Annotated in this window: 401 protein-coding genes, 1 tRNA gene, 18 pseudogenes and 1 riboswitch (2 of these 421 cut by a window edge); of the genes and pseudogenes, 210 read left to right on the top strand and 210 right to left on the bottom strand. The window is 67.5% G+C overall.

The annotated features are described in order from the left end of the window. Positions 1 to 476, bottom strand: partial view of a diacylglycerol/lipid kinase family protein gene (locus C5O27_RS04735; protein ID WP_127962047.1) — the 5' portion only. The gene continues 451 nt to the left of window position 1, outside the view; 476 of the gene's 927 nt are visible here — the first part of the coding sequence; it begins with the start codon at positions 474 to 476; the stop codon falls past the left edge of the window. 48 nt (positions 477 to 524) lie between these two features. On the opposite strand from C5O27_RS04735, the gene C5O27_RS04740 reads away from it, so the two are divergent. Together C5O27_RS04740 and C5O27_RS04745 are read left to right on the top strand one after the other, a co-directional pair. Further along, complete coding sequence (locus tag C5O27_RS04740) at positions 525 to 1,106, top strand: TetR/AcrR family transcriptional regulator (RefSeq protein WP_006361145.1); 582 nt, start codon at positions 525 to 527, stop codon at positions 1,104 to 1,106. Between the two features lie 13 nt (positions 1,107 to 1,119). Beyond that, positions 1,120 to 2,649: a glycerol-3-phosphate dehydrogenase/oxidase gene (locus C5O27_RS04745; RefSeq protein ID WP_127962048.1), complete on the top strand. Its 1,530-nt coding sequence runs from the start codon at positions 1,120 to 1,122 to the stop codon at positions 2,647 to 2,649. A gap of 11 nt (positions 2,650 to 2,660) precedes the next feature. Here the strand turns inward: C5O27_RS04745 and C5O27_RS04750 are convergent, their stop codons facing one another. Beyond that, on the bottom strand, positions 2,661 to 3,752 hold the full coding sequence (locus tag C5O27_RS04750) for an aminotransferase class V-fold PLP-dependent enzyme (protein ID WP_006361143.1): 1,092 nt from the start codon (positions 3,750 to 3,752) through the stop codon (positions 2,661 to 2,663). A 104-nt stretch (positions 3,753 to 3,856) separates the two neighbouring features. On the opposite strand from C5O27_RS04750, the gene C5O27_RS04755 reads away from it, so the two are divergent. Further along, on the top strand, positions 3,857 to 4,414 hold the full coding sequence (locus tag C5O27_RS04755; RefSeq protein ID WP_075862908.1) for a hypothetical protein: 558 nt from the start codon (positions 3,857 to 3,859) through the stop codon (positions 4,412 to 4,414). On the opposite strand, the gene C5O27_RS04760 is transcribed toward C5O27_RS04755, so the two are convergent. After that, complete coding sequence (locus C5O27_RS04760; RefSeq protein ID WP_006361141.1) at positions 4,395 to 5,726, bottom strand: MFS transporter; 1,332 nt, start codon at positions 5,724 to 5,726, stop codon at positions 4,395 to 4,397. The genes C5O27_RS04755 and C5O27_RS04760 overlap by 20 nt on opposite strands. A 167-nt stretch (positions 5,727 to 5,893) precedes the next feature. Here C5O27_RS04760 and C5O27_RS04765 point away from each other — a divergent pair, with 167 nt between their 5' ends. Both C5O27_RS04765 and C5O27_RS04770 read left to right on the top strand, forming a co-directional pair. Beyond that, a complete protein-coding gene (locus C5O27_RS04765) occupies positions 5,894 to 6,487 on the top strand; it encodes a YqgE/AlgH family protein (RefSeq protein ID WP_127962049.1) in 594 nt (197 codons plus the stop codon). Between the two features lie 105 nt (positions 6,488 to 6,592). Next, entirely contained in the window at positions 6,593 to 8,635 is a 2,043-nt protein-coding gene (locus tag C5O27_RS04770; protein ID WP_127962050.1) for a CocE/NonD family hydrolase, read from the top strand. A gap of 67 nt (positions 8,636 to 8,702) precedes the next feature. On the opposite strand, the gene C5O27_RS04775 is transcribed toward C5O27_RS04770, so the two are convergent. From C5O27_RS04775 to C5O27_RS04790, 4 genes and pseudogenes are all read right to left on the bottom strand, one after another. Further along, entirely contained in the window at positions 8,703 to 9,710 is a 1,008-nt protein-coding gene (locus tag C5O27_RS04775) for an ATP-binding protein (RefSeq protein ID WP_244216591.1), read from the bottom strand. A 511-nt stretch (positions 9,711 to 10,221) separates the two neighbouring features. Then, entirely contained in the window at positions 10,222 to 11,460 is a 1,239-nt protein-coding gene (locus tag C5O27_RS04780) for an IS256 family transposase (protein WP_127962051.1), read from the bottom strand. A 105-nt stretch (positions 11,461 to 11,565) separates the two neighbouring features. Beyond that, positions 11,566 to 11,928, bottom strand: a complete 363-nt coding sequence (locus tag C5O27_RS04785) for an AlbA family DNA-binding domain-containing protein (protein WP_244216592.1) — start codon at positions 11,926 to 11,928, stop codon at positions 11,566 to 11,568. 78 nt (positions 11,929 to 12,006) lie between these two features. Beyond that, positions 12,007 to 12,285, bottom strand: a pseudogene (locus C5O27_RS04790) (bile acid:sodium symporter); the annotation flags it as partial. 163 nt (positions 12,286 to 12,448) lie between these two features. Between C5O27_RS04790 and istA (C5O27_RS04795) the strand changes: the two are divergent. Together istA (C5O27_RS04795) and istB (C5O27_RS04800) are read left to right on the top strand one after the other, a co-directional pair. Continuing rightward, entirely contained in the window at positions 12,449 to 13,960 is a 1,512-nt protein-coding gene (istA, locus tag C5O27_RS04795) for an IS21 family transposase (protein WP_127962052.1), read from the top strand. Continuing rightward, the gene (gene istB / locus C5O27_RS04800; RefSeq protein ID WP_062394395.1) at positions 13,957 to 14,745 is read left to right on the top strand and encodes an IS21-like element helper ATPase IstB; all 789 of its coding nucleotides are present in this window, start codon (positions 13,957 to 13,959) and stop codon (positions 14,743 to 14,745) included. The genes istA (C5O27_RS04795) and istB (C5O27_RS04800) overlap by 4 nt, the downstream gene beginning before the upstream one ends. Before the next feature lie 66 nt (positions 14,746 to 14,811). Here istB (C5O27_RS04800) and C5O27_RS04805 read toward each other — a convergent pair. Together C5O27_RS04805 and C5O27_RS04810 are read right to left on the bottom strand one after the other, a co-directional pair. Beyond that, positions 14,812 to 15,534 (bottom strand): annotated as a pseudogene (locus tag C5O27_RS04805) (bile acid:sodium symporter family protein); the annotation flags it as partial. Between the two features lie 28 nt (positions 15,535 to 15,562). Continuing rightward, the gene (locus tag C5O27_RS04810; RefSeq protein WP_127962053.1) at positions 15,563 to 16,084 is read right to left on the bottom strand and encodes an SdpI family protein; all 522 of its coding nucleotides are present in this window, start codon (positions 16,082 to 16,084) and stop codon (positions 15,563 to 15,565) included. 131 nt (positions 16,085 to 16,215) lie between these two features. On the opposite strand from C5O27_RS04810, the gene leuS reads away from it, so the two are divergent. Continuing rightward, positions 16,216 to 19,113 carry a leucine--tRNA ligase gene (gene leuS, locus C5O27_RS04815; protein ID WP_035753922.1) on the top strand — a complete coding sequence of 966 codons (2,898 nt, stop codon included), beginning with the start codon at positions 16,216 to 16,218 and terminating at the stop codon, positions 19,111 to 19,113. Between the two features lie 24 nt (positions 19,114 to 19,137). Here leuS and C5O27_RS04820 read toward each other — a convergent pair whose 3' ends face one another. Together C5O27_RS04820 and C5O27_RS04825 are read right to left on the bottom strand one after the other, a co-directional pair. Next, the gene (locus C5O27_RS04820; protein ID WP_127962054.1) at positions 19,138 to 20,937 is read right to left on the bottom strand and encodes an alkyl/aryl-sulfatase; all 1,800 of its coding nucleotides are present in this window, start codon (positions 20,935 to 20,937) and stop codon (positions 19,138 to 19,140) included. A 165-nt stretch (positions 20,938 to 21,102) separates the two neighbouring features. Continuing rightward, positions 21,103 to 21,435: a TfoX/Sxy family protein gene (locus tag C5O27_RS04825; RefSeq protein ID WP_006361133.1), complete on the bottom strand. Its 333-nt coding sequence runs from the start codon at positions 21,433 to 21,435 to the stop codon at positions 21,103 to 21,105. A gap of 72 nt (positions 21,436 to 21,507) precedes the next feature. Between C5O27_RS04825 and C5O27_RS04830 the strand changes: the two genes are divergently transcribed. Next, positions 21,508 to 22,698, top strand: a complete 1,191-nt coding sequence (locus C5O27_RS04830; protein WP_127962055.1) for an acyl-CoA dehydrogenase family protein — start codon at positions 21,508 to 21,510, stop codon at positions 22,696 to 22,698. Between the two features lie 120 nt (positions 22,699 to 22,818). Beyond that, positions 22,819 to 24,061, top strand: a pseudogene (locus C5O27_RS04835) (amidohydrolase). Between the two features lie 42 nt (positions 24,062 to 24,103). Here the strand turns inward: C5O27_RS04835 and C5O27_RS04840 are convergent. Continuing rightward, positions 24,104 to 24,955, bottom strand: a complete 852-nt coding sequence (locus C5O27_RS04840; RefSeq protein ID WP_006361130.1) for an RDD family protein — start codon at positions 24,953 to 24,955, stop codon at positions 24,104 to 24,106. A 144-nt stretch (positions 24,956 to 25,099) separates the two neighbouring features. On the opposite strand from C5O27_RS04840, the gene C5O27_RS04845 reads away from it, so the two are divergent. Continuing rightward, positions 25,100 to 26,092, top strand: a complete 993-nt coding sequence (locus C5O27_RS04845; RefSeq protein WP_006361129.1) for a stage II sporulation protein M — start codon at positions 25,100 to 25,102, stop codon at positions 26,090 to 26,092. Positions 26,093 to 26,130: 38 nt separating this feature from the next. Continuing rightward, complete coding sequence (locus tag C5O27_RS04850; RefSeq protein WP_006361128.1) at positions 26,131 to 26,406, top strand: hypothetical protein; 276 nt, start codon at positions 26,131 to 26,133, stop codon at positions 26,404 to 26,406. Positions 26,407 to 26,410: 4 nt separating this feature from the next. Here C5O27_RS04850 and C5O27_RS04855 read toward each other — a convergent pair whose 3' ends face one another. Genes C5O27_RS04855 through C5O27_RS04870 form a run of 4 tightly spaced genes read right to left on the bottom strand, consistent with a single transcriptional unit; the run spans position 26,411 to position 30,682 of the window. Next, positions 26,411 to 27,703, bottom strand: coding sequence for a DUF58 domain-containing protein (locus C5O27_RS04855; RefSeq protein WP_127962056.1), 1,293 nt, complete (start codon positions 27,701 to 27,703; stop codon positions 26,411 to 26,413). Further along, positions 27,703 to 28,743, bottom strand: coding sequence for an AAA family ATPase (locus C5O27_RS04860; protein WP_006361126.1), 1,041 nt, complete (start codon positions 28,741 to 28,743; stop codon positions 27,703 to 27,705). The genes C5O27_RS04855 and C5O27_RS04860 overlap by 1 nt, the downstream gene beginning before the upstream one ends. Beyond that, complete coding sequence (locus C5O27_RS04865) at positions 28,740 to 30,008, bottom strand: DUF4350 domain-containing protein (RefSeq protein WP_006361125.1); 1,269 nt, start codon at positions 30,006 to 30,008, stop codon at positions 28,740 to 28,742. The genes C5O27_RS04860 and C5O27_RS04865 overlap by 4 nt, the downstream gene beginning before the upstream one ends. Further along, a complete protein-coding gene (locus C5O27_RS04870) occupies positions 30,005 to 30,682 on the bottom strand; it encodes a DUF4129 domain-containing protein (protein ID WP_006361124.1) in 678 nt (225 codons plus the stop codon). Before C5O27_RS04870 ends, C5O27_RS04865 begins: the two co-directional genes overlap by 4 nt. 175 nt (positions 30,683 to 30,857) lie before the next feature. On the opposite strand from C5O27_RS04870, the gene C5O27_RS04875 reads away from it, so the two are divergent. Then, complete coding sequence (locus C5O27_RS04875; protein ID WP_006361123.1) at positions 30,858 to 31,247, top strand: nuclear transport factor 2 family protein; 390 nt, start codon at positions 30,858 to 30,860, stop codon at positions 31,245 to 31,247. 15 nt (positions 31,248 to 31,262) lie between these two features. Here C5O27_RS04875 and C5O27_RS04880 read toward each other — a convergent pair whose 3' ends face one another. Beyond that, on the bottom strand, positions 31,263 to 31,943 hold the full coding sequence (locus C5O27_RS04880) for an SDR family oxidoreductase (protein ID WP_006361122.1): 681 nt from the start codon (positions 31,941 to 31,943) through the stop codon (positions 31,263 to 31,265). A 150-nt stretch (positions 31,944 to 32,093) separates the two neighbouring features. Here C5O27_RS04880 and ggh point away from each other — a divergent pair, with 150 nt between their 5' ends. From ggh to C5O27_RS04955, 15 genes are all read left to right on the top strand, one after another. Beyond that, complete coding sequence (ggh, locus tag C5O27_RS04885) at positions 32,094 to 33,434, top strand: glucosylglycerate hydrolase (RefSeq protein WP_006361121.1); 1,341 nt, start codon at positions 32,094 to 32,096, stop codon at positions 33,432 to 33,434. Between the two features lie 92 nt (positions 33,435 to 33,526). Continuing rightward, the gene (locus tag C5O27_RS04890) at positions 33,527 to 33,862 is read left to right on the top strand and encodes a hypothetical protein (RefSeq protein ID WP_006361120.1); all 336 of its coding nucleotides are present in this window, start codon (positions 33,527 to 33,529) and stop codon (positions 33,860 to 33,862) included. Between the two features lie 292 nt (positions 33,863 to 34,154). Beyond that, positions 34,155 to 34,538: a cupin domain-containing protein gene (locus C5O27_RS04895; protein WP_006361119.1), complete on the top strand. Its 384-nt coding sequence runs from the start codon at positions 34,155 to 34,157 to the stop codon at positions 34,536 to 34,538. Between the two features lie 9 nt (positions 34,539 to 34,547). Continuing rightward, positions 34,548 to 35,105, top strand: a complete 558-nt coding sequence (locus C5O27_RS04900) for a dimethylamine monooxygenase subunit DmmA family protein (protein WP_006361118.1) — start codon at positions 34,548 to 34,550, stop codon at positions 35,103 to 35,105. Then, entirely contained in the window at positions 35,102 to 36,115 is a 1,014-nt protein-coding gene (locus C5O27_RS04905; RefSeq protein ID WP_006361117.1) for a PDR/VanB family oxidoreductase, read from the top strand. Before C5O27_RS04900 ends, C5O27_RS04905 begins: the two co-directional genes overlap by 4 nt. After that, a complete protein-coding gene (locus C5O27_RS04910) occupies positions 36,112 to 37,656 on the top strand; it encodes a heme-dependent oxidative N-demethylase family protein (RefSeq protein ID WP_006361116.1) in 1,545 nt (514 codons plus the stop codon). The genes C5O27_RS04905 and C5O27_RS04910 overlap by 4 nt, the downstream gene beginning before the upstream one ends. After that, on the top strand, positions 37,653 to 38,642 hold the full coding sequence (locus C5O27_RS04915; protein WP_006361115.1) for a PDR/VanB family oxidoreductase: 990 nt from the start codon (positions 37,653 to 37,655) through the stop codon (positions 38,640 to 38,642). Before C5O27_RS04910 ends, C5O27_RS04915 begins: the two co-directional genes overlap by 4 nt. Then, positions 38,639 to 39,664: a heme-dependent oxidative N-demethylase family protein gene (locus tag C5O27_RS04920; RefSeq protein WP_006361114.1), complete on the top strand. Its 1,026-nt coding sequence runs from the start codon at positions 38,639 to 38,641 to the stop codon at positions 39,662 to 39,664. Before C5O27_RS04915 ends, C5O27_RS04920 begins: the two co-directional genes overlap by 4 nt. Positions 39,665 to 39,725: 61 nt before the next feature. Further along, on the top strand, positions 39,726 to 41,087 hold the full coding sequence (locus C5O27_RS04925; protein ID WP_127962057.1) for an ammonium transporter: 1,362 nt from the start codon (positions 39,726 to 39,728) through the stop codon (positions 41,085 to 41,087). 216 nt (positions 41,088 to 41,303) lie between these two features. Continuing rightward, the gene (glnT, locus tag C5O27_RS04930) at positions 41,304 to 42,665 is read left to right on the top strand and encodes a type III glutamate--ammonia ligase (protein WP_127962058.1); all 1,362 of its coding nucleotides are present in this window, start codon (positions 41,304 to 41,306) and stop codon (positions 42,663 to 42,665) included. A 65-nt stretch (positions 42,666 to 42,730) separates the two neighbouring features. Beyond that, complete coding sequence (locus C5O27_RS04935; RefSeq protein ID WP_127962059.1) at positions 42,731 to 43,627, top strand: class II glutamine amidotransferase domain-containing protein; 897 nt, start codon at positions 42,731 to 42,733, stop codon at positions 43,625 to 43,627. Beyond that, a complete protein-coding gene (locus tag C5O27_RS04940) occupies positions 43,615 to 44,397 on the top strand; it encodes a GltB/FmdC/FwdC-like GXGXG domain-containing protein (RefSeq protein WP_127962060.1) in 783 nt (260 codons plus the stop codon). The genes C5O27_RS04935 and C5O27_RS04940 overlap by 13 nt, the downstream gene beginning before the upstream one ends. Positions 44,398 to 44,550: 153 nt before the next feature. Then, positions 44,551 to 45,909 carry an FMN-binding glutamate synthase family protein gene (locus C5O27_RS04945; protein WP_127962061.1) on the top strand — a complete coding sequence of 453 codons (1,359 nt, stop codon included), beginning with the start codon at positions 44,551 to 44,553 and terminating at the stop codon, positions 45,907 to 45,909. Continuing rightward, positions 45,906 to 47,102 carry an NAD(P)/FAD-dependent oxidoreductase gene (locus tag C5O27_RS04950; protein ID WP_127962062.1) on the top strand — a complete coding sequence of 399 codons (1,197 nt, stop codon included), beginning with the start codon at positions 45,906 to 45,908 and terminating at the stop codon, positions 47,100 to 47,102. Before C5O27_RS04945 ends, C5O27_RS04950 begins: the two co-directional genes overlap by 4 nt. A 49-nt stretch (positions 47,103 to 47,151) precedes the next feature. Next, a complete protein-coding gene (locus C5O27_RS04955; RefSeq protein ID WP_006361107.1) occupies positions 47,152 to 47,844 on the top strand; it encodes a helix-turn-helix domain-containing protein in 693 nt (230 codons plus the stop codon). On the opposite strand, the gene C5O27_RS04960 is transcribed toward C5O27_RS04955, so the two are convergent. The 6 genes from C5O27_RS04960 to C5O27_RS04985 all read right to left on the bottom strand — a co-directional run bounded on the left by C5O27_RS04960 (position 47,833) and on the right by C5O27_RS04985 (position 55,541). Beyond that, the gene (locus C5O27_RS04960; protein ID WP_035753941.1) at positions 47,833 to 48,543 is read right to left on the bottom strand and encodes an EthD domain-containing protein; all 711 of its coding nucleotides are present in this window, start codon (positions 48,541 to 48,543) and stop codon (positions 47,833 to 47,835) included. The genes C5O27_RS04955 and C5O27_RS04960 overlap by 12 nt on opposite strands. Before the next feature lie 35 nt (positions 48,544 to 48,578). After that, the gene (locus C5O27_RS04965; RefSeq protein ID WP_127962063.1) at positions 48,579 to 49,847 is read right to left on the bottom strand and encodes an MFS transporter; all 1,269 of its coding nucleotides are present in this window, start codon (positions 49,845 to 49,847) and stop codon (positions 48,579 to 48,581) included. Positions 49,848 to 49,894: 47 nt separating this feature from the next. Then, the gene (locus tag C5O27_RS04970; RefSeq protein ID WP_127962064.1) at positions 49,895 to 50,359 is read right to left on the bottom strand and encodes a MarR family winged helix-turn-helix transcriptional regulator; all 465 of its coding nucleotides are present in this window, start codon (positions 50,357 to 50,359) and stop codon (positions 49,895 to 49,897) included. Between the two features lie 70 nt (positions 50,360 to 50,429). Next, complete coding sequence (locus tag C5O27_RS04975; RefSeq protein ID WP_127962065.1) at positions 50,430 to 52,511, bottom strand: PhoX family protein; 2,082 nt, start codon at positions 52,509 to 52,511, stop codon at positions 50,430 to 50,432. 101 nt (positions 52,512 to 52,612) lie between these two features. Further along, positions 52,613 to 54,673: a TPM domain-containing protein gene (locus tag C5O27_RS04980; RefSeq protein WP_127962066.1), complete on the bottom strand. Its 2,061-nt coding sequence runs from the start codon at positions 54,671 to 54,673 to the stop codon at positions 52,613 to 52,615. 76 nt (positions 54,674 to 54,749) lie between these two features. Then, positions 54,750 to 55,541 carry an LLM class F420-dependent oxidoreductase gene (locus tag C5O27_RS04985; protein ID WP_127962067.1) on the bottom strand — a complete coding sequence of 264 codons (792 nt, stop codon included), beginning with the start codon at positions 55,539 to 55,541 and terminating at the stop codon, positions 54,750 to 54,752. 114 nt (positions 55,542 to 55,655) lie between these two features. Here C5O27_RS04985 and C5O27_RS04990 point away from each other — a divergent pair, with 114 nt between their 5' ends. Together C5O27_RS04990 and C5O27_RS04995 are read left to right on the top strand one after the other, a co-directional pair. Then, entirely contained in the window at positions 55,656 to 56,816 is a 1,161-nt protein-coding gene (locus C5O27_RS04990; RefSeq protein WP_164905304.1) for a MalY/PatB family protein, read from the top strand. Positions 56,817 to 56,866: 50 nt separating this feature from the next. Then, entirely contained in the window at positions 56,867 to 57,460 is a 594-nt protein-coding gene (locus C5O27_RS04995) for a class I SAM-dependent methyltransferase (protein WP_127962069.1), read from the top strand. A 12-nt stretch (positions 57,461 to 57,472) separates the two neighbouring features. On the opposite strand, the gene C5O27_RS05000 is transcribed toward C5O27_RS04995, so the two are convergent. Continuing rightward, a complete protein-coding gene (locus tag C5O27_RS05000) occupies positions 57,473 to 58,267 on the bottom strand; it encodes an SGNH/GDSL hydrolase family protein (RefSeq protein WP_244216593.1) in 795 nt (264 codons plus the stop codon). 289 nt (positions 58,268 to 58,556) lie between these two features. On the opposite strand from C5O27_RS05000, the gene C5O27_RS05005 reads away from it, so the two are divergent. Beyond that, positions 58,557 to 59,156: a hypothetical protein gene (locus C5O27_RS05005; protein ID WP_127963762.1), complete on the top strand. Its 600-nt coding sequence runs from the start codon at positions 58,557 to 58,559 to the stop codon at positions 59,154 to 59,156. A 97-nt stretch (positions 59,157 to 59,253) separates the two neighbouring features. Here the strand turns inward: C5O27_RS05005 and C5O27_RS05010 are convergent. The 3 genes and pseudogenes from C5O27_RS05010 to C5O27_RS05020 all read right to left on the bottom strand — a co-directional run bounded on the left by C5O27_RS05010 (position 59,254) and on the right by C5O27_RS05020 (position 62,635). Then, positions 59,254 to 60,603: pseudogene (locus tag C5O27_RS05010) on the bottom strand (hypothetical protein). Further along, a complete protein-coding gene (locus tag C5O27_RS05015; RefSeq protein WP_127962071.1) occupies positions 60,578 to 60,805 on the bottom strand; it encodes a hypothetical protein in 228 nt (75 codons plus the stop codon). Before C5O27_RS05015 ends, C5O27_RS05010 begins: the two are co-directional and overlap by 26 nt. After that, positions 60,802 to 62,635 (bottom strand): annotated as a pseudogene (locus tag C5O27_RS05020) (hypothetical protein). Before C5O27_RS05020 ends, C5O27_RS05015 begins: the two are co-directional and overlap by 4 nt. 134 nt (positions 62,636 to 62,769) lie before the next feature. Between C5O27_RS05020 and C5O27_RS05025 the strand changes: the two are divergent. Beyond that, positions 62,770 to 63,216, top strand: a complete 447-nt coding sequence (locus tag C5O27_RS05025; protein ID WP_035753955.1) for a MarR family winged helix-turn-helix transcriptional regulator — start codon at positions 62,770 to 62,772, stop codon at positions 63,214 to 63,216. Positions 63,217 to 63,255: 39 nt separating this feature from the next. After that, positions 63,256 to 63,678: an organic hydroperoxide resistance protein gene (locus C5O27_RS05030; RefSeq protein ID WP_035753956.1), complete on the top strand. Its 423-nt coding sequence runs from the start codon at positions 63,256 to 63,258 to the stop codon at positions 63,676 to 63,678. Positions 63,679 to 63,715: 37 nt separating this feature from the next. Here the strand turns inward: C5O27_RS05030 and ilvD are convergent, their stop codons facing one another. Both ilvD and C5O27_RS05040 read right to left on the bottom strand, forming a co-directional pair. Then, the gene (ilvD, locus tag C5O27_RS05035; RefSeq protein WP_127962072.1) at positions 63,716 to 65,431 is read right to left on the bottom strand and encodes a dihydroxy-acid dehydratase; all 1,716 of its coding nucleotides are present in this window, start codon (positions 65,429 to 65,431) and stop codon (positions 63,716 to 63,718) included. A 97-nt stretch (positions 65,432 to 65,528) separates the two neighbouring features. After that, on the bottom strand, positions 65,529 to 67,037 hold the full coding sequence (locus C5O27_RS05040; protein ID WP_075863115.1) for an acyl-CoA synthetase: 1,509 nt from the start codon (positions 67,035 to 67,037) through the stop codon (positions 65,529 to 65,531). A gap of 131 nt (positions 67,038 to 67,168) precedes the next feature. Here C5O27_RS05040 and C5O27_RS05045 point away from each other — a divergent pair, with 131 nt between their 5' ends. The 7 genes from C5O27_RS05045 (at position 67,169) to C5O27_RS05075 (ending at position 75,043) form a co-directional block, all read left to right on the top strand. Continuing rightward, positions 67,169 to 67,606 (top strand): DUF309 domain-containing protein, encoded by a 438-nt coding sequence (locus C5O27_RS05045; protein ID WP_075863116.1) that lies wholly within the window; start codon positions 67,169 to 67,171, stop codon positions 67,604 to 67,606. A 66-nt stretch (positions 67,607 to 67,672) separates the two neighbouring features. Then, positions 67,673 to 68,881 (top strand): DNA polymerase IV, encoded by a 1,209-nt coding sequence (gene dinB, locus C5O27_RS05050; protein ID WP_127962073.1) that lies wholly within the window; start codon positions 67,673 to 67,675, stop codon positions 68,879 to 68,881. A 182-nt stretch (positions 68,882 to 69,063) separates the two neighbouring features. Beyond that, positions 69,064 to 70,500, top strand: coding sequence for a CitMHS family transporter (locus tag C5O27_RS05055; protein ID WP_127962074.1), 1,437 nt, complete (start codon positions 69,064 to 69,066; stop codon positions 70,498 to 70,500). A gap of 54 nt (positions 70,501 to 70,554) precedes the next feature. Continuing rightward, a complete protein-coding gene (locus C5O27_RS05060; RefSeq protein ID WP_127962075.1) occupies positions 70,555 to 72,207 on the top strand; it encodes an ATP-binding protein in 1,653 nt (550 codons plus the stop codon). Then, complete coding sequence (locus C5O27_RS05065; protein ID WP_006361085.1) at positions 72,207 to 72,875, top strand: response regulator; 669 nt, start codon at positions 72,207 to 72,209, stop codon at positions 72,873 to 72,875. The genes C5O27_RS05060 and C5O27_RS05065 overlap by 1 nt, the downstream gene beginning before the upstream one ends. A gap of 57 nt (positions 72,876 to 72,932) precedes the next feature. After that, positions 72,933 to 74,234 (top strand): TrpB-like pyridoxal phosphate-dependent enzyme, encoded by a 1,302-nt coding sequence (locus C5O27_RS05070; protein WP_006361084.1) that lies wholly within the window; start codon positions 72,933 to 72,935, stop codon positions 74,232 to 74,234. 2 nt (positions 74,235 to 74,236) lie between these two features. Further along, positions 74,237 to 75,043 (top strand): DUF429 domain-containing protein, encoded by an 807-nt coding sequence (locus C5O27_RS05075; protein ID WP_006361083.1) that lies wholly within the window; start codon positions 74,237 to 74,239, stop codon positions 75,041 to 75,043. On the opposite strand, the gene C5O27_RS05080 is transcribed toward C5O27_RS05075, so the two are convergent. Then, on the bottom strand, positions 74,970 to 75,554 hold the full coding sequence (locus C5O27_RS05080) for a GNAT family N-acetyltransferase (protein WP_040004452.1): 585 nt from the start codon (positions 75,552 to 75,554) through the stop codon (positions 74,970 to 74,972). The two genes, C5O27_RS05075 and C5O27_RS05080, sit on opposite strands and share 74 nt — an antisense overlap. Before the next feature lie 57 nt (positions 75,555 to 75,611). Continuing rightward, positions 75,612 to 76,226, bottom strand: coding sequence for a TetR/AcrR family transcriptional regulator (locus tag C5O27_RS05085; protein ID WP_006361081.1), 615 nt, complete (start codon positions 76,224 to 76,226; stop codon positions 75,612 to 75,614). A 206-nt stretch (positions 76,227 to 76,432) separates the two neighbouring features. Here C5O27_RS05085 and C5O27_RS05090 point away from each other — a divergent pair, with 206 nt between their 5' ends. The 3 genes from C5O27_RS05090 (at position 76,433) to C5O27_RS05100 (ending at position 79,780) form a co-directional block, all read left to right on the top strand. Continuing rightward, a complete protein-coding gene (locus C5O27_RS05090; RefSeq protein WP_075863120.1) occupies positions 76,433 to 77,542 on the top strand; it encodes a homogentisate 1,2-dioxygenase in 1,110 nt (369 codons plus the stop codon). Then, a complete protein-coding gene (locus C5O27_RS05095; protein WP_127962076.1) occupies positions 77,539 to 78,726 on the top strand; it encodes an alpha/beta fold hydrolase in 1,188 nt (395 codons plus the stop codon). The genes C5O27_RS05090 and C5O27_RS05095 overlap by 4 nt, the downstream gene beginning before the upstream one ends. Positions 78,727 to 78,928: 202 nt before the next feature. Then, positions 78,929 to 79,780: a type IV toxin-antitoxin system AbiEi family antitoxin domain-containing protein gene (locus C5O27_RS05100; protein WP_127962077.1), complete on the top strand. Its 852-nt coding sequence runs from the start codon at positions 78,929 to 78,931 to the stop codon at positions 79,778 to 79,780. Positions 79,781 to 79,906: 126 nt separating this feature from the next. On the opposite strand, the gene C5O27_RS05105 is transcribed toward C5O27_RS05100, so the two are convergent. The 4 genes from C5O27_RS05105 to C5O27_RS05120 all read right to left on the bottom strand — a co-directional run bounded on the left by C5O27_RS05105 (position 79,907) and on the right by C5O27_RS05120 (position 83,238). Further along, a complete protein-coding gene (locus C5O27_RS05105) occupies positions 79,907 to 81,298 on the bottom strand; it encodes an acyl-CoA synthetase (protein ID WP_127962078.1) in 1,392 nt (463 codons plus the stop codon). A gap of 57 nt (positions 81,299 to 81,355) precedes the next feature. Continuing rightward, a complete protein-coding gene (locus C5O27_RS05110) occupies positions 81,356 to 81,973 on the bottom strand; it encodes an SRPBCC family protein (protein ID WP_006361076.1) in 618 nt (205 codons plus the stop codon). Continuing rightward, positions 81,970 to 82,488, bottom strand: coding sequence for a hypothetical protein (locus tag C5O27_RS05115; RefSeq protein ID WP_127962079.1), 519 nt, complete (start codon positions 82,486 to 82,488; stop codon positions 81,970 to 81,972). The genes C5O27_RS05110 and C5O27_RS05115 overlap by 4 nt, the downstream gene beginning before the upstream one ends. Positions 82,489 to 82,551: 63 nt before the next feature. Then, positions 82,552 to 83,238, bottom strand: coding sequence for a helix-turn-helix transcriptional regulator (locus C5O27_RS05120; RefSeq protein WP_006361074.1), 687 nt, complete (start codon positions 83,236 to 83,238; stop codon positions 82,552 to 82,554). A 280-nt stretch (positions 83,239 to 83,518) separates the two neighbouring features. On the opposite strand from C5O27_RS05120, the gene C5O27_RS05125 reads away from it, so the two are divergent. Beyond that, positions 83,519 to 84,262, top strand: coding sequence for an MSMEG_1198 family transcriptional regulator (locus C5O27_RS05125; RefSeq protein ID WP_006361073.1), 744 nt, complete (start codon positions 83,519 to 83,521; stop codon positions 84,260 to 84,262). Here C5O27_RS05125 and C5O27_RS05130 read toward each other — a convergent pair. Genes C5O27_RS05130 through C5O27_RS05150 form a run of 5 tightly spaced genes read right to left on the bottom strand, consistent with a single transcriptional unit; the run spans position 84,207 to position 89,860 of the window. Continuing rightward, the gene (locus C5O27_RS05130) at positions 84,207 to 85,079 is read right to left on the bottom strand and encodes an HAD family hydrolase (protein WP_127962080.1); all 873 of its coding nucleotides are present in this window, start codon (positions 85,077 to 85,079) and stop codon (positions 84,207 to 84,209) included. The genes C5O27_RS05125 and C5O27_RS05130 overlap by 56 nt on opposite strands. Continuing rightward, positions 85,076 to 86,194 (bottom strand): cysteine protease StiP family protein, encoded by a 1,119-nt coding sequence (locus tag C5O27_RS05135; protein ID WP_006361071.1) that lies wholly within the window; start codon positions 86,192 to 86,194, stop codon positions 85,076 to 85,078. Before C5O27_RS05135 ends, C5O27_RS05130 begins: the two co-directional genes overlap by 4 nt. Next, entirely contained in the window at positions 86,191 to 87,504 is a 1,314-nt protein-coding gene (locus tag C5O27_RS05140) for a phosphoribosyltransferase family protein (protein ID WP_127962081.1), read from the bottom strand. Before C5O27_RS05140 ends, C5O27_RS05135 begins: the two co-directional genes overlap by 4 nt. Further along, entirely contained in the window at positions 87,501 to 88,751 is a 1,251-nt protein-coding gene (locus C5O27_RS05145) for an HpcH/HpaI aldolase/citrate lyase family protein (RefSeq protein ID WP_127962082.1), read from the bottom strand. The genes C5O27_RS05140 and C5O27_RS05145 overlap by 4 nt, the downstream gene beginning before the upstream one ends. Continuing rightward, entirely contained in the window at positions 88,748 to 89,860 is a 1,113-nt protein-coding gene (locus C5O27_RS05150; protein ID WP_127962083.1) for a hypothetical protein, read from the bottom strand. The genes C5O27_RS05145 and C5O27_RS05150 overlap by 4 nt, the downstream gene beginning before the upstream one ends. A gap of 269 nt (positions 89,861 to 90,129) precedes the next feature. Between C5O27_RS05150 and C5O27_RS05155 the strand changes: the two genes are divergently transcribed. From C5O27_RS05155 to C5O27_RS05165, 3 genes are read left to right on the top strand one after another with little or no spacing between them, the layout of a single operon-like run. Continuing rightward, complete coding sequence (locus tag C5O27_RS05155; RefSeq protein ID WP_006361067.1) at positions 90,130 to 90,750, top strand: AIM24 family protein; 621 nt, start codon at positions 90,130 to 90,132, stop codon at positions 90,748 to 90,750. Positions 90,751 to 90,764: 14 nt separating this feature from the next. Then, positions 90,765 to 91,484 carry an AIM24 family protein gene (locus C5O27_RS05160; protein ID WP_006361066.1) on the top strand — a complete coding sequence of 240 codons (720 nt, stop codon included), beginning with the start codon at positions 90,765 to 90,767 and terminating at the stop codon, positions 91,482 to 91,484. Then, positions 91,481 to 92,245: an AIM24 family protein gene (locus tag C5O27_RS05165; protein ID WP_006361065.1), complete on the top strand. Its 765-nt coding sequence runs from the start codon at positions 91,481 to 91,483 to the stop codon at positions 92,243 to 92,245. The genes C5O27_RS05160 and C5O27_RS05165 overlap by 4 nt, the downstream gene beginning before the upstream one ends. Positions 92,246 to 92,321: 76 nt before the next feature. Here C5O27_RS05165 and C5O27_RS05170 read toward each other — a convergent pair whose 3' ends face one another. Further along, on the bottom strand, positions 92,322 to 93,476 hold the full coding sequence (locus C5O27_RS05170; protein ID WP_035753981.1) for a DUF475 domain-containing protein: 1,155 nt from the start codon (positions 93,474 to 93,476) through the stop codon (positions 92,322 to 92,324). A 146-nt stretch (positions 93,477 to 93,622) separates the two neighbouring features. Next, positions 93,623 to 94,198 carry a TerD family protein gene (locus tag C5O27_RS05175; protein ID WP_035753983.1) on the bottom strand — a complete coding sequence of 192 codons (576 nt, stop codon included), beginning with the start codon at positions 94,196 to 94,198 and terminating at the stop codon, positions 93,623 to 93,625. Positions 94,199 to 94,537: 339 nt separating this feature from the next. Between C5O27_RS05175 and C5O27_RS05180 the strand changes: the two genes are divergently transcribed. After that, positions 94,538 to 96,547 carry an aconitate hydratase gene (locus tag C5O27_RS05180; protein WP_127962084.1) on the top strand — a complete coding sequence of 670 codons (2,010 nt, stop codon included), beginning with the start codon at positions 94,538 to 94,540 and terminating at the stop codon, positions 96,545 to 96,547. A 3-nt stretch (positions 96,548 to 96,550) separates the two neighbouring features. Here the strand turns inward: C5O27_RS05180 and C5O27_RS05185 are convergent, their stop codons facing one another. From C5O27_RS05185 to C5O27_RS05195, 3 genes are all read right to left on the bottom strand, one after another. Beyond that, positions 96,551 to 96,976, bottom strand: a complete 426-nt coding sequence (locus C5O27_RS05185) for a hypothetical protein (protein WP_127962085.1) — start codon at positions 96,974 to 96,976, stop codon at positions 96,551 to 96,553. Positions 96,977 to 97,151: 175 nt separating this feature from the next. Further along, positions 97,152 to 98,243, bottom strand: coding sequence for an inositol-3-phosphate synthase (locus C5O27_RS05190; RefSeq protein WP_127962086.1), 1,092 nt, complete (start codon positions 98,241 to 98,243; stop codon positions 97,152 to 97,154). Positions 98,244 to 98,300: 57 nt separating this feature from the next. Continuing rightward, positions 98,301 to 99,014, bottom strand: a complete 714-nt coding sequence (locus C5O27_RS05195) for a PadR family transcriptional regulator (protein ID WP_035753986.1) — start codon at positions 99,012 to 99,014, stop codon at positions 98,301 to 98,303. Positions 99,015 to 99,240: 226 nt separating this feature from the next. Here C5O27_RS05195 and C5O27_RS05200 point away from each other — a divergent pair, with 226 nt between their 5' ends. From C5O27_RS05200 to C5O27_RS05220, 5 genes are all read left to right on the top strand, one after another. Further along, complete coding sequence (locus C5O27_RS05200) at positions 99,241 to 99,633, top strand: DUF5318 family protein (protein WP_127962087.1); 393 nt, start codon at positions 99,241 to 99,243, stop codon at positions 99,631 to 99,633. Between the two features lie 130 nt (positions 99,634 to 99,763). Beyond that, positions 99,764 to 102,136, top strand: coding sequence for a transglycosylase domain-containing protein (locus C5O27_RS05205; protein WP_127962088.1), 2,373 nt, complete (start codon positions 99,764 to 99,766; stop codon positions 102,134 to 102,136). Further along, positions 102,096 to 103,757, top strand: a complete 1,662-nt coding sequence (locus C5O27_RS05210) for a glycosyltransferase family 87 protein (RefSeq protein WP_244216594.1) — start codon at positions 102,096 to 102,098, stop codon at positions 103,755 to 103,757. The genes C5O27_RS05205 and C5O27_RS05210 overlap by 41 nt, the downstream gene beginning before the upstream one ends. Before the next feature lie 72 nt (positions 103,758 to 103,829). Continuing rightward, positions 103,830 to 104,771, top strand: a complete 942-nt coding sequence (locus C5O27_RS05215; RefSeq protein ID WP_127962089.1) for an 8-oxoguanine DNA glycosylase OGG fold protein — start codon at positions 103,830 to 103,832, stop codon at positions 104,769 to 104,771. A 36-nt stretch (positions 104,772 to 104,807) separates the two neighbouring features. Further along, on the top strand, positions 104,808 to 105,215 hold the full coding sequence (locus tag C5O27_RS05220; RefSeq protein ID WP_127962090.1) for a hypothetical protein: 408 nt from the start codon (positions 104,808 to 104,810) through the stop codon (positions 105,213 to 105,215). A gap of 11 nt (positions 105,216 to 105,226) precedes the next feature. Here C5O27_RS05220 and C5O27_RS05225 read toward each other — a convergent pair whose 3' ends face one another. Continuing rightward, positions 105,227 to 105,796, bottom strand: coding sequence for a GNAT family N-acetyltransferase (locus C5O27_RS05225; RefSeq protein ID WP_127962091.1), 570 nt, complete (start codon positions 105,794 to 105,796; stop codon positions 105,227 to 105,229). A 1-nt stretch (position 105,797) separates the two neighbouring features. Further along, complete coding sequence (locus C5O27_RS05230) at positions 105,798 to 107,252, bottom strand: hypothetical protein (protein ID WP_127962092.1); 1,455 nt, start codon at positions 107,250 to 107,252, stop codon at positions 105,798 to 105,800. Positions 107,253 to 107,374: 122 nt separating this feature from the next. Between C5O27_RS05230 and C5O27_RS05235 the strand changes: the two genes are divergently transcribed. From C5O27_RS05235 to rplI, 5 genes are all read left to right on the top strand, one after another. Then, positions 107,375 to 107,827 (top strand): hypothetical protein, encoded by a 453-nt coding sequence (locus C5O27_RS05235; RefSeq protein ID WP_127962093.1) that lies wholly within the window; start codon positions 107,375 to 107,377, stop codon positions 107,825 to 107,827. 132 nt (positions 107,828 to 107,959) lie between these two features. Further along, a complete protein-coding gene (rpsF, locus tag C5O27_RS05240; protein ID WP_004020660.1) occupies positions 107,960 to 108,241 on the top strand; it encodes a 30S ribosomal protein S6 in 282 nt (93 codons plus the stop codon). A gap of 116 nt (positions 108,242 to 108,357) precedes the next feature. Next, positions 108,358 to 108,882 (top strand): single-stranded DNA-binding protein, encoded by a 525-nt coding sequence (locus tag C5O27_RS05245; protein WP_035753991.1) that lies wholly within the window; start codon positions 108,358 to 108,360, stop codon positions 108,880 to 108,882. 65 nt (positions 108,883 to 108,947) lie between these two features. Next, a complete protein-coding gene (gene rpsR, locus C5O27_RS05250; RefSeq protein WP_006361034.1) occupies positions 108,948 to 109,205 on the top strand; it encodes a 30S ribosomal protein S18 in 258 nt (85 codons plus the stop codon). Positions 109,206 to 109,224: 19 nt separating this feature from the next. After that, a complete protein-coding gene (rplI, locus tag C5O27_RS05255; RefSeq protein WP_006361033.1) occupies positions 109,225 to 109,680 on the top strand; it encodes a 50S ribosomal protein L9 in 456 nt (151 codons plus the stop codon). A 70-nt stretch (positions 109,681 to 109,750) separates the two neighbouring features. On the opposite strand, the gene C5O27_RS05260 is transcribed toward rplI, so the two are convergent. Continuing rightward, a complete protein-coding gene (locus C5O27_RS05260; protein WP_035754051.1) occupies positions 109,751 to 110,416 on the bottom strand; it encodes a hypothetical protein in 666 nt (221 codons plus the stop codon). Positions 110,417 to 110,990: 574 nt separating this feature from the next. On the opposite strand from C5O27_RS05260, the gene dnaB reads away from it, so the two are divergent. Further along, positions 110,991 to 113,243, top strand: coding sequence for a replicative DNA helicase (gene dnaB / locus C5O27_RS05265; RefSeq protein ID WP_127962094.1), 2,253 nt, complete (start codon positions 110,991 to 110,993; stop codon positions 113,241 to 113,243). On the opposite strand, the pseudogene C5O27_RS05270 reads toward dnaB, so the two are convergent. Together C5O27_RS05270 and C5O27_RS05275 are read right to left on the bottom strand one after the other, a co-directional pair. Continuing rightward, positions 113,240 to 114,180, bottom strand: a pseudogene (locus C5O27_RS05270) (IS481 family transposase). The gene dnaB and the pseudogene C5O27_RS05270 sit on opposite strands and share 4 nt — an antisense overlap. After that, positions 114,177 to 115,315 (bottom strand): IS3 family transposase gene (locus tag C5O27_RS05275; RefSeq protein ID WP_127962095.1). Its coding sequence is split into 2 segments (ribosomal slippage): positions 114,177 to 115,045 and positions 115,045 to 115,315, totalling 1,140 coding nucleotides; the frame shifts between segments, so codons are not numbered across the junction. The pseudogene C5O27_RS05270 and the gene C5O27_RS05275 overlap by 4 nt, the downstream one beginning before the upstream one ends. 285 nt (positions 115,316 to 115,600) lie before the next feature. Here C5O27_RS05275 and istA (C5O27_RS05280) point away from each other — a divergent pair. Beyond that, on the top strand, positions 115,601 to 117,112 hold the full coding sequence (gene istA, locus C5O27_RS05280) for an IS21 family transposase (RefSeq protein WP_127962052.1): 1,512 nt from the start codon (positions 115,601 to 115,603) through the stop codon (positions 117,110 to 117,112). After that, on the top strand, positions 117,109 to 117,897 hold the full coding sequence (istB, locus tag C5O27_RS05285) for an IS21-like element helper ATPase IstB (protein WP_062394395.1): 789 nt from the start codon (positions 117,109 to 117,111) through the stop codon (positions 117,895 to 117,897). The genes istA (C5O27_RS05280) and istB (C5O27_RS05285) overlap by 4 nt, the downstream gene beginning before the upstream one ends. Positions 117,898 to 118,154: 257 nt before the next feature. Here istB (C5O27_RS05285) and C5O27_RS05290 read toward each other — a convergent pair whose 3' ends face one another. From C5O27_RS05290 to C5O27_RS05315, 6 genes are all read right to left on the bottom strand, one after another. Then, on the bottom strand, positions 118,155 to 118,415 hold the full coding sequence (locus C5O27_RS05290) for a hypothetical protein (RefSeq protein ID WP_127962096.1): 261 nt from the start codon (positions 118,413 to 118,415) through the stop codon (positions 118,155 to 118,157). A gap of 19 nt (positions 118,416 to 118,434) precedes the next feature. Further along, on the bottom strand, positions 118,435 to 118,662 hold the full coding sequence (locus tag C5O27_RS05295; protein WP_119033471.1) for a hypothetical protein: 228 nt from the start codon (positions 118,660 to 118,662) through the stop codon (positions 118,435 to 118,437). Beyond that, positions 118,659 to 119,654, bottom strand: coding sequence for a hypothetical protein (locus C5O27_RS05300; RefSeq protein WP_127962097.1), 996 nt, complete (start codon positions 119,652 to 119,654; stop codon positions 118,659 to 118,661). The genes C5O27_RS05295 and C5O27_RS05300 overlap by 4 nt, the downstream gene beginning before the upstream one ends. Further along, positions 119,651 to 122,794, bottom strand: coding sequence for an FtsK/SpoIIIE domain-containing protein (locus C5O27_RS05305; protein WP_127962098.1), 3,144 nt, complete (start codon positions 122,792 to 122,794; stop codon positions 119,651 to 119,653). Before C5O27_RS05305 ends, C5O27_RS05300 begins: the two co-directional genes overlap by 4 nt. Before the next feature lie 540 nt (positions 122,795 to 123,334). Continuing rightward, the gene (locus C5O27_RS05310) at positions 123,335 to 123,709 is read right to left on the bottom strand and encodes a hypothetical protein (protein ID WP_127962099.1); all 375 of its coding nucleotides are present in this window, start codon (positions 123,707 to 123,709) and stop codon (positions 123,335 to 123,337) included. Between the two features lie 39 nt (positions 123,710 to 123,748). Further along, on the bottom strand, positions 123,749 to 125,053 hold the full coding sequence (locus C5O27_RS05315; protein ID WP_244216595.1) for a TerD family protein: 1,305 nt from the start codon (positions 125,051 to 125,053) through the stop codon (positions 123,749 to 123,751). A 395-nt stretch (positions 125,054 to 125,448) separates the two neighbouring features. Between C5O27_RS05315 and C5O27_RS05320 the strand changes: the two are divergent. Then, positions 125,449 to 125,721, top strand: a pseudogene (locus tag C5O27_RS05320) (DnaB-like helicase C-terminal domain-containing protein); the annotation flags it as partial. A gap of 20 nt (positions 125,722 to 125,741) precedes the next feature. Here the strand turns inward: C5O27_RS05320 and C5O27_RS05325 are convergent. Next, the gene (locus C5O27_RS05325) at positions 125,742 to 126,266 is read right to left on the bottom strand and encodes an XRE family transcriptional regulator (protein ID WP_127962100.1); all 525 of its coding nucleotides are present in this window, start codon (positions 126,264 to 126,266) and stop codon (positions 125,742 to 125,744) included. Positions 126,267 to 126,519: 253 nt separating this feature from the next. Here C5O27_RS05325 and C5O27_RS05330 point away from each other — a divergent pair, with 253 nt between their 5' ends. After that, entirely contained in the window at positions 126,520 to 127,830 is a 1,311-nt protein-coding gene (locus C5O27_RS05330; protein WP_127962101.1) for an MFS transporter, read from the top strand. A gap of 132 nt (positions 127,831 to 127,962) precedes the next feature. Beyond that, positions 127,963 to 129,294 carry a hypothetical protein gene (locus C5O27_RS05335; RefSeq protein WP_035753995.1) on the top strand — a complete coding sequence of 444 codons (1,332 nt, stop codon included), beginning with the start codon at positions 127,963 to 127,965 and terminating at the stop codon, positions 129,292 to 129,294. Positions 129,295 to 129,316: 22 nt separating this feature from the next. On the opposite strand, the gene C5O27_RS05340 is transcribed toward C5O27_RS05335, so the two are convergent. Genes C5O27_RS05340 through C5O27_RS05385 form a run of 10 tightly spaced genes read right to left on the bottom strand, consistent with a single transcriptional unit; the run spans position 129,317 to position 142,132 of the window. Then, positions 129,317 to 130,513 (bottom strand): Wadjet anti-phage system protein JetD domain-containing protein, encoded by a 1,197-nt coding sequence (locus tag C5O27_RS05340; protein WP_035753996.1) that lies wholly within the window; start codon positions 130,511 to 130,513, stop codon positions 129,317 to 129,319. Further along, positions 130,510 to 133,908: an ATP-binding protein gene (locus C5O27_RS05345; protein ID WP_127962102.1), complete on the bottom strand. Its 3,399-nt coding sequence runs from the start codon at positions 133,906 to 133,908 to the stop codon at positions 130,510 to 130,512. Before C5O27_RS05345 ends, C5O27_RS05340 begins: the two co-directional genes overlap by 4 nt. Next, on the bottom strand, positions 133,905 to 134,492 hold the full coding sequence (locus C5O27_RS05350) for a DUF4194 domain-containing protein (protein ID WP_006357792.1): 588 nt from the start codon (positions 134,490 to 134,492) through the stop codon (positions 133,905 to 133,907). The genes C5O27_RS05345 and C5O27_RS05350 overlap by 4 nt, the downstream gene beginning before the upstream one ends. Beyond that, positions 134,489 to 135,931: a DUF3375 domain-containing protein gene (locus C5O27_RS05355; RefSeq protein ID WP_127962103.1), complete on the bottom strand. Its 1,443-nt coding sequence runs from the start codon at positions 135,929 to 135,931 to the stop codon at positions 134,489 to 134,491. The genes C5O27_RS05350 and C5O27_RS05355 overlap by 4 nt, the downstream gene beginning before the upstream one ends. A gap of 40 nt (positions 135,932 to 135,971) precedes the next feature. Next, positions 135,972 to 136,370 carry a type II toxin-antitoxin system VapC family toxin gene (locus tag C5O27_RS05360; RefSeq protein ID WP_006357790.1) on the bottom strand — a complete coding sequence of 133 codons (399 nt, stop codon included), beginning with the start codon at positions 136,368 to 136,370 and terminating at the stop codon, positions 135,972 to 135,974. Continuing rightward, positions 136,367 to 136,600, bottom strand: a complete 234-nt coding sequence (locus C5O27_RS05365; RefSeq protein ID WP_040004014.1) for a type II toxin-antitoxin system Phd/YefM family antitoxin — start codon at positions 136,598 to 136,600, stop codon at positions 136,367 to 136,369. Before C5O27_RS05365 ends, C5O27_RS05360 begins: the two co-directional genes overlap by 4 nt. 55 nt (positions 136,601 to 136,655) lie before the next feature. After that, positions 136,656 to 136,856: a hypothetical protein gene (locus tag C5O27_RS05370; protein ID WP_006357788.1), complete on the bottom strand. Its 201-nt coding sequence runs from the start codon at positions 136,854 to 136,856 to the stop codon at positions 136,656 to 136,658. A 31-nt stretch (positions 136,857 to 136,887) separates the two neighbouring features. After that, on the bottom strand, positions 136,888 to 138,342 hold the full coding sequence (locus tag C5O27_RS05375) for a wax ester/triacylglycerol synthase domain-containing protein (RefSeq protein WP_127962104.1): 1,455 nt from the start codon (positions 138,340 to 138,342) through the stop codon (positions 136,888 to 136,890). 2 nt (positions 138,343 to 138,344) lie between these two features. Further along, positions 138,345 to 139,832 (bottom strand): HAD-IB family hydrolase, encoded by a 1,488-nt coding sequence (locus C5O27_RS05380; protein ID WP_127962105.1) that lies wholly within the window; start codon positions 139,830 to 139,832, stop codon positions 138,345 to 138,347. Further along, positions 139,829 to 142,132, bottom strand: coding sequence for a glycerol-3-phosphate 1-O-acyltransferase (locus tag C5O27_RS05385; protein WP_127963765.1), 2,304 nt, complete (start codon positions 142,130 to 142,132; stop codon positions 139,829 to 139,831). The genes C5O27_RS05380 and C5O27_RS05385 overlap by 4 nt, the downstream gene beginning before the upstream one ends. A gap of 202 nt (positions 142,133 to 142,334) precedes the next feature. Here C5O27_RS05385 and C5O27_RS05390 point away from each other — a divergent pair, with 202 nt between their 5' ends. Next, a complete protein-coding gene (locus C5O27_RS05390) occupies positions 142,335 to 142,976 on the top strand; it encodes a trypsin-like serine protease (RefSeq protein ID WP_127962106.1) in 642 nt (213 codons plus the stop codon). Positions 142,977 to 143,076: 100 nt separating this feature from the next. Here C5O27_RS05390 and C5O27_RS05395 read toward each other — a convergent pair whose 3' ends face one another. The 9 genes from C5O27_RS05395 to C5O27_RS05430 all read right to left on the bottom strand — a co-directional run bounded on the left by C5O27_RS05395 (position 143,077) and on the right by C5O27_RS05430 (position 149,555). After that, positions 143,077 to 143,280, bottom strand: a complete 204-nt coding sequence (locus C5O27_RS05395; RefSeq protein WP_005193773.1) for a cold-shock protein — start codon at positions 143,278 to 143,280, stop codon at positions 143,077 to 143,079. A 180-nt stretch (positions 143,281 to 143,460) separates the two neighbouring features. After that, positions 143,461 to 144,705: an NAD(P)/FAD-dependent oxidoreductase gene (locus tag C5O27_RS05400; RefSeq protein WP_127962107.1), complete on the bottom strand. Its 1,245-nt coding sequence runs from the start codon at positions 144,703 to 144,705 to the stop codon at positions 143,461 to 143,463. Next, positions 144,702 to 145,022, bottom strand: coding sequence for a 2Fe-2S iron-sulfur cluster-binding protein (locus C5O27_RS05405; protein WP_127962108.1), 321 nt, complete (start codon positions 145,020 to 145,022; stop codon positions 144,702 to 144,704). Before C5O27_RS05405 ends, C5O27_RS05400 begins: the two co-directional genes overlap by 4 nt. A gap of 45 nt (positions 145,023 to 145,067) precedes the next feature. Further along, the gene (locus C5O27_RS23105; RefSeq protein ID WP_279636564.1) at positions 145,068 to 145,421 is read right to left on the bottom strand and encodes a type I glutamate--ammonia ligase; all 354 of its coding nucleotides are present in this window, start codon (positions 145,419 to 145,421) and stop codon (positions 145,068 to 145,070) included. Then, complete coding sequence (locus C5O27_RS23110; protein ID WP_279636565.1) at positions 145,306 to 146,559, bottom strand: type I glutamate--ammonia ligase; 1,254 nt, start codon at positions 146,557 to 146,559, stop codon at positions 145,306 to 145,308. The genes C5O27_RS23105 and C5O27_RS23110 overlap by 116 nt, the downstream gene beginning before the upstream one ends. 56 nt (positions 146,560 to 146,615) lie before the next feature. Next, entirely contained in the window at positions 146,616 to 147,305 is a 690-nt protein-coding gene (locus C5O27_RS05415; RefSeq protein WP_127962109.1) for a type 1 glutamine amidotransferase, read from the bottom strand. After that, positions 147,302 to 147,610, bottom strand: coding sequence for a hypothetical protein (locus C5O27_RS05420; protein WP_127962110.1), 309 nt, complete (start codon positions 147,608 to 147,610; stop codon positions 147,302 to 147,304). Before C5O27_RS05420 ends, C5O27_RS05415 begins: the two co-directional genes overlap by 4 nt. Positions 147,611 to 147,612: 2 nt before the next feature. Then, positions 147,613 to 148,212, bottom strand: a complete 600-nt coding sequence (locus C5O27_RS05425; protein ID WP_127962111.1) for an aromatic-ring-hydroxylating dioxygenase subunit beta — start codon at positions 148,210 to 148,212, stop codon at positions 147,613 to 147,615. Beyond that, on the bottom strand, positions 148,209 to 149,555 hold the full coding sequence (locus tag C5O27_RS05430; protein WP_127962112.1) for an aromatic ring-hydroxylating oxygenase subunit alpha: 1,347 nt from the start codon (positions 149,553 to 149,555) through the stop codon (positions 148,209 to 148,211). Before C5O27_RS05430 ends, C5O27_RS05425 begins: the two co-directional genes overlap by 4 nt. Positions 149,556 to 149,748: 193 nt before the next feature. Here C5O27_RS05430 and C5O27_RS05435 point away from each other — a divergent pair, with 193 nt between their 5' ends. Continuing rightward, entirely contained in the window at positions 149,749 to 150,654 is a 906-nt protein-coding gene (locus C5O27_RS05435; RefSeq protein ID WP_075863712.1) for a MurR/RpiR family transcriptional regulator, read from the top strand. A 158-nt stretch (positions 150,655 to 150,812) separates the two neighbouring features. Then, the gene (locus C5O27_RS05440; RefSeq protein WP_006357775.1) at positions 150,813 to 151,643 is read left to right on the top strand and encodes an aldo/keto reductase; all 831 of its coding nucleotides are present in this window, start codon (positions 150,813 to 150,815) and stop codon (positions 151,641 to 151,643) included. A 68-nt stretch (positions 151,644 to 151,711) separates the two neighbouring features. On the opposite strand, the gene C5O27_RS05445 is transcribed toward C5O27_RS05440, so the two are convergent. From C5O27_RS05445 to C5O27_RS05455, 3 genes are all read right to left on the bottom strand, one after another. Beyond that, the gene (locus tag C5O27_RS05445; protein WP_127962113.1) at positions 151,712 to 152,494 is read right to left on the bottom strand and encodes a class I SAM-dependent methyltransferase; all 783 of its coding nucleotides are present in this window, start codon (positions 152,492 to 152,494) and stop codon (positions 151,712 to 151,714) included. 115 nt (positions 152,495 to 152,609) lie between these two features. Further along, positions 152,610 to 153,392 carry a sulfite exporter TauE/SafE family protein gene (locus tag C5O27_RS05450; protein WP_127962114.1) on the bottom strand — a complete coding sequence of 261 codons (783 nt, stop codon included), beginning with the start codon at positions 153,390 to 153,392 and terminating at the stop codon, positions 152,610 to 152,612. A gap of 175 nt (positions 153,393 to 153,567) precedes the next feature. Next, positions 153,568 to 154,527, bottom strand: coding sequence for a DUF808 domain-containing protein (locus C5O27_RS05455; RefSeq protein ID WP_208651436.1), 960 nt, complete (start codon positions 154,525 to 154,527; stop codon positions 153,568 to 153,570). Positions 154,528 to 154,827: 300 nt separating this feature from the next. Between C5O27_RS05455 and ribB the strand changes: the two genes are divergently transcribed. After that, a complete protein-coding gene (ribB, locus tag C5O27_RS05460; RefSeq protein WP_127962116.1) occupies positions 154,828 to 156,117 on the top strand; it encodes a 3,4-dihydroxy-2-butanone-4-phosphate synthase in 1,290 nt (429 codons plus the stop codon). Here the strand turns inward: ribB and C5O27_RS05465 are convergent. Genes C5O27_RS05465 through C5O27_RS05475 form a run of 3 tightly spaced genes read right to left on the bottom strand, consistent with a single transcriptional unit; the run spans position 156,114 to position 158,721 of the window. Beyond that, positions 156,114 to 156,860 (bottom strand): GntR family transcriptional regulator, encoded by a 747-nt coding sequence (locus C5O27_RS05465; RefSeq protein ID WP_127962117.1) that lies wholly within the window; start codon positions 156,858 to 156,860, stop codon positions 156,114 to 156,116. The two genes, ribB and C5O27_RS05465, sit on opposite strands and share 4 nt — an antisense overlap. Before the next feature lie 16 nt (positions 156,861 to 156,876). Beyond that, positions 156,877 to 157,653: a 3-oxoacyl-ACP reductase FabG gene (gene fabG / locus C5O27_RS05470; RefSeq protein ID WP_075863768.1), complete on the bottom strand. Its 777-nt coding sequence runs from the start codon at positions 157,651 to 157,653 to the stop codon at positions 156,877 to 156,879. A 48-nt stretch (positions 157,654 to 157,701) separates the two neighbouring features. Next, a complete protein-coding gene (locus C5O27_RS05475; RefSeq protein WP_127962118.1) occupies positions 157,702 to 158,721 on the bottom strand; it encodes a phosphotransferase enzyme family protein in 1,020 nt (339 codons plus the stop codon). A gap of 279 nt (positions 158,722 to 159,000) precedes the next feature. On the opposite strand from C5O27_RS05475, the gene C5O27_RS05480 reads away from it, so the two are divergent. Beyond that, positions 159,001 to 160,323 carry an aspartate aminotransferase family protein gene (locus C5O27_RS05480; protein ID WP_127962119.1) on the top strand — a complete coding sequence of 441 codons (1,323 nt, stop codon included), beginning with the start codon at positions 159,001 to 159,003 and terminating at the stop codon, positions 160,321 to 160,323. A gap of 27 nt (positions 160,324 to 160,350) precedes the next feature. Here the strand turns inward: C5O27_RS05480 and C5O27_RS05485 are convergent, their stop codons facing one another. From C5O27_RS05485 to C5O27_RS05495, 3 genes are all read right to left on the bottom strand, one after another. Next, a complete protein-coding gene (locus tag C5O27_RS05485; protein WP_127962120.1) occupies positions 160,351 to 161,136 on the bottom strand; it encodes an SHOCT domain-containing protein in 786 nt (261 codons plus the stop codon). Between the two features lie 85 nt (positions 161,137 to 161,221). Beyond that, entirely contained in the window at positions 161,222 to 161,728 is a 507-nt protein-coding gene (locus C5O27_RS05490; RefSeq protein WP_127962121.1) for a flavin reductase family protein, read from the bottom strand. Next, positions 161,725 to 161,880, bottom strand: a complete 156-nt coding sequence (locus tag C5O27_RS05495; protein WP_244216596.1) for a hypothetical protein — start codon at positions 161,878 to 161,880, stop codon at positions 161,725 to 161,727. The genes C5O27_RS05490 and C5O27_RS05495 overlap by 4 nt, the downstream gene beginning before the upstream one ends. A gap of 301 nt (positions 161,881 to 162,181) precedes the next feature. On the opposite strand from C5O27_RS05495, the gene C5O27_RS05500 reads away from it, so the two are divergent. From C5O27_RS05500 to C5O27_RS05520, 5 genes are all read left to right on the top strand, one after another. Next, the gene (locus tag C5O27_RS05500; RefSeq protein ID WP_425269598.1) at positions 162,182 to 162,721 is read left to right on the top strand and encodes an ABC transporter permease; all 540 of its coding nucleotides are present in this window, start codon (positions 162,182 to 162,184) and stop codon (positions 162,719 to 162,721) included. A 59-nt stretch (positions 162,722 to 162,780) separates the two neighbouring features. Then, positions 162,781 to 164,400, top strand: coding sequence for an ABC transporter substrate-binding protein (locus C5O27_RS05505; RefSeq protein WP_127962122.1), 1,620 nt, complete (start codon positions 162,781 to 162,783; stop codon positions 164,398 to 164,400). Further along, the gene (locus C5O27_RS05510; RefSeq protein WP_127962123.1) at positions 164,397 to 165,284 is read left to right on the top strand and encodes an ATP-binding cassette domain-containing protein; all 888 of its coding nucleotides are present in this window, start codon (positions 164,397 to 164,399) and stop codon (positions 165,282 to 165,284) included. The genes C5O27_RS05505 and C5O27_RS05510 overlap by 4 nt, the downstream gene beginning before the upstream one ends. After that, positions 165,281 to 166,054, top strand: coding sequence for an ABC transporter ATP-binding protein (locus C5O27_RS05515; protein WP_006359610.1), 774 nt, complete (start codon positions 165,281 to 165,283; stop codon positions 166,052 to 166,054). The genes C5O27_RS05510 and C5O27_RS05515 overlap by 4 nt, the downstream gene beginning before the upstream one ends. Positions 166,055 to 166,126: 72 nt before the next feature. Continuing rightward, positions 166,127 to 167,461 (top strand): NtaA/DmoA family FMN-dependent monooxygenase, encoded by a 1,335-nt coding sequence (locus tag C5O27_RS05520; RefSeq protein ID WP_127962124.1) that lies wholly within the window; start codon positions 166,127 to 166,129, stop codon positions 167,459 to 167,461. A gap of 56 nt (positions 167,462 to 167,517) precedes the next feature. On the opposite strand, the gene C5O27_RS05525 is transcribed toward C5O27_RS05520, so the two are convergent. Together C5O27_RS05525 and C5O27_RS05530 are read right to left on the bottom strand one after the other, a co-directional pair. Beyond that, positions 167,518 to 168,369, bottom strand: coding sequence for an oxygenase MpaB family protein (locus C5O27_RS05525; protein ID WP_127962125.1), 852 nt, complete (start codon positions 168,367 to 168,369; stop codon positions 167,518 to 167,520). Continuing rightward, positions 168,366 to 169,352, bottom strand: a complete 987-nt coding sequence (locus tag C5O27_RS05530) for an esterase/lipase family protein (protein WP_127962126.1) — start codon at positions 169,350 to 169,352, stop codon at positions 168,366 to 168,368. Before C5O27_RS05530 ends, C5O27_RS05525 begins: the two co-directional genes overlap by 4 nt. 291 nt (positions 169,353 to 169,643) lie before the next feature. On the opposite strand from C5O27_RS05530, the gene C5O27_RS05535 reads away from it, so the two are divergent. Then, a complete protein-coding gene (locus tag C5O27_RS05535; RefSeq protein ID WP_127962127.1) occupies positions 169,644 to 171,290 on the top strand; it encodes an acyl-CoA synthetase in 1,647 nt (548 codons plus the stop codon). A 17-nt stretch (positions 171,291 to 171,307) separates the two neighbouring features. Here the strand turns inward: C5O27_RS05535 and C5O27_RS05540 are convergent, their stop codons facing one another. The 5 genes from C5O27_RS05540 to C5O27_RS05560 form a co-directional block, all read right to left on the bottom strand. Continuing rightward, positions 171,308 to 172,603: a competence/damage-inducible protein A gene (locus tag C5O27_RS05540; RefSeq protein ID WP_127962128.1), complete on the bottom strand. Its 1,296-nt coding sequence runs from the start codon at positions 172,601 to 172,603 to the stop codon at positions 171,308 to 171,310. 127 nt (positions 172,604 to 172,730) lie between these two features. Continuing rightward, positions 172,731 to 174,263: a catalase gene (locus C5O27_RS05545; protein WP_127962129.1), complete on the bottom strand. Its 1,533-nt coding sequence runs from the start codon at positions 174,261 to 174,263 to the stop codon at positions 172,731 to 172,733. A gap of 94 nt (positions 174,264 to 174,357) precedes the next feature. Next, positions 174,358 to 175,548 (bottom strand): CaiB/BaiF CoA transferase family protein, encoded by a 1,191-nt coding sequence (locus tag C5O27_RS05550; protein ID WP_006359617.1) that lies wholly within the window; start codon positions 175,546 to 175,548, stop codon positions 174,358 to 174,360. 109 nt (positions 175,549 to 175,657) lie between these two features. Continuing rightward, complete coding sequence (locus C5O27_RS05555) at positions 175,658 to 177,349, bottom strand: MDR family MFS transporter (RefSeq protein ID WP_035753659.1); 1,692 nt, start codon at positions 177,347 to 177,349, stop codon at positions 175,658 to 175,660. A gap of 265 nt (positions 177,350 to 177,614) precedes the next feature. Beyond that, a complete protein-coding gene (locus C5O27_RS05560; RefSeq protein WP_208651438.1) occupies positions 177,615 to 178,109 on the bottom strand; it encodes a MarR family winged helix-turn-helix transcriptional regulator in 495 nt (164 codons plus the stop codon). A 168-nt stretch (positions 178,110 to 178,277) separates the two neighbouring features. On the opposite strand from C5O27_RS05560, the gene C5O27_RS05565 reads away from it, so the two are divergent. Continuing rightward, positions 178,278 to 178,694, top strand: a complete 417-nt coding sequence (locus tag C5O27_RS05565) for a DUF5313 domain-containing protein (RefSeq protein ID WP_127962130.1) — start codon at positions 178,278 to 178,280, stop codon at positions 178,692 to 178,694. An 8-nt stretch (positions 178,695 to 178,702) separates the two neighbouring features. Here C5O27_RS05565 and C5O27_RS05570 read toward each other — a convergent pair whose 3' ends face one another. After that, the gene (locus C5O27_RS05570; protein ID WP_127962131.1) at positions 178,703 to 179,539 is read right to left on the bottom strand and encodes an SDR family oxidoreductase; all 837 of its coding nucleotides are present in this window, start codon (positions 179,537 to 179,539) and stop codon (positions 178,703 to 178,705) included. A gap of 435 nt (positions 179,540 to 179,974) precedes the next feature. Here C5O27_RS05570 and C5O27_RS05575 point away from each other — a divergent pair, with 435 nt between their 5' ends. After that, positions 179,975 to 181,582 carry a GMC oxidoreductase gene (locus C5O27_RS05575; RefSeq protein WP_127962132.1) on the top strand — a complete coding sequence of 536 codons (1,608 nt, stop codon included), beginning with the start codon at positions 179,975 to 179,977 and terminating at the stop codon, positions 181,580 to 181,582. Between the two features lie 132 nt (positions 181,583 to 181,714). On the opposite strand, the gene C5O27_RS05580 is transcribed toward C5O27_RS05575, so the two are convergent. Then, on the bottom strand, positions 181,715 to 182,374 hold the full coding sequence (locus C5O27_RS05580) for a TetR/AcrR family transcriptional regulator (RefSeq protein WP_127962133.1): 660 nt from the start codon (positions 182,372 to 182,374) through the stop codon (positions 181,715 to 181,717). 205 nt (positions 182,375 to 182,579) lie between these two features. Between C5O27_RS05580 and C5O27_RS05585 the strand changes: the two genes are divergently transcribed. Further along, on the top strand, positions 182,580 to 184,607 hold the full coding sequence (locus C5O27_RS05585; protein WP_127962134.1) for an OPT family oligopeptide transporter: 2,028 nt from the start codon (positions 182,580 to 182,582) through the stop codon (positions 184,605 to 184,607). A gap of 24 nt (positions 184,608 to 184,631) precedes the next feature. Here the strand turns inward: C5O27_RS05585 and C5O27_RS05590 are convergent, their stop codons facing one another. After that, entirely contained in the window at positions 184,632 to 185,954 is a 1,323-nt protein-coding gene (locus C5O27_RS05590; protein ID WP_127962135.1) for an aspartate aminotransferase family protein, read from the bottom strand. A gap of 136 nt (positions 185,955 to 186,090) precedes the next feature. On the opposite strand from C5O27_RS05590, the gene C5O27_RS05595 reads away from it, so the two are divergent. After that, on the top strand, positions 186,091 to 186,708 hold the full coding sequence (locus C5O27_RS05595) for a maleylpyruvate isomerase family mycothiol-dependent enzyme (RefSeq protein WP_127962136.1): 618 nt from the start codon (positions 186,091 to 186,093) through the stop codon (positions 186,706 to 186,708). A 2-nt stretch (positions 186,709 to 186,710) separates the two neighbouring features. On the opposite strand, the gene C5O27_RS05600 is transcribed toward C5O27_RS05595, so the two are convergent. Beyond that, the gene (locus C5O27_RS05600; RefSeq protein WP_127962137.1) at positions 186,711 to 187,280 is read right to left on the bottom strand and encodes a type 1 glutamine amidotransferase domain-containing protein; all 570 of its coding nucleotides are present in this window, start codon (positions 187,278 to 187,280) and stop codon (positions 186,711 to 186,713) included. Between the two features lie 227 nt (positions 187,281 to 187,507). On the opposite strand from C5O27_RS05600, the gene C5O27_RS05605 reads away from it, so the two are divergent. Continuing rightward, the gene (locus tag C5O27_RS05605) at positions 187,508 to 188,575 is read left to right on the top strand and encodes an alpha/beta hydrolase (RefSeq protein WP_127962138.1); all 1,068 of its coding nucleotides are present in this window, start codon (positions 187,508 to 187,510) and stop codon (positions 188,573 to 188,575) included. Here the strand turns inward: C5O27_RS05605 and C5O27_RS05610 are convergent. Beyond that, positions 188,572 to 189,708 carry an Rv3169 family protein gene (locus C5O27_RS05610; protein ID WP_006358051.1) on the bottom strand — a complete coding sequence of 379 codons (1,137 nt, stop codon included), beginning with the start codon at positions 189,706 to 189,708 and terminating at the stop codon, positions 188,572 to 188,574. The two genes, C5O27_RS05605 and C5O27_RS05610, sit on opposite strands and share 4 nt — an antisense overlap. A gap of 4 nt (positions 189,709 to 189,712) precedes the next feature. Further along, positions 189,713 to 190,846, bottom strand: a complete 1,134-nt coding sequence (locus C5O27_RS05615; RefSeq protein WP_127962139.1) for a phosphotransferase family protein — start codon at positions 190,844 to 190,846, stop codon at positions 189,713 to 189,715. Between the two features lie 104 nt (positions 190,847 to 190,950). Here C5O27_RS05615 and C5O27_RS05620 point away from each other — a divergent pair, with 104 nt between their 5' ends. Genes C5O27_RS05620 through C5O27_RS05630 form a run of 3 tightly spaced genes read left to right on the top strand, consistent with a single transcriptional unit; the run spans position 190,951 to position 192,877 of the window. After that, positions 190,951 to 191,583, top strand: a complete 633-nt coding sequence (locus C5O27_RS05620) for a TetR/AcrR family transcriptional regulator (protein WP_035753667.1) — start codon at positions 190,951 to 190,953, stop codon at positions 191,581 to 191,583. Between the two features lie 58 nt (positions 191,584 to 191,641). Next, a complete protein-coding gene (locus tag C5O27_RS05625; protein ID WP_127962140.1) occupies positions 191,642 to 192,082 on the top strand; it encodes a CoA-binding protein in 441 nt (146 codons plus the stop codon). 18 nt (positions 192,083 to 192,100) lie between these two features. Next, positions 192,101 to 192,877: a hypothetical protein gene (locus C5O27_RS05630; protein WP_127962141.1), complete on the top strand. Its 777-nt coding sequence runs from the start codon at positions 192,101 to 192,103 to the stop codon at positions 192,875 to 192,877. A gap of 10 nt (positions 192,878 to 192,887) precedes the next feature. Here C5O27_RS05630 and C5O27_RS05635 read toward each other — a convergent pair whose 3' ends face one another. Beyond that, positions 192,888 to 193,766: a LysR family transcriptional regulator gene (locus tag C5O27_RS05635; protein ID WP_127962142.1), complete on the bottom strand. Its 879-nt coding sequence runs from the start codon at positions 193,764 to 193,766 to the stop codon at positions 192,888 to 192,890. Positions 193,767 to 193,864: 98 nt separating this feature from the next. On the opposite strand from C5O27_RS05635, the gene C5O27_RS05640 reads away from it, so the two are divergent. The 4 genes from C5O27_RS05640 (at position 193,865) to C5O27_RS05655 (ending at position 197,580) form a co-directional block, all read left to right on the top strand. Beyond that, positions 193,865 to 194,233 (top strand): YybH family protein, encoded by a 369-nt coding sequence (locus tag C5O27_RS05640; protein ID WP_127962143.1) that lies wholly within the window; start codon positions 193,865 to 193,867, stop codon positions 194,231 to 194,233. A gap of 114 nt (positions 194,234 to 194,347) precedes the next feature. Continuing rightward, positions 194,348 to 195,742: a phosphotransferase family protein gene (locus C5O27_RS05645; protein WP_127962144.1), complete on the top strand. Its 1,395-nt coding sequence runs from the start codon at positions 194,348 to 194,350 to the stop codon at positions 195,740 to 195,742. Between the two features lie 31 nt (positions 195,743 to 195,773). Continuing rightward, positions 195,774 to 197,045, top strand: coding sequence for an acyl-CoA dehydrogenase family protein (locus C5O27_RS05650; protein ID WP_127962145.1), 1,272 nt, complete (start codon positions 195,774 to 195,776; stop codon positions 197,043 to 197,045). Between the two features lie 58 nt (positions 197,046 to 197,103). Beyond that, on the top strand, positions 197,104 to 197,580 hold the full coding sequence (locus tag C5O27_RS05655; protein ID WP_006358042.1) for a hypothetical protein: 477 nt from the start codon (positions 197,104 to 197,106) through the stop codon (positions 197,578 to 197,580). A 13-nt stretch (positions 197,581 to 197,593) separates the two neighbouring features. On the opposite strand, the gene C5O27_RS05660 is transcribed toward C5O27_RS05655, so the two are convergent. The 3 genes from C5O27_RS05660 to C5O27_RS05670 all read right to left on the bottom strand — a co-directional run bounded on the left by C5O27_RS05660 (position 197,594) and on the right by C5O27_RS05670 (position 200,310). Beyond that, a complete protein-coding gene (locus tag C5O27_RS05660; protein ID WP_127962146.1) occupies positions 197,594 to 198,133 on the bottom strand; it encodes a DUF1697 domain-containing protein in 540 nt (179 codons plus the stop codon). 21 nt (positions 198,134 to 198,154) lie between these two features. Continuing rightward, on the bottom strand, positions 198,155 to 199,441 hold the full coding sequence (locus C5O27_RS05665) for a DUF4185 domain-containing protein (protein ID WP_006358040.1): 1,287 nt from the start codon (positions 199,439 to 199,441) through the stop codon (positions 198,155 to 198,157). Between the two features lie 101 nt (positions 199,442 to 199,542). Then, positions 199,543 to 200,310, bottom strand: a complete 768-nt coding sequence (locus C5O27_RS05670; RefSeq protein ID WP_006358039.1) for a methyltransferase domain-containing protein — start codon at positions 200,308 to 200,310, stop codon at positions 199,543 to 199,545. Positions 200,311 to 200,427: 117 nt separating this feature from the next. Between C5O27_RS05670 and rnhA the strand changes: the two genes are divergently transcribed. The 3 genes from rnhA to C5O27_RS05685 are packed head-to-tail and all read left to right on the top strand — an operon-like array spanning position 200,428 to position 202,675. Then, positions 200,428 to 200,916, top strand: coding sequence for a ribonuclease HI (rnhA, locus tag C5O27_RS05675; RefSeq protein WP_006358038.1), 489 nt, complete (start codon positions 200,428 to 200,430; stop codon positions 200,914 to 200,916). After that, positions 200,913 to 201,824, top strand: a complete 912-nt coding sequence (locus C5O27_RS05680; protein ID WP_127962147.1) for a D-isomer specific 2-hydroxyacid dehydrogenase family protein — start codon at positions 200,913 to 200,915, stop codon at positions 201,822 to 201,824. Before rnhA ends, C5O27_RS05680 begins: the two co-directional genes overlap by 4 nt. Positions 201,825 to 201,883: 59 nt before the next feature. Continuing rightward, positions 201,884 to 202,675 carry an SDR family oxidoreductase gene (locus C5O27_RS05685; RefSeq protein ID WP_006358036.1) on the top strand — a complete coding sequence of 264 codons (792 nt, stop codon included), beginning with the start codon at positions 201,884 to 201,886 and terminating at the stop codon, positions 202,673 to 202,675. Between the two features lie 44 nt (positions 202,676 to 202,719). Here C5O27_RS05685 and C5O27_RS05690 read toward each other — a convergent pair whose 3' ends face one another. Beyond that, positions 202,720 to 203,289 carry a YdeI/OmpD-associated family protein gene (locus C5O27_RS05690; RefSeq protein WP_127962148.1) on the bottom strand — a complete coding sequence of 190 codons (570 nt, stop codon included), beginning with the start codon at positions 203,287 to 203,289 and terminating at the stop codon, positions 202,720 to 202,722. A gap of 46 nt (positions 203,290 to 203,335) precedes the next feature. Here C5O27_RS05690 and C5O27_RS05695 point away from each other — a divergent pair, with 46 nt between their 5' ends. Further along, positions 203,336 to 204,031 (top strand): hypothetical protein, encoded by a 696-nt coding sequence (locus C5O27_RS05695; protein WP_127962149.1) that lies wholly within the window; start codon positions 203,336 to 203,338, stop codon positions 204,029 to 204,031. 101 nt (positions 204,032 to 204,132) lie between these two features. Here C5O27_RS05695 and C5O27_RS05700 read toward each other — a convergent pair whose 3' ends face one another. The 6 genes from C5O27_RS05700 to C5O27_RS05725 all read right to left on the bottom strand — a co-directional run bounded on the left by C5O27_RS05700 (position 204,133) and on the right by C5O27_RS05725 (position 213,032). Further along, positions 204,133 to 206,052 carry an ABC transporter ATP-binding protein gene (locus C5O27_RS05700; protein ID WP_127962150.1) on the bottom strand — a complete coding sequence of 640 codons (1,920 nt, stop codon included), beginning with the start codon at positions 206,050 to 206,052 and terminating at the stop codon, positions 204,133 to 204,135. Further along, positions 206,049 to 207,782: an ABC transporter ATP-binding protein gene (locus tag C5O27_RS05705; protein WP_127962151.1), complete on the bottom strand. Its 1,734-nt coding sequence runs from the start codon at positions 207,780 to 207,782 to the stop codon at positions 206,049 to 206,051. Before C5O27_RS05705 ends, C5O27_RS05700 begins: the two co-directional genes overlap by 4 nt. A gap of 63 nt (positions 207,783 to 207,845) precedes the next feature. Continuing rightward, positions 207,846 to 208,646 (bottom strand): family 1 encapsulin nanocompartment shell protein, encoded by an 801-nt coding sequence (locus tag C5O27_RS05710; RefSeq protein WP_006358031.1) that lies wholly within the window; start codon positions 208,644 to 208,646, stop codon positions 207,846 to 207,848. Positions 208,647 to 208,696: 50 nt separating this feature from the next. Then, positions 208,697 to 209,701 carry a Dyp-type peroxidase gene (locus C5O27_RS05715; protein ID WP_127962152.1) on the bottom strand — a complete coding sequence of 335 codons (1,005 nt, stop codon included), beginning with the start codon at positions 209,699 to 209,701 and terminating at the stop codon, positions 208,697 to 208,699. A gap of 115 nt (positions 209,702 to 209,816) precedes the next feature. Continuing rightward, entirely contained in the window at positions 209,817 to 211,478 is a 1,662-nt protein-coding gene (locus tag C5O27_RS05720) for an FAD-binding dehydrogenase (protein WP_035753677.1), read from the bottom strand. A gap of 75 nt (positions 211,479 to 211,553) precedes the next feature. Continuing rightward, entirely contained in the window at positions 211,554 to 213,032 is a 1,479-nt protein-coding gene (locus C5O27_RS05725; protein ID WP_127963767.1) for an amidase, read from the bottom strand. 410 nt (positions 213,033 to 213,442) lie between these two features. Between C5O27_RS05725 and C5O27_RS05730 the strand changes: the two genes are divergently transcribed. After that, on the top strand, positions 213,443 to 214,405 hold the full coding sequence (locus C5O27_RS05730) for an alpha/beta hydrolase (protein WP_127962153.1): 963 nt from the start codon (positions 213,443 to 213,445) through the stop codon (positions 214,403 to 214,405). A gap of 321 nt (positions 214,406 to 214,726) precedes the next feature. Here C5O27_RS05730 and pgfA (C5O27_RS05735) read toward each other — a convergent pair whose 3' ends face one another. Further along, complete coding sequence (pgfA, locus tag C5O27_RS05735) at positions 214,727 to 216,085, bottom strand: cell envelope lipid trafficking protein PgfA (protein WP_035753681.1); 1,359 nt, start codon at positions 216,083 to 216,085, stop codon at positions 214,727 to 214,729. A 104-nt stretch (positions 216,086 to 216,189) separates the two neighbouring features. Next, entirely contained in the window at positions 216,190 to 217,566 is a 1,377-nt protein-coding gene (locus C5O27_RS05740) for an ABC1 kinase family protein (protein ID WP_127962154.1), read from the bottom strand. A gap of 199 nt (positions 217,567 to 217,765) precedes the next feature. Between C5O27_RS05740 and C5O27_RS05745 the strand changes: the two genes are divergently transcribed. After that, positions 217,766 to 218,809: an NAD(P)-dependent alcohol dehydrogenase gene (locus C5O27_RS05745; RefSeq protein ID WP_006358024.1), complete on the top strand. Its 1,044-nt coding sequence runs from the start codon at positions 217,766 to 217,768 to the stop codon at positions 218,807 to 218,809. Positions 218,810 to 219,106: 297 nt separating this feature from the next. Here C5O27_RS05745 and C5O27_RS05750 read toward each other — a convergent pair whose 3' ends face one another. Further along, positions 219,107 to 219,352: a DUF6480 family protein gene (locus tag C5O27_RS05750; protein ID WP_006358023.1), complete on the bottom strand. Its 246-nt coding sequence runs from the start codon at positions 219,350 to 219,352 to the stop codon at positions 219,107 to 219,109. Positions 219,353 to 219,492: 140 nt separating this feature from the next. Between C5O27_RS05750 and C5O27_RS05755 the strand changes: the two genes are divergently transcribed. From C5O27_RS05755 to C5O27_RS05765, 3 genes are all read left to right on the top strand, one after another. Next, entirely contained in the window at positions 219,493 to 219,699 is a 207-nt protein-coding gene (locus C5O27_RS05755) for a hypothetical protein (protein WP_127962155.1), read from the top strand. A 75-nt stretch (positions 219,700 to 219,774) separates the two neighbouring features. Continuing rightward, positions 219,775 to 220,824: a hypothetical protein gene (locus C5O27_RS05760; protein WP_127963769.1), complete on the top strand. Its 1,050-nt coding sequence runs from the start codon at positions 219,775 to 219,777 to the stop codon at positions 220,822 to 220,824. A gap of 49 nt (positions 220,825 to 220,873) precedes the next feature. Further along, on the top strand, positions 220,874 to 222,343 hold the full coding sequence (locus tag C5O27_RS05765) for an aminotransferase class I/II-fold pyridoxal phosphate-dependent enzyme (protein ID WP_035753828.1): 1,470 nt from the start codon (positions 220,874 to 220,876) through the stop codon (positions 222,341 to 222,343). 53 nt (positions 222,344 to 222,396) lie between these two features. Here the strand turns inward: C5O27_RS05765 and C5O27_RS05770 are convergent, their stop codons facing one another. Then, on the bottom strand, positions 222,397 to 222,831 hold the full coding sequence (locus C5O27_RS05770; protein WP_006358018.1) for an SRPBCC family protein: 435 nt from the start codon (positions 222,829 to 222,831) through the stop codon (positions 222,397 to 222,399). Positions 222,832 to 222,845: 14 nt separating this feature from the next. Next, positions 222,846 to 224,441, bottom strand: a complete 1,596-nt coding sequence (locus C5O27_RS05775; RefSeq protein WP_127962156.1) for a phytoene desaturase family protein — start codon at positions 224,439 to 224,441, stop codon at positions 222,846 to 222,848. Positions 224,442 to 224,565: 124 nt separating this feature from the next. On the opposite strand from C5O27_RS05775, the gene C5O27_RS05780 reads away from it, so the two are divergent. Further along, entirely contained in the window at positions 224,566 to 225,462 is an 897-nt protein-coding gene (locus C5O27_RS05780) for an SDR family NAD(P)-dependent oxidoreductase (RefSeq protein ID WP_006358016.1), read from the top strand. Between the two features lie 11 nt (positions 225,463 to 225,473). Here C5O27_RS05780 and C5O27_RS05785 read toward each other — a convergent pair whose 3' ends face one another. Further along, a complete protein-coding gene (locus tag C5O27_RS05785) occupies positions 225,474 to 227,009 on the bottom strand; it encodes an FAD-dependent oxidoreductase (RefSeq protein ID WP_127962157.1) in 1,536 nt (511 codons plus the stop codon). A 132-nt stretch (positions 227,010 to 227,141) separates the two neighbouring features. Between C5O27_RS05785 and nadB the strand changes: the two genes are divergently transcribed. The 7 genes from nadB (at position 227,142) to C5O27_RS05820 (ending at position 234,152) form a co-directional block, all read left to right on the top strand. After that, complete coding sequence (gene nadB / locus C5O27_RS05790) at positions 227,142 to 228,794, top strand: L-aspartate oxidase (RefSeq protein ID WP_127962158.1); 1,653 nt, start codon at positions 227,142 to 227,144, stop codon at positions 228,792 to 228,794. Between the two features lie 74 nt (positions 228,795 to 228,868). Continuing rightward, positions 228,869 to 229,873, top strand: a complete 1,005-nt coding sequence (locus tag C5O27_RS05795) for an alpha/beta fold hydrolase (protein ID WP_035753695.1) — start codon at positions 228,869 to 228,871, stop codon at positions 229,871 to 229,873. 165 nt (positions 229,874 to 230,038) lie between these two features. Beyond that, complete coding sequence (locus C5O27_RS05800) at positions 230,039 to 230,884, top strand: hypothetical protein (protein ID WP_006358012.1); 846 nt, start codon at positions 230,039 to 230,041, stop codon at positions 230,882 to 230,884. Positions 230,885 to 231,054: 170 nt separating this feature from the next. After that, positions 231,055 to 231,348 carry a metal-sensitive transcriptional regulator gene (locus C5O27_RS05805; protein WP_006358011.1) on the top strand — a complete coding sequence of 98 codons (294 nt, stop codon included), beginning with the start codon at positions 231,055 to 231,057 and terminating at the stop codon, positions 231,346 to 231,348. A gap of 47 nt (positions 231,349 to 231,395) precedes the next feature. Then, entirely contained in the window at positions 231,396 to 231,602 is a 207-nt protein-coding gene (locus C5O27_RS05810) for a heavy-metal-associated domain-containing protein (RefSeq protein WP_006358010.1), read from the top strand. Position 231,603: 1 nt separating this feature from the next. Next, positions 231,604 to 231,828 carry a hypothetical protein gene (locus C5O27_RS05815; protein ID WP_006358009.1) on the top strand — a complete coding sequence of 75 codons (225 nt, stop codon included), beginning with the start codon at positions 231,604 to 231,606 and terminating at the stop codon, positions 231,826 to 231,828. Then, on the top strand, positions 231,828 to 234,152 hold the full coding sequence (locus tag C5O27_RS05820) for a heavy metal translocating P-type ATPase (protein ID WP_035753699.1): 2,325 nt from the start codon (positions 231,828 to 231,830) through the stop codon (positions 234,150 to 234,152). The genes C5O27_RS05815 and C5O27_RS05820 overlap by 1 nt, the downstream gene beginning before the upstream one ends. Positions 234,153 to 234,285: 133 nt before the next feature. Here the strand turns inward: C5O27_RS05820 and C5O27_RS05825 are convergent, their stop codons facing one another. Next, complete coding sequence (locus C5O27_RS05825) at positions 234,286 to 235,761, bottom strand: FAD-binding protein (RefSeq protein ID WP_127962159.1); 1,476 nt, start codon at positions 235,759 to 235,761, stop codon at positions 234,286 to 234,288. A gap of 169 nt (positions 235,762 to 235,930) precedes the next feature. On the opposite strand from C5O27_RS05825, the gene C5O27_RS05830 reads away from it, so the two are divergent. The 4 genes from C5O27_RS05830 (at position 235,931) to C5O27_RS05845 (ending at position 240,751) form a co-directional block, all read left to right on the top strand. Further along, entirely contained in the window at positions 235,931 to 237,493 is a 1,563-nt protein-coding gene (locus C5O27_RS05830) for a molybdopterin-dependent oxidoreductase (protein ID WP_006358006.1), read from the top strand. A 332-nt stretch (positions 237,494 to 237,825) separates the two neighbouring features. After that, entirely contained in the window at positions 237,826 to 238,917 is a 1,092-nt protein-coding gene (locus tag C5O27_RS05835; protein ID WP_006358005.1) for a Re/Si-specific NAD(P)(+) transhydrogenase subunit alpha, read from the top strand. Continuing rightward, on the top strand, positions 238,917 to 239,222 hold the full coding sequence (locus C5O27_RS05840; RefSeq protein WP_006358004.1) for an NAD(P) transhydrogenase subunit alpha part 2: 306 nt from the start codon (positions 238,917 to 238,919) through the stop codon (positions 239,220 to 239,222). Before C5O27_RS05835 ends, C5O27_RS05840 begins: the two co-directional genes overlap by 1 nt. After that, on the top strand, positions 239,219 to 240,751 hold the full coding sequence (locus C5O27_RS05845) for an NAD(P)(+) transhydrogenase (Re/Si-specific) subunit beta (RefSeq protein WP_127962160.1): 1,533 nt from the start codon (positions 239,219 to 239,221) through the stop codon (positions 240,749 to 240,751). The genes C5O27_RS05840 and C5O27_RS05845 overlap by 4 nt, the downstream gene beginning before the upstream one ends. A gap of 69 nt (positions 240,752 to 240,820) precedes the next feature. On the opposite strand, the pseudogene C5O27_RS05850 reads toward C5O27_RS05845, so the two are convergent. Further along, positions 240,821 to 243,114, bottom strand: a pseudogene (locus tag C5O27_RS05850) (transketolase-like TK C-terminal-containing protein). Between the two features lie 329 nt (positions 243,115 to 243,443). On the opposite strand from C5O27_RS05850, the pseudogene C5O27_RS05855 reads away from it, so the two are divergent. From C5O27_RS05855 to C5O27_RS05870, 4 genes and pseudogenes are all read left to right on the top strand, one after another. Further along, positions 243,444 to 243,919 (top strand): annotated as a pseudogene (locus C5O27_RS05855) (Lrp/AsnC family transcriptional regulator). Between the two features lie 126 nt (positions 243,920 to 244,045). Continuing rightward, positions 244,046 to 244,462, top strand: a complete 417-nt coding sequence (locus C5O27_RS05860; protein WP_127962161.1) for a nitroreductase family deazaflavin-dependent oxidoreductase — start codon at positions 244,046 to 244,048, stop codon at positions 244,460 to 244,462. Between the two features lie 93 nt (positions 244,463 to 244,555). After that, complete coding sequence (locus tag C5O27_RS05865; RefSeq protein WP_006357999.1) at positions 244,556 to 244,981, top strand: DoxX family protein; 426 nt, start codon at positions 244,556 to 244,558, stop codon at positions 244,979 to 244,981. A 105-nt stretch (positions 244,982 to 245,086) separates the two neighbouring features. After that, positions 245,087 to 246,115, top strand: a complete 1,029-nt coding sequence (locus C5O27_RS05870) for a YdcF family protein (RefSeq protein ID WP_127963770.1) — start codon at positions 245,087 to 245,089, stop codon at positions 246,113 to 246,115. Positions 246,116 to 246,131: 16 nt separating this feature from the next. Here the strand turns inward: C5O27_RS05870 and C5O27_RS05875 are convergent, their stop codons facing one another. The 4 genes from C5O27_RS05875 to C5O27_RS05890 all read right to left on the bottom strand — a co-directional run bounded on the left by C5O27_RS05875 (position 246,132) and on the right by C5O27_RS05890 (position 251,775). Beyond that, positions 246,132 to 246,869, bottom strand: a complete 738-nt coding sequence (locus C5O27_RS05875) for a metallophosphoesterase family protein (RefSeq protein ID WP_006357997.1) — start codon at positions 246,867 to 246,869, stop codon at positions 246,132 to 246,134. Positions 246,870 to 247,035: 166 nt separating this feature from the next. Beyond that, complete coding sequence (locus tag C5O27_RS05880; RefSeq protein WP_127962162.1) at positions 247,036 to 247,809, bottom strand: dienelactone hydrolase family protein; 774 nt, start codon at positions 247,807 to 247,809, stop codon at positions 247,036 to 247,038. A 49-nt stretch (positions 247,810 to 247,858) separates the two neighbouring features. After that, on the bottom strand, positions 247,859 to 249,379 hold the full coding sequence (locus tag C5O27_RS05885) for an MDR family MFS transporter (protein WP_035753706.1): 1,521 nt from the start codon (positions 249,377 to 249,379) through the stop codon (positions 247,859 to 247,861). After that, positions 249,379 to 251,775 carry an ATP-dependent DNA ligase gene (locus C5O27_RS05890; RefSeq protein WP_035753832.1) on the bottom strand — a complete coding sequence of 799 codons (2,397 nt, stop codon included), beginning with the start codon at positions 251,773 to 251,775 and terminating at the stop codon, positions 249,379 to 249,381. The genes C5O27_RS05885 and C5O27_RS05890 overlap by 1 nt, the downstream gene beginning before the upstream one ends. Positions 251,776 to 251,892: 117 nt before the next feature. On the opposite strand from C5O27_RS05890, the gene ku reads away from it, so the two are divergent. Together ku and C5O27_RS05900 are read left to right on the top strand one after the other, a co-directional pair. After that, positions 251,893 to 252,870, top strand: coding sequence for a non-homologous end joining protein Ku (gene ku, locus C5O27_RS05895; RefSeq protein ID WP_442903323.1), 978 nt, complete (start codon positions 251,893 to 251,895; stop codon positions 252,868 to 252,870). 60 nt (positions 252,871 to 252,930) lie between these two features. Next, positions 252,931 to 254,259, top strand: a complete 1,329-nt coding sequence (locus tag C5O27_RS05900; protein WP_127962163.1) for an MFS transporter — start codon at positions 252,931 to 252,933, stop codon at positions 254,257 to 254,259. 13 nt (positions 254,260 to 254,272) lie between these two features. Here C5O27_RS05900 and C5O27_RS05905 read toward each other — a convergent pair whose 3' ends face one another. Continuing rightward, positions 254,273 to 255,181: a LysR family transcriptional regulator ArgP gene (locus tag C5O27_RS05905; protein ID WP_127962164.1), complete on the bottom strand. Its 909-nt coding sequence runs from the start codon at positions 255,179 to 255,181 to the stop codon at positions 254,273 to 254,275. Positions 255,182 to 255,266: 85 nt separating this feature from the next. Between C5O27_RS05905 and C5O27_RS05910 the strand changes: the two genes are divergently transcribed. From C5O27_RS05910 to C5O27_RS05920, 3 genes are all read left to right on the top strand, one after another. Further along, positions 255,267 to 255,887, top strand: a complete 621-nt coding sequence (locus tag C5O27_RS05910) for a LysE/ArgO family amino acid transporter (RefSeq protein ID WP_035753710.1) — start codon at positions 255,267 to 255,269, stop codon at positions 255,885 to 255,887. Positions 255,888 to 255,955: 68 nt separating this feature from the next. Then, positions 255,956 to 256,837 (top strand): YhjD/YihY/BrkB family envelope integrity protein, encoded by an 882-nt coding sequence (locus tag C5O27_RS05915; protein WP_127962165.1) that lies wholly within the window; start codon positions 255,956 to 255,958, stop codon positions 256,835 to 256,837. A 52-nt stretch (positions 256,838 to 256,889) separates the two neighbouring features. Next, positions 256,890 to 257,555 (top strand): CDP-alcohol phosphatidyltransferase family protein, encoded by a 666-nt coding sequence (locus tag C5O27_RS05920; protein WP_006357988.1) that lies wholly within the window; start codon positions 256,890 to 256,892, stop codon positions 257,553 to 257,555. Between the two features lie 22 nt (positions 257,556 to 257,577). Here C5O27_RS05920 and C5O27_RS05925 read toward each other — a convergent pair whose 3' ends face one another. After that, a complete protein-coding gene (locus C5O27_RS05925) occupies positions 257,578 to 258,600 on the bottom strand; it encodes an ABC transporter permease (RefSeq protein ID WP_127962166.1) in 1,023 nt (340 codons plus the stop codon). A 93-nt stretch (positions 258,601 to 258,693) separates the two neighbouring features. Here C5O27_RS05925 and C5O27_RS05930 point away from each other — a divergent pair, with 93 nt between their 5' ends. The 4 genes from C5O27_RS05930 to crtI all read left to right on the top strand — a co-directional run bounded on the left by C5O27_RS05930 (position 258,694) and on the right by crtI (position 262,580). Next, the gene (locus C5O27_RS05930) at positions 258,694 to 259,308 is read left to right on the top strand and encodes a TetR/AcrR family transcriptional regulator (protein WP_006357986.1); all 615 of its coding nucleotides are present in this window, start codon (positions 258,694 to 258,696) and stop codon (positions 259,306 to 259,308) included. Between the two features lie 152 nt (positions 259,309 to 259,460). Next, positions 259,461 to 260,045 carry an isopentenyl-diphosphate Delta-isomerase gene (idi, locus tag C5O27_RS05935; RefSeq protein WP_006357985.1) on the top strand — a complete coding sequence of 195 codons (585 nt, stop codon included), beginning with the start codon at positions 259,461 to 259,463 and terminating at the stop codon, positions 260,043 to 260,045. A 37-nt stretch (positions 260,046 to 260,082) separates the two neighbouring features. Next, positions 260,083 to 260,994, top strand: coding sequence for a phytoene/squalene synthase family protein (locus tag C5O27_RS05940; RefSeq protein ID WP_127962167.1), 912 nt, complete (start codon positions 260,083 to 260,085; stop codon positions 260,992 to 260,994). Next, a complete protein-coding gene (gene crtI, locus C5O27_RS05945) occupies positions 260,991 to 262,580 on the top strand; it encodes a phytoene desaturase family protein (RefSeq protein WP_127962168.1) in 1,590 nt (529 codons plus the stop codon). The genes C5O27_RS05940 and crtI overlap by 4 nt, the downstream gene beginning before the upstream one ends. A gap of 263 nt (positions 262,581 to 262,843) precedes the next feature. On the opposite strand, the gene C5O27_RS05950 is transcribed toward crtI, so the two are convergent. The 5 genes from C5O27_RS05950 to C5O27_RS05970 all read right to left on the bottom strand — a co-directional run bounded on the left by C5O27_RS05950 (position 262,844) and on the right by C5O27_RS05970 (position 268,274). Then, positions 262,844 to 264,343, bottom strand: a complete 1,500-nt coding sequence (locus C5O27_RS05950; protein ID WP_127962169.1) for a phytoene desaturase family protein — start codon at positions 264,341 to 264,343, stop codon at positions 262,844 to 262,846. Continuing rightward, the gene (locus C5O27_RS05955; RefSeq protein WP_127962170.1) at positions 264,340 to 265,473 is read right to left on the bottom strand and encodes a glycosyltransferase family 2 protein; all 1,134 of its coding nucleotides are present in this window, start codon (positions 265,471 to 265,473) and stop codon (positions 264,340 to 264,342) included. The genes C5O27_RS05950 and C5O27_RS05955 overlap by 4 nt, the downstream gene beginning before the upstream one ends. Further along, a complete protein-coding gene (locus C5O27_RS05960) occupies positions 265,460 to 266,317 on the bottom strand; it encodes a carotenoid biosynthesis protein (RefSeq protein WP_127962171.1) in 858 nt (285 codons plus the stop codon). The genes C5O27_RS05955 and C5O27_RS05960 overlap by 14 nt, the downstream gene beginning before the upstream one ends. Positions 266,318 to 266,421: 104 nt before the next feature. Next, the gene (locus C5O27_RS05965) at positions 266,422 to 267,135 is read right to left on the bottom strand and encodes a monooxygenase (protein ID WP_127962172.1); all 714 of its coding nucleotides are present in this window, start codon (positions 267,133 to 267,135) and stop codon (positions 266,422 to 266,424) included. Further along, the gene (locus tag C5O27_RS05970) at positions 267,132 to 268,274 is read right to left on the bottom strand and encodes a polyprenyl synthetase family protein (RefSeq protein WP_127962173.1); all 1,143 of its coding nucleotides are present in this window, start codon (positions 268,272 to 268,274) and stop codon (positions 267,132 to 267,134) included. Before C5O27_RS05970 ends, C5O27_RS05965 begins: the two co-directional genes overlap by 4 nt. A gap of 112 nt (positions 268,275 to 268,386) precedes the next feature. On the opposite strand from C5O27_RS05970, the gene C5O27_RS05975 reads away from it, so the two are divergent. Together C5O27_RS05975 and C5O27_RS05980 are read left to right on the top strand one after the other, a co-directional pair. After that, positions 268,387 to 268,680, top strand: a complete 294-nt coding sequence (locus tag C5O27_RS05975; RefSeq protein WP_208651440.1) for a hypothetical protein — start codon at positions 268,387 to 268,389, stop codon at positions 268,678 to 268,680. A 57-nt stretch (positions 268,681 to 268,737) separates the two neighbouring features. Then, positions 268,738 to 270,018 carry an alpha-hydroxy-acid oxidizing protein gene (locus tag C5O27_RS05980; protein ID WP_127962174.1) on the top strand — a complete coding sequence of 427 codons (1,281 nt, stop codon included), beginning with the start codon at positions 268,738 to 268,740 and terminating at the stop codon, positions 270,016 to 270,018. 62 nt (positions 270,019 to 270,080) lie between these two features. Here C5O27_RS05980 and C5O27_RS05985 read toward each other — a convergent pair whose 3' ends face one another. After that, positions 270,081 to 271,037 carry an oxygenase MpaB family protein gene (locus C5O27_RS05985; RefSeq protein ID WP_127962175.1) on the bottom strand — a complete coding sequence of 319 codons (957 nt, stop codon included), beginning with the start codon at positions 271,035 to 271,037 and terminating at the stop codon, positions 270,081 to 270,083. Between the two features lie 83 nt (positions 271,038 to 271,120). Between C5O27_RS05985 and C5O27_RS05990 the strand changes: the two genes are divergently transcribed. The 5 genes and pseudogenes from C5O27_RS05990 (at position 271,121) to C5O27_RS06010 (ending at position 275,633) form a co-directional block, all read left to right on the top strand. Next, a complete protein-coding gene (locus tag C5O27_RS05990; RefSeq protein ID WP_127962176.1) occupies positions 271,121 to 271,825 on the top strand; it encodes a TetR/AcrR family transcriptional regulator in 705 nt (234 codons plus the stop codon). A gap of 28 nt (positions 271,826 to 271,853) precedes the next feature. Next, positions 271,854 to 272,501 (top strand): TetR/AcrR family transcriptional regulator, encoded by a 648-nt coding sequence (locus C5O27_RS05995; protein WP_006357973.1) that lies wholly within the window; start codon positions 271,854 to 271,856, stop codon positions 272,499 to 272,501. A gap of 123 nt (positions 272,502 to 272,624) precedes the next feature. Continuing rightward, a complete protein-coding gene (locus tag C5O27_RS06000) occupies positions 272,625 to 273,839 on the top strand; it encodes an acyl-CoA dehydrogenase family protein (protein WP_006357972.1) in 1,215 nt (404 codons plus the stop codon). Then, entirely contained in the window at positions 273,836 to 274,891 is a 1,056-nt protein-coding gene (locus C5O27_RS06005) for a phosphotransferase family protein (RefSeq protein WP_127962177.1), read from the top strand. The genes C5O27_RS06000 and C5O27_RS06005 overlap by 4 nt, the downstream gene beginning before the upstream one ends. Further along, positions 274,888 to 275,633, top strand: a pseudogene (locus C5O27_RS06010) (SDR family NAD(P)-dependent oxidoreductase). The gene C5O27_RS06005 and the pseudogene C5O27_RS06010 overlap by 4 nt, the downstream one beginning before the upstream one ends. A 104-nt stretch (positions 275,634 to 275,737) precedes the next feature. On the opposite strand, the gene C5O27_RS06015 reads toward C5O27_RS06010, so the two are convergent. Continuing rightward, a complete protein-coding gene (locus C5O27_RS06015) occupies positions 275,738 to 276,445 on the bottom strand; it encodes a histidine phosphatase family protein (RefSeq protein WP_006357969.1) in 708 nt (235 codons plus the stop codon). A 135-nt stretch (positions 276,446 to 276,580) separates the two neighbouring features. Here C5O27_RS06015 and C5O27_RS06020 point away from each other — a divergent pair, with 135 nt between their 5' ends. Continuing rightward, positions 276,581 to 276,997 carry a VOC family protein gene (locus C5O27_RS06020; protein WP_127962178.1) on the top strand — a complete coding sequence of 139 codons (417 nt, stop codon included), beginning with the start codon at positions 276,581 to 276,583 and terminating at the stop codon, positions 276,995 to 276,997. Between the two features lie 12 nt (positions 276,998 to 277,009). Here the strand turns inward: C5O27_RS06020 and C5O27_RS06025 are convergent, their stop codons facing one another. Then, positions 277,010 to 278,071, bottom strand: coding sequence for a sigma-70 family RNA polymerase sigma factor (locus tag C5O27_RS06025; protein ID WP_127962179.1), 1,062 nt, complete (start codon positions 278,069 to 278,071; stop codon positions 277,010 to 277,012). A gap of 669 nt (positions 278,072 to 278,740) precedes the next feature. On the opposite strand from C5O27_RS06025, the gene C5O27_RS06030 reads away from it, so the two are divergent. Further along, the gene (locus tag C5O27_RS06030; RefSeq protein WP_127963772.1) at positions 278,741 to 279,904 is read left to right on the top strand and encodes an ROK family transcriptional regulator; all 1,164 of its coding nucleotides are present in this window, start codon (positions 278,741 to 278,743) and stop codon (positions 279,902 to 279,904) included. 35 nt (positions 279,905 to 279,939) lie between these two features. Here C5O27_RS06030 and C5O27_RS06035 read toward each other — a convergent pair whose 3' ends face one another. Then, on the bottom strand, positions 279,940 to 280,785 hold the full coding sequence (locus C5O27_RS06035) for an ABC transporter permease (protein ID WP_006357965.1): 846 nt from the start codon (positions 280,783 to 280,785) through the stop codon (positions 279,940 to 279,942). Further along, positions 280,785 to 281,801: an ATP-binding cassette domain-containing protein gene (locus tag C5O27_RS06040; RefSeq protein ID WP_006357964.1), complete on the bottom strand. Its 1,017-nt coding sequence runs from the start codon at positions 281,799 to 281,801 to the stop codon at positions 280,785 to 280,787. The genes C5O27_RS06035 and C5O27_RS06040 overlap by 1 nt, the downstream gene beginning before the upstream one ends. Before the next feature lie 283 nt (positions 281,802 to 282,084). Between C5O27_RS06040 and C5O27_RS06045 the strand changes: the two genes are divergently transcribed. From C5O27_RS06045 to C5O27_RS06060, 4 genes are read left to right on the top strand one after another with little or no spacing between them, the layout of a single operon-like run. After that, on the top strand, positions 282,085 to 282,486 hold the full coding sequence (locus C5O27_RS06045; RefSeq protein ID WP_006357963.1) for a TOBE domain-containing protein: 402 nt from the start codon (positions 282,085 to 282,087) through the stop codon (positions 282,484 to 282,486). Continuing rightward, positions 282,483 to 283,223, top strand: a complete 741-nt coding sequence (modA, locus tag C5O27_RS06050; protein ID WP_127962180.1) for a molybdate ABC transporter substrate-binding protein — start codon at positions 282,483 to 282,485, stop codon at positions 283,221 to 283,223. The genes C5O27_RS06045 and modA overlap by 4 nt, the downstream gene beginning before the upstream one ends. A 2-nt stretch (positions 283,224 to 283,225) precedes the next feature. After that, positions 283,226 to 284,047: an ABC transporter permease gene (locus tag C5O27_RS06055; RefSeq protein ID WP_419773322.1), complete on the top strand. Its 822-nt coding sequence runs from the start codon at positions 283,226 to 283,228 to the stop codon at positions 284,045 to 284,047. Further along, a complete protein-coding gene (locus C5O27_RS06060; RefSeq protein WP_127962182.1) occupies positions 284,044 to 285,138 on the top strand; it encodes a sulfate/molybdate ABC transporter ATP-binding protein in 1,095 nt (364 codons plus the stop codon). Before C5O27_RS06055 ends, C5O27_RS06060 begins: the two co-directional genes overlap by 4 nt. A gap of 215 nt (positions 285,139 to 285,353) precedes the next feature. On the opposite strand, the gene C5O27_RS06065 is transcribed toward C5O27_RS06060, so the two are convergent. From C5O27_RS06065 to C5O27_RS06085, 5 genes are all read right to left on the bottom strand, one after another. Further along, on the bottom strand, positions 285,354 to 285,875 hold the full coding sequence (locus C5O27_RS06065) for an acetyltransferase (RefSeq protein ID WP_127962183.1): 522 nt from the start codon (positions 285,873 to 285,875) through the stop codon (positions 285,354 to 285,356). 189 nt (positions 285,876 to 286,064) lie between these two features. After that, positions 286,065 to 287,195 carry a hypothetical protein gene (locus tag C5O27_RS06070; RefSeq protein ID WP_244216598.1) on the bottom strand — a complete coding sequence of 377 codons (1,131 nt, stop codon included), beginning with the start codon at positions 287,193 to 287,195 and terminating at the stop codon, positions 286,065 to 286,067. Between the two features lie 49 nt (positions 287,196 to 287,244). Further along, on the bottom strand, positions 287,245 to 287,640 hold the full coding sequence (locus C5O27_RS06075) for a hypothetical protein (RefSeq protein ID WP_127963773.1): 396 nt from the start codon (positions 287,638 to 287,640) through the stop codon (positions 287,245 to 287,247). Positions 287,641 to 287,798: 158 nt separating this feature from the next. Then, complete coding sequence (locus C5O27_RS06080; protein WP_127962184.1) at positions 287,799 to 288,737, bottom strand: adenylate/guanylate cyclase domain-containing protein; 939 nt, start codon at positions 288,735 to 288,737, stop codon at positions 287,799 to 287,801. Between the two features lie 55 nt (positions 288,738 to 288,792). Next, complete coding sequence (locus C5O27_RS06085) at positions 288,793 to 290,013, bottom strand: TetR/AcrR family transcriptional regulator (protein WP_127962185.1); 1,221 nt, start codon at positions 290,011 to 290,013, stop codon at positions 288,793 to 288,795. Between the two features lie 78 nt (positions 290,014 to 290,091). Here C5O27_RS06085 and C5O27_RS06090 point away from each other — a divergent pair, with 78 nt between their 5' ends. Beyond that, positions 290,092 to 291,303 carry an acetyl-CoA C-acetyltransferase gene (locus C5O27_RS06090; RefSeq protein ID WP_127962186.1) on the top strand — a complete coding sequence of 404 codons (1,212 nt, stop codon included), beginning with the start codon at positions 290,092 to 290,094 and terminating at the stop codon, positions 291,301 to 291,303. 28 nt (positions 291,304 to 291,331) lie between these two features. Then, the gene (locus C5O27_RS06095; RefSeq protein ID WP_127962187.1) at positions 291,332 to 293,533 is read left to right on the top strand and encodes a 3-hydroxyacyl-CoA dehydrogenase NAD-binding domain-containing protein; all 2,202 of its coding nucleotides are present in this window, start codon (positions 291,332 to 291,334) and stop codon (positions 293,531 to 293,533) included. Between the two features lie 134 nt (positions 293,534 to 293,667). On the opposite strand, the gene C5O27_RS06100 is transcribed toward C5O27_RS06095, so the two are convergent. Together C5O27_RS06100 and C5O27_RS06105 are read right to left on the bottom strand one after the other, a co-directional pair. Continuing rightward, positions 293,668 to 294,300, bottom strand: a complete 633-nt coding sequence (locus C5O27_RS06100; protein ID WP_341867529.1) for a hypothetical protein — start codon at positions 294,298 to 294,300, stop codon at positions 293,668 to 293,670. 413 nt (positions 294,301 to 294,713) lie between these two features. After that, complete coding sequence (locus tag C5O27_RS06105; RefSeq protein ID WP_006357064.1) at positions 294,714 to 295,388, bottom strand: slipin family protein; 675 nt, start codon at positions 295,386 to 295,388, stop codon at positions 294,714 to 294,716. On the opposite strand from C5O27_RS06105, the gene C5O27_RS22705 reads away from it, so the two are divergent. Beyond that, a complete protein-coding gene (locus tag C5O27_RS22705; protein WP_155225629.1) occupies positions 295,387 to 295,551 on the top strand; it encodes a hypothetical protein in 165 nt (54 codons plus the stop codon). The genes C5O27_RS06105 and C5O27_RS22705 overlap by 2 nt on opposite strands. A gap of 314 nt (positions 295,552 to 295,865) precedes the next feature. Here C5O27_RS22705 and C5O27_RS06110 read toward each other — a convergent pair whose 3' ends face one another. Together C5O27_RS06110 and C5O27_RS06115 are read right to left on the bottom strand one after the other, a co-directional pair. Next, positions 295,866 to 296,723 (bottom strand): alpha/beta fold hydrolase, encoded by an 858-nt coding sequence (locus C5O27_RS06110; protein ID WP_127962188.1) that lies wholly within the window; start codon positions 296,721 to 296,723, stop codon positions 295,866 to 295,868. Positions 296,724 to 296,755: 32 nt separating this feature from the next. After that, entirely contained in the window at positions 296,756 to 297,076 is a 321-nt protein-coding gene (locus tag C5O27_RS06115) for an ArsR/SmtB family transcription factor (RefSeq protein ID WP_127962189.1), read from the bottom strand. A 92-nt stretch (positions 297,077 to 297,168) separates the two neighbouring features. Here C5O27_RS06115 and C5O27_RS06120 point away from each other — a divergent pair, with 92 nt between their 5' ends. Genes C5O27_RS06120 through C5O27_RS06140 form a run of 5 tightly spaced genes read left to right on the top strand, consistent with a single transcriptional unit; the run spans position 297,169 to position 302,102 of the window. After that, positions 297,169 to 298,800 carry an ABC transporter substrate-binding protein gene (locus C5O27_RS06120; protein ID WP_244216599.1) on the top strand — a complete coding sequence of 544 codons (1,632 nt, stop codon included), beginning with the start codon at positions 297,169 to 297,171 and terminating at the stop codon, positions 298,798 to 298,800. Beyond that, entirely contained in the window at positions 298,755 to 299,873 is a 1,119-nt protein-coding gene (locus tag C5O27_RS06125) for an ABC transporter permease (RefSeq protein ID WP_244216600.1), read from the top strand. The genes C5O27_RS06120 and C5O27_RS06125 overlap by 46 nt, the downstream gene beginning before the upstream one ends. Beyond that, complete coding sequence (locus C5O27_RS06130; RefSeq protein ID WP_127962190.1) at positions 299,870 to 300,736, top strand: ABC transporter permease; 867 nt, start codon at positions 299,870 to 299,872, stop codon at positions 300,734 to 300,736. The genes C5O27_RS06125 and C5O27_RS06130 overlap by 4 nt, the downstream gene beginning before the upstream one ends. After that, entirely contained in the window at positions 300,733 to 301,494 is a 762-nt protein-coding gene (locus tag C5O27_RS06135) for an ATP-binding cassette domain-containing protein (RefSeq protein WP_127962191.1), read from the top strand. The genes C5O27_RS06130 and C5O27_RS06135 overlap by 4 nt, the downstream gene beginning before the upstream one ends. After that, entirely contained in the window at positions 301,491 to 302,102 is a 612-nt protein-coding gene (locus tag C5O27_RS06140) for an ABC transporter ATP-binding protein (RefSeq protein WP_035753745.1), read from the top strand. The genes C5O27_RS06135 and C5O27_RS06140 overlap by 4 nt, the downstream gene beginning before the upstream one ends. A 16-nt stretch (positions 302,103 to 302,118) precedes the next feature. Here C5O27_RS06140 and C5O27_RS06145 read toward each other — a convergent pair whose 3' ends face one another. Continuing rightward, a complete protein-coding gene (locus C5O27_RS06145) occupies positions 302,119 to 303,075 on the bottom strand; it encodes a R2-like ligand-binding oxidase (RefSeq protein ID WP_035753747.1) in 957 nt (318 codons plus the stop codon). 102 nt (positions 303,076 to 303,177) lie between these two features. Next, positions 303,178 to 305,307 carry an MMPL family transporter gene (locus C5O27_RS06150; RefSeq protein WP_127962192.1) on the bottom strand — a complete coding sequence of 710 codons (2,130 nt, stop codon included), beginning with the start codon at positions 305,305 to 305,307 and terminating at the stop codon, positions 303,178 to 303,180. Between the two features lie 233 nt (positions 305,308 to 305,540). On the opposite strand from C5O27_RS06150, the gene C5O27_RS06155 reads away from it, so the two are divergent. Beyond that, positions 305,541 to 306,668, top strand: coding sequence for an NDMA-dependent alcohol dehydrogenase (locus C5O27_RS06155; RefSeq protein ID WP_006357074.1), 1,128 nt, complete (start codon positions 305,541 to 305,543; stop codon positions 306,666 to 306,668). A gap of 34 nt (positions 306,669 to 306,702) precedes the next feature. Here the strand turns inward: C5O27_RS06155 and C5O27_RS06160 are convergent, their stop codons facing one another. Together C5O27_RS06160 and C5O27_RS06165 are read right to left on the bottom strand one after the other, a co-directional pair. Beyond that, positions 306,703 to 307,281 (bottom strand): potassium channel family protein, encoded by a 579-nt coding sequence (locus C5O27_RS06160; protein ID WP_127962193.1) that lies wholly within the window; start codon positions 307,279 to 307,281, stop codon positions 306,703 to 306,705. Beyond that, positions 307,278 to 309,269, bottom strand: a complete 1,992-nt coding sequence (locus C5O27_RS06165) for a M13 family metallopeptidase (protein ID WP_127962194.1) — start codon at positions 309,267 to 309,269, stop codon at positions 307,278 to 307,280. Before C5O27_RS06165 ends, C5O27_RS06160 begins: the two co-directional genes overlap by 4 nt. Positions 309,270 to 309,354: 85 nt before the next feature. On the opposite strand from C5O27_RS06165, the gene C5O27_RS06170 reads away from it, so the two are divergent. The 3 genes from C5O27_RS06170 to C5O27_RS06180 all read left to right on the top strand — a co-directional run bounded on the left by C5O27_RS06170 (position 309,355) and on the right by C5O27_RS06180 (position 312,440). Next, positions 309,355 to 310,830, top strand: coding sequence for a dihydrolipoyl dehydrogenase family protein (locus C5O27_RS06170; protein ID WP_006357077.1), 1,476 nt, complete (start codon positions 309,355 to 309,357; stop codon positions 310,828 to 310,830). Between the two features lie 132 nt (positions 310,831 to 310,962). Continuing rightward, on the top strand, positions 310,963 to 311,724 hold the full coding sequence (locus C5O27_RS06175) for a FadR/GntR family transcriptional regulator (protein WP_127962195.1): 762 nt from the start codon (positions 310,963 to 310,965) through the stop codon (positions 311,722 to 311,724). Then, the gene (locus tag C5O27_RS06180; protein WP_127962196.1) at positions 311,724 to 312,440 is read left to right on the top strand and encodes a sterol desaturase family protein; all 717 of its coding nucleotides are present in this window, start codon (positions 311,724 to 311,726) and stop codon (positions 312,438 to 312,440) included. Before C5O27_RS06175 ends, C5O27_RS06180 begins: the two co-directional genes overlap by 1 nt. 41 nt (positions 312,441 to 312,481) lie before the next feature. On the opposite strand, the gene C5O27_RS06185 is transcribed toward C5O27_RS06180, so the two are convergent. Next, a complete protein-coding gene (locus C5O27_RS06185; RefSeq protein WP_127962197.1) occupies positions 312,482 to 313,243 on the bottom strand; it encodes a pirin family protein in 762 nt (253 codons plus the stop codon). 188 nt (positions 313,244 to 313,431) lie between these two features. On the opposite strand from C5O27_RS06185, the gene C5O27_RS06190 reads away from it, so the two are divergent. Further along, complete coding sequence (locus C5O27_RS06190) at positions 313,432 to 315,069, top strand: NTF2-like N-terminal transpeptidase domain-containing protein (RefSeq protein WP_035753751.1); 1,638 nt, start codon at positions 313,432 to 313,434, stop codon at positions 315,067 to 315,069. Positions 315,070 to 315,105: 36 nt separating this feature from the next. Here C5O27_RS06190 and C5O27_RS06195 read toward each other — a convergent pair whose 3' ends face one another. Together C5O27_RS06195 and C5O27_RS06200 are read right to left on the bottom strand one after the other, a co-directional pair. Continuing rightward, the gene (locus C5O27_RS06195; protein ID WP_006357082.1) at positions 315,106 to 315,555 is read right to left on the bottom strand and encodes a DUF3054 domain-containing protein; all 450 of its coding nucleotides are present in this window, start codon (positions 315,553 to 315,555) and stop codon (positions 315,106 to 315,108) included. Positions 315,556 to 315,561: 6 nt separating this feature from the next. Then, positions 315,562 to 316,719: a lysylphosphatidylglycerol synthase transmembrane domain-containing protein gene (locus C5O27_RS06200; protein WP_127962198.1), complete on the bottom strand. Its 1,158-nt coding sequence runs from the start codon at positions 316,717 to 316,719 to the stop codon at positions 315,562 to 315,564. A gap of 76 nt (positions 316,720 to 316,795) precedes the next feature. On the opposite strand from C5O27_RS06200, the gene C5O27_RS06205 reads away from it, so the two are divergent. The 3 genes from C5O27_RS06205 to C5O27_RS06215 are packed head-to-tail and all read left to right on the top strand — an operon-like array spanning position 316,796 to position 320,023. After that, entirely contained in the window at positions 316,796 to 318,076 is a 1,281-nt protein-coding gene (locus tag C5O27_RS06205; protein ID WP_127962199.1) for an AI-2E family transporter, read from the top strand. Then, on the top strand, positions 318,073 to 319,293 hold the full coding sequence (gene macS, locus C5O27_RS06210; RefSeq protein ID WP_127962200.1) for a MacS family sensor histidine kinase: 1,221 nt from the start codon (positions 318,073 to 318,075) through the stop codon (positions 319,291 to 319,293). The genes C5O27_RS06205 and macS overlap by 4 nt, the downstream gene beginning before the upstream one ends. Before the next feature lie 34 nt (positions 319,294 to 319,327). Then, positions 319,328 to 320,023, top strand: a complete 696-nt coding sequence (locus C5O27_RS06215; protein WP_006357086.1) for a response regulator — start codon at positions 319,328 to 319,330, stop codon at positions 320,021 to 320,023. 42 nt (positions 320,024 to 320,065) lie between these two features. Here C5O27_RS06215 and C5O27_RS06220 read toward each other — a convergent pair whose 3' ends face one another. The 4 genes from C5O27_RS06220 to trmB all read right to left on the bottom strand — a co-directional run bounded on the left by C5O27_RS06220 (position 320,066) and on the right by trmB (position 326,554). Further along, positions 320,066 to 321,412, bottom strand: a complete 1,347-nt coding sequence (locus C5O27_RS06220) for an MFS transporter (RefSeq protein ID WP_127962201.1) — start codon at positions 321,410 to 321,412, stop codon at positions 320,066 to 320,068. Between the two features lie 183 nt (positions 321,413 to 321,595). Beyond that, the gene (locus tag C5O27_RS06225) at positions 321,596 to 324,853 is read right to left on the bottom strand and encodes an MMPL family transporter (RefSeq protein ID WP_127962202.1); all 3,258 of its coding nucleotides are present in this window, start codon (positions 324,851 to 324,853) and stop codon (positions 321,596 to 321,598) included. A 229-nt stretch (positions 324,854 to 325,082) separates the two neighbouring features. After that, positions 325,083 to 325,769, bottom strand: coding sequence for an NYN domain-containing protein (locus C5O27_RS06230; RefSeq protein ID WP_127962203.1), 687 nt, complete (start codon positions 325,767 to 325,769; stop codon positions 325,083 to 325,085). Continuing rightward, on the bottom strand, positions 325,766 to 326,554 hold the full coding sequence (trmB, locus tag C5O27_RS06235; protein WP_006357090.1) for a tRNA (guanosine(46)-N7)-methyltransferase TrmB: 789 nt from the start codon (positions 326,552 to 326,554) through the stop codon (positions 325,766 to 325,768). Before trmB ends, C5O27_RS06230 begins: the two co-directional genes overlap by 4 nt. Positions 326,555 to 326,745: 191 nt before the next feature. Here trmB and C5O27_RS06240 point away from each other — a divergent pair, with 191 nt between their 5' ends. From C5O27_RS06240 to C5O27_RS06275, 8 genes are all read left to right on the top strand, one after another. Beyond that, on the top strand, positions 326,746 to 327,612 hold the full coding sequence (locus C5O27_RS06240) for a hypothetical protein (RefSeq protein ID WP_244216601.1): 867 nt from the start codon (positions 326,746 to 326,748) through the stop codon (positions 327,610 to 327,612). Then, on the top strand, positions 327,609 to 329,093 hold the full coding sequence (locus tag C5O27_RS06245) for an ERA-like protein 1 (protein WP_127962205.1): 1,485 nt from the start codon (positions 327,609 to 327,611) through the stop codon (positions 329,091 to 329,093). The genes C5O27_RS06240 and C5O27_RS06245 overlap by 4 nt, the downstream gene beginning before the upstream one ends. Next, the gene (locus C5O27_RS06250; RefSeq protein ID WP_006357093.1) at positions 329,090 to 329,536 is read left to right on the top strand and encodes a DUF6802 family protein; all 447 of its coding nucleotides are present in this window, start codon (positions 329,090 to 329,092) and stop codon (positions 329,534 to 329,536) included. Before C5O27_RS06245 ends, C5O27_RS06250 begins: the two co-directional genes overlap by 4 nt. A gap of 173 nt (positions 329,537 to 329,709) precedes the next feature. Continuing rightward, the gene (locus C5O27_RS06255; protein WP_127962206.1) at positions 329,710 to 331,536 is read left to right on the top strand and encodes a phosphoenolpyruvate carboxykinase (GTP); all 1,827 of its coding nucleotides are present in this window, start codon (positions 329,710 to 329,712) and stop codon (positions 331,534 to 331,536) included. 62 nt (positions 331,537 to 331,598) lie between these two features. Beyond that, positions 331,599 to 332,606: an esterase-like activity of phytase family protein gene (locus C5O27_RS06260; RefSeq protein ID WP_040537150.1), complete on the top strand. Its 1,008-nt coding sequence runs from the start codon at positions 331,599 to 331,601 to the stop codon at positions 332,604 to 332,606. 122 nt (positions 332,607 to 332,728) lie between these two features. Then, complete coding sequence (locus C5O27_RS06265; protein ID WP_127962207.1) at positions 332,729 to 333,556, top strand: ABC transporter ATP-binding protein; 828 nt, start codon at positions 332,729 to 332,731, stop codon at positions 333,554 to 333,556. 21 nt (positions 333,557 to 333,577) lie between these two features. Beyond that, positions 333,578 to 336,124 carry an ABC transporter permease gene (locus C5O27_RS06270; RefSeq protein ID WP_127963776.1) on the top strand — a complete coding sequence of 849 codons (2,547 nt, stop codon included), beginning with the start codon at positions 333,578 to 333,580 and terminating at the stop codon, positions 336,122 to 336,124. Positions 336,125 to 336,219: 95 nt separating this feature from the next. Continuing rightward, positions 336,220 to 337,005 (top strand): hypothetical protein, encoded by a 786-nt coding sequence (locus C5O27_RS06275; protein WP_127962208.1) that lies wholly within the window; start codon positions 336,220 to 336,222, stop codon positions 337,003 to 337,005. Positions 337,006 to 337,022: 17 nt separating this feature from the next. Here the strand turns inward: C5O27_RS06275 and C5O27_RS06280 are convergent, their stop codons facing one another. Further along, positions 337,023 to 337,784, bottom strand: a complete 762-nt coding sequence (locus tag C5O27_RS06280; protein ID WP_127962209.1) for a class I SAM-dependent methyltransferase — start codon at positions 337,782 to 337,784, stop codon at positions 337,023 to 337,025. Positions 337,785 to 337,851: 67 nt separating this feature from the next. On the opposite strand from C5O27_RS06280, the gene C5O27_RS06285 reads away from it, so the two are divergent. Then, complete coding sequence (locus C5O27_RS06285; RefSeq protein WP_127962210.1) at positions 337,852 to 339,000, top strand: glycosyltransferase family 4 protein; 1,149 nt, start codon at positions 337,852 to 337,854, stop codon at positions 338,998 to 339,000. Here the strand turns inward: C5O27_RS06285 and C5O27_RS06290 are convergent. After that, a complete protein-coding gene (locus C5O27_RS06290; protein WP_127962211.1) occupies positions 338,966 to 340,681 on the bottom strand; it encodes an MmpA family trehalose lipid delivery protein in 1,716 nt (571 codons plus the stop codon). The two genes, C5O27_RS06285 and C5O27_RS06290, sit on opposite strands and share 35 nt — an antisense overlap. Positions 340,682 to 340,696: 15 nt before the next feature. Beyond that, on the bottom strand, positions 340,697 to 341,632 hold the full coding sequence (locus C5O27_RS06295) for an HpcH/HpaI aldolase/citrate lyase family protein (RefSeq protein WP_005196473.1): 936 nt from the start codon (positions 341,630 to 341,632) through the stop codon (positions 340,697 to 340,699). A gap of 111 nt (positions 341,633 to 341,743) precedes the next feature. Here C5O27_RS06295 and C5O27_RS06300 point away from each other — a divergent pair, with 111 nt between their 5' ends. Next, complete coding sequence (locus C5O27_RS06300) at positions 341,744 to 342,934, top strand: lipopolysaccharide biosynthesis protein (RefSeq protein ID WP_208651442.1); 1,191 nt, start codon at positions 341,744 to 341,746, stop codon at positions 342,932 to 342,934. A 57-nt stretch (positions 342,935 to 342,991) separates the two neighbouring features. Next, the gene (locus C5O27_RS06305) at positions 342,992 to 343,462 is read left to right on the top strand and encodes an SRPBCC family protein (protein ID WP_006357104.1); all 471 of its coding nucleotides are present in this window, start codon (positions 342,992 to 342,994) and stop codon (positions 343,460 to 343,462) included. 3 nt (positions 343,463 to 343,465) lie between these two features. On the opposite strand, the gene pgfA (C5O27_RS06310) is transcribed toward C5O27_RS06305, so the two are convergent. Continuing rightward, positions 343,466 to 344,668 carry a cell envelope lipid trafficking protein PgfA gene (gene pgfA / locus C5O27_RS06310; RefSeq protein WP_208651444.1) on the bottom strand — a complete coding sequence of 401 codons (1,203 nt, stop codon included), beginning with the start codon at positions 344,666 to 344,668 and terminating at the stop codon, positions 343,466 to 343,468. A 44-nt stretch (positions 344,669 to 344,712) separates the two neighbouring features. On the opposite strand from pgfA (C5O27_RS06310), the gene C5O27_RS06315 reads away from it, so the two are divergent. After that, complete coding sequence (locus tag C5O27_RS06315; protein WP_164905306.1) at positions 344,713 to 346,047, top strand: acyltransferase family protein; 1,335 nt, start codon at positions 344,713 to 344,715, stop codon at positions 346,045 to 346,047. An 827-nt stretch (positions 346,048 to 346,874) separates the two neighbouring features. Here the strand turns inward: C5O27_RS06315 and C5O27_RS23195 are convergent. From C5O27_RS23195 to C5O27_RS06340, 5 genes and pseudogenes are all read right to left on the bottom strand, one after another. Further along, positions 346,875 to 350,153, bottom strand: a pseudogene (locus C5O27_RS23195) (DUF3367 domain-containing protein); the annotation flags it as partial. A gap of 106 nt (positions 350,154 to 350,259) precedes the next feature. After that, positions 350,260 to 350,460: a DUF2613 domain-containing protein gene (locus C5O27_RS06325; RefSeq protein WP_005196483.1), complete on the bottom strand. Its 201-nt coding sequence runs from the start codon at positions 350,458 to 350,460 to the stop codon at positions 350,260 to 350,262. Between the two features lie 80 nt (positions 350,461 to 350,540). Continuing rightward, positions 350,541 to 351,263, bottom strand: coding sequence for a DJ-1/PfpI family protein (locus tag C5O27_RS06330; RefSeq protein WP_127962214.1), 723 nt, complete (start codon positions 351,261 to 351,263; stop codon positions 350,541 to 350,543). Between the two features lie 37 nt (positions 351,264 to 351,300). After that, positions 351,301 to 352,266: a GlxA family transcriptional regulator gene (locus tag C5O27_RS06335; protein WP_127962215.1), complete on the bottom strand. Its 966-nt coding sequence runs from the start codon at positions 352,264 to 352,266 to the stop codon at positions 351,301 to 351,303. A 67-nt stretch (positions 352,267 to 352,333) separates the two neighbouring features. Then, positions 352,334 to 352,891, bottom strand: a complete 558-nt coding sequence (locus tag C5O27_RS06340; protein WP_006357110.1) for a universal stress protein — start codon at positions 352,889 to 352,891, stop codon at positions 352,334 to 352,336. 29 nt (positions 352,892 to 352,920) lie between these two features. Between C5O27_RS06340 and C5O27_RS06345 the strand changes: the two genes are divergently transcribed. Next, on the top strand, positions 352,921 to 354,120 hold the full coding sequence (locus C5O27_RS06345) for a glycoside hydrolase family 3 N-terminal domain-containing protein (RefSeq protein ID WP_127962216.1): 1,200 nt from the start codon (positions 352,921 to 352,923) through the stop codon (positions 354,118 to 354,120). Between the two features lie 99 nt (positions 354,121 to 354,219). After that, the gene (locus C5O27_RS06350; protein WP_035753849.1) at positions 354,220 to 354,822 is read left to right on the top strand and encodes a TetR/AcrR family transcriptional regulator; all 603 of its coding nucleotides are present in this window, start codon (positions 354,220 to 354,222) and stop codon (positions 354,820 to 354,822) included. Between the two features lie 114 nt (positions 354,823 to 354,936). On the opposite strand, the gene C5O27_RS06355 is transcribed toward C5O27_RS06350, so the two are convergent. After that, a complete protein-coding gene (locus tag C5O27_RS06355; RefSeq protein WP_127962217.1) occupies positions 354,937 to 355,824 on the bottom strand; it encodes a MaoC/PaaZ C-terminal domain-containing protein in 888 nt (295 codons plus the stop codon). Beyond that, on the bottom strand, positions 355,824 to 357,188 hold the full coding sequence (locus tag C5O27_RS06360) for a 3-oxoacyl-ACP reductase (protein ID WP_006357114.1): 1,365 nt from the start codon (positions 357,186 to 357,188) through the stop codon (positions 355,824 to 355,826). The genes C5O27_RS06355 and C5O27_RS06360 overlap by 1 nt, the downstream gene beginning before the upstream one ends. An 89-nt stretch (positions 357,189 to 357,277) precedes the next feature. Between C5O27_RS06360 and C5O27_RS06365 the strand changes: the two genes are divergently transcribed. The 3 genes from C5O27_RS06365 (at position 357,278) to C5O27_RS06375 (ending at position 361,406) form a co-directional block, all read left to right on the top strand. Further along, complete coding sequence (locus tag C5O27_RS06365) at positions 357,278 to 358,591, top strand: acetyl-CoA C-acetyltransferase (RefSeq protein ID WP_005196499.1); 1,314 nt, start codon at positions 357,278 to 357,280, stop codon at positions 358,589 to 358,591. Positions 358,592 to 358,859: 268 nt separating this feature from the next. Next, positions 358,860 to 360,545 carry a VanW family protein gene (locus C5O27_RS06370; protein WP_051405971.1) on the top strand — a complete coding sequence of 562 codons (1,686 nt, stop codon included), beginning with the start codon at positions 358,860 to 358,862 and terminating at the stop codon, positions 360,543 to 360,545. Between the two features lie 81 nt (positions 360,546 to 360,626). Next, entirely contained in the window at positions 360,627 to 361,406 is a 780-nt protein-coding gene (locus C5O27_RS06375) for an SDR family NAD(P)-dependent oxidoreductase (protein ID WP_006868824.1), read from the top strand. 70 nt (positions 361,407 to 361,476) lie between these two features. On the opposite strand, the gene C5O27_RS06380 is transcribed toward C5O27_RS06375, so the two are convergent. Both C5O27_RS06380 and C5O27_RS06385 read right to left on the bottom strand, forming a co-directional pair. Next, positions 361,477 to 362,532, bottom strand: a complete 1,056-nt coding sequence (locus tag C5O27_RS06380; protein ID WP_006357118.1) for a zinc-dependent alcohol dehydrogenase family protein — start codon at positions 362,530 to 362,532, stop codon at positions 361,477 to 361,479. Between the two features lie 180 nt (positions 362,533 to 362,712). Beyond that, complete coding sequence (locus tag C5O27_RS06385; protein ID WP_035753780.1) at positions 362,713 to 364,548, bottom strand: acyl-CoA dehydrogenase; 1,836 nt, start codon at positions 364,546 to 364,548, stop codon at positions 362,713 to 362,715. 307 nt (positions 364,549 to 364,855) lie between these two features. Between C5O27_RS06385 and C5O27_RS06390 the strand changes: the two genes are divergently transcribed. Further along, positions 364,856 to 365,371, top strand: coding sequence for an Rv2253 family sensor-like surface protein (locus tag C5O27_RS06390; RefSeq protein ID WP_208651446.1), 516 nt, complete (start codon positions 364,856 to 364,858; stop codon positions 365,369 to 365,371). Positions 365,372 to 365,379: 8 nt separating this feature from the next. Here C5O27_RS06390 and C5O27_RS06395 read toward each other — a convergent pair whose 3' ends face one another. Together C5O27_RS06395 and C5O27_RS06400 are read right to left on the bottom strand one after the other, a co-directional pair. Further along, the gene (locus C5O27_RS06395; RefSeq protein ID WP_127962218.1) at positions 365,380 to 366,150 is read right to left on the bottom strand and encodes a deoxyribonuclease IV; all 771 of its coding nucleotides are present in this window, start codon (positions 366,148 to 366,150) and stop codon (positions 365,380 to 365,382) included. A gap of 70 nt (positions 366,151 to 366,220) precedes the next feature. After that, a complete protein-coding gene (locus C5O27_RS06400) occupies positions 366,221 to 366,436 on the bottom strand; it encodes a hypothetical protein (protein ID WP_005194730.1) in 216 nt (71 codons plus the stop codon). A gap of 248 nt (positions 366,437 to 366,684) precedes the next feature. Between C5O27_RS06400 and C5O27_RS06405 the strand changes: the two genes are divergently transcribed. The 3 genes from C5O27_RS06405 to C5O27_RS06415 all read left to right on the top strand — a co-directional run bounded on the left by C5O27_RS06405 (position 366,685) and on the right by C5O27_RS06415 (position 369,183). Continuing rightward, positions 366,685 to 367,962 carry a phosphatase PAP2 family protein gene (locus tag C5O27_RS06405; protein WP_006357123.1) on the top strand — a complete coding sequence of 426 codons (1,278 nt, stop codon included), beginning with the start codon at positions 366,685 to 366,687 and terminating at the stop codon, positions 367,960 to 367,962. Positions 367,963 to 368,050: 88 nt separating this feature from the next. Next, positions 368,051 to 368,410: a hypothetical protein gene (locus tag C5O27_RS06410; RefSeq protein WP_052362759.1), complete on the top strand. Its 360-nt coding sequence runs from the start codon at positions 368,051 to 368,053 to the stop codon at positions 368,408 to 368,410. A gap of 71 nt (positions 368,411 to 368,481) precedes the next feature. Then, a complete protein-coding gene (locus C5O27_RS06415) occupies positions 368,482 to 369,183 on the top strand; it encodes a DUF305 domain-containing protein (protein ID WP_127962219.1) in 702 nt (233 codons plus the stop codon). A 64-nt stretch (positions 369,184 to 369,247) separates the two neighbouring features. Here the strand turns inward: C5O27_RS06415 and C5O27_RS06420 are convergent, their stop codons facing one another. Together C5O27_RS06420 and C5O27_RS06425 are read right to left on the bottom strand one after the other, a co-directional pair. Then, a complete protein-coding gene (locus C5O27_RS06420) occupies positions 369,248 to 370,309 on the bottom strand; it encodes a DUF4185 domain-containing protein (RefSeq protein WP_127962220.1) in 1,062 nt (353 codons plus the stop codon). A 69-nt stretch (positions 370,310 to 370,378) separates the two neighbouring features. After that, a complete protein-coding gene (locus C5O27_RS06425) occupies positions 370,379 to 371,245 on the bottom strand; it encodes an acyl-CoA thioesterase domain-containing protein (protein ID WP_127962221.1) in 867 nt (288 codons plus the stop codon). An 89-nt stretch (positions 371,246 to 371,334) separates the two neighbouring features. On the opposite strand from C5O27_RS06425, the gene C5O27_RS06430 reads away from it, so the two are divergent. Then, positions 371,335 to 371,916, top strand: coding sequence for an HdeD family acid-resistance protein (locus C5O27_RS06430; protein WP_035753790.1), 582 nt, complete (start codon positions 371,335 to 371,337; stop codon positions 371,914 to 371,916). A gap of 15 nt (positions 371,917 to 371,931) precedes the next feature. On the opposite strand, the gene C5O27_RS06435 is transcribed toward C5O27_RS06430, so the two are convergent. Beyond that, positions 371,932 to 375,813, bottom strand: a complete 3,882-nt coding sequence (locus C5O27_RS06435) for a Pls/PosA family non-ribosomal peptide synthetase (protein WP_127962222.1) — start codon at positions 375,811 to 375,813, stop codon at positions 371,932 to 371,934. A gap of 143 nt (positions 375,814 to 375,956) precedes the next feature. On the opposite strand from C5O27_RS06435, the gene C5O27_RS06440 reads away from it, so the two are divergent. Genes C5O27_RS06440 through C5O27_RS06450 form a run of 3 tightly spaced genes read left to right on the top strand, consistent with a single transcriptional unit; the run spans position 375,957 to position 377,639 of the window. Then, positions 375,957 to 376,931, top strand: a complete 975-nt coding sequence (locus C5O27_RS06440) for an alpha/beta hydrolase (protein ID WP_127962223.1) — start codon at positions 375,957 to 375,959, stop codon at positions 376,929 to 376,931. A gap of 4 nt (positions 376,932 to 376,935) precedes the next feature. Then, positions 376,936 to 377,310 carry a YidH family protein gene (locus tag C5O27_RS06445; protein WP_006357132.1) on the top strand — a complete coding sequence of 125 codons (375 nt, stop codon included), beginning with the start codon at positions 376,936 to 376,938 and terminating at the stop codon, positions 377,308 to 377,310. Between the two features lie 47 nt (positions 377,311 to 377,357). Further along, complete coding sequence (locus C5O27_RS06450; protein WP_035753791.1) at positions 377,358 to 377,639, top strand: hypothetical protein; 282 nt, start codon at positions 377,358 to 377,360, stop codon at positions 377,637 to 377,639. Between the two features lie 56 nt (positions 377,640 to 377,695). Here C5O27_RS06450 and C5O27_RS06455 read toward each other — a convergent pair whose 3' ends face one another. After that, a complete protein-coding gene (locus tag C5O27_RS06455) occupies positions 377,696 to 379,615 on the bottom strand; it encodes an ABC transporter ATP-binding protein (protein WP_127962224.1) in 1,920 nt (639 codons plus the stop codon). Between the two features lie 183 nt (positions 379,616 to 379,798). On the opposite strand from C5O27_RS06455, the gene fgd reads away from it, so the two are divergent. Continuing rightward, positions 379,799 to 380,809 (top strand): glucose-6-phosphate dehydrogenase (coenzyme-F420), encoded by a 1,011-nt coding sequence (gene fgd, locus C5O27_RS06460; protein WP_006357135.1) that lies wholly within the window; start codon positions 379,799 to 379,801, stop codon positions 380,807 to 380,809. Between the two features lie 42 nt (positions 380,810 to 380,851). On the opposite strand, the gene C5O27_RS06465 is transcribed toward fgd, so the two are convergent. Beyond that, entirely contained in the window at positions 380,852 to 381,751 is a 900-nt protein-coding gene (locus C5O27_RS06465) for a LysR family transcriptional regulator (protein ID WP_127962225.1), read from the bottom strand. Positions 381,752 to 381,834: 83 nt separating this feature from the next. Here C5O27_RS06465 and C5O27_RS06470 point away from each other — a divergent pair, with 83 nt between their 5' ends. The 5 genes from C5O27_RS06470 to C5O27_RS06490 all read left to right on the top strand — a co-directional run bounded on the left by C5O27_RS06470 (position 381,835) and on the right by C5O27_RS06490 (position 388,606). Next, positions 381,835 to 382,893, top strand: a complete 1,059-nt coding sequence (locus tag C5O27_RS06470; protein WP_127962226.1) for a DMT family transporter — start codon at positions 381,835 to 381,837, stop codon at positions 382,891 to 382,893. An 84-nt stretch (positions 382,894 to 382,977) separates the two neighbouring features. Continuing rightward, a complete protein-coding gene (locus C5O27_RS06475) occupies positions 382,978 to 383,535 on the top strand; it encodes a TetR/AcrR family transcriptional regulator (RefSeq protein WP_006357138.1) in 558 nt (185 codons plus the stop codon). A gap of 7 nt (positions 383,536 to 383,542) precedes the next feature. Further along, positions 383,543 to 385,189: an FAD-binding oxidoreductase gene (locus C5O27_RS06480; protein ID WP_127962227.1), complete on the top strand. Its 1,647-nt coding sequence runs from the start codon at positions 383,543 to 383,545 to the stop codon at positions 385,187 to 385,189. 16 nt (positions 385,190 to 385,205) lie between these two features. Next, entirely contained in the window at positions 385,206 to 387,386 is a 2,181-nt protein-coding gene (gene pta, locus C5O27_RS06485) for a phosphate acetyltransferase (RefSeq protein ID WP_127962228.1), read from the top strand. Then, positions 387,383 to 388,606 carry an acetate kinase gene (locus C5O27_RS06490; RefSeq protein ID WP_127962229.1) on the top strand — a complete coding sequence of 408 codons (1,224 nt, stop codon included), beginning with the start codon at positions 387,383 to 387,385 and terminating at the stop codon, positions 388,604 to 388,606. The genes pta and C5O27_RS06490 overlap by 4 nt, the downstream gene beginning before the upstream one ends. Here the strand turns inward: C5O27_RS06490 and C5O27_RS06495 are convergent. Genes C5O27_RS06495 through C5O27_RS06505 form a run of 3 tightly spaced genes read right to left on the bottom strand, consistent with a single transcriptional unit; the run spans position 388,603 to position 393,694 of the window. Next, positions 388,603 to 391,236 (bottom strand): serine/threonine-protein kinase, encoded by a 2,634-nt coding sequence (locus C5O27_RS06495; protein ID WP_006357142.1) that lies wholly within the window; start codon positions 391,234 to 391,236, stop codon positions 388,603 to 388,605. The genes C5O27_RS06490 and C5O27_RS06495 overlap by 4 nt on opposite strands. Next, positions 391,236 to 392,252, bottom strand: a complete 1,017-nt coding sequence (locus tag C5O27_RS06500) for a glutamate ABC transporter substrate-binding protein (RefSeq protein WP_006357143.1) — start codon at positions 392,250 to 392,252, stop codon at positions 391,236 to 391,238. Before C5O27_RS06500 ends, C5O27_RS06495 begins: the two co-directional genes overlap by 1 nt. Further along, positions 392,249 to 393,694 (bottom strand): hypothetical protein, encoded by a 1,446-nt coding sequence (locus tag C5O27_RS06505; protein WP_127962230.1) that lies wholly within the window; start codon positions 393,692 to 393,694, stop codon positions 392,249 to 392,251. Before C5O27_RS06505 ends, C5O27_RS06500 begins: the two co-directional genes overlap by 4 nt. 275 nt (positions 393,695 to 393,969) lie before the next feature. Between C5O27_RS06505 and C5O27_RS06510 the strand changes: the two genes are divergently transcribed. Then, positions 393,970 to 394,452, top strand: coding sequence for an NUDIX hydrolase (locus tag C5O27_RS06510; protein ID WP_006357145.1), 483 nt, complete (start codon positions 393,970 to 393,972; stop codon positions 394,450 to 394,452). Here the strand turns inward: C5O27_RS06510 and C5O27_RS06515 are convergent. Continuing rightward, positions 394,449 to 394,817 (bottom strand): hypothetical protein, encoded by a 369-nt coding sequence (locus C5O27_RS06515; protein WP_006357146.1) that lies wholly within the window; start codon positions 394,815 to 394,817, stop codon positions 394,449 to 394,451. The two genes, C5O27_RS06510 and C5O27_RS06515, sit on opposite strands and share 4 nt — an antisense overlap. A gap of 350 nt (positions 394,818 to 395,167) precedes the next feature. Next, entirely contained in the window at positions 395,168 to 395,839 is a 672-nt protein-coding gene (thiE, locus tag C5O27_RS06520; protein WP_042375129.1) for a thiamine phosphate synthase, read from the bottom strand. Positions 395,840 to 395,886: 47 nt separating this feature from the next. Then, a riboswitch (TPP riboswitch) is annotated at positions 395,887 to 395,996 on the top strand. Here thiE and thiO point away from each other — a divergent pair. The 6 genes and pseudogenes from thiO to C5O27_RS06550 all read left to right on the top strand — a co-directional run bounded on the left by thiO (position 395,990) and on the right by C5O27_RS06550 (position 402,688). Beyond that, the gene (gene thiO / locus C5O27_RS06525; protein ID WP_127962231.1) at positions 395,990 to 397,054 is read left to right on the top strand and encodes a glycine oxidase ThiO; all 1,065 of its coding nucleotides are present in this window, start codon (positions 395,990 to 395,992) and stop codon (positions 397,052 to 397,054) included. It overlaps the preceding riboswitch by 7 nt. Further along, positions 397,051 to 397,251: a sulfur carrier protein ThiS gene (gene thiS / locus C5O27_RS06530; RefSeq protein WP_035753810.1), complete on the top strand. Its 201-nt coding sequence runs from the start codon at positions 397,051 to 397,053 to the stop codon at positions 397,249 to 397,251. Before thiO ends, thiS begins: the two co-directional genes overlap by 4 nt. After that, complete coding sequence (gene thiG / locus C5O27_RS06535) at positions 397,244 to 398,065, top strand: thiazole synthase (protein WP_006357150.1); 822 nt, start codon at positions 397,244 to 397,246, stop codon at positions 398,063 to 398,065. Before thiS ends, thiG begins: the two co-directional genes overlap by 8 nt. A 130-nt stretch (positions 398,066 to 398,195) precedes the next feature. Then, entirely contained in the window at positions 398,196 to 399,164 is a 969-nt protein-coding gene (locus tag C5O27_RS06540; protein WP_127962232.1) for an ABC transporter ATP-binding protein, read from the top strand. After that, positions 399,161 to 399,919: an ABC transporter permease gene (locus C5O27_RS06545; RefSeq protein WP_035753818.1), complete on the top strand. Its 759-nt coding sequence runs from the start codon at positions 399,161 to 399,163 to the stop codon at positions 399,917 to 399,919. Before C5O27_RS06540 ends, C5O27_RS06545 begins: the two co-directional genes overlap by 4 nt. A gap of 130 nt (positions 399,920 to 400,049) precedes the next feature. Continuing rightward, positions 400,050 to 402,688, top strand: a pseudogene (locus tag C5O27_RS06550) (LuxR C-terminal-related transcriptional regulator). Here C5O27_RS06550 and C5O27_RS06555 read toward each other — a convergent pair. The 4 genes and pseudogenes from C5O27_RS06555 to C5O27_RS06570 all read right to left on the bottom strand — a co-directional run bounded on the left by C5O27_RS06555 (position 402,630) and on the right by C5O27_RS06570 (position 405,812). Further along, a complete protein-coding gene (locus C5O27_RS06555) occupies positions 402,630 to 403,298 on the bottom strand; it encodes a phosphoribosyltransferase (RefSeq protein ID WP_035752980.1) in 669 nt (222 codons plus the stop codon). The pseudogene C5O27_RS06550 and the gene C5O27_RS06555 sit on opposite strands and share 59 nt — an antisense overlap. A gap of 11 nt (positions 403,299 to 403,309) precedes the next feature. Further along, entirely contained in the window at positions 403,310 to 403,771 is a 462-nt protein-coding gene (locus C5O27_RS06560; protein WP_006357155.1) for a nuclear transport factor 2 family protein, read from the bottom strand. Further along, on the bottom strand, positions 403,768 to 404,634 hold the full coding sequence (locus C5O27_RS06565) for an SCO6745 family protein (RefSeq protein WP_035752978.1): 867 nt from the start codon (positions 404,632 to 404,634) through the stop codon (positions 403,768 to 403,770). Before C5O27_RS06565 ends, C5O27_RS06560 begins: the two co-directional genes overlap by 4 nt. Before the next feature lie 63 nt (positions 404,635 to 404,697). Then, positions 404,698 to 405,812, bottom strand: a pseudogene (locus C5O27_RS06570) (EamA/RhaT family transporter). Between the two features lie 231 nt (positions 405,813 to 406,043). Here C5O27_RS06570 and C5O27_RS06575 point away from each other — a divergent pair. The 4 genes from C5O27_RS06575 to C5O27_RS06590 all read left to right on the top strand — a co-directional run bounded on the left by C5O27_RS06575 (position 406,044) and on the right by C5O27_RS06590 (position 410,588). Next, a complete protein-coding gene (locus C5O27_RS06575; RefSeq protein ID WP_075863754.1) occupies positions 406,044 to 407,228 on the top strand; it encodes an ATP-grasp domain-containing protein in 1,185 nt (394 codons plus the stop codon). Between the two features lie 152 nt (positions 407,229 to 407,380). Next, positions 407,381 to 407,569, top strand: coding sequence for a hypothetical protein (locus tag C5O27_RS06580; RefSeq protein WP_006357159.1), 189 nt, complete (start codon positions 407,381 to 407,383; stop codon positions 407,567 to 407,569). Positions 407,570 to 407,679: 110 nt separating this feature from the next. Then, a complete protein-coding gene (locus C5O27_RS06585; RefSeq protein WP_035752973.1) occupies positions 407,680 to 409,260 on the top strand; it encodes an MFS transporter in 1,581 nt (526 codons plus the stop codon). Positions 409,261 to 409,325: 65 nt separating this feature from the next. Continuing rightward, on the top strand, positions 409,326 to 410,588 hold the full coding sequence (locus tag C5O27_RS06590) for an oxygenase MpaB family protein (RefSeq protein WP_127962233.1): 1,263 nt from the start codon (positions 409,326 to 409,328) through the stop codon (positions 410,586 to 410,588). Here the strand turns inward: C5O27_RS06590 and C5O27_RS06595 are convergent. The 13 genes and pseudogenes from C5O27_RS06595 to C5O27_RS06655 form a co-directional block, all read right to left on the bottom strand. Further along, positions 410,540 to 411,196 (bottom strand): hypothetical protein, encoded by a 657-nt coding sequence (locus C5O27_RS06595; RefSeq protein WP_035753024.1) that lies wholly within the window; start codon positions 411,194 to 411,196, stop codon positions 410,540 to 410,542. The genes C5O27_RS06590 and C5O27_RS06595 overlap by 49 nt on opposite strands. Positions 411,197 to 411,359: 163 nt before the next feature. Then, positions 411,360 to 412,103 carry a TetR/AcrR family transcriptional regulator gene (locus tag C5O27_RS06600; protein WP_006357163.1) on the bottom strand — a complete coding sequence of 248 codons (744 nt, stop codon included), beginning with the start codon at positions 412,101 to 412,103 and terminating at the stop codon, positions 411,360 to 411,362. Positions 412,104 to 412,145: 42 nt separating this feature from the next. Further along, the gene (locus tag C5O27_RS06605) at positions 412,146 to 412,892 is read right to left on the bottom strand and encodes an ABC transporter ATP-binding protein (protein ID WP_035752968.1); all 747 of its coding nucleotides are present in this window, start codon (positions 412,890 to 412,892) and stop codon (positions 412,146 to 412,148) included. Continuing rightward, positions 412,889 to 413,767, bottom strand: coding sequence for an ABC transporter ATP-binding protein (locus tag C5O27_RS06610; protein WP_035753022.1), 879 nt, complete (start codon positions 413,765 to 413,767; stop codon positions 412,889 to 412,891). The genes C5O27_RS06605 and C5O27_RS06610 overlap by 4 nt, the downstream gene beginning before the upstream one ends. After that, a pseudogene (locus C5O27_RS06615) lies at positions 413,760 to 414,989 on the bottom strand (branched-chain amino acid ABC transporter permease); the annotation flags it as partial. The pseudogene C5O27_RS06615 and the gene C5O27_RS06610, both read right to left, overlap by 8 nt. Beyond that, positions 414,986 to 416,005, bottom strand: coding sequence for an IS481 family transposase (locus C5O27_RS06620; RefSeq protein ID WP_127962234.1), 1,020 nt, complete (start codon positions 416,003 to 416,005; stop codon positions 414,986 to 414,988). The gene C5O27_RS06620 and the pseudogene C5O27_RS06615, both read right to left, overlap by 4 nt. A 109-nt stretch (positions 416,006 to 416,114) precedes the next feature. Then, positions 416,115 to 416,903: pseudogene (locus tag C5O27_RS06625) on the bottom strand (branched-chain amino acid ABC transporter permease); the annotation flags it as partial. Positions 416,904 to 417,049: 146 nt separating this feature from the next. Beyond that, positions 417,050 to 418,318 (bottom strand): annotated as a pseudogene (locus C5O27_RS06630) (ABC transporter substrate-binding protein). 343 nt (positions 418,319 to 418,661) lie between these two features. Next, on the bottom strand, positions 418,662 to 419,837 hold the full coding sequence (locus C5O27_RS06635) for a phosphatase PAP2 family protein (protein WP_035752963.1): 1,176 nt from the start codon (positions 419,835 to 419,837) through the stop codon (positions 418,662 to 418,664). 130 nt (positions 419,838 to 419,967) lie between these two features. Beyond that, on the bottom strand, positions 419,968 to 421,254 hold the full coding sequence (locus C5O27_RS06640) for a hypothetical protein (RefSeq protein ID WP_006357169.1): 1,287 nt from the start codon (positions 421,252 to 421,254) through the stop codon (positions 419,968 to 419,970). A gap of 149 nt (positions 421,255 to 421,403) precedes the next feature. Next, complete coding sequence (locus C5O27_RS06645; RefSeq protein WP_127962235.1) at positions 421,404 to 422,039, bottom strand: TetR family transcriptional regulator; 636 nt, start codon at positions 422,037 to 422,039, stop codon at positions 421,404 to 421,406. 2 nt (positions 422,040 to 422,041) lie between these two features. After that, the gene (locus C5O27_RS06650) at positions 422,042 to 424,258 is read right to left on the bottom strand and encodes an MMPL family transporter (protein WP_127962236.1); all 2,217 of its coding nucleotides are present in this window, start codon (positions 424,256 to 424,258) and stop codon (positions 422,042 to 422,044) included. Between the two features lie 294 nt (positions 424,259 to 424,552). After that, entirely contained in the window at positions 424,553 to 426,457 is a 1,905-nt protein-coding gene (locus C5O27_RS06655; protein ID WP_230461852.1) for a Vgb family protein, read from the bottom strand. Positions 426,458 to 426,752: 295 nt separating this feature from the next. Here C5O27_RS06655 and C5O27_RS06660 point away from each other — a divergent pair, with 295 nt between their 5' ends. Both C5O27_RS06660 and C5O27_RS06665 read left to right on the top strand, forming a co-directional pair. Continuing rightward, positions 426,753 to 428,042: a sensor histidine kinase gene (locus C5O27_RS06660; RefSeq protein WP_006357173.1), complete on the top strand. Its 1,290-nt coding sequence runs from the start codon at positions 426,753 to 426,755 to the stop codon at positions 428,040 to 428,042. After that, positions 427,975 to 428,655: a response regulator gene (locus C5O27_RS06665; protein WP_006357174.1), complete on the top strand. Its 681-nt coding sequence runs from the start codon at positions 427,975 to 427,977 to the stop codon at positions 428,653 to 428,655. Before C5O27_RS06660 ends, C5O27_RS06665 begins: the two co-directional genes overlap by 68 nt. A 20-nt stretch (positions 428,656 to 428,675) precedes the next feature. On the opposite strand, the gene C5O27_RS06670 is transcribed toward C5O27_RS06665, so the two are convergent. Continuing rightward, positions 428,676 to 429,062 (bottom strand): DUF5997 family protein, encoded by a 387-nt coding sequence (locus C5O27_RS06670; RefSeq protein WP_006357175.1) that lies wholly within the window; start codon positions 429,060 to 429,062, stop codon positions 428,676 to 428,678. A 41-nt stretch (positions 429,063 to 429,103) separates the two neighbouring features. Here C5O27_RS06670 and C5O27_RS06675 point away from each other — a divergent pair, with 41 nt between their 5' ends. Further along, positions 429,104 to 429,886, top strand: a complete 783-nt coding sequence (locus tag C5O27_RS06675) for a LysR family substrate-binding domain-containing protein (protein ID WP_127962238.1) — start codon at positions 429,104 to 429,106, stop codon at positions 429,884 to 429,886. A gap of 15 nt (positions 429,887 to 429,901) precedes the next feature. On the opposite strand, the pseudogene C5O27_RS06680 reads toward C5O27_RS06675, so the two are convergent. The 3 genes and pseudogenes from C5O27_RS06680 to C5O27_RS23115 all read right to left on the bottom strand — a co-directional run. Beyond that, positions 429,902 to 430,585: pseudogene (locus C5O27_RS06680) on the bottom strand (NADPH-dependent F420 reductase); the annotation flags it as partial. Between the two features lie 148 nt (positions 430,586 to 430,733). Next, a pseudogene (locus tag C5O27_RS06685) lies at positions 430,734 to 432,197 on the bottom strand (sodium:solute symporter family protein). Next, entirely contained in the window at positions 432,194 to 432,325 is a 132-nt protein-coding gene (locus tag C5O27_RS23115; protein WP_006357179.1) for a hypothetical protein, read from the bottom strand. The pseudogene C5O27_RS06685 and the gene C5O27_RS23115 overlap by 4 nt, the downstream one beginning before the upstream one ends. A 262-nt stretch (positions 432,326 to 432,587) precedes the next feature. Here C5O27_RS23115 and C5O27_RS06690 point away from each other — a divergent pair, with 262 nt between their 5' ends. The 5 genes from C5O27_RS06690 to C5O27_RS06710 are packed head-to-tail and all read left to right on the top strand — an operon-like array spanning position 432,588 to position 434,085. Next, entirely contained in the window at positions 432,588 to 432,932 is a 345-nt protein-coding gene (locus C5O27_RS06690) for a phage portal protein (protein WP_127962239.1), read from the top strand. Then, entirely contained in the window at positions 432,889 to 433,353 is a 465-nt protein-coding gene (locus C5O27_RS23120; protein ID WP_164905308.1) for a phage portal protein, read from the top strand. The genes C5O27_RS06690 and C5O27_RS23120 overlap by 44 nt, the downstream gene beginning before the upstream one ends. Next, on the top strand, positions 433,323 to 433,634 hold the full coding sequence (locus C5O27_RS23125) for a phage portal protein (protein WP_127962241.1): 312 nt from the start codon (positions 433,323 to 433,325) through the stop codon (positions 433,632 to 433,634). The genes C5O27_RS23120 and C5O27_RS23125 overlap by 31 nt, the downstream gene beginning before the upstream one ends. Then, entirely contained in the window at positions 433,631 to 433,828 is a 198-nt protein-coding gene (locus C5O27_RS06705; protein ID WP_127962242.1) for a hypothetical protein, read from the top strand. The genes C5O27_RS23125 and C5O27_RS06705 overlap by 4 nt, the downstream gene beginning before the upstream one ends. Continuing rightward, the gene (locus tag C5O27_RS06710; RefSeq protein ID WP_127962243.1) at positions 433,810 to 434,085 is read left to right on the top strand and encodes a hypothetical protein; all 276 of its coding nucleotides are present in this window, start codon (positions 433,810 to 433,812) and stop codon (positions 434,083 to 434,085) included. The genes C5O27_RS06705 and C5O27_RS06710 overlap by 19 nt, the downstream gene beginning before the upstream one ends. 43 nt (positions 434,086 to 434,128) lie before the next feature. Here the strand turns inward: C5O27_RS06710 and C5O27_RS06715 are convergent, their stop codons facing one another. The 3 genes from C5O27_RS06715 to C5O27_RS06725 form a co-directional block, all read right to left on the bottom strand. Further along, a complete protein-coding gene (locus C5O27_RS06715) occupies positions 434,129 to 434,626 on the bottom strand; it encodes a hypothetical protein (protein WP_127962244.1) in 498 nt (165 codons plus the stop codon). 219 nt (positions 434,627 to 434,845) lie between these two features. Further along, on the bottom strand, positions 434,846 to 435,232 hold the full coding sequence (locus tag C5O27_RS06720) for a hypothetical protein (RefSeq protein WP_127962245.1): 387 nt from the start codon (positions 435,230 to 435,232) through the stop codon (positions 434,846 to 434,848). A gap of 149 nt (positions 435,233 to 435,381) precedes the next feature. Then, positions 435,382 to 435,452: transfer RNA gene (locus C5O27_RS06725), tRNA-Gly, on the bottom strand. A 158-nt stretch (positions 435,453 to 435,610) separates the two neighbouring features. Here C5O27_RS06725 and C5O27_RS06730 point away from each other — a divergent pair. The 4 genes from C5O27_RS06730 (at position 435,611) to C5O27_RS06745 (ending at position 441,091) form a co-directional block, all read left to right on the top strand. Then, the gene (locus tag C5O27_RS06730) at positions 435,611 to 437,110 is read left to right on the top strand and encodes an HNH endonuclease (RefSeq protein WP_127962246.1); all 1,500 of its coding nucleotides are present in this window, start codon (positions 435,611 to 435,613) and stop codon (positions 437,108 to 437,110) included. A gap of 20 nt (positions 437,111 to 437,130) precedes the next feature. Further along, entirely contained in the window at positions 437,131 to 437,703 is a 573-nt protein-coding gene (gene dcd / locus C5O27_RS06735) for a dCTP deaminase (RefSeq protein ID WP_006359909.1), read from the top strand. A gap of 76 nt (positions 437,704 to 437,779) precedes the next feature. Continuing rightward, complete coding sequence (locus C5O27_RS06740) at positions 437,780 to 439,216, top strand: UDP-glucose dehydrogenase family protein (RefSeq protein WP_127962247.1); 1,437 nt, start codon at positions 437,780 to 437,782, stop codon at positions 439,214 to 439,216. 81 nt (positions 439,217 to 439,297) lie between these two features. Next, positions 439,298 to 441,091 carry a hypothetical protein gene (locus C5O27_RS06745; RefSeq protein WP_127962248.1) on the top strand — a complete coding sequence of 598 codons (1,794 nt, stop codon included), beginning with the start codon at positions 439,298 to 439,300 and terminating at the stop codon, positions 441,089 to 441,091. A gap of 12 nt (positions 441,092 to 441,103) precedes the next feature. Here the strand turns inward: C5O27_RS06745 and C5O27_RS06750 are convergent, their stop codons facing one another. Continuing rightward, positions 441,104 to 441,694, bottom strand: coding sequence for a TetR/AcrR family transcriptional regulator (locus C5O27_RS06750; protein ID WP_127962249.1), 591 nt, complete (start codon positions 441,692 to 441,694; stop codon positions 441,104 to 441,106). A gap of 106 nt (positions 441,695 to 441,800) precedes the next feature. On the opposite strand from C5O27_RS06750, the gene C5O27_RS06755 reads away from it, so the two are divergent. Then, complete coding sequence (locus C5O27_RS06755) at positions 441,801 to 443,426, top strand: DHA2 family efflux MFS transporter permease subunit (protein WP_006359905.1); 1,626 nt, start codon at positions 441,801 to 441,803, stop codon at positions 443,424 to 443,426. Here C5O27_RS06755 and C5O27_RS06760 read toward each other — a convergent pair. The 6 genes from C5O27_RS06760 to C5O27_RS06785 form a co-directional block, all read right to left on the bottom strand. Beyond that, the gene (locus tag C5O27_RS06760) at positions 443,388 to 444,515 is read right to left on the bottom strand and encodes a PDR/VanB family oxidoreductase (protein WP_127962250.1); all 1,128 of its coding nucleotides are present in this window, start codon (positions 444,513 to 444,515) and stop codon (positions 443,388 to 443,390) included. The genes C5O27_RS06755 and C5O27_RS06760 overlap by 39 nt on opposite strands. A 9-nt stretch (positions 444,516 to 444,524) precedes the next feature. Next, on the bottom strand, positions 444,525 to 445,436 hold the full coding sequence (locus C5O27_RS06765) for a metal-dependent hydrolase (RefSeq protein WP_006359903.1): 912 nt from the start codon (positions 445,434 to 445,436) through the stop codon (positions 444,525 to 444,527). Next, positions 445,433 to 447,211 (bottom strand): SDR family oxidoreductase, encoded by a 1,779-nt coding sequence (locus C5O27_RS06770; RefSeq protein ID WP_127962251.1) that lies wholly within the window; start codon positions 447,209 to 447,211, stop codon positions 445,433 to 445,435. The genes C5O27_RS06765 and C5O27_RS06770 overlap by 4 nt, the downstream gene beginning before the upstream one ends. 185 nt (positions 447,212 to 447,396) lie before the next feature. Next, complete coding sequence (locus C5O27_RS06775) at positions 447,397 to 448,650, bottom strand: pyridoxal phosphate-dependent aminotransferase (protein WP_127962252.1); 1,254 nt, start codon at positions 448,648 to 448,650, stop codon at positions 447,397 to 447,399. 120 nt (positions 448,651 to 448,770) lie between these two features. Next, positions 448,771 to 452,277 (bottom strand): (Fe-S)-binding protein, encoded by a 3,507-nt coding sequence (locus C5O27_RS06780; protein WP_127962253.1) that lies wholly within the window; start codon positions 452,275 to 452,277, stop codon positions 448,771 to 448,773. 240 nt (positions 452,278 to 452,517) lie between these two features. Next, complete coding sequence (locus C5O27_RS06785) at positions 452,518 to 453,891, bottom strand: WS/DGAT/MGAT family O-acyltransferase (protein WP_042375164.1); 1,374 nt, start codon at positions 453,889 to 453,891, stop codon at positions 452,518 to 452,520. A gap of 167 nt (positions 453,892 to 454,058) precedes the next feature. Here C5O27_RS06785 and C5O27_RS06790 point away from each other — a divergent pair, with 167 nt between their 5' ends. The 4 genes from C5O27_RS06790 (at position 454,059) to C5O27_RS06805 (ending at position 458,425) form a co-directional block, all read left to right on the top strand. Beyond that, positions 454,059 to 454,628 carry a SanA/YdcF family protein gene (locus tag C5O27_RS06790; protein ID WP_127963779.1) on the top strand — a complete coding sequence of 190 codons (570 nt, stop codon included), beginning with the start codon at positions 454,059 to 454,061 and terminating at the stop codon, positions 454,626 to 454,628. A gap of 131 nt (positions 454,629 to 454,759) precedes the next feature. Beyond that, positions 454,760 to 455,785, top strand: a complete 1,026-nt coding sequence (locus C5O27_RS06795) for an extracellular solute-binding protein (RefSeq protein WP_006359897.1) — start codon at positions 454,760 to 454,762, stop codon at positions 455,783 to 455,785. 61 nt (positions 455,786 to 455,846) lie between these two features. Continuing rightward, positions 455,847 to 457,340 carry an ABC transporter permease gene (locus C5O27_RS06800; protein WP_244216603.1) on the top strand — a complete coding sequence of 498 codons (1,494 nt, stop codon included), beginning with the start codon at positions 455,847 to 455,849 and terminating at the stop codon, positions 457,338 to 457,340. Continuing rightward, positions 457,337 to 458,425 (top strand): ABC transporter ATP-binding protein, encoded by a 1,089-nt coding sequence (locus C5O27_RS06805; RefSeq protein ID WP_127962255.1) that lies wholly within the window; start codon positions 457,337 to 457,339, stop codon positions 458,423 to 458,425. The genes C5O27_RS06800 and C5O27_RS06805 overlap by 4 nt, the downstream gene beginning before the upstream one ends. A gap of 21 nt (positions 458,426 to 458,446) precedes the next feature. On the opposite strand, the gene C5O27_RS06810 is transcribed toward C5O27_RS06805, so the two are convergent. Then, complete coding sequence (locus C5O27_RS06810) at positions 458,447 to 460,675, bottom strand: acyltransferase family protein (RefSeq protein ID WP_127962256.1); 2,229 nt, start codon at positions 460,673 to 460,675, stop codon at positions 458,447 to 458,449. 156 nt (positions 460,676 to 460,831) lie between these two features. Between C5O27_RS06810 and C5O27_RS06815 the strand changes: the two genes are divergently transcribed. Continuing rightward, a protein-coding gene (locus C5O27_RS06815) for a dihydrofolate reductase family protein (protein WP_035752932.1) crosses the window boundary here: on the top strand, positions 460,832 to 461,373 show its 5' portion. The gene runs 10 nt beyond the window's last position; 542 of the gene's 552 nt are visible here — the first part of the coding sequence; the start codon lies at positions 460,832 to 460,834; its stop codon lies beyond the right edge, outside the window.

Raw genomic sequence — 461,373 nt, forward strand, 5'->3', positions numbered from 1 at the left:
GGCCGGCGCATGTCGATGGCGCGCGCGGTCACCGCGGCGTCGAAGCCGGTGGCCGCGACCGTGGCGAACAGGGCGGTGCGGCCGTCGGGGAAGCTGACGCGGCCCAGGTCGACGGGTCGTCGGTGGCCGTCGAGGATCACCTGGACGGCTTCGGCGGTGTCGAGCGGGATGTGCAGGTTGCGGGCGAAGTCGTTGCCGCTGCCGGCGGGGATGACGGCGAGTGGCTTGCCCGAACCGATGCTGGCCTCGACCGCGAGGCGGATGGTGCCGTCACCGCCGGCGATGGCCAACACGTCCGTGTCTCCCCGAGCGGCCTTTCCGGCGAGGTCGGCGGCATCGGCCATGTCCTCCCCGACGATGATGTCGACCGCGACGTTCTGTGCTTTCAGGAGGCCGGCGGCGTCCTGCGCCACGTGTAGCCCGGCTCCGTGCCGCGCATACGGACTGGCCACGATGGTGACGTGTCGGATGGTCATGTGGTCGGCCCCCCGCCGATTGTGTGATCCGTTACAGTGTTACACATCATGTCAATCCGTAACGAGGAGATCGGGGATCTCGTTCTGGACGCGGCCAGGGTCTGCCTGCTGCGTAGTGGCGGCCGCAAGGTGACCGTCTCCGAGGTCGCCCGCCAAGCAGGGGTGAGCCGACCCACCGTCTATCGGCGCTGGCCCGACATCACCGAGATCATCCGCGATCTGCTCACCCGTGAGGTTCTCACCATCGTCGACCACGTGATCGGTGAGCGCGGCGAGCCGCAGGACCTCGACGCACTCGCCGACCAGGTGGTGACGGTGGTCGGGGCGCTGCGCGACAGCGACCTCATCTCGTCCCTGTGGCGTGAACAGCGGGACTTCATGGCGCCGTACGTCTTCGAACGCCTCGGCACCAGTCAGCAGGGTGTGCTCGCATTGCTGGCGGACATGCTGGCCCAAGGGCAGGGACGCAAGCAGGTGCGTGCCGGTGACGCCAAGCGGATGGCGTCGATGGTGCTGCTGATCGCGCAGAGCTTCCTGCAATCCGGGGCGCTGGTGTCGGACATCCTCGCCGAGGGCTGGAGCACCGAACTCCACGGCGTCATCGCCGGCTATCTGAGGCCCGCGCCATGAGGACGTCCTTCTGATGGCCACGTTGTCCGCGCGGACCCGCGGTCGCGCTCTGGAGTCGATGGCATCGAGTTCTGGGCCCCTCGATCTGCTGGTGATCGGTGGCGGGATCACCGGCGCGGGTGTCGCTCTCGACGCGGCCACCCGCGGCCTGCGGGTCGCCCTCGTCGAGCAGGGCGACCTGGCCACCGGTACGTCACGCTGGAGCAGCAAACTCGTACACGGTGGTCTGCGGTATCTCGCGAAAGGTGATCTCCGGATCGCCCGGGAGAGTGCCGTCGAACGCCATCACCTGATGACATCCATTGCGCCACATCTGATCTCTCCGCTCAGACAGATCCTCCCCGACCGCGGTGAACGGCAGAGCTCGGTGCTGCGATTTGGGATGCGTGCGGCAGATCTGTTGCGCCGCAACGCCGGAACGCCGAGTGCGCTGTTGCCGCCGCCGTCGCGACTGTCGGTCATGGAGACCCTCGGCCGTTGTCCGACCCTGTCGCCGGCCGGACTCCGCGGCGGGATCTCGACCACCGACGGGCAGCTGATCGACGACGCCCGGCTCGTCGTCGCCGTGGCGCGCACCGCGGCCGCCTACGGTGCGCTGATCTGCACGTACACGCGCGCCGACCGGGTCGACGGGCGCGGTGCCACGCTCAGCGATGTGTTCACGGGTGAGAGCTTCGACGTCGGCGCGCGGATGGTCGTGAACGCCACCGGCGTCTGGTCCGGCGCGGTCGACGACTCGATCGCCGTCCAACCCAGCCGCGGAACCCATCTCGTCGTCGACGCGACGGCCCTGGGGAACCCGACCGCCGCACTGACCGTCCCGGTCGGAAAGTCGTTGTCCCGGTATGTATTCGCACTACCCGCACAGTTGGGTCGGGTCTACATCGGCCTCACCGACGTCGCGGCGCCGGGCGCGATTCCCGATGTGCCGACACCGGACGACTCCGAAATCGACTTCCTGCTCGATGCGATCAACCCCGCCCTGACCCGGACCCTCGACCGCTCCGACATCATCGGCGTCTACGCCGGTCTGCGGCCGCTCATCGACGAACGCGGGACCCCCGGCGCCGAATCAGACGGCCTCGCCGATGTCTCGCGCCGGCACCACGTCCGGGTTCGCGGAGACGGACTGGTGACCGTGCTCGGCGGCAAGCTCACGACCTACCGCCGGATGGCGGAGGACGCGGTCGACGCCGCCCTGACCACCACCGATCTGACCGCGGGTGAGTGTGTCACCACCACGACCGCGCTGGTCGGAGCCCTGCGCGACCCGCGCGAGAAGGGACTCCCGGCGTCGCTGGTGGCGCGCTTCGGCGGGGAGGCCCCGACGGTCGTCGAGACGGCCACGGTGGACCGACCGCTGGATCCGATCGCCCCCGGCATCGACGTCACCCGCGCCGAGATCGAGTTCGCGGTCACGCACGAAGGCGCGGTCGGCGTCGACGATGTCCTGCACCGGCGGACACGGATCGGCCTGGTCCGGCGCGACGCCGATCTGGCACGACCGGAGATCGAGAAGATCGTGGGTCGGGTCTTGGGCTGAGCGCTCCGCGCTCAATACCCCATGGTGCGCAACGCATCTGCGAGACGGTCGAGGTCTTCGCGCTGCGCGTCGAGATGCGGGCTGAGGCGTAGGACCGGCGTCTCGGCCGCCAGGGGTGCGCGCCAGGTGCCCGCCGCGGTGACCAGGATGCCGAGCGAGAGCAGCTTCTCCCGTGCGGTGGCGACGTCCTCGAACTGCCACCCGGGCGGCGGCGCGAGGGTCACGATCGCCGACGGCTCGTCGAGCGGTTCGACGACCTCCCAGCTCGCGATGCCGTGCAGTCGCTCGCGGGTGACCCTGCCGATCATCGCCAGCTCGCGGAAGACCCGCTGCTGTCCGACGTCGAGCAGTTCGCGAACCGCGATGCCGAGTCCGAGGCGGCCGGCGATGAATGCGTCGGATCCGTCGATCTCGACCGGTCGCAGGGAGTCTCGGCGCACCGCGACGAAACCGACACCGCGCGGGCCGGCCAGCCACTTGCGGCTGGTGCCGTAGACGACATCGGCGCCGGTGACGGTGGGGACGTGCCCGACGGATTGGGCCATGTCGACCACCACCGGCACGCCGACGCGGTGGGCCAGCTCGACGATCCGCGCGACCGGCTGCACCGCGCCGGACATCGACCCGATGTGGCAGATGTGGATGAAGTCGGGTTGCTCGAACTGCAGCATGTTCTCGAGCGCATCGGTGTCGACGTGGCCGTAGACGTCGGCGTCGGGCATCGTGCGGACGGCATAGCCGCGACGCTCGAACTCCTCGAGGTTGGGACCGAACTCGTTCTTCGCCACCCACACCGTCGAGGTGACGGGGAGACTCCAGTTGGTGAGCAGGGCGCGCAGGGCTGCACGGGCGCTCTCGCGGAAGATGATCTCGTCGGGCGTGTGCCCGATCAGGGCGGCCAGATTGCGTGTGTCGCGGGCGATTTCCTCGGCGCGGTCGTCGGCGGCGACGTAGGAGCCACGTTCGGTCTCACGCCACAGGTGAGCGGTCATCGCGCCGATCACGCCGTACGACGATCGCCCGGCGGATGCGGAGTCGAGATGCGCGAGGGCGGGTTTCAGCCGCGCTGCATGCCATTGCTCGCCGAGGTCGCTGACGTACATAGGGCCTCAACCTACCGGGTACGAACGGGCTCGGTCACACGCCGGGGGTGATGTGGCGTGGGATCGATGGAACCGGCCGGGGTGGTGCATGCGTCCAAGAACGCATGGACCCGGTGATCGAGTATTTCTTCGGGCCCGGCGATGGTTCGACGACCCGCTGGTCCACTCCTGCCGACACCGCTCTCGGCGATTCCGGGCCCGACGCGGTCCGCCTCGACTTCGACGGTGACGGCCGTCGGGACGACGCGATGTGGGACACCGACGGCGACGGCAAAGCCGATGTGGCAGCTCTCGACACCGACGAGGACGGGGAGCCGGACGCCTTCTACCGCGACTCCGGCGCGGGGTTGTGGGACCGTGCCGTCGACCGCGTCGGGGTGGTTGGCGAATCCGGCTCGCCGGAGGCGCGCTCCCCCGAGGCCGACGGGTCAGGGGAACCCGACGGGCCGAGAGACTTGCGCCTCGACCTGGACGCGGACGGATCCACCGACCTCGAACTGGTGGGGGCCGAGAAGGGAGGTCGGCTGACGGCCGAGCGCCTGTATGTCGACGCCGACGGGGACGGTGTGACGGACACGGTGCTGGTGGACCTGAACGGAGACGGGGTCGCCGACGCGGCCTACGACAAGCGGGACCCGCGGTTCACGCGGCGGGGTCGCTGACCGCCCGTGGACCGGCCGCGGGTTCACCGGCTTCTTCCGCACGGTTGTAGAGGGCGCGCACCGCCACCATGCCGAGCAGGTAGAGCACCACACCCAGGACGACGAGCACGGTGGCGTGGCCGTCGACGGGGATCGCCAGTGCCGCGATGGTGACCGCGCCGACGTAGGCGATGTTGAACACGGCATCCTGCACGGAGAACACCTGACCGCGTACCGCGTCACCGACGTCGACCTGCATCGCGACGTCACCGCACAGTTTGGCGACCTGGCCGATCAGACCCAGCACGAACGCCGATCCGCAGATGACCGCGAAGTGGAATCCCAGGACGGTCACCTCGGCGACGGCTCCGACGCCCAGTGCACACATCAGCGCGGCGTACCGCCCGACGCGTGCCACCGCGATCGGGGTGATCACCGCGGCGAGGAGGGCACCTGCTCCGGTGAAACCGATGACGAGGCTGACGCGGTCGAGCCCGTCGCCCGGTCCCATCTGCCGGGTCAGCACGAGGATCATCAACGTGTTCATGCCGAACACGAGTCGGTGGGCGCCGATGGCCGACAGTGCGGCCGCCACCGTCTTGTGGGTCGCGACCGCCCGGGCGCCGTGCCACAGGCCGACCGAGACCGCATGGAACGCCGACCTGCCCGGATCGTCGGGTTCGTCGGGACCCAGTTGCAGCGGTCGGAATCCATGCGCCAGACCGCCGGATACGACAGCCAACACGATGCCGGCGAGCATGGTGAGCGCACTGCCCGAGTTGTCGTCGCCGAAGATGGCGCGCAGACCCAGCGTGATCCCGAGTCCGACGCTGAGCATCGCGCCGCCGAGCGTCGTGAACAACGCGTTGGTCGCCACGATCACCTCGCGTCTGGCCACGTGCGGGAGTCCGGCGGACAGACCCGCGGCGACGAACCGGCTCGCACCCGTTGCGGCGAGTGCGGAGATCAGCACCACCAGGTCCGGTGCGCCGGATGCGACCGCGATTGCGACGAGTCCGATGATCGCGCCGCGCAACAGGTTCGCGTACAGCAGCACATTGCGTCGATCCCAGTGATCGAGCAGCGCTCCGGCGAACGGACCGATGAGCGAATAGGGCAACAACAGCACTGCGAGACCGCCCGCGACGGCCAGCGGATCCGCGTGACGTTCGGGGTTGAAGAGGATGCTCCCGACGAGCGCTGCCTGGAAGATCCCGTCCGTGACCTGACTCGAGAGACGGACGAACAGCAACCGTCCCAGACCCGGTGAGTGACGGAGCGAATGGATGAACACCGACCACCCGCGGCTTTGGCTCACCTCGGTGCTGTTCACCCGTTCAAGCGTACTCACCGACGCCGGTGGGGTCCGTCGGCTGCGCCGACCCCGGGACTCGACGGACGTGCGATGATGGCTGAGTGGCCGGCGGTGACGACGCAGACGATCCCACACCGGAATTCCGCTCCGGGGATCCTTCGGCGGGCAGCGGTGACAGTGGTCGCATGCCCGGTGTCCCCTGGGACGCCGATCCCACCCATCGCGTCCGTCCCGGCACCGCGCTGATCGCTTCGACCGATCTCATCGAACCGACATTCGCGCGCACGGTCATCTATGTCATCGAGCACAACGAGGCAGGCAGTCTCGGCGTCGTCCTCAACCGCATGAGCCAGACAGCGGTGCACAACCTGCTGCCGAAGTGGACGGACATCGCGGCGTCGCCTCGCGCGCTCTACGTCGGCGGCCCGGTTAAGCAGGACGCGGCACTGTGCCTCGGCGTGATGAAGCACGGCTACGACGTCGACGACCATCCCGCTCTTCGTCCCGTCGACGGCCGCGTAGTCCTCGTCGACCTCGACGCCGACCCGGAACCGCTGTCCGAGGTGCTCGAAGGTGTGCGCATCTTCGCCGGCTACAGCGGATGGGGAATCGGTCAGCTCGACGACGAGCTCGACCAGTTCAGCTGGATGCTCGCCTCGGCACTCCCCCGCGACCTGCTCGCCCCGCCCGGCGCCGACGTCTGGTTCGACATCCTGCGCCGGCAACCGTGGCCGATGCCGCTTCTCGCGACGCACCCGATCGACCTCAGCCTCAACTGACCACCGGTGACCCGCATCACTCCTAATGCTAAGTTGTGATCTTGATCAGGTATCGCCGCGACGACGCTCAGCCGTCGGCGCGGCGCATCACACGCGGGGGTGTGTATGGGCAGGTCGTCGAAGAGTGTTCGTCTGCTGGCGGGGGTGATCGCACTCGTCGCGGTGTTGGTCGCGCCGACCGCGGTCTCGGGTGCCGCACCGAGTGGTCCGACGGGAGGGTCGGCGGCAGCACGTTGGGCCGCGAGCCACGACGGTCCGCAACCTCATGCCGGCGTGAACGTCAGCTGGGACGTGCCGATCCGGATGAGCGACGGCACCGTCCTGCGTGCGAACGTGTACCGGCCCGCCGACGCCCGTGAACGTCCGACGTCGACGAAGACGCCGGTCATCGTCAACATGACCCCGTACACCAAGCTGGTCAGCTCGATCGGTTCCGCGGTCACCCAGCATCCGGTGCTCGAACCGTTCCTCCTGCAGCTCGCCCGGTCGATCAATCTGTCGGGCACCCCGATCGACGGCATCAACGACATCGCGCACACCATCCGTGACGGCGGCGCCAAGACCTTCCTCGTCGACTTCGACCTCGTCCGCAGCGGTTACACGCAGGTCGTCGTCGACGTACGCGGAACCGGCTTCTCCCAGGGCAAGTGGGATGTCTTCCAGGACCGCGAGCAGCGCGACACCGTCGAGGTCATCGACTGGGCGTCGAAGCAGCGGTGGTCCAACGGCAAGGTCGGTATGTCGGGGGTCTCCTACTCGGCGATCAACCAGATCCAGGCCGCCAACAAGAACCCGAAGGCGCTCAAGGCGATCTTCCCGGTCGAACCGGGCGGCGACCTCATCCGCGACATCGTCGCGCCCGGCGGCGCACTCGGCGTCGGCTTCCTGCCGCTCTGGCTGACGCTGGTCAACACCACCAAGATGATCCCGAACGTGGCGTCGATGCTGAACGGCACCTTCGACTGGAAGTGGCTGGCCGACCGGATCGCCGATCCCCTCACCTTCTACCCGCAGCTCCTCGCCGGCCTCTTCACCCCCGACATCGCGTCGGTGCCGCCGGAGCTGAAGGAGTTGCTGGAGACCGACTCCGAGCCGCGCACGGCCTGGCTCGATCGCGCCGAGAACATCACCACGCCGACGTTCATCTACGGCGGTTGGTTCGACCTGTTCACCAACTCCGAAGTCCGTATGTACAACAAGATCCCGCTGCCCCCCGGCAAGAAGCAGCTGATCATGGGCGACGGTTACCACCTCACCATCGGTGGCGGCCAGCAGGGACGCGCCGGCACGCCGCCGCGCCTGGACGTGCTGCAGAAGGCCTGGTTCGACAAGTGGCTCAAGGGAATCGACAACGGCATCGACTCCTACGGTCCGGTCAACCTCAAGCAGGTCGGCGACTCCTGGATCACCGCGCGGCAATTCCCGCGCGCCGGGATGGAACGCCAGCGCCTCTATCTGAGCGACCGTCGTAGCGGTACCGCCCCGTACGCGGTCCGCGACGGCAGCCTGACCCCGACGGCGCCGCAGTCGCGGGCGCGCATGACAATCGCCCCCGGCCTCGCACCCGTGTGTTCGCGCGACGCCGCGCAGCAGATGGCCGGTGCGCTGGCGATCTTCCCGGGCTGCGCCGACGACGCCCGGATCTCCGAACGCGCCGCGCTGACGTTCACCACTCCCCCGCTGACGACGACCCGCAGCGTGTCCGGTTACTCGAACGTCCGGCTGAACACCGTGCTCGACGCCACGGACGGCTACTGGACGGCCACCCTCAACGACGTCGCACCCGACGGCACGTCGAAGGTCATCAGCTCCGGTCAGGTGGTCGCGTCGCTCCGCGGGTACGACCGTGCGGCATCACAATTCGCACCCAACGGCGACGTGATCGACCCGTTCTACGACCTCACCCTGTCGACACGGCAGCGGGTGGCGCCGGGACGGCCGGTCAGCATCGACATCGGATTGCTGCCCACCGAGGCGATCGTGAAGCCGGGTCACCGCCTACGCGTCGACGTCTTCGCGATGAACTTCCCGCGCGGACTGCCGCTGCGGCCGCTGCTCAACGAGTCCGGACTGAGGCCGCAGCACATCCAGCTCGACCCGAACCGGCCGAGCTTCGTGAACCTGCCGGTCTCGACGCCTATCGGCTGACGCTTTGGCGTACTCGCAGAACGGGCCCGACGATGTTGATTCACTCCCACCGTCGTGATCGAAGCAGCTACTCCGAGCCGTCCGAGAACAGTGTGAGCGATTCACCCTTGGAGGTTTGCTTCCGTCTTGTCTTCTTCGCGGGGAATCTCGGTCCCGGTCCGTACTTCACGGCCTTGCCACGGGTCTGAGTGGATACCCGGGTTAGGACTTCACGCCCGACAAGATTCTTGAGAATGTCGCGTGCACCGTAAACGTCGATGTCGAATAGACGCTGAACTGTCGCGTTGTTTATTGAGTTGTATTCCCGGACATGGTCGATGATCTTCCGGTCGACTTCGCTGCTTGTACGAGAGTGATAGGCGACCGCAGGGCCAAGGCGAGCGAGTACATCGCCACGGAATCTGTAATTGGGATACTTGCGATTTCGCGTCCCTGCTGTGGGCTCGACAAGCTCGACCTCGGGTTGGCTTGCGTGGCGAAGAGCAGACTCCGCATCTTCGACCGAACGTTGGATGATCGGTGCTATTTGCTGCGCGGTCACACTCTTCTTGGCGCACAATCGCATCAGTATCAACAGAGTGTCGGTGTCGTTCTTCAAGTCCTCGGGCAGCTCTACAACCAGTCGAGCGACATGGATATTTGGTGGGGCACCCCTGAACAGCACCTCTACGCGGTCGGGGTAACTCTGGATTTCGGGCAGAGGCCGTCCGCTTCGCGCCATTTCGCGAAACATCCGATTTACTCCTTGGCCGAGGTATTCCCCCCAACCGAGGGTGTTGAAGGCCTTGGCGAGCGATGGGTATCTCGGTTTCGTTCCACGCGTGAGGATGTTGTCTGGAGTGACGCCAGCTACTAGCGGGCCAGGGGAATTGATGTTCAGCGTTGCGGGCGAGTGGCGTACTTGGACTGGCTGGTTTTCGCGTAGGTCGCGGTGGATCAGGGCGTTGGCGAGCGCTTCGCGGATGGCGATCGACGAGAAGTCCTCGATTGCGAGTTGCTGGCCCGAGCGAACGGTTATGGGTGTGACAGAGAGACGGGCTGAGATCACCTCAAGGACCTCGGCGAAGGTTGTCACCAGCGGCGTGCCCCATCGGCGACTGAAGTCGGCTTCGCCGCTGGGGGTGCGGCGGTGTTGATAAACGAGTAGCTCTTGTGGGCCACTTGACGACCTCTCGACAAGGAGGATCTCGCCTGCCCTTGTGAGGCATCCGTCGTCCGCTGCTAACCCGAGTCGACGCACGATTTCCGCTGGGCTAGAGCGTGACAAGTGAACCCTGGCGTCGTCGTCGGTCAGACGCAGGAGCTCACGGACTTTCTCTATTGCGGTTGTGTCGACTGCGTCGATCGGAGTGCCCGATGACTCTGCAGACCAGTCGTTTCCGCGCCGTTCGTCACTCAATCGCGCGACCGCGCCCGGATCCATAGGACGGCACTCAGACATCCAGCGCTGGCGGTACTCGCCTTGGGACGTTGAGTAGACTTCGAGGCCCTCTGGCACTGTGATCTGCAGTAGGACAGCGCCCCGTGGGGTGGTGGACTTCGGATCGCGTGAGCAGCGCGTTGTGATCAACGAGTCGTGCCGAATGTTAGGCGATTTGGCGTGTTTCGTCGACTGTTTCGGCAGCGTGGTGTTTGGCGGCGATGACCTTGCGAAGTTCGGCCATGCTGATGTCGGAGAGGTAGCGGCGGGTGACCTGCCACTCGTCGTGGGCCTCGATCACGACCGCGGTCGCCAACCGCAGGAACGCGGCGGGGTTGGGGAAGATCTCGACGACATCGGCGCGGCGTTTGATCTCCTTGTTGAGTCGTTCGATCGGGTTGTTGGACCAGATCTTCTGCCAGTGGGCCTTGGGGAAGGCGGTGAAAGCGAGCACGTCGGACTTGGCCTCGGCCATCATTGCTGCGACCTTCGGAAATGACGATTCCAGGGTGTCGGCGACCTGGTCCCACTGCGTGGCGACCTCGGCGGGCTCGGTGTGAGCGAAGATGGTCTTGACCGCCGCGGTCACCACCGGCGCCTGTTTCGCCGAAACCACGCCGTGCAGGTTCCGCATGAAATGTACTCGGCACCGCTGCCACGATGATCCAGTGAATTGCTGGGCTACAGCGGCTTTCAGTCCCGCATGGGCATCGGAGATCACCAGATGTACCCCCGACAGGCCCCGCGCTTTGAGAGAGGCGAGGAACTCACGCCAGAACTCGAAGGACTCGCTGTCACCGACCGCGGTACCCAACACCTCGCGGGTGCCGTCGATCGACACCCCGGTCGCCACGACCAGGGCTTGAGATACCACGTGGGCGCCGACCCGAACCTTGCAGAAAGTGGCATCAGCGAACACGTAAGGAAACTCAGTGTGGGTCAGGGAGCGTTCGCGGAACGCGGCAATGTCTTTGTCCAGGCCGGCGCAGATGCGGGAGACCTCGGACTTGGAGATGCCCGAGGAGACGCCAAGGGCGTTGACGAGATCGTCGACCGAGCGTGTGGACACGCCGTGAACGTAGGCCTCCATCACGACCGCGTGCAGGGCTCTGTCGATGCGTCTGCGTCGTTCGAGCAGGCTCGGGAAGAACGACCCAGCTCGCAGCTTGGGGATCTTGACTTCGACATCGCCGGAGGTCGTCGACACGGTCTTGGTGCGGTGGCCGTTGCGGATGTTTGAGCGTTCCGCGGAACGCTCATAGCGGTGCGCGCCGATCTTCTCAGTGGCCTCGGCCTCGATCAGCGCTTGCAGCCCCGCCCGGATCAACTCGGCGAACACCGCGCCGGAACCGGCGGAGCTGAGTGCATCAAGATGGGCGAGCAAGGCAGAATGGTCGTGGGTCATCGCGTTGTGTGTCCTTCTGTTGAGTCACTTGGTAGGTAACTCACTGACCACTACGCGATGGCCCGCCTCGACAGGGGCACCGACACGCTCTGTGACGGCCTCACCTCAGCACGGAAACCCCACCACCCCAGGGGACTTACCCTGCAGTAGCCGCGAACCCTCGTAGTGAACTTCTTCGATACTCACTGTCAGGTGGGGTTCGGTGCGGTCATAGATCGTGGATCGCAGTTTGTCGGCGTTGATTGACGTTCCGACGAATGCATCGGCCCCTCCCGGCTTGTCCTTGATCCCGAGTACAACTATTCCGCCGGTCGAGTTCGCGAAGCACACGCATGCTTCCGCAAGATCCACCGCGGTCTCTTTGAACCCACCCTGCTTCTCGGTCTTGAAGTCCAGGGTCGAAGACTCAACCGAGTCAGCAGAGGTACCTGAGCGAACTCTAGACAGAGCAGTATCGATACCGGACATGACTTTGATCCTACTTTGGGGCTAGTGACAAAGTGTCATTTGCCCCAAAGTTTCGTCAAAGTAGCGTGCCTGCGTCAGCTAGCCGGCCTCGACCGCCTCCGCCTCACGTCCGTACCGCGTCGCCAGCCACGAGCAGATGATGAGCTGGATCTGATGGAAGATCATCAGCGGTAGGACGATGAGGCCGACGGTCGAGCCGGCGAAGAGGACGGTGGCCATCGGCAGTCCGGTGGCGAGGCTCTTCTTGGTGCCGCAGAACTGGATGGCGATGGTGTCGGCGCGGTCGAAGCCGAGCTTCTTCGGCACCCAGCCGGTGATGACGAGCATGATCAGCACCAGAAGTAGCGAGATCACCGTGTCCATGGCCATGAGAAAGTCCCCATTGGTGGCCAGGTCGAGGTCCCCGCTGGTGGCCAGATAAAAGTCCCCACCCTGTGTTCGTCGTGTCGACCCGGAACTGAGGGCCCAGGCGATGACGGTGAAGGTGCCAACCGATCACCATCACCGCCTGGGAGTTCCATTGAAGTCTGCGAAGGACCGTATGGACATCATTTCTGCTTACCGAGAACTCGGAAGCTATCGCGCCGCAGCCGAGGTGTGCGGCACCACCCACAAGACCGTCAAGCGTGTGGTCGACCGGTTCGAGGCCGACGATCAACCACCCGACCGCAAGGAACGGGCCCGCAACTACGATGCGGTCGCCGAGTTGGTCGCTGAGCGAGTCGAGCGGTCACACGGCCGGATCACCGCCAAGCGACTGCTGCCGGTAGCACGTGCCGCGGGCTATGAGGGCTCGGCCCGCAACTTCCGTCGTCTCGTCGCCCAGGAGAAAACACAGTGGCGCCGTGATCATCATCGTGGCCGCCGCCCGGCGGTGTGGGCTCCGGGTGACTACCTGGTCATCGATTGGGCCGCTATCGGCGGGCTGCACATGTTCTGCGCGGTGTTGGCGTTCTCGCGGTGGCGGTTCGTTCGGTTCGCCACCAACGAAACATCCATCACCACACTCGGATTCATCGCCGAAGCGTTAGAAGAGATCGGTGGAGTGCCCAACAAGGTACTCGCTGATCGGATGGGTTGCCTCAAAGGTGGAGTCGTCGCCAACGTCGTCGTACCCACCCCCACGTATGTGCGGTTTGCCACCCACTACGGGTTTTCCCCGGACTTCTGTCACGGCGCCGATCCGGAATCGAAAGGGATCGTGGAGAACCTCTGCGGGTACGCGCAGTCGGATCTGGCGCAGCCGTTGTGGACCGAAGCCAAGATCGCTGCTGGTCGTGACGACGTGCAGCTGGATGTGCACGCAGCGAACCGGGCCGCGCGGGACTGGTGTGTCGAGGTCAACACCCGCCGTCACAGCGACACACTGTGCGTGCCTGCTGACCAACTCACGATCGAACGAGACACATTGAGCCCGTTGCCGTCTCTGCGGGCCCAGGTCGGTCCACCGCCGGTCACCCGTAAGGTCGATCGCCTCTCGTGTATCCGGTACGCCTCGGCCCGCTACTCGGTACCCAACCGGCTCATCGGCACCACCGTGACCCTCATCCAGGACGGTGAGCGGCTCCTGATCGCCGAACCTGCCTCCGGTGAGGTGGTCGCCGATCATCTGTTGGCCGCACCTGGTGAGGTCGTCCTCAACGATGATCACTACGGGGGGCCACGCACCCCGCCCAGTCGTGCACCACGGCCCAAAACTGCGGTAGAGAAACAGTTCTGCGATCTCGGTGAGGTTGCTGAGCAGTTCCTGGTCGGTGCCGCGGCCATCGGGAACACCCGCCTGGGCGGTGAACTCGATGACATCCTCGGGCTCGTCACCTCCCACGGCCGCGAACAGGTGCTCACCGCTCTGACCAGGGCGGTGGCGTTCCGGAGGTTCAAGGCCGCCGATGTGCGCTCGATCCTCGATGCCGGAGCCGGCACCCCCAACCCGCGACCGGCCGGCACAGCACTGTTGGGTCACCTGCCTACCGCGCCCACCCGCTCGCTGGATGCCTACAAGCTGGGCGCCGGCGACAAGGAGGTGTCATGACCACCACAACATCGACACCCGTTGCACCTCAGACAGTGCCGCCGCTACCGGCCGACCTCGATCACGCGCTACGCCGATTGAAACTGGCCTCGATCCGCCGCAGCGCACCCGAGGTCCTGCTCACCGCGAAAACCCAGCGGTGGACACCCGAAGAAGTACTGCGAACCCTGGTGGAAACCGAGATCGCCGCTCGTGATGCCTCCAACATCCGCAACCGACTAAAAGCTGCCGGGTTCCCGGTCACCAAAACCTTGGAATCGTTCGACGTGGCCGCATCCTCTATTCCGGCCAATACCTTCGAATACCTGTCTTCACTGGAATGGGTTCGGGCGCAACATAATGTCGCCCTGATCGGCCCTGCCGGGACGGGTAAGAGTCACACCCTGATCGGGCTGGGGATCGCCGCAGTGCACGCCGGACACAAAGTGCGGTACTTCACCGCCGCCGACCTCGTGGAGACCCTGTATCGCGGGCTGGCCGACAACACCGTCGGCAGAACCATCGACACCCTGCTGCGCCAAGATCTGCTCATCCTCGACGAGATCGGATTCGCCCCGCTCGACGACACCGGCACCCAACTGCTGTTCCGGCTCGTCGCCGGCGCCTACGAACGCCGATCTCTCGCGATCGCCAGCCACTGGCCCTTCGAACAATGGGGACGATTCCTGCCCGAACACACCACCGCCGCCAGCATCCTCGACCGGCTCCTGCACCACGCCACCATCGTCATCACCGACGGCGACTCCTACCGCATGACACACCGAACGGAGGTGCCACCGACCTAGAACATCCCGCACAGGGTGGGGACTTTTACCTGGCCACCAGCGGGGACATCAAACTGGCCGTTGACACACCGCGACGGCGATCACCTGTGCGGCGTCGACCGACGACCAGATGCCGTTGACGACGCCTTCGCTGAAGGCGACGTAGACCACGAGGACGATGGTGCTGCGGTCGGCGAGTTTGGTGATCTTGGCGTGCCGGGCGAAGAACGGCCCGACCCACGGCCGAGCCAGCTGACCGACCACGAACGGCACCAGGATCTGCGCGACGATCTTCAGGATCGACGTCGCGTCGATGCTCGCGTCGCCGGTGTTGTGCATCAGTGCGACCACCAGCAGCGGGGTGAGGAACACGCCCAGGATGTTCGACGCGGAGGCGCTGACGATCGCGCCGGCGATGTTGCCCTTCGCGATGGAGGTGAACGCGATCGACGACTGCACGGTCGAGGGCACCAGGCACAGGAACAGCAGTCCGGCGTAGAGGTCGGAACCGATCAGCGGCTCGACGACCGGCTTCAGGGCCAGACCGATGATCGGGAACGCCACGAACGTGAACGCGAGGATCGTCACGTGCAGGCGCCAGTGCTTCAGACCCTCGAGGGCCTCTCGGGGGTGCAGCCGCGTGCCGTAGAGGAAGAACAGGGCGCCGATCGCGAAGATCACGACCCAGTCGAGGACTTCTCCGGCGGCCCCGCGGACGGGTAGGAAAGCGGCGACGACCACCGCGGCGACGATCGCGAGGATGAATCCGTCGATCGGCGAGCGGTCGAGAAGGTTCTTGAGCGTGCGCATACGTCCGAGCTGCCGGCGGCAGGCCTGGTCAGGCCTGCGCGGTGTCGCTCGAGCAGACGCCGCGCAGCGAGCATGCACCGCAGCTGCTGGTGCCGCAGTCGGCGGCGGGCTCGGAGGTGCCCTGCTCCCCGGCCGGCTCGGCCTGGCTGTGGCCGTCGTCGTGTCCCGAGCAGCAGGAGCAACCCGCGTCCTCGGCCGGCACGGTGGCGGCGGCGCGGACCCCGATGGCGCTGACCAAGCCGATGATGACCAGCGCGGCGACCAGGGCGACCACACCGAACAGGATCGACCAGCCGCCGTCGACGGCGAGGGTGGCGACGGCGCCGAGGACGAGGATCACGCCGGCGCCGAGGGTGCCCGGTGCGGCCACGCGATTGGCGACGCGGAAGGCTTCGTCGGAGCGCATGGTCTCGTCGGTACGAACGCCGAAGCGGCGATTGCGCGGGAGTGAGCCGCGGAGCCCGCGGACCCCGACCGTGGCCCAGAGCCCGGCCAACGCGAAGAGCAGCACGGCAACGGCGACGGACAGGGCATTCACGACCCACAGCATACGACCGCGTCCACCGCGCAACCGAATCGAGGATGGTCGGTGAGCTGCACTTCATAGAGGCACGCGCCCGGTCGCGGGTGACGGGCTGACCGGATTTCAGGCTGGTCGGGCCCAGGATTTACCCTGGTCGGGTGACTTCAGTCGACACCACCAGCACCAACGGCTCCGCCGGCGCCACCGCTCACCGCTACACCGCGGAGGTTGCGGGCGAGCTCGAGCAGCGCTGGCAGCAGACCTGGTCCGACGAGCATGCCTACGAGGCACCCAACCCCGTCGGACCGCTGGCCGGTGACCTGAGCGCGTTCGGCGGCGGCGGCGCCGACGCCCCCGACAAGCTGTTCGTCCAGGACATGTTCCCCTACCCCTCCGGCGCGGGTCTGCACGTCGGCCACCCGCTGGGCTTCATCGCCAGCGACGTCTTCGCGCGCTACCAGCGGATGACCGGCAAGAACGTTCTGCACACGATGGGCTTCGACTCCTTCGGTCTGCCCGCCGAGCAGTACGCCGTCCAGACGGGCACACACCCGCGGACCACGACCGAGCAGAACATCGAGCGCTACCTGGGTCAGATCCGACGCCTCGGCCTCGGCCACGACGAGCGTCGTCGTGTCGCGACCACAGACGTCGACTTCTACCGCTGGACGCAGTGGATCTTCCTGCAGATCTACAACGCCTGGTTCGACGCCGATCAGGGCAAGGCCCGACGCATCTCCGAGCTGGTCGACGAGTTCGTCGCCGGCACCCGCGAACTCACCGGCGAGCACGCAGGCAAGTCCTGGGCGGACCTCTCCCCGGCGGAGCGCACCGCGGTGATCGACGACCACCGTCTCGTGTACCTGAGTGACTCGCTGGTCAACTGGTGCCCCGGTCTGGGCACCGTGCTGGCCAACGAGGAGGTCACCGCCGACGGCCGCAGCGACCGCGGCAACTTCCCGGTCTTCCGGAAGCATCTGCGGCAGTGGATGATGCGGATCACCGCCTACTCCGACCGTCTCCTCGACGACCTGGACCTGCTGGACTGGCCGGAGAAGGTCAAGACCATGCAGCGCAACTGGATCGGCCGTTCGCGCGGCGCCCAGGTCCGGTTCAGTGCGCCCGGTGTCGGCGACATCGAGGTCTTCACCACCCGCCCCGACACCCTGTTCGGCGCCACCTACATGGTGCTGTCACCCGAGCACCCGCTGGTCGATGCGCTGACCGCCGACGCGTGGCCGGAGGGCACCGACGACCGCTGGACCGGCGGCGCCGGGAGCGGCGCGGATGATCCGGCGTCGGCGATCGCCGCCTACCGTGCGTCGATCGCGGCGAAGTCCGATCTCGAGCGTCAGGAGAACAAGGAGAAGACCGGTGTCTTCACCGGCTCCTTCGCGATCAATCCGGTGAACGGACACCAGGTTCCGGTCTTCATCGCCGACTACGTCCTCATGGGCTACGGCACCGGCGCCATCATGGCGGTCCCGGCGCACGACTCCCGCGACCACGAGTTCGCGACCGTCTTCGGCCTGCCGATCATCGAGGTCATCGGCTCCGACACCGATGTGCAGGCCGAGGCCTACGTCGGCGACGGTCCGCTGGTGAACTCCGACTTCCTGAACGGTCTGAACGTCGAGGACGCCAAGGCCGCCATCGTCGAGCGTCTCGAGGCCGACGGCGTCGGTACCGGCAAGATCCAGTACAAGCTGCGGGACTGGCTGTTCGCCCGTCAGCGGTACTGGGGCGAGCCGTTCCCCATCGTCTACGACGCCGACGGTCAGCCGCACGCCCTGCCGGAATCGATGCTGCCGGTGGAACTCCCGGAGGTCGAGGACTACGCGCCGGTCTCCTTCGACCCCGACGACGCCGACAGCGAGCCGTCGCCGCCGCTGGCCAAGGCCGCCGACTGGATGACCGTCGAACTCGATCTCGGTGACGGTCCGAAGACGTACACCCGCGACGCCAACGTCATGCCGCAGTGGGCGGGCAGCTCGTGGTACCAGCTGCGCTACATCGACCCCACCAATCAGGACACCCTGTGCGACAAGGACAACGAGGCCTACTGGATGGGGCCGCGTCCGGAGCTGCACGGTCCGAACGACCCGGGTGGCCTCGATCTCTACATCGGTGGTGTCGAGCACGCGGTGCTCCACCTGCTGTACTCGCGGTTCTGGCACAAGGTCCTGTTCGACCTCGGTTACGTCACCAGCCGCGAGCCGTACCGAAAGTTGTTCAACCAGGGCATGATCCAGGCGTACGCCTACACCGACTCGCGCGGCATCTACGTGCCGGCCGAGGAGGTCACCGAGGAGAACGGCACGTTCTTCTACAACGGTGAAGAGGTCAACCAGGAGTACGGCAAGATGGGCAAGTCACTGAAGAACTCGGTGACCCCCGACGACATCTGCCGCGACTACGGTGCCGACACCCTGCGCGTCTACGAGATGTTCATGGGCCCGCTCGACCAGTCCCGCCCCTGGGCGACCAAGGACGTCGTCGGCTCGCAGCGCTTCCTGCAGCGCATCTGGCGTCTCGTCGTCGACGAGGAGTCCGGCGCGTCGCGGGTCGCCGACGCCGAGTCCGACGACGACACCAAGCGGTTGCTGCACAAGACGATCGCCGGAGTCCGCGAGGACTACGACGCGCTGCGCAACAACACCGCCGTCGCCAAGCTGACCGTGCTGACCAACCACCTCACCAAGAACTTCGAGAAGACCGGTGCCCCACGGGATGCCGTCGAAGCTCTGGTGATCATGCTCGCGCCGCTGGCACCGCACATCGCCGAGGAACTGTGGCACCGCCTGGGCCACGACACCCTCGTCGTCCGTGCGCCGTTCCCGGTGGCCGACGAGGCCTGGCTGGTCGAGGACACCATCGAGATCCCGGTTCAGGTCAAGGGCAAGGTTCGCAGTCGCATCACGGTCGCCGCCGACGCCGGTGAGGAAACCCTGCGTACCACCGCCCTCGCCGACGAGAAGATCGCCGCTCTCCTCGACGGTGCCGAGCCGCGCAAGGTGATCGTGGTCCCGGGCCGCATGGTCAACATCGTCCCCTGACGCCTCTCGATCCAACGGTTACGCTCACGGCGTCACGATCGCGAACCCTGGGTCGGGGTTGTCGATCAGTCCGATGATGGTCCCGATCACCGACGTGTCGCCCTCGAGACCGACACCGTCGGCCGACGCGCCGGTGAGAAGTCCGAGCAGATCGCGTTTGGTGAGTGTCACGACGAGGTCGGCGGGATCCTGCCGCCGCGTCGGATGGTGGATCAGGACTCCGTTCGACAGTTCCATCCGGTAGGTCTCGTCGAGATCGGTGAAATGCCAACGGATTGAGGACGACAGGTCCCAGGCCCGTGGACCGTCGAGGCGGATGGCGAGACTGTCGAAGAGTTGTGTGACGGTGAGCGCTGAGGAAACCCCGGATGCGTTGATCGGGGCGGCATGGACCTGCCCACCGAGTTCGTCGGCTCCGACGAGGAAGTTGTTGCGCCAGGTGGCGCACTCGGCGCCGTAACCCAGCGTCGTGAAGACCTGCGCGAGCAACTCTTTCGCGCCGGCATGGCCCGGCTCGGCGAAGACCGCATGACCGGCGAGTTCTGCGGCGAATCGCAGATCCCCGTCGTCGGCGAACTGTTTCGCCTTGGCGACCGTCTCCTCGACGCCGCCGAGCGCCTGCACGTAACGTGCGGCGGCGGCTTCCGGTGGATGCTGCCACAGGTGCGCCGGATTGCCGTCGTACCAGCCGAGGTAGCGCTGATAGATGGCCTTGACGTTGTGGCTGACCGAGCCGTAGTACCCACGGGCGTGCCAGGCGGCATCGAGAGCCGGCGGCATCGGGAAGTCGTCGGCGATCTCGCTGCCGAGGTGGCCCTGATTGAGTCGCCGGAGCGTCTGATCGTGAAGGTATGCATACAGATCGCGCTGCTGGGTCAGATAGACGAGCAGCTCGTCGGTCCCCCAGGTCGGCCAATGGTGCGAAGCGAACGCGACATCGGAGTCGTAGGCGAACATCTCGATCGCCTCGCTGAGATACCGGGACCAGACACGGGCGTCGCGGACCTGTGCCCCACGGAGTGTCAGGAGGTTGTGGAGATTGTGAGTTGCGTTCTCTGCCAGACACAGTGCCCGGTGATCGGGGAACCAGAAGTTCATCTCCGACGGGGCTTCCGTTCCCGGCGTGACCTGGAAGACCATCCGGACATTGTCGAAGGTCTCCTCTTGTCCGGTGTGAGTGATGTCGAGCGTCGGCGCGATCAAACCCACTGTGCCGGTAGATGTACTGGGCCCGAGGCCAGCACCGAGGGTTCCGGTTGCACCGACGGGCAGGACGATCCCCGTGTGGTACATGCTGCGCCGTAGCATCGCGGTGCCGGCGTAGACGTTCTCGGAGACGGCATGCTGGAGGAAGTGTTCGGGCGCGACGATCGGCACCGTCGTGTCGGCGTCGACGACACCGAGAACGCCGCCGAAGTGATCGACGTGAGAGTGGGTGTAGATGACCGCGCTCACCGGACGGTCACCACGATGCTCGCGGTAGAGGGCGAGGCCGGCCGCTGCACATTCCGACGAGACCAGGGGGTCGATCACCACCACACCGGTGTCCCCTTCGACCATCGTCATGTTCGACAGGTCGTACCCACGGATCTGATAGATACCGGCGGTCACCTCGAACAACCCGTGCACTGACGTCAGCTGGGCCTGCCGCCACAGACTGGGGTTGACGGTGTCGGGGCAGTCGCCGACGGTCGCCTCCGCGAAACCCGCGGCGTCGTAGACCACTCGGCCGTCGCCGCCGTGAACGACGGCCGGGTCGAGTACCCCGATCAGACCGCGGGTGGCATTGTCGAAGTCGGTCCGGTCGGAGAAATCGGCAGACATCGGGACTCCTCCACCGGCAAGCCCTGCGGTCTGCGCGGCTCAGATCGATGTTCGGTTCCCGACGCCATCACGTTCGAATCGCAATCACGAGTATCTCGCACCGGGTGCCCTGAACGTGGGGGTTCGTCAATGCCCGGCTGACGCCCGTGCCGCCGAGCTCCCGTCTCACTTCGGCGGGAGCCTCCTGGCGTAGTCGGCGCCGATGGTGACCCAGCGCGTCAGCTGCCGATCGGACGCGATCCCATCCTCGAAGACGCGCAGCCAGCCGAGTGTCTCGCGCGCCGACATGTGCATCGGCGCGGTGTGCGGGTATTCGAGCAGGGTGCTGGTCTCCTCGGGCGGCACGCGGACCATGATCCCGCCCTTGCCGCTCACGGTGACGGCCATGTTGCCGTTGATCAGGAAGGCCAGGCCGCCGAACATCGGGACCTCGTCCACGCCGACCTCCGCCGCGAGCAGCGCGCGGATGCGGAAGGCGAGTTCCTCGTCGTAAGCCACGTCTCCAGGCTATTCGGCGGGTGTGACGGGGAAAGACTTGGCAACTAACTTACCGAGCAGTAAGGTCATGCCATGGCGATCAACCTGGAGCTCCCGAAGAAGTTCGATTCGACGGTCGAGCGCACCCATCTGGCTGCCGAGCACATTTTCCGGCCGATCTCTCGCAAGTACGACAAGGCCGAGCACGAATACCCCACGGAACTCGACGACCTGGCGAAGCTCGCCAAGCAGGGACGCGGGTCGGAGAAGGCGGCCGACTCGTCGAGCAGCGACGACGGACCGTCGGTCAACGGCGCCAACATGCGCGGCCTGATCTCCGCACTCGAGATGAGCTGGGGCGACGTGGGCCTGCTGCTCTCGATCCCGGGTCAGGGACTCGGCAACGCCGCCATCGCGGCCGTCGCCAACCCCGAACAGCTCGAGAAGTTCTCCGACGTCTGGGCGGCGATGGCCATCACCGAGCCCAGTTTCGGGTCGGACTCCGCGGCGGTGTCGACGACGGCAACCCGCGATGGCGACGACTACGTCATCAACGGCGAGAAGATCTTCGTGACCGCCGGTTCGCGCGCTGATCACGTCGTCGTGTGGGCGACCATCGACAAGAGTGTGGGCCGCGCGGCCATCAAGAGTTTCGTCGTCCCGATGACCACCGAGGGCGTGACGGTCGCCCGCCTCGAGCACAAGCTCGGCATCAAGGCCTCCGACACCGCCGTGATCCGTTTCGAGAACGCCCGCGTCCCCGCCGAGAATCTGCTCGGTTCGCCGGAGATCGACACCAAGAAGGCCTTCGGCGGGGTCATGCAGACCTTCGACAACACCCGTCCCGTCGTCGCGGCCATGGCGATCGGCCTGGGCCGCGCCGCCCTCGAGGAGCTCCGCCGGATGCTCGACGAGGCCGGCCACGAGATCGACTACGACCGGCCGGCAGCCGCCCAGCATGCGACCGTCGCCGAATTCATCCGCCTCGAATCGGAGTGGGAGGCCTCGTGGCTGCACACGCTGCGGGCCGCCTGGATGGCCGACAACGCCCAGCCGAACTCCACCGAGGCCTCGATGTCGAAGGCCAAGGCGGGGCGCACGGTCACCGAGATCACCAACAAGGCCGTGGAAATCGGTGCGACAGCAGGCTTCTCGGAGACCTCTCTCCTCGAGAAGTGGGCACGTGACTCGAAGATCCTCGACATCTTCGAGGGCACTCAGCAGATCCAGCAGCTGATCATCGCCCGCCGCGTTCTGGGAAAGTCCAGCACCGACCTGAAGTGAGGTGTTGGGCAGTCCTACGACGCTCGGGTTCCCAAAGCGGCATGGACGAGAACAACTGCGTGTGACGATGGAGGCTGGGCCGGAATTCGGTCCGGACGACTCCCGTCGGAAGGTCCTGACATGACCGCACCTGCAGGCATTCGCATCGATCCCTCGTTGGAGGACCTCTACAAAGACCTTCACCGACACCCGGAGCTCGGCTTTCAGGAGCACCGCACCGCCGGTCTGGTGGGCGATCGGCTCCGAGCGTCGGGGTTCGACGTGACCACCGGTGTCGGCAGGACCGGTGTGGTCGGTGTCCTGCGTAATGGTGACGGTCCGACGATCGCGATGCGCGCGGACATGGATGCCCTACCCGTCCGCGAGGACACCGGGCTCGACTACGCCAGCACCGTCACGGCCACCGACGACACGGGTAAGACGGTTCCCGTCGCACACGCCTGCGGCCACGATCTGCACACGACATGCCTGCTGGGCCGCGGCGGACATCCTCGCCTCCACTACGTCGGAATGGTCGGGCACTGTTGTCCTGGTGTTCCAGCCCGCCGAGGAACTGGGTGCCGGCGCGCAGGCGATGGTCGACGACGGCTTGTGGGACCGTTTTCCCAAGCCCGACGTCGTGCTCGGTCAGCATGTCTCCCCGCTGCCGGCCGGCAAGATCGCCGGACACCCGGGAGCTTCGTACGCCGGGTCGGATTCGCTGCGGGTGAAGCTGGTGGGCCGGGGTGCACACGGCTCGATGCCCGAGGCCTCGGTGGATCCCATCGTGCTGGCCGCGGCCACGGTGCTGAGGCTGCAGACCGTCATCTCGCGGGAGATCCCGAGTACCGCAACTGCGGTGCTCACCGTCGGATCGATCCACGCGGGTGACGCCGCGAATGTGATTCCGGGTGAGGCCGAGATCCAGCTGAACATCCGCAGCTACAACGAGACCGTTCGCGGCAAGATCCTCGACAGCGTCGAGCGCATCGTGCGTGGCGAGGCGGCGGCGTCGGGCGCGCCGGACGAGCCGACGATCACCGAGATCGAACGCTTTCCCGTGGTCACCAACGACCCGGACGCGCTGCGCACGACCCTGGATGCCTTCACGGACTGGTTGGGTGCGTCCAACATCCTCGACCCGGGGGCAGGTGCGGGAAGTGAGGACGTAGGCATCCTGGCCACGAGTTGTGGTGCACCTCTTTCGTACTGGCTGCTGGGCGGAGCCGATCCTTCTCTGTTCACCACCGGCGACCTGACGGACCCGGCGCTGCTGAAAGTGCCGTCGAACCACTCTCCGCATTACGCTCCGGTGATCGATCCGACGCTGGGTACTGGAGTACGGGCGCTGGTCGTCGCGGCTCGTACCTGGTTGGGCCGCTAGCCGTCTCGGTGACGAGAGGCTGAGGCAACCGGCCCGCTCGGCTCAGCGCAACAACCGTTCCCGTAGCCGTGCCTCGCGTTCCAGGCGTTCGGTATCCCGACGTCGACGTTCGGCCATGATCGCGCACAGCACGTCTTCGAACGGTGCATCCCGCGGCGGAGCAGGTGCCACGAACGGAGCGACGGCGAAGACCAGTCGGCGCGCGGCGACCGCGCGGGGCTCGGGTTTCATGCCATGTCGACCGTTGAGGAACTGGCGGATGACGACGGCGAGCTCGTCGGGAATGGCCGCGATATCCGCAGACACCGCCCACGTGGCGAGTCCGGCGGGCATCTCGATGGGATGCTGCTCCTCGATGCGGTGGCGGTCGCGGATCACATAGGTCCCGGCGAGGAGATCACCGAGACGCTTGTTCTTTCGAGAGATGGCCGCGCTGATGACCGCGGGTAGACCCAGGCAGGCGTACATCTCGACGAACCCGACGAGCGCTCGGGTCAGCGACTGCCGAAAACCGGTGGGCCCGGCGTCGTCTCGCACGGTGCGTAGCCCGACCACCAGATGGCCGACGGTCTTGCCGCGGGTGAGTGTCTCGGTGACGGTCGGTAGGGCGATCACGCTGACGATGGGCAGCAACGTGCTGACGGTGCCCCGCCACGCGTCGTTCAGGTCACCGGTCACCGTGTAGGACAGCCACCAGAGGAACAGCCACAGAGCGATCCCCAGCGCGACGTCGAGCATCCCCGAGAGAATCCGGTAGCCAAGACCGCCCGGCGGTAGTGCGAGCGCGACCGCCTCACCGGAGACGAGGTCGTTGCGGCCGACGCCGACGGTGGCCGAGACACCGCCACCCCAGACGGTCGGCGGCGGCCCGACCGGGACCGGCGCACCCGCCATCACCGGAGGTCGTGGTGGCAACGATCCGGGCGGCACCGCCTCACCATACGACGCCTACTGCGGTCCGCGCGGTGTGAGCACACGCCACGACGCCCGTCGAATGACACGCTCTGCACCGGGTCGGATGCCGGTTACGCTGGCGGAGTGGATCTCGACGCCTATGTGTCCGCGCATCGCGCGACGTGGGAACGACTCGACACGCTGTCGCGCCGACGTCGGCTGACCGGAGCCGAGGCCGACGAGATCATCGACACCTATCAGCGCGTGGCCACCCACCTTTCGGTGATCCGCTCCTCGGCCCCCGACGCCTCGCTCGTCGCGTATCTGTCGGCGTTGTTGGCGCGGGCCCGCGGTCGGGCGTCGGGCACTCGGGTGAGTACCTGGTCGACGTTCATCGACTTCTTCGCCATCTCCTTCCCCGCCGCGCTGTACCGGATGCGGTGGTGGTGGCTGACCGTGATGGGTGTCTGCCTGCTCGCAGCCGCCGTCATGACCTGGTGGGTTCTGGAGCACCCGCGCATCGAGAGTTCCTTCGCCTCTCCGCAGGAGATCGAGCGTCTCGTCACCAACGACTTCGAGAGCTACTACAGCGAATACGAGGCGACCTCGTTCGCGGCGCGTGTGTGGACCAACAACTTCTGGCTCGCCGCGATGTGCATCGTCGTCGGCATCTTCGGCCTGCCGGTGATCTGGATGCTCTACACCAACATCCTGAACCTGGTGGTCATCGCCTCGATCATGATCCGGCACGGCCGCGGCGACCTGTTCTTCGGGCTACTCCTCCCACACGGCATGCTCGAGCTCACCTGCCTGTTCGTCGCCGCGGGGGTCGGCCTGCGGATCTTCTGGTCGTGGGTGTCACCCGGGAACCGAACGCGCGCAGCCGCTCTCGGTGAGGAGGGGCGGGCCGCGATCGGCGTGGCCCTGGGACTCGTCGTCGTGTTGCTGATCTGCGGCGTCATCGAGGCCTTCGTGACCCCCTCTCCCCTTCCGACCTGGGCGCGTGTCGGGATCGGTGTGACCGCCTGGCTGCTGTTCATGGCCTATGTCTTCGTCGCGGGACGTCGTGCGCACGAGTCCGGTGAAACCGGCGACCTCGCCGAGCTGGATCGAGGCCTCACCGCGCCCACCGTGTAGGAATGGACGGAGTGCATCCACCCGAGAGGAACACCCGAATGGCCAAGAACGACAAGTCCCTGGACGCGGTTTCGCTGATCGGCGGAGGTCTCGCCGCGGTCGGTCTGACGCACTTCGTCAAGCCGGAGCTGTTCGCCCCGATCACCGCGCCGGTGTTCCCCGAGGACACCACCACCTGGACCTACCGGAACGGGGCGTGCGAGACCGCGATCGGCGTCGCGCTGGTGTCTCCCCGTACCCGCCGGCTCGGCCTGGCCGGACTCGCCGGCTACCTGGGCTTCCTCGGCTACCGCGCGGTGCAGGCCAAGAGCTGACCGCCTAGAGCAACCCGCGCGACTTGAGCAGCAGATAGTGATCGGCGAGCCGCGCGGGGAGCTTGTCCGGCGGTGCGTCCACCACGTCGACGCCGAGTCGGCCGACGGCGGTGGCCGTCCGATTCCGCAGGGTGACGGTCCGGGCCGCGGCCGCCGCGTCGTAGACGGTCGCCGGATCCTCCCGGGCCGAGATCATCTCTTCCAGTGCGGGATCCGCAACGGATCCGATGACCACCTTGTAGTGCTGCGCGAGAACCGACAGCGGCGGCAGCAGTGACTCCTCGACGGCGGCCGGCTCCAGCGGGCTCAGCAACACCAGCAGGGCGCGCTGACGGCCGATCTTCGCGACCTCCGCCCCGAGCATCGGCCAATCGGCCTCCAGCAGAGCCGGTTCGAGGTTCGCCATCGCAGAGACCAGGCTGTTGAGCAGCGTCGTCCGGCCCACCCCGACCACTCGTCGGTGAACGCGTCGGTCACCTGCGATGAGGTCGACGCGGTCGCCCGCATGCGACGCCAGCGCGGCGAGCAGTAGAGCAGCGTCCATCGCCGCGTCGAGGCGTGGGACGTCGCCGACGCGACCGGCCGAGGTGCGCGACGTGTCGAGCACGATGACGATGTGACGATCCTTCTCCGGCTGCCAGGTACGCACGACGGTCGAACGGCGTCGTGCTGTCGCCCGCCAGTCGATGCTGCGGACGTCGTCTCCTTCGACGTAGTCCCTCAGCGAGTCGAATTCGGTTCCCTGTCCGCGTATCCGGACCGCGGACCGGCCGTCGAGCTGACGCAGGTGGGCGAGCCGGGAGGGCAGCAGTCGCCGTGAACCGAACGGCGGGAGCGCCCGGACCCGACCGGGTAGCGGCACACCGCGTTGCCGTCCGGCGAGTCCGAGGGGGCCGAGCCGACGAACCGTCACCCGCACCGCGAGCCGGTCGCCACGGCGCGTCGGGGTGAGAGTGGTGGTCACAGTGCGTGGTTCGCCGGGGGGCACGGTGAGCCGATGCTCGTCGTCGGTGGCACCGGCCGACGGCTGCCAGCAGTCGCGCAGGACGCCGCGGAACGTGCTGCTTCCGTTGTTGGTGACCGCGACCGAACACGAGGTGGTCTCGCCGAGCCGGACCGGACCGGGCGCCGACCGTGCCAGGGTCACGGTCTTCGTCGACCCGGCGAGCGCGAGGTCGAGGCACATCAGGAGCACGCAGAACAGGACCCACAGCACCGGGACGGCATAGTTCGGCCATACCAGGATCGGCACTGCGCCGAGCAGCACCAGGATCAGGAACCGGCCGGTGAGGAACATCAGCGCGGGACGGGAACCGAGTTGACGGCGGCGTCGAGGACCGAGCTCACGGACACGCCTTCGAGTTCGGCCTCCGGACGCAGCGACAACCGGTGCGCCAGCGTCGACTGTGCCAGCGCCTGCACGTCATCCGGGGTCACGAAGTCACGTCCGTTGAGCCATGCCCAGGCCCGGCTGGTCCCGAGCAATGCCGTCGCGCCGCGCGGGCTGACGCCGAGGGCCAGGGACGGTGAGAACCGTGTCGCGCGGGCGATGTCGACGATGTAGGCGGCCACCTGCGGGGCGACGCCGACGCAACGGACCTGCTCGATGCCGGCCTCGACGTCGGCGGCTGAGGCGACCGGTCGGAGCCCCGCCGCGGCGAGATTGCGCGGATCGAACCCGGCGGCATGCCGGGTGAGAACGGTGATCTCGTCCTCGCGGGGCGGCAGCGGCAGCGTCACCTTGAGCAGGAAGCGATCGAGCTGGGCCTCCGGCAGCGGGTAGGTCCCCTCGTATTCGACGGGGTTCTGCGTCGCCGCCACCAGGAAGGGGCTGGGCAGCGGACGGCCGACGCCGTCGACGGTCACCTGCCGTTCTTCCATCGCCTCGAGCAACGACGCCTGCGTCTTCGGCGGGGTGCGGTTGATCTCGTCGGCCAGCAGGAGATTGGTGAAGACCGGGCCTTCGCGGAAGGTGAACTGGGAACTGGCGGCGTCGAACACGAGTGAACCGGTCACGTCGCCGGGCATCAGGTCGGGGGTGAACTGGACGCGTTTGGTCTCGACGTCGAGCGCGGCCGCGACCGATCTGACGAGGAGTGTCTTCGCGACACCGGGTACGCCTTCGAGCAGGACGTGCCCGCGGCACAGCAGTGCGATGAGGATGCCTGCGACCGCCTGATCCTGTCCGACAACCGCTTTGGCGACCTCGGCACGTACCGCACCGAGTGCGTCGCGCGCAGTGTTCGACGACGGGGCGGGGCCGCCGTGCGGATTCTGCGGCGGTGCTGCGATCTCGAACGGACCGGGGCCGAAGGTGCGGGATGGATCGACGGTCATGGCGTTTGTCGGACTTCCTTGTCGAGGGCGGTCAGTTCGCTGGTGAAGAGGACGAGGCCGGTGTCGGTGGTGGGGAGCGGTCCGGCGAGCAGGGCCCGCACCCGGGCTAGGTCCCGGCCGGTGACGGACACGACTGTGATGATGATGGCGTGCACCGCGGGGTCGGCGGTTTCCTCATGCGCCACCATCGATTCCCATCCGGGTATGGCCAGTTGGTCGGTGGCCTTCCCGGCGTCGTACGGCAGGCCGAGATACGACGCGAGTGAGGCCAGCGTGTGGATGCGCAGAGCGGCGGCGGACCGGGCATCCGCGCGGGCCTTGTGGTACATCCGACCCCGTGCCTGGGTGGTCTCGATCGCCTTGACGACCGCCGGCAGCGGCTCGGTGACCAGCGCGCCGAACCGGCGACCCCGCCACAGCATGAGGGCCAGAACCGCGAACGCGGCCAGCACGATCAGCGGCCCGATCGCCGCCGGGACGTCGGATTCCTCGTTCTCGGACGGCACCTCGTCGGTGACGAACGGTACGTACCAGAGGATGTCGTCGGCATTGGCGAAGAGCCGGGTCGTCACGCCGGCGTTGTCGCGGAGCGCGAGGTTCTCGTTGAGCAGCATGTCGCCGCTCACGACCACGATCTCCGGACGGCCGGCGGCGGCCGGAAGGTACAGCACATTCGACGCGGCGCCGGTGGTGAAGCACGACGTCGTACCCGGTGCGGAGGTGCTGTAACCGAGCGTGCCGCCCGTGATGGTGTCGTCGGGGGCGATCTCGCCGGTCGTGCAGCGGGCGGGCACCCCGGTCGGGGCGCCGTCGAACTCGAGCCGAACGGGCAGTCCGAGAAGCGACAGCGCGTAGTCCTGCGGCGCGATCAGGATCACCCGGTGCGCCTCGGAGACCCGGTCGAGGAACTGTTGCGCCGTACCCGGGTTGAACGCACCCACCGACGACACGACGACCGTCGTGTTGCTGCCGGGGCGCGGTGCGTCGGTGAACTCGTCCAGGCCGCGAGCCTGTCGGAGGTCGCCGCTATGCTCGTCGACGATCTGAGCCAAGGCGCGGGCGCCCTGGGGTCGGGGGTTGTCGGGGTCGTAACTCACACCCGGCCCGGGCTCCGCCCCGAACACGGTCAGCGCGGATACCCCGAGCAGGCCGATCCCGCCGACCACGACGACGACCAGAACCACCACGAGCACCCAGATCCACCGCGGTGTGCCGCGCTTCGGCGGGGACAGCGCGATCGACGGGGCACGGGTTGTCGTGGTCATCGGGGCACCGCCATTCGACGCGGACCTGAGGTGTCCGCCGCGGCCGGTTGGGCGGACGACACCGCACGCTCCAGATCGAGCACCGCACGCGCCGACCCGGCGGCCGCATGTCGGTCGCCATAGGCGATCGCGTCGAACAGATCAGCGGCGCGGCGCAGTTCGACGCCGTGGTCGGCGAACCGGAGTGCCAGTTCGGCGGCCACCTCGTGCGCGGTGAGAGACGGCTCGTCGGCGAGCAGACCCCGTTCGATGGCGCGGCGGGCGAGGGCACGGACGGCGTGGATCACGCTGCCGTCGTAGTCGCCTGCGGTGTATCGGTCCTCGGCCACGGCCCGGAGTTCCTTCGCCGAGCGCGTACCGGGCAGCACCACTTTGGCCGCGGTGGTGTCGGCCGTTGTCGGGGCCCGCGGGATGCGTCGAACCCGGCGGGTCACGAGCACGGCGAGGCCCACGACCAGAAGGATCGCGAGCACGATGACGATCGCCCGGATCGTGTCCGAACCACCGAACAGGTCGAGGACGTTGTCGGCGATCCATTCCCACACGCCGTCGCTGAACTCGTCCCACCACGACGGTTCCGGCGGCTGGTAGACGTCCTTCGACAGCTCGTCCTCGGCCCAGCGTCGGGCCTGCTCGTTGCCGGGGTCCAGAGGAGCAGCCAGGATCGGGGTCACGGATACCGGCCTTTCCGTGCTGCTGGGACTCGTCGTTTCACGGACTAGACGCCCGAGGAGACTCTTGCGGCGAACGTATCAAAGAACCCTGTGCAGGCACCGGAAACATCCACCGGTCGACGGACGCGCGTGCTACGGTGCGGAACTAGAACACGTTCTAATTTCTGGAGGATTCATGACCGTGGAGCAAGCCGACCTCGCCGACAAGATCGACGCGGCGGTCGACGCCTACGTCGAGCTGCTGAACACCGGGACCGCCGAACAGATCGCCGACCTCTACGCGCCCGACGCGACGGTCGAGGACCCGATCGGCGCCGACATCCGCAACACCCGCGAACAGCTCGTCGAGTTCTACTCGGTGATCACCGGCATGGACGAGCGCACCGCGGCCCTCAAGTGGAAGAAGGTCGCCGGCGACACCGCTGTCTTCGAGTTCACCCTCGTCACCAAGACCTCCGGACTCGCCTTCGAGATCACCCCGGTCGACATCATGGTCTTCAACGCCGACGGCAAGGTGTCGTCGATGCGCGCGGTCTGGCGGCCGGAAGACCTCACGCAGCTCTGACTCCGCTCTGAGCTGCTACCCACGCCCCGTCGGCCGCAGCACGATGTCCTGTGGATGGGCGTCGGCCGGGGTCTCGACGGCGTGCACGACGGCGGCCGCGACCGATTCCGGGCGCAGGAACTGCGAGGCGTCGTAGTCGCGACCCTCGATGGCGACCAGCTCGCGCTGCATGTCGGTGTCGATGCGTCCGGGGTAGACGGATGTGACCCGGAGCGTCGGCTCTTCGGCGCGTAGGGAGTCGGCGAGTGCGCGCAGGCCGAACTTGCTTGCCGCATAGGGCGCCCAGCGCGGCTTGGCCGACCGGCCGGCTCCGGAGTTCACGAAGACGACGTGCCCTTCTGCCTGCCGCAGCGCCGGCAGGAGGAGCCGCGTCAGTTCGGCGACCGCCACGAGGTTCACCTCGAGTACGTGATGCCATTCCTCGACGGGGGTGTCCGAGACGTGTTCGAGACTGCTGCCGACGCCGGCATTGTGGACCAGCACGTCGAGTTCGCTGATGGTCTCCACCGCGGCGGCGACCTCGTCGTAGTCGGTCAGTTCTACGGCGAAGGTGCTCGCGCCGTCGAGCTCCGTGGCGAGGTGGTCGAGTTCGGGTGAGGGACGGCCGCCCAGCAACAGGTCATGCGTGGGGGCCAGCTGTCGGGCGATCTGTGCGCCGAGGCCGCGACTGGCCCCGGTGATCAATGCGGTGGGCACTCTGCCAACCCTACTGCGGCGACCCGGATGCCGAAATCGTCATGCCCACCCTCCGTCGGCCCGGTGACGACGACCGAGGCGAGTGAGGACGCCGCGTATCGAGGCCGCCTCGATGAGCAGACGTGCGCGCCGGGGGGCACAATCGTCGGCGTGGCCAGGTACGGATTCACCCCAACGCAGCTGTCGGCACGTGCCGCTTATCTGCTGCGCGGCAACGACCTGGGCACCATGACCAGTGCGGCGCCCAAGCTGTACCCGCACATGTGGAGCTGGGACGCCGCGTTCGTCACCGTCGGTCTCGCGCCGCTGTCCGTCGAGCGTGCGGTGATCGAGATGGACACCCTGCTGTCGGCCCAGTGGCGCAACGGCATGATCCCGCACATCGTGTTCGCCAACGGCCGTGACGGATACTTTCCCGGCCCGTCCCGCTGGGAGTGCGCACGACTGGCCGAGTGCGCCCCCGACTTCCCGGACACCTCGGGCATCACTCAGCCGCCGGTCCACGCGATCGCGGTGCAGCGCATTCTCGACCACTCCCGACGTCACGGTCGTACGACGCGGGCGGTGGCCAATGAGTTCATCGACCGCCGCTGGAGTTCGCTGGTGCGGTGGCATCGCTGGCTGGCCCACGCCCGGGATCCGATGGGACGCGGCCGGATCACCATCTTCCACGGCTGGGAATCCGGCATGGACAACTCGCCGCGCTGGGACTCCGCGTATGCGAATGTCGTTCCCGGACTAGACCTTCCGCCGTACCAGCGTGCCGATCTCGATCACGTCACCGACCTGTCGATGCGGCCCACCGACCTCGAGTACGACCGGTACATCTGGCTCGTCGAGCAGATGAAGCGTGCGAACTACGACGACGAGTTGTTGCCGAAGGTCATGAGTTTCGCCGTCGAGGACGTCTTCGTCAGCGCGATCTTCGCCGTCGCCTGCGACGTGCTCGCGACGATCGGCGAGGACTATTCCAAGCCGCTGGCCGACGTTCGCGACCTGCGCGCCTGGGCCGACCGGTTCCGTTCCGGCGTGGTCGCCGCGGCCAACGACCGTAACGGTGCCGCAAGGGATTTCGATCTGCGGGCGAACTCCTGGATCACCACCGAGACCATCGCCGCGTTCGCTCCGCTCATCTGCGGCGGGCTCCCCCGTGAGCGGGAACGCGCGCTGCTCCGGCTGTTCGAGGGCCCGCGCTTCTGCGGACATCCCGACCTTCGGTACGCCGTCCCACCGTCGACGTCGCCGATCTCGGCTGACTTCCGACCCCGCGAGTACTGGCGTGGTCCGGTGTGGCCGGTCATGACCTGGCTGTTCAGTTGGGCGTTCGCGCGTCGGGGCTGGACCGAGCGTTCGGCGCGGCTCCGCGAGGAGGGTCTGCGTCAGGCCACCGACGGCTCGTTCGCGGAGTACTACGAGCCCTTCACCGGCGAGCCTCTCGGCAGCATGCAGCAGAGCTGGACCGCGGCGTCGGTGCTGGACTGGCTCGACTGAGAGTGTCGTTCCGACTACCTGGGAGGTAGTGGCTTCCGCGCGTTCGGGGGCGGAGTCTGGGAGTCATCGCAATCCGTCTCAGGAGGTGTCCGATGACCACGGAGAAGACCACTCACCGGAACCGACGACCCCCACTGGGTGCGATGCCTACCGCCTCGACGCCGCGGTGGCTGGTGGCCGTGGCGCGATGCGACCGTGCGCTTTCGTCGTGGTTCATCGGGGCGGGCTTCTTCTTCGCGCCGATCCTGCTGATCCTCGACCCCTGGCCGATCGCGGTCGCCGTCGCCTGGACCGCGATCTCGCTGGCGGGACTGTGGCTCGGACTCCTCGGTGCGTTCATGGCCGCCGGACTCGCGCGCGTGTTGCGCGCCGGCGACGTGATCCCCGACGAGTTCTGGGTCGGGCTGCTCGACTATCGCCGTCAGTAGGCGCTGCGACTCTCGCTCACCCCCTCCGTTCCCGCTCACCCGATAAGTGTGAGCGGGAACGGATTACGTGAGCCGATCTCACGCCGAACCTCCGACGAGGCTCCGCACCGCATGACGTACGCCGCGTAGCACACCATTACAGAGCCGTCACACTCCGGAAACACACCACTTGTTTCATAACAGGGGACGGCGTCCACTACGAAGAGTCATCACGAACCCCCGGGTGGCACGAGGACGCCGACCACGTACCCGACGAGCGCATTCGCGCCCGAGTGAGACATGGAGGAGCATCGTGACGATCGAAAGTGCCAAGGCGTTGGAGTTCCGCGTGACCAGCGATGGTTTCAAGAATCTTCCGAAGATGCCGGAGGCGGAGTACCCGGGCACCGAGGGATTCATCGGTGACGTCTACGAGAACCCGGACGGCAGCCCGATGTGCAGCGGGTACTTCGAACTCCGCCACACCGACGAGCCGCTCTACTACGAATACGAGTACGACGAGATGAAGGTCGTTCTCGAGGGCGAGTTCCTCTTGGAGAACAAGGAAACCGGGCAGAAGACGGTCGCCAAGGCCAAGGACGCGATCTTCTTCCCGAAGGGATCGAAGATCTACTTCAGCACACCGGACTATGCGCTCGCCTTCTACACCGGTCTGCGCGACGCCACTCTCCTCTGATCGCTGACGATGTCGCAGATCACGTACTCCAGCGTGCCGGCGTGGGCACGACCTGGTGACCTGGTCGAGACGACGACCCCCACGCCGACCGGTAGTTCCTACCTGCTGGTCGGTGTCGGGGACGTCGCCGACGCACTGGGCCGCTGGGAAGCCGACCTCCCTCCGCTGGTCACCACTCGAATCCACGGCGACGCCGACACCGCCGCCGACCTGCTCGCCGGAGCGCTCGCCGAGGCCACCGTCGGGGTCCGGGTCTGGATCGTCGCCGACGCCGGTGCGGCACTGCGGTTGCGCGCCGTCGCCGTGAACGCCGGACTCGAGGACGACGAGATCGAAGTCATGACAGCCGATTCCGACGGCCAGGCCGAGGCCGACGTGTTCTGTTCGCACTGCCGGTCGGTCACCCGCGTCCGAGCGGTGATCGATGACGTCATCCCGTGCGCCGGATGTCGTCGCGACCTGCTGGTGTACCACCACGTGTCCCGTCGAACGGGGCAGTACCTGGGCTTCATGGTCGACGCCGAGACCGCCCAACCCCTGTCCACCGGTGAGGAGGTCCAACTGTGAGCATCACCGTCGCAGCAGAACCCGATTCGGCCGGCGCCGCCGCCGAGTCGACGAGCCGCGTCGACCGGATGCCCACGATGCAGCTCGTCGTGACCGCGATCGACTCCACCGTCACCGGCATCCGCAGCATCACGCTCGCCGACCCCGACGGTCGGGCCCTCCCCGGCTTCGTCCCCGGCAGTCACCTGGTGGTCCACGCCGGCTCGAACACCAACGCCTACAGCTTGACCGGCGACGGCACCTATCCCACGAACTACTCGATCTCGGTCCTCGAGGTCGACGACGGCAACGGCGGGTCCCGCTGGCTGCACAACGAACTCGCTGTCGGCGACACGCTGACCGTCGGACTCCCCCGAAGCGCCTTCGCGCCGATCGCCCGCGCCCGCAAACACCTGCTGGTCGCCGGCGGGATCGGGATCACTCCCATGGTGTCCCACCTGCGCGCAGCCGTGCGCTGGGGCCGGGACGTGCAGTTGCTCTATGTCTTCCGTGAGGAAGCCGCGGCCCACCTGGCCGACGTCACGGCGCTCGCCCGGGCTCGCGCCGAACTGTTCACCGACCGTGTCTCGTTCACCGGGCGCCTCGACGAAGCGCTTCGTACCCAGCCGGTCGGCACCCACCTGTACGTCTGCGGACCGTCGTCCATGATCGATTCCGTCGTGGCGGCCGCCGCAGCAGCCGGATGGCCCGACTCCCGAATCCACTTCGAACGCTTCGGCATCGATGCACTCGACGCCGGTGACCCGTTCCGCGTCGAGCTCACCGAATCCGGCCGGAGCATCGATGTCCCGTCGGGGACGAGCATGCTCGCGGCCCTGGAAGAGGCGGGCGTCGAGGTCCCGAATCTGTGCCGTCAGGGCGTGTGCGGCGAATGTCGCATCCCCCTGTCCGGCGGATCACCCATCCACCGCGATCTCTACCTCAGCGCCGAGGAGAAGTCCGCCGGTGACGCCATCATGCCGTGCGTCTCGCGCGCCGCCGGCGGCTGCACCCTGGAGGTTCCCCTGTGACAAGCACACTCGACAACACAACCGCCGAGACCGCGGCCGACCTGGTCGCCGGCTTCCCGTTCCCGTTCCTCGAGGACCGGTACCGCTACAGCACCAACGTCGAACCGGCCGAGCAACCCGTCACGACGCCCGCGGGTCAGTGGGGCACCGCGGTCGTCGACATCGACTCCGAGTACCGCGCCGAACTCGACCAGCGTGCGGTGACGCTCGCCGCCGATCCGACCCGCCACGCCGTACTCCCCCACATGGTGCCCGCCGCGTGGGATGCGATGTTCACCCTCATGCGCGAACTCGACGCCGCGTACCCGGAGCAGATGCAGCTCCGCTCGACCGGACCCGACGAATGGTTGTGGCGCAACGACATCCTCGGCATCGAACAGCACTTCCGCTACGGCGACGCCACCACCCTGCCCGACGAACCACTGCGCTACATCACCTCTCAGGTCCAGGAGGACATCGCGCTCCTCGACCAGCGCAACGACCAGCTCTTCGTCGACGCCGGGGTGGTCACCTTCGCCGCCGACTGGAGCTTCGGCTTCGACGTCGGGATGAGCTTCCTCGAGATCCACGGGCCCGTCCCGCGGGTGCGCAAGGAAGGCGTCATCACCCGGGCGCACGAGTTCCTCAAGCGTCTTCAGCCGCACCAGCCCTACCGGCGGACCAACTGGACACTCACCATCGACCGCCGCCTCGATGTCTCGACCGAGATCTACCCCGAGTGGGGCCCCGACCGCGAGAGCATCCAGCTCGTCGACGACGCCGAGTTCGGACGCCGCGTCCACCTACGCGTGGAGGTGCAACATCTCATCCGGCTCCCGGATTCGGGAGCGGTCATGTTCCTGATCCGCACCTACATGCTGCCTCTGGAGCAGCTGGCCACCGTCGATCCGTGGCGGCGTCGTGCCGCCGAGGTCCTGGCCGAATTGCCCGAGGACATGGCCGATTACAAGGGCATCATCAAGTACCGGGACCGCGCCGCCCAGTGGTTGCGCGACGCCGCGCCCACTCCGCCGGCGCCCACTCCGCCGGCGCCGACCGGCCCGGGCCTGCCGGTCTGGCCGGCCACTCCCCCGGCGGTCGACACCACCGGGGCGGCCTTCCTCGTGGTCGCCGTCGGCGATGACGCCGAGACCGCACACGTGTCACGCAACTGGGTCGCGGCGGCCGAGGCCGTCGGAGCCACCCGGCTGCTCGTGCTCGACACGCTCACCGACGAGCAGGATCGTGCGTCCCTGCACGACGCCCTCGACGAAGCGCTCACCGGCACGCGCATTCTCGTCACCGGCGGCCAGTACGACGTGTTGACCGCGCTGGCCATCGCGCGCGAGGCCGGGGCCGTACCCGCCGAACTGTCCTCCCATGTCGTCCACCTCCGCGACCTGCCGCTCTACTGTGCGCACTGCCGCAACACCTTCCGCGTCGAGGGTCGTGCCGGCGGGACAGCCACCTGTCCCGGTTGCTCCCGCGATCTGGAGATCCACGAACACCATTCACCGACGATGGGCAGCTTCCTGGCATCGGCTGCGGGAGGTGATGCATGACGGCGGCAGCCATCCCCGCACACCTGCACCAGGGCTATGCGACGTCGACACGGCCCATGCGCGTCGTCGCCGTCCGGCAGCTGACCGCGGACATCACGCACTTCCGGTTCGCGCCGCTCGCCGACACCCCGCAGGTCCTGACGCCCTACCAACCGGGCAGCCATCTCATCATCACCGCCGGTGAGCACCGCAACGCCTACTCGCTCGTCGACGACGGCATGTACCCCAACACCTACGGCATCTCGGTTCTACGACGCGGTGCCGGCGGGGGGTCGGACTGGTTGCACGACAACCTCTCCGAGGACGCCGTCGTCGAGGTGGAGGGGCCCCGGTCGATGTTCGCACCCGTCCTCGACCAGCGGGGAGCACTGCTGGTGGCCGGCGGTATCGGCGTCACACCGGTCCTGTCGCACGCACGGGCACTGGCACGCGAGGGGCTTCGCGCAGACATCGTCTACTCCTTCCGACCCGGCAGCGGAGCGCACCTCGACGATCTCCGTGCGCTCGCCGAGCAGCCGAACATCACCCTGCACGAGGTGTCCGGAGTCGAGGCCACGGCGGAACTGATCGCCGACAGGTTCCGGTCGCAGCCGCTGGGGACCCACGCCTACGCGTGCGGACCGGCAGCCCTGCTCGACACCTATCAAGAACTCGCTGCTCAGACCGGATGGCCCACGGCGCGAGTCCATCTCGAGAGATTCGCCGCGCCGGAGCAGGAGCCCGGTGACCCGTTCACCGTGACGCTGTCCTCGACCGGGGACCGGATCGACGTCCCGGCCGGGGTGTCCCTACTCCAACGACTACTCGACAGTGGTGTCGAGGTGCCCAACCTGTGCCGCCAGGGCGTGTGTGGCGAATGCCGAATCCCTGTGCGCGGAGGCATCATCGAGCATCGCGACCTCGTGCTGTCCGACGAGGAGAAGGCTCTCGGTGATGCGATGCTGTGCTGTGTATCCCGGGGGCAGAACATCGAGGTGGACCTGTGACCACAGAAGCGATTCCGACCGAATCCGCAGAACTGTTCCTCAACCAGCCGGTGGATCATCTCGGTAATCTGCCGTGGCCGTTCCCGGACGACCTCGAGGAGTTCTCCTACAGCGTCAACGTCGAACCCGCCCGCATCCCCCGACGCACCCGTGGTGGTGAATGGGGTAGGCATCTGGTCGATCTCGGTGGCGCGGAGTACCCGGAGATGATGGCCGAACGCCGTCGGATTCTCGACAACGACCCCTCACGGGTGCGGGTCCGTGCCGGCATGGAGATCGCGTGCTGGGATCTGCTGCTCTACTACCTGCGCGATCTCAGCATCTCCTACCCCGGCCTCATGCACCTCGACGAACACGGCGACGGTCGGTTTCACTGGCGCAACGAGATCCTCGGCACCGACCAGGGATTCGTGCTCGGCGACCCCGAGTCCCTGCCCTACGGGCCGATGGAGTTCCTGGCGCGGGAGGTGCCCGACGACCTCCTTCTCGTCACCGAACGCGACGGGCACCTGTACTTCGACGCCGGTGTCGTGACCTTTGCGGCGGCGTGGTCGGTGTCCTTCGATGTGGGCATGGACATGTACGAGATCCATGCCCCGGTCCCGCGCATGCTCCGCGAGGGCATCGTCGCCCGCGCCGAGCAGTTCCTGCGCAGGCTACCGGCAGATCAGGTGTACCGCAGGGTGAACTGGACTCTGTCGGCGTCGGATTCGCACAAGCTCGACGTCAGTCTCGAGGAGCTGCCGGCCTGGGCCGCTGACGTCCCGGGCATGGTCGCCGACGGCGATTTCGCCAGGGCACGCCTGCGAATCGAGCTGGAACACTTCGTCCGGTTGCCGATGTCGGGTGCCGTGACGTTCAATATCCGGACATTCATGGCCTCGCTGGAGGACGTGAAACGAATACCCGAGTGGGCCAGTCAGTTGGCGACCGTCATCGAGACACTCGGTGAGGACATCGCCGCCTACAAGGGATTCCTCGACTATCGCGACAGTGTCGTCGCATATCTACGCGGTCAATGACGCCCGTGAGCTGCTGGTGTAAGTAACCCGGACCTCAAGTCTCCGAACCGAAAGATCGCCCATGGAACCGATACTCGCGGCTAACGCCGACCTGGCCTGGATGCTGGCGGCCTTCGTCTTCGTCCTGTTGATGTTCCCCGGCCTCGCCTTCTTCTACGGCGGCATGGTCGGCTCGAAGAACGTCCTGAACATCATGTCGATGGTCATCTCGACCCTCGGCATCACCGCCGTGCTCTACGTCGTCATCGGCTACGGACTCGTGTCCGGGCCGTCGGTGGGCGGGTGGGGCCTCATCGGCAACCCGACCGACTTCATCGGCCTGACAAACTGGCTGACCGACGACGCCTCGGGGGCGACCCAGACGCTGTACTTCGCGGCGTGGTTCATCCTGTTCGCCGCCATCACCATCGCCATCGTGGCCAGCGGTGCCGCCGGCCGTATGAAGTTCTCGTCGTGGCTCGTCTTCGCGCCGATCTGGCTGCTGGTCGTGTACTTCCCCCTCGCCCACTGGGTCTTCGCGGCTGACGTCGACGACGACTACAAAGGCGGCTTCTTGCTGAACAAGCTCCAGATCGTCGACTACGCAGGCGGAACCGCGGTCCACATGAACTCCGGTGTCGCCGCGCTCGCCCTGGCCGTCGTGCTCGGGGCGCGCAAGCGTCGCGTCGAGCGTCCGCACAACGTGCCGATGACCATGCTCGGTGGCGGCATCCTGTTCTTCGGCTGGTTCGGATTCAACGGCAGCTGTGCACTCGGTGCCAACTTCCTCGCCCAGGCGGTCATCCTGAACACCCTGCTCGCCGGTTCCGCCGGCATGATCGGTTTCGCGATCATCGAGAAGTGGCGCGAAGGCCACGTCACCTCGCTGGGCATCATCACCGGTGTGGTCGCCGGTCTGGTCGGTATCACCCCGGCCGCCAGCAGCATGGCCCCGCTCGGCGCCCTGCTCGTCGGCATCTTCGCCGCCGCGGTCGTTGCCTTCCTGTTGAGTTTCAAGTCGAAGCTGAAGGTCGACGAGACGCTCGACGCCTTCGCCGTGCACGGCATCGGCGGCATCGTCGGCACCCTCTGCATCATCCTGTTCGCCAGTGAGGTCGCTCCGGCCGGTGTCCAAGGCGTCCTGTTCGGCGGTGATCCCGACATCATCTGGCGTGAGCTCGCCGGTATCGCGATCACCTGCACCTACTCGTTCGTGATGACCTGGCTCATCGCGAAGGGCCTCGACAAGCTGATCGGGCTGCGCGTCGACGAGGAGACCGAGATGGTCGGCCTCGACACCGTCCTGCACGCCGAGACCGCTTACGAGATCCCCAGCGCGAGTGTGGGTCACCCGGGTGGCGGCCTCGCCTCCCTCTCGCCGGCGGCAGCTGCCGAATCGGTGGAGAGGTCGATGCCCGCCTCGACTCCACCCGCACAGGTCTGACCGCGCGGGGACAGTGAACAACGGCCCGGGGCCCACCGTGAGAACGGTGTGCCCCGGGCCTTTTTCGTCCCGTCACACGAGGAGCCGAAACGACACCGACCGCTCATCGGGCGGAAACAGCGGCGAAACAATCGATCGGTCTACTAACGGTAGACATTGATTCACGCGAGTGGACATCCCGACAAGCAACACCTACAGTCGACCCCGGAGCGCATCATGACCACCACCAACGCAGCCCCCGACACCAGTACCCTCGCCGAGCTGTGTGCGGCGACCGACACCAAGTTCATCCTCGCCATGTTCGTCGACCTTCGCGGAAAGCCGTGCGCCAAGCTGGTTCCGGTCGAGGCGGTCGACGAACTCGCCACGGAGGGAGTAGGTTTCGCCGGCTACGCGGTCGGTGCCATCGGCCAGGAGCCAAAGGACCCCGACCTCATCGCGATCCCCGACGTCAGCTCCTTCCTCCCGATCCCGTTCATCAAGGAAGGCCTCGCCGTCGTCCAGTGCGATCCGCACGTCGAGGGCAAGCCGTGGCCGTTCGCCCCGCGCAACATCCTCAAGACCCTCATCGCACAGACCGCCGACGCCGGCTTCGAGCCCTGGGTGGGGGCCGAGGTCGAATACTTCCTGCTCAAGCGTGCCGACGACGGTTCGCTCGTCACCGCCGACGCCGCGGACGACTCCGACCAGCCCTGCTACGACGTCCGTGGCCTCACCCGGATGTACGAACACCTCACCGCGGTGTCCACTGCCATGAACCAGTTGGGCTGGAGCAACTACGCCAACGACCACGAGGACGGCAACGGACAGTTCGAGCAGAACTTCAAGTACGCCGACGCGCTCACCACCGCGGACCGGGTCGTCACTCTCCGCTACCTCCTCTCGGCCATGGCCGCGGAGAAGGGCATGATCGCCACCTTCATGCCGAAGCCGTTCGCCGACCGCACCGGCTCCGGTCTTCACTTCCACCTCTCGCTCACCAAGGGCGGTGAGCCGGTGTTCCCGCAGGTCAGCGAAGACGATCGCGGACTCGGCCTCTCCGACACCGCCTATGGGTTCATCGGCGGCATCCTCGAGCACGCGCCGGCGCTGCAGGCCGTCATCGCACCGACTGTCAACTCCTACAAGCGAACCGGCGCGACCGCCACCCGTTCGGGAGCGTCCTGGGCGCCGCGCAAGGCCACCTACGGCGGCAACGACCGGACCCACTACATCCGCGTTCCCGACGACCAGCGCGTGGAACTCCGCGGCGGTGACGGATCGGCCAACCCGTATCTGGCCGCGGCCGCGCTGCTCGGTGCCGGCCTCGACGGCATCAAGCGAAGCCTCGACCCCGGCGCCGTCGGCGGTGCACCCAGCCACATCGCCGAACTGCCCCTCACCCTGCTGCACGCGGTCGAGGCCTTCGAGGCCGACGCCGTCGTCGCGGGCGCGCTCGACGCCGCACTCCCCCAGGACTGGCCCGAAGACCAGGGCAAGGTGTCGACCTACTTCTCCGGCCTCAAGCGCGAGGAGTTCTTCAACTGGCACGCCGCGGTCTCCCCGTGGGAAGTCGACCAGTACCTCACCGCCTTCTGACGCGGCCGACCCGGCCGCGCGGACCGAACCACATCCAACTCCCCTTCGACGTAAAGGATTCGACAATGTGCGGAATCGTCGGATTGCATCTGCGTAATCCCGATCTTCATCCCCGACTCGGCGCCATGCTCGCCGAGATGCTCGGCGAGATGCAGGATCGAGGTGCGGATTCGGCCGGTATCGCGGTCTACGGCAACCCCGAGTGGGCGCCGCCCGGCCACGGCTGCGTCTCGCTGCTCGAACTCGACGTCCTGCCCGACGAGGTCTCGTCGACCCTCGGTGCAGCACTCGGCGTATCCGTCGCCGCCCAGCTCGTCGACGCCACTCTGGTCGCGTCGGCCCCGGTCGGTGCCGAAGAACTCCTCGGTGCGGCCCGTGCCGCCTACCCGGACGCGCTCGTCGCCGGCTTCGGCTCGGATCTGACCGTCCTCAAGGGTGTCGGCGCGCCGCGTGACCTCACCGAATCCTGGGGGCTGGCAAACGCTTCCGGCTGGCAGGGCGTCGGCCACACCCGCATGGCCACCGAATCGGCCGTGACCCCGTCCGGTGCTCACCCCTACGCCGTGGGGCCGGAGCAGTGTCTGGTGCACAACGGCTCGTTCGCGAACCACGCCACCATTCGACGCGAATTACGCGCCCAGGGAGTCGAATTCGACAGTGAGAACGACACCGAGGTCGGCGCGCGCTTCGTCGCCCACCAGCTCGCCGCCGGTAAGGACGTGGAGACCGCGCTCAAAGAGGTCTGTGCCACCTTCGACGGCTTCTACACCCTGGTGGTCTCGAACCGCGACTCCTTCGCCGTCGTCCGTGATGCCATCGCCTGCAAGCCCGCGGTGATCGCCGAGACCGACGACTGGGTGGCGATCGCCAGTGAGTACCGCGCCCTCGCCAAGCTGCCCGGCGTCGAGAACGCCCGCATCTGGGAGCCCGAGCCGGAGGTGGTCTACGCATGGACGCGGTGACTCTCGAACAACCGGGGACACTCGGACAACCCGAGGCCCTCGGCCACTCCACCTACTCCCCCACCGGCACAGCGAAAGCGGAGACGATGAGCCCCAATCACCACTTCGACCTCGCGAACACCCCACTGCGAGAGATCAACTCGGCCCTTCACGGGGACATCTCCGGGGAGATCGTCATCGACAACCCGGCCGGCGCCCACAGCGTCGCGGCGGGCGTGAACGCCCCCGTCAAGATCACCGTCAACGGTCACGTCGGCTACTACGCCGCCGGCATGAACCAGCAGGCCGAGGTCACCATCAACGGCAACGCCGGCACCGGTGTCGCCGAGAACATGATGAGCGGCAGCGTCATCGTGAAGGGCAACGCCTCGCAGTCGGCCGGGGCCACTGCCCACGGCGGGCTCCTCGTCGTCGAGGGTGACGCCGCGGCGCGCTGCGGGATCTCGATGAAGGGCGTCGACATCGTGGTCGGCGGCAACGTCGGACACAACAGCGCGTTCATGGCGCAGGCCGGCCGCCTGGTCATCCGCGGCAACGCCGGCGACGGACTCGGCGACTCCATCTACGAGACCCGCATCTACGTCCGCGGCGAGGTCGCCTCCCTCGGTGCCGACTGCATCGCCAAGCCGATGCGCGAGGAGCACCTCGAGGAACTCGCCGGACTGCTGAAGGCCGCCGGCTACGGCGACGACGACCTGACCGCCTACACCCGTTACGGGTCGGCCCGCGAGCTCTACCACTTCAAGGTGGACAACGCTTCCGCCTACTGAGCCACCCGTCGCTCTCCGGGTGCGAGCCCCTGCTCCCTGAGGTGCGAGGAGCGATAGCGAAGCCTCCCCTCGCTCCCTGAGGTGCGAGGAGCGAAAGCGACGAGCCACGAAGGGCCGCCACCCCTCGCGCCCCTGACCGAAAGAGACATCACCATGACCGAGAACCTCAGCGTCGAGCAGCGCGGACTCCGTGAATCCGCCACCTACGACCGCACCACCATCGCCGCCATCCAGCGCGCCGCCGAGACCGGCATCTACGACATCCGCGGCTGGGGTGCCAAGCGCAAACTCCCCCACTTCGACGATCTGCTGTTCCTGGGGGCCTCGATGTCGCGCTACCCGCTCGAGGGTTACCGCGAGCGCTGCGACACCGACGTCGTCCTGGGTGGCCGCAATGCGAAGTACCCGTTGCATCTGTCGACCCCGGTCACGATCGCTGGCATGAGTTTCGGCGCGCTGTCGGCCGGCGCCAAGGAGGCACTGGGTCGAGGGGCGTCGGAGGTCGGCACGTCGACCACCACCGGCGACGGCGGTATGACCCCGGAGGAACGCGGTCAGTCCAAGCACCTCGTCTACCAGTACCTGCCCTCGCGCTACGGCATGAACCCCGACGATCTGCGCAAGGCCGACGCGATCGAGGTGGTCCTCGGTCAGGGCGCCAAGCCGGGCGGCGGCGGAATGCTGCTGGGGCAGAAGATCTCCGAGCGCGTAGCGGGTATGCGCACGCTGCCCCAGGGCATCGACCAGCGCAGTGCGTGCCGGCATCCGGACTGGACCGGTCCCGATGACCTCGCCATCAAGATCAACGAACTGCGCGAGATCACCGACTGGGAGAAGCCGATCTACGTCAAGGTCGGCGCCAGCCGCACCTACTACGACGTGAAGCTGGCCGTTCACTCCGGCGCCGACGTCGTGGTGGTCGACGGCATGCAGGGCGGCACCGCGGCCACCCAGGAGGTGTTCATCGAGCACGTCGGCATCCCGACGCTGGCCGCCATCCCGCAGGCCGTGCAGGCGCTGCAGGAACTCGGAGTTCACCGCCGGGCGGGAGTAGGGGCGGACCGTGACGCAGTCCAGCTGATCGTCTCGGGCGGCATCCGCAACGGTGCCGATGTCGCCAAGGCGATGGCGCTCGGTGCAGACGCGGTGGCCATCGGCACCGCCGCTCTGATCGCGCTGGGCGACAACGATCCCCGCTACGCCAAGGAGTACGAGGCGTTGGGTTCGGCGGCCGGTTACTACGACGACTTCCAGGACGGACGCGACCCGGCCGGCATCAGCACGCAGGATCCGGAGCTCGCAGCGCGCTTCGACCCGGTGCTCGGGGGCAAGCGTCTCGCCAACTTCCTGCGGGTCATGACGATGGAGGCCCAGACCATCGCCCGTGCCTGCGGCAAGGCGCATCTCCAGCATCTCGAGCCCGAGGACCTCGTCGCCATCACGATCGAGGCCGCGGCGATGGCGCGGGTCCCGATGGCCGGCACCAACTGGATTCCGGGGAGTGGGCTGTGAGCGAGCAGGATTCGACCGCATCGGTCGTCATCATCGGCGGCGGACTCGAAGGCGCCGCAACCGCGTGGGCACTCGGTCAGCGCGGCATCACCGATGTGGTGGTGTGCGAACGGGACACCGTGGGCGGCGGGATGACCGGCAAGTCGTCGGGCATCGTCCGCTGCCACTACGGCGTCAGTTCGCTCGCCGCGATGGCGGCGGTGGGCCTCGAGGTCTTCGAGAAGGCCGAGGAGATCTTCGGTACCGACATCGGCTTCCGACAAACCGGCTATGTCGTCGGCGTCGGCGAGGCGAACGTCGAGAGCCTGCGCAAAAGCCTTGCAGCACAGCGTGAGGTCGGCGTCCAGACCGAGGAGATCGACGCCGCCGAGGTCGCGAAGATGTGGTCGGCAGCCGATCTCGAGCCGTTCGCGGCCTTCGGCTGGGAGGAGCGCGGCGGTTACGGCGACGCCTACCAGACCGCTCAGGCCTTCGCCGCCGCCGCACGTGCCACCGGCATCAGGATCCGGCAGGGCACGACGGTCACCGAGCTCATCGTGGACGGGGACCGGGTCACCGGCGTCCGCCTGGGCGACGGGTCGACGATCTCCGCCGACACCGTCGTCGTCGCGACCGGTGTGTGGTCCAAGCCGTTCCTCGCGCCGCACGGCATCGATGTCCCGATCTCGGTCCATCGTGAACAGATCGTGATGATCCATCCCGGCGAGGATCTCGGCGCGGTGCCGGTGTTCTCCGACCTCGTGTCCCTGCAGTACGTCCGACCGGACGTGCGTGGCGAAATCCTGTTCGGCAACAGCGATCTCAAAGAGCTGCAGATCGCCGATCCGGACAGCTACAGCAACCGGGTCGACAGCGACTTCGTCGACCTGACCGTCGACAAGGTCGGCACCCGGTTCCCCGGCTTCACCGAACCGGCGATCACCAGCAGCTATGCCGGTTGCTACGACGTGACACCGGACTGGAATCCGATCATCTCGCGAGGACCGCTCGACGGCCTGGTGCTGGCGGTCGGTTTCAGTGGTCACGGGTTCAAGATCTCGCCGGCGGTGGGGCGGCTCGTCGCCGATCTGGTGGTCGACGGACGCAGTTCGGACCCCCGGATCCCCGAGTCGGACTTCCGTTTCTCCCGGTTCGCGGAGGGAGACCCGCTGAAGACGAGGTTCCCCTACGTGGGAGCAGGGGAGATGCGCTGAGCGTTCCGGAGCGGTGGGCGGGGGCAACCCGACGAGAGGACGCGAGAACATGTGTCAACTGACAGTGAACGAGCTGGCTCACTATGCTGGCGAGGTGACCGACGACCCTTTGATCCGGAACCAGTCTGGCATCGCACGGGAACGCCCCGTCGACCAGTCGGTCGAGGAACTCGAGCTCGAGACCGCGATCGCGCACAACGTGCGTCGGCTGCGTCGTCAGCAGGGACTGTCGGTGGGCGACATGGCGACCCGCGTCGGGATCTCCAAGGCGATGCTGTCGAAGATCGAGAACGCGCAGACCTCCTGCAGTCTCAGCACTCTGGCCCGCCTGGCCAACGGCTTCGACGTCTCGGTCACGTCGTTGTTCCGCGGTGCGGAGATGGAGCGGTCGGCCGTCTTCGTGAAGGCGGGGGAGGGCAACGAGATCGTCCGTGAGGGTTCGCGTGAGGGCCACGAGTACGAGTTGCTCGGATCGCTTCGCGGAGAACACAAACGGCTCGAATGTCTGCTCGTGACGCTGACCGAGAAGTCGGTGACCCAGCCGCTGTTCCAGCACGCTGGTACCGAATTCCTGTATGTCCTCGAGGGCGTGATGGACTACGCGCACAGCCGTTCGGTGTACCGGATGCATCCCGGCGACGCGTTGCAGCTCGACGGAGAAGGCGCGCACGGGCCGGTCGAACTCGTCGAACTGCCCGTGCGCTTCCTGTCCGTCATCGCGTTCCCGGATTCAGCCGTCTGAGGCCACCCCGGCGGAGAGATCGAAACGTAGGAGATCGAAGTCGTAGCGGGAGGTCGGGACCACGTCGAGGTGTCGGTCCGCACCGAAACGTGCGACGCTGGTGAGCATCCGGGTCATTCGACGTTCCAGTTCGGCCTGGTCGCCGTTGCTGCCGTAGAAGGCGTGGATGTCGGAGACAGCCGCCATGGGGAACAGCTCCTCGACGATCGCGTCGACGGGCGGCGGGTCGTCGGTGAGTGGACGCTCGACGATGTTCTGGACATAGCCGAACGTGGCCTGGGTGTCGATCGCAACCCGGGTGTGGTCCTCGAGCCAGCGACGCAACCATTCGTCGCGGTCCAGCTCGACGGGGCGTCGTAGGAAAGCGATGTTCGACAGCGCGTCGATGCGCGTTCCGTCGGCAGGGAGCTCCGGGTCGAGGGGAGCGCGGGCGGTGACCTCCCACGCCGCCGGGCGCCCCTCGACGCTCTGGATCACCGCGGGAAGGACGGCGTCGACATCCTCGGCCCAGTACGTCACCACCGCGTCGATCGGCGGATCGAGCTCGTCGATCCGCATCGCGCCGGAGACCCGGTCGTCGGCGATGTTGAGCTGGACGCGCACGGCACCGGCTGCTGCACATCGTGTGACCAGACCGTCGGCACCGTCGCGCGTCAGCCCGCCGTCGCGCACCGCCACGATCACCTTCGAATACGTCATCAGGCGGACGGTACCGGGACGAACCGGTGTTCGGGTCAGAACTCCTCGACGCCGACAAGCGCGGCGGTGTCGTCGATCTCGTCGTCGTCGGTTGCCTTGATGAGTGCGACGGCGCCCAGCGCGGCGACGCAGTAGGCGGTCGCGAACCACCAGGGCGCGGCGTCGGAACCGAACCACTTGGCGAGGTACGCCACGAGCACCGCGGCGATCGCGGCCCCCATCCAGCGGAGGAAGCTGAAGCCCGCGCTGGACACCGAGCGCGGGGTGCCCGTCCCGCCGGAGGACATGGCAAGGTCGGTGAAGAGGGTGTTCAGTACACCCGACGGCAGGCCGGAGAGGACGACGGCGAGCCCGATGAGCCACACCTGATCGCTGACCGTGCCGATGCCGGCCAGCACCATGATCGAACCGTAGGCGAAGATCGCCACCAGCACACCGGCCTTCTCACCCAGGGCCTTCGCCAGCGCGGGTGCCACGAAGACACCCGCCAGCGCGGTGAGCAGACCCCACCCGAAGAAGATGAGACCGGCGTGGATCGGGCGGAGCCCCATCGCGATCGGCGCCCACGCGATGACGGTGAACAGTGCACCGGTGTAGAAGGCGGAACCGATGCCCGAGATCGTCAGGGCGCGATTGCGGAGGGCCTTCAGCGGATCGACGATCCGCACCCGGTCACGGGTGATGCGAGGTGAGTCGGCGGGGAGCATGACCGCGCACAGGATGGCACCGAAGAGCATGAGCAGTGCGGTTCCGCCGAACGGCGCGCGCCAGGTCCATTCGCCGAGTGTCGCCCCGAGCAACGGTCCGACCGCCAGACCGAGGCCGAGTGCGGCCTCGTACATCATGATCGCGCCCTGTCGGCCGCCCACGGCGGACGAGACGATGAATGCCAGTGCGGTCGCGAGGAACAGTGCGTTGCCGAGACCCCAGAGCACACGGAGGGCGATCAACTGATCGATGTCGTCGACGAAGGCGGACAGTCCGGCGGCGACGACGATCAATGCCAGTCCGACGGTGAGCGTGCGCTTGGGACCGAAACGGTATGCGGCCCAGCCGGTCAGGAGCATCGCCAGGCACTGCACACCCACATACACGCCGAACAGCAGGGTGACCTTTTCGGCCGGCGCCTCGAGCGCTTCGGCGATGCTGTGCAGGATCGGGTCCACGAGGCCGATGCCCATGAAGGCGATCGTGGCGGCGAAGGCGGTGATCCACACGGTACGGGGTTGCTCGCGGAACGTGGTGAGCAGTGACTTCTCCGATGTGGCGGTCCCGGTGGTCGGGGTGTTCTCGGTGACTGTCATGGGGTCCTTCTCGATCGCTGGCTGATGACGTGTCCGGCCCGCGGACGTCAGGTCGCGTTCGTCGGTTGCGTCGGGGTCTCGTCGAGTCGGTCGCGCAGTGCCTGGAGAGCCGGGCCGGCGGCGGCGAGAGCGGCCCGGTCTTCGTCGTTCAGTGCGGCGAGCGCACTGGTGAGGACGACGTCGCGCTCCTCGCGGATCTGCGACACGAGGGCGCGGCCGTGGTCGGTCAACCCGACCAGGACCGCGCGTCGATCCGCCGGGTCGGGTCTGCGTTCGACGAGCTCGTGTCTGGTGAGGCCGTCGATCACCGACGTCGCTGTCGGCATACGGATGGACTCGCGATCGGCGAGTTCACCCATCCGCATCCACCCGTCGTCGGCGAGGACGTTGAGGGCCGAGGTCTGCGCCGCGGTGAGCTCGACCCTTGGTGCGCGTCGGCGAAGCGCCAGGTAGAGCCTGGTGATCGTCGGACGCAGCGTCAGGGCGAGCTGCGCGGGATCGGAAGCGGGCACGTTTAGAAACTCTAATACTTAGAGTTTCGAAGTAACATCTCGTCAGGGTGTGACGCTGCTGACACGCGCGTCAGACGCCGATCGGGCTCCCACCGTCGCGCCAGACCGCGACCACCGACGGCCGCGGTTGGGAGTTCCCGCCGTCGGGCCAGTGCGATGCCGGATTGTCCGCGGAATGGTCGTCGAGTTCTCCGGGATGCTGCACCGCGATCAGGATGCGGCTGCTGTCGATGACCGGACCGCACGTCTCGGCGCCCTTGGGGACGGTCAGGAACTGCTTGGTCTCGCCCCGACGGTCCCCGTCGAGCGCGACCGCGAACAGGCCGTCGTTGGAGTCGAGGGCGTTGCCGTCGGTGGAGATCCACAGGTTGCCGTGCGGGTCGAAGGCGACGTTGTCGGGGCAGGAGATCGGGCTGACCCGGGTCTTGTCGAAACCGCCGTAGTAGGTGTCGGCGGCGGCGGGGTCGCCGCAGACGAGCAGCAGTTCCCAGGTGAACTCCGTGCCGGTGTGGTCGTCGGTGATCTCGAGGATCTGACCGTTCTTGTTCTCGTTGCGGGGGTTGACGAGATCGGCGGCGGCCTTGCCGTCGGTGCCGCGGTCGCTGTTGTTGGTGAGGGCGCAGTACACCTTGCCGGTCTTCGGGTTCGGTTCGATGTCCTCGGGACGGTCCATCTTGGTGGCACCGGCGGCGTCGGCCGCCTCGCGGGTGAACACCGCGACCTCGGCCGGTGACATGCCGGTGATGTACGAACGGGCCGTGCCGTCGGCATTGACGGTGAGCAGGGGCTTCCACGACCCCTTGCCCGCGAACTTGCCTGCCGCAGGCAGTGCGCCGGAACCGTCGACGGGTTCGCCGGTGAACGTCGCGACGTACAGGGTCCCCTCGTCGAGAATGCGCATGTTGTGTTCGCGCGCGGTCCTCGACAGTCCGCTCTTGATCTTTCGACTCGACACGAACTTGTAGATGTACTCGAACTTCTCGTCGTCACCGCTGTAGGCGACCACCGTGCCCTCGCCGGGACCACTGCCGACGACGTAGATGTTGGCCGACTCGTGCTTGAACCGCCCCATTGAACTGTGTTTGACGGGAACGGCTTTCGGATCGTGTGGATCTACTTCGACGATGTAGCCGAAGCGGTTGGCCTCGTTGGGTTCGACGGCCAGGTCGAAGCGTTTGTCGAACCGTCCCCACTGGTGTTCGTCATCGTCGTCGGCGAACGAGTAGCGCTCCAGGCGTGAAGCAGCTTTCGGCTCGGTGACCGCGCTCGCGTTGCCGAAGTAGCTGTTGAAGTTCTCCTCGCCGGAGAGCATGGTGCCCCACGGGGTGAGTCCGCCCGAGCAATTGGCGATGGTCCCCAGGACGGTGGTGCCCGCGGGATCGGCCGTGGTCCTCACGAACTCGGTACCTGCGGCGGGACCGGTCAGTCGAAACGGGCTCGACGCGGTGAGTCGTCGGTTACGCGGTCCGACAACGGTTGTGAGCGCGCCGGATTCAGGCCGGGCGGTCACCTCGACCACGGCGACACCGATCGAGGCCATCGCGACGCGGGCCTGCTGTTCGGTGGGTTGGCCGTCCTTGTACCCGGTGAACATGAACGGTTCGGTGGGGTACTCCAGATTGGCGACGAGGTAGAAGTGGTCGGGCACGCCGTCGACCGGGATGAGCCCGGCGAAGTCATTGTTGAAGCCGAACTGCCCGGCCTGGGCCTCGGGGGTCTGATTGGCGAAGTCGAACTCCGGGGCGCCGGGCAGGACGGGGTCGCCCCAGCGGATGACCACCTCCTGCCGATATCCGTCGGGGATCACCACCGCGTCTTCGGTGTTGGCCGGGACGGCCGCGAACTTCATGCCCGGCAGCGCATCTCCGGTGGCAGATCCGGTCGTCGAGGTGCCGTTTCCCGAGCCGCTCTCGCCGCAGGCCGCGAGCACCGATGCCGCTCCGACCGCGACGGCCGTACCCGCCGACGTCTTGAGGACGCTCCGCCGCGAGACCGCGGTACGCACGACGTCGCGGAAGTACGCGTTGTCGCTGCGGTTTCCGGGATCGTGACGGCAGGCATCGCCGCATTTGTAGCGACACGTCACCTGGGCGCGAGAGGAACGGCCGGCGTCGTGACCGGTGGAGGTGAACAGCGGCAACTGGATTCGCACTCGCAGGACGCTAGGCGGCGCGAGCGAACCGGTGGAGACCCGGATGTGAACGGGAACCCAACGTGCGGTGGCCGTCCGCCGGCTGAGCTCTGTCGAAGCCGCTAGAACCGCCCGCCGGTACCGATCCGTCCCGACGATCCGGAGCCGCCGAACGAGCCGGGGCTGCGTCCGCCGCTGCTGAACCCGCCACCGAACCCGCCGGGGTATCCGCCTCGGTATCCACCGCGCCCGCCGCTGATGGTGCCGCGCAGGAAGCTGTCGACGAGGATGCCGCCGAGGACGGCTCCGGCGGTCGAGGAGCCGCCCGAACGCGGCTGCTGCGACTGCTGCCAGTTCACGACGTCACCCTGGGCGGCCATCAGAGCCTGGTCGGCGAGAGCACCGGACCGGCGTGCCGTCGAGGTGGCGGCGCCCGGGTCGGTTCCGGCGGCCTCCTGAGCGGACCGGAGAAGTCGCTGGGCCTCGGCAAGACGGGTCCGGGCGGTGGACTGGACGGCGCCGCGTCGGGTGCCGATGAAGTCCGACGCCGAGGTCACCTTCGCAGTCGCCGACTCGAGGGCCGCGGTCAACACCTGTGCGCGACGGGTGCGTTCGGCCGCGGAATCCCTTGCGGCGTCGAGCGCGTCGTCGAGATCGGCGTCCGCGTCGACCAGTGCGGTGAACGTTCCCAAGGGATCGGCGTCGAAGCCGGTGCGGGCCGCGTCGAGCGCGGTTCGCGCGGCCGCCGCGGCAGTCGCCAGCGCGGGTCCGCCATCGGCGGTCAGTGAGGCGGCCTCGGCGAGCTCGCCCTCCACCTCCTCGATCAGCGCGGGCATACGGGACTGTGCGGCCGCGATGTTCGCGTCGGCGTGATCGATCGCGTCGAGGAGCACGGTGGCCTGCTCGATGGACCCCTCGGCCGAACGGATCGCCGCGACCGCGGGACCCTGCTGCCCGACCGGTGCGGCACTCGCCGCACGACCCTGATCGGCGGTCGCCTCGGCGAAATCGATCTGCTGCCGGGCGAGTTCGACGTTCGGCAGGATCGATGCGAGCGTCTGCTCGCCGTGCTTCTCGGTCAACTCGGTGAGCTGCTGCGTGGCCGGGTCGAGGCGTGCGCGCAAGCCGATCAGCTGCTGGGTGATCGCGTCGAAGCGGGTGTCCGCGTTGATCAGCAGGTTGCGCATCGCATCGAAGGCCTCGACCTGGTCGTCGAGCGCGGCGTCGGCCTCGGTGCACGAGGTGATGATCTCGACGAGCATCCCGCGGCGTTCGTCGTCGGTCTCCGGGACGTTGTCGTCGAGCCGCTGCCGGAGGGCGAAGGCCTGTGCGAGCTCGCGTTTCGCGTGGTCGACGGCCTGGGTGAACGGCGCGGTCTCGGCCTCGCCGAACTCTCCGACAGCCAGGCGCAATTCCTCTTCGCTGGTGCGGACGGCGTTGTCCAGATCGGTGAGGACCTCACGCGACCACGGGTCGAGCACGTCGAGCGGCTGTTCCGCGAGTTGGTCGACGGTCAGTTCCTGCTCGCGAAGCGCTTCCACGCTGCCGTCGATCCGACGCTGCTTGCGCCGTCGCGAGTACAGGTACGCGCCGCCACCGCCGATCACGACCGCCCCGCCGACGACACCGGCGGTGATGACCCCGGTGTAGCTGGGGTCGAGGGCATTCGAGAGCCCGTTGATGGCGCCCAGCCCGGCCTGCGCCCAGTTGCCCTCGCGAAGCTGCGGGACGACGTCGTTGGTGGCGACGTCATCGAGGGTCGACTGGTCGAGTCCGCCGATGCTGTCCGGAGCGAACATGCGGTAGGCGCGGTCCTCGGTCGCGACGGCCAGCAGCGCGTCGCGGTCGCCGAGTTCGCTGGCGATGGCGGTCTGGTCGGCCCACTGTTCGCTGGTGAGGCCGTCGAAGCTGCGAACGTACACGATCCACATCTGTATGTCGTTCTCGTTGTACAGCTCGTCGAGGGCGTTCTCGAGCTCGGTCCGCCGCTCCGGGGTGATCACCTCGGCCGAGTCGACGACATAGGTGGGCAGGCGCGTGGGCGGCTCGGCGGCGGCCGTGCCGGCTCCGACGCTCAGCAGCAGGGTCATGCCGAGCGCGAGACCGACGGCTCCGAGAGCTGCCGAGACGCGACGTGTCACGACGTGCCCCCACCCACCACGAAACGCAGGTTCCCGATGCATGATCACAAATCTAACCAGCCGCCGCATTCGGGTGAGTGTATGTCCGTCCTTGACCTCGATCGGTGCCGGCACGTGCTCAGAGTCGAGCGTCGCGCCACCGGCACAGGGCCTCGACGGCGGTGAGGTCGTAGTCGGGGCCCGTCACGCCGACGGTGAGCAGACTGATGCCCTCATCGGCCAGCGCGTCGGCACCGCGGAGCATGGCGTCGACGTCGCCGTCGAACTGCACCGCCGACGACCGTTCGATGGTCTCCGGATCGCGTCCTACCGCGGCGCAGTGCTCGGCGAGGACCTTCGACTTGTGGCGGTACTGCTCGACGTCGTTGAAGCCGTGCCAGGCGTCGGCATGCTCGGCGATGTAGCGCAGCGTCTTCTTCTCGCCGCTGCCGCCGACGAGGATCGGGATGTCGCGGGTGGGTGCGGGATTCAGCTTGCCCAGACGCGACTTGATGCGCGGCAGTGCCGCCCCGAAGTCGTTGAGGCGCGAGCCGACGGTGCCGAACTCATAGCCGTACTCGTCGTAGTCCTTCTGGAACCAGCCGGCGCCGACACCGAGGATCAGACGGCCGCCGCTGATGTGGTCGACGGTGCGGGCCATGTCGGCGAGCAACTCCGGATTGCGGTAGGAGTTGCAGGTCACCAGCGCGCCGATCTCCACCCGCGACGTCTGTTCCGCCCACGCACCGAGCATCGTCCAGCATTCGAAATGCTCGCCCTCCGGAGCACCGTAGAGGGGGTAGAAGTGGTCCCAGTTGAAGGCGACGTCGACGCCCGCATCCTCGGCGCGACGGACCGCGTCGCGGATCAGGCCGTACTCGGGGGCGTGCTGGGGCTGAATCTGGACACCGATACGAAGAGGAAAGGCCATGGCGACCAGTCTGCCCGCTTCCGGCGGCGGCGTCGATGCCTTGAACCGCGCTTGCTCCCTGAGGAGGTCCGGAGCTTGCGGAGGGCCGTCTCGAAGGGTGGTACCAAAGAGCCTGTGACACCCAGGCCCGTCGCTCCGTCCCTCGATGAACTCCGACGCCGCACCAGCTCGAAGTGGTCGACCCACCCCGACGACGTCCTGCCACTGTTCATCGCGGAGATGGACTACCAGCTCGCACCGGTGGTCGCGGAGGCGATGATCGACCGCATCCGGGCGTCCGATGTCGGTTACGCCGGCGACTCGGGCGGTGTGGGAACGGCTTTCGCAGGTTTCGCCGAGCGGCGGTGGGACTGGCAGCTGAGCGCCGACGACGTCACGCTGACCACCGACGTGAGCGTCGTGATCGTCGAGTCGTTGCGGACGGCGATACGTCCGGGCGACGGTGTCATCCTGATGCCGCCGGTGTATCCACCGTTCTTCGAGCTCATCCCGGAGGCCGGCGGAACCGTCGTGGAGGTGCCGCTGCTCGACGACCCGGGGTGGCGGATGGATCTCCACGGCATCGAGACAGCGCTGAAGGCGGGTGCGCGGGCAGTCTTGTTGTGTCACCCGCACAATCCGGTGGGTCTGGTCCACGACGCATCCGATCTCGCGCGGCTGGCCGAGCTCGCGGCGTCGTACGGTGCGACGGTCGTGAGCGACGAGATCCACGCGCCGCTGGTCCATCCCGGGGTGGGATTCGTCCCGTTCCCCGCGGTGAGCGACGCCGCGCGCGAGGTGGGCATCGCTGCGCATTCGGCCAGCAAGGCGTTCAACCTCGCCGGCGCCAAGTGTGCGCTGATGGTCGCCACCTCCGATGCGACCCGGGCGATCGTCGCACGTCAGCCCGACGAGGTGCAGTACCGCACCTCCATCCTCGGCCGCGCCGCGACCGAGGCCGCCTTCGCTCACGGCGACGAGTGGCTCGACGCCATCCTCGAGGTAATCGGCGAGAGTCTCGATCTGCTGGATCACCTTCTGGCAAAGCATCTTCCGGGTGTCGGCTATACCCGACCGAGTGCGTCGTACCTGTCGTGGCTCGACTTCCGCGACGCCGGGCTCGGCGATAACCCGGGCCTCCCGATCCTCGAACACGGCCGCGTCGCGCTGCACTACGGGCCCGCGTTCGGTTCGCAGGGCAACGGCTTCGCGCGGTTGAACGTCGCGTGTTCGCCGGAGGTGCTGACCGAGGCGATCCGACGGATCGCGCGCGTCGTCGACAACCCGCCCGACTGATAGCGGCGAAACCGCGCCTGCTGCCGCGGCCAACTGCTATGAATCTCCGAATGGACAACGAGCGGGCCGCAGAATGGGATGAGCGATACGGCAATGCCGAGCGGCTGTGGACCGCGGACGTCAACCCCGCGCTGATCATCGAGGCGAACGACCTGACGCCGACCACCGCGCTCGACGTCGGGTCGGGGGAGGGCGCCGACGCCCGCTGGCTGGCGAAACGCGGCTGGGAGGTGACCGCTGTCGACATCTCACAGGTGGCGCTCGACCGGGCACGCGAGATCAGTGGCGAACTGCCGATCACGTGGACACGCGCCGATCTCGTCGTCGATCCAGTCCCCGGTGCCGATTACGGTCTCGTCGCGCTGCACTACTTCCCGATCCTCGTCGAGGAGCTCGAGGTCGCGCGGAAGCTCGTCGACGCTGTCGGCCCGGGAGGTTCGCTGCTCGTCGTCGCGCATGCACCGGAGGGCGTGCGAGCGCACGGGTTCGAGCCGGACGATTACGTGCAGCCGGGCGGTTTCGCCGAACTCCTCGGCGACAGTTGGGAGATCGTCACCGACGAGACGCGTGAGCGGGGCAAAGCCGCAGGCCGCGGTCATCACACGCACGACATGGTGTTCCGGGCTCGACGAGCCGGCCGGTAGCGGGCGCGTGGGTCAGTCGAGGGCGGCGAGTACCGCTTTCGCAACCTGCTGATGCCCCTTGGCGTTCGGATGTAGCCGCAGTGCGCCAACGGGATTCGTGTACGGTTCGACCCACCTCGTGGACTGGGACTTGCAGGAATCGTGCCCGACGCTGGGGCCGTACGTGTCGACGAACGCGACGCCGGCCAGCTGGGCCTGAGTCTTCAGCATGGTGTTCAGCTCGACTTCGAGACGGTCGAGGAAGGCGGTGTCCTCGGCGGAGAACGGGTTTCGTCCGGGGCAGTTGCCTTGTTGCGGGTAGACCGTCGGATAGCCGACGACCAGGATCCGCGCGGCTGGGGCTCGGTCTTTGATCCCTGCGATGGCGGTGGCGATCTTCGCGGCCGACAGTTGGATCTCGGCCGAGTACCGACCGAGAGTGCGGGCTTCACACGGTGCGAGTTGTGAGCTGCCCGAGGCGGTTTGTGAACAGTCGGCGATGCTGCCCGAGTAGACGTTGCCGTCGTTGTAACCGAGTTGCATGGTGACGACATCGGTCGTCGGGCTCAGGCCGTCGAACTGTGGCGGTTGGCCGGCGGTTTGGCTCGTCGTGAGGTGTCGGGTCTGGGCGCCACCACAACTCATGTCCTTGAGTCGGTAGCCCTCCTCCTCGGCGACCAGACGCGGGAAGTTGTTGGTGGACCGTCCACAGCCGGTCGGCGATCCCGGAACCGACGAGGGAATCCCGACGCCTGCCGAGAACGACGCCCCGAGCGCCACGTACTCGGTCGGATCGTCGGCGACCGCAACCGCGGTTGCCCCGGCCATCAGTCCGGCCACCGCTCCCAACGCGACGGCGAGGGTTCTACTTCGACGACATGAACGCATGGGTCGAGAGTGACCGTCTGTGCACAGAAGTGAACTCGGGGTGACTGCTTCGTGAGGGAACCGAGATGTGCTCGATATCAGCGAAATCGGACATCTGTTGTCGGTCAGACATAAAAGCCGAATCTGTCGCATGACGCTTCTTCTCCGGTTTACGGTGACGTCGGCGCAGGCGGATCAAAACCGACAAACGTGCCTGCGCCTTTCGGGAGGGCTCATGAGGAAATCATCGATGCGCGCCCTGTGCGCGGCTGTGCTGGCGACGGGCGTGGCGGCCGGTGGAATCACCGGTGCCGGAACAGCATCCGCGGCTCCGGGCGGACTGACACTGCAAGGGGTCTCCAACGGAGACTGTACGGCTACCATCAAGATCACCAACTACACGAATTCCACTTATTTCCAGCCGGACTGGTGGTTCGAGCAGGAGAATGACCCGGCCATGGTGAACGCGACGAGCATTCCGGCCGAGATGTCCGCTCCGTGGCGTGAGGTGTCGGGTATCCCATGGCCGATTGCGCGGTGGGTCGGCGATTCACCGGCGTTGACCTCGGGTCTCGCTCCGGGAGTTCCGAGTTGGGGGAATGGCAATCCGTACAATCGGAACGCCCAACCCGACGGTTTCGTCACCGAGCGGACGATCGACCTCAAGACGGTGACCGGCGCGCCCGAACCCTCGTCGGACGGAACGAAGACGATCTGGTTCCGGATCAAGACCGGACCTCAGACCGCTGATCGTCTACCGACACCGCAGCAACTGGTCGTCGACGGCTGCCGCAGCTCGAACGGTTCGCTGGACTTCGGTTCGCTCGACTTCGGTTCTCTCGGCATCTAGCTGGTAGACCACCGGATCGTCCGCCGAACGGGATCAGATTGCGTTCTGTCACGCATACCGCGACACAACGCAATCCGATATTGAGCGATCGGTGGCTCTACCCGCCGAACAGCAGGTACAGACCGAGGAACGTGTAGAAGACCATCGTGACCATCATGGTGAGCTGACCGGTCAGCTGATGTCGCTTGGGAAGGTCGCCGAAGCGAGGCGTCGTGGGCCGCGGCCACTCCCAGCATGTGGCCGCCGAGCACGAACACGACCTTGAGCGTCACTGTGACGGTCGGGTGATCGGACATGATGTACACCAGGTGGGCATCGCTCAGCCACAACAGGTTCCATCCCCGTCCCAGCGGATCGCCCAGGGTCAGAAGGGCTTCCTGTCCCTGCTCGACGAGCGATTGCAAATAGTGGGCAAGGATGTAGCCGATCACGATCGGGATGAGTGAGTGCGCCATCAGACCGGGTAGGCGGCGTCGCAGGTCGGGTTTCACCCCACCGACGGCGCGGGCCGCCGACCAGAACGTCACCGCCACAACGCCGACGAATACCAGCAGCCCGACGGTCGAGAGCAGGGTGGCGATCGTCTGGTTGCCGTCGGCGCGCTCGTCGACGAACTCCTGCCACAGCGGGAGCGCCGAGAAACTGTCGAAGGCGGTGGACCCGAGCAGGATTGCGAGGACGGTGACGGTGCCAGGTAGCACCGGCAGGGTGGTCAGCGAGTTCATCGGACTGCGCACGATCACTCTGCCGTCGGCGTTCTTCGCGAACGGGGAGAGCCGGGAGGCGATCGTGCTGTACACCGCGAACGGGTCGGCGTTGTCGGTCCACCGCAGTCCGCAGACGATGCCGCCGACGAGGGTGATCACGAGGTAGCACAGCAACCAGATCCGTACCGTCGAGACCGAACCGGGATCCGGTGAGGCCAGTTCCAGCCAGACGAAGGCGAACAGACCGAACGCGGCCGGCAACCACCCGAGGCGGCGGGGGTACGCCGTCAGGCCGACGACCCGTGGGCCGAGGACTCGGCGGGCGACCCGCAGCACGGTGCGGATCGGCGACAGCAACCGCCAGACCGGCCCGATCAGCGCGGACAGCACCGTCATGCCGACCCACAGCAGCACGTAGAACGCGCCCGGTAGGGGGTTCTCGTCGGTGTCGGGGCCGAACGCGGCGAGCACCAACCAGACGGCCAGCACCAGGGCGGCACCGGCGATCACCCCGCGGACCCAGGAGTTGTCCACCGTGGCGGTCACCCACATGGCAGCTCGCTTCCGGCGTCGGCCCGACCGTATCTCGGTGTGCGCCAGGCGAAGGCGATCACCGCGAAGGAGATCGTCAACGCCCAGGCGCCGCCGATCAACACTGCGGTCAGCGGGACGGGCAGGTACTCCGATCCACCGAGTCCGTGGGCGAGCAGGGTGTCAGTCGGCCTCACGGCGGGGGTCATCGGCCTCGTTCCGGGTCGGTGGGTCGGTGGGAGTTTCCATCAGATCGTCGGCGTCCTCGTCATCCCCTCGACGACGATCGTGAATCGCGATGGCGACGATGACGCCCACCAGGATGAACGCGGGGATCACCGCCGGCAGCGCGAGGATCAGAGGATGCGTGGCGAGGTGCAGGACCACCGGCCCCGAAGCGGCGGTGATCATGGCTGCGGTTGCAACTCGGGTTCCCGTGCACCCGAGGTCGTCTCGTGGGAGTTGACCCGGCCGGCTCCCCACGACAACGCCGCGATGAGCAGCAGGGAACACACCAGAACCACCAGGGATGCGACGCCGAACAGCCACGACGGATAGTCGAAGGTGCGCTCCCGCTGCAGGATCGAGATCTCCGCGACGAACGGTTTGGTCGACGTCTGCTGCGCCGGTTCACCCTCAGCGCCGATCGCGGGATCCGCCGGTAGGTACACCGGCACACCGGCCATTGTGGTCCCGTCCTGAACACGCAGGATCGTCTTCCACGACCCGGACACCGGCATCGGTTCGGTGGACCGGAAGTGGTTGGGGCCGACCCGCTCGAGTCGGTCGATGACGATGCCGCGGTCGTTGTCGGTGCCGCCCTGCCAGGACATCAGCGTCACCCACTCCGGGTCGCCGCTGATCGCGTCCGACGGGTCGAGAAAGACCTCGGCCGTGACGTTCTGCTCGGCCGCGTCGTTCGCTCCGGCCGGGGTCAGGACGACTCGTGCGGTCATGTCCGCCGGCACGGAGACGCGCAGACCGTTCGCGACGGCACCGCCGATCACCACCACCGAGAGCACGACGGCGGTGATGCTGATCCAGCGTCGGGGCAGGCGCTCACCGACCGAGACGATGCCGAGCAGGGCACCGCACAGACCCGCGGCCACGCCCACCGGGATGGCCATGGCCAGGGCCTCTCCCCACATGCCGGTCACCCACGGGAACGGGTAAGCGGCCGCGATCCACCAGGATTCGATCCAGAGTCCGACGGTCGCGACGCCCAGGCCCGCCACCGCGCCGAAGAGCACGCGCCGCTTGAACAGCGGCGTCAGCGCGAGCAGTTCGATGACCACGGCCGCGCCGAGGTACAGCGGGAACACGTTGATCGGCGCACCGAGCGCGGGCCCGACGACGACCGCGACCACACCGCGCCGCAGGATCGCGAACACCGCGGCGACGAGCGCACTGCCCGGTCCGAGGCTGATCCGCGCGGCGACGAGCGCGAATGCGCCGGCACCGGCGATCATCATCGGCTGCAGCACGAGCCGGAACTGCTCGACGCCGAAGTCGTACTCGATTTGGAAGACCGACATGCCGATCACAAGGCCGCCGAAGGCGAGGCAGCGGACAATCCACTGTCCTCGTCCGTCCGGCGGGAGGTCGGCGCCCATCGCGGCCCTGCCCTCGCGGTCGAGGATGACGACCGCGATGAGGGACAGTCCTGCACCGCCGATCAGCATCAGGTGGGTCGGACCCCAGAGCGTGACGTCCTGACCGAAGATGCGATGCCAGACGTCGTCCAGCGGGAAGCCCAGCAGGGCGTAGAAGCCGCAGCCTGCCAACAGGATTCCGCCGACCGGTGCGTACCAGTTGCGGGTGATCCTGATCGCGGAGCGTCCGGGCTTCTCGAAGGGCAGGAAGACCGACAGCATGCCGGAGATGAACAGCAGGAACAGGCCGACCAGGATGAAGTAGTGCGCCGGGTTGGCGAGCGGTCCCTCGTCGCGGCCGTCACCGATGTGCAGGCTGACGTCCCAGAGGAAGCCGAACAGGGCGCAGATGATGGTGCTGGTGAACAGGAAGATCGGCAGGGCCGCCCACGGTGGCCGGTTGACGCGGCGCGCGGCCCTCGGCGAGGGTGGTCAGCCACGTGATCTTGTGCGTGCGATGCAGGTAGCCAATCCAGAGCAGTCCGATGGACACCACTCCGGCTGCTGCGGACATCAGGAACACCTGGTCGAGTGCCGCTCCTCCGCCCTCGGCAGCGAGGCGGAGGTCCGTGACATCGCTTGTTGTCATGAACGAAGTATGCACATCTTGGTCATGTCCCGGAAGGCCGTCGATCAAACTGCGACCCGGAGACGCATGGCGCTGCCGCCGCCGACAAGGAACTTAGGTTGTGCACAATTAAGTTGTGCACTACTGTTTTGGGGGTGCCCACCAATCCGGAGCCGCTCGACCGACAGCTCTGTTTCTCGCTGTATGCCGCTACCCGGGCTGTCACCGGCCTCTACCGGGAAGTGCTGTCCGAGTTCGGTCTCACGTTCCCCCAGTACCTCGTTCTGCTCGCCCTCTGGGAACACGACGGGCTCACCGTGCGGGATCTGGGCGAGCGGCTCCAGCTCGACAGCGGCACGTTGTCGCCGCTTCTACGGCGTCTCGAGCGGGCCGGGCACATCACCCGCGAACACTCGGTCGAGGATGCCCGCGTGGTCCATGTCCACCTGACCCCGAAAGGGGATGCGCTGCGTAGCCAGGGTGGCCGGATCCAAGGATGCCTGGTGGACAACCTGGACCTCACGTACGACGAGGCGTCGACGCTGCATGCGCTGGCGCACAAGGTCACCGATCAGGCGCGCGGCAGACAGCCGCGTAACTGATCAAGAGTCCGTCATCACCAACCGTCGAAGGAGACGATCATGAACACCCTCTACACCGCAGAAGCCCTGGCCACCGGCGCGGGGCGCAACGGGCACGTCCGCACAACCGACGGCTTCGTCGACACCGACCTCGCCATTCCGCGCGAGATGGGTGGTGCCGGCGGTGCCGCCAATCCCGAGTTGCTCTTCGCTGCCGGATACGCCGCCTGCTTCCACTCCGCCCTGCAGGCGGTGGCTCGCGAGGCCAAGGCCAAGCTCGGCGATTCGAGCGTCGGGGCCAAGGTCGGTATCGGCGCCGACGAGCAGGGCGGCTTCCAGCTCGCTGTCACGCTCGAGGTCGTCATCCCCGACCTCCCTCAGGACCAGGCGCAGGCCCTCGCCGACCGCGCCCACCAGGTCTGCCCCTACTCCAACGCCACCCGCGGCAACATCGACGTCAACGTCATCGTCGTCGACGACTGACCGGTTTCCCTGGGAATGCGGCTCGCCGGGGGTGCCGTCAGCGGCAGACGGCGCCCTGCGACGCCGATGTGACCAGCTTCGAGTACTTCGCCAGGACCCCACGGGTGTACCGCGGCGGCAGAGGAGTGAACTCCTTGGCGCGGGTTTCGAGTTCGGCGTCGTCGACGATGAGGTCAAGGAGGCCGCGCCCGACGTCGAGCCGGATGCGGTCACCGTCGCGGACCAGCGCGATCGGCCCGCCGTCGACCGCTTCGGGCGCGACGTGGCCGACGCACAGCCCGGTGGTGCCACCGGAGAACCGGCCGTCGGTCATCAGCAGCACGTCCTTGCCGAGTCCCGCGCCCTTGATGGCGCCGGTGATGGCCAGCATCTCGCGCATGCCCGGACCGCCCTTGGGTCCTTCGTAGCGGATGACGACGACGTCGCCTGCGGTGATCGTGGCGTCCTCGAGGGCGTCCATCGCAGCCCGTTCACGGTCGAAAACCCTTGCGGTGCCCTCGAACACGTCGGAGTCGAAACCGGCCGACTTCACCACGGCCCCCTCTGGGGCGAGCGATCCCTTGAGGATGGTGATGCCGCCGGTCGGGTGGATGGGCGACTTGGTGGCGCGCAGGACCTGCCCGTCGGGATCCGGCGGCGCGATGTGCGCGAGGTTCTCCGCGACGGTCTTGCCGGTCACCGTCAGGCAGTCGCCGTGCAGCAGGCCGGCGTCGAGCAGGGCCTTCATCACCACCGGCACACCGCCGATGCGGTCGACGTCGGTCATCACGTGCCGGCCGAACGGCTTGACGTCGGCGAGGTGGGGGACGCGTGCGCCGACGCGGATGAAGTCGTCGAGCGAGAGCTCGACCTCGGCCTCGTTGGCGATCGCGAGGAGGTGGAGGACCGCATTGGTGGACCCACCGAAGGCCATCACCACCGCGATCGCGTTCTCGAAGGCCTCGCGGGTCATGATGTGGCGCGCGGTGATCCCGCGGCGCAGCAACTCGACGACGGCCGCCCCGCTCTGCCGGGCGAACTGGTCGCGACGCTTGTCGGGGGCCGGGGGAGCGGCGCTGCCCGGGAGCGACATCCCGAGCGCCTCGGCGGCGCTTGCCATCGTGTTGGCGGTGTACATCCCGCCGCAGGCGCCTTCACCCGGGCAGATGGCGCGCTCGATGGTGTCGACGTCCTCGCGGCTCATCAGCCCGCGGGAGCAAGCACCCACCGCCTCGAACGCGTCGATGATGGTGACCTGGCGTTCCTTGCCGTCGGACAGCGTCGCGTAGCCGGGCAGCGTCGACCCGGCATAGAGGAACACCGAGGCGAGATCGAGGCGGGCGGCGGCCATGAGCATGCCGGGCAGGGACTTGTCGCAGCCGGCGAGCAGGACCGAGCCGTCGAGCCGTTCCGCGCTCATCACGGTCTCGACGCTGTCGGCGATCACCTCGCGGGAGACCAGCGAGAAGTGCATGCCCTCGTGGCCCATCGAGATGCCGTCGGAGACCGAGATGGTGCCGAACTCGAGCGGATATCCGCCGCCTTCGTGCACGCCGTCCTTGACGGCCTTGGCCAGGCGGTCGAGCGAGAGATTGCACGGCGTGATCTCGTTCCACGACGACCCGACACCGATCTGGGGTTTCGCCCAGTCGTCGTCGCCCATGCCCACCGCGCGGAGCATGCCGCGCGCGGCGGTCTTCTCCAGACCGTCCGTGACGTCGCGACTGCGAGGTTTGATGTCGACTTCGTGGCCTGTGCTCGTGCGCTCGGTCATGTGGTCCACGGTAGTGGTCCCCGGACGAGATCAGGTTGCGTTTGCCCTCGGCGAGCGGGGCGAAACGCAACCTGATCTCGGTGAACAGCGGACGATTTCAGGCGCGCAGCTCCCGCTTGAGGAGCTTGCCGCTCTGGTTGCGCGGCAGTTCCTCGACGAACTTCACCAGCTTCGGGACCTTGAACGGCGCGAGCTGCTGCTTGACGTGGTCGATCAGCTCGGCCTCGGTGACCACGGCCTCGGCGCGCAGCACGACGACCGCGGTGATCGCCTCGATCCACTTCTCGTCCGGGGTGCCGATGACGGCGACCTCGGCCACGGCGTCGTGGGTGTAGATCGCGTCCTCGACCTCGCGCGAGGCGACGAGGATGCCGCCGGTGTTGATGACGTCCTTGATGCGGTCGACGACGGTGACGTAACCCTCCTCGTCGCGGGTGACCAGGTCGCCGGAGTGGAACCAACCGTCGCGGAAGGCCTCCTCGGTGGCGGTCGGGTTGTCCCAGTAGCCCTGGCACAGCTGCGGCGAGCGGTACAGGATCTCGCCGGGCTCGCCGACCGGCACGTCGTTGCCGTCGGCGTCGACGACGCGGGTTTCGACGAAGAAGACCGGACGGCCGCACGAGGCGGGGCGGGCGTCGTGCTCATCGGGGCGGAGAACCGTTGCCAGCGGGCCGATCTCGGACTGACCGAAGCAGTTGTAGAAGCCGAGGTCAGGGTAACGCTCGCGGAGGCGCTGCAGGACGGTGACCGGCATGATCGACGCGCCGTACTGCGCCTTGCGCAGCGACGACAGGTCGCGGGTCGCGAGGTCGGGGTGCGCGGCCAGCGGCACCCACACCGTCGGTGCCAGGAACAGCGAGCCGATCCGGTGTTCCTCGACGAGCCGCAGGATCTCGGGGATGTCGGGTGCCGGCATCAGCCGGATCGTGGCGCCGACCGCGAGGTACGGAAGCATGAACACATGCATGCCCGCCGAGTGGTAGAGCGGCATGCAGATGAGCGGGTTGTCGTCGGCGTCGAGGTCGAGCGCGATGATCGACGAGGTGTACTCGTGGATCAGCGCGCGGTGGGTCATCATGGCGCCCTTGGGCTTCGACGTCGTGCCCGACGTGTAGAGGAACTGCACCAGGTCGGTGTCCTCCACCGAGACGTCGAGTGGGGGAACGTCTCCCGCGGTCGCGATGGTGAACAGCGAGTCGTCGGCGTCGCGCAGGGGGAGCACGAACTCGGCCGGCACGACGTCGATGACGGCGTCGAGATTGTCGGTCAGAGCGGGGTCGACGAGCACGGCCCGGGCGCCGGACTGCTCGAGCAGGTAGCTCAGTTCGCCGGCGCGCAAGGCGTAGTTGATCGGCACGTGGACGAGCCCGGCACGCGCTGCGGCGAGGTAGCCGATCACGTAGGCGTGCGAGTTGGTGCCGTAACCGGCCACGCGATCGCCCTTGGCCAGACCGAGGGAGAGAAGGTGCGCGGCGGCGCGGGTCACGGCGTCGTCGAGCTCGCGGTAGGTGAGGGTGTCGTCGCCGAAATGCAGGGCGGCGCGGTCGGGGAATCTCGCGGCAGTGCGGCGCAGCACTCCGTCGACGGTGTTCGAAGTGGGGGTCATCACCTCATCAGGATGACGGTCGAGGGGGGTTGTGATGCAAGCACCCCCTGCCGCGTCCGGCACCTGCCCAGGGCGTCTGTCAGAGTCGAAGGACAGCACGAATCGGAGATCGACGCGATGGAGATGTGGCCATGGGAAAAGACCGAGATCGGGATCCCGGCGGTCGCGCCCGACAGGCTCGGCCGCGTGACGAACTGGGTCGCCCGCTGCCGTACGGTGCGGCGGGCGTCGAGCCGGTGCCCGAGGAGCCGTTGCCACCGCACGAGACGATCGCATTCGCGCGGCGGCTGCTCGAGGACGGCCGGCCGTTCTCCGCGCACGAGGTGTTCGAGACGCGATGGAAGTCCTGTCCGGTCGAGGAACGTCCCCTGTGGCAGGGGCTTGCCCAGCTCTGCGTGGCGCTGACGCATCATCGACGCGGAAATGCTGTCGGTGCCCGACGCCTCCACGATCGGGCCGCCACGCGACTCGTCGAGTACGAGAACGCCGGCGGAGTGAGGTACGAGATGGATCTGAAAGCGATCCGCGACTGCGTGCTCGACGAGATCGACGAGTCCGAACCGACCTGAGGTGGCCAGGCCGAGTGTCATCGCCGCAGGGCGGAGTTGTCGGACCCGTATGCGAACATATGTTCTATGCGGATCGAGCGCCGGGAGCGCCAGGAGGCGACGATCCTGCATGCCGATCTCGACTCCTTCTACGCATCGGTCGAACAGCGCGACGATCCGTCCTTGCGCGGACGTCCGGTGCTGGTCGGCGGGGGAGTCGTGCTGGCCGCGAGCTACGAGGCCAAGGCCAAGGGGGTGCGGTCGCCGATGCCCGGGCACGAGGCGCGCGCCCTCTGTCCGGACGCCGTGGTGGTGCGTCCCCGGTTCGATGCCTACATGGAGGCCAGCCGCGAGGTCTTCGACATCTTCCACGACACCACTCCGGTCGTCGAGGGAATCTCGGTCGACGAGGCGTTCCTCGACGTCGGCGGTTTGGGCCGGATCAGCGGCACCCCGCACGACATCGCCACGACGATCCGCGAACGCGTACGGGACGAGGTCGGGTTGCCGATCACCGTGGGCGGCGCGCGCAGCAAGTTCCTGGCCAAGGTGGCCAGCGCCGTCGGCAAGCCCGACGGTCTGCTGATCGTCGCGCCCGGCACCGAACTCGCCTTCCTCCATCCTCTTCCGGTGCGTCGGTTGTGGGGCGTCGGGCCGGTGACCGAGGCCAAGCTGCACGACGCCGGGGTCGAGACGGTGGGTCAACTCGCCGAGATGGGTGAGCGGTCACTGAGTGCGATCGTCGGATCAGGAGCAGGTCGCCACCTCTTCGCGCTCTCGTTGGCGCAGGACCCGCGTCGCGTCGAAACCGGAAAGCGCCGTTCGTCGATCGGTTCACAGCGTGCGCTGGGTCGCCGCCCGAAGTCCGAAGCCGACCTCGAGGCGACCATCACGGCGATCGTCGAACGTCTCGGCAGGCGACTCAGGTCCGCCGAAAGGGTCTGTCGCACAGTCATTCTCCGGCTCCGCTTCGACGACTTCACCCGCGCGACCAGGTCGCGCACCCTGGTCGAGGCCACGGACCGCACCGACCTCATCATGGCGTCGGCGCGCGGCCTCCTCGCCGACGCGATGCAGATCATCCGGGAGCGCGGCTGCACCCTCGTCGGGTTGTCGCTGACCAATCTCGACGACCACGACAACATCCAGCTGACGCTGCCCTTCGACACTGATCATGCCGAACAGCTCGACGCCACGATGGACTTGTTGCGGGATCGCTTCGGCCGGGACTCCGTCACCCGGGCCGTACTCATCGGCCGTCATCACGGCGACGACGCACCGATGCTCCCCGATTAGGAATCTCGTAGAGAACATGCGCGCCATGTCCCCACGCTTTCTACCGATCGCGGAGGTGAGCAAAACGCGCGAAACGATACTTATGCGCTCAAGCGTGACTGTGTCGACGTCTGCCCCAACACTTCTGATGTGGCCACCGAAATGTGGTCGTCCTCACATCCACATCAGAATCGAGCTAGACAATGTTGGTAGCACTCGGCCTCGGAATTGTGGCCACCTTCATGGTCCTGATCATCACCAAACGGGCCACGCCCGTGGTGGCGCTGATCCTCGTCCCGGTTGCGTTCGGCCTGTTCGCGGGTGCCGGCCTCGACATCAGCGACATGATCACCGACGGCATCAAGGACCTCGCACCCACCGCGGCGATGCTGTTCTTCGCGATCATCTTCTTCGGGATCATGATCGATGTCGGGCTCTTCGACCCGGTGGTCCGCCTCGTCATCCGCGCGGTGCACGACGACCCGGCCCGGCTCGTCGTCGGCACCGCGGTTCTGGCGATGGTCGTCTCGCTCGACGGTGACGGGTCGACGACCTTCATCATCACCACCGCAGCGCTGCTGCCGCTGTACGTGAAACTCGGTGTCAGCCCGGTGGTCCTGACCGTCGTCGCCGGTCTCGCCAACGGCACCATGAACATCCTCCCGTGGGGTGGTCCCACCGCCCGCGCCGCGAGTGCGCTCAACATCGACACCAACGACGTCTTCGTCCCGATGATCCCTGCGCTCGGCGCCGCGCTGGCCGTCGTACTCCTCTTTGCCTACCACCTGGGAGTCCTCGAACGTCGCCGCATCGGCACCCTCGAGATGAAGGAGTCGCTGCTGGCTCCGCGTGAAGAGGTCCTGGTCGCCGCCGGCACCGGCACGACCCTTCCGCCGACCCCGCCCCGACGCAGCACCGGCGGATCGTCGGAAATCGATTCGACGGCAACGGGTTCCGAAGCCGACGAGACCCCGGGTCGCGACCAGTCGTTCTCCGGCGTCCTCGACCCGAACCGGGAAACGCTCCGGCCCAAGCTCTTGTGGCTCAACGCCGGCCTCACCGTCGCCCTGCTGGCGATCCTCGGCGCCGACATCCTCGCCATCCCCGTGCTGTTCATGGTCTTCGCCGGCATCGCCCTCGCCGTCAACTTCCCGCACGTCAAACAGCAGCAGGCGGCCATCACCCGGCACAGCTCGAGCATCGTGTCGGTGGTCGCCATGGTCCTCGCCGCCGCGGTGCTGACCGGAGTGTTCAACGGCACCGGCATGGTCGACGCCATCGCACACTGGCTCGCCGACGGCATCCCCGACTGGATGGGTCCGCACATGGCCGTCGTCATCGGCGTCCTGTCGATCCCGTTCACCTTCCTGATGAGCAACGACGCCTTCTACTACGGTGTGCTGCCCGTCCTGTCCGAGACCGCGACGCGCTATGGCATCGACCCAACCGAGATGGCTCGCGCGTCCATCACCGGTCAGACGGTCCACATGCAGAGTCCGCTGGTCCCGGCGATCCTGCTGCTCGTCGCGCTGGCCGGCGTCACCCTCGCCGACCATCACAAGAAGGTCCTGTGGCGGGCGACGGTGGTCTCCCTGGTCATGCTCGGTGCGGGCGTGCTCGTCGGAGCCATCCCGTTCTGAGCGAATCGATGTCGGTGGCGGCGCTGCATTCAGCGCCGCCACTAGGCTGACGTCATGCGTTTACGGACGCAGGTGCTGCTGCTGCAGCTCGCTGTCCTCGCGGTCAGCCTCGCGGTCGGGTTCGGTCTCGTCATCGCCGGGGCCGACGATCGTGTCCGCGACGAGTACGCCCAGCGAGCCCTGGCGATAGCTCGTTCGGTGGCCGCCGACACCGGGGTCCGCGTGGCGGTGGCGGCTCAACAGGGTCGAGCCGTGGAAGCGGACGATCTCGTCGACGGCCCGCTGCAACGCCAGGCGGCCGCGGTTCGGGAACGGACCGGCGCACTGTTCGTCGTCATCGGCAACGACCAGGGCATCCGACTCGCCCACCCTGAGGTCGCGGAACTGGCGAAACCGGTGTCGACCGACCCGTCGAAGGCGCTGGCCGGCTCCGACGACGTCGCGACCGACCGGGGCACCCTCGGCGAGTCCGTCCGGGCGAAGGTCCCGATCTTCGACCCCGGCGGTCGCATCGTCGGCTTCGTCAGCGTCGGCGTCTCGACGGAACGGCTCGCGAAGGAAACGCGCAGCGACATCATCGCCACGACGCTCCTCGCGCTGACCGCACTGGGCATCGGCGCACTCGGATCGGTCATGCTGGCCCGGCGCTGGCGCAAGCTCACCCTCGGCCTCGAGTCCGACGAACTCGCCGAACTCGTTCGTGAACAGGGCGCGGTACTGCACGCGATGGCCGACGGAGTGCTGGCCGTCGACGCCGACGGCATCGTCCGGGTCGTCAACGACAAGGCCCGCGCGCTTCTCGACATCGACGCTCCGGTGGGGACGAAGGCCGCCGACCTCGGACTCACCCCCCGCATCGCGGCCGTTCTGGCCACGCCCACCGACGAGCCGCTCGCCGCCACCGTCGGCGACCGCGTCGTCCTGGTCAGCTCCCATCGGGTGCACGCCGACGGTCGCGACCTCGGCATGGTCCTCTCGGTCATCGACCGCACCGACGTCGAAGCGCTCAGTCGCGAGGTCGACTCCATCCGGTCGATGGGCGCCGCCCTCCGCGCTCAGCGTCACGAGACCGCCAACCGAATGCATGTCCTTGCCGGCCTCCTACGCCACGGCCATGCCGACGAAGCGCTCGACTACCTCGAAGAGCTGTTCGGGAGCGGCCCCGGCGGCGCGCTGCTCGCCGGACTGGGCAACGTCCGCGAACCCCACCTCCACGCCTTCCTCGACGCGAAAGCCGCCCACGCGCGGGAGCGTCGCGTCACGCTCCGCCTCGGCGACCAGACCTGGCTGCAGGGCACACTCACCGAACCCGTCGTCGCCACCACCGTCGTCGGCAACCTCATCGACAATGCACTTGAGGCAGTAAGCGGGCAGGCCGACGGGATCGTCGAGGTCGAGCTGATCGCCGACGGCGACACCCTGTTCGTATCGGTCGGCGATTCCGGTCCGGGAATCTCCTTCGACGATCCCGACGAGGTCTTCGCCGAGGGAGCGACCACCAAACCCGGCGACCACGTGCCCGGTGGTCGGGGGATGGGCCTGTCCCTCGCGCGGCAGGTCGCACGCCGGATCGGGGGAGACCTGTGGGTCGCGGACCCCGGCGGCGAACGGTCCCCGGCACCGGAGCATGATCCGCCTGGCGCACTGTTCGTCGCCCGGCTCCCGGGCATCATCGCGCCCGAGCCCGACGAGGAAGTGCAAAGGTGATGACAGGGGATCTGGGCGTCCTGATCGTCGACGACGACTTCCGGGTCGCCGCACTGCATTCGACGATCGTCGACGCTGTGCGCGGCTTCAGCGTCCGTGCGCGGGTCGGCAGCGTGGCCGAAGCACGACGAGCCCTCGTCGATCATCCCGACATCGACCTCGCACTCCTCGACGTCTACCTCCCCGACGGTTCCGGCATCGACCTGGTCGCCGAACTCGACTGTGACTGCTTCATCGTCGGCGCCGAGAACGACGCGAGCGCTGTCCGCACCGCGATGCGCGCCGGTGCGCTGGCCTACCTGATCAAACCCTTCGACGACGCCGACCTCGCCCGCCGCCTCGCCGGCTACGCGCAGTACCGTCGCGTCCTCAGCGGCGAGAACGTCGACCAGCACGCGGTCGACGCCGCGCTGTCCGCGCTGCGCTTCGGCACCCGCGCGGCGGAACGGTCGGAATCCGGGTCGCCGACCGAGCAGCGCATCCTCGACCTCTTCGTCGACCCCGGCACCGCACTGTTCGCCGACGACGTGTCACGCGAGGTCGGGATCGCCGCTCCGACTGCCCGGCGACACCTGGCCAATCTCGTCGCCGCGGGCCGCCTGCGGATGTCGCTGCAGTACGGAACCACCGGCCGACCCCGTCAGGAATACCGGCGCCCCAAATCGTGACCTGATAATGCCGCGGGCGGGGTACGCCGCCGACCTCGCGCACTAGAGTGTCAACCCATGACGACGCAAGTAGACGCCACCAATCCCGATCTGGTGACGGTCGGTGTGCCGACGCACTGGTACAACCTCGCCGCCGAGCTCGAGACACCGATTCCCCCGCACCTGCACCCCGGCACCAAGGAGCCGGTGGGCCCCGAGGACCTCGCCGCACTGTTCCCCGCCGGGCTCATCGCGCAGGAGGTCTCCAGCGAGACCTACATCGAGATCCCCGAGCCCGTCCGCGAGATCTACAAGATGTGGCGTCCCTCGCCGCTGATCCGCGCCCGCCGCTTCGAGGAGGCGCTCAACACCAAGGCGCGCATCTACGTCAAGTACGAGGGCGTCAGCCCGGTCGGCAGCCACAAGACCAATTCCGCTGTCGCACAGGCTTACTACAACAGCCTCGACGGCGTCACCAAGCTGACGACCGAGACCGGCGCCGGCCAGTGGGGCAGCGCACTCGCCTTCGCCGGCGCGCAGTTCGGCATCGACGTCGAGGTCTGGCAGGTCCGCGCCTCGTACAGCTCGAAGCCGTACCGCGGCTTCCTGATCCGCACCTACGGCGGCACGATCCACCCGAGCCCCTCGGACCTGACCGAGTCGGGCCGGGCGATGCTCGCCAAGGACCCGAACACCAGCGGAAGCCTCGGCATGGCCGTCAGCGAGGCGGTCGAGGTGGCCGCTGCGAACGCCGACACCCGCTACGCCCTGGGTAGCGTGCTCAACCACGTCGTGCTGCATCAGAGCGTCATCGGTCAAGAGGCTGTCGAGCAGCTGAACGCCGTCGAAGCCGGCGGTGCGGATGTCGTCTTCGGTTGTGCCGGAGGCGGTTCGAATCTCGCCGGACTCTCGTTCCCGTTCCTGCGGGAGAAGCTGCACGGACGGTCGAACCCGCGCGTGGTCGCCGCCGAGCCGGCCGCGTGCCCGTCGATCACGCAGGGCGAGTACCGCTACGACCACGGCGACGTCGCCGGTCTCACCCCGCTGCTCAAGATGCATACGCTCGGAATGGATTTCGTCCCGGACCCGATCCACGCCGGTGGCCTGCGCTACCACGGCATGGCGCCGGCGCTGAGCCACACCGTCGAGCTCGGACTGGTCGAGGGCGTCGCCATCACACAGCACGACGCGTTCGCCGCGGGCGTGCAGTTCGCCCGGGCGCAGGGCATTGTCCCGGCCCCGGAGTCCACCCACGCGATCGCGGCCTGTGCGGCCCACGTCGCCGACAGTGACAAGGAAGAGGTCGTGGTCATCGGCCTGTCCGGTCACGGCCAGCTCGATCTGCCCGCCTACGCCGAGTTCCTCGACGGCAACATCTGAGCATGACCGCGGCGATGCGGACGGTCGGTGTCGACCTGTCCGCATCGCCGGCCAAGACCGCGGTCGCGGTCCTCGACTGGTTCGACGACCGGACCGAGCTGGTGGACCTGGTCGTCGGAGCCGATGACGCCGAGATCCGACGCCTCGTCGACGGCGCCACGCGCATCGGGATCGACTCGCCGTTCGGCTGGCCCGATGACTTCGTGGAATTCGTTGTCGCACATCACCGCGGCGGTTTGGTTCCCGGCCGCAAACTCGACGACATCGCCAATCGACGCCCGCTCGCGCTGCGTCGTACCGACCGGTGGATCGCCGAATCCGGCCTCGGCCGACCTCTGAGTGTGTCGGCAGATCAGATCGCCCACGTCGCCTTCCGCTGCGCGGGACTCCTCGCCGACCTGGGCGTCGAGGATCGTGTCGAGGGCTGGGCCGTCGAGGCGTATCCCGCCGGCGCACTCAAACGCTGGGGACTGACCTCTCGTGGTTACAAACGCGCAGCCGATCGAACCGTGCTGACCGAACTCGTCGATGCACTCCGGACTGCAGCACCGTGGCTGGAGCTCGGCGAGCGAATCGGTCAGATGCGGAGCGACGACGACGCATTCGACGCCGTCATCACCGCGTTGATCGCCCGCGCTGCGGAGTTGGGCTCCACGACGCTTCCCTCCCCGGACGACCGGCCGGTTGCGTTGCGCGAGGGGTGGATTCACGTCCCGGACGGTGAGCTGGACACCCTCACCCCAACGACTTCCGCATCAGCACGCGTGGGAATCCGTTCAGTACCGAGCCGGTGTCGGCGGCCTTGGTGAAGCCTGCCTTGTCGAACAGTCCCCGGGTGCCGACGTACGCCATGGTGAGATCGACCTTCTCGCCGTGGTTGTCGACGGGATACCCCTCGATGGCCGGCGCCCCGTTCGACCGGGCGAACTCGACCGCGCCGTCGAGGAGCGCATGTGCGATCCCCCGCTTGCGGTGGCCCGGTCGGACGCGGATGCACCAGACCGACCACACCGGGAGGTCGTCGACGTGCGGGATCGTGCGGCTGGTCGCAAAGGTCGTGTCCGCTCGCGGTGAGACCGCCGCCCAGCCGACCACGTCCTCGCCGTCGTCCGTCGACTCGTAGGCGAGGACGCCGAGTGGAATGCCGCTGTCGCACAGTTCCTTCACGTACTCGCCGCGCTGTTGGCGGACCAGCGCCTGATTCTCCTTGCTCGGAATGCGGTAGCTGAGACACCAGCACACGTTGGAGGTCGGCTTATTGGGGCCGAGGATCGTCGCCATGTCGGCGAAGACCGTCGCGGGCCGGACGTCGATCGTCATGCGTCCCAGCATCACAACCGTCGCCGACGTGGCGCAAGGGCCAGAACCTGTCCGCGATCAGCGTCGGATGCGCGGAGCGGACCGGTAGACCGTACGGAACCAGATGGTGGTGAGGATGTCGATCGCGGTGTCGTCATCGGGGATCGACCCGACCACGCCTCCGCGGACGGCGAGCCAGGACCAGCAGGAGGACTCGAGGGTGTTCACCAATGCCGACGCGAGTGGCTCGAGGGGGAGGCCGACGTCGTATCCGGCGCGTTCCGCGCTGTGCAGACCCGCCAGCACCTGTTTGATCCCCGACGCCCGGTTGGCGTGCCAGCGATCCCGGAACTCGTCGTCGAGCATGGACATCTGGAACAGGCCGATGATCTCGGGCAGGTATTTCTTGTAGGTCGTCCAATAGGCGGTGACCGCGGCACGCACGCCGGCTTCGGGATCGCTGTGTCGTGTCGCTAGGGAACCCTCGACCACCTCGTCGCTGAACTGATCCAGCAGTGCCTCGAGGAGCTGATCCTTGTTGTCGTAGTAGTTGTAGAACGAGCCGGTGGAGCGTCCCGCGGCCTCCGCGATGTCGGAGATCTTGGTGTTCAGATAGCCCTTGTCGGCGAAGCAACGCCGCGCCGCGTCGAGAAACGCGGCCTCGGTCTGACGTCCCTTGTTCGTCGGCGGCACCGAGTACTCCTTCCGGGGACTGATCAGTTCATCGAACCACGCATTCACGTTGGTCGGAGAAGGTCCGGATGAACGGTGTGGTCCTTGTCATATTCTGAACCTGAATCTAGCATCAGAAAAGCTGCACGGGAACCGTCGGGGAGTGTTCCCGTGCAGGTGATCGCGCCTGCCCGTCGCTCTCCCGATACTCACACAGGAGTCAGCCAGTGGAATCGTTCATCCAGCACCGGAAAGGTCGCACACCGCGACAGGTCCACCGCGACCTCGAGGGCCTCAAAGACGACGAGCTCGGTCGTTACGGGTTCACCGGACGCACTGCGCACCTCTACCGCCGCAACGATCCGACGCAGTTCCGCGCGGTCGGGACGCACACCGGCGTCGACCGGTTCGTCACCGAGCTGACCCCGACCGACCAGATCGACCCGTCGGGTGAGCCGCTGCTGATGTTCTACAACGACGACTGCCGCATCTCGCTGAGCCGTCGAGGCCAGGCCGCGCCGTTCTGGTTCCGCCCGGTCGACGGCGACGAGCTGATCTTCGTCCATGAGGGCAGCGGTTACTTCGAGACCGAGTTCGGTCGGCTGCCCTACCGGCCGGGCGACTACATCTACATCCCCAAGGGGTGCACGTATCGGCAGATCCCCGACGACCAGTCCCTGCTGCTGATCATCGAGGCGGTCGACGAGTACCGGGTGCCGGAACCGGGCGTCCTCGGACGGTTCTTCCCGTTCGATTCGTCACTGGTCGGCGTCCCGGAAGCCGAGGTCTTCGAGGGCGACGGACGCGACGAGTACGAGGTCCGCTTCCGTCAGCGCGAGGGACAGACGACGCTGTTCTATCCCTTCCACCCGCTCGACGTCGAGGGTTGGCGCGGGGATCTCTTCCCGTTCACCTTCAACCTCGAGGACTACGACGTCATCACCTCAGAGTCGGTGCACCTCCCGCCGACCGTTCACCTGTTCATGCAGGCCACCGGGGTGTATGTGATGAACTTCCTGCCACGCCCGGCCGAGGCCCGCAAGGGTGCCGAGCGCCTGCCCTGGTATCACCGCAACACCGATTTCGACGAGATCGCGTTCTTCCACGGCGGCAGCCTGTTCGGCGCCGGAATGCCGCCGGGATTCATCTCGCATGCGCCGCAGGGCATCCACCACGGCATCCCCGAACGCGCCCGCGAGCGGTCGCGCCGCAAGTTCGACGAGTTCGACCGCGTGGAGTGGAAGGTCATCGCGATCGACACGCGTCGTCGTCTCATCGCGACCCCCGTCATGACCGAGTCGGCGCAGGCCGAGGTCCAGGAAGAGGCACAGGTATGACGTCGCCGAACACGTTGCCGCGCCACGAATACGAGCGCATTCCCTACCTCGTCGTCTTCGACGACACGTCGGCGTACAAGGACACCTATGGCGGTGTCACCGAGAGCGTCGTCCTGGAGAGCTACCTCCTCAAGCCGGTCGGCGTGGCGTCGAAGAACGTCATCATCTTCATGCACCCGATCGGCGGTGGTGCCTACCTGCCGATGACCAACGCGCTGGCCCGCGCCGGGCATCACGTCATCTACTGCAACAGCCGGTATCGCGGCGTCGACAGTGCGCTGATCATGGAGAAGGTCGTCCAGGATCTCGGCGCCTGCGTGAAGGACGCCAAGGAGCGCCTCGGCTACGAGAAGGTGATCCTGGCCGGCTGGAGTGGTGGCGGTGCGCTGTCGCTGTACTACCAGCAGCAGGCGCAGCACGCGACGGTCACCGAGACACCGGCCGGCGAGTCGCCCGACCTCACCCGACTCGATCTCCCAGCGGCGGACGGCATGATGCTCCTCGCCGCTCACGTGTCCCGCCACGGAACGCTGACCGAGTGGATGGACCCCTCGATCCTCGACGAAACCGACCCGGAGAAGCGCGATCCCGAGCTCGATCTCTACAACCCGGCCAACCCGAACCAGCCGCCGTACACCGCGGAGTTCCTGGAGCGGTACCGGGCAGCGCAGATCGACCGCAACCGCCGGATCACCGCGTGGGTGAAGGAACAACTCGCCGACCTCCGCGGCCGTGGCGAGCCGCTGATGGAACGCGGTTTCATCGTCCACGGCACCATGGCCGACCCCCGGTGGCTGGACCTGTCCGTCGACCCGAGCGACCGCAAACTGGGCTGCTACCTGGGTGATCCGCGCATCGTCAACATGGGTCCGGTCGGCCTGGCGCGCTTCACGACGCTGCGAAGCTGGTTGTCGCAGTGGAGTTATGACGACGCCCACGGCGACGGTCCGCGCTGCGCCGCCGATCTCGAGGTCCCGACCCTCGTCATCGGCAACTCGGCCGACAACGCGTGCACGCCCAGTCACACCCACCGACTGTTCGACGCCGTCGGACACCCCGACAAGACGCTGCACACCATTACCGGTGCGACGCACTACTATTCGGGGCGCGAACAGATCCCGCACCTCAAGGAGGCGGTCGGCATCATCACGGGCTGGATGGGTGAGCGGGGTTGGGCCAACTGATCACCGGGCTCTCTGAGATCCGCCCTGAAATGCACCCCTGAGATCCGCCCCCGGAATGCGCCCTCCGTAGCGCCGCCGGCGACATAGTAGTGTCATCGAGTCGGTTGTGGAAGGTCTATTCCAGGGGCGGTTTCCAGCGGAGTTATCCACACCCCCCGGGACGCCACGCTCGATCGAGTCCCCAGCACCTGACACTGAACCGATGGACTACGACCAGCTCATCGAGCGCTTCGGGGGTGTGGTGTCGACCCGCCAGCTGCTCGAATCCGGAGAGACCACGCCGGATACTCGACGCGCCGTCGAAACCGGTGCGATCCAACGGATTCGGCACGGATGGTTTCGGGTTCCCGATGCCGACCCCGACGTGGTTGCGGCGGTGGCCGACCACGCCGTCGTGTCGTGCGCGAGTGCGCTGCTCCGCCACGGATTGTGGATTCCCGACCATCCCGTCGAGTCCCATGCGCGCGTGACGCGGTACGAACGACGTCGGTCCCCCGACCGTTGCCGACGCCACGGCCGCCCGACTCCGGCTCTGGCCGCCGTCGACGATGTCGCGACCGCACTGCAGTACGCCGCACGGTGCTTCGACGAGGAGGGCTTCGTCATCCTGTGTGACTCCGCACTACATCACGGCAAGCTGACCCACGACGATCTCCGTTCCGAGTTCCGACTCGCCCCACTCGCGATCAAGAACGCAATCGAGAGGTGCAACCGGCTCGCGGCGTCGGGAACCGAGACTGCGGCACGCCTGAGGCTGAGGAGTGCCGGGCTACGCGTCGAGGTGCAGCATCACGTGCCCGGGGTGGGTTGGATCGACCTGCTCGTCGGTGAGCGGCTCGCGATCGAACTCGACAGCCGGGCCCACCACACCGGCGAGGAGGACTACGAAAGCGACCGCGTCAGGTCCCGCAAGCTCATCCCGCTGGGCTATCTACCGATGCGACTCACCTACGCGCAGGTGTTCAGCCACTGGGAGGCCACGTACGCCGACATCGCGGCCGCGGTCCGGAAGGGGTACCACCGCAACCGCGCCGCCGCCGGAAACCGCCCCTGAAATCGACCCCTGATCTCCACCCTCCACAGCCCGCCCGACGACACTATGTCACCGCCGGCACCGCCACCGAGGGTGCTTTTCAGGGGCGCTTTTCGGTGCGGGCCGCCGGGCATGATTCGCAAGCCCTCAGCCGAGCAGCTTCTTCTGCACCTTGCCCATGGCGTTGCGGGGGAGTGAGTCGACGAACCGGATCTCGCGGGGGCGTTTGTGGTTCGACAGTTCGCCGGCGACGAAATCGATGAGCTCGGTGTCGTCGACCTCGTCGGCCACCACATACGCGACGATCCGCTGGCCGAGATAGTCGTCGGGGACGCCGATCACCGCGGTTTCACGTACGGCCGGGTGCGCGAGGAGCACGGTCTCGATCTCCCCGGCGCCGATGCGGAAGCCGCCGGACTTGATGAGGTCGGTGGACCGGCGGCCGACGATGCGGTGCATGCCGTCCGGGTCGATGACGGCGACGTCGCCGGTGGCGAAGAAGCCGTCGTCGAGCCAGGCTTCGGCGGTGGCGTCGGGTCGGTTGAGGTAGCCCGACGCCATCATCGGTCCGCGGACGTGGAGGTCGCCGACGGATTCGCCGTCGTGGGGCACGTCGGCGTCGCCCTCGCGAAGGCGAGTCTCGACTCCCGCGAGGGGAAGTCCGACCCAGCCCGGGCGACGCTCGCCGTCGACCCGGGTGCTGACGGTGATAAGGGTTTCGGTCATGCCGTAGCGTTCGACGATCTCGCGCCCGGTGAGTTCGCGGACACGGTCGAAGACGGGAACCGGCAGTGGGGCACTGCCGGACACGAGAATGCGTGCGCTGGAGAGCGTTCGGGCGGCTTCGGGATCGGCGCCGACGCGACTCCACACGGTCGGGACCCCGAAGAACATCGACGCACCGGCTTCGGCGGCGGAGGCATATCCCGCCGCGGTCGGCTTCTCGGTGTGGATCAACCGGCCGCCTCGGCGGAGCGGCCCGAGAACGCCGAGGATGAGCCCGTGAACGTGGAAGAGCGGAAGGCCATGCGCGAGTGTGTCATCGGCGGTCCACAGCCAGGCATCCGCGAGTGCGTCGAGTCCCTCCGCGATGGCCTGACGGGTGATCGGCACGCCCTTGGGGAGCCCCGTGGTGCCGGAGGTGTAGAGGATCAGTGCCGTCGAATCGGCGTGGGGTTCGGGATGCCGATGCCACGACTTCGCGTAGCGACGGACCGGGACCACCGGCAGTGTGGCGTCGGCCGGCCCCTGTCCCAGCCAGGCCTGTGCGCCGGAATCGGCCAGGATGTGGGCGAGTTCGCGCGGACCGGAGTCGGGCGGCACCGGGACCACCGGCACACCGGCGATCAGACCGCCGACCACCGCGAGAACGGTCTCGACCGTCGGCTGCGCCAGAACCGCGACGGTGCGCGCACCGGCAATCCGTTCCGCGACAGCGGTGGCCGCACCGACCAGGTCTTCCCGCGACAGTCGATCCTCACCTATCCGGATCACTTCGGGATCGTCCGGGGCAGTGGGGGTCAACGTCGGCAGGAGCACCCTCTCACTGTGCCACGACCGGCGCGCCGTCCCGTGGACCCGGCGCGACCTGCGAGGTCACCCGGCGTGCGCGAGAGCCTCGGCCCGCTCCTTGATCCCGTGGAGCATCTTGCGTTCCATGATCAGCGACCCGGGCTCCATCGGGATCATCGCCAGCTTCTTGCCCAGCCCGGGCAGCCGAAAGCGGTTCCGGCTGATCAGCCGCGTCGAGTCGCCGTCGGGGACCAGGGTGAACGACCACACCCAGTCACCGTCGGTGGTCCGGGTGACGAATGCGCGGCCGGGGTCGGCGATCTCGATGCGGGAGGCCTCGGGTCCGACACCGATCGTCTCGCCGACGACCGGATGCTGGAACTCCTCGAGCACCCGGTCGGTGCTGTGCATGTCGAGCCCGAGCAGGTTCTCGATCCAGTCGTAGGTGTAAGCGCCGCCCCGCGGCGACGGTCCCATCTGGGCCAGCCACGGGTAGATCGCGTCCGGTGGTGCGTCGATCGTGATCGCGCGCGTGGCCACACCGTCGGCGTCGGGCAGGAACTCGTCGCCCGGGAGTGCTGCGGCCACCTCCTCGTCCGTTGCGCCCCAGGTCATCACCCACGGCCGGACCCAGGCGCAGTACGCAGCGGCGGAACACGCGGTCGAAGCCAGCAGACCTGCGATGATCGGGCCGCTCCTCATTCCGGGTCCCGGTTCGACGCGGCGGACAGGGGGCGAGTCGGATACGGGTCGTCGGGCCGCGGTACCGGGCGGCGCGACAGCGTGCACCGCCATAGGATCGCCAGGCAGATCTCGATGATCCCGAGTACGACGATGACCGGTTGCAGGAAGAAGAAGATCTGGAGCAGCGCGGTCTGGATGCCGATCCATGCCACCAACGACGCGCCGCTCAGCAGACCCCCGAGAATGCCGAGCCGGGCGTCGACAGGCAGGACGACGACGGCCAGTGCCGCGAGCGCATGTGGCACGCCGATCGCTGCGATGAGTACGAGGCCGGGGCCGGTCCAGTTGTCGAACGGCGTGTGTTGCAGCCACTCCCGAGGCATCTTCCACCGGTCGTCGGCGAGCGCCAGACCACCGTCGATCGCCTGATACGCGACGAGCAACTCGACGACAGCCAGCAGCGCAGCGGCCCAGGTACGTCGGTATCCGGCAGCGATGGTGAGCGGGCGGCGGAGGCCCGGTGTTGACCTCATACCTCCAGTCTGCGCGCCCGGCGAGTCGGCGTCGTGGGTACTAGGTCCCTGACCAGGACGTTCTCAGGGGCGAACCCAACCGTCGGCCATGAACTCGAGGAGGAGCTGGGCCTTGTTGCCGATGGGTCGCCCGGCTTCTTCGTAACGACGCACGACGCGGCGGTAGTGCTCGCGGACCGTGCTCTCCGCGATCTGGTGTGCCTGCGAAGTCTCGCGGAGTGTGGCGCCGAGGGTGTAGGTCTGCAGGATCTCGCGCTCGCGTTCGGTCACCCGCACGCGGTCGGCGGGCGCGTGCGGGGTCGACTGCTGATCGGGCGGGCCGACGATCGCGGCAAGGGCCTGACGCAATGCGGATTCGGCGCCCGGCGAACGGGGTGAGATGCGGATGTGGTCGCGGGAGGCGATCCCGTCGCCGAGGAAGACGACGCGCACATTGCGCAGCATCGACGCACGCCGGACCTTAGCGAGCGAGCCGGGCGACCTGACCAGGAGGACGGCGGGATTGCGCAGGGAGGGAATCTGCCCAGGCTCGACCAGGGTGGCGCCGTAGCCGGCCCCCTCGATGAGGGCCACCAGTGCGGCGTCGAACAGATCGCCTTCGGCGACCACGACGGCGAGGCGTCTCAGATGGGAGTGGGGCTGCGACCCGGCGGATTGCGGGACGGTCCGGCCGACCGAATTGAGTCGGGACACGTTGGGCTGCGGGTTTGTCTCGTGCTGGCGGTGAAGTTCATCCAGAGGGGCTGACATCGGTACCGTCCTCCTGTCGACAGAATCCTGCTGCCGGCCCCGCGTGCCGCCGATTCTCTCGACCCGGCGGCATGATGGGAGCCGTGATCGACCTTGCTCGCGATCGGTTTGGCAGGCGGAGAGATGAACTGCTCTCAACGTCTACTTCTCTAGGGTTACGAACATTGCTCGATAAGTCACTGCCTTTCCGGCCCGATTGATAAGTAATCGAGCCATAATTGGCTCGAATGACTCCAGTAAATGCGTGATCACGCACGGATGGCCCGCATCAGGCAAAATCATGCACGTGCCGAATCGTCTTCGCGTGCTCGTCGCCTCCCCGCTCGGCCACGTCGTGGCGGGCCCTCTCCAAGGCGCGCTCGAACACGCTGTCGTCACCGTGGCGACCAGCGAGGACGAGTTCACCCGCTCGGTTGCCGGCCACGTCCGCTTCGACGTCGTGATCGCCGACCTCATCTGGAACCGCCCTGACCTGGAGTGGCGCTTCGACGGGCTCGACGCCATCGACGCCCTGAACAAACACGACCGTCAGGCGCCGGTCATCCTCGCGACCCAGGGCCATGGGCTCGAATCCGATCATCTCGATGAGGCGCGACTGCGCGACGAGGTCGCGGGCGTCATCGCGAAGTCCGACGGGTTCGCGACACTCATGCGCGCGGTGCGCGCGGTGGCGCTCGGTCAGGTGCTGGGGGAGAAGCCGGGGCCTCCGCGTCGGAGGCCTCTGTATGAGTTGTTCACGGGCCAGCGGGGTCATACCGCGGGACGCCTGGCGGGCGCGATCGCTTCGGGCAACGCGTCCGACGGTGCGAGTCTGGCGCGCGCGGCCAAGGTGTCACCCAACACGGCCAACAAGGTGACGAGTCACTACCTCGGCCCGATCATCTCCGAGCGTGGTGAGGCACCGACTTCGTCCCCGATGTCGCAGGCCGCCGTCTACCGCTGGTGCGGTCTGCACGCGCGGTACCTGATCAGCTGGTGCCGACGGCACGGGCACTCGGACGTGCTGGGTCCGATGCCGGCCTGACCGAACACCGGGCGTGGAGCCATTCGAGGATCTCCACCCCGGCGAGAGCGCCGGTCTCGGCGGTGACGGTGAGACCTGGCGTCGTCCAGCCGAGGAGCTCGAGCTCGCCGTGGCGTGGGCGGATCGCGTGGTCGGCGATCTCGAGAAGGTCGGCGTCCAACCACCCGTCACCGGCCGCGTACAGCTGCGCGTCCGTCCCGATCGTGCCGTCGTCGACGAGGCGACGACGCACCTCGGCGATCGCCGCGGACTTGGTGACCGACCGGGGCGTCGCGTAGATCTTGCGACCCTGCTGCGAGGCCGTCCACCCGTGCGCCGCGCACCAGTCCTGCCACGCGGGCAGAAACTCATGCGGCTGGGCCGCGGGTTCGACGACGAGGTAGCAGAACAGGTCGTCGGCGATCCGCAGCGACTTCACCCAGGAATCGTCGATGCGGGTGCGCAGTTCGGTGAGTACCTCGTCGAGGCCTGCGCCTGAGGCGGACACCACGCGTTCGATCTGGTGACGCCAGACCGGGTCATCGGCTCCGTCGACGAGGATCCGTCCGCCGTTGCTCGCCACGGCAAACCGAAACGGTCCGCCGGGCAGAGCGATTCGCTCGTACTGGTCTGGCGTCCGAGTCGTCGTCGGGATCACCGGCACCTCGTCGGCGAGGTGGGCGAGGAGCTGGACGGCGGTGGTCGTCATGTACGACAGCGGGGCGTCGCGGTAGATCTCGACGCAGACGGTGTCGAGGGCGGCGAACTGTGCCTCGCCCATCGCCGGTTGCGAGTAGATCATCGTCCGGTCGAGGTCGGTGGCGACCAGCACGCTCACGCGTCCTCCTTGATCAACCCGACACACGAGTAGGCGAGATCGGGCGAGACGTCCACCGGCACTCCGCGTTCGGTGGCGAGGAGTCGGATGTGGCGGTGCTCGGGCAGGTCGTCGGCGCGGACGAGGACCCGCCACGGAACGCGACGCAGCAGCACGCGGGTCGTCTCGCCCACGCCCGGCTTGACCAGGTTGATCGACGACAATCCGTAGTCGAGCTGAATCCGTTCGACCGATCGCCATCCCGACCAGGTCGGCGTCCGATGCTCCGCTGTCATGGCGGCCAGCGTGGCGGCGACGCGGTCGGCGACGGTGGGGAACTCGGCGCTCACCGCATCGAGAAGCCGACCGGAGACGTCGAACTCGGCCAGATCCCGATAGAACTTGGCGCCGTGGAACTCTCCCGGACCGATGTGGTCGGCGTTGAGGACCGTGCGCGACACCAGCCCCGACACGGTGGAGTTCAGGCATGCCGACGCGATGAGGAAGTCGTCGCGAGTACCGAACAGGGTGGTGCAGGAGCCGGGATCGGCGAGCACCGCCAGCTCGTCGTGCAGTGCCGGGCGGCCGGGAAGCTGCGCGTACTCGGCCAGCGCCGCGGTGAGTTCGCGCTGGATCGCACCCTTTCCGGTCCAGCCGTCGACGAAGACGATCGACTCAGCGGGATGGCGTTCGACGATGTGGTCCAGGGCGACCGTGTCGATCCCGCGACCACGCACGATCGAGATCGTGTAGTGCTGGGGCTCGATCCCGTGAACCGCCTGCATCCACCGGCGGATCAGGATGCCGACGGGTGTCCCGGCTCGCGCGAGTGACACAAGTGTCGGCGACGAATGCCGTTCGGTGAGAATCAGTTCGGAGACGACCCCGACCGCCTCGGCGAGTCGCTGTGCTGAAGACTGCAGCGTTGCCTGGAAGAGGTCCTGGTATTCGCGTCCCGGCTGGTACTCGATCGGCAGGGACTCGGCGTAATGCGCCTTACCCGACTGGATTCGACGTTCCCGCTCGTGCAGGTCGCCCTCGAGCGCGATGTCGGAGAGATCCTTGAGCAGCCACGTCACCTCGTCGGGTGCGTAGGAACCGAAGTCGGGACCGCGGAGCGGGGGTGTGGACGTCACGGGCTGACCGCCTGTCGTGATGCGCGGAGTTGCGTCTGGTCGGTTGCCGGGAGGATTGCCAGTGTGACGGGATGGCCTGCGGTGGTGAGGACGTCGAGAAGGCCGCCGGGGGAGCGGAGTTCAGGGGTGTCGGCTGGGGTGTCGATCACGACCACCACCTGGGGATCGGGCAGGGCGTCCGACGAGACGTTGTAGATGTAGCGCGGTGTCTCCGGATCGGATTCGGGTGCGAGGAAACGGAATCCTCGACGCAGCGGGTAGCCGGGCACGTTGTGGACCTGCGCGGGCGACCGAGTGGTCGTCTGATAGCCGGTCACGAAGCCTCGTTGCTCGAGGCCTTCGGCGATGCACAGCGGCGCGTACATCAGCTCCTCGTGTCCGACCACCACGACGGGACGCTGCGGATCGAGATGTTTCGCGATGGTCGCGGCGGCGGCCTCGGTCGCGACGCGGAACGGCCCCGCATCGGATCGCGCGAACCCGTGGCGGCCGCCGTCCGGCGTCCCCTTCGGCCAGTCGAGGTCGAGTGTGGTGACGGCCGCTCTTTCCGGCACAACGGGGTTGAGCGTGTCCGAGGTGAGTTCCCACACGTCGTCGAGCAGAGTGGGCGGCAACGTGACCGAGCCGTGTGCCAGTGCGACGTAGGAGACCTCCACGCCGAGGTCGGCGGCGGCCTTGGCGCAGATGGCCCGCTGATCGGCGCTACGCATGTCGACGAGTGAGGCGACGACGAACCGTGCGCGCGGGCGTGTCGCGACGATCGTCTCGATCGCGCCGAGCGCCGTGGTGCCGGTGGAGATCTCGTCGTCGACGAGGATCAGCGTCTCGTCCGGGGTGGTCGCGTCGAGAAAGCGCGGATCGCTGGGTTGCAGCAGGTGGGTGGTGGCGTGCGAATGCCCCTCTTCGAAGGTTCCCGACACGACTACGCCGGGAAGCCGACGACGCGTCGAGTGTAAGTAGCGGGACGCGGAGATCCGTTGGGCGACACAGTGTCCGAGTCCGGTGGCGGTCTCGGCGAAGCCGAACACGATGGAGTCGCGCGCGGCGTCGGCGCCGATCTGCTCGATGATCGCCGCACCGAGGTCGTCGGCAGCACGGCGAACCACGTGGGGAGGCGTGGGGATGTGCTTGCCGAGAACGGTCGAGACCAGGAGGTGGGCCCGCCGCTTGTTGTGGCGCAGACCGAGGACGACGAGGTCACGCACTTCGTGCTCGGCATGACCGGTGCCGTCGGACGTCACCTCCACGCCGAAGCGGGTGGTGACCCAGTCCGGTTCGCGGTCTGAGGGATCGTGGCTCACTGCGTTCACCGGGTGGTGGGTCCCGGGGCGGCGAGGGCGGTCAGGAGATCGACGAAGCTGACGCCTTGCCGGGTCACGCCGAAGGCGGCGGCTCGGTCGATCACGCGTAGCGCCCAATTGCGATGTGGTTTGAGCTCGTTCATCTTGTTCCGGTACGACGACGCCCGGACGCCGCCGGCTTCTCCGGAGAGGATGTCGAGCGCATCGTGATACTCCTCGTGGGTCACCGCGGACAGCGCATGCACGGCGGCGACGTGTGCCGGATGGATCACCGTCTTGCCGTGGAGGCCGTTGGCGCGGTCGAGCGAGATCTCGCGCAGCAAGCCGTCCATGTCCCGGCTGACCAGCTGCTGCCGGAAATAGACGGCGTCACTCTCGCGAAAAGGTGTGTGCCGCAACATCGGCTGGAACATACGCTCGTGGTCGGCGAAGTATTCCCACACCGGTCCGGTCACGATGAAGCCGGATTCGTCGGTGCGTCCGAGGTGGTTGACGATGCCGGCGATGACGTCGGCGGCGACCCGGACGTCGTAGATCGTGAGGTCGCGGTCCCGGCGGATTCCGAAGTAACCGCAGATGTCGGTGGCCCCGATACGAACGGCGAGCACGCTGGCGCGGTGTGCGCTGAGATGCGCGGCCAGGGTGGTCAGTTCCTCGTCGCGTGTCTCCCGGTGGACCACCGAGGCGGACTCCAGGACCGGCATCACCCACAGATGTTGTCCCAGAAGTTCACTCGCCTCGGCGACGGCGCCAAGCGCCTCTTCGGCGTTGGCGGAGTTGAACTTCGGGATGACGAAACCGGTGAGCGCTGATGGGGTGCTCGCAGACGGTGCACCTGCGGCCGACGGGCCGGCGAGGGCGGTGGCGATGCGCAGAACGCGGTCGGCCGATCGCGGCCGGACGAACAGGAGCATCGGCTCGCCGGGATTCTCCCCGATGTCGCGCAGGGCGGCGACCGCGTGATCGATGGCATCGGCCTCCTCGTGGTCGGCGACCGCGTCCTCGAGGTCGATGACCATCGAGATCACGCCCTCGGCCCGCCGCTTGCGGATGACGTCGGCGAGATCGGGACGGGTGGCGGGCACGTAGAGGGTGGCGCCGAGCGCGATCGCCAATCTCTGTGCGGGCCAGGTCCGATCGATCGACTCCGGTTGCCGGAAGAACAGTTGTTCGCGCGTAGCAAGTCCCAATTGACCGAAATGCCGGATTGTTCCGGGTTCGAGCCCGGGATCGTCGTGGCGTGCCGTGGTGGTCATCGTGCGGCCACCTGTCCTCTCATCCGGGAAACTATCTCGCTGATCCGGTCGTCCACGGCCCGCAACTGGGTCAGATATCCCCAGTAGTCGGGGTGGACGCGATCGAGCTCCCCCTTCGCACGCTCGATCCGGTCGGCCTGAGCATCGAGTACCGAGCCCCATTCGTCAACCAGAGAATGGTTGACCGCGAAGCGTTGGGCGTCGCGGAGTCGGAAGCGGACGCCTCGTTCGGCGTCCTGCGGATCGGCGCGCACCTCGCGCAGGAGCCTCAGCCGATCCAGGGCGGCGTCGACCGCGGCCTCCGCGACGGACAGATCATCGCGGGCGGCGTCGGCCTGTTCGATTGCCTGGTCGGGTGCGTCGGCGAGCATTCCGCGCGCCGTCGAGATCGCCGTATCCGCATGGGCCAGACGCTCGTCGACGATGGTCTCGGTGCGCTCCAGGTCGGTGGAACAGTCCGCGCTGAACTCCCGGCGCAACGTCGAGAGCGTGTCGGGAACCTGTGCGCTGCGGGTCGCGATGGCGCTGCGTCGGGTTTCCACCGACCGGATGACCCGACGGGCGCGGTCGGCGAACGCGGGCGCCTCACGGAGGAGGCTCTCGAGCCGCTGTGCCGACGTGATGACCGTCGCAGCCGCCGGCTGCCGCTCACGGAGGGCTGAACTCTGCTCGAAAACTCTCAACGCCCGGTCGAGTTCGTCGGTGGCCCGGGTCACCGACTGCAGCCGGCCGATCGCCGGACCGGCGTTCTCCAGGGCCGTCATCGCCCGATGCGAGGCGACGCGCGCCTCGTGGTCCTGGGCGTTCGCGGTCTGCACCGCGGAACGGGCGCGTCGGAGTGCGCCGGCGTTCGCCTCGGCGAAGCCGCGCATCGACGCCGTGACCGCCCGGAGGGCCTCGGTGGTGCGGTCGTAGTCCTGTTGCCGGACGCGCGTGCCCGCGGGCGGGGAGACGAGTTGGAGGTAGTCGCCGGTCACCTGGGCGTGCTGATCCCGGATCGCCGACCACGCCTCGCGCAGCTGCGAGCGCGGGTCGGTGGCGGCGACCACCGCGACCGCCGGATCGATTTCGGCGAGGACCGTCTCGGACTCCAGGAAGGTCGCTGTCATTTGTTCCGATGATGCAGGTGAGGCGGAACTCGTGCGTGAATCGTTGCCGAACCAACGACGTACGAAGTTTCCGGGCACGACACGATGCTATCGGCTAATTTCAACTCGGTATGAGGCCGGACCGATCGACTCACAGCTGAGCTCATCAGCCACCTCATGGCGCAGATGGATGCCGATCGGCGGCGGTGCCGTGATTCGGGGACGGCGTCGGGGAACACACGAGGGGGGCCGAGCGGCGGCCTCCCGGCGGCGCGAGAGAGGCACGTCGAATGCAGTTGGTACAACGATCCAAACGCGTGGTCGAGGCCAGGCTGAACAACACCGCGGTCCGCGCGATCAGCGGTTCGATGGTGGCTTACGAGGGGCAGGTCGCGTTCAAGTCGGCCGGCTTCGGCGGTGGTGACGGCGTGCTCGCCGGTCTCAAGCAGCGGGCGACCGGTGAGGCGTTGTCCTTCATGGAGGCCTCGGGCAACGGCATCGTGTACTTCGCCCACAACGCGGCCGAGACGACGATCATCGAACTCAACAACGAGACGCTGCAGGTCGAGTCCCAGCAACTCATGGTGCTGAACGGGAACCTCCAGACCAACGTGACGTTCGCGGGTCTGCGCGGCGCGTCGTCGGGACAGGGACTGTTCACGACGACGGTCAGTGGACACGGCCAGATAGCCCTGCTGTCCAACGGTGGCCCGCTGATCCATCTGGAGGTGTCACCCCAGTACCCACTGGTCGTCGATCCGGATGCATTCGTGTGTGCCCGTGGGCAATTGAGCCAGTCCTTCGTCACCGACGTCTCCTGGCGCTCCGCCCTGGGGCAGGGTGGCGGCGAGGCCTTCTCGCTGCGGTGGGACGGCAGCGGAGTCGTGTCGATCCAACCGGCCGAGCGGTGAGGGTGAGGTAGCGAATGTTCACCAAGGTCAACAGCAAGATCGTCTCGGTCGACATCGGCCGCAGCGGACCGGTCATCGCCCGCAAGGGGGCGATGATCTTCTACAAGGGCAACGTCTTCTTCCAGCCGCATCAGATCGCCGGTGCCGGAATGGGCGGCGGCATGCCCGGATTGGGTGCGATGGGCGGCATGGCCGGCCGTATGCTCGCCGGCGAGCACGAGTCGACGATGATCGCACAGGGGCAGGGCGAGGTGCACTACGGATTCCTCGGCATCGAGGTACACGTCGTGGATCTCGGCGCGGTCGGCGGAACCATCCGAGTCGAGGCCTCCCGACTACTCGCATACGGCGCGAACCTGCAGGCGTCGGTCGTATCGGTGGCTTCCCAGGGAGGGAGTGGGGGAGGTGGCGGAGGCGGGGGTCTGTTCGGTGCCCTGCGGTCGGCGGCGGCCGGCGCCGTCACCGGCCAGGGTATGTTCACGACGCAGCTCTCCGGTCCGGGCTCCGCGGTGATTCTCGGCCACGGCGGGGTCTTCGAGCTCGAGGTGACGCCGAACAAGCCGCCGGTGACCGTCGACCCGCAAGCCTTCGTCGGCTCCGCGGGACAGGTCAACACCAACCTCCGCTCGACCGTCAGCTGGCGCAACGTCGGCCGGACCGGCGGCGAGGCAATGCAATTGGAGTGTTCCGGGCAGGGCATCGTCTACGTGCAGGCATCGGAGGAGAAGCTGTGAGCCAACTCAACACCGTGTGGAGTCCGATGACTCTGCCGTCGGACGACAACGTTCCGGACAACAACTACTCGTTCTGCATCGACCTGAACCAGCCCTGGTTCATGTCCAAGGGCGCGATGATCGCCTACTACGGTCAGATGCAGTTCACCTCACTGCAGCAGGGCTTGCAGGGCCAGCTGCTGCAGATGGTGGCGCAACAGTTCTCCGCCCCGCTGTACCTCGGCGATTACGTGGTGGCCGAGGGGCAGGGCAAGCTGATCATCGGCGACCGCGGCTACGACATCAACGCCTACGACCTGGAGGACGGCAATCTCACCATCCGTGCGTCGAATCTACTGGCGTTCCAGCCGAATCTGTCGCTGAATCAGTCGATCGTGCCCGGCTTCCTCACCCTGATCGGCACCGGCAAGTTCCTGGCGTCGTCGAACGGTCCGGTGATGTTCGTCGAGCCGCCCGTGCGCGTGGACCCCGAAGCGCTTGTCGGCTGGTCGGATTGCCCGTCCCCGAGCCATCACTATGACCAGGCCTGGGTGAACAGCTTCATCGCCGCCGCCGGCCAACGATTCGGCATCAATTCCGGCGAGGAGCGGCAGTTCGACTTCACCGGCGCCGGAACGGTTCTGGTGCAGTCCAGTGAGAAGGTGCGCGACGACTCGTCGGTCCTGCGCACCATCCAGGGCCAGCTGCCGGGTCTCTCGGTGCCGGGCCTGCAGCAGATCAACCAGCAGATCAGTCAGCAGCTCACACAGCACCAGGGCTGACACCCGCGGAAACGAGAACTGCGCCGCAGATCCGGAAAGGATCTGCGGCGCAGTTGTGTGTGCTGTGTGCGGTGCGCTACACCTCGACCTTTTCCTGCTCGCCCTTCGCAGCGAGGCGGTTTCGGCGAACCACGCTGGAGATCAGGGCCGCGATGATCAGTGCGACACCGATCAGGCCGGTGATGATCTCCGGCACGTGGGTGCCGATCGAGTACAGCAGGATGAACGCCAGCGCGCCGATGGCCCAGTGGGCGCCGTGCTCGAGGTACACGTACTCCGAGAGCGTGCCCTTGCGGACCAGGTAAACGGTGAGCGAACGGACGAACATCGCGCCGATGAGGCCGAGACCCAGGGCGATGATGATCGGGTCCGCGGTGATGGCGAACGCGCCGATGACGCCGTCGAACGAGAACGACGCGTCGAGCACCTCGAGGTAGAGGAACAGGAAGAAGCCTGCCTTGCCGGTGGCCTTCGCCAGGTTCGACGGACCGGAACGCCCGTTGTCCCCTTCGGCCGCGGCCTTCTCGGCCGAGTCGGTACCCGGTTCTGCCGACTCGTCGTGCTCTTCGACCTCGACGTTGAAGTACTCACCGAGGCCGTTGACCAGGATGTAGGTGACCATGCCGAGCGCGCCGGCGATCATGACCGTCGACCGCTCGTCGGCCGGCGCGATGAACGTCGCGGTGAGCACGAGGAGAGTGATCGCGATGACGACCTCGAGCATCTCCAGCTTGCCGATCTTCTCGAGCGGACGCTCGATCCACGACAGCCAGGTGATCTCCTTCTGTTCGAACACGAAGCCCAGGAACAGCATCAGGAGGAACATGCCGCCGAACGCCGCGATCTGCGGGTGGGCGTCGGTGATGATCGTCTCGTAGCTCGGGTCACCGTTGGCGAAGTAGGCCGCGTCGTTGGGCGGCGGGTTCAACGCGAGGTCGAGTGCGTCGACCGGGTTGAGTCCCGACGCGAGCCACACGATGACCAGGGGGAACACCAGACGCATGCCGAAGACGGCGATCAGGATGCCGATGGTGAGGAAGATCTTCTGCCAGAACTCGCTCATTCTGCGAAGGATCGTGGCGTTGATGACCGCGTTGTCGAAGGACAGTGAGATCTCGAAGACGCCCAGGATGGCCGTCAGGATCAGCGCTTCGACACCGCCATAGAGGAACGCGATGATCAGCGACACGACCGTCACGACGACCGAGAGGCCGAATATTCGTACTACCACTAGCTGGTGGCCTTTCTGAGGTGTTCAAGGGACCGCTGCCGACGGCGACGCCGGAGGGTGAAGACACGAGGATGCCGCACCCACTCTAGGAGAGGTGCGGCATCCTCGCGGAATCTGCTGCGCCGAACAGCAGGCGAAGACCGGACTCAGACGTTGACGCCGAAGTCGCGGGCGATGCCCGCGAGCCCCGATGCGTAGCCCTGACCGACGGCGCGGAACTTCCACTCCGAGCCGTGGCGGTACAGCTCACCGAAGACCATCGCGGTCTCGGTCGAGGCGTCCTCGCTGAGGTCGTAACGTGCGATCTCCGAGCCGCCCGCCTGGTTCACGACGCGAATGAACGCGTTGCGCACCTGGCCGAACGACTGTGAACGAGCGTCGGCGTCGTAGATCGAGACGGGGAAGACGATGGAGTCGATGTTCGGGGGAACAGCGGCGAGATCGACCTTGATGACCTCGTCGTCGCCCTCACCCTCACCGGTCAGGTTGTCGCCGGTGTGCTCGATCGAGCCGTCGGGCGAACGGAGGTTGTTGAAGAAGACGAAATGCTGATCCGAGACGACCTTCTTGTCGGTACCGAGCGCGATCGCGCTGGCGTCGAGGTCGAAGTCGGTGCCGGTGGTGGTGCGGATGTCCCAGCCGAGGCCGACGGACACCGCGGTCAGTCCGGGGGCCTCCTTGGTCAGCGAGACATTTCCGCCCTTGCTCAGGCTCACGCCCATGAGATTGTGCCTTTCTGTTGGTACGTGGTCTGGTGATGTCCGATTCGTCCGGGGTGCAGCCGATCGGAGCAACCGACAACACTCTATGTGAAGGGGGTGTCGGGGTCACTGGGTCGGATAGATGACCTGCGGGTTCCCGGATCCACGACACCTCGGGCCGGGACACATGTGCGCATCCAGGAGGGGACGCTGGCATGTGATGGGCATCACTGCGACCATGGAGGTCAGTCCGAGCGTGAGCGCCAGGCGTGTCGCGGTGTCGACATCGGCGGACGGTTTCTGACGTCGGTTCAGTCCCGAGCCAGTGTGGCTCGGGCGTGAGCCGATCAGGAGTGTGCGATGCCCGCCCAGAACGTTGCCCGCAAGCTCATCGAAGCCCACCTCGAGGCCGGGGAGATGACGCCCGGCGACGAGATCGCGATCCGCATCGACCAGACCCTCACCCAAGACGCCACCGGGACGCTGGTCATGCAGGAACTCGAGTCGCTGGGTCTCGACCGCGCCCGCACGGAGGTGAGCGTCCAGTACGTCGATCACAATCTGCTGCAGACCGATGAGAAGAATGCCGAGGACCACGAGTACCTGCGCACCGCCTGTGAACGGTTCGGGCTCTGGTTCTCCAAGCCCGGCAACGGCGTCTCCCATCCCACCCACATGCAGCGGTTCGGCATTCCCGGCAAGACGATGGTCGGGTCCGACTCGCACACGCCCGCCGCCGGATCCCTCGGGATGCTCGCGATCGGCGTCGGCGGTCTGGAGGTGGCACTGGCCATCACCGGTCGCCCGTTGAACATCGGGATGCCCGAGATCTGGGGCATCAGTCTGGAAGGCGAACTGCCGCAGTGGTGTTCGGCCAAGGACGTGATCCTCGAGATGCTGCGACGCCACGATGTGAAGGGCGCGGTGAACCGGATCATCGAGTATCACGGCCCCGGCCTGGCGAGTCTGACGGCGATGGACCGGCACGTGATCGCGAACATGGGTGCGGAACTGGGTGCGACGACGACGGTGTTCCCGAGCGACGACGCGGTGCGTGAGTTCCTCCGCGCCGAGGGTCGCGAGGACGACTGGACCGAGCTCGTCGCCGACGACGGCGCGACCTACGACGCCGAGGAGACCATCGATCTCACCGAGATCGTCCCGCTGATCGCGAAGCCGTCCTCACCGGGGGACGTCGTGCCTGTCAGCGAGGTCGCCGGCGAGGAGATCTCGCAGGTTGTCATCGGGTCGAGTGCCAATCCGGGCCTCCGCGACTTCGCCATCGCCGCGGCGATGGTGGCGGGGCGGCAGACGTCGTCGAGTGTCAGCTTCGACATCAACCCGACCTCGCGCGAGATCCTCACCGACCTCACCAAGATGGGTGCCACGACCAACCTGGTGATCAGCGGCGCACGCATCCACCAGGCCGGCTGCATGGGCTGCATCGGCATGGGACAGGCACCCGCGACCGGTCAGAACTCCCTGCGCACGATGCCCCGCAACTTCCCCGGGCGGTCGGGCACCAAGGACGACAAGGTGTGGCTGTGTTCACCGGAGACGGCGGCCGCGTCCGCGCTGACCGGCGTGATCACCGATCCGCGCGAGTGGGCCGCCGAGAACGAGGTCTCATATCCCGATCTGGAGCTGCCGCAGGAGCATTCGGTCAACACCGCGATGCTGGTGCCGCCTCTCCCGCCGGAGGAGGCAACGCAGATCGAACCGGTGAAGGGGCCCAACATCTCCGACCTGCCGGACCTCGATGCGCTCCCCGATGTCGTCGAGGCGCCGGTGCTGCTGAAGGTCGGCGACAACATCTCCACCGACGACATCTCGCCGGCTGGTGCGAAAGCGCTGCCGTATCGGTCGAACATCCCGAAGCTCGCCGAGTTCTGCTTCACCCGCATCGACGACACGTACACGGAGCGTGCCCGATCCACGGACACCGGCCACATCATCATCGGCGGTGACAACTACGGACAGGGCTCGTCGCGCGAGCATGCCGCCATCGCGCCGCGCCATCTCGGCCTGCGGGTGGTGATCGCCAAGTCGTTTGCGCGCATCCACTGGCAGAATCTCGCGAACTTCGGTGTGTTGGCGGTGGAATTCGTCGACCCCGCCGACTACGACGCCGTCGAGCAGGACGACACCCTGCGGTTGGAGAACCTGCGGGACGCCCTGGGTGCCGATGACGTCCTCACCGTTCACAACCTGACCAAGGATCGCAGGTTCGAAGTCCGGCACCGACTCTCGAAGCGTCAGGTCTCAGATGTCCTGGCCGGTGGCCTGATCCCGCGGCTCGCCGCCGAGGAACACCCCGACGAACATCGAGCCGAGGAGACCGTGCTGCAGGACAGCGGCGAGATCAGCTGAGCGTCAGCGGACGTACCCCGTGAGCTGGTAGGTCTCCGGCGGACCGGTGATCGACGAGTAGAGCGAGACCTGAGTGAACGCGCCCTTCTTCGGCGCGAACAGCCAGATACCGACCGGGTACCTCGCGATCTTCCCGGCAGCGCAGTTCGGGTCACAGAGCTTGCGGTTTTCGGTGCCGAAGCCGACCGCGAAGGCGTCGGTCCATGCGAGCCAGGTGATGTCGGAGACGATGACTCCCACATCGGCGCAGAAGATCGACGAGAGAGTGCGGGGCTGAACAAGTTTCGCGCCGTCGCAACCGCCCACGACCGTCACTGCGGGGGCGGGCGCCGGAGCGGCAGCGGCGGTCCCGAGGCCGGTGGCGCCCACGATCGCGACCACCGCGGCGACCGCAGCGGTCACGCAGGTCCTGATGATGTTCCGTCGCATGAGATCCGCCTTCCGGTCGGGTTCCGGCACGCGAACATTCTCGGACACCCGGACGGGCCGCGGACGCCAAACCGCCGATCCCGGCGCCCATATGGGGGACACGACGAAGCCCCCGCCGGATCGGAGTGAACTCTCGACCCTGGCGGGGGCTGCGTACGTGGTGTTCCGAAGAGGATCAGGCCTCGACGATGAACGCCTCGAGCTGCTGACGGGCGACGTCGTCGGCGAGCTGCTTCGGCGGGGACTTCATCAGGTAGGCCGATGCCGGGAGGATCGGGCCGCCGATGCCGCGGTCCTTGGCGATCTTGGCGGCGCGCACGGCGTCGATGATGATGCCGGCCGAGTTGGGGGAGTCCCAGACCTCGAGCTTGTACTCCAGGTTCAGCGGCACGTCACCGAAGGCACGACCCTCGAGGCGGACGTAGGCCCACTTGCGGTCGTCGAGCCATGCGACGTGGTCCGACGGGCCGATGTGGACGTTCTTGTCCTCGACCTTGCCGGCGAGCGAGCCGGTCAGGTTGGAGGTCACGGCCTGGGTCTTCGAGACCTTCTTGGACTCCAGGCGCTCGCGCTCGAGCATGTTCTTGAAGTCCATGTTGCCGCCGACGTTGAGCTGGTAGGTGCGGTCGAGGGTGACGCCGCGATCCTCGAACAGCTTCGCCATCACGCGGTGGGTGATGGTGGCGCCGACCTGGCTCTTGATGTCGTCGCCGACGATCGGGACGCCGGCGTCGGTGAACTTCTTCGCCCACTCGGGGTCCGAGGCGATGAAGACCGGGAGTGCGTTGACGAAGGCGACGTTCGCGTCGATGCAGCACTGTGCGTAGAACTTGTCGGCCTGCTCCGAACCGACCGGCAGGTAGCTGACGAGGACGTCGACCTCGGCGTCCTTGAGTGCCTGGACGATGTCGACGCCCGAGCCGTCGGCCTCGGTGATGGTCTCGAGGTAGTACTTGCCGAGACCGTCGAGGGTATGACCACGCTGGACGGTGACGCCGGTCGGCGGCACGTCGGCGATCTTGATGGTGTTGTTCTCGCTGGCGAAGATCGCGTCGGACAGGTCGAAGCCGACCTTCTTGGCGTCCACGTCGAACGCGGCGACGAACTCGACGTCGCGGACGTGGTACGGGCCGAACTTCACATGCATCAGGCCGGGAACGCTGGCGTTCTCGTCGGCGTCCTTGTAGTACTGCACGCCTTGCACCAAGGATGAAGCGCAGTTTCCTACGCCCACAATGGCAACGCGCACCTTATTGGGCTCACCCATGGTCGGGCTCTCCTTCTTGTTGCGGCGTCGCAGACCTTCGCTGCGCCACCGGTGTTTTCACTTGCTCGGGTGCCCGAGCTGTTCGTCCCGGCTCTGCGGCGAGTCCGGTTCTGGCAATTCGTCATCGGCTCGTCCGGTGCCGGCGTCCGGCCCCGGATCGACAGGTGACTGTTCGGTTCCGGCGTCGTCCCGAGCGGTGTCGTCGGGATCGAATGTGTCGGAATCAAACGGACTTGGAGTCCCGTCTCGCTGTTGGGAGCTCTCGGCGGCGATCAGCTCGTTGAGCCAGCGGACCTCCCGTTCGCTGGACTCGAGGCTGAGCTGATGCAGCTGACGGGTGTAGCGATCGACCGCCCGGTTGGACCGTCCGACGATCTCCCGCAACCCTTCGCGGCGCTCCTCCACCTGCCGACGACGACCCTCGAGGATGCGCATGCGCGCAACTGCGGGAGTCCGGCTGAAGAACGCCAGATGCACACCGAAACCGTCGTCGGTGTAGTTCTGCGGACCGGTGTCGGCCACGAGCTCGGCGAACCGAGTGCGGCCGGCATCGGTGAGTTGGTACACCCGACGCCCACGGCGAACCTTCATGCCCGAGGGCGCGTCGGCTTCATCGATGAGACCGTCGGCCTGCATCCGGCGCAGCGTCGGATACAGCGAGCCGTAGGAGAAGGCACGGAAGGCCCCGAGGAGCCCGGTCAGCCGCTTGCGCAGCTCGTAACCGTGCATGGGGGCTTCGAGAAGCAACCCCAGAATCGCGAGCTCGAGCACTTCGTCACCCCCCTCCGGTCCGTCGATGTGTCGAAAGGTGCTGACAGCACAACACCTCGCTCCGATGTGTTTGCCAATGTATCGCACCGATATAACCGGTGTCCACGACGAGGTCGATCGAGGAAGGTACCTCGCGCGTTGGGCGGTCTCGGCGGCCGCCCGGTTCCGCGGAGCGCGCGGACCCGCCGCGCCGACGACAAAGGTGTGACCACGTACGCTTGGAACCGTGCAACGCCAGATCGTCGACTACGCCCTGCAGCGGCGCGCTCGGCTGTCCTCGGTCCACGCGGGCCGGACCGCCGTGTCCGACGTGTGCGATGCGAGTCCGTACCTTCTGCGCGCGGCGAAATTCCATGGTCGGCCCAGCGAGACGATGTGTCCGATCTGCCGAAAAGAGCAGGTCACACTTGTGTCCTGGGTGTTCGGCGAACGGCTTGGCCAGGTGAGCGGCTCAGCGCGGAGTACGGACGAGATCACCCGTCTGGCGACCACCGCCGAGGAGTTCTCGGTGCATGTCGTCGAGGTGTGCCGGACGTGCAGCTGGAACCATTTGGTGCAGTCATACGTTGCCGGGCTGCCGCCGCGGACCACGCGTCGCACCCGACGTGTGGCCAAGTAGTGCGCTGGCCTGCGGCTTTTTGCCGAGGCCTCATGCGTGCTGTCACAGTGGAGTGGCACGAGGCTAGAGAATGAGCCCGAGGTCAGCGGTGCGCGTGACGTGCCGCACGGCCCGGTAGGAAAGGTGGACGATGAGCGAGGCGTACGGTTCTTCGCCCACACCGCGCGGTACCGGACCCCGTCCCGGTCGCAACGGTGGCGGTAACAACGGACGAGCCAGCAGGCAGGCCACGGAGGCGCGGCAGAAGCGCTTCGCGTGGGCGCTCGGCGCAGTGGGTGCGATCGTCCCGGCCATCGTGCTGGTGCTGATCATCGCGTTTGCATTCACCTACTTCACCGCGGAGATCCCCGAACCCGAGGTCAGCCAGAAGGCGACGATCGTCGACACCTCCGGCCGCACCCTCGCCGACATCACCCAGCCCGACGGCAACCGCACCGTCGTCCCGTTCGACGAGATCCCCGAGACGATGATCCAGGCGATCGTCGCTGCCGAGGACCGCGAGTTCTGGACCAACAACGGCTTCTCGCCGCGCGGCCTGTCCCGCGCCATGATCGGTCAGATCACCGGCAACCAGTCCGCCGGCGGTGGTTCGACGATCACCCAGCAGTACGTCAAGAACGCGATCGTCGGCGACGAACGCAGCTTCGACCGCAAGTTCAAGGAACTCGCGATCGCCGCCAAGATGAACGAGCGGCACGGCTGGTCGAAAGAGAAGATCCTCGAGGCCTACCTCAACACCATCTACTTCGGGCGCGGAGCCTACGGCGTCGCCGTCGCCACGCAGAAGTACTTCAACAAGTCCATCACCGACAAGGCGCGGGCCAAGAAGAACCCGCTGACCTTCGAGGAAGCCGCTCTGCTCGCGGGCGTCATCCGCGCGCCGTCGTACTACGACCCGGAGAACAACCTCGAGGCGACCGAGGCCCGCTGGCGCTATGTGCTGAGCGGCATGGTCGCGACCGGAGCCATCACCAAGCAGCAGGCCGACAACGCGGTTTTCCCCAAGACCGTGAAGGCGCGTGTCAGCGGAAGCGACGAGACGCCCGGCCCCAACGGTCTGATCAAGCGTCGGGTGCTCGAAGAGCTCACCAGCGTCGGCATCACCGAGAAGCAGCTGCAGACCGGCGGCCTCAAGATCAGCACCACCATCGACCCCCAGGTGCAGAACGGTGTCGTCCAGGCGGCTTGCCGCAAGAACAAGATCTACAAGTGTCCGAACGGTCAGCTGAACGGTGAACCCGACGACCTCCTGGCGTCCGTGGTGTCCATCGACCCGCAGTCCGGAGCCGTGCGCGGCTACTACGGTGGCGACAACGCCGGGGGATGGGACCTCGCGCAGGCGGGTCTCCAGACCGGCTCGTCGTTCAAGGTCTTCGCGCTCATCGCAGCCCTCGAACAGGACATCCCGCTGTCGAAGACCTACAGCTCGGCGCCCTTCGAGGCCAGCGGTGGACTGACGGTCGAGAACTCCGACGGTGAGAGCTGCGGCTCGTGCAACCTCGCGACCGCGATGAAGATGTCGCTGAACACCGTCTACTACCGCCTCATGATGGACCTCAAGCGAGGCGCCCAGGACGTCGCCGACGCGGCGCACCGGGCCGGTGTCGCCGAGTCCTTCGGCAACATCGAGAAGACCCTGGAGGAGGCGAACGGCTCCCCCGAGGGCGGCGTGGTGCTGGGCCAGTACCAGTCCCGCGTCATCGACATGGCCTCGGCATATGCGACGCTCGCGGCGTCCGGCGTCTACCACGAGCCGTACTTCGTGCAGAAGGTCACCGACTCCGAGGGCCAGGTGCTCTTCGAGCGCAAGAACGAGGGCAAGCGGGTCTTCCCCGCCAAGGTCGCCGACACCGTGACCGCGGCACTCGAACCGATCGCCGCGTACTCCAACGGCAACTCGCTCTACGATTCGTCGCTGGGCGCGCGTCCGTCGGCTGCCAAGACCGGCACCGTGCAGCTCGGCGACACCGGCAAGAACAAGGATGCCTGGATGGTCGGCTACACGCCGCAGCTGTCCACCGCGGTCTGGGTCGGCACCAACGACGGCACGGCGCTCACCAACTACAGCGGCGCGTCGATCTACGGCAGCGGCCTGCCCTCGCAGATCTGGAAGGCGGCCATGAACTCCGCCCTGGAGGGCAAGGAGATCAAGGAGTTCCCCGAACCCGAAGAGGCGATCGGCGGACAGGTCGGCATCCCGTACGAGGCGCCGGCGACGACATACGCCCCGTCCACGCGCTCGCGCGGACCCTCTGCTCCCACCTTCGAGATCCCCGATCAGGGCAACGACGGCAACCTGACCCTCGCACCGGGCGTGACCATCCCGATCCCGGGAGCCCCGCGCGGCGGCGGCAACTCCGGTGGCGGCAATTCCGGTGGCGGCAATTCCGGCGGCGGGAACTCGCCCGGTGGAGGCACCGGCGGCGGGAACACCCCGGGCGGCGGAGGCAACCAGCCCGGTGGTGAGGACGGCGGAGGCGTCCCTGAACCGCCCGTCGGCTGACCAGGACACCTCGGCTGACACCGACGACGCAGCCGACCCTGCCTGGGACAGCCCTGCACCGTTGGCGCGTGACGAACGCGTCGACGCCGAACGAATACTCCCGACACGCTCCGACAACCTCGTGCGCGAGGCGAGTTCACTCATCGGCGGCCCGGCGGGCGCGCATGCCGTCATCGGCCGAAGCCGCCACCTGACCCCGCTACGCGTGCTGTTCGCGCTCGCGTTGTGCGGATTGGCCATCGGCTGGTTCGGCAAGGCGGGTTGCCTGCAACAGGCCCCGGCCGGCGACGGTTCGTCCGGACGCCCCGGCGCCGAGATGCGACTCGACTGGGACGACCAGCGACAGTTCACCAACCTCTGCTACAGCGACGTCATCAGCCTGTACGGCGCGGAACGACTCAACATCGGGGCGCTGCCGTACCGCGACTTCTGGTTCCAGGAGGACTCCCAGGGCCAGACCATCAAGCGGTACATGGAGTATCCCGTGCTCACCGGGATGTTCATGTACGGTGCCGCGCAGTTGACGCGCGGCTGGGTGTGGGCCGAGGAGAACTGGGGTGTCCCCGGCGCGCTCGACGTGGTGCTGTTCTTCACCATCGTCGCGTTGGGCCTGGCCCTGTTCTGGCTGGTCACCATCTGGGCGACGGCTCTCACTGCGCGGACCCGGATGTGGACGGTGTGGCTGGCGGCGCTGTCGCCGCTGGTGTTCGTCCACGCCTTCACCAACTTCGACACCATCGCGACCGCGGCCGTCGCGGTCGCGCTGCTCGCGTGGTCGCGGGACCGGCCGTGGATCGCGGGCGTGGCGATCGGCGTCGGCGCCGCGGCGAAACTCTATCCGGCGTTGTTGCTGGTGGTACTGGGAGCGCTGTGTCTGCGGACCGGCCGAGTCCGCGAGTTCGGGGCCACGGCCGCCGCAGCCCTCGCCGCGTGGCTGCTGGTCAACCTCCCGATCCTGATCCCGTATCCGACCGGGTGGTGGGAATTCTTCCGGTTCAACGCCGACCGGTCCGCCGATGCCGACACCATCTACCGCGTCCTCGCCGACACGCTTGGTTTCACATGGAACATCGACCATCTGAACGCGCTGTCGGTCGGGCTGACGGTCCTCGTCATGGTGGCTGTCGCCCTCATCGGCCTGAGTGCGCCGTTCCGACCCCGTGTCGCGCAGCTGGCGTTCCTCGCGGTCGCCGGCTTCCTGCTCGTCAACAAGGTGTGGAGCCCGCAGTACTCGCTGTGGCTGGTGCCGCTGGCAGTGCTCGCGATCCCACACACCAGGCTGCTGCTGACGTGGATGACGATCGACGCGCTGATCTGGATTCCGCGGATGAGCCTCTTCCTGGATGCGGAACGCCGTTGGCTGCCCGACCAGTGGTTCACGGCCGCGGTGGTGCTCCGGGGAGTGATGGTCATCGTGCTGTGTGCGGTCGTGATCTGGCAGATCTGGCATCCGCAGGAGGACCTCGTCCGGCGCGGGAACGACGGTCGCTGGTACGACGATCCGGCCGGTGGGGTGCTCGACGGCGCACCGGACCGCATCCGGTTACGCCTCCCGTCGCGGCTCGTGCGGCGGCGCGCCGAAGTCGAAGTGGCCGAGCCGGTTTCGGCCGGGAGTCCGTGAGCTGACCGCGCCGGCCGAGCTGGCGTATCGGAAGGAGGGAACCGAACTCCGCCTCGGCGCGTCCAATCCAGCATGAATCCCTCACAACTCGCTGTTCCCGACGACCTCATCGACTGGCTCGCCGACGGCGATCGCGCGACCGAACTCCTGACCGATTCCGTCCTGGTCGACCAGCAGTGGTGGATCGACCATCTCGCCGAGTTCGACATGCCGAACACGCTGCACGGCAGCAAGATCAGTAGAGAAGACCTGTTCGCCCTCGGCGCCGTCGCCGGCGAGTCCCCGGAAGATGCAATCGCGCTGTTGTGGAACGTCGTCGCATTCTGCCTGGGCCGTCAGAACGCAGACGGGAAGAAGCGGATCGCCGCCGTGGCCGCAGACCGCAAACGTCTCGGCCGACTCCTCCAGGAGGCCGCCCTGGCTAGTCGCGACGACCCCGGCGCGGCGTACGCGATGCTGCGACCGGACAAGGGCGGCAACACCATCGAGAAGCTCGGCCCGGCCGGGTTCACGTGGTACCTGTACTTCGCGGGTGCCGGCGATCCGAAACATCCGAGCCCGGTGCTCGAGGCCAAGGTCGGCCGATCATTGCGGCGTGCCGGTTGGAAGGGCCTGCGCGACGGCGTCTGGACCGCCGCCGACTACTTGACCTATTCCCGGATCGTCGACCGCTGGCGCACGGAGGCCGGGATCGATCGCAACGACGTCATCGTGCGCGGACTATTCGCGATCTCGCCGCCGAGCGGATGGGACCATCCGTGGCAGGCGTGGGAACGCGAGACCTGGGAAAAGGCGAATTGGGTACGCGGCCCCTTGTCCACCGACGATCTGCGCATCATCCACCGCTGGTTGTGCACTCTCTCCGCCCTGGCGCCGAGATCCGCTGAGGCACAAGGCGAATTCAGGCAGTTGGGTCACAAGATCAGCCAGGCGCTCAATGGTGAGGTCAGTGAGATCTACGACGGATTCGACGAGGATCGCGTCTACGGCAGCTACATCGGTCGGCGAATTTGAAGGTTGACGCACCCTCGGGTTGGGTATTGTCGGGACATGGCTGAGCGTGGCGAACAGGTCCCGGATACGACCGCCGAGGCGGTCGGAAAAGTGGGTGAGGCGCTCGAGTACGTCGAACGCGCCCGCGGTCACCTCTACAGCTTCCACCAGCTCATCGGGCATGCGGATCTTCTGCTCGGGGAGGCCGTGGACGCGCTACGTGAAGACGGACACGCCGACATTGCGGAAATCCTCGCAACAGAGATGGTCGGACGCAATGTCATCAACGGCCGCTGGACATTTCAGGTCGTCGAGGAGTTCGACGACACGTACTGGCACCCGTTCCGGGCCCATACGGAACGGGTGCGCAACGAGTTGACCGACGGGGAACGGCATCTGTACGAGGCGCGGATGAAAGAAGAGCGACGGACGCATGGTCATCCCTACCACTCGAAGGAGCCATGATGCCCGGCGTGTCAGCTAATCCGTTGTAGCAGTGCGGCTTTCGCGTCCGGCCACTCGTCGTCGGTCATCGAGTAGAGCGCGGTGGTCCGCCATCCGTCGCCGAACCTCCGGTGTTTGCGGAGCAGACCTTCGAACTGAGCGCCGAGCTTCGCGATCGCGGCGCGGGACTGCGTGTTGTGCTCGTGGGTGTGCCAGGTGAGCCGGACGGCGCCACGATCTTCGAATGCATGACGCATCAGCAGGTACTTCGCGGTCGGGTTCACCGTCGTGCCCTGGACGCGTTCGCTGTAAAAGGTGTAGCCGATGCACGCGGACCGGTTGTGTTCATCGATGTCGTAGAAGCTCGTCGAGCCGACCACCCGACCGTCGGAGTTGTCGACGACGGCGTAGGCGAGGCGTGATTCGAGTGCCGACTCGACGAAGCGTCGAGCGGATCCCTCGTCGTAGGGCACGCCGGGAACCCAGCGGAACCGGGACGGATCAGCGACCACCTGCGCGAGTGCAGTTGAATCGTCGAATGTCAACGGGCGCAGAGTGAGACGGTCACCCGCAAGCTGTCCTGCACCAAGCCAAGAACTCATGTCATGCTCTTTCCGTGGAAGGTATGGGCTGAAGAGAGGCCTCGTCGGGTCGATCTTCGGGACTCCGGTCGCGGACCGTCATCGTCGCGAGTGGTTCACGTAGCGGGGTGCGGACCAGCGTGCCGATCAGGTACACGAGCAGGAACGCGTGAACCCAGACCGAGCCGGCGACACCGGTGAGCACCCACCAGGGCAGCGGGTCGCCGGCGTCGCGGATCGGGAACAGGCGGAAGATCGTCAGGTCCAGGGCGATGTCGGTGAGCAGATACACCCCGATGACCTGCCACCGCACTCGCATCAGCACGAAGAACGGGAGAATCCACAGTGTGTACTGCGGCGAGTGCACTTTGTGGAACAGCATGAACCCGGCGAGCATCGCCCCGCTCACGCCGATCCAGGGAAAGACCCCCATCCGCTCGTAGCGGCGCCACCCCAGGTACATGGCCACGGCGAAGCTGACGAGGATCAGCAACGGCGACGCCACCCCGACGACGGAGTGGTAGGTGTCTGTCGTTCCGGTGAGATAGCGCAGACCCCAGTACCAGATGGAGTTGGTGTCGACGTCGGCCCGCCGCCGCCCCTGGAAGGTCAATGCCGCCTTCCAGCCGTCGAATCCGAGGACCATGAACGGCAACTGGATCGCGACGACGGTGACCACCGCGGCGCCGGCCACCCATGCGGCACCGACCCAGTCGAGGCCGCGACGCCCCGCTTGTCCCAGACGAGCGGCGTCCCCGGTCAGGACATAGGCGGCCAGCGGCAGCACGAAGATCCCGGGATAGAGCTTGAGGCAGAAGCCGATGGCCAGCAGGACGGCCGCCACCACGGCACAGACGCGCAGCGGGAGTCTCCGTCGGTCGGTGGCGGGATCGATCGAACCGCCCCACGCCATCACGGCGATCGCGGCGACCGCGGTCGCGACCACCGGCAACTCCCAATTGTGGAAGGAGTACAGGACCAGCGGGGGAGTGGCCGCCCACAACAGCGCCCACCAGCGGACCATCAGCGCCAGCATCACGGTGATCGCGAAACCGAACGGCGCCAACAACAATGCGGACTGGGTGAAGAACGCGGTGTCGGTGTCGGCGCCGATGGCCCCGACGTACATGAGCAGGCCGGACAACACCGGGTACTCGACCACGCCGCCGGACAGGGTGCCGTCCCCGGCGATCCCACCGTGAATGTAGGGGAACACGTGGTTGTTGATGTCGCGGCCGAGCCACAGGTACATCAGGTCCGAGTAGCAGGGGATGAGGCCGCCGGGATCGCCGGAGGGCCAGTTGGCGCTGCGGCCCTCGGCGTCGAACGGCGCCCCGCCGCAGCGGGCCTTCGCCTGGAAGCTCCAGAACATCGTCGCCGCGGTGGCCAGTAGCGAGACCAGCACGATGACCGCGGTCTCACCGCGTCCGGACAACCACGGGATCCGCCGAGGCGTACTGATCCGCGGCTCCGACATGGCCAACAGAGTAGGTCGTCGCGTCTGGATCGTGTTCCCTGAGGTGTGACGAGCCGCGAACGCCGAACCGACCCGATCGTCGATCAACGGCCACCGGTGTCTCTCCGACTTACCCTGGGTCGATGAACGTGCTGACCGTCGCAGGCATCGTCCCGGGGCCGCGCTACAGCGTCGAGGCGACCCTGGCGACCGGAATCGGGCACGACGGCACCGCGGGACGCGAACTGCCGGTGCGGGTGTGGCGCTACCAGGGCGTCGTCTCTCTCGAGCACAACCGGGAGTTCCGCGGGATGATCCGCCTCACCGACGTCACGTCGATCTCGTTCTTCCTCCCCGACAGCCTCGATCACCGCCGCGACCCGCAGGCGATCCACACCGAGCTCGGCGTGCGGCAGTACGTGAGCAACCCCGGGCCGGCGGCGATCGGGATCGGGCCCACCTTGGCGGAGACGACCGTGGTCGACGATCCCCGTGGTGGCGAGGGCCGGTGGCTGCAGACCCAGGCGCACATCCACGGCTACGGCGTCGCGACCCTCGAGCTGAACTACCGCATCGAGGTCGTCACCAGCCGCTGAACCGGTGCTCACGACCTCGGATTTCCGGGAGAACGTCCTGGTCATGTATCTTGGACCGGTTGCCGACGCAGGCGACCCTCCTGCCACGGACAGTCCGTGGCCGACCTAGCCCATAGGAGGTGATGTGGTCTTATGCGTCACTACGAATTGATGGTCATCCTCGATCCGAATCTGGACGAGCGCACCGTCGCACCCTCACTCGATACTTTCCTCAATGTTGTCCGCAAGGATGGCGGTTCGGTGGATGGTGTCGACATCTGGGGCAAGCGCCGCCTCGCTTACGAGATCCTGAAGCACAACGAGGGCATCTACGCCGTCATCGATCTCAATGCCGAGCCCGCCACGGTCACCGAGCTCGACCGTCAGCTGAAGCTGAACGAGTCGGTTCTGCGCACCAAGGTCCTGCGGAAGTAATCCACAGGGTTTCTTGAACGTCTGAAGACGTCGGTACCGGGTTCTAGGGTTGACCCAGAAAATCCCGGTGCATGTCGATCAGCGAGTGCCCACCTACGACCCAAGGGGAAACACACATGGCAGGCGACACGGTCATCACCGTCATCGGCAATCTCACCGCCGACCCGGAACTGCGGTTCACGCCGTCCGGTGCAGCGGTTGCCAACTTCACGGTGGCTTCCACCCCGCGCACGTTCGACCGTCAGACCAATGAGTGGAAGGACGGCGAAGCGCTGTTCCTCCGCTGCAACATCTGGCGCGACGCCGCGGAGAACGTGACCGAAAGCCTGACCAAGGGTTCCCGGGTGATCGTGCAGGGACGGCTCAAGCAGCGGTCCTACGAAACCAAAGAAGGCGAACGACGCACGGTTGTGGAACTCGAGGTCGACGAGATCGGCCCCTCGCTGCGTTATGCCACCGCCAAGGTCAACCGCGCCTCGCGCGGCGGCGGCGGCGGTGGTGGCGGCGGATTCGGATCCGGTGGCGGCGGCGGTAGCCGCGGCGGCGGATCGAACCAGCAGGTTGCCGACGATCCCTGGGGCAGCGCGCCTGCCAGCAGCGGCGGATCGTTCGGTGGCGGGGACGACGAACCACCTTTCTGATATCTCACGGGACGACACTCACATGTGAGTGATCCCGAAGAAGCATTGACTGGAGCAATACACACATGGCAAAGGCGAAGCCCAGCCGGAAGCCTCGCGTCGAAAAGGTCACCAAGACCAAGGCGTGCAGCTTCTGCAAGGACAAGAAGGCCGACATCGACTACAAGGACACCGCGCTTCTGCGCCGTTTCCTGTCCGACCGTGGCAAGATCCGCTCGCGTCGCGTGACCGGTAACTGCGTGCAGCACCAGCGCGACGTCGCTGTGGCTGTCAAGAACTCGCGTGAGGTGGCCCTGCTGCCCTTCACCTCGACCAGCCGATAAGCGGAAAGGATCAGTTGACATGAAGCTCATCCTCACCGCCGCCGTGGAGAACCTCGGCGAAGCCGGCGACATCGTCGTGGTCAAGGACGGCTACGGCCGCAACTACCTGCTGCCCCGCGGCCTGGCCATCAAGGCCACCCGCGGCGCCGAGAAGCAGGTCGAGGGCATACGCCGTGCGCAGGAGGCCCGCGAGGTTCGCGGTCTCGAGCACGCCAACGAGCTGAAGCAGGCCCTCGAGGGCCTCGACGCAGTCTCGCTGGACGTCAAGACCCACGACTCGGGCAAGCTGTTCGGTTCGGTCACCGCGGCTGACGTCGCCGGTGCCATCAAGACCGCCGGCGGCCCCGTCGTGGACAAGCGCACCGTCGTGCTGCCCAAGGGCCACATCAAGGCCACCGGTAGCTACCCGGTCACCGTCACCCTGCACCCGCAGGTCTCGGCAACCGTGCAGCTCGCCGTCGTCGCCGCAGGCTGACGCACCGCATCACACGAAACAAGGCCGGGTGGAAGAGATTCCACCCGGCCTTGTCGTATGTGCGGCCGCCCTACTTCGGCGCAGGCGGGTTGGCGGGCAACTGATTCCAATACTGCAGCCGTGGAGGCAGGTATCGCGGCGCCGGGTTTGCGCTGTGCGCGACGGCGTTGTTGCCCGGTCCGAGGGTGTCCCAGGACGGGAAGAAGAACTTGTGCCACGCGGGGGTGAAGATCAGCGCCCGTTCGCCGGTGCGGCAGGCGACGACGTCGCGCCGCGGCACGGTGCACGTGACCCCGGCGATGGTGACGCGCTTGCCGACGCCCAGAACCGGCGGCCGGAACCCGGTCTTCGAACCGAAGCGGTACGTCTGGTCTCTGTTGACCCACCACGGGCCCTGCTGGTCCGCCGTGATGGCGGCGCCCGTCGCGGTGGGCGGGGCGGTCGCGGGACGGCCCTGACAGCCCACGTAGCGGTAGGCCTGCCCGATCTGGCACATCCAGCGGCCGGTGGTGAAGAACGAACGCCCGTTGTCCCCGTAGGCGAGCGAGCGGAAGGTCGTCGGGTCGACCGGCTGGTAACGCGCCAGGTCGAATTCGACGGGCATCGTGGGACCGGGCGCGGCGTGCGCCGGCGGCGCACCCAACGCGATCCCGGTCGCAACCGTCAGCGCGGCCACCACCCCGACCGTTCGACGGATGACCCCGGTTCCCAACCCCAACCTCGACACGATCGACATTGCATCACACGGATTCGGGTCGTCGTCGTCGATCCAGCGATAAGTCATACGACTGATCACTGTCGTGACTAGCTGTTACGTAGATCACTCGGGAAGTTCACCAAATTGTTTGCCACACGTACTTGAACAGTCGGTCGCAACACGCCCAACTGACGACGCGCCGAAGAGTGTCGAAGGATTTCCAGTTTCTTGATTGTGGAAATTAATAGGTGCGTTGACCTGCGCAAACAGAGTTGTTCACACCCGTATTCCTCAGGTTGTCCACAACGGGTGCACAATCGCTCCCCCGCTCATTCACACGTCGTCCACAAGTCCTCCCCAGGTTCATCAACAGCCCGGTTTGAGTCGTCGTGTCGGAGGTCTTAGTGTCACGGCTCAGGTCTCGGTCCTGTTTCGCACGCCCGGCGGCAGTCGTTGTCGGAGCGTCCCGATAGGAAAGAGACGAACAGAGCAAGAGACAGAGCAGTACGTCGACACCGGAGACTCGCGAGGTGGCCTGCCGGGGCCGACACCACAGAGGTCGATTCACTCGTCAGGGCGAGCGGATCGAGCGTATGCGAGAGGTTAGACACACGTGGCTGTTGTGGATGACCGCGGGCACGGTCCTGCCGCCGGCGATCGGGATACAGAACGAGGTCGGGGTCGAGGTGCGGACGACGCACCGCCGACCGAGGACTTCGGTAGGCAACCCCCACAGGATCTCGCTGCCGAGCAATCCGTGCTCGGCGGCATGTTGCTGTCCAAAGACGCGGTCGCCGACGTCGTCGAGAAGATCCGGACGGCCGACTTCTATCGGCCCGCGCACCAGGCGGTGTTCGAGGCGATCCTTAGCCTCTACAGCAAGGGTGAACCCGCCGATGCGGTCACCGTCGCCGCAGAACTCGAGCGGTCGGGTGAACTCAAGCGCATCGGCGGCGCACCGTATCTGCACACCCTGATCTCGACGGTGCCCACAGCCGCGAACGCCGGCTACTACGCCGAGATCGTGGCCGAGAAGGCCATCCTGCGCCGTCTGGTCACCGCCGGTACCCGCATCGTGCAGTACGGCTATGCGGGCAACGACGGCCAGGACGTGGCCGAGGTAGTCGACCGCGCACAGGCAGAGGTCTACGAGGTCACCGAACGCCGTCAGGCCGAGGACTACCTTCCCCTCGAAGAACTGCTGCAGCCGACGATGGACGAGATCGACTCCATCGCCTCGCGCGGCGGCATCTCGCTGGGCGTGCCGACCGGCTTCGCGGACTTCGACAAGCTGACCAACGGTCTCCACCCGGGCCAGATGATCATCGTGGCCGCGCGACCCGGCGTCGGCAAGGCGCTCGCCCTCGACACCCCGCTGCCCACGCCCACCGGCTGGACGACGATGGGCAAGGTCGGGGTGGGCGACGAGCTGCTCGACGCGCACGGCCGGCCCACCAAGGTGGTCGCCGCGACCGACGTGATGACCGAACGTCCCTGCTACGAGGTCGAGTTCAACGACGGCGCGGTGCTGGTCGCCGACGAGCAGCACCAGTGGGCGGCCGAGATCGACGGCGAGCGTCAGGTCGTCACGACGGCGGGCCTGCGTGCGCACGTGGGGTGTGCGGTCATCCGCAACACCGCGCCGCTCGAGTTGCCGCGCAAGCGTTTTGCCTACGGCCCGTACACCGTCGCGGCGCTGGCGGGGATGGCGTTCGACGATCCCGAGATCAGCATGCGCATCGACGCCGAGGGGCCCGTCGACGTGATGACGCTGATGGCCGACCTCGGCGGACGCATCCCCTACGAGTACCTGCGCGGTTCCATCGCGCAGCGTCGGGCGCTGCTGGCCGGCCTGCTCGATGCCCGCGCAACCGTCGACGACGACGGCTGGATCACTGTGCCCGCCGCGACCCGGCACATGACCGGGGTCGTCGCCGACCTGGTCGCCGGTCTCGGCTTCAACTACAAGCGCTCGGCCACCGGCTGGCTGCGCGTCGACGCCGACGAGGACGTGTTCACCGTCCACCACAAGGCAATTCGGCACAAGGAGCTCCGACGCAAGGCCGGCGTCCGCCGCGTCGTCGCGGTGCGTCCGGTGGATTCGGTGCCGGTGCGATGCGTCGAGGTCGACAACGACGAGCACCTCTATCTCGCCGGCGAGGCGATGGTCCCGACGCACAACTCGACGCTGGCCATGGACTTCCTGCGCTCGGCGGCTATCGGACACGGCCTCACCGCGGCCATGTTCTCGCTCGAAATGAGCAAGACCGAGATCGTCATGCGACTGCTCTCGGCAGAGGCCAAGGTCAAGCTCGCCGACATGCGTGCCGGCACCATGAGCGACGACGACTGGACCCGTCTGGCCCGCCGAATGGGTGAGATCTCCGATGCGCCGTTCTTCATCGACGATTCGCCGAACCTCACGATGATGGAGATCCGTGCCAAGGCGCGTCGTCTCAAGCAGCGCCACGACCTGAAAGTCGTTGCGGTGGACTACATGCAGCTGATGACCTCGGGCAAGAAGGTCGAGTCCCGTCAGCAAGAGGTCTCGGAGTTCTCGCGTCAGCTCAAGCTGCTGGCCAAGGAACTCGAGGTCCCGGTGATCGCGATCAGCCAGCTGAACCGTGGTCCCGAGCAACGAACCGACAAGAAGCCGCAGGTGTCGGACCTCCGTGAGTCCGGTTCGCTGGAGCAGGACGCCGACATGGTCATCCTGCTGCACCGCCCCGACTCGATCGAGCGCGACGACCCGCGCGCGGGTGAGGCCGACATCATCGTCGGCAAGCACCGTAACGGGCCGACGGCCACCATCACCGTCGCGCACCAGCTGCATCTCAGCCGGTTCGTCGACATGGCGCGGGGTTAGCTGTACTGACCTGAGAGGTTGAGTACGCGGCTGGCCTCCGACTGCTGTGTGACCGCGGTGGTGATTGTAGTGATGCAGCCAGATCGGGAACTGTGCGCAGCGTTCGGTGTCGCTGGTGAAGAGCCGGTCGTAGGCCCATTTGTCGGCCAGGGTGCGGTGAAACCGTTCGACCTTGCCGTTGGTTTGCGGTCGGTACGGCCGGGTTCGCGGTGGATGATCGATGGCCCGAGCGCATCGGCGAAGGCATGCGACTTGTAGCAGGAACCGTTGTCGGTCAACACTTTCCGTACGTCGATACCGCACTCGGCAAACCACTGCTGGGCACGCAGCCAGAACTCGGCGGTGGTCTCTTTGCGTTCGTCGGCCAGGATCTCCGAGTACGCCAACCGTGAGTGGGCATCGATGGCGGTGTGCAGGAAGTGATAGCCGCGCACGGGGTTGCGGTACTTGTTCTGTTTCCCGCTGCTCTTGTCGGCTCGGCTGTTACGGCGGCCGGCGGTGCGGCCGAGTTTGCCCCAGCCACCGCCGGCGGGGATCTTGCCGAGTTTCTTGACGTCGACATGCACCAGCTCGCCCGGGTGATCAGCGGTCATACGGCGGATCACGTGCCCGGTCGGACGGTCCAGCCAGCGCAAACGCACTCCGTAGCGAGAGAGCACCCGGTGCACAGTGAAGGGTTCAGGCCGAGTAGGTAGGCGATGCGGGCTGGTCCCCAGCGGCGTAGGACGCGGACTTTGATGATGCGTCGTTCGGTGCGGGTCGGTGTGCGATGGGGGCTGCGGTGCGGGCGGCTGCTGTGATCGACCATCCCGGTCGGCCCGTGTTCGCGGTAGCGGCGGGCCCAGCGTTGGGCGGTGGTCGGTGCTACCTGAAAGTGTTCAGCGGCACGGCGAATCGGCCAGCCTGAGGGGGACCCATTCGATGGTCCAGTCGCTATGCGGCTTGGGGTTGGTGGGTCGTGGTCCACTGTAGGGCGAACTCGGCGGGGGTGAGTCCGTGGTGGGCCGAATGGGGTCGGTTGGCGTTGTAGTCGATCCTCCAGTCTTCGATGATGACCCGGGCTTCGCGCAGGGAGTCAAAGCGCCAGGAGTTGAGCAGCTCGTCGCGCAGGCGGCCGTTGAACGATTCGATCCAGGCGTTCTGCCACGGGGAGCCGGGGTCGATGAATAGTGATCCGGTGCCGTTGAATCGGCACCAGTCGTTGACGGCGTGAGCGACGAATTCCGGTCCGTTGTCGAACCGCACGTAGCACGGTGGACCATGTATCAGGGCCAGGCGGTCGAGAACGTCAACCACGCCATCGGCGTTGATGACGCGGTCGACGTGGATCGCCAGGGCTTCGCGGGTGAACTCGTCGATCACGTTGAGCATTTTGATGGTTCGGCCGTCGGCGGTGGTGTCGAATTGGAAGTCCATCGCCCAGATCACGTTCGGCCGGATTGGGCACATCGCCCCAACCGCGGTCCCGATTCCGGTGAGCCGTTTCTTCCTGCGGCGCTGGGGAACTCGCAGCCCCTCCTCGCGCCACAGGCGGCGGATGCGTTTGTTGTTGACCGTGAAGCCCGCTTTGCGCGCGGCGATCGCGGCGCGTCGCCAGCCCCAGCGGGGCCGATCGGTGGAAAACCCACGTAGCCAGGACCGCAGCTCGGCTTCCTCCGCGGTGATCGGCGCTGGGTGCAGTCGCATCGTGGAGCGGTGGATGCCCACCACAGCACATGCTCGCCGCTCAGATACCCCGAACCGCTCACGCAGCATCGTCACGGCGCTGCGCTTGCGGTTCGGGGTCAGAAGTTTCCCGACGAAACCTCCTTGAGCATGTCGATATCGAGGGCCTGGTTGGCGACCAACTTCTTGAGCCGAGCGTTCTCAGCTTCGAGTTCTTTGAGGCGTTTGACGTCATTGGCCTTCATGCCCCCGTACTGGGCCACCCAGCGATGCCAGGTCGACTCTGTGACCTCCAGATGCCGGCACACCTCAGCCAACTCCTGCCCGGTCCCGAGGAGCTTGTTGCCCTCGGCCAGCTTGCGGATGATCTGATCCGGCGTATGCCGCCGGCGCTTGCTACCTGCCATGTCGTCGTCGATTCTTCCTGCCCAAACACTCGGGCAACAGAGTCGCACAACAACTGGACCACTACGAAGGGCCCACCTCAAGCCATCCTCCACGACACATCGAGCAAGACGTAGGCGACCCTGTCCATGGCCATGAGAAAGTCCCCATTGGTGGCCAGGTCGAGGTCCCCGCTGGTGGCCAGATAAAAGTCCCCACCCTGTGTTCGTCGTGTCGACCCGGAACTGAGGGCCCAGGCGATGACGGTGAAGGTGCCAACCGATCACCATCACCGCCTGGGAGTTCCATTGAAGTCTGCGAAGGACCGTATGGACATCATTTCTGCTTACCGAGAACTCGGAAGCTATCGCGCCGCAGCCGAGGTGTGCGGCACCACCCACAAGACCGTCAAGCGTGTGGTCGACCGGTTCGAGGCCGACGATCAACCACCCGACCGCAAGGAACGGGCCCGCAACTACGATGCGGTCGCCGAGTTGGTCGCTGAGCGAGTCGAGCGGTCACACGGCCGGATCACCGCCAAGCGACTGCTGCCGGTAGCACGTGCCGCGGGCTATGAGGGCTCGGCCCGCAACTTCCGTCGTCTCGTCGCCCAGGAGAAAACACAGTGGCGCCGTGATCATCATCGTGGCCGCCGCCCGGCGGTGTGGGCTCCGGGTGACTACCTGGTCATCGATTGGGCCGCTATCGGCGGGCTGCACATGTTCTGCGCGGTGTTGGCGTTCTCGCGGTGGCGGTTCGTTCGGTTCGCCACCAACGAAACATCCATCACCACACTCGGATTCATCGCCGAAGCGTTAGAAGAGATCGGTGGAGTGCCCAACAAGGTACTCGCTGATCGGATGGGTTGCCTCAAAGGTGGAGTCGTCGCCAACGTCGTCGTACCCACCCCCACGTATGTGCGGTTTGCCACCCACTACGGGTTTTCCCCGGACTTCTGTCACGGCGCCGATCCGGAATCGAAAGGGATCGTGGAGAACCTCTGCGGGTACGCGCAGTCGGATCTGGCGCAGCCGTTGTGGACCGAAGCCAAGATCGCTGCTGGTCGTGACGACGTGCAGCTGGATGTGCACGCAGCGAACCGGGCCGCGCGGGACTGGTGTGTCGAGGTCAACACCCGCCGTCACAGCGACACACTGTGCGTGCCTGCTGACCAACTCACGATCGAACGAGACACATTGAGCCCGTTGCCGTCTCTGCGGGCCCAGGTCGGTCCACCGCCGGTCACCCGTAAGGTCGATCGCCTCTCGTGTATCCGGTACGCCTCGGCCCGCTACTCGGTACCCAACCGGCTCATCGGCACCACCGTGACCCTCATCCAGGACGGTGAGCGGCTCCTGATCGCCGAACCTGCCTCCGGTGAGGTGGTCGCCGATCATCTGTTGGCCGCACCTGGTGAGGTCGTCCTCAACGATGATCACTACGGGGGGCCACGCACCCCGCCCAGTCGTGCACCACGGCCCAAAACTGCGGTAGAGAAACAGTTCTGCGATCTCGGTGAGGTTGCTGAGCAGTTCCTGGTCGGTGCCGCGGCCATCGGGAACACCCGCCTGGGCGGTGAACTCGATGACATCCTCGGGCTCGTCACCTCCCACGGCCGCGAACAGGTGCTCACCGCTCTGACCAGGGCGGTGGCGTTCCGGAGGTTCAAGGCCGCCGATGTGCGCTCGATCCTCGATGCCGGAGCCGGCACCCCCAACCCGCGACCGGCCGGCACAGCACTGTTGGGTCACCTGCCTACCGCGCCCACCCGCTCGCTGGATGCCTACAAGCTGGGCGCCGGCGACAAGGAGGTGTCATGACCACCACAACATCGACACCCGTTGCACCTCAGACAGTGCCGCCGCTACCGGCCGACCTCGATCACGCGCTACGCCGATTGAAACTGGCCTCGATCCGCCGCAGCGCACCCGAGGTCCTGCTCACCGCGAAAACCCAGCGGTGGACACCCGAAGAAGTACTGCGAACCCTGGTGGAAACCGAGATCGCCGCTCGTGATGCCTCCAACATCCGCAACCGACTAAAAGCTGCCGGGTTCCCGGTCACCAAAACCTTGGAATCGTTCGACGTGGCCGCATCCTCTATTCCGGCCAATACCTTCGAATACCTGTCTTCACTGGAATGGGTTCGGGCGCAACATAATGTCGCCCTGATCGGCCCTGCCGGGACGGGTAAGAGTCACACCCTGATCGGGCTGGGGATCGCCGCAGTGCACGCCGGACACAAAGTGCGGTACTTCACCGCCGCCGACCTCGTGGAGACCCTGTATCGCGGGCTGGCCGACAACACCGTCGGCAGAACCATCGACACCCTGCTGCGCCAAGATCTGCTCATCCTCGACGAGATCGGATTCGCCCCGCTCGACGACACCGGCACCCAACTGCTGTTCCGGCTCGTCGCCGGCGCCTACGAACGCCGATCTCTCGCGATCGCCAGCCACTGGCCCTTCGAACAATGGGGACGATTCCTGCCCGAACACACCACCGCCGCCAGCATCCTCGACCGGCTCCTGCACCACGCCACCATCGTCATCACCGACGGCGACTCCTACCGCATGACACACCGAACGGAGGTGCCACCGACCTAGAACATCCCGCACAGGGTGGGGACTTTTACCTGGCCACCAGCGGGGACATCAAACTGGCCGTTGACACGACCCAGTTCGGTCAGTGGGGCGTTACGGTGGGACACGAAGACCTCCGGTTGAGCAGGTGCGTTTCTTAGGCAGTTCGCACTCTCACTCGGAGGTCTTCGTCATGTCATCCCGCCACGCCGGACCTAACGTCCGTGGTTAGTACAGTTAGCCGCGGGGCCGACAAAGGACTTCGGCAGGCCCTCCCTGGCTCACCGACCCATGTATGCCCGGATCTGCTGTTCCTTTGTCTTGAGCATGCGTGCGCCTTCATTAGACATTTGCGCGATCGTGCGCGAGTTTCGTTCGATGTTGCCCAAGAGCTCTTCGAAGTTCTTGCGCACAGGGTCGTTCCACTGGGTTCCGTTGAGCTGAGCGCGTACTCGACGAGTCGCCTCTTGGACGGACTTCTCGAGTCGGGTCAGTTCCTGCGCCATCCGGGCGAGCGCGGCGGGATCTGTGTTGACGGCCATGGGGTGTCTCTTCTCTGGGTCAGGCCAGGTTCTGGCGTCTGATGACGTCCAGGCGGTTCTTGGCCTGGACATTGATCCGTTCCAGATCGCGAAGGCGCTGGGCGTACAGACGCTCTTCGATCGTGACCTGGTTCAGCACGTCACGCGAAATCGCGCTGTACACCACATCGTTCCACCGCGAACCCATCGACTGCTGGACACGCAGACGCTGGTTCACGGCTTCGTCGTGCTCGCTCACTGCACTCATGCGTTTCTCCTCCTGACGGTTGCGGGTAGATGGGTGACGCCGATCTGTCTCGCCGCCCAGATCCGGTGGGCGCCGTTACGCACGTCGTAGGTGCCGTCGGGCAGTTCGTCGAGACGGATACCTGTGTCCCCGAGGAAGCCACGAAAAGTGGCTTGCAGGCTCCGATTCCCGGACAGTCCTCGACCGGCATCGGTGTCACGAAGTCGCTGCATCACGTCGCCACCGCGGGAGATCCTGGGCAGCAGGTCTTGGTAGAACGCCTGAGCGGCCCAGATACAATCCTCGGCGCTTGCCTTCCCGGCATCGAAGTCAGCGGCGGAACACACCCGCCCCTCGTCGACGCACCGGGTCAGCGGTACGAGTGACATTCCATCGGGTAGTCCGTCGACACGTATCTCGTCGTCGGTGGCAAACCGGCCCGATGATGGATCGAGAGGCGACGTGGTGTTTCCTGGCGTGGCGGCCCCGCTGGAAGTCGAGGTCGCGGACCCCGCAGTCCCTGTACCTCCTGCGCCATCGCCCACCATCGGGCGCCACGAACGCGTAGCGAATCTGGCCTGCGTCTGCTGGTTCTTCTCGTATCTGATCACGTCTTCACGTGCCCGACGCATTCGCTGACCTCCTCGCTCCGCGAGCGGCTCGATGGCATTCGAATAGCGGTGCTGGTGACCGCGAAACGTGTCGTGATCCCGGAGTAGCTGTGCCTGTAGCTGTTTGCTGTCGCGGTACCTGCGTTGCCAGATCTTCAGCTGTTTGTACTTCTCCCGGAGCCGCTCCTCATCGGGATCCTCCTGCGACTCGAGGATTCGGATCGCGTCTTCGAGACGTCTGATCTCCCGGCCGCATTCGTCCAGGAAGGAGGACACTTTCTCGGCGATCGCAAACATCTCCCGCTCGGCGGCCGCTGCGGTGGGAGCGACCCGCTCGGCGTACTGATGGAGAGCGCGTTTGACCGCAGCGATCGCCTCTGGGTCGGTATGCGCCTTGCTCATTGCAGAAGCTCGGCGAGGGCCTCCGGTGACGGCGGCCCATAGGCCAGAACTCGCGCTGTCACGCCGTGATCGTGATCGTCGAAGACGGCCTGATTTCGTTTCAGTGTGGCGGCGGCATCACTGTCCACGAGGAGCTGCGAATCTTCCGGCGAACTGGGGCCGACCAGGCGTAAACCGAACTCGCGCAACCCCTGCGGAGAAATTCGGCGATTCAGGATACCCCCTCGATCGGCCCAGGCGAGGACATGGACGCCCACCTCGGGTCCGTCGCGAAGGATACGGGTGAGTTTCGAGTTCGCCGACGTTTCGTCGTAGTCGTTGTCCGGGTCGAGATCCCGAGCACGATGCACCCCGAACAACACCAGGTACTCCGCCGGGTTGTTGTAGTCCTCGAACTCGACGCGCTCTTCCACCACGGTCGCGGCTTCGTCGATGGCGCCTTCGAGGGAACGTCGCCCGCTCACGGTCATACTCGGGGCCGACTCGAGAACGCTGCGAGCGGAGGACCACTCGTCGTCGCCGACCAGGAAGTCGAGCAGACGGACCTTTGCACCTTCCCGGAGCAGAGCCACGATCGCAGCGAGCAGCGGACCATACGATTCGTTGACGATTAACAGATTTGCGCCACCCTCGCGACGCATCTCGTAACTCAATGTCGGGGCCAACGAGACAGGCAGTCCAACCGGGATCCTGCCTTCGGACACGATGTCGGCGGTCAACACCGCCGAGTCGTCACCGGCGTACACCCGAGGCGTACCGGTGAACCCGATGTGGTCGGCCTTCGCCCGGATCACGGTCAAGACATCTTCGGCGTCGGTACCGATCTCTCCGTGGTCGGATTTGTCATGCCAGAGCGTGGTCTGGAACCGCTCGTTGGCGTCGGGATGCCCTTGCTTTATGTTGATGATGCCCTCGCCGGCCCGGGTCAGTTCACGCGCCTCGGGGTTACCCTCGCCCAGGATGAGTTCGGAGTCGCCGGCGCTCATACGTAGAGCTACACGTGTCGGGATCAGGGACAGGACATGGCGATCGAGGCCCTGCATACCCTGAATCGTCTGTGAAGCCAGCACGATATGCAGACCGAATGCGCGACCTTCGCGCAGAATCCGTTCGATCAGATGGGACGCCTGCTGGGCAATTTTGTCATCACGTTCGAAGAGCTTCTGGAACTCGTCGATGATGGTGATCTGGCGAGCGATAGCGTCGCTCCCGGGTTGCTTCCGGTAGTCGTCGAGCTTGGTGATGTTCGACGCAAAGGCCTTGAAAAGTGCTCCTCGCCTTTCAATTTCGGCAACCATTCCTTCGAGTACCGCAATTCCGAACTCGCGCTCGGCGTCGATTGCGACCGCTTTGGCATGCGGCAGAGCGTGGTCTGCGTACCGCTTGAACTCGACACCCTCCTTGAAATCGATGAGATACAGTTCGAGATCGGTGGGGGAGTACTCAGTGATGAGACTCATGATCATTGCGTGCATCAGCACCGACTTACCTGAGCCAGGCCGACCACCGATGAGCGCGCCGACGCCACCGTCCTCGGAATGCAGGCGGATCTGCGCGATCTTTGTTGCGCCGAGCTGCCCGATGCTCGCGTTCGCGCCGGTGGCCGTGGACTTGCGCCACCAAGTCGATGGTTCGTACGGATGGGCGGTGAGGGGGTCTCCGGCCAGCGAGGCAACCCATCCGGGGCGGATGACCGTTCCGTTGCTCGCCTGGAAGTTCCTCTTGACGCGTTCGATGAGCAGCGCGCGTCGCTCGTCCTGTTCCTCGGCACGAACGACAAGCGGAGCCCACCTCACCTCGAGTTCGGTGTTGTGCAGATCCGCGAAGGTTGCACGGGGCCGGAATCCCAGTCCGCTGTTATTGGTCATCGTCGACAGTCGTGCCTTGGTGTCTGTCGGGCTAGTTCCAAGGAGGTAGCTCCGCGCCTGTGGATCGAGTATTAGGCCACTGCCGTAACACGGAAGTGAGTCAATGTAGCTGCGTGCGTTGCCGTCTCCGGGCGCCGGGGTGGTCGGCCCGGTACCGACGATGTCGTCGGAGACGATGATGGTGAACACTCCGGCGCGCGAGCCACCGTCGACGATCTTGGCGAGTCGTTCGAGACGGTCGTGGTCGAGGTGGTTTTGGCGTGCGAATCCTGCGGGGAATCCGTACAGCAGAAGGACCCGATACGGCTCGGTGACCATCTTCGCGGCGATGTTGTAGTCGGTGAGGGTGGCGTGTTCACCCTGGAGGTACTTCTGCGTCACTCGGGTGATGTGTTCTTCGGTTTCCTGGAGCAGCTCGTCGATCTCGCGGTCGGTGGTCTTGACCTTATCGCCGATGACGCGGTCCATGACCTCGTCGAGGCCGTACAGGAACGCTGCGGAGTCGCCGAGTTTGAGCGGATCGAAAACCCTGATGGTCAGCTGATCCGCGGGCAGGCTGGCGAGTAGCTGCAGGATGACCCGCTCGGCCATCAGCGGTTCGGTCGTGCGGAATCCACCGGCCCGGCCGAGGTCGAGGATCGCCGGGTAGGACGCCGCCGTCGTTTCGACGTTCATCTCCTGCCTGGACTTGCTGTCTCCCGCCACCAATGTGACATCGACCTCGAGTGCCGCGAGTGCACCACCCAGCGACACGTAGAGCTGGCCGAGGCCTGGGCGGAGATCGGCGAGGACCGATGGAAGGTCCGCCGCCAGGACGTCTGTGGCCGGGAAAGCCGTCAGGTCGCTGCTTGCGAGTATTTCGTGCTTGCGGCCTGATTCGTCCTTGACAATCTTGACCGCGTCATTGAACGCCCGCTTGTGGAGGTCATCGAGGATCGGCTGGAAATGGCATGCCAAGCCCTTGTATTGGGCGGAGAAGCGTTCCCAGTCCTTTGCGCGTCCACCGGTTGTCAGGGGTATCCGTCTTGTCGTGAGTTCTGTGATGAGTGCCTCGGTGGCGCCGACCCAGACGTCTACGGGTGGCATCGGTCCGCCGGCGGAGTGGTAGAGGGTGCCGAACTGATCTGGGAACCGGTCTTTCATCAAACTCTGCAGACGGTCGTAGGTAGCCGTCACTTTTGACACGGTCGGCGAGATGTCCGGCATGCTCGCAGCGATGCGCGACATCTCGTCTCCCACCCTGCGCAGGTAGTGGTCGACGTGTGTGCGCATCGTCGGTATGTATCGCTCGACTGCCTCAGATGATGCTGCAAGAGAGGAGCTTTCGGGGATAAAGGCAGTCGACTCGGCCCGAGACGCGATCCGATCGGGAATGTGTCCGCTGCGCACCGAAGTGACCGGCGACGGGGTCGACGGCCGAGTAGGCGTGGCTCGGTCCCGGTCCGGGCTTGGTGCGGATACTGATCCGGAGTCGACGCGCTGGCTCGTCGATCTCCCGCTGCGGGCGTACGAGATCGGACCGGTTGCGGTCTTTTCAGCGGTGACCGCGGGGCCACTAGCGGACGGCGAGGTGACCGGCGTGGGCTTCCGGCGCTGCCGGTCGGGCCGCGAGTAGTCGATCCGCCCGTTGGTGGGTGAGACTGGCTCGTCGACAGGCGCCTGGCCGGGTGTTGCAGTGGATCGTGCCTCGTGGTCCGCCGGCCGGTCGCTGCCAGAGCGCCGATCGCGACGGGTGTAGTCGATTGCCACCGAATCCTCCAGAAACAGTAGAGATCTGTCGAGCTATTGCGTTGCTACTGCGTGGTTGCGTAGTCAGCCTGCCGCGACGAGTTGTTCACGCTTGCGGAGCAGTGACTGACCGCTCTTGTACGTCTTGACCGTGCCGATGGAACCCCTTCGGACGTCAGTGATCCGGCCGGACAGCGAACTACCCTGCCCGGCGGGCTGCACCTCGATCAGGACCCGTGCCCCGGTGCTGTGCTTGGCTACGACGGTCGTGCCCTGCAGTTCGGTCCCCCAACCGCGTCCTGCGGCGGTCGACACCAGTTTCTGGATCACGATGGTCGGATGATCCTGAGTGGTCCGGTTCACCGGAGAGCTGAGTTGTTGTCCCAAGAAGGTCTGGTAGCCGTAAGTACCGGCCCACGCAAGCAAGAGAACGACGATGATGATGATGAGGGTATCCATGAGTGATCCTGTTCTGGTTCCGTCGATTCACATCGAGCGTCAGCCGACGTCGACGCCGTAGTCGGTGGCGATACCGGCGAGGCCACTGGCGTAGCCCTGGCCGATGGCTCGAAGTTTCCACGCACTGCCGCGCCGATAAACCTCGCAGAAGACCATTGCGGTCTCGGTTGCTGTCAAGTGATTTGTCATCACGAACGTTGCCTGCGACTGTGCGGCGTCATGTGACCGAACCCGCGCATAGGTGGAGGGAATCATCCCGAAGGACTGGTTCTGCGTGGCGGCGTCGTAGATCGCAACAGGAAAGACGATTGACTCGACTTCTGGGGAGAGCATGTCCAATCGCACCGAGATCGTGGCGACCTCGTACCCGCCCGGCGTTGTTTGTCGATCGCCGACGAGTTCGACTGCGCCATCGGGAGATTTCGGATTGTTGAAGAAAACGAAGTGTCTGTCCGAGCATGCGCGTCGGTCGTCCCCGAGCAGAATCGCGGTCGCATCCAACTCCAGCCCTGGAGCGTTGACGAACCATCCGAGTTCGACCAGGAGGTCGGTAGTCCCAGGCGAATCCGAGAGCGGGGTGTTGGCTCCGGGCGTGAGCAATCGGCCACCATCGGGCGGCGGACCTGCCGGGACCGGCTGCGGGCGTGGCTGGGGAGGTGCAGGTGGGGGTGGAGGCGGAGCGGGCGCTACAGGGCGAGGCGCAGGTGTGACTGTGGGAGGTCCAGTGACGCTGTGCTGCTGAGATCCGGGATGGAGGCCGTTCGCGTGCAGCGGTTGCGAGGTCGTGAAAGCTGAGGCGTGTGCAGTCGGCTCCAGCTGCGGTGGATGGTGCGGAGCTGGAACCGAGCCGTAGGCAGTGCCCTGCTCTGGCGGGAGAAAAGGAGGTTGGCCCACAGGGGTCGAGTGGATGTCGCCGCCGGCCAGCAGAAGATCCATTGGAACAGAACGCGCTCCGCGCATCGCCGCGGCCACGTCCTCGTCGGCGCTTCCCTTGCTGGCGATGGAGGAGCTACAACCGCTGGCTTTCGCCATATCGCTAAATGGTTGCATCACCAACCGCAGCAGGTGTCCGGAAAAGTTGTCGTCGAACCGGATCAAGACAAAGACGGCAACACTGAGCTGACCGTTGGTGAAGACCGACCACGCCAAGTCGAACGACGGCGTCTGTACAGTGGCGAGCCCGTCTTCGGGTCGCACGTATGTATCTGTAAGGAAGGGTGCTGCTTTCGTAAGGTTCTCGAAGAGTTGCCGCGGTCCGATCGGACCGCACACCGTGGGTGCCAACCCGGCCGCACCGATCAGTTTGCCGAACAGATCCACCAGGTGGTCGTCGGTCTCGATCATCAGAGGGATCATGACCCACTGCTCGTCACAGTTTCGAGGACTCCATACTCGATCGCTGCAAACGAGCGCGTCGTTCGGAGGGGCCGATTCGCTGACGCGGTGAATCTGTAGGTCGTCGACGTGACGGCGGAATGGCTCACCTGATCGCACGAAATCACGTGCGGAATACTACCCACGAGACTGGCACGCGGCGTGGTCAGAGAAGGCCTAGCAGCTACATTCGTATGTTCGGGCTACACGGCCCGAAGTTCTGCGGGACATCAGTTTCATGAGATACGAGGAGTCTCGACCGGGTCAGTTGACCCACCAAGATTGTGACCGCTGGTTGGCGGTCGTCCCGACGTTGGCGTTGTTAGTTCCGCGCAACTAACGATGTCGGGCAACGGAACTCGCGGGTTCCGGTGATCGCGATCAGCCAGCTGAACCGTGGTCCCGAGCAGCGAACCGACAAGAAGCCGCAGGTGTCGGACCTCCGTGAGTCCGGTTCGCTGGAACAGGACGCCGACATGGTCATCCTGCTGCACCGCCCCGACTCGATCGAGCGCGACGACCCGCGCGCCGGCGAGGCCGACATCATCGTCGGCAAGCACCGTAACGGCCCCACCGCGACCATCACCGTCGCGCACCAGCTGCATCTCAGCAGGTTCGTGGATATGGCGCGGGGTTAGGTTTCGCGAGGTCGGCCCTCTCAGGAGGTCTCGAGTGCACCAGCCGGGGGCCGGCACCAAACTTTCCTTCCCTCATCAGTGAGGTTCGTGTATTCGTTCACGCGGATCAGGAGATTGCCGTCCGAATCGTCGCGTTGACGGTAGGCGAACCCTCCTTGAGCGCATATTCCCTTGGTGGGTGGGATGTTCGGGTCGAACTCGACAACTACAGCCTCGCGTTCGAGTTTTCGCCACCAGACGCGAAGTCTGTCCAGTTTGTCGGAGTTCATACCGGCACCGAAGGTTGCCATGTACTCCCCGTGGTCACGAAGTCGCCGGTAGGGAATCGCCTTGTCGTGGCCCTTTGAGGTCTCCCAGGGCCAGTAGTCGTTGATCAGCTGGCGCGTCGACTTCTTTCCGCCGTAGGTCTTCAAAGGCCAGGAGACTGCCTGCCGTGTTACGCCGTACATCTCGGCGATCTGGGTTTGGTTGTAGCCCTTTGACTTCAGATCCTCGATTACCTCTTTGGAGAGCTCGCGATCAGATGTTGTGCTGGGTTGATCCATGACCTTGCTCTTTCTCGACGGGTCGGATCAAGAGAACCCTTGTTTCCGCGCCCTGGTACCGGGCTCGGATGCCCTGCGTATACCTGATCATCATAGGGAGGAACGGCCGCGCGTCCCTCAACCGCAGGTACACCCGGGCGGCTTCCGGACCGGGAGTACCGCCCGGAGCAGAGCCCTGGTCAAACCGGTTGCGCCCACCCCGACAATGGTGAGGTGACCGAACGAATCCTGCGCGCGTGAACGTCGGCGACCGATGACCGCGCCCGCGCGCTCGACCCAGGCCATGGTCGTCTGGCTGGTCGGTCTCACGGTCTACTTCGTCGCGGTCCTGCAGCGGTCCTCGCTGGCCGTGGCCGGTTTGCTGGCGGCCGAACGCTTCGACATCACCGCGTCGCAGCTGTCGACCTTCGTCGTGCTGCAGATCCTGGTCTATGCCCTGATGCAGGTTCCCGTCGGACTCCTGGTCGACCGGTTCGGGTCGCGGCGGGTGATGCTCACCGGGACACTGATCCTGGTCCTCGCGCAGTTCAGCTTCGCTTTCGCCGACAGCTACCCGTGGGCGCTGTCGTCCCGGTTCTTCGTCGGCATCGGCGACGCGATGACGTTCGTATGTGTTCTGCGGTTGGTCACCAGTTGGTTCCCGACGCGGCGAATCCCGTTGATGACTCAACTCACCGGGGTGCTGGGTCAGTTGGGTGCGGTGGCGGCGGCGATCCCGATGACGTGGGCGCTGTCGACCCTGGGATGGACGCACGCGTATCTCGCCACCGCGGCCATGGGCGCCGCCCTGCTGCTGGCCACCTTGCTGGTGGTGCGCGATTCGCCGACGGCGCGCTCGGTGTCGGGTCCGGTCCTCGGGTGGGCGGGTATCCGGCAAAGCCTGAGCGAGTCGTGGGAACATCCCGGCACCCGCCTGGGTTTCTGGATGCACTTCTCCACCCCTTTCAGCGCCAACGTCCTCGGACTCCTGTGGGGCTATCCCTTCTTCGTGGAGAGCCAGGGCCTGAGCGCCGGCGCCGCGGGTCTTCTGTTGACGATCATGGTGCTCGCGATCATGGGGTTCGGCCCGGTATTCGCGTGGCTGATAACCCGATCACCGTGGCACCGTTCGACGTTGGTTCTCGGGGTGATCGCGAGCATCGCGACCGCCTGGGCAATGGTGCTGGCGTGGCCCGGCCCGGCGCCGTTCTGGCTGCTCGTCATCCTGGTGATCATCTGCGGGATGGGTGGTCCGGCGTCGATGGTCGGCTTCGATCTCGGCCGCACCTCGAACCCCGTCTCTCGCACCAGCACAGCCACCGGGCTCATCAATCAGGCCGGGTTCCTCGCGACCCTCGTCACCGCCGGCTTGATCGGTCTCATCCTGGACTGGCGCACCCCGGATGGCGTCGAAGGCTATCCGGCCGAGGCCTTCACCTGGGCGATGGCCGCGCAGTTCCTGCTCTGGGGACTCGGTGCGATGCAGATCTGGCGATACCGCCGGAGAGGCCGCGCGCGGTTGCTGCGAGATGACCCGGAGCAGTGGTCGCGCCAGTCCGGCCGTCCGGTTCCCGAGCAGCCCTGAAACCCTTCAGACCCTCTCTATCGATGTGGTCGTCAACCCCGGATGACCCGGAGGTGACTCACCCGGAAGTAGGGGGTGATCTCGGTCCTTTCACCGATGTGGCGGCCACCTTCGCCGGCTTAGCCTCGCGATATGACTGTGATCGACACGGCCCAGGACGCGGAGGCCGCCCCCACCAGAGAACCTTCGACCCCGATCCGTCGTTGGGGTCCGGCCAGGAAAGTGGCGTTCCGGTTCGCCTTCATCTACACGGCACTGTTCTGCCTCACCTTCGCGCAGATCACCTTCATGTTCTTCGGCCTACTGGGAAACCTGCTGCCGGAGAACATGATCGTGTGGCAGATGAATGCTCTCGCACCGGTGATGGAGTGGTTCGGCCGCAACATCTTCGGGGTCGAGGCAGTGCTCGATCTGGACTCGGGGAGTGGCGATCAGACCGCGATCTGGGTCTACCTGTTCCTGATCGCCGTAGTCGCGGTGGTGGCCACAGCTCTGTGGTCGGCCCTGGATCGTCAACGGCCAGAATACATCCGCTTGTGGTCGTGGACGGTGCTGTTCCTGCGGCTCGCACTCGGCGGGCAGATGCTGTTCTACGGATTCGCGAAGCTCATCCCGTCGCAGATGGGCCAACCCCCACTGGCGACGCTCCTCGAACCGTACGGCGACTTCAGCCCGGCGTCGGTGCTGTGGATGCAGGTGGGGAGTTCACCGGTCTACGAGATCCTGCTCGGCAGCGTCGAGGTACTCGGCGGTCTCCTGCTGTTCTGGTCGCGCACAGCCACGCTCGGCGCGATCGTGAGCTTCGTCGCGATGGTCCAGGTGTTCATCCTCAACATGACCTTCGACGTCCCGGTCAAGATCCTCTCGTTCCACCTCGTGGTCTTCTCGCTCATCCTGTTGGCACCGCAGATGCGAAACCTCCTGGATCTGTTCGTATTCGGACGATCAGCGAATCCCGTCAACCCGCCCGCACTGTTCACACAGGACAAGCTCAACCGGTGGGCGGCGGGAATCCAGGTGGTCCTGGGCATCTGGGTGGCGATCGGAGCGGCCCAGATCAGCTGGACCGCGTACCACGAGTACGGCGGTGGTGCACCCAAGCCCGAGCTGTACGGCATCTGGTCGGTCCAGGACTTTCGCGCCGACGGTAGGTCGGTGCCGCCACTCACGACCGACGAAATCCGTTGGCAACGGCTCGTGTTCGACACCGGTGGCGCGACGACTCTGCAGATGATGAACGGTGCACTCGTTCCGATACCGGCCGAGATCGCCGACGGCACACTGCGGCTTCAGCAACCAGCTGCGGTCCTCGATATCGATCGTCCCGACGATGACACCCTCGTGTTGAGCGGCGACCTCGACGGCACTCCGACCACGATCGTCGCGCACCGGATGGACCACGACGCCATGACGTTGCGGAGCAGGGGATTCAACTGGGTCCAGGACGAGCCGTACTTCCGGTGAGATCCTGCAGCGCCATGTTCGATCAGCGGAACCGGCCCGAGGCTCGTCCGGCACTCTCAGCGCACCGCAACGACGTCGACGAGAACCGTGCGAGAACCCATTCCCAAGCGACTCGCTCCTGTTCGAGGCGCACACGCGTGCCGAGTGAGTCTTCCACGAGGTCGGTGTAGAGGGCTCGCTCGGCGGGAGTGAGCCGGGTGAGTGCAGACGTCGCCGGACGATCCTCGGTGACCCAGCGACCCCGGTGTGCGAGAAGAGTGTCGCGATCCATCAGGATCGACTCGGTCTGGGGGAGCCAGGCTCGTAGTCGGTCGAGAATGGCAAAGCCGTGTGTATCGATGTCGCCCCAGTACAAGACCGGAACATCGGTGAGCCATGGGAGCCGGCCGATGCGATCCACTTCGAACCCCTTGCCCCACAACACCATGCCGTCCTCGGGGACATCTACACTGAGATAGGTGATCTCGTTCTCGACGACGAGGACACGTCGCGGTCTCAACGCCACCTGCGCGAGTTCGTCGGCCCGGACGCTGAGCTCGGTCAGAAGCTCGGGCAATCCCAACGTCGATGACGGCCGAAACCGCACGAACTCGGGCTTCGCGCGCAAGCCCAGCCCGGCGAGGAAACCGGCGGCGGTCGAGGACACACCGAGCATCGACGCCAGTACCGACCGGTAGCGTTCGGCGAACTTGGTGTCGACGCCGGGGGCGGTGATCTCGCGTAGGTAGCGGCCCGATCCGCGTTGTGCATCGAGCCACTCGTATGCCGCGATCAACCGCGGGAACTCCGAGCTGAGCTCGACTGCGCGGAGCGGATGCCGGAGGACCCAGGCGCTCACCGCCGGCGTGTCGGCAGACAGACGCATTACATCGTCGAACTGTGCGACGTCGCTCGCCACGCCGAGCAGCGACCATGCCTGCTCGAACGAGTCGATGACCGCTCGCACCGGAAGCTCGTTCCGCCCGACCTGCCGTCCACCGATCGACTGCCAGCACAGCGTGTAGTGCCCATCGTGGCATCGCCCCCGGTCCAGTGCGAACACCCATTCGCGGGCCGCGCCGAGGTCCTCGGCGATCTGCGATGGGGTGGGGCCGCGCAGCGGGATCTCGATGGGCTCGAACAGACCGTCACTTGCATACGCGCGCAACAGGGTTCCGTCGATCCACCGGCGTCGGACCCGGGCAACGATGTCGTCGGGCGAGGTCCAGCGACCGCTCACCGCAACTGTCCGTCTCGGCGGGACCGGTACTCCTCGATCGTCATCGTCTGCAACCGTGAGAACGTGCCGGTGGGGTTGTCCACGAAGCCGATCGCCTTCACATACGGCTCGATCACATGCACCTTCTGCAGCGGCGTGACGATCAGCAACTGCAGCCCGAGCTTGGCGAACAGGTCCAGCGCGTAACGTGTGGACACGTCCGATCCCCGCCCGAACGCCTCGTCGATCACGGCGAAACGAAAGTCGCGAGACTTCTCCACGCCCCACTCCAAACCGAACTGATAGGCCAGCGAAGCGGCCAGGATCGTGTAGGCGAGCTTCTCCTTCTGGCCGCCGGACTTGCCGTCGGAATCGCTGTAGTGCTCCCACTCGATGTCGGTCTCCACGTCCCGCTCAGAGGCGGAGAACACGAACCAGTTCCGCACATCGGTGACCCGGCGCGTCCAGTTCTTGTCCGAGTCGGCGTGCCCGTCCCGACCGCGGAATCGTTCGATGATCCGCTTGACGTCCAGGAACCGCTGCTCCGAGTACTGGTCACCGTCGACCGCAAGGCTGTCGTTGGTCAGGTTCCGCAGATCGGATCGGAACTGCACCACTTCCTGATTCGTGGTGGCTTCTCGCTCCAGCCGGATACAGCGGCCCGGGTTGTACGGCACCGCGCCCAGCGCCTCGTTGATCCGGGCGATGCGCTCGTCGATCGACGCGGCCTGCCGGTTGAGCCAGTTGTTGAACCCGGCGAGCTCCTGGATGGCGTTCTTGTTCAGCTGGTCCTTGAACTCGGCCTCGAAACGTGGGAGGTCGTCGGTGGCGACGCGCTCGCGGAAGGCGACGAAGTCTGCTCGGGACCCGACGTCGGCGTCCATGTCGGCGCGCAGGTCGGGCCATCGTCGCAGGACCTCGGCCATGTACTGAGCGAGGTTCTGGCCGTGACCACCGAGCTCACGGGTGAGTCGTTCGATCCGCTGATGCAGCACGGACGAGAGTGTCGATTCCGCCGCGGGGCAGTCATCTGCCGTGGTCGGCATGACGTCGAGGCGTTGTGCCAGAGCGTCATACGACGCCCGTGCGGTCGTGAGGTCGGCCTCGGCGTGCTGTGCGATGAACGCGTCGGTCCCGGCACGAAGTTGCTCGGCCTGGTGTCGGGCCGCCGCAGTGGTTGCCAGTTTGCCGGTCAGCTCGTTGATCGTCGCGTTGAGGGCCTCGGCGTGCTCGGCATTGCGTTCCAGCGCCACCGTGATCTCCTGCAGCCGTGAGGAACCCGATTCGAGACGGGCCCGCTCTGCGTCGTGCGCCTCGACGCGATGACGGGCCTCGTCGACGTCGAGTTCGGTCCAGGAATGGAATCCCTCTAGCCGGGCGAGTGCTTCGCTGCGCTTCTGCACGACGTCTCGCTGTTCCGACATCGTGATGATCTCCGTGGCGGCGGCCGACTGCAGACGCTCGAACTCATCGAGATCGTCACGCAGCGCGGCGATCTTGCGTTCGTTGGCCCAGCCGAGGACCCATCGCCGGGGATCGTCGACGCGGTGCCGGTCGTCCTTCTCATGACGACCACCGGAGCGCACCTGGCCTTCGCGTGTGACGGCGCGCGTGGCCGCCCGGAACTCGGCGATGTTCTCCGTGCGCCGGTGGTCGGCTCGTTTGAACACCTCGGCACGCAGGTAGTCCTCGAAGGGCCCGTCCTTGATCTCCAGGCACTCGGCGAGCACGGGAACGTCGGAAGGCTGGCGCTGTAACGGAATCTGTCGCCCCGGCACGCGCTCATATACCAGGCGCGCACCGACGTTCCGGCCGCCGGCGCCTCGAAAGGTCAATCGTCGGCCGTTGACCCACTCCGCGACCGAATCGTAGTGTTGCTGCGGCACCAACAGCGAGAGCGCGAAGCCGCGCAGAACCCGCTCGGCCGCGCCGCGCCACTCACCGTGCTCCGCGGCGACATCGAGAAGTTCGCCGGCATAAGGAAGATCGGTGTGGGTGAGCCCGAGGTCGGTGGTGAGCTGATCGCGCAGTTGTACCTGGTCGGGCGGCAGATTGCTGGTGCGGTTGCGGAGGTCGTCGAGTTCGTCGCGGATCGCATCCGCCCGTCGGACCGCGTCTTTCTCGCGTCCGATGGAGTCGGCGATCGTGGTGTCCAATGCGCGTTTGGTCGCCAGTAGCCGGGAACGTTCGTCGTCGATGAGGCCGCGCAGAGCGCTGAACTGCTCGGCGGAGGTCACCGGATCGAATCCGGCATCGGCGATTGTGGCGTCGAACAGTGCCCGGCCGTGCCGGCGTTTCTGCAGATCGTCGCGCGCCGCGGCGGTGAGCCGTTCGAGTTCGCCGACGCGGTCACCGCCGGCCCGCGCCCGCTCCTCGATGAGCGACTCGCGTTCGCGAGCCAGGTCGCGCTGGCGTGCGGTGGCTTCGTCCTGGCGGCGTAATAGGCTTTCACCTTCGGCGGTGTACGTGACGATCTCGCCGGCGAGCAATCCGGAACGGTGCTCGGCGATGAACAGCCGAACGGCCGCGCGCTGCAGGTCCAGCTCATCACGTTCGGCCAGTGCGGCGTCGTACTTGCGGCTGGTGGCGACGATGGGGTCGAGTGCCTCGAGCTGCTCGCGGGCTCGCTTGACGGCGTCGAACGCCTTGGTGAGGTCGTCGAAGTGGCTGATGATGTCGCGGACACGCTCGGAAGCGTCGCTGGGTTCGAGCATGTGTCCGCGCACGAACTCGTTGAGGTTGCCGACCGACTTCATCGACACCGTCTGGTGGAGCAGTTCGAGCGCTTGCTCGGACCGTATGCCGAGCAGCCGTCGCATCGAGGTGGAGTATTTCGGGAATTCGTCGACCACCTCGGCACCGCCGGACCGGAGTCGCTTGCGCAGGTCGCGGAGGTCGGAACCGAAGTCCGCGAAGTCGGTGGCGATGGTGAGTTGTTTGGTCGCGGTCACATAGAACCGGTAGGGCTGCCCGACGGTGTCGCGTTGCTGGAACACTTGAGCGAGGGTCACGGTCTCGTCGTAGCCGCCGTTTCCGAACACACCGAGGATGACCGAGTAGGTGTTGCGGTTCTGCCGGAGGCCTTTCGCGCGGGATCGCCCTGTCGATTCCTGTCGTTCGGACTTGTAGTGGCCTTCGACGTAGGAACGAAGTGTGCGTTCCTTGACCTCCGCACCGGCGGCCTTGTTGTAGGCGATCTTGTGAGCGGGCATAAGCAGGGTGGTGACCGCGTCGACCAGGGTCGACTTGCCCGATCCGATGTCTCCGGTGAGCAGTGCCGTCTCCGTGCCAGGGGTGAGTCGCCACACCTGTCGATCGAACGTGCCCCAGTTGAGGACCTCGACGTACTGCAGACGGAATCCCGCCCCCTGGGCGGGCCCGCCGAGTTCGACCGATGAGAAGAGTCCCTCGGTCATCGGCTTCCTCCGTCATCGGCCGGCCGTCCGGCGTACTCGCGGAGCTTGCCCGCGAAATCCGACAGTGTCTGCGCGTCGATGTAGGCCTTGATGATGCGCCGGACCTCCCACTGGTCGGTGTGGCCCCGCAGTTGGCGCAGGAATCCGAGTTCGACAGTCTTCTTGATGGTGCTCTCGGCCTGGTCGACGAGGCGTGCCTCGTTGGTCGACTCGGCCTGGAACAGGCGCAGCATCTCGACGATCTGGTCGGTCGACAGGACGAGTCGACCCTCGCCGCCGGTGATCTCGAACTCCAGCAGGCGTTTGCGGAGGAGTACCAGTAGCAGGCTGACGTTGTAGGTCAGTGCGCGGCGTCGGACCAGCCGCGGAAGTGGTTCCTGTTCTTCTTGTTCCGGCCGTGAGCGGAGGTAGGCGTAGCCCTCGGAGTCGTCGACGACGACGTCGACTCCGATCGTGGCGAAATGGTCGCGTACGCCGGCCCCGGATCGCTCGAGCGTGGCCCAGGCATCCGCGTCGGATTCGCGGTAGACCACGCCCTGCATCAGCCGGATGATGGTGCTCGCGACGGCGCGTTCGTCGGTCATCGTCGCCTCACCGTGACTCTCGGAAGCCGGGCACGCCGGATGGTGTCCGGATCGTTGGGATCGGGGTATTCCAACAGGGTCTCATCGGAGGCGTCGATGTCGATGCTGACGTCATCGTCGTCGAGCGCGAGATAGCCGACGATCTCGGCTGCGCCCTGCTCGATCGGGTACATGCCGACCACATCGGACAGGAGCGCGGACGACCGCTCGGGCAGGATCGCGCGGATGTTGGCAGCCAGACGGGCCTGGTCGACGAAGGTTTGGGTGAACAGCAGCTCGGCGTCGAGGTCCTCGGTGGCGTGCTCGATGTGGCTCTCGACGGTCGCCGAGGCGGGCTGCTGGTAGAGCGGCCGTTCGAAGGGCAAGGCGATCTCGATCCCGGGCTGGTCGACGTCGAGACCGAAATCCAGTGTGTCGCCGCGGAGCTCGAGCGCGGCGCTCTCCACGGCACGGACGAGGTCGAAGACTCGGCGGTTCTCGAGCCACACCTGGTCGTCGAGGAAGCGGCGAAGTTGTTCGGAGATCTGGCGGACGGTGCGCTGGGTGCGGTCGGCTGCCTCCGACCAGTCGTGGTGGATGCCGCGGATGCGGTGGTCGACTTCCACGAAGTCGAGCGAGGACACCTTGTCGAGCAGGGCGGACAGTTCGGTCTGCCGAGAGTCGGAGAGCAGGAACTCGAAGAACGACTGGAAGCTGCGCCCCTGGTCGGACGAGGCGATCTCCGACCGACTTCCCACCAACTCGGCGAGGAGTTCGCCCTTCGGGCCGTCCCAGGCGGCGATCTTCTCGCGGGCGGCGCGGTCGAGGAGGCGAAAGTTGTCCTCGACCTCGCGGAAATCGGAGAGCAGCTCACGCGCGGTCGACGACAGCTGCTGGTAACGGTCTCGGACCCCTGTCTGGTCGAGAACCGCGATGTGGCCGGACTCGACGGCGTCGATCTCGGCGTCGATCTCGGCACGACGCCGCCGCAACTCCGCGAGTCGGACCCCCGGGTCGGATTCGACGCCGTGCACGATCTGCCGGAGCAGTTCGACGACGGTGTGCAACCGCGACTCGGTTCCGACGAAGGCTCTGCCCTGGAGGGAGACGACCCAGGAGTATGCCTTCTCGAAGGCCGGCGTCACCTCGTAGTGGACTTCGTCGTCCCCCGGCGGGTAGAAGCGACGGAGAAAGCCCGCCTCCGTTGCGGCCCAGTCCTCGAGGTACGCACGAGGTTCCTTCGGGAATCGAGCCTGTCCGTCTTCCGCTGCGGCTGCGGTGTTCAGGTCGTAGAGGAGGTCGTCCAACGCCGCGGCGAGGTCGTTGGCCGAACTCGCACCCCGGTTACCCTCGACGAAGTAGTTCCCGAGGAACGTCAGGATGAGCGGGGAATGGTGAGCACGCAGCAGCCGCCATGCGGGATGTCGTTCCCACAAGCCGGTGAACGCGTGGAAGTCCATGGACCAAGAGTAGGCAACCCGTCGGACATCGTCGTCTCGATCACCGGCAGGTGTCGATGACGGGGACCAGTGTGCCCCGGCGGATGGCCTTGTCGCTGGTGGCGATGGTCAGCCCCCGGCGAGTGGCCTGAGCGACGATCATGCGGTCGAACGGGTCGCGATGGTCCCACGCGAGTTGTCCGGCATGTACTCCATCGATCGCGTCGATGGGTAGATCCATTGCTGCCATCGCCGCAATGGTTTCGCTCCACGACGACAAGAGGGGGCCTGCATCCAGGCGGCCCAACCTGGTCTTGATCGCGATTTCCCAGGCCGATGCTGCCGAGACGTAGAGGTTGTTGGCGGAATCGCCGAGGATGTCCAGAGCTGACGGAGCGAGGCGGTCTGGGTCGGTCACGAGCCAGAGGAGAGCGTTGGTGTCGAGCAGGATGTCGGTCACGGCTTCGGTTCCCAGGCCTCGAGCTCGTCGTCGGGCAGCGGATCATCGAAATTGTCGGGAATCCTGATGCCAGGGAACTGCCCGAACCGGCGCGCCCGCGGCGTAGCGGGGGCGAGCACTGCCACCGGCCGACCATGGTTCGTGATCGTGACCGACTGTCCCGTCCGTTCGACTTCGGCCAGGACGGCGTTCAACCGGGCTTTGGCTTCGGTGCTGCTGATGGACTTCATGCCCCAGTGTAAGCCCATTCTGACTAGTGCAACCAGTCCGAAAGCCCCGTCTCGTTCAGAGCAGCAACAACCACACGAACCGCAGCACGATGGCACTGATCCCGAAGATCGCGGCGGCGATCAGCCATCGGCGGGCGAGACGGTCGGCGACCAACGGTTCCTGTCCGCGACGCAGATAGGTGAACGCCGCCATGATCGCGCACACCGTCGCAGCCACGCCGCCGACGAGGACCAGCGTCAGCATCACCGTGTTCACCGTTGCACCCCATCGTCTGTGAGTGGGGCCCTCACACCACCCGCTTCAATTCGCCGGGTGTGACGCCGTCGTCCGCGGCCAGCGTGAGCACCTCGCCGAAACCTGCCACCAAACAGTCCGCGAACAACTCCTGGTCGGTGATCGCGGCTCCGTCGGAATTGATTCCGAGGCAGGCGGTTCCGTTGTGGGTGATCATCGTGGCCATCATGGCGCAACCGGGGAGCGGGCCGAAGGGGAACATGCGCTCGACCTTGGCGCCGGCAACATAGGTGTCCCAGGGGATTCCGGGGACGTTGCTGGCCTGGAGGTCGTTCTGGCTCGTCGTGCCGCTGAACCGCATCAGGACTGTGCCGGGCATCCAGGCCATCACCGATCCGAGGGTGTTGAAGATGTCGACCGCCGGTTCGTGGCGGGCTTGTCGGACCTGCTCGCGGATGGTGAGCACCCGTTCGAAGGGATCGGCGATACCGACCGGGCCGGCCAGCCGGCCCACTGCGATTCGGTTGCCACCCGCGGGATCCTCGGGCCGCCGCACCGAGATCGGGATCGCCACCGGCATCGTCTCGATGGGCGAGCCCATCTTCTCGTGGTACAGACGGAATCCTCCGATCAACCCGGCGAGATAGACGTCGTTGATCGACGATCGCGCCGCGGTCGCAGCTGCCTTCATGTCGGCGAACGGCACCTCGAAGGCGCTGAACCGCCACGACAGACTGCGGTGGGCCAACAACGGAGAACCCGGAGGACTGACGAGTCCGGCCACTCGCGGCACCGAACGGCCATAGCGCAGAGCGGTACTCAACGCCTGGCGCGGATTGGTCAGCGCGCGGACCCCGCGGAACGCGGTGTCGAGGCGGTGCGGAATCCGGCGAACCTCTTCGCCGATCTGCCGCTGGAGCAGGTCGAGCGGCGTGATGTTCACCGGGTCGGGACTCGGCGGCTGAGGTTTGCTCGGATTGTGCTCCCGCGTCGGTGAATGCAACTGTGCCAGGCCGAGGATCGCACCCAGTCCATCGGTGAGCGCGTGATGCGCCTTCAGGAAGTACGCGGCCTTGCCGTCGGGCAACCCTTCGATCAGGTAGCCCTCCCACGGCGGGCGGGCGGCGTCGAGCGCGGTCATCGCCAGTTGCTCGCACGTGGTGAGCAGATCCCGCATGCTGCCGTCGCCGCCCAGGCTGATCCGTCGTAGGTGGTAATGCAGATCGAAGTCGGGATCGACGGCCCAGCTGGGCGTTCCGGTGCCGAAGGGGGAGTCGACGACCCGCTGACGGAAGCGCGGTGCCATCCGGCTCGCCCACTCGTGGGCGGCCACCAGGCGGTCCCAGTCGGGGTCGCAGTCGTAGATCTCCAGCATGCAGATCGTGCCGCGCATACGTCGATCGGTGTCGCCGCGCCACATGATGGTGTCCACCGAACTCATGTGGGGATCGCTCGCCCAGTCCAGCGGACGGTCGGCTCCCTCTGCCTGATCAGTCTCGTCGGCCATCGTCAGTCCTCCTCGGACGGTTTGCGCAGTGACTCCACCGAGTCGTCGACGAACGACTCCAACGGCCAGTCGGCGAGCGCCGTGACATACATCTGACGTACCTCTTCGGCGCGGCTGCCGATCTCGTCCGTGGTCCACTCGCTGGTGTCGATGGGTGGCAGGACGATTACCTCGACCGTACCCGGGCGAATGAGTTGCGCACCGCGCCACATCAATTCACCGGTGTTTCGCAACACGACCGGGACGATCGGCACGCCGGCCTGCATCGCGATGTGGAACGGACCCTTCTTGAACTTCCCGATCCGCGGCGTCGGGGACCGCGTCCCCTCCGGCGACACGACCAGTGACATCCCTTCTTCGCGCAACGCCTTCACCGCTGGTGCCAGTTGTTCGATGGCCTTGCTCCGGTCGGCACGATCGATGAAGACGAGTCCCGCCTGACGCAGGATCTCACCGAGCACCGGGACCCGCTGCACTTCCTTCTTGGCCACACCGGTCGCATCGGTGCGGACCAGGTTGATCATGACCGGCAGGTCAAGCTTCGACTGATGGTTGAACAGGAAGACGCACGGCCGGTCCGAGAAGAGGTACTCGCCACCGTCGAGCACCTGTACGTGGACGCCGGCCAGGGACAACCCGACGTCGTTGCCGGTGGGCAGCGCCTCCACGAGCGCGTGCGGGTCGCGACGCACCAGACCGGCGGCGGCACCGACGGCGGCGGACGCGACGAACGAGCCGTAGAAGGCCCCGGTCCGGGCCAGCATCCCGAGACGATTGTAGGTGGGGTTCTTCAGGTCGATGATCGGCCAGCCGCGGGACTCGGCCTCTGCGCGCAGGATTCGGCGGGGCGAGATCGCCGCCGGGTTGCCCACGGATTCCAGGTAGGGGATGTCCTCGTTGCCGTCGCTGTAGGCGAAGGACGCGTCGAGGTCGATGTCGTTCGCACGGGCCAACTCTCGGACAGCAGCCGCCTTACCCGGTCCCCAGAGCGGTCGGCCTTTGATGTTTCCGGTGACGACGCCGTCGACGACCTCGACATCGGTGGCGAGCGCGAAATCCGCACCGATCTCGCGGGCGATCGGCTCGATCTGGAAGCGGGTGGCCGACGACGCGATCACGATGGTGTGCCCCATCTCCCGGTGCGCGCGCAGGATCTGCCACATCTGAGGACGCAGCTTGGCTGCGGTCTCGTACTTGAACAGGTGCTCGCCGAACGCGATCAGCTCTGCGTAGGTCTTGCCCGCGAAGGTGGGCCGCGTGGCCGCCAGGACCTCGGCGTAGTCCTGCTCCGATACGACGCCGCGCAGGCCGATCACCAGGAAGTCAGCGAGCTCGCCGAGTCCGAACTCCATGCTGCGCAACCGCGCTCGCATGATGGCGGCGGCGGAAAAGCCCTCGATCAGCGTGCCGTCGTAGTCGAAGAGCGCGGCCACCTTCTTGCCCGTCGGCGCGGAACGGATGGCCCGCATCCGGTCGGTGAACGCGCTCACCGCTCCTCCTCCCCGACGACGATCGGCTGGAGGTCCTCGATGGCCGCGATCCGTGCGAGCCGATCCCGCATCAGTTCGACCTCGTCGAGCCAGTTCTGGCGGGCGATGCGGAGATCGACAATGTCCTCACCGTGGATCAGGCCGCGGTTGTCGGCGAGACGATAGGCGCCGTCGTAGAGATCCTTGGACACCGAATCCTTGCTCCGCAGAACAGCTTGCAGCGCGAGCTGCCGACCCAGACCGAGGCAGTTCGCGATCAGCGCATCCTTCTCCTGGGCGGTGTTGCCCAGTTCCACCAACTTGGTCGCGACCACCAGCTGGGCGTCGAAGAACGGTTGGAGGGTGCGTCGCGCGAACAGTGCTCCGGTGTGGCCGTGCAACACCTCGTAGGTCCACTCCTGCGTGGGGGTGACCGCCCGCCAGCCAGGAGCGAGGAGGTCGAGTTCGATGCCGAGCCGATGCAGGAACTCGGTTTTGGGTGGGAAGAAGAACTCGAACTTGAGGAGGTCGCGGATGCGGAGGGCCTCGCGCTGTGCGGCGGTCAGCAGTTCCTCGTCGGGTGCCGGTGGGGAACCGACGTGGCTGCTCCGGATGGGGGTGCTCCCGGCCTTGACCTCGCCCTCGGCCAGCGCCAGCAAGCCCATCTCGACGATCGCGCGGTCGACGAAATGGTGCAGCGCGCCGTTGCGGTAATACGCTGCGACGGCCCGGTTCTCGGGAACCACCGACCAGACCTGTTCCGAACCGCCCTCGTAACAGCTGACCACGCCGTTACCGGCCAGCACGCGCAGCGTCCGGACGAGTCCGACGCCGCGGCAGAGCGCGGGATCGGGTCCGGGTAGGCCACGGCGGTCGATGTAGTCGAGCAGGGGAGCGAGGACGGCCTCGATCTCGGGCAGGGTGTACGCGCGGTCCTGTGCACCGAGCGCTGCGAAGCCGACGAGTGAGGTGGCGGTGATCGGTGTGGCAGAGTTGATCTCGTCCATCACGCGGAACGCGACCTTCTCCAGCTGCGCGGGTCCTTCGCCGACCTCTTCCAGCGTCTCCCGCAGCGAGATCGGGGTGCCGAAGCGGACTCTGGCCTCGCCGAGGTAGCTGCGTTGGGCCTTGGCGTAGCGCAGCAACCAGCCGACGCCCTCGGGCTTCTTGACGCCACCCGCGTCCTCGGCGGCGATCGCGCCGACCTCCTGCAGCTGGTCGTACACGATCGACGTGGGAACGATGGTCACGTCGGCGTCGTCGAGTTGGCTCGCGGCGTCGACGACATAGTTCAGGAGTCCGAGCATCGGCTTGCGCAGCTTGCCCGTTCGGCTCCGCCCGCCCTCGATGTACCACTCGAGGTTGAACCGCTTCTCGATGATGTAGGCCAGATAGGAACGCATCGCGAACTTGTAGACCGGGTCCGACCCGAACTTGCGGCGGATGAAGATCATCCCCGCGCGCCGGGCCACCGGCCCCACCGGCCAGAACGACAGGTTGTTGCCACCCAGGACGAGGTTCGGCGGGAAGTCGTTGTTGCGCAGCACTGTTGCCAAGACCAGCGGGTCGACGTAGGAGCGGTGGGAGGGGAGGAAGATCAGGCCGGTCGACTTGTTCAGGGTCCGTAGGGAGTTCAGGGTGTCGACGTCGACGGCGACGTTCCAGGCGCGTTCGTGGAGACGGTTGAACGTCGCGGAGAAGATGTCGTCCATCAACCTGCTCTGCGTGGCGACGAATCCGGACAGTTTGTCGGTGGCCTCGGACACCACCGCATCGGTGGGTCGGCCGAGTTCGGCGGCGAGTTTGGCCGCGCCGCTCTGGAATCTGGCCGAGCTGCTGATCTGTTCGGCCACCAGGCGCGGAACCTTGTACCGGTCGCCGACGATCTGGCGTTCGGCACGTTCGGCCGAGACCGACGCCGCGATCCGGACGTACCGGTCGAAGGGTTCGCCCTCGGCCTGGTCGCGCGCATGCCGTTCGCGGAGTTCGGCGATGGTCGCCGGTTCTCCGGCCACCACGCGAAGGGCATCGGGGCGTCGTTTGCGGATGATCGGCTGCATGAGGCCGAGCGGTCGACGCGGATTCGACAGCACCAGCACGTCGCCGAGGGTCACCCGACGCTCACCCTGGCGGACCGCGGGGAGCCACACCGGCCGTACGGGCACGAGGAGCGTGTTCGGCGGCAGTTCGTCGAAATCGACGTCGGCGCCCTGCCGCACCTCGGCGTCCGGGTAGGCGTTCGCGGCCCAGTCGTTGACCGCGCGCATCTCACACGAGGTGCGGGCCTTGGTCAGGACCAGAACGGGATCGGACATCTGCATCACCCTCACGTCATCGTCGTCGACACCGCGCCGGTGTGCTCCCGTGCTCAGGTGTCCCATGGCGGTTCCCTGAGGGAGACCGCCATGGGTCCCATTGTGTCGTAGGTTACAACGAGCGGGGCGGGTTTCGGGTGACCGCGGCACTCCTCGGCGCGGAAGGTCACCGCCCGGTTAGGCTGAGCTGGTTGCCGGGGAAGGAAACATGGGCATTCGAATTCGTGCGTTGACGGCGCTGGGCGCGTCGGCGGCTCTGGTCTCGACCCCCGCGGTGGTGGCGGACGCGGCAACTCCGACGGTGCGGTCGGGGATGGAGATCAGCATCGATGACACGGCGGTGACCTCGAACAGCTGCACGCTCGGCGCGGTCATCTCCGCCAAGAAGGCGCTGACCGCGGGACACTGCGGGGTCGTGGGTCGGGCCGTCCACGACCGCACGGGCAAGAGAATCGGGACGATCACCGCCAATCGCGTTGCGCAACGGCTCGACATCGCGGTCATCGGATTGGTTCCGCGTACCGCGGCGCGTATCGACCCGGTGGATTGGAACGCGAAGTTCGGCCGGGGACAGCTGGTCTGGAAGTCGGGGATCACCACGGGTTACGGAACGGGCAAGGTCACCGATCCGGCCGAGGTGCTGCGGACGTCGCACGGCTTTTCGCTCGCTCCGCCGTTCCTGACGACCCACGAATCGTATTCGGTTCAGACGAGCCTGCGTTCGGAGTCGGGCGACAGCGGCGCGGGTGTGCGGGACAGCCGGGGCCGCGTTGTCGGAATCCTGTCCTCGGCGACCCTCGAGGGCACGGTCGTCGTCCCGGTGTCACGTCTCCCGCGCGCACTCCGGTAACTGCAGGGCCGTGCGAAACCGATTCGATGCCGAACCCGGAAACGACGAGGCGCCCCATCTGGCCGGAGCCGGATGAGGCGCTTCGTAAAGTCAGGTGTGCTTAAAGCGCGCTGACGTTGGTTGCCTGCGGGCCCTTCTGGCCCTGCTCCACGTCGAATTCGACGCGCTGGTTCTCTTCGAGGTTGCGGAAGCCGCTACCGGTGATCGAAGAGTAGTGGACGAAAACATCGGCGCCCTGATCGTCGGGTGCGATGAAGCCGAAGCCCTTTTCGCCGTTGAACCACTTGACGGTTCCCTGTGCCATACTGCTGTACTTCTTTCTTCAGTTCAGCAGCCACCAAAACTGATGACCGCCCGCCAAGTGTGGCACAGAAAGCCCGTCCTGGGAAACGGGGAGTGCGAAATTCCACAAAACAGGTGCGCAATGGCGGGTTCTGGGTGCCGACTCGGCGCGTTCAACCGTCGATCACGCGGAGCGCTTCACTCAGCTGGTCGGGGTCAGGGGCGTGACGAGCGACCTGAGTGGCTTCGACGTGTCCGACGCCACGTCCGGATCGATCGCGGCCCCCTGTGCCAGCGCCCTTTTGATGGCCATGTGCTCACGAGGATCATTGACGGTGTCGCCGGCGATGAGCACGTCGTCGCGGTAGTAGAGCACGGTGAGCCGATCCTCGGCGCCTCGGCGCACGACAAACCGGTCGTGGCCGTCCGAGATTCCGGCGATCTGGATCTTCAGCGCGCCCTGGTTGGACCAGAACCACGGCACTCCCCGAGCCGGGGGGTCCCGGTCGAGCAGGGTGTGGGCGGCGGTCCTGCCCTGTTCGACGGCGTTGTTCACCGACTCCACGGCGAGGAGTTCTCCCGGCCGATGCGGATGCGGTTGTAGGGTGCAGTCGCCGGCCGCCACGACGTACCGGTCACTGGTCCGGGCGTGGTCGTCGACGACGATCCCGGGGCAGCACCGCACGCCCATGAGTGTCGCGAGCTCAGTGGTCGGAACCGCGCCGATCCCGACGACGACGAGGTCAGCAGGGATCGATCGACCGTCGTCGAGGATGACGGAGTCGGCGCGTCCCCCGGTGACGCCGATGGCGGTCACCCCGCGGCCGGTCTCGATCCGGATGCCGGCGGTTTCGTGACTGTGCCGAACAAACGCCGATATGGGCTCGGCCACAACACGTCCCAGGACTCTGTCGGCGGCCTCGATGACCGTCACCGTCGCGCCGCGAGCTCGCGCCGCCGCGGCGACCTCGAGACCCACGAAGCCGCCGCCGACGATGACCACGTCGCGGGCGGTGTCGAGACCCGCGCGGATGACGTGCGCGTCGTCGATGGTGCGTAGTGCCACCACACCTTCGCCGTCGGCGCCGGGTACGGGCAACCGCCGGGGGACGGAACCGGTGGCCAGGGCGGTTCGGTCGAACGCGAGGACGGTGCCGTCGTCGAGGGTCGCGGCACCGCCGCCGTTGTCGTCACAACGCTCGACCGACGCCACGGAACGGCCGGTGATGAGCCGGATGCCGTTGGCCGCGTAGAACTCCGGCGCACGCAACACCGCCGGCTCATCTCCGTCGACGAGAAATTCCTTGGACAGCGGAGGCCGCTGGTAGGGAGAGAAGGGTTCCGCGCCGACCAGGCAGATCTCGTCGCTGTGGCCCAACTCGCGAAGGGTCACCGCGATGCTGAGACCCGCCTCGCCGCCGCCGACGATCAGGATGCGCCCGCTCACTGCTCGGGTGCGATCGTCAGGACGAGCCCGTCGAGCTCATCGGTCATCCGGATCTGGCATGACAGCCGGCTGCGTTCGGTCGCCGGGGTGAGTGCGTCTTCGAGCATCTCCTCCTCGAAGTCCTCGGCCGTGCCGGTGCGGTCGATGTCGCCGGGCTCGACGAACACGTGGCACGTCGCACAGGACAACCCACCCCCGCATTCGCCGATGATGCCGGGTACGCCGAACTTGACAGCCGTCTCCATCGCGGACGCGCCGGCTTTCGCCTCCAGCTGATGCTTGGTGCCGTCGGGGCTGATGAACGTGATGGTGGGCAACGCCAACTCCTCTATCCCTACCTGTTGCGATCTGTCGGTCCGAACTCAGAAGAGTTCGAAGTACTCGCGGTGCTCCCAGTCGGTCACGCCGTTGACGTAGGTCGACTCGTCCGGGTTCTCGGCGACCCACGCGTCGTACCGGCTGACCTCGCTGCGCTTCATCGTGACCAGGTAGTCGATGAATCCGTCCCCGAAAGCCTTGCGGTAGAACCCGTCCTGCTCGAGCACGTCGATGGCCTCGGCCAGCGAACCCGGCAGCTGGGGAACGTCGGCGCTGTACGGGTCATCGCTGACCGGACCGGGGTCGGTGCGGTTGAAGATGCCGTCGAGACCGGCGGCGGCCTGGGCCGCGATGTAGAGATAGGGGTTGGCCGCGGAGTCCCCGACGCGGTTCTCCACGTGAGAGGCCATGTCCCCCCGGGGCGCTGATGACGCGCATCATCGCGGCACGGTTGTCCTGCCCCCAGGCGAGGCGGTCCGGGGCAAGCGAGTACGGCCGACGACGGCGGTAACCGTTGATCGTCGGGGTGGTGAACACCGACGCCGCCGCACCGTGGGCGAGGGTGCCGCCGACGTAGTTGACACCGAGTTCGGAGAGGGGGGTGTCGCCGGTGGGGACCATCAGGTTCGCGCCGGTCTCCTTGTCCGCGACCGACGTGTGCAGGTGCCAGCCGTTGGCGTAGAAGCCCGCGATCGCGGGTGTGCACATGAAGGATGCGAGATGGCCGTTGCGCTTGGCGATCTGCTTGGTCGTGGTGCGGAACAATGCTGCCGCGTCGGCGGCTGCCAGCCCGTCGAGGATGTCGAAGGTGGTCTCCATCTGGCTGGGCGCCCACTCGTCGTCGAACGAACGGATCGGCAAGCCCATGTCCGACAGTGCGTTCCGGATCGGACGCAGGATGTCGTCGACCTCGTCGAGGTGGTCGACGAGCAGGTAGTTGTAGCCGCGCGCGACCGGAGCGACTGACGGCGGGTCGGCCGGGGAGCCGGGTGCGCCCAGCGAACATGTGCCCAGCCCGTTGTCGACGACCTTGGTGAGGTACCACTCCATCTCGATGCCGGCGACCAGCTTGTAGCCGTTCGACGCCATCTCGGCCAGCGTGTTCTTCAGGATGGTGCGCGGTGCGAGCGGGAACGGCTTGCCATCGGACATGTAGAGGTCGCAGAAGACCAGGGCCGTCTTCTCGGCCCACGGCAACACGGTGAAGGTGCCGGGGTCGGGGACCATCTTGACGTTCGGGCTGCCGCCGAGGCCGTCGAAGTCGAACCCGCCGTCGGGGCTGAACGGGTTGAACACGATGGCGTTGGCGGTGTCGAAGAAGAACGGGGCCATGGTGATCTCGTTGCCGGCCTTCATCGCGGCCAAGAATGCCGGGACGGTGAGGGCCTTGCCGCGCAGCAGACCGTGCTGGTCGGGCCAGACCACGCGGACGACCTCGATGCCCTCGCGGTTGATGGTGTCGATGGCGTGCTCTGCCGCACGGTGGTCTTCGGGTCGGTACAGGTCGTACTTCTCGACGAACTTCGCTGCGGTCATGAGAACCTCCTGGAGTGGTGACGGGTGGTGCGGATCTGGTCGGGATGGTCGATCGGTCAGGGGCGGGCGGGATCTCGTACCGGCACGTCGTCGAGCCAGGTGTCGAGGAGGCGGCGCCCCGGTTGGGGACCGCCGGTCGGGATGGATTCGCGGATGGCGTCGACGTCGACGCCGAACTGTTGGAGTTTGGGTCCCTCGAGGGCGAGTAGGGCGTCGATGCCCGCACCGTCGAGTTCGGGATGGAACTGGATCGCCGTGGACGTTCCGAGGCGCCAGGCCTGGAGGTAATGGTCACTGCGGGCCAGGATCTCCGCGTCCGGCGGAGGGTCCGCCGAATCGGAGTGGAAGGAGAAGAACGTGCCGTCGAGCAACGACTTCGGGTTGGTCGCAATGACATCGATGAAACCGCACTCCAGGCCGCTGTCCCCGGGACGCGATCGCCCACCGAGCGCGTCGGCGAGCAATTGCGAACCGAGACACAGGCCGAGAAGCGGGATCTCGCGTGCATGGACGTCACGAAGGTAGGCGACCTCGTCGGCGAGGTACGGATGGCTCTCGCCGTCATAAGCGCTCTGCGGCCCACCGAGCACGACGAGCGCCTCGACAACGTCGGCGTCGGGTAGCGGATCCCCGCGGAAGGGCCCGACCACCGACATCGTCCAGCCGCCGGCGACCGCGGATTCCTCGAGGACTCCGATCGACGGATTGTTCACGTGGGTGATCACGGTGAGCGTACGGGTACTCATGGGTGTGGCCTCGCCTCGATCGGCGTCGACCACGGTTGCCAGTGATCGATCTTGGCGAGGGCGGCGAGGAGTTCCGTCGCCGCAGTCCGGTCGATCGCCACCCAGTCGCTACCGGGGGCCACCCCGTACGGGGTGTAGTCCCAGATGTCGAGGGCGCGCACCGCGGCCACGAGAGGCCGTGAAGCGGCGACCTCGCGCTCGATACGTCCCACCCGTGCGCGCAGCAGTCCCAGCTCGGCGGTCAGCGTGTCGACTGCCTGGGCGAGATCGGCTTGCCCGGCGGCGGACGAGGTTTCGATATCCATGGTCAGAACACCAGGGTCAGGTTCTCGTGGTACTGCTCGGAGTCGATGAGGTTGACCGACTTGAGCCGAATCCGCCAGCCGTCGTCGGTCTCGCGCAGCACGTGCCCGTACCAGCCGGTGTAGGTCTTCGCGGTGCCCGCGCGCATCTCGTGGATGACGAAGTTGGAGCGCACGTACCGGAGCCCGTCCGGATGGTCGAGACATTCGACGTTGGTGATCAGTCGTCGTGTGCGTGACGGCGGCAGCTGGCTGTAGGCCAGACCGGTCCGCAACCAGTAGACGCGGTCGGTGAGACGACGATGGTCGTCGAAGGCGTGACTGACCTCGCGACGGGGGTCGCCACCACCGGCCGTGACCGGAACCCAGTACAGGCAGTCCCCGGTGAACAGCTCGAGCCAGTCATTGAACCGGCCGCTGTCGATCAGGCGGGCCTCGGTGAACAGGAACGACTGCGCGCCATGCCATTCGGTCGGCTGAGAGACGGGCCAGTCGTCGGCCAGGCCCTGCCGGAATCGGTCGAGCTCGTCGTACCAGTCGGCGTCGACGTGGTAGGAGAACGACGACGTGTCGGCGTAGGTGTCCGGGAGGCGGTCGAGATTCATCGCTGTGCTCCTCGCATCCGGCGCTGCCACTCCTCGTAGTAGCCGCGCATGTGGATCTCGTCGGTGACCGCGCTGCGGAACACGCCGTCGTGCTCGATGGTCTGCCAGTCGGTGTCGAGGCCGCGGTTCATGAAGACCCACTCGGCTTCCGGCGCGGCCAGACCGCGTTGTGCCTCTTCGAAATTGGCCTGGTCGTCGGGTTCGCCGAAAGCGGGGAAGTCCTCTTGGGAGCGCATCCGCATGGTGTTGATCTCGTCGGGGACACCACCGATCGAGGTGGCATGCCAGGTGAGCTGGGTGCGGTCGACCGCGAGCGGCTCGACGACCTGGATCTGGTTTCCGATGACCAGCAGGTTGGGGAAGATGCTCAGGTTGATCTGCGCACCGATGGCCAGGTCGAGGAGCCGGTCGGCGTCGTCACCGTGTTCGGCGCGCACCTTCTCCTCGAACCGCTCGCGGCCCGGCTGGGGGCGCTGATTGGCCCAGAAGCTGCCCGGGCCCTCGTACACGGGACGCTGATCGATGACGCTGTGCCCGTTGCCCAGCGAGTACACCTTCATCGGTCCGTCGTCGGGGGTCTTGCCGAAGTACGACATGTCCTTCGAATCGCCCATACGAGAGGCCATTTCGAGCAGGGAACGGTGGGAGAACGCGGGATGGTAACCGTCGCCGGCATTGTCGAACGCCAGCTTCCAGTTGCCGCGGTAGCCCATCCGGTAGGCCGCGGACTTCACCGCGACCTCACTGGTGGGGGAGCGGTCGATCCAGTAGTCGAGCCAGGGCCGGGCGTGTCCGAGCCACTCGTCGACCGGAGGGGCGTCGGTGTTCATCGTGCCGAAGATGAAGCCGCGGTAGCTCTCGACGCGGGGGACGACGGTGAGGCCGAACCGCTCCTTGTCGAGTTCGCCGTACCCCGACGGCCACGGTGCGCCGACCAGTTCACCGGTGTTCCGGAACGTCCAGCCGTGGTACGGGCACTGGAAGCTCTTCGCGGTGCCCGACTCCTCGCGGCACACCGTCGCCGCACGGTGGGCGCATCGGTTGAAGACCGCGTGCAGGCCACCCTTGCGATCGCGGGTGACGATGACGGGTCGCAGGCCCATGCGGACCGACAGGAACGAGTTGGGGTCGGGTACCTGGGACTCGTGGGCGAGGTACACCCACGACTGACCGCCGAAGACCTTCACCATCTCCTCGTCGAAGACGGCGGGGTCGACGTAGAGCGTGCGGTGGACGCGGTCGTGCTGGATGAGATCGGACCATCGGTCATCGAGGGGGGTGGTCGTCTGCGGCGCATCCCATGAGGTGGCGGGTGCGTGCGACGGGCTGTTCTGCAAGGTCATCGCTGCTTCCTGGTCGAGCTGAACCGGGGGATGCGAGCGACGTTACATCCGTTACGCGGGATTGTGTAGGCGTAACATGTAAAACGTTTGTTTCCGGGTATTTGGACTCTTGCCCGTCTAAGATGCGCGGATCGTGGGCGTGGGCAGCGGTCTCGGTCCGTCCCGACCCGACCACGACAACTAGACTTCGCCCATGGCTCAGGGTGCACCGCTGGAGGGGACCGTCGCGCAACGCATCCGTCAGGTACGCGGATCGTTGGCCCCCGGTGAACTTCGGGTGGTCGCGGCCCTCACCGACGGGTATCCCACCGCAGGTCTCGTTCCCATCGCGCAACTCGCGGCGGAGGCGCAGGTCTCCGCGCCGACGGCGTTGCGCCTGGTGAGCAAACTCGGCTTCCCCGGCTACGGCGCGTTCCAGGAGTCCCTGCGCGCGGAGGTTCAGACGCGGTTGTTCTCCCCGGTGACGGTGTACCCGACCGACGATCCCGGCGTCGACCGGGCCGGGCCGGCGGATGACGCCGACCTCGCCGATGCGCTGGCGCTCTACACCGACGGTGTCCGGGCGACCATCAACAATCTGTCGCGGGCCGACCTGGCCGGCGCGGTTGCCGCGCTCGCCGACACCGATCGGCGCGTGATGCTCCTGGGCGGCCGGTTCACCTCGGTGCTGGCCGCCGAGTTACACCAGTATCTCCGGATGCTCCGGTCGGGTGTCGTTCTGGTGCAACCGAATTCGGGCGACCGGATGGCCGCGATGACCGATGTCGACGATCGCACCGTGGCTGTCCTCTTCGACTACCGGCGGTACCAGCAGACCACGATCGAATGGGGACTGCGCGCTGCCGAGCGCGGCGCGGAACTCGTGTTGATCACCGACGTCTACCTGTCACCGCTGGCGTCGCAGGCCGCGTCGGTCCTGACGACCAGTCACACCGGTCCGGGCCCCTTCGATTCCATGGCGCACGGCTTCGTCCTCACCGAGCTGCTGGTCTCGCTGGTGACGAAAGAGCTCGGGGAGCCGGCCCGCGACCGGCTCGCCGACTTCGAGGAGATGCAGCTCGCCGAGGAACGGCAGCGTCGCCTTCCGCGTAAGGGTTGACGCATCGGAGCAGGTCAGGGGTGGTCAGGAATATCCCCCGCCTCCGCGTGCCTTGAACCTGAACATGGTCGTGCGAGTCCGGGCCCGCGTGTCGGATGACCGGCGACCCGCCTGTCGAGGTAGGCCTCGTCTCGCTGCAACGAAAGGACAGATCGCGTATGACAGTCCCCAACATCACGCTCAACAACGGCATCACCATCCCTCAGTTGGGATTCGGCGTGTTCCAGGTTCCGCCGGAGGACACCAGGGCCGCGACGCTGACCGCTTTCGAGGTCGGCTACCGGCACATCGACACCGCCGAGATGTACGGCAACGAGAAGGGCGTCGGCGAGGCGCTGCGCGAGTCAGGCCTCGCTCGCGACGAGGTCTTCATCACCAGCAAGCTCAACAACGGATTTCACGACTTCGACGACGCGCTCGAGGCGCTCGACAAGACCAATGCCGACCTCGGGGTCGACCAGGTCGATCTGTTCCTGATCCACTGGCCGCTGCCCGACGTGGGTGATTACGTCCAGACCTGGAAGGCACTGGAAAAGGCCTACGCCGACGGCAAGGCCCGCGCCATCGGCGTCTCGAACTTCCAGCAGGCGCACCTGCGGCGCCTGTTCGACGAAACCGACGTGGTTCCGGCCGTGAACCAGATCGAGGTCCATCCGTACCTGTCGCAGAATCCTCTGCGGGCCTTCAATTTCGAGCACGGTATCGCCACCGAGGCATGGTCACCCATTGCGCAGGGCAAGGTCGTCGACGACCCGGTCATCACGAAGATCGCGGAGGCCAAGGGACGTTCGGCCGCCCAGGTCACGCTCCGGTGGCACATCCAGCGCGGCGACATCGTTTTCCCCAAGTCGGTGACGCGCGCCCGCGTCGAGGAGAACTTCGCGCTCTTCGACTTCGAGCTGTCCGACGACGAGGTCTCGGCGATCGAGGGCCTCAACGCCGATGAGCGCATCGGCCCCGATCCGGACACGTTCAACTACATCCCCTGACCTGACCTGTCGGGGCGCTAGCGGGCGGACCACCTGAACAGGTGGCCCGCCCGTCTTCTGCCTTCTCCTCAGTGGCCGGCTCGTTTGGTCAGCGAGGCACGCAACTGGCTGAACCGGAAAAGCGCGGGTTCGCCGACCGTCGACTGGTATCTCTCGATCACCTCGGCGACGAACCGGCCGGTCTCCGAGTCGGGGAGCCGGTTCGTCCAGTCCGGGGAGCCGACGGTGAACCAGGCGTGGAAGTCCTCGACGGAATCGAACGTCCAGGACAGGTTCTTCACCGTCAGGTCGTCGACGGTGAAGCCGGCTGCGGTGGCGAGTTCACCGAAACGGGCGGGCTCCACATGTTCGTACGGCGCGTCGAATGCCTCGAAACTTCCGGCCCACTGCGGATCGGTCGCGACCTGCATGGCGACGTCCTCGATGCTCGGCCGGTCGGTCGCGCAGACCATCTGCAGCACCGCGCGCCCGCCGTCGACGAGGCATCGCGCAATCTGCCGCAACGCCTCTCCCTGGTCGTGCACCCAGTGCAGGGCGTTGAAGGAGACCGCGATGTAGAAGTCCTGGTCGAATGGCAAGGCCAGCACGTCGTCGACGTGGAACTGAACACGCAGCGTGTCGAATGGCACCCGCGCCAGGGCACGGTCGATCATCCGGTGGGAGGCGTCGACGCCGACCACCGATCCCTCGGGCAATCGCTCTGCCAGCAGCATCGTGATGAACCCGTCCCCGCAGCCGACGTCGAGCAGACGTTCGTTCCCGATGAGCGCGAGACCGGAGATCGACTCCTCGGCGACCATGCGTTGGAGCCCACTCACCTCCGCGTACCGTGCACCATCCCAGTCGACCATCGCTTCTCCCGCCGTCGGAGCATCGGCCTCCATCGTCCACGGCGGCCGTCGGGTGTGGGCGGGTTCGCGCGAAACCGGCAGTGCGACCCCCATCTTCGGGACAGGCCGCTCTGACTCACGCCAGCAGCCGCCACAGCCCGATCAGACCGACGACGACGATCACCCCGCGAAGCGCGCGGGGTGAGAGTCGTCGACCGTATCGCGCTCCGACAACACCGCCGAGCAGGGAACCCACCGCGATGACCCCGGCCGCGGACCAGTCGATCCGGTCGAAGGCGACCAGCGTGTAGGTGACCGCCGCAACGACGTTCACCACCAGGGAGAGCAGGTTCTTGGCGGCGTTCATCCGCTGCAGGTGGTCGGGGACGACGACGCCGAGGATCGCCATCAGCAAGATGCCCTGGGCGGCGGTGAAGTAGCCGCCGTAGATGCCGACCGCGAATGTGCCCGCCACCATTGCGGCGATGCGCAGAGGGGTCAGGTGGGGGCGGCCCGCCCCGGTGGGGGAGATCGATCGATGGCCGACCCACTTCTGGATGCGCGGTTGCGCGACCACGAGGACCAGCGCGGCGATCAGGAGCACCGGCACGATCGTCTCGAACACCGTCTCCGGCAGGTGCAACAGCAGCCAGCAGCCGACGATCGCACCGACGAACGACGCGGGTATCTGCCACCGCAGCTGCGGCCACTGCCCCTCGAGTTCACGCCGATAGCCCCACGTCCCGGAGACGCCGCCGGCGACGAGGCCGATCGCGTTGGACATGGTCGCGGTGACCGGTGGGACCCCGAATGCGACGAGCGTCGGGAAGGTGATCAGGGTGCCGCTACCGACGATCGCGTTGATCGCGCCCGCACCCACACCGGCCAGCAGGACGGCGAACAGTTCCCATGTGCTCACAGGTTCCGAGGGTGCCCGGTGGCCCGGGTGGAGAGGTCACCGGGGTGGACCCTGCCGGAGATCCGCCCCTCAGAACGGCCCCCGGGATACACCCGGCAGAGGGCCGCCGCTGACACAGTGTCGGCGGCCCCGCTGCTGAGGGCGGAACTCGGGGGTGCTTTCCAGCTGGGACCGGTCAGTGAGCCGGGGCGGCCGTGTCCTTCTTCTTCCGCTTGGGGATGACATGGAGAATCGCGACGACGATCGCTCCCACGATCAGGCCGACGACTGCGGACAGGACGGTTCCGGCCGTCCAGGACAGCACGCCGCCGAAGCCGCCGTGCACCAGTTCGCCGAACCAGTGCTCGACGTGGTGCAACTGGTCGGCGGGCCAGTGGAAGCCGGCCTCACCCACGTTGACGATGAGAATGTGCCCGCCGACCCACAGCATCGCCGCGATGCCGACCACGGTGAGCGTCGACATGATCTTGGGCATCGCGGTGACCAGCCCGCGGCCGATCTTCTGACTGAACGTCGACTCCCGTTGTGCGAGCGCGAGCCCCACGTCGTCCATCTTCACGATGATCGCGACGACGCCGTAGACGAGTGCGGTGATCAGGAACGCGACGACGATCAGAACGCCCAGGCGAGTCCAGAACGGCTCGTCCTCGACCGAGGACAGCGAGATCACCATGATCTCGGCCGAGAGGATGAGATCGGTGCGGATCGCGCCGCTGACCATGTGCTTCTCGAACTCGGGATCGCCCCTCCGGGAGCCCGACTCCTCCTCGTGATGGCCTCCGGCGATCGCCTCGTAGACCTTCTCCGCGCCCTCGTAGCAGAGGAACAAACCACCGGCGATCAACAGGTACGGCAGCGCCTGGGGGAGGAACTGACTGAGGATCATCGCGACGGGCAGGATGACCAGGAGTTTGTTGCGGATCGATCCGATCGCGATCTTGCGGACGATCGGAAGCTCGCGGTCCGGGGTGAACCCGTCGACGTAGCGCGGGGTCACCGCGGTGTCGTCGACGACGACACCCGCAGCTTTCACGCTCGCTTTGCCGGCCGCAGCGCCGATGTCGTCGAGTGACGCGGCGGCGGCACGGGTGAGTGTCGCTATGTCGTCGAGCAAGGCGACGAGACCACTGGCCACGGGGACCTCCCGGTTCGGTGAGCTACATGCTCGATGAGCTTCGGTCATCGAACAGTATGCCGAAGACGACGGCGAGGCCGGTCATCCGTTCGCCCGGATCGGCGTATTGCCCGAATCGGCGGCCTGTGAGTGGCGGAATTCGGCGTCGGGCGCGCGCTGACCTGCGGGGACGCGGGTGCCGACCGGCGAAATTCGCCAGCCACTCGCGGGTTTCCATACCGACACGGAGACGGTGTCGAATGGCGTGCAGGTCGTGGGGACACCACGACGACCATTCTTCGTCGACGTCGAGGAGAACTGATGAACGCCATCGAGAACGCCATCGATGCCCTGCGCGCGGGCCGCCCGGTTCTGGTGACCGACGCCGCCGACCGGGAGAACGAGGGCGACGTCATCCTGGCCGCCGACCGGGTGAGCACCGAGTGGACCGCCTGGACCGTGCGCAACACCTCCGGTCTGCTGTGCGCCCCGATGACAGGCGAGCGTGCGGACATGCTCGAACTGCCGTCGATGGTCACCAACAACGAAGATCCCAAGGCCACCGCCTACACGGTGACCGTCGACGCAGCGGAGGGAGTCAAGACGGGCATCTCGGCCGCCGATCGTGCGCTCACGCTGCGCATGTTGGCCGGGGCCGCATCCGGCCCCCGAGACTTCACCCGGCCCGGACACGTACTACCCCTTCGTGCCCGGCCGGGTGGGGTCCTCGAACGTCCCGGACACACCGAGGCCGCCGTCGACCTGTGCACGCTCGCCGACGTCGCCCCGGTCGGCGTGATCGCCGAACTCGTCGCCGCCGACGGTTCGATGATGCGCTACCCGCAGGTCGCCGCGATGGGTTCGCGCATGGGCCTTCCGGTGCTCACCATCGAGGAGCTGGTCAACTACCGCCGTATCCACGACGCGGACCGCTGGTCGGTGGCACCCCGGGTGCGTCGCGGGGCGGAGACGGTCCTGCCGACCCCGACCGGTGAACTCCGCGCGATCGGTTACCGCGACACCGAGACCGGCGCTGAACACATCGCCCTCGTGAGCGCCGGGATGTCCGGAGACCGCCTCGACCTGCGTGCCCCGCTGGTGCGGGTCCACTCCGAATGCCTGACCGGAGAGGCATTCTCGTCGCAGCGATGCGAATGTGGACCGCAACTCGACGCGGCGATCGAACGCATCAGCTACGACGGTGGGGTCGTGGTCTACCTGCGCGGGCACGAGGGCCGGGGAATCGGGCTGCTCAAGAAACTGGCCGCTTACCGGTTGCAGGACCAGGGACTCGACACCGTCGAGGCGAACCTCGAACTCGACGAACCGGTCGACGGACGTGAATACGGCGCCGCTGCAGCCATTCTCGCTGACCTCGGGATCGACCGGGCGCGCGTCATGACCAACAACCCCGACAAGGTCCGCGGACTCACCGACTCCGGGATCGAGGTCACCCAGCGTGTCCCGCTGATCGTGGGCGTGATGCCGGCCAACGTCCGCTACCTCGACGCCAAGCGCCGGCGACTCGGGCACTTGCTGGGCGGCACGTCCGGCGGCGGGTTCGACGCCAGTCAGACCGGCGACTTCTCGGTGGGGTCGCGCGCGAACTAGCTTCCCTTCACCTCGCGGGTCACCGTCGAGGTGGACACGAGTCGGACGCGATCCGCCCGGAAGAGGTCGAAGGAGTACTCGAACGGGATGCCCGCCCAGTCGCGGGACACCCGGGTGATGGCGAGAAGCGGACGGCGGACGCCGATGTCGAGCCAGTCGGCTTCGCGCCCGCTGGCGGCTCCGACCTCGATGGTCTCCGTGGTCTCGGCGGCGGCGAGTCCGTAGTGCGTGCGCAGTAGTTCGTAGAGCGATCCGTCCAGCGGGTGCGCCGACAGGCCGGGTGCCAGTTCGACGGGGAAGCAGGCCAGGTCCACCGACAGTGGTGCGCCGTCGGCGAGACGGATGCGCCGGATCGCGAACACCTCTGCACTCGAGGTGATCTCGAGGGCGCGCGCCTCGATCAGTGTCGCCGGCCGTCGTTCCACACCGACCACCCGCGTCGCACTGGCGTGTCCGGACTCCGCCAGCAGCTGTGGGAGACTCGATGATTCGGCGGCGTGTCGCTCGACGACATCGGCTCGGATGAATGTTCCTCCGCCGCGGCCGGTTCGGCGTTCCAGGACACCCGCCCGGCTGAGGGGGAGGAGTGCACTGCGCAGGGTCGATCTCGACACCGAGAACTCCTCGGCCATATCGCGCTCGGTGCCGAGCCGGGCGCCGGGCGTCAAGGTCCCCTGGGCGAGCATCGCCAGGATGCGCCGGCGGACATCCTCGGCGACCGGCCCGCCGCTGGTCTCACCCATCCAGGCGTCGCGTCCGTCAGGCCGGGATCGCGTCCGGTGACTCGGGCAGCACCTGGCCGCCGTCGACCGCGATCGCCTGCCCGGTGATGTAACCGGCCTCGCGGGTGGCGAGGAACGCGGCGAGGTGGCCGATGTCCTCGGGGGTTCCCAGGGCTTTCATCGGGATGGCGCGGGTCATGCCCGCGATGTAGTCCTCACCCATCTCGACGAGCCCCTCGGTCAGGACGTTTCCGGGCATGATCGCGTTGACGGTGATCCCCTGGCCGGCGAGTTCGATTGCGGCCGTGCGCATGAAGCCCAGCTGGGCGGCCTTCGACGCGCCGTAGTGCGACCAGTTGGGGAAGCCGGTGATCGGGCCGGTGATCGACGAGGTGATGATGACCCGGCCGCTACCCGATTCGGCGAGTGCGGACAGGCAGGCCTGCACGGTGAACACCGTGCCCTTCACGTTCACGTCGAGAACCTGGCTCAGGTCCCCGTCGGTCATCGTCGCGAGCGACGCCTCGGGGAAGATGCCGGCGTTCGCGCAGACGACGTCGATCGACCCGACGGTCTCCAGCACGGTCCGGGCCATCTCGTCGCACGACGACCGGTCGCTGACGTCGGTGATGACCCCGACGACCTTGCCGTCTCCCAGACCGTCGAGTTCGGCTACCGCTGAATCGATCTCGGCGGCCGACCGTGCCGCGATCGCGACGTCGGCACCGGCCCGCGCGAACACCCGGGCGATGCCGCGTCCGATTCCCTTGGTGCCGCCGGTGACGATCACCGATCGGCCGGCCTGGCTGAACATGGTCATGGTGCTCCTCTGATGTGCGTGGTGGGGCGGTGACCGGAGGTGTCAGGCCGCGGATGTCCGGGTGGCGACCCGTCGCAACCACGACGGGTCGTCGAGGTACTTGCGGGCGAGAGCTGCGGTGCCGGAGACGAAGCCGTCGGCGATGCCCAGAGCCGCGTCGGCGTCGGCGTGGGACGCCACCCACGCGGTCAGGTGGATGCGGCGGAGCAGCACGAAGGTCGGGATCATCGCGAGATGAGCGTCCGGCAGCGGTCGGACCGCGGTGTACCCGCGGAGCCAGTCGTCGATGAGGTCCTCGGTCCCGGGCTCGTGTTCGACCCACGAGACGGCGGACCCGAGATCGGCGAGGTGCCAGGACCATCCGCAGTCGTCGAAGTCGATGACGGTGATCGCCGGGAGGTCCGCTTGCGGATCGACCATCAGGTTGGCCAGCCGCAGGTCGGCGTGGACGAGTCCGAACCGATCGGGCCCGCTGCCGAACTGGGTGAGCCGTTCGGTGATGACCCGGACGGCACGGTCGATGTCCGCGCGGTCTTCGGGGGACAGCCCGGGCGCCACTCGCCACTGCCCCCACCGCGCGTCCGGACCGAGGATGGTCTCGACGTCCCAGGTGAACCGGACGAAGTCCGCGGGCGCCGGCCACCTGGAGGCGTGCTCGTGCAGGTGCGCGGTGATCGCGCCGATCGTCGCGAAATCGACGACGCCAGGCGATTCTTCGGCGGTGCACCCCGGCACCACCGTGACGGCGTCCACCAGAAGGGTCCGGCCGTCCACGGTCACATCGACGACCTCGGCGCCGTCGGCGGCGGGGACCGGTGTGGGGGTGGACACGGGGCTCTCCGCCCCCAGGGCGGTCATCCACCTCAGTTCGGAGCGGATCGCCTCGATGGAGTGATACCCGGGACGGTGCACGCGCAGAACGAGTCGACGGGCGGGATCTTCGGCGAGGTAGGTGGCGTTCTCCGACAGACTCAGCAAGCGGAGCGTCGCGGACGGGGCGAAGCCATAGTGGCGCAACGCCTTCTCCGCGAAGGCGTGATGGTCTGCGGGTAGTCCGGGCACCGGAACAGTGTCACCCGGAATCCGAACGAGAGCAGACCAAAAGGCGATGTTTAACGTGGCCGTAGCGATCGCGGGTCGGCGGAAACGCGGTGGAAACAACCGGGCGTCGACGGCTCATGGATATGTTGCCCACCAACGCAATACGGCGTAGAAGTGAGGATGACGCCGAGCCGGTCCCGACCCACTGTGGCTGGGCGTACCCGGATGTGGTCCCCATCGAGCAGACCAGAACGTTCGACGGATCGATCCCGATCACCACTACTCCAAGAAAGACCCCACGTGAGCTTCTCCAACATCATGGATTCCAACAGCTACACCGGTGATTCGGTGGGGCGGCACGGGGACGGACTCATCGAGGCCCGTGAACGGATGCTCGGGCCGGCGTACCGGTTGTTCTACCGCAAGCCCGTTCACCTCGTGCGCGGCGAGGGGAGTCACCTCTTCGACGCCGACGGGGACCGCTACCTCGACGCCTACAACAACGTGGCGAGCGTCGGACACTGTCATCCGCACGTCGTCGACGCCGTGATGCGGCAGATGACCTCGATCAACACCCACACCCGCTATCTCCACGACGGGATCGTCGACTACTCCGACCGCCTGCTGGACACGCTCGGACCGGGCATCGACCAGGTGATGTACGCGTGCACCGGCTCCGAGGCCAACGACCTGGCGCTGCGGGTCGCGTCGATGCACACCGGGACGACCGGGGTCGTCGTCACCACCGAGGCATACCACGGCAATACCCAGGCGGTGACGGCGATCTCGCCGTCGAACGGAGGGCCGGCGGTGCTCGGTCCCCACGTCCGCACGGTGCCGCCACCCGACCGGCGTGGGACCGGTTCGGCGGCAGAGGTGTTCGCCGATCACGTGCGCCGAGCCGCCGACGATCTACAGGCCGCGGGCTTCGGGCTCAGTTGTCTCATCGTCGACACGATCTTCTCGTCGGACGGCATCTTCGCCGCGCCCGACGTCCTCGCTCCCGCGGTCGCGGCCGTGCGTGAACACGGTGCGGTGTTCATCGCCGACGAGGTGCAGCCCGGCTTCGGCCGAACCGGTGAGGCCATGTGGGGGTTCGACCGGCACGGAGTGCGGCCCGACATCGTCACGATGGGCAAACCCATGGGCAACGGCCTGCCGGTGTCGGCGATGGCCGTTCGGTCCGAGGTCCTCGAGCGATTCGCGTTGACACAGCCCTACTTCAACACTTTCGGGGGCAACCCGGTGTCGATGGCGGCGGCGGCCGCGGTGCTGGACGTCATCGAGAGCGAGGACCTGCCTGCTCACGCGCTCCGGATCGGCGGCCGCCTCCGGGGGGAGATCGCCGGCGTCGCGGCCGAACACGTCGGCGTCGACGACATCCGGGGCACCGGCCTGTACATCGGGGTGGAGATCGTGACCGACGACGGTGCTCCCGACCGGCGGCGCGCCCGCGCGATCGTCGAGGCCATGCGGGACGCCCACGTCCTCATCTCGGTTTGTGGCGAGCACGGCAACGTTCTCAAGATCCGCCCGCCGCTCGTCTTCTCCGACCCGGACGTGGACTGGTTCTGCACGGCACTGGAATCCGCACTGACCACGACACTCACGACCGTGGGCTGATCGGACGGCGCCGGTCAGGTCCTCGGGTCAGAGACGGCTGAGCAGTTCTGCCTTCTTCGACGAGAATTCCTCGTCGGTCAGGATCCCGCGCTGGTGGAGGTCGGCCAGCGACTCGATCGCCGCGACGATGGCGGACGAATTCTGTGCAGGTGCCGCCGGTTCCGGAGTGGCGGCGGGCACCGGCGGCTGCGCGGGTGCGTCCGACGAGGGTGCAGGTGCCGCCACCGGGGTCCCGGCGTCCCGTTGCGGTCCGAGCTCGACGAGGCTCGACACGTCGAAGGTGCCGTACTGGCTGGAGAAGCTCACCGAGCCGTATCCGGAGCCCTGCTGTTGCTGGACGCCCCCGATCCGGTGATCCGCAGTGTCGAAGATCCGCGTGACCCCGGCGACCTGGATGACCAGGCGACGTGTTGCCGGGAACACGGCGTACCGGACGTCGTTCTGGCCCCCGGTGGAGCTGGGCGCACCGAGGTCCGCCGGCCACCAGGACCCCGCGGTGACGAAACCGGCGCCCGGCTGCTGCCCCGGCGCGGCCGGGAAGATCGACGTGGTCGTCAGGACGTCGGCGAGTTCGTTGCACAGCGAATCGACCCGGGACTTGAGGGAGTTGTCGAACATGTCGCCGACCATCGTCATGCCGCCGCGCATCCACTGACCGGAGCCGCCGAGTTCGGGGATGTTGAACTGGGCCATGGTGCCACCGCCGGCGTTCACCGCCAGAAGCATCGCCAGAACGGCGTCGCGAGACAGGCCGTACCGGCCGGCGATCTCGATGATGGCGTTCTCTGCTTCAGGTGTCACACGGCTGGTCATCGTGATGTCCTTCGTCGAGGAATGCCCCAACAGGGTACACACGGATCGCCGACGTCCGACGCCACGAATCGACGAGCGGGTCGACTCAGGCGCTGAGCCGCGCGAATGCCGAGCGGTGGAAGACGATCGGTTGTTTCGAGTGATCGTTGGCCAGCCCGGTCACCCGCAGCACGACGATCTCGTGGTCGCCGGCCGTGTGCGAACTCTCGATGGCGCACTCGAAGTGCACCGGGGCATCGTCGAGGAGCATTGCCCCGCTGGACAACACGGTTGTCTCGACACCGGCAAAACGCTGGATCTTGTCCTTGGCGGACAGCTGGCGGATCACGTCGGTGTGGCTCTCGCCCAGCACCGAGACGCCGAGACTGGGCAGCTCGCGCAGGATCGGCCAGGTGGTCGAGCTCTGCTGCACGGCGAACATCACCAGGGGTGGTTCCTGGGAGACGCCGACGGCGAAGGAGGAGGCGACGATGACGGCCGGTTCGGCACCGGACATTCCGGCGAGCGCGACGACGCCGGTCGGGAAGGCGCCGAACGCCTTTCGCAGTTCGGTGCTGTCCAGGTCGGTGGTGGGGGTGACGGACGTGGTCATCGGTCACCGGCCGGGACCGTTGCCTTCGTCGAGGCGAGCACGACCGAACCCCAGCGGTCGATCCAGGGCTGGAATGCCTCGGTGTCGTCGTAGAGCTTGTCGACGACGTAGAGACCGGCGGCCGGGACGGTCGCGCCCAGCTCGACGAGCACCGGCTTGAGAAGCAGGTCGGGCGCCAGACGTCCGGGCTTCGTGACTACGCGGCTCTCATCCCGTTCGCCCTCTTGCTACTCCTCGCGGTCTTCGGGCCGATGCTGGCACCGCAGGCGGCGACCGAAGTGGTCGGCACCCCCTCGACCGCGCCGTCGGGCGCCCACTGGTTCGGCACCGACTCCAACGGATTCGACGTGCTGTCCCCGACTCTCACCGCCTTCCGGTTGGACATCGCCATCGCGATCGAAGTGACCCTGCTCGCGACCGTTCGTCGGCATCGCCATCGGATCGATCGCCGGCATGTACGGCTCGAAGGGCGGACCGCTCGGTGTGATCGCGGCGACACTCGGCCGCACGATCGATCTCGTCCAGGCGCTGCCCGTCATGATCGGCGGGCTGGTCATCGTCTCCTTCTTCGGCCGCAACTCGGTGGTCATCGCGCTGGCGCTCGCGTTGGTGCTCATGCCCTTCCAGGGCAGGTTGCTGCGCACCGAGGTGCTGCGCACCCGAAACGACGGTTTCGTGACCGCGGCGCGGATGAGCGGCGAATCCGAGTTCCGCATTCTCACCCGCCACGTCATCCCGAACTCGTGTGCTCCCGTCCTCGAGAACGCCTCGGCGATCTTCGGAATGGGGATCATCTTCTGCGCCGGCCTGGGATTTCTCGGCGTCGGCATCCCGCTCCCGACCGCGGAGTGGGGCAACATGCTCGCCGACGGAGCGGCGGACGCAGCGGTCGGACGCTGGTGGCCCGCCCTGTTCCCGGTCCTCGCACTCGCCTACTCCGTGTGGGCGGCCTCCCGAGTCACCACCTTCATCTCCCGTCGCCGACGTTTCTGACCGCACGACGTGTAACAGCTGCTCTCTCAACCCTTCCCAGAACGGAGTCCCCGATAACCATGAAACGACTGTCCACCCTGGTGAGCGGAACCGCGCTCGCCCTCGCCGCCGCACTGACACTCAGCGCGTGTGGTGGCGGGTCGTCGAACAACTCCGCCGAGGGCGGCGTGGTCATCGTGACCGCGGCCCAGCCCCCGAGCTTCAGCTACGAGACCAGCGCAACCGGCTACGAGGCCGCGGAGTTCTTCCTGAACACCGGTGCCACCCTCATCCGCAACCCGTACGTCGCCGGTTCCGACGGCCTCTCGGCGCACCAGGAGCTCTTCAAGTTCGAGCCTGTCCTGGCCAAGAGCTATGAGGTCAGTCCCGACGGCAAGACCTACACCTTCCACCTCAACACCGAGGCGAAGAGTGCCGCGGGCAACGCCCTCGACGCCGACGACGTGATCTTCTCGTTCAAGCGCAAATTCGACGTCGACACCAGCATCGTGTCGTTCGTCAGCGCTCCGGTGATCACCTCGACCGATCAGGTGAAGAAGGTCGACGACGCCACCGTCACCATCTCCATCGCCGATCCGTCGCACGGCTTCACGCTGCTGTCGCTGCTGGCGAACACCCCGTACGCCATCTACGACTCCGAGGTGCTCACCGCGAACGCCACCCCGGACGACCCGTACGGCGTCGAGTACTCGAAGACCAACGCGGACTTCGGCTTCGGTGCGTACAAGTTGACCAGCTACACCCCCGGCCAGCAGATGGTCTACGAGGCCAACCCCGGATACGCCCTCGGTGAGCCCGGGGTGAAGCGTGTCGTCCAGCGCGTCGTCGCCGACGCCGGCCAGCGCTCCAACCTCGTGAAGAGCGGTGACGCATCGGTCGCCACCCAGCTGCGTCCGGCCGACCAGGTCGCCCTGCGCGACGCGAACGCCGCCCAGATCTTCACGGTGCCCAGCAACGCCTACGTCTACGTCCCGCTGACCACCACCAAGGCGCCCTTCGACAACGTCGAGGTCCGCCGCGCGTTCTCGTACGCGGTTCCCTACGACGCGATCATGAAGGACGTCTACAAGGGCCGCCTGGGTCCGATCTCGTCGATCCTCAACGACACGCTCCCGGACTACAACGGCAACGGCCTGAAGAGCAACACCACCGACCCGGCGAAGTCGTTGGAGATCCTGCGCAACGCGGGGATCACCACGCCGGTGAAGTTCGAGCTGACCGTCAACAACGCCGTACCCGATCTCAAGGAGTCGGCCGTCCAGATCCAGACCGCGGCCCGCGCAGCGGGATTCGAGGTCACCCTCAATGAGGTGAACTCGGCGGTCTTCCAGGAGGGACTGGCCAACAAGACGTTCCAGGCATCGATGGGTCGTGACTACGCGGTCGTGCAGTCCCCGCCGTACGTGCTGTCCCTCTTCTACACCCCGGGATCGCCGATCAACTGGCCGGACTTCGACTACGCACCGCTGAAGAACGCCATCGCGGCCGGCAACGCCTCCGGCGAGCCGCTGACCCCGGCCGCATGGGGTGAGTGGAACGAAGCCGAACGCATCCTGCAGGACCAGATGCCGACCGTCTACATCGGATACGTGCAGCCGCTCAACGCATTCGCCAACGGTGTCGAGGGCTACGTCTTCCGCACCGACAGCGTGGTCGACTACTCGGAGCTCAAGCCATGACCACGCTCACCGACCAGGTCTCGGTAGCCGGAGAGGACGTGACGGGCACCGCTGCCCCGGTCCTCGAGGTCACCGATCTGACGATCCGTTACGGCGGGGTGGAGAAGGTCCACCCGACCTCGTTCACGATCGGCCGGCGCGAGCGGGTCGCGATCGTCGGCGAGTCTGGCTCGGGGAAGTCGAGCATCGCCAACGCACTCGGCGGGTTCATCCCGCCGGGTGTTGGCGAGGTGTCGGCGGCGAGGATGTCGCTGTCGGGCCGTTCGTTGCTGGCGGAGAAGGCTCAGAGGATCCCGGCTCGGCGTGAGGGGATCTCGATGATCTTCCAGGACGCGATGAGCTCTCTCGATCCGATCTGGTCGGTGGGCAGTCAGCTCACGGCGGTCCTCCCGAAGAGCAGGTACGGCTCCCGCAAGGGCCGTGCCGCGGCCGCCGAGGCCCGTCTGGAGCAGGTCGGCATCGTCGAACCGCGCCGGGTGATGACGTCGGTACCGGGTCAGCTCTCCGGCGGCATGCGGCAGCGAGTGATGATGGCGATCGCGCTGGCGTCCGAGCCGGAACTGCTCATCGCCGACGAACCGACGAGTGCTCTCGACGCGTCCCTGGCGGTGTCGGTCATGGAACTCATGACCGGCCTCACCATCGAGAACGGGGCATCGCTGGTCTTCATCAGCCACGACATCGCACTCGCGCGTCGTTTCGCCGACAAGGTGCTCGTCATGCAGGCCGGCGGCGTCGTGGAGACCATCGCCGCCAGGGACCTGGACCACGCGACCCACCCGTACACCCGGGGATTGCTGGAATACATGCCCACGCTGAGTTCCGCTCAGTTGGAACGTCTTCCGACGCTGGACACGGTCATGAGAGAGGAGGCCGCAGCATGAGCACGATCATCGAGGTCGTCGACGTGCACAAGCAGTACGGGCGCAAGGTGACCGCCATCGGCGGGGTGACCACCAAGTTGGAGAGCGGCCGCGCCACCGGAATCGTCGGCGAAAGCGGTTCGGGAAAGTCCACTCTCGGCAAGATGATCGTCGGACTCACCGCACCGACCTCCGGGCAGGTCCTGGTCGACGGCCGCGACCTGTCCCGGCTGCTGGAACGTCGTCCCGGCCGTCTCGAGTACCGCCGCAAGGTGCAGCTCGTGGCCCAGGACACCACCACGACGTTCGATCCGCGGCGGATCATCCGCGAGGCGATCCGACGTCCGGCGCAGATCCTCGGCGGGCTCGACGAGAAGGCGGCCGACGCCGCCGTGGACGCCATCGTCGCCGAACTCGGCATCGCACCCGAACTCGTGGAGCGGTATCCGCACCAGCTTTCCGGCGGCCAGCGGCAACGTCTTTCGATCGCGCGGGCTCTCGTCGTCGGACCGGACATCCTGGTCTGCGACGAGGCGGTGAGTGCACTCGACGTGTCGGCACAGGCCGTGGTCCTCAATCTCCTCAAGGACTACGTGCAGACGCACTCGCTCGGGCTGGTCTTCATCTCGCACGGCCTGCCGGCCACCGCCTTCATCACCGACGACCTGCTCGTGATGAACCGCGGCAAGGTCGTCGAATCGGGCGAGACGATGTCGATCCTGCAGGCGCCGTCGAACGACTACACGCAGACGCTGGTCGGCGCATACCAGGCCATGGAAGCGGCGGCCTGACCCCACGACTCGCCGGCCATCCCGGTCGGTGGCAACACATCTCACAATCACTTCTCACGACAGGAGATCGCAATGTTCCACATGGGTTGGTTCCTCGGAGACGGCTTCGGCATTCACCCCTGGAGCCCGACGAACGGTGACGGTCCGTGGACCGGCACCAACCACCTGGACTGGATGAAGCCCGACATCCACGTCGACATGGCCAAGAGCCTCGAGCGTGCCGGCTTCGACTACATCCTCATCGAGGACACCTCGATGGTCGAGGACTCCTACAACAACTCCGCGGAGACTTCGCTGCGTCGTGGCTTCATGGCCCCCAAGAACGATCCGCTGCCGCTGGTCCCGCTGATGACGCAGGCCACCAAGCACATCGGCATCATCCCGACCGTCTCGACCATCCAGTACCCGCCGTTCCTCGCCGCACGCGCCTTCACCACCCTGGACCACCTGACCGAGGGTCGTGTGGGCATGAACGTGGTCACCAGCGTCACCGACCGGGTTGCCCAGAACTTCGGCTACGAACGACATCTCGAACACGACGAGCGCTACGAGATGGCGATGGAGTGGATCGACGTCGTCAAGGCGCTGCAGAACTCGTGGGAGGAGGGCGCCGTCATCGCCGATCCCTACGCCGGCGTCTATGCCGACCACACCAAGGTCAACCCGATCGAGTTCGTGGGCAAGTTCTTCAAGTGCCGCGGCCCGCTGAACACCATCCCGGGTCCGCAGCGTGAGGTGCCGGTGTGCTCGGCCGGTAGCTCGGAGCCGGGTCGTGTGCTCGCCGCCAACTACGACGACACCCAGATCGCCATCGTCAAGGACGCCGCAGACGCCAAGGCCTACCGCGAGGACATCCGTGCCCGCGCGGCCGCCGCCGGACGCAACCCCGACCACATCAAGGTCCTCTTCATCGCGACCCCGACGATCGCCGCCACCGCCACCGACGCCCAGGCCGCCTACGAAGCGGCGCAGGCGTTCCGCAAGACGGACAAGGCCATCGAGTACAACCTGTGGAACATGTCCTACACCTCGGGTGGTCGTATCGACTTCGGTGCCATCGATCCCGACACCAGGGTCGGCGACATCGATCTGTCCAAGCAGAACGGCGAGTACACCTCGATCGCCGGACTGTTCGGCGGCCGCGAGGACGAGACCCTGCGCGAGGTCGTCGCGAGCAGCTTCCAGGTCAAGGACATGGGACTCATCGGTTCACCGTCGACCATCGCGGACAAGATGGGCGAGATCATGGAAGAGGCAGGTGGAGACGGCTTCCTCTTCTATCTGCCCACCACGCGCATGAACATGGCGATGATCTCCGACGGCCTGGCACCGAAACTGCGCCGCCGCGGACTCATCCGTGAGGAGTACACCGGATCGACCCTCCGGGAGAACCTGCGCGCCTTCTGATCACCGAGACCACGGTGTCCCCGCACGTCTCGGCGTGCGGGGACACAGGCGATCGTCTAGCGGTACGCCGCGCGGGCGTGCGGCACCATGCGGATGGCCCTGGGCAACCGCGGGATGATCAGCCGCGACTGCAGCGAGATCAGGCGGAAGAGAAGGCGGCGTCCGGCACCCCAGTCGATGCCGAGCAGCTCGCGGAGCTCCGGTGTGAGCAGACCGGCGGTGACGGTGGCCAGGACGAGACCGGCCACGGGACGGACCGTCGTGTTCCAGACGATCGCGTGCCGCAGGACCGGGATGTGCGGCGGCGGTTTCGGCGACGTCACCACACCGAAGACGCGATCGGTCATGTCGGAACGCTCGAGTCGGGTGCGGGTCATCTCGTCGAACCAGGCGCAGAATGCCTCCCAGTTCTCCGGCATGTCCTGCTCGCGCACGCCGTACATGAGCCCGACCCGGCGCATCTCGAGGTAGAACTGCTCGACCTCGCCGGGCTTCCACCCTCGTCCGAGTTCCTTCTGCTGGGTGTAGATCCCGTGCACGAGGCTCGCGTGCACCCAGTGGAACGCTTCGGGATTCAGTGAGCTCCAGCGGGAGCCGTCGGGATTCCGGCCCTTGATGTCGCGGTGGCGTTCGCGCAGCCGGCGTGCCATGTCGAGCGCGTCGTCGCGGCCGTAGACGACGCCCATGATCATGTCGAGTGTGCGTTCGGCACGTCCGTACGGGTCGGTCTCGAAGACCGAGAACTCGCGCACGCCGGTCGCCACCACGGGGTGGGCGACGTCGATGAGGAGCCGACGGGGCGCACCCAGGACGAAGGTCAGGTCGCCGAAGACCGTCCAGGCCATCGAATCCGGTCCGAGGGGAGTGATCTCGGAGTTGTCGACGGACACCGCGGGGTCTGCTGTCATCTGCCTTCGCTCATTCCCGGATAGAACGGGTCGACCTGGAAACAGGGTACGCGCGTTGCCTCGGCGGGCGTCAACGCATTCTTCACGTGACGCCAGGTGCGCTCGCTGAAGTTGATCGACAGGTGCTCGGAGAGATCTACCGGACAGTCCTGCTGCAGAAGAATGTTCGTGACGTTGTCACCCTCGAGGAAGCCGTTGGTGAACGGGGTCGCGATCTCGTCGTACTTGGTGACGATCGTCGTGTAGTGGGGTCCCGGCTTGGTGTCACCGTTGCCGTAGACCTTGCGAACGAGGTCCGAATACTGTGCCTGCTGTGCGAAGGCGGGGAACAGTGCCTTGAAGATGTCGTAGCCGACGGGTCCGAACGGCGGGATGAAATACCGTACGTAGGTGAGCATGTCGCCCGTCGAACCGTGGTTACCGGGCGCGATGCCGATGACCTTGTCGACCTTCTTGTCGCCGCCGAGGAAGTCGATGTAGTAGTGCGGCAACAGGCCACCGCCCTGCGACCAACCGACCAGATCGACCTTCTTCGCCCCGGTGCTGAGCATGATCCGGTCGATGTTGCGCGAGACCTCGCGGGCTGACCGCTCGATGTCGGCGAGACCCTGGATGGGGAAGCTCGGCAGCGGCGTGATGTTGCCGTAGTTGAACGTGTAGACGCAGTACCCGCGGTTGGCGAGGTGCGGGGCGCCGGCACTGTAGGCCCACTGGGTGGTGGCGGTGGCGTTCAGCAGGATCACCGGGTTGGGGCGGTCCTCGGTCAGCTTGCACGACGGGTCGTTGGCGCCCGGCGGGGACCAGTTCGCGTCCAACGTCTGGTTGAGCACGTTGGGGATCGCGGACCGGAAGTCCCAGGACACGGGGTGTTTCTTCGACGGCGCGGCCTCGGCCGAACCCACCCCGGTCAGACCCAACGTCGCTGTCATCGTGCATGCCACCGCAGCGGTGACGATCGTCGTCAACTGTCGAAAACTGAACATGTTCCTCCACCCTCTATCTGAGGACAGATGTTGTCAGAGTTGTCGCGAAAGTGCAATCAATCAGTTACCTGCTTTCGGTGACCGTCGCCCCCGTCGCCGCCGGAAACCCGGTCGCGGCCCGGTATGCGTTGAGGCCGAGCCGGTTTCGGCGAAGCGGACATGGCCGAGCAGGTGGCGACCTACTCTGGCACCTGCATCGGCCATGGTGACGCCCGTGACCAACGTCGCGTCATCGTCGAGCCGACCCCGTGGGCGCGGACTAGCGGCTCCGGCCGCGAAAGGTGAGTGGACATGGTCTCGGTGACCGGCGCAGTCGGAACCGCCGTCGAACAGGTGCAGGACGCCGTCGGCGCATTCAAGGTGCTCAAGCGTTCGGGTCTGCTGGACCCCACGCGACCCAAAGAGCTCCTCACCACGGTCAAGCGCGCGAAGATCATCGGGCCCTGTGCGTCGGTGGTGGCGCATGGTGCGGACGAGTACCCGGAAGCGGGTGCGGTCGCCGACGAACGCGGTGAACTGACCTACGGTGAACTGAACGCGAACGCGAACGCGTTGGCCAACCATCTGCTCTCCTCCGGCGTCGAGCGAGGCTCGGTGATCGGCGTGATCGCGCGCGACCATCGAGGTCTGCTGACGACGATGAGCGCCGCGGGCAAGGCCGGTGTGCGGCTGGCCATGATGAACACGGGATTCGGAAAGACCCAGTTCGTCGAGGTCGCCGAACGCGAGAAGATCGTCGCGATGCTCTACGACGAGGAGTTCAGCGATCTCGCCGACGCCCTACCTCCCGAGACTCTCCGGATCGTGACCTGGGTCGATGGCGAGCGCCCGGTCCCCGAAGGGGTTCGCACCCTCGACGACATCGTCGCCGGCGGGGACACGTCAACACCCGCGGAACCGGATGAGTGGGCCGGACTCGTGATCCTGACGAGCGGCACGACGGGACTGCCCAAGGGGGCTCAGCGCTCCAAGTTGTCCCCGTTCTCGAGCGCCCTTCTGCTCGACCGAATCCCGTTCCCGCAACGCGGGACCATGGTGATCGTCTCGCCGATCTTCCACTCCACCGGCTTCGCGCTCTGGGGTGTGGGGGCGGCTCTGGGTAACAAGGCCGTCGTGATGCGACGGTTCGATCCGGAGAAGACGCTGGCCGCGCTGGCCGAACACAAAGCGGAGGTGCTGGTCGCGGTCCCGACCATGCTCCACCGCATGGTGGCTCTCGGACCCGACGTCATCAAGAAGTACGACACGTCCGCGCTGCGGATCATCGTGATCGCGGGATCGGCTCTGTCGCCGACGCTTTCAGAGGCCGTCCAGGACACGTTCGGCGACGTCCTCTACAACCTCTACGGGTCGACCGAGGTGGCGGTCGCCTCGGTGGCGCAACCCGAGGAACTGCGTCTCGCCCCGGGCACGGTCGGCCGGCCGCCGGTCACCAGCCGCCTCGCCCTGTTCGACGACGAAGGTCGACGGATCTCCGGAACCAACGTCCGTGGAAGGCTCTTCGTCCGCAACGGTGCTCCTTTCGAGGGGTACACCGACGGACGCAACAAGGAGGTCATCGACGGCTTCATGTCCACCGGCGACATGGCGCGGTTCGACGAACACGGCCTGCTGCACATCGACGGCCGCGACGACGACATGATCGTCTCCGGCGGGGAGAACGTCTATCCGCTCGAGGTGGAGAACCTGCTCGGCGAACACTCCGACATCGACGACGTCGCGGTGATCGGCGTGGACGACGATGAGTTCGGAAAGCGGCTGCGTGCCTTCATCGTCGCGGCTCCGCATGCCAACCCTTCGCCCGAGGACGTCAAGGCGCATGTGAAGGCGCATCTCGCCCGGTACAAGGTGCCGCGCGACGTGGTGTTCGTCGACGAGTTGCCGCGCAATCCCACGGGCAAGCTCGTCCGCCGGCAGTTGCCGACGGGGCCGCTGTAGGTCTCGATCAGCGGAGGTCAGCCGGCGGCCCGGTCTCGCTTCAGCTGTGCGACAACCAGATGCAGCGCGGCGGTGGTGGTGAGGGAGCGGACCCGTTCCCGGTCACCGGGGAAGCGCCGCGTGATCGTGTGGGTCGGGCGGCCCTTGATCGCGACGCCGAAGCAGACGGTGCCGACCGGCTTGGCCTCGGTGCCGCCGTCGGGACCGGCGATTCCGGTGGTCGACACCGCGACATCGGACTTGAGATGGCGGAGGGCTCCCTCGGCCATCGCCGCGGCGACCTCCTCGCTGACCGCGCCGCGTGAGGCGATGAGTTCGGCGGGAACGTCGATGAGATCGGACTTCGCGTCGTTGGAGTACGACACGACGCCGCCCGTGACGTAGGCGGAGGAGCCGGGACGGTCGGTGAGTCGAGCTGCGACGAGCCCGCCGGTGCAGGATTCCGCCGTGGCGATCAGCCGACCGTCGAGGGTCGCGATGAGCTGGTCCTCGATCGTCGATCCGTCGGTCGAGAAAATCTGTCTCCCATGGTGTTCGGTGAGAAAGTCCAACAGCTGTCCGTAGGTGGCGGTGTCGGCGGCGGCGAACCGGGTGACCATGTCGAGTTCCCCGCGTCGCAGGCAGGTGGTGATCTCGAGGGCAGCGAAGCCGGGAATGGTCTCCTCGGCACGGCGCAGGGTCTCGGCGAGCTCGGCCTCATGCAGACCGTAGGCCCGGATGGTCTCCTGCGTGAGGTCGTCGGCCCGGGACACCACGTCGGCGATGGCGGGTGAGGCGATCGCGGCCGGCCACATCGCCTGAAGTTCACCGGGCGGGCCGGGCAGGACGAGGATCGCCGGCAAGGGTTGCGTACCGGGGACTGCGGGAATGGCGACGCCCGGCGCCGTGCCGGTGGGCGGTATCGCCACGGCACCGGCGGGAACGCGGGCCTGCTTGCGGATACCGATGCGGGTCGGGCCGTCGTCGAGGTCGACGGTGTCGGGTCGCCAGCGTCGGATGATGCCGGCGATGTGCTCCTCGAGAGCCGGGTCGAGCTGCAGGTCGCGCCCGCAGAACTCGGCGACCGTCGCCACCGTGAGGTCGTCGGCCGTGGGACCGAGACCGCCACTGGTGACGATGAGATCGACCTGCTGGTCGGCGAGGAATCGCAGCTGCGCGGTGAGGTCGGCAGGGCGATCCCCGCAGATCGTGATGTGGGCGACGTCGACGCCGGTCGCGAGTAGTTGCTCGGACACCCACGGGCCGTTCTGGTCGGCGATCCGTCCGGTCAGTACCTCGGTTCCGGTCACCACGATTCCTGCGCGCACAGTCACGGGTTCGAGCCTAGTCGGGGACTCCTCCGGTGAGGGTGCCTGCTGGTTCGAACCGTACGAACTCAACTCGGCCGCCAGACTTCGATCGAAGTCTGGCGGCCGAGTTGAGATCTGGGAGTGAGGTTCTCTACGCCTTCTCGGCCTTCGCCTTCTCCTGCATCGACGACCGGGCCGGGTTGGCCTGGTCGTCCGCCTTCGGGTCGGACTCGTCCTTCTTCTCGGTCACGCCCGACTTGATGCGGGCACCGATGTCGGGATCGACGCGGTGCCAGTACTCGAACGCGCGCTGCAGAACGGGTTCGGAGACACCGTTGAGGAGATGACCGACGACGTTGTCGACGAACCGCTCTCGCGCGTCGTCGTCGAACACCTCGCGGACCAGCGTTCCCGCCTGGCCCCAGTCGTCGTCCTCGGGATGATCGACATAGGCGCTGCGCAGGATCTCCCCGTTGGCCGCCCACTGTGGTTCGCCCTGACCGGGATACAGCGCCGATGGGCCTCCCTTGGAATTGGGTGCGTAGACCGGGTCGGTGACGTTGTGGATACGCATCGCGCCGTCCTTGGAGTACGAGTGGACCTCGTTCTTGGGCGCGTTGACCGGGATCTGCTTGTAGTTGCCGCCGAGACGGTGCCGGTGGGCGTCGGCGTAGGAGAAGACGCGGCCCAACAACATCCGGTCGGGGCTGAAGCCGATGCCGGGCACGACGTTGTTCGGCTCGAAGGCGACCTGCTCGATCTGCGTGTGATGATCGACCGGGTTGGTGTGCAGCGTCATCTTGCCGACGTCGATCAGCGGGTAGTCGCCGTGCGGCCACACCTTGGTCAGGTCGAATGGGTTGAACCGGTAGCCCACCGCGTCGTCGAACGGCATGAGCTGGACCTTCAGCGTCCAGCTCGGATGGTTACCGGCGTCGATGTTCTCGAACAGGTCCCGGGTGTGGAAATCGGTGTCGGCAGCGGCCATCTGATCGGCCTCGTGCTGCGTCAGGTGCTCGACGCCCTGGTCGGACTTGAAATGGTATTTGACCCAGTGCTTCACGCCTTCGGCGTTGACCCACAGATACGTGTGCGAGCTGTAGCCGTTCATGTGACGCCACGTCTTCGGGATGCCGCGGTCGCCCATCAGCCAGGTGACCTGGTGGGCGGACTCGGGCGACAGCGTCCAGAAGTCCCACTGCATGTCGTGGTCGCGAAGGTTGTTGTCCTGCCGACGTTTCTGGGAGCGGATGAAGTGCTGGAACTTCATCGGGTCCTTGACGAAGAAGATCGGCGTGTTGTTGCCGACCATGTCGTAGATGCCCTCGGACGTGTAGAACTTCAGCGCGAAACCGCGTGGGTCACGCCAGGTGTCGGGGCTGCCGCGTTCGCCCGCCACCGTCGAGAACCGCGCCACCATCTCGGTCTTCACGCCGGGCTGGAACAGTGCGGCGCTGGTGTAGGCCGAGACGTCCTCGGTGGTTTCGAACGTCCCGAAAGCGCCACTGCCCTTGGCATGTGGCTGTCGTTCGGGAATTCGTTCGCGGTTGAACTGGGCCATCTGCTCGATCAGGTAGTGATCGTGCAGGACGATCGGTCCTCCGGCGCCCACGGTCAGAGAGTGTTCGTCACTCCCGGCCGGCGCGCCCGAATCCCGGGTTGTGTAGAGCGGATCGTCGGACATATCGCCTCCGAGAGGTCGTCGTATCCGTGCAAGAAAATGCGCGACCCGAGGGCTGCAGGTCCGCCCAGCCGATCCTACGCTGAGCCGATCGCCGTCACGGCCGCTCGCCCGCGACGATGCCGAACTCGCGGAGCACCGCGTCGGTGTGTTCGCCCAGGGCGGGTACCGGTCCCATCGCGAGCTCGACGTCGTCGAACGTCATCGGCGGCAGCACCGCCTTGATCGGTCCGACCTCGGTGTCGACGTCGCGCCAGCGGTCGCGTTCGCCGAGCTGCGGATGCTCGACCACGGCCTCGAGATCGCGGATCTCGGCGGCCGGCACACCTGCGTCGGCGAGGCGCCGGTCGAGCTCCTCGGTGGTGAACCGTTTGGTCTCCGCCGCGATGACGGCGTCGACCTCCGCCCGACGGGAGACGCGATCGATGTTGGTCTTGTACCGGGGGTCCTCGGCGAGATCCGGGCGATCGAGCACGACGCGGGTCAGCGTGTCCCACCCGCGGTCGTTCTGGACCCCGATCAGGATGGTGCCGTCCTGGGTGGGGTACTTGTCGTACGGCACGATCGCCGCGTGGCCGAGGCCGACGCGAGCGATCTGTTTGCCGCCGTAGAGCCGCATGTACATGGCGTGACCCATCCACTCGACCGTGGAGTCGAACATCGACACGGCCACCCGTGCGCCGATGCCGGTGGTGGCGCGGCGGAACAGCGCCGACAGCACCGAGGTGAGGGCGTACATCCCGGCGGCGATGTCGGAGGACGGGATGCCGGTCTTGGTCATGTCCTCGGGCGTCCCGGTCACGGAGATCAGGCCGGTCTCGGCCTGGACGAGCATGTCGTAGGCCTTGCGGTCGCGGAACGGGCCGGCGTCGCCGTAGCCGGACATGTCGACGACGATCAGTTCGGGATGGTCGGCGCGCAGGACGTCGGCGCCGAGTCCGAGGCGCGCCGCGGCGCCGGGAGCCAGGTTCTGCAGGAAGACGTCGGCTCCGGCGATCAGCGTCTTGATCGCGTCGCGGCCGGCTTCGCTCTTGAGGTCGAGTTCGACCGATTCCTTGCCGCGGTTCAGCCACACGAAATGCGAACCCGCGCCGCCGCGTACAGCCGAGTCGTACTGCCGGGCGAAGTCCCCCTCACCCACGCGCTCGACCTTGATGACCCGTGCACCCAGGTCGGCGAGGTGCCGGGTGGCGAGGGGAGCGGCGACGGCCTGCTCGAGGGCGACGACGGTGATCCCCTCCAGCGGCAGCAGGGCTGAGTCCGAGGAGGGCGACTGGTCCGAATTCACCGGCCAAGGATCACCTGCACTTGTCGGGTTCGTCAACGCGATCGGGATCAACCCGACCATCTGTGAATCCCGCGTCACGATCGGCGTTGTGCGCCGTCGCGGGCGGGGGTCATGAGCTGCGGTCGACCGGTTTCACCGCCGGGTCGGCGAGCGCCCGCCGGTCGAGGTCGGCGTCGACCCCTGTGCCGTCGAACGTCTCGCCGGCGATGACCTGGGCGAACTCCTCGTCGGCCGTCTCCACGGCCGCCTCCGCGGCGAGCCGCTGCTCCTCACCGGTCAGGGTGTTGAGAGCGACCTCCTTGATGAAGAGGACCGCGATCGTGCCGACGATCGCCATCGCCATCGAGACCAGGAAGATCCGGGCTGTGCCGTCGCCGTACGCGCCGCGGACGATCGCCGCGATGGGTGCGGGCAGTTCGTTGAGGTTGGACAGGCCGGCACCGCCGGAGCCGGACTGGGTGATGCCGATCGCGCGCAGGCCCTTACCGATCAGGTCGGTGACGTGGTTCGACAGCACCGCTCCGAGCACCGAGACGCCGGCTGCACCACCGAGTGAGCGGAAGAAGGTCACGGTCGAGGTGGCCGCACCGAGGTTCTTCGGCTCCACGGTGTTCTGCACCGCGAGCACCAGATTCTGCATCGTCATGCCCATACCGAGTCCCAGCGCGAACAGGTAGCCGCTCAGGACCGCCATGTTGGTGTGGGCGTCGATCGTCGCGAGGAGGCCGAAGCCGACCGCCATCACGATCGAGCCGGCGACCAGGTAGTTCTTCCAGCGGCCGTACTTGGTGATGAGGCGCCCGGAGAGGGTCGCCGAGACCACCGAGCCGAAGACCATCGGGAGGGTCAGCAACCCGGCCGCGGTGGGGGAGTAGCCGCGGGCGATCTGGAAATACTGGCCCAGGAACACCGCGCCGCCGAACAGGGCCACACCGACCGCGATGCTGGCGATGGTCGCGAGGGTCGTCGTGCGCTCCTTGAACAGGTGCAGCGGGATGATCGGGTCCTTGGCCCTGGACTCCACCCAGATCGCGACGGCGAGCAGGGCGAGTCCGAGTGCGACGAGACCGAACGACACGCCCGAGACCCAGTCGAAGTTCTTGCCGGCGAGGGTGACCCAGATCAGGATGACGCTGACGCCGGCCGAGATGAGCAGCGCTCCGGCGTAGTCGATGTAGACCTTGCGCCGGACGACCGGAAGGTTGAGGGTGCGCTGCACGACGATCATGGCGATGACGGCCAGCGGGACACACACGTAGAACGTCCAGCGCCAACCGAGCCAGCTCGTGTCGACGATGACGCCGCCCATCAGTGGTCCGGCGACGGTTGCGATCGACATGACGCCGGCGATGGCGCCCTGGTAGCGGCCGCGCTCACGCGGGCTGAACATCGACGCGATGACGATCATGACCAGCGACTGCATGCCGCCGAGGCCGAGGCCCTGGATCACGCGGAAGCCGATCAGCATCGAGACCGAGGTCGACAGACCGGCGAGCATCGAGCCGATCGTGAACACGCCGAGCGACAGCTGGACGAGGAGCTTCTTGCTGAAGACGTCGGACAGCTTTCCCCAGATCGGGGTGGCGGCCGTCGAAGCGAGCAGGGTCGCCGTCACGACCCAGGTGTACTGATCCTGGGTGCCGTGTAGCTGGGTGATGATCGTCGGCAATGCGTTGGACACGATCGTGGCCGAGGTCAGGGCGACGAACATGCCGAGCAGCAGGCCGATCAGCGCGTTGATGCGCTGCTTGTGGGTCATCGGTGTGTCGACGGGTTCCACTTGTGGTGGGGACGTTGTCATACGGGGGTTCCTCCGGGGTCGTGCGTGCGCCGTGTGGACGGAGCCGGATGGCGGCGACCACAGAACATCGACGAAACGGGCTCGTCGGCCTCGTGGACACAGGTGCCGGGAACAGCTGGTGGAAACGGGGGTCCGGCATAGGCCGCCGCCCGTTTAGTTGAATGCTGCAACTATAGGATGTGAAAGGTGTAACGCGCAACTAAACGGGTTATTCCCGATGCCCGGAACCCGGTGGGGAATTGTGCCGCCTGCCCGACCCGGCGCGTCAGGACTCCGGGTCGACGACCGGGTCGTTGGTCGCCTCGCCGAGCCGGTGGAGCAGGCGTGTGAGGGTGCGGATGTCCTCGGGGTTCCACTGGGCCAGACGGGCTCGCCACTCGGAGATCGCCGACGCGAGAACGGCGTCGACCCGTTCGCGCCCATGATCGGTCAGCGTGACCATGCGGGCCCGTGCGTCACGCGGGTCGGGGTGCCGCTCGGCGAGCCCGAGTCGTACGACCGCGTCGATCTGCCGCGTGACCGTCGACTTCTCCATCCCGACCGCACTGACCAGGTCGGACATCGGCATCGAGTTGTGACGGGCGAGCACGGAGATGAGTGGATAGCAGGACGGATCGAGGCGGGAGTCGATCTCGCGGGCGCGCAGACGCGTGCGGATGCGGCCGCGACGCCAGAAGTCGGTCAGCTCGGCTTCGAGACCACCGATGGCGTCGGGATCGATCGGAGTCGACGATGCGGCGGTGGTCGGATCCGAGCTCATGGTCGCGGAGTCCTTTCGCCGATTCGCCGTGCCGAGACGCGGTCAGACTACCGACCGCGAGGTGTCAGGGCACACGCAGCCATGTCTGATTTGCCGTGCTCCCGGCGGCGGACGATCCGGCCCCGCGGAGTGTGGCCTGCGTCAACCTCTTTGGAGACGGCCTCCCCGATGGGGCACGATCGAGGAGTGAGCACGACAGAACGCACCACCCCGAACGCCGCGGAGTACGTCAAGTACTGCTACTGGGCACCCCTGCCGAAGTCGATGACCGCCTGGGTCGAGAACGACCTCGCCGGGCCGGGTGCCTCGGTGCGCATGGTCGTGCGCTGGGCGATCCCGTGCATCATCATCCTGCTCCCGATGCTCTTCGTCCCGGCGGACTGGGGCGTTCGGTTCACGATGACGGCGCCGATCCTCATCGCCTACCTCTTCTTCTCGATCGCGCTGAACCGCGTCTACCGCCGGCATCGGCTGGCCCAGCACGGGCTCAACCCCGACCTGGTCAACCGGCTCGAGCGCGAGAAGAACGCCGATCTCTACGACGAGTACCACCGCAAGTACCGCGGGGAGCATCGTCGCCGCTGATTGCGAGGTCAGTACAGGTAGTCCTCGCCGCTCGCGCGCACGGTCACGTCAGAGAGGCTGATCCCCCAGGGCTGATCGATGACGTGGACGACGGCGTCGGCCAGGTCCTCGGGAGTGATGAGCCAGTACCGGATCGAGTCCGCGTCGGTCAGCTCGGGCGGTAGTTCGCCCTTGAGCATCTGGACGACGTGCTCCCGGTACGACGCCGCGCGCTGGCCGACGATGCCGCGGATCGCGCGGTCATTGACGATCCAGCTCGCCAGATTGGTGCCCGCGACACCGGTGGGCTTGACCGTGGTGACCTTGATCTTGCCCTTCGCCTCGATCCGCAACGAGTCCGACAGCATGGTGACCGCCGCCTTCGTCGCGCTGTAGACACCCGATCCCTCGAAGCCGCCGTTGCCGTAGATCGACGCGATGTTGACGACCTGCCCGCGGCCCTGCGCGATCATCTGGTCGTAGACGGCGGAGATGCCGTTCACGACGCCCTTGATGTTGATGTCGATGGCCTTGTGCCACTTCTCCCAGGCGCGTTCGTGATCGGCGAAGAAGGCCAACGGCATGACGCCGGCGTTGTTGACGATGACGTCGATGGCCCCGAACTTCTCGACGGCGAGCGTTGCGGCCGACCGCATCTGTGCCATGTCGGTCACGTCGGCGACCTGCGCGGCCGCCGATCCGCCGGCGGCGACGATGCCGTCGACAACGGCGGTCAGACCGTCGGTGTCGATGTCCACGCCGACGACATGGGCACCACGCGAGGCGCACCTCTGGGCGATGGCCTTGCCGAATCCGCCACCGGCTCCCGTGATGATGATGGTCTTGTCCTGCAAGTGATCTGACATGCATCTCCCCCGGCCGCGAATAATCGGGCCACCCTAACAGCGAACGCGGGCAGCAAGTTGGACACGAGACCCGGTCAGGGTGTGCACCCCTCAGCGCACCATGACCGAGGGGGCGCATCAGAAGAGCCGGCCGAATCCGCGGCCGTACTCGACAGACCCACCCCGGGTCGATCGTCGGCTGTGGGTCTGTCGTGTTGACCCGCTGGCCATCGATTCAGTCATATGACTCAGCGTCTGTCAAGCCTTGCGGCGAGCTGATCAGAACGAGGGACGAAAACCGTTGTAGCCCTTGACAGGACTGTGTTCATGCCGAATTCTGCTTCGGGCGGCTGCATCTCGCAGACGTCATCTTCTCCCTATCGCGGTCGAGAGTGCCGTGACTTCCTCAGTGCATGCGTGTGCGGGATCGTCTCGTGCACCGACGACAGGAGATCCATGTCCGGGGCGTTACCGACGAGACGAACCTTCCTCAAGGCTGCGGCGGTCACCGCGGCCGGCGCAGCGAGCGCGATCGCTGTGTCCGCGAACGGGACCCCGGCGTCGGCGGCGCCGACGCGCCGTGTCCGGCGCACCCGGGAGGAGCATCGGGTGGTGGTGGTCGGCTCCGGATTCGGTGGAGGTGTCTCGGCACTCCGCCTGGCGCAGGCCGGTGTGCCTGTCCTGATGCTCGAGCGGGGGAAGCGATGGCCGACCGGGCCGAACTCGGAGACCTTCCCGCGGGCGTTGAGCCCCGACAAGCGCATGCTGTGGCACGAGTCCACACCGAATCTGTTCGGTAAACCGCTGAGCGTCGAACCCTATGTGGGACTGTTCGAATCGGTTGCGGGCGAGAACATGACGGCGTTGTGTCCGGCGGGACTCGGTGGCGGATCGCTGGTCTATCAGGGCATGACATTGCAGCCGAGCGAGGCGGTCTTCAACGAGCACTTCCCCAACGCTCTCGACTGGCAGCTGATGAACCGCGTGCACTATCCGCGGGTCGCCGAGATGCTCAAGGTCGCGGTGGCACCCGACTCGGTGGTGCGGTCACCCCAGTATCTGGCCCCGCGTCAGTTCGCCAAACGGGTTCGCGCCGAGGGCCTCCCGCTGCAGAAAATCCCGATGCCCATCGACTGGGGATACGCCGAGGCGGAGCTCCGCGGTGAGATGAAGCCGTCCTACACCAACGGTGACGGCGCGATCGGCGTGAACAACGGCGGCAAGCACAGCGTCGACGTCACCTACATCAAGCAGGCCGAGGCGACCGGGCTCGTGACCGTGCGGACACTGCACACCGTCCGGCAGGTCAGCAGGCGGAAGGACGGCAAGTGGTCCCTCGACGTCGAACGCACCGATGAGACCGGAAAGGTGCTGGAGCACAAAGAGATCGTCACCAAGACGCTCATCATGGCGGCGGGCAGTGTCAACACCACCAAGCTTCTCGTGCGGGCCCGCGAGGCAGGCGCGATCACCGACCTGCCCGATGGCCTCGGCCGCGGCTGGGGGACCAATGCCGACCGCATCTACACGTGGACGAGCCCGAGCATCGATTTCGGCACGGCGCAAGGCGGTCCGGTTGTGTACGGCAGTCCCAATTGGAGCAACCCGAAGAGTGCGTTCACCGTCATCCAGGCGTCTCTGCCCCCGATGCCGGTCTACGCCGGGACCACGATGCTGGTGGGCTTCGGTGTCAGTTCCGGACGCGGAGTCATCTCCTACGACTCGAGGGCCGGCGACGCGATCATCAAGTGGCCGCACGAGGGCGACTCGGAGATCCAGACCAAACACATCGACGGCGCGGTCCGCAGGATCGCCGGGCCCGACGCGATCCTCACCGACACCAACGCATTCTTCCCGTCGACGTGGCATGCACTCGGGGGCGCCAACATGGGCACGGTCTGCGACCTCGAGGGGCGGGTCAAGGGGCAGCCCGGTCTCTACGTCCTCGACGGTGCGCTCATGCCGGGCACCACCGCAGCCTGCAACCCGTCCATGACCATCGCCGCGGTGGCCGAACGCGCGCTCGACCACATCGTCGCCAAGGACGTGGGGGCCACGATCTGACCCTTCGTGGCTCGCTTCGCTCGCACCTCAGGGATCGAGAGGAGGTCCGCCGATGGAATGCACCCACCAGGGGCCGCCCGATGACACTATGTCGGCGATGTCGCTGCACCGGGCGGTTTCCAGGCGCGCTGTTCAGGGGTGGTTCTCGGTCGCGGTGGTCGGGGTGACCGGGGCGAGCCACATGCCGGTGAGGGCGTCGACGACGATCGAGCACTGGTGCTGCCAGGGCGTGACCGGGCGATCACCGGAATCGGCGGCGCGCTCGATGTCCGCCAGGATGTTCACGATGACGTGGCGCGTCATGTTGTTGCGGATCTCGAGAACGGGACCGGGGAACTCCGGCAGCGCACCGTACAAGCCCTCGAGGATCGCCAGCAGCGGTTTCGACTCGCCCATCTTCTCGTACAGCAGGATGGTGGTGGCCGGATCGCTGGAGACATTCGCGAAGAACCGGGCGAAGTACGTCGGGGCGCCGAGCCCGCCGACATACTCGATCTCCGGGCACACCAGACACCGGATCCAGTCGCGGACCTCCGGGTCCGGTCCGATCGCGTCGAGCGCCTTCTGACGCAATCGGTCGATGGAGGCGTTGTGTCTGTCGAGGGTGGCCCGGATCAGGTCGTCCTTGGAACCGAAGTGATGGCCGACCGCATAGTTGTTGCCCTGACCGGCGGCTTTGCTGATCTGCCTGCTGGAGACCGCAGACACGCCGTGCAGCGCGATCAGCTCCTCAGCCGCGCTGATCAGCGCCTGGCGGGTACGGGCAGACTGCTCCGTCTTCCCATCGGTCATGGGTAGATGATGCCCTACCGCCGTAGGCTTGCGGCGCCGGGATTGTGACCTGTTATCCGGGTCCCGACGCGCGCGCTGACCTCCGCGGACGGACCGGTTTGCGTCGGTCAGGCCACCCGGCCCTAAGGTGGATCGACTGTACTCAAGTGAATCCGGTCCACGCCCTCACGCGGCGGGCCGTCCACGACCTGTGTGAGGGGACCTGATGGCGATCACGCCCACGGCCACGACGAGTCTGCGGGAGCTGACGCTCCGAGGGGTCATCCTCGGCGGAGTCATCACCCTCGTCTTCACGGCGGCCAATGTCTATCTCGGTCTCAAGGTCGGGCTCACGTTCGCCACCGCCATCCCGGCGGCGGTGATCTCGATGAGCATCCTGCGGTACTTCGCCAACCACTCGGTGGTGGAGAACAACATCGTCCAGACGATCGCGTCGGCTGCCGGCACGCTGTCGGCGATCATCTTCGTGATCCCCGGTCTGGTGATCATCGGGTGGTGGACGGGATTCCCGTACTGGATCACGGTCGCCGTCTGTGCGATCGGCGGCATCCTCGGCGTGATGTATTCGATCCCGCTGCGCCGGGCGCTGGTCACCGGATCCGATTTGCCCTATCCGGAAGGTGTTGCGGCGGCTGAGGTCCTGAAGGTCGGCGACTCGGCCGGCGGTGCCGCGGAGAACAAGGCCGGTCTGCGCACGATCGTCATCGGCTCGATCGCGTCGGCGGGTTTCGCTCTGCTGACGAAGCTGAAGGTCTTGAGCGACTCGATCGCGACGACGATCAAGGTCGGCGCGGGCGGCACGCTGTTCAGCGCCGGACTGTCGATGTCGCTCATCGGCATCGGGCACCTCGTCGGCGTCACCGTCGGTGTCGCGATGCTCGTCGGTCTGGTGATCTCCTACGGCGTCCTGCTGCCCATCGAGAGCCAGAACCAGGGTGAGGCAGGAGAGTCGCTCAGCGATGTCGTCTCCTCGGTGTTCGCCAACGACGTCCGGCTGATCGGCGCCGGCGCGATCGCCATCGCTGCGATCTGGACTCTCATCAAGGTGATGGGACCCATCGCACGCGGGATCAAGGGCTCATTGGCATCGTCGCGGTCCCGCCGCGAGGGGGTGACCGTAGACATCACCGAGCGCGACATCCCGTTCAACATCGTCGGCGGCAGCATCCTCGTGCTGCTCATCCCGATCGGTCTGCTTCTGTGGGACTTCGTGCACGGCACGGTCCTCGATGGCAGCGCAGCCGGGATCATCGCGGTGAGCGTCGTCTTCGTCTTCGTCATCGGCCTGGCGGTGGCGGCGGTCTGCGGCTACATGGCCGGTCTCATCGGCTCGTCGAACTCCCCGATCTCCGGCGTCGGCATCCTGGTGGTCCTCATCGCCGCTCTCCTCATCAAGGCGACCTTCGGTGGTGCCGACTCCGCCCAAACCGACGCCCTGATCGCCTACACATTGTTCACGGCCGCGGTGGTCTTCGGCGTCGCGACGATCTCCAATGACAACCTGCAGGACCTCAAGACCGGTCAGCTGGTCGGCGCGACACCGTGGAAACAGCAGGTGGCGTTGGTGATCGGTGTGCTCTTCGGTTCGGCGATCATCCCGCCGATCCTCGGGCTGATGTACGACGTCTTCGGTTTCGTCGGTGCTCCCGGTGCCGGCCCCGACGCTCTGGCCGCACCGCAGGCGGGCCTGCTGTCCACCCTCGCCAAGGGTGTGCTCGGCGCCGATCTGAACTGGGCCCTCATCGGACTCGGCGCCCTCATCGGCGCGATCGTCATCCTCATCGACGAACTGCTGGGTCGTGCGGGCAAGTTCCGGCTGCCGCCGCTCGCGGTCGGCATGGGCATGTACCTGCCGATGTCGGTCACCCTGATCATCCCGGTGGGCGCCTTCCTCGGTCACTTCTACAACCGCTGGGCCGAGCGCAGCGGCGGCGCAGTCGAACACAAGAAGCGCATGGGAGTGCTGCTCGCGACCGGCCTGATCGTCGGTGAGGCACTGTTCGGCGTGGTCTTCGCGGGCATCGTCGCCGCGACCGGCGACGACTCCGTGCTGGCCATCGTCGGCGACGGCTTCGAGACCTGGGCGCAGATCCTCGGCGTCATCGTGTTCGCCGGCGTCGTCGCCCTGCTCTACGACCGAATCGCCAAGCTGGCCGCCGCCAGCGGTGTGGTGCCGGAGGAGACGGCTGCTTCCGACGCCGGTGACACCACCACGATCGACCCCAAGGGCTGAGACCGAGAGGTCAGTCTCGGCGGATCAGACTGCCGCCGAGGCGCATTCGGCGATGGCGGTGTCGAGGATGTCGAGACCGGTGCGGATCTCCTCGTCGGAGGCGGTCAGCGGGGGTGCGATGCGGAAGATCCCGCCCATGCCCGGTAGCTGGACGACGTTCATGTGGAGTCCGAGCTCGAAACACCGTGCGGTCACGGCAGACCCGAGCCGGTCGGCGCCCTGCTTGGTCGCACGGTCGGTGACGAGTTCGATGCCCTGCATGAGTCCGCGGCCGCGTACGTCGCCCACGCATTCGTGGCGCTCCTGTAGTTCGAGCAGTCCGGCGCGTAGGGCCGAACCTGCTTGTGCCGCACGGGTGTCGAGGCCGTCGCGCTGCAGGACGTCGAGCACGGTCACGCCGACGGCCGCCACCAGCGGGTCGGACACGTGGGTGGTGAAGAAGAGGTAGCCCCGGTCGTGGGCTGCCTGCTCGATCTCGGCGGTGGTGATGACCGCGGCGAGCGGGAGCCCCGCACCGAGCGTCTTCGACAGGGTGAGGATGTCGGGCACGATGCCGTCGCGCTCGAAGGCGTACCAGGAACCGGTGCGGCACAGTCCGGTCTGCGCCTCGTCGACGATGAGCAGCATCCCGCGCTCCGCGCACTTGCGTTTGAGTGCGGCGAAATAGCCGGCCGGCGGATCGATCACACCGCCCGAGGAGAGGATCGGTTCGACGATGCACGCCGCCAGCGATCCGGTCGACTGGGCGTCGATGAGTTCGAAACCGAAGTCGAGCTGGCGCTGCCAGTCGAGAGCGCCGTCGGGGTTGGTGAAGTCGGGGCGGTAGGGGTTGGGCGTCGGCAACGCGAAATTGCCGGGCGCGACCGGACCGTACCCGGTGCGGCCGGCGCTGTAGGTCGACGCCGCCGCGGCATGGGTCATGCCGTGCCACGACCGCGCGAAGGACACGATCTCGTGCTTGCCGGTGACGAGCTTGGCCATGCGGATCGCGGCCTCGTTGGACTCCGCGCCGGTGCTCAGCAGCAGCACTTTGTCGAGAGCGTCGGGCAGCGTGTCCGACAGCCGGGCCGACAGTTCCAGTACCGGAGGCGAGATCATCCCGCTGAACAGGTGATCGAGTTCGCCGATCTGCCGGGTGACGGTCGCGACGATGTCTGGATGCGAATGCCCGAGGATCGCCGACATCTGTCCCGAGGTGAAGTCGAGAACGGGTCGACCGTCCGCGGTGTGGACCCAGCTGCCCGATGCCCGGACGATCAGCTCCGGCGAGAACTGGCCGCCGTAGCGGACGAGATTGCGGGTGTCGACGCCTGCGGCGCCGGTGATGCTGTCGGGCTGCGTGGTCATGACAGACACCGTACGAGCGACGACCACTCCGCGCGCATCCAGACCGGGGCCCAGGTGACCTCGGACACCACGGCGGCACGACGCCGAATATCGTGTGCTGTGCAGTCGGTTTCCTCCGAAGAACCAGGGAGACACCATGGCAGTCGAGCAACCGTTGAGCGCGGCGATCGAGGACTACCTCGCGGGCGCCGACCATTATCTGGCACTGGTCGCCGAGGTGAGCCCGCAGCAGTGGGACCAGCCGGGACTGGGGGACTGGTCGGTCCGTTCACTGGTCGGACACACGAGCCGCTCGTTGACGACGGTCGCCGACTATCTCGCCCAACCCGAGCCGGACGTCGTCGACATCGAGTCGGTGGCAGGCTATTACGCCCGAATCCAGGGGCTGGCGTCCTCGCCGGAGGTGACCGCGCGCGGCGTCGCCGCCGGCGTCGACCTCGGCGACGACCCGCTCCGAAGGGCGACCGAACGCCGGGACCGCGCGGCCGAGGCGATCAGCGGTATCGCCGACCGGCGGGTCGCCACCCCGTGGGGCTCGATCCTGTTGTCGCACTATCTGCCGACGAGAACCTTCGAACTGGCCGTCCACGGACTCGACATCGCCCGCGCCATCGGATCGTCGTCGACGCTGCCGCGGACGGTGCTCGCCTCGGCCCTGGCCACGGCGGTGGAGGCGGCCGAGCTGACCGGCCAGGGCGAGCAGGCGTTGCTGATCCTCACCGGACGCGAGCAGGGTCCGATCTCGGTGGTGTGACCTCAGCCGGGAACCCTGCTGTGGGCGAACTCGGCGACGATCGCGGCGTTGAACGCCGGGAGGTCGTCGGGCTTGCGGCTGGTGATCAGCACGTTGTCGCCGCCTCGACAGGTCACGACCTCTTCGTCGATCCAGTTGCCGCCGGCGTTGATGACGTCGGTCTTGATGCTGGGGAACGAGGTGAGGGTGCGGCCGCGCACGACGTCGGCCTCGATGAGGGTCCACGGTGCGTGGCAGATCGCGGCGACCGGTTTACCGGCCTCGAAGAAGCCACGCACGAAGCGCACGGCCGGCGCCGAGGCGCGCAGGAAGTCGGGGTTGGCGACGCCACCGGGGAGAACCAGGGCGTCGAAGTCGGCGATGCGGGCATCCTCGAGGACCTTGTCGACGGGGAAGGTGTCGGCCTTGTCGAGGTGATCGAAGGCTTGGATGGTGCCGGAATCGGTGGACACCAGAACCGGCTTCCCGCCGCAGGCCTCGACAGACTTCCAGGGCTCGGTGAGTTCCACCTGCTCGGCACCCTCGGTGGCCACCAGGAATGCGACGGTGACGTTGTTGAGTTCTTCGGCCATGGTGTCTCCTCCTCGTACGCACCGGTGGACAGGGATGTGCAACGCCGTGCGGGCTGATCGGTTCGACCGCGTCTTGATCGCCGGCACCGGCCTCCAGCCGTGGTGCCTCGATCCGGACATACCCGCCCACGCTCTGACCCAACCATGTCGCTCGCCGACGCACCGTGTTGAATGGCCTGCGATCACGCGCGCCCGCGGGGGCGGACGAAGTGAAGGGGGAAGCGGTCATGGGTGGTCTCGACGGCGTCGCGACGCTGGTTCACCTGGCCCGAGGTGGGGAGATCGGGGAATCGCACCAAACCCCGCACACCGTGCTCGTGACCGCGCCGCACCGGCAGGTGCGGCGGTACGGCACGGTCGAACAACTCGACTCCGCCCGTCGGGCCTCGACGCGGCCGGTGCTGCTCGTCCCGCCGCTGGCGGTGTCGACCGACTGCTACGACCTCTCCCCGGGACTGAGCGTCGTCGAACACCTGCTCTCCACCGGACGGGTGCCGTACGTGCTCGACTTCGGGGGCATGACCCGCGACGACCGCCACCTCGGGTTCGCCGACTTCTTCGCCGACATCGTGCCCGGCGCGATCGCCGCGACCCTGGCGGACTTCGATGGCGGCCGGTCGACCGGCGAGGGCGTCGACCTGCTCAGCTGGAGTCTCGGCGGCACCATCTCGTTCCTCACCGCCGCCGCGGACCCTGGTCTGCCGGTGCGGTCGATCACGGCGGTCGGAACCCCCCTGGACTACGACCAGGTCCCGCCGTACCCGCTGGTGAAGACCCTGATGCGGCCCATCGGGACCAAACCGGTGTCGCTCGCGCTGCGAGCCCTGGGTGGCATCCCGGCCCCGCTCGTGCGGACCGCCTACCGCGGCACCGCCTGGCAGCGGGAACTCAAGAAGCCCGGCTACATCATCCGCAACGCCGACGACACCGAGGCGCTGACTCGGATGAAGGCCATCGACCGTTTCCAGGAGACGATGCCCGGATATCCGGGCAAGGCGTCCGAGCAGATGTGGGAAAACTTCATCATGCGCGGCGAGCTGGCACGCGGCGTCCTCACCTTCGACGACGTCACCGTCGACCTCGCGAAGGTCTCGGTGCCGGTGCAACTGTTCGGCAGCCACCGCGACGCCATCGTCAGCTGGGCGGCGGCCCACCACGGCGTCGATCTGTTCACCGGGTCACCTCGCGTCGAGTTCGCGACCGTCGAGACCAGCCATCTCGGACTCATCGCCGGGTCGGCGGCCGTCGAGCAGACGTGGCCGCGGATCGACGAATTCCTGTCGAGTCTGAACTAGGGTGCGACGCTGAGCCAGTCGGCGAAGCCCGACGGGTCGTGGCGGCCGAGCGCACCGTGCTCGAACAGGCCCCAGCCCGTGCGGGTGGTGCCGTCGCCTTCCCGGCAGGTCGCCCGTCCCACGTGGTCGATGACGCCGAACGGCATGCGCCCCACGATCTCCGGGCTGGTCATGTCGTAGGTGAGCCGCTCGGTGAAGTCCTCACCTCGCCAGACACCGTGGAGCCAGTCGGGATCGCCACCGTAACCGCCCCCGACGTGGATCGGGACGGGGAGAAGTGACTCCACCTCGAACGTCACCGCTGATCCGTCCGACGCGGTGGCGGAAATGGTTGCACCGGTGGGAATTCGGGTCCCGGAGGCGTAGTGCACCGAGATTCGCGGCCAGCCGAGTTGTTCGACGCGGCCGTCCTTCCACACGCGGGAGCAGTCGTTGAGGGTGCGGAATCCGTTGGGCTCCTCCTGGACGATGAGGACGAGCTGGAAGTCGTCGAAGGCCATCGGCACGTACAGCCACCACATGCCTTCGAAGGGCGGATCTGCCGGTCGCCCTGCGGGTTCCGGCTCGCCTACCGGCCGGATTCCCCAGGATCGGTCGCGGGTCCCGATCCATGTGGACGGGTCGACCGCGATGTGTTCGCCGTCGACGGTGATGGACCCGCGCCAGGTGCCCACCTGGGCGAAGCGCTGTGCATCGAGGGTGACCTTGGTGCCCTGCCGCATGATGTGGGGCTGCTCGAGGACTGGGTCGAACAGGCCTTCCCAGTGCAGGTCGACGGCGATACCCTCGGTCTCCTCGAGAGTGAGATGCAGTGAGCGCAAGGGCTCGTCGACGGCGAGCCGGTAACCGCCGACATGCTGGTCGAGGCGATCACCGTCGATGGCATCGGACAGGTGCACCGCGGTCTGGGTGTCCGGACCGTCGTCCTGGCGACGCCGGATCAGGACGAAGGCATCCTTGATCCCGAGGTTGGGGTAGTAACCGATCCCGGTTATCAAGAAGATGCTGCCGCTGCGATCGTGGGCGTTGAGATAGGCGCGGTCGTAGAAGTTGCGATCGGAGTTCGCGGGCCACGCGATCGGTTGTGGCAGTTGATGAATCGGGAACTCGTCGAGCGGTCCGAGACCGGACATGCGATCAGCCTTCCTCGAGGAGACGTTCGAGCAGTGGACGGTGGTAGAAGAGCGTGCCGTCGACGTCGTCGGGCCGCTCGAGTTCGCCGAAGTGCACGCGTCGGGCGCCGGTACGCATGAAGACGCAGCACCACTGCACGGCGGCGTAGACATAGAACCAGCGCAGGTCGCCCAGCTCGGCGCCGGAACGTTCCCGATAGGTTGCGCGGACGTCCTCCTCGCGGAGGAGGTCGGGTAGGCCGGGAAGTCCGGCCATCGTCGCGAGCTCCTGGAACACGCTGTGCGCGAATATCACCCATGCCGCATCGAGCTCGCGTGGGCCGATCTTCGCCATCTCCCAGTCGAGCACGGCGGTCGGTTCGAAGTCGACGAACATCATGTTGCCCAGCCGGGAGTCGCCCCACGACAGCACGGGGTCGGCGGAGGCGGCGTCGTCGGGGAAGTTCGTGGTGAGCCACTCCAGAGCCCGTTCGACGAGGGGTGACCTACCGATGTCCTCGACCGACAGGTCGTACCAGTCCTGCAGCCAGGCGAGCAGTCGCGCCAGGATCGAGTCCCCCGCGGGCAGGTCGTCGAGCAGGAAATCGAAGTGCTCCGCCGCGTCGGGGATGGCGTGCAGGTCGGCGATGACGTGGACCGCGGAGTCCTGCGCACGACGACGATCGGCCGGGTCCGCGTCGGCAAACCAGTTGTCGCCGAACGTGTACGGCATGACATCGGGCGGCACGTCACCCTCCAGACGGTCCATGAGGAAGAACGGCGCACCGAGTAGCGATCCCGTCGGCTCGAGGTGATGCACGCGCGGGACCGGGACGTCGGTCAGTGCGGCGACCTTGCGCATGACCTCGAACTGATGGTCCATCCGGTAGGTGCGGAACACCGGGATGTCACCGGCCGCGGGCGCCATCCGCATCACCCACTCGCGGGTGTCGGAGCCCGGCCAGGTCGCGGTGACCGGGATGGTCTCCGACGACATGCCGTTGGCGTCGCCACCGGCCGCCACCGTCACCTCCGGAGTGGCGTCGGGGGTGTCGGGTTGTCGGGTGAGCCAAGACGCGAGGATGTCCGGGACCGAGGTGTTGTCCCTGCTGGATCGTTGTAGGTGGTCGATGCGTTCGACGGCGGGTTCGGTGGCCACGGGCACCCCCAAGATTCGCTACGGTGAGTAGCGTAATGACAGCAGACGGGTCGCGGGACCGCAGCGACTTCGGCAAAACAGCGACTGCGACGAGAGTTGGGCCCATGGACGCTGGACGTGATGGTGCTGGTCTCGCTGCTGCCGGCCTTGATCGAGCGGAATCCGTCGAGGCGGCAGCCGGCCGGCCCCGTGATGCGCGGATCGACTCCGCGGTGCTCGACACCGCGGCCCGACTCGTCGTCGAGGTGGGCTACCACCGCCTGACGATGGCCGCGATCGCCGAGCGGGCGGGTACCACCAAGACGGCGCTGTACCGGCGATGGTCGGGTAAGGCCGAGCTCGTACACGACGTGGTGTTCGCGCAGATGACGCGCTTACCTCCGTCGACCGGAGAGATGGAGGCCGATCTGCGGTCGATGGTCGACGCCGCCCGGGACCTGTTCGCGAGACCGGTGACCCGGGTCGCGCTGCCCGGCCTGATCGCCGACATGTCCGCCGACCCGGCCCTCGCCGCCCGTGTCCACGCCGGCTTCGCCGCGGTCTTCGGCGGTGTGCGCGAGAGGTTGGTGGTCGCGGTCGAACGCGGCGAGGTGCACCCCGACGTCGACCCCGACCGTCTGATCGAGGTGGTCGGCGGATCGGCGATGTTGCACGTGCTTCTGCTGCGGGACCAGGAATTCGACGACACCTGGGCAGAGCGATTGGTGGCCATCGTCCTTCACGGTGTGATGCGCTGACCCTTCCGATCGCCGGTGACGTGGCGAATCGTCCGTCGTCGGCACATACACTCACAGAATGGCTACCCCAGACTCCGCCGGCCCCCGCACCACAGACGAGATCGTCGAGAAGATCCTGTCCACCTACGACACCATCACCGTGGTCGGTGCCAGTGCCAACACGGCCAAGCCCGCCAACGAGGTGCCCGCGCACATGAAGCACCTCGGGTGGCGGATCATCCCGGTCAACCCGACCGCCGACGAGATCGTCGGCGAGAAGGTCTACCGATCGCTCGCCGACGTCCCCGAACAGGTCGGCCTCGTCGACGTGTTCCGCCCCGGTCCCGAGTGCGCCGATGTTGCGCGCGCCGCGGTCGAGGCCGGCGCGACGGCGCTGTGGCTGCAGCTCGGAATCCGGTCGGAGGAAGCCCGCAAGATCGCCGAGGACGCCGGACTGCTCTACGTGGAGGACCGCTGCCTGATCATCGAGCAGCGGCGCACGGGCATCGTGCCCGCATGATGAGGGAGTGAGTCGACGGTGGAGTTCCTCGATGATCTGACACATCAACGACTTCCGCTGTTCCTGTTGTTCGCCTCGTTCACGGTGACCTTCGTGGTGACACGGGTGATCACCCGGCTGATCCGCGCCGGCAAGGGACCGTTCAAGAACAACGTGTCCGATGGCCTCCACGTCCACCACATGGTCCCGGGGCTCGCCCTGATGATCGTCGGGGCGTTCATCTCCGTCGGCGTGAACGGCGTCGAACCGGGTGCGTCGATCAGTGCTGTCCTGGTCGGGGTCGGCGCATCGCTGGTGCTCGACGAGTTCGCGCTGATCCTCCGTCTCCAGGACGTGTATTGGTCACGCGAAGGCCAACTCTCGGTGCAGGTCGTCGCCCTGACGGTGGCCGCCCTGGGGATGGTCATCCTCGGCTTCAACCCGTTCAACGTGGAGGCGGACGTCGAGTTCGGCCCCATCGCGTTCGCCCTGACCGCACCGATCAACATCGCCGCCGCCATCTTCTGCGTCGTCAAGGGCAAGTACTCGACCGCGATCGTCGGCGTCTTCATCCCGATCTTCGCGTGGGCCGGTGCCATCCGTCTGGCCCGGCCGAAGTCGACGTGGGCCCGGCGCCGCTACTCGCCGGCCAAGCTGGAGAAGGCTACCGCGCGGGCGCAGAGGTTCGATCATCGCTGGGGCCGTCGCGGATTGAGCATCGGCGACTGGATCGCCGGCGCACCGACCGATGATTCGATCGACCCGGCTGTTCCGGAGAAGCCGACCGAAGAGACCGGGGACGCGCTGGCGAGCTGAGTTCGCCGCGTCAGTCCGGACCGAGGCCGAAGGCCTCGTGGGCGACGTCGACGAACCGTCGCGTCGCGGGAGACGGATCGCTTCTCCACAGGAAGCCGAGTCGTGCGCGGACGTCGACGCCCTCGATCGGCAGGCCGGTCACCCGATCGTCCGCCGCGGCGTTGGATGCACTGAGGATGCCGGTTCCCATGCCGCCGCACACCAATTCGACGATCGCGTCGGGAGACGACGCCTCGATCGCGGGTCGGATGGGACCGCCCTGCGCGACTGCGGCGTCGTCGAAGACGGCCCGGATACCCGCGCCGCGCGGCAGGCAGATGAGAGACCGTTGTCGCAGGTCCGCAAGCCCGGTGGAGGTGCTTCGCTCTACGTCGGCCGGGACCACCGCGACGACGGGTTCGGCGATGACGGTGAGTGATTCGATGCCGCGCGGTAGCTCGTCGCCGTAGCCGGTCAGCGCCACGTCGAGACTGCCGTCGACGACCGAGGAGATCAGTTGATCCGATGGGGATTCCCGCAGGCTCAGAGCGACTTTCGGATGGGCGGAACCGAAGGTGCCCAATGCGGCGAACAGCGGTGCGATGGTGCACCCCTCGACCATTCCCACCGACAGACTCCCGCGGAGCAGGCCGCGAACCTCTGACACCGCATCGGTCACCTCTCGGGCCGCAGCCAGAGCCGCGCGAGCTGCGGGGAGGGCGGCTCGCCCGGCATCGGTGAGCCGGACCGACCGTGCGGAGCGATCGAAGAGCGCTGATCCCAGCTCGCGTTCGAGGCCTCGGATCTGTGCGCTGATGTTGGGTTGCGTGGTGTGCACCCGCTGCGCCGCCGAGGTGAAGCTCTCCTCGTCGGCCACGGCGACGAAGTACTCGAGCTGGCGCATCTCCATAACTGAGGATGATACCCGCCATCACAACCATCACTTGGAATTATTCATGCTGGCGACGCATGGTGAAGGAGCCTGGAAAGTCCAGCTGAAAGGAAGTCATGACCAACCGCGAAACCGCCCGCACCCCCGAAGACGTCACCCGACTCTTCGTCGAGTTCTCCAACGCCGGCGATGCCGACGCCGTCGCGTCGCTCTACCACGAGGACGCGGTCATGGCCTTCCCGCCGGGGCAGGTCACCCGGGGCAGGGCGGCGATCCGGGACCTCTGGGCCTCGGTCCTCGAACACCGGCCGACCTTCGTCGCCGAACCCCCGCTGCCGACGCTCGTCTTCGGCGACGATGTGGCCTTGACCTCGACCCCGCCGCGCGACGGCGCAGGTGCTCGCGCACAGGTCGTCACCCGACGCTCCGACGGATCCTGGGTGCGCATCATCGATCAGCCGGAGTTCCAGACCCCGGCGCGCTGACGCCGGTCCGCCACGGCCGTTTTTCTGACAGTGGATTCAGCTTCCGTGCTAGCTTCGCTGTGTCGGGGATTACACCGGCACGGCAGTCGATCGGCGCGTGAAGGGATGGGTTGCGTGGGAGTGCCTGAGGCCGGCGAAGTGGCCGCACGAGTCGCCGAACGACTCGGCACGACGCGAGGCGCCCCGGTGTCGGTCGAATCCGCCAGGCAACTACCCGCGGGCGCGAGTCGCGCGACCTACGCCGCGACCCTCGTCGACGCCGCCGGCGCACCCGAACCGATCATCATCCGCGCCGTTCCGGCCGCGGAGGACGACGGGGGGCTGGGCGCGGAAGCCGAGGTCCTGCGGGCCGCCGCCGACGCCGGGGTTCCGCTGCCGGAGATCCTCGACGTCGGCCTGGGCGACGACAGCGTCCTCGGGTTCCCCTACCTGGCAATGAATTTCATCGGTGGAGAGTCGATCCCGCGGCGGATCCTCCGCGACGACACGTATGCCGCCGCACGCGGCCGGTTCGTCGAGCAGTGCGGCGGGATCCTGGCGCGCGTCCACCGCATCGACGCCACGCAGACGCCGGGACTCGAGGAACTCGTCGACCCGGTCGAGGCGCTTCACACGCTGTTCCCGCGTGAGTTCGACGCGATGCCGGCCGGTCTCGTCCTCGCGACCCAGTGGCTCGTGGCCAATCCGCCGCCGTCGTCTCCCGGTTCCTGCGTCGTCCATGGTGATTTCCGGCTCGGTAACCTCCTCGTCGATGCCGATGGTGTTGCCGCGGTGCTCGATTGGGAACTTGTCCACATCGGCGACCCCGTCGAGGATCTCGGCTGGCTGTGCGCGAAGGCCTGGCGTTTCGGCGGCGCCACCCCGGTCGCCGGAATGGGCGAGCGTGCTTCACTTCTCGACGCCTATGCCGAGGTGGCCGGGTGGCGACCCACCGAAGAAGCCCTCCGCTGGTGGGAGTTGTACGCCACGGTGAAGTGGGGCCTGATCTGTGCGGTGCAGGCCAACCGGCACCTCGACGGCGTCGAACGGTCCGTGGAACTCGCGGCGATCGGACGACGAAGTGCCGAGCAGGAATTCGACGCTCTGCTCGATCTGGGAGTCGTCTCGCCGGAGGTTGTCCCGGATCCGCTGGGCGTCGAAGCCACTGTCCCCGACGAGGAGCCGCACGGGTCGCCGTCGTCGTTCGAGTTGCTCGATGCCCTCGCCGGCTTCCTGCGCTCCGACTCCGTGACCGCCGAGATGTCACCGCAGGTCAGGTTCCACACCCGGGTCGCCGGCAACGTCGTGGACGTCGTCCGGCGCCAGGTGCTGCTCGGCGCGACCCACGCCGCGGAGAGTGCTCAGCGCCTGGCCGCCCTGGGCGTCGCCGATCAGCGTGCCCTGTGCGACGCCCTGCGATCCGGCGAACTCGACGGCGCCGACGAGAAGGTGCGCGCAGCGATCGCCGCCGACGTCCGGGCGCGGTTGCTGGTCGCCAACCCGAAGTACTTCGCGGTCCCGCATCCGTGACCGCGTGACACCCGATCGAGAAGGATTCACCGTGGACTTCGCACTGCCCGAGTCGCTGAGCGACTACCTGGAAGAACTCGACGCCTTCATCGAGGCGGAGATCAAGCCGCTCGAGCAGGCCGACGACAACATCCGGTTCTTCGACCACCGGCGTGAGGACTCGCGCACGGACTGGGAGCGCGGTGGTCTGCCGAATGCGGAATGGGAGGCGCTGCTCGGCGAGGCGCGTCGGCGGGCCGACGCCGCGGGCCATTTCCGCTACCCGTTCCCCAAGGAGTTCGGCGGCCGCGACGGATCGAACCTCTCCATGGCGATCATCCGCGAGCACCTCGCGTCGAAAGGGCTGGGCCTGCACTGCGATCTGCAGAACGAGCACGCCATCGTCGGCAACAACATCGGGCTGCTGCTGATGCTGGCGTACGGCTCCCCCGAACAGCAGGAGGAGTGGGTCGAGGGGCTCGCTGCCGGAACCAAGTTCTTCGCCTTCGGAATCACCGAGCCCGAGCACGGTTCCGACGCGACGTACATGGAGACGACCGCGGTTCGCGACGGCGACGACTGGATCATCAACGGCGAGAAGACCTGGAACACCGGCATCCACGCCGCCCACCGCGACATCGTCTTCGCCCGCACGAGCGGCGATCCCGGTGACGCACGGGGCATCACCGCGTTTCTCGTCGACCCGCAGGCGCCGGGTTTCGCTGTCGAGGAGTACCTGTGGACGTTCAACATGCCCACCGATCACGCGCACATCAGCCTGCGCGATGTGCGGGTGCCGGACTCTGCGGTGTTCGGTGAGGAGGGCGCCGGTTTGCAGGTGGTGCAGCACTTCTTCAACGAGAACCGGATTCGGCAGGCCGCTTCGAGTCTCGGTGCGGCGCAATACTGCGTGAACCGTGCCGTCGAGTACGCCAACGAGCGGGCGCCGTTCGGCAAGAAGCTCTCGACCAACCAGGCGATCCAGTTCCCGCTCGTCGACCTGCACACGCGCTGCGCGATGGTCCGCGCGCTCATCCGGGAGACGGCCTGGAAGATGGACACCTACGGCAACTTCGCGGCGTCGTCGGAGGTGTCGATGTGCAACTACCAGGCCAACCGGTTGTGCTGCGACGCCGCCGATCAGGCCATGCAGGTGTTCGGCGGCAAGGGTTACTCGCGGCACGAACCGTTCGAGCACATCTACCGTCACCACCGGCGTTACCGCATCACCGAGGGCGCCGACGAGATCCAGATGCGACGCGTCGCCGGATACCTGTTCGGTTTCATGTCGGGCAAGGCGCCCAAGGGAGTGGGCTCGGCCTGAGTAGGCTGAACACCATGCGAGATCGTGTGCGAAGCGTGCCGAATCGGGTGATCCGGTCATGATCGCGGTCATCATCATCGTCGCGACCGTGGTGGTCGCACTGTTCGTCCTGGGCGGGGCGGCGTGGTTCGCCTGGGACTCCGACAAACGGGTGCGCAACTTCGCGCGGTCCACCGACCTCATCCCCGGCCGGCCAGGACGCGCACCGGCGAGTTGGACCACTGACAACAGCCGAGAGGCATTGCTGCATCGGCGTATTCGTTACGCGATCGCCGACGTGCACGCCAATCCGGCCATCCCGCTCGACGAGGAACTGGTGTCGGCGCGCGACCGGCTGGACGACGCGGTCTTCGAACTCGACGACCGGCTCATCGCGGCTGCCGAGACCGGTGGCGACGAGGCCACCGAGGTCCTCGACAGCGCCGAATCGGCGGTCAAGGCGCTCGAGGCCCTGCCCAAGAAACTGTGGGAGGCGCCCACGTCGGATCAGCTCGCCGACCTGGATCGCGTGACGCGGGTCCTGTCGCGCGGCTGACCCGCAGATCTCGTCAGCCCTCGGTGAGATCCAGCAGCTTTCGCACAGTGCGCAGGTTACGGCCGGTGCCCTGCACACCCAGCCCTCGCGCGATCGCAGGAGCGGTGAGTTTCGACCGGCCGGCGCCCTCGGCGTAGCGGATGTGGAGATCGGAGCCGATCACCCGTTTGATGTCACCGCCGAAGTCCTTCCCCTCGAAGGCGGCAGCCTTGTCGGCATCGGGTTCGGCGACGAGGAAGTAGACGTAGGAGTACTTGTCGTCGACAACCTCGAAGGGATGCGCGTCGAGCGCGGCCCGCACTTCGGCGGGTGTGCGACTGACGACCTCGCGGAAGAACCCGTAGCGCTTCTCGATCTCGTGCTCGAGTGCACGGTCGAACTCGGCGGGATCACCCGGTGGTGAGCAGAGAAGATTGCCGGACGCGATGTAGGTCGAGACATCGGTGGCTCCGAGTTCGGTTGCGATCTCCCGCAGTTCGGCCATCGGCAGCTTGGCGCCGCCGACGTTGACCGCTCGGATGAGGACGATGCGCGTCGTCGATGATTCGCTCACCGGTTCATGATGGCAGCGGCCTCACAACTTGGACAGGTCGGTGCGCGCCAGCATCACGTTGTAGTCGTCCCAGCGCGACACCACGAAGTACAGATTCTTGCCGCTCGAACGTGGGTGGATGTACGGCGTGTACAGGCCGCTCGACTGCTTGTTGGAGACGAGCACACGCTCGCCGCTCCACGGGCCGACCGGGGTGGGGGACGTGCGCATCATGACGGTCCCGGCACGTTCGGTGAGCATGACGAACTTCTTGAGGTAGTTGTTGTAGGCCACCGACATCTCGCTGACCGGCCGCCCGACGATCGGCGCGGCGTCGGCCGGGTTCGGCGACCATGCGTTGCCGCCCCGGAAGTATTGGTAGCGGCTCAGATTCAGGATGTCTGCGGGTCGGAAGCGAGCGACGAACGCCGAGCCGTGCCGGCCGTTGGGCGTGCCGTACTGGTAGATGTAGTCGCCGCTGCGCAGGAAGGCGCCCATCTGGAATCGGCTGTGGCCCTGCGCGATCTGCGGTACGCCGGGCACGGTCAGTTCGAGGTTCGCACGGATGGTGTTGTTGTCGACGGTCCAGGTCTGACCGTTGTTGCGTGACACCGCGATCGCCGAGTAGTTGGTGGCCCATCGTCCCGGACCCAGCCACTTGTGGATCGACATGAAGCTCAGGAACTGGGTGCCGTTGATCGAGATGCCGCCGGTCGGGATGCGTCCGACCTCGGTGTTGCGGACACCTATTGCGTTGAACATCGGCTGCGAATAGGTGGGATGCGCGGGCGTCACCGATGCGCCGGAGCGGACCGACCCGGGTATGGCGGTCGGGAAGCGGATGGCCTTGTCGAGATTCGAGTTCGCGTCGCTGCGGAGCATCGTGTTGTGTCGCCACACCATCTGACCGGCGCATTTACCCCAGGTGTCGCCGAAGGCCATGAGGACCTGACCCGAACCGTTGTCCCACGGCACCCCGACGTCGGTGGCGGTGATCCCGAAGCGGGCGTCGGTGCGTTCAGGGCTCCGCGGTCCGGTGACCCACGAGACGGCGGTGGTCGCGCCCTTGAGCTTGGGCAGCGGCCCCTGCGGCTTCTTGCCGTCGGCGCGGTAACTACCGAAGTCGATGCTGCCCCAGCCGAGGTCGCTGGACCCGGAGCTGCCCGTGCTGCCGACGTCGCCACCGGTGATGCCGGTGACGTTGCAGACCGCCGCGGCGGCGGGGGAGGCCGCCGCGGAGAGGAGGCCCGCGACCAGGCCGACGGTCACGCCACCGACCACGAGGGCGTGCGAGAACGGGCGCAGGCGTACACGGCTGCGTCGGGACATGGGGACCCCCTGTGGCTACGGCTGATGCCAGTGTTGCAGAAGTGGCAGGTCCGAGTGGTGGAGGTGGCCAAAGCTTGACCGGGGCGTGACCCGGGAGCCGCTTAGTGGCGCGTCGCGACCGCGAAGGCGCGCCGGAACGGCATGAGCGTGCCCCAGTCGTGGCGGGGGTAGGCCTCGGCGAGCCGACGCTTGAGCTCGGGGACGAACTCCTCGCGCAGATGGGTGGGCAAGGCCTGCAGGTACGACCGGGCGCCGGTGCTGAAGATCCAGTCGAACACCGGATCGTTGCCGCCGAGGACATGCAGGTAGGTGGTCTCCCACGCGTTCACCCGGAAACCACGATCGACGAAGAACCGCAGGTAGTCCTCGGCGTCGAGGCGTGGGAGCGGCTTGACCTCGCTCAGCGATTCGGCGAACGGTTCGGTCGTGGCGAGATCGGCCAGCGCGGTGCGGAACGGGGCGTCGTGCCCGTTGGGGACCTGGATCGCGAAGGCGCCGCCGTCAGAGAGGTGGCCCAGCAGACGGTCGATGACCTCGAGCTGGTCGGGGACCCACTGGAACATCGCGTTCGAGATCATCAGGTCGAACGTGCGGTGCGGTGTCCAGTCGACCACGTCGGCGACGTCGAAGTTGGCGCGTGGATCGAAGTTGTCGCTGATGGCACGGTCGATCATGGCCGCGGACTCGTCGATGCCGAGGATCTCGGCGCTCGGCCACTGGGCGCGCAGATGTTTGGTGAGATGCCCCGGGCCGCATCCGAGATCGACGATCGTCGTGGGATTGGTGGGGATCTGCGCGATCAGGTCGAGGAAGGGTCTCGACCGGTCGTCGGCGAATTGCAGATAGCGTGCTGGATCCCAGACAGCCATGCGTCCACAGTAGGGGTCCGGCGGGGGTGGTGTCACGGAGCGAGAGCTTCGGCCGGCGTGGTTCTGCGACAGGATCGGTCTGGGGAGTCGTCGTGGCGCTGCCGTAGGCTTCCCTGCGTGACAGATCCCGCGAACCCTTCTTCCGAGAACCCGACCAGCACCGATGGTGCGGCTGTCGTGGAGATATCCACCGATGGCGCATGCCTGGGCAACCCCGGGCCCGGCGGGTGGGGTGCGGTTCTGCGGTACAAGGGCACCGAGAAGCGGATCTCCGGGTCGGAACCCGAATCCACGAACAACAAGATGGAACTCACCGCTGCCATCGAGGGTCTCGCCGCGCTGACCAGGCCGTCGAAGGTGATCATCTACACCGACTCCACCTATGTGCGGAACGGCATCATGAAGTGGGTCGCCGGCTGGCAGGCGAACGGCTGGAAGACCAAGGACAAGAAGCCGGTGAAGAACGCCGACCTGTGGCGCCGCCTCATCGAGGAGGAGAAGCGTCACGAGGTCGAGTGGCGCTGGGTGAAGGGTCACGCCGGTGACCACTTCAACGAGATCGCCGACGAACTCGCGACCACCGCCGCCCGGGCGGTCACCCGGTGAGCAGCCTGCCCGTCGCCGTCGAGCCCAACCGGGACGAGCACCTCGTCGCCGCAGTCGAGGGCGCCGGCGGCACGATCGTCGGGCTCGACGAGGCGCGGGTACTGGTCTGGATCGGCCCGCCCGCCGAGTTCCCCGAGCTGCCGGATGCCGTCGAGTGGGTGGCCCTCAAGACGGCGGGTATCGAGGACTTCCTGGATGCCGGCCTCCTCGACAACCGCCGTGTCTGGACCAACGCGGCCGGTTTCTACGCCGAGAACGTGGCCGAGCACGCGCTCGCGCTGCTTCTCGCCGGTCTCCGCCAGATCAACACCGCGGTCACGCGGCACTGGGACAAGGAGCGGATCGACACCTCGGTGCGGTCGCTGCACGGTTCGACGGTCGCCATCATCGGCGCCGGCGGCATCGGCGCGTCGCTGGGCCCGCGGTTGAAGGCGTGCGGTGCGCGTGTCGTCGCGGTGAACCGTTCGGGCCGCGATGTGCCCGGCGCCGACGAGGTGCGACGCTCCAGCGAACTGGACTCGGTGTGGTCCTCGGTCGATCATGTGGTGCTCGCCGCGCCGTCGACCGCGAAGACGCGGCACATGATCAACGCCGAAACCCTTGCCGCACTTCCGAGTCACGCGTGGGTCGTGAACATCGCGCGCGGTCCGCTGGTCGACGAGGAGGCCTTGTACCGAGCGCTGGTCGACGGTGAGATCGCCGGCGCGGCGCTCGACGTGACCGATCCCGAACCGCCGGCCGAGGACCACCCGCTGTGGTCGCTGCCGAACGTCATCATCACTCCTCACGTCGCGAACCCGGCCTCGGGCCTGACACGCGAGATGGCGCCGTGGCTGGCCGAGAACGTACGCCGATTCGCGGCGGGCGAGGAACTGATCTCGGTGGTCACACCCGGCCGCGACTACTGAGCAAGGCCAGTTTCTAGAACACGTTCTCGTTTCCGGCCCGTTCGTGGCAAGGTCGGGGAGTGATTCTCGACAGATTCCGTATCGATGACCATGTCGCCGTCGTCACCGGTGCCGGTCGCGGCCTGGGTGCGGCCATCGCCGTGGCCTTCGCGCAGGCAGGTGCCGACGTGGTGATCGCGGCGCGCAGCGAGTTCGACCTCGACCAGGTGGCCGGACAGATCGCCGACGCCGGGCGGCGCGCCCACGTCGTCCCGGTCGATCTCAGCAATGCCGACGCTGCCGCCGCGCTCGCCCAGGCGGCGGTGGAGGAGTTCGGGCGGCTGGACACGATCGTCAACAACGTCGGCGGCGCGATGCCCCGGCCGCTCCTCGACACCACTCCCAAGCACCTCGTCGACGCCTTCGACTTCAACGTCGCCAACGCCCACGCGCTCGTCGTGGCCGGCGCCAAGCAGATGCTCGCGACGACCGGTCACGGCTCGATCATCAACATCACCTCGGCCGTCGGCCGGGTGCCCGGTCGCGCGTATGCCGCCTACGGAACCGCGAAAGCCGCTCTGGCGCACTACACCCGGATCGCCGCGATGGACCTGAACCCGAAGATCCGGGTCAACGGCATCGCGCCGGGCGCGATCCTCACCTCGTCGCTGGAGATCGTCGCAGGCAACGACGAGATGCGGACCGCCGTGGAGAGTGCCACCCCGATGCACCGGCTCGGCGAGCCGGAGGACATCGCCGCCGCCGCGCTCTACCTCGCATCGCCGGCGGGCGCGTACGTGACCGGCAAGATCCTCGAGGTCGACGGCGGGATCATCGCCCCCAACCTGGACCTGCCGATCCCGGACCTGTAGGGGTTTCGACGGGGCTCAACCAGCGGGGAGGGCTCAGCCGACAGTCAGGGGCGGATGTTCTGCGCGGCCTGCTCGACGATGGTCGCGATCCGCTTGGTCTTGGTCTCGGGTCTCTTCGCCAGCGCGATCTGAGCCAGCCCCATCTTCCGGGCGCTGGGTGGGAAGGCGTCCCAGTTGGCGCGGGCCGTCGGGTCCGCGTCGAGGGCGGCGGCGAGTTCGGGGGGCTCGATGCCGGCCTCGGCGTCGTCGAAGATGGTCCACAGGCCACGTGCTTTGGCGTCGTCGATGACCGCCTGGCCGGCCGGTTGCATGCGGCCGGACTCGATCAGGTCGGCGACCCGCGCCTTGTTCGACGCCGCCCACGGACTGTTGCGGCCACGCCGCGTGAACCACAGGCCGCGCCGCGCGTCGTCGAAGACACGGCTGTGGCCGTCGATCCAGCCCCAGCAGAGCGCCTCCCGGACCGCTTCGTCGTAGTCGAGCGGCTCGCGTCCGGAGTCTTTGCGCCAGAAGATGAGCCACACACCGGACGAGCTCTGGTGGTTGTCGCGCAACCACTCTCGCCACTCGTCGAGGGTGTCGACGGCGAGCTGTGGCGCACGCGGATCGGCCATGCGTTCACCCTAATCGCGGACCGTCGGTCTCGGTACAGTTGAGAACGTGACCGGCATTCTCGAGTTCGCGAGCAACAACTGGTGGCTGATCTTCCCCATCGGTGGTGTCGTCGGCGGCTGGGCCGGGTCGATCGCGAAGTACAACGAGAAGCGGCGCAAGGACAAGATCGAACTCGCGCGCATCAAGGCCGCCGCCCAGACCGAACAACTGAAGCTGACCACGACGTCCGTCGAGCAACTCTGCAAGACACTCAAGCAGCATGACGGGCTCAACGAGAAGTGGTTCGCCTACGAACTCGACCTGGCCACGCTGATCGAGTACCCGCTCATGACCGACATGCGCGAACCCCTCACCCTCGCCTTCCATCGTGCGCGGGTCCACGCCGACGACCTGAGACCGGAACCGCCGCACGCCGGCGACACCGAGACGACGCTCGCCCCGGCGGACTTCGTTGATTACCGGGACGCGGTCGGCGACTACGCTGCGACCTTCGACGCCGCGGAACGGGAGGCACGACGCCGCAAGCAGGCCGGCTTCTCGCCGATCGAACGGGAAGCGCTCGACCGCGCCCGCAAGCTGATCAGCGTCGCCTCCGACTCGGGTGCCACCGCCGCGGAACGCCAGGCCGCGTACAAGAAGGCGCGCGCCGAACTCGACGGGCTCATCGACGTGCCGCCCTTGGCCGCCGAACGCCTCGAGCGCCAGATCGCCGGGGAGCTCGAGCGGGGGCGCGGAGACTGAGTTCGCGGCAGATGTCGCCTTTCGTGTCGCCGGGCGATACGAAAGGCGACACCTGCCCCCTGGTGACTACCCACGGTCTTCGCACCTCGGGGAGCGGGAGGTCAGCCCGCCTCGATCGCCCCGGTGAACTGGCTCTCGTAGAGGCGGCAGTAGGCGCCGCGGGCGGCGAGGAGTTCCTCGTGGTTGCCCTGCTCGACGATGTGGCCGTTCTCCATCACCACGATCACATCGGCGTCGCGGACCGTCGAGAGACGATGTGCGATAACGAAACTGGTGCGATCGGTGCGCAGGTTGGCCATCGCCTTCTGGATGAGCAGCTCGGTGCGGGTGTCGACGGAACTGGTCGCCTCGTCGAGGATGAGGATCGTGGGCCGGGCGAGGAAGGCCCGGGCGATCGTGATGAGTTGTCGCTCACCGGCACTGACGCCGCCGCCTTCGTCGTCGAGGACCGTGTCGTAACCGTCGGGGAGGGTCCGGACGAAGTGGTCGACGTGGCTCATCCGTGCGGCCTCGAGCACCTCCTCCCGGGAGGCGGAGGGGTCACCGTAGGCGATGTTGTCGTAGATCGTCCCGCCGAACAGCCACGAGTCCTGCAGCACCATGCCGGTGCGCTCGCGCAGGTCGTCGCGGGTCATCTCGGCGGAGTCCACGCCGTCGACGCGGATGGTCCCGGAGTCGACGTCGTAGAACCGCATGATCAGGTTGACCAGGGTGGTCTTGCCGGCGCCGGTCGGGCCGACTATCGCAACCATGTGCCCGGGACGCGCTGTCAGGGTCAGGTTCTCGATGAGTGGCTTGTCCTCGACATAGCGGAACGAGACGTCGTCGAACTCGATGAGGCCGTGGTCGACCGCGGGGGTCTTCGGGTTCGCCGCGTCGGGGGTCTGCTCCTCGGCGTCGAGGATGTCGAAGATGCGCTCGGCCGACGCGACACCACTCTGCATCAGGTTGATCATCGACCCGATCTGGGTGAGCGGCTGTGTGAACTGGCGTGAGTACTGGATGAATGCCTGTACCTCACCGAGGCTCAGCGAACCCGACGCCACGCGCAGACCGCCGACGACGGCGACCGCCACATAGTTGAGATTCCCGAGGAACATGATGGTCGGCATGATGACGCCGGAGATGAACTGTGCACGCCAACTCGACTGGTACAGCTTCTCGTTGCGTTGGTCGAAGGTCGCCTCGATCTCGCGCTGACGACCGAACGCGGTCACCAGTTCGTGGCCGGTGAAGGCCTCCTCGACCTGGGCGTTGAGGGCGCCGGTCGACGCCCACTGTGCGGAGAAGTGCGGCTTGGAACGCTTCGCGATGACGGTGGTCGCGATGATCGCCAGCGGGACGGTCGCCACTGCGATGAGGGCCAGCAGTGGCGAGATCCAGATCATCATCACCAGCAGTGCGATGACCGTCAGCACCGAGTTCACGAACTGGGCGACGGTCTGCTGCATGCTCTGCGACAGGTTGTCGAGGTCGTTGGTGACCCGGCTGAGCAGCTCGCCGCGCGGCATCGTGTCGTAGTAGCGCAGCGGCAGGCGGTGGACCTTCTCCTCGACCTGCGCGCGGAGCTCCCGGATGGTCTCCACCACGATGATGTTCAGCAGGTACGCGGCCAGCCACGCCAGCCCCGACGCCACGACGTACATCACGAGGGTGATCAGCAGGACGCGGCCGACGTCGCCGAAATCGACTCCGACGCCGGGCGTCACGTCCATCGACGAGACCATGTCGGCGAAGGTGGCGTCGCCCCGGTCGCGCAGACCGGCCACCGCCTGGTCCTTCGACAGTCCCGCAGGCAACATCCGGCCGATGACGCCGTTGAAGACCAGGTCGGTTGCGTGACCGAGGACGCGTGGCGCGATGGCCAGCAGGATGACCGAACCGACGATCGAGGTGAGGGTGACCGTCATCAGGCCGCGGTACGAACCGAGCTGGGCGACAACCCGTTTGATCGACGGCCAGAACGAGCGCGGCTTGGACTCGGGGCCGCCGGCGGCCATCGGTCCACCCGGGCGGGTCATGCGCGCTCCTCCATGGCCAGCTGGGATTCGGCGATCTCGGCGTAGGTGGGACACGAGGTCAGCAGGTCGTCGTGTGTGCCGATGCCGACGACGCGGCCCCGGTCGAGGACGACGATCTGCTCGGCGTCGACGATGGTCGAGATACGTTGCGCGACCACGATCACCGACGCGTCGCGGGTAGCCGGACGCAGCGCCGCCCGCAATCTGGCGTCGGTGGTGAGGTCGAGGGCCGAGAACGAGTCGTCGAACAGGTAGATCGCGGGGCGCCGGACCAGTGCACGCGCGATCGCGAGCCGTTGCCGCTGTCCGCCGGAGACGGTGGTGCCGCCCTGGGCGACGCGGGTGTCGAGGCCGTCGGGCATCGCCGAGACGAACTCGTCGGCCTGGGCGATGCGCAGCGCCTCCCAGATCTCGTCGTCGGTGGCGTCGGACTTGCCGTGCAGGATGTTGGACCGGATGGTCCCGGAGAACAGGTACGGCCGCTGCGGGACCAGGCCGATCACCGAACGCAGTTCGTCGGGATCGAGTCGCTTCACGTCGGTGCCGCCGACGCTGACCCTGCCCTCGGTGGCGTCGATGAGGCGGGGCACGAGTCCTAGGAGCGTCGTCTTGCCGGACCCGGTCGAACCGACGATGGCGGTCGTGGTTCCCGGCGTCACGCGGAAGCAGATGCCGCTCAGCACCGGATCGTCGGCGCCCGGATAGCGGAACTCGGCGGCGTCGAACTCGACGGTTCCGGGATGGCCGGCGAATCCGATCGGGTCGCTCGGCGGATGCACCGAGGTCTCGGTGTCGAGGACCTCGGTGATGCGCTCGGCGCACACCGCGGCGCGCGGCGCCATCATGGCCAGGAACGACGCCATCATGACCGACATCAGGATCTGCATCACGTAGCTCATCAACGCGGTGAGCGCGCCGATCTCGACGCTGCCGTCCGACACTGCGTGCCCGCCGAACCAGATGACCGCGACGATCGTGACGTTCGTGATCACCAAGACCAGCGGGAACATCAGCGCCATCAGCTTGCCGACCCGTAGCGTGGCGTCGGCGAGATGGTCGTTGGCGGATCCGAAACGCTTCCGCTCGTACTCTTCACGGACGAAGGCGCGTACCACGCGGATACCGGTGATCTGTTCGCGCAGAACACGATTCACCGCGTCGATGCGTTCCTGCATCGACCGGAACCCGGGAATCATGCGGGCGATGACGAGACCCATCGACAGCCCGAGAATCGGCACCGCGATCGCGATGACCCACCACAGTGCCGGGGCCTCGCGAATACCCATGATGATCCCGCCGAAGCACATGATGGGAGCCATCACGAGGATCGCGCTGCTCATCACGATCAACATCTGCACCTGCTGGACGTCGTTGGTGGTGCGCGTGATCAACGACGGTGCGCCGAAGGTGCCGACCTCACGGGCCGAGAACGAGTTCACCCGGTGCAGCAGGTCGCCGCGGATGTCGCGGCCCACACCGAGAGCGGCCCGGGCGCCGAAGAACTGCGCGATGATCGTCGCCACGATCTGCACGACGCTCACCAGCAGCATCCAGCCGCCGATGCGCATGATGTAACCGGTGTCGCCGGTCGCCACGCCGTTGTCGATGATGTCGGCGTTGAGGCTCGGCAGGTACAGCATCGCCGCGGTCGCCACGAGCTGCAGCGACACCACCATGACGATGTTGATGCGGTACCGCTGCAGGTACGTACTGATGAGGCGGGTCAACATGGCACGATCACCTGCGCCAGACTAGTTGCCTCCGCTAAAGGGCGAACGTCGGTCTCCCGTCGATCAGCCGCCGAACAACGCGACGGCCGCCTCCCCGGTGTGGGTGAGGTAGGTGAACGATTCCTGGAAGTAGAGGTTCACCACGTCGGCGTCGTGGGAGTCGTAGCCGATCGACACGTCTTGCCCGATCGTCAGTTCGAAGTCGCCGCCGCGGGTGCTCATAACGAATGCGCCGCGGATCGCCGGCGCCCACACGATGTCCCCGTCGAGGAGCCGCTGGATGTGCTGGCGGATGGGGTATCCGTGGTTCGACGTCTCGTTGACCTGCGTGTACACGTCGGCCGACATGGCGACGGAGTACGGCCCGTCGACAGAGGCGAGCCGTAGCGTGGTCAATGCCTGGCTGACGGCCTCCGGGTAGTCGCGGACGTCCTCGGGCAGCTGGATCGGGGTCGCGGTGGCCTCGGAGCGGATGCCGGTGATCGACGCCGCCGCGTAACCCTCGAAGATCGCGCGGTCCTCGGCGAGCGCGAGTTGGCGTGCGGCCTCGACGACCGGGTCCCAGTCGGAGTCCTGCGCACCGCGATCCACATCGTCGATGGCCTCCCGCGAGACGGTGAACGGCACCTTCAACTCGACCAGCGACTGCGTCCGCCTGATGAACGCCTGGATGCCGTCGGCCGGCGAGTCGATCTTGCTGCGATGGCCCAGCGTCACCGCGGCCGTGTCGGCCCCCATCGGGCCCTTCACGTCGACGAGCCGGCGGCCGGCGATGTTCCGCTTGAACGACCGGGTCGCCTCCTCCTCGATCTCCGCCCACGCGGCATCGGAGATGGGAGCGAGCTCGCGGTGCAGGTTGTTCATGGTGGCCTCCTGGTGCGGTGGTGTCGGGCGATGGTCTGTCTGTGGTGGCGCTAGTGCAGGGAACCGATCCCCAGGGAACCGTCGGTGCGGCGGGCCGGGGCCGCGACGGTGGGCTCGACTGTGCCGGGTGCGGGCGGCAGGTCCTCGAGGAAGTCGAGGGTCGGGGTGAAGAACTGCGACCCGGTGACAGCGGTGGTGAAGTCGAGGAGGCGGTCGTAGGTACCCGGCGGATCGCCGATGAACATCTTGCGCAGCATCTCCTCGGTGACGTCGGGGCCGGCGGAGTAGGCGATGTAGAAGGTGCCGTTCTCGCCGTTCCCGGAGACGTCGCCGTAGGGCATGTTGTCGCGGACGACGTCGATCTCCTCGCCGTTCTCGTCCTCGACCTTGTTGAGCGCGATGTGGGAGTTGGGGGGTTTCACGTCGTCGGACATCTCGACGTTGTCGAGCTTGGTGCGCCCTATCGCGGCTTCCTGCTCACTCGTGCTCAGGTCGTTCCACGACGAGAGGTCGTGGACGTAGCGCTGGATGGCGACGTAGCTGCCGCCGGCGAAGGCGGGGTCCTCGTCTCCCACCGTGATCGCGTCGATCGCTGCCTGTCCCACGGGGTTCTCGGTGCCGTCGACGAATCCGATGAGGTCGCGCAGGTCGAAGTAGCGGAAGCCGTGCACTTCGTCGACGACGGTCACCGCGTCGCCGAGGGCGTCGGTGATGAGGCGGCCGAGCTCGAAGCACAGGTCCATCTGGTCCGACTTGATGTGGACCAGCAGATCCGCGGGGGTCGCCGGCGCGGTGTGGACCGCGCCCTCGTAGGGGACGAACGGCCGTAGCGAACGCGGGCGGGGGCCGTCGAACAGCCGGTCCCATGCCTCCGAGCCGAGCGAGACGATGCCGGCCAACGCCGCCTCCGGGGCGCGCGAGGACACCGCGTTGTTCAGTCCCGGGATCTCCTCCAGCACATCACGAACCGTGTCCTCGCCACCGTCGTTGATGGTGAGGACGAGAAAGATCGCCGACTTGGTCTTACGCGTCAGGATCGTCTGCGGCACGGGCACGCCCAATACCCTAGCCGACCCATGTCCGAAATGGGATCGCCGACCGTGCCGTCAAAAAGTAGGGCAGGCAACCCTTTTCGGAGCCGTCCCGAACCGCCGTGCCGGGACGTCGAGATCAGCTGCGCGCGACGGCCCTTCCGGCGGCACGTCCGGAGAAGATGCACCCGCCCAGGAAGGTGCCCTCGAGGGCGTTGTAGCCGTGCACACCGCCGCCGCCGAAACCCGCGACCTCGCCGGCCGCGAACAGGCCGTCGAACGCGCTGCCGTCGGGTCGCAGCACCTGCGAGTCGAGGTTGGTCTCGAGGCCGCCGAGGGTCTTGCGGGTGAGGACGTTGAGCCGCACCGCGATCAGCGGGCCGTGCGCGGGGTCGAGGATCCGGTGGGGCTTGGCCACCCGAACGATCCTGTCGCCGATGAACTGTCGGGCGTTGTTGATCGCCATCAGCTGGGCGTCCTTGGAGAACTTGTTCTCCACCTCGGCGTCGCGGGCGGAGATGACGCGTTCGATGTGCGCGAGATCGAGCTCGGGGCCGCGGGCGATCGCGTTCATCCCGCTGACCAGCTCGGGCAGGTTGTCGGCGACGACGAAGTCGATGCCGTTGCGCACGAAGGCATCCACCGGTCCGGCGGCACCCTTGGCGAGTCGGCTCTTCGCGGCCAGCTTGAGGTCCTTGGAGGTGATGTCGGGGTTCTGTTCGGAACCCGAGAGCATGAACTCCTTCTCGACGATGGACTGGGTGAGGATGAACCACGAGTAGTCGTGACCGGCGGCCAGGATCGCCTTCATCGTCGAGTTCGTGTCGAAGCCGGGAAAGTTCGGCGGCGCGAGGCGGTTGCCGTTGGCGTCGAGCCACAACGACGACGGTCCCGGGATGATCCGGATGGCGTGGTCCGGCCAGATCGGGTCCCAGTTGTGGATGCCCTCGGTGTAGTGCCACATGCGGTCGCGGTTGACGATGCTCGCACCGGCGTCCTCGCTGATCCCCAGCATGCGTCCGTCGACATGTGCCGGGACGCCGGAGATCATCGTCTTGGGTGCGGGGCCGAGACGGTCCACCGGCCAGTTCTTGCGGATGAGGTCATGGTTGTGGCCGATGCCGCCGGACGTCACGATGACCGCTCCGGCGCGAATCTCGAAGTCGCCCACCACATCGCGATTCGACGCCTTGCCGCGTTCGAGGTCGGTCGGTGCGAGGGTGGCGCCCCGCACACCTGCGGCGACGCCGTCTTCGATGATGAGTTCGTCGACGCGATGGCGGAACCGGAACTCGACGAGCCCTCGCTTCTCGGCCTCGAGGACCGGTTCGGCGAAGATCCGGACGACCTCGGGGCCGGTGCCCCAGGTGAGGTGGAAGCGTGGCACGGAATTGCCGTGCCCGTCGGCGAAGCCGCCACCGCGTTCGGCCCAGCCGACGATCGGGGTGATGCGCAGCCCGAGATCGTGCAGATACTGCCGCTTCTCGGTCGCCGCGAAGTCGACATAGGCCCGGGCCCACTGACGCGGCCAGTAGTCCTCGTCGTCGCGGTCGAATCCCGCCGACCCCATCCAGTCCTGCAGGGCGAGGTCCGCGGAGTCGGAGATGCCGAGCCTGCGCTGTTCGGGGGTGTCGACCATGAAGAGTCCGCCCAGCGACCAGAATGCCTGTCCGCCAAGATTGTTGCGGTTCTCCTGGTCGACGACCACCACGCGTCGTCCGGCCTTGGTGAGCTCATATGTCGCGACCAGACCCGCCAGACCCGCACCGACGACCACCGCGTCGGCCACCTGCTTCGTCACGACAACTCCTCACCGCGTCGATGTGCCGCCTGTCCCCACCCGGACACGCGATCCAGAGAGAACATTAGCGCCGCGTCACACCGAGATGTCGGCGTACCGGTGGAACCACGGCGCGGCGTCTTCGAGGGATGCGGCGAGCGCCAGGAGATCACCGTCGGCGCCCAACCGGCCGACGAACTGGACCCCGAGCGGAAGCCCGGTCCCGGTCCAGTGCAGCGGCACACTGATCGCCGGACGTCCGGTCATGTTCGCCAGCTGCGTGTAGGGCACCCAGCCGAGGTTCTCCTCGATGAGCTGGTCGACGATCCCCACCCGCGACATCACCTTCCCCACGCGGGCGCGGGCCGCGAGCCGGGCCGCCCGCTGCAGGAGCGGCGGGGTCGTCATCGACCCGACGGCCGGCGGCGGAACGGCGAGGGTCGGGGTCAGGAGCAGGTCGTGCGTGTCGTGGAAGCGTTCGAGAGCGCGAACGTGGTGGTTGACGTGGTCGAGTGCCCGGAAGAGCGGCACGACCCCGGCCGCCCGGCCGATCTCGGCGAGGGCGAGCGTGTCCGCCTCGAAGTCGGCGTCCCCCGCGCCGGACAGGCGGCGTGCCTCGTCGACCTGGGCGGCCGCCTTGGCGAACCAGATCTCGAGGAAGTCGCGTGCCAGCTCCGCGTCGTCGTGCGGCGGGTCCACCTCCTCGACATGGTGGCCGAGTTCGGTGAGCAGCTGCGCGGCGTGCTCGACGGCCGCGACCGCCTCGGGATGAGGTGCCGGGTTGATGGCCGAACGGGTGGTGAACCCGACCCGCAGCAGCCGCGGGGGAGTGGCGATCCGCGCCGTGAACGACTCGGTGTGGAGGGGTGCGGGATAGGTCGACGACGCGGTGGGCCCGATGATCGCGTCGTAGAGCGCGGCCGCATCGCGCACCGTGCGGGTCACGACGCCCTCGACGCCCATCCCGAAGAGCGGCTCGCCGGTGGCGGGTCCGAACGGCATCAGGCCGCGCGACGCCTTCAGTCCGACGAGTCCGGTACAGGCCGCCGGGATGCGGATGGAGCCGCCGCCGTCGTTGGCACCGGCTGCGGGTACGACGCCGGCGGCCACGGCCGCAGCGCTGCCTCCGGATGAGCCGCCGGGGGTCACGTCGAGGTTCCAGGGGTTGCGCGCCGGACCCCACAGGTCGGATTCGGTGATCGCCTTGGAACCGAACTCCGGGGTGTTGGTCTTGCCGAAGACCACCAGCCCGGCGTCGAGGAAGCGCTGGACGACCGTCGCGTGCTCGGTGGCGACGTGCCGCGCCAGCGACCGGGAGCCGCGCGTCGTCGGATAGCCGCGGTAGTCCTGCGCGAGGTCCTTGATCAGGAAGGGAACGCCAGCGAACGGGCCGGTCAGCTCTGTGCGGGCCCGGTGGTCGGCCTCGGCCTCGATCGGGATGACGATCGCATTCAGGTCGGGGTTCACCGCGGCGGCACGGGCCCGCGCCAGGTCGAGGAGTTCGGCAGCCGTGACCTCACCCGATGCGACGAGCCCGGCGAGGGCGGTGGCGTCGGCGCCGAGGTATTCACCCATGTCCACGGCCCCGACCCTAATGAGTGCGAGGTCGGGGTGCGGCCTGGTTGGCCGATACGGCTGCCTCGGTGATCGAGCTGATCCCCACATCACCGTTAACCACCCAAACGAATAACGGTGCGGTCGCGACAATTTCGTCCGTTCAGAGGGCAAAATCCGACACTTGTGCCGCATATGGGTCATATGAGCTGTTCACAATGAGGCAGATGTGACGCGCACCACTGCCCATCGGTGTCACGAAGGCCCGTCCAGCCTTTGCCGCGACGTTATCGTGCCGTTACACTTCACAACGACGGGTACCGCTCCTGACGGGGATCAATAGAATCCCCCTACGTATGACTTCCGCAGTACCCGGTAGGCAAGACCCAGAAGCGGCCGACTCCGGCCGAGATCCAAAGGAAAACTGACGAATGCTGACTCGCGCCCGTAAGCGCCTCGTCGCCGGACTCGTGGCTCTCGTGGCCGTGTCAGGTGCCACGCTGGTCGCAGCTCCGCCGGCGTCCGCAGCCAATGGTTGCAACGTCGAATACGTCCGCTCGAACGCCATGAACCGGACCGTGCCCGTGTGCATCGTCTCGGCCGGTGGCGGCGGACCGAAGCCGACGCTGTACCTCCTCGACGGCCTGCGTGCCCCCAACAACAACAGCGGTTGGCTCATCAACACCGATGTCGCCCGCTACATGGCCGGCAAGGGCACGAACGTCGCCATCCCGTTCGGCGGCGGCGGCAGCTTCTACACCGACTGGCAGTCCTACGACCCCAAGCTCGGCAACAACAAGTGGGAGACCTTCCTGACCAGCGAGCTGCCGCGCCACATGGCCGCCCGCCACGGCAGCGACAACCGTCGCAACGGCATCGCCGGTCTGTCTATGTCGGGTACCTCGGCGCTCAACCTCGCGTCGCGCCACCCGGGCTTCTACAAGGCGGTCGCCTCCTACAGTGGCTACCCGACCGTCACCATGCCGGGCTTCACCCAGGGCATCCAGGCCTCGGTCATCGAGATGGGCGGCAACCCCACCAACATGTGGGGCTTCTACCCGGCCGGCAGCTGGTTCCAGAACGACCCGTTCCTGACCGCGGGCAACCTGGCCGGCAAGCACGTCTACATCTCCTCCGGTAGCGGCGTCGGCAGCAAGTACGACTCGTCGGTCAACCCGACCAGCGCCAACTTCGACCCGGTCAAGTTCGCGCAGATGATCCCGCTGGAGGTCGCCGCGTCGACCAGTAGCCAGCTGTACGTCGGCCGCGTCGCGCTCGTTCCGGGCGTCAAGCTCACCACCCGGATCACCCCGGACGGTGCGCACTGGTGGGACTACTGGCAGAGCACCTTCAAGGAGTCGTGGGCCAAGACCTTCCGCCCGGCGTTCTTCTGAGCCGCGTAGACGGTCTCGCAACTTCATAGAGACAACGGCAAGGGCCGGTGACCTTCGGGTCACCGGCCCTTGTTGTTGTGCGGGTGGCATGCGGCCCGGAGCTTGCGGAGCCTCTCGTCCCGCTCCCTGAGGAGGTCCCGGAGCTTGCGGAGGGGCCGTCTCGAAGGGCTGGTGAGGGTTCGCGACGGGAGCGCCCGAGGGCAGATGCAGCGGAACGTATCGCCGACCGACACCTTTCGCTACATCTGCACCCATACGAAAACACCGCGGGTGCATCCGGTGATCCGGATGCACCCGCGGTGGTCGTTCTGGCAGCTGGCCCTACTCGGGCGGCGGCTGCTTGCGGAAGGAGCGCGTCGACGAGTCGTCGGCGGGCGGTTCGCCGCCGTCGACCTTCGGGATCTGCTCGGTCGGCCGCTCCCACGGGTTGCCGGCCGACGATGCGGTACCGGCCGCCGGACCGTCCCGCTTGATCATGGAAGTCCGGCGGTCATCTGCGGCGGGCGCGGTGGCAGCCGGGCCTGCGGTGGCCACGGCGGCGTCGTCGCGACGTCCGCGGAAGAACATGAAGGCCGCAAGCGCCAGCATGATCACGCCGAGCACGCCGAGGACGATCGGCAGCCAGAAGCCCAGGAGCTTCAGCTGCGTCACGTAACCGCTGGCGGTGTCGGCCTGCTTGGTGACGATCCCGTCGGCCCACTTGAAGGTGCCCTTCAGCGCGTCCATGCGGAAGTTGCGGACGACCTCGGGGTTGGACTCGCTCTGGTCGGGCGACTTGAAGTACTGGTGCTGATCCTCACGGCCGTCGACGATGGTGCCGGTGATCGGCTCGACGTAGACGTGGCGCACCGCCGCAGCGTGGCGGTGCATCGTGATCGGATCGTTCGGGCGGACGCCCTGACCGCTGATGCCCCACCACTTGGCAGGCATCGTCAGCATGGTGCCGAGGGCGGCTTCGCCCTGGGCGTTCGGCAGGCTCGACAGGTCCTTCTCCGGGACGTCGCAGGCGAAGTGAAGGGTCTTGATGCCCTTGATCTCGACCTCGTCCTGGAACTTCGCGGTGCAGTCCTGGCGGGTGTTGAGGTCGTAGTAGAGGTAGTCGCGCTGCTGGACGTCGAACCCGAACTTGTACTGGAAGCCCTTGCGGTTGTCCAGGGCGACCGAGACGTCGTTGACGTTGCCGCCCGGCGGCACGGCCTCGAGCTGCAGCGAACTCACGGCACCGTTGGGGACCGACGTCTTGCGGTTCACCGACACGCGGTCGATGCTCGCGGTGAGCAGGCCGTCCTTACAGGTACGGGTCTCGCCGGCAGCGGCGACGGTGGGCTCGGTCTCCTGACCGTCGGCGTCGCGCAGGCGGTCGATCAGGACGGTCTGCGCGGACTGCAGAGTCGCCTGGCGGCTGTCCGAAGGCTCGACGATCACCGAGCGGCGTTGCTGGGTGAGATGCGCCTCGAATGTGCGGGCACGATCCTCCGACACCGAGCAACGGTCGAAGATCACCGCCGGGAAGCGGTCACCGGTGGACCCGTCGGCGGCGACGGTCGTGGCATCCGAGGTGATGTCGAGGTCGAGTGGCACCACCTTCAGCGTCGGCACCAGGTACAGCGGGATGGCAAGGGCGACCGCGAGGAACGCGGCACCGAAAAAGGCCAGCAGTGCCGGCACGAAACGTCTCATGTGTGACTCCTGTGAATCAGCAGCGTAATCGGTACCACCCTAGCGGGCGTCTCGCGTTCCGTACGCGTCAGTAGGCCCGACATGCCGGGATTCGCGATCGTGCATCAGTTCGTGCGGGTCGGGTCGGCGCGCCGATCGCGTTCGGCCTCCTTCAGGATCCCGGCCATATACCCGTAAATCTCCTTGTCGGACATCGCTTTCCATCTCGGGGCCAGGAGCTTCGTGTACTTCTCGACGTACAGCAGCTGTTTGCCGACCAGAACCAGCTCGCGGGGGAGTCGGGCGTCGTGGGCCTTGGCCACCGCGGCGAGCTGTCGGCCCAGGTCGGTGTAGGACATCGAGCCCAGATCGGTCGTCGACAACGGGGTCGTCACCTTCTTGATGTCCTCGGCGCCCTTGGTGGTCGACCCGGGCTTGTGCACGGCGCCGAGCAAGAAGATCGCCCGACCCGCGGATTCGTAGTCTGCGCGGACCACCAGGTCGACGACGAGTTGGCGGAGGATGCGGCGGGTGCGGGGCGTGAACCGCCCGACGATGCCGAAGTCGAGCAGCACGATCTTCCCGGCGTCGTCGACGAGGACGTTCCCGGCGTGCAGGTCACCGTGGAAGAGACCGCCGTGGAATGCCGAGTCGAGCAGCGACAACAAGAGGTTGCGGCACAGCGCGACGCCGTCGTGCCCGGCCGCCCGGACCGCCGCGGCGTCGTCGATCCGGACCGCGTGGATGCGCTCCATCGTCAGCACGCGCGGCGTCGTGAACTCGTCGTAGACGCGCGGCACGCGGACGCGGTCGCCGAAGGGGCCCGGCTGTAGGCAGTCGAACCACTCGCGCATGGTGTCGGCCTCGATCCGGAAATCGAGTTCGGCGTCCAGACCGGCCGCGAAGTCCTCGACGACATGGCGTGCACTGAGCATCCGGCCGTACTCGGAGATCTCGACGAGACCGGCGACCCTCTCGAGGATCGCGACGTCGGGGGCCAGGCGGTCGGCGATCCCGGGTCGCTGGATCTTGACGACCACCTCGTCGCCGCTGTGCAGGGTCGCGGTGTGGACCTGGGCGATAGACGCCGAGGCGATCGGCACCGGATCGAACTGTGCGAACACCTCTTCGGGCGGGCGGCCGAGTTCGGCGACGAACTGTGCGCGCATCGCGTCGGGATCGGCCGGCTTCACGCGGTCGAGCAGCGACTCGAATTCCGAGGAGAGGGCGTCGGAGAAGACGCCGGGACTGGAGGCGATGAGCTGCCCGAGCTTCACATACGTCGGGCCGAGATGTTCGAAGGTGGCGCGTAGTTCATGCGCGGCGCGCGCAGCACTGGGTGCGCGACCGCGCAGCGCGTCGCCTGCCGTGTGGAGGACGAAGCGTCCGAGGCCCGCAGCCGCGTGCGCAGTGGTCGTCCCGAATCGCGTGACCTCGGCGATGGGCGACACCGGGTGCAACTGCGTGCGCCGGCCGTCGTCGACCGAGCTGTTGATAGTCACCGTCGGCCATTGTAACGATCATCGATGTCCGATCCAGTGTCTCCACGGGCTGCGTCGGGCTCCGACGTGCCGAGGTGGCGGAGACGCACGGACGACGGCAGACTTGTTCCGTGCCGACCCATGCGCCCTCGCGCATCGGTCCTTCGACCGCGAACAGTGTCGACACCCTCTAGCACCCCACCCCCTAGGAGATCCCCGTATGCCCACGACGGTCAACGCGTACATAGCCACGGCAGCGGATCGCCCGCTCGAACCGACCACGATCGAGCGACGCGACCTCGGGCCGAACGACGTCGCGATCGCCATCGCCTACGCCGGCATCTGCCACTCCGACATCCACACGGCGCGAAACGAGTGGAACGGCACCAAGTTCCCGGTGGTGCCGGGGCACGAGATCGCCGGTACGGTCTCGGCCGTCGGTGCGGGCGTCACCCGCTACGCCGTCGGCGACCGTGTCGGCGTCGGCTGTTTCGTCGACTCCTGTCGTGAATGCGAGCCGTGCCGCCTCGGTGAGGAGCAGTACTGCGAGCGGGGAAACACCGGAACCTACAACGCGACCGGCCGTGACGGGCAACGCACCCACGGTGGATACAGCACGTCCATCGTCGTCGACGAGAACTATGTCTGCCGCATCCCGGAGGGCATCGCGCTCGACGTGGCGGCTCCGCTGCTGTGCGCCGGGATCACCCTGTATTCGCCGCTGCGACACTGGGAGGCGGGTCCCGGCAAGAAGGTGGCCGTCATCGGGCTCGGCGGTCTCGGACACGTCGGCGTCAAGATCGCGCACGCACTCGGCGCGGAGGTGACGGTCCTGTCGCAGTCGCTGAAGAAGATGGAGGACGGGCTGCGCCTGGGCGCCGACCACTACTACGCGACGAGTGATCCGCAGACCTTCCGCGAGTTGCGGGGGCGGTTCGACCTCATCCTCAACACCGTGTCGGCCAACCTCGACATCGGGAAGTACCTCGGTATGCTCGCGCTCGACGGCACGCTCGTCGAACTCGGTCTGCCCGAACATCCGATCGAGGTCCCGGCGGGCGCGCTGATCGGCAAGCGCCGAAGCTTCTCCGGTTCGATGATCGGTGGGATCGCCCAGACCCAGGAGATGCTCGACTTCTGCGCCGAGCACGGTATCGGTGCCGAGATCGAGGTGATCTCCGCCGACCGGATCAACGAGGCGTACGACCGGGTGGTCGCCTCGGACGTGCGCTACCGGTTCGTCATCGACACGGCCACGCTCTGACCCGACGACTCGTCTCGGCCCGGTCCGCTCAACCGGCGGCCGGGCCGGATGTTTGATGTACTCGTTGCTGGGAATCCGTACGCGGAACAATCCGCACCAACCTCGAGGAGGCGGCCGCGCATGACGTCAACGGAACTCGCGCCGGTCGAGCAACGCACCGATGCGCCGCGACACGTCGAACTTCCCTTCACTCATGAGGGGGTGGGCGCGACACAGATGGTGCCCTGGCGCAACGGAATTCGGCACGACGCCAGGTCCTCGACGATCCTTCCGGATCGCCGACGGGCCGATCGGACCTCAGAAGACCATCGTGATGAGCCCGATGATGATCACCACCATCGCGATCACCAGCAGCCCGACGCCCAGCAATGCGCCGACCCCGCCGGCCGGGAAGCGTTTGGTCCGATCGGGTTGTTCGTGCGAAAGGCCTGACGTCTGAGGGGTATCGGGAGGGGTGTCGCCGGGGGCGACGCCGCCACCGGCCTCGAGGTCGGGTGTCTCCTCCGGTGCCGGGTCCATGGACTCGCGCGGTTCGTCTGACATGTCGGTCGCATACCCGCGTCACCGGGGTCCCACACTTCGAGTCCAGCGCGTGGGGCGTGGGGCGGCGTTTGGAAGACGTCCGTACCGGGAAACCGGACATCTGACGGATACCCGAAACGGATTGGTGGTGAAGGACCTACATGTCCGAAGAGCTTCCGATGGAGCCGGCCGAGACCGGCACACCGGACCAGACACCCGACGACGCGCGCCGCAAGGTCGACGAACTCGAGGCGGAACACGTCGACGAACCCGATGAGAAGCCGACGTCGGCTGAACCGACATCCACATCCGACGACGAGGACGACCTCGAGGCACCTGCGGCCGGCGACCCCGAGCCGCCGGACTGACCAGCGCCGAGGAGACCGTCGGTGGATTCCACAACCGTCGAGCGCCAGGAGGGCAGGAGCATCCCGAGTCTGCGCATGGTGGCCGAGCACGGGTTGCCGGAGACGCTGATCACCAACGGAGAGGACCGGATTCGCGGTATCGCCGAACGGTTCGGTATGGAGTACCGCGGGGTCACGGTCACCCGTGACACAACACTTCAGATGACCCCGCGCGGTGATCTCGAGACCGTCTGGGGATCCGACCGGATTCCGGACGAGGTCGTGGTCTTCGTGACGGAGATGCCCCGTCTGTTCAGTGGGCTCGGTGGTGACACCCGGGCCCGGGACCGCGTCGTGCTGGCCGAACTCGACCGGGAACGCGGCGCCGCGGTGATCTCGCTGCCGGCGCTGGGGCCCTCGCCCCGCCGACGGCTGGGCAAACTGATCACGATGGTCGTGTCCGTGCTCAAGGATTCCTCGACCGAGCCGTTCGAACTGTCTCGCGGACTGGTGGTCGAACGGGATGGCGAGACGGAATACGTTGTGGCCCAGGGTCTTGTCTCGCGGGCGCTGCTGACGGCGGGGATGGTCCGCGGAAACCGGCCGTGGCGGCTGATCCCGATGCTCACGGGCATGACGGCAGCCGCGGCCGCGGCGGCGTCGTTCGGTGTCTTCTTCTCCACCATCTGGTCGATGGCCAACGCGCTCAGTCCGTGGCGCCTGGCCGCCATCTCCGTATTGTCGATGGTGCTGGCGACACTCTGGCTGATCGTCAACAACCGCCTCTGGGAGCGGACCACCGACACCTACCGGCCCCGCGCCCGCCTCTACAACACGGCCACGGTCTGCACCGTCGTCTTCAGCGCGGTGGTTCTCTACGTCGGCCTGTTCCTCGCGGTCCTCGTCGCCGCGATGACCGTCATCGACGAGACCTTCCTGTCCTCACAGCTCGGATTTCAAGCAGGACTGAACAACTACCTCAACCTCGCCTGGCTGGCGACCTCGATGGGGATCTTCGCCGGCGCGCTGGGGTCCAGCGCCGACAGCCACGACGACGTGCTCCGGGCGACGTACGGTTATCGAGAACGCCTGCGACGCCGCGCAGCGCAGTCGTCGCAGGGCGGCGAGATGAGCGAATCCCACTGACCCGCAGCATCGTGCTGCCACAAACTGATCGGAGTCCGACATGCCGTCTCTGGATCAATCTCGAGCTCCGCTCCTGGAAGCGCTCGACAAGTACCGTCGCAACAACCGATACGGCTACACGCCGCCCGGCCACCGGCAGGGGAGAGGCGTCGACGAGCGCACCCGTACCACGATCGGAGCGGCCGCGTTCGAATCGGATGTCCTCGCGTCCGGCGGCCTCGACGACAGGCGGATGTCCAACGCCTACTTGTCCGACGCCGAAGAGCTGATGGCGGATGCCGTCGGAGCCGAACTGGCATTCTTCTCCACCTGCGGCAGTTCGTTGTCGGTGAAGGCAGCGATGATGGCGGTGGCCGGCGGTGAAGGCGGTGAACTGCTCATCACCCGGGACGCGCACAAGTCGATCGTCGCCGGGTTGATCTTCTCCGGCCTTCGTCCACGGTGGGTGCGCCCGCGCTGGGACGAGAATCTCCACCTGACGCATCCGCCGTCGCCCGAGGAGGTACGCAAGGCGTGGGAGACGGATCCGCAGGCCGCCGGCCTCCTCATCGTCAGTCCGACGCCGTACGGCACCTGCGCGGACATCCGGGCGATCGCCGACGTGTGTCACGAGTACGGCAAGCCCTTGATCGTCGACGAGGCGTGGGGTGCGCACCTGCCGTTCCACGACGAGCTGCCTACGTGGGCAATGTATGCCGGAGCCGACCTGTGCGTCGTCAGCGTTCACAAGATGGGCGCGGGATTCGAACAGGGGTCGGTGTTCCACGTACAGGGGGACCTGATCGACCGCTCCCGGCTGTCCCAGTGTGCAGACCTGCTCATGACCACGAGCCCGAGTGTCCCGATTTACGCCGCGCTCGACGGTTGGCGCCGGAACATGGTCGAATCGGGTCGCGAAATCTTCGGTGGTGGATTGGAGTTGGCCCGACACATACGACGGAGCGTCGACGAGATGGAGGGTCTGATCGTGATGCACGACGAACTGCTCCACGAGGAGGCCAGTCACGATCTCGACGAGATGCAGGTCCTCATCGACGTCCGAGATCTCGGGGCCAGCGGCTATCAGTGTGCGGACTGGCTCCGAGCGCACCACTGCGTCGACGTCGGAATGAGTGACCACCGCCGTATCCTCGCCACCATCTCACACGCGGACGACGAGGACACCGCGGATCGGTTGCTCACCGCGCTGAGCGACCTCGCTTCCGCCGCAGGATCTTTCGATCACCCTCCGGCGATCCACCAACCGACTCCGGAGGAGCTGCAGCTGGAGACAAGGATGCTCCCGCGGGATGCGTTCTTCGGAGACACCGAGCGGGTACCACTCGACGACGCGCCGGGACATGTTGCCGCCGAACAGATCACGCCGTATCCCCCCGGCATCCCGGTGGTGGTCCCGGGCGAGGTGCTGAACGATGCGGTGGTCGAGTACCTGCGGACCGGCAAGAACGCAGGGATGAACCTGCCCGATGCCGCAGACGACGATCTGGACACCATCAAGGTCGTGTGCCGCCCTTCCTGATATCGAAGGGCGCAGACGCCATGTAGACGGTTACCCGCGAACGGCGGGGAAGGTCAGCTGGGTTGGCGCTCGGCGAGCATTGCCAGACGGGTCAGACACTCGTTCAGCCGGGGAGACATGACCGTCTGCTGCACAACCGGCGGAATCCATTTCAGTGGTGCGGTCTCGACGAACTCTTCCATACCGATGATCGAGCCGTTGCCGTCCTTCTCGATCGTCATCCGGATGCGGGCGCGACCGAAGGGCCAGCCGGCGGCGGAGAGCTCCAGCAGCCCGGCCTTGGATTCGCACGACGTGGTCTCGTCGTTGAGCAGCGCCGGCCAGACACCCACCGAGTGGTGGATCCTCGACCCGGCCTGAGGCCAGTTGGCATCGACGTCGCGGATGCGTGATGCGCCGACCACCCAGGAGGCGTAGAGCCAACCGTTGGACAGCACCGACCAGACCTGTGCGGGAGTTGCGGATGTGTGGCGTTCGACGCGATTCATGGAATGTTCTCCGTTCAGTCTTTGTCTCGGGACTTGGTGAGGTGTCTGCTGATGGTGCGGCTCAACGTCCGTCGTGGTAGCCCGCGCAGGCCGTCAGAGGCGAGGGCGGCGCGGGCGGCGTTGCTGCCGCAGGCGCCGTGGACTCCGCCTCCGGGATGTGCGGCTGACCCCGCGAGGTATAGGCGGTCCACGGGGGTCGTGGCGCCACCGAGGTTCGGCGTCGGCCGGAAGACCAACTGCTGGAACAGTTGTGCCGTACCGCCGTTCACCGTCCCGTGAACGAGGTTCGCGTTGGCGGTCTGCAGGTCGTGTGGGGTCTGCACGTGGCGGCCGACCATCATGTCCGAGACACCCGGAGCGTGTTCCTCGAGGACCTCGTCCATTCGAGCGGCGAGGAGTCGAGCGGCCTCGTCGTCGGTGACGCCACGGGGGAGATGGCTGTAAGACCACGCGCTCTCGGTGCCGGTAGGCGACCTCCCCGCGTCAGCCGTCGTCATCTGACCGAACAGCAGGAACGGGTGTTCCGGGATGTTGCCGGTCTCGATGTCGGCGGTGGAGTAGGCGATGTTGCGTGCGTCCGCCCCGAGATGCACGGTCCCCGCTCCGGTCAGATTCGAGCTGCGCCAGGGGATCTTCCCGTCGATCGCATAGTTCACCTTCACGACCGGGGTGTCCCAGACGAACCGCTGGAGGTCGTCGAGCACCCGCGCTGGCACGTCGGCTGGCGAGAGCAGTTCTGTGTAGAGCGCAGATGCCGAGACGTCGGCGAGGACGGCCCGATCGGCCTTCCACCGCCGTCCGCCGCGGTCGACGACGCCGACCGCCCGGCCGCCCCGGACATCGATCCAGGAGACTCGGCTGCCGCAATGTATCTGTGCACCAGCACTCTCTGCGCGACGCCGGAGTGCGGCCGAGAGGGCGCTCGCCCCACCGACTGGAACCGGGTATCCGGTGTCCTGACCCAACATGGTCAGCAGGTATCCCATCACGCCGCTCCCCGGTGCTTGAAGGGGGATGTCGGCATGCAATGCGTTGCCCAGGATGAGTAATCCGGCCTTCTCGCTGCGGAAGAGCTCTCGCACCATCTGGTCGGCCGGGAGCACCAGGAACCGCGCGAGACGCAGTGCTTCCGCGGTGCCGATCGAGCGCAGGAGGGACAGGACCGCGCGAACCGGCGGAAACGGCCCGAAGAGGGTGTTGAGGATGGCGGGTCGGAGCGTCTCCCATTGACCGACCAGATCGAGCCAGGCCTGGCCGTCGCGGCGGTCGAAGGTGGCAAGGTGGGCTGCGGTGTCGGCGGCGTCGGGGTGGATGACCGGGGCGTCGTCGTCCTCGGGGCCGGCCGGGTGGCCGAACGCCAGCGGTGCCCGGCTCCACTTCAGGCCGTGTTCGTCGAGTGCGAGGTCGGTGAACACGGGGGAGGCGACCGCAAGAGGATAGAAAGCGCTGAACAGATCGGTGACATAACCGTGGGTCAGCTCGGCACTCTTGATCGCGCCGCCGACCTCGGGGGCGGCTTCGAGGACCGTGACGTCCCAGCCGGCGTCGGCCAGCCTGATGGCGGAGATGAGCCCGTTGTGTCCGGCGCCGACCACGACCGCGTCCGACACTCGCCCCAACTCCCTTCGCTGCTACGCGGGCCGTCCGGCCCATGGGTGGAAGGGATACCCGTCCGGTCGCGTGGCAAACGCGGCGCGAAGGTGTAGGACGTGACCGCGCGGGTAGTCCGAAACGGTGAAGATCTCCCTGAATCTGGGCCACGTGTGGCATCCGCGAGTCACCGACGAACGCCTCCGCCGGTTGTGTGCGGGGCGGAGCGCCGTCATCACCGGCGCCGGCTCGGGCATGGGTCGATCGCTGGCGAACAGGGTGGCCGCGGCGGGGATTCCGGTGCTGATCAGTGACGTGGACATGCGGGCCCTCGCCGAGACCGCGAGATCGGTGGCACGCCATGGGGTGGAACCGGACGCCACCGAGGTGGATGTCGCCGACGCCGTGGCTGTCACCGCCTACGCCGACGAGGTGACGCGACGGCACGGTGCACCCGCGCTGGTGTTCAACAACGCCGGCATTACCATGGTCGCGTCGGTCCTCGACGAGGACGACGACTACGCACGGCGGATCATGGCCGTCAACTTCGGTGGCGTGGTGAACGGTACGCGAGCGTTTCTCCCGTATGTCGATGCCGTTGGTGGACGAATCGTGAACACCTCGAGCGCATTCGGGTTGATGGGGTCCCCCGCGCAGTCCGCGTACTCGGCGTCGAAGTTCGCTGCTCGCGGGTTCTCGGAGAGCATGCAGAAACAGTTGCGCGCGAACGACTCCCGAGCCCGTATCCATATCGTGTGCCCGGGGGTCGTGCACACTGCGATCGCCCGGCGGGCCCGGTACGTGGACCCGGCGGTGCGAGAGTACGTCACCAAGGGATTCGACCGGCGACTGCCAGGTGCCCACCCCGACGCCGCGGCGACCGCGATCCTCGCGGGGGTGCTGGGCGACCGCGACCGAATCCTCGTCGGGATCGACGCACGGGTCCTCGACCTGGGCGTCCGACTGCTGGCCGGCGCTCTGCAACGCCCCGTCGCGACGGTGACCGGACCGGCGTTCCAGCGGATTCTCGGCGCGCGGTGACGTGCTGCGGATCAGCTGTCGGAGGAGTCCTGCGAGAACAGCTTTCGAGTCGCAGGACCTTCGAGTACCTCGCCAGAATGACTGAACCGAGAGCCGTGCAGCGGACAGTCCCAGGACTGCTCGGCGTCGTTCCAGCGCAGCACGCCGTACAGATGGGTGCACAGCGGTGCGACGGACTGCGTCTGGCCCGCCACGGTGCACACGCCCTTCGGTGAGGCCCCGGAATGCCCGACGCTGCCGTCGCCCTCGGCGGGTGAGGAGTTCGCCGGTTTCAGCAGGCCGAGGTAGCCGCCCACCATGTAGGCCGCCACCTGCGCGTTGGCCGATGCTGCCGACGCCAGTGATCCGGGCTTGGTGATCTCGGAGGAGCGCCAGGGGCGAACGGTCTTGGACCAGTGGGGTTCCGAACCGAGGATGCGCCCGGTCATCGACAACGCCGCCGCGACGCCGTTGGTGAGCCCCCACTTGGCGAACCCGGTGGCGACCTGAACGCTCTCCATGCCGGGGAGAAGTGTTCCGACGTAGGGCAATTCGTCGATCGTCGTGTAATCCTGCGCCGACCATCGCGCCACCATGCGGGCGGTGGGGAAATGCTTCTCGGTCCACGCGATCATGTCCAGGGCATGCTGCCGTTCGGATTTCGTGCGGCCCACCTCGTGTCCGAAGCCGCCGACCATCAGCAGCTCGCCGTCGTAGCCCGGCCGGGTCGCGGTCCGCAGCGAGACCGACGGATTGTCGGCGCCGAGATACATCTCGCGCGGGATCTCCTCGTCGACGGTGAACGCCGCCGCGTACGAGCGCTGCGGATGCACCCGCGCGAAGAACCCGGCGCGATCGAGGAACGGAACACCGGTCGCGATCACGACCGATTCGGCTCGGACGTCGCCGGCATCGGTGGTGAGGGTGTGCGGCGTGCCGTGGCGCAAGCCCTGCACGCGGACGCCCTCGTACAGGTGGCCGCCGTGCCCGCGCAGGTCGTCGGCGAGGGCGCGCAGCACCACCATCGGGTCGATCTGCGCTTGCCCGTCGAGACGGATGGCCGTCTTGACGTCGAACGGGAGTTCCGGAACGTCGACGTGTTCGACCGGGATGTCGTGCGCCCGGCAGGCCTCGAACTCCTTCTCCACGGTCTTCGCACCCGACGCGGTGGCGGCGAAGGTCAGCGCCGCACGCTCGTCGACCTGCAGACCCCGGTGGGTGAGGTAGTGCCGGAGCCAGGCCTGGCCCTCGAGGTTCGCGTCGACGTAGTCCTGCACTGCGGGCTTCCCGTGCCGACTCGAGATCGACGACAACCGCGTGCCCTGCAGCAGCGACAGCTTGCCGGTGGTGTGGCCGGTCGCGGCGGCGCCGATGTGGCGGGCTTCGAGGACGGCGACCTTCTGTCCGGCCCGCGCCAGCAGAAGTCCCGTGGTCAGGCCGGTGATGCCCCCGCCGACGACGATCTGGTCATAGGTGTCGACGGTCCCGAACGGGGTGGTCTCGGGACGCACGTCGGGGAGCCCGGCGTGATCGGAGTCGTTCGCCGGGTCGAACCAGAGGGTTTTCATGGTGGTCGGGGTTGCCGCGATCAGGCGCGATCAAACATTTCGCCGCCGGGAGCTGCGGGGTAGGGTTTTCGACTGGGAATCGAAAACATCCCGCCGGAGTTGAGACAGTACGACCGGCGAAAGGCGGATGACATGAGTACGTCCACATACGGACCGGGGGCGGACGCGGGTGACGCGGACCGTGCCGATCTCGTCGTGGTGGGGGCCGGTATCGCGGGCCTGACCGCCGCACTCTGCGCTGCGCAGAGCGGACTCTCGGTCGTCGTGGTCAACAAGGGCCCGAGCTGGCGTCCCGACCGTGGGGAGCAGCCGACCTCGACGTTCTACGCCCAGGGCGGCGTCGCGGTGGTCATGCCCGATGTCCGCTCGACCGGTCCGGACGACGTCGACTCGATCGATCTGCACCTCGCCGACACGCTCGCCGCGGGCGGCGGCCTCACCGACCCCGTGGCGTCGCGCCCGATCCTGGCCGACGGATGGTCGTCGGTGTCCGCGCTGATCGCGTGGGGCGCCGACTTCGATCGCGATGCGGACGGCGAGCTCCTGCGCACGCGTGAAGGCGGCCATTCGGTGCGACGGATCATCCACGCCGGCGGCGATGCCACGGGCGCCGCGATCCAGCGAGCGCTCCACAACGCCGTCGCGCAGCGGGAAGCCGGCCCCGGGCGGTGCATCCGCTTTCTCGACGACGCCATCGTGACCGGGATCCGGGTCGACGACGGCCGGGTCGCGGGGGTCTCGTATCTGCGGAACGCTCGATGGGGTGTGGTCGACGCGCCGACCGTCCTGCTCGCCACGGGCGGTGCGGGGCATCTCTACGCGGCGACGACCAACCCGTCCGGTGCCACCTGCGACGGCATCGCGCTGGCGCTGCGGGCGGGTGCGCACGTCGCCGACCTCGAGTTCATCCAGTTCCACCCGACGATGCTCTACACGCCGGGCGCCCGCGGGCGCCGGACGCTCATCAGCGAGGCCGTGCGAGGGGAGGGCGGTCGACTCGTCGACGTGCACGGACGGTCGGTGACCGACGGCGTGCACCCCATGGGCGACCTCGCACCACGCGATGTGGTCGCGAACGCCGTGGAGACCGCCATCGAGCTGACCGGGCATCCGTGCGTCTACCTCGACATCAGTGGGTTGCCCGACTTCGAGCGGCGATTCCCGACGGTGAGCGCCGGAATCCGGGCGGCCGGTATCGACCCTGCCGACAACCGCATCCCCGTCGTGCCGGGCGCCCACTACCTCTGCGGTGGCGTGGTGACCGACGACGAGGCGCGCACCGCCGTCGACGGTCTCCTGGCAGCCGGGGAGGTCGCGCGGACCGGCCTGCACGGGGCCAACCGGCTGGCGTCGAACAGCCTGCTCGAAGGGCTCGTCATGGGACGCCGTGCCGCAGCGGTCGCCGTTGGACGACGTCACCTGCGGCCGACGCGCCCGGTTCCCGTCACGACGCCGGGACCGGCGCCGATCCTCGACCGCGACCTGCTCCAGGACACGATGTCGCGCCGGGTGGCTCTCCGCCGGTCCGCCGACGGACTGGTAGCCGCGGCGGCGACGATCGCGAGTGCGCCTCGGCGAATCCCCGCAACGGTGCGCGAGGTCGAGGACGCGGCACTCACGCTGACCGCGTCCGCCGTCGTCGCAGCCGCGACCGCCCGGACCGAGTCGCGTGGCGCTCACGTCCGAACCGACTGCCCACTCACGGCCGAGGTCGGGGAATCCCACACCTTCCGCCTCGTCGACGGGGAGATCCGCGAGTCGGGATTCGCCGGCATCGCGGTCTGAACACCAGGCGCGCGCCGCGCACCCGAACACGCAAGTAGATGCGGTCGTCGGATACGAGCGATACATTGGCGCCGATGACCCACAGCTCACCAGACGCGCACGACGCCGAACCCCACGACCACTCCGATACCCCGCGACACGAGACCATCGACCTCGGACACATCACCCTCCACGCGCTGGTGTGGGGCCCGGTCGACGGCCCGGTTGCGGTGTGTCTGCACGGCTTTCCCGATTCGGCGTGGACGTGGCGTCTCCTCGCGCCCGAACTCGTCGCCGCCGGATATCGCGTCGTCGCACCGTTCACCCGTGGGTACGCTCCGTCGGACATCCCGCGGGACAAGGACTTTCATGTCGCGGCCCTCGCCTACGACGCCCGCGAGATCCACCGTGCGGTGGGCGCCGGTCCCGACGCGGTACTCATCGGGCACGACTGGGGTTCGTTGACGGTCAACGCCCTGTCGCACCGTTCGGACAACCCGTACTCGGCGGTGGTCGCGATGTCTGTTCCGCCGATACCCGCCATCCGGCGCGCGGTCGCCGAGGGGCCGGGAGCGGTCCGACTCCTGGCACGACAGGCGACGATGAGCTGGTACATCGGGTTCAACCAATTGCCGTGGCTGCCCGAGCGGAGTCTCGACTGGCTGATCCCCCTGCTGTGGCGACGCTGGCGGATCCGACGCCCCGGAACCCCGCGGCCGAATTACGACCTCGACGTCGACCGTGCCCTGGCCGCCCTGCCGACACGCGCACATCGCGCTGCCGCCCTGGGCTACTACCGCGCGATGCTCCGACCCCGGACCGATCCGCGGTACGCCGACCTCCGCGACGCCTGGTTGGGTGAACCCCGTTGCCGCACGCTGTATCTGCACGGCGCCGACGACGGCTGCATGCAGTCGAGATTCACCGACCACGTGCGGGGCGTGTTGCCCGACGGCAGTGCCGCCGCGGTCATCGCGGACGCCGGACACTTCCTCCACCTCGATCGCCCGGAGGAGGTGAATCGCCGGATCGTGATGTTTGTCGCCGGGACGCGCGGGGGCGAACAGGGTGGCACCGGACCGGCCTCCTTCGTAGACTGACGCCCGGGATCTTCACAGCACCGCGGCCGCCGGGGACGCCGTGGCGCTTGCCGGGGGGCGAGCCGAGGTCGGCACGAACACTCGAGAACCACTGCGAAGACCGGCGTGGCATGGCTGGATGGCGCGCGTAGACGTGAAGTACTGCAGGTATGAAGGGGAGTCCGTATGAACGGCGAAGGCTGTTGGTCGACGGTGGTGTGCCGGCCGACCGAACGGGCGGCGCTGGGACTGTCGGGTGACTCCGATTGGTTGTTGCAGTGCCGTCTCGCGATCGGCCATCGCGGGAACCACGCGACCGATGCGAGCACCCACCCGCGGCACGACCGCCGCCTCTGGCTCGAGTGGAACGACTTCGACGATCGCGCCCAGTCCCTCATCGAACGCAACCCGTGCCCGGTCCCATCGCCGGAAGGCGTCGGCTGCGTCTTCTTCGTCGGCCACGGCGGACCCCATTTCTATGCGCATTCGAACGGGCACGCCCCGTCGGTGATGTCCGGTGCCGGAACCGGTCATCATCAACGCCCTGCTCCCGGTCCCGACCGGACGGGGTCGCAGCCGCCGGCCCCGCATCCGCAGCGGATGGGGTCGCACCGGTTGCCGGACTCGCATCAGCCGCCCGCACCGCTTCCCCCGGCCGGGGCACCTGCTCCCGAGTCGGCCCACAGGGCCGAGCCCGAACCCACGCCTGAGTCGGGATACCGCGGCGGCCGCCGGTCGACGAACGCCGAACCGATCGCCGCCGAGGACTACCACGGCCGACGCCACCGGTCCGTCGCGCCGGGCCGAGACGTTTCCGGCCCGGCGCAACCCGGCCCGGTGGTGCCGCAGGCCGCTTCTCCGGCGGGCGCAGCTGTCCCGCCCGGGGTTGTCCCGGATGCGCAGGCAGAGGTTGCCGACCATTCCTCGGAGCCGGTTTCCGCAGCCGAAGCCGCACGTCGCGCCGAGATCAGCGCGGCCCTCGACGACGTCGCCGTAGCTCTGGCGCGCCTCGCCGCCGCATTGCGGCCGTAGCTCCCGCGATCTCCGAACCCCGACGCGCCCGTGTCGGGGTTACGCGTTGCGCTCGCGCTCGACGGCCGCCGATCGAGATCACATACGGTAGGGGGGTACCGTCGACGGTTGAACGCTGGTATACCTGGTGAGGCATACCCCTGAGGGGTACCCGTCACAACAGGAGCGACATGGACGAGCACCAGCACGGCTACATCGGCCGCAAGGACGACTACCTCAAGCGACTCCGCCGCATCGAGGGTCAGGCACGTGGGCTGCAGCGCATGGTCGAAGAGGACTCGTACTGCATCGACATCCTCACCCAGGTGTCGGCCATGACCAAGGCACTGCAGGCGGTCAGCCTGGGTCTGCTCGAGGAGCACATGGCCCACTGCGTCGTGCGCGCCGCGCAGGAGAGCGACGCGGCCGGCAAGGAGAAGGTCGACGAGGCCATGGCCGCGATCGCGCGGCTCGTGAAGTCCTGACGTCGACGACCGGCCACACCCACGAGACTTCAACCAGAGGAGTACGGATGAGCACCACCAGCAACTACACCGTCACCGGCATGACCTGCGGCCACTGCGTCGCCTCCGTCCGCGAGGAGATCGAGGAGATCGCCGGCGTGACCAGCGTCGACGTCACCCTCGAGAACGGAGCCGTGCGCGTCGTCGCCGATCGTGAGATCCCGCGCGAGGAGATCGCCGGAGCGGTCGCCGAAGCCGGGTATTCACTGGTCTGACATGAGCATCCCCACGGGTCCTCTGGCCTACGTCGTCGCGCTGATCGCCGCTTTCGCGATCGCCTTCGGCGTCGGCCGGGCATGGGGACCGCAACCCGAGCCGGTCACCCACGACGCACCCTCGCATGGCGTCGTAGAGACGACCGTTCCCGACTCCAGCCCACGAGGCGACACGACACACACCGACACCGATCACGGCGACGTGACGAATGGAGGCGACCACTGATGTCCGCGAGTCCTGGCCTGCAACTGGTCGACCTCGACATCTCCGGCATGACCTGCGCGTCGTGTGCGAACCGCATCGAGCGAAAACTCAACAAACTCGACGGCGTGACCGCCTCGGTGAACTACGCGACCGAACGCGCCCACGTCGAGGTCCCCACCGGTCTCGCCGCCGACGACCTCATCGAGGTGGTCCGGGCCGCCGGTTACGACGCCGCGCCGATCCTGCCCGACCCGCCGACCGGGTCGGAAGCGGACACGACCGACACCGCACCGACCGCAGATCCGGAACTCGACGCGCTTCGGCAGCGGCTGATCGTGTCGGCGGTGCTGTCGGTCCCGGTGATCGCGCTGGCGATGATCCCGGCCTGGCAGTTCACCTACTGGCAGTGGCTGTCCCTGACGCTGGCCGCGCCGGTGGTCGTGTGGGGCGCCTACCCGTTCCACCGCGCGGCCTGGATCAACCTGCGGCACGGCGCGACCACGATGGACACGCTCGTGTCGGTCGGCACGCTCGCCGCGTTCGGCTGGTCGCTGTACGCCCTCTTCCTCGGCACGGCCGGTACGCCCGGCCTCACCCACGGATTCGACCTGCTGCCCCAACGAACCGATGGGGCATCGCACATCTACCTCGAGGCGGCCGCGGGCGTCACGACCTTCCTGCTGGCGGGTCGCTACTTCGAGAAGCGATCCAAGCGGCGCGCCGGTGATGCACTACGTGCACTCATGGACCTCGGGGCCAAGGATGTCGTGGTCCGCGGGCGCCGGGAGCGAAGCGAGCGGGCCCAGGATTCAGAGAGCGGCGTCGAGACCCGAATTCCCATCGGCCAGTTGGTCGTCGGCGACGAGTTCGTCGTGCGGCCGGGAGAGAAGATCGCGACCGACGGCGTCGTGATCGAGGGTGCTTCGGCAATCGACGCGTCGATGGTGTCCGGGGAATCGATCCCGGTCGAGGTGACCGCGGGTGATGCGGTCATCGGCGCCACCGTCAACACCAGCGGACTGCTCGTCGTCCGGGCGACCGCGGTGGGTTCCGACACCGCGCTCTCGCAGATGGCACGCATGGTCGCCGCCGCGCAGGAGGGCAAGGCCGACGCGCAGCGTCTGGCCGACCGCATCTCCTCGGTGTTCGTGCCCGCGGTGATCGCGATCTCCGTTGCCACGCTGGGCTTCTGGCTGGGTGCGGCGTCGTTGGACGACTTCGCAGGTGGTGACGTGACCTTCGCCTTCACCGCGGCGGTGGCGGTCCTCATCATCGCCTGCCCGTGTGCGCTCGGGCTCGCCACTCCGACCGCTCTGATGGTCGGCACGGGCCGCGGCGCACAGCTGGGCATCCTGCTGAAGGGGCCCGAGGTGCTGGAGTCGACCCGGCGCGTCGACACCATCGTGCTTGACAAGACCGGCACCGTCACCACCGGCGACATGTCGGTGTCGACGGTGACCGCGGCCGCCGGTAGGGACGAGTCGCAGGTCCTCGCGTGGGCGGCGGCAGTGGAGGCCGGGTCGGAGCATCCGATCGGACGCGCCGTCGTCGAAGCGGGGCGTGAGCACGTGTCGGAGAAGGCCCGGGACTTCGTGTCCACGCAAGGTGCCGGTGTTGCCGGCACCGTGGGAGACAGGCGAGTCCGGGTCCTCTCGCCCAGCAAGGTGACCGTACAGATACCCGCCGACCTCGCGGCCGCGGTGTCGACCGCCGAGTCGGGTGGCGCGACAGCGGTCGTCGTGCTTGTCGGGGATACGAAAGAGGATGCGTCCGAACCGGTTCCGGTCGGCGTGATCGCGGTGGCCGACCGGATCAAGGAGTCGTCGGCAGAGGCCATCGCCGAGTTCCGGCGCCTGGGTCTCACGCCGAAGCTGCTCACCGGCGACAACGAGGGTGCGGCCCGCGCAGTGGCCGACGAGGTCGGGATCGACGACGTGACCGCGGGTGTCAGCCCGCAGCGCAAGCTCGAGGTGATCGCCGAACTCCAGGAGCAGGGCCGCGTGGTGGCGATGGTCGGCGACGGCATCAACGACGCCGCGGCACTGGCGCAGGCGGACCTCGGTCTCGCCATGGGTACCGGCACCGACGTTGCGATGGCGGCCAGCGACCTCACGGTCGTGAGCGGTGACCTACGCGTGGTCGCCGACGCCATCAGACTGGCGCGTCGAACCCTCGGCACGATCAAGGGAAACCTGTTCTGGGCTTTCGGTTACAACGTCGCCGCGATCCCGTTGGCGGCCGCCGGAATGCTGAATCCGATGATCGCCGGGGCTGCGATGGCACTCTCCTCGGTGTTCGTCGTGGGAAACAGCCTGCGGCTGCGCCGGTTTTCCCCGACCCGCTGAGAACCGCCCCGGAAGTTCGCCCAACTGAGAACCGCCCCTGAGAGCAACCCTCCAGAGAGGTGCCGGCGACATAGTGTCGTCGGCCCCGCTCCACAGGGTGTCTCTCAGGGGCGGTCTTCAGTGAGTGGGTACTTCAGCTCACACGCGAGGTCACCTTCGCCGCGGCGTGACGACCGGCGCGGCGACCGAAGTACGATCCCTCGCCCAATTGCGTTCCGCTGCAATACCCCTTGCAGTCTTGCGCGATGTTGGTGGCGCTCGCGCCCGCGGCGTACAGGCCCTTGATGACCGACCCCGACTCGTCGAGCACCTCGCCGTCGAGCGAGGTCGCCATGCCGCCCATGGTGAAACCGGCGTACACCGCCTTACCCAGTGAGAGGTCGTAGACGGCCCAGGGGCCCTTGTCCTGGGGTTCGAGGAACTCGGCCGCCTTGTGGAAGTCGGGATCCTCCTTCTTCGCGGCGTTCTCGTTGTACCGCGCCATCGTTTGCTGCAGATTGCCCTCGGGGATGCCGAGTGCGGCTTCCATCTCCGCGATGGATTCGTAACCGTCGATGAACTTGATCAGGTAATTGTGCTCCTGATTCATGTGCGATTCGTCGACGATGAGGTATGCCGTCGAATCCGGTTGTTCCAGAATGAATCCCGAGGTGCGGGCGTGGTACGAGTCCTCGGTGACGAATCGCTCGCCGAACTTGTTGATGATGACGCCCATGACCATGCTGGCCGGCGGGTAGATCGGGGCGGTGATGAACGCCTTGTCCATGTACTTCAGTTCGGCGCCGACCGAGCGGCCCATGCGGAGTCCGAGGCCGTCGTCGTAGGTGTTGCCCAGGACGAACGGCTTCTCGGCGAGGTGCGGCGTGTGCTCGGCGACCATCTCGGGGTTCATCACGAAGCCGCCGGCGGCGATGATCACCGAGGTGGCGCGGATGACGCCCTCCTCGCCGGGCCTCTTCCAGGTCACTCCGGCGACCGTTCCGTCGGAGTCGACGACGAGCTGCCGGGCGCCGGTTTCATACCGTACTTCGACGCCGAGCTCGCCGAGACGCTTGACCAGCAAATCGATGACCAGCGAGGCGCCACCGGTCTCGCCGGGAACCGGCACCTTGTGACCGCGCGGGGCGGGGACGGCCTGGTCCTTGAACGGCCAGACCTTCTCGTTGCCGGTGTACATCAGGCCTTCGGTGCCCGGTTGGATGACGGCTTTCTCCGGGTAGAAGCTGCGCTCGAAGGTGAAGCCCAGCCCCTCGAGCCAGTTGAAGTGGTCGACGCTGTCGACGCAGTACGCGTGGATCTTGTCGGCCTCGGGGTCGATGGACACCGCGGTCAGGTACTTCTCCATCTCCTCGGGCGAGTCGTCCTGACCCGTCGCCTTCTGGACGGCGGTGCCGCCACCGAGATAGAAGAAGCCTCCCGACAGTGAGGTGGTGCCGCCGGCCGCGGCGGCACGTTCGATGAGCAGGACGCGCGCCCCGTTCGCGGCGGCCTCTGCCGCGGCGCATCCGCCCGCGATGCCGAATCCGATCACGACGACGTCGACCTCGTCGGAGAATTCGGTCACCGATTCGAGGGCGACGGTCTCCGGGATCTCGGTACTGGTAGCCATGCGGCCAGATTAGCGGACTAACTAGAACCTGTTCTAGTCTTGGCGTCCATTCATCGGGACACCTTCGTACTCGCACCGAATCAGCAGGTCAGCTGATTGATCGTCGGATGAACGGCGGGCCTTCGGCCGCGACCCGCCGCCACGTGCCCGAACTCCGGTATCAAGAAGTGTGACCTTCTCGTCGACCCCTCGTGCGCACACCGCGGCCCCGTGGCTGGCGGGGATCGTCGCGGTGGGTGCCGGACTGGCGGCCGGGGAGATCGCCGCGGTCCCGGTGTCGCCGGACGCGTCCCCGTACTTCGCGGTCGGCTCGTCGGTGGTCGACCACTCGCCCGAGGCGGTCCGGGAATGGGCCATCCAGACCTTCGGCATCGCCGACAAGGTCGCCCTCTTCGTCGGGATGGGCATCATCATCGCCGTGATCGCCGGCGCCTGCGGGTACCTCGAGCGGCGGCGTCCACCGCTCGGTTCCGCGATCATCGCGGTCTTCGCTGCCGTCGGAGTGCTGGCGGCGGTGAACCGGCCGGGCGCTACGTGGACGTATGCGCTGCCGTCGGTCCTCGCCGGGGTCGTGGGCATCGTCGTACTGAGGCTGCTGCTGGCCCAGCTCGACGACGAGCCGCCGCCGGTCGAGGATGGTGATGCGGAAGATCGCGTCCACCAACCGATCTCGCGCCGGTTCGTCCTCGCGGCGGGTGGCGTTGCCGTGGCGGCCGTCGCGATCGGCGTCATCGGCCGTCGCATGCTCGCCGACACCGCGAGCACGCTGGCCGACCGTGCGCGGATCCTGCTGCCGAAACCCGTCGACCCGGCACCGCCGATCCCGCCGGGTACCGAGATCGACCTCTCCGGCGCAACGTCTTTCATCACCGGCAACGACGACTTCTACCGCATCGACACCGCGCTCCAGGTGCCGACGCTCACCACCGTCGAATGGCGACTGCGGATACACGGCGAAGTCGACAGGGAGGTGACGCTCGCCTGGGACGACCTGCTGGCGATGCCGATGACCGAACGGCTCGTGACACTCGCGTGCGTGTCCAACGACGTCGGGGGAGACCTGATCGGCAACGCGCGATGGCTCGGCGTGCCGATGCAGATGGTCCTCGATCTCGCCGGAGTGCGGCCCGGAGCGGACATGCTGCTCTCCACCAGTGTCGACGGATGGACCTGTGGCACACCGATTTCGGACATCACCGATGGTCGCGACGCCCTGCTGGCGGTCGGTATGAACGGCGGGCCGCTACCCATCGAACACGGGTATCCGGTCCGTCAGGTGGTTCCCGGTCTGTACGGGTACGTGTCGGCGACCAAGTGGGTGGTCGACTGGGAGATCACCAGGTTCTCCGAGGCCAGGGCGTACTGGACCGATCGCGGATGGTCCGCGCTCGGACCCATCAAGCTGGCCTCACGGATCGACCGCCCGGCCCGGGGTACCTCACATCCTGCGGGTGAGGTCGTCATCGCCGGAACGGCGTGGGCGCAGCACATCGGCGTCGAGCGCGTCGAGGTCCGGATCGACGACGGTCCGTGGCAGCTCGCGGAACTGGCGACCGAGTACAGCGTCGACACCTGGCGTCAGTGGAAGTTCGTGTGGCAAGCGGACAAAGGCGACCACACGGTCACGTGCCGTGCGATCGACAAACAGGGGCGCCCACAGGTCGAGCGGTATCAGTCCCCCGCGCCCGATGGCGCGACCGGTCTGGACGAGCGTAGATACACCATCGCCTGATCGTCTCACCAGCGATTTCGGGGCCGGACGCTGGTCAGATAAAGATTATGAGAAATGGCGTTGTCAAGGGTTGAGTGAGGTATCCGACTCTCCTGAGATTGCGCTGAGAGCCCGTGTTATGTTTCTCCAACCTCTATATGTGAGCCGGGTGACAGTCATCGCTGTCAGAGCCCGAGCACTTCGTGACCTGCGTCAGGTCGTCCGCACCGCCGACACATGGCGGAGCTGCACGATTTGCACGCAGGTCACGGCGTTGTACGCATGTGCGCCGACGACGGCGCCGAAAACAAGGCGGCGCTGACTCAGCGTCGCCACCAGACAGGGTGAGAGTTATGACAGTGGGTGTCGTGCGCGAGACGGCCCCGGGGGAGCGCCGCGTGGCGCTTGTCCCGAAGGTGGCCGCCTCGCTGGTGGGCAAGGGTGTGCCCGTCGTGGTGGAGTCGGGGGCCGGTCTCGGCGCCCTGATTCCCGACGAGGCGTACACCGAGGCCGGGGCCACGATCGGTGATCCGTATTCGGCTGATGTGGTGCTGCGGGTGTCGCCGCCGTCGGATGCCGAGATCGGCAAGCTGCGCAGTGGGCAGAAGCTGATCGGTTTCCTGGCGCCGCGCAATGCCGACAACAAGATCGGCGCCCTGCGTGCGGCGGGTGTGGAGGCGTACGCGGTGGAGGCGATCCCGCGTATCTCCCGTGCGCAGGTGATGGATGCGTTGAGTTCGCAGGCCAACGTCGCCGGTTACAAGTCGGTGATCGTGGCGGCGGATCTGTCGACGCGGTTCTTCCCGATGCTGACCACTGCGGCGGGCACGGTGAAGCCGGCGACGGTGCTGGTGCTCGGTGTGGGTGTGGCCGGTCTGCAGGCGTTGGCCACGGCCAAGCGTCTCGGTGGGCGGACCACCGGCTACGACGTGCGCCCCGAGGTGGCCGAGCAGGTGCGGTCGGTCGGTGCGCAGTGGCTCGATCTCGGTATCGACGCCGCCGGCGAGGGCGGTTATGCCCGCGAGCTGACCGAGGAAGAACGCGCGCAGCAGCAGCAGGCGCTCGAGGACGCGATCAAGGGCTTCGACGTGGTGATCACCACCGCGCTGGTCCCGGGTCGTCCGGCCCCGCGCCTGGTGACCGCAGCCGCGGTCGAGGGTATGAAGCCGGGCAGCGTCGTGGTGGATCTGGCCGGTGAGACCGGCGGCAACTGTGAGCTCACCGAACCCGGTGAGACAGTCGTCAAACATGACGTGACGATCACCGCGCCGCCGAATCTGCCGGCGACCATGCCCGAGCATGCCAGCGAGCTGTACTCGAAGAACCTCCTCGCCCTCATCGAGCTGATGCTCGACGACAACGGTGCGATCACACCGAACTTCGACGACGAGGTGCTCGCTGCTTCGTGCGTCACGCGTGAAACACCCCAGGAGGTGAAGGCCTGATGTATTCCGGACTTCTGGCGAATCTGGCGATCCTGGTGTTGGCCGGGTTCGTCGGTTTCGCGGTCATCTCGAAGGTTCCCAACACCCTCCACACCCCGTTGATGTCGGGTACGAACGCCATTCACGGCATCGTCGTGCTCGGTGCGCTGGTGGTGCTGGGCAAGCTCCCTGCCGATGCCGGGTGGGGTGTGCGCATCATCGCATTCGTCGCGCTGGTGTTCGGCACGCTCAACGTGATCGGTGGCTTCGCGGTCACGGACCGGATGCTGGGCATGTTCAAGGGTAAGAAGGAGGCCGCCAAGTGATCGGCTCGCAATTGGTGCTCGCCGCAGGCGCGCACACCCCGAGCGAGGGCCTGTCCTACCTGGTCATGGCGCTCTACATCGTGTCCTTCTCGTTGTTCATCTACGGCCTGATGGGCCTGACCGGCCCCAAGACCGCGGTGCGCGGCAACTGGATCGCCGCGACCGGTATGGGTCTGGCGGTGGCGGCGACGCTGCTCTACATCTACAACGCGGGCGCGGTCGGCGAGGACGGACATTCGACCGTCGGTGTGCCGACGATCAACTGGGTCCTGATCGCGATCGGTCTGGTTCTCGGTGTGGTGCTGGGTATCCCGCCGGCGCTGAAGACCAAGATGACGGCGATGCCGCAGCTGGTGGCACTGTTCAACGGTGTCGGTGGTGGCACGGTCGCGCTGATCGCGTGGGCCGAGTTCATCGAGACCTCCGGGTTCTCGGTGTTCCACAACACCGAACCGGCCTCGCCGCTGGTGGTGGGCTCGCTCATCGCGGCGATCATCGGTTCGATCTCGTTCTGGGGATCGCTGGTGGCGTTCGCGAAGTTGCAGGAGATCATGCCGAAGGGTCTGGAGAAGACCTTCGTGGCGAACGCGAAGTTGTTCCAGGCCGCCAACATCTTGCTGCTGCTGGTTGCGTTGGGTCTGGCGATCTACCTCGGCGTCCAGGCCACCGACGGTGGCGGGGCGAGTGTGTGGTGGATGGTCGGGCTGCTGCTCGCCGCCGGTGTGATGGGTCTGTTCGTGGTGTTCCCCATCGGCGGTGCGGACATGCCGGTGGTCATCTCGTTGCTCAACGCGATGACCGGTCTGTCGGCCGCGGCGGCGGGTATCGCGCTGGACAACACCGCGCTGATCGTGGCCGGCATGATCGTCGGTGCGTCCGGTTCGATCCTGACCAACCTGATGGCCAAGGCGATGAACCGGTCGATCCCGGCGATCGTGTTCGGCTCGTTCGGTGGCGGCGACGCCGCGGTCGCCGGTGGTCCCGGCGCCGAGGGCGGCACGGTCAAGGCCACCTCCGCTGCCGACGCCGCGATCCAGATGGCGTACGCCAATCAGGTGATCGTGGTGCCCGGTTACGGTCTGGCCGTGGCCCAGGCACAGCATGCGGTCAAGGAGATGGCCAGCCTGCTCGAGGCCAAGGGCGTGGAGGTCAAGTACGCCATCCACCCGGTGGCCGGTCGTATGCCGGGGCACATGAACGTGCTGCTGGCCGAGGCCGACGTCGAGTACGACGCGATGAAGGAGATGGACGACATCAACGGCGAGTTCGGCCGTACCGATGTCGCGATCGTGATCGGCGCCAACGACGTCACCAACCCGGCGGCCCGTAACGATCCGTCCAGTCCGATTCACGGCATGCCGATCCTCAACGTCGACGAGGCACGCTCGGTGATCGTGCTGAAGCGGTCGATGAGTTCGGGATATGCCGGCATCGAGAACCCGCTGTTCTTCGCCGACGGCACCTCGATGCTGTTCGGCGACGCCAAGAAGAGCGTCGACAGCGTCATCGAGGAACTCAAAGCGCTGTAGTCGCTTACGGTTTCGACGACAGACCCCCGGTGATCCCGCGAATGCGGGACCCGGGGGTCTGTTGCGTGATCAGGGCAGGATGTCGAGGGCGGCGGAGACGATGCTGTCGGTGTCGATGCCGTGATGCCGGTAGACGTCGTCGAGAGAGCCGACCTGACCGAACCTGGAGACGCCGAGATTGGTGCTGCGCACCCGGTTGATGCCGGCCAGGAAGGCCAGGGTGTGCGGGTGTCCGTCGAGGACCGTGACCATCGGGGTGGCACGGTCGCCCGGGAAGAGCTGATCGAGGATCCAGCTCTCACCGGTACCCCGCCCCTGCCGCGCCTGCCAGGCCTCGAAGAGAAGATCGGGGCTGGTGATGCAGAGGACGTCGGCGTTGATCCCCGACTGCTGCAAGCGATCTGCGGCGCTGAGGGCTTCGGGGACCAGGGCCCCCATCGCCACGATCGTCACCTGTGCGTCCCCACCCCGCCGGAGGGGATAACCGCCGGCGACGACCTGGCGGCGTCGACGCTCACGCGCAGCGGGGTCGGCCGGTACCGCGGCGAGGGACTGATCGACCGGACGGGTCGAGAGACGCAGATACGCCGAGGTGCCGTCGGGGCGGCCGAGCCGGGACAGAGAGGCCAGCAGGGTCCACTCGACGTCGATCCCGAACGCCGGTTCGTAACTGACACAACCCGGTTGCTCGAGGCCGATCGATGGCGTCTTGATCGACTGGTGGGCGCCGCCCTCGGCCGCCAGCGTCACCCCGGAGGGGGTGCCGACCAGGATCGACTGGCCGCCGGCGTAGATGCCGTACGACCAGGGTTCCAGGGCGCGTTCGACGAAGGGGTCGTAGAGCACGCCGATCGGCAGCAACGGCTGTCCCCAGCGGCTCCACGTGGCACCGAGTTCGCCGATCAGACCCACCAGATTGGTCTCGGCGATACCGAGTTCCATGTGCTGCCCGGTGGGCCGCTCGTTCCAGTGCATGATCGTCTCGGGGTCGTCGGCGAACCAGTTGTGCCGCTCGGTGGGCGACCAGACGCCGACCTTGTTCACCCAGCCACCGAGATTGGTGGTCGAGCTGACATCCGGGCTGACGGTGACGACTCTTTTCGCCGCATCCGGCGACTGGCGGGTCAGGTCGAGCAGCGACCGGCCGAGCGCGGCCTGGGTGGTGCTGGTGCCCTTCGGGGTGCGTCCGAAGTCGGACGGGATGTCGACATCGGGCAGCGGCGGGACCGGATCCCGTTGCAGCCGTTGTGCCGCAGCGGCACACAGTCGGCCCGCCGGTCGTCCTCGGCGAAGCGACCCCACGGCTGGTCCGGGTCCATCCCGAGGGTGGCCGCCAGCTGTCGGTACTCCTCGACGGTCAGCAACGCCGAATGATTCTGTGGGTGGCCCTGGGTGGGCAATCCGTAACCCTTGATGGTGTAGGCGATGATCACCGTAGGGCGGGTGTCGTCGATTTGTCGATACGCCTGCGACAGTGCCTGCAGATCGTGTCCGCCGAGGTTGCGAACAGCCGCCAGGAGTGTCGAGTCGTCCAGCGTGGCAATGAGATCGGATATCTGCCGACTCTCGGAACCGGTGCCGGGCAGGCGGTCCCGGACCTCGTCCGCGGTGCAGCGAAGAAGTCGCTGGTACTCCGGGTTCGGCATCTGCAGGATGCGGGTCCGCAGTGCGTCGCCACCGGGGCGGGCGAAGAGCGATTCGAGCAGCTGACCGAACCGTACGGGGATGACCTGCCAGCCGGCCGCCTCGAACATCTTCTCCAGGCGACGGGCGGCGATGTTCGGTACGACGCGGTCCAGTGACTGGCGGTTCAGGTCGACGATCCACACCACCTCGCCGAGATCGGCGATCCCCGGATCGAGGATGGCCTCCCAGACGGCGCCCTCGTCGAGTTCGGCATCTCCGACGAGCGAGTACTGCCGGCCGCGGCCGGTGTCTCCGACGTGGGTGTCGACGTAGCGTCGTGCCATCGCGCCCCAGATCGGGGCGGTCGCGCCGATGCCGACCGAACCGGTGGAGTAGTCGACGGTGTCCGGATCCTTGGAACGGCTGGGATATGACTGCAGACCGCCGAACTCGCGAAGCGTGGTCAGGTACTTCTCGTCCAGCGTGCCCAGCAGATAGTTGATGCCGTGGAGCACCGGCGACGCATGCGGTTTCACCGACACGCGATCGCCGGGACGCAAGTGCTCGAACCACAGCGAGGTCATGATCGAGACCATCGATGCGCACGACGCCTGGTGGCCGCCGACCTTCAGCCCGGTGGGGTTCGGCCGAACCCGGTTGGCGTGGTGGATCATCGAGGTCGACAACCAGAGCACACGTTGCTGGATCGACTCGAGCGCGGCAAGCTCGGCCGTCACCGCGCCGTCCGGTGCCGGCGGAGCGGTGACGGTCTCGAGGAACGCGGACTGGGGCACGGGAACTCACTTTCGAACACCATCCACGCGAACCGCGGCACGGCGTGCGGATGTGAATGTTGAATGGCGCCCCCTCGGCGGCGACGGATCGATCGCGGCCGACGGGGCGAAAACCGGGTCGCCGACGGGATCGTGTTCCGTCGAAGCTGGCCGGTTCTACGAGAAGGGGTGCACACAGTCCAACAACACCATTCTCTTTGCGCAATACTTGACGTCGAGACTGGGCAGTATGCACAACCCTGATGGGTGTGTGTGGAACGGAGGTTGGCAACGTGCCAAGCGAACATCGGGCCGACCGGATCGACGCCAAGATCCTGACGGCTCTCGCCGACGACCCGCGAGCGACGGTGATGGCGGTCGCCGAACGGACCGGGCTGTCCCGCAACACCGTTCAAGCCAGGCTGAGCAAGCTCGATGCGGCCGGCGCCTTGCGGTCCTTCGAACGCCGCGTCGATCCGGCTGTCCTCGGATATCCACTGCAGGCCTACGTGCTGACCAATGTCACCCAGCGCAAGCTTGATCAGGTCGGTGCAGCGCTCGAGGCGATACCGGAGGTGCTGCAGGTCCACGGCCTCACCGGAGTTGCCGACCTCCTGGTCCACGTCGCCGCCAAGGATGCGGATGACCTGTATCGCATCGCCGGGGACATCCTGGACATCAAGGGTGTCAAGCGCACGACGACCGCCTCGTGATGAGGGAGATGGTGGACTTCCGGGTTCGACCGCTCCTCGACGCTCTCGCGGAGTAGGCGCCTGGCGTCGATCCTGCCGAGCGGGTCAGCAGCGCGTACATCGAGCAGGAATCGAGAAGCTCCTCCGGGTCGTGCCGGATAGCGTCGAGGACGACCGTATGGGGAGCGAATCTAAGGAGGATCATGTCGATCTGGCAGTGGTATCAGCGGAAGGTGAACGAGCGCACCGTCAAACGGATTCGCAACAAGAGCGGGACGATGTGGGGCATGGACATGGTCATCCTGCGCACCAGGGGCCGCAAGTCGGGTCGGCAGCGAGAGACGCCGCTCAGCTGGTTCGCGCATGACAACGGCTGGCTGGTCGTGGCTTCCGGTGGCGGAAAAGGCAATCCGGACTGGTACGCGAACCTCGCGGCCCACCCCGACTCCGTAACCGTGGAACGGCATGGCGGACAACCGGTCCCGGTCACGCCGGTGGTGTTGACCGGTCCGGAACGAGAGGCCGCGTGGGATGCCGTCGTCAGTGCGCAACCCAGGTACGCGAAGTATCAGAAGAAGGCGACCCGCGAGTACCCGCTGGTGAAGCTGGTGTCCGCCTGACCCGGGCGAGTTACGACGGTCGATGAGTTTTTCCGACGAGCTGTGTCTATCCCTGCACGACCACCACACCGCTCGACCACCAGGGAGAACATCATGGCCACCGACATCACCACACGGAACTCGTCCGAGACCACCGCCAGCCGCAACTGGCACCGCATCGTGGGAATCGTCATCAGCGTCATCGTCGGCGCATTCCTCGCCTTCGACGTCGTCGGGAAGCTGGCTCGCCCGCAGGCGGTGATCGACGGCACCGAGAAGCTCGGCTTCGACCCCGATCAGGCCATCGTCATGGGTGTGGTGTTGCTCGTCTGCCTTGTCGTGTACGCGATTCCGCGTACCGCGGTGCTCGGCGCGCTCGGCATCACCGCCTACCTGGGCGGCGCGGTCACCGCGAACTTGAGGATCGAGGAGCCGCTGTTCAGCACGGTTCTGTTCGCGGTCTACCTCGGCGTCCTGATGTGGATCGGCCTGGTCCTGCGTCGTCCGGAACTGTTGAAGGTTGCCGGCTTGCGCCGCTGACCAGCACGAGAAGGCGTCGCGACGGCCTCGTGCCCGTTACCGATCTGGAATCGGACGGGTGCGGGGCCGTTGCGGTGGTCTCGTACTGTTACGCGAGTGACTGGTGTGACCAGAGTAAAGCACATCCGGCTGGCGGCTGCCGCGACCATCGCGGTCGCCGCGCTCGGCGGTGTGGCCGTCGGATCTCTCCCCGCCGACGGGGCGGGCGTCGTGACAGTGGCGGACGCCGTCGACCCGGCCGGACTGTACAACGAGGCCCAGTCGAAGTTCGCGAACGGAGACGTCGCCGGCGGCCTGGCGGCGTTGCAGAAGGCGTTGACCCTGGCTCCCGCGGATACCGATGCGCTTGCACTACAGGCGATCTGGGCCGATCAGATGGAGCAGGCGTCGGTCAGCAATGCCGCGCTCAGCCGTCTGCGGGTGCTGAACCCGCTCCTCGCCACCACGGCCCGCAACGTGATCTCGGGAGTCGCCACCGCTGCGCAGATCGTGCCCGACACCGCGCCCAAACCCGTGTCGGGTCGGGTCGCGATCGTCGTCCTCGGCTTCGGGTTGAACGCGAACGGAAAGATGGCCCCGGAGTTGGTGAATCGGGTGTCGGCGGGTAAAGCCCAATCCGAGATCACCACCGCCGCACCGATCGTCGTCACCGGCGGGGTCCCCAAGAACGGCATCACCGAGGCCGCCGCGATGAAGACCTGGCTGGTCGAGAACGGCGTCGACACCGGCCGCATCCTGACCGAGGACAAGTCGGGTTCCACCGTGGCCAATGCGCAGAACACCTCGGAGATCCTGCGTGCGAAGGGTATTCGCGACATCATCCTGGTCACCTCGCCCAACCACATCCGTCGCGGGGCGGCGGACTTCGGTGCGACCGGGCTGCGAGTGGTCGGAACCCTCACCACTGCCACCGATCTCAGCAAGTACCTGACGCCGCTGACCAAGGATCAGACGCGGGGAATCCGGCTCGAGGCCACGCGTGCCGCTCGAATCCCCGCCACCCATCAGCCCGGTGCGCTCCCGCAGAATCTGCCCGATCCCGGGCCGGGTCTGCTCACCGATCTCGGCGGCCAGGTCCTGAAGCAGCTGCTCGATGCCGGATCGTCGGCCATCGGTTCGGGTACCGAGGGTTAGACCGAACGGGGTTCGGTCAGAACACCACCGAACGGTAGTGGGTGACGAGGCGCCCCTTGTCGTAGATGTGGAAGGCGATGCCGGGCGGCTGTCCGCGGTTGACGATCTCGGTGCCCTCGAACGGCAGGTTGAGCGTCGATGCGACGCCCGGCGCGACGCACAGCGGGCGGTCGGCGAATCGGGTCACCGCGGGGGTGTGGGCATGTCCGCACAGGAACGCGACGATGTTCGGGTGGCGTTCGACGAGCGGGATCAGTCGCTCCTCGCCGGTCTGCCGGATCGAATCCATGAACGGCATGTGCAGTTCGACCGGCGGGTGATGGAAGGCGACGAAGACGGGCGTCTGCGGGTCCTCGGCCTCGAGGCGGGCCGACATCCAGGCGAGCGTCTGGTCGTCGATGTATCCGTCGTTTCGTCCGGGTATGGAGCTGTCGCACATCAGGAACAACACGTCGCCGACGCGGCGGGAGTGGTTGATGGGCCCGGAGGTCTCGGCGCCGAGCAGGGTGGCGCTGAACGGTTCGCGGACATCGTGGTTGCCGGCGGTGATGAGCATCGGCAGTGGACTCTCGAGAACGCCGTAGGCCTCTCGGTATTCGCTCGGCGCCCCCTCGTCGGCGAGGTCACCGGTGACCAGCAGGACGTCGATGCCGGCCGCGCGCGCGTTGATGTAACTCAGCGTCGACTGGATGCGGCTGCGATTGAACTGCGTCCCGTTGAAATGAAGGTCGCTGATGTGGGCGACAACGAACACGAAGAGCTCCTGTCACGGTCACTGACTCCCATGAGGCTAGTCCCAGGAACCGCGTGTACGCGCACCACGGGGGCGCCGCGAGTCGAAACACACTTCGCTCGCAATGGTGTGGCTCAGTCGTCCTACCGATCGGTAGGTTCTCTGGCGCACTGGCCCCGGCCGGCGCTCAGGCGGTCAGGGTTCGCCGGAACAGCGCCTCGAGCTCGGCGAAGTGGTGCTCGGCGGCCTCGTGGTGGTACGCGGGGATGTCGGACATCGTGTAGCCGTGCGCGGCACCCGGGTAGACGCTTGCCGAATGTGTGACGCCGCTCGAGATGAGCGCATGCTCGAATTGCGCGACCGCGGTGCGGGGAAGCGAGCGGTCCTTGTCGGCGTGGATGGCCAGCACGAACCCGTCGATGTCGACGAGGTGCAGGTGAGGGCTGTCGGGCGCGTCGGTCACCAGGTTGCCGGTGTGGAAGATCCCGACGGCGGCCACCTCGGCGGGACGCGCCGCCGCCAGGTTCAGGGCCAGTCGCCCGCCCATGCAGTACCCGGTGACGCCGATCGGGCCGGCGGAGACACCGGGCACCGAGCGGAGGGCGCCGAGGTAGGCGATGAGGTCGGCGCGGGCGACGTCGAAGGTGAGGGTCGATGCCCGGGGCATCACCGCCCGGAAGAACGCGCCGAGGGTCTCGGGCAACAGCAGGTCGTCGACCGGGGCCCACTCGTCGGCGGTCCCGTAGCGATAGAAGAGGTGAGGCACCGCGACCACGTAACCCCACGACGCGATGCGGTCGGCCATCGCGCGAATTCGCGGGCGGAGTCCGATCACATCGGTGATGAACAGGACGCCGGGCAGCGGCCTGCCGTCGGACACGGCCGGACGGGCCACGTACATCTCGGTGTCGCCGAAGGCCGCGGGGACCGTGATCGTCTCTCCGTGTACGTCGGGTGTCATTCGTGACTCCTCCTGGTGGGCTGCTGGTTCGGGGCGTTCGTCGAAACCGTCAGATCCCGGCTGGTGGCGCCGGGGTCGCGTCCGCGTCCCGGGACCGGTGACGCGGCAGGAACATCGCGGGAACGAAGATCACCGCGGTGAGCGCGAAGGCGACCCAGAATGCGTAGCCGAAAGCGTCCGCCAGAAGTGGACCGATGACGGGCATGGCTTCCGGTGGGACGGAACCGATCTGATCGGTGCCGCCACCCGAGGACGGGATCCGGTGGGCGTTCAGCTCGTGGGTCAGTCGCTGAGTCAGCGCCGTGACGAGCAACGCGCTACCCAACGACGCGCCGACCTGCTGGATCGCCGAGAGCGTGGGGGCGGCGCGGGTCACGACCTCCCTGCTCAGGTCGCTGTAAGCGGCCGAGATCGTCGGCATCATCACCGAACCCAGGCCCATGCCGCGGACGAACAGGGCGACACTCAGCCACAGGTAGGAACTGTCGGCGCCCACGTGGGTGAACGGGTACGTGCCGATCATCGCCAGCACGACGCCGACCGGGACCACGTACCCGGCGCCGATGCGGTCGGTGATCCGTCCGCCGATCACCATCGCCACGATCGCGCCGAGGCCCTGCGGGGCGAGCAACAGGCCCGCGTTCAGGGCTCCCTCGCCCCGAACCGTCTGGTAGTAGAGCGGAAGGAGCAGCATGCCGCCGAAGAGTCCGATCGCGACCAGGAACACCGAGACGGTGCCTGCGGCGAACACCCTGTTGGTGAGGAGCCGGACGTCGACGATCGAGTCGGTTCCCTTGCGCAGGCTGTGCCACGTGTAGAGGCCCAGCCCCACCGCACCGCCGACGAGCCAGCCGAGTACATCGGGTTCGCCGAAGCCGCCCTGGGAGCTCGCCCGCGACAGACCGTAGAGCAAGGAGACCAGGCTGCCGGAGAGTACGGCGAGACCGAGCAGGTCGAGGCGGTCACGGTCGGGCGCCGTGTCGCCGAACGGCAGTTTCCACACCGCGAGTGCGACCGCGACCAGGCCGACCGGCACGTTGACCAGGAAGATCCAGTGCCAGCTCGTGTACTCGACGAGCAGACCGCCGATCACCGGTCCCAGGACGGGGCCGAGGAGCATGGGGACGCCGAGGATGGCCATCGCCCGTCCGAGGCGGTCGGGGCCGGCGGCGCGGGTGATGATGGCCTGCCCAGCAGGCAGGAGCATGCCGCCGCCGAGACCCTGCAGAATGCGGAACACGATGAGGGTCTCGATCGACCACGCCGCCGCGCAGAGCGCCGACCCCGCGACGAACAGCGTCACCGCGGTGATCCAGGTCGGTTTGGGTCCGAACCGGTCCATCGCCCAACCGGTGAGCGGAATGACCAGGGCGACCGCGAGGAGGTATCCGGTGACCACCCACTGCGTCGTCGACAGCGAGGCGTCGAGTTCGGTGCTCAGCGACTCCAGGGCGACATTGACGATGGTGGTGTCGAGAACCACCATGATCATGCCCGACACGATCACGAGACCGGTCACGATCACCGATCGGTCGAGTTTGTTCGACTGTGGGTGCGCGGGATTCGACATCAGAGATCTCCGGGGAGTTTGTCCCGGCGGATGCCGCGCCAGCTCGGGTGGCGTAGGTGGCCCGCGGTGGTCCAGTCCATGAAGCGCACCTCGCCGACGATCTTGGGCAGCACCCAGACCGCGCTCGACGCGATGGGCCGGTCGAGTTTGTCGAGGAACGGTGACCGCGAGATCTCCAGCGGCTCGAGTTCTTCGGCTAGCGCCCGTAATTGCGCGTCGGTGAACCCGGTGCCGACGCGTCCCACGTAGCGCAGTCCGGTCTCCTCGGGCAGTCCGAGCAACAACGACCCGATGGTGTGTGACCGGTTGCCGCGCCCGGGCCGGTAACCGCCGACCACCACCTCGATGTCGCTCCAGTTCTTGTGCTTGAGCCACTTGGTGGAGCGTCGGCCCTGCTGATACACCGAGTCGCGTCGTTTGGCGACAACACCTTCGAGGTTGTGTTCGCGGCTGTACTCGATCGCCGCGCTCGCGGGCGCCGGAAGCAGCGGCGGCACATCGACATACGGCGACCGGCGGAACGCGGTCGCGAGTTCCTCGAGGAGTTCGCGTCGTACGGACCACGGTTTCCGCAGCAACGACGTCCCGTTGAGATAGAGGATGTCGAACAGGTGCAGTTTGAGCGTGTACTGCTCCTCGGTGTGCTTCCGCGACGTGAACAGCGTGAAGTTCGTCCGGCCGGTCGAGTCGATGGCCACCGCCTCGCCGTCGAGGACGACGTCCATCAGTCCGAGATCGTCGGCGATGCCCGCGAATTCGGGGAAGTCCTTCGTCATGTCGATTCCCGACCGGGACGTGAGCCGGAACTCGCCGCCGATCGACCGCACCAGGAGCCGATAACCATCCCACTTTCCCTCGAACGCCCAGTCCCGTTCGTTGAGCTTGTCGATCGGATCATCGGTCGCGAGCATCGGTCGCGGATCGGTGAGGCTGTCGGGGACGATGGGGCGCGGCTCGTCGGTCATCAGGTGGGCGAGCCAGTTCTTGTCCCCGGTGCGGATCAGTGCGTACCGGCCCTGCACCTTCTCGCCGTGCAGGCGGACGATGACCTCTTTCTCCCGCCACTTCTCCAGCTCGAAAGTGCCCTTGTCCCAGATCGATACGTGACCACCGCCGTACTCACCGGCCGGGATGTCACCCTCGAAGTCGGCGTAGTCCATCGGATGGTCCTCGGTCTGGACCGCGAGCCGGTTCTGGTCCGGATCGGTCGGCAGGTTCTTCGGGACGGCCCATGAGACCAGCACCCCGTCGTGTTCGAGACGGAAGTCGTAGTGGAGGCGCCGCGCGTGGTGTTCCTGGATGACGAAGATCGGTTCGCGCGGGCCGGTTTCGGATTCGGTGTCGGCATCCTCGTCGGATTCGCGCAGGCGCTGCCGGTGGTTCTCGTCGCCGAAGGGTTCAGGTGTCTTGGACTCGTCCCGTTTACGACGGTACTCCCGCAGATTGATGATCTGACCCGCCTGCGAGTCCCCGGCGTCGGGCTCCTCGGCGCCATGTTTGTCGGCGTCGGTGGCCGGATCGTCGTCGTACGGCGCGTCGAGACCCCCGAGGAGATCGCCGACGTCGGCGACGCGGTCGAGGACCTCTGTGTAGAGTAACTGGGCGATCTTCGGGTCCTCGATCTCGTCCCAGGTGCGGGGCGCGGCGACCCACGGTTGCTCGCGCCCGCGCAACGAGTACGGAGACAGCGTGGTCTTGGAGGCGTTGTTCTGGCTCCAGTCGATGAAGACCTTGTCGTCGCGGATCTTCTTGGACATGTTGGCGGTGATGAAATCGCTGTTCTGCCGGGCGAACTCGTTGGCCACCTCGCGAGCCACCTTTCGTGCGGCCTCGGAGCTCACCGGCTTGGGCAGTCGGGCGTAGATGTGGATTCCCTTGCCGCCGCTAGTCACCGGATAGGTGGTGGTGCCGCCCAGCCAGTTCCGGATCTCCACCGCCACGGCCGCGGTCTCGTGCAGGGGGACCCGCGGACCGGGGTCGAGATCGAAGACGATGCGGTTGGCCATGCGCTCGCCGTCGGGGCCGATCGGTAGTTGCCACTGCGGGACGTGGATCTCCAGCGCCGCCATCTGCGCCAGCCACACGAGCGTGGCGCGATCCTCGGCCAGTGCGTACTCGATGACCCGCTCGCTGTGCTGGATTCCGTACCGGCGAACCCAGTCGGGTGCACTGTCGGGCATGTCCTTCTCGAAGAACGGCGTCGACTCGACACCATTGGGCCAGCGTTTGCGGGTGACGATCCGGTTCCGCAGATGCGGCAGCATGACGTCGGCGATGCGCGAGTAGTAGTCGATGACGTCGTACTTCCGGGTCCCGGTCGCCGGATAGAGCACCTTGGAGAGATTGGTGATCGAGATCCGGCGGCCGTCGACCTCCAGGTTCTCTCCGCCTGCCATCACTCCATTGTCCACACCCGACGCCCCGAGACCGGTTGATCGACGCGTGGATGTCGGCCCCGCTGTGTTGCGCCCGGTTGGCGACGTGCCGTGCGAATGCCTGGCACAATGTTCGACATGCGCTCGATCTGGAAGGGCGATCTCAGCTTTGGTCTGGTGAACGTACCGGTCAAGGTCTATTCCGCGACGGAGAGTCACGACCGCAAGTCGTATCAGGTCGACTCCTCCGACGGGACCCGCATCCGCTACCGCCGGGTGCGCGAGGGAACCGACACCGAGGTCGACTACTCCGACATCGCCAACGCCTACGAGTCGGAATCGGGCGAGACGGTGATCCTGACGAAGGACGACCTGGCCACGCTGCCCGTGCAGAAGAGCCCGGAGATCTCGATCCTGGAGTTCGTGCCGGCCGAACAGGTCGACCCGATCTACTTCGACAAGCCGTATTACCTGGAGCCGTCGTCGAAGTCGCCCAAGGCCTACGTGTTGCTGGCCAAGGCCCTCGAGGAGACCGATCGCCTCGCCATCGCGACGTTCACCCTGCGCAACCGCACGCGGGTGGCGGCGTTGCGGGTCGTCGACGGGGTGATGACGCTGCAGACCCTGTTGTGGCCGGACGAGGTTCGCAAACCCGACTTCGGCTTCCTCGACGAGGACACCGAGATCCGCGATCAGGAACTGAAGATGGCGGCCTCGCTGATCGAGTCGATGGCCTCCGACTACGACCCGTCCGAATTCGAGGACCGGTACCAGGAGGAACTGTCCAAGCTGATCGAGGCGAAGGCCGAGGGCAGCGAGGCGTTCCCGGAGTCGGACGAGGAGAAGCCCGAGGAGGAGGACTCCGAGGTCGCCGATCTGCTTGCCGCCCTGCGTGCCTCGGTGAAGGATCGTGGCTCCTCCTCTGACGAGGACGAGGGCGAGGCGGAGAAGAAGGACACGGCCGCGAAGGCTCCGGCGAAGAAGGCCGCCAAGAAGGCGCCCGCGAAGAAGGCGCCGGCCAAGAAGGCGGCGTCGAAGAGCAGCTCTGGATCGTCGGGCAGCAAGAGCACGGCGAAGAAGGCGCCCGCCAAGAAGGCCTCCCGTAAGGCCAGCTGACTCTGCTCTCCGCGGGAAATTCGCTGGCCTGAGACCGGCGGCGTCCGGCAAGCTCGGAGGGTGAGCACCAACGTCGACATTCGTCTGCCCCGCGCCCTGAAGCCCCTGGCGCGACGGCAGTACCGGCTGCTGGCGTCGGGTCTGATCCTGGCGATGTTCGGTGACGGGATCTGGACCATCGCGGTGATCTGGCAGGTCATCGCCCTCGGCGGCGGACCGGGACAGGTGTCCCTGGCGGCCGGGACGGCCGCGGTCGGGATGCTCGTGTCGACCCTCGTCGGCGGTGTCCTCGCCGACCGGATCTCGCAGCGCCACATCATGATCGGTCTCGAGGTCACCAAGATGGCGGCCTTCGGTGCCGTGGGTGCGGCCTCGGTGTTCGGAGTCCTCGACCTCTGGATGGTGGTGATGGCGTCGCTGCTCGCCGGTGTCACGATGGGCATGTACTACCCGGCGTACTCGGCGTTGCTGCCCGGGGTGGTCTCCGCGTCGGAGCTGCAGGCGGCGAACGGCATCGAGGGCTTCTTCCGTCCGGTGGTGTTCCAGGCCGTCGGTCCGATGGTCGCCGGTGCGGTCATCGGCGCCACCGCGCCGGGCCAGGCGGTCGTGTTGGCCGCCATCGCGTCCATCGCCTCGGGTGGCTGTTACCTGGTGATGACCCCGGTGACCTCACGACGGCTCGGCGAACCGGAGACCTCTGAGGCGGAGGTCGCACGCACGAGCGCACGCGGCAGTGTCGTCGTCGACCTCGTCGAGGGCTTCGTCTACATGATCCGCACGCCGTGGCTGTGGGGAACCCTGTTCTTCGCCTGCGTCCTGGTTCTGGCGACGATGGGCCCGATCGAGGTGCTCGTGCCCTTCGCCCTGCGCGAGCGCATCGACGGTGGCGCCTCCCAGCACGCGTGGGTGCTCGCCGGCTTCGGCATCGGCGCAGCCGCCACCTCGCTGGTGTTCGCGTCGCTGCCGATGCCGCGGCGGTATCTGACCGTCATGTTCGGCATCTGGTCGTTCTCGAGCGTGCCACTCGTCCTGATGGGTGTCGCCGACGCGACCTGGATGTTCGTCGCGGCCGGTGTCGGCATGGGCGTGATGTTCGACGGCCCGATGGTGTTGTGGGGCACGCTGCTCCAGCGTCGTGTCCCGCCGGCACTGCTCGGCCGGATCGCGAGCCTCGACTTCTTCGTGTCGGTCGCACTGATGCCGGTGTCGATGGCGATCGCCGCTCCGGTGTCGTCGGCGATCGGACTGACCGCGACGTTCGTCCTGGCCGGCCTCCTGCCGGTCCCCATCGCGTGGGCCTTCTACTTCGCGGCCCGCATGTGGCGCGACGAGATCGAGAACCCACTGGTCGACGAGACGCCGCCGACGCTGGTGTCGGTGAACGACTGACCCTCCTGCCCGGTCACCGCAGCACCTCTGCGGCCCCGGTGACGACCAGATCCGTAAGATGTTGCAGCAGAGGGGAACTGAGCTTCCAGTGCTGCCAGTAGAGCGGGACGTCGAGGTGGTGGTCGGCGATCAGGCGCACGCGGCCGTCGTCGAGTGCCTCTCGGATCTGGACGACAGGAACTGCGCCCCAACCGATTCCGAGCGACACCGCGCGGTGGTACTCGGTGGAGGACGGGATGTAGGCCGCCGGCGGGTCGACGGCGCGTCCGGCCAGCGCCGCGACCATGTCCAGCTGGATGTGGTCGTTGCGGTCGAACTGGACCATCGGGGCCCTCGCCAGAGCCTCGGCGTCGAGGCCGTCGGAGAGCCAGGTGGCGATGAACTCCGGTGTCGCGACCGGCAGATACCGCATGCTGCCGAGGGACTGCAGGGCACAGCCACGGATGGCGATCGGGTCCGACGTCACCGCGGCGAGCGCGTCACCCGACTTCAGCAGGGCGCTGCTGCGGGTCTCGTCGTCGCGGAACACCTCGACGGCCACCGCATGCTCACGGTGGAACCGGGCGAGCACCGGGAGCAGCCAGGTCGCGAGCGAGTCCGCGTTGGTCGCGATCGGCAGATGCACACGGGGCCGGGAGGTCACCGGGGCGTCGTCGTCATCGGGTTCGCCGACGAACTCGGCGCGCGTCTCGGCGAGCAACAGCTCCCACTGCCTGGCCAGGCGGACCAGCACTTCGCCGTCCGGAGTCGCCGACGCCGGTTTGGTCCGGCGCAGCACCACCCGGCCGACCGCGGATTCCAGCGCCTTGATCCGCTGGCTGACCGCCGAGGGCGTGATGTGCAGCGACGACGCCGCGGCGTCGAACGTTCCTTCGCGCAGGACCGCGGCCAGCGTGCGCAGACCCTCCTGGCTGATGTCCATGCGATCAGACTAGATGAAGAACGGCTAATGATTCACAAGGAACATTCGCTGTACTGATCTCGGCGCACTCCATAGCGTTCACCGAGTGTCCAGTTACCTCCTCCCCGCGATCGCCGGTCTGCTCACCGGCGCGGGCCTGATCGTCGCGATCGGTCCGCAGAACGTCTTCGTCCTCCGGCAGGGTGTCGCGCGACGGCACACGGGGGCCATCGTGGCGGTGTGTGCGATCTCTGACGTCGTGCTCATCGTCGCGGGAGTGGCCGGGCTCGGCGCGATCGTCGCGGCGCATCCGCAGGTGATCACCGTCGCCAAGCTTCTCGGCGGTCTCTATGTCCTCGTGCTCGGATTACTCGCCGCCAAGCGTTGTCTGCGCAGCAACGAGGCCATCGCCGCCAACGCCGAGGAGGCGGAATCGGCCGGACGATGGGTCGCGGTGGGCACGGCGCTGGCGCTCACCTGGCTCAACCCACACGTCTACCTCGACACCGTCCTGACCATGGGCGCGATCGCCAACGGTCACGGAAACGGCAAGTGGGCGTTCGCAATCGGGGCCTGCGTGGCCAGCATCCTGTGGTTCACCGCGCTCGGGGGAGGTGCTCGGCGCCTGTCGCATCTCTTCGCCAGCCCGCGGGCGTGGAAGATCCTCGACGCCGTCGTCGCGGTCATCATGATCGGGATGGCGGTCGCGCTCTTCGCCTCGATCTGACGGCGCGTCGTCGGTCACTTCCTCCGGGACATGCCTAGTCGAGATGTTTTTCGGGTACACCGGACAGCGTGATCCTCAGTTCTGCCGCCCCGCAGGCGCGTTCCGCGCCGGGCACGGTGCTGTCCGCCGTACGTCGGCTGGCGTCCGGCACCAAAGAGGTCCTCGCCCGCGGCGACCTCGCCGCCGCTGCGGCGACCCTGACCTATTACGCCGCCATCGCCGTCGTCCCGTGGGTGCTCCTCGCGATCTGGTCGACGACGTGGCTGCGCGGGGATGCGGCAGCCGAGTCGACCTGGCGTGAGCTGGCGGTCCTGATTCCGCCGGAGATGGGTGGCCGAGACGTCTTCGGCGAGGCGGTGTCGATCGGCACCAGCCTGACCGGCTGGGGTGCGCTCGTCCTGCTCTTCCCCGCGTCGTTCTACGGGGAAGGACTTCGACGTGCCTGCCTGATGATGCATCCGGAGAAGGACCGCTTCACCGGATGGCGCTCCCGGCTCTCGATCCTGGTGTTGTTCGTCTTCGTGCCGCCGCTGACGGCGGTCGCGGTCGCGGTGGCATCGTCGATCACCACGCTCGCCCCCGACGGCGGGGGGACCGGCGACCTCGGGGATCTCGCGGCCCGTGTGGTGATCGAGTTCCTCGTCGTCTGGCTCACTCTCACGATCCCGCTGACCTGGGTCTACTGGAAGGTCACGCCCGGTGGTCCGTCTCTGTTCGTCTCGGCGGTGACCGCGTTGGGCGCCGCGTCGTTCATCGCGGGCTTCTCGCAAGGGTTCCTGCTGTTCCTGTCGCTGCCGATCGACGTCGGGATCCCCTACGGAGGCCTCCGGGTCATCGGCGGGGTGGTCGCGGCCGGACTGTGGCTCTACGTGCTGCACATCCTGGTGATCGTCGGCTGGGCCGTCGGACAGTCGCTGGACCGGACCGTCGGAGGCGGCCGTGTCGACTGAACCGGATCATCGGGCCGGCCGCCGACAGGCCCGCCGGACACAACGGCATGCCGTGCTCGACGCATGGTCGGAGTTGCACGGGGGAATCGATCCCCGCGGGTCGTTCTGGGTCGAGCGGTGGGTGCTCCTCAGCAACGCGTGTGCGCGACCCCTCGTGCGACTGGGCATCACACCGAACGTGATCACCGTCTGCGGCGCCGCGGTCACCGCGATCGCCTTCGCGGTGACGTTCGCCGGGCGCGGCTGGTTCGCGGTCGCGGCCGTCGTGATCCTTCTCGCCGCGGTCCTCGACGGGGTGGACGGCGCCATCGCCGCCCAGACCGGCGCGGCCACGCAATGGGGCCGGGTCCTCGACACGATGGCCGATCGATGGTCCGACATCTTCCTGGCGGGCATCGTCGTGATGGCCGGTGCGCCGCCGTGGTCGGGGGTCGTGATCGCCGTGCTCACCCTGTTCCTCGAAGGCACGCGGGCAACGGCCCAGGCCGCCGGGATGAAGGGCCCCGGAACCGTCACGGTCTGGGAGCGGCCGTCGCGTGTGATCCTCGCCTTCATCGCGATGGTCGTGGCCACGGTCGTGTGGCAGGTCGGGCTCGCCGACGGCGTTGCCCGGACGCTGGCGGCGATCATCGCCGGGATCGGTGCGACCCTGGCGACGATCGGCCTTCTCCAGTTGTTCGTCGCGGTGTTCCGGCAGACCCGCGGGCTGCGCGCCTGATGCAGGCCCGGCGCCGTTCGATTCAGCCCCGGCGCGGGCGGAGGCCGGAGACGGCGAGCAGGATCGCGCCGACGGCGATCCAGCCCAACAGAATCCACAGCGGGCCGGCGAACGAAGCGTCGGGGAAGTAGGCGACCGACCGGGTCAGGGTGCCGCCGGCGCCGGTCGGCAGCCACTGCCCGAGGGCTCCCCATGGAGCCGGGAGCAGGTACGGCGACGATGCGAGCCCGGACAGCGGGTTGGAGATCAGCATCATCAGGATCGCGGCGATGCCGACGCCGGGTGCGCCGATGAGTGAGCCGGCTCCCGCGGTGAACCAGGAGATCGCGCCGATCATGAGGGTGAGAGCCAACGCCACCGGCACCACGCGCCCGTCGATGACCCCGAGCCACGACCAGACCGCCGCAAATCCCAGGCCGGCCACCAGCGGGCCGACCAGCACGACGGTGGCCTGCATCCACACCCGGCCGGCGAGGGCGATCGCGGCCGCTGCGCCCAGGGCGATACCTGCGATGAGCAGCGGCAGCAAGCCCGCCGCGAATCCGGTTCCGCGTGCATCGGTGGCCGGCGGGGCGACCACGGACTCGGTGGTGACCGGAAGTGACTGCGCGGTGGCGATACTCGCGCCGACGCCGGTGACGATCTGGGCGAGCGCCGGGGACCCGGCTTCGGCGGTCAGGACGGTGACGCCCTGCGGGCCGACGGTGATGGCGCCGACGATGTCCCGGGACTCGATGGCCTCCCGCGCAGCGGCGGGATCGGCGAACTGCTCGACGGCGAAGGCATCCTCACCGGCGCGATCGGCCAGGACGGATTCGATGGCTTGCGCTGCGGGTGCCGGTGCGACCAGGCCGAGCGGGACGTCGTGCGGCTCGGGGTCCACCGCAAGGGACACGAACATGGCCGCGATCGTGCTGACCACGATCGGTATGGCGAGGACCAGGGCGACGACGATGCGCCACGACGGTCCGTGTGAACGGGATGGTTCGGGCGGCCGATCCTCGGTGGCGAGGTTTCGATCGGACGGTTCGGTGTACGTGGTCATCACTGCCTCCAAAAAGAACGAACTCTCGTTTTTAGAAGTATGCGCCGAGCGATGATGGCAATCAAGAACGAATATTCGTTTTACACTTGTCGAATGCCGAAGATCAGTGCGGAACGCAAACTCGAGCGGAGCCAGCAGATCCTCGATGCCGCACGCCGCTGCTTCGCCGAGAAGGGGTTCCACCGGGCGTCGATGTCCGACGTCATCCGGGAATCCGGCCTGAGCGCCGGAGCGGTCTACTCGTACTACTCGTCGAAGGAGCAGCTGATCGCCGCGGTCGCGCGGTCGGTCTTCCTGGCCTACGAGTCCGGCCTCGGCGACCTCGTCGGCGGCGACGGCGCCCCCGCGTCACCCGAGGACGCCATCCGGATGCTCGCGGCGCGTGTGATGGCCGAGATCGCACCGCTGACCGACGACTTCCGGATGGTGATGACCATCTGGGGTGAGGCGGCGAACAACCCCGAACTGCGCGAGATCGTTCGCGAGATCATCCTCGGGCTTCGGAAGGTCTTCGAGCACGTCCTGGTCCGCTGGCGCGACTCCGGCCACGAACTGCCTGGTGAACCGGCAGAACTGGCCCTTCCGATGGTGTCGGTGATGCAAGGCGTCGTCGTGCAGCAGTCGCTCGTCGGCGACGTCGACCTGGACGCCTACGTGGACACCTGGTGTGCGTTGATGCGTGCCGCCGGCCTCGGCGACCAGGGCTGATCCGCCCGCACTGCCTACCATCGAATCCAGGGAATCGGCGCGCGATCTCCGTGTCGTCGTCCGGGACCGACCGGCCCATCCGATTCGGCCCCCGGTGACGAACAATGGGAGAACCTGGCTCGACCCACGATCTCGACTCTGATGAGGAACTGATGACCAACGACTCGGTGGTTCTCGCCGACGCCGACGGCCGCCCGTGCGGCACCGCCGACCGCGAGGGCGTGCACGGTCTCGACACACCGCTGCACTTCGCGTTCTCATGCCACCTGGTCGATGCCGACAACCGGATCCTCATGACCCGTCGCGCACTGTCCAAGCGCAGCTGGCCCGGCGTGTGGACCAACTCGTTCTGCGGTCATCCGCGTCCGGGCGAGGCCGTCGTCGACGCCGTGCACCGGTACGCGCAGCGAGAGCTGGGCATCGACGTCGACGACGTGCGATGCATCCTGCCCGACTTCCGGTACCGGGCCGTCGACGCGAGCGGCATCGTCGAGAACGAGATCTGCCCCGTGTACGTCGCGCGGCCCGTGGGTTCGCTGAAGCCGAGCCCGGACGAGGTCGCCGAGTACGCCTGGGCGGAGGTCCCGGATGTATGGGATCTCGCGTTGCGCACCCCCTGGGCCGTCAGCCCCTGGTTCGCCGACCAGGTGCGCCAGCTGCCCGGCCCCGATCCGTACGGAATCGTCGACGCCGCGGATGCGACCCATCCGATCATTGCCCGGGCATCGAATTCATGACATACCAACCCCAACGTCACACCGCAGGAGCCATCGGATGATGTATCTACCCGGTCATACCGAACTGGTCCCGCCGCATCGGCGGTACGACGCCGTCGCCGAGGCGAGCGCGGCGCTGGTGATCAGGTCGTACTCGAGTTCCTTCGGACTCGCCTCGCGCCTGCTCGCCCCGGCCATCCGCCGCGACGTCCGCAACATCTACGCGCTCGTCCGCGTGGCCGACGAGATCGTCGACGCGCCGCGTCCCGAGCAAGGCCTCGTCGACCGCAGCAACGAACTCGATCAGCTCGAGGATCAGACCTCGGCCGCGATGATCACCGGGTCGAGCAGCAACCTGGTGGTGCACGCCTTCGCACGGACCGCCCGCCGGGTCGGCATCGACCTGGACCTGGTGGCGCCGTTCTTCGCCTCGATGCGTTCAGACCTGACCGAGGTCGAGCACGACTTCGAGAGCCTGGCGTCCTACATCTACGGCTCTGCCGAGGTCGTCGGCCTGATGTGCCTGCGCGCGTTCCTCGCCGAAGAGGCGAAAGCCGAAGCGCGTTACGACCACCTCGCGCCCGGCGCGCGTCGTCTCGGCGCCGCCTTCCAGAAGATCAACTTCCTCCGCGACTTCGGCGAGGACAGTGACGGATTGGGCCGCCGGTACCTGGTCGGCCTGGACCCGGACAGCCCGGACGACGCCGCCTGGTCGCTGTGGCTCGATGACATCGATCTCGACCTCACCGCCGCGGCAGCCGCCATCCCGCACCTGCCGGCGAGCAGCCGCGTCGCGGTCTGCACCGCACACGATCTCTTCGCGGAACTCACTGCACGCCTGCGTGAATCGTCGGCCGCCGAAGCCAGACTGAACCGTGTCCGCGTTCCCAACGCCGGCAAGGCCAGGATCGCGGCGGCCGCCGTCGCCCGACGCGGGATGCCACGCACAGCAAGGGGAGTGGACGCATGACCGCACGCAAACGCATCGCCGTCATCGGCGGCGGTGTCGCAGGACTGTCCACCGCCGCACTACTCGCCCACGACGGCCACGACGTCGAGGTGATCGAGAAGAACGACGACCTCGGCGGACGTGCCGGGCTGTGGAGCAAAGACGGGTTCCGGTTCGACACCGGGCCGTCGTGGTGGCTCATGCCCGAGGTGTTCGACCACTACTTCGAAATGCTGGGCACGTCGACGAAGGAACAGCTCGATCTGGTCCGACTCGATCCCGGTTACCGAGTGTTCTTCGGGGAGAACGGTTCCGATGAACCGCCACTCGACATCTTCGGCGACTACGAGCGCAACCGAGAGGTGTTCGAGAACATCGAACCGGGTGCCGGAGCGGCTCTCGACTCCTACCTCCAGACGGCACGCCAGGCATATGACCTTGCCGTCGAACGGTTCCTGTACACGAGCTTCGACTCCACCCGCGCGTTCCTGAGCCTGCCGGTGCTGAAGACCGCGCCGACGCTCGCGAAGCTGCTGACCCGCTCGCTCCAGTCCTTCATCTCGTCGAAGTTCAGCGACCGACGCCTGCAGCAGGTGCTCGGCTATCCGGCGGTGTTCCTCGGTTCGTCGCCGGAGCGGACCCCGTCGATGTATCACCTGATGAGCTGGATGGACCTCGCCGACGGCGTCCGATACCCCCAGGGGGGCTTCACGACCCTCGTCGACGCACTCGAGCGCGTCGCGCGCGAACGCGGCGTCGTGATCCACACCGGTACGGCCGCGACTTCCGTGCTGACGCGCAAACGGCCGGGTCGTCGACTCCGCCGTCGCGCCGAGGTGGTCGGTGTTCGCGTCCAAACCGCCGACGGGGGAACGCGGGATCTGCCCGCCGACATCGTCGTCGGCGCGGCCGATATGCACCACCTCGAGACCAAGCTCCTTCCCGGCGATCTGCAGACCTTCCCGGAGCGCTACTGGAAACGCGCCACCTCGGGACCGGGTGCGGTCCTCGCCTACCTCGGCGTGAGCGGTGAGCTGCCCGAACTGGCCCATCACTCGCTGTACTTCACCGAGGACTGGAAGACCAACTTCGACGCGATCTTCGAATCACCCACGCGCGTACCCGATCCGGCATCGCTCTACGTGTGCAAGCCGTCGGCGACCGACGACTCGGTGGCCCCGGACGGTCACGAGAACGTGTTCGTCCTCGTCCCGGTCCCGCCCGATCCAGGCCTCGGACACGGCGGAATGAACGGTGCCGGCGACCCCGACATCGAGAAGGTCGCCGACCGAGCCATCGCGATGATCGGCCAGTGGTCCGGAGTCCCCGACCTCGCCGACCGCATCGTCGTACGACGCACCGTCGGTCCCGCGGACTTCGTCGACAACGTGAACTCGTGGTGCGGCGGTGCCCTCGGACCGGCACACACGCTGCGCCAGAGCGCATTCCTGCGCTCGACGAACCGCTCACGCAAAGTCGAGGGGCTGTACTACGCGGGATCGAGCACCCGACCCGGTATCGGTCTGCCGATGTGCTTGATCAGCGCGGAACTGATCCGCAAGCGGCTCAACGGAGATCGCTCGGTCGGTCCGACGCCGACGCACTGACCCCTGCTGCTGCCTGAGGTGCGAGGAGCGCAAGCGGCCCCTCCCGCTGCCTGAGGTGCGAGCGAAGCGAGCCTCGAAGGCCTGATGGGATGACGTCACCAGGCCTTCGAGGCTCGTCGCTATCGCTCCTCGCACCTCAGGCAGCGACAGGGTCCTGCCGTCGCTCGCTCCTGCAGCGACAAGTGGCCTGCCGTCGCTCGCTCCTCAGGGAGCGAGAGCGGGTTCGCGTGGCTCGCACCTCAGGCTGCGAGAGTGGGTTCGCCTCAGGGAGAAGGAGACCGGGCGATCAGATCCGCCACGATCTTCGCCGACATCATCACCAGCGGGAGTCCGCCGCCGGGGTGCGACGACCCGCCGACCAGGTACAGGCCCGGGATCGGCGAGGTGTTCTTCGGCCGTAGGAAAGCGGCGCGCGGACCGTTCGACGACGAGCCGTAGATCGAGCCGCCGGGAGTCATGGTGCGGCGCTCGAGATCTGCCGGCGTGACCAGCAGTCGGTGACGGACCTGGTCGCGGACGTCCAGGCCGCGGTCGGCCATCACCTGCATGATCTGGTCTGCGTACTTGTCCGCGAGTCCTGCTGCATCCCAGTCGACTCCGTGCTCAGGGTCGTGCCGCGGTGCGTTGACGAGCACGAACCAGGCGGCGGTGTCGGGACCTGGGACGATCTCCGGATCGTCGGGCGCGGAGATGTACACGGTCGGACGTGCGACAGGCCGCGGCGGGCCGTTGAAACCGAAGACCGCGTCGAACTCCTCGTCGTAGTCCTCGGCGAACAGAACGTGATGGTGGGTCTGATCGGCGGGCGGGTTGTCGAGCGCGAGGAGGAGGACGAAGCCCGACAGCGACGGTGTCGAACGACGAAGCAGTGCAGAAGGAATGCGAGCGGAACGGCGGGGAACAAGTCGGTCGAAGACCTGTCGGGCGTCGGCATTCGCCACGACGAGGTCGGCGGGGCGACGGTTGCCGTCGGCGAGTACGACGCCGTCGGCGCGGCCGTGCTCGTCCGTCGAGATCCGGGACACCTCGACTCCGAACTCGATCCGGCCGCCCATGGTGAGCAACCGATCCCGCATCGCGGTGGCGATTCGGCCGAGACCGCCGCGCACATACCAGGAACCCCAGGCCTGCTCGGCCCACGGAACTGACGCCAAAGCCGCCGGGGCGCGCCGCGGATCCGAACCGGTGTAGGTGGCGTAACGGTCGAGAAGCATAGCGAGCCGTGAATCGTCGAGATACTCGGACCCGAGGCCGCGCAACGTTTTCCAGGGCGCCACGGTACGGACGTCGGACGGGGTGGCGATCCCGCCGATCATCGTCCGCACGCTCATCGGCGACTCGAGGAACGGCCCGTGGGTGACGTCCCAGATCGCCTGGGCGCGACCGAGAAACGACGACCACTGGTCACCGGATCCGGGTCCGAGTGCGGTGTCGAGCGCGGCGGGGATGTCGTCGAGGGTGTCGGGCAGGTCGAGGACCGTGCCGTCGGGGAATCGATACCGGGCTGCGACCGGCAGACGGTCGAGTTGAAGGAACTGGTCCACCGGGGCGCCGGTGTCGTCGAACAGTTCGGTGAGGACGTGCGGCATGGTCACCAGAGACGGGCCGGTGTCGAAAACGAAACCGTCGTGCTCTATGACGCCGAGTTTGCCGCCGACGGTGTCGAATTGCTCGAGCACGGTGACGTCATGACCGGCCGCCTGCAGGCGCATCGCCGTGGCGAGTCCGCCGACGCCGGCGCCGATGACGATGACGCGGCTCATCGGGAGACCTCGATCGTGCGTCCCTTCCACTGCAGTTCGCCACGACGGCGGGCGATCGTCGAATCCGCGGCGAGAAAGGTGAACAGGACGATCGATACGGGGTGCCCGAGGGCGTCGGGGAAGGCGCGTCCGCCGGTGCAGCGCGCGGCCACGAGTCGTGAGGCGACGCCGGCGAGGTATCCCACCAGTCCGGTGCGCGAACCGGTGAGAGCGGCCAACGCCGGGATCACGTACGTGAGGCATAGAGCGGCGGTCACCGCCGACGTCCCGGCCGGGGAGCCGAATGCGGACCACAGTGACTTGCGGTATCCCGCACGGACTTCGTGCCAACCGTCGTACATGTGGCAGGTCGCCACGGTGCTTCCCTCGGCCACCACGCCCCGCCCGCCGGCAGCCTTGATCGCACGGAGAAGTGCGATGTCCTCCAGCACCACGTCGCGGACCGCCTCATGCCCTCCGGCACGGCGGTACGTGGCGGCGTCGACCATCAGGAACTGACCATTCGCGGCGGTCAGGGATTCGCGCGGAGAACGTTCGGCGAGGCCTAGCGGGAGCGTGCTGAGCCACGACCACTGCAGCAGGGGTTGCACCAGACGTTCGGCAGCACTGGTCGCGACCTGCCTCGGGTAGGGGCTGACGAGATCCAGCCCGGCGTTGCGCAACAACGCGGACGACGACGTGAACGCCTGGGGTTCGACCACGACGTCGGCGTCGACGAAGGCGAGGGTGCCGTCGGGGGAAGCGTTGTCGGCCAACTGCTGACAGGCCCAGGACTTCCCGAGCCAACCCGGCGGTGGCGGGGAACCCTCGAACACCTCGAGCCGGTCGTCGCGGGCGGCCAGCCGTGTGAGGACGGCGTCGGTGCCGTCGACCGAACCGTCGTCGAGGACGAGCACACGAGAAGGCCCTGGCCATCGGTCGACGGCCTCGAGGACGGCGGTGATGCAGCGTTCGGCCCGGGTGATCTCGTTCCGCATGGGGATCAACACCGAAAGAGTCTCGGCGGGAGGGATGTCCGCGAGACCTGGTCGGCGGACGCGGATCGCGTTGTCGACGGTGAGAGCGAGCGACGCCAGTGACAGGCCGGTCCCGACCGCCACCGTGCGGCGCCAGAGGTCAGACGCTCGCACCGTGTCTCCTGGACCGGAGCGCCCGCACCTCGAGGACGAGCAGCGGGATCGCGACGACGCCCATCACCACCGCGCCGGTCAGCGCGACCGTCGGGCGACCGAAGAACACCGCATGCGCCATCACCGACGAGAAGTAGGTCCACAGATAGGCGGTGACAGGTACCGCGTCATCGGCGGCGTCGGCATCATCGGCACCGATCACCCGATCGAGGATGGCGATCATCAGGAACGAGACCAGGAGCCAGCCCGCGAAATTCGTCAACGGGATGTCGTCGACCCCGGGCAGCGACGGGTCGGGGAACTGCCAGACCCAGTGACCCTGGTCGACCATCTGCGGATCGAGGAAGACGTCCCAGGCCGTCAGCGCGTACGCCCCCAGGAAAGCGGTCACCACGCGAGCCCGTGTGCCGGACAAGCGCATGGCACCGACGAGTCGCCGCGTCACGGCGAGCGCCGGCCACGACATCATGATCCAGGCCAGCGGCACCAGAACCGGGACGCCGAGCACCTTGAGCCCCAGGCCGTCGGTGTATGCGTATGTGCCGAAGGGGAATCCGGTGCTGACGCCGACCGCCTCGGCGAGAAGTCCGCCGCCGCCGGCGATCACGACCAGCGCGACCGCGGCCCCGAGCCCGCGCGTGGCGGCGAGATGAAGGGCCGATGCCGATGCCAGCAACACCACGCTCGCGACGGTGAGCGGGAGTGTGCCACCGCCGGTCAACGGAAATGCGATCTGGACCCCGATGGTCGCGGCGAGGAGAACCCACGCGATCGGGATGAGGTGGTGGCGGTGGGATGCTCTGCGCGGCGGGCCTTCGAGGCTCGTCGCTTGCGCTCCTCGCACCTCAGGCAGCGATGATGCTTCCGCTTGCGCTCCTCGCACCTCAGGCAGCGATGATGCTCCCGCTTGCGCTCCTTGTGATCCGGGCGGCAGATGTCTGGTTGTGCTCATGCCGATCTTCCCTGGTATGTCCCGGTCACGTCGAGGACGGCGAACCGGGCGAACAGTTCCTCGGCGTACCAACGGGCGGGTTTGGTGCGCGAGATGGCGGACTTGTGTGCGGGCGAGTGGTAGGCGAAGTCGGTGAGGTCACGCGTGGAGTCCCACAGCGAGAAGGTTCCCTGGACGCCGATCGGCAACTCGCCGACGCCGAGCGCGAGCCGATTGCCCTGCGCGCCGGCAAGTTCCGACGCCACCGGCGGAACCGCCCGCCAGAACGACGCCATCGTCGTCGGCCGGAGCCGGGCTCGGGTGAGTGCCGCGACCGGACCCGTCCAGTTTCGTGCACGGTCAACCGGTGAACCTTGGCTCTCGTGGCCGAACGGATCGACCCGCGACCATTGTCCCTTCGATCGGAGCGGGCGCATCGTGATGCGAAGTTCCTCGGTGCTCGAGTCCTGCCAGCGTCGTAGCACTCGCGAATCCGACGATGCGCGAGCCGCATCGTCGTCGTGCCAGACGGTGAGCGCCGCCCAGTGCCGCAGATCGGCGCTCTCCATCGTGAAGGTCTGTGCGGTGCCGGTGCCGAGCAGTTTGGCGAACCGGAGTCCGGGGGTGGCGCGCAACGCACGCCGACCCGACGCCATCCGGCCGAGCGCGGGCATCACCCGGTCGACGCCCCAGATGCGCAGCTCGACCGTCGGGACAGCACGTGAGGTCATGAGCGGCGCCACACACAACGTTCGACGAGCGAGGTCAGGGCCTGACGGGTCTGCTCGTCCACCGATGCGTCCGCGACGACACCGAGTGCGTCCTCGGCGAGTTCGACGATGCGTTGTTCGACGCGTTCGAGTGCGCCGGTGGATTCCACGACGCCACGCATCTGTGCGGCGCCGGCGGCGTCGAGGTCCGGGTTGCCGAGGCAATTGGCGATGATCCGCCGTTCGGTCCACGTCGCGGATTCCTCGGCCAGCGCCATCAGCATGGTGCGCTTGCCCTCGCGGATATCGTCGATCGCCGGCTTACCGGTGACCTTCTCGTCGCCGAAGACGCCGAGGATGTCGTCGCGCAGCTGGAACGCCTCGCCGGCGCTGAGCCCGATGCGGTCGTAGTCGGCGAGGAGGGCGGCGTCGGCTCCGGCGAGAGTGCCACCGAGCCGAAGCGGCTGGCCGATGCTGTAGCGGGCGCTCTTGTAGCGGAGGACGCGCTCGGTACGGTCGGGGTCGGTGTGATCCTCGGTCTGGCTGAGCATGTCCAGGAACTGCCCCGCGTATGCCTCGTCGCGCATCTCGGTCCAGGTCTCGCGGACGGCCTGGCGGGTGTCGCGGCCGACGGTGTCGACCGCCGCGGCGACCAGGTCGTCCGACCACGACAGGCACATGTCGCCGACGAGGATGGCGACCGCGGTACCCCAGGTGTCCGAATCTCCCCGGCGCTCGAGGGCACGGTGGGTGTCGGCGAAGAGGCGGTGGATGGTGGGCAGGCCGCGGCGCGTGTCGGAGTCGTCCATCACGTCGTCGTGGACCAGGGCGGCGAAGTGGAACAGCTCGATCGCGGACGCCAGCTCGACGACACCGGGGACCGCCTGTCCACGAGCTGCGCCGCGCGCTCCCCACAGGCAGAATGCGGCGCGCAGGCGTTTGCCGCCGCCGATGCGGGCAGCGATCGCGTCCGCCGCAGGAGTGAGTTCGGCACCCACTTTGTGCAGCGTCAGGGCGTGGCGACGGAAATGTGCAGTCAGCACCTCCTCGACGAGTTCGAGGTCGGTCGTCGCGTCGTCGATCGCGCGGAGACCGGAGTTCGTGTCGAGGACAGGCCGGTGGGGGAGGGATGAGTCGGTCATCTCGGCGGTCTGTGTCATGGCGAGGCCCTTCGGGGTGCGGGGTCGGCGCGGGTTGCGGGTACCCGGTCTTCGGTGCCGTGACACCCGTCGGATGGGTGAGGGGCGCTCAGATGGCGGTAGGTTGGGTCGTATGGCAGTGGATGCAACGGTGCCCGTGGTGGCTGTGGGTCTGGTCGGCGGCTTCGCGGCGGCCCGCTACAGCGGTCGACGAGAGCTCGGCGGGGTGGTCCTCGCGGCGGCGGGTGCCTGGTGTACCCGGCAGTGGGCGGTCAAGCAGGGTCCGGCGGTGGCCGGTGGGTTGTTGGCCGGATATCTGGCGGCATTCGGCGGTTCGCATCCGCTCGCGAAGAAGATCGGCGCCTGGCCGGCGGACGGCGTCGTGACGGTCGCCGCGGCCGGCGCGACCGCTGTCGCCACGCGCTGACACCCGGCCCGGGAATCCTCCCCGGGGCCTGCGATGCCGACGTTACGATCGGCTCCCATGACCACGGGATACGGGCGAGCGCGGCAGAACGACATCTACACCGCTGGTGTCCATCGGCGAAAGCCCCGCGTACCAACGGATTTCGCGGAACTCGAACGCCGTGCCAAGCGGTCGATGTCGGCTCGCGCGTGGGCGTACATCGGCGGAGGCGCCGGTGAGGGTCGGACGATGGCGGCCAACCGGCAGGCCCTGGACCGCTGGGCGATCGTGCCACGTATTCTCCGCGACGTCTCCGCGCGGAACCTCGAGGTGGAGCTGTTCGGACGTCGCATCCCGGCGCCCGTGCTGTTCGCGCCCGTGGGTGCGGGCTCGCTCGCCGCTCCCGATGCGGACCGTCTGATCGGTCATGCCGCCGCGGAACTCGGTGTGCCCTACATCTTTTCGAACCAGGCGAGCGTGCCGATGGAAACCGTGGCGGCCGAGATGGACGGCGTGACCCCGGGAGCTCCCCGCTGGTTCCAGCTGTACTGGTCCACCGACGATGACCTGGTCGACAGTCTGCTCGCCCGCGCGGCGGCCATCAGCGCCGACGCGGTGGTCGTCACCCTCGACACCACGATGCTCGGCTGGCGGCCACAGGATCTGAACCTGGGATCGCTGCCGTTCGCGCGGGGCGAGGGGATCGCGCAGTACACCTCCGATCGGCGCTTCGTCGACATCGTCGCCGACCGGTTGCGCACCGCCGCCGAGGAGCGGCCGGAGATCTCGCTCGGCGCCATCGCGACCCTGATCTCGATCACGCGCAACGCACCCGGACGCTTCCTCTCGAACCTCACGTCGCCCCAGCCGCGGGCCGCTGTTCAGACCTTCCTCGACATCTACTCGCGCCCGTCGCTGAACTGGGACGACCTCGCCGGCCTGCGCGAACGCACGTCGTTGCCGATCGTCCTCAAGGGCGTGCTGCATCCCGACGACGCCCGTCGCGCCGTCGACGCCGGGGTCGACGGCATCATCGTGTCCAACCACGGCGGACGTCAGATCGACGGCGCGATCAGCACGATCGACGCCCCCGACGAGATCGCACCCGCGGTCGACGGTCGGATCAAGGTGCTCGTCGACTCCGGGATCTACACCGGCTCAGACGTGTTCAAGGCACTGGCGCTGGGCGCCGACGCCGCATGCATCGGCCGACCACACATGTACGGGTTGGCGCTCGCCGGTGCCGACGGCGCCCGGGATGCGGTGGCCGACATCATCGCCGAACTCGACCTCACCCTCGGCCTGGCCGGTCACACCGATGCCGCCGCTCTCGATCGCGAGGCGTTGCGGAGGGTCTGAACCGAAAAGCCCGCCCCGCTCGAGATGAGCGGGACGGGCTTCCCCCAACCGGGACAGAAGGCTCAGACCAGGGGCCGACCGGTGCGCATCCGCCAGCGGACGTCGGCGAGCAGAACGTTGAACGGGAAGCTGCGGACCGGCTTGGGTGCGCGGGTGATGATCGCCCGCAGAACGGCGTTGTGCTTGGCGAAGAACAGCTCCTGCCACGGCGACAGACGGACGTCCATCTTGCGGCGGAAGTTCTCCGGCAGGAAGCCGATCGCCAAGATCTCGAAGTACCAGCCCAGCAGCTTGGCGACGACCGGACCCAGGAACTCGGCACGGGCGATCTGCAGCAGGTACCCACGGATGACCGGGTCGATCTCGAGCGTCTCGACGGTCGAGTTCCAGTACTCCTCGAAGGCCTCGCGGTCGGCCGGCCAGGCTTCCCGCGGCACCTGCAGCGTGGTACCCAGCACGGCGCCGGCCTGGTAGAACTCGTCGGTCACCTCGGTCACCCCGCCGAAGATCCGGTGGACGTCCTCGGTCCCGCGGTACAGGCAGGCCGCGACCCAGAGCTGTAGTTTCGGGTCGAAGGCGTTGTACTTCACCGGGCTGTCGGCGGTCGAGCGGACCTGCGCGTGGGCCTTGCCGATCGCCTTGCGGTAGGCCTTGCGGTCCTTGGCGCTGCCCAGACCCGCAACCGCGAGGTAGCTCAGCGTGGTGCGACCCCGCTTGAGTGGATGCTTGAACAGGTTGCCCGAATCGACGCGGCTCTCGTAGACGCCGTAACCGACCGCGGGCAGGCTCAGCTGCATGATGACGTTCGCCGCGCCGGCGATGACGCCGATGCCGAGCGGGTCGAGATCCTGGGCCGACGGGAGGGCGTCGAGTTCGGCACGGGACATGCGAGCGGTCGACGGCAGGAACTCGGTGTCCGGGCGTTCGGCGGTGAGGAACTCGGCGACCTCCGCGGTCACATCTCCCGGCCTCTGCGGCGACAGGGCCGAGCTTCCACTGGTGATAGGCTCCGATGCCATCGAACCCCTCCTGGTCGGATTTAGGAAACGTTTGTTTCCCGTTTTATAAAACATGAACTTACCGGGGTGTCAAGATAGGAACCATGGGAAGAGGACCTTCGAACCCGGAGAACGGGTCCGACGCTGCGGCGTCGGACCCGGCGGCTTCCCTCCGCGCCTACGGCGGCGAGGGTGGTGACACCCGGGTCGCGCGACGCCGCGCATCGCTGATCGACGCAGCCCTCGACCTGCTCGGAGCCGACGACGCGGAGGCGGTCACGGTGCGCGGCGTCTGCCGGCGGGCCGGGCTGACCGCACGGTATTTCTACGAGAGCTTCGAGTCGGTCGATCAGCTCGTCGGTGTGGTGTACGACGAGGTCATCGAGGAGATCACCCACTCGGGTCTGGCGGCGTTCTCCGAGGGCGCGACCATGCGCTCCAAAGTGTCGGGAGCGGTTGCCGCCATCGTCGACCTCATCGACCGGGATCGACGCAAAGGCCGGCTGCTGTTCTCGCAGGCACTGCTGAGCCCGGTGATCGCCGCGAAGCGGATGGAGTCCACCGCCCTCTTCGCCGGTCTGACACTGCAGAGCACCTCGTCGATCCTCGACGTTCATGTCGGCCCCGCCCAGGCCGCCGGCGTGGCGCACTACCAGGTCGGTGGGCTGAGCCGACTGCTCGCGGCGTGGCTCGAGGGAGACGTCGAGCTCTCCCAGTCCGACGTCGTCGACCTCAGCGTCGCGTTGCTCGTGTCCCCGGCGGAGATCCTGGAGAAGAGCCTGTCCCACGGCAGCGCCGATGGTGAGTAGTGCTCCACGGGCAGATATGGTCGATCCCATGAGCAGCGGAACCGGCGAAACCGACGTACGACCGGCGAAGCAACCTCTCGGCGCCTGGCGTGACTACGGCGAGCCCGAGCTCCCGATCCCGTTGGCCGCAGCCCTCGAGGCGTTCGCCGAGCAGGGCTACCACGGCACGTCGGTGCGTGAGATCGCCGCGCGGGCCAACCTCTCGGTGCCCGGGCTGTACCACCACTACCCGTCGAAGCAGTCCCTGTTGCAGGGCCTGCTCGAGCGCACGATGACCGACCTGCTGGCCCGTTCGGAGGCGGCGATCCTCGAGGCCGGCCCGGAACCGGTGAAGCAGTTCGACGCGGTCGTCGAATCCCTGCTGCGGTTCCACATGTACCGCCGCGAACAGGCCTTCGTCGGGTCCACGGAGATCCGGAGTCTCGACGACGACTACCGGCCGAAGTACATCGGCCACCGCGACCGTCAACAGCGGATGGTCGACGAGATCGTCTTCGCCGGCGTGGAGGCGGGCGACTTCACCACCGAGTACCCGAAGGACGCGGCCCGCGCCGTGGCGACGATGTGCGTCGGGGTCTCGACCTGGTTCAAGCTCGACGGTCTGCTGGGGCCGGACGAGCTGATCTCCCGGAACCTCCAGCTCGCCCGCGCCCTCGTCGGTTACCGCACCAACTGAGGGCACGGATTTCACCCGGTCAGCCTTGACCGGGATCGCATCGCCTGGCAAGGTATGGACGGCCGAACGATCGCTCGGTCGGCGGCGGGGTAAGTTCCCGTCGGTCCAGCCAAAGGAGTCACGATGCCCATAGACCTGCGCCACGATCCCGCGGTGGTCGAGCTGGTCGAGAAGACCGAACGCTTCGTCCGCGACTACGTGTTGCCGCTCGAGGACGCGAACGGTGGCGACATCACCGCGGCCGGCGGCGACGACCTCCGTCGCGAGATGAACGCAAAGGCCAAGGCGGAGGGCATCTTCGCGCCGCACGCACCGGTCGAGTTCGGCGGACACGGACTCGACATGGCCGATCGCGCACCGGTTTTCGAGGCAGCCGGCTACTCCACCTTCGGCCCCGTCGCGCTGCACATCGGTGCACCCGACGAGGGCAACATCCACATGCTCGAGCGCATCGCCAGCGAGGAACAGCGCCACAAGTACCTGGCCCCGCTCGCCACGGGTGAGGTTCGTTCGGCCTTCGCGATGACCGAACCGGCACCGGGCGCGGGCTCGGACCCCAATGCGCTGCGCACGCAGGCGGTCCGCGTCGACGGCGGCTGGAAGATCAACGGCGAGAAGCACTTCATCACCGGTGCCGAGGGTGCGGGCTTCTTCATCATCATGGCCCGCACCGCGGGGTCGCCGGGTGATCGCGGCGGCGCCACGATGTTCCTGGCTCCGGCCGGCACCGCGGGAATCACCGTCGGCCGTCACATCAACACCATCGACAAGGCGATGATCGGCGGACACTGCGAGGTCACGTTCGACGACGTCTTCGTCCCCGACGAGGACATCCTGGGCGAGGTCGACGAGGGCTACCGCTACGCGCAGGTCCGCCTCGGCCCGGCCCGCATGACCCACGTCATGCGCTGGCTCGGCGCCGCCAAGCGCTGTCACGACGTCGCCGTCGACTACGTCTCGCGCCGTGAGGGATTCGGTGGCCGACTCGGTGACCTCGGCATGATCCAGCAGATGATCGCCGACAACGAGATCGACCTGGCAGCCTCGCGGGCGTTGCTGCTCAAGGCATGTCACGAACTGGACCTGGGCAACCACGCCTCCGACGAGACGTCGATCGCCAAGACTTTTGCCGGTGAGGCGTATTCGCGGATCGCCGATCGCAGCATCCAGATGTGCGGCGGACTCGGTGTCTCCGCCGACCTGCCGATCGCACGACTGTCGCAGGAACTCCGCCCGTTCCGCGTCTACGACGGCCCGTCCGAGGTCCATCGGTGGGCCATCGCTCGCCGCGCCGTCGGCCGCGCGAAGAAGGCACAGGCTGCGGCGGGTGCGAAATGACCGGTGAATCAGCTCTCGAGGCCGACAAGCTCCGCCGCCTCCTCGTCGACAACGGCGTCGAACTCGCCGGTGACCTGTCCATCGAGCTCATCAGCGGCGGCAAGTCGAACCTGACCTACACCGTCACCGACGGCCAGACCAGATGGGTCGCGCGTCGTCCGCCGACCGGTGGACTCACGCCGTCGGCCCATGACATGAACCGCGAGTGGGCCGTCACCAGTGCGCTGCAGTCGACCTCGGTGCCGGTCGCGCGGACCATCGCCTTCGACTCCGACGGGTCGATCATCGGAGCGCCCTGCACCGTCGTCGAATTCGTCGACGGACGTGTCGTGCGCACCGCCGAGGATCTGGCGGTGTACTCCGACGCCGAGGTGGCCGCCAACCTCGACGGTCTTGTCCAGACTCTCGCCGACCTCCACGCCGTCGATTACCGGGCGGTCGGCCTCGGTGAGTTCGGTCGTCCGGCCGGATTCGCTGCCCGACAGGTGAAGCTGTGGGCCCGGCAATGGGGTCACGTGAAGACGCGCGAGTTGCCCGATGTCGAGCGACTCGTCGAAGCGCTGTCGGCGCGGGTGCCGGAGCAGGCGCGGGAATCGGTGGTGCACGGCGACTTCCGCGTCGACAACACCATCGTCGACGCGAACGATCCGGCGCGCATCGCCGCCGTCGTGGACTGGGAGATGTCCACCCTCGGTGACCCGCTCACCGACGTGGCGCTGATGTGTGTCTACCGGACCGGGGCCTTCGACCAGGTGCTCGGCTTCTCCGCGGCGTGGACCAGCGATCGCTATGCCTCCGTGGACGAGATCGCGCAGAAGTACGCCACCGCAACCGGTTCCGACCTCGGTGACTGGGACTTCTACCTCGGGCTCGCCAATCTGAAACTCGGTGTGATCGCCGAGGGCATCACCTACCGCGCGCTCTCGGGTGCGTCGGCGGGCGACGGTGCCGAGCGTGCGGGCGAGGCCACCGCAGCCTTCATCGCCGACGGTCTGCGTCACATCAGCCGAGCTCGATTCCGGACAGACAGAGATACGGGGACAAGTGCATGAGTGAAGTGTCGAACACCCGGGCCGCGTTGGTCACCGGCGCATCCCGGGAATCGGGGCGGCCATCGCCGAGAAGTTCGCGGCCGACGGCTGGGACCTGACGATCAGTGCCCGAGGTCGGGAGGCGTTGGAGAAGAGGGCGGCCGAGCTCCGCGAGCACGGCGCAGGTCGGGTCGAGGTCGTCCCGGCCGACATGACCGACACCGACGCGATCACCGCGCTCGGTGCCGCGCACGCCGACGCCTTCGGGCGCTGCGACGCGTTGATCATCAACGCGGGCATGGGGTCCAAGGGCGCGGTGGCGGAGATGCCGGTCAAGCGTTTCGACCGTCTCTACGAGGTCAACGTGCGGGCACCGTACATACTGCTGCAGGCGGCACTCCCGACGCTGCGGGCAACCGCGGAAACTTCAGGTGCTGCGAAAGTCATCGCGGTGGCATCGATCACCGGTGTCTACCCGGAGCCCGAACTCTCCGCCTATGGTGCGACCAAGGCTGCGCTGATCTCACTGTGCGAGACGTTCAACCTCGAGGAGTCGGAGAACGGCGTCAGCGCGACGACGATCGCGCCGGGCTACGTCAACACCGACATGACCGACTGGCTCAAGGACCGCATCCCGGCCGACGAGATGATCACGGCCGCAGACGTTGCTGTTGTCGCACACTCGATCACGCAGCTGTCGCGGTACGCGGTGCTCCCGAACGTGGTGCTCACGCGTCCGGGCACGAATCTGCATCGGGCGTAACGAGCTTCAACACAGGCGAGGAGCCGCGTCGAATCTCCCTGCGACGGGGGTGGTTCGACGCGGCTCCTCGCTTGCGTTCGTCTACTGTTGCGCGGCCGTAGGCCTCAGCGCACGGTCGAGACCCCGCCCTCGCGGTCGGAGAGGTGTCCGTGTTCGTTGAACGACACGACGGAGACGCCCTGGCGGCCCACGATGAGCTTGGTGATCGACGCATTGACCATGGTGCGCGCCATCGCCGGCCAGTTCTCGTCGGGGATTCCCCACAACTGGGCGATCCACTGGGTGATGGTCCCCGCGGAGGACACCACGAGAACGGTCTGGCCGGAACCCGCCACCTCGGCTGCCCGCGCCGCGGCGTCGTGCACGCGTGCCTTGAACTGGGGGTAACTCTCGGCGGGACCGCCGTCGGGACCCGGATCCGGCTCGTGATCGCCGGCGGCGATCCATCCCGCCAAACCCTTGTCGAGCTGCTGCTGGTAGGCACGGTTGTCGTGGTACATCTCGGGCGAGGCGTGCCCCACCAGTGCGGGCAGCGAGTACTCGTTCCAACCCGCGTCGACGTTGGCGTCGGGGCGGGATTCGAACCTACCGAGCACGCCGTTCAGTGTCTGGCTCTGCCGAACGAGGTCGCCGCTGACTGCTGCGGTGAACCGCTCCACCTGGCCGGCAAGGAACGACCCGGAGAGCGCGGCCTGGGTATCGCCGGTGGCGGTGAGTCCGCCGGGTCCGTTCCGGAGGTCGTCGGTGGCGTCGGATACGCCGTACGCCAACGCATTAGCCTGACCGTGCCGCACAAGATAGATGACGCCCATGAGTGAACATTATTCGATGGCGATGAATTCGTTTGCGGGGGCTGGTCTGTATTGGGTGAGGCCCCCTCCCGGCCGGCGATTCGCACGCGCTCGGGCGGTGGGGCCGAGAGACCCGATCTCGACTGGAGGCCGCCTGTGGCACCGATGCTCTTCGTCAATCTGCCGGTCGCCGACGTCGCGCGGTCACGACGGTTCTTCGGCGCGCTGGGCTTCCGGTTCGACGAGATGTTCTGCGATCCGGCCACGGTGTGCATGCCGATCAACGACACCGCGATGGTGATCCTGATGCAGCGCCGACGCTTCGAAGGGTTCGCGGCCATGAGCATCGCCGACCCCGCGCGGGGGCGAGAGGCTCTCGTCTCGTTCTCCGCCGACAGTCGAGAGCACGCCGACCGCCTCGTCGGCACGGCACTGACCGCCGGGGGCACACCGCTTCGTGAACCCGAGGACCTCGGGTTCATGTACTGCCACAGCTTCTGCGATCCGGACGGTCACGCCTGGGAGGTGGTCTGGATGGACCCCTCTCAACTGCCGCAGAACTCCGAGGATTGACCGGCGTCGACGTCAGTGCCAGGGGCTCGGCGCAGTTCGTGCGGGTGCGTCGTACGGAGTGGCGGGTAGCCCGAACCTGGCGAAATCCTCTTCCATGGTGTCGCTGAAGAACGCCACCACGTAACCGACCTTCTTCGCCTGCGCATCGATGTCGAGGACCTGGAGCTGGAACGGCCGATGGACGCCGTCGGGTTCGCGCATGTACAGACCGAACGCGGGCTGTCCGTTGGCGACCGTGGGCAGCAGGATCTGGTCGCCGGCCTTCTCCGCGGGGCAGTTCTTGCGGATGAGGGTTCCGATGGCCTCCGGGCCCTGGTACCAACCGGTGAACGGCGGCATCTCCCAGATGGCCTTGTCGGTGAACATCTCGGCGATCGCATCGACGTCGTAGCGCTCGAAGGCCGACACGTACCGGGCGAGCAGCTCCCGTTTGGCGTCGTCGTCGAGGACCGACGAGTCCGCACTCGCCGACTCCGCCTGGGGTCGTGCGGTCTTGAGCTGCTCGCGGGCGCGCTGCAGGAGACTGTTGACGGTCGCGGTGGTGACGCCGATGGTGTCGGCGACCTCGGCCGCCCGCCACTGCAGCACGTCACGCAGGATCAGCACCGCGCGTTGTCGTTCCGGTAGGTGCTGGAGGGCGGCGATGAACGCCAGCCGGACCGATTCCCGTGCGCCGACGACGAAGGCGGGGTCGGCGGCGTCGCCGGGGGTGATCTCGTCGACGGTGCCGGCGTACGGCTCCAGCCATGGCACCTCATGGTTCTGGAGCAGGTCGTCGGTGGGATCGAAGGCGTCGCCGCCGAGCCCGGACGGAAGTGGGCGACGCTGAGAACTCTGCAGCGCGGTGAGGCAGGTGTTGGTCGCGATCTTGTGCAGCCAGGTCCGCACCGAGGAACGGTGGTCGAACTTGGCGTAGCCGCGCCATGCGCGCAGGAAGGTCTCCTGGGCGAGGTCCTCCGCGTCGTGGTGGGAGCCCATCATGCGGTAGCAGTGGGCGATGATCTCGCGACGGAACGGTTCGGCGATCTCGAGGAACTCGGCGTCGGAGACGGACTCGCCCGCGGTTGTGGTCATGCTCACAATTTACCGTCGATCACCGACACACTCGACTCGGTGGAACAACCGACCTCGGTCCGCTCGGCGATGGGCCGCAGGTCGGGTAGCCGCAGGGTGTCGGTGTGGAACCACAGCGGGTGCAACCCGGGTACGACGTCGCGGACGGGCCTGAACTCGCCGGTGAACGCGTAGTCGCGTGGGTATCGAAAACTCCGTCACCTGGAGGAACGGGCTTGCCGCCGCGGCGTCGGCGTTGCTAACTTGATCGACATGACGAGTGTCGACCGCAACCTGTCGGAGGTCACCTATGTGACCACCGCTCTGGGCTGCCGTCTGCCGCTCGCTCGCGTTCTCTGTTGTTGTCGTCGAATGCGCTGAGCCGACGCCTCGTCCGGGGTGTCGCTCCAAGTCTCTTTTCCGAGCACTTCAGCCACCCTGCCCCGCCCTCTGAGCGCGGGGTTTTCGACGAGGACGATCATGACTGCAATTCTTCCTGAGATCTCCGGCCGTACCCTGCGTACCGCGCCCACTCCGCTGACCCGGCGACCTGCATCGCGGCCGGTGCGCCGCGGACCGCAGGTCAACCGCCAACCCGTACCGTTGTCATCCGTACCTTCGTCGGTGCCGTCGCCCCGGCTCCCGGGATCGACCGCGGACCGACGCGGCGTGAAGAAGGGGGATCAGCGGGTGCACGTCTCGACGCCGCGCCTCGAGCTCTCGAACAAGCCGGCCGCGCTCGTCCTCCGGGCCGCACGCTTGGCCGGCCCCCTCTTCCGCGATGATGCCGCCGAGCGCACCGGTCTCAGTATCTCGACGGTCAACCGCCAGGTCAGCGCTCTGCTGAAGGCTGGTCTGATCCGCGAACGCGCCGACCTGGCCCCGTCGGGAGCCATCGGTCGTCCGCGTCTGCCCTTCGAGGTCAACCTCGCCGAGTTCCTCACCCTCGGTATCCACATCGGATACAAGGTCACCTCGATCACCACCCACGATCTGCTCCACCGCGTGGTCGGTGCCATCCAGATCCCGACGCCGGAGGCCGACACCCCCGAGGAGACCCTCGCCGCGATCGGCGTGAGCGCTCGTCGCTTCGCCGAGCGGTGGACCGGGAAGCGCGTGCTCTGGGTCGGCGTGGCGCTCGGTGGGCGTGTCGCCGATGGCGGCATCGTCGATCACCCCCGTCTCGGATGGGAAGGTGCGCCCGTCGGCGGGGTGATCGCCGAGGCCGTGGGCCTGCCGGTGTCCGTCGCCTCGCACGTCGAGGCGATGGCAGCCGCCGAGCTGGTCCTCAACCCCGTCGACGAGCAGTCGAGCTTCCTGTACTTCTACGCCCGCGAGATGCTGGGCATCGCCTTCAGCGTCGGCGGCACCGTCCACACCCCGACCGCGGGACCTCCGGTCATCGGACACTTCCCGACCGGCGCCACCACGCTGCTCGATCCGCACCGCACGGGTCGACTCGAGCCCGCGGTGAGCGACACCGGCATCGTCGAAGCCGCTCGGGCGCTGGGTCTTTCGGTGACCGACGTCGAAGGTCTGCACGGCCTGGCCCGTGCGGGTGACGCCACCGCGCGCGCCCTCCTCGAAGAGCGCGCCGAGGTGCTGGGCCGCACGGTCGGTCTGATCGCCGACATCTTCAACCCGGACCACATCATCCTCGGCGGTCAGGCGTTCACCGACTACCCGACCAGCCTTCCGACGGTGGCACGCGCGGTTCGGGAGACCTCGATCGTCGCCAAGCGTGATGTGCGAGTGTCGCATTCGGGAGCCACGGTGCAGCAGCAGGCGGCCGGCGCGGTCTCCCTGGACGCGATCTACAGCGACCCGCTGCAGGCGATCACTCTGACTGCCTGAACGGGCCGCTGTAGTCCCCTCGATGTCCTAGCGGCTCAGTCGATGGTCCGCTTGTTGTAGGCGCGTAGGGCGAACGGTGCGAAGACCAGGGTCAGCGCGACCGCCCAGATGATGGTCGAGATCACCGGATGCTGTAGCGGCAGCGCCGAACCCGGACCGAACTCCGGACCGTTGCCCCACAGCACACGCAACGCCTGGACGAGCGATGACATCGGATTCCATTCGGCGATCGTCCGCAGCCAGGTGGGCATCGGGTCGGTCGGGACGAAGGCGTTCGACAGGAAGGTGATCGGGAACAGCGTCGAGAACATGAAGCCGTTCACCGCTTCCACGGTTCGCAGCCATGACCCGATGAGAATGCCGAACCAGATCATCGCGAAGCCGAACAGGAGTAGCAGGCAGTACGCGAGAACGGCGTCGACGAACGACCCGCGGATGCGCCAGCCGATCGCGAGACCGGTCAACGACATCACCACGATGCCGATGGAACTGTGCATGACACTCGCGATGCTCCGGCCGATCAGCACCGACGATCGCCGGATGGGTAGCGACCGGAACCGGTCGATGATGCCCTTCTCGAGATCGGCCGTGATTCCCGACGCCACGATGAACGCGGTGAACACGATGGTCTGGCCCATGATGCCCGGCAGCAGGAATTCCTTGTAGGAAGCGCTGTCGGTCTGGATCGACGCACCGAACACGTACGCGAACAACACGACGAACATGATCGGCTGGATCGTGACGTCGGAAAGCATCTCCGGCATACGTCTGGTGTGGATCATGTTGCGTTTGACCATGATCCAGGACTGTTGCCAGAGGGTGGTCGGATGGATGCGCGATGTGTTCGCGACCACCGCGTCTTTCTCAGCAGTGGTGGTCATCAGGCGATCTCCTCGTCGGTGGTGTTGGTGGTGTCCTCGGCGCGGTGGCCGGTCAGGGACAGGAAGACGTCGTCGAGGCTCGGGCGCGCGAGTCCGAAATCGTCGACGGCGATACCGCTTTCGTCGAACCAGGCGGCGACGCGGGGGAGGTCTCCGAGGCCGCCGGAGGCGGTGGTGAGCCGACGAGCGGGAACGTCGACGAAGACCTCGGCACCGTTCTTGCGCAGCAGCGCCTCGGCCGCCGGGAGATCCTCGCCCCGGGACACGGTCAGCACGAGGCTGGCCGAACCGGCCTGTTCCTTGAGCTGCAGCGGCGTGCCGTGGGCGATGATCCGGCCCTTGTCGATGACGACGATGTCGTCGGCGAGCTGGTCGGCCTCTTCGAGGTACTGGGTCGTCAGCAGGAGCGTGGTCCCGTCGGCGACCAGGTCACGCAGGACATCCCACAGTTCCGAGCGGCTCCGCGGGTCGAGGCCGGTGGTCGGCTCGTCGAGGAACAGCACGGGCGGGGCGGCCAGGAGGCTGACGGCGAGGTCGAGTCGGCGGCGCATACCTCCGGAGTACGACTTGACCGGTTTGTTGCCGGCCTCGGTGAGGGAGAACTGCTCCAGGAGTTCATCGGAGCGACGGGTCAGGGTCTTGCGACCGATGCCGTAGAGGCCGCCGATCATGCGCAGGTTCTCGCGACCGGTGAGGATCTCGTCGACGGTCGCGGCCTGGCCGGTGAGGCCCATGTTCTGCCGGACCAGGCCGGGCTGTTCGAGGACGTCGTAACCGGCGATCCGGGCGGTCCCGCTCGTCGGTGGTGACAGGGTGGTCATCATGCGGACAGTGGTGGTCTTGCCGGCGCCGTTGGGACCGAGCAGGCCGAGTACGGACCCGCGCGGGACCGTGAAGCTGACGCCGTCGACCGCGGTGAAATCGCCGAAGCGTTTCACCAGGTCGATGGCCTCGATCGCGACGTCGGGCGTCGCGAGGGCGCCGGGCGCGGCGGCGGGGTCTGTGACTGAGCTCATAACTCTCCACGGTATCGATGGGGTCTGACAAGGGCGAACGATTTTCCGGTGTCTCCGGGTGTAGATGGGGGACATCTCAGGGGCCGTCGCGGAACTGCGGTGTTCCTCGACATGACAGACCGTGGCCCCCCACGGAACTCATCGGTCCGACGGCCCGAACTCCGACGGTCGGCGTGAGGTAAACGCTAAGACTTGAAGCTCACTTGAAGTCAAGAGGCGGTGGTGTTCCGCATCTGCGGAAGCATTGCCGGATCTATCACGCAGATGCGGTTATAGTGACGTCGTGACCGCGATACGGATCAAGGATGCCGCGACTCTGCTCGGCGTCAGCGACGACACCGTCCGCAGGTGGATCGCATCCGGGGTGCTCGCACAGTCCGACGACGGCCCGGTCGCGACGGTCGACGGCGCCCGGCTCGCGGAGCTGGCGCGGGAGCGTGCGGTCGCGCCCGATGATGGGGTGCCTGTCGTGCGTTCTGCCCGCAATCGGTTCACCGGACTGGTCACCGAGGTTCAGGTGGACGGGGTCATGGCGCAGGTGACGATGCAGTGCGGGCCGTTCGAGGTGACATCGCTGATGAGTGCGCAGTCGGCGCGAGAGTTGGCGCTGGAGCCGGGGTCGGTCGCGACCGCGATCGTGAAGTCGACCAACGTGATGGTCGAGACGAGCCGAGCCGATCGATGACGAGGCGCGGGGTCGCCCTCGTGGTGGTCGGGATGCTGCTCGTCGCGGGTTGCTCGGCGAGCGGGTCGGATGGGCGAGTCCTCGACGTCTCCGCCGCGGCGTCGTTGTCGAAGACCTTCACCGCGATCGCCGATGAGTTCGAGAGACAGCACGACGGTGTCGACGTCCGCCTGTCCTTCGACGGGTCGTCGACGCTCGCCAATCAGATCCGGCAGGGCGCGCCCGCCGACGTCTTCGCGAGTGCCGATCAGAGGAACATGTCGAAACTCGGCGAACTGGCCGTGGATCCCGAGATCTTTGCCACCAACACCCTGGTGATCGTCACCGCTCCGGGGAACCCGAAGAACGTCCGGTCATTCGCCGATCTGACGAAGCCAGGCATCACCACCGTCGTCTGCCAGGTGGCTCAACCGTGCGGCGCCGCCACCGACACCGTGGTGCGCCGCACGGGGATCACGATCGACGCGGTGTCGGAGGAGCAGTCGGTGAGCGCGGTGCTCACCAAGGTGGCGACCGGACAGGCCGACGCCGGGGTCGTGTATGTGACCGACGCCCGTGCGGCCGGTGACCAGGTGACCACCGTGAACGATCCGGCGTTCGCGACGGTCGTCAACGACTATCCGATCGCGGTGATCGCCGACGCCGATGACCACGAACTGGCCTCGCAGTTCCGGGACCTGGTGCTCGGCGAGGACGGTCGGCGGATACTGCGTGATGCCGGTTTCGGGGTGCCGTGACGATGCGCCGTCCCGGTCGCGTCCCTCGTGATCCCACCGGATTGCCGCTGTGGACATACAGTTTCGCCGCACTCGGTGTCGCGCTGATCGTCGTGCCGCCTCTGGCTTTGCTGCTCCGGTCGCCGTGGGGCGGTTTCATCGAGCAGGTGACATCCCCGTCTTCGGTTGACGCGCTGCGGCTCTCGCTGATCACGGCCTCGCTCAGCACCGTCTTGTGTCTGATCATGGGAGTGCCGATGGCGGTGATCTTCGCGCGCCACGACGGCCCGTTCGTCCGTGTGCTGCGCTCACTGGTGTTGCTCCCACTCGTGCTCCCCCCGGTGGTCGGGGGCCTCGCGTTGTTGTACACCTTCGGGCGCCTCGGGATCGTCGGAGAACATCTGCACGACGCCGGTATCGATATCGCGTTCACCACGACCGCCGTCGTGCTGGCGCAGACCTTCGTCGCGCTGCCGTTCCTGGTGATCAGCGTCGAAGGTGCTGTGCGCGTAGTGGGTACGCGGTACGAGGAAGTCGCGGCGACTCTGGGTGCCGGACCGACCCGCACGTTGTGGAGGGTCACCCTGCCGCTGGTGGCGCCGTCGCTGCTCGCCGGTGTGGTCCTGGCGTTCGCGCGGGCGCTCGGCGAGTTCGGGGCGACGATCACCTTCGCGGGCAACGCTCCCGGTGTCACCCAGACGGCACCGCTGGCGATCTACGTGTCGGCGATCGACGACCCGCAGGCCGCGATCCCGTTGTCGCTTGTCCTGGTGGTGATCTCGCTGGTGGTCGTGGTGGGTGTGCACAGCCGACGACGACGCCGGACCGGGGCAGGTGTTCTGTGAGTGGCGAGGACCTGTTGGTGTCCATCGACCAGGAGGTGCCCCCGCTGACTGTGGAACACCGATTCACCGCAGGCCGTACGACTGCCGTCGTCGGACCGAATGGCGCGGGGAAGTCGACGATGCTGCGGGTGATCGCGGGACTACTGCGGGGGGACCGGGGATCGCGTATCAGTCTGGGCGATGAGGTGTTTCGTGACGATCGGGTGTTCGTGCCGCCGCATCGTCGGGGTGTGGCGCTGCTATCGCAGGATGCGCGGCTCTTTCCTCATCTGACGGTTGCGGAGAACGTGGCTTTCGCGCCGTCGGCGCAGCGGTTGACGCGTGCCGCGGTGGCGGAGAGGGTGACGCGGTGGCTGGCGGCCGTCGAGGTCGAGGAGTTGGCGGACCGGAAGCCCGACGAGCTGTCCGGTGGTCAGGCACAGCGGGTCGCCATCGCTCGGGCGATGGCCGCCGAACCACGGGTACTGCTGTTGGATGAGCCGTTTCGTGCGCTGGATGTCGATGTGGGGAGTCGGTTGCGGGCCCTGTTGCGGGGTCTGCTCGCCGATCACGGCCGCACCACGATCATGGTCACCCATGACCCGGTCGACGCCCTCGGGCTTGCGGAGGACATCGTCGTGCTGGAACAGGGGGAGGTCGTCGAATCCGGCTCTACAAGACAGGTTCTGACCAACCCGGGGTCGAGGTTCACCGCATCGCTGTCGGGGTTGAATCTGTTCATGGGGCAGATCGGTGAGGACTCGACGGTCGTCGACGAGTCAGGTAGTCAGGTGGTCGGGTCGGTCGGGGAGGACGTGCCCGTTGGTGGTCTAGGTGCAGGAACGCCGGCCGCGGCGACGTTCTCACCTCGTGCTGTCGCCGTGTATCTCGAAGAGCCGCACGGCAGTCCGAGAACAACTCTGCGGGCGACCGTCCGTGACGTGGTGCCCCGCGGTGACCACGCGGTCGTCAACACCGACGTCGGGGGGCAGGTCGTGTCCGCCGAGGTCACCTGGGCGGCTGTTGCCGATCTGGGGTTGGTCGCCGGGCTCGACGTCGTGCTCGTGGTCAAGGCGAGCGAGGTACGCATCAGTGCGGTTGCCGAGCGGTGACTGCCGAACCTCAACTCGACTACGCGACTTCGATCGAAGTCTGGAAGTCGAGTTGACGTCTGCCGGATGCGGGCTGACGGGAGGTCTTACCGACTACGCGGTGAAGTACGCCAACATGAGGCCGGCAAGGAAGGCCAGTGCTGGATAGGTGAGCAACATCGAGACCACGCCAGTGAAGTAGGTACTCGGCTTTGTCCACCGATTGTCTTCTGCGTTCAACTGATTCGGGTCGTTCTGGTTTGCCATTGCTCTTCCATCTCGATGATTTCTCGTTCTACGTCGCCCCACGCTGCGACAGTCGTCGTTGCCGTGTAGATGGCCAGCGCAGATCCGAAGTCAGCCATCTGGTAAGACAATTGAGTCCGCCGGACCCGTAGATCGATTCCGCCAGACGTGTACTCCGCATCGTCAACACAACGGTACCCGTCGTCGAGTACTTGGTGCCCAAGTATCTCAGCGCCATCGAGAGGCGTGAAGTCCAGTGTCGTGTCAAGGCTTCCGAGGGGAATGGGCGGGACCTCGCCGAAACTGAAGTACTGGAGCACGACGTTCGCGACGAAAGGCGGTGTCGGCTCCTCGGCGCGGAGTAGTACCCGACTTGCGGAAGCCTGATGCGCGGCTTCCGGATCCATGTCATACCAGAAAACTGAAGGTATGAATTCGAGTTCGGCTGTCACAGCGTGCAGCTTGGCCGTAGCGCCATAGTTGACGATTGCGTACTCGATCGCAGAGATCACCTCTCGACACCTACGAGGCGAGGAAATCGCCAAAGAAAAGCCCGGCGATGAATGCAACCCCTGTGGGAGCGCAAACCAAGGCATTCTTCAGCCAATCGGTTACGGCGACGCCGTTGTCGAGGGGAAGGCGGTTCGAACTGTGCCTCGGCCTGTCAGTACGACGTCTGTTCATCTGGTTTCCCCGTCCTATCAATCCATAATTGCTCGAACGCTGTCAGCGCCGGCCATACTGCCGATGGCAGCGCCGATGCCCGCCCCGATCGCGGTCCCAACTGGCCCGAAGAACGTTCCGACGACTGCCCCTGCGGCAGCGCCGCCGATCGCACCCCCAGCCGCAGATCCTGCGGTGACTGCCACGGCGTCGCCGAGGCTTTGGTCCCCGTCTCGGTACTTGCTGAACTCGTCCCATCCGGTGACAGCAACGCTGAGGACCTGGGAACCACGGAACAGTGCTCGCCCTAGCTTGTAATTCCGAGACACTTCTTCGGGGGTCAATCCGGACACTGAGCGAGAATGACGTGTCCCAGCGTATCGCTGCTTTTGGTCGAAGACCCACCCGATGTCCTGGCCTCGGCGCTCAATCGCGCCGAACGCCGCCGTCGCGGCAGCACTCTTCAGATCGATGTCGCCATAACCCATCGCGTTCAAGATGTACCTGGCCCGTGAGGGATCCATGCCGGCATGGTTGCCTTTCTTCAACTCGGCCAACTGCTCCGGCGTGACATCCATCATTCGTGTGAATCGGCCGAGTTGTTCAGGCGTGGCCGTGCCATCGCGTACCGCTTTGGCATCGCTTTCTGCGAGCGCGGGGTCGACGGCTCCTCGGTTCTTGCCAACGGAAGTGGGTGTGATGCCGCCGATCTCGCCGAGCGCACGACTGATCGCGTCCCGCGTCGCAGTCATCGTGTCATCAGCAGCAGTGGCGAGGCCTGACAGCGCGGACTGGTGCTCGAACGCTTCGCGGGCGTCGTACTCGGCACCATCCGGCGCACGGGCGGGATCGAAGTTGATCGCGTACCCACGGCTTCCGCGGTCGCGGATGTAGCCTCTGCTGTCGGCGAGAGTGGTGCGGCTTTCCAATGCGGTTATCGCGCTGCGAATGTTGGCGGCGCCGGTCTGCAGGACCTCTGCGAGGTCGCCGTATTCGTCGGCGGTGTTCCGGATCCATCGAGTGACGCCCTCGGCCCGGGTGTCGGCAGCGCCGCGCGCCTCCCCGTGCCATTGCCCGGACGTCAGATTCAGGACCGGGTTGCCTGCCTTCGGTGCCTCGACCTCCAGATGGGCCTGCAGGCGAACGATGCCGAACGCGATTTGTGTCATGACCTCTGGTTTCCAAGGGTCACCTCGCTATAACTCGGAGGCATGAGCTTTACTGCACCGACAACAGGATGCTGAGTGGGACGACGTGATTCTTCTGGTCACCCTGACGCGTGGGATACGGAACGGCGTCTCGGATATGACCGGCGCTCTGACCGTCCGTTGCCACGGTGGTCTCCTTGGCGTCGACCACCAGTTCGGAGAACGCGGCGACTGCGCCGGACAGGTTAGCCAGGGATGTGGCGATGTGCTCGTCTGCGGTGGCGGCCACCACTGACATGTCGGCGGTCGCGCCTTTGAAGTTGCCGGCCAGTTCGCTGAACGTCGAAGACGTCCCCTCCAAGCCCGCATACGAGGACAGCTCGAGCGCCATCAGTCGCGACGCGCAGTTCGAGACGTGCGTCGCCGCGGTGTCGAGCGCTGATGGGTCAACAACCAAGTCCGACACAAACCCCCCTTTGATGTCGCAAACCACGATAGATGTGCGGTCGCCACCATAGTTCGGCAGGTCGCGGCCTTCGGATCTTTGTCCACAGGCGACCGGCGAACCTTAGCTCGACACACAGACCTCGATCGAAGTCTGCCGGTCGAGCCGAAGTCTGCCGGTCAGTCGTTGAGCGGGCCGTCGCGATGGCTTTCGAGCACGCGCGCCTTGAGGTGCTTGTATCCCCGGACTCGCAGGGAAGGCATCGATTTGAGGTAGAACCGGTCGTCGGCGCTGATCTCGTCGGCGATGGTGTCATCGATGAGAGTGGTGCCTGGCCGGGCCGAACTCGCCAGTCGGGAGGCGATGTTGACGGGTTCGCCGAAGACGTCGCCGAGCCTGGTCAGCACCGGGCCACGGGCGAGGCCGACGCGGAGCGGCGGGACGTGATCGTTCTCGGACAGTTCGTGGATTCGGATCGCTGCTGCCGCCGCGGCATGAGCATCCTCGAACGTGAACATCACCGCGTCGCCGAGAGTCTTGACCACGCGACCGCCATGATCGACGACGACGTCGAAGGTGTCGTCCTCGAAAGACCCGAGAAGTGCTTCGAGGTCGGCCAGATCGATACGGCGCGAGAGGCTCGTGTAACCGACGATGTCGGCGAATCCGACGATCAGATCGAACTGTTCATCCGCGGAGTGATCCGCGTGGCGTTCCAGCGCCAGTGCCATGTGGCGTCGCCAGATGAGCTGCTGGACCTGGCCCAGCGCGGCACTCATCTGCTCGAGGGACCAGGGGATGTCGGGGTCGTCGGCGATCTCACGAAGTTGGTCGGCCTCCCAGTCGGCCAGACGCGACATGGTCTGGCCGATCGCTCGTGCCATCGCGATCTGAGTCGACTCCGGCATCGCCGCCGACGACGCGGCGAACATGCGCAGCGCGGCGACGTCACTCTCGGTGGCGACCTTGTCGTTGGTCGAGCGTCGCACGAAACCGAAAGCATTCCAGGCCTTCTCGGCGAAATCCGATTCGATGCCGAGCTCGGCGATCAGTTCGTCGCGCGTGTAGCGGGGTTCGGTAGCATCGTCGGCGGTGAGGGAGGGGGCGTCTTCCGGCATGCAGAAAGTGTCTCGCACTGCCGGGCCGTTGGGGAGCGCAACGGCGCCAGGGCAGTCAGATCGCCAGCACGCCCTTCATCAGATAGGCCATCCGAGCGGCGAACTGCGGGCTCTGTGCTCCTCGGCGCATCCGCACGGCGTCGTTGACGACCGACAGCGCCGCGTGTACGGCGACCGCGCCCTGGTCGCGCTTGAGCGAAGGATCCACCTCGACGAGCAGATCGATCCAGCGGGCGACGTAGCGCCGCTGGATGTCGAGGAGGTCGGTGGCGCCGGGTTGCCCGGCGAGCACGGACGAGTTGTTGAAGCTGACCGAGAGGTCGGGCGTGCTGGTGATGACGTCGACATAAGAGTCGACGAGTGCCGCCAGGAGCTTCGCCGGGTCGTCGGTTGCGCCGTACGCCGCCATCACTCCGGCGTCCAGGCGCGCGCCGCTGCGATAACCGATGGCTACCAGGATCGCCATCTTCGACGGAAAGTGTTTGTACACACTGGGTCCGGCGATTCCGACGGCCCGTCCGATCTCGTCGACGCCGACATCGGAGTAACCGCGGTCGGCGAACAGGGCGGCCGCGGCGTCGAGGATCTCGTCGCGACGCGACCGTGTGACACCGGATATCACCGGTGCGGTGTCGAGGGTCGGTGCGGTCGCCGGACTCAGGGTCAGCAGGCGTCGGACCAGCTTTTCGATCTCCTCCTGGGCGCGGGCGCTCGACATTCGCGTGTGATGGACGGTCACACTGCCGCTGACACTCAGTATCGCCCACGCCAACTGGACCGCCTCGCGCTCGGTCAGGTCGTCGCGGTCGGTCAGGATCGCCGCCGCCCACTGCCCGATCACCTCACGGGTGCGGAGCGCGACCTGCTTGTTCTGCTCGACGGTCAGGTAGTTACTCGTCCAGCGCCAGAGCGACGCCGTCTGCGGGCGCTGGACCGCGAGCGCGCACACCGTCGAGATCAGCGTCGCGGCGTCGTTTCCGTCGCGGAGTGCTCGAGCGGTACACGCTTCGAGGTCGTCGACGCCGGCGAGGACGGCCTGCTCGAGAAGTGACTGTTTGTCGTCGAAATGCCTGTACACCGACGGCGCGGTGACCCCGGCGGCGCGGGCGATGTCGGCCACCGACACCTGTGAGTAGCCGCGCTGGACGAAGAGCGTCGCCGCAGAGTCGACGAGCTGTCGCTTGCGGTCGGCGCCCTTGGTCCGGGTCGTTCTTCGGTCAGGCATGGTGAACAGACCATAGCGCACATTCACAGCAAATCTAGACCCGTTGACCATTGGGTATAGCCAAATAAGTGATTCCGCGTTAGCCTCGGGGAGTAACCAACTGGTGGTTCGTGTGAAAGGAACACTTTCGTGCCTGATCAAGCATTCATCTACGAGGCGATCCGTACGCCTCGTGGCAAGCAGCGCGGCGGTGCGCTGCACAGCGTCAAGCCGGTCGACCTGGTCTCGGGTCTGATCGACGAGGTTCTGGCCCGCCACGGCGGCCTCGATCCCGCCGACGTCAACGACGTCATCCTCGGCGTCGTCTCGCCGGTCGGCGAGCAGGGTGCGGTCATCGCACGTACCGCCGCCCTCAACAGCGGCCTCCCGGAGACCGTTCCGGGCACCCAGATCAACCGCTTCTGCGCCTCCGGCCTGGAAGCCACCAACCTCGCCGCGGCCAAGGTCGCCTCCGGGTTCGACGACCTGGTTCTCGCCGGTGGCGTCGAGTCGATGTCGCGCGTCCCGATGGGCAGCGACGGCGGCGCACTCTTCACCGACCCCGCCACCGCCTACGACCACTACATCGTCCCGCAGGGCATCGGCGCCGACCTGATCGCCACCATGGAGGGCTTCTCGCGCGAGGACGTCGACGCCTACGCCGCCGAGTCGCAGGCTCGCGCCGAGAAGGCTTGGACCAGTGGCTACTTCGCCAAGTCCGTCGTGCCCGTCAAGGACATCAACGGCGTCACCATCCTCGACCACGACGAGCACCGTCGTCCGGGTTCGACCGTCGAGAGCCTCGGCAAGCTGAACGCCGCCTTCGCCGCCCTCGCCGACATGGCCGGCTTCGACGACGTCGCGCTGCAGAAGTACCCGAGCGTCGAGAAGATCAACCACGTCCACACCGGTGGCAACAGCTCCGGCATCGTCGACGGTTCGGGCCTCGTGCTCATCGGTAGCGAGGAGGCCGGCAAGCGCAACGGCCTGACCCCGCGCGGCCGCGTCGTCGCTTTCGCCGAGGTCGGCTCCGAGCCCACCATCATGCTGACCGGTCCCACGCCGGCCACCGAGCTGGCGCTGAAGAAGGCCGGCCTGACCGTCGACGACATCGACGTCTTCGAGCTGAACGAGGCCTTCGCCTCGGTCGTCATGAAGTGGATGAAGGATCTGAAGATCCCGCACGAGAAGGTCAACGTCAACGGTGGCGCCATCGCCATGGGGCACCCGCTCGGTGCGACCGGCGCGATGATCTACGGCACCTGCCTCGACGAGCTCGAGCGCACCGGCGGCCGCTACGGCCTGATCACCCTCTGCATCGGTGGCGGCATGGGCGTCGCGACCATCATCGAGCGTCTCTGACCTTCACAGAAAGAACTTCTGAAACACCATGAGTGACAACATGATCAACTGGGAGAAGGACGCCGACGGCGTCGTCATCCTCACCATGGACGACCCCAACCAGGGCGCCAACACGATGAACGCGCTGTACCAGGAGTCGATGGCAGCGACCGTCGACCGCCTGGAGGCGGAGAAGGACGACATCACCGGTGTCGTCCTGACCTCGGCGAAGAAGACCTTCTTCGCCGGCGGCGACCTCAAGGACATGACGAGCGACCGCTCGAACGTCTCCAAGGCCGAGATCGCCACCCAGATCACCGAGACCACCAACGCCATGAAGAAGGTGCTGCGTCGTCTCGAGACCCTGGGCAAGCCCGTCGTCGCGGCCATCAACGGTGCTGCACTCGGTGGCGGCCTGGAGATCGCGCTGCACACCCACTACCGCATCGCCGCGGACGTCAAGGGTGTCCAGATCGGTCTGCCCGAGGCCACCCTCGGCCTGCTCCCCGGCGGCGGCGGCGTCGTCCGTACCGTCCGCCTGCTCGGTATCCAGAACGCCCTCATGGGTGTCCTGCTCCAGGGCCAGCGCTTCAACCCGACCAAGGCCAAGGAGACCGGCCTGGTCAACGAGGTCGTCGGTTCCATCGAGGAACTGATCCCCGCCGCCAAGGCATGGATCAAGGAGAACCCCGAAGCCCAGCAGCCGTTCGACGTCAAGGGTTACAAGATCCCGGGCGGTGCCCCCACCAACCCGGCCTTCGCCGCGAACCTCCCGGCTCTGCCGGCCCTGCTGCGCAAGCAGATCAAGGGTGCCAACATGCCGGCTCCGCGCGCCATCCTGGCCGCAGCCGTCGAGGGTGCCTACGTCGACGTCGACACCGCCGACATCATCGAGACCCGCTACTTCGTCTCGCTGGTCACCGGCCAGGTCGCGCAGAACATGATCAAGGCGTTCTTCTTCGACCTGCAGCACATCAACGGTGGCGGCTCGCGCCCCGATGGCTACGACAAGTACACCGCCAAGAAGGTCGGCGTCATCGGCGCCGGCATGATGGGCGCGGCCATCGCGTACGTCTCGGCCAAGGCCGGCATCGAGGTCGTCCTCAAGGACATCGACCTCGAAGCTGCCAAGCGCGGCAAGGGTTACTCGGAGAAGCTCGAGGCGAAGGCTCTCGCCAAGGGCAAGACCACGCAGGAGAAGAGCGACGCGCTCCTCGCCCGCATCCACCCGACCGTCGACCCGCAGGACTTCAAGGGCGTCGACCTCGTCATCGAGGCCGCGTTCGAGTCGGTCGAGGTCAAGCACAAGGTGTTCCAGGAGATCGAGGACATCGTCGAGCCCGACGCCGTCTTGGGTTCCAACACCTCGACCCTGCCGATCACCATCCTCGCCGAGGGTGTGAAGCGGTCCGAGGACTTCATCGGTATCCACTTCTTCTCGCCGGTCGACAAGATGCCGCTGGTCGAGATCATCAAGGGTGAGAAGACCTCGGATGCCGTGCTGGCCAAGGTCATTGACTACACCCTGCAGATCCGCAAGACTCCGATCGTCGTCAACGACAGCCGTGGCTTCTTCACCAGCCGCGTCATCGGCACCTTCGTCAACGAGGCCATCGCGGCCGTCGGCGAGGGCGTCGAACCGGCGTTCATCGAGCACGCGGGCACCCAGGCCGGTTACCCGGCCGCGCCGCTGCAGCTCATGGACGAGCTGACCCTGACCCTGCCGCAGAAGATCCGCAAGGAGACCGAGGCAGCGCTCCAGGCCGAGGGCAAGGACGTCCCGCAGCACGGCTCGAACGCCGTCGTCGACTGGATGGTCGAGAACGGCCGCACCGCCAAGAAGGACGGCAAGGGCTTCTACGACTACGACGAGAACGGCAAGCGCACCCAGCTCTGGCCGGGCCTGCGTGAGCAGTTCAACTCGGGCTCCAAGGAGATCCCGCTCGAGGACATGAAGGAGCGTATGCTCTTCGCCGAGTCTCTCGAGACCGTCAAGTGCTTCGACGAGGGTGTGCTCACCTCCGTCGAGGACGCCAACATCGGCTCGATCTTCGGCATCGGCTTCCCGGCCTGGACCGGTGGTGTCATCCAGTACATCAACGGTTACGAGGGTGGCGTACCCGGCTTCGTCGCGCGTGCCAAGGAACTCGCCGCCAAGTACGGCAAGCACTTCGAGCCGCCGGCCTCGCTCGTCGAGAAGGCTGAGCAGGGTGTCACCAAGCTGACCAACGAGAACCTCGCTGCCAAGTAAGGCTCTCGCTGGGTGACCAGCAGACATCAAGAGCCCCGGCCGGATTCGTTCCGGTCGGGGTTCTTGCGTTCGCTCATTCATTCCGTTCCCGCTCACCCTTCAACGGTGAGCGGGAACGGATTCAGTGAGCGAAACTAGGCGGCGAGGAGCCCGAACTTCTTGAGCCAGGGTCGAAGCAGTGGAACGAGCCGACGTTTCTCGAGGGTCGACCACGTCCATCGGACGACGGTGATGCCTTCGGCGCGCAGACGATCCTCGCCAAGCTTCTCACGAATCACGACATCCGTCGCCGATTCGTCTGCACCGCGCAGCCGACCGTACTTGTGGAGGCCGTCGAACTCGCCGACGAGCAGTTCCTCCCAGTCGAAGTCGCAACGGTACTTCTGACCGTCGACGGTGAACTCGCGCTGCAGCGTCGGAGTCGGAAGTCCCGCGTCGATCATCTGCGCGCGGCTCCAGGACTCGCCGACACTTTCGGAGGCGGCGTCCGCGAACGGCAAGGCGCGGCGAGCATTCCGGGCACTCTGGCGTCGACGGCCCGCGAGCAGATCTGCCATGACCGTCCGATCGGCACTCATCCGAAGTGCGGCGTCGAAGACCACGAGAGCCTGGTCGAAGCTGCCCATGGTCGCGACGTCGACGGCGGTACGTTCGATGGAGGTGACCCGCATGTCGTCGACCTCGACCACTTCGTCGATGTCCAATGGCGCGGCATGCAGGTGGCGGTGGGCGCGGATCGATCCGCCCGAGGCTCGGCCGGTGGTCACGTGGACGAGGCTGAGATCCGGATGGAGCATGGGTAACTCGTGAAGGGCTGCGGCGGAGACGTGGCTGAGTGGATGACCGTCGGAGGGGCCCGAGGTTGCGACCGCCAGGGCACGTAGGCGGTGGCGCTTCTCCAGGGAGTCCACGCCGGTCGGTTGGTCGGCGGCGGGAACCCAGACACCCGGTACCAGTCGTACGAGTTCGCGGCGCGTGACGGCGCCGGACAGTTGCTCGTCGGAGAAACCCGCGTGCAGTGCGCGTCGCGATGTACGAGCCCGAACCGATCGGTGGGGAAGGGTGGCATGGAGATACGACGCAGCGCGCGGCGATTGGGTTCCCGGCCGAGCGATCGCTCACACGATCCGTTCCCGCTCACTTTTCATGGGTGAGCGGGAACGGACAATGTGAGCGAAACTCAGTCCGCCGACGGCACCTCGGCACCGCCGACGCTGAGCACGACGCGCGCACCGTAGGGCACCGACTCGACGAGCCGCAGCTGCGCCAGCGCCGGGTGCGCGTCGAGGAGGCGACCCGCATTCGCAAGTGCCCGCAGTGACGCGGTCTCGGCCCGGGCCGCCTCGAGCTTCGCCAGACCGCGGGTCCTCGCGGTGACCACCTCGAGTGCGGCACTTCGGATCTCCGACGGCACGATGATGTCGCGGATGACGGCATCGAGGACCTCGACACCGACGGTTGCGGCGACCTCGGCCGCCGCCTCGCGGATCGGGCCGACGTCGACGACATCACCGCGTCGGATCAGGTCCTCCGACGCGGTGTCGGCGCAGACCTGGCGCAGTGCGATCTGCGCGGCCAGGTAAACCGCACCGATCGGATCGGCTGCCCGCTCGACGAACGCTCGCGCGTCGACAACCCGGGCACGCAACGACATCGAGACACGGATCGAGATCGAATCCGAGGTGAGGATCTCCTGCGGCGCAACAGGGATCAGTCGGTCGCGCAGGTCGACTGTCACCGTCGAATCGGGCTTGGAGATCCGATGACGACCGGTCGGCAGGGACCGGACCTCGGTACCCCGGTAGGTCAGCACCGTGTGACCCGGTGGGACGGTGATCTCGCGGTAGAACAGCATGGCGATCCTCCTTTCCGTTGCGTCGCAATGCTCGTCGGTCTACGTGGTGGCGACACCGCTCGCGGGCGGTCCGGCCGGTGGGATCGCATCGTCGAATCGCGAACGATCCGTCGACACGACCGCAGGACCGACCGATCCCGTGATCCCGGGAGCGGTGCCGTGATCAGGACTCGAACCTGAAAGGGTTGAGAAGACCCGTTGCCATCAAGGTAGGCACCAGGATTCCGACGCGCAGGAACACGTCGCGGTACCCCGCTCCGGCCTGCTGGTCCTCGTGCCGAACGGGAACTATGCCACCAGTGTCGATGGTGGGCAATCGATTATTCTCCGGTGGGTCGCTTCGGGCGCGCATGTCGCCGGGCCTTCGAGGCTCGTCGCTTGCGCTCCTCGCGCCTCAGGCAGCAAGGGGTGGCGCCTCGCACCTCAGGCAGCGGCGGGGTGCCGCCGGAGGTGAAGACTGCTACCGCTGAACACAACTCAGCGGGTCAGGAACGAGGTGACCGTCGCCTCGAAGGCCTCCTTGGCCTCGATCATCACCCAGTGGCCACACTTCGGGAAGATGTGCAGCTCGGCGTCGGGGATGAGGCGCATGGGGACCATGGCCATGTCGGGCGGGCTGACGCGGTCGTCGCGGCCCCAGGTGAGGAGCGTCGGGCAGGCGACCTTGTGCATCGATGCCCAGTACGGAGGCGTGTCGGAGGCGGCCATGAACTGCTGCTGCATCTCGAAAGCCGCCGAGCCGTACATCATCTGGGCGGTCTTGTGGGCGTCCGGGTTGATCGCGGCTTCCCAGCGCTCTTCGATGAGCTCCTCGGTGACCAGGGAACGGTCGAAGACCATGGAGTTCAGCCAGCGGACGAGCTTGTCCTTGTCGGGGGCGTCGGTGAACTCCTGCAGGAGCCGCAGGCCCTCGCTGGGGCTGGGGCTGAAGACGTTCGGGCCGACACCGCCGATGGTCACGAGCTTCTCGACGCGGTCGGGCTTCTTGATCGCCATGTTGACGCCGACGACGCCGCCCATGGAGTTGCCGATCATCGGGGCCTTGTCGATACCGAGCGCATCCATGAACCGGATGACCGAGCCGCCGGCGGTGAGGACCGGGTGACCCTCGACCGCGTCGCTGACGCCGAAGCCGGGGAACTCGATGACGTAGCAGTGATGGGTCTGCGCGAAGTGGCCGAGGTTGCCGCGATAGTTGCGCCAACCGGTGACACCGGGACCGGACCCGTGCAGGAGGATCAGCGGCGGCGCTTCGGCGTCACCGGCCTCGTGGTAGCGCAGGGTGCCCTGGTCGGTCGTCAGTTCCCGTTTGGTCGCATCGAAGGAGACATCCACGCGAATAGACTAGAACGTGTTCTAATCCGTTGTCACGGGTGTGTGTGATCGTGTCCGTGACCTGCGGAGACGTGGCCGACTCCGATGATGTCGTGGAGGATGCGGTGCACGATCGCGTCGCCGACGACCTCGTAGTGGACCATCCGGCCGACCTTCTCCGACCGCACCCAGCCCTGGTCGCGGAGCGCCCGGATCGACTGCGAGGCGGCGTTCTCGGTGATGCCGATCGCGGCGGCGAGCTCGGCGACCGTCGAGCCCGGGTGGGCGTGCATCTCGGCGACGAGTCGCAGTCGCGTCGGGTCGCTGAGCAGGGTGAAGCGCGCGGCCCATGCGTCCGCGTCGAAATCGGTCACCGATGCCTCCTCTGCTCGTCCCGTCCCTCGAATTACACCACCGGCCGTGAATGCGGGGCCGAGTGGCGACCGATGTGTGTCTGGGGGAACATATGTCTGTGACGACACGTGTAGGCCGCCGGCCCCTCCGACGCGGCGGACGGCCGGTGATCGTCGCGTTCGCGGCGACGCTGCTCGCCGGAGTGGCCCTCGGGGGATGCGCCGAAGGGCAGGATGCCGGGTCGTCGGATCAGATCGTGCTCGCCGAGGGCCAGGATCTGGGCCGGTTCAACCCGATGCTCGGATACGGGCAGTCGGGTGTCTCGCCGATCTACGACGGACTGCTGGCTCCGGCGGCGGACGGCGACGACCGCGTCCCCGACCTCGTGCCCGCGTTGGCCGCGTCGGCGCCCGAACGCATTGCGCCGCGGACCTGGCGGGTGCCGCTGAAGGACGGCGTCACCTTCTCCGACGGCACCGCCTTCGATGCCGGCGACGTGGTCGCGACCTATCGTGCCGTGGTCGACCCGAAGGTGGCGTCGGGCATCTCCACGGACTTCGCCCCGATCGTCACGATCGAATCCGATGGGCCGCAGGCGATCACGCTGACCATGAACACCGAGGCCCACCCCGCCCCGTACCTCCTTCTGGGCATCGTCCCGTCGGAAAGGGTGGAGGCCGCCCCCGCCGCGAGGTGGAAGCTCAACACCGAGCCTGTCGGGACCGGCCCCTATCGCCTCGAATCCCTCGACCCCGACCAGGCGGTCCTCGTCGCCCGCGACGACCGTCCGGAGCCGCCCGCGCTGCGCAAGATCGTCTACACGCATGTCCCCGATGACAATTCCCGTGCGCAGCGGGTGCAGGCCGGCGAGGCAGACGGGGCGAGTCTCCCGCCGCGACTCGCCGACGGGTTCGTCGATCGGCCCGGTGTCGACGTCGCCGTGGTGGCGTCGGCGGACTGGCGGGGCGTGTCGTTGCCGTCCGAGAACGCCTTCACCGCAGATCCTTCCGCGCGGCTGGCGATGAACGTCGGCGTCGATCGATCGGCGATCGTGGATGACGTCCTCGTCGGCAAGGGTGAGCCGGCCAGCACGCCGATCGCGAAAGTCTATGGAGACGCCTACGAGTCCGACGCCCAGTTCGCCTACGACCGGTCACGAGCCGCGTCGATCCTCGACGATGCAGGCTGGCGGCCCGGGCCCGATGGCGTGCGTGTCCGCGACGGTGTTCGCGCATCCTTCGTGCTCCTCTACAACGCGGGGGACACCCTGCGCCGCGACCTGGCCGTCGCGTTCGCCGCGTCGATGAAGAAGATCGGCGTCGAGGTGCTGACACGAGGCACCAGCTGGGACGAGATCGACACCAAGATGGATACGGCAGGTGCACTTCTCGGCGGCGGAGCGACCCCGTACAGCATCGATTCCCAGGTCTACGACGCCCTGCACACCCGCGTGCCAGGTTCGTCGCCCTACTCCAACCCGGGCAACTTCACCGCGCCCGGTCTCGACGAATTGCTGGACGCTGCACGGAAATCTGCAGCAGGGCCCGAGAATGACGAGCGGTACCGCCGGATTCAACAACTGTACGCACGTCAGCCGTCGCAGGTGTTCCTCGCCTTCGTCCACCACACCTACGTGGCCCGCGGCGCGGGGTGGAAACATGATGCGCCGATCCTCGAACCGCACTCACACGGCGTGACGTGGGGGCCGTGGTGGAATCTGCCCTCCTGGACGCCGACGTCGTGACCACGCAGATCCGGCCGGATCCGGAACGGCTCGCGGCGATCCCGCGCACCGCCCCGGTAAGTCCGGTCGGCACCGGCGAACACCCACGACGCCCTGGTCGCTCCCGGACCGCCGTCCGCCTTCTCGGACGCCGGGTCCTGGTGCTGATCCCGACCGTGCTCCTCGTGTCGTTGGGCGTGTTCGCAGTCGCCGCGGCCTCACCGTTCGATCCGCTGACGGCGCACCTCGGCGACAACTATCAGTCGGCGACGCAGGCGCAACGGGACGCCGTCACGCAGGCGTACGGCCTCGACGACCACTGGTTCATGGCCTGGTGGAAATGGTGGGGCGCAGTGTTCCAGGGGAACCTGGGATGGTCGTCGACCATGCGCCTGCCGGTGGCCGACGTGATAGGTCAACGGCTCCCGTTCACCCTCGGAATGTCGTTGGCGGCGTTGCTGTCTGCCGCGGCCGTCGCCATCGCTCTCGGCGCGGTCATCGGCATGCGGCGTGGTGGGCTCCTCGACCGCGCCTGCACGGCGCTCGCCGCGATACTCGCCGCGACCCCGCCGTTCGTGGTGTCACTCGTGCTGGTCAGCGCATTCGCGGTGGGGCTCGGGTGGTTTCCGACATCAGGCGCACGACGTCCGGGCGACGACCACTCGCTCGACGGTCTCCTCACGCACGCGGTGCTGCCGTACCTGGCGTTGACCCTCTCGATGATCCCGTGGTTGCTGCTGACGATGCGGTCGGCGGTTGTCGACGCAGCCGCGTCCGACGCCGTGCGAGGCGCGCGCGCCCGCGGCGTGGGCGGATGGACGTTACTGCGCGGCCACATCGTGCCGGTGTCGGTGCTGCCGACCCTCGCGCTGCTCGGGACCCGACTGCCCGAACTCATCGCGGGCGCCGCGATCGTCGAAACCGTCTTCGGCTGGCCGGGGCTCGCCGAGGCACTCGTCGATTCCGCAGTGGCCCTGGACTTCTCGCTTCTCGCACCGCTGGCCGTCGGGTCGGCGGTGCTCGTCCTCATCGGCTCGACGCTGTCGGATGCGGCCGCCGTGTGGATCGATCCGCGGATCGGATTGCGCGCATGACCGCGGTCCACCAGCCGACGGTACGCGGTGAGAGTCGCTGGGTCACAGTGCGTGATCGCCTCACTCATGCTGCGCCGTGGATCGTGCTCGGTGTGTTCGCGGTCGTCGCCGGCGGCTGGCCTATCGTCGCCGGCGAGCAGACCGCCGACTTCGCGCAGGCGTTGCGCGCCCCCGGTGACGGCACACTTCTCGGCACCGACCACTCCGGATACGACCTCGGGGTCCGTACGGCGGAGGGGCTGCGGATCTCCCTGATGATCGCGCTCGCCTGCGCGGTGTCGGCCACCGTCCTCGGCGTGGTCGTCGGTGTCGCATCGGTGACCGCCGGCGGGTGGTTCGACGCGATCGTGATGCGCATCGTCGACGCCGTCAATGCGCTGCCGCACCTCGTCGTCGGAGTGGTGATCGCCGCGATGTGGCGTGGTGAACCCGTGGCGATCATCGCGTCGATCGCGCTCACGCACTGGCCGGCCGTGGCCCGTGTGGTGCGCGCCGAGCTGCTCGAGGCGACCTCGGCCGGGTGGGTGGAGACCGCGCGACTGGCCGGTGCATCGCGGACGTTCGTCGCGACTCGCCACCTCCTCCCCTCGGTGTCCGGTCAGGTGCTGGTTGCGATGACGGTGCTCCTGCCGCACGCGGTGTGGCATGAGACGACGTTGTCGTTTCTCGGCGTCGGCCTCTCTCCGGACGCTGCGAGCCTGGGCACGCTCCTCGGGCAGGCCCGCGGCGACGTCCTCACCGGCGCCTGGTGGACGCTGGCCGTACCCGGTGTGGCGCTCATCGTCACCGCGCTCGCGTGCTCGGGCGCGGCGGCCTCGCTTCGACGCGCCACGCTGCCGCCGAGCGGGGAGGTGTGGCGATGAGCGCCCGGCTCGGTGGCGTGACCGTCGAGGTCGCAGTCCGACGCCGCGAACGGGTACGGGTACTCGACGACGTGACGCTGGACCTGCCGGCCGGTGCGATGACGGCCCTCGTCGGCGAATCGGGTTGCGGGAAGTCGATGGTCGCCGCCACGCTCTGCGGACTGCTCCCACCCGGGTCGGGCGTGACCGGCCGGTTGTGCCTCGGCGATGACACCTTCCTCGGCGACGAGATCTGCGGACGCGATCCGCGTTGGCGAGCGCTGCGCGGCCGTCGCGTCGGGTTGGTGCCGCAGTCGGCGGCGGCGTCGTTCACGCCGGTGCGCACGCTCGGCTCGCAGCTCGACGAGGTGATCGCCGGCCTCGACGGCGCGCGCGAGGCCGTCGAGCTGTGCCGTGAAGTCCACCTCGACCCCGACGCACTGCAGCTCTATCCCCACGAACTGTCCGGTGGCATGGCTCAGCGCGCCGCGATCGCCGCGGCCCTGGCCGGAGATCCGGAGATTCTCGTCGCGGACGAGCCGACCTCCGCCCTGGATCCCGACCTCGCGGCCGCGATCTGGTCACTGCTGGTGGACACCGCCCGACGCGGCGCCGCCGTCCTGGTGATCACCCACGACATGGACACGCTGCGGCGTGCGGAAGAGTGTGATTCCGTCGCGGTCATGCGTGCCGGCCGGATCGTCGAGCATCGTGCGGCCGCCGACCTCGAATCGTCCGATGACGAGTACGTCGCCGCCTTCTTCGAGCCGGTCTCATGACGGCGACGCTCGTCGGCAGCGGCCTGACCGCGCGTTTCGGTGGCCGCGAGGTGTTCGCCGACCTCGACATCGGTGTGGATGCGGGATCGGTCACCGGCGTCGTCGGGCATTCGGGCAGCGGCAAGACGACACTCCTGCGCATCCTCGCCGGACTCACCGAACCCGCGGCGGGCCGCGTCGAACAGCGCGGTGTGGAGCGACGCCCGGGAACCATCGGACTGCTCGCGCAGCATCCCCGCGGGGTCGCCAACCCGCGCTGGACGCTGCGGAGGGCGGTTGCCGAACCCGCCACGATCGCGCGTCGGAACTGTGATGTCGAGCAGATCGCCGCACGCGTGGGCCTCGACCCCGCCCTGCTCGATCGGTTCCCCGCACAGGTCTCCGACGGTCAGCTCCAACGCGCCTGCGTCGGCCGCCTGCTGGTCCAGGCACCGCGGTTCGTGCTGTGCGACGAACCGACCGCCATGCTCGACCCCGTCTCGGCGCGCGCGGTGATCGGCCTCCTCCAGGAGCTCGTCGACGACGGCGCGGGGATGGTGCTGGTCAGTCACCAGCGGCGGCTCGTCGACGCGCGGTGTCGTGACGTCGTCGATCTGGATGTGCGGTAGGTGCAGCGTGCCGAGGTCACATCTGCAACCGCGCCGCGTCGTCCTCGCCCATGGCGTCTTCGAGAACCTCGGGGGAGTAGTCGACGTCGATGTCGGCGACCGAGCGGCCGCGGGCGGATTCGATCGCGGAGAGTCGGCGTTGGGCGCGGTCGGCGGCGTAGGTGAGGAACTCGTTGTTGTCGAGGCCGAAGGGTTGCTCGTCGAACTGCTGGTTGACCCAGTCGATCATGCCGAGCGCCAGGGGGAGGAGCTCGTCCATCCGCTCGCCGACGGTGGCCCACAGCGAGTCGTCGGCGGCGACGTGTCGGCGGCAGGTGAAGGTGCCCCACGCCATGTGGCGACGCTCGTCGTCGCTGATGAACCGGATCAGCTTCTGCATGCCGGGGAAGATGTCGAAGCGGGTGCAGACCTTCTGCCAGGCGTGATACCCCGTCAGCGCCAGGCTGCCCTCGATGACGTGGTTGTAGGTGACACTGGCGCGGATCTGGTTGCGCGGGGACGCGTCGTGCTCCAGAGCGTGCAGAGATTCGGGCAACTCCTCGTAGAACAGCCGGCGATAGAAGGGGTTCTCCGCGACGAAGGCCTGGAGATCGCCGCGCAGGCCGACGGAGTCCATCCACATCCGGAAGACCTGGGTGTGTTTGGCCTCTTCGAAGCAGAACTGGGTCAGGTACATCTCGTCGCCGAAGCGACCCTCGGTGGCCATCGCCTTCATGAACGGCTGGATGTCCTCGGTGACCGCTTCCTCGCCCGCGATGAACTGACTCACGAGATAGGTTGCGCTGCGGCGCTGCTCGTCGTTCAGCTCCACCCAGTCCTGGGCGTCGCGCGAGAAGTCGATCGCCAACGGGTCCCAGAACCGTGAGTTCCCTTTGATGAAGAGACGCAACGGGAATGAGTCCCAGTTGAGACCTCCCGGCCGCAATGACGTGAAGTCCTGGCGGCCCTCTTCCTTGTGCTCGATAAGGGTCATGAGATCACCAGCCAACTGACGGGGAATATGCGAATACCCGACGCTAACCCTTTACTGCGCGAACGGCATCAGGTTCAGCGAATTCGCTTGTCGTAGCTGATGTTACGCCTTGTCGAGGACCGGCTCCCGGGCCGCGTCCGGATCTTGTTTCTTCGTGAGGGCGCTGGGCCACCAGATCTTGCGGCCGATGTCGAGGGTCAGGGCGGGAACCAGAAGCGTGCGCACGATGAGGGTGTCGATGAGGACACCGAACGCGACCAGGAACGCCACCTGTGCGAGGAACAGCAGCGGGATCACGGCGAGTGCCGCGAACGTCGCCGCCAGCACGACACCGGCCGAGGTGATGACACCGCCGGTCGCGGTGAGACCGCGGATCATGCCGATCCGGGTCCCGTGCCGCAGCGCCTCCTCGCGCACCCGGGTCATCAGGAAGATGTTGTAGTCGATGCCGAGCGCCACGAGGAACACGAAGGCGAACAGCGGGACCACCGGATCGGCGCCGGGGAAGCCGAACGGGCCGTTGAACAGCAGCGCCGCCACGCCCAGCGTGGTCGCGAACGACAGCACCGTGGTCGCCAGCAGGATCGCCGGTGCCAGGATGCTGCGGAGCAGCGCGACCAGTACGAGGAACACCACGATCAGGACGATCGGGATGATCAGGTTGCGGTCGTGGATCGACGTCTCGCGAGTGTCGAGATCGATGGCGGTGGTGCCGCCGACCAGCCCGTCGGCGTTCGGGACGGAGTCCACCGCCGATCGGATGTCGGTGACGGTCTCCTGGGCGGCAAGCGACTCCGCGTTGTCGGTCAGCGTCGCGGTGATCGCGACCTTGCCGTCGACGACCTTCGGGGCGTCGCCCTCGGTGATCAGTTCGGCGTTGGCCACGCCGTCGGTCGCACGAACCGCCTCGAGAACCGCGGTTCCGGCGGGTTGATCGGCGATGACGTAGGTGGGCGTGCCGCTGCCGGCGTCGAAGTGCTTCGCCTGGATCTCGGCGCCCTCCACGGACTCGACCGAGCCCATGAAGAAGTCGGTCGAGGCGATGCCGTCGGCCTTGAAGGTGGGGGCGAAGGCCGCGCCGATGAGCAGCACGATCAGCGTGCCGGCCCAGATGGCGCGCGGTTTGGAGGCGACGGTGTCCGCGATGCGCTTCCACAGGCGGTGGGTGGCACCGCTGTCGGCCGAGGTCTCGGGGGCGTACTTGGGGCGCAGCGGCCAGAACGCGGAGCGGCCGAGGAGCGCGAGCGCGGCGGGCAGGAAGGTCATCGACGCCAGGAACGATGCGACGATGCCGATCGCGGCGACCGGGCCGAGGCTCTTGTTGGAGTTCAGATCGGACAGCAGCAGACACAGGACACCGGCGATGACTGTTCCCGCCGACGCCGCGACCGGCTCGATCGTGGCGCGCCACGCCTGCCGGAGCGCCGCGTATTTGTCCTCGGTCGCGATCAGTTCCTCGCGATACCGGGACACGAGCAGCAGCGCGTAGTCCGTCGCCGCGCCGAACACCAGGATGAACAGGATGCCCTGGCTCTGACCGTTGAGGTCGAGAACGCCCTGCTTGGTCAGGAAGTAGACGAGCCCCGACGCGAGTCCGAGGGCGAAGACCGCGGAGATGACCACCACGAACGGCAGGATCGGGCTGCGGTAGACGACGATCAGGATCAGGATCACGACGGCGCCCGCGACCAGTAGCAGCAGCCCGTCGATGCCGGCGAAGGCCTCGCCGAGGTCGGCGACCTGGCCCGCTGGGCCGGTGACCGCGACCGTCAGGCCGTCGGGGGCGTTCGCCAGTTTGTCGCGCAGGATCTCGACCGTGTCGGCGGGTTCGCCGGCGCTCTGGATCGGGACGAAGACCTGGGCGGCCTGGCCGTCCTGCGACGGGATGGGCGGGGAGACCGCCGGACCGAAACCGGGCGTGCCGGCCAGGTCGGAGGTGGTGGTGCGCAGGAACTCGAGGTCGCCGGGGGTGATCCCGCTCGAGCGTTCGGCGATGACGATGCCAGGGATCTCGTCGGTGTCCTGGAAGTCGGCCAGAAGGTTCTGAACCTGCGTCGACTCGGCCGAGGCGGGAAGGAACGAGCTGTTGTCGTTGCTCGCGACGCTCGCGAGCTTGCCGGCGAAGGGTCCCGTGATCCCGCCGACGATCAGCCAGGCGAGGAGTAGGAGCGCGGGGATCAGCCAGCGGAGCTTGCGGGTGGGACGGGGACTCGAAACGGTCTTGTCCGGCATGGGGCCATCGTTCCATGTGTTGCTCTCACGTGCCGACGAGGCGCTCGAGGACGGTCGCATGCAACCGATTCGACGCCGAGCACGTGCCGGATGGCCGCCGCGCAAACACACGGCACGGATCGCGTGAAATGGCTGCGGCAACCGAGTGCGTGGACCAACATGTGAGCTACGTCGCATAAGTAGACGGCGATATCTGACGCCCTGTCTCGGGGCGGCACGAGCGAGGAGTACATGTGAAGACCAAGGGTGCAGTTCTCCGGAATCCGGGTGAGAAGTGGCAGATCGAGGAATTCGAGCTCGGCGACCCGGTGGCAGGCGAAGTCCAGGTGAAGCTCGTCAGCTCGGGTCTCTGCCACAGCGATCATCACCTCCGCACCGGTGACAGTCCGGCACCGATGCCGGTGCTGGGAGGTCACGAAGGTGCCGGTGTGGTGACCAAGGTCGGCCCGGGCGTCTCGAACTTCAAGGAAGGCGACCACGTCGTCACCGCGTTCATCCCGGCGTGCGGCACCTGCGAACCCTGTTCGCGGGGCCAGCAGAACATCTGCGACGAGGGTGCGCGTCTGCTGACCGGCCTCGCGATTTCCGACGACACGAACCGCGCGCACACGCACGACGGGCTCCCGCTCGTGCAGATGTGCATGCTCGGCACCTTCGCGCCGTACATCACCGTCAACCAGGCATCGGTGGTGAAGATCGAGGACGACATCCCGCTCCAGGCCGCGGCACTCCTCGGATGCGGTGTGGCGACCGGTTGGGGTTCGGCGGTCGAGATCGGTGGCACCCACGCCGGCGACACCGTGATCGTCGTCGGCATCGGCGGTGTCGGCATCAACGCGATCCAGGGTGCGGCCGCCGCCGGTGCCCGGCATGTGATCGCCGTCGACCCGGTGCCGTTCAAGCTGCAGATGGCCGAGAAACTCGGTGCGACACACACCTTCCCGTCGATGGAGGCGGCACTCGAGGCGATCGGTGACATCACCTGGGGCAAGATGGCCAACACCACCATCCTCACCGTCGGTGAGATCGACGGCTCGATGATCGCGCCCGCTCTGGCCCTCACCGGCAAGGGTGGACAGGTCGTCGTCGTGGGTATGGGCAACTTCCAGGCGATGGACGCCCAGATGAACCTGTTCGACCTCACGCTCATGCAGAAGCGGGTGCAGGGTGCGATCTTCGGCGGCGCGAGCCCGCGGACCCAGGTCCCGGCCCTGCTCAACGAATACCGCGCGGGCAAACTCAACCTCGACGACCTGGTGACCAACACCTACCGGCTCGACCAGATCAACGAGGCCTACGACGACATGCTGGCGGGCAACAACATTCGCGGCATGATCGTCTACGGGGAAGACGACTACTGATCGCTCCGACGACACGCGAATCGACGACGCCAGGTCACCCCGCGGTGGCCTGGCGTCGCTGATTGATCAGCAGGTTGAGGAATCGCAACCCCAGGCCGAGGAGCACCAGGGTGCTGGCCATCTGGATCGACACCGCTACCCGGGCGCCCTGTGAATCCGCGGCGATGTCGCCGAAGCCCGTCGTGGTGAACACCGTCAGGCAGAAATACAGGGCGTCCACGCGGGTGAGGTACTCGTTGAAGCTGCCCGAATCGTATTCGGAGAACAGGTAGTACGTGGCGGCGAAGGCGACGACATAAAAGGTCGCCAGGGCGACCAACATCTCCATCGCGGTCGCGATCGGATGGACCGACCGGGCGAACCTGCGGACCTCCCAGACGCAGAACGACACGAGCAGGGTCGCGCCGAGCAGCATGCCGAGGACGTTGAGGTCGCTGTTCTTGTTGATCGGCAGCAGAAAGTACCCGGCCAGCAGCACGACGGCGGCGCCGATGGGCCGGAGGAGCGCGACCGTCAGCTCGCGGCCCTTCGCCAGGACGAGGGCATCCCGCGACCCCGGTGCCGGCGGCGGGACGCCGTCGTGCGGGCCGCCGGCGCCGGATGCCTCGCTCACCAGATCCGAACCCGCTGCTCTTGTTCGAGATACAGGTCGTCGCCGGGCTTCACGTCGAAGGCCTCGTAGAACGCGTCCATGTTGCGCACGACGCCGTTGCAGCGGAACTCCGGCGGCGAATGCGGATCGATGGACAGGCGGCGGATCGCCTCGGCGTCGCGGGTCTTGGTGCGCCAGATCTGCGCCCAGCTGAAGAAGACTCGCTGCGTACCCGTCAGCCCGTCGATCACCGGGGGTTCGGTGCCTTCAGTGGCGATCTCATAGGCAACCAGCGCGATCGACAGCCCGCCGAGGTCGCCGATGTTCTCACCGATGGTGAAGTCGCCGTTGACCTTGTGCTCCGGGTCGAGGCCCGTCGGGGTGAACTCGCCGTACTGATCGATGAGTTTACGTGTGCGGGAGGAGAACTCGGTGCGGTCGAGGTCCGTCCACCAGTCGACGAGGTTTCCGTCGCCGTCGTACTTCGCGCCCTGGTCGTCGAACCCGTGGCCGATCTCGTGGCCGATGACCGCGCCGATGCCGCCGTAGTTGACCGCGTCGTCGGCCTCGGGATCGAAGAACGGCGGCTGCAGGATGGCCGCGGGGAAGACGATCTCGTTCATGCCCGGGTTGTAGTAGGCGTTGACCGTCTGCGGGGTCATGAACCATTCGTCGTGATCGACCGGTCCGCCGATCTTGGCGAACTCGCGGTCCTGCTCGAACGACGATGCGCGCGCGACGTTCCCGATGAGATCGCCACGGTCGACGCTCAGTGCGCTGTAGTCGCGCCACTTGGCCGGGTAGCCGATCTTCGGGGTGAACTTCTCGAGTTTCGCGAGGGCCTTCTCCCGGGTGTCCGGGGTCATCCACGGGAGTTCGGAGATGTTGCGGCGATAAGCCTTCACCAGGTTGGCGATCAACTCGTCCATCCGGGCCTTGGCCTCCGGCGGGAAGTGTTTGGCCACATAGAGTTTGCCGACCGCGAAGCCCATCGCGCCCTCGACGAACCCGACGCCGCGCTTCCAGCGGTCGCGGATGGTCTCCGCGCCGGTCAGCGTGCGGCCGTAGAAATCGAAGTTCTCGTCGACGAAGTCCGACGACAGGTACGACGCCGCGGAGCGGAGGAGGCGCCACGTCAGCCAGGTCTTCCACTCGTCCAGCGGACGCGAGGCGATGAGTGCCGACGCCCCGGACACGAACGAGGGTTGGGCGACGACGACCTCGGCGAAGGTCGGATCACCAGTGGTGCCCAGGCCGCCCAACCACTCGCCGATCGGGAAACCGCCTGCGGCGGATGAGAATTCGTCCAGCGTCATCAGGTTGTAGGTGAGTTCGGCGTCGCGGCGCTTCACCACGTCCCAGTGCTCGGCCGCGATGGCGGTCTCGAGGTCGAGGATGGTGCCGGCGCGGGTGGCCGCATCGTCGAACCCGGCGAGGGCGAACATCCGCTCCACATGCGCCATGTAGGCGGTGCGGGTCTCCGCGTGCTTGTCCTCACGGTAGTACGACTCGTCGGGCAAGCCGAGCCCGGACTGGGTGACGTGCACCAGATAGCGGTCGGACTTCTTGGCGTCGGTGTCGACGTAGTAGCCGAACAGTCCGCCGGCGCCGTGACGCTGGAGCCGGCCGATGCGCCGGGCGAGTGCGTCCACCGAGTCGATGGCGGCGATCTTCTCGAGCTCGCCGGTGATCGGGCCGATGCCGAGCGCCTCGATGTGGTCGGTGTCCATGAACGACGCGTAGAGGTCGCCGATCTTCTGTGCGTCGGAGCCGCTCGCGGGGCTCGACTTCGCACACTCGGTGATGATGTCGCGGACGTTCTCCTCGGAGTTGTCGCGCAGCACGTGGAACGCTCCGTCGACGGAACGGTCGTCGGGGATGACGTGCGACTCCAACCACTTGCCGTTGACGTGGGCGAACAGATCGTCCTGGATGCGGACGGAATCGTCGACCCACTCGAGGTCGAGTCCGGACTTGAGATCGGTATTCGAAGCAGTCACGCGCTCCATCCTGTCACCGGATGGGCGATCCGTCAGCAGCGTTCGGTACCGGCGAAATCGCGCGAGGTCCCGCGCAGGTCCCTACGGTGGATCCATGGTGGGAGAAACCAGCTACGACGTCGTCGTGATCGGCGGCGGGCCGGTGGGCGAGAACGCCGCAGACTATGCGATACGGGGCAGCGATCGCACCGCCGCGATCGTCGAACACGAACTGCTGGGCGGGGAGTGCTCCTACTGGGCGTGCATGCCGTCCAAGGCGCTGCTCGGCCCCGGGAACGCTCTCGGCGAGGCGCGATCGCTGGGCGGATCCCGGGAACGGGCGTCGGCGTCGAACCCGGAACCCTCCGGCGTGCTCGAGTGGCGCGACACGGTCACCGGCCGGCTGGACGACAGCTCGGCACATCGGGGCGGGGCGACGCACGACGACGCCGGTCAGGTGCGGTGGGCCAACGGTGCCGGTATCGAGGTGATCCGCGGCCATGGCCGGCTCGTCGGCGAGAAGCAGGTCCGAGTCGGTGACCAACTGCTGACCGCGCGCGAGGCGGTGGTCATCGCCACCGGAAGCACCGCCTCCGTCCCGCCGATCCCGGGACTGCGCGAGGCGCTGCCGTGGACGTCGCGCGACGCGACCAACATCCTCGAGATCCCGGAGCGGGTGGTGGTGCTCGGCGGCGGGGTCGTGGCCTGCGAGGCCGCGACGTGGCTGCTCGACCTCGGCGTGCGCGGCCTCGTGATGGCGATCCGCGGGGACCGGCTGCTGCCACGGATGGAACCCTTTGCCGGAGAACGGGTTGCCGACGCGCTGCGGGCGCGCGGCGCCGACCTCCGCTTCGGGACGACGATCGAGGCGGTCGACCGGCCCGATGCCACTGGCTCGGGATACGGGCGACTGCACGGCGGCCCGGCGGTCGTCCGGCTCACCGGCGACGGTGCGGGTGAGCTCACCGTCGACGAGATCCTGGTTGCGGCCGGACGGTCGCCGGCGACAACCGATGTGGGTCTCGACGCGCTCGGACTGACGGCCGAGGGGCCGCTGGGGGTCGACGATCACCTCACCGTGCCGGGCCACCCCTGGCTCTACTCGGTCGGAGATGTCAACGGCCGCAATGCGCTGACCCACATGGGTAAGTATCAGGCGCGGGTCGCCGGTGACGTCATCGCCGCGCGGGCCGAGGGCCGGGAACTCGACGACATCAGGTACGTCGCCGGTTCCGACCATGCCGCGGTGCCGCAGGTGGTGTTCACCCGACCGGAGATCTCGTCGGTCGGGCTGACCCGGGAGCAGGCCGCCGACGCCGGGATCGACGTGCGGGTCGCCGAGGGTGAGATCTCGGTGGCCGGGTCGTATCTGCTGGGGCCGGACTACTCGGGGTACGCGTCCGTGGTCGTCGACGCGACGCGGGATGTCCTCCTCGGCGCGACCTTCGTCGGACCGCAGACCGGTGAACTCGTGCACTCGGCGACGGTCGCGATCGTCGGAGAGGTTCCGCTGGCGCGGTTGTGGCACGCGGTCCCGTCGTATCCGACGGTCAGCGAGGTGTGGCTGCGGCTCCTCGATCAGCTGCGCTGACCTCGCAGAATCGCGACTTCATCACGGATTCGCGACGTGGAGACAACGCGGCCACGTGCAGGTCGCGCTTCCGGCCGAGGAGATTGGTCTGACCACTTGACCACCTGACCGAGCGTGGTTACCGTCACACGTATGCCCTTCGAGCCGGTGACCCAGCAGAGCGCACCCGAGATCGTCTTCGACCAGATCGTCGAAGGCGTGCTGTCCGGCGATCTGGCTGCCGGCGAGGCGCTCCCCAGCGAGCGGGAACTGGCGCGGATGCTGGGGGTCTCCCGGCCGACGGTGCGCGAGGCTCTCAAGCGAGTCGCAGCGGCCGGCCTGGTCACCATCCGCCAGGGCGACGGCGCGCGCATCCAGGACATCGCCCGCACGGGCGGACTCGACCTGCTGCCGAGGCTGCTCCTCCGCGGCGGGGCGCTCGTGCCCGGCGTCGCGCGGTCGATCATCGAGGCGCGTGCCGCCGTCGGACCGGAGGTCGCCCGCCTCGCGGCGCGGCGTGCCACCGACAACGATCTCGTCGCGATCAGAGCGGTCCTCGATCATCTCGCCGCCGAGTCGGACCCGATCGGCCAGCAGGTCGCCGCCCTCGAGTTCTGGAGCGCCGTTGTAGACGCGGGCGACTCGATCGCCTTCCGGCTCATGTACAACTCGCTGCGCGCCGCCTACGAGCCCGCTGTCCCCGCTCTCGCCGGGGTCCTGGAACCCGAGGTCGGGAACATCGAGGGCTACCGGGCGCTCGTCGACACCATCGCCGCGCACGAACCCGAACGGGCCGAGGTCGCGGCCAGAGCTCTGCTCGAACCCGCGACGGCGACTCTGCTCGCAGTGTGCGAGGCACTCGAGAACGCCGAGACCGACCAGAAAATCGACACCAAACAGGGGGAGGGACACTGATGTCCGCCGACGAGATCGACATCCGGGCACGCCGACAGGTGGCCGCCGAGGAACGACGCATGCGATCGCGGCACTCGATGTCGTTGCGCGACGCCTTCGCCGAGTTCCTCAGGCACCCGTCGCCGTGGATCATGGCGGCTTTCCTCGTCGCCGCGCTGGTGGCACGAGTGTGGTTGGGCGGCTGGGGTCTCGCCGACCTGATCGTCCCCGTCGTCATGGTCGCGAGCTTCCCGCTGGTGGAGTGGCTGATCCACGTGTTCGTCCTGCATTGGCGCCCCAAGCGGCTGGGGCCGATCGCCATCGATCCGCTCGTCTCGCGCAAACACCGGGAGCATCATCACAACCCCCGCAACATCCCGCTCATCTTCATCCCATGGCAGGTGCTGATCGTCGTGATCGTCGCCGCGCTCGTCGTCGGACTGCTGGTCTTCACCAGCGTCGAGCGGGGACTCACGTTCCTCGTCGTACTTCCGGCGATCGGCCTGGTCTACGAGTGGACGCACTACCTGATCCACTCCGACTACCGGCCGCGACACGCGTTCTACCGCCGACTCTGGCGCAACCACCGGTTCCACCACTACCGCAACGAGCACTACTGGTTCACGGTCACCACCGCCGGGACCGCCGACCGGTTGCTCCGGACCTACCCCGACCCGGACACCGTTGAGAAGTCGCCGACGGCGAAGGATCTGCACGCGCTGTCGCGGACGGAGTAGGACAGGGCTTCGACACGGCTCGTCGCAAGCTCCTCGCCCACTCAGCCGGCGGAGGAACCCCCGAGCCCTGTCGCCATCGACCAGACGAGGATCTCGGCGCCGGCGCCGGAGGTGATCGACATCAGTTCGGCGTCGACGGCGCGCACGGCGTCCCCGGCGTTCAAGGCGGCGGATTCCCCCTCGACGGTGGCCTCTGCCTGGCCCTCGACAACGAACAGGTGTGTGAAGCGGGCAGTCGGGAGTTCGACCGTCCCGCCGGGGCTCAGCCGAGCGGCAAAGAGGGTGGCGCCGGCGTTGGCGATCGAGATCGCGGCCCCGCGGCCGGGGTCACCGGAAGCGACGGGGACCAGCTCGCCGGCGCCCAACCGATCGGCGACGTCGGCCTGGTCGTAGGACGGCTCGAGGCCGTGGCGGTCAGGCATCAACCACATCTGGACGTAGTGCACCGGCTGGGTTCCCGAACCGGGCAGGTTCGGCCACGCGTCGTTGCGCTCGGAGTGTTCGACCCCGGTCCCGGCGCTCATCCGTTGCACCAGACCCGGATAGAGCACGCCCGCGTGCCCGGCCGAATCCCGATGCACGAGCGACCCGGACACCACCCAGGTGACGATCTCGCTCTCCTGATGGTGGTGGAGGTCGAAACCCTCGCCGGGTGCCACCTCCTCGTCGTTGAACGCGAGGAGGGCGCCGAAATGGGTGTTGTCGGGATCGTAGTGGTCGCCGAAGGAGAACCCGTGCCGCGAAGTGAGCCAGTCGGTCGTCGTGACCATACGATCGTCGCCGGGGATCACCGTGAAAGCCATGGGTCCATCATCGCAGTCGGTCGACTCGGGCCGGGGTCCGGTTTGCCGCGGTTTCGTGAACGGAACCACCCCCGGCCGTCAGCTGTGGCGCGAAGATTGCGGGACGAGACGCGTTCGTGACCGGCTTGATTCCCGACTGGAAGCTGGGAGCGTCGATTTCGAGTGTTACAAGAGTGAAAATTGTCGTCATGAAGATCTGGGTCAAGCGCGCAACGTCCGCCGCTTGTGCCGCGGTCGCCTGTGCCGTCGTCGTGAGCTCCTGTTCGCTCACCGGAACGTCCAACACCGGTGCCGCCGCCGCCATCGACGCTTTCGCCACCGCGCTGAGCCGCCAGGACGCCGGCGGTGCCGCGCAGTTCACGACGGCCCCTGGTCAAGCCGGTGAGAGTCTGACCACGACGCTGAAAGAGATGTCGGCACAACGGATCGACGTCGACATCGAGAAACCCGTCGAGTACAGCGACGGCACCGCGACCTTCGCCCTGACCACCAAGTGGAACTGGGACAAGGGGCGCGTCTACGAGGCGAACAGCGAGGGAACCGCGCGGAAGCTGTCGTCCGGGTGGAAGGTCACCTGGGATCCGGCGGTCCTGCATCCCGGCCTCGGTGCCGGCGGCCACCTCCGCGAGATCCGCACCGACGCGACACCCGCGCCGTCGGTGCGCAGCTGGTCAGGCAAGGTCTTCATGTACCTCCAGCCGGTCAACGAAATCGTCATCGACCCTGCACAAACCCGCGATCTGGCGGCCACGACGCGAGCGCTGGCCGGCGTGATCGCGCCGATCGCGCCGCTGATCACCCCCGCGGTCATCGGCGAGAAGCTGGCCGAGACGCCGGGTAAGCCGGTCATCGCCGTCACGCTGCGCGATCCCGACATGCAGGTTCTCGCCGGCGACCCCGGGCGGGTGCCCGGTGTGAGCGTCAACCGCACGGACAAACTCGTGATGGCCGACCGTCGGTTGTCGTCGCCGCTCGAGGACGGCCTGACCAACTACTGGCAGGCGATCCGCGATGCCACGGCCGGCTGGCAGGTCGAGATGGTCAACCCGGGCCTCCGGCCGCGCCGCCTCGCCGGTGAACAGGGGCCGCCCGGACCGGATGTGTTGTCGACCGTCGATCAGGGTGTGCAGCTGACCCTCGGCGACGCTGCGGTCGAGGTGGGGCAGCCGGCCACGATCCTGACCCTCGACGCGCAGAGTGGCGCCATCCTGGGCATGGCGCAGAACACCTATGCGGTCGAGCGTGGCATCGAGATCGATCGGGCCTACCCGGTCGGCTCGACGCTGAACCCGGTCTTCGACGAGGTCGGGCGCATCGCCGGGCCGCAACCCGAGAAGGCGGAGACGTTGCTCGACCGCCTCGGTCTCGGTGTCCAGTTCACTGTGCCGGGGGCCAGTGTTCCCACGCCGGGCCAGCCCGGGATCGCGACCATCGGCTACCGCCCGGGCCAGACCAACATGTCGATGACCAACATGGGTGCGTTCGGCGTCGCACTGGCACGCGCCGCGGCGGGACAGCCGTCATCGGTGGCGCCGTTCGTCCTGAAGAACGTGCCCACCAAGGTCGCCGGTGGTGAGCTCGGCGGCCTCGACCCCGCGCTCGTCGGTCCGATCCTGAAGGCGATGACCACCACCGCGGCCACCGGAGACGCCAGCGACCTCACCCGTGCACCCGGCTTGAAGGCGCTCGTCGGGACCAACGGCCCGGAAGGCCCCGGCTGGTTCGTCGGTGTCCAGGGCGGTCAGGTCGTCGTGATCTACACCGAGGGGCCGAAGTCGGGCACCGCTGCGCTCCAGGTGGCGCAGAAGTACTTCACCATCAAGTAGGCGCGAACACCGGCAGTCCGAGACGCCGGCGAGGGGTCAGCGGGTGGCGGCGCGGCGGCCCAGGTAGGCGAAGACCGCGCGCCACCCGAGCAGGAACAGCGCCAGCGTCACGGTCGCGACGATGACGAAGCTGACCGCCACACCCTGGCTGAGGATGAACCGCAGGATCATCGCGACGGTCACCGTGCAGAACCAGATGACGATCCCGACCGGCACGACGCGGTCGGGCCGGAAGTCGTGGCCGAAGAAGTCGCTGGACCGCACGTGGGCGTACACGTAGGTGATCGACCAGCCGGCCGCACATCCGACCAGGAACGGCCACAGCGTGTGCAGGAAGGCGGCCGGTGCGTACCCCTCTTCGTGGCTGGCCCGGCCGATCACCACGAAGATCGTGATGGCCACCGCGTCGAACAGGGCGGCGACCGGTCCGGTCGCGGTCCCCCGCACCGGCGAGGTCCCCTCCTCGGCGGGGTTCGGGATCGACATGGTGGATTACCGTACCGGGTCCGGCGGCGGATCAGTGTCGGACCCTTGACCGGGTTCCGTACCGGAGGAGTCCTCGCGCGCGGCCGCGTCGACGTCGCGCTCCACCGCGTCGATGAAGGTGTCGTCGCGCCTGATCCGGTTGCGGAACATGAGCGCGATGACGACCCAGCCGACCGCCGCGACGAACACGTAGCTGATGATGCGGTAGATCAGGACGGCGGTGATCGCGTCGGCGGCGGGCATCCCGGCACTGGTGAGGGCCGGGACCAGCACGGCGTCGACGACCCCGATACCGCCCGGGAGCAGCGGGATCGCGGTACCGACGGCCTTGCCCGCCGCGTAGGCGACCATCAGTCCCGCGATGCTCGGATGTGCGTCGACGGCCCAGCAGGCGAACATCAGACAGGCGACGTCGGCGACCCAGTTGAACAGGCTCCAACCGAAAGCGATTGAGGTGTCGCGCTTGGTGAGCTGGACCGCCCGGAGCTGTTCCAGCAACTCGAGGAGCTTCTCGGTGCCGTGATCGTCGGGCTTGTTGCGGATCTGGTTGGTCCACCCCAGCACCCGGATGCCGGTGCTCTTCAACGATTCGGGATGGCTCGCGAGGTACTGCAGGACGACGGCGACGGCGAGCAGCCCGGCCACCGAGAAGACGACCGAGAACGGGCTGGTCTTGGCGCCGGCGAGCAGTGCGCCGCCGAAGCCGAGAACCGCGAGTCCGACACCCGCGAGCAGACCCGACATCACGACCTGCCACGACGCGACGACCGGGGTCGCGCCCCACTTGCGGGTCTCGCGGTAGGTGAAGGCCGGGGCGAGCACCTGGCCGCCCGGCATCGTCTGGCTCAGCGAGTTGGCGGCGAGGATGACCGAGAGCGACTTCCATTGCGTCACCCGGACGCCGGCCGAGCGCAACAGCGCACGCTGGACCTGAGCAAAGCTGTCCATCGACAGCATCGCGGCCACGACGCAGGCGAACACCCAGTGCCATTTGATCTCGCCGATGCGCAGCCACGCCTTCTTCAACTCGGGCCAGATCAGCACGATCTCGACACCGAGGATCACCAGGACGACGGCAAGGAGGACCCAGCGCACCCACCAGAAGCGGGGACGGGAGGCGGGGCGGGCGGTCACGTCCCCCGGCGAGCCAACATCCTCCGACATAGGTGACACCCTAGGCCAGGGTGTACTCCAGCATGTCCACCACCGTCGGGTGACTCCACTGTCTACTGTTGCTCTCGTGAGCGAAGCCGAACCGGCCGGTCGGCCGTCCGTTGCCCCCGACCTCGCGTCCCTCGACCGTGCCAGGGTCCACCCGCAGGTGCGGGCCGCCGCGGAATGGGCGTGGCGACTGCTCCTGCTCCTCGTCACCGCTTACGTCGCCGCGAAGCTGTTCGTGGAGTTCGAAGAGGTCCTGGTCCCGGTCGCGCTGGCGATCCTCGTGGCGGCGATGCTCGTGCCCGCGGTCGACGCCCTCGACCGTCGCGGGGTGCCGCGATCGCTGGCGGTGCTCCTCAACATCCTCCTGGCCCTGGGCTTCATCGCCGGGGTCATGACCTTCGTGGTGCGCGAGTTCATGCGCGGCGTCCCGCAGTTGGTCGAAGAGGTCAGCGCCACCGTGGAACGCACCAAGTCGTGGTTGATCGAGGGGCCGCTCGATCTCGACCCCGAGCAGGTTCGCAACGCGGGCACCGACATCCTCGACTTCCTGCAGCACAACCAGGACCGGGTCACCAGCGGTGCGCTCGCGACCGCCACCACGGCGAGCGAGATCATCACCGGTGCTCTGCTCACCCTCTTCCTCCTCATCTTCTTCCTCTACGGCGGCGGCCAGATCTGGCGGTTCTCGACCGGCATCGTGCCCGCCGGAAGTCGTGACCGGGTGTGGCACGCCGGAATCGCCGGCTTCGGGACGCTCGTCGGCTACGTGCGGGCCACGGTCGCCGTGGCCTTCGTCGACGCCTGCGGTATCGGTGTCGGCCTGGCCATCCTGCAGGTGCCGCTTGCGCTTCCGCTGGCGTCGCTGGTGTTCCTCGGCGCATTCATCCCGATCGTCGGTGCGCTGTTGAGTGGTTCGCTGGCGGTGCTGGTCGCCCTGATCACCCAGGGCTGGATCGCGGCCGTGGTGGCCCTCGCGATCGTGGTCGGCGTGATGCAGCTCGAAAGCCATGTGTTGCAGCCGTTCCTGCTGGGCCGTTCGGTCCGGTTGCATCCGGTCGCGGTGGTCCTGGGCATCGCCGCGGGCCTGGTCTCGGCGGGGATCATCGGCGGCTTGCTGGCGGTGCCGCTGATCGCCTTCCTCAACACCGCAATTCGGCACCTGAAGGGCACCTCGGCTGCCCACGCCGCTTCCGAGGCGGTCACCGGCGGGTACGTCGCCGAACCCAGTGAACCCGTGTGGGACACCGCCGATCCCGATGCGACCGCGGACGTGCTGGCCGAAGGCGGGACGACGGCGGACGGAGAGACCCCGAAATCGGCCGAGCCCGAGTCGAAACCGCAGGACCCCGGGACGTCATGAGCGCGCAGCCGTCGGCGCGGTGGGTCGCGCAGATGCGGGACACCGAGGCGGGCCGGTTGGCCCGCGCCGCCGACGTCGATCCGGTCGGCCCACTATGGCGTGGTGCGCAGATCTTCCGGCTCCTGTCCTATCTCTACGCGCTCGGCTTCCAGCTGGCGATCAACGACGACCTGGAACATCGGGCCGTCGCGTGGGCGCTCTTCGGTCTGCTGACCGTCTGGACGGCGGTCAGCGGCGTCGGGTACTTCATCGGCTTCGCCCGCAACCGCTACTGGGTGAGCGTCGAGGTCGTCGTAGTCTGCGGCCTGATGCTGTCCACCTCGTATGTCGCCGACGCCGATTGGGCGTGGAACAACCAGACCTGGCCGACGACGCTGTGGGCCACCAACGCGGTCATCTCGGTGGCGATCCTGGCGGGACCGGTCGGCGGGATCGTCGCCGGACTCGTCGTCGGCGGGACGAGCACGTTCGTCAAGGGCGAGCTGAACCTGAACTTCGGACGCAACGCCACGATCATCGTGATCGTCGCGACCGGTATGGCAGTGGGGCTGGCCGCGGCGAATGCCCGGCGCTCCCATGAGAAGCTCTCGGCGGCAGCACGAATCGCGGCGGCAGCCGAGGAACGCGAACGCCTGTCGCGCGAGGTGCACGACGGAGTGTTACAGGTGCTCGCACTCATCGCCCGGCGCGGACGTGAGATCGGCGGGCCCACCGCAGAACTGGCTTCGCTCGCCGCCGAACAGGAACGGGCTCTGCGCCGATTGATCTCCGACGGCGACGCGAGCCCGGAATCCGTGCTCGACGGCGCAGGAGGAACCGCCGACGTCGACCTCGCGGCCGCCCTGCGGGTCTTCGCCGACGACCGGGTCTCGGTGAGCGCACCCGCCGACCCCGTTCCGGTACCGGCTCACATCGGGCAGGAGATCCGCGCCGCGGTGGTCAACGCCCTCGACAACACCCACCACCACGCGGGTCCCGGAGCGCGAGCCTACATCCTGGTGGAGGATCTCGGGGACGACGTGGTGGTGAGTGTGCGCGACGACGGCGTCGGGATCGGTGAGGGCCGGTTGGCGCAAGCGGTGTCGCAAGGCCGTCTCGGTGTCGCGAAATCCATTGTCGGACGGATCGAGTCGCTGGGTGGCAGGGTCGTCCTCGACACCGAACCCGGTGGCGGGACCGAGTGGGAGTTCACCGTTCCGCGGCAGTTGGGCCGGTAGGACCGAGGGTCGGCGGGGCTGATGGGAGAGACGGATGGGCACGGTCGAATCGGAGGGTGGGCGCATGGTGGACGGTGAGGCCGGACGGCTGCGGATCATGGTCGTCGACGATCACCCGATCTGGCGCGACGCGGTCGCCCGAGATCTCGCCGACGAGGGCTTCGACGTGGTCGCCACCGCCGACGGGGTGGCCAGTGCGGGCCGACGTGCCGCCGCGGTCACGCCGGACGTCGTGCTGATGGACATGCAACTCCCCGACGGCTCCGGCGCCGATGCGACCGCGGAGGTGCTCGAGGTCTCGCCGCGCACCCGCATCCTCGTGCTGTCGGCCTCCGGGGAGCGCGACGACGTTCTCGAGGCCGTGAAGGCCGGGGCGAGTGGATATCTCGTGAAGTCGTCATCACGCGAGGAGCTGGTGTCCGCGGTCCGTGCGACCGCCGACGGACAGGCGGTCTTCACACCCGGACTCGCCGGCCTCGTCCTCGGCGAGTACCGCCGGATGTCGCAGCAGCCGGATGCCTCCCCGGCGACGCCGGTCCTGACCGAGCGGGAGACCGAGGTTCTACGACTCGTGGCGAAAGGGTTGAGCGCCAAACAGATCGCCCGGCGATTGTCCCTCAGCCACCGCACGGTCGAGAACCACGTCCAGGCCACGCTCCGTAAACTGCAGTTGGGCAATCGGGTGGAGCTGACCCGCTACGTCATCGAGCACGGCCTGGAGGAGGACTGAGTCCTCGTCCAGACCGTCCGTCGAACCTGTTGTGCCTGGCGACTATTCGGTGGCAGCGAGCGCGGTCGGCAGGACCGGCGTCGGCGGCGCCTCCCTCGGTGTGACCACCAGCAGCGTGGCCGCCGCGCCGGCCAGCGCGATGCCGGCAAACAGGTAGAACGCCGTGCCCGACGAGATCCCGGCGCCGATCAGCAGACCGCCGACGGCCGGACCGACGATCCCACCCAGGCGGCCGAAGCCGGCACACCAGGCGACACCCGCGCCGCGGGCCTCGGTCGGATAGAAGTTCGACACGAAACCGTAGATCAGCACCTGGGTTCCGATGGTGCCCGTGCCGGCGACCGCGACAGCGGCGAGCAGGATCGGCAGCGGCAGACCGAAGGTCAGGCACACGAGCGCAAAGGTGGCCAGGCAGAACGATGTCGCGACCACCTGCTGCGGGCCGCGGCGATCGGCGAACCGGGCGGCGATCAGGCCGCCGACGATGGCGCCGCCGTTGAGGACCAGCAGGAACGACAGCGATCCCTTCGCATCGAATCCGTTCGCCTTCATGATCTGCGGAAGCCAGGTGTTCAGGCCGTAGGTCAAGAGCAGTCCGACGAAGCTCATCATTCCCAGAAGCATTGTGGGAACAGCGAATCGGCGTGTGGCGAGGGCGGCGAAGCCGAGTTTCGCGGGCACGGATTCCGGCGCGATGCAGAGATGGCGTGCGCGCAGATCCACGGGAATACCGGTGTGCGCACCGATCCGACGGGCCTCTTCGTACCGTCCGCGTGCCGCGAGCCACTGCGGGGACTCGGGCATCTTGAGCACCGCCAGCGGAAGGAGCGTGACGAGGGGCAGTGCTCCGATCCAGAACAGACCGCGCCACCCGATGTGATCGGCGAGCAGCATCGCCAGCACCGAGGCGAGGACACCGCCCGCCGGGACCCCGCTGTAGACGATGGCGTTGAACAGGTTTCGCTTGGAGGTCGGCGCGAACTCGGCGACCATCGCCCCCGCGGTCGCGACCAGGCCGCCGATGCCGATACCGGTGAGACAGCGCAGGATTCCGAACGAGACGAGGTCGGTCGCGAGCGCGGTGAACGCCATGCCGACCGAGAACCACACGATGTTGAACAACATCATCCGGCGCCGGCCGACCCGGTCGCCGAACGCTCCGGCCGCCAGGGCGCCGATCATCACGCCGACGAGGGCGTAGGAACCGAGAGCGCCGGCGGTGGCCGGGGTGAGACTGCCCAGTTGTCCCGGGTCCTCGAGCAGCGTGGGCAGGACCGTGCCGTAGACGACGAGGTCGTAGCCGTCGAAGACGATCGCGACGGCGGCGAGGGTGACGATCCAGAGCACACTGCGACGGTGCTCCGGAGACGTCCAGGTCGAAGAGTCCATGCGGGCTGTACCTCCAGCGTTGGTGGGCTGGAAGACATCATGCGTGCGGTGTGGGCACAGTCACATCGGGGCAATGTCCAGTCCTGACCAATCCGCGTTTGATCCACGCCGACACCGGATCCATAACGAGAACGGCCGGCGGGGGCGAACCCCCGCCGGCCGTCGGCGATCACTTCTCGGTGCTCATTTTTCGGAGCGACTGCGCTTCAGCAGCTCCTGCACGCTGATCTGGGCGTCGTCACCGGTCTCGGCCGAGCGGGCGTGCCGGTCGGTCCGGGGGCGGCGACGGCCCGAGTCGGCCTCCCCGGACGGCGGGACGGGGCCGGTTCCCGGACGGGGCGTGGCCGCCGGGGTGGCGTCCGGACTCAGTCCCCGCTCCATCGGAGACGGCCCCGACGTCCGGCGACCCCGGGTCGTCGGTGTCGAGTTCTCCGGCGACACGGAAGCGGCCAGTGGTCGGCGACCCGCGTCGTCGAGGCTCGGGCGTCGACCCAGCGGGGACCGCGAACCCGCGTCACGCGCAGGTGCGTCGGTCGGTGCAGGTGTACGGACCGGCGGCGCCGGCGGGGGAGTGGTGCTCGTCGAGCGGTCGCCGCGAGGAGCGGGATCGCCGAGACGGATGCCACCCTCGCCGAGGGTCCACCCACCGGTGTCCGGGCGGTCGCTCTTGGGCAGCGTCGACCGTCGGTACGGCGCCGTCGGGCGACGCTCGGGGCGGGGTGCCTCGGCCTGGAGGCCGGACGGCTGTGCGGTGGGCGGTGCCGACGGACCGACACGGCCGGGAACCGCACGACCGGGGACATCACCGGGCACGGGTGCCGACGGGACCGGACCGGGGCCGCCGTTGCGGACGGGCGGACCGGGCTGCCGTGTCTTCGCCAGCGGCGCGTTGGTCATCGGAGCATTCGGCTGGGGTGCATTGCCCTGGGGCTGGGGCTGGGGCGCTCCGGGTGCGGGACGCGGAGGGACGGTCCGGCGACCATCCGGTCCCGGGGCCCCGCGGCGAGCGGGTACGGCTCCGGCGGGGGCGGTGCGCGGCCGGGCCGCGGCCATGACCGAGGTCGGGGCCTCCGCGACCAGCGTGCCCGCACTCATCTTGCGTGCCGCGCTGGAGTCGCGCTGCTCGTCGGGCTCGTCCTCGAGCACGGCCTCGCCGAGACCGATCTTGCGCTGCACGGTCTGCATCCAGCGAGGTGCCCACCAGCAGTCATCACCGAGCAGCTTCATCACCGACGGCACGAGCAGCATGCGGATCACGGTGGCGTCGAGGATGAGCGCCGCGATCATGCCGTAGGCGATGTACTTCATCATCACGATGTCGGACAGGCTGAATGCGCCCGTCACCACGACCAGGATGGCCGCCGCCGCGGTGATGATGCCGCCGGTGTGGGCGATGCCGCTCCGGATGGACTCGGTGGTGCTGGCTCCCCGTTGTCTGGCCTCGACCATTCTGGAGAGCAGGAACACCTCGTAATCGGTGGAGAGACCGAAGATGATCGCGATGATCAGGACCAGGATCGCCGCGAACAGCGGACCCGGGGTGAAGTTCGCGAGTCCCGCGCCGTGGCCGTCGACGAAGATCCAGGTGAGGATGCCCAGCGTCGCGCCGAGACCGAGAGCGGTCATCAACGCCGCCTTGATCGGCAGGACCAGCGATCCGAACTGCAGGAACATCAACAGGCCGGTGATGAGGACCAGCATGATCGCCATCAGCGGCAACCGGTTCATCAGCGCGTCGATCGAATCCTGGGTGAGCGCCGGGGTCCCCGTCACGTACATGGTGAGGCCCTGCGTGTCGATCGCCCGGAGCTGGTCGATCGCCTTCGCCGCCTGGGTGCGGTCGACCAGGCCGGCCGAGACCTGGTAGACGCCCACGTTCGGGTACCGCTCGGCGTCGTAGGAACCGAAGCCGGCCTTGTCGGGGTCACTGAACTTGTTGGTGAAACCCGGGACCTCGTCGGCCTGACGGGCGATGGCCTCGAGCTTGTTCTGGTCTTCCTGGTTCGTCTCGTCGTAGACGATGACGAGCTTGACCGCTTCGGTGCGCTCGCTGGGGAAGTACTCGTCGAACTTCTCCTGGGCGACGCGTGCGGAGTTGTCCGGCGGCAGGAACTTCTCGCTGATGCCGCCGAACTGGATGCTGCCGAACGGGACCGTCAGGGCGAGGAGGAGGAGCACCGTCGGGATGGCCGTCTTCAGCGGGTTCTTCATCACCCACGTGGCCAGGCGTCCCCAGAAGCCGTTCTCGACTTCCTGGCTGGTCTTCATCCGGCCGGAGAACCGGTTCTCCAGCGCGACGGCGCGTTCCTCGGTCGAGAAGCGTCGGACCAGCGGGATCGCCGTGTACTTGAGGATCGAACTGATCGACAGCATGTTGACCCGCGGTCCGAGGATGCCCAGGATCGCCGGCAACACGGTGATCGACAGGATCGCGGCGAGGGAGACCGATGCGATGGCGCCGTAGGCCACCGACTTGAGGAATCCCTGCGGCATGATCAGCAGGCAGGCCAGGGCGGCGACGATGATCGTCGCCGAGAAGACCACCGTCTGACCTGCGGTCATCACGGTTCTTCGGACCGCCGCCTTCGTGGAGTAGCCCTCGCCGAGTTCCTCTCGGAACCGCGACACGATGAACAGGCCGTAGTCGATGGCGATGCCCAGACCGATGAGCGTGACCACCGACTGCGCGAAGATGTTGAGTTCGGTGGTCAGGGCGAGCATCTTCATGATGCCCAGCGAGCCCGCGATCGTCAGGCCGCCGATGAGGACCGGCAGACACGCCGCGATGACGCCGCCGAAGACGAAGAACAGCATGAGTGCGACGACCGGCAGCGCGATCACCTCGGCGCGCTTGATGTCCTTGTCCATGCCGTCGGCCATCGACCCGGCGACGGGTTGCAGACCGGCGAGTTCGAAGGTGGCGCCGGGGATGTCGAAGCGTTCGGCGATGTCGTCGAAGAACGGTTCGATGGTGTTGTAGTTCTCCAGTACCGACGTGTCGTCGTCGCCCGCGACGCCGATGCTGATGAAGGCCTGGCGTTTGTCGGGGGTGAAGAGTCGCTCCTGGACCGCGCTCTGGGCGGGCTGGACGAGGAACGGGTCGTAGAGGCCGGGGTCGCTGCGCCCGACGATGTCGGGGTGGGTCGCGATGAGGTCTTCGACGAAGGTCTCCACCTTCTTGCCGAAGGCCGGGTCGTCGACCGTCGTGCCCTCCGGTGGTGTGACCAGGAGGATGACATCAGACGTGTGATCGCGTCCCAGTGCCTTGTCGGCGTAGCGGGCACCGAGATCGGATTCCGACGTGGGGTCGAACCAACCGCTCTGACTCAGATGCTTGCTGAGGTCGAGACCGTATAGTCCGAGTCCCGCCATCAGTGCGATCATCACCGCGATGACGAGGAAGCGCATTCGATACACGAATGTGCCGATTACTCGGAACACGCTGATGTCCTTTCGTGTGCGACGTGTCGGGCGCCGGCCGCGATCGGGGGTGTCGGGCCGTCGATGCGCTCGGACGGGGCGCCGTGCCGGAGGTGAACGGTGCCGGTCGCGATTCTGTCAGTTCTTCGTGAGATCTTGACAGTGTTGCCTGAGTGATCCCTGAGGTGTCGGGGTCGGTGACGCCCTCAGTGAGCACCTCGGCGTCCTGCGACCAGGCACCATACGCCGGTCAGCGCAGTAGTGCGCTGAGCGGCCGGAACGGTGTGAGCCAGGCGCCTTCGTCCGGGAGCGAGTCCAGCCCGATGCGGGGCAGGGGCTCCCGGAACACGCCCGGGATGTCCTCGAGGTCGATGAACTCCAGTTCCTCGGTGGTGAGGGCCCAACTGGCGTGTTCGCGGAATCCGATGACGGTGACGGGCACTCCGTCGCCGGCCACTTCGAGGAGCGGCTCGCGGAACGCCTGGCCGTCGGCGGACGCCACGATCACGCCGGCTAGTCCCACAGTGTGCCTGCGAAGTTCGATGTGGTCGAGCATGTCGGAGTCCACATCGCTGTCCTCCGACAGCTTCGGCTTGGCGAAAACCGCAAAACCGACGTTACGCAGGGCATCCACCCAGGGACGCACAACATCGGCACTACCTGGGGCGATGTTGGTGAAGACGGTCGCCTCGGGCTCGACGCCGCCGCCGTTCTCCGTGAGAGCCGACACATCTGCCGTGCGTTGCAGCAGCCAGCGGCCCAAGGCGTCGAATCGAGGGCGATGTGCGGCGGTCGGACGGCCGCCGAGGAGGGCGCCGAGGCCCATGTCCATGTTGGGTGCGTCCCAGACCAGCAGCATCCGGCGTGTGCCGGTCTGGCCCGCGATGGTGTCCGCGAATCCGCCGGTTGTTCCGGCCGGGGTGGTCTGGTCGGTCATGCCGGGCTCCCGTCGAGGGTGTCGCCGGACGCGGAAGCCGGCGGGATGGGCCGCGTGTACACGAACTCGCTGACGTACCGGCCCTCTCGTTCCGCACGACCCTCGAACTTCGTCGTCGGCCGCTCCAGCAGGATCGGGGACTCGCGGGTGAGCTGAACGACGTGGGGGCGGTCGGCGTCCTGGGTGGCGAGCTTCTCGGCGATCCACTCGGCATAACCCGCGTGGTCGGTGGCGATGTGCAGCACGCCCCCGGGGACGAGACGGTCGGCGATCAGCTCCAGTGTGCCCGTCTGGACGAACCGGCGCTTGTGGTGACGCGACTTCGGCCAGGGGTCGGGGAAGAACAGCCGGACGCCGGTGAGGCTCGACGACGGGATCAGTTCCCGCAGGACGATCGACGCGTCGCCGCGGATCAGGCGCACGTTGGTCAACCCGTTGCGGTCGACGAGACCGAGCAGCTGGGCCAGTCCCGGCTTGTAGACCTCGACCGCCACCACGTCGACGTCGGGTTCGGCCTCGGCCATCGCGGCGGTCGAGATGCCGGTGCCGCTGCCGATCTCCAGCACCTTCGGGTTGTCCCGGCCGAACATGGCGTCCAGGTCGAGCTGGGGTTCGGGAATGCGCTCCGGACCGATCTCGAGGTCGCGGCCCAGGACGGGCCAGAGGGTCTCCCAGTTGCGTTGCTGTCCGGTCGTCAAGGTCCCCCGGCGGAATCGGAAGCTCGTCACGCGGGGGTACAACCGTGACCTGTCAGCGCTGTTGTTCACCCGTCCATCGTTGCGCATCGTGGCCTGTCCGCGAAGTCGCGGGTGATCGTGTCCGTCGAGCGGTCGGGGATTCGTGGGGACAGAACGCGCTGTCGGCGGGGATGTGGAGGTCCGGAAGCCCATCGGGGTCAATCCGGATTAGTCTCGGGCCAGCCGCGGAACACGCGGGGTGTCGGGTGGGGAAGGGCTGTTGAGACGTGGGGGCGAACGTGCGCACGACGACGAACCCGCCACCCGGGTGGCGGCCGCCCCGGGATCCGCTTTCGGCGGCCGCTGAGCAGGGCGGACTCGCCGACCTCGTCGAGCCGTCGTCGCCGCTGGTCCCGGTCCTCTCCGCGGCCGGACAGCGCTTTCTGCGTCCTCTACATGTGCAGGTGGTCGGCCGGCCGGGCGTCGGGCGCGACACGATGGCGCGCGCCCTGCGGGAGCGACTCGCGCCGACCGTGACCGGTCTGGGCGAGGACGCACCCGCCGCCGACCTCTGGCTGCACGTCCTGGCCGGGCCGCCGCGCCGCGCCGACCACGAACTGCTGAGCTCGCTGCCCGCCGACCGCGTGGTCGTCGTCCTCGGCAAGGCCGACACCCACCCGGACTGGGAAGCCGCCGTCGATGTCGCCAGGCGATGCTCGACGCAGCTGGGCCTTCCCGTGCACGCCGTCTCCCAGCTGCTCGCGTGTGCCGACCTCGGCGCCGCGGAGTTCGCCGCCCTCACCCGGCTGGCCGCCGAGCGGGCCGAGATGCCGTCGATGGCCGGCCGGTTCCTCGCCGGTGCGCCCGAGTCGGAGGAGCGGTTGCTGCGGCAAGGACTGCTGCGCCGGATCGACGCGTTCGGCATCGGCACCGCGCTGCGGCTGATCGCGGAGGAATCAGAAGAGGCGGCCGACGCGGATGCGCTCAACCGTGCTCTTCACGCCCGAAGCGGGGTTACGCAGCTCGGCGCGGCGTTCGGTGACCGCGTGGGCCGCGTCCGCTTCTGGCGCGAGGTCGAGATCCGCGCCGAGCTCGAACGTGCCGCGGCCCGGGGCTGCGATCGGGAGAACGCCGAACGTCTGCTCGCGGCCGGAGGTGCCGGATGAGTACGCGGGTTCTCGAGGCAGCGCGGGAACTGACCGGATTCGACGCCGCGGCCGTCGGTACCGGCTCCGGGGTCCTGGTCGTCGGGACCGACGGCGTCGGAGTGCGCACACTCGTCGACGCCGTGCGGGAACTGGCCCCCGATCTCGAAACCCACGCCCGGGCCCTGGAGGTCGGAAGCCAGCCGGGCGTCGCGCTGGTCGTCGTCGACCCGTCGTCGTCGGTGGGTGACGAGGAACTCCACCTCGTCGAGCGGGTGCGTGGGACGGTCGGGACCGTCGCGCTGGTGTGCACCAAGATCGACGCCTTCTGGGAATGGCCCCGCATCGTCCGTGCCCATCGCAAGACCCTCGATCCGTTCGGGACGATGCCGCTGTTCGGGGTGTCGGCGGCCGCTTCGCTGGGCGGCGCCGTCGAGGAGTCCGGGGTCGACGCACTGGTCGGCTGGATACGTGAGGCGCTCGAGGCCCCCGCCGCGGTGCGCATCGAGCGGGCCCGCCTCGCTGCGGGAGCCGGGGCCGTCGAACATCTGTTGGACGACACCGACGCCGGAACCGACACCGACACATCCGGCGCGCTGGACGAGCTGATGAGTACGCGGCGCCGGCTGGTGTCGTCGCGGGATCGCGGTCGGGTCGATCGACTCGCGGCCGTGCGCGCCGGCCTGACCCGAGCCCGCGCGCAGTCCTCGGCCGAACTGCAGTCTCGAGTCCGCGGGCTCGCGGCGCTGGTCGCCGACGCCGCGCCGGGGACCGGCGCCGAGCACCAGTCGTGGCTGCGCAGTCGGTGGGCCGACCTCGCCGACGGAATCCGCCGGGACGCCGACGAGCGCATCGACGAGGTCGCGGCCACCTCGCTCGTCGGGCTCGACCCCGAACCGTCTCCGCAGGAGCCGTGGCCGGAGACCCCGTTGCCCGTCGACGGGCCGGGCAACCGGCGGCGGCGCGGAGGTGCGGAGGACGCGCTGCTCGTCATCATCGGCGCCTCGACCGGATTGGGCGTGGGGCGTCTCGTCGTCGCGCCGATGGCGTCGGTGCAGACCCTGCAGTGGATCAGCATGCCGCTGACCCTGTTGCTGGGGATCGGCGTCGCGGTCTGGGTGATCCGCGTCCGGCGTGGTGCGCTGGATCGCGCCGACCGCACGGGCCGCAGCACCGAGCGGCTCACCGTCGCCCGCGCCGCACTCGACCACCAGCTCGGACTGCGGTTCGCCGCGGCCGAGACCCGGATCGCGGGGCAGATCGCCCGGGCCCACGAACGCCGAGCCCGGCGGACGAGCGAGCAGGTCGCGCAGATCGACGACGAGATCCGGAGGCTGCGCAGCGGCACGGCGAACCAGGACGTGCGTGTTCGCCGCGACCGCGCGGAAGCCGTGCACCGCGAACTCCTCGCCCGCTCCGAACAGCTGTGGGCGGATGACACGGACGAGAACGACCCGAGCACGAACGATCAGGCCGGCTCCGGCGAGGACGGGACAAGGTGAACGAGATGGATTCGATCTTCGACGGCGACCACGCAGGGGCCGATCCGCGCGACAGCGGCCGACCCGACGCGGGGGCGCTGTCGGGCGGGTCGTTCGAGACCGCCGACCTGCCCGGCACCGGCCCCGGGTTCGAGCCGCACGTCGACTCGGTCGCCGCGGTCCATGCGGAATCGGCCGCCGACGACCTCGACGACCACCTGTGGATGCACGAGGACGGCCGCATCTGGGATCTCGGCCCGGCGGAGGTCGACACCGACAACGACGGGGTCAACGACTCCCTCACGCGAAACGGTCCGGACGGGTTCACCGTGTACACCGACAGCGACCGGGACGGCCAGGTCGACAAGATCACCGAGATCGGCGCCGACGGCGGCTTCAGCTCGGCCGTGCTCGACCCGGAGACCGGCGAGTGGATTCCCGGCGGCTCGGGGCGTATCGGCTGAGCAGGCCGACGGCCGTCTTCCAGGGACTTTGGTCCCATATCGCCTGAGTGTGGGATAAGCCGCAGTCGCCGACCCCCACACCTAGCGCCCGCTCGGTACACGTATCCTGGACACCTAGACGACTGACCGGTGACCATTCCAGCAGGTCACACGCTCGCCAGGAGGCCCCAACGATGACCGCAGCCACCATTCCCGGACTGGACCCGAGCAGCGCGCCGACCAACCATCAGGGTCTGTTGGCCTGGATCGCCGAGATCGCGGAACTGACGCAGCCCGATCGGGTCGTGTGGTCCGACGGCAGCGACGAGGAGTGGGAACGCCTCACCGACGATCTGGTGAAGGCCGGCACCCTCGTGAAGCTCAACGAGGAGAAGAAGCCGAACTCCTTCCTCGCCAGCTCCGACCCCGCCGATGTCGCCCGCGTCGAGTCGCGGACCTACATCTGCTCGGAGTCCGAAGAGGACGCCGGTCCGACCAACAACTGGGTCGAGCCCGCCGAGATGCGCGCCACCATGACCGAGCTGTACCGCGGCTCGATGCGCGGCCGCACCATGTTCGTCATCCCGTTCTGCATGGGCCCGCTGGACTCGGATGACCCGAAGCTGGGCGTCGAGATCACCGACTCCGAGTACGTCGTCCTGTCCATGAAGATCATGACCCGCGTCGGTCCGCGCGTCCTCGAGATCCTCGGCGACGACGGCTTCTTCGTGAAGGCACTGCACTCGGTGGGTGCGCCGCTCGAGCCCGGCCAGGCCGACGTGCCGTGGCCGTGCAACACCGAGAAGTACATCACCCACTTCCCCGAGACCCGCGAGATCTGGTCCTACGGTTCGGGTTACGGCGGCAACGCCCTGCTCGGCAAGAAGTGCTACGCCCTGCGCATCGCCTCGGTCATCGCCCGCGACGAGGGCTGGATGGCCGAGCACATGCTCATCCTCAAGCTCACCAGCCCGGCGAACAAGGTCTACTACGTCGCCGCGGCGTTCCCGAGTGCCTGTGGCAAGACGAATCTCGCGATGCTGCAGCCCACCATCCCGGGCTGGAAGGCCGAGACCGTCGGCGACGACATCGCCTGGATGCGCTTCGGCGAGGACGGCCGTCTCTACGCGATCAACCCGGAGTTCGGTTTCTTCGGCGTCGCGCCCGGCACCAGCTACGACTCGAACCCGAACGCGATGAAGACCATCGAGGCCGGAAATACCTTGTACACCAACGTCGCTCGCACCGACGACGGCGACATCTGGTGGGAGGACATCGACGGGCCCACGCCTGCGCACCTCACCGACTGGCTCGGCAACGACTGGACTCCGGAGTCCGGTCACAAGGCCGCACACCCGAATTCGCGCTACTGCACCCCGATCTCGCAGTGCCCGTCGCTGGCCGACGAGTGGGACGACCCGAAGGGTGTGCCGATCTCGGCGATCCTGTTCGGTGGCCGCCGCAAGACCACCGTCCCGCTGGTGACCGAGGCCCGCGACTGGCAGACCGGCGTCTTCATGGGCGCCACCGTCGGCTCCGAGCAGACCGCCGCGGCGGAGGGCAAGGTCGGCACCGTGCGTCGCGACCCGATGGCGATGCTGCCGTTCATGGGCTACCACGTCGGCGACTACCTGCAGCACTGGGTCAACATCGGCAAGAACGCCGACGAGTCCAAGCTGCCGAAGGTGTTCTACGTCAACTGGTTCCGCCGTGGCGACGACAAGCGCTTCCTGTGGCCCGGATTCGGCGAGAACAGCCGCGTGCTGAAGTGGATCATCGGCCGCATCGAGGGTGAGGCCGAGGGCATCGAGACGCCGATCGGCATCGTCGCCAAGCCGGAGGACATCGACGTGTCCGGTCTCGACGTGCCCGCCGAGGACGTCGCCGAGGCGCTGGCGTTCAAGGCCGACGAGTGGCGCGAGGAGATCCCGTCGATCGAGGAGCTCTTCGAGTTCATCGGCCCGAAGCTGCCGACCTCGCTGCGCGACGAGCTCGAAGGTCTCAAGCAGCGTCTGGCCTGATCGGCGATCGGTCCGGTAGTTCGGCCTGAGACTGATGTGACGGTTGAGGTATCGTGCCCCTCATGAAGCTACGTTTGTGGGGGGCCACGATCGCCGGTGCATGTGTACTCGGGTTGTCCTCTCCGCTCGCAGTTCAACCAGCCACGGCCGCACCGGCTTCCGGCGCCGGCGTCAGCGCGTACTACACCGACACGACGACGCTCGGCGACTTCGTCCCGACGTTCAACCGGATCACCGGCCTGGACCGGACCGGTAACGGTCAGTACGCCCTGATCGCCGAGGACGTGCTCCCCGCACGGTTCTTCACCGCTCGGATCGGATACTCCTCGGAGACCGCATCATTCGTGGGTCGACCGGCACTCAACGGCGGCGGTACCGTTCTCGGACCGTGGTTTGTGCCGCTGCTGCCCGGCGGCGCGCAGTTCGAGGGCATCCGCAAGACCAACGGCGGCTACACCGTCGTCAGCGGCGGCAACAACCAGTTCGTCCGGCAGATCGGCCCGCTGGGCCAGTTCACCCGCGACCTCCCGCTGCCGGCCGCGTGGCGTCCCTCGTCCAAGTCGGGCGTCGCCGGGCAGCGCGGGCTCACCGGCGTCGCGGTCGGTCCGCAGGGGCAGGTCTCGGTGCTGACCGCGGGCGGACTCAAGCAGGACGGCCGCACCTCGGCGCGTCTGCTCACCTTCGGCAAGCCCAACCGCGAGTTCGTCTACCGCACCGACGCCAACAAGGTCGCGGCCGACGTGCTGGCGATCAATTCCACCGACTTCTTGGTCCTCGAGCGTGGTGCGGGCAAGCTGACCAACATCTTCTGGACGACCACCCGCGGCGCGACGTCGGTGGCCGGTACGAAGAAGCTCTCCGGCAAGGAGAAGGTGATGCCGAAGCGTCGCATCTTCTCCACAACCGGCACGCCGCGCCTCGTCACCGGCGACATGTCGGGCCTCGCCTGGGGCAACTGGCATCCCGACACCCCGTTCGCCAAGGCACGCAGCCGGACCCTGCTCGTCGTCTCCCAGAACGCCGGGGCGCCCACCCGCGTCCACTCGTTCGAGGTTCAGCTGCCGAAGTAGTCCCTCCGCGGGCTCGGGGCCACTCGGGGAGCGGATGGGAGGGTGTGACAATTCCCGCCTCAGGGTGGTGTCAGGGGGTTACCTGATAGCCATTCGGCGTCGGATTTGGCACCGTTGAGGGCATGACGACGACTGATGCGGCCGCCCGCGATGCCGGAGCGCCGAAATACGGAGTGGCTGCGGGTGCGGAGAACCTGTCCAAGCGGTACGGCACGGGCGACACCGCCGTCGAGGCACTGAAGAGCGTTTCGATCCAGTTCCGCGAGGGCGAGTTCACCGCCATCATGGGTCCGTCGGGGTCGGGCAAGTCGACGCTGATGCACTGCCTCGCCGGCCTGGACGTCGCGAGCGACGGCCGCGTCCACATCGGCGACACCGATCTCACCGAGTTGTCCGACAAGGCGATGACGATGCTCCGCCGCGACCGCATCGGGTTCGTCTTCCAGGCGTTCAACCTGGTGCCGACGCTCACCGCGAAGGAGAACATCACCCTTCCGGTCGACATCGCCGGCCGTACCGTCGACACCGAGTGGTTCGACGCCGTCACCGAACGCCTCGGCATCACCGATCGTCTGGGGCACCTGCCGAGCGAGCTCTCCGGCGGTCAGCAGCAGCGAGTGGCGTGTGCCCGCGCTCTGATCGGCAAGCCGGCCATCATCTTCGGCGACGAGCCCACCGGCAACCTCGACTCGCGGTCCTCGGGTGAGGTCCTGTCGATCCTGCGTGCGGCCACCGACGAGTTCGGCCAGACCGTCGTGATCGTGACCCACGATCCGCGCGCGGCGTCGTACGCCGACCGTGTGGTGTTCCTGGCCGACGGCCAGATCGTGCAGGAACTCGCCCGCCCGAGTGCCGACGACGTCTTCGAGGTGATGAAGAACCTCGATGGGGTCCACCACACCGACGCCTCGTCCCAGTCGGCTCCCGCCGAGACCTCCAAAGCCCTCTGAGCCGTGGCGTCTTCATCGGTGATGCGCCGGGTTTCGCTCCGAAACCTGCGGGCGCACAAGCTACGTCTGTTCCTCACCCTCTTCTCGATCGTTCTCGGCACGTCCTTCGTCGTCGGTTCGATCGTGTTCACCAATTCCGTCTCGAAGGCCTTCACCGACATCTTCGACAGTGCCGCGCAGGGCGTGGCGGTCGAGGTGACGCCCGCTGATCGGCAGTCGCCGGGCGTTCCGCTGTGGGTGGTCGACCAGTTGCGTGAGCAGCGCACCGCACTCGGCATCGACAAGCTCGTCGTCAACAACAGCGGGTTGGTCACCGTCGCCGACTCCGACGGCAAGGCCATCCAGACGGGTGGCGCGCCGAGCGTCGGCACCACCTACATCCCGGAGAACGAGGCGCTCGATCCCGACGAGTCCCGGATTCTGCCAGGTGGTCGCGGGCCGGCCAACGCCGGTGAGATCGCCCTGAACTCCTCGGCGGCCGAGGAGGCCGGGCTGACGGTCGGGTCGAAGACCAAGGTCGTCATCGGCCAGGGCAATTCCACCCCGCTCGACGTCACCGTCGTCGGACTGATCGACCTGCCCGCCTCGACCGGCGGGTACGTCAACGCACAGTTCGACGCGGCGACCGCGTCGAACCTCTTCACCGACGGGCGCCACGTCGGGCTCGTCGACATGTCGGCCGTTGACGGGGTGTCCCCGAAGCAATTGCAGGAGCGGGTGCGCACCTTCCTCGGCGCCGATGCCGATCTGTACGAGGTGCGGACCGGCGATCAGGTTCGGGAGGACCAGAAGGAACAGGTCAACGAGTTCCTGCAGATCTTCCAGTACATCCTGCTCGCGTTCGCGGCGATCGGTCTGGTCGTCGGCACGTTCATCATCTACAACACCTTCTCGATGATCGTGGCGCAGCGTAACCGCGAGTTCGCGCTGCTGCGGGCGGTCGGGGCGAGTCAGCGACAGGTATCCCGATCGGTTCTGTTCGAGGCGTTCGTCGTCGGTGTGCTCGGCGGTGCGTTGGGTCTGGGCATCGGTATCGGCCTCGCTGCCGTGCTCAAGGCGGTCATCAGCGCGACGTCAGGACTGCCCGAGGGCGAGCTGACGATCGGGGTCGGTGCGGTGCTCGCGGGCATCCTGGTCGGCGTCGTCGTCACGATGATCAGCGCCTGGGTGCCCGCCGCCCGTGCTGCACGGGTGCCGCCGGTCGAGGCGATGCGCGCGTCGGCGGCCGAGGGATCGGCATCCCTGCGCAATCGCACCATCATCGGCGTGGTCATCGGCCTGGCCTCGATCGTCGCGATCGTGATCGGCGCGACGGACGAGGGCTCCGGGCCGGCACTGACGGTCGGTGCGGGCGCGGCCGGTGCGGTGCTGGCCGCGGTGCTGGTGGGTCCGGCGGCTTCACGTCCGTTCGTGGGGGTGCTCGGCCGCGCGATCGGTGCGCCGTTCGGCACGATCGGACGCCTCGCGCGCACGAATGCTGTTCGTAATCCCCGACGTTCGGCTGCGACGGCATTCGCACTGACGCTCGGACTGATGCTGGTGGCGATCATCGGCACGCTCGGCCAGTCGTTCAAGGGCACGGTCGACGATGCCGTCGACTCCGGTATCACCGCCGACTACATCCTCTCGGGCACCAACCAGGGGCCGCTGCCACCCACGGTGGGTCCCTCGGTGGAGAAGGTGCCGGGCGTCGGCGAGGTGGTCTCGTTCGGTGTCGTCCAGGCGAAGGTCGACGACCAGCCGGTGCAGGGATTCTCCGCGCTCGGTGGACCGCTGAACGACGTCACGGTGATGGACATGGAGGACGGCGCGTCGTCGGCGCTGCCGGCCGACGGGATGCTGATCAGTCACCGCACCGCCATGACGAAGGGCTGGGAGCGTGGTCAGGTCCTGAACTTCACCTCACCCATCGGTGAGCAGGTTCAGGTCCCCATCGCCGGCATCTATGCCGACAACGAGGCCCTCCAGCCGTGGGTCGTCGGCCCGGCGGTCTACGAGCGCCTGGTCCCGCCCCCGGCGCGTTTCGACGTCACGGTCTTCGTGAAGGCCGAGGCCGGCGCCGACCTGGAGACCCTGCGGACCGGGCTCGAGGACGCGACCGCCGGGTTCCTGACCGTCCAGGTCAAGGACCGCGACCAGTTCAAGGGTCAGATCTCCGCGCAGATCGACCAGATGCTGGCCACGCTCTACGCGATGCTCGGCCTGGCGCTGCTGATCGCGGTGCTCGGCATCATCAACACCCTGGCGTTGTCGGTGGTGGAGCGTAAGCGCGAGATCGGTATGTTGCGAGCGATCGGCATGGTCCGGGGTCAGGTGCGTCGGTCGATCTACCTGGAATCCGTGCTGATCTCGATCTTCGGCGCCGTGGTCGGCGTGATCCTCGGAACGCTGATCGGTGTGGCCCTGGTGCGCACGCTCGCGGCGTGGGGGCTGGGTGCGCCGGTGATCCCGTGGTCGCTGATCGTGATCACGCTGGTCGCCTCGGCGGTGGTCGGCGTGCTCGCGGCGCTGTGGCCGGCGGTCCGTGCCGCCCGGACTGGGCCTCTCGAGGCGATCGCCGACCTCTGATGTCCCGCTCCTGATCTGTGACCACGCGGCCCGGGTTCTGCCCGGGCCGCGTGGTCACAGACCGATATCAGGAACCGGATGACAGAATCGTCCGCATGACGCGACCACCCCAGGGCGATCCGAACAATCCGCGGAACGATCCGCCGGAGACCCGACAGTTCGATCCCGACTTCGACCCTTCGGCGCCGCCGTCGCAGGCCTACACCCAGCCGCATGCCGGTGAGCCGTATCCCGGCCCGTACACCGAGCCGCACCCCGGGCCCCAATACGGCGAACCCCACTACGGTCAGCCCCAGTACGCGGACCCCCAATACACCGGTGGCTCGCCGTACGCGGCGTCGCCATACGGCGCACCCCAGGGTGATGAGCCCCCGCGCGGCGGATCGTCGAAAGGACGCACCATCGGTCTCGCGCTGGTGGCGCTGGCCGCTCTGGTGATCCTCGGATTGGTCGTCGCGCTGGTCTCGAGGTCCGGCGGCGACGACGGCTCCTCCGCGGCGGCGGCCTCGTCGTCGACGACCGCCACCAGCGAGGAGACGACGACCAGTTCGTCCCCGACCACCACCACGACCACGACCGAGGAGACGACGTCGACTCCGACCAAGAAGCCGGGTCCGGCGACGGTGGTCTATCAGCTCACCGGCAACGGCGACGTCGTGGCACTGAGCTTCAGCAAGGGCGGCGGTCCACCGACCGTCATCGCGGCCACCGGGTCGCCCTGGTCGCAGCGGGTGAACGTGAAGGGCGACAAGGCGACCCTGTCGGCCATCGTCGTGCGCGGCCCGGTCACCTGCAGCATCCTCGTCGACGGGCAGCAGCTCGCAACCGCGACCAGCCAGGGCGGCACGCTGAACTGCACCGCCGACCTGTCGGCGGAGTAGCACCCGTGAGCCAGGGATTACCTCTTGCGCAGCACCAGCACGAGGTTGGTGCCCAGCACCTCGCGCAAGCCGGGGACGCGCATGACCCACCACATCCAGCGCGGGATGTAGCGCGGGAACGCGGCCAGGAGTTCGGCCCGATCGGTCACCGATCCCGCCCAGCGCAGGCCGTCGGTGGCGTGGACGGCGAACAGCGAGGTCCCGAAGAGGTTCTTGGGCGGATGGCCGTGGCGACGGGTGTAGAGACGCGCCGCGCGGTGTCCCCCGAGGTAGTGGGTCAGTCCCATCTCGTGGCCGCCGAAGGGACCCCACCACAGCGTGTAGCTGATGATGACGACGCCGCCCGGACGGGTCACGCGCAGCATGTCCTCGGCCATCTCCCACGGGGTCGACGTGTGCTCGACGACGTTCGACGACAACGTCACGTCGATGCAGTCGTCGGCGAAGGGTAGATTCTGGCCCGACCCGCGGACCGACCCGCGATGTTCGAGACCACCGGCATGCATCTCCGTCGGGTCCGGCTCGACCGACATGTAGTGCGCGCCCCGGGCGCGGAAGGCGTCGGCGAAGTAGCCGGGACCACCGCCGACGTCGAGGATGACGCCGCCGTCGAGGTCGGGGACGAACGCCTGCACCATGTCGGCGGTGTCGGTCGCCAGGGCGCCGTAGAAGCGGGCAGGATCGGACTGCTCGTACCGGAAGTCGTTCAGCAGCCCGGCCGCGCGCCGCAGGGTGGCCAGCCGGGCCATACGGTCGCGGCCGGAAGTCGTGGTCGTCATCGTCGGGAAACTCTAATCGACCGGGTCGTGGCAGTTCACCAGCTACTCGGCGGTAGGCTGTCGTGCGATGCGCGTACCTTCCGACGTCCTGCTGCTGTGCTGGCGGGATACCCGCCACCCTCAGGGCGGTGGCAGTGAGACTTATCTGGAACGCGTCGGCGCCGAACTGGCCCGACGCGGCGCCCGCGTCACCTTCCTGACCTCGGCGTATCCGGGCGCCGCCGAGGAGGAGTACCGCGACGGCATGCGGTTCGTGCGCGCCGGCGGGCGGATCAGCGTCTACCCGCGCATGCTGGCGACGATCCTGGCCGGTCGCCTCGGCTTCGGACCGCTCCGGGACTGTCGGCCGGAGGTCGTCGTCGACACCCAGAACGGGGTGCCGTTCTTCGCGACCGCCGTCACCTCGGCGCCGACCGTGGTGCTGGTCCACCATTGCCACCGCGAACAATGGCCGGTCGCCGGCCGGTTGCTCGGGCACGTCGGCTGGTTCATCGAGTCACGACTCTCGCCGAGGGTCCATCGCCGGAACCGCTATGTCACGGTGTCCACGCCGTCGAAGGCCGAGCTCGTCGCGCTCGGCGTCGACGCGGATCGGATCTCCGTCGTGCGCAACGGCATCGACCCCGTCCCCACCGGTGCAGTGCTCGCCGTGCGGCCGTCTGACGACGCCGGCGAGCCGGTGCGTCTGTGTGTCCTGTCGCGCCTGGTGCCGCACAAGCAGGTCGAGGACGCGCTGACGGTCCTGGCTCAGCTGCGACGTTCCGGAATCGACGTCGAGCTCGATGTCATCGGTGGCGGCTGGTGGTCCGACGAACTGCGCTCGGCGGCCACCGAACTCGAAGTCGCCGACGCGGTCACCTTCCACGGCCACGTCGGTGAGGAACGGAAGCACGAGCTGCTCTCGCAGGCCAGGGTCCACCTCATGCCCTCGCGCAAAGAGGGGTGGGGTCTGGCGGTCGTCGAAGCCGCGCAGCACGGGGTCCCGACCATCGGCTACCGCAGCTCGGTCGGTCTCACCGACTCCATCGACGACGGCAACACCGGTCTGCTCGTCGACGGGGTCGACGAACTGGTCAGCGCCACACGGAAACTCATCGACAACCCGGACGAGGCCCAGCGACTCGGGGACAACGCGCGGGTACGCGCGGGGCGCTACTCCTGGGCGGCCACCTGCGACGGGTTCATCGAGACGTTCGACGTCGTTCTCGCGCGCTGACGACGAGCGCACCCGCGACGCCGGCGACCAGCATCGCCGCCCAGAGAAGGTGTGCGGCGATCGCCAGCGCCCGATCGGTGGCTCCCGCACCATGATCGGCCGGATCGTCTACCCGGTACAGCCGCAGATCGTCCCCGTCGTGGACGAGGCGCGCGTCCGCCGCGAGCCGAGCGGGCGGGGAATCGTTCTCGACGAGAACCCAACCCACACCGAGCGTCGCGAGATCATCGGGGGCGCCGCCGGCTTCGAGCGCCGACGCCACGGCCGCAGCGTGCTCGCTCGGCGGATCGACGACCTCGCCGTCAACGGTCAGTGCGCCCGACTCGATCACCGGGGCCCGCAGCATCCGCGCCGCGGGATCCAGCGAGACGCCATCTGCGAACCGGTAGTGCCGCACGGTGTCCGCGGGCCACAGGGCCACCGATCCCTGATCGCCGGGCACGATCTCCGCCACCGCGGCCCAGTCGTCGGGGTAGGCCACCGGCCGCACCGAACCACCGGCGCCCCAGGCGAGATCGGGCAGCGGGGCGACGACGAGTAACACGACCCCGACGAACGCGAAGCCCGACGGCACGCGCCGGCAGGCCGCCGCGACCGCACCGGCCACGGCCAGCGTGACCCCGGGGACGAGCAGTGCGGAGAACTTCTGGGTGTCGCGGAGCAGACCGGCACCGGGGACGTGTTCGACCGCGAACTCCAGCAACCACTCTCCCGGACCGAAGCTGCCGCCGATCAGCAGAACCGCGACGGCGACAGACAGTGCGGCGATTCCTCGCACCAGCGGATCGAGGGTCGTCCGACGACGGAAGAGGTGGACGGCGCCCATCGCGACCACGAGCAGCAGGCACAGCGTCGCGATCGCCGCCCACCAGATGGAGCGACTGGTGGGCACCGCATCAGCGTTCCAGATGCCGCCCAGCGAAAGGACGGTTCCCACCGGTCCCAGGCCCGGCTCCGACCGGAGGCCGAACGCATCGACGCCGGCGGCGGCGGAAGTCGTGGTGGCGTCGCTGATCACGGCCGTCACGACCCACGACAGAGTGCTCAGGACCCACAGTCCGGCGGCGATGAGTGCGGGGCGCAGGCCGACCGGACGGCACCCGAGCCCCACGATCAGCACGACCCCGGCGAGCACCGATCCCGTCGGTGTCAACCCCGCAGCGGCCAGCAAACCACCCAGCCGGAGAAACCGCGCCGCGTCGTGGTGATCCCGAAGTTCCGATGCCGCAACGAGAATCCAGCCCAGCGCGGCGTACCCGACCAGCAGACTCCAGTGCCCCTGCAGGAGACGTTCGGCGACATAGGGATTCCAGATCGCCGCGAGAGCGGCGGCCGCCGCGCCCGTACGCCCGGCGCCGGGGACGAGCCGGAATGCCAATCGGCCGAAGCCGACACCCGCGAACACCAAGGCGGCCAGCAGGATCGCGGTGACCACCGTGCCACCGTCGACCACTGTCGACGCCATCGCGACGAACCAGTCCTGCGGCACCGCGCGCGGCGGTAGGTCACCGATGCCCAACGTGGTGTCGGTGACATGGGTACGCGGCGTCGACACCGCGTCCCGGTACAGCAGGTAACCGGGTCCGACGCCGATCGATCCGGGGAGCAGCGGCGCCAGGACGGCCACGGCCGCAACGGCACTCACCAGGTAGAGCGTCGGGAGCAACCGTCCGGAGAACACCGCGGCCCGGGTGGCTCAGAAGTGGTGGGTGTCCGACGGCGCGGGTGCGTGCACCGGGTCGTCGTCGAACTCCGACTCGGTGATGCCGTAGGCGCGCGCGAGGTCGAGGATCTTGGTGGCGCGTGCGATGCGGGGGAGGTCCGAACCGTTGCGGATCTCCCCGCCGTCGCGCTCGAACTCCGCGAAGAACTCCCGCGCCCAGGTGATCTCGTCCTGGGACGGCGACAGGCCCTCGTTGACCGGGGCGCATTGCGCGGGCGTCAGGCAGATCTTGCCGGTCATGCCGAACTCCGCACTCACCGCGGTGGCCTCGCTCAGTTTGAGGGCGCTCGAACCGACGGTCGGGCCGTCGATGGCACTGGGAAGGTGAGCGGCCTTGGCGGCGATGGTGAATCGCGACCGGGCGTAGGCGAGGGTCTGCGGGCTGTCGCCGAAGCCGGTATCCCGGCGGAAGTCACCGATACCGAAGGCGAGGCGGAAGGTGCCCTTGGCGGAGGCGATCTCGCTGATCCGCTCGAGTCCGCGGGCGGTCTCGACGAGAGCGACGATCGGGAGGCCCGGTAGGCGCTTGGCGGTCTCGGTCACGTGGTCGACGGACTCGACCATCGCCAGCATCACGCCGCCGATCGCGGTCTGGGCGAGTGCCTCGAGGTCATCGGCCCACCACGGGGTGCCGAAGCCGTTGATGCGGACCCATTCACCCGCGCCGGGGCCGGAGCCGTCCTTGGGGCCGATCCAGCGCACGACGTTGTTCCGCGCCTCGACCTTGTCCTTGGGAGCCACGGCGTCTTCGATGTCGAGCACGACGATGTCGGCGCGCGAGCGAGCCGCCGGCTCGAACTTCGCGTAGTGGGCGCCGTTGACCAGGAGCCAGCTTCGGGCCAGCACCGGATCGATACGCGAACCGACATCGGTCGATTCGGTGTCGTAGGTCGTGTTGTCGTCGTACATCGATATCTCTCGTTCGTGAATTCTGCAGCCTACCCATCGTTGCCTATGGCCGATGACCGGTGCAAAGCACCCTGTGCGCGCGAGCCGGTACCAACTCGGCACACTTGTGCCATGCAGCAGACCCGTCCGACCCGGCGACAAGGGGCCTCGTCGGGAACCGTCGGCGCCGTCGGGTCGGTCGCCGTCGGATCGATGGTCGCCAACATCTGCATGTACGTGGTGCATCTCGCGGCGAGCGCGCGGTACCTGGACGTCAGCGAGTACGGCGAATTCGCGGTCCTGCTGTCGGCGATGCTCGTGCTGGGTGTGCCCGCACTGGCGCTGCAGAACGTCGTCGCCCGCGAGGTGGTCCTGGGCTGCGACGAGCGCCGTCTGCGGCGGGTGGGGATTCAGACGACCCTGTATGTGGTCCTCCTGGTCGCGGTCGCCACACCGCTGGTCGCCCTGCTGATGCGCACCGATGCGGTGACGACGCTGGCCGCCCTCGGCGCTGCCCCGTTGCTGGCGCTGATCGCCGCAGGTCAAGGCATCCTGCAGGGGCGCGGCGAGTTCCGGACGTTGTCGTGGGTGCTGGCCGCGGTCGGGATCCTGCGCTCGATGCCGATCGTCGGCGCCTTCGTGCTGGGCGCCGGTCCTGCGGGTGGGTTGCTGGCCGGGACCATCGGCGCCGCGGTGTCGGCGGTCGTGGTCTGGGCGGTCGTCGGGAGGGTCGGGGAGCGGGTGTCGGACGCGGGCACGGTCGGGGTTCTCAGCGTCGTCCGCGCGTCGCAGGTGCAGCTGGTGCTGATCGTGGCGTCGTCGGTGGATCTCCTGCTGTCGCCCCGGGTTCTCGACGCCGAGTCGGTCGGGGTGTACGCGCTCGGCGCGATCGCCACCAAGGTCGCGTTCTGGCTGCCCCAGGCCATCGGCGTCGTCTTCTACCCACGCCTCGCCGACCCCGCCCGGTCTCGGGTCTCGCTGCGGCAGGCGGTGGCGGTGGTCGCCGGCGTTGGCGTGGTCCTGACCCTGGGCGCCGGGCTCGCGGGCCCGTTGGTGCCGATCGTCTTCGGCGACGGTTACGACGAACTCGTCCCGCTCCTGTGGCTCTTCGCCTACATCGGCGCGGCCCTGTCCGTGCTCCAGGTGGTGCTGCTGTCGACGATCGCCCGCGATCGCACCCGGGTGTCCTTCGTGACCTGGATCGTCGTGGGGCTCGAGGTGGTGGTCATCCTCACCGTCGCCGGCTCGGTGGTCGGGATGGCGGCCACCGCGGCCGTCGCGGTGACGATCGCGGCCGTCGTCACGTGGGCGCTCACCCGCTGATCGTCGAGTCTCAGCAGGGACGTTGCCGAGCTCCGGATGTTTCGGCAGGGTGGACAGATGAGCGACAACGGAGTCACCAAGGTCACTGTCCAACGAGTCATCGAGGCACCGGTCGACGCGGTGTTCGACGTCCTCTCCAATCCCGAGAGGCATCAGGCACTCGACGGTTCGGGGTTCATCCGCGGCGTCGACCACGCCGATCGCATCCAGAACGTCGGTGAAGTGTTCACGATGAACATGGCGGGCGACCACATGGGCGGCGAGTACAAGACCGACAACCACGTCACCGGGTACGCCAAGGACAAGCTGCTGGCGTGGAAGACGACTCCCGCCGGCACCGAGCCTCCCGGCTGGGAGTGGTTGTGGGAGCTGGAAGCCCAGGGCCCCAACGAGACGCTGGTCCGGCACACCTACGACTGGTCGAAGGTCACCGACAAGAAGCTCCTCGAGCAGGTGAAGTTCCCGCTCGTGACCGAGGCCCAGCTCGAGGACACCCTCGGCCGTCTTGCGGCCGAGGCTGCTTCCTGAGTTCTATCCGTCGGTTCCGGCGGTGCCACCGCCGCCGGACCGCCGGAACCTCGCGGGCATCCACGCCGGGTTGATCAGGAGCGCCCCGACGACCAGCGCGGCGACGCCGAGGACGCCGGTCACGATCGGCACGATACGACCCCAGATCGTGATCGGCGTCGCGAGATCCGAAGCCAGACGCGACATCTGGGACTGTGTCGTGTCGTCGTAGGAGAAGGTCGCCTGCAGGTGCGGCAGCCGGAAGTCCGCCGGCACACCGGGAGTGCCGTCGGGGAAGGCGTAGAACTCGTCGACGGTGATCTTCGCGTCGACGATCGTGCCCGTCCGCGGTTCGACGGCCAGGTCCCACGAACTGCGGTGTCGCAGAGTGGCAGTCAGGTCGCGGCGCGGGCCGTCGATGCCGAACCACGATGCCGGCCGGGTGATGACGACATCCGTGCCGACCGGCCTGCCGAGCGCGGCCCGGGCGAGGTCGGTCTCGGGGACCTCGGCGCGGAACCGGGCGACGTCCTTGCCGACGACCTCGGTGTCGCCGTCGTACTTCAGGGGCACGGTCGTCCGCGTGACGACGTCGAAGAACTCGTGGTCGGTCAGGCGGGTGTCGAAGGGCAGCAGGTAGGTGAAACCGCGGCGGTCGGGCACCAGCACCGGCGCCTGATTGCTGTCGTACTGGATTTCCGACGCCCCGCGCGCGGACAGCTGCGGTTCGGCGGTCTCCCGGTCGAGGGTCACCCGGTCCTTGACCGCGTTGACCGTGGCGTCGTTGCAGGCGTCCGGCGAATCGGCGTCGGCGCCACTGCCGGGCCGCGGGTCCTCCGGCTCCACCGCCCGGTCGTCGATGCGCAGCGTCTCGGCCTGGACCGAGGTGCCGGCCTGCAGCGTGACCCGATGTTCGTCGGACGGCTGGACCGCGACGACCCGCTGCTGGCGGACCAGATCGGCGTCGAGTGTCCGTGCCGCGGGTGTCGCCAGCGAGCAGCGGTCGAGGATCGTCGCGTCCTCGGCGGTGGCCACCGTGGTGAAGTCGGTGCTCAGCGGGATCTCGCGGAAGTTGCCGACGAGCAGTGTCGGCAGCGCGATGGTCACCGCGACGAGGAAGCTGCCGATGAAGATGAGCGTCGGTCCGGCCAGATCCGCGGTCGACCAGCGGTGAGGTGCGGACTGTTCCACCGCGGATGGGGGCACCGGGGACGGCTCCGAAGACATGGTGGCGAGGGTAGTGGATGCCACCGGGCTACCCTGTCACCAGCATGACCAGCACCGACTCCGCCCGCGACTCAGTCGCAGCATCGAACACCGATTCCCGCTCCGGCGCGCCGCACTCCGATGAGGCCGCCGGTCCGGCGGCCACGTCGCGACGCTTCTACCCGCAACTCGAGGGCATGCGTGCGCTCGCCGCGATCGGCGTCCTGATCACGCACGTGGCCTTCCAGACGCGGGCCGTCGAGATCGCGGTCCTCGGCCCCGTCCTCGGTCGCCTCGACCTTGCCGTCGCGCTGTTCTTCGGGCTCTCCGGGTTCCTCCTGTGGCGGCCGTGGGTCGACGCCGCGCACCGAGGTGCCGGGCATCCGTCGATCCCGCGGTATCTCAAGCACCGCGCCGTCCGCATCTGGCCCGCGTACGTCGTGGTCGTCGTGCTGGTGCTTCTTCTCCTGCCGGAGGCCCAGGGCGCCGACTTCGACGTCTGGCTCGCCAACCTCACCCTGACCCAGGTCTTCGCGCCCCTGACGCTGACCGCGGGACTCACCCAGATGTGGAGCCTGTCGGTCGAGATCGCCTTCTACGCGCTGCTCCCGCTCGTAGGTCTCGCACTGGTGCGGTTGCGGGGCCGACAAGCTGGTGCGCGCATCCCGGTGCTTGTGGTGCTCGGCGTTCTCAGCCTCGGCTGGGCCTGGGTCGGCACCTCGCTCCCCGTCGCCGATGGTGTGGAGACCAAGAACTGGGTGTTCGGTCACCTGCCGTGGTTCGTCGCCGGCCTGATCCTCGCCGAGGTCGCCGGCGTGCTCGACACCGCAGGAGCGCCACGCGGGCGGTGGATGAACCTGGCGATACGGCTCAGCGCGAACCGGTGGCTGATGTTCGGGGTCCTCGTCGTCGCCTACGGGCTGGCGTGCACCCGCTTCGCCGGTCCGACCGGTCTCGGCGACGTCACCAACATCGAGTTCGTCGCCAAGATGACTCTCGGTGCGCTGTGCGGCTACGCGCTTCTCGCGCCGCTCGTCTGCAACCCGGGGCCGTTCCGGTTCCTCACCTCACGCGTGATGCTCGCGCTGGGACGCTGGTCCTACGGCATCTTCATCTGGCACGTCGCGGTCCTCGCAGTAGTCTTTCCGCTGTTCGGCATCGTGCCGTTCAACGGCAACACTCTCCTGGTCCTGGTGATCACTCTGGGACTCTCGGTCGGGATCGCCGCGGCGTCTTACGCCTTCGTCGAGGAACCGGCGCGGAACTGGTTGCGCAACCGCGACACCCGACGACGCAGCCGGCCGGCTGCTGCTTCCTCGTCGGCGGATTCTTCGGATTCCCCGGCCGACCAGAACACCAGCCAGCCGGTCATCAGCACCGAGATCAACGCGGGCAACTGAACCCACCACTCCCAGCCGTGGTAGCCGCCGGCGGCGTGCCACGGACCGGCGGTCAGGCCGACGGTCGCGAGCATCATCATCGCGAAGGTCGTTGTCACCCCGGCTTTCGGCGGGATCGCCGCGGCGACCACACCCACCCCGATGCCCACGGCCAGGCCCCACCAGCCCGACAACAACCACGACGCACCGAGAATCCCCAGACCGGCAGCCATCAGGGTGAACCGCCCGGTGGTCACGGTTCGCGGTTCGGCGACGGCCTCCCGTCGCGAGGACGGCCACCATGCCGCGACGAGCAGCAGGGCCATCAGCACGAGTCCGACGACAAGCGACCAGCGGTACAGCGAGTCGAACCGGTAGGTGAGCTCGACCGTGCCCGACGCCCCGGCCGGCACGATCCAGCCCTGCTGCCAGCCGTTCACGACCACCGGCGACAACTCCCGGCCGTCGACCCGCGCGACCCAGCCCGGGTTGGTGGATTCGGGGACCACGAGCAGGCGTTCGGGACCGGAATCGATCTGCACCGCACGACTCGCCGCGGTCCACTCGGAAACGTCCGGCGTGGTCGTCGCGGCGCCGTCCACCGGCGACCCGACCGTCAGTGACACGGCGTCGACGGTGAACGCCTGACCGGGATTGACGGACACCTCCTGCTGCCCGGCGGGCAACCGCAGCTCGCCCGGCGTGCAGGCACGGGCCACCACTGGTTCCCCGGAACGCAGTGCGGCCGTGGTGGTCCGCGCGGAGATCCCGACCACCTGACCGGCGGCGGTGATGCCGAGGCCATCGCCGCAGCGGATCTCGACGACCCGGTCACCGTCAGCGGGTGCGCGCGGTGCCGGGAAGACCTCGACCTCGGCGATGCCCGGTGGTGCGGGCGTCGCGAAGCCGAGGCTGTTGACGTCGATCAGGTCGCGCTGTTCGCGGATGGTGATCTCGATGCGGTCGGTGATCGCCGGGTCGAGCCGCAGGACGCCGTCCTTGCCGACCTCACGGATCTGTTCGCCGGTGCCGAGATCGACGGCGACCTCGGTCGGGGTGGCCGGGTAGTCGCCTGGGGCAACGAGTTTCACTGATTCGACGCGCTGCTCGGCGGGCAGGTGGACGACCAGGGTCGGCGTGGCGTCGTCGGCCGGCTCTTCGTCGTCCTCGCGATCCTCGGGCTTCTCCTCGTCGGGGATCTGCGGCGCGGTCCACGTGGTGCCGGGGTCGCCGTCGACGGCCGCGGCCGGGCTGCCGCGGGGGTCGGTGACCGGTCGCGGTCCGGTGGCCGTCATGCCGCCCGGTGTGGCGAGCAGTCGATCGAGTGCGGCGCCGGGACGTGGCCGGAGAACGGCCGACGGGGTGACCGCGGTGTCCTGGGGAACCGACAGGGCGCGGCTGAACACCGACGACGTCTCCGGCGACAGGCCGAGGCCCGGTGCGCAGCGAGTCTTCTCGCGAGCCGGATCGGCGACGCACCAGGCCCGCCCGTTGAGTTCGGAGTACAGCAGCCACTGGGCGACGGTGGTGCCCGCCCCGAGTTCGGGCAGGACGACGCGGTGTCTGATCTGCAGCGGCGTGGAGGTCCGCAGGTTCGACACCTCCACCTCACCGAGGGCGAACTGGTTTCCGGCGGTGCCGTCCTCGGTGCGCAGGGCGCGGATCTGAATCCAACGGGTCGGGCCGCTCGGGGCGGTCACCGTCGTCGGCTCACCCGGCTCGAGCCCCGACGCCACGGTGCTGCCGGCCTCCGTGGTGATCAGGACGCTGGTCACGTCCGAGCCGAGGGCCTTCGCGGTGGTCAGCGACAACGCGAGATCCGTCTGGGAAGTGGTGAACCCGATCCGCATCCACCGGCCGACGGCCCCTTCGAGTCCGCCGCTGACCCAGGCCGTCTGGGGGTTGCCGTCGAAGGCCGCGGCGGGGGAGTTCGCCGGCGAGGTCTGTCCCGGTTGCACCGCGTCCGATGCCGAGCCCGACGTCGTGACCTCGATCTCGCCACTCCGGTTGTCCAGCAGCCATTCCCCGCGGACGAGCGGCTGATCGTCGACCGGGTAGTCGGCGGCCGCGTTCTGCGTGCGCCGCGGGTCGTCGGCCGACCGGATGGCGGAGCTGTGGTCGTCGACCCGTCCGAAGTCGGTTTCGCGGTCGCTCGGGGTGTCGGTGACGATGAGTGGGCCGTCGGCGATCCCGGCGCGTCGGGCATCGGCGTCGAGCAGGACCGGTCCGAGAGGCGGAAGGCCTTGTCGTGCACGTACTTCGGCGAGCGCCGCGATGGCCTCCGGGCCGCCGGCCACGCGCGGGATGCCCCGCTCGTCGACGAGGAGGGGGCCGGTGCCGTCGAATCCCGTCGCCTCGACCGCATAGATCTGGACGGCGGGCATGGTGGGTCGCAAACCGTTGTCGCGCATCACGCCCCGGACGCTCGGCGGTCCGACCTGGGGACCGAACTGTGCCACCCGCGTCAAGCCGGGGGAGGTGTCGAGTGCCTGCTGCGCGAGGAGGGGTCGCGCGGACCGGGAGGTCTCGGGGTCGAGATCTGCGCGCAGCACGACGAAGCCCACGCCCTGCTGGGCGAGGGTCTCGGCCAGGCCGGGTGACCCCCGGCCGGCGGCGATCTCGCGTTGCACGGAGTCGAGTGCGCGGATGGCTCCGGGCGGGGTCAGCGGGATGGCGTCGCGCACGGCCCACGGGGCGTCGGCGAGCGGTTGCAGGGGTTCGTCGCGGGTGAGACCCCACAGCTGATCGGCGAACGGCGCGCCCGGGACGACGAGGGCGCGCGCTGGTGGCGAGTCGTCGGGGCGAGCGCTGTGTTCGGACAACCAGTCCGCGGTCTGCTTCCAGTGGTTCGGGATCGCGGTGTAGGTGCCGGCGGGAGCGAGCTGACCGGTCCAGATGAGCGACCCGGCGCCGATGACCGCCACCAGCAGCACGATGGCCGCGGCCACCGGGCGGGATCGCTGGGGATGTGCGAAGGCCGAGAGTGTCTCCCGAACGGAGACGGTGCCGGGCAACGGGACCCGTGCCAGCAGGTGCGCGACACCGAGTACCAGCGGGATGCGGATGAAGGGTTCGAACTTGTGGATGTTGCGCAGCGGCGCACCCGAACCGTCGAGGAACACCCGGACCTGCTCGGCGATCGGCGACCCGAGACCCCCGGCGAAGCCGACACACATGACCACCAGGCCCACGCCCAGGATCGCCACGAGGCGACCGCGGAACGGCATGTGCCGCATGCACAGACCGGCGAGTCCCGCAGCGGCGATCGTGCCGGTGGCCAGTACCGCGGCCGGTTGGGTGACGAGGACCGCGCCGGCGACACGCTCGGTCGAGACGAACGGGGTCCACGAGCTCGCGCCGCGCATGACCTCGGTCAGCGACGTCCACTGCGTCGTGACGCGGGCGGACTCGATGTAATCCAGGAAGGGCGGGCTGACGCGGGACAAGATGAGCAGCGGGACGATCCACCACGCGCACGCCAGGAACAGGCCCAGGGCGGTCCAGGCACCGAAGCGCCACCAGCGGCGGTCTCGTGGCCGGTGCAGAAGCCACCACATGGCCGCGACGCCGAGCGCGGCGGCCGTGGCGACCGCGTTCACCGCACCCATCAGGGCGACGGCAGCCGCTGACCGTGCGGCCTCCCGCCAGAGCGGCCGACCATCGGAGGCAGAGGCGTCGAGCGCCCGGATCACCGGCAGCAGGACCCAGGGCGCCAGCATCATCGGCAGCGTCTCCGACGAGATCGAGCCGAGGGTGGTGAGGACGCGCGGACTCAGGACGAAGACGACGCCCGCGAAGATCCGCGACGCGGGTGAGCCCAGTCGCAACGCCTCCGCGACACGCACGATGCCGACGAAGCCGACGGTGAGGAGCAACGCCCACCACAACCGCTGGACGATCCAGGGCGGGACCGACAGCAGATCACCGAGGGCGAAGAAGGCGCCGTGCGGGAAGAAGTATCCGTACGCCTGGTTCTGGACCTGCCCCATCGGGGCATTCGGGGTCCACAGGTGCGCCGCCCGCGCGAGGAACCCGAGCGGGTTCGCCGTCAGGTCGAGCTTGGTGTCGGCGGCGATCTGGCCCGGGGACTGCAGCAGGCAGACGATCAGCGCGATCGCGGCAGCCACACCGATCCCACGTGCCGACAGGACACCTGTGGAAGCGGTGGTCGATGTACTACTCAGTTGCTGCTGCCGTCAGAAGGGCCCCGACGCCGAGCATCGGGGGCGGGCGTCAGTTGGTCTCGCCCGCGCCGCCGCGCGATCCGTAGTCGACCGAACCCTGGACGAATCCGCTGTTCGGATTGATGTTGTTCAGGTCCGTCGACGGGCTGTTCTCGGAGGCGAGGAACCCGCCGAGGAACACCGCGCCGAGTCCCACCAGGATGCCGGCCACTCCGGCGACGGCGCCGGCCACAAGGCGGTTGTTGGTCATGGCGAAGAAACTACCATCGCGCGGTGTCGCACCTCGGTGTCACCCGCGCATGTCCGGCGGTTCGGGCACGGGTTTCGACATCAGCGGCGCGAGCGGACCTTCGCCAGCGTGCGATCCCACAGCAGTTGGGTGCTCAGTTTCAGCACCTCTGGCTTGTGGACATCGCGGCTGAGCAGCAGCGTCGACGCCGTGATCGTGCCGGTCGACGCCTTCGACCGGTGGCCGGAGTCCAGATGCGGTTGCGGGTCGTATTCGATGGCGAGCTGGATCGCCTCGGCCTTCTTCGTCCCGGCGATCTCGTCGGCGAGCCACAGCGCGAGGTCGATGCCGGCGGAGACACCGGCCGCGGTCACGATGCGTTCGTCGGGGCCGGCGCGCACGATGCGCTCGTCCGGCACCGCGGTCACGCCGTAGAGGGACAGCGCGGTCAACGACGACCAGTGGGTGGTCGCGCGGAGACCGTCCAGCAGCCCGGCGGCAGCCAGGACCACCGAGCCGGTGCAGACCGACGTCGTCCAGTGCGCGCCCGGGCTGACAGCACGCAGCCAGTCCAGGAGCTTCTCGTCCTTCGCCGCGCCGAAACACCCCGGGCCGCCGGGGACGAGGATCAGATCGGGTGACGGCGTCTCGTCGAACGAATGCGTCGCACCGATGAGGAGAACACCGGAATCGGCGACGACCGGTCCGGCCTCGTGCGTGACGAACCGGACCTCCGCGTCGGGAAGCATGCGCAGCACCTCGTAGGGGCCGATGAGGTCGAGGGCGGTGAACCGCGGGTAGAGGACGATCGCGATCTGCGTCATGGGTGTGCCTGTCTGTTCGGTAATGGTGGTGCGGTGGTCAGCGAAAGGTCTTGCGATAGTGGTCGGGGGAAACGCCGAGGCGTCGGATGAACGTGCGGCGCAACGACTCCGAGGAGCCGAATCCGCAGCGCGCGGCGATCACCGGCATGGTGTCGGAGGATTCGGTCAATGCACGACGAGCCGCGTCGGTGCGGACCCGCTCGATGTAGTCGCTGGGCGGTTCGCCGGTCTCCTCGGTGAAGACGCGGGAGAAATGGCGAGGACTCATCGCGGCTTCCTGCGCGAGGTCGTGAAGCCGGTGGGGCAGTCCGGGTTCGGCCTCGATGCGTTGCTGCGCGTCGCGGATCACGTCGCGGCGCGCCCGTGGCATCCACACCGGCGGAGCGAACTGGCTCTGCCCGCCGGGGCGCCGCATGTAGAGGACCAGCCAGCGGGCGACCAGCTGGGCGAGCTCGGTGCCATGGTCCTCTTCGACGACGGCGAGGGCGAGGTCGATGCCCGCGGTGACACCGGCCGACGTCCAGACGTGATCGGAGCTGCGGACGAACAGCGCCTCGGCGTCGACCTGCACCGTCGGGTATCGCTCGGCGAGGTGCTCGGCCATGGCCCAGTGCGTCGCCGCGCGCCGGCCGTCGAGGAGACCGGCCTCGGCGGCCAGGAAGGCGCCGTTGCAGACGCTGATGACGCGCCGCGCCCGGGTGGCCGCCTCCCGAATCCACTCGATGAGTTCGGCGTCGTCGACGGCCCGGTGGACGCCCATGCCGCCGGGCAGCAGCAGGGTGTCGACGGGTTCGGCGGGGTCTGGCAGTGCGTGGGCGACGAACTGCAGTCCGACGCCGGTGTCGATCGGCTGCCCGTGCTGCGACACCAACCGCAGGTCATAGGTGACGGGCGACCCCTGATCACGCAGGGCGATCGACGCGGTGGTGAAGACGTCGGCCGGTCCCGTCACGTCGAGCGACTGGACCCCGGGGAACCCGAGAACCAGCACGGTTCGTGTCATGAGCTCATCCTGGCCGACACGGCTCACGTCGTCCAGGTCATGCATCCCACACTTGAGGACATCGGGACTAGAGCGTCAGCTCTGGTTCCCGCTCGCACTTGGCCGGGACGATGAACACCGGTCGATGGCAGTGTTTGAGGACGCGTTCGGCGACGCTGGACCGCAGCAATGCCTTGAGGCCCGACGCCCCGCGGGTCCCGGTGACGAGCAGATCGACGTCGAGCGCCTCGGCGGCGGCGACGAGAGCGCCCCACACCGTCGACTCGACCTCGACGAGCGTGCCCTTCGTCGACAGGCCGCATTCGCGGGCCAGAGCCACGCCGCGTTCGTTGATCTTCGCGGCCTCGTCCTCGAGGGCGCGGTCGACCCCGGCGTCGAGTTGCGTGTCGACGAACGGCTGCATGCCGCCGGCGAGGGTGGACATCCGGGCGGGTGTCATGCCGCCGGGTTGCCAGGCGGTGACGACGACGGCGGATTCGGCGCGCAGGAAGTGTCCGGCATAACGGATCGCACGATCGGCGTTCGGTGAGCCGTCGTAGGCGATCATCAACGTCTGTCCGGCGCGATTGGCACCGCGACCGCTGGGGGCGGTCGCGGACCCGGCCGAGATGGACCCCACGTCCATTTGCTCAGGTTACATGCCAGACTCGAGCCATGGGCCCAACTCGACGACCTCGCTGGATTCGGAACGCGCTGACGACTGCGACGGTCGCGGCATTGGGTCTCGGTCTCGTCGCCTGTGATTCGTCGACGCCCGAATCCGCGCCGCCCACACCGTCCGCGTACAGCTCGCCCACGGCGTCCCCGTCGTCGGTGGCCGCGACGACCACTCCTGTCGCAAACGCTTGTGGCGCGGAACAACTCGCGAAGCTCACGCTGCGGCAGAAGCTGGCCCAGCTGATCGTCGTGGGTGTCACGGGCGCCGGCGACGCGCAGCAGATCGTGGAGGACGAGCAGATCGGCGGGATCTTCGTCGGGAGCTGGACCGACAAGGCGATCCTGACGAGTGGTGCGGCATCACGGATCTCGCAGAACTCGTCGATCCCGCTGATGGTCACCGTCGACCAGGAGGGCGGTCGGGTGTCGCGGCTGTCGGCGCTCGGCATCGACCACGCCTCGCCGCGTGAACTGGCGCAGACCAAGACTCCCGCCCAGGTGAAGGAGATCGCCGCCGGCGTCGGTCGTCAGCTCAAGAAGCTCGGCGTGACCGTCGACTTCGCGCCCGTGGCCGACGTCAGCGACGAATCCGACAACGAGGTCATCGGCGATCGCTCGTTCAGTAACGACCCGGCGGTTGTCACCGAGTACGCGGCCGCCTACGCCGCCGGCCTCGCCGAGGCCGGAATCACGCCGGTGTACAAGCACTTTCCCGGCCACGGCCACGGCTCGGGCGATTCGCACCTCGGCGTGGTGACGGTGCCGTCGCTCGCCGAACTGCAGAACAGTGACCTCGTGCCCTTCCGCAATCTGCTGCGCGACCCGGGTCCAGCGGGCGTCATGGTCGGCCACCTCATCGTGCCCGGTCTGACCGAGGGCCTGCCGTCGTCCATCAGTCGGCCGGCCATCCAGATGCTGCGGACGGGTGAGGGTTACAACGGTCCGCGGTACAACGGCGTGATCTACTCCGACGACCTGTCGGGCATGGCGGCGATCAGTCAGCGCTACCCGATCGAGCAGGCGGTCGAGAAGTTCATCCTCGCCGGCGGCGACGTCGCGCTGTGGCTGTCCACCGACCGCGTCCCGTCGGTCCTCGACAACCTCGAGACCGCGGTGAAACGCGGACGCCTCGCTCCCGCGCGCCTCGATGCGAAGGTGACACGCATCCTCCGGTCGAAAGGCGTCATCACCTGCTGAGTAATCTGTCGTGGGCGGCCCGAGCGAACGTTAAACTTACCGATTGGTAAGTTTATTGGGTATGGTCCTTCGGACACGACAGTGAGGATGGAGGCGGCCATGTCGGGCGGAACCAAGCGCCTGCCGCGTGCGGTGCGGGAGCAGCAGATGCTCGACGCCGCCGTGAAGGTGTTCGCGCAGAACGGTTTCCGCGAGACCTCGATGGATGCCATCGCGTCCGAGGCGCAGATCTCCAAGCCGATGCTGTACCTGTACTACGGCTCCAAGGAGGAGCTGTTCAGCGCCTGCATCGCCCGTGAGTCCGGACTCTTCATCGACGCGATGAGCGTCGGCTTCGACCCGTCACTCACCCAGCGCGAGCAGGCCGTCACCGTCATCCGTGAGTTCCTCCGCTTCGTGCACGAGAACCGCGAGTCGTGGCGTGTGCTGTACCGCGTCGCGATCGGGACCGCGAGCTTCGCCGGCATCGTCTCCGACAGTCGCCAGCGCGTGACGGAGATGGTCGCCGCGCTCATCAAGGCCGGCACCACCGTGGAGACCGCCGGCGACATCGACTTCGAACTCACCGCCGTCGCCATCGTCGGCGCCTGCGAGGCGGTCGCCGACCGCATCACCGAGGGCGACGTCGACCTCGACAAGGCCACCAACATGCTCGTCGGCATCGCCTGGCGCGGCCTGAAGGGTGTCGGTACCGACATCTGAGCAGCGAGCTCGCGAGCGTATCGAAGGGTCGCTCACTCGATCCGTTCCCGCTCACGCGATCCGTTCCCGCTCACGCGAATCGGGTGAGCGGGAACGGAAACGGTGAGCGAAGAATCAGCCCTTCCGTGTGGTCGCGGTGAGGTGCGGGAATCCCTTGCGACGGTCGCGGATCGCGATGTCGAAGTTGCCCTCGCCGTCGATGCGGCGGGTGTAGAGGTTCACCTTGGCGGGCAGCAGGATCGGCTTGCCGAACTTGACGTCGTAGGTGACCGCGCCGGGCAGCTGGGCCTCGACGTTCGCGATCGCCGCTGCGGCGCTCCACATCCCGTGGGCGATCGCCTTGGGGAAGCCGAAGGCCTTGGCGGTCAGGTTCGCCATGTGGATCGGGTTGCGGTCGCCCGATGCGGCGGCGTACTCGCGGATGCGTCCCAGGTCCACGGACAGAACCGAATCCGGCGGCGGCGGGGTCTTCGACTTCGGCTCGGGACCGCGCGGCTCGTCGGACAGGCTGGTCCGCTGCTGCTTGAGGAAGGTCGCCGTCTGCCTGGTCACCAGTTCGGTGCCGACGCTGATCTCGCTGATGACGTCGACGAGGATGCCCTTGCGATGCTCACGCAGGTTCTCGGCATGGGTCTCGATGGACAGCGGATCGCCGACCTCGATCGGTCGCTTCCGCTCGATCGTGTTCGTCATGTGGACCGAACCGATTGCGCCGAAAGGGAACTCGTCCGACGTCAGCAGCTTCATGACCACCGGGAACTGCAGCACGAACGGGTACGTCACCGGCAGGGTGGCGCCGAAGCGCTGACCGGTCGCGTGGCAATACGCCTGCAGCGCAGCGGGATCGACACGTACGTCGTCGAGTCGGTAGTGCGTGTCGGGTAGGGGTGCATCGGCCGGGACGCGGGCGGGCTTGCCGATGCCCGGCAGCATCCCGGTGACGGCCTTGCCGTAGAGCTCGCCGGTGCCGGGGGCACCGGGAAGAGTGATCGTCTTACCCATCACGCACCCAGGAATCCCTGGCCGCAGACGCGGACCACGTTGCCGGTGATGGCGGAGCTCGCCGGGTTGGCGAAGTAGGCGACGGTCTCGGCGACGTCGACGGTCTGGCCGCCCTGCTGCAGCGAGCTCATCAGGCGACCGGCCTCGCGGGTGGCCAGCGGGATCGCCGCGGTCATCTTGGTCTCGATGAAGCCGGGGGCGACGGCGTTGATGGTGATGCCCTTCTCGCCCAGGATCGGCGCGTAGGCGTCGACCAGGCCGATGACACCGGCCTTCGATGCGCCGTAGTTGGTCTGGCCGCGGTTACCGGCGATGCCGGCGATCGACGACACGTCGATGACGGCGCCGCCCTCACGGAGTGCACCCTTCTCCAGCAGCTTCTCGACGAGGGTCTGCGGAGCGATGAGGTTCACCGCGATGACGGCGTCCCAGCGGGCGTCGTCCATGTTGGCGAGCAGCTTGTCGCGGGTGATGCCGGCGTTGTTGACGATGATGTCGATGCCGCCGTGGCGCTCGAGGGCGTGCTCGGCGAGCTTGTCGCCGGCGTCGGGAGCGGTCACATCCAGCGGGAACGCGGTGCCGCCGACCTTGTTGGCCGTCTCCGACAGCGCGTCCCCGGCCTGCGGGACGTCGGCGGCGATGACGTGGGCGCCGTCGCGGGCGAGGACCTCGGCGATGGTCGCGCCGATGCCGCGGGCGGCGCCGGTCACCACGGCGACCTTGCCCTCCAGCGGACGATCCCAGTCCTTCGGGGCGGTCGCGTCGGCCGAACCGACGCGGATGACCTGTGCGTCGACGAAAGCGGACTTGGCCGACAGCACGAAGCGTACGGTCGATTCCAGGCCGCTCAGACCGGTCTGGGCGTCCGGCGAGACGTACACGAGCTGGACGGTTGAGCCCTTGAGCAGCTCCTTGCCGAGCGAGCGGGTGAAGCCCTCGAGGGCCCGCTGTGCGACGCGCTCGGACGGATCGGTCACCAGCTCCGGCGTGGTTCCGATGACCAGGAAGCGCGCGCACGGCGCGGTTGAGCGCATGGCCGGCTGGAAGAACTCGAACAACTGACGCAGCTCGGCCGGGGAGGTGATGCCGGTGGCGTCGAAGACCAGGCCGCCGTACTTGTCGGCGCTACGGCCGGTCAGGGCGTTCTGGATGAGGTCGTAATCGTCGCCCGAGAGCATCTCCCGGAGCGGTTCGACGAGGCGCCCCGAGCCTCCGAGCAGCACCGGACCCGGCAGCGGCGGCTCCGACGGCTTGTACCGCCGCAGGGGCGGCGGGACGGGGAGGCCGGCCTGCTTGGCGATGAAAGCGCCCGGGCCGGAATGGACGAAGCTCGAGTACAGGCCAGTTGTTCCGTTGGCGGCCATGTTGGATCTCCTCTGACTGTCGTTCGACAACGAACTTACTGTTGAGTAAGAATACGCTATAGATACCGCACACGACCCTGGAGATCGACGTGGCAGACAACAGCACCACCCCGAAGAAGCCCGAGACCCGCACCGAGCGCCCGGTGGCGATCCTCGGCGGCAACCGCATTCCGTTTGCCCGCCAGGACAAGGCATATGCCAAGGTCAGCAACCAGGAGATGTTCACCGCCGCCCTCGACGGCCTGGTGAGCCGCTTCAACCTGCAGGGCGAGCAGCTCGGCATGGTCGCCGGTGGCGCCGTGCTCAAGCACGCTCGTGATTTCAATCTCATCCGCGAATCGGTGCTGGGCTCGGCTCTGTCGCCCTACACCCCCGCCTTCGACATCCAGCAGGCGTGCGGCACCGGTCTGCAGGCCATCACGACCGTCGCCGACGGCATCGCCCGCGGCCGCTACGACGCCGCGATCGGTGGCGGTGTCGACACCACCTCCGACGCCCCGATCGCCGTGGGCGAGGGCCTGCGTCGACAGCTGCTCGAGGTCAACCGTGCCCGCTCGACCAAGGACCAGATCCTCGGCGCCGCGAAACTGCTGACCAAGCTCGGGATCGAGATCCCGCAGAACGGTGAGCCGCGCACCGGGATGTCGATGGGCGAGCACGCCGCCATCACCGCCAAGGAATTCGGCATCAAGCGCGCCGACCAGGACGAGCTCGCCGCACGCAGCCACCAGAACATGGCCGCCGCCTACGACGACGGTTTCTTCGACGACCTGATCACCCCGTTCATGGGCCTGACCCGCGACCAGAATCTGCGCGGCGACTCGACCGCGGAGAAGCTCGCGAAGCTCAAGCCCGTCTTCGGCGTCTCCCTCGGCGACGCGACCATGACCGCCGGCAACTCGACCCCGCTCACCGACGGTGCATCGACCGTGCTGCTCGGCAGTGACGAGTGGGCCGCCGAGCGCGGTCTGCCGGTGCTGGCGTACTTCGTCGACAGCGAGACCGCGGCCGTCGACTACGTGAACGGGCCCGACGGCCTGCTCATGGCCCCGACCTATGCCGTGCCGCGCCTGCTGGCCCGCAACGGTCTCACCCTGCAGGACTTCGACTTCTACGAGATCCACGAGGCGTTCGCGTCGGTCGTGCTCGCGACGCTGCAGGCGTGGGAGTCCGAGGAGTACTGCAAGGAACGTCTGGGCCTCGACTCGGCGCTCGGACCCATCGACCGGTCCAAGCTCAACGTCAACGGCTCGTCGCTCGCCGCCGGTCACCCGTTCGCCGCGACCGGCGGCCGCATCGTCGCGCAGGCGGCGAAGCAGATCAAGGAGAACGGCGGCGGTCGTGCGCTGATCTCGATCTGTGCCGCCGGCGGCCAGGGCGTCACCGCCATCATCGAGGGCTGACCCCTTCGATAAGGCGACGGATCGGGCGACGAATCGCCCGATCCGTCTCTTTTTCGACCTCGAAATGGGGTCCTTCGTCACATGTTTGGACTAAACGTGGCCCCGAACGTGTCATCGGCCGAAAAGTAGCGTAAACATGAAGACAGCTCCGGCAGAGCTGTCAGACCCCCGACCCGACAGCTCAGCCGGAGCACCTACATTTCTGGGGTATGAGTTCTGCGGCCACCACCCCGACTGGCCCAGGTAGTCAGCCGTGATGGATGGAGTTGTGACCACAAGCGCCCGGCGAGCACGCCACGCGGTACGCGCTGCGGTCGTCGTCGTCATCATTTTGGCGCTCGCCCTCTCCATCGACTTCGTGGCCACCCGCGATCACTCCGCACGCGGAGCCGTCGTCGGCGGGATCTCGGCGGGCAACCGCCACGCCGCCGAGCTGAACCCCGTCATCGACGAGCTGACCGCCCGCTCCACGCAGCCGGTCGTCCTGCGCACCCCCGAGGGCTCGGCCGAGGTCGCGCCGACCGAACTGGGGCTGACCTTCGACGCGGACGCGACCCGCGCACGTCTTCTCGAACAGCCGCGCAACCCGCTCACGCGCTTCCTGTCGCTCTTCGGTCGTGACCTCGACGTCGAGCCCGTCGTGACGATCGATCCCGCCGCCATGAACAAGGCCCTCGACGCCCACCGCAGGTCGCTGGAGAAGGCCGCGGTCGAGGGTGGAGTCCACTACGACGGCGCCACGCCGGTCGGCGACGAGCCGGCACCGGGTGAGCGCGTCGCCCGCCAGGCCGCCGCCGTCGTGCTCGTCGACCACTGGCTCGACGGCACGCCGATCGACATGCCGATGGAACCGTTCTCGCCGACCGTGACCTCGGAGGTCGTCGCCGCCACCGTGGCCGGCCCCGCCGACCGCGCGACGTCGGGGTCGGTGAAGCTCATCGACCGGCGCAAGCGCACGGTCGAGGTTCCGGCAGGCGACATCGGGGCGATGCTGACCTTCGTGCCCGACGGAAAGGGCGGTCTCACCCCGCACGTCGACGTCAAGAAAGCGCGCGAGTCTCTCGGCCCCGATCTCGATCCGTCCCAACGCCCCGCCGTCAGTGCGACATTCAGTTTCGCCAGTGGCCGCCCGACCGTCGTGCCCGCGATCACCGGTTCGAAGATCAACTGGGACAAGACACTTCAGGCGCTCGCCACGACGGCGACCGCAGCCGGTGGCAACCGTACCGCCGATGTCGTCTACGACGATGTCGACCCCAAGCTCACCACCGACGCCGCCCGCAAACTCGGTGTGCGCGAACTGATCAGCGAGTACACCACCGACGGCTTCTCGAGTGCCTCCGGTGAGAACATCCGCCTCGTCGCGGCCGAGGTCGACGGCGCGTTGGTCCTGCCCGGCAAGGTCTTCTCGCTCAACGGCCACACGGGTCCGCGAGGCACGGCCGAGGGTTACGTCGACTCGACGATCATCAACAACGGCCGCGCCGCGACGGCCGTCGGCGGCGGCATCTCCCAGTTCGCGACCACCCTCTACAACGCCGCGTACTTCGCGGGTCTCGAGGACGTCGACCACACCGAGCACGCGTATTACATCTCGCGCTATCCGGAGGCCCGGGAGGCCACCGTCTTCGAAGGCGCCATCGACCTGAAGTTCCGCAACAACACCCGGCACGGGGTGCTCATCGAGACCGGCTGGTCGCCGTCCGCGGTGACCGTGAGGTTGTGGGGCACCAAGGCATTCGAGGTCGAGTCGATCACCGGCGAGCGGACCGACCCCACCGAACCGGAACGGATCAAGCTCCCCAAGGGCGACGACTGCATTGCGAGCAGCGGCAGCAAGGGCTTCACGACGTCGAACACGCGGATCATCCGCGACGCCCGCACCGGACAAGAGGTCGACCGGCGCACCCGGACCGTGCGCTACGCACCGGAGCCGATAGTGAAGTGCATCTGAGACGAGCACGTACCGTGAGGTGAATGGAGCAGCGCCCCGCATGTGTTCCACATCTCACGAACGTTCGATATATTCCGAGACGTGGATATCAACGGAGCTAGTGCAATCGTCACAGGTGGAGCGTCGGGCATCGGCGCCGCGTCGGCCCGCCAGCTGGCGGCCAAGGGTGCGAAGGTCGTCGTCGCCGACCTGAACGCCGACAAGGGGGAGGAGCTTGCCAAGGAGATCGGCGGTGTCTTCGTCAGCGTCGACGTCACCTCGACCGAACAGATCGAAGCCGCCATCAACGCGGCCACCGAACTCGGCCCGCTGCGTGCCCTGGTCAACTCGGCCGGCATCGGCTGGGCACAGCGCACCATCGGCCGCGACGGGGAGTTCGGTTCGGCGCACAACCTGGACGCCTACAAGAAGGTCATCGCGATCAACCTGATCGGCACCTTCGACTTCATCCGTCTCGCCGCCACCGCGATGAGCCGCAACGAGCCGCTCGACGCCCACGGCGAGCGCGGCGCGATCGTCAACATGGCCAGCGTCGCCGCCTTCGACGGCCAGATCGGTCAGGCGTCGTACTCCTCGTCCAAGGGCGGCGTCGTCGGCATGACCCTGCCGGTCGCGCGTGACCTGGCGGCGGTCGGCATCCGCGTCAACACCATCGCCCCCGGCCTGATCGACACCCCGATCTACGGCGAGGGCGAGGCCGCCGAGGCGTTCAAGGCGAAGCTGGGCGAGTCGGTCCTGTTCCCGCACCGTCTGGGCGCTCCCGACGAGCTGGCCTCGATGGTCGTCGAGCTGGTCACCAACAGCTACATGAACGCTGAAGTGATCCGCGTCGACGGCGGCATCCGGATGCCTCCGAAGTAGTCCGAACCAACCACTTCCCAGCCGAACCCACTGCCCCGCGGGGTGGTGGGTTCGGCCGTTCGTGGGTTACTCAGGCCTGTAGGACCACCTTGAGTGCCTTGGTCTCCGCGGCCCGGCCGAAGACGTCGTAGGCCTCCATGATGTCGCCGAGGGCGAAACGGTGGCTGATGAACAGGTCCGGGTCGATCCGACGCTGCGCGACCAGCTTGAGCAGGACGCCGAGCGTGTCCGTGTTCACCAGGCCCATCGAGACGTTGATGTTGGAGATCCACAGATCCTGGAGAGCGAACTCCACCGGGGCGCCGTGCACGCCGACGTTGGCGACATGACCCGCGGGCCGGACGACATCCAGACACATCTGGAAGGTCTGCGGGATGCCCACCGCCTCGATCGCGACGTCGACGCCGAGCCCGTCCGTCATCGCGAGGACCTGGTCCTTCCAATCGGCATCCGACGACACGACGCCGTCGGTCGCGCCGAAGGACTTGGCCTGCTCGATGCGGTTGGGGTCGATGTCGATCGCGATCACGCGGCTCGGTCCGTAGAGTCCCGACGTCGCGATCGTCGCGAGACCCACCGGTCCGGCTCCGACGACGGCCACCACGTCACCGGGTTTGACGTTGCCGTAACGGATACCGATCTCATGCCCGGTCGGCAGGATGTCGCTGAGGACGACGCCCTGCTCGGGCGTGACGCCCGACGGCAGTTTGTAGACCGAGGTCTCGGCGTAGGGGACTCGTACGAGCTCGGCCTGGGTGCCGTCGATGAGGTGTCCGAAGATCCAGCCGATACCCGACGCCCCCTCGTCACCGAGGCAGTGTGAGTGCACTCCCTGCTTACAGAAGTCGCACTTGCCGCAGGCCGATATGCACGACAGGATCACCTGGTCGCCGACTGCGAGAGTGGTTACCGCAGGGCCGATCTCGGTGATCGTCCCGACGCCCTCGTGGCCGAGGATTCGCCCCTTCTCGACCGCGGGGACATCACCTTTGAGGATGTGCAGATCGGTGCCGCAGATGGTGGTGGCGTCCATCTTCACGATGACGTCGGTGGGTTGGAGGATCTTCGGATCGGGTACGTCGTCCCAGCTCTTCTTGCCCGGTCCGTGAAAGACGAGTGCCTTCATGGCTCTCCCTCGAGTTGTCCCCGACTGCCTGTGGTTCCCTTCCCGAGGCTACGAAACATCGACGGGACTCGCCCGGAGCATCTCGTATTGAGATGCGACCGCAACCGGAAACCCACCACAGATCAGTAAACCCACCGCCTCGCAAGGCGGTGGGTTTACCGATCAAGGGTGGGTGTGCTGTCAGAAGGCCGCTTCGTCGAGCTCCATGATGTCGTTGTCGACGTTCTCGACGGTGACACGGACGGCGGTGAGCAGCGGCAGCATGTTCTTGGCGAAGAAGCTCGCCACGGCGACCTTGCCCTCGTAGAAGGCCTTGTCGCTGTCCGATGCGCCGTTGTCGAGTGCGGCGAGGGCGATCTCGGCCTGGCGCAGGAGCAGCCAGCCGATCATCAGGTCGCCGACGGACATCAGGAAGCGGACCGAACCGAGGCCGACCTTGTACAGCTCGGCCGAGTTCTCCTGGGCGGCCATGAGGCTGCCGGTCAGAGAGGCGGCCATTGCCTGCACGTCTTCGAGGGCGGTCTTCAGCAGGGCGCGCTCGGACTTCAGGCGACCGTTGCCGGCCTCGGAGTCGATGAAGCTCTGGATCTGGCCGGCGACGTGTGCCAGCGCCTGGCCCTTGTCGCGGATGATCTTGCGGAAGAAGAAGTCCTGCGCCTGGATGGCAGTGGTGCCCTCGTAGAGCGAGTCGATCTTCGAGTCACGGATGTACTGCTCGATCGGGTAGTCCTGCAGGAAGCCGGAACCACCGAGGGTCTGCAGGGACTCGTGGCCGAGGGTGCCGTAGGCGCGCTCGGAACCGACACCCTTGACGATCGGGAGCAGCAGATCGTTGACCCGAGCGGCCATCTCGGCGTCGGCGCCGGAGACGATCTTCGCGGCGGCGACGTCCTGGTGCGACGCGGTGTAGAGGTAGACCGCACGCAGGCCCTCGGCGTAGGCCTTCTGGGTCATGAGCGAACGACGCACGTCCGGGTGGTGGGTGATCGACACGCGCGGTGCGGCCTTGTCGGTCATCTGGGTCATGTCGGCACCCTGGATGCGCTCCTTGGCGTACTCGAGCGCGTTCAGGTAGCCGGTCGACAGGGTCGAGATGGCCTTGGTGCCCACCATCATTCGAGCGTGCTCGATGACCTCGAACATCTGGGCGATGCCCTTGTGGACCTCGCCGACGAGCCAGCCCTTGGCGGGGATGCCGTGCTGACCGAAGGTGACCTCACAGGTGGCCGACGCCTTGATGCCCATCTTGTGCTCGACGTTGGTGACGAAGACGCCGTTGCGCTCGCCGAGTTCACCGGTCTCGAAGTCGAAGTGGAACTTCGGCACGAAGAACAGCGACAGGCCCTTGGTGCCCGGGCCGGCGCCCTCGGGGCGGGCGAGCACCAGGTGGAAGATGTTCTCGGTCATGTCCTGGTCGGCCGAGGTGATGAAGCGCTTCACACCGTCGATGTGCCAGGAGCCGTCCTCCTGCTGGGTGGCCTTGGTGCGGCCGGCGCCCACGTCCGAACCGGCGTCCGGCTCGGTGAGGACCATGGTGGCGCCCCAGCCGCGCTCGGCGCAGATGGTGGCCCACTTCTTCTGCTCGTCGGTGCCGTTGTTGTAGAAGATCTCGGAGAACCCGGCGCCGGCGGCGTACATGAACACCGGCGGGTTGGCCCCGAGGATCATCTCGCCGATGGCCCAGTACAGCGAACGCGGGGCGGGGAGGCCACCGAGCTCCTCATGGATGCCGATCTTGTCCCAGCCGCCTTCGACGAGGGCGTTGTAGGACTTCTTGAAGCTCTCCGGGATGGTGACACTGTGGGTCTCCGGGTCGAAGACCGGCGGGTTGCGGTCGGCGTCGACGAAGGATTCGGCGATGGGGCCCTCGGCGAGTGCCTTGACCTCGCGGAGCATGTCGACGGCGGTCTCGTGGTCGAGATCGCCGAAGTCGCCCGACTCCAGCACCTTGTCGAGCTCGAACAGCTCGAACAGGTTGAACTGCAGGTCGCGCATGTTGCTCTTGTAATGGCCCATGGTGAATTCCTTCTCTGGTGCGGCCGTATGCGTGATGACGGTGTTGTCTTCCAGGTCCCGGTCCGACCCCACTCGGTTGAAGTGGGTACCGGCCGGGCGTGGTGTAGCTGTCTCGGTTCGAGTTAAGTTACTCGCCGGTAACCCCCAATATAGACCCATATCGCCAGGGGATCAATCGCCGTTTATGTGATCTCCTCCGGCGGCAGGACGGACTGAGTCCCACGACAATTCCGACAACCGCTGCAGGTGAGGGCCGGATGCGGTCCAATCGGACATGCGCACACGACGCGGGACCAGAATTCGGATCATGATCTTCGTGGCAGCGGTCGTCGCTGTCGGACTGGCACCGATGGTGAGCGCCGCTCCGGCGCACGCCGCCGATCCCGCGTGGAACGGGGTGTACTCGCTCAAGCGGTTCGCGGCGTCGAAGACGGGCACCAGCCTCGCGGCGAGGCAGGCGGAGCCGGACTTCTCCGACGACTACACCTTCACGACCTCATGCGACGGCGGTACGTGCGTGGCGACGGTGATCGACGGGCCGAAACCCGCGAACCCGACGCTCCCGCAACCGCCTCGCTACACCTGGGAGGCGGGATCGTGGGTGCACCGCTACGACTGGCAATGGGATTGCTGGCAGGGCGCGGGGGTGCCCAAGGTGTGGCGACCGGCGACGTCGGTCGCCACGTACACCCCACAGGGCGACGGCACGCTGAAAGGCGTGTGGCGAACCACGATCGACGGCGGACCCTGCGACGGGACGGTGGTCATGAACGCCGCCGCGTATCCGGTGACTCCGCCGGCTCCCGGCTGGAACCTGTCGTGACAGACGCCCTACAGCGCTGAGCGCAGGTACTCGAGGTCTTCGGGGATGCCCTCGGCGGGTGTCTCCAGGATCACCGGAGCGTCGGCGGCCCTGGCCACGGCGGCGAGTATCTCGGGGTCGATCTGACCCGACGCCAGGTTGGCGTGACGGTCGCGGCCGGAGTCGAACTCGTCGCGAGAGTTGTTGAGGTGCACCAGGTCGATGCGTCCGGTGATCTCCTTGACACGCTCGACCAGTCCGACGAGATCCTCCCCGCCGGCCCAGGCGTGGCAGGTGTCGAGACAGAAGCCGGCCTGCTCGAAGTCGCCGACTGCTTCCCACAGCCGGTCGATGGACTCGAGGGTGCGTGCCATCGCGTGGTCGCCGCCGGCGGTGTTCTCGATCAGGATCGGCACCCCGAAGCCGCCCTTGTCGACCTGGCGGTCGAAGAGCTTGCGCCAGTTGGCGAATCCCTCGGCCGACGCCTCGCCGTCACGCAGATGACCACCGTGTACGACGAGGCCGAAGGCGCCGAGTTCGGCGGCCGCGGCGGCCTGCTGTTCGACGGCCTTGCGCGACGGCATGCGCAGCCGGTTGTTCAGGCTCGCGACGTTGATCTGATAGCTGGAGTGCACGACGACGTCGATGTCGGATTCGCGGATCGCGGCCGCATGAGGATTCGGTTGCGGCTTCTTCCAGCTCTGCGGATCGGTGACGAACATCTGGAAGACGTCGATGCCGAGTTCGGCGGCGGTGACCAGTGGGTCGGTGTCCTCGCGAAGGTGTGCTCCGATGCGCATGGGTCAACGATAGTGGCCGCCTCCGGGCGGCACCGCCGATGCCCGGGGTCGGCTCGCTCGGCGCGTCGGGTCACTCGCCAGGCGCCGGCTCCGTCTCGATCGTGATCGGCACACCGGCTGCGATCAGCAGACGGCAGGGGGCCGCGCTGTCGTGATACAGATTCAGCCACTCATGGCCGCGGGTCCCGTCGGAGTACACCGCATCGAGGGTGCGATTCAGTCGAGCCTCCGCCTCCTTGGTGATGATGTAGCGCTGGTCGCCGTAGCGCAGGTAGCGATTGGGCACCGAGACCTCCTCTGGGATGGGGCATTGCAGGTCTTCAGTGTGATCCACGACACGCCCAGTGGACGTGAATCCGTCGAAACGGGTCGTCGGCGCGGGTGATCACGGTGGTCGCGACGACCAGCCCGCACGTGCTGTGCAGCGGTGGCTCACCAATCGGACATGGCCACTACACTGACGGCAGGTTACGAGCGTGGGTGCCCTGAGGGGCGTGACGGGCGGGATTGTGTCGGGTGAGTGTTGACGAGTCGGTGGGCTTCCCGCGGCCGGGTAAGTCCTCGGAGCGCGGTGAGGGCCAGGAGCCTGATGACACGACCTCGGCGGAGGTGACGCTGTCGAAGTCTGACCGGTCGAGCGCAGGATCAGACGTCGACCCGCCAGAGATGGCGCCGGTCTTCGACGACCTGGCCGCTGCCGCCGAGATGGAAGCCCACCCGGAGAACCGTCGCGACCTGACCATGGTCCGGCGCATCGCGGTCACGGCTTGGTTCCTGGTGATGGCAGTGCACATCTACCTCGAGGGTCTGGCGTGGGACCGCACGCGGCTCATCATCCTGCTCTGCCTCGGACTGGCTGCGGCGAGCATCGGGCGCCGCAAGTTCATCACGATCATCCTCGACTGGGCGCCGTTCGCGCTGATCCTGATCCTCTACGACTGGACGCGCAACATCGCCCAGATCGTCGGCATGCCGACTCACTGGCACCTGGCGATCGATTTCGACAAATGGCTCATGGGTGGCGACATCACCCCGACCGCGTGGCTGCAGGAGCAGCTCAAGCAGGCGAGTCCTCCGTGGTGGGAGGTCATCGTCAGCATCGTCTACATGTCGTACTTCATCGTCCCGTACGCGGTGGCGGCCTGGCTGTGGCTCAAGGACCGCACGGCCTGGCGCCGTTACGCGGCCTGCTTCGTGGCGACCACATTCCTCGCGCTGGTCGGCTACACCCTCGTCCCCGGCGCACCGCCGTGGGCGGCGGCGCGGTGCACCGCGGTCGAGGTGCAGGACTACCCCCGCGATCCGATCTGCATGTACTCGACGGAGGCCGACGATCAGGGAGGTCTCCTCGGACCCCTGGACAATGCGTACCCCGACGCCGAGCCGTACGTCGAGCGGATCTCCGCGCGTGGCTGGAACTACCTGAACATCAGCATGGCGTCGCAGCTCGTCACGCTCGGACAGGGCAAGTCCAATCTCGTCGCCGCCATCCCGTCCCTGCATGCCGGTCTCACCATGTTGCTGGCACTCTTCATGTGGCCACGGGTCAAGGCGCTCGGAAAAACGCTCTTCATGGGCTACGCGCTCGCGATGGCCTTCGCCCTCATCTACACCGCCGAGCACTACATCTTCGACATCCTGCTCGGGTGGGGTCTCGCCGCGGGCGTGATCGCGGCGTACCGGATCATCGACCGGAAGTACCTGATCCCGCGGCAGAAGCGTCTGGCCGCCGAGGCGGAAGCCGAAGCCGCCGAGGTCGAATCCGACAGCGAGGACCCGGACGCGGAGAAGGTCTCGACGCCCGCGTCATGACCTCGCTAGCCTGGGAGAGGTGAGCCGGCCTGGGCCCCGGGCCGCCATCTGGTTCCGGGGGCTGATAGTTCCTCTCGCGCTCGCGGTGATGCTCATGCACACCGTGATCGCGGGTCCGGCCACGGCGTCCAGCCATCCCGACGCCCACTTCGACCCTGCCGGTCACCACTCGCCGTCGACGGGTTCGGCGATGACACCAGCCGCAGTGATGGGCGAACACCCGTCGATGTCCGGTGAGGACTGCGGCGACCATGACCACGCGTGTGTGTTCACCCGCGCCGCCGGCATCGACATCCCGCCCGTGGTCCTCGTACTACTGATCTGGGCATTCCTGTCCTTGTCGGTGGCCGGGCTGTACCGTCCGGCTCGCCGGGGCATCGTCGTCCTGGGGCGTCCGCCCCCGTGGGCGATCCGAACCCACCTGCAGTTGCAGGTGGTCCGCTGCTGAGGAGACGTCTGCGGACCTTTCGGGTCCGCCATGTCGTCGTATCCGAAAACCCTCAGCAGCAAGGAAATCCAATGTCTGTACAGCACAATGCCAATATTCGACGCCGCGTTGCGGTCGGAACCGCCGTCGGCGCCGCGCTCGCCCTGGCCCTCGCCGGGTGTTCATCCGACGAGTCGCCTTCCGGAACCACCACCGCAGACCGCCCGGCGACCTCGTCCCCGGCGGACGCGTCTGCGCCGGGCCAGTCGCCCGCCGCGAAGCACAACGACGCGGACGTCGAGTTCACCACCGAGATGATCCCCCACCACCGGCAGGCGGTGATGATGGCCGACCTCGTCGAGGGCCGGACGCAGAATCGCGAACTGATCACCCTCGCCGACACCATCGAGGACGCGCAGGACGACGAGATCGACCAGATGACAGCGCGTTTGAAGTCGTGGGGGGTGCCGGTGGCCGGACACATGGACGACGACGGGGACATGGGCCACGGGGGCATGGGTCACGGAAGTCCGGATCACGGGAACATGGGTCACGGGGACATGCCGGGAATGATGTCCGCCGAGCAGATGGCGGCGCTCCGTCAGGCCAGCGGTGGCGAGTTCGACCGGCTGTGGCTCGAGGGCATGATCCGGCACCACGAGGGTGCCATCGCGATGGCCGACGAGGTGCTGGCCAAGGGCACCGACCCGGCGACCAGAGCCCTTGCCACACAGGTCGCGACGACACAGCAGGCCGAGATCGACCAGATGCGGGCGATGCTGGGCCAGAACTGACGGCATGAAAGCGAGGTGGGGCGGTTCGGAGGAGATCTCCGAACCGCCCCACATCTCTCGAGCGTCATCGCTTGAGCGGCAACCTCATCAGGTAGACCTGGTAGCCGATCGAGATCGAGTACGTGAAGTACAGGGTGCTGCCCTTCGACCACGGGTGGATGTACGGCGCATAGCCGGTGTACGGGTCGGCGGACGGCGCCACGAGCTCACCCGAAGTCCACGGACCCCAGGGCTTGTCGGCGGTCCGGAGGGTCACGCCGATGTCCTGGCTGGCCAGCGAGATGTACTTGCCGAGATAGTCGTTCCAGGCGACCGACATCTCGCCGGTCGGCGCGCCCATCACCGGGGTGGCGGCGCCGGGGTTGTTGCGGACCCAGCGGCCGTAGGAGAAGTAGTCCCACTTGCCGAGGTTCTCGATGTCCTTCTCGTCGACCCGGGCCAGGTACACGCCGCCCCAGCGGCCGTCGGGGGTGCCGTAGTAGTAGACGGTCTTGCCGACCTTCAGGAAGGCGCCCATCTGGAACTTCTTGTTGCCACCGCCGTTGGGGCGGAAGGCGTCGAGCGCACGCCAGTTCTCGCCGTTGTCGTCGGAGACGACCAGGCCCGACCAGTTGGTCGTCCAGATGCCCGGCGAATCCCACCGTTTGACCGACATGACGGTCATGTACTGCTTGCCGTTGGCGGCGACACCCGCGGTCGGGATGATGGTGACCTCGCGACGGACGTTCGGCTTCAGTAGACGCTTGGCGTGCCCGGGACGGCCGGCGTGCGAGGTGAACGTCATGCCGTCGGCCAGGTTGCGGTCGGTGCTGCGCAACAGGACGTTGGACCGCCAGTAGTACAGCTCGCCGTACAGCAGTGACCAGCCGTTGAACGACTGGGTGTCGCCGAAGGCGGTGAGAATCTCGCCACGTCCGTTGTCCCACATGACGCCCAGATCGGTGCCCACGATATTGTGGCGGCCGACGGTGTCGTTCATGGCGAACGGGCCGGTGAGGCGGTTGACGATGGTCGCCGGGCCCGCGGCATTGCCGGCCTGCGCCGGCGAGGCCAGCGTGGACGTCAGGGCAAGCGCGAGGGTCGAGACGACGAGACCCAGGAGAAGCCGATGAAGGCGTCGTGTCATGGGCGTGACCATATCAAGACCTGAGAGCCCTGTGGGAAGTAATTTGCCTGGTTAAATACAGGTTCTTCCTCATGCTTCGCGGTAGCGCTCGGAGGTGTCCACAGTGGTGAAGTCGATCTGGGCGGCGGCGTTGTTGACCGCCGTGACGAGGGCCGTCCCGAACATGCCGTCGGCGTCGTAGAGACCGGCGTTGCTGACCGAGACCCCGTCGTCCTCGATGTGGATGTCCGCCTCGACACCGATCCGCTCACCGTGGGGCAGGCGGCTCAGCGCAACGGTGAGATCGCAGTTGATGAAGCCGATCCCGGTACTACCCCAGTTCGAGATGAGGCTCGCCGACTCGGCGCTGACCACCGCACGCTGGAACGGCGTCGGCTCCTCGCCCGGCACGATCGGGGCCGCGCGGGTCCAGATCCGCTTGCGGTGACCGTTCTGGTGACCCGACATGTCCCGCTGCCACTCGCCGAGGCCGCCGTCCGGCGCGTCGGAGGCGAATCGCGGTGCGAGGTCATCGCCGGTGGTCGCCGGCGGATGAAAGGTGACCAACTCCGGCGGCCGGTGCCACCGCTCACCCGGAGGGTTGGTCGACGTTCGCAGGAACACCGTCGTCCCGCGTGCCACCACCACCTCGTCGGCGCCGTCGGGATGCTGGACGATTTCCACGTCGACGACGCGGATTCGCCGGCCGGAACGGATGAGCCGCGTCCGGGTCGAGGTGAGAACGTCTCGGGCGGCCTTGAACAGATCGATCGTGCACCGGGCGGGCAGGAACTCTTCCGTGCCGAATTCCACCTCGACCGCCCGAGCGGCGAGCGCGCACACCGCCGGACCGTTGAGGGTTCCCGGGGCCCAGAGACTCGCGGCGAAGGTGGTCGGACGGTACCTGATCTCGCCGGACGGGTCGCCGGCCCTCTCGAAGAACGCGATGGAGGTCATTCGATACTTACTACCGGTACGAGTATCAGTTTGTGCCACGGGCCCTCAAGGACAGCGTGTCACGGCCCTCCGGGCGATAACCTTCGACCATGACTTTCGCGACGGCGTACACGAAGCATTTCCCTGATGAACTGATCGGCGCCGTCCGGACGGCCCTGATCATCACCTCGATCGTCGGCATCGTGCTCGGCATCGTTGCCATCATCTGGCCCGGCCCGACCATCGTCGTGGTCGCGATCCTGTTCGCGATCTCGCTGATCATCGCCGGCATCTTCCGCATCTACCAGGCCTTCGCGGCGTCGTTCCTGAGTACGGGCGTCCGTGCCCTGCTCGGTGTGGTCGGCGTGATCGTGCTGCTCGCGGGCATCATCGCGCTCTTCAGCCCCGGTGACGCGGTCTGGCTGCTCGCGGTCTTCATCGGCATCGGCTGGATCTTCCAGGGCGTCGCCGACCTCTACGGCGCGGTCACCAAGTCCGGCCACAGCCCGACCTGGTTCCTGATCCTCTCCGGCATCATCTCGGTGATCGCCGGCATCGTGATGATCATCCTGCCGGTCTTCTCGCTCCAGGTCCTGGCCTGGGTCGGCGGCATCATGCTTGTCGCACTGTCCATCGCGACGCTGCTGACGCTCCCGAAGAAGGTCGAGGCCCCGGCCGAGCCCGCGGTCTGACCGCAGCGGCGAGACCTATCTCGCCGTCGGCCATGGGGCGATGGGGTTGCCCTGCCAGCGGGTGTGCGCGGGTACAACGTCGCCGCGCATGACCAGCGATGCCGGTCCGACCGTTGCCGATTCGCCCAGCCCCGACGCCGGGAGCGCGACGCAGTGCGGCCCCAACGTCGCGCCGGCGTCGAGGGTGACACGGTCGATGGCCATGACGCGGTCGTGGAACAGATGGGTCTGGACGACGCAGCCGCGCTGGACGGTCGCGCCGTCGCCGAGGCTGACGAGGTCGGCCTCGGGGAGCCAGTAGGTCTCGCACCACACGCCACGTCCGATGCGGGCGCCGAGCAGGCGCAGCCACAGGTTGAGGATCGGTGTCCCGGTGGCGGCGTTGGCGAACCACGGTGCGGCCACGGTCTCGACGAAGGCGTCGGACAGTTCGTTGCGCCAGACGAAGGAGCTCCACAGTGGGTGCTCGCTGACGGTGATGCGGCCGACGACAAGCCATTTCGCGGCGGCCGCGGTGCCACACGCGACGGCGCCGACCCCGAGCAGCAGTAGTCCGCTGACCAGCGCGGTGACGCCGTAGTGCACGTGGACGGCGACGTACTGCAATGCGATCAGCATGCCGACGCCGAGCCCGAAGGACACCATCACCGGGATGAGGCGGAGGGTCTCGATGACCGAACGTGCCACCTTCAGCTTCGTCGGCGGATCGAAGGTGCGGGAGGTGTCGGTCTCGGCGGCGGTGCGGCGCAGGCGGACCGGGGGACTGCCGAGCCAGCTCGACCCCGACTTCGCTCGGTTCGGCGTCGCCGACAGCACGGCGACCAGGCCGTTCTTGGGCACCTTGCGGCCCGGGCCGGTCATCCCCGAATTGCCGAGGAACGAGCGTTTGCCGATCTTCGCCTCGTCGATGTGCAACCAGCCGCCCCCGAGCTCGTACGACGCGACCATCGTGTCGTCGGCGAGGAAGGCGCCGTCGCCGATGGTGGTGAAGCGCGGCAGCACCAGTGCCGTCGAGATCTCGGTGCCCTTGCCGACCTTGGCGCCCAACACGCGGAACCAGACCGGCGTGAGCAGGCTCGCGTAGAGCGGGAACAGGTAGGTGCGGGCGGCGTCGAGGAGGCGTTCGGTCAGCCAGACCTGCCAGCCGACGCGTGACCGCACCGGGTGGTAGCCGGTGCTCAGGCCCAGGGATGCCAGCCGCACCAGCACCGCGGTGATCGCGGCGAAGACGGCCAGACTGGTGAGGGTCGCCGCCGGCAGGAGGATCACGGCGCGGATCGCGACGTCGCGCAACCGGTCGGCGGAGAGGGCCCACAGGCCGATGACGGCGAGTCCCGCGGCCAGTGAGATCAGCGGGATCGCGGCCAGCACCAGCGACGACAACCCGTATATCGGCACCCAGGCGCGGGCGCGTGGCGGCCGATGATCGGGCCATGGGTGCATGGCCTTGCCGACCTTGACCGCGGGTGAACCGGCCCAGTGCTGGCGCGCCTTCACCCGGCCGAACACCGCCGACCCGGGTGCGACGACGGCGTCGCGTCCGACGACGGCCCCCGGCATGAGCGTCGAGCGCGCACCGATCGACGCCCCGCGCTTGATGGCGATCTCCCCGATGTGGACCACATCGCCGTCGATCCACCAGCCGGCGAGGTCGACCTCCGGCTCCACCGACGCGCCCTCACCGACCGTCAGCAGACCGGTGACCGGCGGGATCGTATGCAGGTCGACGTCGCCACCGATCCGCGCCCCGAGTGCCCGGGCGAGGTAGATCATCCACGGCGCACCGGACAGGTTCGCCGCGCCGCTCGCGTCGAGGAGCCGTTCGGCCACCCACAGACGCACATGCACGTTGCCGCCGCGCGGGTACTCACCCGGTGTGACCCCGGCGAGGAGCAGGCGGGAGCCCAACGCCGCGATGCACATCCGGCCGGGCGGGGTGATGAAGAGCAGGAAGGCCGCGAGCAGGACCCACCAGTTCACCTCGACCAGCCACGGGACCGAACGATCCAGCCGGTCGGCCACGACGGCGCCCAGGTTGTTCACCACGCCGAGCCAGGTCGCCCACTGCAGACCGGTCAGGGTAGTCAGCGGAACGGTCAGCGCGAGCTGGGCGAGACCCGTCGCGCGTGGCGTGGGTGCGACATCGCGTTCGACGATGCTGGTCGCCGGTCGGCGCGCGTCGAGCATCTCCGCCATCGATCCCAGTCGCGGATGGTCGTAGAGGTCGGCCACCGAGATGTCGGGGTGGCGCCCACGGATCGCGGTCACCAGCTGCGCGGCCGCGAGCGAACCACCGCCCTCCGCGAAGAAGTCCACGTCGGGATGGGTGATCCGGATGCCGAGCACATCGGTCCACAACTGGGCCAGCCACAGCTCGGTCTCGCCGAGTTCGACGTCGTCATCCACTGGTCTGCTGCTGCCCGGCAGAGGCCAGGGCAGCGCATCACGATCAACCTTTCCCGAAGTGCGCGTGGGCAGTTCGTCGACGACGGCGAGGGTTGGGACCATCGCGGCGGGCAGATGGCGGGTGAGCTCGGCGTGTGCTGCCGAAGCGTCGAAGTCGGGGTCGGTGGAGACCAGATAGCCGACGAGCAGGCTGTTGCCCGCCGCCGACTTGCGGACTGCGGCGGCAGCTCCGCTCACGCCGGGCAGATTCTGCAGGGCGTTGTCGATCTCGCCGAGTTCGATGCGTCGCCCGCCGACCTTCACCTGGTCGTCGGCGCGGCCCATGAAGATCAGGCCCGCGGGGTCGAGCCGGACGAGATCTCCGCTGCGATAGGCGCGTTCCCAGCCCAGGGTCGGCATCGGCGCGTACTTCTCGGCGTCCTTGGCCGGGTCGAGGTAGCGGGCCAGGCCGACGCCGCCGATGACCAACTCGCCGACCTCGCCCTCGGCGACGGGGTTGCCGTCCGCGTCGACGACCGCGAGATCCCAACCGTGCAAGGGCAATCCGATACGCACCGGCCCGGGGCCGCCCAGGGGGGCGGCGCAGGCGACGACCGTCGCCTCGGTGGGGCCGTAGGTGTTCCAGACCTCGCGACCGGGTACGGCGAGGCGGTCGGCGAGTTCCGGCGGGCAGGCCTCGCCGCCGAAGATCAACAGCCGCACGGCTTCCAGGGCCTCTGGTGGCCACAGCGAGGCCAGGGTCGGCACGGTGGAGACGACGGTGATGTCGCGGGCCACCAGCCACGGCCCCAGGTCCATGCCGCTGCGCACCAGCGATCGGGGCGCCGGGACGAGGCAGGCGCCGTTGCGCCAGGCCAGCCACATCTCCTCGCACGAGGCGTCGAAGGCGACCGAGAGCCCGGCCAGGACCCGGTCACCGGGTCCGATCGGCTCGTCGGGGAGGAACATGTGTGCCTCGGCGTCGACGAAGGCTGCCGCATTGCGGTGCGTGACCGCCACGCCCTTCGGCGTTCCCGTGGAGCCCGAGGTGAAGATGATCCACGCGTCGTCGGCAGGGGTCGGCCGTGCCGGGGCCGTGCTCGTCCCGGCGGCGGGTTTCGTCGGGCGAGGGCCGTCGGCGTCGACGATCGCATCGACACCGGCCTCGCCGAAGACGAGTTCGGCGCGCTCATCGGGGTCGTCGGCGTCGACGGGGACGTAGGCGGCGCCGGCGTAGAGGGTGGCCAGGATGGCGACGTAGAGGTCACGCGACCCGGAGGGCATCCGGATGCCGACGCGGCTGCCGTGTCCGACGCCGACCTCGGCGAAACGCGCGACGGTGCGGCGGATCAGGGCCAGCAGCTGGCCGTAGGTGAGGGTGACGTCGCCGTCGTCGATCGCGGGCGCATCGGGGTGCGCACGCGCGGTCGCGGTGAGGACATCGCACAGGGTTCGCGGATCGCCTGCCTGCGCGGACCGCAGGAACTGCGGAAGGATCTGTACCTGCGTCACGGCCACCGTCTTGTCACGAGTTCGAGAATATAGCGGACCCAGGTGGCCGGCAGGCCAAGGCTTGGTAAATGTTTTTGCTCGGCGTTTACCGGTTATACGGAGGCGCCGAGGGTGTAGCTTCGGCTCAGACCAGGAGGAGTCCCATGCCCATCGTTCACCACCGGCGGCCGAGCCTCCTGTCGTATCCCCTCTGGTTCGGCTCCCGCGTGTTCCTGAAGCCGCTGCTCACGCTGTGGCCGATCAACAAGGCGGGCATGGCCGGACTGTTCCTCATCGACCGGGTCGTCGCCGTGGGGCCCAAGCCCCGGGGGGTGGTCCGTGAACAGCTGACCCTCGCCGGGCGCTCGACGGAGCTGGCGATGCCGGCCGGCCCGTCACGCCGCGACAGCGACACGGCGATGCTGTACCTCCACGGTGGTGCCTTCGTCGTCTGCGGTATCGGCACCCATCGCTCGATCGCCGCGCGGCTGGCCCGGGCCTGCGAGGTCCCGGTCTTCTCGCTCGAGTACCGGCAGCTGCCGGAGGCCGGGGTGGGCGCGTCGGTGGCCGACGCCGTCGCCGCCTACGCCGAGCTCATCAACGAACGCCACTATCGACGGGTCATCGTCGCCGGCGACTCGGCCGGCGGGTTCCTGGCGGCGAAGGTCGTGGAGGCCGCCGTCGATCGCGGACTCCCCGCCCCGGCCGCACTCGTCGGCTTTTCCCCGCTGCTCGACGTCGACCTGGGCACCAACCCGGACCGGTCCAGCCGCTCCGACGCCTACATTCCGAAGTCGAAGATGGCGAAGCTGGCACCGCAGTTCGATCGCGGTCCCGTGCCGCTGACCGGGGTGCGCCGTATCGCCGACCTCGACCCGGTCGAGTTCCCGCCGACGGTCATGGTCACCGCAGAGGGGGAGATGCTCGAACCGGACGTCATCGGCCTGATCGAGATTCTCGACGAGGCCGGGGTCGAGGCCCTCGCCCACAGTTACGCTTGGCAGGTACACGCGTTCCCGGTGCTCGCCTCGCATCACCCGGAGACGATCCACGCGATCGAGGCGACCGCGGCCTTCGCGAAAGAGGCGATACGAGAGGGCAAGAGCGCTGACGACCGAGAGGACCAACGGGCCGGCTGACGGAGTGGGCGCCGGACCCGGCGAGGGCGCGACGCCGACCCCCGCGCCACCTGGTGCGATCGACGCGCGCTTCACCCTCGCCGCCGAACGCACACTCCTCGCGTGGGTTCGCACCGCCCTCGGGTTCATGGCCGCCGGGATGGCGATCGTCTACCTGGCCCCGGACATCGACAATCCGGTCCTCGAACTGATCCTTGGGCTCATCCTCGTCGCTCTGGGCTGCTCCCTGGCGGTGATCGGTGCGTGGCGCTGGCGTCGAACGATGCGCGTCCTCCAGCGCGGTGGGCAGATGCCGGGCCCGGCCCAGATCCTGTTCGTCGTCACTGCGATAGTGGTGGTGGCCATCCTGATCGCAGTCGTCGTCGTAATCCAGACGTGATCGGGTCCAGACCTGATCGCCAGCAACCGTTCTATCCAGGAGTTCCCGTGAGTACCGGCCCCGACTTCTCCCGCGGCGCGCAGACGCTGTCGACGACGATGACCAGCATCGGAGCGGCCATCCTCATCGTCTGCATCGGCTGGCTGACCGTCGGCTGGTGGCAGGACGGCCGCTGGTTCTGGGTGGCCGTCGGCATCGCCGTCATCGTGGTCAACATCGTGCTGATCGGCATGCAGCTGCGCCGCCGCCTGAGCGAGCGCGTCAACGATCCCCGGAAACCCCGCCGCCCGCTGATCGACACCTTCGACGACCTCGAAGACGAGCAGTGAGCCCTGCGTCCCCTGTCGCCTGAGGTGCGAGGAGCGCAGCGACGAGCCTCGAAGGCCTAGGCGCTCAGCGTGCCGTCGTCGTCCTCGTCCCCACCGTCGGCGAACTGCGTGCGGTAGAGCTCGGCGTAGCGACCGTTTCGTGCGAGGAGCGTCGGATGATCGCCGCGTTCGACGACGCGTCCCGCTTCGAGCACCACGATCTGATCGGCCGCGCGGATCGTCGAGAGCCGGTGCGCGATCACGATCGAGGTACGACCTTCGAGGGCCTCGCCCAAGGCCTCCTGAACTGCCGCCTCCGAGGTCGAATCCAAGTGTGCGGTCGCCTCGTCGAGGATCACCACCGACGGCTGTGCCAGCAGCAGGCGTGCGATCGTCATCCGCTGACGCTCACCGCCGGAGAGCCGGTAGCCGCGTTCGCCGACGATGGTGTCGAGTCCGTCGGGCAACGATGCCACGAGCTCCTCGAGGCGTGCTCGGCGTAGCGCGTCCCAGATCTCCTCATCGGACGTGTCGGGTCGTGCGAGAACGAGATTGGCGCGGATGGTGTCGTGGAAGAGGTGGCCGTCCTGGGTGACCAGGCCGACCGTACGATGCACCGACGCGATCTGCAGGTCACGGATGTCGACGCCGGCGAGCTGGACCGAGCCCTCGTCGACGTCGTACAGCCTCGTGGCGAGACTCGCGATGGTCGACTTGCCGGCACCCGAACTGCCCACGAGCGCCACCATGCTCCCCGCGGGAACATCGAGGTCCACGTGGTGCAGGACGGTCTGCCCGGCCCGGTTGTCCAGCTGCGCAACCTCTTCCAGCGACGCCAGCGAGACCTTGTCGGCCGACGGGTAGGCGAAGGAGACGTCGTCGAAGCGCACCGACACCGGCACCGGCCGGCCGCTCTCGGTGCCGGGCACCGGGCGAGCGTCCGGGGCGTCGACGATCAGCGGTGTCAGGTCGAGGACCTCGAAGACGCGCTCGAAACTCACCAGCGCGCTCATGATCTCGACGCGGGCATTCGCCAGGGCGGTGAGCGGCGCGTACATCCGGGTCAGCAGCAGTGCGAGGGACACGACCGCGCCCGCCGACAGATGTTCGTGCACGGCGAGCCATCCCCCGAGGCCGTAGACCAGTGCGAGCGCGAGTGCCGACACGAGAGTCAGAGCGGTGAAGAAGTAGGCCTGCAGCATGGCGCGCCGGACGCCGATGTCGCGCACGCGATCTGCGCGGTCGGCGAACTCGCGGGATTCCAGGTCGGGCCGTCCGAACAGCTTGACCAGGGTGGCACCGGGAGCGGAGAACCGCTCGGTCATCTGCGTCGACATGCGCGCGTTGTGCTCGGCTGCTTCACGTGACAGGGCAGCCATCCGGCCTCCCATCCGACGTGCCGGGATCACGAACACCGGGAGCAGCACCAGGGCGAGAATCGTGATCTGCCAACTGATGTAGATCATCACGCCCAGAGTCAGGGTGAGCGTCACGATGTTCGACACGACACCGGAGAGGGTGTCGCTGAAGGCGCGCTGGGCGCCGATCACGTCGTTGTTGAGCCGGCTCACGAGCGCGCCGGTCCGGGTTCGGGTGAAGAAGGCGACCGGCATGCGCTGGACATGGTCGAAGACCGCGCGCCGCAGGTCGAGGATGAGACCCTCGCCGATGTTCGACGACAACCAGCGGACGCCGATCCCGGCCGCCGCCTCGGCCACCGCGATCAGTGCGATCGCCACCGCGAGCCCGACGATCATCGACTCGGCCCCGTTGTCGGTGATGAGGTTGACGACGCGTCCGGCGAGGAGCGGGGTCACCACGGTGAGGACCGCGGTGAACACCGACAGCACCAGGAACAGCGCGATCCGCCGTCGGTGGGGGCTCGCGAACCCGCCGATCCGACGCAGCGTCGCGCGCCGATCCCCGCGCAACCGCTTACCGTCCGGCGAGGTCGACGACTTGTACATCATGTCCCAGGCGACCGACTCCATGCTCATGTCGCCCAGGGTAGAACTTAAAGTTGACTTGAGGTCCAATCCGGGGGGTGGGCGCCCGGGTCGGACGGGAAGAGTCGCACTCTCACCGATGCTCTAGGTTGGTAATCGAGGTCACAACAGCGATCACGATCAGCGGATCGACCAGGGAAAGGTCGGCACGGCCGACGGTTAGGGGCGAGGCTCATGGCAGAACTCAAGCTCGGTTTCAAGGCGTCGGCGGAGCAGTTCGATCCGCGCGAGCTGGTGGAGATCGCGGTCGCGGCCGAAGAGCACGGGCTGGATTCGGTCGCGGTGAGTGACCACTTCCAGCCGTGGCGGCACAACGGCGGCCACGCTCCCTTCTCGCTCGCGTGGATGGCGGCCGTCGGCGAGCGCACCAAGCGCGTCCAGATCGGCACGTCGGTCATGACCCCGACCTTCCGTTACAACCCCGCAGTCATCGCCCAGGCCTTCGCGTCGATGGGCTGTATGTACCCGGGCCGCATCATGCTCGGCGTCGGCACCGGCGAGGCACTCAACGAGTACGCCACCGGGTTCCAGGGGGAGTGGCCCGAGTTCAAAGAGCGCTTCGCCCGCCTGCGCGAGTCGATCAAGCTCATGCGTGAACTGTGGACCGGCGAAGAGGTCAACTTCGACGGCGAGTACTACCACACGCAGGGCGCCTACATGTATGACGTTCCGGAACAACCGATCCCGGTGTACGTCGCCGCCGGCGGGCCGGTCGTCGCACGATATGCGGGACGCGCCGGCGACGGCTTCATCTGCACCTCCGGCAAGGGCGCCGAGCTCTACACCGAGAAGCTGCTGCCGGCGGTGAAGGAAGGCGCGGAGAAGGCCGAACGCGACTTCGACGCCATCGACAAGATGATCGAGATCAAGATCTCCTACGATCCGGATCCCGAGCTGGCGCTGGAGAACACGCGCTTCTGGGCTCCGCTGTCGCTGACTCCCGAGCAGAAGCACAGCGTCAACAGCTCCACCGAGATGGAACGTCTCGCCGACGAGCTGCCCATCGAGCAGGTCGCCAAGCGGTGGATCGTCGCCTCCGATCCCGACGAAGCCGTCGAGAAGGTCAAGTTCTACACCGACGCCGGACTCAACCACCTCGTCTTCCACGCGCCGGGGCACGATCAGCGTCGCTTCCTGGAGAATTTCCAGCGCGACCTGGAACCGCGCCTGCGCAAGCTCGGCTAGCCGGGTTTCGTAGCAATAGTGCGCGCTATGGCCGCACTATTGCTACGAAATCGACTGCAGTACAGCAGCATCGAGCAGTTCCAGCACCCGCCGGACCGGCGGGAGGTCGTGTGCGCTCTGGCGCACGCGCACCCGGATCGCGCGGGTGGGTGTGGGATCGACGATGGGGATCGCCACCACCCCCGCGGGCAGGTCGGTGAGCGCGAGTTGCGGTACCACCGTGAGGCCGACGCCGGCGGCGACGAAGCGGATCGCCGTCGGGTAATCCTGTGTCTCGATGCTGAAGTCGGGCACGAAGCCGACGGACGTGCACGCGCTGAGGAGTGCCTGCCGGCACGGGCCGCGCGCGACGTCGTTGTCGACCCAGGGCACCTGGGAAAGCTCGCGCAGGGTCACCGACTCGTGTGCTGCCCACGTCGAATCATTCGGCACCACAGCGTGATACGGATCTGAGGTCAGCGGCCGGCTGATGAGCCCGGGGGCGTCGAGGACGGGTCGCTCGGTGTCCTCGACGTAGATCTCCACGTCCGGCGACGCGGTGGACGGCGAGACGAGCTCGATGAGTCGCAGGTCTAGGCGTAGGCCGGGGAACTCCCGCGAGATCGTGGCCACGATCGGTGGAATCCAGGCGGCGCCGGCGGATGCGAAGTAGTTCATCCGCAACTGCCCGAGCCGCCCGTCGCGCAGTTCGGAGATCAGCCCGTCCACCCGGGACAGTTCCTCGAACACCGCCTCGGATTCGGCGGCGAGGATGGTGCCGGCCTCCGTGGGCACGATGCCGCGCCCGTCCCTTTCCACCAGGGTCAATCCGGTCTCGCGCTGAAGGGCAGCGATGTGCTGGCTCACCGCCGACGGTGTGTAACCCAGGGCGTTGGCGGCCCCGCCGATGGAACGCTCGCCGATGACCGAGCGCAGAACCCGAAGCCGGTGGACGTCGACCATGGACATGACGATACAGCCAGACTTAACAAATCGATAGAAACTTTCACTTGTCCTGAAGTGCCTCATGCCGGACGCTGAGTGACATGACCTCGCGCCCCTCGTCTCCTGCAGTTCTCGGCGTCTCCCTCCCGGCTCTGGCTGCCCTCGTCACCGTCGTGCTGTGGGCGTCGGCGTTCGTGGGCATCCGGGCGCTGGGCGAGTCCTTCTCGCCGGGTGCGATGGCGTTCCTGCGATTGCTCGCGGCGGTCCTCCCGCTGACGGTCATCGTGCTGGCGGTGCGACTGCGCCGACGCAGTGTCGTCGGCGACGACCGTCCGGTCACCACCCGGTTCCCGCGCGGGCGTCCGTTGATGCTGGTCATCGCGTATGGCGTCGCGTGGTTCGCCGGCTACACCATCCTGCTGAACTGGGCCGAGCAGCACCTCGACGCCGGGACCGCGGCGTTGCTGGTGAACCTGGCCCCGATCCTGGTCGCGGTCGCGGCCGGGCTGTTCTTCGGCGAAGGGTTCCCACGGCATCTGGTGATCGGCATGACCATCGCGTTCGCCGGTGTCGTGCTGATCGCCACGGGCGGATCCGCCACCACCGACGCACACGCCGACTGGCTCGGAGTGCTCCTCGGGATCGCTGCCGCGGTGCTCTATGCGGCGGGCGTCCTCATCCAGAAGTCTGCACTCCGCACGGTCGACGCGCTGACCGCCACGTGGCTCGGCGCGCTTGCGGGTCTGGTCGCGACGCTCCCGTTCGCGCCGACCGCGGTCTCCGAACTCGCGCGTGCCGACGCGTCTGCGATCGTCGCGGTGATCTATCTCGGCGTCGGACCCACTGCGATCGCTTTCTCGACGTGGGCATATGCCCTGGCGCGCACCGACGCCGGTGCCATGGCCGCGACGACTCTGGTGGTCCCCGCGATCGTCATCGTGATGTCCTGGGCACTTCTCGACGAACTGCCGACCGGCGTCGGGATCGTCGGAGGCGTGCTCTGCATCGGCGGGGTGGCGATCGCTCGCCGGTTGTTTCCGCGCACCCGCAGGGGCGGCCGCGTCGACGCCGCTCGTTCTCACCCGGTGATCGACGAGGCGCCCGGTGCGGACCTCGAGACGGAATCCCGTGTCGCGGATAGAAGCGCGACTTCCACGTAGCGCTACCGACGCGAAGTGGCGACTCTTCTTCGACAACCGCGACCAGGTCGGCCACGCCCCACCCCGATTCGATAGATTTTTCGCATGGATCGTGACCGCATGGTGGATGTCGGAGTGGGACTCGTCTCCCGCTTCGGCGCCAAGACGTTGAGTCTGACGTCCGTGGCGCGTCACGCAGGTGTCGCCCGGGCCACCGCATACCGCATGTTCGGCGGGCGGAATGCGCTGGTCGCGGCGATCGTCGACCGCGAGGTGTCACTGCTGCGCGTGAAGCTGCGGGAGTGGTCGGCCTCCGCGCCCGACGCCGCGGGCAAGGTCCGCGCGCAGGTCGTGAACGTGTTGCCCTACATCCGTGAGCACGAGGCGCTGCAGTACGTGCTGCGCAAGGAGCCCGAGGAGATCGTGCGGGCGCTCGTAGCGACGAGCGATTCCTCTGGTTCCACCCTCATCCACCAGATCGTCGACCAGACGCTGCCCGATCTCGATCCGCTGATCCAGGACCAGCTCGTCCCGGACCCGCGCGGGGCCGCGGAGTTCCTGGTACGGACGATCTACTCGTTGATGCTCATCCCGGACAGTTCGCTCACCGACGAGCAGATCGCCGATCTCGTCGTGCGGGCGGTCGTCAAGAACGAGGAGTGATCGCACGATGACCGGGAAACAGGGGTCCGCCGCGGACGAGACCGCGATCCCGGTCGTCGACATGCGGCGGCCGCGTTGGGGCGACCCGGCGCGCGTCACCGAGCTACCCGCCGCCGCGGCCGCGCTGGCCGGCGACGCCACCGAGGATCGCGGTGTCGCCCCCGAGGCGGTCACCCCGCCCGCGCAGACCGTGCCGTCGGCAGTGCGTGCCGATCTCGAAGCCCTCGTCGGCACCGAGCACGTCGTCGGCTCCGACGACGCACGCATCCAGCACACCCGGGGCTACTCGACGCCCGATCTGCTGCGGCTGCGCATCGGCGACGCCTCGGACGCTCCGGACCTGGTGGTCTATCCCGCCGATCACGACGAGGTCGTGCGGATCCTGCAGATCTGCGCCGCGGCGAAGGTCGCGGTCGTGCCGTTCACCGGCGGGACCTCGGTCGTGGGCGGGCTCGCCCCCGACCGTGCCGGGTTCGACGGTGTCGTCAGCCTCGACCTCCGCCGCCTCGACCGTCTCGTCGAGATCGACGAGATCTCTCGTGTCGCCACCCTCGAGGCCGGGCTTCGCGGGAGCGCCGCCGAAGCACTTCTGCGTGAGCGGGGATGGACACTCGGACACTTCCCGCAGTCCTACGAGGGCGCCGGGATCGGCGGCTACGCGGCGACCCGGTCGGCGGGGCAGTCGTCGGCCGGCTACGGACGCTTCGACGAGATGGTCGAGGGACTCGTGCTCGCCACCCCGCGTGGCACCGTCGAACTCGGGACTGCACCCCGGTCGGCGGCCGGACCCGACCTCCGCCAGCTGATTCTCGGCTCCGAGGGCGCCTTCGGTGTCATCACCAGCGTCCGCCTCCGCGTCCGTCCGGCCCCGGCCACCCGGCTCTTCGACGGCTGGCGGTTCGACTCCTTCGCCGACGGCGCCACCGCACTGCGTCGCCTCGCCCAGGACGGCCCCCTGCCCACCGTCATCCGCCTGTCCGACGAGGTCGAGACCGCGATCAATCTCGCCGATCCCGCACAGCTCGGCGGTGAGTCGACGGGATGTCTCGTCGTCACCGGATACGAGGGTGAGGAGCGCGAGGTCCTCCGACGCCGCGACGCCGCGTCGGAGGTGCTCGTCGACGCCGGTGGCACGGCGCTCGGGACCGGCCCCGGAGAGTCTTGGCGCACAGGACGTTTCGCCGGGCCCTACCTACGCGATCCGTTGCTCGACGCCGGTGTGCTCGTCGAGACCCTGGAGACCGTCACCTACTGGTCGAAGCTGCACGAGCTGCGGGCCTCGGTCACCGCCGCGATCACTGACACGCTCACCGGCGCCGGAAGCGGAGCGAGCGGGCCGAATGTCACCGCATCGGGCACACCGCCGTTGGTCATGTGCCACATCAGCCACGTCTACTCTTCCGGTGCCTCGCTGTACTTCACCGTGGTCGCGCCGTTCGGCGCCGACCCGATCGCGGAGTGGGCGGCGGCGAAAACCGCGGCGAACGCCGCGATCCGGGCCACCGGCGCGAGCATCACCCACCATCACGCCATCGGCCGCGACCACCGCGACGCCTACCACGACGAGATCGGTCCGCTGGCGCTCGAGGCTCTGCGGGCGGTGAAGGCGACCGTCGATCCCGACGGCGTCTGCAATCCCGGCATCCTGATCTGAACCCCGGGGCGCCACTATGCTGGGGCGCATGGCCACCGACGCTGCCGTTACCGACCCCGCCGCTGGAGATCGAACCGCAAGGGATGGAGGTGCTGCGGGCGAGTCGACGACCAGCATCTATCTCGCGTCGGCGGAGGGGGAGACCGGGAAATCCGTCGTGGCGCTGGGCCTGCTGGCACTGCTCGCGGCGACCGGCGGCCGGGTCGGCGTCTTCCGCCCGATCATCCGTGCCAACGGCGACAAGCGGGACCCGTTGCTCGACCTCCTGATCGACTACGACTCGGTGGACGTGCCCTACGAGGACTGCCTGGGCGTGACCTACGAGGAGGTTCACGAGGATCCCGACGCCGCGATCGGCGAGATCGTCGCCCGATTCCATGCGCTGGCAACGCACTGCGACCGCGTCGTGATCGTCGGGTCGGACTACACCGACGTCGGAACCCCGTCGGAGCTGAGCTTCAATGCCCGCATCGCTGCCAACCTGTCGGCCCCGATGGTGATCGCGCTGAAGGCCGACGACCGGTCTCCCGCCGAGATCGCCGATCTCGCCGCGGGGTTGGTGTCCGAGGTCGGCGCGGCCCATGCCACGCCGATTGCGATTGTCGCGAACCGCTGCGACCCGGACCGGCTCGACGAGATCCGGACGACGCTGCGCCGCACCGGGGTACCGAGTCTGTGTCTGCCCGAGGAGCCGATCCTGTTCGCGCCCACCATGGCCGAACTCAAAGAGGCGCTCGGCGCCACCATGTACAGCGGTGACGAGGAACTCCTCGACCACGAGGCCTTGCGGGTGATGGTGGGCGGCATGACCGTCGAACACATCCTGGAACGCCTCACCGACGGCACGGTCGTGATCACCCCTGCCGACCGCTCCGACGTCCTCCTGGCCCTCGTGAATGCCAATACGGCGCACGGATTCCCGAGACTGTCGGGCATCATCCTCAACGGTGGACTCAAACCGCACCCGATGATTGAGGCGCTGGTGAGCGGGCTCAAGCCGACGCTGCCGATCATCAGTTGCCCGCACGGCACCTACGACACCGCGCGGACCGCGGCCCACACCCGGGGCCGGCTCAACGCCGGATCGGCCCGCAAGATCGAGGCGGCGCTGTCGCTGATGGAGACCTACGTCGATCCCGACGTCGTCATGCGCAACCTCAACGTCGACGTCCCGTCGGTCGTCACCCCGCAGATGTTCGAGTACCGGCTGATCTCCCGGGCGCGGGCACAGCGCAAGCACATCGTGCTGCCCGAGGGCGGCGACGATCGCATCCTGCGGGCGGCGAGCAGGCTCCTCCGTCGCGGCGTCGCCGACCTGACACTGCTCGGCGACCCGGAAGCCGTGCAGGCGAGGGCGATCGAACTCGGCCTCGACCTCTCGGAGGCCACCGTCATCAACCCGGCCACCTCGGAGTACCTGGACGAGTTCGCCCGGATCTACACCGACCTTCGCAAGCACAAGGGCATGGATCTGGAACGCGCACAGGAGAAGATGCTCGACGTCTCCTACTTCGGCACCATGATGGTGCACACCGGGCGCGCCGACGGGATGGTGTCGGGAGCGGCTCACACGACCGCCCACACCATCCGACCGGCCTTCGAGATCATCAAGACCAAGCCGGGCGTCTCCACGGTGTCGAGCGTGTTCTTCATGTGCCTGGCGGACACCGTGCTCGCCTACGGTGACTGCGCGATCGTCCCCGATCCCACGGACGAACAGCTCGCCGACATCGCCATCTCGTCGGCGGAGACGTCGGCGGCCTTCGGCATCGACCCGCGCGTGGCGCTGCTGTCGTACTCCACCGGGACGTCCGGATCGGGTGTCGACGTCGAAAAGGTCAAGACCGCAACAGAACTCGTTCGGAAGCGCGCTCCCGAGCTGCTCGTCGAGGGGCCGATCCAATACGACGCGGCGGTCGAACCGTCGGTCGCGGCGACCAAGATGCCCGACTCCCCGGTCGCCGGTCGGGCGACCGTGCTGATCTTCCCGGATCTCAACACCGGCAACAACACCTACAAGGCGGTGCAGCGCAGCGCCGGTGCCGTCGCGATCGGTCCGGTCCTGCAGGGTCTGAACAAGCCGATCAACGACCTGAGCCGTGGCGCGCTGGTGTCCGACATCGTGAACACGGTCGCCATCACCGCGATCCAGGCGCAGCAGGTCGACGCCGACACGGTCGCCGGAGACGTGCGTTGAGCGCCGACACCGCCGGGGCGGTCCTGGTCTTCAACGCCGGCTCCTCGTCGCTGAAGTATCAACTGGTACAACCCGACACCGGGGCGGTCATCGCGGACGGAATCGCCGAACGCATCGGTGACGCCGGATCGTCGATGACGCACGAACAGAACGGGGACACGGTCACCGAGTCGGTGCCGCTGCCCGATCACCTGACGGCGGTTCGGCGGGCCGAACAGTTCTTCGCCGACAACGGCACCGACCTGGTGCACGCCGGGCTCGCCGCGGTCGGGCACCGCGTGGTGCACGGAGGCCGGTCGTTCTACGAGCCGACCCTCGTCGACGACTGGGTCATCTCGGAGATCAAGCGGATCTCCACCCTTGCGCCGCTGCACAATCCGGCCAACCTGGTGGGCATCGAGACGGCCCGGACCCTGCTCCCCGACGTGCCGTCGGTCGCCGTGTTCGACACGGCCTTCTTCCACGGCCTGCCCCCGGCGGCCGCGACCTACGCGATCGACCGCGCGGTGGCGGCCGAACATGCCATCCGGCGGTACGGATTCCACGGCACCAGCCACGAGTACGTGTCGGGCCGCGTCGCCGAGTTTCTCGGGAAGGACCCCGCCGGCCTGGACCAGATCGTGCTGCACCTCGGCAACGGCGCGTCGGCGTCGGCCATCTCGGGCGGACAACCCGTCGACACCAGTATGGGCATGACCCCGCTGGAGGGGCTGGTCATGGGAACCCGCAGCGGCGACATCGATCCCGGCCTGGTGCTGCATCTCAACCGAGTGGCCCATCTGTCCGTCGACGAGATCGACACCCTGCTCAACCAGCGGTCGGGACTCCGAGGCCTGTGCGGCGAGAACGACTTCCGTTCCATCGCCGCACTGGTCGACGCCGGTGACGAGGACGCCCGGCGCGCCTACGACGTCTATATCCACCGGCTGCGGCACTACCTCGGCGCGTACACCTTCGGGCTCGCCAAGCTCGACGCGATCACCTTCACCGCCGGCGTCGGCGAGAACTCGGCCCGCGTCCGGGCGGATGCGCTCGAGGGGCTGCAGCGTTTCGGGATCGTCCTCGACCCGGACCGCAACGCCGCCGCGGGCCGGTCGGCGCGTCGGATCTCCGCCGACGACAGTGCGGTCGAGGTCCTGGTGGTCCCGACGAACGAGGAGCTCGCCATCGCGCGGCAGTCGGCGGCGCTTGTCGCGGACTCGGCCGGCGGGCAGCCCTAGAACAGCGTGTTCGGCCGCACATAGTTCGCGAGATCGACCAGCATGAACCGATGCTCGCGGTTGTTGCGGGTCTGACGTGCGAGCTGGCGCAGGGATCTCTCGGTGCCGGTGCGGATTCCGTACTCGGTGAAGGGGAAGCCGAGCAGGGTGGAGGGTTCCTTGTCCGAATCCTCCTCCTCGGGGTTGTCGTGGATCCAGCCGAGCGCGGTGCCGAGCACGATCAGCAGCATCCGCGACTTGCGGGGTTCGGTGTCGGGGATCTGTTCGAGTCGTCGTGCGGCCTCGACGATCTGGTTGCGGGTGACCTGCGAGGTGGGCCTGCCGTGTACCAGGGCGATGATCGCCGTCGCCCGGGCGGTGTTGAAATGCCTACTGGTGGCGGGCACTTCGTCGAGGGGGCGGATCGCGCCGTCGTAGTCGCCGGCCGCCACGGCGAGGCGGGCCAGCCCGAAGGCGGCGGTCACGATGCTGTGATCGGTGAGCCACAGGTCGTGATAGTGGTGTTGCGCGACATCGTAGAGCCGGGAGATCTTGTCGGCCGACTTCGACGACCCGTTCTCGTCGGCGAGCCAGCGTCCGATCAGTTCGGCGGTCCCGGCGACCGCGAGTTTCGGCGCCACCTCGCCGGGCATCGCGCCCAGCACCTCGTCGAAGCGTTCGTAGGCCAACTCGGGCTCGTCGTTCATCAGCGCGCAGATGCCCATGTACCACTCCACCCGCCACGAATCACCGTGGTGCTCGCGGACATCGCGGAGCAGCGCCAGAGCGGTGTCGACGTCGTCGAGCTGCAGGTGGGCGCGCGCCTCGGCCAGGTCGATCTCCAGCGACGGATGGGCGTTCTTCACCGGCCGGCCGCCGAACAGCGACGCGAACCCTTCGGCGCGTGCGGTGTTGATCGAGTCGAGAGTCTGCCGCGGGTCCGACAGGGCCGCCGACGTCAACAGGCTGGCGGCCGGATCCAGCGGATTCACCAGGGGCAGGGGGAGTGCGGTGGCGATGTCGACCGGATCGTAGAACGCGGCCTGGTCGGGGTCGAAGAAGCCGTCGACCGGGGCGAGCATCAGGTCGGTGCCGAACGTCGACCGCTGCGGGGTGAAGACCGTGGACAGCGAGGGCCGGGGGACGCCGGTGTGTACGGCGACCGTCTCGCGCAGCACGTTGAGCACCTGGGTGCTCATCTCCTCCGCGGAGGCGAACCGGTCGGCCGGATCGGGGGCGGTGGCACGTTGCAGCAGAAGGTAGAACGACGGATTGTCGCGGAAGACGGCAGTCTCGTCGGGGGCCGGCAGACCGTCGACGTAGCGGCCGTTGCGCATCTCCATCGGCACGGTCAGCACCGCGAGGGTGCGTCCGACGCTGTAGATGTCGGTGGCCACCTGGGGCCCGGTCTTGACGATCTCGGGGGCCTGGAAACCCGGTGTGCCGTAGAGATGTCCGTAACCGTTGATCGGTGAGACCGCCCCGAGGTCGATCAGCTTGACCTCGTCGCTGCCGACCATGATGTTCTCGGGTTTGACGTCGTTGTAGACCAGGCCCACCGAGTGGAGATAGCCGACGGCCAGCAACACCTCGAGGATGTAGGCGAGGCCCTGTTCGACTGACAGCAGCGACTTCTCCGGATCACCCGAGGTGATCTGTTTGAGCGTCTGACCGCCGATGTACTCCATGACGATGTAACCGAAACGCTCACCGTCGTCGCTGATGTGTTCGACGAAGTTGTAGATCTTGACGATGCCCGGATGGTTCACCGACGCGAGGAACTGCCGCTCGGCCACGGCGACGCGTTGGGCCTCCGAATCAGAGGAATTCAGAAGGCCTTTCAGAACGACGGGCCGGTCGCTGACGTTGCGGTCGATGGCCAGGTAGATCCATCCGAGGCCGCCGTGGGCGATGGCGCCGGCGATCTCGTACTGGTCCGCGACCAGTGTCCCCTGGGCGAGTCCCGGCACGAACGAGTACCGCGCACCGCAGTTGGCGCAGTCGCCGGTGGGTGGGCCCTCGCCTTCGCCCTCGAGTCGCCCGACGGGTTTGCCGCAGCGCCAACAGAATCGCTTGCCCTCGGCGATCACCGGATCGTCGATGACCGCGTCCTCGGGTTCGATGTCGGTGATCTTCGGCATCTCGACCAGGCCGCTGCCCAGACGGCGCTCGTGGACCGGCGGGCGACGCCGTGGGACGAGTCGCCGCCCGAGCGGACCCGAATCCGGTTCCGGTGTCGCCCGGGTACGGACGACCCGGTCGGTCCGGCCGTCGAAGCGATCCTGCGGCGCGATGCCGACGGTGAATGCGGGTGCGGCCGCCTGTGTTCCGACCTCGGGGTCGGTCACCGCGCGGGGTCTGGTGGTGTCGTCGGCGGTGTTGTCGCCCTCGGCCATGAGTGCGTCGAGATCGACCTTCTGCGTGCCGACTTCGACGACCTGGTCGGTGGTGCCCTCGTCGGGGGAACGGACGTCGGTCGTGTGGTCGTCGGTGGTGTGCCGGTCGGTGTCCGTCGCGTCGTCACCCATCAGGTCGGCGAGCGAGACGCGCTGGGTACCGACCTCCTCCGGGGTGTCGGGGGTGGGTGCGTCCGGACCCTCGGGTCCGTGAGGGTCTGCCTGGGATGGTTCGCCGGCGTAGTCCATGGGCATCAGTCCCGGTAGTACGGCTGCGGAGCGCCGAATCCACTGTCGAGGATGGTGAGCCAGCGATCGCGGATCTGTTGCCAGCGCCCGGTCGCGCGGGCGCGTTCGAGGACCCCGTTGACGAAGCGGACCATGTCGTCCTCGCCCTTCGGGATGCCCACGCCGTAGAACTCCTCACCGAGGCTGGGGCCGACGACGCGGACCCACGGGTCCTGCGCGGCGAGCCCGGCGAGGATGGCGTCGTCGCTGGTGACCGCGTCGACCTGACCCTGCTGCATGAGCACGAGGCAGTCGGCCCAGGTGGTGGTGCTGACGATCCGCACCCGCGGCTGGATGGACTGCATCCGGCCGATCGAGGTGGTGCCGCGTGCGGCGCAGACCCGCTTGTCGGCGAGCTGGGACGGTCCGACGATGTTCGAGTTACGGAACGACAGGATACGTTGCGACGCCACGTAATACGGGGCCGAGAACGAGATGTCGCGGAGGCGGTCGCAGGTGATGCTCATCGTCTTGATGACGACGTCGACGGTCTTGTCCCGCAACGCGTCGATGCGTTGCGCGGAGCTGAGCACCTGGAATTCGACGCGGTTCGGGTCGCCGAAGATCGCACCCGCGATCTCGCGGGCGATGTCGACGTCGAAGCCCTCGATGTCGCCGGAGATGGGGTCCCGGAAGCTGAACAGGTTGGACCCGATGTCGAGTCCGACGATGAGCCGGCCGCGTTCGAAGATGCCGGCCATCGTCGAGTTCGGCGGCATGCGTCCGGGCGCCGGCATCTGGGCGGGTGGGCGCAGGGTGAGGGTCGCGTTGCACGCCTCCGAACTCGGCGGCGGCTCGACCGGCACGTCGGTCTGGACGCCGGGCAACACCAGCGGTCCGGCGGTCGCGGTCGGAGGCGGTGCGTCCGGGGCGGGAAACCGGACACAGCCCGTGGCGACCAGAGCCACGAGCAGGAGGACCGCAACGACCAGCGGTCGCCGCGAGCGGGCGGGGCCGGACAGATGGAATCGGGGGCGGGTCATCGGTACTCCCGTATTCGGGGGACGAGTCCGCCGACGATCGCGACGGCGGCGAGGACCGCGAGCAGGAGTATCCCGGTCCCGGTGAAGCCGAGTACGCGCTGAGCGGTGTTGATGTCGTCGCGGAACGCCGTTCGCGCGGTGGTGATCGCGTCGACGAGTGCACTGTCGACGGCCGTATACGCGCGGGCCGAGCTGTTCAGCCCGTCCCCGACGGTGAGTTGCCGGGCGCGGTCGAAGTTGCCGGTCTGGATGTACCGCCGGACACCGGCATCGGTGCGTCTCCACTCCGCCAGCGCCGAGCTCACCGTGTCGAGCTGCTCCGCCGACACCGATCCGGTCTCCTTGGATGTGCGGACGTCGTCGACGATGCCGCCGATCTTGGCGGTCGTCGCGGCGAAGGTGCGTTCCAGCCCACCCTGATCGCCGCGGCGGATGAGGGACAGGGTCTCGGCCGATCGCGCCTGCTGGGTCAGGATGCGCGCGGCGGTGAGTTCGCGGAGCGGGTCGGCGCCGTCGGTCCGGGCGTTGCTGGTCGCGGCGACCGACATCAGGCCGGACGCGAGCAGCCACACCGTCCCCAGGAAGAGCGCGCCGATCGCGGCGACCAGTCCGATGTTGAATCGGCGGCGGGTCCTGCGTGCCAGGTAGCGGGACGTCAGCACCATGGCCGTGAGCAGCAGCAGCAGGGGGATGTAGACCGTCCACGGCGGGCGGGTCAGCGAATGCTGCGGATCGGCGATCGCCATCGAACGTCGCTCGTAGAGGCGCTGGGCGGCCGGCAGGATCTTGTCCTGCATCAACGACGACGCCTGGCCCAGGTACGCCGACCCGACTGGATTGCCCAACCGGTTGTTGGTACGGGCCGTCTCGATGAGCCCGCTGTAGACCGGGATCGACGTCGACAGGGTGTCGAGGTCCGACGACAGGGCCCGCTCGGTCGCGTCCTCGGTCATCCCCGGTCCCGGTTCGCTCGAGGTTCCGGTCGCGAGAATCAACGACGACGCTGCCGTCGCCAGCGCGTCGGAGTAGCGTTGCCGCAGCTCCGGCGTCTCCAGGCCGCCCGAGATGAACGCGGCGTTCGCGGACGCGTCGGCGATCGACAGGGAGCTGTAGAGAACCTGCGCGGCCTCGGCGAGTGGTTCGGTGCGATCGATCAGGCGCTGCAGGGTCTGGGTGCGGTCTTCGAGCACGGTCGAGGCGTACAGGCCGGTGGTCACGCAGCCGAGGAAGAGGATGACGCAGATGATGATCAGCTTGCCCGGCGTGGTGACCGAGTAATGCCGCAGCGTTTGGAACGGTGACTGCGCACGCTCGCGGGCCGTGGCGACGAGCTCTCGACGATCGGCGAGGACCTGGCGGATCGGCGGCGACGACTGGGCGGGACGGATCATGCGACCGCCACGGGTGAGTGCCGTCCGCACGGAGGACGCATCGCCGGTCACCTAGCTGATCCCCTTCTCGAACGCTGGATCGTCTCCGGTGTGGCCGCTCGGTCGCCGGTCCCCGTCCCGGCTCCCGCGACCTGTAAGAAGAAATGACTCATCAGGGTCATCGCTCACCGGGTCGTGCGTGTTTCAGCCTATGCCATCGGGGAGGGTTCCTCCGGGCATCGCCGTCGCCACGCCGACGGGTTCGTGATCGCCCTGGCAGGTCGCGCGTGTCTCACTTACGGTGGAGGAAATCCGGCGATCGGCTCGTCGGGCGGCAAGGAGGCGTGGTGCGCGGAGACGGCGACGGCTGGCTGATCGATCCCGACGGTTCACGGTATTGGGGTGTTCACGGCGCGGCGGGTCTGCTGCTCCGGGCGCCGCTGACCGACGGCGCGACCGGCGTTCTGCTCCAGCATCGCGCCGCGTGGTCGCACCAGGGCGGCACCTGGGCCCTGCCCGGCGGTGCGCGCGACTCCCACGAGGGCGCCATCGACACCGCGATGCGGGAAGCCGAGGAAGAAGCCGGCATCGACAGCGCCGACCTGCGTGTCGTCGCCGCCGTCGTCACTCACGAGTCACCGGGCGGCTGGACCTACACGACGGTCATCGCCGAGACCGATGCGCCGGTCCGCACGGTCGCCAACTTCGAGTCGACGGAACTGCGCTGGGTCGAAGAACAACACGTCGATCAACTCCCGCTGCATCCGGCGTTCGGCCGGGCCTGGCCCACCCTGCGCGAGCGGATCGCCGCACTCGACCCGCAGGGTTAGGGGCTGAGCAGCCGGTTGGCGCCGGAGATCAGCGCGGCGATGTTCGCCTCGTCCCCGGTCCTGCCCTCGCCGAAGGCCCACGCCTGCCGACCGTTGTTCTCACACAGCAGGAACGTGGCGATCGCCCCGTCGACCTCGCGCTGGTGCAGCCGCAGGATCTGAACGGGTGCGCCGAGGTCGTACAGGATCGACGTCATCGCGCCGAGCGGTCCGGCGGCGACAGCGCTGCACGACATGAGGCGATCGGCGATCGCGATGGTCGCGCGGCATTCGACGAGGTCCTGCCGCGCCGGTGCGACCGACCACGATCCGAGCCGGATGGCTCCGTTGCCCGCGTACTCGTCGGTGAAGTGTTGCCAGCTCATCCCGATGGCCTCCTCGCGCATACCCGCGGGCAGCGGACGGCCGAAGTGTTCGGTGATGGGATCTCCCGACGGCGCGGTCGTGTGCCCGTGTCGTGAGAAGGATGGGTGAGGCAGATGAAGAAGGTGCATCTCGAAAGCCGATTTCGGTCGAAGAACGGATGACCGACAAGAGCGTGCAACCGACCCGCAGCGGGGGGTCGGTCAGAATCAGACCCCGCTGCGGCGGGTTACGAGCGCGCTCTTGATGCACATCATGATCGGTCCAGGCTAGACCGCGGTGTCCGGATCAGGCAAACGGATTCCGCCTCGGCAGTCCACTCTGACAACCGACCCTGAGGACCACCCCTGGGCTACCACCGGCCGAGGAGGTCGGCGGCCGCGGCAGCGGGATCGGTGGCGGCGGTGATCGCCCGCACCACGACGATCCGGCGGGCACCTGCGGCGGTCACCTCCGGCACCCGCGGGGCGTCGATGCCGCCGATGGCGAACCACGGCTTGCCGGGCGCGGCGCCGGCGGTCGTCGTCACCAGGTCGAGGCCGGCAGCACTGCGACCAGGCTTGGTGGGCGTGGTCCAGCACGGGCCGACGCAGAAGTAGTCGACGTCGGGGTCGGCGGTTGCGGCCGCGGCCTGCTCGCGGTCGTGGGTGGACGCCCCGATGATCGTGTCGGGGCCGACGATCCGGCGCGCCACCTCCGGCGGCAGGTCGCCCTGTCCGACGTGGAGGACGTCGGCGCCCGAGAGAGCGGCGATGTCCGCGCGGTCGTTGACCGCCAGCAACGCGCCATGGGCGTCGACGACGCCCCGCAGCGCGGCGAGGATCTCGAGCTCCTCACGGGCCTCGAGCGTGCCGAACTTCTTCTCGCCCGCCGACCCCTTGTCGCGTAGCTGCACGATGTCGACGCCGCCGGCGAGGGCGGAGCCGACGAAGTCGAGCAGGTCGCCGCGCTCGCGTCGCGCGTCGGTGCACAGATAGAGCCGGGCGGAATCAAGGCGGCGGCGCGATTCGGAAGCAGTCGTCACGGCGACCAGGCTAGCCCTGCGTCGACCGGCCGGGCGTAGGGTGGACCGCGAGAACACACGGGAGCCTGGGCAGGCGGGCTGAGAGTGCGGACCCCTCCGCAGACCGTCGAACCTGATCCGGGTCATTCCGGCGAAGGAAGGTGATCTGGCTTGAGCAACACCCCAGCACGACTCGACCGTGCGCTCACCGTCGTCGGCGGTGGCGTGATCGGTCTGACCTGTGCGCTCGCCGCCGCCGACGCCGGCTGGCAGGTGTTCGTCGTCGACGCCGGTCACGACGAGCGGGCCTCATGGGTTGCGGGCGGGATGCTCGGCTCGCTGGGCGAGGGACATCCGGGGGAGGAGGCCGCGCTCGCGCTGTCGGTCGAATCGGTGCGGCGCTGGCCGACGCTGGTGAAGCGGCTCGACGACCCCGCGATCGTGACGGCCACCGACTCCCTGTTCGTCGCCGGTTCGGCAGCCGACGCCGAGTACCTGCGCCATCTCGCCGATTTCGTCTGGGCCAATCAGCCGCGCACCGACGCCACGCTCAGCACGGTGACGGGTCGTGAGATCCGTTCCCTGGAGCCGTCGTTGAGTTCGCGGCTCGTCGGCGGCTACCGGGCGGTCGGGGAGTGGTCGATCGACAACCGACGGCTGCTGGCGACCCTGCGCAGCGCCGGGGCCGCGGTCGGGGTGCGGTTCATGGATGCACGGGTGGAGAGCCTCGCCGACGTCCGCGAACAGGCCGGCCCGCGAGATCAGATCCTTCTCGCCGCCGGAATCGCCACGGCGGCACTGCTTCCCGAGGTGCCCCTCCACGCGGCCAAGGGGGAGATCCTCCGCTTGCGCCGGACACGGTGGTCGGTTCCGCCGCCCGGCCACGTGGTCCGGGCCCGGCTCCACGGCCGGGCGGTCTACCTGGTCCCGCGCGAGGACGGGATCGTGGTCGGCGCAACGCAATACGAGGCCGGTGACTTCGGCGACCGCACTCCGCAGGCAGGTGGCGTCGCCGATCTGCTCGCCGACGCGATCGAGGTCATGCCGGGACTGCGCACCTACGAACTGACCGAGGCGGGCGCCGGACTACGGCCGTGCACCGCCGACGGACTGCCGATCGTGGAGCGGATCGACGACCGTACAGTGGTCGCGACCGGCCACGGCCGCAACGGCATCGTTCTCGCACCGGGCACGGCGGACAGGGTGCTCGGGATTCTGGAAGGAGCATCCGCGTGACCATCACCGTGAACGGAGAGAACCTCGACGTGGGCGACGACGAGTCGGTGAAGGATGTCGTCACCCGCCTCGGACTGCCTTACCGCGGGATCGCGGTGGCCGTCGACGGCGCAGTCGTACCGCGAGGACGATGGTCGGAACACACGATGACCTCGGGAGCCGTAGTGGAGATCGTGACGGCGGTGCAAGGTGGCTGAGTCCGGCATCATCGACGGCGCAGACGTTTCCGAGGCGGACCCGCTTCGGATCGCCGGCCGCGAGTTCTCCTCCCGCCTCATCACCGGAACCGGTGGCGCGACGAATCTCGCGTCCCTCGAGCGTGCACTCGTCGCGTCGGGTACCGAACTCACGACCGTCGCCGTGCGTCGCGTCGACGCCGCGTCGGGGACGGGGGTGTTCGACCTGCTGCGCCGCCTGGACATCGCGGTCCTGCCCAACACCGCCGGATGCCACACCACCGCCGAGGCGGTGCTCACCGCGCAGTTGGCCCGCGAGGCGTTCGAGACGAACTGGGTGAAGCTCGAGGTGGTGGCCGACGAACGCACCCTGATGCCGGATGCCGTCGAACTCGTCGACGCCGCAGCCGCATTGGTGGCGGACGGATTCGTCGTGCTCGCCTACACCAACGACGACCCGGTCCTCGCTGCGCGACTCGCCGACCTCGGCGTCGCCGCGGTCATGCCACTCGGCTCACCGATCGGGACCGGACTCGGAATCCTCAACCCGCACAACATCGAGATGATCATCGACCACTGTTCCACGGCCTTCGACGATCCCCTCCCGGTGATCCTCGACGCCGGTATCGGCACCGCCAGCGACGCCGCTTGTGCGATGGAACTCGGTTGCGACGGAGTGCTTCTCGCGACCGCCGTCACCCGTGCGGAGAATCCGGAGCGAATGGCGACCGCGATGCGGCATGCGGTGATCGCCGGACGACTCGCCGCACGGGCGGGTCGCATCCCGAAACGGTTCTGGGCGCGGGCATCGTCGCCGACGCCGGAGCGGGGCTGATCCCACGCAACTGCCTGCTGCCCGACCCGCCCTTTGCTGCCTGAGGTGCGGGAGCGCAAGCGACGAGCCTCGAGGGCCCGGTGTGTCGCAACCACCCGGCGCACCCCCGGTCGGCGGCTATGGTCGACTCGTGTTGCGGGTAACGAATCTGACGAAGGACTTCGGGAGTCAGCGCGCCGTCGACAACCTCACCTTCGAGGTGGGGCCGGGGCGGGTCACCGGCTTCCTGGGGCCCAACGGTGCTGGTAAGTCGACGACGATGCGCATGATGCTCGGACTCGACCGTCCGACGTCGGGGACCGCGATCATCGACGACGTGCCGTACCGCGATCTCGACCATCCGCTGCGCCAGGTCGGTGCGCTGCTCGACGCACACTGGGTCCACCCCAATCGGAGTGCGCGTTCGCATCTGCGTTGGCTCGCCGCGAGCAATCGGATTCCGAAGTCCCGGGTGGACGAGGTGCTCGAGATCGTCGGCCTGGCGTCGGTGGCCGGGAAGCGTGCCGGTGGGTTCTCGCTCGGTATGTCGCAGCGGCTCGGACTCGCGGGTGCGCTGCTCGGCGACCCGCACACCCTGTTGTTCGACGAACCGGTCAACGGGCTCGATCCCGAGGGCATCGTGTGGATTCGGGGCTTCATGCGGCAGTTGGCCGCCGAAGGCCGCACCGTACTCGTCTCCAGCCATCTGCTGACCGAGATGTCGCTGACGGCAGACCATCTCGTCGTCATCGGTCGTGGGCGTCTCATCGCCGACTGCTCGGTCGGTGAGTTCACCGGCCGGGCCCGGCAATCGGTGCGGGTGCGCGGACCCGAACTCGAGAAGCTGCACACCGCACTGGCGAAGGCCGGCCTCGCGCCGGCGCCCGGTGCACCCGACACCCACGGGCGGCCGGTGATGCGGGTACCCGACACGACGACCGACCGCGTCGGGGACATCGCCGCCGCGGCCGGCGTGACGCTGCACGAGCTCGCCGCCGAATCGGCCTCGCTGGAGGAGGTGTTCATGTCGATGACCGCCCACGCCGTCGACTATCACGGTGGCGACGGCTTCCGGTCCGTCGAATCCGGTCCGGGCACCCCGGAAGGGAGCCGGCGATGATCGGCCAGGCGCTCGCGGCGGTTGACGCCGAACGCATCAAGCTGTCGAGCACCCGTGCCCCGTACTGGTGCCTCGCGATGGTGGTCCTGTTCGGCATCGGCGTTGCGGTCCTGCTCGGTTGGCTGCTGTCGGGCGGTTACGCCGACTCGGCGTCGGTAGACACCCGGACCATCGACTACCTGGTCGGCGTCAACCAGTTCGGGGCCGCGGTCTTCGCGATCATGGCCGTCCTGGGCGTGACCACCGAATACCGGTTCGGCACCATCCGGCCGACCTTCGCGGCAGTACCCCGACGGCCCCTCGTGATCCTCGCGAAGACCGTCGTGTTCGGTGGACTCACCTTCGTGGTGGCCGCGATCGTGGGGCTCCTCGGTGTCGTTCTGGGGCAGGCGCTCACCGGTAACGGCATCGCGCTCGGTGGTCCGGACACGATACGACAGCTCTGGGGCACGCCGGTTTTCGCGATGCTGTGCGCACTGATCGGGCTCTCGGTGGGTGCTCTCGTACGGCATTCCGCCGGAGCGGTGGCGATCGTGCTGGGATGGATGTTCGCGCTCGAACGCATCCTGTCGGTGCTCCCGCGTATCGGCGAGAACATCACGCCGTTCCTGCCGTTCCTCAACGGCTGGAACTTCTTGTCCGGCGGCGACCCCACCTTCCACTGGAACGCCTACGGCTCTTTGGCGTACTTCGCGGTGGTCACCGCGATCCTCTTGACGATCGCAATTGTCGTGACCAGTGCCCGGGATGCGTAGTTTGCGGATCTGCTCATACGTCCTGTGACCCGGAACGGCCGCCGAGAGAGGTGCGATTCGGCGGCCGAATGACGATTGACGATCCTTCGCGCAGCCCGCCGAAGGCCGCCGCGGACTAAAATTCAGTGGCATGTCCACAAATTGGCCGATGGTCGAGCGTGAGCGTGAGTTCCGCACGATCCTCGCCGCACTCAGTGGAAAGACGAACGGATGCGGGGTCGTGCTCACCGGCGATTCGGGGGTGGGCAAGACGACCCTCGCCCGGCATGTCACCGCCGAACTGCCGACCGGCGTGCGCTGGGTGGCCGGGACCGAGTCGGCACGATCGATTCCGTTGGGGGTCTTCGCCCACCTGGTCGGTCCGGCGACGTCGAGCGATCCGGTCACTTATCTGGCGGCCGCCCGGGAATCTCTGCTCGCCGACGGTGATGTCGTCATCGGAGTCGACGACGCGCATCTGCTCGACGAGTTGTCGGCCACCCTGCTGCATCAGCTCGCGATCGACCGTGCGGTGCACATCGTGGCGACCGTCCGGAGCGGGGAGGCGGTGCCGGACGCCGTCACCGCCCTGTGGAAGGACAATCACCTCACCCGGATCACGCTGTCGCCGTTCACCAAAGAGCAGAGCGTCGAGCTGATCGAATCCGTCCTCGGTGGGCAGCTCGAAGAGCATTCGGCCTCCCTGATGTGGGAGGCATCGGGTGGAAACGCCCTGTTCCTGCGGCATCTCGTGGACGGCGCCCGCCAAGCGAACACCTTGCGACAGGTCAACGGGGTCTGGCAGTTGCGCGGCCGCGCGGCCATCACCTCCGAACTCGCATCGCTGCTCGAGGGGCGGATCGAACAACTCGATGCGTCGGTCCTCAGCGCGCTCAAGTACCTGAGCCTGTGTGAACCGCTCGACATCGACGTGCTCGCCGAACTCGCCGGCGAGGAGGCCGTGGAGGAGGCCGAGATCGCCGGCCTCGTCCGCATCACGCGCGACGGCCGCCGGTTGAATGTCGCCTTCCACCACCCGCTGTTCGGCGAGGTGATCCGCCGCAGACTCGGGATGGTGTCGTCCCGACGACTCCGCGGCAACCTCGTCGAGGCGCTGCGATCCCGCCCCACCGACACGCCCGCCGAGCGGATCAGGCTCGCCGACCTCGCGATCGAGAGCGACGTCGAGATCGATCTGTCGCTCGTTCGCACCGCGGCGAGCGACGCCCTCAAACTCGCGCAGACCTCACTCGGTGAACGGTTCGCGCGGGCGGCCCTCGACGAGGGCGCCGGGGTCGACGTCGCCGAACTGCTCGCACGCGCCCGGATGTGGCAGGGCCATCCCGACGAGGCCGAGGAGATCCTGTCGCGGTTCTCCCCGGACGATCTGGACGAGGCGCAACTCCTGCTCTGGGGGAATCTGCGGATCGGCAACGCGTTCTGGGCCCTGGGCGACGCCGACCGTGCCGGTGAGATCCTGCAGATGCTGCGCAAGCGGGACATGCAGCCCGCGCTCGTGCCCATCGTCACCGGCATCGCCTCGGCCTGCGCGCTGTTCGAGAACCGGATCGGTGAGGCGATCGCGTTGTCGGACAGTGTCTTCGCCGAGAAGCGCAAACTTCCGTGGGCGATCGAGTGGGCCGTGTTCGGTGGTTCTCTCGCGCGAGCAGTCGCAGGCCGCGGGAACGAGGTGGAGGCCCTGGCCGCGCACTCGCGTGAGGTGGAGGTCGACGGACTCCTCCGGTTCCCGACGGGTTTCGGCGAGATCCTCGCCCTCACGCTGACCGGCCGGCTCGACGACGCGGACACTGCCGCCGGGCGCTTCCTGACGGCCCCCAGACCGCGCAGTACCTGGGTTGGGCCATGTCGGAGATTCTCGTTGCCGCCGTGGAACTCTCGCGCGGCGCATGCGTCTCGGTGACCCGGCGGATGGAGCAGACCCTCGCCACCCTCGACAGCGGTGAGTTCTCGGAGTCCTGGAACTTCCCGGCCCACATCTTCTTGATCCAGGCACTGAGTGCACTCGGTCAGGTCGACCGTGCCGCCGAGGTGCTGGAGAAGGCGAGGGCCCGGTACGGCAGGCACGTCGCGATCTTCGGTCCGATGCTGGCCATTGCGCAGGCCTGGCAGTCGGCGGCCGCCGGCACCATCACGCCGGCCGTCGCGCTTCTCCGTCGAACCGCCGAAGAGACAAGGGAGACAGAACAACTTGCCATCGAGGCGGAGGCGCTGCACTCGGCGGCCAGGTTCGGTGACGCCACCGTCGCCCAGCGACTCACCGAACTCGCCGGACTCGTCGACGGCCCACTGGCACCGCTGTACGCCCGGCACGCCATCGCGCTCGCTGCCGGTGACGCCGTCGAACTCGACCTGTGCTCAGCCGATTTCGAGTCACTGGGCGTTCGGTTGTCGGCGGCCGACGCCGCCGCGCAGGCGAGTGTGCTGCATGATTCGGCGGGCAGCAGGTCGGCGACCGTTGCCTCGGCGGCGGTGGCCAACCGACTCGCCTCGGAATGCGGCGGTCTGCGCACGCCCGCGCTCATCACCGCCGCACAACCGCTCCCGTTGACCTCACGTGAACGCGAGATCGCGAATCTCGTTGCGGCAGGCCTGTCCAACAAGGAGATCGCGGAGCGGCTCACCGTTTCTGTGCGCACCGTCGAGGGGCACATCTACCGTGCGTCCACCAAACTCGACGTCACCGACCGTGAGGGCATCGCCAAGCTGTTGCTCAAGGACGGTGATCGCGCTCCAGGCACTCGATCACCTCTTCGTCGTCGACCTGACTGAAGTCGTCGTAGGAGAGTCCGACCGCCTCGAACGGTTCCGGGGTGGTCAGTACGACGACGTCGTCGACGCCCCGATCGATGAGGCGGCCGACCGAATCCGACGGTGCCGTGGGTACGGCCACGATCAACCGTGCGGCACCGGCGGCATCCATCGCGTCGATGGCCACCGCCATCGTCGAGCCGGTGGCGAGACCGTCGTCGACCAACACCACGACCCGGTCCTCGACCTCGACCGGTGGCCGTCCGCCGCGATAGAGCTCCTCGCGGTTGTGCAGGATGCGACGTTCCCGGTCGGCTACCGCGTCGAACTCGGCACGCGAGACGCCCAACCGGCGGGGTATGTCGTCGTTGACCACGAGATGGCCGGCGGTCAGGGCGCCCATCGCGAACTCCTCGTGTCCCGGTGCGCCGATCTTGCGTACGACGAGGGCGTCGAGGTCGCCGCCCGTCGCATCGGCGACCTCACGGGCCACGGGCACCCCGCCGCGCGCCAGGCCGATGACCACCGGCCTGGCCGCGTGGGTGTCCTCCCGGGACCGCAGGACCTCCGCGACCCGGGCGCCGAGGGCACGTCCCGCCGCGATTCGGTCGGGGAAGACGCGGCCGGACATGTCGGGTGTCCTCAGAGGTGCACCGCGGGACCGACCTCGAGCTTGAAGCTCGGCAGATCGGCCAGTCCGATGGTGGCCTCGTAGGTGCGGTCGTAACCGGTGGCGCTGATGCGCCAGCCGTCCTCGGTCCGGCGGTAGGTGTCCTCGTAGAAGGCGGCTCCGATCAGCATGAACGAGAACTCGGCGACGATCACGCGGTCCTGCAGATACCAACGGCCGCGGGCGGTGTCGCCGGAGACCTCGATCTCGGGGTGGTTCACGCGGTGCTCGGTGATGACCGCCGGACCGACGTTGGCCTCCATGTACCCCACGAGCTCGTCCCGGTTGGCGAAGGACAGGCTCGCACCGTAGTTGCCGGTCACATCCTCGGTGAGCGTCGACGCGAACGTCTTCCAGTCCTTGGTGTCGAGTGCCCTCAGGTAGCGGTACTTGAGGTTCTCGATCTCGCGGACGTCTTCGTTGTGATTGCTCACTTGCGCCTCGTTCCGGGCAGGACGCCGGCATCGAGCACGGCCTTCACGATCGGACGGGTCCGTTCGAGCAACTCGGAGTTGCCCGACCACAGCGACTCGCCCGCGGCGTCGGTGGTCGCCTCGATGTCGTCGTACACCGCGGCACCCTGTGCCGTGAGTCGATGGCCGTCCTCGGTCCGTTCGGCCAGGCCCGCCTCCGCCAGTCGGTCGATGCTGTCCTCCCAGTCCTGTTCGGTGTAGCCACGCGTGAGCAGCACGACGCGCTTGCCCATGACCTTGCGTTTGACCGTCGGGTCGGGCAGCTGGGCCTCGTGGAAGACCGCCGCATCGAAGCCGTTGAGTCCGTGCAGGACGAGGGCGGCGATGTGGTTGTCGCCCCGCCACTCCCGCAGTACAGCGGTCGCCTGCCACAACCTCAGGCGCGGTGTCTCCGGGATCGGCGCCGACGCCCACGCCGCAGCGAGGGGACGACCGCCGAGCGGAAGGTCCGCGGCGAGCCGGGTGTACCCGGAGGCGAGTTCGTCGAGGAGGGCGTCGTCGGCGGAATCGCCGAGGATCTGCCGCAGGGAGTCATCCAGCATCGCGTTGCGACGTTCGTGGACTCGGTCGAGGCCTGCGTCGACCGCGGCGTGCCAGGACTTGGCGACCAGGTCGGGGTTGAAGTTGTAGAACGCGGCGGAGACGACCGGGGCGGCGCAGGGGCCGAGGGGAGCTCCGCGTGCGCCCACGTAGAAGGCGTGGCCGTCGAGACCGGTGTCCTCTTGTGCGGGGCCGAGTCCCGGGTTGAAGTACGCGAGAATGTGGAAGGGCTCGAGGGTCTCGTAGGCGAGGCGGGAGAGCGACGTGGTCGCTGTGGGCGTCATCACCCCACCTTCTCCACCGGCGGAACGGGTGTCAACCACTTTCGCGGCGATGGACGCTCGCGATCAGTTGTGCCGCGAGTCCCGGCTGCCGACGGATCGATCGCCGGACGCGGAGCCGTCCGGACGCAACCCTGCGTCGTCGTCGCGCGAGTCGGGATCACCCGGTCCACTTCGGAACTCCGCCTCGAAGGCCTCCGCCTCGAACGCGCCGGGTTCGGACTTCTCTGGGTCGGAATACTCCGGCTCCTCGCGGCCGCGACGCCAGCCGCCCTTCATCGGCGGAGCCTCACCGAGGTGGTCGGGGTCGACCGAGCCGTACCACGCCACCAGCACGGCACCGATGACGGCGCCGACGAAGCCGAGGATCGCAAGCCAGCCGAGTCCGGGCTTGGCCGTGTCCTCGAGGAACACCACACCCACCAGGCTGGGTCCGGCGGTCTCGCCGACCACCAGCACGGCGGTGACGCCGTTGACCGCGCCGAGCTGGAGCGCGACGGTCTGGATGTAGAAGCCGACCGCGCCCGCTGCGGCGATGGTCCACGCCGCCGGGTCGGTCAGGAACGCAACGGGATCGAACGGCTGGACGCCGTCGAGGATGCGGACCGCGATGGCGATGATGCCGAACAACAGACCGCGGCGGCGCCGCCGACGATGGCGCCGGCGGCCGAACCGAGGTTGTAGACGGCGACGAGCGCGAAGGCGCACAGCGCGACGGTGGCGAGGAACAGACCCCAGTGGAAACCGACCTCTTCGCCGCCGCCGGTGTGATGCGACGAGGAGACACCGAGCAGGCACAGCGACATGACGACGAGCCAGATGGCGACCCATTCGCGGGTGTGCAGGGCGATGTTGAGGATGATCGTGCCGAGGAGTGCGGTGACGACGAGGTTCGCCGACACGATGGTCTGCGACAGGAAGAGCGGGAGGAACCGCGCGGCGAGTGCCCCGCCGGCGAAGCCGAAGACGACCATCGTGGTGCCGAGGATGAAGGCGGGATCGACGAAGGTCGACATCGTCGAGGAGATGGTGGGAGCACCCGTCTCGGTGGTGATGCCCTTACCCTCTTCGGCGGCTGCCGCGGCGACACGACGCGCGCCGAGCGCGCGGAGCACCGTCGACATCCCGTAGGCGACAGCGGCAAGGCATGCGGCGATGACGCCGACCACGAACAGTTGCATGCCTCCTCCAACTCGGTCCGGAACCCCGGGTTCTCGAGGTCATCCGGTCCGTCGCCCAATCCGACTGCCTGCCACCACAGGCTCGACCGGCACAAAAGCCCGGTCGTGCGGAAACTAACAGGACGAACCGACAGATAGATACCGAATAATCCCGTAGTGTCCGATTCCATTCAACAGGCGTAGGGCCGACGTGGCGCGTCAGGGTCCGGAGTACCCCCTAGACTCTGTCGGGTGGACAGCGCCGGACGAGCTCATGTACTGATCACCTTCGGTCGGTCGTTCCTCTCCCTGGAACTCGCACGACTCATGGCTGCGGGTGGCCATCGCGTGACGACCGTCGACTCTATTCCCGTCGCCATCAGCAGATTCTCCAACGCGGTAGGCGAATTCCACCGTGTTCCGCCGCCGAAGTTCGAGCCCCTCGAATACTGTCGTGCCCTCGCCCGGATCGTCGAGGAGAACGACGTCGACATGGTGATCCCGGTGCACGAGGAAACCGACATCATCGCGATGCTCGCCGAACTGTTCCCGCCGACGTGTCGGCTCTTCCTCTCCGACTTCGACATCGAGAACCGGCTGCACCACAAGTACGAATTCCAGGAACTGCTCGTCGAACTCGGTATCCCCACCCGCACATTCGCGCGGGTCGCCGGCCCCGAGGACGCGGGTTCACTCGACTTCGACAAGCCCTTCGCGCTCAAGCGGTGTTACTCGCGCGGTTCGCAGAAGGTGCACAAGGTGCAGCCGGGGGACCCGCTCACCTGGCTCGAGCACGACGAACAGAACCCGTGGGTTGCACAGGAATGGGTCTCGGGCGACAAGTACTGCACCTACTCGGTGTGCCATGAGGGCCGGATCTACGCGCACGCCACCTATCCGGTCGACTACGCCATCGACGGCAGCTCATGCCTGAACTTCCGGTCCGTCGACCACCCGCGCATCCAGGCGTGGGTCGCCGACATCGTCGAGCGCGTCAACTTCACCGGGCAGATCGGCTTCGACTTCATCGAGGACGGACCGGACGAGGACCTGTTCTGCATCGAGTGCAATCCGCGCGCGACGAGCGGCATCATGATGTTCTCTCCGGAGGACGGCGTAGACCGCGCCTTCCTCGGCACCTCCGACCCCGACACCGAGATCATCACTCCCGCACCCGGTGTCGACAAGATGATCGGTGTCGGCATGATGCTCTACGGATGGCGTGCGCCCTCTCGCAACGGCCGGTCGTTCCGTCAGTTCGCACGCGACTTCCGCGGCGCGTCGGATGTGATCACCCGGTCCGGCGACCAGAAGCCGGCGGTCCTGCTCCCGTTCGCCTACGCGGGCATCCTCCGCAGCTGTCTGAAGTACCGGGTCGGGCTCGCCGAGGGGTTCATGCACGACCACGAGTGGGACGGTCTGCGGATCAGCCTCTGAGCCCGGTCCACGGACCGGTTCCACCCGTGTCCCCCAGATGTGCGACACGATCTCCGGCCCTGTCGGCGTAGACTCGAAACCTAGCACCACCTGCGGCGATGGGTCACGTGAGCGGGTTCGGTGCGGGGGAAACGTGCTCGAGGGGGCTCGCTATGTACACATCCAAGATCACTCGTCGTCTGACTGTCGGGATCACGACTGTCGCCGCGGCCGGCGCACTCGCACTCGCCGGTGCGCCCACCGCCGCAGCGGCGCCGGTCGAGGCGCAACCCGTCGTGGGGTCCGTGGCGCTCTGCTTCGGAGTCCCGCTGGGTTCGCTGTCGTTCAACATCTGCATCTGACGGCACGACTCTCCCGTCCCGGGGCCGATGGTCCCCGGGACGTGGCAATTCCGTGCCGCTGACGCGCGGGAGTCCTGCTCGGGCAGTGATTCCGCACGTACGATTCACCGATGACGTCGACGACGCCCGAGGTTGACACCGGTACGGCACCGGCACGCGCGCGTGCGATCCTCGTCGCGCTGATCCTCGTCGCGGGCGTGGCCAACATCAACCTCGCGGTGGCCAACGTCGCGCTGCCCGACATCGGCAAGGATCTCGACGCCAGTTCGACGCAGCTGAACCTCATCGCGGTCGGGTACTCGCTGGGTCTCGCGGCGTCGGTGCTGTACTTCGGTGCGCTGGGAGATCGCCACGGCCGCAAGCGGATGCTCGTGTTCGGCATGGCTCTGTCGATCCCGGCGTCGCTCGTGGCCGGCTTCGCGCCGAACGTCGAGGTCTTGTTCGGTGCCCGTCTGGTCGGCGGCATCGCGGCCGGCCTGGCCTTCCCGACGACCCTCGCGGTGATCACCGCGCTGTGGTCGGGTCCCAAACGCACCCGGGCGATCGCCGCCTGGTCGGCGTTCGGCGGAGCGATCTCCGCTCTCGGACCGGTGATGTCGGGTGGTCTGCTGGAGGTGTTCGACTGGCATTCGGTGTTCCTGGTGACCCTGCCGCTGGCGGTCCTGGCGCTGGCGGCGGCATGGAGGCTGGTGCCCGACGACACCGGCGACGAGGCGGCGGTCGTCGACAACCTCGGCGGCATCGTCTCGATCGTGATGGTCGGGGCGCTGGTCCTCGCCATCAATTTCGCCCCCAACAGCGATCAGCGGCTGCAGGTCTACATCCTCGCCGCGATCGCGATCGTCGCCGGTGCCGGATTCGTGTGGCGGCAACTGCGCGTGCGTGTTCCGCTCTTCGACCTCCGCATTGCATCCCGACGCACCTTCTGGGTCGCGGCGCTCGGCGGGCTCATCGTCTTCGGCACGCTCATGGGCGCGATGTTCATCGGCCAGCAGTACATGCAGAACGTGCTCGGCTACTCGACTCTCGCCGCGGGCGCGACGATCCTGCCCGCCGCCGGCGCGATGGTCGTCGTCGCACCGCGGTCGGCCAAACTCGTGCAGAGCATGGGATCACGGTTCACCCTGCTGTCCGGGTACGCCTTCATCGTGCTCGGGCTGGTGTTCGCGATGCTCACCTGGGATCAACACGCCCACTTCTGGCACGTCGGGCTCGTCTACGTCCTCGTCGGCATCGGCGTGGGCCTGGCCGGCACCCCGGCGTCGCAGTCGCTCACCGGATCGGTGCCCGTCCAGCGGGCGGGCATGGCGTCGAGCATGTCGGATCTGCAGCGTGACCTCGGCGGAGCCATCCTGCAGTCGACGCTCGGCGCGATCCTGACGGCCGGTTACGCCAACCAGTTGCGGGAGACGATCGCGAACTCCCCGCAGGCGGATCAGGTCACCGACCAGACCGAGGCGGCGCTCACCAAGTCCTTCTCGAGCGCCGAGGTGCTCGCCGAGCGGTATCCGCAGTACGCCGATCAGATCATCGGCGCCGCCCGGGACGCCTTCGTGCACGGGGACAACCGCGCCTACGGTGCCGCCGCGGCGATCGTGCTGGTGGGCGCCGCCATCGTCTTCTTCTTCTATCCGGATCACGACGGCGAGCGCGCGGCCATGGCCGAATACGCGGAGCAGCGCAGTCTCTGAGGTCGCTCTCGGCCGGCGCGGGAAAAACGAACGGAAAGTGAGCACGCACTTGTTCTCATTGAGTCATGGAGCGGATACCCACTGATCTGGTGAACGCCGACCTGGCCGTACAGCGATACGGGGAGGCCGGACGAGTCTGGCTCGACCAGATGTGGCTCGCCGATCCCCTCGCCGACGCGGTGGCGGCCGACTCGCATCCGGGCGGGTCCACGACCACCGTGCTCCGGAGAGCGCTCGCCCACGGGATCGGATCGCTCGACGAGTCCACCGAGTCGATGCGGGCGCTGTTCGCCTTTCTCGACGACGAGCCGGACTGGGTCGACCACGATCGGATGGCCCGGGCCGCGGACGCGCTCATCGTCAACACCGCGCCGCTCGGCATCGTGCTGGGCGCGGCTTCGCTGGTGCGCGGCGCGGGAAACACGATCGCCGCCAAACCCCTTGCGATCACCGGACGCTATGTGTCGCAGCCGGCGATGCGGTCGGTGGAGGTGGGGGAGTGGCTGAGTCAGGTCATCACCCCGGGCGGGATGCGACGCGACGGAGACGGTTTCGCCTACACCGTGCGCGTCCGCATGATCCACGCGCACGTCCGGCAGATGCTGTGGAAGCGCGGCGACTGGAACGAAAATGCTTGGGGTGTACCGATTCCGCAGCCGTACATGGCGTTCACGATCGCCGAGTTCGGCCACATCGCGATCGACGCGATGCACACCCTCGGGGTCCGGTTCACCGACCGTGAGCTCGAGGACATCTACCACCTCTGGCGTTACGTCGGCCATGTCGTCGGGATGAGTCCCGAACTCGGCCCGACGTGCGAGGCCGATCATGTCCGCATCGAAGAGCTGTACCGCCTGACGTCACCGGGACCCGGGCCCGACGATCACGACTTCGTGGTCGCGCTCACCGAGGACTACCTCGTCCCTGAGCTCGCCAACGTACTGCCCGGCCCGCGCATCCTGCGAGATCGATTGGCCACCAACCTCATGTACGGGTTGCAGCGGGTGTTCATCGGCGATGACGACGCCGATGCCCTGGGCATCCCGGACGGGAAGATCAAGCACCTTCTCGGCCGGGTCGGTCCGTCCCTCGCGCTGGCCGGCTCGGCACAGCGTCTGGGCGGCTCACGGCGCGCTCGTGCACGGATCGAGAAGGCCTACCGCGTGCGCGATGCCGAGATGGCCCGGATGCGCGACGACTACCGGGTCACCCATGGTCTGGTCGATGCGGCCGCGAACTCCGCATCGTCGGGCCAGCCGCCGGTTGCCGGGCCGACCGCTCAGCCGCCGAATGCGCCTGCGGCGGTGACGTCCTCGGTCAGGCAGTAGCCGATCGAGGTGGGCTGTGTGAAGGTCCACTTCGTCTGGTCATCGGGGCAGCCGATCGATCCGTCGCCGCGGCTGACAGTCTTGGCGATGACCGTGTTGTCCACCGGGGATGCGCCGCATTCGACCTCGCGGTAGTCGGCGAGCTTTCCGCCGTTGAGCGGGATCTGATAGCAGGTGTCGGTCGCGAAGTTCGGTGTCATGCACAGTTTCTGGTCTCCGCCGGAGAAGGTGAGGGTCGAGGTGTAGTCGGCGGTGCATTCCGCGTCGGACGCCACCTTGTCGGCGGCGAAGAAGGTGAGGCCCTCGGTGCCCTCGCAGTCCTCCTTGGTGGCCTCCACCTTGCCCTCGCCGGCCTCGTCACCGATCTGCAGGCACTCGCCGACGTCGATGTCGGAGGCCTCCTCGACGGTCTGGGAGCCGATGCTGAAGCTGCAGGCCGTCAGGGCGGTGAAGCCCAGACAGGCGACGATGACGGTGGCGCGGCGACCGATCTGCCACAGCGGCCGGCGGGGGCCGGAGATGGGGCCGATCTCCGTGTTGTGCAGGGTGTCGATCTGCTCGGTCGCGAGGTGGTCGGTGTCGGGCTGGGTGTTCTGCGGGCGGGACATGGGGTTTCCTCTCCTGGGCGGTCGTCGTCCGGGGTGCCCGGAGGCGGTTCGACCGCGGGGGTTCGTGTGACAGGAGAAAGAATCGCCCGGTCCGCTTGTGGGGAACTTGGGGTCGACTTGTCCGGACCTTGGACCGTCTTGGACAGAGTTCTTGAATGGGGTGTCAGCGCTGGTCGAGCGACGCGTCGAGCGCTTGGAGCTGCTCCGGCCGGACGTCGCGGAGCACGGCCATGGTGGCGGTGATCGCGAGGTCGCAGGCCTCGTCGATGCCGGCGCCGTCGACGATGAGCGCACGATGCGCGACGTCGAGACTCATGCCCAGCAGCAGAGACGCGAGCGTGTCCGCGCCCGCGGAGATGTCGGCACCGCGCTCGGCGTAGTTCTTCCGCAACCGCGCGGAGATCCTCGGTTCGAGTGCGGCATACAGGCGCCGGTTGCTACCGCCGCCCCCACTGTGTCCCATGAGCACCCGCAGGCCGGCGGGATGGTTCCGGGCGTAGTCGAACAGGCACTGCACCGAATGGCGGGCCCGCGCCCCGTAGGGCATGTCCTCGCTCTCGTCGTAGACGCGGAACATGAACGAGGTGAAGATGTCGAGCTCGCGGTTGATCACGCGGGCGACGAGCTCATCGCGGGACCCGAAGTGTGCATAGAGCGTCACCCGTGTCGTGCCACCGCGTTCGGCGATCGCGGTCATCGTCGCCCGGTCGGCGCCCACCTCGGCGATCACCTCGCAGGCGGCATCGAGCAGTTGTTCGTCGGTCGGACGATTCCGGGTGCTGCGTGCCGGACGGTCCTGGCCGGTGCGGCGCCGAGCGGACCGGCCGGGCCCTCGCCCGTTGGGATCGTGCCCGTTCGGATCGTGGGTGTTCGGATCTTGGGTGTTCGGATCGTCGACCGTGACCACGGCGTCCCCGGATTCGTCGGTGGTGGCGTTCTTCGGCCGGTCTCAGGAGGCCTGTTCCTCTATGGTGCGACCGAAGTATGCGGCCTCCACCATGTCCCGACGGCTGCGCAGGTCGGCGGCACTCGCCGACAGTGCGACCCGGCCGTGATGGAGGACGATCGCCGAGTCCGCGATCCCGAGGGCGAGGTCGATGTGCTGCTCGACGAGGACGACCGCCATCTGGTGCTCGTCGGCGAAGGCGCGGAGCCGCGGGAGCAGATCCTGCACGGCGACCGGAGACAGGCCGAGACTCATCTCGTCGATGAGCAGAACGCGCGGACGCGCGAGGAGTGCCTTGGCCAGGGCGAGCATCTGCTGTTCGCCGCCGGAGAGATTGCCGCACTGCCGCGAGCGCATGGTCTTCAGTTTCGGGAAGTACCCGAAGACTGTGTCGAGATCGGTTCCGTTCTTGCGCTTCGCGAGTCGCAGATTGTCCGATACCGACAGCTTGTGGAAGAGGCCGCGGGTGTCGGGGACCAGGGTCACGCCGCGGCGGGCGTTGCGTTCGATGTGATGGTCTATCGGTTCGCCCAGCGCGGTCACGCTGCCCGACATCAACGGCAGGGCGCCGACGGTGGCGAGCAGAGTGGTCGTCTTGCCTGCACCGTTGGGGCCGAGCAGGGCCAGGATCTCCCCGGCGCGGACCGAGGCGCTCAGACCGCGCACGGCCGGCACACCGCCATAGCCGACGGTGATGTCGTCGAGTTCGAGGACGGGGGACGCCGAGGAGGCGTCGTTCGGCGTGCTCATCGGTTCTCCTCGGGCGCGGCGGTCGTGGTCGGTTCGGTTCCGGTCGCGAGATCGGTTGGCCCACCGGATGACCCGGCCGCATCGAGCTCGGCCACCGCATCCGGGTCCACCTCCGGGCTTCCCAGGTAAGCGGAGATCACCGCCGGATCGTCCTGGATGGCCGCGGGTGTGCCGCTGGCGATGACCTTCCCGAAGTCGAGCACGTAGAGGCGGTCGCAGACGTCGAGGACCAGCGACATGTCGTGGTCGATGAGGAGGATGCCGATGCCGGTGGCAGCGATGCGCCGCAGCTCGGCACCGAAGTCGCGGCTCTCGTGGGTGTCGAGGCCCGCCGCCGGCTCGTCGAGCAGGACGAGTCGGGTCCCGCCGACCAGGGCCCGGGCGACGCCCACCAACTTCTGTTGTCCCAGCGTGAGTTCGCCGGGACGCTGATCGGCGGCGTCGCGCAGACCGACGAGATCGAGTGCGTGGTCGATGGTCTCGGCGGGTGGCCGCGAACCGTTGAGCACGTCCGACACCATCGCGCGCAGGCCGACGGGCTGCACGGCGACGGCCAGGTTCTGGGAGACGGTGAGGTCGGTGAACAGCTCGCCGGCCTGCCAGGTGCGTGCCATTCCGGCTCTACGCCGACGATGCGGCGAGGCCTTCTCGAGGCGTTCACCGGCCAGCGAGACGGTGCCGGTGGCCTTGGTGAACCCGGTGACGGCGTCGACGAAGGTGGTCTTGCCCGCGCCGTTGGGGCCGATCAGGCCGACGATCTCGCCGGAGCCGACGGTGATGTCGACGTCGGTGTTGGCGCTGACACCGCCGTAGCGGACGGAGAGCCCGCCGGTCTGGAGCAGGGTGGTCCGTTCCAGGACGGTCGACTCAGACATGGACACCTGCCTCCGCGCTCTGCGCCGCACCGGGCGCCTCGGGTTTTGGATCCGGTTCTCGGCGGTGCCGTAGGGCCCGGATCTTGTCGCCGAGTTCGGACGCCGCGCCGGCCACGCCGACGGGGTTCATCACCGCCATCAGCAGAAGGCTGCCCGCGGCGATCAGTTCGTAGTACTCGCCTAAACTCAGTGTCTGGGTGAGGAACACATAACCGACGCCGAGCGGGCCGATGATGCCGGCGATGACGGCGCCGGCGAACGAGGTGATTCCGCCGACGTAGGTCATCGCGAGCAGCGTCAGGCCGATCATCACGGTGAACGAGCCGGCCGAGAGCTGGCCGCGGCTGTAGCCGATCAGGCAGCCACCGATGCCGGCCAGGAAGGCCGACAGGGCGAAGCCGAGGAGTTTGGTTGCGGCGACGTTGATTCCGACCGATGCCGCCGCGCGTTCGTTGGAGCGAACCGCGAGGAAGGCGCGGCCGGTGGAGCCGCCCATGAACCGAAGGACCACGAGGGTGGCGATCGCGACGACGACGAGAACCATCAGCGCGAACCGCAGGGTGACGAGGTTGGTGCCGTCGCGCACACCGAGGTCGATGCCGAAGAGTGTCGGGTCGGCGATCATGTTGCCCTCGAACGCGGTGATGGCCGGGTTGTTGAACACGAAGCTCTGGATCGCCAGTGCCGCGGCCAGGGTCACCACTGCGAGCTGCGCGCCGCGGATACGGAGGGCCGGCACGCCGACCAGCACGCCGAGTCCCGTCGCGATCAGTGCGGCGAACAGCATGCTGAACGGGAACGGCACATTCCAGTTGGTGGTCAGCTTCGACAGGACGAATCCGGCGGCGCCGGCAAAGGCCATGGACGCCAACGAGATCTGGCCGAGGTAACCGGTCAGCAGGACCAGCGAGAGCGCGATGAGCGAGAGGATCACCGAGGTGACCACGCCGAACCGCCAGGTGCCGGAGGTGAGCAGGATGGCGAGGACGACGGCCGCGACGATCGCCACGGTCGGGATGACCCGGATGCGGGGGATGCGCACCGCAGGCATGCGTACCTCGCCGAGCGAGCCGCGCGACGGGATTCGTCCGCCGAGGAGGAACAACGCGATCACCACGATGACGAAGGGCACGGCGTCGCCGAGACCGGCCTGCGCCCACTCCGGCCACCAGGCCTCGGTGGCGAGCCACGAAATCACCGACTGGAAGGCGCCGAGCACTAGTTGTTCTGACCCGCCAGGTTGGGTACGCGGTCGGCGGGTGAGTTGCCTCGGAGTGCGGTGTGGCCGCGTTCGTGATTGTAGATGCGAAGGAACTCGGGGAAGGCTGCGACGCGTTCGGTTTCACTGAGGTAGGGACGGGCGTAGGCCCATTCCTCCTGGAGGGTCCGGTTGAATCGTTCGACCTTGCCATTGGTTTGCGGCCGGTACGGTCTGGTCCACTTGTGCTTAATCCCGTTTTCGTCCAACAAGTCCCGGAATATTCGGGACCGGTAACAAGAGCCGTTGTCGGTCATCACTCGCGCGGTGGTGACACCGATCGAGGCGAAGTGCGCCAACGCCCGAGTCATGAACGCGGTCGCGGTTTCCTTCTTCTCATCAGCGAGGATCTCGGAGTAGGCGTAGCGGGAGTGGTCGTCGACGGCGTGATGCAGATACGCGTACCCCAGGTTGGGGCGGCCAGCAACTTTGCGGGTTCGTCCAGGCTCGCGGTGGGCACTGGAGTTGCGGGTGCCCTGGGCGCGGCCGTGTACGCGATGTCCACCGCCGTCGGGGATTCTGCCGAGCTTTTTGATGTCGACGTGGATCAAGTCTCCGGGCGCTTGGTGTTCGTACCGGCGAATCTCGCGTCTGCGGGCACGTACCGGCGCCCCGGTTGCCGGGTCGATCCACGACAGTCGTAGGCAGCCGTAGCGGGTGAGGATGCGGTGCACCGTGGAGACGTTCAACCCCAGGTGGTATCCGATCCGGGCTGGCCCCCAGCGGCGGGAGACGCGTAACCCGACGACCCGGCGTTCCCGGCGCCGGCTGGTGCGATGCGGACACGATCGGGGCCGGCTGGACCGATCACCCATTCCGGCCGGCCCGTGGTCGCGGTAGCGATCCGCCCATCGCTTGGCCGTGGTGACTGACACGTTGAACCGGTCAGCTGCGCGGCGCAGTGGCCACCGGTCGTCCACAACACACCGAGCCAGACGCAACCGGCCAGTCGGGGACAGCGGTGAATTACGGTGGGACATGAAGACCTCCGGGTTGAGGAGCGGTTCTTAGACAGCTCCACACCTCACTCGGAGGTCTTCCCTATGTCACGTCGACTCGCCGAACTCTGTACCTAACGTCCCGGGTCAGTACAACTAGTCCTGCCGCGCAGGCGACCCCGAAGGAGGTGAGCCGTCCGACGAGTGCGACCGCCAGCGCCGGGATGACGAAGAAGGTGTAGCTGGTGACCGTCAGGCCGATGGTGAACGAGGCCAGCACGACGATGAGGCCGGTGGCCGCGCCGGTGATGACCCACACGATGGCGGCGAGGCGGTCGCGGGAGTAGCCGGACAGGCGGGCGGCCAGTTCGTCCTCGGATCCGGCGCGCGTCGCGACCCCGAGCGTGGTGAGACGGAAGTAGGCCCACAGCAGCAGGGACACCGCGATGGCGACACCGGCCAGGATCAGGTCGGAGACGTTGACGACGGCACCGGCGATGTCGACGGTGTCCTCGGGCAGGATCGACTGGGCGAACAGATTTTCCGTGTCGAAACGCAGCTGGACGAGGGCCTGGAGGAAGAGCATGAGGCCGACCGACGCGACGACTTGTGCGAGCACGGGCGCGTGTCGTAGGGGACGGAAGACGAGGACGTGGGCGAGCAGGGCCCAGACCACCGCGCTGACCACGCCGAGGGCCAGAGCGAGTTCCATCGACGTGGGGTTGTCCTCACTGCCGATACTCAGGGTGCCGATGGGCAGGACGAGACTGCCGTCGGTGCGCAGCGCGGCGACGAGATAGACCGAGTAGAGACCGATGGCACCCTGGGCGAAGTTGATGATTCCGGTGGCGGCGTAGATGCCGACCAGAGACGAGGCGAGTACCGAGTAGATGGCACCCGCGGCTAGCCCGAGGAAGGCGAACTGGAGGAACTGGCCCATGTGCGTACTCATTCGTTCGGCGCGTGTGCATCTCACGCGGACGGATTGCGCGGACGGGTGGGTGGGTCAGCCGGGAGAACGGTCGGGGAGCGGGTGGTGGGGATGGGCCCCGGGTGCGGGGCCCATCCCCACCGTGTCGTGCTCGGTTACGCGGCGCCCGGGATGAGCGCGAGCGCGGCCGGGAGCGGGGTGATGAATCCCCCGGTGGCGGGCTCGGTCTTCTTGTCGGCGACGACGTTGAACAGCAGCATCTCGGTGGTGCAGTTCGGGCTCGTCGGCTTGCCGCAGTTGAGCTTCGGTCCGATGAAGGACTGGTAGTCCTTGACCGCCTTCAGTGCGCCGAGGATGCTCGGGCCGGTGTAGTCGCTGAGCTCGGCGTTGCCGACGGTGGTCGCGAAGTCGGCGAGGATCGAGAAGGTGCCGTAGGCGTAGAAGCCGGCGGTGCCGCTCTGGTCGTCGATGAACTTCTGGGCGGTCTCCAGGTTGCCCTTGACCTCGGCCGGGGTGGAGTCGAGCGCCGGCGTCTGCCAGAACGGTGAATACGTCTGCGCGCCGACGGCCTGCTGGCCGAGGGTGTCGATGAAGTCGGTGCAGGCGGCCAGGAAGATGGTGCCCTCGAACTTCACCGAGCGCAGCGACTGGGCGAGCTTGGTGCAGACGTTGTCGTTGGGTGCGGTCATGAGACCGGCCGCGTCGGGACTGCCCTCGGCGAGCTGGCTCGCCAGCTGCGTGAAGTTGGGTCCGGCCGGCGGGTAGTACACCGACTTGACCTCGATGCCGAGCTGCGCGCCGAGCGGCTTCATGAGTCCGTCGAAGACCTGATGTGCCTGCGGCAGATCGGCATTCGCGAGCGTGAGTGAGTTCTTGCCGTCGGCCTTCAGCTGCTGCATGAAGCCGACGAGGAACGCGGCCGGCGGCGGTCCGAAGTACACACGGTTGTCCGCCGATGCGCCGGTGATGGTGCTGAACGGGATCTGGCCGACCAGCGGGATCTTCGCGGCGGTCAGGATCGGCACGGCGGCAGCGGATTCGGCGTTGAATCCGTCGATCGCGGCGACCACGCCGGCTTCGACGAACTGGTTGGCGCACGACACCGTCGACTCGGGTGCGGTCTGGTCGATACCGCAGTCGATGATCTCGATGGGGCGGCCGTTGATGCCGCCGATCTGGTTGTTGATTTAGTCCACGGCCGCCTGCTTGCCGGTGGTGACACCGGGCTGGGTGGCCGGGCCCTTGGAGGGGTTGAACAATCCGACCTTGATGGCTTCGCCGGAGGCCTTGGTACCGCTGGAATCCGCGGCGGAGCCATCCGATCCGCCGTCGTCGCTGCTACATGACACGACGGAGAAGATGCACGCCGCGGCCACGGCGACCGCCGCCAGCCGTCCGGCTCCTCGAGAGTTCGACAAACGCATGTTTCGACTGCCTTTCGGCGATGGTCTCCGGGCACGACGAAGCAGCCCGGGAAGCGGGCACGGCGACATCGCCCCGGCGGGGCTTGAAGGTGAGTGAGTTCGTTAACCCAGTCGTCGGACTGGATGCGAGATTCGGCACCGTCCGCCCAGTTCACGGGCGGTGAGTCCACCTCGGGTGTGACGTGGACCACCCGAAAATTCGCCGTATCCTTACTCTGGTGTCAAGCTGTTCGGGCTAACTGGACACACACTGACGCCCACGACACGACGAGATGGCGCGTGCGGGTGAGTTCGCAACGCGCAGTGGGACAAACGATTCAGTAAGGGAAAGCGGAAAGCGCCGTCAGTGAACGGTGACGCCGCCGTTGTCGTCGACGGTCACCCGGGCGGTGTAAGCCCGAACGAGATCGAGGCGCTGCCAGGAGGCGCGTCCCGGTCGCTGGTCGTCGAGCGGGTAGCCGGCGGGATGCGCGGTCGCAACGAGGATCTGGCGACGCTGCGCGTCGGACAGTGACGGGAAGGCGGGTGAGATCATGTCGACGGCCTGCTGTGGCACCACCATTCGATGCGTGGGCGAGGCGACCCGGCCGAAGCCGTATGTGAGGCGGTCGGTGTAGATACGCTTCGCCTCGTCGTCGGTCAGATACGGGGTGTCCTGGTTAATGCAGGTGGACAACGGAGCACCGCAACGCCATTCGAGTTCACGACGGATCTCGGTCGCGGAGGCGCGGAGCAAACGCTTGAATTCCGGGTCGTTCCACCGGTCGGCGGCCGCGGCTTGGCCGACCATGGCGCCGCCGATCACGTCGAGCGGGTAGTGCACGCCGAGTACGACGCGGTGGTAACCGCCCTCGGAAGCACGGGTGAGGAACTGCGGGGCGAACTCGGGAAGCATCAGCGCGAGAAGCGTTCCGCGCCAGAAGAACATGCCCGCGTGTCCGGAGGGGAAGGACGGGTTGGCCCCGAGGGCGTCGTACTCGTTTTCGTCGGTGCGCGTGTACTTCCGGATTCGCTTGGGGGCGACGACGAACGGGCGGTCGTTGCCGAAGACGTACTTCTCGACCAGCGTCGTGTTGGCGATGCCGCCACCGCGGGCCAGGTAGTCGCTGAAGATCGACTTGGTCTTGGGCAGGCGACCGGCAGCCAGTGCGTTCCGGAAGTGGCTTCCGAGTTTCTGTCCGAACGCGTCGGACATCGTCACGAGCGGATCGTCGTGGGCGTCGGTGAGTGCGCGCCGCTGCAGGGCGGGGTCGTCGGCCGCGGCCTGGTTGATGGCCACGACCTTGTCGAGGTTCTGCGCCATGATCTCGGGGTGGTCCCGTCGCAGCGCGCTGAACGTCTCGATGGGCTGCAGGTAGACGCCGCCGGGGAACGACGAGACGTCCGACGGATAGAGCCGGACGAGATCTCCGGTCGGGAACGGCACCGGTGTGGGCTTCGCGGGGGCGGCCTGTGTGGGGGCGACCAGCGCGACGGTGGCGGCGACTGCGGCCGCGGTCGCGATGACAGGCGCGAACATCCGCGTGAGGGTCCGCCGGCGTGGGCGAGGTGCGGCGGTCCTGCGGGGTCGGGCGACGCTGTCCGAGATCACCCCACGATCCTAGATGTTCCTTCGCCGGACGAACGGCCGTGACCGTCAGTGGTCGGATTCAGCAGGCCGGGCTACCCGGGAACGCCGGCACGCCGAGACCGCAACCGACCGCGGTCACCGCGCGGATTCGGGCCTCGGGATTGCGCCGCTCGAGTGCGGGGATCAGGCCGTTGGTGACCACCGTGGTCTTCGCTGCCGGGCTCGTGGCCGCCGGGTTCAGCACCCCGCGCTCGCGGGCGAAGTTCACCAGCTCGTCGTAGACCATCGAGAGGGCTGCCTCGGTGGTGCGGTCCTCCGCAGCGAGATCGTGGAAGTCCACGCCGGTCTCGTATTCGTGGCGCACCGCATGCGGTCCCTGATTGCAGGCGCGATCGAGCAGGTCGATGTCGAAGGCACGGTGTCGCGGCGTCGGTGGGGTCATCGTGGCCCGGTCGGTGCACGTATGGTGCGAGATCCGGTCGCCGAGGGCGTGGATGTAGATGCCGATACGCGCGTTTGCCGACTGCTTACCGACGTAGGAGTCGAATCGCTCCGAGGTCACCCCGTCGGTGATGACCTGGCGGCCGGTCACGTTCTGGAAGGGGAGCGTGACCGGATAGGCGACGCTGTACTGCCCGGTGATCTGGGCCGGGTTGTTGCGCCCGCCGTAACACGTTGTTCCGGTGGCAAAGTCGCCGCGCGCGGTCCGGTCGGTGAAACCGCCGGTGCACAGGGGTGCGTCGCTGCCGGGGCCTTCCATCGCCCAGCGCCGGATGTGGGTGAGCATCACCTCGTGCCGCGGATCGTTCACGTTGGGTCGCAACCCGTTCGGTACCGGCGATCGCGGACCACGCATCGTCGGCAGCACGTGGAAGAGGAACCCGCCGGTGTTGAAGTGAGTGCGCACGAGACCGCTGATGTCCTTGGTGGTCAACGCGGCTGCGTTCGGGACCTTGTTGCTGCGCATGTCACGGGGCGCGAAGGTACCGAGGTCGGTGGCCTCGCTGTAGGCGGCGATCCAATAGGCGTCCTGCAGCGAGAAGCCCACCTTACGCGCCATGATGTACGTCGAATCGGTGTGCACCAGACTGCGTCCGCCGAGCGGTTGCTGCAGCGTGTAGCCGTAACGGATGGCGCCGCGGATGCCGCACAACGGATCGTCGCCGTTGTTCGGCGGGCAGGCGAACGGCAACGGTGCGCAGTTGTGAGGTGGTGCTCCCGGCGTGTAGCAGATGTCCTCGGCGAAACCCCGGGCCGTCGGCGGTGATGCCACGATCAACGACGTCGCGGCCAAGACCAGTGTCAGCGCGGAGACCGCGAGAGTACGTGGCCAGAGCCTGATCTGGAGGTGTCGGGTGGGGCGCATGCTGATCCCTCCTGCAAGGATCAGCTCATCGTAGGTTGGGTCATGCCCGTGCACTGTGGCTTTCGGGAACTGCATCGGAAGCCGTCACGAAAATGCGCCCCTGACAACGCCCTCGAAATACGCCGTCCACAGTTGGACCGGCGACGTAGTCAGTCGAGCGGAAGCCCCTGTTCGAGAAGATCGATCGCCCGCAGGGTCGTCTCGATCTGCAGATCCGCGGGGTTGTCGTCGCCTTCGGTCGCGAGTCGGAAGGTCACCCCGGCCACCGCGTCGAGGAACACGCCGAGGGCGAAGTCGTCGGCGTCGCGACCGAGGTGGTCGGCGATGAGTTGCCGCATCCCGGTCATCATCCGCTCGGACTCGGCCTGGAAGGTTTTCTGCAGCAGGGGTTCCGACCGGATCAGCTGCATCCGAAGCGGATTGCCGACCCACGGGTCGTCGACCGTGAGGCGGTGGAGTTCGGTGAACAGACGCCGGATGAGGTCGAAGTGGCCGAGTCCGGGCGGCATCGACCCGACGATCGCTCGGGCCTCGGTCTCGAAGTGTTCTCCGCCGATCACCACCTGTTCCTTGGTGGGGAAGTAGCGGAAGAAGGTCGTGTGGGAGACGCCCGCGGCCTCGGCGATCTGCTCGACGGTCGTCTTCGCATAGCCGTGTTCGGAGATGAGGCGAAGCGCCGCTTCGCGAATCGTGTTGCGGGTCCGCGCCTTCTGCTGCTCACGTAACCCGGGCCGACGCCCCGGGCTGTTGCCCGGGGCGTCGGTGGTGGATGGAGCGCTGGACACGGTCAGCTCGCCGGTACCGGCGTCTTCGTCTCGTCGGGATCGGTGAGTCCGCGGTGACGGACCGACTCGCCTTCGATGTCGAAGTTGATGACGAGCTTGTCGAGCCACTTGGGCAGACCCCAGGCGCGGTCGCCGAGCATCGCGATGACGGCCGGGACGACCAGCATGCGGATCACGAAGGCGTCGAACAGGACTGCCGAGGCGAGGGCGAAGCCCATCATCTTGGCCGTCGTCTCCGGCGAGAGCATGAACGCGGCGAAGACGCTGATCATGATGATCGCGGCGGAGGTCACCACACGAGCGCCGTGACGGTAACCCGCGACGATGGCCTCCTTCGCGGTCATGCCGTGGATGTACTCCTCGCGCATTCGGGTCACCAGGAACACCTGGTAGTCCATCGCCAGGCCGAAGACCACTCCGATCAGGAAGATCGGCAGGAACGAGATGATCGGCTGGGTGTTCGTGATGATGCCGAACCAGCCCTCCTGGAAGATCGCGACGGTGATGCCGAAGGTCGCGAGGACCGAGAAGATGAAGCCGACCGTGCCGATCAGCGGCACCCACAGGGAGCGGAAGACGCCGATCATGATCAGGAACGCGAGCCCGACGACGACGATCAGGTAGGGGATCAGCGCGTCGTTGAGCTTCTGCGAGAGGTCCGACATGATCGCGGTCTGTCCACCGACATGCAGTTCGGCGCCCTGCTTGTCGACGACCGGTGAGTACGCACGGATGTTCTCCATCAGCGTGTGCGTCGCCTCGGACGAGGGTGCGCTCTTCGGTGTCACGGTGATGAGTGCGGTGCTGCCGTTCTGCCCGCCCTCGTTGCCGATCCAGGTGAGGGAGCCGGGGTTGACGACGTCCTTCAGCCCGGCGATGTGCTTGACGGCCTCGTTCGCGACGGGCGCGATCGGGGCGTCGTCATCGTGCAGGACGACGAGCAGCGGGCCGTTGATGCCCTCACCGAAACCCTTGCTCAGCAATGCCTGTGCCGGTGCCTCGTCCTCGGTCGACAGCGACAGACCCAGCTCCATCTTGGTGGCGGGGATGGCCGCGGCGGCGAGAGCGAGCAGGCCGATGACGATGAACGGGATCGGGGCCTTGACTACGGTGCGGCCCAGACGGACACCCAGGGTGTCGCCGTCCTCGGTCTGCTCGGCGTGCTTGATCCACGGGATCTTCGGGCGGAAGGCGAAGCGGCCGAACGCGCCGAGGAGAGCGGGGATGAGCGTGAGTGCGGCGGAGACGGCGATGAAGACCGCCACCGCGGCGCCGGCACCCATCTGGGTGATGATCGGGATGCCGATGACCACGAGGGCGACGACCGCGACGATGACCGTGAGACCGGCGAACACGACCGCTGATCCGGCCGTTCCGACCGCGCGGCCGGCGGCATCGGCCGCATCACCACCCCGGTTCAGTTCGGCCCGGTACCGGGACACGATGAACAGCGCGTAGTCGATGGACACCGCGATGCCGAGCATCGTGACGATTGCGGTCGCGGACTGGTTGATCGAGAGCAGCTCCGCCGACAGCGTGAGCAGCATGATGGTGATCGCGACGCCGACGATGGCGGTCACCAGCGGGATGAACGCGGCGATCAGGGCGCCGAAGGCGACGATCATGACCACGAAAGCGATGGCGAAACCGATCAGCTCGGCGGCGCCACCCTGTTCCATCACCTGCATCAGGGCGCCGGTGGCCTCGACCTGCAGGCCGTTGCCGCGGTTCTCGTCGAGGATCTTGACGAGCTCTTCCTTGTTCTCGGTCGTCAGGTCCATGACCGTGATGTTCTGACGGACCTGGATGAGGCCGACGCGACCGTTGTCACCGAGGACCGAGGGCGCGATCGCCGGGTCGACGGCAGCGGCCACGACCGGGTTCACCACGGTTTCCGGCGCGATGACATCGGGCAGCGTGCGCAGATCCTCGGCCAGCTTGTTGATCTGCTCGGTGTGGTTCTGCAGGCCGTCGTCGGCGGCCACGAGGATGCTCGTGGAGGCGCGCTCCTGCTCCTTCATGACCTGCGGGAAGTACTCCTCGACCTGCTCGGTCGCGGTGCCGGAGTCGGTTCCGGGGAGGCTGAAGTCCTGGGCGAACTTCGGCTGTAGGACGCCGACGAGCGAGACGACCGCGATCATCGCGGCCAGCCAGGCCGCGATCACGGCCCATTTGTGCCGGAAGGAGAAACTCCCCAGCCTGAACAGAAGCGACGCCATGGCGTGTGAACCCTTTCGGTTTTCGAGCGCAGGGTCGGCGTCGGCGCCGACCGGTGGTGCGACATGCGACGGTCGCGTCACATGTGTTAGTGACTAACACTAGTTACTGAGTACCACTTTTGCACTGGTCTCCGATTCCGGCGCGAGAGACAAGCGTGACCTACACGCTTCCGTTAGTCACGCGAATTAGCGCGAATTCTGTGACAAAGTTCCGCAAATCGGACACGAAGACGCGATGTCGGTCACACCTGCGTCCCCGATGTGAGGTGCTCTGCGTCTGCGAAGGGTGCCCGGTCAGCGCACCGGTACCGGTGCCGCAGCACCGACCAGGGCGACGATGTGGAGTCCGCCCGGGTTGGTCTGGAGCGGGACCTCTTTCCAGTTGTTGGTGGTCCAGACATTGCCCGCGGGGTCGACGATGATGCCGGTGCTGCGCGCGAGCCCGTCGAAGAAGTAACCGGTCACGTCCGGGGAGATGGCGTCGCCGGTGCTTTTGCCGGGCGGGCAGGTGGCGGCGTTCGCGCCGCAGAACTTCGAGACGCGCTTGCCGGCGAAATTGCCGACCCAGACATTGCCGTCGCCGTCGGTGGTGATGCCCCACGGGATCGTGATGCCACCGCCGCGCAGCGGCCCGACGAGGGTCTTGCCCGTCGGGCCCAGAGCGGACACGGAACCGAACGATCCTGTGCCGGTGGGACGGTCGGGACACGGCAGCGTGATGGCCCCGGAGTTCGCGATCCACACGTTGCCGCGGGCATCGGTGGCCAGGCCCAGCGGATTGTCGACGTGGGGTCCGGTGATCGGGGTTCGCAACGGTCGTCCGGAGCGGTCCAGCATCGCGATCGAGCTGCTCTGTAGGCCGCTGACGAAGAGGGCCCGGCCGTTGTCGACGAGATGGAAGGGCTGCTTCACGCCGACCTTGATGCTGCGGGCGCGGCTCGGGTCGCCGTCGGGGAAGACGGTCAGTGAGTTGGTAGCGCAGTTGGTGGTCCACACCGATCCGGTGCGGTCGGTGGTCATGCCCTGCGGCCAGCTGATCGATCCCTGCGTGAAACCGGCGGGCGGAGAGAGAACTTCACCCTGCGCGCTGAACTTCGACAGCGAGTTGTGTGGCGGCTGGCGGTCGGCGGGGCAGCCCGGTTCCGGTGCGGCGAAGCCGTAGTTGCTCACCCAGATGTCGCCGGAGTGGTCCCGGGTGATGCCGTAACCGGCGCCGCTGAGGCCGCCGCCGGTGATCGGGCGTCCGCCGACGAGTTTTCCGTCGGGCCCGAAACGGAACAGGTACTTGCTGCCGCACACCGCAGTTCGCGGGTCGGCGTTGTACTCGTAGTTCGCGTTGACCCAGATGTCGCCGCCCTCGCCGATGACGAAGTTGCCCGGGCCGGCGAGAAGTCCACCGCCACCGTCGAATCGGAGGGCCAGCGTCCAGGCGGCGGGCGGAAGCGGAAGTGCCCCGGCGCGAGCGGGTCTCCGCAGTGCGACCCCGAACAGTCCGGCGGGGTTGTGTTCCGGGCTTCTCGCCATGTTCGCCATCGCCTCGACCATGTTCGACGGCCGGCCGCTCAGCGGGGTCGTCGTCGCGGACCGCAGAGCAGCGCAACCCTCGGGTGACGAGGTGCAGGCGGCGAGCGCATTGGACAGCGAGAGGAACGCGGCCTGGGTCGACGTCTGTGCACCGTTCGGTGCTGAGGCGAGGGTGGAACCGATCCGGCCGCTGGTCGGATCGGCGAGGTTGCCCGCCATCGACGCCGCGTTGCGCACGCCCGGTGCCAGGCCGCTGATGCGAGTGCCGTCAACGAACTGTGCCATCGCGTAACCCGTTGCCACGGTGGTCAGCTCGTTCACGGTCAGGCGGGAGGGCAGGGTCGGGGAGATCGTGGCGAGGGCGGTGAAGGAGTTCGGTTGTCCCGCCGGGGTGGCGGTCACGTAGAAGGCCTCGTCCGTGCCGGGCTGTGCGGTGGGTCGGAGAGTGAAACGACCGGACCGATCCGACCGCGCGACACCGGCGCTGCGCACCGGCGACGAATCCGTCCCGGTGATCCAGGCGCGCACCTCCCACGCCCGTGCCGGACCGTCGGCGACCACGGTGCCGGCCACATCACCGGGTGCAGCTGACGCATCCGAGACGCCGACGATGCACAACGAGGCGATCGCACCCATCGTCGCCAGTAGGGTGACCGGAATTCTTGGAAGTCGCACGGGAACTCCTCGCAGCACGCGCTGACCCGCCGAGGTCGCGAGCCGGGAACGTTCCGGAGCGTACCGAGGATCGGTGGCCCGGCGGTGCGTCGTCGTGCAGGGTTCCCGGACGCCCCAACCATTCGGACTGGTAACGGCCCTCGCGTACTGCGGACGTAGTAGACGATCCATACCGCGTATGTCGCATTTGCCGCGATTGCGGCTAGGGGGACCGTAGGAGACGGAGATGGAGACGGATCGCCGCGGGTGATCAGACCACAGGTGCGTAGCCCTGATCAGCGGTAATCTGCTGCGCGTGGACCTCGACGAACGGTGGGTGCGATTCGCCCGTCGTCGTCCGCTCATCTCGTCGGTGGTCGTCGCCGGGCTGGTCGCCGTCGGCACGGTGCTGGCGTTGCGGGTGGTCCAGCGGGGCGGCCCGGGTGACACGAGTCTCGAGGCGGCGTTGCTGGGCGTCGCGGCGTCGGCGTTCCTGGTGGCGAAGAATCGCGCGCCACTGGTGTCGGTGGCGGGAACGACCGCCGGAGCGGTGATCTACATCGTGGCGACCGGCTCGTTCAACTCGGCGATGAGCCTGCCTCCGGCAATCGCGTTGTACACCATCGCCTCCCGATATCCGATGCGTCGGGCGATGACCGTGACCGCGGCCGCGGCCGGTGCGCTCCTCGCGGCATCGTTCATCTGGGGTGACGACTGGTTACCGGTCGAACGGATCGGCGCCGTCGGCTGGCTGTTCCTCGGCATGTGCGTCGGGGCGCTGGGTCGTGCTCGCAACGGGTACCTCGAGGCCATGAAGGCACGCGCGGAGGCGGCCGAGTCACAGCGGGAGGTGGAGGCCGCGCAGGCCGTGCTCGCCGAGCGGATGCGTATCGCCCGCGACATCCACGACGCGGTCGCGCACCATCTGACCGCCATCAACCTGCAGATCGGAACGGCGCGGCGACTCGTGCACGCCCGCCCGGAGGTGGCCGAACAGATGCTCGCGCAGATGCACGACATCGCCGGTGCCGCGCTGAGCGAGGTCAAGGCGACGGTGGGGATGCTCCGTCGGGATTCGCTGACGGTCCCCGAGCCGGGTGCCGGGATGTCGAGCATGCCGGGCATGGTCGAGGTGTACCGCAATGCCGGAGCGTCGGTCGTGGTGACCGTGTCGGGCGAGGAGCGGCCGCTGCCCGACGACGTGGATCAGGTCGCCTACCGGGTGATCCAGGAGTCGCTCACCAACGCGGTCCGCCACGCGCCCGGGACGCCGGTCGCGGTGCGCTGCCGATACGACGACGATGCCGTCGCGATCGTCGTCGAGAACCGGTTGCGCCCCGACGACGCCCGTGCAGGCGAGGGGGGTCGGGACGCCCGTGACCTGCCCGGGCTCGGGATGATCGGCATGCGTGAACGGGTCGTCGCGGTCGGCGGGACGCTCGACGTGCGGTGGGTGGACGACCTGTTCGTCGTCGACGCCGCCCTGCCGGCCGGTGGTGGATCGGCTGATCGCGAGGCCACCGTGAGAGGAGATGTCGATGACCATCCGGATCGTCCTGGCCGACGATCAGGGTCTGTTCCGCAGCACCCTGCGCCTACTCGTTGACACCGAACCCGACCTCGAGGTCGTCGCCGAGGCGACCAACGGCGGCGAGGCCGTTCGTGCGGCCCGACGCTTCCACCCGGATGTCGTGGTCGCCGACATACAGATGCCCGGCATCGACGGCATCGCGGCCACCCGCTCGATCACCTCGGACCCGCTGCTTCGCGGGACCCGGGTGATGGTGCTGACCACCTTCGAATACGACGACAACGTCGCCGCCGCATTACGCGCGGGCGCAAGCGGTTTCATCGGCAAGGACGCCTCACCGCAGGAGCTCCTGGACGCGATACGCGCGGTGGCGCAGGGTGACACGCTGATGTCTCCCACCGCCACCCAGATGCTGGTGAGCCACTTCCTGTCTCGCCCGGCGGCCGGATCGGCCGCGGAGTCCGCGGTCGTCGGGACGTTGACCCCGCGCGAGCGGGAGGTGGTGGTGCTGGTGGCCGAGGGATTCGGCAACGCGGAGATCGCCGACCGCCTGCAGATCAGCGTGTTGACCGCGAAAACCCATGTGAACAGGTCGATGACGAAGTTCGGCGCGCGGGATCGGGCGCAGTTGGTGGTGGCGGCATACGAGTGCGGACTCGTGGTGCCGGGGCGACGCTCGGTGCGATGACCGGGGCGGGAATCCGCCGGTCAGTTGTCGGCGTTCTCGGCTTCCTCGCGGTCCCGACGACGGTCCTCGTGGAGTGACTTGACGCGTCGTTCCTCGCGGCGGACCTCCACCTGCGTGGCGCGTTCGGCGGCGAGCCACTCGGGCATCTCGGCGAGCAGGTCGTTGATCTGTGCGGTGGTCAGCGCCTCGGCGATCCCGTTGCGGACCAGGGCGGAGTTGGAGACCCCGAGCTTGGCCGCGACCAGGTTCTTCGGGTGCGGTCCCTCGGCCCGGAGGGTCTTGAGCCACTCCGGCGGGTCGGCCTGCAGGGCGGCGAGCTCGGCGCGTGTGATGGAACCCTCGCGGAACTCCGCGGGGGTCGCCGGCAGGTACACGTCCAGCTTCTTGGCGGCGGTGGCCGGCTTCATCGACTGCGAACTCATTCCCCCAGGGTATCGGGCGGTAGCCTTTGGTCGTGAGCACACCCGACCGGGCAGGCGATTCTGGGGCTTCGACGTTCCGACTGGCATACGTCCCCGGCGTGACCCCCGGCAAGTGGGTCCGCATCTGGGAGGAACGGCAACCCGACGTCCCGCTGGAGCTCGTGGCCCTCGAGGTCGCCGAGTGTGCGGGGGCCATCGCCCAGGGAAGTGTGCAGATGGCGATCACCCGTCTGCCCGACGCTCTGCGGCACGGCGATGCCGGGCCACACCACACGATCGAACTGTACGAGGAGACCACTGTCGTCGTGGTTCCCAAGGATCATGTGCTCACCGCGGGTGACGAACTGACCCTCGCCGACCTCGCCGACGAACAGATCCTGTGGCCGCTCGACGAGCCGGCGACAGGCTTTGACGATCCAGCCGGCCGTCCCGGCACCGCCGTCGAGCACCGTCCGGAAACGACCGGCGACGCAATCGAACTCGTGGCCGCCGGCATCGGTGCCCTTCTCGTGCCTCAGTCATTGGCGCGGCTACATCACCGCAAAGACCTCGTCTACCGCCCGGTGACCGACGCTCCGACCGGCACCGTCGGTCTGTTGTGGCCGGCCCCGACCACCGAGCTGGCCGAGGAGTTCATCGGAATCGTCCGCGGCCGCAAGGCGACGTCGTCGCGTGGACACTCCGAGCCGATGCCGAAACGGTCGGCCAAGGAGAAGGCCGCCGCGAAGCGGGCCGCGCGAGAGGCCGCGGGCAAGGTCCCGGGAAAGAGTGGCCGAAAAAAGCCCGGGGTGCGTCCGAAGCGACGGTGACGTCGGCCGGAAGGCTCAGGCGGCGCGCCACTCCGGGGTGCGTTCCGGCGAGGCTTCCTTGAGTGCCGCGAGCGTGTCGTCGACGCCGAAGTCCTTGCCGTACACGGGTGTTCCGGGCTGTTGACGCCACGACTCGGCGAGCGGTCCGGCGTCGACCGGGTCGAAACCGAGCTCGTCGACGATGCTGAACACGATCGTCTTGCCGTCCGCGTCGTCACCGGCGATCGGCAACGCGATCCGACCCTCGGCGCCGTCCGGAAGACCCTTCTTGAGCAGGTGCTTCCAATAGATTCCGTTGAACACCTTGTACACCGGCACACCGAGCTGCTCGGACACCCACACGCTTTCCGGTGTGCCGTTCTCGATGGCCGCGATCTTCCCGTCACGCTGCTGCGGGTAGTAGTTGTTGGTCTCGATCACCGGGGCACCCGGCTTACGAGCGTCGAGGATGCCCGGGGCCAGGTCAGGCGTGTTCTTCTGCGGGATGGACACGATGACGAGGTCGGCGTCCCGGGCCGCGTCCTTCGCCCATACCGCCGTTGCGCCGGTTTCTTCTGCCAGGTCTGAAAGCGTCTCGGGCGCGCGCGAATTCGACACGCGAACGTCATGTCCCAGTTCGGTGAGTCGACGAGTCAGCGTTCCGCCGATGAATCCTGCTCCGATGATCCCGATCTTCATGCTGTACCTCTTCCGACGATGTCGTTGACTCTTCGCGCAACGGTGGTCGGGGTGGGGGCATTCCCCGGGCCGGGTTTATGTGATCTGGGGATCAGAAAGTGCCTGGGCCGTGCGGCGCGACGGGGCGGCCTTTCGCATCTCTGCGAAAGGCCGCCCGGTCGCGTGGTGGTCACACTGTGGAAGCCACCGGCTGTTCAGCAGTGGTGGGCTCGGAGGCTGTCGCTTCCACCCGTCGACCGTCCCACCAGGATCCGACCACCATCGCGATGATCGCGCACACCAGCGTGGGGACGATGCCGTGGAGTTCGATCACCCCCTGCTTGCGCAGGACCTCGAACACGATCAGCACGATCACGCCGACAACCATCGACGCCACCGCACCGGTCTTCGATGCCCCCTGCCAGAGCAGTCCGATGAACAGCGGCACGAACAGGCCTGCGGCGAGGAGTGAGACCGCGTACGAGGCGAACGTGAGGATCAGCGGTAGCGGGCTGAACGACATGAACGTGGCGGTGGCCACCGCCAGTGCACCGATGACGCCGGTCGAGATTCGCGAGAGCTTCAACGCTGTCGCGTCGTCCGCGGTCTTGCGCAGCGTGCACACGATGTCGCGACCGAAGTACACACCCATCACGTGGAGAAGTGAGTCGGTCGTCGACATCACCGCGGAGATCAGACCTGTCAGCGCAATAGCCGCGATGATGGTGCCGCCGTGGGTGAGCAGGAATGACGGCAGTGCCGAGTCGCCCGTCATGGACGGGTCGATGATCGCGATGCCGATACCGATGACGAGGATGGGTGCGTTCACGAGCCAGAACGAGATCGCCGATCCCCAGCCGAGCACGAGTCGGGTGGTCCGGACATCCGGGCAGGACAGGATGCGCTGCAGATAGTTCGGCATGCACGCGACGCCGAGTCCCCACGAGAGGCCCCAACCGAAGGCGAGCATCCAGGTCGGCACCGGGCCGCCGAGGAACTGCGACAACCCGGGGCCATCGCTCCAACTCAGGCCGTCGCTTCAGACTTTGGTGATGACCAGGACGAGCGTGATCAGAACCGCCGCCACGAGTACCACGAGTTGGTAGGCGTCGGTGCGGGCGACTGCTTGCATACCACCGGTGAGGGTGTACAGCACGAAGATGGTGCCGACCACCAGGATCACCGCCCACACCTCGAAGCCGATCGTGGTGGAGAGCAGGATGCCGACCGCGAAGAGCTGAGCGATGAGGTAGACGAAGTAGGCGATCACGATGGTGCCTGCGGAAGTGACGCGAACTGAGCTGTCGCCGTAGCGTTTTCCGAGGAGTTCGGGAACGCTCTCCGAGGTGCGGCCGGCCCGGTGAACGCGACTGGACATGAGGACGAGGAACAACAGTCCGCAGCCGAGGCCGAGGAATGTGTACGGGACGAGGGCGAGGCCCATGCCGTTCGCGGAGCCGACCAGACCGATCACCGTCAGGGCCGAAACGTATGTGGCGGTGAAGGTCATCGTGCCCAGTACCGGACCCATGTTGCGTCCGGCGACACTGTAATCCGACGACGTGGTGATCTTCTTGTTGCTGCGGAGCCCCACGATGAGGATCAGAACGAAGTAGATCGCGACCAGAATGGTGAAGGCTGTCTGCAGATTCACTGGTCGACACCCTTCGCCTTGACCCGGTCGCGCCAGTTGAGGATGAGCGCTGCCGCCAGCGGCGCACCGCCGCCGAGCACCATCACGGCGATCGAAGCGGCGACTGCGGGAACGGATACTGAATCCATCCGGAGGCCTTCTTCCTAGATGTTGGGATGATTGTGTACATGTGCAGATTTGTGCAAGGAAGGATTCCCAGCCGGCGACTTCGCAATTGAACGCTAAGCCGTACGGGGAAGCCCGGTTTCACGAGGTGTGAGCATAGTTAGCTTATGTAACGGTCATGTGATGCGCAACACTCTCACGGATTGACCGTAGCTGGTTGTATACATTGCTGCAACGGTTGGAGGTGATTCGGCAAGCGGTCCATTTGGCGGCCGAGGCGTTGCGATGAGGTGGCCGTGGCAGCCGACGACGGATTCGCGGCGGATTGTGCCGCTGGATGAAACGCTGACGCATGACACGGCAACGGTGCTCGACAAGTCGGCCGGTGAGCTGTTCGCGGAGCCGCACCTGCGGACGGTGGTCGACTTCCTGGTGCGGAATGTGGCGCAGCTCGGGCTGCACGTGTTCAGGCGGGACGGCGACGGCGGGCGTGAGCGGGTCCGGGGCTCGAAGCTGGCGGAGCTGTTGGCGCAACCTAATCCGTCGATGACGATCAATGAGCTGGTGTACGCGATCGTTGGCGTCGTTGGCGTTGCATGCCCGGGCGCTGGTGTGGGTCGGCGTGGATGAGGACGGCCTACCGGGTGCTCTGTGGCCGATCGTCGAAGGCTGGATCGTGGACACATACGGGTCGAATGTGTTTCAGATCGGCGGCTACGTAGTCGATGCTGACGGGTCGGGGCGGCGTGTGAAGGTTCCGGCCGACCAGGTGATCGACTTCCACGGTTGGAATCCGATCAGTCCGCGTGTCGGGTCGTCGTCGGTTCATGCGCTGAAAACGATCCTTGCGGAGCAGATTCATGCTCAGACGTTTCGGGATCAGTTGTGGCGCAATGGTGGCCGTGTGGGCACGTATCTGACGCGGCCGACGGGTGCGCCGGAGTCGGGCAATGAGGGCCGAGCGCGGTTCCAGCGTACTTGGCAGACCGCCCATGCGGGCGATGGAAGAAGGTTGGCGGCGTGCCACTGCTCGAAGACGGCATGGAGCTGAAGCGTGTCGGGTTCTCGGCGAAGGACGAAGACTACGTGGAGGGCACCAAGCTGGCGCTGACGACGGTTGCGGCTGTCTACCAGGTGAATCCGACGATGATCGGTGTCCTCAACAACGCGAACTACTCGAAGGTGCGGGAGTTCCGGCGCATGTTGTACGGCGACACGTTGGGGCCGATCCTGTCGATGCTCGCGGCCCGGCTGAATGCGTTCCTGGCGCCGTGTTTCGGCGATACCTGCGAGTACGTGGAGTTCAACACAGGGCAGAAGCTGACAACATGACTGGCGTCCTCAGCGCTGAGGGTGTTCAGGTGCAGGCGTTCGACACCGATCCGATCGCGACCGCTCGGAAGGCGATCACCAAGCTCGAATCGGCCGGGTACGTTCCGGCCGTCTTCGTGCTGCACCCGCTCGACGCCGAGGCGATCGCACTTCAGCGAAACGGGGACAGCCTCGAATGGGCCACACCGCAGTAGATCGTGAGCAGCAGCGCCTGCACGGTGTCTCGTTCGTCGTCTCGACCGCTCTCGATGCGGGTGCGGGTGTCCTGCTCGATGCGTTGGCGGTCCGGGTCGATCGGGGCGCTGAGGGTGTCCGCGTGAAGTGGGGCACGATCGACCAGGATTTCGCGTCGAACGTGCTGCGTATCCGTTCGGAGTTGTGGGCCGGTGTGTCGGTGCTGCGTCCTGGTGGCGTGGTCTCGGTGGAGCTGGCCAAGGCTGCGGGCGTCTGATCGGGTTGCGCCCGGTGCTGACTTCGGTTGGTGCCGGGCGTGCCTACGTACGTGCAATGACCCCGTCGGCTATAGCGGACAGCTCGCGGTCCTCGGGCATATTAAAAACGATACTTCGCGCCTTCGTGACCTCTGTGAGTTTGCATTGGCCTTCGAAACGCGGTCGAATCCCAGCCTCTTCTAGCCTCTTCATCCACCGCACGTGAGGATCGGACGCTTCCCAGGCCGTCGAGAGCCATCCGACCTGCTTGGCTCCGACGAAGGCCGCTACGGCGTGGGGGTTGTCTTTGTTCGGTTTCATGCGAAGCGAGACTTTGAGCTTGCCAAGCGGCAGCGCGTCGACGGTCGCCTGGAAGTGGTCGGTGCCAGCGACTGCGCGGTCGCGTGTACCTGGAACATCAACCGGCTTGGCGCGTCGTTTCTTCTGCGGTGCCGATTGGCTTGGCCTGCGGGTGGGTTTCTTGATTGCTGGAGGTGGGTTCTTCTGTGAGCTTTGCTTGCTCGGCGGATTGGCCTGGAAAAGTCGTTTGAGTATTCCCACGACGCCATTCTGGACCACATCCAACGGCTGGGCGCGGAATCGGAACCCTACGGGTGCCGGTGTCGTTGACCCCATCCTGGCGAATCGACCCACGAACCATGCCCCTATCGCGTCCGGTCACGACCGATCGCCACCTGTCCCGGAGGAGAGGCGGTAACCATGTGGCACCGACTCTCGATTCGCGACGTTTCGAGTGGTGGCGTCGTGGCAGGCGACGACTCAGCTACTGCCAACAGGTCGGTTTAGTCGGACTCTGCGAATAGCGACCAGCGCCCCGGAGCCGGGTCGAACGGCACTACACCAACGGGGCTGGTCGAGTGTCGGCAGGGAGAGGGCACGCTGATACGCGAGCGTGGCGCCGATCTGGGCGAAGACGGGCCGGTCCCGTGCGGTCAGTTCGTTCACGCGAGCGGTGAGGGATGCCCGAATGTAGGTGCGGTCAGTGCCGGGATCGTCGGTGCGGATTGTGTCGAGCACGTCCGCGATGTGTTCGGCTGCGGCCATGTAACCGTCTGCCTGTTCGGCGTTGGTGCGGCAGAGGTCGGGGTAGGCGCGACATACGTGGCTGATGACGGTGGCGGCGGTAGCGTGAGTTTCACGATTCATGCGAAGTGCCTCGAGTGAGTCGAGACCCGGGATGCCGCGCGGCAACGCTGGCCGGGGTCGATCTATTCACGGAGGCCGAGTGTCGCAACAAGGTTGCAACGCAAGTCCCAGAGATGCTGGCCGAGGTAAAAATGTCGTTTGACCTGCGGAGCCGATGACGGGAATCGAACCCGCGTATTCAGCTTGGGAAGCTGATGTTCTGCCATTGAACTACATCGGCGCGCGAGCGCTGGGCTCGCGACCGAAAGCCTAGCAAACCGCGGTCGGGGTCTTCGCGAGCGGCGCGAAACTTCTTCCAGAACCGGGTTGCGTACCTGCGCAGATGCACGTACACTCGAACATAGTTTCGAGTAAAGCCATGATGACGGGGGTTAAATCATGGCTTTCTGCGAGCCATCTGCATCACAACCACTTCTTCTCGACCAGTACGAGCGTCTGCACGCACTGCTGGACGAGATCAGCGAGACTGCGTCCACGGACTGTTCCGACACCGACCTGCTCAAGGTCGCGATCGAGCACGAACGCGCCGAGCGTCGCATGCTCACGTCGTTCGCCGCCCACATCATCGACATCGACGAACGCTCCGCATATCGGAAAGCCGGCAGCCAGACCGTCACCAACTTCGTCTCCAGCGTGCTCAACCGCAGCGGAGAAGCCAATCGGCTACTGAACCGCGTGTGGGCAATCGGGAAGTTCCCCGACATGCAGGGCGAGGTGCTCGAGTCGCGATTCCCGGAGACCGCCAAAGGCGTTGCCGAAGGCGGGATCTCCGGGAGGAACGTCGACGTGATCGTCGAGGTGATGAAAAAGGTCCCGGCTGCCGCCGACCCGGCCGACCGTGAAGCCGCCGAGGCGACGCTTGCGCATTACGCGCGCGACTACGATCCGTCGTCGCTGCGCCAACTCGGCGCACGCATCCTCGCGCACCTCGACCCCGATGGGAGCCTCACCGACGATCGCGATCGCGCCCGCATGCGCGGCATGCGCCTCGGTCCGCAGGACGCGCAGCTGATGTCCAAGCTGACGGCCACCCTCGATCCCAAGACCCGCGCGATGCTCGACGTCGTGCTGGCGGTGTGGGCAGCGCCGGGTATGAACAACCCCGACGACCCGGAGTCACCCGTCGGAGACCCCGGCAGTGCTGATCCCGATGCCCTCGCGGCCGCGGTCGAACGCGACGACCGGTCGGCCGCGAAGCGCAACCACGATGCGTTCAGTGCGCTGCTGCGCTGCGTCCTCGACGGAGGTGCGCTCGGCGGTTCTCATCATGGACTGCCGCCACACGTCATCGTCACGATCACCGAATCGGCGCTCCGCGAGCGTGCCGGGGCTCCCGCGCGCACCGCAACGGGCACCCTGCTTCCGATCAAGGACGCCGTCGAACTCGCCGCCGAGTCGCAGCAGTACCTCGAGGTGTTCCGCGACCACACCAGCGAGGTCCTCTACCTCGGACGAGCCAAGCGCCTGGCATCCCGGGCCCAGCGGATCGCCGCGGTGGGCCGCGATGGTGGCTGCACGTGCCCACGCTGCACGCGGTCGTCCTTCGACTCCGAACTCCACCACGTGGCCGAATGGACGGCCGACGACGGCCCCACCGACATCGACAACATGACCACCGCATGCGGCCCGCACAACCGTGCGGTCGGCCCCGGCGACGACCAGTGGGCCACCACGATCGCCACCGCTGGGGTCGACGCAGGCCGCGTCGTCTGGCACCCCCCGATGTCGCACCCGGATCAGACCCCGAGGGTCAATCACGCCAACCGCACCGACGAGGTCCTCAACCGCATGCGCGCCGACGCCCGACGACGCCGGTCGGGCGGCCACCGGGGAGGCGAATCTTCCGGGCCGTCGGACACCGCCGCAGATCCACCGTGACCATTCGATAACCTCGACACGTGCTGCTCTCCGACCGCGACATCCGCTCCGAGATCGCTGACGGGCGCCTCGCCATCGATCCATTCGATCCTGCGCTCGTCCAGCCCTCAAGCGTCGACGTCCGGCTCGACAGTCTGTTCCGCGTGTTCAACAACACCCGGTACACCCACATCGACCCGGCCCAACGCCAAGACGAACTCACCACCCTCGTCGAACCGACAGAGGGTGAGCCTTTTGTGCTGCACCCGGGTGAGTTCGTGCTGGGCTCCACCCTCGAGGTGTGCAGCCTGCCCGACGACCTCGCCGGACGCCTCGAAGGAAAGTCGTCGCTGGGTCGCCTCGGCCTCCTGACCCACTCGACCGCCGGCTTCATCGACCCCGGCTTCTCCGGCCACATCACCCTGGAACTCTCCAACGTGGCCAACCTGCCGATCACACTGTGGCCAGGCATGAAGATCGGCCAGCTGTGCCTCATCCGCCTCAGCAGCCCGGCCGAGCACCCCTACGGCAGCGAGAAGGTCGGCTCGAAGTACCAGGGACAACGCGGCCCCACCCCGTCCAAGGCGTACCTGAACTTCATCAAGAACGACTGACAGTTCACCCACCCGATCACCACACGCAACGCGACGGTTGGTTGGCGGCACACCTGCCTGGGTAATCGTTGCGACCATGAAGCTCACGGTGATCGGTTGCGGGTACCTCGGCGCGACGCACGCGGCCTGCATGGCCGAACTCGGCCACGACGTCGTCGGTATCGACATCGACCCGCAGAAGGTCGAACGCCTGCAGGCCGGCGACGTCCCGTTCTTCGAACCCGGGCTCTCCGACATCCTTCGCCGCAACCTCGACGCCGGGCGACTGCGCTTCACCACCGACCATTCGGTCGCCGCCGACCACGCCTCGGTCCACTTCATCGGCGTCGGCACCCCGCAGGAGGTGCGAGGACACCGCGCCGACCTGTCCCACGTCCACGCGGCCGTCGATGCGCTCGTGCCCACGCTGCGGGGCACCCACGTTCTGATCGGCAAGTCCACCGTCCCCGTCGGCACGTGCGAGGAACTCTCGCACCGCATCTCGCACCTCTCGGCCCCCGGAGCCGACGTCGAGTTGTCGTGGAGTCCGGAGTTCCTGCGCGAAGGCTTCGCCGTCGAGGACACCCTCGCGCCCGACCGGATGGTCGTCGGCGTCGGACGGCTCGTCGACGACCCGCGGGTCCCGCAAGTGGAATCCCTGGCCGGCGAGGTCATCCGGGACATCTATCGCGAAGTGCTCGAAACCGGTATCCCGTTCATCGAGACCGATTGGGCCACCGCTGAACTGGTCAAGGTGTCCGCGAACGCCTTTCTCGCGACGAAGATCTCGTTCATCAACGCGATGAGTGAACTGTGTGAGATCGCCGGCGCCGACGTCGGCACACTCGCTGACGCGATGGGCCACGACGCCCGGATCGGACGGCGATTCCTGAACGCGGGACTGGGATTCGGCGGCGGCTGCCTGCCCAAGGACATCCGGGCGCTGACCGCCCGTGCCGACGAGATGGGCGCACCTCGCGCGGTCGGGTTTCTGCGCGAGGTCGACGCCATCAACATGCGACGACGCGGTGCCGCCGCGGAACTGGTCGCCGAAGCGCTCGGGGGAGAGGTGCTGGGTCGCAACGTCGCCGTCCTCGGAACCGCATTCAAGCCGGAGAGCGACGACGTCCGGGACTCTCCCGCACTCGCCGTCGCGGGCCGTCTCGCACTCGACGGTGCATCGGTCACCGTGTTCGACCCTCAGGCCATGGACAATTCGCGTCGGGTGCTACCGATGCTGAGCTATGCGAGCTCGGCGCGCGCGGCCTGCGATCGAGCGGATGTCGTCGTCGTCGCAACCGAATGGGCGGAGTTCGTGCACATGTCCCCGGACGAGCTCGCACCGGTGGTGCGGCACAAGCGCATCGTCGACGCGAGGCGCTGCCTGGACTCTCAGGCCTGGCGGTCGGCGGGGTGGGACTACCGCGCGCTCGGCGGGCCCGTGCCCGCGCGAAAAACTGAGACAACTACTTCGTTCACGCAGGTGAACGGGTTGCCGTCGAAAGCGATTCCCCGCGTAGACGTGTTAGGTTGAACCCCGCGATTGATCAGGGGGGGACCTTCTCGCCGTGGGGGCGTGCTGGGCGAGGTGCACACAAGTGCAGGAATTAATCAGATGACCGACACAGTGTTCGATTCGGCTGTGGGGCCGGCCTCTGCGGCAGCAGAGATCCCGGTGAACCCCACAGTGCTCGACGACGTGCGGTCCAAACTCCGTTCGCGCGGTCTGGACGACGATCCTCAAGTGGTTCTCCTGGGGCTCGACGGGAACGGATGCGTGTCGGTCGGACGTTTCGACACATCCCGCGGCACGGTCGCCGACACGTACGCCGACGCCGCGCTGTCGCTCGGAGCGCTCGACCGTGCCATCGCCGACCACCTGACCCGGATCGGACGGGTCGAATCCCCGACCTCGCCCGAGTGGCAGGACGAACTCTTCGAGCTCATCTCGCGCGGACGTGAACGACTGCAGGATTCCGATGGCACTTTTTTGATGGGACGCCGCCATATTCGGTTGTTCCGGATTGCGCGGCGAGATGTCGAGGAGGCCGGTGGTGCGCTCATCGCACGCGGTGAAGAGTTGGCTCGTGCGGCGGTGGCCGGCGCGCAGGCCCATGCAGTCGTCATCGCCGACGGCCTGGGCGTGTGGCCGGGTCTCCGCGACGGGATCGCGAAAGCCGTACCGGTACCGATCGTCGACGCCGCTCCCGGTCCGTTGACCGACGCAGTACCAGCCGGGCCGCTCGGTGTACCCCAAGAAAAGCCCGAGGTACGCCAAGACAAGCCCGAGGTACCCCAAGACGAGCCCGAGCCAACAGTGACCGCCGAGAGTGACGCGACCGGTACCGACAGCCCGCCCACGACCGTCGAGGAGCCCGCGGCCGACAGCAACAGCGCTGACTCCGCAGAGGTCGCCGACGCGACCGACAGCTCAGACCCGGCCGAGCCGGAACCCGTGGACGACCGAGACGAGACACCGGCGTCCATGCAGGCGGAGGCGGCCGAGACGTCGGACGGTCGCGAGTCCGACCGTGACGACAGCGAGGCCGACCGTGACGACAGCGAGGCCGAGGTCGAGGACGTCGTCGACTCTGCGCCAGAGGACCTCGTCGACGTGGCGCCCGAGCGTGCTGCCGACGAGGTGACCGCGCCGACCGCTCCGAAGGTGTCCGGGTCCGTCGGGCCTGACGACGCCCCGACCGGCAAACTCGCGCTGCCGTTCGATTCGCCGGCCGGAAGCCCCGGTCGCTCAGGTGATTTCCCGGTCATAGGTGCCGAGCAGATGTTCCAGGCGCCTGTTGCGCACCCGGTGGACCTTGCTCCCGCAACGGCTTTCGGTGCCCTGACGGCACATTCCGGACCCCCGCCGGTTCCGGAATCCGTGCCGGTTCAACACCACACGCCGGTCTCCCCCGAGGGCAGCTTCCGGACGCCGCGGCCCGATGCCGGCCATCCCGGTGCGGGCCCGACCCCTGACATGCCGCCGCATGTGAACGTCCCTGTACCGGAACCACATTCATTGGTCAATCAGCCAGGTCCGGCGCCGGTTCGTCCTCGGCGTGAGGTCCCGGCGAAGCGGGTGTTGGCAGGAGTGGCACTGGTGTGCGCGCTCGCCATCATCGGGGTGGCGGTCGCGCTGGCCGCGGGCGGCAGCAACGGTTCCTCCCCGGCGCCGGTCGCCGGTCCTACCACGCCGACCACGACGGCGCCGACCACCCAGGAGTACGCCGATCCGGCCATCTTCGCGGAGGCACGTCAACCGGCTCAGCGCTACACGCCACCGCCACCGCCCGTGGCGACGAACGAGCCGGCACCTGCACCTCGACCCCGCTCCCGCGCACCGCGACCGCAGCGTGGTGTGACGATCCCGAATCCGATCCCCGGACTGCCGCCGATCGTCCTGCCGTGATCGGGCAGGGGTTCACTCGGCAGGCTGTGCCCGCAGACCCCGCGCGATGAAGTCGAGTACGTTCTCGTAGTTCGTGTCGGCATCGACGTTCGGCGGCAGCGCACCCATGAGTTCCAGACTCACCGCCCCGTGCACCGCCGACCAGGTCTGCATCGCGAGCGTCGTCGGGTCGCCCGTCGCGACCACGCCCGCGACCTGGCCGTAGCGGATGACGTCGACCAGCACCTCGAACGCATGAGCCGCGACCTCGAGGTCCGGTGTGCACCGGGCGGAGAACATCAGTCCGTAGACCACGGGACTCGACGTGGCAAAGCGACGGTAACCGCGCCCCGAGCTCCGCAGGCGCGTGGACGGATCGTCGTCCGACGCGGCCACCGCACGACCCAGCTCGGCGTAACCGTCGGTGACCAGCGCATCCAGCAGCCCGTCGCGGCCGTCGAAGTGGTTGTAGACGCCCATCGGCGCGACCTTCGCCTCGGCCGCCGCCGCTCGCACGGTCAGTCCCGCCTCGCCGTCGCGCTCGAGGATCGTGCGGCCGGCACGGATGAGGGATGACCGGACTTCGGCGGCTGAGGTTCGCGTGCGCGGCTTCGCGGGAGACATATTGACAAGCTACTAGCACGGTGTTCTTCTTGTATAGAACGGTGTTCTACAACAGTGGTACGGCGTTCCATATCTGAACTCTCGCTCACGGAACAGGAGAATGCCGATGCGTACTGGACGTATGGGCTCACGCTGGTGGGCGCTCGGCGCCCTCAGCTTTGCCGAACTGCTGGTCATGATCGACAACACGATCGTCAACGTCGCCCTGCCGACGCTGGCCCGCGACCTCGACGCCGGGATCTCCGGCCTGCAATGGATCGTCGACGCGTACACGCTCGTCTTCGCCGGCCTCCTCCTGACCGGCGGCTATCTGGGCGACCGGTTCGGTCACCGGCGGATGCTCCTCACCGGTGTCATCGGCTTCATGGCGGTGTCGGTCCTCGCTGCGTCGTCGCAGAGCCTCGGACAGCTCATCGCTTCCCGCGGCGGCCTCGGACTCTTTGCGGCACTGGTGTTCCCAGCGACGCTGGCGATCATCACGACGATCTTCGCCGACGCCAAGGAGCGGGCGATGGCCGTCGGCATCTGGGCGGCCGTCTCGGGTATCGCCGTCGCCATCGGTCCCGTGACGGGTGGCTGGTTGCTCGAGCACTTCTCGTGGACCTCGGTGTTCTGGGTCAACGTCCCGTTCGGGCTGGCCGCGCTCGCCGTGATCCTCGCGGTCGTGCCCGGTACCCGGCCACTGGCGGTGCCCCGATTCGACGCTGTCGGAGTGAGTCTCTCGGTCGCCGGTCTGGGGTTGCTCACGTACACCCTGATCGAAGCGCCGCACGTCGGTTGGGGTGAGACCCGCACGGTCCTCGGAATCGTCGCTGCTCTTGCGATTCTGGCCGTGTTCGTCGTGACCCAACTGCGTATCGCCCATCCCATCCTCGACGTGCGGCTGTTTGCCAACCGGCACTTCGCCACCGCGGCCGGGATGATCAGCGTGGCGTTCTTCGCGCTCTTCGGGTTCATCTTCCTGATCACCCAGTTCTTCCAGGCGGTCAAGGGTTACGGCCCACTCGCCGCCGGTGTGCGAACCCTGCCGTTCGCCATCGTGATGGCGGTGCTGTCGCCGGTGGCGATGGCTCTCTCACACCGGTTCGGGGCGCGCTACGTCGCGGTGACGGGTGCCTTCCTGATGTCCGGTGGGTTCGCGCTCGTCGAGTTGTCCTCGCGGACATCGGGATACTGGGAGCTCATCGTCTGGGCGATGTTGCTGATGGCCGCCGGCCTGGCGTTCATCTCGGGTCCGTGCACGCAGCTCATCATGGATGCGCTGCGTCCGGAACAGGCTGGTGCGGGCAGTGCGGTCAACGACACCACCCGCGAGATCGGCGGCACGCTCGGCGTCGCGGTACTCGGCTCGATCCTGACCTCGGCCTATGTCGCCGGCATCGGGGATCGGCTGTCGGGCAGTGGGTTACCGCGCGAGGTGGTCGCCACCGCGGAACAGTCGGTGATGGCCGGGGTCGAGGTCGCCGGCCGGGTGCCCGCCGCCATGAGCGACACGGTCCGCGCCGCGGTCCAGGAGGTCTTCATGGACGGCCTGCACAACGCGGTGTGGGCGGCGGTGGCCATCACCGCGGCAGCCGGTGTGGCAGCGGTGTTCCTGCTACGCGGCACGGTTGCCGGGCGTCACGTGCCCTTCGAGACGCATCCTCCGCAAGCTCCTCAGGGAACAGGGGTTGCGCGTGCGCGGGGGGATGTCTCACAGATCGAGCGTGAGGTTCCCGCCGGCACTGCGTGACACGCAGGTCAGCATCGTCCCGGCCTCGCGTTCGGGCTCGGTCAGGATGTTGTCGCGGTGATCGATGTCGCCGGACAACGTCCTGACCTTGCATGTGCCGCAGAAGCCTTGCTGACACGAGTACGGCACCGACGGCATCACCCGCCGGATCGCCGCGAGCGCCGACTCGTCGGCGGCCACCGGGATCTGTGCACCCGTGGACGCCAGCGTCACCGTGAACGGTGAGCCGTTCTCCACCGGAGGCGGACTGAAGCGCTCGTAGTGCAGTTCGATGTCGGCGCGGTCGGCCAGATGGCGGCGGAGGCTCTCCAGCATCGGCACCGGCCCGCAGCAGTACACGGCGAGATCGGCGTCGGAATCGGGGACCGGGCCGACCAGCTCCGACATGGTCGGGAGTCCGTGCTGATCGTCGGTCCGGATGGTGATGCGGTCGCCGAACTTCGCGACCTCGTCGAGGAAGGGGATCGAGTCCGCGGAGCGCCCGGTGTAGATCATCGACCAGTCCAGCCCGAAGCGCTCGGCCACCGCGAGCATCGGCAGGATCGGCGTGATGCCGATCCCGGCGGCGATGAAGCGAATCCGACGTGCGGGGGAGCCGTGGCCGGGAACCGCCAGCGGAAAAGCGTTGCGCGGACCCTTGATCGACACCACATCCCCGACCTCCAGGGCGTCATGGACCTCGATCGAACCCCCGCCGCCGTCGGGGATGCGACGCACCGCGATGCGGTAGTGCTCGCGATCGGCGGTGTCGCCGCACAGCGAATATTCTCGCATCCGCCCGGATGGCAGCAGCGCGTCGATGTGGGCGCCGGCGTGCCAGGACGGCAACACGCCCCCATCGGCGGCGGCCAGCGTCAGCGCGATCACGTTCTCGTCATATGCGACGACTTCGCGATTCACGATGCGCACCCGAGTGATCCCAGGGTTGACCGGTGCCGGCCTCAACGGGGACAGCGGGCGCCACGCAGGCCACCAGGCCCGCATGAACGCGGTGCCGACCGTGAGGATCGGATCACGGCGCCACCGCCCGTAGAGATGTGGGGGCGGTTGGGTCAGGCTCGTCGAATGTGGATGTGCGCGTTGATTCATCGGAGTCCCTCACGCGGCGTTGCGCGCGGCCGGCGACGAAGCGAGGTAGGCGACGGCCTGGGCGGTGCTGCCGATCTGCTCCGGGCGGAACCCGGGACGGAAGTAACTGAACGTGGAGAAGACGATGCTCCGCAGCGGCGGGAGCACGTCGGCGCGTACGCCGCGGTGGAACTGCCACTTCTTCTGGATGTAGTTGAAGGACACCGACGTGTCCTGCTTCATGATGAAGCGGTATCCGCGCTGCACCAGGAACAGCAGTATCGGGAGGACGGCGAGCATCGCGCGCCCGCGGCGCAGGTAGCTGTCCCCGAAGTACGCGGCGACGTCGTGCGCGACGGCGCGGTGTTCGACTTCCTCGGCGCCGTGCCACATGAACAGGTCGGCCATCGTTGGATGCGCGCCTGCCTCGATCCAGTTGTTGTTCAACGCGAAATCGCCGAGCACTGCGGTGTAGTGCTCGAGCGCCGCGATCAGCCACAGGCGCTCGACGAGGTGCTTGTGGCGGGCCTCGGTGGAGCCGCTCGTCGCCGGACCGAGAACCCGACGGAAGATCCACTCCATCTGCAGCTGGTAGGGGCGGGGATCGATGCCGTGGTGATCGAGGAACTCCCACAGCACGTGGTCGTGGGCCTCGGCGTGCATGGCCTCCTGGCCGATGAAACCTCGCATCCGGGAGGCGAGTTCCTCGTCGGCGACCAGCGGCAGCGCCTCGTTGTAGGTCTGCACGAACCAGCGCTCACCCTCCGGTAGAAGGAGATTCAGCACGCTGATGAAGTTCGAAGCGACGGGGTGACCGGGAATCCAGTGCAGGGGGACGTCGTCCCAGTCGAAGGCCACATTGCGGGCGTGTAGTTCGACGGGTCCGGGATCGGCCTGATCGGTCGGGGACAGATCGGGACGCGGGCGTTCGACGGTGCTCATCCGGTGACCTTCTGTCGGGCGCCGATGCGCGACAACCACGGCGCGAAACGGTAGATGCGATAGCCGACCTTCGCCTCGGGCGTCACCGGGACGACGGCCTTGTTGTGCTCGATGGCCGAGACGATCTCGGTGGCCACCCGATCCGGGGTGAAGCCACGACGCTGATAGAAGCGGTCCAGGCGATCCCGTTGTGACTGTTCGGAAGCGGAGTCGAGACCGGCGATCGGCGTCGACGCCACGATGTTGGTGTCGACGATGCCCGGGCAGATGGCGCTCACGCCGATGCGGTGCTCGGCGAGCTCGGCCCGCAGCGACTCGGAGAACAGCAGGACACCGGCCTTCGACGCCGAGTACAACCCGAGGCTGCGCGAAGGCGTGAACGCCGCGGCCGACGAGACGTTGACGATGTGTCCGCCGACCCCGCGTTCCACCATCTGCCGGCCGAACTCGCGGCTCCCGGTGATGACGCCGCGCAGGTTGACGTCGAGGAGTCGGTCGACCTGCTCGTCGGTAGCGGCGAGAGCTCCACCGGCCAAACCGATTCCGGCGTTGTTGAGCACGACGTCGGGGACGCCGTGCTGCTCGCGGACCGCCGCGGCGAAGGACACGAACGCGTCGGTGTCGGAGACGTCGAGCAGGTAGGCGTGAGCCACCGCCCCGGCGACCTTGCAGGCCTGCTCGGTTTCGGCCGCGGTGTCCAGATTCCGATCGGCGAGCACGAGTTCGCAGCCGCGCTCGGCGAGAAGAAGTGCGGTCTCCCGCCCGATACCGCTACCCGCACCGGTGATCACGACAAGCTTGCCGGCAAGGGGTTTCGGTTCGCCGAACACCCTCGACCGTTCGACGGTCGGCGGGGAGTCGCCGCCGGTCTGGGCGGCCAGAAAGTCCAGGACCGTCTCGGTCAGATAATCCGGGTTGGTGTACGGCAACCAGTGGCCGGTGGGGGTGTCGCGTCGCCACAGCTTCGCCGCAAAGGTCGGGGTGTTCTCGTAGATGGCCGGGCGCAGGGCGATGTCGCGTTCGTTGACCACCTGCAGGACGGGCACCGTTGTCGGGCGCGGCTCCGGACGGAGGAGCTTCTGGCGGATGTTGGCTCGGTACAACGCGAGCCCGGTGATCATGTCGCGGCGTAGGGTTCCGGCGACGACGACGTTCTCCGGTGGCGTGCCCTCGACGGTGTGCAGGAAACGCTTCCACGCCCGCGGATTCCCAAGCGCGGTCAGCAGCGCGTTCGGGAGTACGGGAAGCTGGAACAACCCCGTGTAGGCCGACGAGAGCGATTGCGTCGCAATGGTTCGCACGCGGTGGGGCGTCGGACGGGTCAGCCCGTTGCGGAGGAAGTGGCCGAGGTGATCGAGATTCGGCCCGGAGACCGAGACGAAGGATGCGATGCGGGTGTGCGCCCGCGGCCGGCTCACGGCCTCCCACGCCTGGACCGAACCCCAGTCGTGACCGACGACGTGGACGGGAGCGTCGGGGCTGACGGCTTCGGCGACGGCGAAGAGGTCGTCGGCGAGCTCGGCCAGCCGGTACGCCCCGACCTTGCGCGGGCGATCGCTCTCGCCGAAGCCGCGGCAGTCGTAGGCCACCACGTGGTACTTCTCGGCGAGCCGGGGCGCGATGTGCGTCCAGAGGTGGTGAGTGTCGGGCCAGCCGTGAACCAGCAGGACCGTCGGATTCCCCGGGTCGCCGAGCTCGAAGGTCGCCAGCGTGACGTCGCCGGACACCGTCCCCCGCCGCCAGTCGGGCCGCACCTGCACTGCCTGTTCGGACATCCGTGTCACCTCGCTGTAGACCCCGATTGGAGTTACACGTTACCAACGGTTACATAAATGTCTAGACCCTTGCGCGAACCCGTCTCAGTGCGGATTCCCCGGTTACGCGGACCGAAACCAGACCGGGACGCGAAAAGGCCCGGGTCCACTGAGACCCGGGCCTGCCTCCGCGTGGGAGCTGCCGCCTACTGGCGGTACGAGGACAAGAAGTTGCCGATCCGCTCGACGGCCTCTTTGAGGTCGCGTGACCACGGCAGCGTGACGATGCGGAAGTGGTTCGTGTCATCGAGGTTGAACCCGCTGCCCTGCACGACGAGGATCTTCTCCTGCAGCAGCAGGTCCTGGACGAACAGCTCGTCGTCGTGGATCTCGTGCACCTCGGGATCGAGGCGCGGGAAGGCGTACAGGGCGCCCTTGGGCTTCACGCAGCTGACGCCGGGGATCTCGTTGAGCTTCTCCCAGGTGACGTTGCGCTGCTCGTAGAGCCGGCCGCCGGGGGAGACGAGCGCATCGATGGACTGATAGCCGCCGAGCGCCACCTGAATGGCGTGCTGCCCAGGCACATTCGCGCACAGTCGAGTGGAGGCGAGGATGCCCATGCCCTCGATGAATCCCTTGGCGTGTTCCTTCGGGCCGGTCATCACGACCCAGCCGGCGCGGTACCCGCACACCCGGTACGCCTTCGACAGGCCGTTGAAGGTCAGGCACAGCAGATCGGGAGCCAACGACGCGACGTTCACGTGCTCGGCGTCGTCGTAGATGATCTTGTCGTAGATCTCGTCGGCCAGGATCAGCAGCGAGTGCTGACGGGCCAGTTCGACGAGCTGCTGCAGGACTTCGCGTGAGTAGACCGCACCCGTCGGGTTGTTGGGGTTGATGATGACGATCGCCTTGGTGCGGTCGGTGATCTTCGACGCGATGTCGGCGATGTCGGGGTTCCAGCCGTTCGCCTCGTCGCAGCGATAGTGGACGGGGGTGCCCCCGGAAAGCGACGTCATCGCCGTCCAGAGCGGATAGTCCGGTGCCGGGATCAGGACCTCGTCGCCGTCGTTCAGCAGCGCCTGCATCGTCATCGTGATGAGCTCGGAGACACCGTTGCCCAGGATGACGTCGTCGACGTCGAAGTAGGGGAAGTCGGGGATCAGCTCGTACCGCGTCACCACCGAACGCCGGGCGGACAGCACACCGGCGGACTCGGAATATCCCTGCGAGTACGGGAGTGCGTGGATCATGTCGCGCATGATCACGTCGGGCGCCTCGAACCCGAACAGGGCCGGGTTGCCGATGTTCAGCTTGAGGATGCGATGGCCCTCCGCCTCGAGCCGCTGCGCGTGCGCGTGTACGGGTCCGCGGATCTCGTAGCACACGTTCTGCAGCTTGAGCGACTGCTCGAGCGGCTTGAGGTTCTGGTTCAGATGCGACACATGGGGCCTACTCACGAGTTCAATTGTCGCAGCCGGATGCAAATGGGTTTCCGCCAGTGCTGTCCGACCGTGGTCCAGAGCACGAAAAACGGGCCCCGACCGTGGTGGTCGGAGCCCGTTTCGGTACTGCTGTGACTACTTGTGGCCGGGCCGCTTCTTGCCGGCCGCGACGCCGAAGCCCTTGGCCTTCGACGCCCCGGTCTCGGCAATGGTCCGGGCGTCGCCCGAGCCGTTGCTCGACGGGGCCGAGACCTCGGTCCCGTTCGCCTCGGCCGGCGCCTCGGCTGCCGGGGTCTCCTCGACCTCGGGTGCCTCGGCGGGCTCCTCGGGTTCCGGAGCCGCCTCGGGAGCGGGAGCGGCCTCTGCCGGTGCCGCCGCTTTCGGAGCGGCCTTGCTCGCCCCACCGGGACGCTTCTTGCCCGCAGCCATGCCGAAGCCCTTGGCCTTGGCCGGCTTCTCCTCGGTCAGCGCCGCAGCCGAACCACCCTGGGGTGACTCCGCCGCCGGCTCGGCTTCGGCAGCCGGTGCCTCGGTCGCGGGGGCCTCAGCGGCGGGGGCCGCCACCGGAGCGTCCGCAGCCGCGGACGGCTTGGGAGCGGCCTTGCCGATCCCGCCCGGACGCTTCTTGCCCGCGGCCATGCCGAAGCCCTTGGCCTTGCCCGGCACTTCTTCCGTCGCCGCGGTGGCGGTGGCGGTGGCCGATTCGGTGTCGACGGTCGGGGCGGCATCGGGTGCCGACTCGGCCTCGTCGACCTTGTTCTCGGCGGGAGCGGTCACGCCGGCGTCGGCTGCTGCCGCGTTCGGGGTGGACGCCTTCTGGCCGGGACGCTTGCCCGCGGCCATGCCGAAGCCCTTGGCCTTGGCCGGCTTCGCCTCCGCGGTCTTCTCTGCTGCCGGTGCCTCGGCCTTCACGGCCTCCGACGACTCGGCCTCGGCGGGAGCAGGAGCTGCCGAAGCAGCAGGCTTGCTCGCCGCACCCGGACGCTTCGCGCCGCCCTTCATGCCGAAGCCCTTCGAGGCGGGCTTCTTCTCGGCCGGTGCCTCAGCAGGTGCCTCGGCGGGTGCCGACGCAGCGGCCGGTGCTGCCGACGCAGCACCCGGCTTCTTGCCACCCTTCATGCCGAAGCCCTTGGACGCGGGCTTCTTCTCGGCAGGTGCTTCCGCCGGTGCCTCGGTCTTGGCTGCGGCGCCGGGCTTCTTGCCGCCCTTCATGCCCAGGCCGACCTTCGGCTTCGGAGCAGCCTCGGTGGTTGCGGTCGCGGTCGCGGCCGCTGCGGCCGGGACCTTCTCGGGCTCGGGCTCGGCCTCCGGCTCGGGAGCGCTCGGGCGCGGGCCGAGGTAACGGCCGCCGAGCTTGACCTCGGTCTTGCCACGCTTGACCGAGTCGAGGAGCAGCTGTGCGACGTCGACGACCTCGACCTTGCCCTCGGACTCGGTGCCACTGGTCCGGGCGGTCACACCGTCGGTGAGCATCACGCGGCAGAACGGGCAGCCCGTCGCCACCTTCTTGACCTCGCCGGTGGTGTCGCCGAGGGTGTCGAGCGCCTCGTCGACCCGGTCGAGGTTGATGCGCTTGCCGATCTGCTCTTCCATCCACATGCGGGCGCCGCCGGCACCACAGCACATGGACCGTTCGCCGTGGCGCGGCATCTCGGTGAGAGTCGATCCGGCCGCACCCATCAGCTCACGCGGGGCGTCGTAGACCTTGTTGTGGCGGCCCAGGTAACACGGGTCGTGGTAGGTGACCCCCTCGCCGAGCGGGGCGACCGGCACGAGGCGCTTCTCGCGGACCAGGCGGTTGAGTAGCTGCGTGTGGTGGACGACCTCGTACTTGGCGCCCAGCTGCGGGTACTCGTTGCCCAGTGCGTTGAAGCAGTGCGCACAGGTGACGACGACCTTCTTGCGCTGCTCGGGTGCGGTCGAGAAGACCTCGCCCAGCATCTCGATGTTCTGCTGCGCGAGCATCTGGAAGAGGAACTCGTTGCCGGCGCGTCGTGCGGAGTCACCGGTACAGGTCTCGCCCTCGCCGAGGACCATGAAGTTGACCGCGGCCATGTCGAGGAGCTCGGCGACGGCCTTGGTGGTCTTCTTCGCGCGGTCTTCGTAGGCGCCGGCGCAGCCGACCCAGAACAGGTACTCGAAGCCCTCGAACGACTCGACGTCCTTGCCGAAGACCGGGATGTCGATGTCCATCTCGTCGATCCAGGCGGTACGCGCGGAGGCGTTCTGGCCCCACGGGTTGCCCTTGTTCTCGAGGTTCTTGAACATGCCGGCCAGTTCGGTCGGGAAGTCCGACTCGATCAGGACCTGGTAGCGGCGCATGTCGAGGATGTGGTCGACGTGCTCGATGTCGACCGGGCACTGCTCGACGCAGGCACCACAGGTGGTGCAGCTCCACAGGGTCTCGGTGTCGATGACCGCACCCAACGCCTCGGGATCGAATTCACCCTCGGCCGACTCGATGCCCTCGCCGCCGCCGATCTTGCCCTTGGACTCGCCGACCAGCTTGCGGGAAGCCTCGGCGCGTGCGGCCTCGGGGATCGCGTTGAGCTTGTCCTCGAGGACGTTGCCCTCGGCGTCGACCAGACCGACCTCGTCGCCGCCCATGTCCTTGCGGCCGCCGGCCAGCAGGTACGGGGCCTTGGCGTTGCCGTGGTCGCGCAGCGACATGATCAGCAGCTTCGGGGACAGCGGCTTGCCGGTGTTCCAGGCCGGACACTGCGACTGGCAGCGGCCACACTCGGTACAGGTGCTGAAGTCGAGCCAGCCCTTCCAGGAGAAGTCCTCGATCTTGCCCGCACCGAACGCGTCGACGTCCGGATCGGCGGTCTCCATGTCGAGGACCTTGCCCTGGCTCATCATCGGCTTGGCCGCACCGAGGGCGACACCGCCGTCGGCCTCACGCTTGAAGTAGATGTTGAAGAACGCCGAGAAGCGGTGCCACGCAACGCCCCAGTCGGTGTTGAGGCCGACGACGGCCAGCCACACCATGCCGCTCATGAGCTTGATGACCGCGAAGATCGACACCAGGGTCGGCGACGCGGGCAGGATCTTCGCCACGTTCATGGTGAAGAAGTCCGAGTAGGCGTTGGCGTGACCGTAGGTCGCGATCTTCGACGCCTTCACCAGGATCATGCCCAGACCCTCGAGCAGGACGACGGCCTCGACGAAGTAGGCCGCGCCGAAGCGGGATCCGGAGAACCGCGAGATGCGTTCGGGGACGCGCGGGTGGTTGAGCTGGCGGATCACGATCAGCACGAGGATGCCGACCACGGTGCCGATGCCCAGGAGCTCGTCCCACAGGTGCCACGCGAAGGTGTCACCGAAGACCGGCCAGTGGAACTTCGGGTCGATCGACTGGCCGTAGGCCTCGAACCACAGCAGGGCGCCGCCCATGAAGCCGATCATGACCAGCCAGTGGGCCCAACCCACCGTCCGGAATTTCACCATCCGCGTGTGGGCGATGAATTCCTTGATCATGGTCGTCAGGCGCGGGATCACCGGCCAGAACCGGGATCCGTCGACCTTCTGGCCGAGTTTGATGGTGCGGAACATCCGCACCACCCCGGCGAGGAACAGGTACCAACAGAAGAGGCTGATCACCGCTGCTGTGGTGCCGATGGCAATCGTCGTGGCTGTCACGGGCGCGTACCGGCCTTTCGTCTAGGTCGTCCCGCCACCGGGGGAAGCGCACAGAGTGCGCAGGGCTGCCCCCACGGAGCGGTGTACTACAGGTAACCGTAATTCTTCGCGCCGGTGGCGCGCTGCCAAGGTTGGCCTAATATTTGCTGGTCTGACCTCACAGCAAATGATACTCACCAGTAACTTACTGTCGAGTCAGGGTGGGGAGGATCCCAATCCGCCTCCGCGGCCGCGCCCGGGTCAGCGGACGTGGGCCACTTTTTCCAGCTCCTCGAGCGCGGTGTCGAGGTGCGTCAACAGCCGCTGCAGGCTTGGGACCTGCGCACGAGCGCCGATCAACCCGAAGTTGAGGTGCTCGACCGTGCTGCTCACCGTGATGTTCAGCGCGAGGCCCTCCATCGCGATCGACACCGGATACACACCGTCCAGCCGGGCGCCGTTCCAGTAGAGCTCCGTCGACGGTCCCGGGACGTTGCTGATGATGATGTTGAACTGCTGCGGGACGTACTGGACGAATCCCGGGATGGTGGCGAAGGCGAGCGGCGCGAAGTTGGCAGCACCGAGGGCCAGCGCCTGGATCGGCCGCAACCCGCGGACGACGCTCTTGGCCCGCCTGGCCGACGCGACGAGGGAGTTGAGCCGGCGTTCGGGGTCGGGCTGATCGGTGGCGAGGTCGACCATGATCGCGGTGACGGCGTTGCCGTCTTTCTCCTCGTCGGTGTGCATCGACACCGGCACGGCGGCGATCAGCGGTGAGTCGGGCAGCGCGTTCTGGTCGATCAGGTAGGACCGGAGAGCTCCCGAACACATCGCGACGACGACGTCGTTGAGCGTGATGTCCAGGGCGTCGGCGACCGCACGCAGGCGCGCGATCTCCCACTGCTGGGCGGCGAACCGGCGCGCGCTGCCGATCGCGACGTCGAGGATGGTCCGCGGTGCGCGGGGCAAAGGCGGCACGAAGTCCGGTTCCCGAAGCCCGGCGACGGCGACCTTGGCGGCCGCGGGTCCGAGCCCGGCCACCTGGAGGCCGGTGTCGGCGATCCCGGAGATGCGTGACCGCAGCGTCGGGGCCGGTCGCGGTCGTTTCTTCCCGACGAGGGCGGGATCCCACGGCGCCCTTCCGTTCCGGTCGTCGGGATCCGGGGAGAGCATGCGCTGCAGCAGTCGGAGTGCCGACACCCCGTCGACGATCGAGTGGTGGATCTTGCTGTAGATCGCGACCCGGCCGTCCTCGAGGCCCTCGATGATGTGGATCTCCCACATGGGTCGGTACCGGTCGAGCAGGGTGCCGTGGTTCAGCGAGACGTAGCGCAGCAGTTCGCGGATGCGGCCCGGGCGGGGGAGAACCGCGCGTCGGACGTGGTAGTCGAAGTCGATCTCGGCGTCGTAGGTCCAGGCGACGTTGCCGAGGATCGTGACCGGCGACGCGGGCCGCTTGCGGAACAGCGGCTGGAATTCGCGGCAGGACGAGAAGGTTTCGAGCACCTCCTCGGCGAGGTCGGCCGACGATTGCCCCTCGCGCGGCACGAACAGTTGGAGCCCGCCGACGTGCATCGGCTGCTCGCGTGTCTCGGCGAGGAGGAACATCGACGAGGTCACCGGCATGTACTGCATGCACACTCTCTTCCACGGTTGTCGGATACGCGTCGGGGCTGAGCGCGGCAGATGGTCTCAGTATCGGCCCGGGGGTCAGGGAGCGGCAGCGAATTGTCATCTTGGGTGAGATGTATTCCTACACCTAGGTTGTACAGGTGAGGTCAGCAGCACGTCTCGTCGCGCCGGTGGTGCTTGCGGTGCTGGTGGTCGTCGAACTGTGGATCACCGTCGCGGCCACGTGGATGTACGTCGTGGCCGACGACCGGGTTCTCGACGCCGAGCAGGTGCCGGAGGGGTCGACGCTCCTGGTGCTCGGTTCGCTGGTCGAGGACGGCGTTCCCGGCGACTACGTCCGCGGCCGGCTGGACGTCGCGGCGGAACTGTACCGGGACGGGCGCGTCGTACGAATCATCAATTCCGGCAACGGTTCCCCCGAGGCCGGCGACGAGCCGGCGGTGATGCGGAGCTACCTCGAGGCCGAGGGTGTCCCGGCGCAGGTGATGGTCGACGACCCGCTGGGACTCGACACCGCGGCCAGCTGCCGTCGGGCGCGGGAGGTGTTCGGCGTGGAGCGGCTGGTCATCGTGACCCAGGACTTCCACCTGCGGCGCGCCGTCGCGCTGTGCCGTGGCGAGGGGGTCGACGCCCGCGGTGTCGAAGCCGGATGTGACTGCCCGTCATGGACATTGGTGCGTAATCACATCCGCGAGACGGTGTTCGCGGGGCCGAAGGCGGTGCTGAGCCGCGTCGGCTGAGGTCGCTGGGTATGTGCGCCGCGTGCGGAACCGTCGAGTCCTGTTCTACGCGGGGTCCTAGTTCGGTTAGGCTAGCCAAGTCCAGAGGGCGGTCGCTTCGACGGGGAGCGGCCGGAGGAAAGTGAGAGCGCATGAGGACCACCGGCCTGATCCGACGAGCGATCGCGACGGCCGGGGCCGCGCTCATCGCCACGAGCGTCCTCGCGGCCTGCTCGGGGGGAGACTCGGCGGGAGACGACGAGACTCTCGTTCTGTACTCGGGCCGCTCGGAATCGCTGGTCGGACCCCTCGTCGAGCGCATCAACGGAACCATTCCGGTGACGGCGGCCTACGACAAGAAGGCTGCGCAGATCCTCGAGGAGGGCGAACGCTCACCCGCGGACCTCTTCTTCGCTCAGGACGCTGGTGAGCTGGGCGCACTGGCCGACGCCTCGCTGCTCGAACCGCTACCAGCGGATATCGCCGAGAGTGTCCCCGAGGCCTACCGCTCGGAAACCGGTGCCTGGGTGTCGACATCGGCGCGCTCGCGAGTCCTGATCTACGACCCGCGACAGCTGCCCCAGAACGAACTGCCCACCGGTATCGACGGCCTGCTCGCACCCGAGTTCCGTGGCAAGGTCGGATACGCGCCCACCAATGCGTCTTTCAAGTCCTTCGTGACCGCGCTGAGGTTGACCCGGGGCGAGGACGGGGCCCGTGAATGGCTCACCGCGTTCCTGGCGAACGACCCCCAGGCGTTCGAAGGCAACGGGCAGATCGTGGAGTCGGTCAACAACGGGCAGCTCGCCGCAGGTCTGACCAACCACTACTACTGGGTCCAGGAAGTACAGGAGAAGGGCATCGAGAACGTCCCCGGCCGGTTGCACTTCTTCTCGGACGGAGATCCGGGTGCGCTGGTCAACGTGGGTGCCATCGGTGTCCTGAAGACCGCCGGGGACAAGGAAGCGGCCTTCGACTTCGTCCGGCAGTTCCTCACACCCGAAACCCAGACCTACTTCGCCACCGAGGTCGGGGAGTATCCGGTGATCGGCAACGAACCGCTCCCGGTCGACGGGCTGCCGACGCTGAACCAGCTGTCGCCGCCGAAGATCACGCTCGACCAACTCGCCGATGTGGCCGGTACCGACAAACTGCTCAACGAGGTCGGCGCTGTCTGATCGTCTGAAACGCGCGGTGTTTCGTCGTCCCGGCCGGACCATCCGGTCGGGACGACTGCTGTTGGGATTCGTCAGCGTCATCATCGCCCTGTTGCTCGTCACTCCGGCGGTGTACCTGGTCGTCCGGGTGATGGAGATCGGGGCGGACGACGCCCTCGCCTACCTCTTCCGGCCGAGAACCGGCCAATTGCTCTGGCGGACGGCACAACTCGCCGTCCTGGTGACCTCCGCCTCGATCGTGATCGGTGTGGGTGCGGCGTGGTGCGTGACCCGCGGCGTCCGTCGTGGACGCGCGGTCGTGGTCGCCCTGCTCACCGCACCACTCGCGATTCCGTCGTATGTCTCCGGCTTCGTGTGGACCCGGTTGTTCCCCGGATTCGAAGGTCTGTGGGCCGCGGTGCTCGTGCTGACCCTGGCCTGTTATCCGCTGGTCATGCTGCCGGCGATGGCAGCGCTCGCGGGGACCGGGGGGAGAGAGGAAGACGCCGCTCGCACTCTGGGATGCAGCGCGCCGACCGCATTCCTGCGGGTGACCCTGCCGAGAATTCGTACTGCGGTCCTCGCCGGCGGACTGCTTGTCGCGCTGTACTCGATCAGCGACTTCGGCGGCCCCGCGATCGTGAGGTTCGAGCCGTTCACGGTCGGTATCTACAACGCCTACAACGGGACTCTGGACCGATCGGTCGCGGCGTTGTACGGGCTCGTGCTCGCCTCGATCGCCGTCGTCCTCGCGCTTGCCGAACGACGCGTACGTCGTGATGTCGATTCCGGTGCCACCCCGCCCCGGAGTCGCGACGCCCGTGACCGGCCCGTCGCCTGGACCCTCGTGACGCTGACCGTTTCGGTCGGCGTCTGCGTCCCGATCGTCGGCCTGCTGACCGAGATCCGCGAATCCCGCAGACTCGGCTTCGACGACTTCGGTGAGCTGCTCGCGTGGGTCGCCCCGTACACCCGCACCACGCTGGAACTGTCGGCACAGGCGGCCGTCGTGATCGCGATCCTGGCACTTCCGCTGGCGTTCTTCATATCCCGTCCGCGTACTCGCACCGGGGACTCCGTGGAGCTCGTGTCCTACCTCGGTTACACACTGCCGGGTGTGACGGTCGCGCTGTCGATGGTGTTCCTGGGGACGAGGGTCCTGCCGTCCTACTACCTCACCGCGGGAATGCTGATCGCGACGTACGTGGTCTTGTTCCTGCCGGTGTGCCTCGGTCCCGTCCGGTCCGGTGTCGACGCCATCCCGCTGCACGTGGCCGATGTGTCGCGAACCCTGGGCGCCGGACCGCTGGCCACTGCCGTCCGCGTGCAGTTGCCGCTGCTGATGCCGGCGGTGCTGGCCGGGTCCGCGCTGGCGTTCCTGTCGGTGGCCAAGGAACTCCCGGCCACCCTCATGCTGGCACCGATCGGCACCCGGACGCTGGCCACCGACATGTGGAGTCTCAGCAACGACCTGAACCACGGGCGGGCGGCTGTCCTCGGCCTTGTCCTGATCATCGTCGCGTCGATACCGACCGCGGCTCTGTCCACGCTGTTCGGAAAGGGCGTTGACCGATGAATGACGCTGTGCGGGTCGAGAACATCTCGGTCGTCCTCGGTGATGCGACCATCCTCGACGGGGTCTCCCTGCGGGTGCCCGCCGGGTCGATCACCGCGGTCATCGGACCCTCCGGGTGCGGGAAGACGACGCTGCTGCGCACGATCGCGGGCCTGGAACCGCTTCGGTCCGGACGAATCGAGATCGGCGGCATCGAGGTCGCGTCGGTACGCGGTGACGGAAGTCGTGACGTCGACATCCCCACCGAGCGCCGGAGTTTCGGGCTGGTCCCGCAGGAGGGCGCCCTGTTCGGCAATCTGAGTGTCGCCGGGAACGTGGGGTTCGGTCTGGGCCCGTGGTGGCGTCGGACCCCCGGACGCGCGGCGCGCACCACCGAGTTGCTGGAAGTCGTGGGGCTCAGCGATTTTCGCGGTCGCCACCCCAGCGCATTGTCCGGCGGTCAGCGGCAACGGGTGGCGCTGGCCCGGGCGTTGGCCCCCCGGCCCGCGGTGATCGGCCTCGACGAGCCGTTCTCCGCACTCGACGCCCAGTTGCGCACCCGACTGCGCGACCATGTGCGCGACACGATCCTGGCCGAGGGCTCGAGTGGTCTGCTCGTGACGCACGACCGTGAGGAGGCCATGGCGATGGCCGACGAGATCGTGGTGTTGATGGCCGGACAGGTGCGTCAGGTCGGGTCGCCCGAAGAGGTGTACCTGGCGCCGGCGGACGCTGAGGTCGCGCGGATGTTCGGCGAGGTCTCGGAGCTTCCCGGCGACGCGGACGGGGATGTCGTCCGGTGTTCGGCCGGACTGTTGCGATTGCGGAGGCCGGCTCGGGGTTCGGGGACGGTCATGCTCCGTCCCGGCGACCTCGACGTCGCGACGTCTCCGGACGGGTCGGAGCTCGGTCGTGCGACAGTTCTCTCGGTCAGGCCGTGCGGGGATCACATCGAGGTCAGGGTGTCGCTGACGGCTGCCGATCCGGCCCGACACGACGACGGCGTCGAACTGTTCGTGCGTGCCGAACCGGAGTGGGCCGGTTCGCCGGGGGATCAGATCGCGTTCCGGCAGCGCCGTCCGGCCCACTTCTGCCCGGCCTGCTGACGCCGACCCACGTCCCGGGTCTCACCACCAGCCGGTGGCCTTCTGCAGGTCCGCCTCGATCGCCGGGATGAGGCTGCGCACGAACGTGGCAGACAGGTGGTGATAGTCGTGCCACATCAGGATGTTCCCGACCACCGCCGGGCAGTAGGTGTCGTCGCACATGGCGTCGGTGTAGTCCAGGAAGGTCATGTTCGGGAACTCGTCGGCGAGCGCGGCGGCCGGGTCGGTGGGCGCCATGGCTTGTGCGCGCGAGACCCCGCACACCTCGGGCTTGCGGCCGCTGGCGAGGCACTCCGGCGGCTTCAACTTGCCGGTCGACCACGGGTTGTCGCGGATGCCGATCACCTTCTGCCCGCGGTCGCGGAACCGGGCGAAGATCTCCTTGTAGTCCTTGGGCACGTTGTCGCCCTTCTCGGACCCCTGCGGAGGACGCGTGGATGTGGTGAACACGTAGTCGGGCTTGTCCACGGCCAGACGTTCCATCACCCGATTCGACCAGTCGTTGCACTGGTAGTACTTCTGCCCGAACCAGGTGAAGACGTGCTCGGTGGTGAGCGCGCAACCCACCTTCAGATAGGTCGTCACGCGGAAGTTGTGCCGCTTGCCGATGTCGTTCAGCGCGGTGATCCACTGCTCGGCATGCGAGCCGCCGACCAGGGCGATGGTGCGGGTGGCATTGACGTCGCCGTAGTACCCGACCTTGATCGACGGGTCCTTCCAGCCGCTGATGATCGAGTCGTAGGAGGTGATCGGCCAGTCCATGCCGACGACGTCGGGACTCGGCTGGGCGGTCACCTTCGGGACCGGCGCACCGTTGAGGAAGGCCCGTCCGCCGGGGTAGAGGCGGGGGTCGAGGTTCTCGGTGTCGAGGGTCGCGTTGGCGGCGTCGCGCTGCCAGGTCACCGCGGCGCTGCCGGCGGCCACGCTGATGACCAGCAGGATCGCGAGAAGGGCGCCGCGGTAGCCTCGCGAGTTCCGGAAGCCGGGCTTGTCCGTCTGCGTGGGCTTGATCGTCGTGTCCGGCGCGGCGTCGCCGTCGGTCGTTCTTGCGACGGTCTTCTTACGCCTGAGCGATCCAGACCGTAGCGGGGCCTCCACGTACTTGGTGGTGAGCCACGCGATCAGGACCGAGACGCCCAGGATTCCGGTGCCCTCGAGCCAGGACACCTCGTCCTGATAGCGCCACGCCATGTAGAAGATCAGCAGCGGCCAGTGCCACAGGTAGAGCGCGTAGGCGATGGAACCGAGCCACACGAGTTGCGGATGGGCGAGACCGCGACTCACCCGGGCCTGTCCCTCGGCCGGTCGGGCGGTGGCCGGGGAGCCCGCCCAGATCAGGATGAGCGTCGCGCCGACGGGCACGAGCGCCCACGCCGCGGGGTACTCCTGGACACCGGCGATCCACCAGCCGCAGGTGATGATCAGGCCGAGGGCGACGAGGCTCAGCAGGTTGCGCAGGCGCGCGGACAGCGCGAGCTTCGGCATCCACACCGCGAGCAGGCCACCGGCGAGCGGCTCCCACAGTCGGGCGACGGTGTCGTAGTAGGTGAACGGCTGGTTGATGCCGTGGCGGTAGTTCGCCCAGGCGAAGGAGACGAGCGCGACGCCGAGGAGCGCGAACCCCACGATGCCGCGCACGACCCGCGGGCGTCGGAAGAACTCGACCTTGAGTGACAGCGCGCGCAGCAAGCCACCGAGAGCGAGCGCGCACAGCAGCGTCAGCACGAAGAACTGGCCCTGCATCGACATCGACCACAGGTGCTGCATCGGGCTGTTCGCGGAGTCGGCGGCCGCATAGTCCTGCGACTCGAACGCGAGATGCCAGTTCTGGTAGTACAGCGCGCTGGCCTGCAGCTCGGCACCGAGCGGACCCCACCGGGTCGTCGGCATCACGAGGGCGATCAGCGCGGCGGTGAACGCCAGCACCAGGAGCAGCGCGGGGAGCAGTCGTCGGACCAGGCGCCAGAACCGCGGCCACGGGTTGATCGCCCGGCCCCACGACGCGGAGGCGGGCTGGGTGGCGAGCACGTGCTTGAGTAGCGAGGCGACGAAGAAGTAGCCCGAGAGCGTCAGGAAGACGTCGACGCCACCGGAGACCCGGCCGAACCAGACGTGGAAGACGGCGACGAGCGCGATCGCGATACCGCGCAGGCCGTCGAGGTCGAGCCGATAGCCCGAGGTGTTACCGGTCGCGGCGTCCTCGTTGGGCGTCGCGACGACCGGGGTCACTTCGGGAACGGGCGTGCGCACAGAGGGCGATGGTACTTGTCCAGGACGGGGCCACGCCGCCGCCGCGGCGGGTGTCGGCGGACCCACAGGGGGTTCGAAGGTTCGCTTTGTCGGGCCTACCTCGGAAAACAGCCGTAGCCTCGGACAATCCCCTCGAAACCGACTGTGAGGAGTTGCATGCTGATCTACACGATGGGTGTCTCGGTGGACGGTTTCATCCACGATCGCGACGACGACTTCGACTGGCCGGGACACAGCGACGAACTCTTCGCGTTCCACACCGACCGCGTCGGCAGCCTCGGTGGCACGATCCTGGGCCGCCGGTTGTACGAGACGATGCGGGTCTGGGAGACCGACCCGGCCATGCGCGACACCGAAGCAGGAGCCGTCTTCGCCGACATCTGGACCGCGCTGCCCAAGGTCGTCTTCAGTCGCACCCTCGACGCGGTCGAGGGCAACGCCAGGCTCGCCCGCGCGGCTGTCGCCGACGAGGTCGCGGAGGTCGTCGCCGCGACGGACAGGGACGTCGAGATCGGGGGTGCGGACCTCGCGTCGCAGGCCTTCGAACTCGGGCTGGTCGACGAGCTGCGAATCTTCCGGTATCCGGTCGTCGTCGGTGGCGGCGCCCCGTTCCTGCCACCGGTCACCGATCGCGTCGACCTCGATCTGGTGGAGACCCGACTGTTCGGTGTCGTCGCATACGAGCGCTACCGGGTGCA

The organism is Gordonia alkanivorans (assembly GCF_004011905.1).
GTDB classification, from domain to species: Bacteria; Actinomycetota; Actinomycetes; order Mycobacteriales; family Mycobacteriaceae; genus Gordonia; species Gordonia alkanivorans.

Excerpts from the sequence above, each read along its gene's own strand:
- ilvD (WP_127962072.1), bottom strand. The coding sequence starts at position 65,431 with ATGACCGAGCGCACGAGCACAGGCCACGAAGTCGACATCAAACCTCGC.
- C5O27_RS05100 (WP_127962077.1), top strand. The coding sequence starts at position 78,929 with ATGGACTACGACCAGCTCATCGAGCGCTTCGGGGGTGTGGTGTCGACC.
- C5O27_RS05040 (WP_075863115.1), bottom strand. The coding sequence starts at position 67,037 with ATGACCCCCACTTCGAACACCGTCGACGGAGTGCTGCGCCGCACTGCC.
- C5O27_RS06640 (WP_006357169.1), bottom strand. The coding sequence starts at position 421,254 with ATGCGCCCCACCCGACACCTCCAGATCAGGCTCTGGCCACGTACTCTC.
- C5O27_RS04915 (WP_006361115.1), top strand. The coding sequence starts at position 37,653 with ATGACGGCGGCAGCCATCCCCGCACACCTGCACCAGGGCTATGCGACG.
- C5O27_RS06185 (WP_127962197.1), bottom strand. The coding sequence starts at position 313,243 with ATGGCTTTCACGGTGATCCCCGGCGACGATCGTATGGTCACGACGACC.
- pta (WP_127962228.1), top strand. The coding sequence starts at position 385,206 with ATGCTGGGGCGCATGGCCACCGACGCTGCCGTTACCGACCCCGCCGCT.
- C5O27_RS05045 (WP_075863116.1), top strand. The coding sequence starts at position 67,169 with ATGGGAAAAGACCGAGATCGGGATCCCGGCGGTCGCGCCCGACAGGCT.
- C5O27_RS05980 (WP_127962174.1), top strand. The coding sequence starts at position 268,738 with ATGACCACGGGATACGGGCGAGCGCGGCAGAACGACATCTACACCGCT.
- C5O27_RS04985 (WP_127962067.1), bottom strand. The coding sequence starts at position 55,541 with ATGGCCTTTCCTCTTCGTATCGGTGTCCAGATTCAGCCCCAGCACGCC.
- C5O27_RS05705 (WP_127962151.1), bottom strand. The coding sequence starts at position 207,782 with ATGTTGACCCGCCTCATCAGTACGTACCTGCAGCGGTACCGCATCAAC.
- C5O27_RS05570 (WP_127962131.1), bottom strand. The coding sequence starts at position 179,539 with ATGTCAGATCACTTGCAGGACAAGACCATCATCATCACGGGAGCCGGT.
- C5O27_RS06180 (WP_127962196.1), top strand. The coding sequence starts at position 311,724 with ATGTCCGCCGACGAGATCGACATCCGGGCACGCCGACAGGTGGCCGCC.
- C5O27_RS04860 (WP_006361126.1), bottom strand. The coding sequence starts at position 28,743 with ATGACCGTCGATCCATCCCGCACCTTCGGCCCCGGTCCGTTCGAGATC.
- C5O27_RS05880 (WP_127962162.1), bottom strand. The coding sequence starts at position 247,809 with ATGACACCCGACGTACACGGAGAGACGATCACGGTCCCCGCGGCCTTC.
- C5O27_RS06265 (WP_127962207.1), top strand. The coding sequence starts at position 332,729 with ATGACGACGACTGATGCGGCCGCCCGCGATGCCGGAGCGCCGAAATAC.
- C5O27_RS06670 (WP_006357175.1), bottom strand. The coding sequence starts at position 429,062 with ATGAAGCCGGCCACCGCCGCCAAGAAGCTGGACGTGTACCTGCCGGCG.
- C5O27_RS06300 (WP_208651442.1), top strand. The coding sequence starts at position 341,744 with ATGCAGCAGACCCGTCCGACCCGGCGACAAGGGGCCTCGTCGGGAACC.
- C5O27_RS05865 (WP_006357999.1), top strand. The coding sequence starts at position 244,556 with ATGGCCACCGACATCACCACACGGAACTCGTCCGAGACCACCGCCAGC.
- C5O27_RS05160 (WP_006361066.1), top strand. The coding sequence starts at position 90,765 with ATGTTCACCAAGGTCAACAGCAAGATCGTCTCGGTCGACATCGGCCGC.
- C5O27_RS06470 (WP_127962226.1), top strand. The coding sequence starts at position 381,835 with ATGACCTCGCGCCCCTCGTCTCCTGCAGTTCTCGGCGTCTCCCTCCCG.
- C5O27_RS06745 (WP_127962248.1), top strand. The coding sequence starts at position 439,298 with ATGACCGACACAGTGTTCGATTCGGCTGTGGGGCCGGCCTCTGCGGCA.
- C5O27_RS05810 (WP_006358010.1), top strand. The coding sequence starts at position 231,396 with ATGAGCACCACCAGCAACTACACCGTCACCGGCATGACCTGCGGCCAC.
- C5O27_RS05070 (WP_006361084.1), top strand. The coding sequence starts at position 72,933 with ATGACGACGCAAGTAGACGCCACCAATCCCGATCTGGTGACGGTCGGT.
- C5O27_RS05530 (WP_127962126.1), bottom strand. The coding sequence starts at position 169,352 with ATGTTCAGTTTTCGACAGTTGACGACGATCGTCACCGCTGCGGTGGCA.
- C5O27_RS05115 (WP_127962079.1), bottom strand. The coding sequence starts at position 82,488 with ATGAGGTCAACACCGGGCCTCCGCCGCCCGCTCACCATCGCTGCCGGA.
- C5O27_RS06390 (WP_208651446.1), top strand. The coding sequence starts at position 364,856 with ATGATCTTCGTGGCAGCGGTCGTCGCTGTCGGACTGGCACCGATGGTG.
- C5O27_RS04820 (WP_127962054.1), bottom strand. The coding sequence starts at position 20,937 with ATGTCTGCCGATTTCTCCGACCGGACCGACTTCGACAATGCCACCCGC.
- C5O27_RS06705 (WP_127962242.1), top strand. The coding sequence starts at position 433,631 with ATGACTGGCGTCCTCAGCGCTGAGGGTGTTCAGGTGCAGGCGTTCGAC.
- C5O27_RS06730 (WP_127962246.1), top strand. The coding sequence starts at position 435,611 with ATGGCTTTCTGCGAGCCATCTGCATCACAACCACTTCTTCTCGACCAG.
- C5O27_RS06275 (WP_127962208.1), top strand. The coding sequence starts at position 336,220 with ATGACGCGACCACCCCAGGGCGATCCGAACAATCCGCGGAACGATCCG.
- C5O27_RS06545 (WP_035753818.1), top strand. The coding sequence starts at position 399,161 with ATGATCGGCCAGGCGCTCGCGGCGGTTGACGCCGAACGCATCAAGCTG.
- C5O27_RS06410 (WP_052362759.1), top strand. The coding sequence starts at position 368,051 with ATGCTCATGCACACCGTGATCGCGGGTCCGGCCACGGCGTCCAGCCAT.
- crtI (WP_127962168.1), top strand. The coding sequence starts at position 260,991 with ATGACCGCACGCAAACGCATCGCCGTCATCGGCGGCGGTGTCGCAGGA.
- C5O27_RS06605 (WP_035752968.1), bottom strand. The coding sequence starts at position 412,892 with ATGAGCACGCCGAACGACGCCTCCTCGGCGTCCCCCGTCCTCGAACTC.
- C5O27_RS05590 (WP_127962135.1), bottom strand. The coding sequence starts at position 185,954 with ATGACCACGCAGCCCGACAGCATCACCGGCGCCGCAGGCGTCGACACC.
- C5O27_RS04900 (WP_006361118.1), top strand. The coding sequence starts at position 34,548 with ATGTCGCAGATCACGTACTCCAGCGTGCCGGCGTGGGCACGACCTGGT.
- C5O27_RS06195 (WP_006357082.1), bottom strand. The coding sequence starts at position 315,555 with ATGTCGATCCCGAACCCCGCCGAGGAGGGGACCTCGCCGGTGCGGGGG.
- C5O27_RS06280 (WP_127962209.1), bottom strand. The coding sequence starts at position 337,784 with ATGACGACCACGACTTCCGGCCGCGACCGTATGGCCCGGCTGGCCACC.
- C5O27_RS06140 (WP_035753745.1), top strand. The coding sequence starts at position 301,491 with ATGACGGCGACGCTCGTCGGCAGCGGCCTGACCGCGCGTTTCGGTGGC.
- C5O27_RS06330 (WP_127962214.1), bottom strand. The coding sequence starts at position 351,263 with ATGACGCAGATCGCGATCGTCCTCTACCCGCGGTTCACCGCCCTCGAC.
- C5O27_RS05565 (WP_127962130.1), top strand. The coding sequence starts at position 178,278 with ATGGGGCACGATCGAGGAGTGAGCACGACAGAACGCACCACCCCGAAC.
- C5O27_RS05555 (WP_035753659.1), bottom strand. The coding sequence starts at position 177,349 with ATGACAACGTCCCCACCACAAGTGGAACCCGTCGACACACCGATGACC.
- C5O27_RS04925 (WP_127962057.1), top strand. The coding sequence starts at position 39,726 with ATGGAACCGATACTCGCGGCTAACGCCGACCTGGCCTGGATGCTGGCG.
- C5O27_RS04865 (WP_006361125.1), bottom strand. The coding sequence starts at position 30,008 with ATGACCACGACAACCCGTGCCCCGTCGATCGCGCTGTCCCCGCCGAAG.
- C5O27_RS05030 (WP_035753956.1), top strand. The coding sequence starts at position 63,256 with ATGAACACCCTCTACACCGCAGAAGCCCTGGCCACCGGCGCGGGGCGC.
- C5O27_RS06005 (WP_127962177.1), top strand. The coding sequence starts at position 273,836 with ATGACCGGTGAATCAGCTCTCGAGGCCGACAAGCTCCGCCGCCTCCTC.
- C5O27_RS05665 (WP_006358040.1), bottom strand. The coding sequence starts at position 199,441 with ATGTCCCGACGCAGCCGTGTACGCCTGCGCCCGTTCTCGCACGCCCTC.
- C5O27_RS06270 (WP_127963776.1), top strand. The coding sequence starts at position 333,578 with ATGCGCCGGGTTTCGCTCCGAAACCTGCGGGCGCACAAGCTACGTCTG.
- C5O27_RS06200 (WP_127962198.1), bottom strand. The coding sequence starts at position 316,719 with ATGTCGGAGGATGTTGGCTCGCCGGGGGACGTGACCGCCCGCCCCGCC.
- C5O27_RS05820 (WP_035753699.1), top strand. The coding sequence starts at position 231,828 with ATGTCCGCGAGTCCTGGCCTGCAACTGGTCGACCTCGACATCTCCGGC.
- C5O27_RS04945 (WP_127962061.1), top strand. The coding sequence starts at position 44,551 with ATGACCGAGAACCTCAGCGTCGAGCAGCGCGGACTCCGTGAATCCGCC.
- C5O27_RS05420 (WP_127962110.1), bottom strand. The coding sequence starts at position 147,610 with ATGGATATCGAAACCTCGTCCGCCGCCGGGCAAGCCGATCTCGCCCAG.
- C5O27_RS05485 (WP_127962120.1), bottom strand. The coding sequence starts at position 161,136 with ATGACCAGCCGTGTGACACCTGAAGCAGAGAACGCCATCATCGAGATC.
- C5O27_RS05015 (WP_127962071.1), bottom strand. The coding sequence starts at position 60,805 with ATGATCACCGCCGCTTCGGGGCCGGTGGTCCTGCACCTCGCCACGCAT.
- C5O27_RS04750 (WP_006361143.1), bottom strand. The coding sequence starts at position 3,752 with ATGTACGTCAGCGACCTCGGCGAGCAATGGCATGCAGCGCGGCTGAAA.
- C5O27_RS05395 (WP_005193773.1), bottom strand. The coding sequence starts at position 143,280 with ATGGCACAGGGAACCGTCAAGTGGTTCAACGGCGAAAAGGGCTTCGGC.
- C5O27_RS06760 (WP_127962250.1), bottom strand. The coding sequence starts at position 444,515 with ATGAATCAACGCGCACATCCACATTCGACGAGCCTGACCCAACCGCCC.
- C5O27_RS05905 (WP_127962164.1), bottom strand. The coding sequence starts at position 255,181 with ATGGACATCAGCCAGGAGGGTCTGCGCACGCTGGCCGCGGTCCTGCGC.
- C5O27_RS06755 (WP_006359905.1), top strand. The coding sequence starts at position 441,801 with ATGCGTACTGGACGTATGGGCTCACGCTGGTGGGCGCTCGGCGCCCTC.
- C5O27_RS05600 (WP_127962137.1), bottom strand. The coding sequence starts at position 187,280 with ATGGCCGAAGAACTCAACAACGTCACCGTCGCATTCCTGGTGGCCACC.
- C5O27_RS05440 (WP_006357775.1), top strand. The coding sequence starts at position 150,813 with ATGACAGTCCCCAACATCACGCTCAACAACGGCATCACCATCCCTCAG.
- C5O27_RS06580 (WP_006357159.1), top strand. The coding sequence starts at position 407,381 with ATGTACACATCCAAGATCACTCGTCGTCTGACTGTCGGGATCACGACT.
- C5O27_RS05430 (WP_127962112.1), bottom strand. The coding sequence starts at position 149,555 with ATGACCTTGCAGAACAGCCCGTCGCACGCACCCGCCACCTCATGGGAT.
- C5O27_RS06325 (WP_005196483.1), bottom strand. The coding sequence starts at position 350,460 with ATGACCAACAACCGCCTTGTGGCCGGCGCCGTCGCCGGAGTGGCCGGC.
- C5O27_RS06165 (WP_127962194.1), bottom strand. The coding sequence starts at position 309,269 with ATGGAGCGCGTGACTGCTTCGAATACCGATCTCAAGTCCGGACTCGAC.
- C5O27_RS05185 (WP_127962085.1), bottom strand. The coding sequence starts at position 96,976 with ATGCGACGGAACATCATCAGGACCTGCGTGACCGCTGCGGTCGCCGCG.
- C5O27_RS06135 (WP_127962191.1), top strand. The coding sequence starts at position 300,733 with ATGAGCGCCCGGCTCGGTGGCGTGACCGTCGAGGTCGCAGTCCGACGC.
- C5O27_RS06335 (WP_127962215.1), bottom strand. The coding sequence starts at position 352,266 with ATGACACGAACCGTGCTGGTTCTCGGGTTCCCCGGGGTCCAGTCGCTC.
- C5O27_RS05120 (WP_006361074.1), bottom strand. The coding sequence starts at position 83,238 with ATGTCAGCCCCTCTGGATGAACTTCACCGCCAGCACGAGACAAACCCG.
- C5O27_RS05150 (WP_127962083.1), bottom strand. The coding sequence starts at position 89,860 with ATGACAGCGACCTTCCTGGAGTCCGAGACGGTCCTCGCCGAAATCGAT.
- C5O27_RS05885 (WP_035753706.1), bottom strand. The coding sequence starts at position 249,379 with ATGTCGAATCCCGCGCACCCACAGTCGAACAAACTCGACCGATCGGTG.
- C5O27_RS06095 (WP_127962187.1), top strand. The coding sequence starts at position 291,332 with ATGAGTGACAACATGATCAACTGGGAGAAGGACGCCGACGGCGTCGTC.
- C5O27_RS04890 (WP_006361120.1), top strand. The coding sequence starts at position 33,527 with ATGACCACGGAGAAGACCACTCACCGGAACCGACGACCCCCACTGGGT.
- C5O27_RS05515 (WP_006359610.1), top strand. The coding sequence starts at position 165,281 with ATGAGCACGATCATCGAGGTCGTCGACGTGCACAAGCAGTACGGGCGC.
- C5O27_RS05965 (WP_127962172.1), bottom strand. The coding sequence starts at position 267,135 with ATGACCTCACGTGCTGTCCCGACGGTCGAGCTGCGCATCTGGGGCGTC.
- C5O27_RS04765 (WP_127962049.1), top strand. The coding sequence starts at position 5,894 with ATGCCCGGTGTCCCCTGGGACGCCGATCCCACCCATCGCGTCCGTCCC.
- C5O27_RS05545 (WP_127962129.1), bottom strand. The coding sequence starts at position 174,263 with ATGTCCGACGATCCGCTCTACACAACCCGGGATTCGGGCGCGCCGGCC.
- C5O27_RS05975 (WP_208651440.1), top strand. The coding sequence starts at position 268,387 with ATGGCAGTGGATGCAACGGTGCCCGTGGTGGCTGTGGGTCTGGTCGGC.
- C5O27_RS05575 (WP_127962132.1), top strand. The coding sequence starts at position 179,975 with ATGTCCGGGGCGTTACCGACGAGACGAACCTTCCTCAAGGCTGCGGCG.
- glnT (WP_127962058.1), top strand. The coding sequence starts at position 41,304 with ATGACCACCACCAACGCAGCCCCCGACACCAGTACCCTCGCCGAGCTG.
- C5O27_RS05670 (WP_006358039.1), bottom strand. The coding sequence starts at position 200,310 with ATGGCTGTCTGGGATCCAGCACGCTATCTGCAATTCGCCGACGACCGG.
- C5O27_RS06750 (WP_127962249.1), bottom strand. The coding sequence starts at position 441,694 with ATGTCTCCCGCGAAGCCGCGCACGCGAACCTCAGCCGCCGAAGTCCGG.
- C5O27_RS05295 (WP_119033471.1), bottom strand. The coding sequence starts at position 118,662 with ATGAGTGCAGTGAGCGAGCACGACGAAGCCGTGAACCAGCGTCTGCGT.
- C5O27_RS05230 (WP_127962092.1), bottom strand. The coding sequence starts at position 107,252 with ATGTCGGAGCCGCGGATCAGTACGCCTCGGCGGATCCCGTGGTTGTCC.
- C5O27_RS05535 (WP_127962127.1), top strand. The coding sequence starts at position 169,644 with ATGGTCTCGGTGACCGGCGCAGTCGGAACCGCCGTCGAACAGGTGCAG.
- C5O27_RS04755 (WP_075862908.1), top strand. The coding sequence starts at position 3,857 with ATGGACCCGGTGATCGAGTATTTCTTCGGGCCCGGCGATGGTTCGACG.
- C5O27_RS05800 (WP_006358012.1), top strand. The coding sequence starts at position 230,039 with ATGAACGGCGAAGGCTGTTGGTCGACGGTGGTGTGCCGGCCGACCGAA.
- rpsF (WP_004020660.1), top strand. The coding sequence starts at position 107,960 with ATGCGTCACTACGAATTGATGGTCATCCTCGATCCGAATCTGGACGAG.
- C5O27_RS06710 (WP_127962243.1), top strand. The coding sequence starts at position 433,810 with ATGGGCCACACCGCAGTAGATCGTGAGCAGCAGCGCCTGCACGGTGTC.
- C5O27_RS06665 (WP_006357174.1), top strand. The coding sequence starts at position 427,975 with ATGACCATCCGGATCGTCCTGGCCGACGATCAGGGTCTGTTCCGCAGC.
- C5O27_RS06455 (WP_127962224.1), bottom strand. The coding sequence starts at position 379,615 with ATGAGCATGGAGTCGGTCGCCTGGGACATGATGTACAAGTCGTCGACC.
- C5O27_RS06150 (WP_127962192.1), bottom strand. The coding sequence starts at position 305,307 with ATGCCGGACAAGACCGTTTCGAGTCCCCGTCCCACCCGCAAGCTCCGC.
- C5O27_RS05860 (WP_127962161.1), top strand. The coding sequence starts at position 244,046 with ATGTCGATCTGGCAGTGGTATCAGCGGAAGGTGAACGAGCGCACCGTC.
- C5O27_RS04955 (WP_006361107.1), top strand. The coding sequence starts at position 47,152 with ATGTGTCAACTGACAGTGAACGAGCTGGCTCACTATGCTGGCGAGGTG.
- C5O27_RS06025 (WP_127962179.1), bottom strand. The coding sequence starts at position 278,071 with ATGACCACAACCGCGGGCGAGTCCGTCTCCGACGCCGAGTTCCTCGAG.
- C5O27_RS05940 (WP_127962167.1), top strand. The coding sequence starts at position 260,083 with ATGATGTATCTACCCGGTCATACCGAACTGGTCCCGCCGCATCGGCGG.
- C5O27_RS06245 (WP_127962205.1), top strand. The coding sequence starts at position 327,609 with ATGAGTACGCGGGTTCTCGAGGCAGCGCGGGAACTGACCGGATTCGAC.
- C5O27_RS06190 (WP_035753751.1), top strand. The coding sequence starts at position 313,432 with ATGAAGATCTGGGTCAAGCGCGCAACGTCCGCCGCTTGTGCCGCGGTC.
- C5O27_RS06315 (WP_164905306.1), top strand. The coding sequence starts at position 344,713 with ATGACCAGCACCGACTCCGCCCGCGACTCAGTCGCAGCATCGAACACC.
- C5O27_RS06170 (WP_006357077.1), top strand. The coding sequence starts at position 309,355 with ATGGTGGGAGAAACCAGCTACGACGTCGTCGTGATCGGCGGCGGGCCG.
- C5O27_RS05415 (WP_127962109.1), bottom strand. The coding sequence starts at position 147,305 with ATGAGTACCCGTACGCTCACCGTGATCACCCACGTGAACAATCCGTCG.
- C5O27_RS06425 (WP_127962221.1), bottom strand. The coding sequence starts at position 371,245 with ATGACCTCCATCGCGTTCTTCGAGAGGGCCGGCGACCCGTCCGGCGAG.
- C5O27_RS05560 (WP_208651438.1), bottom strand. The coding sequence starts at position 178,109 with ATGAGCTCGGATCCGACCACCGCCGCATCGTCGACTCCGATCGATCCC.
- C5O27_RS04785 (WP_244216592.1), bottom strand. The coding sequence starts at position 11,928 with ATGTCCGGTATCGATACTGCTCTGTCTAGAGTTCGCTCAGGTACCTCT.
- C5O27_RS06480 (WP_127962227.1), top strand. The coding sequence starts at position 383,543 with ATGACCGGGAAACAGGGGTCCGCCGCGGACGAGACCGCGATCCCGGTC.
- C5O27_RS06795 (WP_006359897.1), top strand. The coding sequence starts at position 454,760 with ATGAGGACCACCGGCCTGATCCGACGAGCGATCGCGACGGCCGGGGCC.
- C5O27_RS05620 (WP_035753667.1), top strand. The coding sequence starts at position 190,951 with ATGGACGCTGGACGTGATGGTGCTGGTCTCGCTGCTGCCGGCCTTGAT.
- C5O27_RS05375 (WP_127962104.1), bottom strand. The coding sequence starts at position 138,342 with ATGGCCGACGAGACTGATCAGGCAGAGGGAGCCGACCGTCCGCTGGAC.
- C5O27_RS06295 (WP_005196473.1), bottom strand. The coding sequence starts at position 341,632 with ATGTACGACGACAACACGACCTACGACACCGAATCGACCGATGTCGGT.
- C5O27_RS05235 (WP_127962093.1), top strand. The coding sequence starts at position 107,375 with ATGAACGTGCTGACCGTCGCAGGCATCGTCCCGGGGCCGCGCTACAGC.
- C5O27_RS04810 (WP_127962053.1), bottom strand. The coding sequence starts at position 16,084 with ATGCTGTGGGTCGTGAATGCCCTGTCCGTCGCCGTTGCCGTGCTGCTC.
- C5O27_RS05445 (WP_127962113.1), bottom strand. The coding sequence starts at position 152,494 with ATGGTCGACTGGGATGGTGCACGGTACGCGGAGGTGAGTGGGCTCCAA.
- C5O27_RS06350 (WP_035753849.1), top strand. The coding sequence starts at position 354,220 with ATGTCGGGCGGAACCAAGCGCCTGCCGCGTGCGGTGCGGGAGCAGCAG.
- C5O27_RS06515 (WP_006357146.1), bottom strand. The coding sequence starts at position 394,817 with ATGAGCTGGCAACACTTCACCGACGAGTACGCGGGCAACGGAGCCATC.
- C5O27_RS05755 (WP_127962155.1), top strand. The coding sequence starts at position 219,493 with ATGTCCGAAGAGCTTCCGATGGAGCCGGCCGAGACCGGCACACCGGAC.
- C5O27_RS06440 (WP_127962223.1), top strand. The coding sequence starts at position 375,957 with ATGCCCATCGTTCACCACCGGCGGCCGAGCCTCCTGTCGTATCCCCTC.
- C5O27_RS06495 (WP_006357142.1), bottom strand. The coding sequence starts at position 391,236 with ATGCCCATGGACTACGCCGGCGAACCATCCCAGGCAGACCCTCACGGA.
- C5O27_RS06590 (WP_127962233.1), top strand. The coding sequence starts at position 409,326 with ATGGAGCGGATACCCACTGATCTGGTGAACGCCGACCTGGCCGTACAG.
- C5O27_RS06070 (WP_244216598.1), bottom strand. The coding sequence starts at position 287,195 with ATGACACAAATCGCGTTCGGCATCGTTCGCCTGCAGGCCCATCTGGAG.
- C5O27_RS05640 (WP_127962143.1), top strand. The coding sequence starts at position 193,865 with ATGACCAACCGCGAAACCGCCCGCACCCCCGAAGACGTCACCCGACTC.
- nadB (WP_127962158.1), top strand. The coding sequence starts at position 227,142 with ATGAGTACGTCCACATACGGACCGGGGGCGGACGCGGGTGACGCGGAC.
- C5O27_RS06415 (WP_127962219.1), top strand. The coding sequence starts at position 368,482 with ATGTCTGTACAGCACAATGCCAATATTCGACGCCGCGTTGCGGTCGGA.
- C5O27_RS05005 (WP_127963762.1), top strand. The coding sequence starts at position 58,557 with ATGCGCGCCCTGTGCGCGGCTGTGCTGGCGACGGGCGTGGCGGCCGGT.
- C5O27_RS04780 (WP_127962051.1), bottom strand. The coding sequence starts at position 11,460 with ATGACCCACGACCATTCTGCCTTGCTCGCCCATCTTGATGCACTCAGC.
- C5O27_RS05625 (WP_127962140.1), top strand. The coding sequence starts at position 191,642 with ATGGCTACCCCAGACTCCGCCGGCCCCCGCACCACAGACGAGATCGTC.
- C5O27_RS05000 (WP_244216593.1), bottom strand. The coding sequence starts at position 58,267 with ATGGCCGGGGCAACCGCGGTTGCGGTCGCCGACGATCCGACCGAGTAC.
- C5O27_RS05435 (WP_075863712.1), top strand. The coding sequence starts at position 149,749 with ATGGCTCAGGGTGCACCGCTGGAGGGGACCGTCGCGCAACGCATCCGT.
- C5O27_RS06120 (WP_244216599.1), top strand. The coding sequence starts at position 297,169 with ATGTCTGTGACGACACGTGTAGGCCGCCGGCCCCTCCGACGCGGCGGA.
- C5O27_RS06620 (WP_127962234.1), bottom strand. The coding sequence starts at position 416,005 with ATGTCCCACCGTAATTCACCGCTGTCCCCGACTGGCCGGTTGCGTCTG.
- dinB (WP_127962073.1), top strand. The coding sequence starts at position 67,673 with ATGCGGATCGAGCGCCGGGAGCGCCAGGAGGCGACGATCCTGCATGCC.
- C5O27_RS06230 (WP_127962203.1), bottom strand. The coding sequence starts at position 325,769 with ATGACCGACCAGACCACCCCGGCCGGAACAACCGGCGGATTCGCGGAC.
- C5O27_RS05315 (WP_244216595.1), bottom strand. The coding sequence starts at position 125,053 with ATGATCGAGACCGACGACCACCTGGTGGATCTGTTCGGCAAACTGATC.
- C5O27_RS23115 (WP_006357179.1), bottom strand. The coding sequence starts at position 432,325 with ATGGATTCAGTATCCGTTCCCGCAGTCGCCGCTTCGATCGCCGTGATG.
- C5O27_RS06740 (WP_127962247.1), top strand. The coding sequence starts at position 437,780 with ATGAAGCTCACGGTGATCGGTTGCGGGTACCTCGGCGCGACGCACGCG.
- C5O27_RS05890 (WP_035753832.1), bottom strand. The coding sequence starts at position 251,775 with ATGGCAGGCGGAGAGAACCTGGAGGTCGACGGCCGCCGGATCTCGATC.
- C5O27_RS06105 (WP_006357064.1), bottom strand. The coding sequence starts at position 295,388 with ATGCTGTTCTACCGCGAGATCACCGTCCCACCGGGTCACACGGTGCTG.
- C5O27_RS05305 (WP_127962098.1), bottom strand. The coding sequence starts at position 122,794 with ATGCGCACACACGTCGACCACTACCTGCGCAGGGTGGGAGACGAGATG.
- fabG (WP_075863768.1), bottom strand. The coding sequence starts at position 157,653 with ATGTTCAGCCAGGCCGGCCGATCGGTGATCGTCACCGGCGGCACCAAG.
- C5O27_RS05365 (WP_040004014.1), bottom strand. The coding sequence starts at position 136,600 with ATGAAGTCCATCAGCAGCACCGAAGCCAAAGCCCGGTTGAACGCCGTC.
- C5O27_RS05795 (WP_035753695.1), top strand. The coding sequence starts at position 228,869 with ATGACCCACAGCTCACCAGACGCGCACGACGCCGAACCCCACGACCAC.
- C5O27_RS05785 (WP_127962157.1), bottom strand. The coding sequence starts at position 227,009 with ATGAAAACCCTCTGGTTCGACCCGGCGAACGACTCCGATCACGCCGGG.
- C5O27_RS05075 (WP_006361083.1), top strand. The coding sequence starts at position 74,237 with ATGACCGCGGCGATGCGGACGGTCGGTGTCGACCTGTCCGCATCGCCG.
- C5O27_RS06175 (WP_127962195.1), top strand. The coding sequence starts at position 310,963 with ATGCCCTTCGAGCCGGTGACCCAGCAGAGCGCACCCGAGATCGTCTTC.
- C5O27_RS06420 (WP_127962220.1), bottom strand. The coding sequence starts at position 370,309 with ATGACACGACGCCTTCATCGGCTTCTCCTGGGTCTCGTCGTCTCGACC.
- C5O27_RS05835 (WP_006358005.1), top strand. The coding sequence starts at position 237,826 with ATGACAGTGGGTGTCGTGCGCGAGACGGCCCCGGGGGAGCGCCGCGTG.
- C5O27_RS05770 (WP_006358018.1), bottom strand. The coding sequence starts at position 222,831 with ATGAATCGCGTCGAACGCCACACATCCGCAACTCCCGCACAGGTCTGG.
- C5O27_RS05080 (WP_040004452.1), bottom strand. The coding sequence starts at position 75,554 with ATGACGATCGACGTCCGGCCCGCGACGGTCTTCGCCGACATGGCGACG.
- C5O27_RS05710 (WP_006358031.1), bottom strand. The coding sequence starts at position 208,646 with ATGAACAACCTGCACCGCGAGCTCGCTCCCATCTCCGATGCCGCGTGG.
- C5O27_RS06770 (WP_127962251.1), bottom strand. The coding sequence starts at position 447,211 with ATGTCCGAACAGGCAGTGCAGGTGCGGCCCGACTGGCGGCGGGGGACG.
- C5O27_RS06805 (WP_127962255.1), top strand. The coding sequence starts at position 457,337 with ATGAATGACGCTGTGCGGGTCGAGAACATCTCGGTCGTCCTCGGTGAT.
- C5O27_RS04995 (WP_127962069.1), top strand. The coding sequence starts at position 56,867 with ATGGACAACGAGCGGGCCGCAGAATGGGATGAGCGATACGGCAATGCC.
- C5O27_RS05970 (WP_127962173.1), bottom strand. The coding sequence starts at position 268,274 with ATGACACAGACCGCCGAGATGACCGACTCATCCCTCCCCCACCGGCCT.
- C5O27_RS05225 (WP_127962091.1), bottom strand. The coding sequence starts at position 105,796 with ATGAGTTCTTGGCTTGGTGCAGGACAGCTTGCGGGTGACCGTCTCACT.
- C5O27_RS06035 (WP_006357965.1), bottom strand. The coding sequence starts at position 280,785 with ATGACCACCACTGCTGAGAAAGACGCGGTGGTCGCGAACACATCGCGC.
- C5O27_RS05245 (WP_035753991.1), top strand. The coding sequence starts at position 108,358 with ATGGCAGGCGACACGGTCATCACCGTCATCGGCAATCTCACCGCCGAC.
- C5O27_RS06785 (WP_042375164.1), bottom strand. The coding sequence starts at position 453,891 with ATGCAGTACATGCCGGTGACCTCGTCGATGTTCCTCCTCGCCGAGACA.
- C5O27_RS04965 (WP_127962063.1), bottom strand. The coding sequence starts at position 49,847 with ATGACAGTCACCGAGAACACCCCGACCACCGGGACCGCCACATCGGAG.
- C5O27_RS05840 (WP_006358004.1), top strand. The coding sequence starts at position 238,917 with ATGTATTCCGGACTTCTGGCGAATCTGGCGATCCTGGTGTTGGCCGGG.
- C5O27_RS06345 (WP_127962216.1), top strand. The coding sequence starts at position 352,921 with ATGGGCCCAACTCGACGACCTCGCTGGATTCGGAACGCGCTGACGACT.
- C5O27_RS04830 (WP_127962055.1), top strand. The coding sequence starts at position 21,508 with ATGGCGATCAACCTGGAGCTCCCGAAGAAGTTCGATTCGACGGTCGAG.
- C5O27_RS05825 (WP_127962159.1), bottom strand. The coding sequence starts at position 235,761 with ATGGCTACCAGTACCGAGATCCCGGAGACCGTCGCCCTCGAATCGGTG.
- C5O27_RS05585 (WP_127962134.1), top strand. The coding sequence starts at position 182,580 with ATGGCGATCACGCCCACGGCCACGACGAGTCTGCGGGAGCTGACGCTC.
- C5O27_RS06585 (WP_035752973.1), top strand. The coding sequence starts at position 407,680 with ATGACGTCGACGACGCCCGAGGTTGACACCGGTACGGCACCGGCACGC.
- C5O27_RS06595 (WP_035753024.1), bottom strand. The coding sequence starts at position 411,196 with ATGTCCCGCCCGCAGAACACCCAGCCCGACACCGACCACCTCGCGACC.
- ribB (WP_127962116.1), top strand. The coding sequence starts at position 154,828 with ATGAACGCCATCGAGAACGCCATCGATGCCCTGCGCGCGGGCCGCCCG.
- idi (WP_006357985.1), top strand. The coding sequence starts at position 259,461 with ATGACCAACGACTCGGTGGTTCTCGCCGACGCCGACGGCCGCCCGTGC.
- C5O27_RS05700 (WP_127962150.1), bottom strand. The coding sequence starts at position 206,052 with ATGACCCGCCCGGGTGGACCGATGGCCGCCGGCGGCCCCGAGTCCAAG.
- modA (WP_127962180.1), top strand. The coding sequence starts at position 282,483 with ATGACGAGGCGCGGGGTCGCCCTCGTGGTGGTCGGGATGCTGCTCGTC.
- C5O27_RS05065 (WP_006361085.1), top strand. The coding sequence starts at position 72,207 with ATGACAGGGGATCTGGGCGTCCTGATCGTCGACGACGACTTCCGGGTC.
- C5O27_RS05925 (WP_127962166.1), bottom strand. The coding sequence starts at position 258,600 with ATGACCACGTACACCGAACCGTCCGATCGAAACCTCGCCACCGAGGAT.
- C5O27_RS05805 (WP_006358011.1), top strand. The coding sequence starts at position 231,055 with ATGGACGAGCACCAGCACGGCTACATCGGCCGCAAGGACGACTACCTC.
- C5O27_RS05055 (WP_127962074.1), top strand. The coding sequence starts at position 69,064 with ATGTTGGTAGCACTCGGCCTCGGAATTGTGGCCACCTTCATGGTCCTG.
- C5O27_RS05815 (WP_006358009.1), top strand. The coding sequence starts at position 231,604 with ATGAGCATCCCCACGGGTCCTCTGGCCTACGTCGTCGCGCTGATCGCC.
- C5O27_RS04850 (WP_006361128.1), top strand. The coding sequence starts at position 26,131 with ATGGCCAAGAACGACAAGTCCCTGGACGCGGTTTCGCTGATCGGCGGA.
- C5O27_RS05930 (WP_006357986.1), top strand. The coding sequence starts at position 258,694 with ATGCCGAAGATCAGTGCGGAACGCAAACTCGAGCGGAGCCAGCAGATC.
- C5O27_RS05155 (WP_006361067.1), top strand. The coding sequence starts at position 90,130 with ATGCAGTTGGTACAACGATCCAAACGCGTGGTCGAGGCCAGGCTGAAC.
- C5O27_RS06305 (WP_006357104.1), top strand. The coding sequence starts at position 342,992 with ATGAGCGACAACGGAGTCACCAAGGTCACTGTCCAACGAGTCATCGAG.
- C5O27_RS05465 (WP_127962117.1), bottom strand. The coding sequence starts at position 156,860 with ATGGGTGAGACCAGCGGCGGGCCGGTCGCCGAGGATGTCCGCCGGCGC.
- C5O27_RS04855 (WP_127962056.1), bottom strand. The coding sequence starts at position 27,703 with ATGTTCCTCACCGGCCGGTTCCTGATCCTGGTGCTGCTCGGCGCAGTG.
- C5O27_RS05310 (WP_127962099.1), bottom strand. The coding sequence starts at position 123,709 with ATGGATACCCTCATCATCATCATCGTCGTTCTCTTGCTTGCGTGGGCC.
- C5O27_RS06080 (WP_127962184.1), bottom strand. The coding sequence starts at position 288,737 with ATGCCGGAAGACGCCCCCTCCCTCACCGCCGACGATGCTACCGAACCC.
- C5O27_RS05760 (WP_127963769.1), top strand. The coding sequence starts at position 219,775 with ATGGTGGCCGAGCACGGGTTGCCGGAGACGCTGATCACCAACGGAGAG.
- C5O27_RS05330 (WP_127962101.1), top strand. The coding sequence starts at position 126,520 with ATGACCGCGCCCGCGCGCTCGACCCAGGCCATGGTCGTCTGGCTGGTC.
- C5O27_RS05725 (WP_127963767.1), bottom strand. The coding sequence starts at position 213,032 with ATGGGTGAATACCTCGGCGCCGACGCCACCGCCCTCGCCGGGCTCGTC.
- C5O27_RS06215 (WP_006357086.1), top strand. The coding sequence starts at position 319,328 with ATGGGCACGGTCGAATCGGAGGGTGGGCGCATGGTGGACGGTGAGGCC.
- C5O27_RS06465 (WP_127962225.1), bottom strand. The coding sequence starts at position 381,751 with ATGGTCGACGTCCACCGGCTTCGGGTTCTGCGCTCGGTCATCGGCGAG.
- C5O27_RS05605 (WP_127962138.1), top strand. The coding sequence starts at position 187,508 with ATGGGTGGTCTCGACGGCGTCGCGACGCTGGTTCACCTGGCCCGAGGT.
- C5O27_RS06145 (WP_035753747.1), bottom strand. The coding sequence starts at position 303,075 with ATGACCCTTATCGAGCACAAGGAAGAGGGCCGCCAGGACTTCACGTCA.
- C5O27_RS06385 (WP_035753780.1), bottom strand. The coding sequence starts at position 364,548 with ATGGGCCATTACAAGAGCAACATGCGCGACCTGCAGTTCAACCTGTTC.
- C5O27_RS06430 (WP_035753790.1), top strand. The coding sequence starts at position 371,335 with ATGACTTTCGCGACGGCGTACACGAAGCATTTCCCTGATGAACTGATC.
- C5O27_RS06085 (WP_127962185.1), bottom strand. The coding sequence starts at position 290,013 with ATGGTCAACGGGTCTAGATTTGCTGTGAATGTGCGCTATGGTCTGTTC.
- C5O27_RS06610 (WP_035753022.1), bottom strand. The coding sequence starts at position 413,767 with ATGTCTGAGTCGACCGTCCTGGAACGGACCACCCTGCTCCAGACCGGC.
- C5O27_RS06565 (WP_035752978.1), bottom strand. The coding sequence starts at position 404,634 with ATGACGCCCACAGCGACCACGTCGCTCTCCCGCCTCGCCTACGAGACC.
- C5O27_RS05595 (WP_127962136.1), top strand. The coding sequence starts at position 186,091 with ATGGCAGTCGAGCAACCGTTGAGCGCGGCGATCGAGGACTACCTCGCG.
- C5O27_RS06360 (WP_006357114.1), bottom strand. The coding sequence starts at position 357,188 with ATGGCCGCCAACGGAACAACTGGCCTGTACTCGAGCTTCGTCCATTCC.
- C5O27_RS04840 (WP_006361130.1), bottom strand. The coding sequence starts at position 24,955 with ATGGCGGGTGCGCCGGTCCCGGTCGGGCCGCCGCCGACCGTCTGGGGT.
- C5O27_RS06260 (WP_040537150.1), top strand. The coding sequence starts at position 331,599 with ATGAAGCTACGTTTGTGGGGGGCCACGATCGCCGGTGCATGTGTACTC.
- C5O27_RS04745 (WP_127962048.1), top strand. The coding sequence starts at position 1,120 with ATGGCCACGTTGTCCGCGCGGACCCGCGGTCGCGCTCTGGAGTCGATG.
- C5O27_RS05145 (WP_127962082.1), bottom strand. The coding sequence starts at position 88,751 with ATGACCACCACGGCACGCCACGACGATCCCGGGCTCGAACCCGGAACA.
- C5O27_RS05175 (WP_035753983.1), bottom strand. The coding sequence starts at position 94,198 with ATGGGCGTGAGCCTGAGCAAGGGCGGAAATGTCTCGCTGACCAAGGAG.
- C5O27_RS06040 (WP_006357964.1), bottom strand. The coding sequence starts at position 281,801 with ATGAGCTCAGTCACAGACCCCGCCGCCGCGCCCGGCGCCCTCGCGACG.
- C5O27_RS05290 (WP_127962096.1), bottom strand. The coding sequence starts at position 118,415 with ATGGCCGTCAACACAGATCCCGCCGCGCTCGCCCGGATGGCGCAGGAA.
- istB (WP_062394395.1), top strand. The coding sequence starts at position 117,109 with ATGACCACCACAACATCGACACCCGTTGCACCTCAGACAGTGCCGCCG.
- C5O27_RS05220 (WP_127962090.1), top strand. The coding sequence starts at position 104,808 with ATGGCTGAGCGTGGCGAACAGGTCCCGGATACGACCGCCGAGGCGGTC.
- C5O27_RS05985 (WP_127962175.1), bottom strand. The coding sequence starts at position 271,037 with ATGGCATCGGAGCCTATCACCAGTGGAAGCTCGGCCCTGTCGCCGCAG.
- C5O27_RS05655 (WP_006358042.1), top strand. The coding sequence starts at position 197,104 with ATGATCGCGGTCATCATCATCGTCGCGACCGTGGTGGTCGCACTGTTC.
- pgfA (WP_035753681.1), bottom strand. The coding sequence starts at position 216,085 with ATGAGACGTTTCGTGCCGGCACTGCTGGCCTTTTTCGGTGCCGCGTTC.
- C5O27_RS05520 (WP_127962124.1), top strand. The coding sequence starts at position 166,127 with ATGTTCCACATGGGTTGGTTCCTCGGAGACGGCTTCGGCATTCACCCC.
- C5O27_RS05345 (WP_127962102.1), bottom strand. The coding sequence starts at position 133,908 with ATGACCGAGGGACTCTTCTCATCGGTCGAACTCGGCGGGCCCGCCCAG.
- C5O27_RS06500 (WP_006357143.1), bottom strand. The coding sequence starts at position 392,252 with ATGACCCGCCCCCGATTCCATCTGTCCGGCCCCGCCCGCTCGCGGCGA.
- C5O27_RS04960 (WP_035753941.1), bottom strand. The coding sequence starts at position 48,543 with ATGACGTATTCGAAGGTGATCGTGGCGGTGCGCGACGGCGGGCTGACG.
- C5O27_RS06055 (WP_419773322.1), top strand. The coding sequence starts at position 283,226 with ATGCGCCGTCCCGGTCGCGTCCCTCGTGATCCCACCGGATTGCCGCTG.
- C5O27_RS06380 (WP_006357118.1), bottom strand. The coding sequence starts at position 362,532 with ATGAAGGCACTCGTCTTTCACGGACCGGGCAAGAAGAGCTGGGACGAC.
- C5O27_RS05950 (WP_127962169.1), bottom strand. The coding sequence starts at position 264,343 with ATGAGCCGCGTCATCGTCATCGGCGCCGGCGTCGGCGGACTCGCCACG.
- C5O27_RS05350 (WP_006357792.1), bottom strand. The coding sequence starts at position 134,492 with ATGACCGACGAACGCGCCGTCGCGAGCACCATCATCCGGCTGATGCAG.
- C5O27_RS04980 (WP_127962066.1), bottom strand. The coding sequence starts at position 54,673 with ATGCATCGGGAACCTGCGTTTCGTGGTGGGTGGGGGCACGTCGTGACA.
- fgd (WP_006357135.1), top strand. The coding sequence starts at position 379,799 with ATGGCAGAACTCAAGCTCGGTTTCAAGGCGTCGGCGGAGCAGTTCGAT.
- C5O27_RS06355 (WP_127962217.1), bottom strand. The coding sequence starts at position 355,824 with ATGGGTAAGACGATCACTCTTCCCGGTGCCCCCGGCACCGGCGAGCTC.
- C5O27_RS05490 (WP_127962121.1), bottom strand. The coding sequence starts at position 161,728 with ATGACCACGTCCGTCACCCCCACCACCGACCTGGACAGCACCGAACTG.
- C5O27_RS05390 (WP_127962106.1), top strand. The coding sequence starts at position 142,335 with ATGGGCATTCGAATTCGTGCGTTGACGGCGCTGGGCGCGTCGGCGGCT.
- C5O27_RS06555 (WP_035752980.1), bottom strand. The coding sequence starts at position 403,298 with ATGTCCGGCCGCGTCTTCCCCGACCGAATCGCGGCGGGACGTGCCCTC.
- C5O27_RS04770 (WP_127962050.1), top strand. The coding sequence starts at position 6,593 with ATGGGCAGGTCGTCGAAGAGTGTTCGTCTGCTGGCGGGGGTGATCGCA.
- C5O27_RS06130 (WP_127962190.1), top strand. The coding sequence starts at position 299,870 with ATGACCGCGGTCCACCAGCCGACGGTACGCGGTGAGAGTCGCTGGGTC.
- C5O27_RS05745 (WP_006358024.1), top strand. The coding sequence starts at position 217,766 with ATGCCCACGACGGTCAACGCGTACATAGCCACGGCAGCGGATCGCCCG.
- C5O27_RS05335 (WP_035753995.1), top strand. The coding sequence starts at position 127,963 with ATGACTGTGATCGACACGGCCCAGGACGCGGAGGCCGCCCCCACCAGA.
- macS (WP_127962200.1), top strand. The coding sequence starts at position 318,073 with ATGAGCGCGCAGCCGTCGGCGCGGTGGGTCGCGCAGATGCGGGACACC.
- pgfA (WP_208651444.1), bottom strand. The coding sequence starts at position 344,668 with ATGTCTTCGGAGCCGTCCCCGGTGCCCCCATCCGCGGTGGAACAGTCC.
- C5O27_RS05635 (WP_127962142.1), bottom strand. The coding sequence starts at position 193,766 with ATGGAGATGCGCCAGCTCGAGTACTTCGTCGCCGTGGCCGACGAGGAG.
- C5O27_RS05995 (WP_006357973.1), top strand. The coding sequence starts at position 271,854 with ATGAGCAGCGGAACCGGCGAAACCGACGTACGACCGGCGAAGCAACCT.
- trmB (WP_006357090.1), bottom strand. The coding sequence starts at position 326,554 with ATGCGCAACGATGGACGGGTGAACAACAGCGCTGACAGGTCACGGTTG.
- rpsR (WP_006361034.1), top strand. The coding sequence starts at position 108,948 with ATGGCAAAGGCGAAGCCCAGCCGGAAGCCTCGCGTCGAAAAGGTCACC.
- C5O27_RS05690 (WP_127962148.1), bottom strand. The coding sequence starts at position 203,289 with ATGGCCGATCCGCGTGCGCCACAGCTCGCCGTCGACACCCTCGACGAG.
- C5O27_RS05510 (WP_127962123.1), top strand. The coding sequence starts at position 164,397 with ATGACCACGCTCACCGACCAGGTCTCGGTAGCCGGAGAGGACGTGACG.
- C5O27_RS05500 (WP_425269598.1), top strand. The coding sequence starts at position 162,182 with ATGTACGGCTCGAAGGGCGGACCGCTCGGTGTGATCGCGGCGACACTC.
- C5O27_RS05580 (WP_127962133.1), bottom strand. The coding sequence starts at position 182,374 with ATGACCGATGGGAAGACGGAGCAGTCTGCCCGTACCCGCCAGGCGCTG.
- C5O27_RS06720 (WP_127962245.1), bottom strand. The coding sequence starts at position 435,232 with ATGAATCGTGAAACTCACGCTACCGCCGCCACCGTCATCAGCCACGTA.
- C5O27_RS05990 (WP_127962176.1), top strand. The coding sequence starts at position 271,121 with ATGGGAAGAGGACCTTCGAACCCGGAGAACGGGTCCGACGCTGCGGCG.
- C5O27_RS22705 (WP_155225629.1), top strand. The coding sequence starts at position 295,387 with ATGGCGATCCTCCTTTCCGTTGCGTCGCAATGCTCGTCGGTCTACGTG.
- ku (WP_442903323.1), top strand. The coding sequence starts at position 251,893 with ATGCGCTCGATCTGGAAGGGCGATCTCAGCTTTGGTCTGGTGAACGTA.
- C5O27_RS05060 (WP_127962075.1), top strand. The coding sequence starts at position 70,555 with ATGCGTTTACGGACGCAGGTGCTGCTGCTGCAGCTCGCTGTCCTCGCG.
- C5O27_RS06255 (WP_127962206.1), top strand. The coding sequence starts at position 329,710 with ATGACCGCAGCCACCATTCCCGGACTGGACCCGAGCAGCGCGCCGACC.
- C5O27_RS05260 (WP_035754051.1), bottom strand. The coding sequence starts at position 110,416 with ATGTCGATCGTGTCGAGGTTGGGGTTGGGAACCGGGGTCATCCGTCGA.
- C5O27_RS05525 (WP_127962125.1), bottom strand. The coding sequence starts at position 168,369 with ATGACAGCAGACCCCGCGGTGTCCGTCGACAACTCCGAGATCACTCCC.
- C5O27_RS05355 (WP_127962103.1), bottom strand. The coding sequence starts at position 135,931 with ATGGACTTCCACGCGTTCACCGGCTTGTGGGAACGACATCCCGCATGG.
- C5O27_RS04875 (WP_006361123.1), top strand. The coding sequence starts at position 30,858 with ATGACCGTGGAGCAAGCCGACCTCGCCGACAAGATCGACGCGGCGGTC.
- C5O27_RS05300 (WP_127962097.1), bottom strand. The coding sequence starts at position 119,654 with ATGAGCAAGGCGCATACCGACCCAGAGGCGATCGCTGCGGTCAAACGC.
- C5O27_RS05215 (WP_127962089.1), top strand. The coding sequence starts at position 103,830 with ATGAATCCCTCACAACTCGCTGTTCCCGACGACCTCATCGACTGGCTC.
- C5O27_RS06475 (WP_006357138.1), top strand. The coding sequence starts at position 382,978 with ATGGATCGTGACCGCATGGTGGATGTCGGAGTGGGACTCGTCTCCCGC.
- C5O27_RS05505 (WP_127962122.1), top strand. The coding sequence starts at position 162,781 with ATGAAACGACTGTCCACCCTGGTGAGCGGAACCGCGCTCGCCCTCGCC.
- rplI (WP_006361033.1), top strand. The coding sequence starts at position 109,225 with ATGAAGCTCATCCTCACCGCCGCCGTGGAGAACCTCGGCGAAGCCGGC.
- istB (WP_062394395.1), top strand. The coding sequence starts at position 13,957 with ATGACCACCACAACATCGACACCCGTTGCACCTCAGACAGTGCCGCCG.
- C5O27_RS05125 (WP_006361073.1), top strand. The coding sequence starts at position 83,519 with ATGCACGTGCCGAATCGTCTTCGCGTGCTCGTCGCCTCCCCGCTCGGC.
- C5O27_RS05425 (WP_127962111.1), bottom strand. The coding sequence starts at position 148,212 with ATGAATCTCGACCGCCTCCCGGACACCTACGCCGACACGTCGTCGTTC.
- C5O27_RS05205 (WP_127962088.1), top strand. The coding sequence starts at position 99,764 with ATGAGCGAGGCGTACGGTTCTTCGCCCACACCGCGCGGTACCGGACCC.
- C5O27_RS05180 (WP_127962084.1), top strand. The coding sequence starts at position 94,538 with ATGCCCGCCCAGAACGTTGCCCGCAAGCTCATCGAAGCCCACCTCGAG.
- C5O27_RS05730 (WP_127962153.1), top strand. The coding sequence starts at position 213,443 with ATGCTGACTCGCGCCCGTAAGCGCCTCGTCGCCGGACTCGTGGCTCTC.
- C5O27_RS06015 (WP_006357969.1), bottom strand. The coding sequence starts at position 276,445 with ATGGGCGTCATCTATCTTGTGCGGCACGGTCAGGCTAATGCGTTGGCG.
- C5O27_RS05190 (WP_127962086.1), bottom strand. The coding sequence starts at position 98,243 with ATGGGTGAGCCCAATAAGGTGCGCGTTGCCATTGTGGGCGTAGGAAAC.
- C5O27_RS06000 (WP_006357972.1), top strand. The coding sequence starts at position 272,625 with ATGCCCATAGACCTGCGCCACGATCCCGCGGTGGTCGAGCTGGTCGAG.
- C5O27_RS05385 (WP_127963765.1), bottom strand. The coding sequence starts at position 142,132 with ATGCAGATGTCCGATCCCGTTCTGGTCCTGACCAAGGCCCGCACCTCG.
- C5O27_RS05610 (WP_006358051.1), bottom strand. The coding sequence starts at position 189,708 with ATGTCCGGTCTCGGACCGCTCGACGAGTTCCCGATTCATCAACTGCCA.
- C5O27_RS05750 (WP_006358023.1), bottom strand. The coding sequence starts at position 219,352 with ATGTCAGACGAACCGCGCGAGTCCATGGACCCGGCACCGGAGGAGACA.
- C5O27_RS06340 (WP_006357110.1), bottom strand. The coding sequence starts at position 352,891 with ATGGACGTGGGGTCCATCTCGGCCGGGTCCGCGACCGCCCCCAGCGGT.
- C5O27_RS06285 (WP_127962210.1), top strand. The coding sequence starts at position 337,852 with ATGCGCGTACCTTCCGACGTCCTGCTGCTGTGCTGGCGGGATACCCGC.
- C5O27_RS04940 (WP_127962060.1), top strand. The coding sequence starts at position 43,615 with ATGGACGCGGTGACTCTCGAACAACCGGGGACACTCGGACAACCCGAG.
- C5O27_RS05095 (WP_127962076.1), top strand. The coding sequence starts at position 77,539 with ATGACGTCGCCGAACACGTTGCCGCGCCACGAATACGAGCGCATTCCC.
- C5O27_RS06765 (WP_006359903.1), bottom strand. The coding sequence starts at position 445,436 with ATGAGCACCGTCGAACGCCCGCGTCCCGATCTGTCCCCGACCGATCAG.
- C5O27_RS06690 (WP_127962239.1), top strand. The coding sequence starts at position 432,588 with ATGAGGTGGCCGTGGCAGCCGACGACGGATTCGCGGCGGATTGTGCCG.
- C5O27_RS06220 (WP_127962201.1), bottom strand. The coding sequence starts at position 321,412 with ATGGACTCTTCGACCTGGACGTCTCCGGAGCACCGTCGCAGTGTGCTC.
- C5O27_RS05110 (WP_006361076.1), bottom strand. The coding sequence starts at position 81,973 with ATGAGGAGCGGCCCGATCATCGCAGGTCTGCTGGCTTCGACCGCGTGT.
- C5O27_RS06395 (WP_127962218.1), bottom strand. The coding sequence starts at position 366,150 with ATGCGCATCGGAGCACACCTTCGCGAGGACACCGACCCACTGGTCACC.
- C5O27_RS06635 (WP_035752963.1), bottom strand. The coding sequence starts at position 419,837 with ATGTTCGCGCCTGTCATCGCGACCGCGGCCGCAGTCGCCGCCACCGTC.
- C5O27_RS06650 (WP_127962236.1), bottom strand. The coding sequence starts at position 424,258 with ATGGCGTCGCTTCTGTTCAGGCTGGGGAGTTTCTCCTTCCGGCACAAA.
- C5O27_RS05325 (WP_127962100.1), bottom strand. The coding sequence starts at position 126,266 with ATGGATCAACCCAGCACAACATCTGATCGCGAGCTCTCCAAAGAGGTA.
- C5O27_RS23110 (WP_279636565.1), bottom strand. The coding sequence starts at position 146,559 with ATGACCGCAGCGAAGTTCGTCGAGAAGTACGACCTGTACCGACCCGAA.
- C5O27_RS04935 (WP_127962059.1), top strand. The coding sequence starts at position 42,731 with ATGTGCGGAATCGTCGGATTGCATCTGCGTAATCCCGATCTTCATCCC.
- C5O27_RS04740 (WP_006361145.1), top strand. The coding sequence starts at position 525 with ATGTCAATCCGTAACGAGGAGATCGGGGATCTCGTTCTGGACGCGGCC.